Source organism: Enterobacter sp. BNK-14 (genome assembly GCF_047456095.1).
Lineage (GTDB): Bacteria > Pseudomonadota > Gammaproteobacteria > Enterobacterales > Enterobacteriaceae > Enterobacter > Enterobacter kobei.
The window spans coordinates 1776410-2234937 of the sequence record NZ_CP179897.1 but is presented as its reverse complement, the minus strand read 5'-3'; the positions used below and the strand labels follow the sequence as shown (position 1 = coordinate 2234937).

The following is a 458528-nucleotide window of genomic DNA, read 5'->3' as shown; positions in this document are numbered from 1 at the left end:
AGGTCAGGTTGTCAGACACGGTGTTCAGGATGGAGTAGTCGTTGCCGCGACGCAGTTCCAGAGTGACCTCACCGGTAATGGCACTCGCCACCCAGCGCTGCAGCGCATCACGCAGCATCAGTGCCTGCGGATCGAACCAGCGACCCTGATACAGCAGTTTACCCAGCTGACGACCATGAGAGTGATACTGCTCAATGGTGTCTTCGTTGTGGATCCCGGTCAGCAGACGCTCATAAGCGATATGCAGCAGCGCCATCCCCGGGGCTTCATAAATGCCACGGCTTTTCGCTTCGATAATACGGTTCTCAATCTGGTCACTCATGCCCAGACCGTGACGGCCGCCAATGCGGTTCGCTTCCAGCATCAGCTCTACGTCATCAGAGAACGTTTTGCCGTTCAGGGCAACCGGATGACCACGCTCGAAACGTACGGTCACCTCTTCTGCCGCGATCTTCACGTTCTCATCCCAGAACTTCACGCCCATGATTGGGTTAACGATCTTCACGCTGGAGTTCAGGAATTCCAGGTCCTTCGCTTCGTGCGTCGCACCCAGCATGTTGGAGTCGGTGGAGTAGGCTTTCTCAACGGACATCTTGTAGTCAAAGCCGCAGGCAATCATAAACTCGGACATTTCATGACGGCCACCCAGCTCGTCGATGAAGTCGGTATCCAGCCAGGGTTTGTAGATCTGCAGCTCGGCGTTGGTCAGCAGGCCATAACGATAGAAACGTTCGATATCGTTACCTTTATAGGTGCTGCCGTCACCCCAGATGTTCACGCCATCTTCTTTCATCGCGGCAACCAGCATCGTGCCGGTAACGGCGCGACCCAGTGGAGTGGTGTTGAAATAGGTCAGACCGCCGGTGGTGTTATGGAACGCACCACACTGAATAGCCGCAATACCTTCCGCGACGAGTTGCTTACGGCAGTCAATCAGGCGCGCGTTTTCTGCGCCATACTCTTTCGCGCGACGAGGAATAGCATCGTAGTCGTCCTCATCCGGCTGACCCAGGTTCGCAGTATATGCATACGGAACCGCTCCCTTCTGGCGCATCCACAGCAGTGCAGCGCTGGTATCCAGGCCGCCTGAGAAAGCGATGCCAATACGTTGTCCTACCGGAAGATGCTTGAGAATCGTCGTCATAGAATAAAACCCTGCTTGATTGACTGATTAGAGACCGCTTTCGCTCTCTTGTGCATTTTTATGCAAAATAAGTGAGTATTCATTTAATCATCTTTTATCGAATACCGGAAGAGACTCGTGCGTTTTTTGTAAAAAATTTGGTCTGTTTCGTCTGATGGAAGTTGGGTTGACAGGTGGGGTCAACTATCAATATACTAAACGCCGATTTTACGTCCCGTCTTCGGTACCAAATCCCAGCATTATTTGCAAATTCTGTCCAAAACGCGTAGAATTTGCCACGTTTCAGGCGCGGGGTGGAGCAGCCTGGTAGCTCGTCGGGCTCATAACCCGAAGGTCGTCGGTTCAAATCCGGCCCCCGCAACCACTTTCCCATAAAGTTCTTTTTCAAATATACTGTGAAGACTCAGAGCCTTCGTAGCTGGATTTGAAAAAATTCTTTCGGAGAGTGCTCCAGGCCACAGTTGTGGCTATAGGGTTCAGTTATCTAAAGCCCCGATTTATCGGGGTTTTTTGTTATCTGACTACAGAATAACTGGGCTTTACGCCCTTTTTTTATGTCTTGGGGGTGGGCTTGTCCACATTAGAGCAAAAATTAACAGAGATGATTACTGCACCGGTCGAAGCACTGGGCTACGAACTGGTCGGCATCGAATTCGTTCGCGGCCGTACATCGACGCTGCGCATCTATATTGATAGTGAAGATGGCATCAATGTTGATGATTGTGCTGATGTCAGCCACCAGGTGAGTGCGGTTCTTGATGTTGAAGACCCAATTACCGTTGCGTACAACCTGGAAGTTTCCTCACCTGGCCTCGATCGTCCGATGTTCACGGCCGAGCACTATGTGCGCTTTACCGGTGAAGAAGTGGCTCTCGTTCTGCGTATGGCCGTACAGAACCGCCGTAAATGGCAGGGAATTATCAAAGCCGTTGATGGTGAAATGATCACGGTGACAGTCGAAGGCAAAGATGAAGTGTTCGCGCTGAGTAATATCCAGAAGGCGAACCTGGTTCCCCACTTTTAACAGTCTGGATTGAGGTGAAAAGCCCGCGATGAACAAAGAAATTTTGGCTGTTGTTGAAGCCGTTTCCAACGAGAAATCACTGCCGCGTGAGAAGATTTTCGAAGCGCTGGAAAGTGCACTGGCTACAGCAACCAAGAAAAAATACGAACAAGAGATCGATGTTCGCGTAGAAATCGATCGTAAAAGCGGTGACTTCGATACATTCCGTCGTTGGGTAATTGTTGAAGAAGTGACCCAGCCGACCAAAGAGATCACGCTGGAAGCGGCACGTTTTGAAGACGAAAGTCTGAACGTGGGTGACTACGTTGAAGATCAGATTGAATCTGTCACCTTTGACCGTATCACTACCCAGACCGCGAAACAGGTTATCGTGCAGAAAGTGCGCGAAGCCGAGCGCGCACTGGTGGTTGATCAGTTCCGCGATCAGGAAGGCGAAATCATTACCGGCGTGGTGAAGAAAGTAAACCGCGACAACATCTCTCTGGAGATCAAATCCGAAGGGATGCCGGGTAACGCTGAAGCGGTGATCCTGCGTGAAGACATGCTGCCGCGTGAAAACTTCCGCCCGGGCGACCGTATCCGTGGTGTGCTGTACGCCGTGCGTCCTGAAGCGCGTGGTGCTCAACTGTTCGTGACCCGTTCTAAACCGGAAATGCTGGTTGAACTGTTCCGTATCGAAGTACCGGAAATCGGTGAAGAAGTCATCGAAATCAAAGCGGCGGCTCGCGATCCGGGCTCCCGTGCGAAAATTGCGGTGAAAACGAACGACAAGCGTATCGACCCGGTCGGTGCTTGCGTCGGTATGCGTGGTGCGCGTGTTCAGGCGGTATCTACCGAGCTGGGCGGCGAACGTATTGATATCGTTCTGTGGGATGACAACCCGGCGCAATTCGTGATCAACGCAATGGCTCCGGCAGATGTGGCGTCTATCGTTGTTGACGAAGACAAACACACCATGGATATCGCTGTTGAAGCGGGCAACCTGGCGCAGGCGATTGGCCGTAACGGTCAGAACGTACGTCTGGCGTCACAGCTGAGCGGCTGGGAACTCAACGTAATGACCGTTGACGACCTGCAGGCCAAGCATCAGGCTGAAGCCCATGCGGCGATCGATACCTTCACCAAATACCTCGACATTGACGAAGATTTCGCCACTGTTCTGGTTGAGGAAGGTTTCTCTACGCTGGAAGAACTGGCCTATGTGCCAATGAAAGAGCTGCTGGAAATTGACGGTCTGGATGAACCAACCGTTGAAGCCCTGCGTGAACGCGCTAAAAACGCACTGACCACCCTGGCACTGGCTCAGGAAGAAAGCCTTGGCGATAAGAAGCCGGCTGATGACCTGCTGAATCTGGAAGGTCTTGATCGTGCGATTGCGTTCAAGCTGGCTGCCCGTGGTGTTTGTACGCTGGAAGATCTCGCTGAGCAAGGCGTTGATGACCTGGCTGATATCGAAGGTTTAACCGACGAGAAAGCCGGCGAACTCATCATGGCCGCACGTAATATTTGCTGGTTCGGCGACGAAGCGTAATAAACTGTAGCAGGAAGGAACAGCATGACTGATGTAACTGTAAAATCGCTGGCTGCTGAGATTCAGACCTCCGTGGACCGCCTGGTACAGCAATTTGCTGATGCAGGGATCCCGAAGTCCGCTGATGACTCGGTGACCGCGCAAGAAAAACAAACCTTGTTAACGCACCTGAACCGTGAGCACGGTTCTACGCCTGACAAGTTAACGCTGCAGCGCAAAACGCGCAGCACGTTGAATATTCCTGGTACCGGTGGCAAAAGTAAATCGGTACAAATTGAAGTCCGCAAGACGCGCACCTTTGTAAAACGTGATCCGCAAGAGGCAGAACGCCTTGCCGCGGAAGAGCAGGCACAGCGTGAAGCGGAAGAACAAGCTCAGCGTGAGGCGGAAGCTGCCGCCAAACGCGAGGCAGAATTAAAAGCTGAACGTGAGGCCGCAGAAAAAGCGAAACGCGACGCCAGTGATAAAGTGAAGCGTGACGCTGCGGAAAAAGACAAAGTGAGCAATCAACAGACAGACGAAATGACCAAAACTGCCCAGGCTGAAAAAGCCCGTCGTGAAAATGAAGCTGCCGAACTGAAGCGTAAAGCCGAAGAAGAAGCACGCCGCAAGCTCGAAGAAGAAGCTCGCCGCGTCGCTGAAGAAGCACGCCGTATGGCAGAAGAAAACGAGAAGAACGGTGTGAATACCGTTGAACCGACTGAAGACACCAGCGACTATCACGTCACCACTTCTCAGCACGCACGTCAGGCTGAAGATGACAACGACCGTGAAGTAGAAGGCGGCCGTGGCCGTGGTCGTAATGCAAAAGCTGCGCGTCCGGCGAAGAAAGGTAACAAGCACGCTGAATCCAAAGCCGATCGTGAAGAAGCACGCGCTGCTGTTCGCGGTGGTAAAGGTGGCAAGCGTAAAGGTTCCGCTCTGCAGCAGAGCTTCCAGAAGCCCGCTCAGGCTGTTAACCGTGACGTCGTGATCGGCGAAACCATCACCGTTGGCGAACTGGCGAACAAGATGGCGGTTAAAGGCTCTCAGGTCATCAAAGCGATGATGAAGCTGGGTGCAATGGCGACCATCAACCAGGTTATCGACCAGGAAACCGCGCAGCTGGTTGCCGAAGAGATGGGCCACAAAGTTATCCTGCGTCGTGAAAACGAGCTGGAAGAAGCCGTAATGAGCGACCGTGATACTGGCGCTGCGGCTGAACCGCGTGCACCGGTTGTGACCATTATGGGTCACGTTGACCACGGTAAAACTTCTCTGCTTGACTACATTCGTTCTACGAAAGTTGCCTCTGGCGAAGCGGGTGGTATTACCCAGCACATCGGTGCTTACCATGTAGAAACCGACAACGGTATGATTACCTTCCTGGATACCCCAGGCCACGCAGCGTTTACGTCTATGCGTGCTCGTGGTGCTCAGGCAACGGATATCGTTGTGCTGGTTGTTGCTGCAGACGACGGCGTAATGCCGCAAACCATCGAAGCTATCCAGCACGCGAAAGCGGCGCAGGTGCCTCTGGTTGTTGCAGTCAACAAAATCGATAAGCCAGAAGCCGATCTGGACCGTGTTAAAAACGAACTGTCTCAGTATGGCGTTATGCCGGAAGAGTGGGGCGGTGAAGCACAGTTCATCCCAGTATCTGCTAAAGCGGGTACCGGTATTGACGACCTTCTGAACGCTATCCTGCTGCAGGCTGAAGTTCTGGAGCTGAAAGCCGTGCGTAAAGGTATGGCGAGCGGTGCGGTGATCGAATCCTTCCTGGATAAAGGTCGTGGCCCGGTTGCAACCGTTCTGGTTCGTGAAGGTACCCTGCTTAAGGGCGATATCGTTCTGTGTGGCTTCGAATACGGTCGTGTTCGTGCGATGCGTAACGAACTGGGTCAGGAAGTGCTGGAAGCGGGTCCGTCCATTCCAGTTGAAATCCTCGGTCTGTCCGGTGTGCCGGCTGCCGGTGACGAAGTGACCGTCGTGCGTGACGAGAAGAAAGCGCGTGAAGTGGCACTGTATCGTCAGGGCAAATTCCGTGAAGTTAAACTGGCTCGTCAGCAGAAATCTAAACTCGAGAACATGTTTGCTAACATGACCGAGGGTGAAGTTCACGAAGTGAACGTTGTGCTGAAAGCTGACGTTCAGGGTTCTGTGGAAGCGATCTCCGACTCCTTGCTGAAACTGTCTACCGACGAAGTGAAAGTGAAGATCATCGGTTCTGGCGTAGGTGGCATCACCGAAACCGACGCGACCCTGGCTGCTGCGTCCAACGCCATCCTGGTAGGCTTCAACGTGCGTGCTGATGCTTCTGCTCGCCGCGTGATCGAAGCGGAAAGCCTGGATCTGCGCTACTACTCCGTCATCTATAACCTGATCGACGAAGTGAAAGCGGCGATGAGCGGCATGCTGTCTCCTGAGCTGAAACAGCAGATCATCGGTCTGGCTGAAGTGCGTGACGTGTTCAAATCACCGAAATTCGGTGCGATCGCGGGCTGTATGGTTACCGAAGGTACCATCAAGCGTCACAACCCAATCCGCGTACTGCGTGACAACGTGGTTATCTACGAAGGTGAGCTGGAATCTCTGCGCCGCTTCAAAGATGACGTTAACGAAGTCCGTAACGGCATGGAATGTGGTATCGGTGTGAAGAACTACAACGACGTACGCGTTGGCGATATGATCGAAGTGTTCGAAATCATCGAGATCCAACGCAGCATCGATTAATTGAGATCGTAGGCCGGGTTAGCGAAGCGCCATCCGGCAATTATTTCAAAAGGGGCTTAAGCCCCTTTTTTGTCTGGAGAATTTATTATGGCGAAAGAATTTGGTCGCCCACAGCGCGTGGCGCAGGAAATGCAAAAAGAGATCGCGCTTATCCTGCAACGCGAAATTAAAGACCCTCGCATCGGCGTGATGACCACCGTGTCCGGCGTGGAAATGTCCCGTGACCTGGCCTACGCCAAAGTGTTCGTCACCTTCCTGAACGATCAGGACGAAGCGGCCGTGAAGAACGGCATTAAAGCGCTGCAGGAAGCCTCCGGGTTTATCCGCTCTCTGCTCGGCAAAGCGATGCGTCTGCGTATCGTGCCTGAGCTGACCTTCTTCTACGACAACTCGCTGGTAGAAGGTATGCGTATGTCCAATCTGGTGACCAGCGTGGTGAAACATGACGACGAACGTCGTGTTAACCCGACGGACGACAGCAAGGAGGACTAATGAGTCGTCCTCGTCGTCGTGGTCGCGACGTGCATGGCGTGCTGCTGCTGGACAAACCGCAGGGGGCATCCAGCAACGACGTGCTGCAAAAAGTGAAGCGTCTTTATAACGCCAACCGGGCGGGCCACACCGGCGCGCTCGATCCGCTGGCGACCGGTATGCTGCCGATCTGCCTGGGAGAGGCGACAAAGTTTTCCCAGTATCTGCTCGACTCCGATAAGCGTTACCGCGTTATCGCGAAGCTCGGCCAGCGCACGGATACCTCCGACGCGGATGGCCTGGTCGTGGAAGAACGTCCGGTGACCTTCAGTGCTGAACAGCTTGACGCTGCGCTGGAGAGCTTCCGCGGGGACACGATGCAGGTGCCGTCGATGTATTCCGCCCTGAAATACCAGGGCAAGAAACTCTACGAATATGCGCGTCAGGGCATTGACGTTCCGCGCGAAGCTCGTCCGATAACCGTGTATGAGCTGCTCTTTATTCGCCACGAAGGTGATGAGCTGGAGCTGGAAGTGCAATGTTCCAAAGGGACGTACATTCGTACCATCATCGACGACCTCGGTGAAAAACTGGGCTGCGGTGCGCATGTTATTTACCTGCGCCGTCTGGCTGTGAGTAAGTATCCGGTTGAGCGGATGGTGACGCTTGAGCACCTGCGCGAGCTGGTTGAACAGGCGGAAGTACAGGGGATCGCGCCAGCAGCGTTGCTGGATCCCTTGCTGATGCCAATGGACAGTCCGGCAGCGGACTTCCCGGTGGTTAATCTTCCTTTAACATCGTCCGTTTACTTTAAGAACGGCAACCCGGTTCGCACGGCGGAAGCTCCGCTGGAAGGGCTGGTGCGCGTGACCGAAGGTGACGACGGTAAGTTTATCGGCATGGGCGAAATGGATGGCGAAGGGCGCGTTGCGCCGCGTCGTCTGGTCGTCGAATATCCGGTCGACGCGTGACGGTGATAACGCCTCATCTTGCGATAAGCAGGGGAGACGAGTAGAATATTGCCGCTTAACGCCTGGTAAATTGTTTAACAATCTGCGAGGCGTACATGGGGTCGCTGAATTAGAGATCGGCACCCTTACATTCTTTATACTTTGGAGTTTTAAAATGTCTCTAAGCGTTGAAGCTAAAGCTAAAATCGTTTCTGAGTTTGGTCGTGGTACTAACGACAGCGGTTCTACCGAAGTTCAGGTTGCTCTGCTGACTGCACAGATTAACCACCTGCAGGGTCACTTTGCAGAGCACAAAAAAGATCACCACAGCCGTCGTGGTCTGCTGCGTATGGTTTCTCAGCGTCGTAAACTGCTCGACTACCTGAAACGTAAAGATGTTGCACGTTACACCGCGCTGATCGAGCGTCTGGGTCTGCGTCGCTAAGTCTTGCGAGTTTCAGAAAAGGGGGCCTGATGGCCCCTTTTTTCAACCAGACGGCAGCAATTCACTGGAAACTATTGTATTGTTGCTATAAATGATCTTCATTGCAGAGGTTCGCGCGGCTAATGAGAGGCTTCACCCATGGGGGTGTCGGTTGTCATTAGTCGCGAGGATGCGAAGAAGGTCGGGTTAAATCGACAGCACGCCGGTGGTGTGCTGTCATACATTTAAGAAAGGACAGAATTTTGCTGAATCCGATCGTTCGTAAATTCCAGTATGGTCAACATACCGTCACGCTGGAAACCGGCATGATGGCACGTCAGGCTACTGCTGCCGTTATGGTAAGCATGGATGACACCGCGGTGTTCGTCACCGTAGTGGGCCAGAAAAAAGCTAAACCAGGTCAGGACTTCTTCCCGCTGACCGTTAACTACCAGGAGCGTACCTACGCTGCCGGTAAAATCCCTGGTGGTTTCTTCCGTCGTGAAGGCCGTCCAAGCGAAGGCGAAACTCTGATCGCGCGTCTGATTGACCGCCCGGTTCGTCCGCTGTTCCCGGAAGGCTTCGTTAACGAAGTACAGGTTATCGCAACCGTAGTTTCCGTTAACCCACAGGTTAACCCGGACATCGTTGCGATGATCGGTGCATCTGCAGCCCTGTCACTGTCTGGTATTCCATTCAATGGCCCAATCGGTGCCGCGCGCGTGGGTTACATCAATGACCAGTACGTGCTGAACCCAACTCAGGAAGAGCTGAAAGAAAGTAAGCTGGACCTGGTTGTTGCCGGTACTGAAGCGGCGGTTCTGATGGTTGAATCCGAAGCAGAACTGCTGAGCGAAGACCAGATGCTGGGCGCTGTGGTCTTCGGCCACGATCAGCAGCAGATCGTTATCCAGAACATCAACGACCTGGTGAAAGAAGCCGGTAAGCCACGTTGGGACTGGCAGCCAGAAGCAGCAAACGACGCGCTTAACGCACGTGTTGCGGCACTGGCAGAGTCTCGTCTGAGCGACGCGTACCGCATCACCGACAAACAGGAGCGCTATGCTCAGGTTGATGTGATCAAATCTGAAGTGACCGCGACCCTGGTTGCTGAAGACGAAACGCTGGACGCTAACGAAATTGGCGAAATCCTGCACGCTATCGAGAAAAACGTTGTTCGTAGCCGCGTACTGGCCGGCGAGCCGCGTATTGATGGCCGTGAAAAAGACATGATCCGTGGTCTGGATGTGCGTACTGGCGTACTGCCACGTACTCACGGTTCCGCACTGTTTACCCGTGGTGAAACGCAGGCCCTGGTCACCGCGACCCTGGGTACCGCTCGTGACGCACAGATCATCGACGAACTGATGGGCGAGCGCACTGACAACTTCCTGTTCCACTACAACTTCCCTCCGTACTCCGTAGGGGAAACCGGCATGGTTGGCTCGCCGAAGCGTCGTGAAATTGGTCACGGTCGTCTGGCGAAGCGCGGCGTGCTGGCCGTGATGCCAGAAGCTGACAAATTCCCGTACACCGTACGTGTGGTGTCTGAAATCACCGAATCTAACGGTTCTTCTTCCATGGCTTCCGTATGTGGTGCTTCTCTGGCACTGATGGATGCAGGCGTGCCGATCAAAGCCGCTGTTGCGGGTATCGCAATGGGCCTGGTGAAAGAAGGCGACAACTTCGTTGTTCTGTCTGACATTCTGGGTGACGAAGATCACCTCGGCGATATGGACTTCAAAGTGGCGGGTTCCCGCGACGGTATCTCTGCACTGCAGATGGATATCAAAATTGAAGGTATCACTAAAGAGATCATGCAGGTTGCTCTGAACCAGGCTAAAGGTGCGCGTCTGCACATCCTGGGCGTGATGGAACAGGCGATTAACGCGCCGCGTGGCGACATTTCTCAGTTCGCTCCACGTATCCACACCATCAAGATCAATCCAGACAAGATCAAAGATGTTATCGGTAAGGGCGGTTCCGTAATCCGTGCGCTGACCGAAGAGACGGGCACCACCATCGAAATCGAAGATGACGGTACTGTGAAGATCGCAGCAACCGACGGCGAGAAAGCGAAATTCGCTATCCGTCGTATCGAAGAGATCACCGCTGAAATCGAAGTGGGCCGTATCTACAACGGTAAAGTGACCCGTATCGTTGACTTTGGCGCGTTCGTTGCCATCGGTGGCGGTAAAGAAGGTCTGGTTCACATCTCTCAGATCGCTGACAAGCGCGTTGAGAAAGTGACCGATTACCTGCAGATGGGTCAGGAAGTACCGGTTAAAGTTCTGGAAGTTGACCGCCAGGGCCGTATCCGTCTGAGCATTAAAGAAGCAACCGAGCAGTCTCAGCCTGCTGCGGCGCCGGAAACTCCGGCTGCTGAACAGCAAGGCGAGTAAGGTTGCCATTTGCCCTCCGCATTGCGGAGGGCCTGGTATCAGGCAGGACGCCTTGTTAAGCCGCCGGGGGACAGGACGTTCATCCAATAGTTGTCTTCGGGAGTGGGAAATGAAGCCTTTTTTGCGCTGGTGTTTCGTTGCGACAGCTTTAACGCTGGCAGGATGCAGCAACTCTGCCTGGCGTAAGAGCGAAGTCCTCGCAGTGCCATTGCAACCGACTTTGCAGCAGGAAGTGATTCTGGCACGCATGGAACAAATTCTTGCCAGTCGGGCTTTAACCGATGACGAACGCGCACAGCTTTTATATGAGCGCGGAGTGTTGTATGATAGTCTCGGTCTGAGGGCATTGGCGCGAAATGATTTTTCACAAGCGCTGGCTATCCGACCTGATATGCCTGAAGTATTCAATTACTTAGGCATTTATTTAACGCAGGCAGGCAATTTTGATGCTGCCTATGAAGCGTTTGATTCTGTACTTGAGCTTGATCCAACTTACAACTACGCGCACTTGAATCGCGGTATCGCATTGTACTACGGCGGTCGTGATAAGTTAGCGCAAGATGATCTGCTGGCGTTTTATCAAGACGATCCTAATGATCCTTTCCGTAGCCTGTGGCTTTACATCGTTGAGCAGAAGCTCGATGAGAAGCAGGCAAAAGAGGCCCTGAAACAGCGCTTCGATAAATCGGACAAGGAACAGTGGGGATGGAACATTGTCGAGTTCTACCTGGGCAACATTAGCGAAGCAACGCTGATGGAACGCCTCAAGGCGGACGCAACGGATAACACCTCGCTCGCTGAGCATCTCAGTGAAACCAACTTCTATTTAGGTAAGTACTACCTAAGTCTGGGGGATAAGGACAGCGCTACGGCACTGTTCAAATTAGCGGTTGCTAACAACGTACACAACTTCGTTGAGCACCGTTATGCATTGTTGGAATTATCGCTCTTGGGCCAGGAGCAAGACGACCTGGCAGAATCGGACCAGCAATAGCTGACGACATAAACATCAGCCCGTAATCTTTTGATTGCCATCACCTTAACTGGTGAGGGCGTTGTTGTTCGTCAATACACCTACTTTGAGCCGGTTCACACTTTTCAATGAAAATTGCTAATCATTTTCACGATGAGCTAAGTAGACTGGCCGCCATTAATATCGAGGCACTTGTACTACATGGCTGAATTCGAAACCACTTTTGCAGATCTGGGCCTGAAGGCTCCTATCCTTGAAGCCCTTAACGATCTGGGTTACGAAAAACCATCTCCGATCCAGGCTGAGTGTATCCCACACCTGCTTTCTGGTCGTGACGTGCTGGGCATGGCCCAGACTGGTAGCGGTAAAACTGCAGCGTTTTCGCTGCCGCTGCTGAACAACATCGATCCGGACCTGCGTGCACCGCAGATCCTTGTCCTGGCCCCAACCCGTGAACTGGCTGTTCAGGTTGCTGAAGCCATGACGGAATTCTCTAAACATATGCGCGGCGTAAACGTGGTAGCCCTTTACGGTGGCCAGCGTTATGACGTGCAGTTACGCGCCCTGCGCCAGGGCCCACAGATTGTTGTCGGTACGCCGGGCCGTCTGCTGGATCACCTGAAGCGCGGTACGCTGGATCTCTCTAAACTGAGCGGTCTGGTACTGGACGAAGCAGATGAAATGCTGCGTATGGGCTTCATCGAAGACGTCGAAACCATCATGGCGCAGATCCCAGAAGGTCATCAGACCGCGCTGTTCTCTGCCACCATGCCAGAGGCGATTCGTCGTATCACCAAACGCTTCATGAAAGATCCTCAGGAAGTGCGTATTCAGTCCAGCGTCACCACTCGCCCGGACATCAGCCAGAGCTACTGGTCTGTGTACGGCATGCGCAAAAACGAAGCGCTGGTACGTTTCCTGGAAGCGGAAGATTTTGATGCGGCGATTATCTTCGTGCGTACCAAAAACGCGACCCTGGAAGTGGCTGAAGCGCTGGAGCGTAACGGCTACAACAGCGCTGCACTGAACGGTGACATGAACCAGGCTCTGCGTGAGCAGACGCTGGAGCGCCTGAAAGACGGTCGTCTGGATATCCTTATTGCAACCGACGTGGCAGCACGTGGTCTGGACGTTGAGCGTATCAGCCTGGTTGTTAACTACGACATCCCGATGGATTCCGAGTCTTACGTTCACCGTATCGGCCGTACCGGTCGTGCGGGTCGTGCGGGCCGTGCGCTGCTGTTCGTTGAGAACCGCGAGCGTCGTCTGCTGCGTAACATCGAACGCACCATGAAGCTGACTATTCCAGAAGCTGAACTGCCAAACGCAGAACTGCTGGGCAAACGCCGTCTGGAAAAATTCGCCGCGAAAGTACAGCAGCAGCTGGAAAGCAGCGATCTGGATCAGTACCGTGCACTGCTGTCGCAGATTCAGCCTACGGCTGAAGGCGAAGAGCTGGACATGGAAACCCTGGCTGCGGCACTGCTGAAAATGGCGCAGGGCGAACGTACTCTGATCGTGCCACCTGATGCGCCAATGCGTCCTAAGCGTGAATTCCGTGACCGTGACGATCGCTTTGAACGTCGTGGCGACCGTAACGATCGTGGCCCACGTGGTGACCGTCCAGAGCGTGGTGGTGAAGACCGTCCACGTCGTGAACGTCGTGAAGCGGGCGATATGGAACTGTACCGCATTGAAGTGGGCCGTGATGATGGTGTTGAAGTTCGTCACATCGTTGGCGCTATCGCTAACGAAGGCGACATCAGCAGCCGTTACATCGGTAACATCAAGCTGTTCGCATCCCACTCTACCATCGAGCTGCCAAAAGGTATGCCGGGTGAAGTACTGCAGCACTTTACTCGCACCCGCATCCTGAACAAGCCGATGAACATGCAGCTGCTGGGCGATGCTCAGCCACGTCCTGACCGTGGCGGTGAACGTCGTGGCGGTGGTCGCAGTTTCGGCGGAGAGCGTCGTGAAGGCGGTCGCACAGAAGGTCGCGGTGGTGAAGGTCGTCGTTTCTCCGGCGAGCGCCGCGAAAACCGTGGCCCACGTCGTGAAGAAGGCACCAGCCGTCGTCGTTTCGGTGACGCGTAAGCCTTACGCTTCTGACGTAAAGTAAAATATACAGCCCCGATAAATGCTATCGGGGCTTTTTTTATTCCCTTTGTACTCTTGTACTGGTACAGTGCGTCACACTAAAATGCAGAACCGCATAATTGACTGGAGAAAAGGCTGTATGGCGACACTAACCACCACCCAAACGTCACCTTCGCTGCTTGGCGGCGTGGTGATCATCGGCGGAACCATTATAGGTGCCGGGATGTTTTCCCTGCCTGTGGTCATGTCCGGTGCGTGGTTCTTCTGGTCGCTGGCGGCGCTGGTCTTTACCTGGTTCTGTATGCTCCATTCCGGGCTGATGATCCTTGAGGCGAACCTCAACTACCGCATTGGCTCCAGCTTCGACACCATCACCAAAGATCTGCTGGGCAAGGGCTGGAACCTGGTAAACGGGCTTTCCATCGCGTTTGTGCTCTACATTCTGACCTACGCGTACATTTCCGCGAGCGGTTCGATACTGCACCACACCTTTGCTGAGATGTCGCTAAACGTTCCGGCGCGTCTGGCGGGTCTGTGTTTTGCTCTGGGCGTGGCCTTTATCGTCTGGATGAGTACCAAAGCGGTGAGCCGCATGACGGCGATTGTGTTGGGCGCCAAGGTCATCACCTTCTTCCTGACCTTCGGTAGCCTGCTGGGGCACGTCACGCCCGCCACGCTGTTTAATGTCGCGGAAGCGAATACTTCCTACACCCCGTACCTGCTGATGACGCTGCCGTTCTGTCTGGCGTCGTTCGGTTACCACGGTAACGTGCCGAGCCTGATGAAGTACTACGGCAAAGATCCCCGTACCATTGTGAAGTGTCTGGTCTACGGTACGCTGCTGGCGCTGGGTCTGTATGTGATTTGGCTGCTGGGGACGATGGGCAACATCCCGCGTCCGGAATTTATCGGCATTGCCCAGAAGGGCGGTAACATCGACGTGCTGGTGCAGGCGCTGAGCGGCGTGCTGAACAGCCGCAGCCTGGATCTGCTGCTGGTGATCTTCTCTAACTTTGCGGTGGCGAGCTCTTTCCTGGGCGTGACGCTGGGCCTGTTTGACTACCTGGCGGATCTGTTTGGCTTTGATGATTCCGCGATGGGACGTTTCAAAACGGCGCTGCTGACGTTCCTGCCGCCCGTTGCGGGGGGGCTGCTGTGGCCGAACGGTTTCCTGTACGCCATCGGCTATGCGGGTCTGGCGGCAACCATCTGGGCGGCGATTGTGCCGGCGCTGCTGGCGCGTAAATCACGTAAACGCTTCGGTAGCCCTAAATTCCGCGTCTGGGGTGGCAAACCGATGATTGCACTGATCCTGGTATTTGGGGTGGGTAACGCGGTGGTTCACGTGCTGTCGAGCTTTAATCTGTTGCCGGTATACCAGTAAAACGTGCGGCTTGCCCCCTCACCCCGACCCTCTCCCAAAGGGAGAGGGAGCAAAGCAAAAAACTACCCCACCAACTCCTCTTTCACCTGCATCGCCAAATCAAACGAATGCAAACGCGCCTGGTGATCGAAAATCTGGCCGTTAACCATAATCTCATCCGCCTGCGTTTCACGCAGCACCGCTTCCAGACCGTGCCGCACTTTCGCTTTATCCCCCACCAGCGACATGCTCAGCGCCTGCTGCACGCCATACTGCTCAGAGGCAGACCACAGCTGATGCATATTCTCCACTGGCGGTGGAAGTTGCCCGGTCTCACCGCGGCGCAGCTTCACAAACGCCTGCTGCATGGAGGTAAACAGGAATTCAGCATCGCGATTACTGTCGGCGGCAATGATGTTAATACACACCATCGCGTACGGTTTCTCCAGACGTTCAGACGGTTTAAAGTTCGTACGATAGAGATGCAGAGCCTGATGCAGCATATCCGGTGCGAAATGCGAGGCAAACGCAAACGGCAAACCCAGCTGCGCGGCGAGCTGCGCGCTATAAAGACTTGAACCCAGCAGCCACACCGGGATCTTCTCGCCGTAGCCCGGCACCGGGCGCACGTGTGGGTTCGGATCGCGCGCGTCAAACCAGTCAACCAGTTCAGCCACATCGCGCGGGAAGTTGTCGATATCGCCGCTCATATGGCGACGCAGGGCGCGCATGGTCGGCTGGTCGCTACCCGGCGCACGACCCAGCCCCAAATCAATACGGCCAGGATAGAGGGTATTCAGCGTGCCAAACTGCTCGGCAATCACCAGCGGGGCGTGGTTCGGCAGCATCACGCCACCGGAGCCCAGGTGCAATGTCGTTGTGTTCGCCGCCAGATAACCAATCAGAACCGAGGTGGCGGCGCTGGCAATGCCAACCATGTTGTGGTGCTCGGCCAGCCAGTAGCGATGGTAGCCACGCTTTTCAGCCAGTTGAGCCAGATCGAGAGAATGCGAAAAGGCTTCTCTGGCAGAGGAGCCTTGTGGGATCGGCGCCAGGTCCAGCACCGAAAACGGAAGGGTTTTGTCAGTCATAACAGCTCACTTTGTCGACGGTCAATCTTTAATACTGCATTAAAAAATGATAACCGTTGTTAACAAAGTGAGCCTTTTTTAGGCCTGCAGTTCCAGCCCGGCCAGGCGTTTCCAGTAACCATTACAGTCGCTGTTTGCCGTTAGCGGCAGCGGAGCTGCGCCGGTTTCATTTGCGCGGAAGGCGTCCAGCATCGCGAACACGCCGGTATCCAGAGGGGATAAACGCACTATGTCCACCAGGCCGTCCATCGACGCCAGTTCGTTGCCCAGGTTATAGACATAGCCGCTCATGGTCTGGATCCCGTTCAGGACAAACACCTGCTGATTTTCCTGGGATAGCACGCTGCGCCCGTTCGGGTACTTGATGCAGCAGGTTTCACACTCGTCTTTCGGGCGATCTTCCGAACGCGCGGAAAAGCAGCGCGCGGAATAAGCCAGCGGAAGATGGCCGTAGCTCAGCACTTCCACTTCAAACTGATTGCGAATGCCGAGATCGTCACACTGCGTCAGCAGGTTTACCAGCCAGTCGCGGGAGAGTTCCACCGGCATACACCAGCGCGTCATTCCCTGTTTGAGCAGCAGGCGCAGCGTGACGGCGTTATAGCAGTTCAGTGCATGACCCGCGACGAACGGTAACTTACGTTCGGCGCACATGTTCACCACGCCCAGGTCGCTTGCTTCCAGCAGGAACTCACCGTTTTCAACGTAGCGTTTCAGTTCACCCAGTTCGGACGAGGCTTGCACCAGCGCGAGCGTCGAGAGCACCACCTGTTTACCGCTTCCGGCGAGACTTTTCGCCATCTCCAGCCAGTCGCCCACTTTGGTGGCGCGGCGCTTGCTGCACACGGCTTCACCGAGATAAATCACATCAGCGCTGCTGGTGGCGGCCTGTTGGTAAAAATCTTCCAGCGTCTCTTTTGGCCAGTAGTAGAGCACCGGTCCTAATGAATATTTCATGGTTATCTCACTGCCATTTACGGTGATACGCGCCAAGCGTCGTTTGCGTGCCTTCGGACATAGAACCGAGCGTTTCCATCCAGGCTGCCTGCGGAGCATAGTTTTGCGGGTCCGCCATGCAGCGGTCGATAGCCTGACGCCAGACTTTCGCCACCTGGCTCACATAGGCCGGGCTACGCTGGCGACCTTCAATTTTTACCGAGGCAATATTCGCCGCCAGCAGTTCCGGCAGCAGCTCCAGCGTGTTGAGGCTGGTAGGCTCTTCCAGCGCGTGGTAGCGCTCACCGTCAACCAGATATCGGCCTTTGCATAACGTTGGATAACCCGCGTTTTCGCCGTCCTGATAGCGGTCAATCAACACTTCATTCAGGCGTGATTCCAGCCCCTGCGGGGTTTGTTGCCAGCGGACAAAGCGGGCAGGAGAGCAGGCCCCAACGGTATTGGGTGATTCACCGGTTAAATAAGAAGAAAGGTAGCAACGGCCTTCGGCCATGATGCACAGGCTGCCAAAGGCAAAAACTTCCAGCGGCACTGGCGTGACGCGCGCGAGTTGCTTAACCTGATGAATGGAGAGCACGCGGGGCAGCACCACGCGAGCGACGTCAAAGTGTTGATGATAAAAACGCACGGCCTCTTCATTCGTGGCTGATGCCTGAACAGAGACGTGGCGCTCAATATGCGGATAGCGTTCTGCCGCATACTCAAGCATGGCGAGGTCGGCCAGGATTAACGCATCGGCACCCAGCTGTGCGGCCATATCTACCGCGCGCTGCCAGCGGGCATAGCCGTCAGGATGCGCAAAGGTATTAATGGCAATATGCAGTTTGCGGCGGTGCTGGTGAACGAAGTTAACGGCTTCCTGAAGCTTTTTCTCCGTAAAGTTGAGGCCAGCAAAATGGCGGGCGTTGGTATCATCTTTCAGCCCGATATAGACCGCATCGGCCCCATTTTCGATGGCCGCCTTAAGCGCCGGTAGGTTACCGGCAGGGCAGAGCAGCTCCATAAATTATCCTGATGTAGTCGATCGCAAAATTGTTAACGAGCTGGGATTTTAATTAACCCCTGGGCGACAATTTTTGATTTAAGGCAGCTAATGGCGTATTGATGACACCAATAATGAGCGTCACCGGACGACGGTTTGTTGATTTACGCCGCTATGTTGTGCGTCGGATATGGCAAAATAGCGGGACTATTGCTATCAGGGAGTAAAGCTCGTGCTGGATAAACTGCGTTCACGTCTCGTACAATTCGGTCCATCAATGCTGAGCGTGCCGGTGAAACTGGCGCCGTTCGCGCTAAAACGTCAGGTGCTCGAGCAGGTCCTGAGCTGGCAATTCCGCCAGGCGCTGCAGGACGGCGAGCTGGAGTTTCTGGAAGGCCGCTGGCTGAGCATTGAGGTGCGTGACATCGGGCTGCGCTGGTTTACCTCGGTTGAGAATGATCAACTCATTGTGCGTGAGTCCGCCGAGGCGGATGTGAGCTTTAGCGCCAGTGCCAGCGATCTGCTGATGATCGCCGCGCGTAAACAGGACCCGGATACGTTATTCTTCCAGCGCCGTCTGGTCATTGAAGGCGATACGGAGCTGGGTCTGTACGTGAAAAATTTAATGGATGCCATTGAGCTGGAGCAGATGCCGAAAGCGCTGCGCGTGATGCTGATGCAAATGGCAGATTTCGTTGAGGCCGGGCTGAAAACCCCGCCTGACAGTAAACACACTTCAGTAGGTGAGCCATGCTGATTCGAGTCGAAATTGGGATTGATGCACCGGGTATCGATGCGTTGTTACGCCGCGCTTTTGAGAGCGATGCGGAGGCCCAACTGGTCCACGATCTCCGTGAAGACGGCCTGATTACTTTAGGGCTGGTAGCCACCGATGACGAAGGTCAGGTTGTTGGCTATGTTGCCTTCAGCCCGGTAATCGTTCAGGGCGAAGATCTGCAGTGGGTAGGCATGGCACCGCTGGCGGTCGATGAGAACTATCGCGGCCAGGGCCTGGCGCGCCAGCTGGTGTATGAAGGGCTGGACTCGCTGAATGAGTTTGGCTATGCCGCCGTGGTCACGCTGGGCGATCCGGCATTTTATGGCCGCTTAGGCTTCGAGCAGGCCGCGCATTACGATCTGCGCTGCCGCTGGCCGGGTACCGAATCCTCCTTCCAGGTACATCGCCTGGCGGATGATGCCCTGAACGGTGTGAGTGGCCTGGTTGATTACCACGATCACTTCAATCGTTTCTGAGCAGGCTTTCGCGTAGCGCCTCAAATGAGCCATCTCCGGTAACGAGGCGCTCTTTCTGGCGCTTCGTCAGCTGTTTAATCCGGTATTCCAGCCTGAGCGCCAGCGACCTGTCGCCGACGGCGGCGTAAAAAGCCAGCTGAAGTTCACCTTTCCCCCGCAGCGCTTTTGCCCCTTTCCCCGTTTGATGTTGTAAAAAACGCCGCGCCACATCGGTAGTGATCCCGGTGTAGAGTGCGTTATCAGCGGTTCGGACGAGATAGAGAAACCAGCACACGGTAAACAGATTCAGTATGTTAAGGTGAACGCACCATAGCATGAGAGAGAGCGAAAATGGAAACACTGGCAGCCATTAACCGCTGGCTGGCGAAGCAGCATGTCGTCACCTGGTGCGTCTGTAAAGACGAAGAGATGTGGTGCGCGAACGCCTTTTATTACTACGATCCCGAGCGCGTAGCCTTCTATGTCATGAGCGAAGACAAAACGCGGCATGCGCAAATGACCGGCCAGCAGGCGAAGGTGGCGGGTACGGTAAATGGCCAGCCCAAAACGGTCGCGCTGATCCGTGGCGTGCAGTTCAAGGGAGAGATCCGTCGGCTGGAGGGAGAAGAGAGCGACGCGCGCCGTAAGCACTACACGCGCCGCTTCCCGGTTGCCGCTGCGTTAAAAGCCCCGGTGTGGGAAATCCGCCTCGATGAGCTGAAATTTACCGACAACACGCTGGGCTTTGGCAAGAAGCTTCACTGGCTACGCGCCGAGCAGGCGTAGCGCTTCCCGGTTAAACGCCGGAAGATCGTCCGGGGTCCGGCTGGTGATCAACTGGTCTTTGTCGTTGACCACTTCCTGATCGTAAAACTCAGCCCCCGCATTTTTCAGATCGATAACGATCGGTTTCACCGCCGTCAGCTTACGTCCGCGGACCACGTCGGCGCTGATCAGCAGCTGCGGGCCGTGACAGATAGCAAAGACCGGTTTTCCGGTAGCGACAAAGTCACGTGTGAAAGTGACGAAACGCTCGTCCCCGCGCAGGGAATCCGGTGAATGGCCGCCGGGTAACAGCAGGGCGTCGAAATCAGACGGGCTGACGTTATCGATAGTTTCGTCGATGGTCACGCTGGCTTCGCCCTTATGGCCTTTCACCGTTTTGCCCGCTTCTTTCTCAATGGTAATGACCTCATGTCCCGCCTTGCGGAATGCTTCTGCAGGAGAGGTGAATTCTGAATCTTCAAACTCGTCGGTAATCAAGACTGCGATTTTCTTGCCCATGCTTCCTCCGTTGTTTTGGCTTCAGACTGATTTTTCTCCGCTTGTGGTAAATACTTACCTGTAACAGACTTCTAAGTGTGGTCGACCACGCTGAGTTCGCAAACGGACAATTCTGTAAAGGGGATACGATGAGTCAGGTACTGATTACGGGCGCGACCGGGCTGGTCGGCGGGCATCTGCTGCGGCTGCTGATCCAGGATCGCCATATTAACTATATCGCCGCACCGACGCGTCGCCCGCTGCTGGATATCTCCGGCGTCTTTAACCCGCACGACCCGCAGCTCACCGACGCGCTGGCGCAGGTGCAGGACCCGATTGATATCGCCTTTTGCTGCCTCGGTACGACGCGGCGTGAGGCGGGCAGTAAAGAAGCCTTTGTCCATGCGGATTACACGCTGGTGGTGGATACCGCACTGACGGCGAAAAAATTGGGGGCAAAGCATTTTCTGGTGGTCAGTTCGCACGGCGCGAGCACCGGCTCGCCGTTTTTTTACAACCAGGTGAAGGGCAAGATGGAAGAGGCGCTGATTGCCCAGAAGTGGGAATATTTGACCATTGTGCGACCTTCCATGCTGATGGGGCACCGCGACGAACGGCGCTTTAACGAGTCTGTTTTCGCTCCGCTGTTTCGCATCCTGCCGGGTAACTGGAAGTCCATTGAGGCGCGGGATGTCGCGCAGGCGATGCTGAAAGAGGCGCTGGCACCGTCGCAGGAAGGGGTCAATATCATCCCTTCGGCAAAACTGCGTGAAATCGCGCAGGGCGAGGCGTAAACTTCTCCGGCTTATTCAATAACACTCTCCGGGGAATGGTATGACTGGTCAGTCTTCATCTCAGGCGGCGACACCTGTCCAATGGTGGAAGCCCGCACTCTTCTTTCTCGTGGTCATCATTGGCCTCTGGTATGTGAAATGGCAGCCGTACTATGGCAAGGCCTTCACCGCCGCCGAAACGCACAGCATTGGTAAATCGATACTCGCGCAGGCGGATGCCAGCCCGCTGAAGGCGGCGTGGGATTACGCCATGGTCTACTTCCTGGCTGTCTGGAAAGCTGCGGTATTAGGCGTCTTGTTAGGGTCGCTGATTCAGGTACTTATTCCGCGAAACTGGCTGGTGAAAACCCTCGGGCAGCCACGCTTTCAGGGCACCTTGCTGGGGACGATTTTCTCTCTGCCGGGCATGATGTGTTCATGCTGTGCAGCCCCTGTGGCCGCAGGAATGCGCCGTCAGCGTGTCTCGATGGGCGGTGCGCTGGCGTTCTGGATGGGCAACCCGCTGCTCAACCCGGCAACGCTGGTGTTTATGGGCTTTGTGCTCGGCTGGCATTTTGCGGCTATCCGCCTGGTTGCCGGGCTGCTGACGGTGCTGGTGGTGGCGACGCTGGTGCAAAATCTGGTGAAAGAGAAAGCGCCAGAGCCCGCTTCTGTTGAGCTGGACATCAGCGAGCCGCAGGGCGGTTTCTTTGCCCGCTGGGGTAAAGCGCTGTGGCAACTTTTCTGGAGCACCATTCCGGTTTATATCCTGGCGGTTCTGGTGCTCGGCGCGGCGCGCGTCTGGCTGTTCCCGCATGCGGATGGCGCGATTGATAACACGCTGATGTGGGTGATTGCGATGGCCGTTGCTGGCTGCCTGTTTGTGATCCCAACGGCGGCTGAAATTCCGATTGTTCAGACCATGATGCTGGCTGGCATGGGCACCGCGCCCGCGCTGGCGCTGCTTATCACCTTGCCGGCCATTAGTTTGCCGTCGCTTGTCATGCTGCGTAAGTCTTTCCCGGCAAAAGCGCTGTGGCTGACAGCGGGGCTGGTAGCGTTAAGTGGGGTGCTGGTGGGAAGCATTGCGCTTCTGTGAAAAAAAAGCCCGGTGGCGCTACGCTTACCGGGCCTACAGTGAGGTTTTTTTATTTGATGTAAGTAAACGCGGTGGTGACGTGCTTCACGCCGCTGACCCGGCTGGCGATATCCGCTGCCGCTTTCCCTTCACGGTCGGTAACCAGACCCAGCAGGAACACTTCACCGTTTTCGGTCGTCACTTTTACGTTTGAGGATTTCACCTGATCTGAACCCAGCAGCTGGGAACGGACTTTTGTGGTGATCCAGGTGTCAGACGACGCCGTACCCAGGCTGATTGGCTGGCCCTGACGGATTTCATTGAAGACTTCCGTAGTGCCCTCAACGCCCATGGCGATCTGCTTCGCGCGGCTGGAGAGTTCGGTATTCGGTGACTGACCCGTCAGCAGGACTTTGCCCTGATAAGCCGTCACGTTGATACGCGCTTCTTTCTTAATTTGTTCGTCTTTCGACAGCGCACTGTTGACGCGCAGCTCCAGCGTACCGTCATCCACCTGCGTTCCTACAGAGCGTGGATCGGTCGCCGCTTTGGTGCCTACTGCGGCAGTACCCACGACAGCCGCAGCGATACATCCCTGAAGCAGCAATGCAGACATAAGGACTGCGAGGGTCGATAAAGCCTTCATAAAAACTCCTTAATCATCCTGGTGAGGGAAAAGCGTGTTATCGATCAAATCGCATAAGCAGTTTACCGTGAGCATATGCATCTCCTGAATGCGTGCGCTTCGGTGAGACGGAATGCGGATTTCCACATCCTGCGGCCCCAGCAGACCCGCCAGTTCACCACCGTCATAGCCGGTTAAGGCGACGATAGTCATGTCTCGGGTGACCGCGGCTTCAACGGCTTTGACAATGTCCCGGCTGTTGCCGCGCGTGGAGATGGCCAGCAGCACATCACCGGCATGCCCCAGGGCGCGCACCTGCTTTGCGTAAATTTCGTCATGCAGACGATCGTTAGCAATCGCTGTTAAGACCACATTATCGGTATTAAGTGCAATGGCAGGTAAACTCGGGCGTTCGGTTTCAAAACGATTAATCATGCTGGCAGCAAAATGCTGTGCGTTGGCGGCTGAGGTACCGTTGCCACAACAGAGGATTTTGTTGCCATTAAGCAGGGATTGCACCAGCGTCATTGCAGCACGAGAGATCGCGTCCGGAAGGGCTTCCGCCGCGGCAATCTGAGTCTGGATGCTTTCTGTGAAGCACACTTTAATTCTTTCGAGCACGTTATCCCTTTTAAATCGTAATTATGCGTCTTCGCCAAAAGCGTTTTTAAGCCATTCGATCTCATTTCCGGTGAAGGCTATCACATCGAACCGGCAATCCACAGTATCAAAACTCCCATTATGGCGGGCAAGCCACAAGTGGGCAGTCTGTAATAATTTATGTTGTTTGGCGAGCGTCACGCTGGCGGCAGCACCGCCAAAACGGGAAGACTGTCGAAAGCGGACTTCTACAAACACAATCACCTGACCCTCTTTCATGATCAGATCAATTTCGCCGCCACGTCCGCGAACGTTAGCGGCGATAAAATGCAGTCCTTTGCCTTCAAGCCAGCGACGCGCTTTTAACTCCCACGCATCGCCGGTCTCTTTACGGCTTAACTGGCCGGGACGATTTGTCCCTGCTGGTATTTGAGCCATGATAACTTCCTGTTGATCACGCAGTCCTGCGTCGCGGTCAGATCGCCGGTGTTGCCGTTAAGCTCAAAGCCCGGTACCTGACGCATCTGGGTAAAGTGGTTCGCCAGCGCCCATGCATCGACTCCCATGGCATACAGACGCGCCAGTGAGTAGTCGTTACGTACGCTGCTCAGCGCCTGCTGCATCAGCGCCGGGTTGCTGCCCGCGAGCATCGGAATTTCACTGTACTGCAGGCCGTCCATTTCCAGACGGAAATCGGGGCCAGCGGTGCCTTGCGCGCTGCGGGAACTGGCATAGAGCGTTGCGCCGCTCTGGCTGCCGTTACGCATCGCAATCATCGGTTTGATAAAGGCGATCTCTTGCGGTGTGGCAACGATATAAGCCGCATCCACTTTTCCACCGCCGCCGATCTGCGCGTCGGTAGGTGGGGCAGGGATGGTCAGCCCACCAATGGTCACGCCCTGCTGCTGTGGCAGGCTGGCGGTCACCGGGCTGCCGTTAAGCGCGATACCCGCTCCGCCGTTTACGCCCGCGCGCAGTTCTGAGACGGAACCGAATTTCTGCTGCAGCACGATACCGCCGCCCAGCTTCTGCCACTCATCGGCGAAGGCATTCGCTACGCGATCACCCAGCGTACTGCGCGGGATGAGCAACAGTGGAGCCTGTTTACCCTGCTCGTGGATATGACGTGCCGCATCGCGAGCTTCGTCTTCCGGAGAGAGCGCGAAGTAGCAAATATTGGCCCGGTTCTGAACCTGCTCCGGCTGGTTGAGCGCCAGCACGTTTAGCGTGGTATTGCTCTTCATCAGCTCTTCCACGTTGTTTTTCAACAGCGGACCGACAACGATGCTCGCCCCGTCCTGTTGCACCTGAGCCAGTACCTGGTCAAGCGGCTGCGAACTGGTGTCGTAAATTTTCAGTTCGGTGCCAGGATTAGCGCTGGTGGTCGCCACGGCCTGCGGCTGCGCGGCAGGTGGAGCGGTTGGTTGTGCTGGCTGTTGTTGAGTTTGTTCTGCTGTTGCCTCAGGCGCTGCAGGAGAAGCAGGTGTCTCTACTGGCGCCTGTGTTGCTGGTTCTGCAGCAGGCGGAGGCGTCGTCGGTGCGGTCACCGGGTTTTGCATCGTGCCTTGCGCCGGGGTTTGCGCCGTGGTCAGATCGCTGGTCTCGGCGGCGGAAGGGCTGACAACATCATTCACGTTGGCCGCCTGTGCTGCCTGCACCGGCACCGCGCTGCCCGTCACCGGCATAGTGCCGTTTTTCGCCGCTTCAAAGCCCTGTTGAATCGTACGGCCAAACACCGCCGCCTGACCATTCAGCGGCAGAAGCAGTGCAATTTTGCTGGTCGATGCTGGCTTAAAGTTCTGCACGTTCACCAGCTGGGTTGGCAGCATTTTGGCGCCCGGGTTTTGCGGGTAGCGAGTCTGCCAGTCGGTAATACCGGCCTTCAGCATCTTAGGGTCGGTGCGGTTGTTAAACCACATCTGTTGGAGATCAAGCCAGCCCTGCAGCACGTTCTCATCCGCGTTGATGACCAGCGCCTTTGCTTGATCCGGGGTCATGGCGGCAAGAGCCTGCCAGGTGGCATCAATATTTTTCTGCTTGTCGGCACCGGCAAGCAGCGGTTCCTGAGCGATAAGCGCGCGGAGCAGCGTCAGGGAAGGACGCCCCTGTTCAGCGGTGATACCCGCCTGCCAGAAGCGTGCCTGCTGGTTTTTATCCAGCGCGCTCAGGTCGATGCTACCCAGGATCTTTTTCGCGCTGTCATACTCTTTCTGCGCGACCTTCAGCTCGGCAGAGAGCAGGCTCTGCTCAAGACGCTGGGTATCGTTAAGATCTTTCGGCAGCTGGCCGAACAGCTCTGCAGCCTGCTGGATTTTTCCCTCTTTCAGCAGTGCACGAATGGCGAGTAATTGCCAGTTGATCCTGGTATCATTTGAACTCTGCGACATTTGTTGCAGATAAAAGCCAGAATCAGCCTGAGCGGAACCCTCAAGATGGGCGGTGCTCTGGTCAGGTGCCTGGGTGCCGCAGCCTGCAAAGATCAGGGCTGCCAGCAGAAGCGGCACGCTGCGCGTGGCTTTTTTTCGAAGAAACGTTAACGGTACCATACTGTATCCAGTGATTTTTTTTACGCAATGCTCAATATTAAATCGGCAATACGGACGAAACAATGAAACAACACGAAACGGCAGATAATTCTCAAGGCCAGCTTTATATTGTACCTACTCCTATCGGGAATTTGTCTGATATTACCCAACGTGCACTCACTGTATTGCAAGCCGTTGATTTAATTGCGGCTGAGGACACTCGTCATACCGGTTTACTGCTGCAGCATTTCGCGATTAACGCCCGTTTGTTTGCCCTGCACGATCACAATGAGCAACAAAAAGCCGACACGCTGGTGGCGAAGCTCAAGGAGGGGCAGAACATTGCGCTGGTCTCCGACGCGGGAACGCCGCTGATTAACGACCCCGGCTACCATCTGGTGCGTACCTGCCGTGAAGCCGGCATTCGCGTTGTGCCCCTGCCGGGACCGTGCGCCGCGATTGCTGCGTTAAGCGCTGCAGGTCTGCCGTCTGACCGTTTCTGCTATGAAGGTTTTCTGCCCGCCAAATCCAAAGGCCGTCGCGACGTCTTAAAAGACCTGGAAGCGGAACCGCGTACCCTCATTTTCTACGAATCCACCCACCGCCTGCTGGAAAGCCTGGACGATATGGTTACCGTCTGGGGTGAGTCCCGCTACGTCGTGCTGGCGCGCGAGCTGACCAAAACCTGGGAAACCATTCACGGCGCACCGGTGGGTGAACTGCTGGCGTGGGTGAAGGAAGACGAAAACCGCCGCAAAGGTGAGATGGTGCTGATTGTCGAAGGGCATAAAGCAGAAGAGGATGCCCTGCCAGCCGATGCGCTGCGCACGCTGGCATTGCTACAGGCCGAATTGCCGCTTAAAAAAGCGGCTGCGCTGGCGGCGGAAATTCACGGCGTGAAGAAGAATGCCCTGTATAAGTACGCGCTGGAGCAGCAGGGGGAGTAAGCCCCAGCCGTCTTTTTGCCGGGCGGCGGCTGCGCCTTACTTTGCCTGCAACTTTATAAAATGTCGGTATAAATGTCGGAAAAGAAAATTGCGCAGGTCATGCGCTGACCTGCGTTGTTAGCTAAACCGTAATGACCTCAGTGCCCGTTTTGCTCAGCAGATCTTTATCATGTTTTCCGATCCCATCATCCGTAATCACACAATCAATCTTCTCCATTGGCAGTACCTGGTTAAACCCGCGACGATTAAACTTGCTCGCATCGAGTACGGCAATCACTTTATGGGCGGCGGCGGCCATCACGCTGCTGATGGAATAGCCTTCATTGAAGGTGGTGATGCCGTTTGTCGCATCAATACCGTCCGCCCCAACAAACATCAAGTCCGCGCTAATACCTGCAAGCGAACGCTCGGCAATGGTACCGTGCATTGAATGCGTCTTATGGCGTACCGTGCCGCCGCAAACCACCAGCGTAATATCTTTATTTTCCGAAAGAGCAAACGCAGCGGGCAAGCTGTTGGTAATGACGGTAATATTGGCTTTTCTCGACAGGGCTTCGGCTATCCGCATAGTGGTACTGCCGCTGTCTAAAATAATCGTCATTCCTTCTTCGATCAGGGCAGCAGCGGCCTGAGCAATACGTTTTTTCGGGTCGCTTGCCAGCTGGTAACGCTCCTCAAGTATGACTTCCTGATTCTCACTTTCAGCCAGGTTACTGCCCGGTTTTGCTGCGCCTCCATGGAAGCGCGTGACTAAGCCTTTTTCTTCCAGCAGGCGCAGGTCGGTTCGAATGGTCACTTCCGAGATGCCGAACAGGTTAGAAAGATCCTGCACCATCACGCTACCCTGAGCGTTGACGAGGTCAACGATTTTGTTCCTTCGCTCAAATGAGTTCATATTGATTTGCCTGATAATTAACTGTTCCTATTCTAATCGAAGGTATGCGAAAGGTGTAAGGCTATATTCGAAAGTAAATGTGAGCCAGCTCAGGTTGCTGGCTCGAGAGATTAGGCGAAACGCAGCATAATTTTGCCCTGCATCGGCGCCCCATTCAGTGCCTGCACGGCCTGAGCGAAGCTTTCACTGTCGCCAGTATGAGCAATGAGCGGCTCCAGTTGCAGTTTTTTCCCGGTGAGCAGGCGGACTGCTGTTTCCCACTCTTCCCCTGGCCACGGTGCAGAGTAGTTCATCCAGCTACCCAAAAGCGTCAGTTCCTTACGTAATATTTTACCAAAGGTTGCGGCAGATAAATTCAGGTCATGATGCAATGTACCGACCAGCGCAACTTGTGCGTGAGGGCCAGCAATATCAATGGCAAGCGAGACAGTTTGTGGTGTTCCTGCGGTCTCCAGCACCAGTTGATCAAATCGACTGTCACTCTGCGCGTTGAGAATGTCATCGGTGCTCAAGGTACGGCTGTTGAATACTTGAGTCGCACCCAGTGTTTTCGCCAGGGCGAGTTTATCGTCGTTGATATCAATCGCAGTTACGCTCTTTGCACCGAGCGCCAACGCGCACTGCATCGCCAGCAGACCGATCGTCCCCGCTCCGACGATAATGACATTTTTACCTTTGCAGCCTGAAGCCAGATGAAACGCGTGCAAACCTACGGTGACAGGTTCGATAAATGCCCCGTCTTCGATTGCCATCTCTGCTGGCAGGCGGAACAAGTTCGCGCGCTTCACGACAATATATTCGGCATTGCCACCGTCACTGCGTGAGCCGACAAACTGGTACTGCTTACACAGCGAGTAGTAGCCTTGCCCACACTCTGGGCAGGAAAAACAGGGCAGAAGTGGAATGCAGGCCACAGCATCTCCCGCCTGGAGGTCCTTTATATCTGCACCACAGGCTTCGACGTGTCCGCTAAATTCATGGCCCAGGATGATAGGATAATAGTGTGCCCCTTTGGCAAAAATACGCGGGATATCTGAGCCGCATAACCCTGAGCAAACAATGCGCACCAGAACTTCATCCGCATCCTGTATTTGAGGGATCGGACGTTCTTCAACGCGCACGCTGCCCTCAGCGTGAATTACCACTGATTTCATGATTTACTCCAGAAAAGAAGGGGAGCATGGCTCCCCGGATATTAAGATACCGTCTGGCTTTGCGGGTTAGCGGCGTTTTTCTCTGCCGTCGTAAACGTCTGGGCACGTCGCCAGGTGAGCAGTACGCCTGTGAAGTAGATCGCGCCAATCACAATGAATCCCACCACGTTTTGCCAGGTAAGGAGCTGGATGAGCAACCAGGTGACTGGCGAACCACCCTGATCCATGGATGCCACAAGCCCACCTGCTTTTAACGCACCAGCGTTCTGTGCAAGCTGGGTATGCAGGCCGATGGTCTGTGTGGCGATCCATAGTGTGATCCCCATGATGATGACGCCGGAGATGAGTGTACGGAACAGATTACCCTGGTGAATCGCGACCGCCATTGCCACGAAGAAACCGATAGTCGCAAGGTCGCCGAAAGGTAGCACCTGGTTACCTGGCACCAGCACCGCAATCAGAATGGTTAACGGGATGAAAATGAGACTGGCGGAAACCACTGACGTATGACCCAGCAGCAGTGCGGGATCAAGACCAATTAAGAACTCCTGACCACCAAATTTGGCCTGCAGGCGTTTGCGAGCGTGTTTAGCAATCGGCGTCAGGCCATCCATAATCGGCTTGATGACCCGCGGCATCAACAGCATCACTGCAGCGGTTTTCACTGCCAGTTGCAGAACGGATTTCGCGTCGTAGCCTGCCAGCATGCCAATGACCAGTCCCATGACAAAACCGACGGTGACCGGTTCGCCAAACGGACCAAAACGTTTCTGGACATCGTCGGCGCTAAAGTGGATCCGCTTAAGACCTGGAATGTGGTTGATAATCGTATCGACCAGCACCGCGACGGGACCGAGATACGCCGACGAGCCGTGTGGAATAGCAATTCCTTCCAGGCCGAAGAAGTCTCGCGTGTCTTTGGCAAACCAGTCACCCAGCTTGTAGACAAAGGCTGCGTGAACCACCACACCAAGGATCCCCAGCCAGTAAGAGCCAGTGGCCAGGTGCAGCATTGCGCCGGTGAAGGTCATGTGCCAGATGTTCCAGATGTCCACGTTCACTACACGGGTCATACGAGTGACCAGCATGATGACATTGACGCCGATCGCTATCGGGATCGCCACCAGTGCGATTTGTGAGGCCCAGGTCATGGGTGAAGAACCTGGCCAGCCGATATCCACTACGTGAAGGTTAATCTGGAATTGTTCCGCCATCGCTTTAGCTGCCGGACCAATGGAGTCGAGCATTAGGCCAATGACCAATCCAATTCCCACGAAGCCTATGCCGATATGCAGGCCGGACTTGAAGCAATCGCCCAGTTTCATCCCCAAAAGTTTTGAGAAGATAATGATAACGATGGGCAGCATGACGGTGGGACCGAGGTCGAGGATATACCGCATGATTTCGGTAAACATGATTTCACCCCTCGAGGATAGTGAGGATTTTTTGTTGCAGGGCTTCGATACCGACGCCCGATACAAACGGCATCCCATGAACTACCGGAATGTCACCAAACGATCTGTCGACTTTTGCCGTGGTGCAAATGAGGTCTGCACCGTCCATATAGGTTTCAATTTCCGTCACCCGACACTGGACCAGATCAAGCGCTATGTGGTGGGCTTCACACAGTTCTTTGATCTCTTCAGCCGCCATGGTTGAGGTTGCTACGGCACCACCACAGGCAACAATAACTTTACGTTTCATAGGGTACTCCTTTTTATTATCAGTATGTTATGAAGCCTGTGCACAGGAGGCAGGCTCAAGGATCGTCTCCCGGAATTGCTCAGCCAGGCGATCGGCTGGTGTGACCAACAACAGGTCCAGCGTGTCCGGGTTTTGTAGCTCGCTGAAAAGACGGCGCAGCAGTTTTATTTGCGCCGCAGGGTTTTCAACAATTAATGCGATGATGAGTGAAACGGCGACCTCTCCATCATCATCAGCCTGCTGAAAATTCACCGGTTTGTCCGGGCGAATCAGGTAAATCGCGGGGCTTTTGGCATGTACCGCCTCACAATGCGGGATTGCAACCGCATGGCGCTCAAGGGTTATGCCGGTGGGGTAGTTGATCTCCCTTTCGAGAAGTGCGGCTGGGTAAGTGGTATGCACAACACCTTTCGCCAGCATCTCCTCACCAATGTGCGCCAGCGCAAGCTGACAGTTTTCAAACTCAATTCCGGTACGGACAAAAACGTGACTCATAGACTCTCCGGGCATCAGACGTATTCAGGGGTACAGCCATATCGATAGGCACGTAATACATCCTGTATTTTGTCGATGATGAGATTGTGCGGTGTTGCAACGATCTCATTCATTGACAATCGTTCGAACTGAACGGGCATAAACTGGCTAATAAGACCCAACGGCAGGGAGGTATTACTCATGTTGGTGAGTAATTTCTCCACGCCCTGACGGATACGTGGATGCGGCCAGTAGTAGCGAATGCGATCAGAAAGACTGAAATGGATATCCACCATCGCCTGGCTCCAGGTTGGACGGTAATACTTTTTCCAGTAATCCGGCTCGTTCAGCATCACTTCGTCAATCACCTCCAGCACGTGGCTGCGCTGCTCAGGGGCGATAAGTTCTCTCTCCATTTGTGCCAGGGCAAAGATGGCTTCACGCAGAGCAAAGGTGAGCGCCGGGCCCACTTTCAGGATCGCGAAGTGATCGCGCACCAGGGCCTGATAAGCCTGACGGGTCTGGTAGTCGGTTGAATGCGCCTCGTAGACCATTGGTGTCTGGCGGATCCAGCCGGATAGTGCCTCGGCCGCGTGGGGTTGATAGTGAATGATTTGGGTATGGTCGAACTCCACGCCCGGTTGCACCACGATAGCGATCACGCGTGTCATAGCATCTTCCAGACCGAGTGCGCTAAAGGCAGCTCGGTGGGTATCGAGCGTCTGTGCGGCATCTTCAACACGGGTAACATGCACGCAGTTAATACTGCTGGCTTCCCCACCCGGTACGGGAACTTCAGTGCCAATAACGTAGGTTAGTGCCGCTTTTTGTTCCTCATTAGCCGTCTCTTCTGCAGCTTTGCATAACTGTGCAGCCCGCTGGGCTACCACTACTGGTGCTAGCGGGACGGGGTCGTCGGCGCATGACATGGAAGCATCCAGATGGATCTTGGTAAATCCGGCAGCGACATAGGTTTTGATCAGCTCAACGGATTTTTCCATCGCGGCTTCAGCCGGTTCGTTTTGCCAGCAGTTAGGCCCCAGGTGATCCCCTCCAAGAATCAGGCGTTCTCGGGGAAAACCAACGTCCCTGGCGATATTCAATACAAAATCGCGAAAATCAGCAGGAGTCATGCCGGTATAGCCGCCAAACTGATTCACCTGATTTGAAGTGGCCTCAATCAGCACTTTATTGTCGGTATTCAAATCAAAACGCAGTGCAGCTTCAATGACCAGCGGGTGTGCGGAACAGACAGAACAAATACCGACATGCTCTCCCGCTTTATGGCGGGCAATAATATCTTTCACATTTCCTCCGGATTAGGACATTAATCTTTCGTCGTTAGAGCTTTCCTTCACAACCACAATCGGCAATAACCTTGCGTACGACCTCTTGCATGGCACTTTTGGCTGGTACCATGTAATGACGGGGGTCGCTGGCATCGGGATATGAAGCGAGATAGGTTTTCAGCGCATTCGAGAAGGCGATTTTGAGTTCTGTGGCGACATTGACCTTGCAGATCCCGAGGCTAATAGCCTTACGGATGTCTTCTGTCGACAATCCTGAGGCACCGTGCAGTACCAGCGGGATATCAACCAAATTACGGATCTCTGCCAGGCGTTCGAAATCCAGCCTTGGCGTAGCTTTATACAGGCCGTGCGCGGTGCCGATGGCTACAGCCAGCGAGTCGATACCCGTCAGCTCAACATACTCGCGAGCCTGTTGTGGATTGGTGTAGAGCGCATCTTTGCTGTCGACGACAAGGTCATCCTCCTGACCGCCAAGACGGCCAAGTTCAGCCTCTACGCTAACGTCGTAGCGGTGGCAGTAGTCCGTCACTTTCTTTACGAGCAATACGTTTTCAGAGAACGGATGATGAGAGCCGTCGATCATTGCAGAGCGGATCCCGCTCCGTACTTTCTGCGCGATATCGTCGAAATCTTCGTGATGATCGAGGTGGATCGCCAGTGGCTGGTTGTACGTTTTGGCCAGATCGCCAGCAATGGCTACCACATTCCCGGTTCCGGCATAGCTAAACGTACCGGGCGTGCCCGCGACAATCAGAGGAGACCGCATCTCTGAGGCCGTTTCGACGACTACCTGCAGTGTTTCGAGATTATGAATATTAAATGCAGGGACCGCGTAACCTTCACGCTGTGCCTTTATCAGCATCGCTTTTGACGAGATGATATACATCTTTCCTCCGAAACCTTTCGTTTTGTTTGTGCGAAAGACAATATAGGGTTTCGGAATGCTTTTTTGTGATTGGTATCTTAGAAATGAAAGATTCGAAATGAAAGGTAAGAATGCGAAAGAATCGAAAACAAAAAAAAGCATGGCCGAAGCCATGCTGAAAGAGGTTTATAGTAAACTCACGTCACTGGTGCCGGGTTAAACACCGCCAGCTGGTTATGTAATCCCCATTGGTCCGAGAACGTTTTCTTCCGCCCGCTTGCCACGTCCAGAATGAAGTGGAATAGCTTCCAGCCCACGTCCTCAATGCTCTCTTCTCCGGTGGCGATGGTTCCCGCGTTGATATCCATTAAGTCGTACCAGCGGTTTGCCAGCTCGGTGCGCGTCGCCATTTTGATCACCGGGACTGCCATCAGGCCATACGGCGTGCCGCGTCCGGTGGTAAAGACCTGCACCGTAATGCCGGATGCCACCTGCTGGGTGCCGCAAACAAAATCGCTGGCCGGCGTTGCCGCGTAGATCAGGCCGCGTTTGGTCGGCCGCTGTCCCGGAGAGAGGACTTCCACAATCGCGCTTTGGCCGGATTTCGCAATCGAACCCAGGGCTTTTTCCACGACGTTCGCCAGGCCCCCTTTTTTGTTTCCCGGAGACGGATTCGCGCTACGGTCGGTTTTACCCATGTCGAGATAGTTATCGTACCAGGCCATCTCCTCAAGCAGGCGCTGGCCCACTTCTTCATTGACGGCGCGCGGCGTCAGTAAATGGATGGCATCACGGACTTCGGTCACTTCAGAGAACATCACCGTCGCACCGCAACGAACAAGCAGGTCGGACGCAAAGCCCACCGCCGGGTTGGCCGTCACGCCAGAGAACGCATCGCTGCCGCCGCACTGGGTTCCCACCACCAGGTCAGACACGGGGCAGGTTTCGCGCTGGCGTCGGTTGAGCTTATCCAGATGACGCTCAGCAACCTGCAGAATATCGTCGACCATAGACCGGAACCCAATGTGGCGTTCGTCCTGCAGGCGTACAATGCTGGCCTCGTCTGCCGGAATGGCTTTGACGTCTTCGGTACCCTGGAGCATACGCTCAGGCTGGAGTTTTTCGCACCCCAGACCAATCACCATCACCTCGCCGCCAAAATTCGGGTTGAGGGCAATATTATGAATGGTACGGATCGGCACGACCGCCGCTGGCGCGTTGATCGCTACGCCACAGCCATAGAGATGGTTCAGGCCAACCACGCCATCGACGTTCGGGTATTTCGGCAGCAGATCGCGTTCGATGATTTTCACCACGTAATCCACCACGCCCGCCACGCAGTGTACGCTGGTGGTGAGACCGAGAAGATTTTTGGTACCGACGCTGCCGTCCGGATTGCGATAGCCTTCAAAGGTATAGCCTTCCAGTGGGGGAAGCGGTTCCGGTACGCGGGTGGCAAGTGGCAGGGTGTTCAGCGGTGGCGCTTTTGGCAGCTCAACCAGCGACTCCTCAATCCAGCTTCCCTGCGGAATTGCGCGAACGGCATAGCCGATGACTTCACCGTAACGCACGATCTCCCCATGGGCAGGAATATCGACCAGTGCGATTTTGTGCCCCTGGGGAATATGTTCAACTAACGTCAGTCCGTCCGGGAAGCGTGTTCCCGCTTTTAAGCCATTGTCATTGACAATAATCGCCACGTTATCCGTATCGTGAACTTTTATATAAAACGCCGTCGGCGATGCCTCTCTCATTTCAATATCGGCCATTATTCACATTTCTCCGGCAAAGTGTCAGATAGTAAATTTAACCCGTTGGATAATCGTTTTATTCTCGAGGAAATAAAGGATGTCAGCAGAAGACAGTTAAAAATGTGATCGCGATCGCGTCAGGCTAACTAATCCCTGATTCTGTGCATTAGCGCCCACAGCGTTGGGCAGATGCTCAAAATGGCGTTGAAATGAGGCGCAATACTTGAGCATAAAAACAATGTGCTGTTGTGAAGTGACGATTATACTGAAGGACGATTTTATATTGCCAACATTCAGTCAGAGAAATAAATATAAAAAAATATGTTTCGCAATAAATAATCCCGGCTCAAACTGCGGAATTAAAAAGGTATAAGTGATGAATAACAATATCTTCCCGAATACGTTTAAAACGGCCCTCGCGGCGCACCAGATCCAGATTGGCTGTTGGTCTGCGCTGGCAAACCCAATAAGTACTGAAGTGCTGGGCCTTGCTGGTTTTGACTGGCTGGTGCTCGACGGCGAACATGCGCCAAACGATATCAGCACCTTTATTCCGCAACTGATGGCCCTGAAAGGCAGCGCCAGCGCCCCGGTGGTGCGAGTGCCAACCAATGACCCGGTGATCGTCAAACGTTTGCTGGATATCGGGTTCTACAATTTCCTCATCCCGTTTGTGGAAACCCAGGAACAAGCGGCGCTGGCCGTGGCGTCAACGCGCTACCCGCCGGAAGGGATCCGCGGCGTCTCCGTCTCACACCGCGCCAACATGTTCGGCACCGTGCCGGACTACTTCGCGCAGTCCAATAGCAACATCACTGTTCTGGTGCAGATTGAGAGCCAGCAGGGGGTTGATAACCTCGACGCTATTGCAGCCACAAACGGTGTGGACGGTATCTTTGTCGGCCCAAGCGATCTGGCTGCCGCCTTTGGCCACCTGGGCAATGCCAGCCACCCTGACGTGCAGCGTGCGATCCAGCACATATTTGCTCGCGCCAAAGCACACGGTAAACCGAGTGGCATTCTGGCACCGGTAGAAGCCGACGCCCGCCGTTATCTGGAGTGGGGAGCCACCTTTGTTGCCGTCGGCAGCGATCTCGGGGTGTTCCGCTCAGCGACGCAGAAATTAGCGGACGCTTTTAAAAAATAACCATCATTGAGGAAACAGTTATGACGCTGAAAGTGGGTTTTATTGGCCTGGGGATCATGGGTAAACCAATGAGTAAGAACCTCATCAAAGCGGGTTACTCACTGGTGGTCTCCGATCATAATCCGCAATCTGTGGCCGAGGTGATGGCGGCTGGCGCAGAAACCGCCTCCACCGCCAAAGCGATTGCTGAGCAGTGCGATGTCATCATTACCATGCTGCCAAACTCCCCGCATGTTAAAGAGGTCGCGCTGGGGGAGAACGGCATCATTGAGGGCGCGAAGCCCGGCCTGGTGCTGATTGATATGAGCTCTATCGCACCGCTTGCAAGTCGTGAAATCAGCGAGGCGCTAAAAGCGAAGGGCGTGGATATGCTGGACGCGCCGGTCAGCGGCGGTGAGCCGAAAGCGATCGACGGCACGCTGTCGGTGATGGTCGGCGGGGATAAAGCTATTTTCGATAAATACTATGACCTGATGAAAGCGATGGCAGGCTCCGTGGTGCATACGGGTGAAATTGGCGCGGGCAACGTGACCAAGCTGGCGAACCAGGTCATTGTGGCGCTGAACATCGCCGCGATGTCTGAAGCGCTGACGCTGGCAACCAAAGCGGGCGTTAACCCGGACCTGGTCTATCAGGCGATTCGCGGTGGTCTGGCGGGAAGTACCGTGCTGGATGCCAAAGCGCCGATGGTGATGGACCGTAACTTCAAGCCGGGATTCCGTATCGACCTGCACATTAAAGATCTGGCGAACGCGCTCGATACGTCCCACGGTGTAGGCGCACAGCTGCCGCTGACCGCGGCGGTGATGGAGATGATGCAGGCGTTGCGTGCAGATGGTCTGGGCACGGCCGATCACAGTGCGATTGCGTGCTACTACGAAAAACTGGCAAAGGTAGAAGTCGCGCGTTAATTACGTCTTGTCTGCACCTGAAGGTGACAGCGGCGCGCAAACCCTCTATACTGCGCGCCGAAGCTGACCAGACAGTCGCCGCTTCGTCGTCGTCCCTTTCGGGGGAGACGGGCGGAGGGGAGGAAAGTCCGGGCTCCATAGGGCAGGGTGCCAGGTAACGCCTGGGGGGGAAACCCACGACCAGTGCAACAGAGAGCAAACCGCCGATGGCCCGCGCAAGCGGGATCAGGTAAGGGTGAAAGGGTGCGGTAAGAGCGCACCGCGCGGCTGGTAACAGTCCGTGGCACGGTAAACTCCACCCGGAGCAAGGCCAAATAGGGGTTCACATGGTACGGCCCGTACTGAACCCGGGTAGGCTGCTTGAGCCAGTGAGCGATTGCTGGCCTAGATGAATGACTGTCCACGACAGAACCCGGCTTATCGGTCAGCTTCAACTTCTTAAAAAACCCCGCTTCGGCGGGGTTTTTGCTTTCAGGAGGTTGTAGGTCGGTTAAGTGCTACGCCACCCGACAACCCCACAAACGACATCAATTCTCATATTTGCGACATTAAGCACATTTCACTGTTTTTATCTCTTCAATGGCCTCAAGCAATCTACAGGCGATCGTTATCACAAAATTTCGCGCTGAAAAGGGGTTAATCCACGGTGTTGTTAATTTGTTGTGATTGTTGTCTTAATGAATCAATATGTTTTCATGTTTGATATCTACATATTGCATTTAAAAACATTCATCCTGCGAATGTGTGACGTATTCCTCTTTTTATCGAAAGCCAGCCTAAAAGCATCTGTAAAAATTGATAAATTGAAAGAATGTTTCAACTGAATAACGGTTATTTATTGGTCTTTAATTGCCTGAAAGATCGTCTTTATTGATTTTATTAACGCAAGAAAATTTATCCAGGTTATCGCCATAAAATAAATTTATTACTGTTGGTTTTGTTGATCGATATCAGCGTAATGGTGTGATCTGGTAAGCCTATCTGATTGATGATAAAAGCTTTTTATGTTTTTTGTTGTTCCGGTGAATAATGCGGGAAGGCAAATTGTGAGTAACAGCACATACCCCCTGAAACAATATTGGGTAGAATCCGCTGCGTCATAGGGAAATAAGCGCAGAATATTATGAACACTATTATTCTACCGAAAACACAGCACCTCGTGGTATTTCAGGAAGTCATTAAAAGTGGCTCCATAGGTTCTGCTGCAAGACAACTGGGCCTGACGCAACCCGCCGTCAGCAAAATCATCAGCGATATCGAATCCTACTTCGGCGTGGAAGTCATGGTGCGTAAAAACACGGGCGTAAAACTGACTGCCGCAGGCCAGGTGCTGCTCTCCTACTCAGAGTCGATCACCCGCGAAATGAAAAACATGGTGAGCGAGATCAACAGCCTGAGTTTCAGCACCGTGATGGACGTTTCCTTTGGCTACCCATCACTGATTGGTTTCACCTTCCTGTCCGAAATGATCAAAAAATTCAAGGAAGTGTTCCCGAAAGCGCGTGTATCTATGTATGAAGCCCAACTCTCCTCTTTCCTGCCAGCCATTCGCGATGGTCGGCTGGATTTCGCCATCGGCACGCTGAGTGATGAGATGCTGCTGCAGGATCTGCACGTCGAGCCCTTGTTTGAGTCAGAATTTGTGCTGGTCGCCAGTAAATCACGAACGTGCACCGGCCCGACGACACTGGCATCGCTCACGCATGAGCAGTGGGTGATGCCGCAAACCGATATGGGCTACTACAAAGAACTTCTGACCACTCTGCAAGACAACCACATCAGTATTGAAAACATCGTCCAGACCGATTCCGTGGTCACCATTTATAACCTTGTCCTGAATGCCGATTATCTGACGGTGATTCCACGCGACATGATTGCTCCGTTCGGCTCGGATCAATTTATTGTTCTGCCGGTAGAGGATGAATTACCCGTGGCGCGTTATGCCGCCGTGTGGTCGAAAAATTACAGAATTAAAAAATCCGCGTCAGTATTGGTTGAACTGGCAAAACAATATGCCTCACTCACCGGTGAAAGACGACGATGAAATATTAATCTCCTTAGAAGCAATAAACATTTTATAAAAAACACCCAGAGATAATTTTATGCTCTGATACCCTGACTTTGCCTGAAAAGAATGAATTATTATAACGAGGATATTATGCACATTACCTACGACCTTCCGGTAACGATTGAAGATATTCAGGACGCCAGAAAACGCCTGGCGGGTAAAATCTATAAAACCGGCATGCCGCGTTCGAATTATCTCAGCGAGCGCTGTAAGGGTGAAATATTCCTGAAGTTTGAAAATATGCAGCGTACTGGCTCGTTTAAAATTCGCGGTGCGTTTAATAAATTAAGCTCGCTGACCGATGCTGAAAAGCGTAAGGGCGTCGTCGCCTGCTCGGCGGGAAACCACGCGCAGGGTGTGTCGCTCTCGTGTGCAATGCTCGGCATTGACGGCAAAGTGGTGATGCCGAAGGGCGCGCCAAAGTCTAAAGTAGACGCGACGCGTGACTACTCGGCTGAAGTGGTGCTTCACGGCGAGAACTTCAATGACACCATCGCGAAAGTGAGTGAAATCGTCGAGATGGAAGGGCGCATTTTTATCCCGCCGTATGACGATCCGAAAGTGATCGCCGGACAGGGCACCATTGGCCTGGAAATTCTCGAAGATTTGTATGATGTGGATAACGTGATTGTTCCCATCGGCGGTGGCGGATTAATTGCCGGGATTGCAACGGCCATTAAATCCATTAACCCGACCATTAATATTATTGGCGTACAGTCTGAAAATGTTCATGGGATGGCGGCATCATACCAGGCCGGAGAAATCACCAACCATCGCGTCACCGGTACATTAGCTGACGGTTGCGACGTATCTCGTCCGGGTAAATTAACCTTCGAAATCGTCCGCGAACTGGTTGATGACATTGTGCTGGTGAGCGAAGACGATATTCGCAACAGCATGATTGCGCTTATTCAGCGAAATAAAGTGGTGACGGAAGGCGCTGGCGCGCTGGCCTGCGCGGCATTATTAAGCGGCAAACTTGACCACTATATTCAGGGCCGAAAAACCGTCTGCATTATTTCCGGCGGCAATATCGATCTCTCCCGTGTTTCCCAAATTACCGGCTTCGTTGACGCATAAAGGTGACCTATGAGCAACACAGAAAGCATTATCGTTGGCCAGACAAAAACGTCCTCCTGGCGTAAGTCTGATACCACCTGGACGCTGGGCCTGTTCGGAACCGCCATTGGCGCAGGCGTGCTGTTCTTCCCTATTCGCGCAGGCTTTGGCGGGTTGATCCCCATCCTGCTGATGCTGGTCCTCGCGTTCCCGATTGCATTTTACTGTCACCGCGCGCTGGCGCGTCTGTGCCTGTCCGGCAGTAATGTCTCCGGCAACATTACCGAAACGGTGGAAGAGCACTTCGGCAAGACCGGCGGGGTGGTCATCACCTTCCTCTACTTCTTTGCCATTTGCCCACTGCTGTGGATTTACGGCGTGACCATTACCAACACCTTTATGACGTTCTGGGAAAACCAGCTCCAGCTGCCTGCGCTGAACCGTGGTGTAGTGGCGCTGTTCCTGCTGCTGCTGATGGCCTTTGTGATCTGGTTTGGTAAAGATCTGATGGTGAAGGTGATGAGCTTCCTGGTGTTCCCGTTCATCGCCAGCCTGGTGCTGATTTCCCTGTCGCTGATCCCATACTGGAACTCGGCGGTGATCGACCAGGTCAACCTGAGCGATATTTCCTTTACCGGTCATGACGGCATTCTGGTCACGGTGTGGCTGGGGATCTCCATCATGGTCTTCTCCTTCAACTTCTCGCCCATCGTCTCCTCATTTGTGGTCTCCAAGCGTGAAGAGTACGAGCCCGAGTTCGGTAAAGCGTTTACCGAGCAGAAATGTTCCAAAATCATCGGTCGCGCCAGCATGCTGATGGTCGCCGTAGTGATGTTCTTCGCCTTTAGCTGCCTGTTTACGCTCTCTCCGCAGAACATGGCGGATGCCAAAGCGCAGAACATTCCGGTGCTCTCTTATCTGGCGAACCACTTTGCCTCCATGTCGGGAACCAAATCGACGTTTGCCACGGTGCTGGAATACGGTGCGTCCATCATCGCGCTGGTCGCTATCTTTAAATCCTTCTTTGGGCACTATCTGGGCACGCTGGAAGGGCTGAACGGCCTGATCCTCAAGTTCGGTTATAAGGGGGATAAGAAGAAGGTTTCCGTTGGCAAGCTGAACACCATCAGCATGGTCTTCATCATGGGCTCCACCTGGGTTGTGGCCTATGCCAACCCGAACATTCTCGACCTTATCGAAGCCATGGGCGCACCGATCATCGCCTCTCTGCTGTGCCTGCTGCCGATGTACGCCATCCGCAAAGCGCCAGCCATGGCGAAATATAAGGGCAAACCCGAGAACATCTTCGTCACGGTTGTGGGCCTGCTGACCATTCTGAATATTGTTTACAAACTGTTCTAACCCATAGCTCAGGAAGAGCGGAGTCATATGATGATTGAGTTTCCGGTAGTACTGGTTATTAACTGCGGTTCGTCCTCTGTTAAGTTTTCGGTGCTCGACGCCAGCAGCTGTGAGACCCTGATGACGGGCATTGCGGACGGTATCAACACCGAAAAGGCCTTTATTTCCGTGAACGGGGGTGAGCCAGTCAAACTGGCTCACCAGGACTACGAAGGGGCGCTGGCAGCCATCGCCCTGGAGCTGGAGAAGCGCAACCTGATGAGCAGCGTGGCCTTAATTGGCCACCGTATTGCGCACGGCGGCGACCTCTTCAGCGAGTCGACCCTGATTACGAAAGAGGTGATTGAGCAGATCCGTCAGGTTTCCCCGCTGGCACCGCTGCATAACTACGCCAACTTAAGCGGCGTGGAAGCCGCAGAGCGGTTGTTCCCGGGCGTGCAGCAGGTGGCGGTATTCGATACCAGCTTCCATCAGACGCTGCCGCCTCAGGCGTATCTGTACGGCTTGCCGTACCGCTATTTTGAAGCGCTGGGCGTACGGCGTTACGGTTTTCACGGCACTTCCCATCGTTACGTGGCCGGACAGGCGCATACGCTTCTCGGGCTGTCCCCCGACGACAGCGGGCTGGTGATTGCTCATCTTGGTAACGGGGCCTCCATCTGCGCGGTGCGCAACGGTGAGAGCGTCGATACCTCCATGGGCATGACGCCGCTGGAAGGGCTGGTGATGGGCACGCGCTGTGGCGACGTGGATTTTGGCGCGATGGCGTGGATTGCCCAGCAAACCGGCCAGTCATTTGATGATCTGGAGCGCGTGGTTAACAAAGAGTCCGGGTTGCTGGGGATATCCGGCATCTCCTCCGATTTACGTGCGCTGGAGAAAGCCTGGCACGAAGGCAATCAACGGGCGCAGCTGGCGATCCACACCTTTGTCCACCGGATTGCGCGGCATATCGCCGGTCACGCGGCATCGCTGCATCGTCTGGATGGCGTGATCTTTACCGGTGGTATTGGCGAAAACTCGAAACTGATCCGCGCGCTGGTGGCGGAGCATCTTAAGGTCTTCGGCATCCTCCTCGACGAGGCTAAAAATGCCCTGCCGGGCAGCGCGGGCGAGCGCGTCATCAGCACCGATTCCTCCCGCGTAGTCTGCGCGGTTGTCCCTACCAATGAAGAAAAAATGATCGCGCTGGACGCCCTCCGTCTTGGGAAGGTCACTCCGGCTGCGGCTTACGCCTGATATAGCGAGAAACACATGAACGTAACAATCGATACAGGCGTCGCGCCCTACAGCGACGCATGGGCTGGCTTTCGCGGTGAAGAATGGAAAAACGCCGTCAACGTGCGCGATTTTATTCAGCATAACTACACCCCTTATGAAGGCGACGAAGCTTTCCTCGCGCAGGCGACGCCAGCAACGACGGCGCTGTGGCAGAAGGTGATGGTCGGCATTCGTCAGGAGAATGCCACCCACGCCCCGGTAGATTTTGATACTAACATTGCCACCACCATTACCGCTCACGGGCCGGGTTATATCGATCAGGATCTGGAGACGATCGTCGGGCTGCAAACCGATAAACCGCTTAAGCGCGCCCTGCATCCGTATGGCGGGATCAACATGATCCGCAGCTCGTTTGAAGCCTATGGCCGCGAGATGGATCCGCAGTTTGAATACCTGTTTACCGACCTGCGTAAAACCCATAACCAGGGTGTGTTTGACGTCTACTCGCCGGAGATGATGCGCTGCCGTAAATCCGGCGTGCTGACCGGTCTGCCGGACGGTTACGGACGCGGGCGCATCATCGGTGACTACCGACGCGTGGCGCTGTACGGCATCACCTATCTGGTGCGCGAGCGTGAGCTGCAGTTTGCGGATCTCCAGCCGAAGCTGGAACGCGGTGACGATCTCGAAGCGACGATCCGCCTGCGTGAAGAGCTGGCGGAGCACAAGCGTGCTTTGCTCCAGATCCAGCAGATGGCGGCGAACTACGGCTTTGATATCTCGCGTCCGGCGATGAACGCGCAGGAAGCGGTGCAGTGGGTCTACTTTGCCTACCTGGCGGCGGTGAAATCCCAGAACGGCGGCGCGATGTCGCTGGGGCGCACAGCGTCGTTCCTCGATATCTACATTGAGCGCGACATGCAGGCCGGACGGCTAAATGAGGTGCAGGCGCAGGAGCTGATCGACCACTTCATCATGAAGATCCGCATGGTCCGCTTCCTGCGCACGCCGGAGTTCGACACGCTCTTCTCGGGCGATCCGATCTGGGCGACGGAAGTGATTGGCGGAATGGGGCTGGACGGCCGCACGCTGGTCACCAAAAACAGCTTCCGCTATTTGCACACCCTGCACACCATGGGGCCTGCGCCGGAGCCCAATCTGACGATCCTCTGGTCTGAACAGCTGCCGATTGCGTTTAAGAAATATGCCGCGCAGGTGTCGATTGTCACCTCCTCACTGCAGTACGAGAACGACGATCTGATGCGAGTCGACTTCAACAGCGACGACTACGCCATTGCCTGCTGCGTCAGCCCGATGGTGATCGGCAAGCAGATGCAGTTCTTTGGCGCCCGCGCCAACCTCGCGAAAACGCTGCTGTACGCCATCAACGGCGGAGTGGATGAGAAGCTGAAGATTCAGGTCGGCCCGAAAACCGCGCCATTGCTGGATGAGGTGCTGGATTACGACACCGTGATGGCCAGCCTCGATCACTTTATGGACTGGCTGGCGGTGCAGTACATCAGCGCGCTGAATCTCATTCACTACATGCACGATAAGTACAGCTACGAAGCCTCACTGATGGCGCTGCATGACCGTGACGTCTATCGCACCATGGCCTGCGGCATCGCCGGGCTGTCGGTCGCGGCGGACTCTCTTTCCGCGATTAAATACGCCACGGTGAAACCGGTGCGCGACCACACCGGTCTGGCGGTTGATTTCGTCATCGAAGGTGACTATCCGCAGTACGGCAACAACGACGACCGCGTGGACAGCATCGCCTGCGACCTGGTTGAGCGTTTTATGAAGAAAATTCAGGCGCTGCCAACCTATCGCAATGCGGTGCCGACCCAGTCTATTCTGACTATTACCTCCAACGTGGTTTACGGCCAGAAGACCGGGAATACGCCGGACGGTCGCCGCGGCGGCACGCCATTTGCTCCTGGCGCGAACCCGATGCATGGCCGTGACAGAAAAGGGGCGGTGGCCTCGCTGACGTCGGTGGCCAAGCTGCCGTTCACCTATGCGAAGGACGGGATCTCCTACACCTTCTCTATCGTGCCGCAGGCGCTGGGCAAAGATGAGCTGGTGCGCAAAACCAACCTGGTGGGGCTGCTGGACGGGTACTTCCACCATGAAGCGGCCATTGAGGGCGGGCAGCACCTGAACGTCAACGTAATGAACCGGGAAATGCTGCTGGACGCCATTGCGCATCCGGAAAATTACCCGAATTTGACCATTCGTGTTTCAGGCTATGCCGTGCGCTTTAATGCCCTGACGCGCGAGCAGCAGCAGGATGTGATATCGAGGACGTTTACTCAATCTATCTAAAAGTGTGTTCTCAGGCCCCCTCAACGCAGGGGGCATTTTTTTGCCCGCTAAACATACAAAATTGTTTATATAATTACTCACACATATTCATCCGCTCTTGAAAAACAATGTTCCTGCTTTTCCCAATAACAAAATGTAAGGACAGTAAGATGATGAAAATGACCCGTATTGCTTTGATTGCAGCGTCGTTGGCGGTGTGCAGTTTTACCGCGCAGGCCGCGAACGTTGAGGCAGCCCCGTCTCCATCGCAGGATCCGCTGGTACAGCACCTGAAGCTCAGCAATGAGCAGATTAATAAGATTAAAGAGTTGCATCAGCAACTGGAGCAAAACGTCAGCAAGATCCCAATGACGGGCGTGAAGGACGGCGCGCTGATCGACATGTTCCAGGCGGGTAAATGGGACGAAAGCACGGTGAAAAGCCAGCTCTCTGCCTTCAGTAAGATTGAGCAGCAGGCGCGCTACTACCGAGTGAAATATTACTTTGACGTCAGCCAGGTGCTGACGCCGGAGCAGCGTAAGCAGGTCAAAACCGATATGGCTAACGCGCTGGCTGAGTGATTTCCTACCCGCGCACGGCGCGGGTTTTTATTTCTTGATCGTCGTCACTTTTAGAAAAATTATGCATTTAAAGAATTAAAAAAGGAAATTTTTCCTCCAGTCTTTGAAAATCCCCATAAAACTTGTGACTTTTTTCTCCCTCGCTCCGGATATGATCTTCCCACACCAATAACAAGCACCTGCTGCCCTCTGACTCGCAATCGCTGGCGATCGGAATCTAATAAAAACAACTGTTTACCCTACAAAATAAGCGAGTACCCAATGGATACGGCAACAAACAGCAGTGTGATTGTGAATGATTCCCCTGCGGCAAGGCGGGCGGGAATGAGTGAAAGCGAGTGGCGAGAAGCGATTAAATTCGACAGCACCGACACGGGGTGGGTCATCATGAGTATCGGGATGGCTATTGGCGCGGGGATTGTTTTTCTCCCTGTGCAGGTTGGATTAATGGGATTGTGGGTCTTTTTGCTCTCGTCGATTATTGGTTATCCGGCCATGTATCTGTTCCAGCGTTTGTTTATTAATACGCTGGCGGAGTCTCCGGAATGCAAAGACTACCCAAGCGTAATTAGCGGTTACTTAGGTAAAAACTGGGGCATCCTATTAGGTGCGCTCTATTTCGTGATGCTGGTGATCTGGATGTTTGTTTATTCCACTGCCATCACCAACGACAGCGCATCGTATTTGCATACTTTCGGTGTGACCGACGGGTTGCTGTCTGACAATCCGTTCTACGGTTTATTCCTGATCTGCATTCTGGTCGCCATTTCTTCACGCGGTGAAAAGCTGCTGTTTAAGGTCTCCAGCCTGATGGTGCTGACCAAACTATTCGTGGTTGCCGCGCTGGGGCTGTCGATGATTGGCCTCTGGCATTTAGCCAATGTGGGCATGCTGCCACCGGTGGGTCTGCTGATTAAAAACGCCATTATTACGTTGCCCTTTACCTTAACCTCCATTCTGTTTATTCAGACTTTAAGCCCGATGGTTATCTCGTACCGCTCACGGGAAAAGTCCGTTGAAGTGGCGCGACACAAAGCATTGCGGGCAATGAATATCGCTTTTGGCGTACTGTTTGTGACGGTCTTCTTTTACGCTGTCTCTTTCACCCTGGCAATGGGACACGACGAAGCGGTAAAAGCCTACGAGCAGAATATCTCTGCCCTGGCGATCGCGGCGCAATTTATCAGCGGCGACGGTGCGGGCTGGGTCAAAATCGTCAGCGTAATTCTCAATATCTTTGCCGTGATGACGGCGTTCTTCGGCGTCTATCTGGGCTTTCGTGAGGCCACGCAGGGGATCGTGATGAACGTCCTGCGCCGCAAAATGCCAACAGAGAAAATCAATGAAAGCACCGTTCAGCGCGGCATCATGTTATTCGCCATTCTGCTGGCCTGGAGCGCGATTGTCTTAAACGCGCCGGTATTGAGCTTCACCTCCATTTGTAGCCCTATCTTCGGCATGGTGGGCTGCCTGATCCCTGCATGGCTGGTCTATAAAGTGCCAGCACTGCATAAATATAAAGGCGTGTCGCTGGTGATTATTGTTATCACCGGGCTGCTGCTTTGTGTTTCTCCTTTCCTCGCATTCTCCTGAGGGTAATTAAGGTCGTAACGATGTCTGAGCAAACTCATCCTTTATGGAATCAATTTATTCGCGTGGTGCAGGAAGAAGTTAAACCTGCACTGGGGTGCACCGAACCCGTTTCTCTGGCGCTGGCTTGTGCAATTGCCGCAGAGCACCTGTCAGGCGACGTAACACAGATTGAGGCGTGGGTATCGCCGAACCTGATGAAGAACGGGCTGGGCGTAACGGTGCCGGGTACCGGAATGGTCGGGTTGCCGATTGCGGCGGCGCTGGGCGCCATCGGTGGTAATGCGCAGGCGGGGCTGGAGGTACTGAAAGATGCCAGCGCGGATGCGCTGGTACGGGCTAAAGCGCTGCTGAATGCCGGTCAGGTGCAGGTGAAACTTCAGGAACCGTGCGAAGAGATTCTCTATTCACGAGCCTGTGTATACGCCGGTGATGCCTCGGCGATGGTGACTATCGCGGGCGGGCATACCCGTGTGGTGGAAGTGGTGTGTCAGGGCGAAACGCGCTTCAGGCTGGACGATCAACAGGCAGAGGCAGGGAGTGACCCTCTGGCGGTGCTGTCAACCACGACGCTTTCGCAGATCCTGGAGTTTGTCGAGCAGGTCCCGTTCGATGCGATCCGGTTTATCCTTGATGCCGGGCGTTTGAACGATGCGCTCTCACGCGAAGGGCTCAGCGGGCAATGGGGGTTGCACATTGGTGCGACGCTCGATAAACAGCGCACCCGCGGATGGATGGCACAGGATCTGGGTTCAGATATTGTTATCCGCACCAGCGCGGCCTCGGATGCCCGCATGGGCGGTGCGACACTGCCAGCGATGAGTAATTCCGGGTCAGGAAACCAGGGGATCACCGCGACTATGCCGGTTGTTGTTGTGGCTGAACACGTTCAGGCTGACGACGAGCGGCTGGCGCGGGCGCTGATGCTTTCACATCTGTCGGCCATTTATATCCACTACCAGCTTCCGCGCTTGTCCGCATTGTGTGCAGCAACGACGGCGGCAATGGGCGCAGCGGCAGGCATGGCGTGGCTGATGGACGGAAGCTACAAGACGGTTGCGATGGCAATCGGCAGTATGATCGGGGATGTCAGTGGGATGATCTGTGATGGCGCCTCCAATAGCTGCGCGATGAAAGTCTCCACCAGCGTCAACAGTGCCTGGAAAGCAGTCATGATGGCGCTGGACGATTCTGCCGTAACGGGCAATGAGGGGATTGTGGCGCACGATGTGGAACAGTCTATTTCCAACCTGTGCGCACTGGCGTGCCGCTCGATGCAGGCAACGGATCGGCAGATTATCGAGATTATGGCGAGTAAGGTGTAAAGAAAACCCCTCTCCCGTTTGGGAGAGGGGTAAGGTTAATTACACCGGTAAATCAATCAGTAGCGCCCGCAATGCCGTATCGGCCTCCAGGGTAATATTCGCTTCATCACGAATAAACGCCCCGTCACCACAGGTGAGCGCCTCTTTCTCTTCCGTATGCGTTACGGCATGCACCGTACCGTGGATGGACTGTAAATACGCACGCGGTCCATGAAGCTGGAAGCTCGCCTGTTCACCTTTCTTCAGTTCGATATGATGCAGCCATACCTGCTGACGTAGCTGCAGGCTGCCTTTGCTGCCATCAGGCGACGCAATCAGCTGCTGCTTATCGCCCGTTAAATCTACCTTTTGTACCAGCGGGTTTTCCCGCTCAGGGCAGGCGTCCAGCCACAACTGCATACGGGTCAGCGTTTTATCTTTGCTGAGGTTATGCTCGCTGTAACTGATGCCCGGCTGCGTGGAAATTAACAACGCTTCGCCAGCCTTTGCCTGGACATGATTGCCCTCGCTATCGCGGTATTCTGCCTCGCCTTCCAGGATCAGGTTCAGGATATCGACTTTCGGGTACGTACGCGGCTGGAAGGACGCGCCAGGGGCGAGCACTTCCTGGTTCAACACGCGTAATGAAGCGTAACCGAGGAGTTTAGGGTCAAAGTAGTGTCCAAAAGAAAAGGTGTAGCGGGCCTGCAGCCAGCCGAAATCGGCTTGTCCGCACTGTTTAGCTGTTCTTGTCGTAATCATAAACTTGACCTCTCTTTACACTAAAACAATGGTAAAGGTATGGACGCTGCATTGTTAGCCAGATATTCTGCCCGGTATGTTCAAATTTCCTGAATGAGAACGAGATGGCTAAAGAGAGAGCATTGACGCTTGAGGCGCTTCGCGTCATGGACGCGATTGACCGGCGCGGCAGTTTTGCGGCAGCCGCTGATGAACTGGGGCGCGTTCCGTCGGCGCTGAGTTACACCATGCAGAAGCTGGAAGAGGAGCTGGACGTGGTGCTGTTTGACCGCTCCGGTCATCGAACAAAATTCACCAACGTGGGCCGAATGCTGCTGGAGCGCGGTCGCGTGTTGCTGGAAGCGGCGGATAAGTTAACGACCGATGCCGAAGCGCTGGCGCGCGGTTGGGAAACCCATCTGACGTTAGTGACCGAAGCGCTGGTGCCTACTGAAGCGCTGTTCCCGCTGGTTGACCGTCTGGCTGATAAAGCGAACACGCAGCTGTCGATCATTACCGAAGTGCTGGCAGGCGCGTGGGAGCGCCTGGAGACGGGCAGGGCGGATATCGTTATTGCGCCGGATATGCACTTCCGCTCGTCGTCGGAAATCAACTCGCGCAAGCTCTACAGCGTGATGAACGTTTACGTTGCCGCACCCAATCACCCGATTCACCAGGAGCCAGAGCCGCTCTCTGAAGTGACGCGCGTGAAGTATCGCGGCGTGGCGGTCGCTGATACCGCGCGTGAACGTCCGGTGCTGACGGTGCAGCTGCTGGATAAACAGCCTCGTCTGACGGTCACTTCACTGGAAGACAAACGACAGGCGCTGCTGGCCGGGCTTGGCGTGGCAACCATGCCGTATCCGTTTGTGGAAAAAGATATTGCGGAAGGGCGTCTGCGCGTTGTGAGCCCGGAGTACACCAGCGAAGTGGACATTATTATGGCCTGGCGTCGCGACAGCATGGGCGAAGCCAAATCGTGGTGCCTGCGCGAAATACCCAAACTCTTTGCGCACCACAACAAATAAGCGTGCAGGCCCGGTAAGCGTAAGCGCCACCGGGCAATAATTTACGCAGCGATCTTAGGATCCGGACCAAAGCGGTTTTCGCCCGGCGTACCGGACTGGCAGTTGAAGATCAAAATCACAATCCATCCCACGATCGGGATCAGCAGCAGCAACAGCCACCACGCCGAACGATCGGTATCGTGGAGGCGTCGAAACTGCACGGCCCAGGAAGGCAACAGAATAAATAAGCCGTAAATTGAGGTGAGAACGCCTTCCCCGCTCGCCCACTCCCAGCCCAGAATTTTATCCACGATGCTTAGCACCAGCGCGAAGATGAAGTTCACCAGAATGAACATCCAGTACTCTTTGCGGCGGGCGCGGCCACCAAATCCAATATAGTTGCGCAGTACGTTTAAATACCAGTCCATTTTTCCTTGCCTCAATAATCGGTCAATCACTTGTTTTTTAAGCGATCGAGATAAGGATAGATGGAGATTGTGAATTAAAAAAGGGCATCTGGTGATGCCCTTGATATTTATCCAAAACGCACGTCGCGACCGTGCGGCTCATCCAGATCCTGCCACGGGCCGATGGAGATAATGCCCGTCGGATTAATGGTCTTGTGGCTGCGGAAATAGTGGGTGCGGATATGGTCGAAGTCGACCGTTTCGGCAATGCCCGGCATCTGGTAGATGTCGCGCAGGAAACCATACAGGTTCAGATAGTCACTGATACGATGCTTGTCGCACTTAAAGTGAGTGACATAGACCGGATCAAAGCGCACCAGCGTGGTCCACAGACGAATATCGGCTTCCGTCAGGCGGTCGCCTGTCAGATAGCGATGCTGGCCGAGGATCTGCTCCAGACGCTCCAGCGATTCAAACACTTTCCCGACCGCGTCGTCATAGGCTTCCTGGCTGGTCGCAAACCCGGCTTTATAGACACCGTTGTTGACGTTGTCGTAGATCCAGCTGTTCAGCTCGTCAATTTTATCGCGCAGCTCAACCGGGTAGTAGTCCCCGGCGCGGGCGCCGTGTGCATCAAACGCGGTATTGAACATGCGGATGATTTCCGCAGATTCGTTGCTGACAATCGTCTGGTTTTTCTTGTCCCACAGTACCGGGACAGTAACGCGTCCGGTGTAGTGCGGATCGGCGCGCAAATAAAGCTGGTAGAGGAAATCGTGGTGGTAAAGATCGTCGCCGGTCGCGGCGGGGAAATCACTGTCAAACGTCCAGCCGTTTTCCAGCATCAGCGGGTTGACCACCGAAACCGGAATGAGGGATTCAAGGCCTTTAAGTTTGCGCACAATCAGCGTGCGGTGTGCCCACGGGCAGGCCAGAGAAACATAAAGATGATAACGATCTTTCTCGGCCGCGAAGCCGCCTTCACCGCTCGGGCCAGGTGCGCCATCGGCGGTCAGCCAGTTACGGAAGGCCGAAACAGAGCGCTTAAAGCGTCCTCCGGTGGATTTTGTGTCATACCAGACATCCTGCCAGACGCCGTCTACGAGTTGTCCCATTTTTTCTCCTCCGTCAGATAGCAAAAGCGAGGAGATGTCTCCTCGCTTTGTGTTTATTCAGTATAGCGTGCTTACCACTTCTTATTCAGAAGGCGGTCGATGCTGTATGCGCCCGGGCCAGTGACTGCCAGCAGCAGGAAGCCACCCGCGATGGTCAGGTTTTTCATGAACATCAGAGAGTTCACGCCTTCCGCAAAGTTGCTGTGGAAGATGAACGCTGTCAGCACGGTGAAGCCCGCGGTAAACAGCGCGGTAGTACGGGTCAGGAAACCGAACAGAACCGCCAGGCCGCCGCCGAACTCAAGCAGAATGGTCAGAGGCAGCAGGAACCCCGGCACGCCCATGGCTTCCATGTACTGCTGGGTACCCGCATAACCGGTGATTTTTCCCCAACCCGCTACGATAAACAGGATTGGCATCAGAATACGCGCTACCAGTACACCAACATCTTCTAATTTTTTCATTTTACTCTCCAGGAAACCACATCAGCGGCTGAACTTTATTTGTGTGCAATTCCGGGTAGATACCGCGGATTTGCTGTCGATGGAGAGGATAATAAACGGGGCGGGTGACAATTGTTAGCAAGGAAAACTGTCAATCTTCTTCAAAGATATTGAGTAAAAACAGGTGCGCGCTGGTGCCCTCACCCCAACCCTCTCCCACGGGGAGAGGGCGCAAAAACAAAAACGGTAACCTGAGTTACCGTTTTGCTTTTACCTCGAAGCCGCCACCCGGCGAGAAGGCTACCTCAGCTGCTGCTGACGCAACGTCGCTTTCACCAAACGCCAGGCGCTCCAGGCACCAAAACCGCGGCGTGCCCAGCGGATGAGCATATTTGGATGACGAACCGTCCAGATAGCCATTACGCTACTGCCGACCAGAGCCCATGAACGCAGGCTCAGAAAGGTATTCCAGCCACGGTCAAACCGCCGCGTCGCGTCAATCCAGTCGCGACGGCTGGCAGAAAGATCCAGCCGTTGCTGCTGGATCTGACTCAACAGGTAGGCTTTGCGCTTCTGACGTTCGGCTTTATCGCTCACGGCTTGTCATCCTCCAGCAGGGCGCGATCGTTAGCCAGCTCCTGACGCGTATGGCGCAGGAAAGTCGACTTGCGTGCTTTGCGCAGCGTCCAGATGCCGCCAATCAACGCGGCAACCAGCAAAACGACGGTGGTGGCAATCATCGCGTTGAGTCGATACTGCGGATCAATGGCCCAGATGATTAACACCATCAGGCTCATCAGACCAAACGCGGCGAAGAGCATGGTCAGGCCGAGCATCAGCAGCATCTGGAAGAGATTTGCTTTCTCCTCTTCCAGCTCGACCACTGCCAGCCGGATGCGCGTTTCGGCAATCCCGACCAGCGTGGTTAAAATACGCTGGCCGATGCCGAGGACGTTGTTAGCAGGCCCTTGTGCGTGACGAGGATCTTCCATATCAACGACGCGTCAGAAGAACACCCAGTACCACACCGACGGCGGCACCAATACCTACCCCCGTCCATGGATTATCGCGCACATATTCGTCCGCGCGAGCCGCCGCTTCACGGGTCTGTTTTGCCAGTGCATCACCGGTTTCACCCAGGCGGTAGCGGCTCTCTTTCAGCGCCTGCTCCGCTTTGCTACGCAGCTTGCTCACTTCTTCTTTCGACTTGTCGGCGGAAGAGTTCAACACCTCTTCAAGGGTATCGGCCAGGGATTTCAGTTCAGCGCGCAGATGTTCAGACGTCGTATCTTTTGACATGATTCTCTCCTGTTGAGATTTCCGTTAACTCAATAATCGCGAGCTTCCAGCGCTTTCAGGTCGTCCTGCGCTTCTTTCAACTTCTTCTCGCGCTTAGCAATTTTTTCCGCATCCCCTTTCTCTTTCGCTTCCTGCAGGTCTTGACGGCGCTCGGCTATCTCGTCCTTCTGTTCAGCGATTTTTTTCTGATGATCGGCACGTAGCTTGCTGTCTGTACAGTTTGCTTTCACTTCGCTCAGCGCTTTTTTAAGACCATCAACACGGTGCTGATTGTTATGCTTTTCGGCATAACCGATCTCACGCTGAATATCCTGTTCTTTCTCCTGACAGAGAGAGTTGGCGAAGGTCGCTGTGCTTAAAGAAAAAAGGGCCAGAGCCAGAGTCATGCGGAATTTCATTATCGAAACCTTCCATTGTGTTGCGGCGTAAGCCGCTTTCCAGAATGATGCGGAGTACATTCGAGGGGTGCTCCGCGTACTTAAGCATAGTAAGTAAACGGGGGATTCACCAAAGTGAGTGAAAAGATTCGGAATCCTGGTAATTATCCAAACCGATGCGACGTATCGCGAATCAATGACAGCCACGCCGCTGGCTGGTTGTCATCTTCCTGCTGGGCAATGATATACCCACGCGGCAGCGTACGGTCAAGAACCGCTTTCGCCGCGGCGCTCTGCGTGCGGGAGTCAAACTTGATCAGTAGCACATCGTCTTTCGGCGTAATGCTTTTAAAGCGGATCCCGTTCGCGTCCAGATGATGCCAGACAGAGAAACCGTCGGGCACGCTGGCGCCCTGATTAACCGGACGAATGGCCAGCGTAGATTCCTCATGTGAAAGCGCGCTCCAGGCCAGCAGAAGGGCGCAGAGGAACATCAGTACAATGAATGCACAGGCAGAACGGCGCAGGGCGAGGGGAGAGATAACCATCGTTAACCTCGCGCTCCGTACTTTTTCTTCCACAGAACGACCAGCGAGCCAATCAGGCCGAAGACCAGCAGAACCACTGGAAGCAGCATCAGACAAGACATCAGCTGATCTTCATATTTCATGAAGACCGGCGTTTTACCCAGCGCATAGCCCAGCGTCGTCAGGATCAGCACCCACAGCAGGCCGCTCATCCAGTTAAAGAACTGGAAGCGCGTGCTGCTCAACCCGGACAGCCCGGCAATGGTGGGCAGCAGGGTGCGCACAAAGGCAATAAAGCGGCCCATCAGCAGTGCGGAAAGCCCGTGCTTATGGAAAAGGTGATGCGCCCGCTGGTGGTAATGCGCCGGCAGATGAGAAAGCCAGTTCTGTACGATCCGGGTATTGCCCAGCCACCTTCCCTGGATATAACTTACCCAGCAGCCGAGGCTGGCCGCGATGGTCAGTAATAAAACGGTTTGCGGGAATGCCATTGCCCCTTTGGCACACAGCACACCGACAAGCACCAGCAAACTGTCACCCGGTAAGAAGGCCGCAGGCAGCAAACCATTCTCCAGGAACAGGATCATAAATAAGACAAAATAGAGCATGCCAATCATGGAAGGGTTGGCCAGCGTTTCAAAATCCTGCGCCCAGAGGGCTTGCAGTAGTTGAGTCAAAAGTTCCATTCAGTGTTCCTGGAAATCGGTTAACGTCACGCCTGTTAGCCGGGACAAACAGTACGGCGACATTGTTGTGATTTCATTATGGTCGCTCGCGGACACATTGCGGTGTGGCCAACACTGTTCCCTGTTAATTGGCTGGTTAGCAAGCACTAACTTACAAAATAACGAAGTGAATCCAATTGTAACAAAGCCCAACGTTCTGCGTCACAGAATTTGCAGGGTGAGGTGATTTTGGCGTAAGCCCTGGAAGTGAGCGAGGGGATTTACAAAGGCTGACACTATATATGTTTTGCTTACCCACTTAAGCCGGAAGGCGCAGCGAAGCGCCTGCCAGCAGAAAGGTCATCTATTTTGCGGCACTGGGTGCCGTATCAAGATGAACCACTGGATTATCAGCAAAAAGATAGCGGTCTGCGTTAAATTCGAAGTCGTCGCTGGTTTCATTGAACAGCATCTGCTTGGTATTTTCCAGATGTTGCCACATCGCCAGTTTTGCCGCGTGAGGATCTTTACGAATCAGCGCCTTAAGGATTTGATCATGATCGTCACACCAGTTGTCGACGGTGCGGGAATCGATATGATCGTGCAGTTTTTTCCAGTAAGGGTTGTGAACGCGCTGAGTCCACATTTTCTCAACGATTGCCGCCAGCGCCGTATTCTGGGTTGCCAGCGCAACCTGGACGTGAAACTGCAGGTCCCACTCAGAATCCCGGAAACATTTTTCTTTGCGGGCGTTCTCCTGGATTTCCATTAACTTCATGATGTCCTGCTTGGTCACCTGCGTCGCGGCAAATTCGGCAATATTGCTTTCGATTAACTGGCGAGCCTGGAGCAGCTCAAACGGACCATAGCTGGCGAATTCCAGACTTTCATCCGTTACCGGAGAGTGTTTAGGCTGATTGGAAATCACATGAATACCGGAGCCTTTGCGGACCTCAACATAGCCTTCCACTTCCAGCATGATAATGGCTTCACGCACGACGGTACGGCTCACGCTTTTTTCATCGGCAATGAAACGCTCGGCGGGAAGTTTATCACCGACAAGATAGACGCCTTGCTCGATGCGATCTTTCAGCTCCGCAGCAAGTTGTTGATATAAACGACGTGGTTCGGTGATGTCCATATGCGCTCCAGGCAGGGTACGGCAGATGATTTGTTATACCACTTCTGCGTGCCACTCTCCAGATTTTGACATGAAAAAAGCCGCTACGGAGCGGCCTTTAAATGCCGGGTGGCGCTGCGCTTACCCGGCCTACGGTTTCGTTGGGTGTTGTAGGCCGGGTAAGGCGAAGCCGCCACCCGGCACAGCGATGCTAACTCTGCGTGGCCGGTTTCCCGAGCGTCTCTTTCTGCAGCTCCTCGGCGGATTTGTTTTTCAGTACCGTCCAGATCACTACCGCACCCATCAGGTCGAAGACGGCCAGCACGGCGAACAGCGGGCTAAAGCCGATGGTGTCTGCCAGGGCACCCACTACCAGCGCAAACAGCGTACTTGCAGTCCATGCCGCCATCCCGGTCAGGCCGTTAGCGGTGGCGACTTCGTTACGGCCGAAGACGTCAGACGAGAGCGTAATCAGCGCGCCGGAAAGTGACTGGTGAGCAAAACCGCCAACGCACAGCAGCGCGATAGCCACGTAAGGGCTGGTGAACAGGCCAATCATCCCCGGTCCAATCATCAGCAGTGCGCCCATGGTCACGACCATTTTACGGGAGACAATCAGGTTCACACCAAACCAGCGCTGGAACAGCGGAGGAAGATAGCCACCCACGATACAGCCCAGATCGGCGAACAGCATCGGCATCCAGGCGAACATCGCGATCTCTTTCAGGTTAAAGCCGTAGACCTTAAACATGAACAGCGGGATCCACGCGTTGAACGTCCCCCAGGCAGGCTCAGCGAGGAAGCGCGGCAGGGCGATACCCCAGAACTGACGGGTGCCCAGGATCTGCCAGACGGACAGTTTCTTGCCGTTGTTGACCTGATGCTGCGCTTCCTGACCGCCAATAATGTATTCGCGTTCTTCTTCGGAGAGTTTTTTCTGGTCGCGCGGATGCTTGTAGAAAATCAGCCACGCCATTGCCCATGCGAAGCTCAGCACGCCTGAGATAATGAACGCCAGCTGCCAGCTGTGCATCACGATAGCCCACACCACCAGCGGCGGTGCAATCATCGCGCCAATCGACGACCCCACGTTGAAGTATCCGACAGCAATGGAACGCTCTTTCGCCGGGAACCATTCGGAGCTGGCTTTCAGCCCTGCCGGGATCATTGCCGCTTCGGCGGCACCTACTGCACCACGCGCCAGCGCGAGCCCGCCCCAGCTGCCTGCCAGCGCCGTTGCGCCACAGAAAATGGCCCAGGTGACGGCGAAGAAGGCATAGCCGATTTTGGTGCCTAAAATATCCAGAACATAGCCAGCAACCGGCTGCATAATGGTATAAGCCGCGGAGTAGGCCGCAATGATGTAGGAATATTGCTGGGTTGAAATGTGCAGCTCTTCCATTAGCGTAGGCGCCGCCGCCGCTATGGTGTTACGCGTCAGGTAGCCCAGCACGGTGCCCAGCGTCACCAGTGCGATCATATACCAACGTAACCCTTTAATTTTACGCATCTAAAACCTCATCGTTATGTTATTTCCGTGCCAGAGCACGGCAACCTCTCAACCGTTTCCGGGAGCAGCTGTGTAACGGGAGGGGCGTAGCCGGAAGGTGTTTCCGGAACGGCCCGAACTTTGCCATCAGTAAGCGTCTTTCAGTCGGTATCCGTACCGTTAAATCCGATGTTTCACACCGGCAATGCATTCCGTCGGCTTATGGTTTGCGACGGCGAAAAGATAACTTGTCATACAACTTTAAAAGGTGAGTGACATCACAAATGTATGATTATTTGTGTGGGCATTCTGCTTTGCGGATGAAGCCAGTACTGGCGCGGGGTGGAGAAGAGTTTACGTGATTCAGGGGGATTTATTTGTTGGCGTTTATTGATCTTACTCACGAAAAAAACGTCTGCTGATGGAAATTGGTGTGATAACTTTGCAGCATATGAACATACGCTTTCTGACGCTCCCGTAATGAGGATGACGATAATGACGCCGTTTATGACTGACGATTTTCTGCTAGATACCGAATTTGCTCGCCGTCTGTACCATGACTATGCCAAAGACCAGCCGATTTTCGACTACCACTGCCACTTGCCGCCGCAGCAGGTTGCCGAAAATTACCGTTTCAAAAACCTGTATGACATCTGGCTGAAGGGTGACCACTATAAATGGCGTGCGATGCGCACCAACGGTGTGGCTGAGCGCCTGTGTACCGGCGACGCCAGCGACCGCGAGAAGTTTGACGCCTGGGCCGCGACCGTTCCACACACGATCGGCAACCCGCTCTTTCACTGGACCCATCTGGAACTGCGCCGTCCGTTTGGCATCACCGGCAAACTGCTTTCACCTGCCACTGCGGATGAAATCTGGGACCAGTGCAACGAACTGCTGGCGCAGGATAACTTCTCCGCACGCGGTATCATGAAGCAGATGAACGTGAAGATGGTGGGTACCACCGACGATCCCATTGACTCCCTGGAACATCACGCTGTCGTGGCGAAAGATACCTCTTTCGATATTAAAGTGTTGCCAAGCTGGCGCCCGGACAAAGCTTTCAACATCGAACAGGCCACCTTCAACGATTACATGGCGAAGCTAGCCGAGGTGTCCGATACCGATATCCGCCGTTTCGCCGATCTGCAAACCGCGCTGACCAAACGTCTGGATCACTTTGCGGCACATGGCTGTAAAGTCTCTGACCATGCGCTGGACGTGGTGCTGTTTGCGGACGCCAGCGAAGCCGAGCTGGACAGCATTCTGGCGCGTCGTCTCTCGGGTGAAACGCTTAACGAGCACGACGTGGCGCAGTTTAAAACGGCGGTGCTGGTGTTCCTCGGTGCGGAATACGCCCGTCGCGGCTGGGTACAGCAGTACCACATCGGCGCGCTGCGCAACAACAACCAGCGTCAGTTCAAACTGCTCGGTGCTGACGTGGGCTTCGACTCCATCAACGATCGCCCGCTGGCGGAAGAGTTATCTAAACTGCTGAGCAAACAGAACGAACAAAACCTGCTGCCCAAAACCATCCTGTACTGCCTGAACCCGCGCGATAACGAAGTGCTGGGCACCATGATTGGCAACTTCCAGGGCGAAGGGATGCCGGGCAAGATGCAGTTCGGTTCCGGCTGGTGGTTCAACGACCAGAAAGATGGCATGGAGCGTCAGATGACGCAGCTGGCACAGCTTGGCCTGCTGAGCCGCTTTGTCGGCATGCTGACTGACAGCCGCAGCTTCCTGTCCTATACGCGCCATGAATATTTCCGCCGCATTTTGTGCCAGATGATTGGCCGTTGGGTTCACGCAGGCGAAGCGCCAGCCGATATCCAGCTGCTGGGCGACATGGTGAAAAACATCTGCTTTAACAATGCGCGTGACTACTTCGCCATTGAACTGAACTAAGGCTGTCTGAGGTTGATATGCAATACATCAAAATCCATTCGCTGGATAACGTTGCCGTCGCGCTGGCAGATTTAACCGAAGGGACGGAAGTGACCTTCAACAACCAGTCGGTGACGTTACGCCAGGCCGTTGGGCGTGGACACAAGTTTGCCCTGATCCCCATTGCGAAAGGGGAGAACGTGGTGAAGTACGGCTTGCCCATCGGTCATGCACTGGCGGATATTGCGCCGGGTGAATATATTCATTCCCACAACACCCGCACAAATCTGAGCGATCTTGACGAGTACAGCTATCAACCTGATTTTCAGTCGGAAGAAGAGCAGGCGGCGGATCGGGACGTGCAGATCTACCGTCGTGCGAACGGTGAGGTGGGGATCCGCAACGAGCTGTGGATCCTTCCAACCGTCGGCTGCGTGAACGGCATCGCACGCCAGATCCAGACGCGTTTTCTGAAAGAGACACACGATGCCGAGGGTACCGACGGCGTACATCTCTTCAGCCATACCTACGGCTGTTCGCAGCTCGGCGACGACCATATCAACACCCGCACCATGCTGCAAAACATGGTGCGCCACCCTAACGCGGGAGCGGTGCTGGTGATTGGCCTCGGCTGTGAAAACAACCAGGTCGATGCCTTCCGCGACACGCTGGGCGAATTTGACCCGGCGCGCGTTCATTTTATGGTGTGTCAGCACCAGGATGACGAAGTGGAGGCGGGCGTGGAACATCTGCACCAGCTGTACGAGGTGATGCGTCACGATAAACGCCAGCCGGGCAAGCTAAGCGAGCTGAAGTTTGGTCTGGAGTGCGGCGGGTCCGATGGCCTGTCCGGCATCACGGCGAACCCGATGCTGGGCCGCTTCTCGGATTACGTGATCGCTAACGGCGGCACAACGGTGCTGACCGAGGTGCCGGAAATGTTCGGCGCAGAGCGCATTCTGATGAGCCACTGCCGCGACGAAGAGACGTTTGAGAAGACCGTCACCATGGTGAACGACTTCAAACAGTACTTCATCGCCCATAATCAGCCGATTTATGAGAACCCGTCGCCGGGTAACAAAGCCGGCGGGATCACGACGCTTGAAGAGAAATCCCTCGGCTGTACCCAGAAAGCGGGGGCAAGCCAGGTCGTGGACGTCCTGCGTTACGGCGAGCGCCTGAAAACCCACGGTCTGAACCTGCTGAGCGCACCGGGTAACGATGCGGTCGCCACCAGCGCGCTGGCGGGGGCTGGCTGCCACATGGTGCTGTTCAGTACCGGTCGCGGCACGCCGTACGGTGGCTTTGTGCCGACGGTCAAAATCGCGACCAACAGCGAGCTGGCGGCGAAGAAAAAGCACTGGATTGATTTCGACGCAGGCCAGCTGATTCACGGCAAAGCGATGCCGCAGCTGCTGACGGAGTTTGTGGACGCCATCGTGGCGTTTGCCAGCGGCAGACAGACCTGCAATGAGAAGAACGATTTTCGCGAGCTGGCGATCTTTAAGAGTGGTGTGACGCTTTAGGTTGAGTGCGGGCTGGTGCCCTCACCCCGGCCCTCTCCCACGGGGAGAGGGTGAAAACATTAAAAGCGGCAACCAGAGGTTGCCGCTTTGCTGTTAACCTCGCAGAGCGTTCTTCGCTAAACGCGCGTCTTCCGCCTGACAGGCCGCTGCGGTGAACAGCACATCGGTTGAGGAGTTCAGCGCCGTTTCGCAGGAGTCCTGCAATACGCCGATGATAAAGCCGACGGCCACAACCTGCATGGCGATCTCGTTCGGGATACCGAACATGTTACATGCCAGTGGGATCAGCAGCAGCGAGCCACCCGCCACGCCGGACGCGCCACAGGCACACAGAGAAGCCACCACGCTCAGCAGCAGCGCCGTTGGTAGATCGACCGGAACACCTAAGGTATGTACCGCTGCCAGGGTCAGCACGGTGATGGTGATTGCCGCGCCCGCCATGTTCACGGTCGCACCCAGCGGGATCGACACGGAATAGGTATCGCGGTCCAGATTCAGCTTCTCCGCCAGCGCCATGTTAACCGGGATATTTGCCGCAGAGCTGCGGGTGAAGAAGGCATACACCCCGCTCTCACGTAGGCAGGTTAGCACCAGTGGATACGGGTTGCGGCGGATCTGCCAGAACACCAGCAGCGGGTTGATCACCAGCGCCACCAGCAGCATACAGCCGACCAGAACAACCAGCAGCTGCGCGTAGCCCCACAGCGCGTCGAAACCGGTGGTGGCCAGCGTGGAGGAGACCAGCCCGAAAATACCGATTGGCGCAAAACGAATCACCAGTTTCACCATAAAGGTGACGGCATTCGATAAATCGTTGACCAGATTTTTCGTGGTCTCGTTGCCGTGACGCAGCGCGAAGCCCAGACCAATCGCCCAGACCAGGATGCCGATGTAGTTCGCGTTCATCAGCGCCGTGATGGGGTTGGATACCATGCTCATCAGCAGACCGCGCAGCACTTCCACAATGCCGGACGGCGGTGTGATGTCACCGGCCGCGCTGGTCAGGTGCAGCGTAGACGGGAACAGGAAGCTAAATACCACGGCCGTTAAGGCAGCGGAGAAGGTTCCCAGAAGATACAGGAACAGAATAGGGCGAATGTTGGTTTTTTGTCCGTGCTGGTGGTTGGCAATGGAGGCCATGACCAGCATCAGAACCAGAACCGGTGCGACGGCCTTCAGGGCGCCAACAAAGAGGGTGCCGAGAAGCCCGGTGGCTTCTGCAGCGGGTTTTGACACCATTGCCAGCAGAATGCCCAGTACCAACCCGACGAGAATTTGTTTAACGAGGCTGCCCTGCGCCAGGCGCGCGAACAGACCGCTTGATTGTGTGCTCATACGTTATTCCTGAGTGAAATTGCGTTCCATCCTGTATGTGCTCTAAGTCACATTTATGTCCGGATGTAAGTATTTGTTTGCCTGGTTGAGTATCAGGGAAAGCAGGGCAAGGCGGAAGAGTAAAATGCTGGATTTTACGTGTTGCGTCATGTTTTTTAACTATTGGTTAACGGAAGTGCCGGGTGGCGCTGCGCTTACCCGGCAAAACGCACTAAACCTGCTGCTTCTTATCGTGCTGGCGGTTAACCCAGGTATTGATAATCAGCGTCACGATCAGAATGCCGAACACCACGCCGAGCGAGATAGCGATCGGGATATGGTAGAAATCGACGATCAGCATCTTGATACCGATGAACACGAGGATCACCGACAGGCCATACTTCAGCATCGAGAAGCGCTCTGCGGCACCTGCCAGCAGGAAGTACATGGCGCGCAGGCCAAGGATCGCGAACAGGTTAGAGGTCAGGACGATGAACGGATCTGTCGTCACCGCAAAGATGGCCGGAATGCTGTCTACGGCGAAAATCACGTCGCTCAGCTCAACCAGAATCAGCACCAGCAGTAGCGGAGTCGCAAACAGCAGACCGTTCTTGCGCACGAAGAAGTGCTCACTCTCGATCTTATCCGTCATGCGCAGGTGGCTGCGGATCCACTTGACCAGCGGCTTTTCGCCAATACCGGTTTCATCTTCCTTCGCCAGCGCCATTTTGACCCCGGTGAACAGCAGGAACGCGCCGAAGACGTACAGCAGCCATTCGAACTGGGTAATCAGCCAGCTACCGGCGAAGATCATGATCGTACGCAGGATAATCGCACCCAGCACGCCATAGACCAGCACACGGCGCTGCAGTGACGCAGGCACGGCAAAGTAACTGAACAGCATCAGCCAGACGAAGACGTTATCGACCGCGAGGGCTTTTTCAATCAGATAGCCGGTGAGGAAGGCGAGCGCCTGAGGATCGGCCACCGCACGGCCTTCGGTTGAGGCCAGGTACCACCAGAAGGCAGCACAGAAGAGCAGAGAGAGGGTGACCCATACCAGGGACCAGACGGCGGCCTGCTTTATGGACATGCCGTGCTCACCGCGACGCCCCTGCAAAAAGAGGTCGATCGCCAGCATGATGAGCACGACAACCGCGAATCCGCCCCACAACATTGGAGTGCCGACAGAATGCATACTATTTTCCTTACACATAAAAAAACAAAAACGGCTATGGTCAGAAGACGATAGCCGTTAGCTTTTTATGCATAGACCTCGCCTTCCGGCAAGGTCTCACTTACAACCACGAAGGTTGCCCGGCGACCGGATGCGATTTTGCACGCATCGTAATGACGATCCACCGGCGAAGAAGTTACTCCCCTTTGCAGGTAACAAAATATGTCAGACCATCGGTTTCGTCAATGGTCTGCGCCTTTTCATTACACAGCTTTACGCGATAGCCTCTGCGCCCACGCCGTCTGCCGGGAACACCACGCCGGTCTGACGGCGGATCTCCGTTTGCAGCTTCGCCGTGGTGCGGCTCACCGCGAGGCCCGGGTGATTCACTTCGTTGTCTTCCACGAGACGGGCGAAGACCTCTGCCTCATAGAGCATAGTGTTAATATGCTGAGGCTGCGTCAGCTCCTGCGCTTTACCGCCGCGCGGCACAAAGCTCACTTTCTGACACTCGGAGATCTTCTCAATCACCAGCGACCCGGCTTCGCCCTGAATTTCGCTCGGCAGCACAGAATCACTGACTTTAGAGTGCTGCAGCGTGACGCTGAAATCGCCGTAATCCAGCACCACGACGCCGTGCGCATCCACACCGCTTTCCAGCAGGCTGGCCGTGGCCGTGACGCCGTGCGGCTCGCCCCACAGCGCGATTGCAGAGGCCAGGCAGTAAAAACCGATATCCATAATCGAGCCGTTAGAGAAGGCCGGGTTAAAGGTATTGGGGTTCTCGCCGTCCAGATAACGCTGATAGCGCGACGAGTACTGGCAATAGTTGATGAAGGCTTTACGCACTTTGCCTATTTTCGGCAGCGACTGCTGCAATAGCAGGAAATTCGGCAGGCTGGCCGTTTTGAACGCTTCGAACAGCACCACCTGGTTTTCGCGGGCAAGCGCGATGGCGGCTTCCACTTCCTGGATATTCGACGCCAGCGGCTTCTCGCAAATCACATGCTTTTTATGGCTGAGAAACAGCTTCGTTTGGGGGAAGTGCAGGGAATTCGGGCTGGCGATATACACCGCGTCTATGGCGTCGCTTTGCGCCATCTCGTCGAGAGAGGTGAAGAGATGCTCGACGAGGTAATCATTCGCAAAACTCTGCGCCTGCTCAAGGCTGCGGGAATAGACTGCGGTGAGTTTAAGTTTGCCGGTTTCGTGGGCGGCGTCGACGAACTGGCGCGTGATCCAGTTCGTTCCAATGACTGCGAAACGTATCATAAACGTTTACGTACTCCGTAGCGGGGAACCTTTAACCACTGTAGCACGTCATCATGACAATTCGCGTGCGTTACTGCGCATTACTCTTTAACGATAAATGCGTCAGCCACAGCCGGGTATCAAACTCCAGCTGGTGGTACTGCGGCTCCATGTGGCAGCACAGGGAATAGAACGCTTTGTCGTGCTCTTTCTCTTTCAGGTGCGCCAGCTCATGGACCACGATCATCCGCAGAAAGGCTTCCGGTGCGTTACGGAAAACCGTCGCCACGCGGATCTCGGCTTTGGCTTTCAGCTTGCCGCCCTGCACGCGGGAGATAGCGGTGTGCAGGCCGAGCGCGTTTTTCAGAACGTGGATTTTGTTGTCGTACATCACCTTGTTGATCGGCGGCGCGCTCTTCAGATACCGGCTTTTTAGATCCTGCGTATACTGCCAGAGGGCTTTATCGGTCGTGAAATCGTGCGTACCGGGGTAGCGTTTTTCCAGCACCGCGCCCAGCTTCTGCTCGGCAATCAGGCTGCGAACCTGAGAAAGTAAATGCTCCGGGTAGCCCTGGAGATAAGTAAGTTGGTTCATCAACGCCCCAAATCGACAATAAAACGGGTATACTCACGCACCCTTTTCAGGGATACGCCAAATTTTACCATTCAGGAGGGCCGATGAGCCACTTAGACAACGGTTTCCGTTCACTCAACCTTAAACGTTTCCCGGAAACGGACGACGTTAACCCGCTTCAGGCGTGGGAAGCGGCGGATGAGTATCTGCTGCAGCAGTTGGATGATACCGAAATCCTCGGGCCGGTTCTGATCCTGAATGATGCATTCGGCGCGCTGGGCTGCGCCCTGGCGGAGCACAAACCTTACAGCATCGGCGATTCTTACTTAAGCGAGCTGGCGACGCGTGAAAACCTGCGCCATAACGAAATCGACGAATCCAGCGTGAAGTTCCTCGACAGCACCGCGGAGTACCCGCAGGCGCCGGGTGTAGTGCTGATCAAAGTGCCAAAAACCATGGCGCTGCTGGAGCAGCAGCTGCGCGCGCTGCGAAAAGTCGTCACGCCAGAAACCCGTATTATCGCGGGTGCCAAGGCACGCGATATCCACACGTCGACGCTGGAGCTGTTCGAGAAAGTCCTCGGTCCAACCACCACTACGCTTGCCTGGAAAAAAGCGCGCCTGATCAACTGTACTTTTAGCGCACCGGAGCTGGCCGACGCGCCAGAGACGCTGAGCTGGAAGCTGGAAGGCACCGACTGGACCATCCACAACCATGCAAACGTCTTCTCCCGTACCGGCCTGGATATCGGCGCACGCTTCTTTATGGAACATCTGCCGGAAAATCTGGAAGGGGAGATCGTCGACCTGGGCTGCGGGAACGGTGTGATTGGCCTGACGCTGCTGGCGAAAAACCCGGACGCCAGCGTGGTGTTTAGCGACGAATCGCCAATGGCGGTGGCCTCCAGCCGTCTGAACGTGGAAACTAACCTGCCAGAGGCGCTGGATCGCTGCGAGTTTATGATCAACAACGCGCTCTCCGGCGTGGAGCCGTTCCGCTTCAACGCCGTGTTCTGTAACCCGCCGTTCCATCAGAAGCATGCCCTGACGGATAACGTCGCCTGGGAGATGTTCCACCACGCGCGCCGCTGTCTGAAAATCAACGGCGAGCTGTACATCGTGGCGAACCGCCACCTGGACTACTTCCACAAGCTGAAGAAAATTTTCGGCAACTGCGTCACCATCGCGACGAACAACAAGTTTGTGGTGCTGAAGGCGGTGAAGCTGGGGCGTCGTCGTTAAGGTTGTTTTGCCTGGCGGCGCTGCGCTTGCACAGGCCTACGGTTTTGTAGGCCCGGTAAGCGCAGCGCCACCGGGCAAGAAATCAAATCGCTAATGCTAACTTCGTCCCCTGTGCAATCGCCCGCCGTGCGTCCAGCTCCATCGCCACATCGCACCCGCCAATCAAATGCACTGTTCTTCCGGCTTCTCGCAGCGGATCCGCCAGATCCCTTCTCGGCTCCTGCCCGGCACACAAAATCACATGATCCACGCGCAACAGCTGCGGTTCACCGCCGATCGTAACGTGCAGACCCTCGTCGTCGATCTTTTCGTAGCTCACCGCCGGGATCATCTTCACCCCGCGTGAAAGCAGGGTTGCCCGGTGGATCCAGCCCGTGGTTTTACCCAGTCCTTCGCCCGGCTTGCTGGCTTTACGCTGCAGCATCACAATCTGACGCGGGCTTTTCGGCAATTGCGGTCCTTCCGGACGCAGGCCGCCGGACTGGCTCAGGCTGGTGTCGATACCCCATTCCACGCAAAACTCGGCAATGTTCTGGCTGGTGGCCTCACCCGGCTGGCTTAAGTACATGGCGGTATCAAAGCCAATTCCGCCGCAGCCGATAATCGCTACGCTTTTCCCGACCGGCACTTTGTCACGCAATACGTCGAGATAGCTCAGCACTTTTGGATGATCGATACCTGCGATCGCAGGCGTTCGCGGTACGATCCCGCTTGCCAGGATCACCTCATCAAAACCGATCAGATCCGCCGCGCTGACAAACTGATTGAGCCGGAGCTCGACGCCCGTCAGGTCGATCATCCGGCGGTAGTAGCGCAGGGTCTCGTAGAACTCCTCTTTGCCGGGGATCTGTTTGGCGATATTAAACTGCCCGCCAATCTCGCCTGCGGCGTCAAAAAGCGTCACGCTGTGGCCGCGCGAGGCGGCATTCACTGCAAACGCCAGGCCCGCCGGGCCTGCGCCCACGACGGCCAGGCGTTTTATACTGGCCGCCGGAACGACCGGCATTTTAGTTTCGTGGCAGGCTCGCGGGTTGACGAGGCAGGAGGTCACCTTGCCGACGAAGATCTGATCCAGGCAGGCCTGGTTACAGCCGATGCAGGTGTTGATCTCATCCGCGCGTCCGCTTTGCGCTTTGGACAGCAGCTCGGCATCCGCAAGGAACGGCCGCGCCATCGACACCATGTCGGCATCGCCGCGCGATATCACATCGTCCGCCACCTGCGGGTCGTTAATGCGGTTGGTGGTGACCAGCGGAACAGACACTTTGCCTTTCAGCTTACGCGTCACCCAGCTGAATGCCGCGCGCGGCACCGGTGTGGCGATGGTCGGAATACGGGCTTCGTGCCAGCCAATCCCGGTGTTAATGAGGGTGGCACCAGCGGCTTCAATCGCCTGCGCCAGCTGCACGGTTTCGTCGAACGTCCCGCCGCCCTCCACCAGGTCGAGCATCGACAGGCGGAAGATGATAATAAAATCTGTTCCTGTTCGTTCGCGCACCGCGCGCACAACTTCAACGGCAAAGCGCATGCGGCGGACATAGTCGCCGCCCCATTCGTCCTCGCGCTGGTTAGTGCGGGCGGCAAGGAATTCGTTGATCAGATAACCTTCTGAGCCCATAACTTCGACGCCGTCATAACCTGCTTCACGCGCCAGCGCCGCGCAGCGGGCGAAGTCGTCAATCAGCGCTATGATCTCGTCGTGGCTGAGGGCATGCGGTGTGAAGCGGTTAATCGGCGCCTGAATGGCCGACGGCGCGACCAGTTTCGGCTGATAGCTGTAGCGCCCGGTGTGCAGGATTTGCAGGGCGATTTTGCCGCCCTCTTTGTGAACCGCGTCGGTAACGATACGGTGATGTGCAAGCTGGCTCGCATCGTTCAACACCGCGCCACCTTCCATCGTCACGCCTGAAGACGCAGGTGCTACGCCACCGGTGACAATCAGCGCCACGCCATGCCGCGCGCGCTCGGCGTAGAAGGCCGCCAGACGCTCGGCACCGTCCGGACGCTCTTCCAGCCCAGTGTGCATCGAGCCCATTAACACGCGGTTTTTAAGGGTGGTGAACCCCAGATCCAGGGGGGCGAACAACGACGGGTAGCGGCTCATAGTCTCTTCCAGTGTAAAATTATTGTTATGTGGTCGGATGAGTTACTAATTTAGCTAGCGGCAGCGGAAAGGTAAAAGCGGGATCGAATGATTGTGATAGATCTCAAAGAACTTCCCCGGTGGCGCTGCGCTTACCGGGGCTACAAAACCCCAGGACGAATAAGCGCAGCGCTATCCGGCGTATTTTACGGCGCCGCTGCCCGTACCAATCCCGGGGCCTGCCACATCGATGTGGTCAGCCCGCTATCCACCAGCCCAAGCTGGTCGGCATACACCGCCTGCCATTTTTGCATCATGCCGTCATACAGCTCACGATGCTGGGGATTTGGCGTGAACTCGCGGCTCCACTTCACCAGCCGCTCGCCCGTTGAGGCCATATCTGCAAATAATCCCGCGCCTGCGCCTGCCGCAATCGCGCAGCCGAGCGCTGTCGCCTCTTTCACTTCCGGCACGCGTACCGGCAACCCGGTGACGTCGCTTAAGATCTGACTCCACAGGGCGCCTTTTGCTCCTCCGCCCGCAAAAACTAAACTTTCAAACGTCACGCCGGAGAAGCGCGAAATCTGCGCCAGGTTGCAGGCCGAAACGATTGCCGCATTCTCTTCCAGGGCACGGAACAGCGTCGCTTTGTTGCACTTTTCCGGGTCGATAGAGAGGTTAATAAACGACGGCGCGGCGTGGTACCACTGCTTGAAATGCATCGCGTCGGAGAAGATCGGCATCACCCCGTGGGAGCCTGCCGGCACGCGGCTCGCCATCTCTTCCAGCAGAGTATAGGTGTCCACTCCCATCCGCCCGGCAATCAGCTTTTCTTCTGCGCAAAAGGCGTCGCGGAACCAGCGCATGGTCAGCCCGGTGAAAAAGCTGATCGACTCCGCCTGGGCCATGCCGGGGATGACGTGCGGGTTCACGCGGATATTCATATCGGGGTCGGTGCGCACCTGCGGCAGGTTCACCACCTGCTGCCAGAAGGTGCCGCCCAGCACCGCCGTTTGTCCGGCGCGGACCACGCCCAGCCCCAGACAGCCCAGCTGCACGTCGCCGCCGCCCATCACTACCGGTGTGCCCTCGCGCAGGCCGCTTTGCTGTGCGGCTTCACGGGTAATGGCCCCCAGCACGGTGCCGGTCTCTTTCACCGGGGAGAGAATGTCGGCGCGCAGCCCGGCCATGTCCAGCAGCGCCGGACGCCAGTCGCGGGAGAAGAGGTCCAGCATGCCGGTGGTGCCCGCATTGGAGGGATCCACCGCCAGCTCGCCGGAAAGTTTCGCCGCCAGCCAGTCGCTGATCATGGTGATGGTCGCGGCTTTGCGGTAGATGTCTGGGCGATGGTGCGCCAGCCACAGCAGGCGAGGCATGGCGCTCAGGGCGAGAGTTTGCCCGGAGACGTCATACACTTCGGATTCAAAGCGGTTGTCGTGGATCTCTTTGAGTTCCGCCACCTCGCGGCTGGCGCGGGCGTCAACGTTGGCACAGGCCCAGATGGCCTCGCCGTTGCGGTCGTACAGCACAATCCCTTCGCGCATCGAGCAGCAGGAGACGGACTGAATATCCGCCGCGCCCAGGTGCGCGCGTTCCAGCGCCTGATGAATGCACCGGCAGGTCAGGCGCCAGTTGGTGTCGAGATCGAACTCCATCGACCCCGGCACGTTCTCCACGCTCAGGTGCTTCCACTCGGCCTGGCCGACGGCAATCTGGTTGCCCTGTAAATCGAAAATCACGGCGCGAACGCTGCCGGTCCCTGCATCTAACGCTAAAAGGTAACTCATGAGCTTGCCTCGTTGTTAGCGCAGGGCATCCCCGTTACGTCAGGGCCAGCACCGCGCGGGCTGTCGTCTCCTCCGTCACCAGGCCATTGATACGGCGACCCTTAAGTGCGGCATAAATCGCATCGGCTTTCTCTTCCCCGCCGGCCACGCCAACGATGGTGGGCAGTTGCGCCAGTTCATCGAGCGTGACGCCGAGTAATTCTTTATGGATCTCCAGCTCCTCAACGCATTCCCCCTCGGCATTAAGGAAATAACCGAGAATGTCGCCGACTGCGCCTTTGCGGGTGTACATCAACTGTTCACCTTCGCTGATATAGCCGGAGCGCAGTATCGTGGCGTCACGGCGCTGGTTCACCGAACCTATGCCGACCACCGCCACGTCGGCGGCGGTGGCGGCGAGGATCACGTCCCGCACGCTGGTTTCGCGTTTTAAGATCCCGGCAACGGAGGCGGATGACACGCGCAGCGGGGCGGGGATCATGCTGACGCTGCAGGCCGCGTCCAGCTGGCCGATACCGGTCATATACGGCCCGACGCCGCCGGAGAGCGTCACCAGGCGGATCTGCTGCGAGCTGATAAAGCCGCTCAGGTGCTGCAGGCTGCTCATGGTCGTTTCACCAAATCCCACCGCCAACAGCTGGCCGGGCTCCAGCACGCCCATTAGCGACTGCGCCGCGCCAATGCCCAGCCGCACGTTCATCGGCGGCGTATTCAGGGCGGGCATCACGCGCACCAGCTTCAGCCCAAAGCGCTGTTGTAGTTCGGTTTCCAGCGCCAGACAGCCCTCGTAACGGGAGTTGATCTGCACGCGGATCACCCCGGACTGGCGGCCTTTCTCCAGCAGACGGGAGATCTTCAAACGCGGCAGCCCGAGTCGCTCACCGATGTCGTTCTGGGTCAGCCCGTCGTGGTAATAGCACCAGGCCACGCGCGCCACCAGCTCCTCTTCCGCCAGCGCCAGCCCGGCAAACCGTCCTTCTTCCGCAGTGCGTTTATCGCTCATAATTGAACTCTTATAAAAATTTAGATCATATGTTCGTGATGACGCGAAGGGAAAATGTGAGCCACGCGACAAAACGGATCTTTAAGCGGGTTTCTGTTTTATCTGGATCTTAATCAATAAAACTGTGATCCCTGCACGGTTGTAAATATAGTTCACCGTCTACGCTTTTGAACATTATTAAATCTAAAAATCATTTGTTCAATAGCGGGGCGATGATGACACCACTTATTGAAGCGCGGGGGATCAGCAAGCAGTTCTCGGGCGTGCCGGTGTTAAAAGGCATTGATTTCACGCTGCTCGCGGGCCAGGTACACGCCCTGATGGGCGGGAACGGCGCGGGAAAATCGACGCTGATGAAGATCATCGCCGGAGTTGAAACGCCCGACAGCGGTGAACTTTCGGTTGCGGGGGAGTCTTTTGCACGGCTTACGCCAGCGCAGGCGCATAAGCTCGGCATTTATCTGGTACCGCAGGAGCCGCTGCTGTTCCCCAACCTGACGGTGCGGGAAAACATCCTCTTTCGCCTGCCCCGTGAACGGGATCTGGAACCGCGCCTGGCCGATAAGCTCCAGCAGCTGCAATGCCAGCTTAACCTTGATGCCACCGCCAGCACTCTGGAAGTGGCGGATCAGCAGATGGTAGAGATCCTCCGCGGATTAATGCGCAACGCCAGGATCCTGATCCTCGACGAACCCACCGCCTCGCTCACGCCCGGCGAAACTGAACGCCTGTTCCGCCAGATCCGTGCGTTGCAGGCGCTTGGCGTCGGCATTGTTTTTATCTCGCATAAGCTGCCGGAAATTCGCCTGCTTTCGAGCCACATCTCGGTGATGCGCGACGGTGCAGTGGTGCTGAGCGGTGAAACCGCGCAGTTTGACGATAACGCCCTGATTGCCGCCATGACGCCAGTGAGTCGGGAAAAATCTCTGAGCGAGACGCAAAAGCTGTGGCTGGCGTTGCCGGGCAACCGCCGCACCCAGCCGCAGGATTTCCCGGTGCTGCGCGTGGAGGATCTCACCGGGGAGGGGTTTATCGATCTGAGTCTTGAGATCTTCGCCGGTGAGATCGTCGGCCTGGCCGGGCTGGTGGGATCCGGGCGCACCGAGTTTGCCGAAACGCTTTACGGCCTGCGTCCGGTGCGCGGGGGGCGCGTCTGGCTGGAGAATCAGGAAATCACTGCCGAGCCGCCTGGTTCACGTCTGGAAAAAGGGCTGGTTTACCTGCCGGAAGACAGGCAGGTTTCCGGCCTGTTCCTCGACGCGCCGATCCGCTGGAACACCGTGGTGCTGAACGAGCCGTCTTTCTGGCAGCAGCGCAGGCGGGAGTCGGCGGTGGTAGAGCGCTATCACCGTGCACTCGGGATTAAGCTCAACCATGCGGATCAAACCGTGCGTACGCTCTCCGGCGGCAACCAGCAGAAGGTACTGCTGGCGCGCTGTCTGGAGGCCAATCCTTTACTTCTTATTGTCGATGAACCGACGCGTGGCGTGGACGTCTCCGCGCGCGCCGATATCTACCAGCTCATCAAAAGCGTGGCCGCGCAGAACGTCGCGGTACTGATGATCTCAAGCGATCTCGATGAGTTCCCGGGCCTTGCCGATCGCGTACTGGTGATGCATCAGGGCGTACTCAGCGGCGAGCTGCCGCGCCATGCCGTTAGCCTCGACAGGATGATGGCGCTGGCGTTCGGAGGGCAATCATGAAGACCTTATTAAAGAACCGTGAGTTGAGCGCGTTTCTCGCCATTCTGGCACTGTTTGCCGTGCTGGTGGCGCTGAACCCGTCTTACTTCAGCCTGCAAACGCTGGGGATGATCTTCGCCAGTGCCCAGATCCTGATCCTGCTGGCCATCGGTGCCGCGCTGGTCATGCTGACCCGCAATATTGACGTCTCGGTGGGCTCGACCGTTGGGCTGTCGGCAATCGCCGTCGGCGTGGCGCTCAATGGCGGCTACAGCCTGCCCGTTTCCATCCTCTTCGCACTGTCGATTGGCGCACTGGCCGGGGCGTTCAACGGCGTGCTGGTGGTGGGGCTGCGCATCCCGGCGATTGTCGCCACCCTCGGCACGCTGGGGCTGTATCGCGGGGCGATGCTGCTCTGGACGGGCGGGAAGTGGATTGAAGGGTTGCCGCCGGGGCTGAAATCTCTCTCTGAACCGCTTGCCATCGGCATGTCGCCACTCGGTATGGTGGTGTTAATTATCGCAGCCGCGGGCGCGTGGACGCTGTCGCGTACCGCGTTCGGCCGTGATTTCTACGCGGTGGGGGATAACCTCGCCGCCGCGCGTCAGCTGGGCGTAGCGGTGAACCGCACCCGCATGCTCGCCTTTACCCTGAACGGGATGCTGGCGGCCTGCGCAGGGATTGTCTTTGCCGCGCAAATTGGTTTTGTCCCCAACCAGACCGGCAGCGGGCTGGAGATGAAGGCCATCGCCGCCTGCGTGCTCGGGGGGATCTCTCTGCTGGGCGGCACCGGCACGCTGATCGGTGCCTTGCTTGGGGCTTTCTTCCTCACCCAAATCGACACCGTACTGGTGCTGTTCAGGCTGCCAGCCTGGTGGAATGACTTTATCGCCGGGCTGGTGCTGCTGGGCGTACTGGTGCTCGACGGGCGGCTGCGTCAGGCGCTGGCGCGCCATCAGCGGGCGCTGAAATACGGCCGCTTCCAGCCAGGTCACAGAGGGGGAAAGCACGTCACTCCCTTTCCCAAACGCAAAAAAGAGGTGGCGTAAATGAAGCTTAACTGGGAAAGCGCGCTGCTGGTTTTGCTGGTGCTGGAGATCCTGCTCTTTGGCGCCATTAACCCGCGCATGCTCGACATCAATATGCTGCTGTTCAGCACCAGCGACTTCATCTGTATCGGTATCGTGGCGCTGCCGCTCACGCTTGTCATTATCAGCGGCGGGATCGACATCTCGCTGGGTTCGACCATCGGCCTGTGCGCCATCGCGCTGGGGGTGATGATGCAGGCCGGGTGGCCGATGGCGGTGGCCATTCCGCTGACGCTGCTGCTCGGCCTGCTGTGCGGGCTGGTGAATGCGGCGCTGATCCACTACACCGGCATCAGTCCACTGGTGATTACCCTCGGCACGCTCTATCTCTACGGTGGCGGGGCGTTGCTGCTTTCCGGCATGGCGGGGGCGACGGGCTATGAGGGCATCGGCGGCTTCCCGGACAGCTTTACCGCGTTCGCGAATCTCACGGTCGTTGGCCTGCCGCTCCCGCTGGTGCTGTTCGCTGTGATTACCGTTTTCTTCTGGCTGATTACCCACCGCGGGCGCTTTGGCCGTCATCTGTTTTTGATTGGCCAGAACCCGCGTGCGGCACGCTATGCGGCGCTGTCGGTTAACGGTATGCCCTACGCGCTGTATGGTCTGGTGGGCGTGGCCTCGGCCATTGCCGCACTGGTCATGGTCTCCTATTTCGGTTCCGCGCGGTCAGATCTGGGGCGCGATTTGCTGATGCCTGCGCTCACCGCCGCCGTACTCGGCGGGGCGAATATCTACGGCGGGTCAGGTTCGGTTGTCGGTACGGCGCTGGCAGCGCTGCTGGTGGGGTACCTGCAACAGGGTTTACAGATGGTCGGCATCCCCAACCAGGTATCGAGCGCGCTTTCAGGAGCGCTGCTGGTTGTGGTGGTGATGGGTCGTTCGCTGAGTCTGCACCGCGAATGGGTGCGTTCTCTCTTTAGAAAACTTTCCGGAGCGTAAAGATGAAAACAAAACTGATAGTCCTGGCAATGGCCCTCAGCTTCGCCTCGGCGCAGGCGGCGGATCGGATTGCCTTTATCCCGAAACTGGTGGGGGTTGGCTTCTTCACCAGCGGCGGCAACGGTGCGAAAGAGGCGGGGAAAGACCTCGGCGTGGACGTCACCTATGACGGTCCAACCGAGCCGAGCGTTTCCGGCCAGGTGCAGCTCATCAACAACTTCGTTAACCAGGGCTACAACGCGATTATCGTCTCTGCCGTGTCGCCGGACGGCCTCTGCCCGGCCTTAAAACGCGCGATGCAGCGCGGCGTCAAAGTGCTGACCTGGGATTCCGACACCAAACCGGAGTGCCGCAGCATATATATCAACCAGGGGACGCCGGAACAGCTCGGCGGCCTGCTGGTGGAAATGGCGGGCAAGCAGGTCACCAAACCGAATGCCAAAGTGGCATTCTTCTACTCCAGCCCAACGGTCACCGACCAGAACCAGTGGGTGAAAGAGGCGAAGGCTAAAATCGAGAAAGATCATCCTCAGTGGCAGATCGTGACCACTCAGTTTGGCTATAACGATGCCACCAAATCCCTGCAAACCGCCGAGGGGATCTTAAAAGCGTATCCGGATCTGGATGCGATCATCGCCCCGGATGCCAACGCCCTGCCAGCCGCTGCGCAGGCAGCAGAAAACCTGAAGCGGGAAGGGGTGGCGATTGTCGGGTTCAGCACGCCAAACGTCATGCGTCCATACGTGGAGCGCGGCACGGTAAAAGCCTTCGGCCTGTGGGACGTGGTGCAACAGGGCAAAATTGCGGTCAATGTCGCCGATCGTTTACTGAAAAAAGGCGATCTTAACGTTGGCGACAGCGTGGACGTGAAAGAGATCGGTACGCTGAAGGTCGAACCGAACAGCGTGCAGGGCTACCAGTATGAGGCGAAAGGTAACGGCATCGTGCTGCTGCCGGAACGCGTGGTGTTCACTAAAGAGAACATCAACAAATACGATTTCTGACGGGGGAACAAATGGCTGATTTAGACGACATCAAAGACGGTAAGGATTTTGGCATCGGCACGCCACAGCAAAATGTGCCGTTTACCCTGAAGGGCTGTGGTTCGCTGGACTGGGGGATGCAGTCCAGGCTTTCGCGCATCTTCAACCCGCAAAGCAACCGCACGGTGATGCTGGCCTTTGACCACGGTTATTTCCAGGGGCCGACCACCGGCCTTGAGCGTATCGATCTCTCCATTGCGCCGCTGTTTGGCGAAACCGATGTGCTGATGTGTACCCGCGGTATCCTGCGGAGCACCGTGCCTGCGGCCACCAACAAACCGGTTGTGCTGCGCGCCTCCGGCGGTAACTCAATTCTGGGCGAATTGTCCAACGAGTGCGTGGCGGTGGCAATGGAAGATGCGCTCCGGCTGAACGTCTGCGCGGTCGCAGCACAGGTCTACATTGGCAGCGAGTTCGAGCATCAGTCGATCAACAACATCATCAAGCTTGTCGACGCCGGTGCCCGCTACGGCATGCCAACCCTCGCGGTGACAGGGGTGGGGAAAGAGATGGCGCGCGACGCGCGGTATTTCTCACTTGCCAGCCGCATTGCCGCCGAAATGGGGGCGCAGTTCGTCAAAACCTATTATGTGGATGAGGGCTTTGAAAAAGTCACCGCCAGCTGCCCGGTGCCGATCGTCATCGCCGGCGGCAAAAAGCTGCCGGAGCACGAGGCGCTGGAGATGTGCTGGCGCGCGATTGACCAGGGCGCATCCGGTGTGGACATGGGGCGCAATATCTTCCAGTCCAGCGCGCCGCTCGCCATGCTGAAGGCAGTGAAAAAAGTGGTTCACGAGAACATGAGCGCCCGTGAAGCGTTCCAGTTCTGGCAGGAAGAGAAACAGGGAGAAGCAAAATGAACGTGACGTTAGTGGAGATCAACATCAAACCCGAGCGGGTGGACGAGTTTCTGACGGTGTTTCGCGCCAACCATGAAGGGGCGATTAAGGAGCCGGGAAACCTGCGTTTTGACGTCCTGCAGGATCCGAGGGTGAAAACCCGGTTCTTTATCTACGAAGCCTATAAAGACGAAGCGGCGGTGCTGGCGCATAAGCAGACGCCGCACTATCTGGCGTGCGTGGATAAGCTTGAGGACCTGATGTCGGAGCCGCGCAAAAAACGCAGTTTTGTGGGGTTGTTGCCGGAGTAGTTTTTTTTGCCCGGTAGACCGGTCTGCTGGGCAAGCATCGATCAGGGATGATGCTTTTGTAACGTTGTGAGCAGGCTGTCTGCACAATATTGTCTGAGGAGTTTTTCATCTCTTTCAGGCAGGTCGCTGTGAAGAAACGCTTCCAGACTCTCGGTATTTACACCGTTAAAAATGAAAATACGGTCGGGATGGTAAAGCGCCATGTTTTTAATCGACGCGTTTGTGGTGATCAGCTTCTTATTCAGAATCAGGGCTTCCAGAGCGCGGAGAGTTAATCCCTGTTGCTCAGGTTTGTTTATTTCCAGCATGACAGAGCAGCGTTTGGCTTTTTCAATATTTTCCTGATAACTCAGTTTTTTATTTTGACAATTATCGGGATAGTTACCCTGGTTATCGTACTTATCCAGCAGGTAGAAATCTGTCTTGTAGCCGCAATTTTCGAGTACCGGCGTCAATGTGCGCACAACATTTGCGCGAATGGGTTCATAGCCACCGACAAAAAAACAGCTTTTATTTTCAGTTGGATTTTGTTTTTGAAACTGCTCGATTTCTTTCCAGCTAAAGGGCAAAAACTGCTCAATCGCACGCAGGTTATAACGTTCGCAATCGGCGGGATCAAAGCTATAAATAGCATCAAAGACCGGGCGAACGGTCTCGATGTAATCTTGATCCTGAGCCAGTTGCCCAAGGTGACGTCGTTTCCGTGTCAGGGCTTCAACGGAGTCGCGGAGAATCAGCACTTTTTTACAAGGCATACTGGCGACATAATCCAGGAATGGAAAGACGCTGTATCCATTGCAAATCGCAATATCATCGGGCTTGATTGCTGATAATTTCACAGCACAGTGGGTGCGTTTATGCCATTTTTTTAATGCGTTGCCTGGTAACAGGGCATTGATTGATTTATAACGTCGCATAATGCGATTAATTTGCTTAACGGGATGATCCTGAGCAAGCGAATTAAGCATCATGATTTCGAAAGGATTGACCCATTCCAGAAAAAAATAGCGCATGGTCCCTCAGAGGTGGCTGGCCGATTATCGGGAAATGATATCTCATACTGGAAAAGGAATCATTATTGCGAGATTCCACGTTTGATCGGGGACGCAACAGATTGATGAAGTTTTGTAGGCCGGGTAAGCGCTAGCGCCACCCGGCATTTTTCAGGCCAGCTTCAGGTCCGCCAGGATCGCAGCAAGCGCCTCGCGCGGCTCACCCTGAATCGCCTGCAGTGGGAAGGGGAGCGCCGGTGCCTCCACTTTTCCCATCATCTCGGCTGCCGCTGCCATCACCCGCACGCTGCCGTAACGGCGGAACAGCGCCCACAGTGGCTCCAGACGTTCTGATTCCATGCTGTCTTTCGAGTGCGCAATTGCCAGTGCCGCCTGAGGGAACAGCCCGCCGACGACGGAATACCAGACGTCAAACCCGGCCTGCAGGGCGGATGCTGCCCGCCAGTCGCCGCTTATCCCCAGCGTGACCGTCTTCGGAAGACGCGCCCGCACCTGCGACACATCCTCCGGCATGTGGCCCATTTTCACCGAGCCAATATTGGGCAGCGCCGCCACGGCAAACATCAGCTCGTCGCTAAACTCAAACCCGGTGGTGGCGGGATTATCATAAACGCACAGCGGGACGGAGAGCTGGTGAGTTACCGTCTCATATAGCGAATAGACCTCGTCCGTCGTCAAACGCTGGTACGACACCGGTGCCATCAGCACGCTGGATGCTCCCGCCTTCTGCGCGCGCTCAGCCAGACGCAGAATGTCATCCAGTCTCAGTGCGCCAATACTGACCATGACCGGAATGTCATTGGCATGTTCTACCGCGCAGCGGGTAATGTGCGTGCGCTCCTCAACGGTGAGGTAGGCATAGCTGCCCGTTGAACCCAGAATACCCAGCGAATCCACCCCCGCGTCGATCAGGGGGCGCAACAGGTTGATAAAGGCCTGCTCGTCAAACTTCCCCTCTTTCAGGGGCGTTAACGGAAACGCACTTAACCCGTGAAACATCGTGTTGTCCTCTTACAGTTCCAGCAGTTGAACCTGAGCCGTTGCGCCTGGCATTAATCGTTGCAGATTGCTGACCAGCTCCTCGCCCGCTTCTTCGAGCGCACCTGACGGCATCGTTGGCAGACTTTCGAGAATAAACCACATGGTCTGCGCCTGGCTATCAAGACGGGTGCGTATCCCTTGTCGCCAGTTCCAGCGACGACAGGTGACGCCCATATCGTCGCGCCAGATGACCTCGCCAGCATCCGGGTATTCCACCACCGGCTGGCCCTCTTTCAGAGTGTCAAAGGGTTCATTGCCCTCGGCCAGCGTCAGGCGCGGCGCACCGGAATAGGCCGCGAGATTCTCGCCCCCTACCGGAATGGCGTAGCGAATACTGACCGCATTATAGATGTCCACCACCGGGTCGAGTGAAGGTAGCGAACCGTCTTTAAGCACCCGCTTTCGCAGTGCGGAGGCCGAGCAGGGGGTACGTTTTGGCTTCGCGCCAAAGTTTTTAAATACCTCATCCCAGGCGGCGAGATGCGCTTCTGCCCACTGCACATCATCATTCAACACCTGCTGGCAAGCCTGCGTCAGCGCGGCGGGGGCAACTTCTGGATGGGTAATCTGTGCGGCTTCAACCAGAATGCTCAGCGCCCGAAAGCCCGGGGCAATCCCGGCAAGACGCGGGTCTATTGACGGCGTAACGAGAGACATAAATAATCCTGTATTGACTGTTTTATACCATGGTAGTGACCAATGACTGATAAAGTCAATATAATGACTGAGCAGGGGGCCGATGTTGCCCAGGTAAGCCTGGCCGTGGCGAACCGCATCCGCAGTTGGCGTAAAGATAAAAAATTGTCGCTGGATGAGCTATCCCGCCGCGCCAGCGTCAGCAAAGGCATGCTGGTGGAGATCGAAAAGGGGGCCGCCAATCCCAGTATCGCTATCCTGTGCAAACTGGCTGCCGCGCTGGGCGTTTCCGTGGCGGATATTGTTAACGTCTCCAGCGAACCGGTCGTGCATGTTATTGAAAAACAGGCCATCCCGGTTCTGTGGCAGGGCGCAAAGGGCGGTTCTGCCAGATTACTGGCGGGTACCGCTGGCCCGGACATGATTGAACTGTGGCAGTGGGAGATGCAGCCGGGGGAACACTTCTCTTCACCGGGGCACCCGGCAGGCACATGTGAACTGCTACACGTGAACGAGGGGGTATTGTCGCTGACGGTGGGCGAGACGGTGACGCAGGTTGAGGCTGGCGCGTCGGCGGTCGCCAAAACAGAAATGGCGCACGGCTATGGGAACGAAGGCGATACCGTGCTTCGCTTCACCATGACGGTGGCGGAGTTTCACCGGTAAAAAACTGCCCGGTGGCGCTAACGCTTACCGGGCTTGCTTAGGCCGGGTAAGCGTAGCGTCACCCGGCGCTTTTTACGCCTCTTCCACGCTCACACGCAGTGCTGCCAGCGCTTTACGTGCCGCTTTCAGCACCTGCTCGCACTGCTCAATCGTCAGCGTCAGCGGCGGTTCAATACGGATGGTTTTCGAGTTGTTGAGCGTTCCGGCCACCAGTACCCGCTGGCGGAACATCTCGCTCGCGAAGCTATAGCCGATTTCGTTGTCGACAAACTCAATCGCCATCAATAACCCTCTGCCGCGTGCATCCTGCACCAGATCCGGATATTCCCGGCCCAGCTGGCGGAAGCCATCCAGCAGCATGTCGCCTTTCTGCTCCGCCTGCGCAGGCAGGTTTTGTTCCAGCAGCACGTTGATGGTCGCCAGCGCGGCCGCACAGGCCAGCGGGTTACCGCCAAAGGTCGTGGTATGCAGGAACGGGTTGTCGAACAGCACCGAGAATACCTCCTCGGTGGCTACCGTAGCACCAATCGGCATCACGCCGCCGCCGAGCGCTTTCGCCAGACACAGAATGTCTGGCTGAACGTTCTCGTGCTCGCAGGCAAACATCTTGCCGGTGCGTCCCATCCCGGTCTGGACTTCGTCGAGGATCAGCAGGGCGCCAAACTCATCGCACAGCTGACGCACGGCAGGCAAATAGCCCTGCGGAGGCAGGATCACGCCGCCTTCGCCCTGAATCGGCTCCAGGATCACCGCCGCCACGTCATCGCCGGTTTTACGGCATTCACTCAGCGCGGTGCGCATGGCGTTAATGTCGCCGAACGGCACGTGGCGGAAGCCCGGCAGCAGCGGCATAAACGGCTTGCGGAAGGTGGATTTAGCGGTCGCCGACAGTGCGCCCAGGGATTTACCGTGGAACGCGCCGCTGGTGGCAATGAAGGTGAATTTCCCACGCGGCGACTGGTACGCTTTGGCGAGTTTAATCGCCGCTTCGACCGATTCCGTGCCGCTGTTACTAAAGAAGCTGTATTTCAGTTTGCCGGGCGTTAAGGCCGCCAGCGTTTTCGCGAGCATGGCGCGAAGCGGGTCGAGCAGTTCCTGGCTATGGAGAGGTTGTTTCGCAAGTTGATTCTGTACGGCGGAAACCACAACTGGATTACGGTGCCCCACGTTGAAGATACCAAAACCACCAAGGCAATCGATAAACTCCTGTCCCTGGGTGTCGACAAGCGTGTTCAGACTTCCCGCTTGCCACTCTACGGCTCCGTAATCCCCGCCGGCGGTAACAGATTTGCGATACTCCAGAAATCCTGGATTGACGTGCTCTTTAAAGTAATCGATGACCTCTCGGTTAAGTTGTTTCATCTCCTCATGATCAAGCGTTTGCTTCTCTATGAGATTCAATGCGTGCGCGGTACAGGCAAGAGCCGAGGCGCTGGAAGGTAACCTGTTCAAAATATGCTCCCGGGGATCGCGTATCACATGATACTGGTTTAAGTATTGCAGGGATTACGCCACTTCAGAGGACTTAACGAAAATCGGGATAAACGCCAGGTTAAAATAATGTTGCACAATATTTAATCATGCCGATACAACCGAAACGGGATTTAGCGATAAGGCACAGCACGTGCAGGACGGGGCATAAAAGCGCAATTGCACGAAAGGAGTGCAATGCATGCCACTTAAGCGGGCGTTAACAGGTCATGCTTTGCAGGTGATTTCCAAGAGAAAGTATTTCAAATCAATGAATTATAAATTCTTACAAAAAGTGCGGTTTAAGTGAAATCTGCGATCTCCATCAAGTTTAACAACTAAAGATAAATTGGTTACCGCCGAAAAAACAATTACCCACAAATTTAACATTCAAATAACCTGCAAGGGATGCTCACAATGTCCTCTCCAACCTATGTCACCCAGAATGAATATCCTCTGGACGATGACACCACCTTGATGTCTACCACAGACATCCACAGCTACATTACCCACGCCAACGACACGTTCGTGCAGGTGAGCGGTTACCCGCTTGATGAGCTGACGGGTCAGCCGCACAATATGGTGCGCCACCCTGATATGCCAAAAGCCGCCTTTGCCGATATGTGGTACACCCTGCAACAGGGGGAACCGTGGAGCGGGATTGTCAAAAATCGGCGCAAAAACGGTGACCACTACTGGGTGCGCGCGAATGCGGTGCCAATGGTGCGTCACGGGAAGGTGACGGGCTATATGTCGATCCGCACCAAAGCCACGGCGGAAGAGATAGCCACCGTGGAGCCGCTCTACCGCGCGCTGAATGACGGCAGCTGTAAGAAACGTATTCATAAAGGACTGGTGGTGGGAAAGGGCTGGCTGGGTAAACTGCCGGCCATGCCGCTGCGCTGGCGGGTGCGTAGCGTAATGGCGGTGCTTTTTGCCGTCCTCGCCGCCACGCTGATCGCCACCTCCGCAGGGTGGATGCCGCTCGTTGCGGCTGCGGTGGTCATGCTGCTGGGGACGCTGCTGTTTGAGCAACAGATTGTGCGTCCGGTCGAAAACGTGGCGCGACAGGCCCTGAGGGTGGCTACCGGGGAGCGCAACAGCGTGCAGCATTTGAACCGCAGTGACGAGCTGGGACTGACCCTGCGCGCGATAGGCCAGCTTGGGCTGATGTGCCGCTGGTTGATCAACGACGTCTCGAGCCAGGTGGTGAGCGTGCGTGACGGCAGCGACAGGCTGGCCCGGGGTAATGAAGATCTGAACGATCGTACGCGTCAGACGGTAGCGAATGTGCAGCAGACCGTCGCAACGATGAACCAGATGGCCGCGTCCGTGCAGAGCAACTCTGAAACTGCCGCCGAGGTGGATAAACTCTCCGTTGCCGCGAGCAGTGCGGCGACGAAGGGCGGCAATGCGATGCAGACCGTGGTCAAAACCATGGATGACATCGCCGACAGCACGCAGCGAATTGGCTCGATTACCTCTCTGATAAACGACATCGCTTTCCAGACCAATATCCTGGCGCTCAATGCGGCAGTTGAAGCGGCACGGGCGGGTGAGCAGGGGAAAGGGTTTGCCGTGGTCGCGGGCGAAGTCCGCCATCTCGCCAGCCGCAGCGCCAGTGCGGCTAACGATATTCGTAAACTCATTGATGCCAGCGCCAGCAAAGTGCAGTCCGGCGCCGAGCAGGTGCACGCCGCTGGCCGCACGATGGATGACATTGTCGAGCAGGTGAAAAACGTGACGCAGCTTATCGCTCAGATCAGTCACTCCACCTCCGAGCAGGCCACCGGGCTCTCAGAATTAACCCGTGCGGTGGCCGAGCTGGACAGCATCACGCAGAAAAATGCCGACCTGGTCGAGGAGAGCGCACACATTTCTGCCATGGTGAAACACCGTGCCGGGCGTCTGAAGGATGCGGTAACCGTGCTCCATTGAGTCAGTAAAGTTCCGGAAAAGCCGTTTATTCCGTAAGGAATAAACGGCTTTTTTATGACTGCTTGTGACTATTAATGTGCTTTATTGTTAATATAATATTAAATAACTAAAAAAAGTGCCTCAGTTATTTATTCCTGCCTAAGTCAGTTTTCCATGATGCTGTTTTGCAAAACACGCTTCTGGTCGTCTGGTAACGATCGATGAGACGAAATTAATAGCCTCTGCCTATCCATTATGATGGTTATGAAATAAAAAAACGATCAAAGTCATAAAGTTAGCGAATTCGTTACCGATAACAGCGATCGTCTGAGAAATAATCACATCGATGGAGTAAATATGTTCTTACATGACGTAAAGATCGGCACGAAATTATTTCTGGCGTTTGGGTTCTTTATTGTCCTGATGGCAATCAGCGCGAGCCTGTCTCTGCTGAGTCTGAACCGGGCAAATAATGGGATGCAATCCATTATTACCCGTGATTATCCGACCACGGTAAAAGCGAACCAGTTAATCGATAACTTCCAGGAATTTATTAGCACTCAACAGCTGATGCTGCTGGACGAGCAGGGAACTTACACGGGGCAATCTCAGCAGCACCTGAAAGAGATCAGCGAGCACATCACGGTGATCCTGGGCGAGCTGAACAACGCGTTGCAGGATGAAAAGTCTCAGCAGGTGCTGGCGGATATCCGTAGCGTGCGCCAGCAGTATCTGGACTCGCGCTATCGCATCCTGCAGGCGGTGCAGAACAACAATCGTGCGGGTGCCATTCAAGAGATGATGACCACCACCCTTGCCGTGCAGCAGGCTTATAAAGCGAAAGTGAAGGAGCTGATTGCCATTCAAAACAGCGAGATGCAAACTGCAGGCGCGCAGGTAGAAGGGGATTTCAGGTCTAACCGACTGCTGCTGATCCTCATCACCCTCTTTAGCGTCGCGGCAGGCAGCCTGATCGGCTGGTTTATCGTTCGCGCTATCACCCGTCCGCTCGGCGAGGCGGTGAATTTTGCGAAGGCCATTTCAGAGGGCGATCTGACGGGCAGCATCACGCCGCACGGCAAAGACGAAACGGGCTTACTGCTGCATGCGTTGATGGAGATGAAAAACCGTCTGCTGGACATTGTGCAGCAGGTGCAAACCGGCTCGGAGAATATCTCCAGCGCAGCCGCGCAGATCGTTGCGGGTAACCAGGATCTCGCCGCGCGCACGGAAGAGCAGGCAAGTTCCGTTGAACAGACAGCAGCCTCGATGGAGCAGATCACCGCGACGGTGAAAAACACCGCCTCGCACACTGGCGAAGCGACCAACCTCTCGGCAGATGCTGCCACGGTGGTCAAAAACAACGGTGAGATGATGAAGCAGGTGACCAGCAAAATGCGCCTGATTAACGAGACGTCGAACCGGATGTCCGACATTATCGACCTGATCGACGCCATTGCTTTCCAGACCAACATTCTGGCGCTGAACGCGGCCGTGGAAGCAGCGCGCGCCGGTGAGCACGGTCGTGGCTTTGCGGTGGTGGCCGGTGAGGTGCGCCAGCTTGCCCAGAAGAGCGCGTCGTCGGCCAGCGAAATCCGTGAGCTTATTGAGAGCTCCACCAGTCAGACCCAGGACGGCATGAACCTGGTGGAAAAAGCGAGCGCGCTGATCAACGGGATGGTGGGCAACGTGGAAGAGATGGACGTCATCCTGCGTGAGATCCGCCAGGCCAGCCATGAGCAGACGGAAGGGATCTCGCAGATTAACAGCGCGATTGGCCTGATTGATGCCACCACTCAGCAGAACTCCGCGCTGGTGGAGGAGTCCGTCGCCGCGGCGGCATCGCTTAACGAACAGGCGATGCAGCTGAAAGAGCTGGTACGCGTCTTCCGCGTGAGCGAACACGCTCCGGCTTAATCCAGCTGGGAGATCTCGAGCGCCGCGCGGTCAATGACGCCGATAATCTGCTTAAGCTGCGCGTCGCTGAGCTCTCCCTGATTCACCTTCAGGTCTAACACCGCTTTAAAGTTATCCAGCGCCCGCTTCATCTGCGGGTTTTTGCGCAGCTGGAAGCCGACAGAACGCGCTTTGATGCGTGCCTGTATGTGCTCAAGCTGTTCCTGGTTCTCATCCAGCCACTGCTGGCCCGTCACGGTAATCGCAATTCGCTTTCTGCCGTTCTCTTCTTCCGTAATGGTGATAAAGGTCTGATCCTGCAGATAATCCAGCGTCGGGTAGATCACCCCAGGGCTCGGGGTGTAATTACCCTGGGTCAGGTTCTCAATCTCTTTGATCAGCTCATAGCCGTGGCTCGCATTGCGGGTCAGGATATCCAGAATCACCAGCCGCAGATCGCCGTGGCCGAAAAAGCGCGGTCGGCGTCCGCCGCCATCATGTTCGTGTCGCATAGTAATTCCTTCAATTTGATATATCTAAACTATATCTAAGATATATTCAGATGCAATCTAAAAGATCTTGCTTTTTTAATGATTAGTAATCATTATCATTTAAAAATTAATTTAGATATATCGTATTCATCAGAGAAGGGGCTAAAAATGGCATCTACCCGTTACCCACAGCGTGTTCGTAATGACCTGCGTTTTCGCGAGCTGACGGTGCTCCGCGTGGAACGCGTGAGCGCGGGTTTCCAGCGCGTTGTATTAGGTGGCGAGGCGCTGGAGGGGTTTAGCTCCCGCGGCTTCGACGACCACACCAAAGTCTTTTTCCCGGCACCGGGGGCGGTGTTTGTGCCGCCCGTGGTGACTGATGAAGGCATCGACTGGGGCGACGGCGTGCGTCCGCAGACGCGCGACTATACGCCGCTGTATGATGAGTCTCGCCATGAACTGGTGCTCGATTTCTTCATTCATGACGGCGGCATTGCCAGCAACTGGGCGGTTGAGGCGAAAGCGGGGGACACGTTGACCATTGGTGGGCCGCGCGGTTCGCTGGTGGTGCCGGAAGATTACGCCTGGCAACTGTACGTGTGTGATGAATCCGGTATGCCTGCGCTACGTCGACGTTTAGAGAGTCTTGCTAAACTGCCGGTTCGCCCAGAAATTCACGCGGTAGTAACGGTCGGGAACGACGCATATAAGGACTATCTGGCGCACCTGAGCGACGTCGACATCACCTGGGTAGTGGGCCACAGCGAGCAGGCGGTGGCGGATCGTCTGGCGGCGTTGACCGTTCCGGCGGAAGAGTACTTTATCTGGCTGACCGGGGAAGGAAAGGTAGTAAAAAGCCTGAGCCGTCAGTTTGACACTGACGCGATTGATCAACAGTTGGTGCGTGCCAGCGCCTACTGGCACGCTAAATAATCAGGCTGCTGAATCCATCTGCGCTTCGTTCACCTGGTGTTCGAGCGAGGCGCGAACCTCGTGCAGGGCTTTCTCCTGCTGAGCAAAGTACGCCTCCATATTGCTCAGCGACGACACCAGCAGCCAGGACTCTTCTTTCTCCAGCTCCGCCAGCTCGTTCACTAAGGTGTCGATTTGCTCGCGTACCTGCGCCATTTTTTTGCGGATACGTTCCAGATCGTTCAGCCTGTCGCTGGCCATCAGCGGCTCGAAGCCCTGCTGCAGGCGGGCGACCAGCGAGCGAATAGCCTTGACGTCGCCACGCTGTTTGGCCTGGTTGAGCTGCACCATCATCGCGTTGGCTTCCTCTTTCAGGTCGTCCGCCACCAGGTCCGGATGACAGAGTTTGCTCGCCTGCCGCCAGAGACGCTTGAGTTCGTTCTGATCTTCTTCAGAGAGGAGCTTCCCTTTGCGCAGCCGCATTTCGACATCGTGATGTTGCTCGCGATACTTCTCGTACTCTTCGTTGGCTTCGTCACGCGCCTGGCGAGCAGGCTCCTCTTCGCGCGTTAAGCCGCTCTCCAGCTCCAGCGCCTCGGCCAGCAAATTAGCAATCAAATTACTTTGCTGCTCCAGATGCTTGCGCGCTTCAGCCGCCTGCACGGAGTCGGCTGGCAGATCGCGCCAGCGCTGGGTGAGCGTCGCCAGCACCTCTACCGCCTGCGCCATATAGCGCTGGCAGCGACGGTAATCTTCCTCGCGACGACGCGCCTCCGCCTGCTGACGACGCAGGTTCAGCTCCGCCAGGGTTTTACGCAGAGCGAGGATTTGCTGCATCAGGGGACCCAGACGAGAGAAATAGAGATCGTTGAACTCATCAAGCTGCTGCACCCGCGCGTTGCGGCGATCGATGAGATCGCGCAGACGCTCTTCCAGCGCCTTCAGCTCCAGCTTGCTGGCTGCCACTTGCGGGTCGCGCCACGGAGTGATGGCGCGCTGGCCCTGCAGCCAGGCGGTAATGGCCCTGATGGCGGCGGTGTAGTTCTTCTGCTCAAGCGCCACGACGATTGCCTGTAGCTCATCGTCAAACGCTTCATTCTTCAGCCGTGTCAGCTGGCTCTGGATGATGTCGTCATCTTCCAGTTCAATGGCATTTTTAATGATTTCTAGCCGTTTGATCGGTGTGCTCATGATGCCTTTCGCTTTGGCGCTTAAGTATTTGAGTTAAGGGTAGTTGTGGGCAACGCTACAGGAAATAATACACACGGATGATGATCGGCGCGATGGGGGATTTCTTTAGTTTTTAGGGTTTGTGAGGGTGAGCGGCAGGACGGACTACATTTGATTGATTCCGTGTGTGCTTGCACAGGGTGCAGCAAAAAATCAGAGGAGGAATATAGCCTGGCGAATGCCAGGAGGAAAACTCAGGGGACAACAAGGGGGCACCCGTCATTCAGCGAGCACTAGTAGCCAGGCAAATTCTGACAATCATCTCCAAATCTTTAGCAGAGCTGTGGTGGCTTTCTTCTAAGAGACTGTCAATCTGCTCTCCAGTAAGAAATGCCATCTCACTTTCTTCTGTTCTGAACTGTCGAATGTTATCTGGCGGGTTTGGCGCTTCCCATTCGCCAAGTCGTTTCAATTCATTGAACACCGCGAGGAAATACGCGTGCTCTAAGTTCATGGTGCGAGGCGAAACCTGAGTAACGCGCTTAGTACGGGCAAAATGGCCATCGAGCCTTTTTGCCCGGTACGCGGTGAAAAGCTGGGCTAAGAATTCAGTAGCCAGGGGCGACCCTATGCACAGATCTGCCCAGAGCATGGTGCTTTTACGTTTCTCGCCGTCACGCAAAGTTATTCCATGGCGCTCAAACCATAGATGGACTATATCCGAAAGACGACGTTTGTCTTTGCCCTGGCCTAACCAGGGCGTGTCCTCAAATTTTTGCAGTGTGTAATTTTCAAACGCCAGCGCTTCGCCTTTAGTGACAAACTTCCTACGAACCCGCTTGCCGTCTTTACTATCAGTTCTGTCTACAGTGTAAAAATCAGCAACCCGTTGGCCGTTAGCTAACTTTCTTACAGACATAAATTAACCATTCAAAATGAATTTTTTCTGCTGCTGGAATTCTTCTTCTGTAAGAATCCCTTCTTCTTTCATTTTTGCAAGACGTTCAATTTTCGCCATTTGATCATCGAATGATTGAGTGTCTTTGGTCGGTTCTTGTTGTTGCGAGGCAGGGGCGTTCAGAGAGTTTTTTGTTTCGTTCACTAAATTTGTGAAGGGTATAACTGAGCCTTTCATGACATTTTTGATTGTGTAGTTTTGGCCGCTAGTAGAAATCATAATTTCACCAAACATAAGCCCCGTCTTGCCGCCTACGCTCACAATGTTGTTGAGGTTGATGTCAACCTGCTTAACACCAAAAATCATGCCCTTATCAAGGAAAATTACGCGTTTATTTGTCAGTGTGATGAGCCAGGTGTTGCCGTCCATCATGCCACTGGCAATGGCCACCGGACGTTCGCCCGAGTTCAAAATTTCAGGGAGGTGAAAGAATTCTTTTTTTGTACCAAAGGGCGTGTCAGATACAACGCCAGCTAAGCGTTTCATCTCCGCTTTGAGTTGGTCTTTTGATGCTGTTTTGTAGTCAATCATCTTCAAATCCTTATGCTTATCTTATTGTTAATACAACCCTACCAAGAATTTTTATATCTTCTATTGCACAATCAAAGGCCATGCCGACGCCACTTACTCTGACTTTCTTAATTGGGATGCGGGTAAGTGTGCGAATGCTTATTTTACCTTCAATTTCAACCAACCACTGATCGTCATAAACCTCAGTAAATAAGGTATCCACGATAAATTGGCTATTACCTTCATGGACGCAGATTGGGGACTTAGGTAAAGGGACTCCCGGGAGGAATGAGACCTTATCCAACATGTACCTGCCAGCATCGTAAAGAAGGCCATCAACGATTTTTCGACGAGGCATTTTTATAATGTCGAGTTCTTCGTCGTCAAATTTCCTGTCTTGACCAGTAGCAAGCCATTCTAACGATGCGCCAGTTTCAGCTACATACCTAACTAGCATGTCAGCGGGAAAGCCGCCTCGTTTGTAGCGTCCAGCCAGGCTACTCGATGCCATTCCAAAGTGATCGGCAAGCATCAGCTTAGACGTAAAGCCATAAGCATTAATCACTCTGTCGAGTACTTCATTGCTGTGGCTGATTTGTCCGTAAGAGAATTTGCCCATAATTTAGTCAGGTTTTCGCAAAATGCGATAAATCGATTTATTTGTCGCTTAATGCGATCTGGACTCTCCTTGTTGTAGCTTTTTACGAGTATAGGTTAATAACAGTGGATATTGGCGTATCCACAGCAAGAGGAGTTTGCATTATGCGTCCCAACATTACAATCGTGATCCCCGATCCATACATTCCACTTGATGCATATTGCCGCCGTACTGGCATGTCGCGAAGTACTGCTGAGAATTTGATTTCCTACGGAAAACTCCCTATCAAGCCTAAAGGTGCACAGAAAAAAGGGCTGGTTGAAGTGAACATGGTCACCTTAACCGTAATGGCGTTAAGCGAATGCGATGTTTCGCTTAACGCGTAATTCATCCTACGGATTAGGGAGGAGCTAACAATGTTTGACTATCAGACTTCTAAACATGCTCATTTTGATGCTGCTTGCTGAGCGTTTGCGCTAGCGCACAATCTGGAAGATGTAGCTGCTGCCGTTGGTATGCGTTCGCAGATCCTCCGCAATAAGTTAAATCCGGTTCAACCGCACCGCCTGACCTGCGATGAGCTTTTGGCTATCACCGATTACACCGAAGATTCGCGGCTATTGGATAGAATGCTGGGGCAGATTAACAGCCTCCCGTCCGTTCCTATCAATAACGCCATTGAAGCCAACATGCAGTTTTGCGCGTTAAGTGCCGCCGCCAATGTGGGGGCAATCGCTGGGGAAGCCGTTTCAACTGAGCACATGACCGCCGCACGCTGCACACAAATTCTTGATCGTGCCCGTGATGCCATCCATTCCCTTTCCGTTCTGGCTTACACCGTTGAAAGCCGCCTCCAGTCTGCGCCGGTTCTTGCTGCTGCCGTCGATATCGTGACTAACAGCGCCAGTAGCATGATGTGAGGGTTACCGTGATGGTGGCCATTCTGATCCACTGGAAACGGACACGGCTGATTATCTGCCGCTGGGTGAATACTGGGAATCGCTGGGCGGAACGTGGGGCGGGCGTTTCAAATCCCGTCCGGCTGGTAATCACTTCAGCCTGGAACATAACGGGATGCGCTGATGACAAACGGCCTGTGGCAGGTATTGGTTTCGCTGGTGTTTGTCTTGGGCTGGTCGACCGCTGACTGGCGGCGTGACAGTCTGGAACCCGGATAAAGACACGCCTGCTTACTCAGCTGTGCCTCTGCCGGTTCCTATGGCGGGTAACGATTCCGGGATGTACCAGTTTCCACCTGAAGGGACGCTGGTTGAAATTGCTTTTACTGGCGGAAGGCCGGGTAAACCCTTTGTGCGGCAGACCGTACCGGAGGGAACCAGCTTACCGGATATCCAGCCTGGCGAGCAGCTGCAACAGCAGCGTGCGGAAGTGTCTCAGCGCGTCACCCTGGCGGGTGACTGGGTGAGGCAGACAGACCAGACGATCAGTGAAACCTCAATGGCGCGGGTTGTTAAGGCCGCTTCGGAACAGCGGGAGCTGGTCAGCCGGGAAACCATGATTAAAGCCACGGATAAAATTACCGTGCTGGGCACGTCCACACTGATGGCCGGAGCCATTCAGCAGGTATGCACGGGGGATTATAGCCAGGCAGTGAAGAACCGCGTGGCGAGTATCGGCGGCAATGATGAAACAGACATAGCCGGGAGCCAGACAGTCACAACGGGTAAAGACCCGATCGAGAAAATTGGGCAGATACGCAAAAGCGTGGCGGTCGTGCAACAGCAGATTATTGCCCCGGTAGTGTGGATTGACTCTGGCACAATCAATGTGGCGCAGCTGATGCTCGACACGCTCGAGGTGGTGAAAGAGCTGGCAGAGCAAACGGCAAGCCACACGCACAGCAATACGGGAGCACCGACCAACGCGGGAGCCATACGGAACACCGGAACGAAAGCGGACACGCTGAACGGCAAATACTCCCCGTTGATTGGCAAGTAAACCTGTCCAGAACATAACCCGCGAAAGCGGGTTTTTTTATGCCCTTCATCCCCTGGCGGGATATCTCTTTTCTTACCTCTTAAGCGGTTATCGCTACGTGCTGTCAGCGGCGCTATGGCGCGTTCAGCCTTTTCGCACACTCAGAGCCACCCTTAAAACAGATCGTGCGCACAGCGGGGCGCTGGTGCTTCACAGCACGGCCAAAAAAATCTTTCGCAGACCAAAATCGCACTACACCGCACCCGCCTGTGGTTTTTGGATCATAAAAATTTTTCAGTTTTATTTTTCTACAAACCAGACCGACAGGCCGCGCCAGTGCTGGCGGCTTTAAGGAATACCGGAACTGAAAAGATTGAAAAGAATTTCAGTGTTTTTCAGTTTTAGGGATCTGCGTAGGATCTAACGAAAATCGTAACCAACAGATAAGTAAGGAAATTTTTTATTTTGTGTGAGGCGGAAAGATCAAGTGGCGCGATAGGCGGCAGACAAAGAAAAACCAGCAAAGCCGTGGCTGGTGCGGGTTTGAATCGAGATCAGCATTTTAAAAAGGCTGAAAAAATTTTTAGTATTGTTTGAACCAAATTGTGTGTAATTCATTGAGCAATGCCCGATGGTAATCAAGATTCAATGCTAATTTTCATTACACGATAGTAAGCCACATCTTTATGAAATCGTATCTAGATTACAACCAGATTGAGAATATACTATTTCTAATTAGTGCCTTCGCGTTGTAAATTAATACAATCTTTGGGGATTTGGGTTACGGTAAATGCAAATTATTAAAAAATGGTGGGCAGTACTTGCTGTAGTGGGATCTTCTTTGTTCATGGTGGCAACTATGGACTCCAAACAACTCATTGATAATTACCATCTTGCTGAAAAATGGGTTATGTCTAGTCCGACACTTGAAGGCTCATGGTCCTCCTCTTATCCAGGAGAAGATTTTGAAGGCTTGTCTGAAAATAAGTGGATTGAATCGCCAGAGCAAACAGTTGTTGAAGTTTCTATAAACGGACGTGATGTTTCCGGAATCATATCAACGCCTCAGATTAGAGAGTTCATCGATAATACCCCTCAAATGGTAGATTATTTTATGCTTGAAGGCCATCGAACAATGTTCAGCCACTCGTCTGAAGCAAGAGCCTTTGAATACATTGGCGGCCACAAATATATTTTTGCGGAATTAAGTTTTACCCTGGAAGATGGGCGGCTTTTGATGACTGATCAAAGTCCCGGAAAGAGTAAATTTGTGCCCCCAGAAACTACACTCCTAAAGCGGTCAGAAACATCATTTGACGAGCGCTTGCAACTTCATCTTGACGACTATGTAAAAGAAAAGGCGAAAAAGCTCATTCCGATGATTAAAAAGCTTCAGTAGGAAAAGCAGAGGAATGGTGATAGAGGCGCTGATAAATGAGTTTCTAGTAGCAACTACTGCGACACTTTTGCGACACTCAAACACTTATAAACAAAAAAGCCACTCGCGAGAGTGGCTTAATTATATGATTCTAAAGCTAAAATTTGGTGGCCCCTGCTGGACTTGAACCAGCGACCAAGCGATTATGAGTCATAGAATACCTGTTTTCTCAAACTTTCTTATTTGTTCTGGTTTGTATTTTAAATTGCTTTAAATCATGGGGTTGTGGCTTTGTCATCGTTTTGATTTGTTCCTAGATGTTCACGGCAGTAATATCGTTACCTGACCCATTACCTGACCCAAACTTTGATTGGGTCAGGTAAGCGAAAATGAACAGGTGATGACGTGGCAACGCATTTAACGGATACGGCAATACGCGGGCTCAAGCCTAAAAGCACGTCCTACTATGAGTGGAGTAATAGCGGCCAACGCGGCGCAGGGCGGCTTGGCGTAAAAGTGCAACCTTCAGGCAGTAAGATTTTTTACTTTCGCTATTACGTTGATAAAGGCAAGAAAGAGAAGTTTATCCAGTTGGGTATCTGGCCTGAGATGAAACTGGTGACGGCCAATGAGCTGGCGAAAAAGTATGGTGCTTGGCTTATTGAGGGCAAAGAGCCGCAACAAGAGCTTGAGCAACAACGTCTGGCCGAGCAGCACATCATGCAACTTCACCGTTCTCAGGGGTCGTTTGAAGAACTGGTGCAGGGCTACGTTAACAAAATGAAACAGGACAACAAGCGTACCTGGGCAGATGTGTTGAAACGGCTGGAGAAAGAGTGCTACTCAATTATTCCTCGCGAAATGAAGGCAAAGGATGTCACGTCCTCACAGGTTAAAGAAATTCTGGCTGGCATCATTCAACGCGATGCAGTTGTCCACTCGAACCGTATCCGTTCGTATCTGATGGCAGCATTTAACTACGGTTTAAAAGCCGATAACGATCCGATGAATACTAGCGTGGGTATTACGTTCGGTCTTGAAGTTAATCCGGTATCGGCTATACCGAAGCAGTCCTCGGCGGAGAAAGTGGGTGATACATGGTTAACGCTAGAAGAGCTACGTTTTGTCATGGAACAGTTCGCTCAGGCAACTAACGTTGGGCCGCTGATGCAGCACCTAATCCGCTTCTGTGTTTATGCTGGCGGGCAGCGCCCGTTTGAAATGATTGCCAGCCAGTGGAGCGCGATTGACTGGCAGCAAAAGACGCTACTGGTCATAGCTGATGTATCGAAAAACAAGCGTGAGCACCTGATCCCGTTGACTGAATCGGCACTACAGGAATTAGCTTCGGTGAAAGAGCTGACTAAAGAAAGCAACAGTCCCTATATTTTCCCGCTATCAACCAACGGCGAGCGACCGGTGCGCACCGACAGTTTGGCGCGTTCCATTATGTATTTTCGGGCTTTTAATCCTGAGTTTAAAGTTTTCACGGCGCGAGATTTACGCCGGACCTGTAAAACGCTGATGGGAGAGGCGGGGATTAGCAAAGAGATCCGTGACCGTATCCAGAATCATGCTTTGAATGATGTCAGCTCGAAACACTATGATCGTTATGATTATCTGTCAGAGAAACTCAGGGCGCTTGAGGTTTGGGAAGACAGGGTCAATTCCTATCAACGACAGCAGGAACACAATGTCGTGAACTTGTTCGGACGGAGGTAATGCTTGTCAAAATATGAGCTTAATTCAGCAGAAGAGCGGTATCAGCCGGGCTCTGGTGATTTAGTTTTAGCGAACAAGCTGGACATTCTCGACGTGGCTGAAATGGATGCATTGGAATCTGGGCTGCTGCTCATGTTGTATGAGCAGCTATTTATTAGCCAGCAACCACCAGCAACCTTGAGTTTTGAGCATATTCGCGAGTGGCACCGCAAATGGCTAGGTAATGTCTACGACTGGGCTGGAAAGCTCCGTCACGCGAACCTTGCAAAAGATGGGTTTCAGTTTGCTGCTGCGGACAGGATCCCATTGCTGATCGCAGGCTTTGAAAAACAATACCTTTCCCGCTTCACGGAATTGAACACACTGTCTCGCGCCGAGCTGGCTGGTTTTTTGGCTGAATGCCATGTGGAATTTATTTTGATCCATCCCTTTCGGGAAGGTAACGGGCGTTTGTCGCGCTTACTTTTTGATGTACTGGCGGTTCAGGCGGGTGTTGGGGTGCTGGATTACAGCTTATGGGATGAGCATAAAGCATTTTACTTCAAGGCGATTCAGGCTGGTGTGTCAGGTAACTTTGCCCCCATGATCCGGTTGGTTAGCGATATTCTGCCTGATTAACGAGCCAAACCAACCGCTTTAGCCTGTGCCTGAAAGCGCTTGAGCTGCTTCTCGATTTTCTCCACAGAAACGCCGGTTTCAATTGCAGTAGAGCTGGCAACGGTGCGGAAAAGCTGCGTTTTAGTGACCAAAGGATGCGCTGTTTTCTTTGTCATGGGTAGAGCCTCATAGTTGATGCCTACATTCTAGTTCGCCCTGATACTGCTCACAAGAGGGGCTCGAGATTGTGCCATTTATGCATAGTAGGTGCGTGGCGAGCGCGACTAGTTGGCAATCGATTAGCAACGAGCAGATTTGTTTACGGACGTTGGGGCATTTCCGCCTACGTTTGTTAACGCTGTGTCGATTTTGAAACAACTTTTCAAAGCACGAATAGCTAAAGAGCTTTGCTTTCTCAGGGTTCCGTGCTTTTTTCTCAATGAGTATCTTTTTTCAGTTGCTGCTGGGAAAAAGCAGCCGTAAATTTGCGCAGCTTTGTTGTACGAAACTACTATGCAAGGCAGATAAATATCATTCTCCGCAGTGCCGGAGAATCTCCTAAAAAATGAGATAGCGAAAAATGAAAAAAATTATCCTGATTGCCGTTCTGGCGGTAGCAGCATTCACTGGTTCGGCTAATGCCTGCCCTGCTGGGACCCATCCACACGGCGGTACTGGCAGTCATCATGCAGGCGGAACCTGTTACTAAAATTAGTATCCTGACTAATTTGATTGTTAGCCACGTTCTTGCGTGGGCCTTTTAATTGATGCATTCGCAATAACAGAAATTCAATCCGAAATAGATTAAGCCAAATAAAGGGTTAATCTTATCGGTAGTTGCTTGCTTCTATTATTACAGGAAATACCATGAAACTTATTAAAGCAGCCATTGTTGCTGTCACCTTTGCTGCATCCTTATCTGCTTTCGCAAATACCACCTACAGCACCTATGGAAATACGACTTACGGCAGTAACGGTACCACCATGCAGACGTATGGCAATACCACCTATGGTAGCAACGGTGCGACTGCTCAAACCTATGGCAACACAACCTACGTGAACCAGGGTAACCAGAGCACTACTTACCAAACATACGGCAACACCACTTATGGCAGCAACGGCACCACAGCGCAAACATACGGTAATACAACGTATATCAACGACGGTCACGGCAACACCAGCACCTGCCAGGTGTACGGTAACCAGACTTACTGCAACTGATAGCGGTGAGAGTTCCCAAATTTAGTCAACCATTACACCACTCTGCATGGTTGAATCCGGTGAAAAGGATTTGTGTGAAGCGGCGATCGGATCGTTATCCATCGCGCAATTCCCAGTTTTTGAAAATGACGCGCAGTACAGCACCTTCCGAATCATTTCAGTGGATGTAAACCCTTAATCAGTTTTAACGATCTGTCAGTCTGAGAGCTGCGAGCATGAGCCAGGCAATGATTACCCCCGAAATTCAGCAGGTGCTGGACTATCTGAACATCACACGCGGTACCGAACGTTACCGCGATATGGTTGTGCTGGTGGCGAAGTTCGCCTTTTTAAACGACGTATGGCAGATGCGTTTTCTGGTGCAGATCCATCCGCTGTATTTGGCTTACGTGAAATTTAACGATGCTACTGCTGACGACGGCAAGCCGTTCACTCCCGCGATGAAACATCGTATGTGGCAGGACGCCCTTAAGCCGTCAAAAAGCTGGATGCGCACCCGGATTATTTCCGACCTGATGAACTACCGCACTCGCGATGGCATGGCGAATCTGGTACCTGCGCACATCATTCAGGAATATTTTCCGAATGAAACCTACAGCACACAAGCCATCGCCGCGCAAAAACACCTGGATGAGCTCGCCGCCCAGGCAGAAAGAGAACGCCAGAAAAAAGCCCGGAATGAAGCTGTTTCGCAGCAAAAGAAAACGTTCCTAGCTGCGATGTACGAATATCACAAAGAACAGCGCCAGAAAGATATGACTCGCGCCGAAAAGGCCGCAGAAGAAGAACGCGAGCACCGCGCCGCCATTCTCTGCAAAAACTCGCAGGTAGTAGCCCGCGTGCCTGAGCACCATATGAAGTATTTAAACGCCTTCATTGTCGCGTCATTGAGCACCCGCGATTTTATGTCTGTCGATTCCGTGGTTAATGGTTTTTATGCTTGGGTGCAGGATAACGCCGACTGGGTGAGGGAAGGGGCGCTGACAGAGCTTTATGACGTCATTCCCGCACTGGAAACTCCACCAGCAGCGCCGGAAGACGATAAGCCGACCGACGAGCAGCCGGAATCCGAAAAACGCCTCAAAATGGCGGATATTGAGCTGGTGGGCAGCGTGCAGGAGCGCACCGTTAAACAGCGCGACGCGGCGAAGCAGAAAACTTTCCGAGAATACTGCTTTGAGAACTTTGGCGACCGCTGCGCGATCTCCGGCAAGAAGCTGGGCGGCGTGCTGGAAGCGGCTCACATTCAACACGGCATCCGGAACAACCCCAGCAACGGCATCTTGATGGCTCCGACGTTCCACAAATTGTTTGACCGTGGGCTGATGGCCATCAATCCGGAAAGCCTCGGCGTGCACTTTGCGCCCGGCATTGAGTGGGAGGAATATGAAGGGAAGGTGATCGCGCCGCAGGTGTGGGAGCTGGACAAAGAACGTCTGGCGGTGCGCTGGCAAGAATTTATCGAAATCTTTGGGGAACCCAAAAATGAAAAATCTGCGTAAAAATGCAGGCCGGACTTCTACCGGCATCCATATGCTCCAGCGCAGCGGCAGGTTTTACCGTTTCCGCTGTAACCGTGCGACATTAAAACGCTTCACCTCTGTTGATGTTAAGCCCGACTTTCGGCATTTATTCGGGGAGAAAGGGGAGTCGGCCTATCTTTCGGATCCGTTCGATTCGGTTGAAGAAGGCGCTTCTGAACTCTGCCGGTTCGTGGAAAAAGTTTGTGGCGTTCAATGCACATATAGCGAGTGATAATCATGCACCTGATACCCTGGCGCGTCATTTTCTTCTTCATCATTCCATCAATCCTGATCCTCTGGAAAGTACTTCCGTGGGCTCGTGCCAAAGGATTGGGATTCATTACTAAAACCTGCATCAATACCGTCATTCTATGGCCGTGCATGCTTGTTGCACCGTTCAGCCTCGTTTATGTCGATAAATTGATTATCTGGAGCCTGGGCGATAGTACTGCCCCTGGTGATGCAGATAAGGTGGCGTATATCACGAATCAAATGCCGCGTGATATGGACTATGCGCAGCGCATTACAGATGCGAACTATCTTTTGTTGCTACAAGTAGCAGTAGTCGTAGGCATTGTTTTAACGCTGATTTATACGGCTCACCTGGCGCTAAAAAAACGTGGCAAGTCCTGGACGAATCTCTGAGAGGCAGTGAAATATGAAAGATCTGATGTATAGCGAGCTCGTGGAGACACTCAGAAGCAGTAACGAACCGGTGATTGTCGTTATTGATGAGCTTTATCAGAACAAAAAGAAGGTTGCCGCAAGCCTTGCCGCTGATGCTGGTATCTCACCTGTATTCCCTCGCCTACAATTCAGTCCGTCGTCTGAAAAGCTGGAAATGCGCCGTGAAAGTTTACGCCGTATGGGCGGAAAGCCTGTCATGTTTATCAATGATTACCCGCTTGCTTGCCACTGGGAACCTGGGTTTAAGGGATACCGTTTAGTGGACGCAGAGCAATTAGCCATCTTTGCCCGGATTGAAAAAGAGAACGAATGGATCCGAAGCGCTCCGACGAAAGAAGAACAGCGCGAACGAGCTGATCAGGCTATGGAAAAGGCCACAAGCAGTTTCAACAATACGACGTCCGGCATGCTAAAAGAGAGTCAGGCTATCAGCGCAGAACTGGATGAAAAAGCCGCCAGAATCATCGCTGAGCACGACGAGGAAGGGTTTAAAGCTCTCCAGGAAGAATACAGCAAAGAAAGTATCTTCAAACGCCTGCAGCGGCGCATGTTTGGGAAATAAAAGGGATATCGAAATGGAGATAGCAGCAATGAAACAGAACCAGGAGCATTTAGATTTGATCCGTGCCAGCATCAAACACCACGTTGACGCTGGGCATGATTTCTCTATCGCGCAATCTGCTACCAATGTGCTGTTGCGCCTGCATACCCAGGACGGCACACGGGAAAGCTCGCTGTACTCTGGCTCCGGCATCGCAGAAATGTACGCGTTTGCGTGCGATCAGCGCGATACCTACCGGGCAGAGAAGCAAGCCCGCGATTTCCCGACCGTTGAGCTGGTATTACCGAAAGAACACATGATGGCGCTGGCGCAGCTCGTTAAGCGGATCCCCTTCTCAGATGTGCGTAATAGCGCAGTCGATGATCGTGAATGTTATTTGATGATGGATGCGCTGGAGCTGCTGCGTAAAGCCCTGGCTGATGTTGGCTACGCGCCGCGCTGAGGAACCTCGATGAAACGTTTACTCATTGCCACCGTGCTGGTGGCCGTTCTCACCCCGGCAGCGCACGCGGCCACCTTGGGCGAACACAAAGACTGTTCTAAGCCAATCAACGCGCAGGCGCTCACTGAGCTGGCGCAATACCCGGAATACAAGGCCGACCCGAAAACGTACAGCGCCGCGCTGGTGGCATTTTGCGAGCAGAGTAAGACATTTGACACGCTGGGTTACGCCGCGCTCCAGGACAAGGCGAATACGCTCTCTCAAGGCTGGTCTGACAGCCATTTCAAAGGCGATTCTCGCGGCTCCCGATTCGCGGGAATGATGAGTTATAGCCTGTACTGGGCGGTAATGAACGGCTACACCGGCATGGATGAGCCAAAGCCCACACCGAAGCCTAAGCCAACAAACACCACACCGGCAATATCGATGCCGGAATGCGAAGGCATTGCCCGCACGCTGACTGAGAACGCGATCCCCCGTGGCGTAACCGTCACCCTCCAGGAATTCAACAAAACAGCAGGCGAGCTCTATATGACCTGTGCTATCGGCGGTAATGATGGTCACCAGCGTAAAAAGGCCGCACCAGACTGGATTCAGTATAACGGCGGGGCATATCTGGACGCATATCAGCAGGGCTATGCGATCGGAGAACAGCGTTGAGCACAAAATGAGTTATAACCCTCAAACTGATGCGATGAACCCGCGTCAGCTCTACAAACAACTTATCTGGTGGGCACAAGTTCATCCTGTTGCATCAAATTGCTACGGCGAAGACCATCACATAATCCAGCGAGCTATTTTCCGCCATCATAACCGGCTTTATCTGGAGGCTTTAACTGTTCGCCTGACTGCCTGGCACCATTATACCGCTCATCGTCTCTATGCTCGCTGGAAAGAGACAGCACCCGCCTGGCAGGCTGTCTATGCCATGATGTTGGATAAACGCGGTAAAAAGGGGAGTGGTCGGCAGGATATAACTGATGGCGTAACATCAGAAATGTATAACCATGCCAAAGAGCAAGCCATGATGCTGCGAAGTATTGATCCCACATGGATAGAGCGTAATCAGGCTGGTTTGGTGAAGCGGCAGGCTAATGGCCATGCAGATAAGCTGACGGCAGCTCAAGCACTCCGCTGGCAGCGTGAAGGTGAACGCGAGCGCATGGGTGAAACACTACAGTCTTCAATGACTGCCGCAGTATTAGCCCGGCGCGAAGCTACGATGCGTGATAAATATCATTCTGATCCGGAATGGGCGGCGAGTCGTATGGCGAAAGTGAATGAGGCCTGGGGCAGGCCGCTAATCACTATCCGGCTCAGTGACGGGTATCAACAATACTGGCCTTTAGTGGCTGATGCTAACCGCGCTTTAGGCGTATCAAATGGCAAGTTCTCAATGGTGGCCAATGGTAAAAGGCGCTCTGCTGGTGGGTATGGTGCACGTTATGCCACGCCAGAAGAAATTGCTGCAGGGAAAACGCTGGTGGTCGTCGAAGTTCGAAAAGTAAAAACAAAGAGTAGACCGGTGATCCGGATAGATCCTGATGGTACGGAAATCCTGTTTGATACCGTACCAATTGCGGCAGCGGCAACACCAGGCGCATCTGCTTCTAAAATTTGCCTTGTCTGCAAAGGTAAACGGGAAACCAATGCCGGTTATCGCTGGCGATATAGCGAATTACAGTAGTTAGGGTGCTGACTAATACAATCGCCCAGATCATTCGTAAAAAAACGTATCCGGTCGCGTTTTTCACATCCGGTGAAACGTGATCACTACAGTTAAAGCCAGTCACAGCAAGGGCTGGCAGGTGGGGATCATTTTTTGTATTGGTTTTTTCAGTGGGTTTTGATGATCATTTTGGAAAATGATCCGCTTGTTCTCGCTCAGTAATTTACTTTCAACTATATGATTTATTGGAATTAAACATCGTTACGACCAGGCGTGACAGTGAGCGTTTATCCACTTTGATCTGCAGTAATTCGTAATCATTTTGCATTTTCAACCAGTGCTCGGGCGTTCCGCCTAATACATAGCTGAGCCGAACGGTGGTTTCTGGCGTGATCCGCGAGCTGCCGTACACCAGATAATGGCAGGCCGAAAGACTCATGTTCATCGCTCTGGCGAAAGTGGTCATCGTTATTTCATTCAGGGCAAGAATCCCTCTGATTCTTTCTGCAGGGACAGGGCTTTGCAAATTTTCGCAGCCTTGCATCCATCGAGAGCAGGAGCGTAGTGCTCTGCGCTTAGCCTGGCGGGCCCGTTCGTAGGCATAATCAGTTGGCATGACGATGGCTCCATTTACAAGCGTGTTCTGGTGCCCAGCCTGGTCATCAGAAATGAGGTTTTGCGCCATTCTAACCTGTAATCGAGGAGTATAGGCCGTGGGTAATACGCTCATTCTGGCCACCGTTCATTTCTTTGTCCTGTATCGTTTGCGATAGTCTTCGTAGCGGGTATTATTTTGCGCACTGCATTCCAAAATTGAATTTTGCCTGAGCATTTTGCTCGATGGCTGCAATCTCTTCCGAGGGCTTCATGACTAACACAAACTTCTCTCAAACGGCTGCGTTTATCTGGTCCGTCGCTGATTTGCTGCGCGGTGATTTCAAACAGTCTCAGTATGGGCGCGTGATCCTGCCTTTTACGCTGCTGCGTCGTCTTGAGTGTGTGTTGGCGGAGACCAAAGATGCGGTGGTGGCGAAATATGATGAATTAAAAACCAGCTCATTGCCGGAAGATGCCAAAGAGAAGTTTCTGCTGCGCGCCAGCACGTTTTCCTTCTTCAACACCTCGAAGATGGACTTAGGCAAGATGGGCCAGAATGACATCAAAGCCAACCTGGAAAGCTACGTACAGGCGTTCTCCCCGGCTGCGCGTGAGATCTTTGAACACTTCAAATTCAGTGAGTTTGTCGGCCTGCTCGAAGATGCCAACCTGCTGTTTAAAGTAGTGAAGAAATTCGCCACCACCGATCTCAGCCCGAAAGCAATTTCTAACTATGAGATGGGCCTGGTGTTTGAAGAGCTTATCCGTCGTTTCGCGGAAAGCTCCAACGAGACCGCTGGTGAGCACTTCACCCCACGCGATATCGTGCGTCTGACCACCTCGCTGGTGTTTATGGAAGATGATGAAGCGCTGACGCAGGACGGTATCATCCGCACCATTTATGACCCGACGGCCGGGACCGGCGGCTTCCTCTCTTCAGGCATGGAATATGTGCATGAGCTGAACCCTAACGCGGTGATGCGTGCCTTTGGTCAGGAGCTTAACCCGGAATCCTACGCTATCTGTAAAGCCGACATGCTGATCAAAGGTCAGGACGTCAGCCGTATTAAGCTGGGCAACACCCTCTCTAACGACCAGCTACCGCAGGACCAGTTCGACTACATGCTCTCTAACCCGCCGTTTGGTGTCGACTGGAAGAAGATTGAGGGCGAGATTAACGACGAACATACGCAGAAAGGCTTTAACGGTCGATTTGGCCCGGGTCTGCCGCGTGTATCCGACGGCTCGCTGCTGTTCCTGATGCACCTGATCAGCAAAATGCGCGACAACCACAATGTGGATGGCACCGTGAGCAACGGTGGACGTATTGGGATTATCCTTAATGGTTCGCCACTGTTTACCGGCGGGGCGGGCAGCGGTGAGAGCGAAATCCGTCGCTACATTCTGGAAGCCGATTTGCTGGAAGGTATCGTCGCGCTGCCAACGGACATGTTCTACAACACCGGCATTGCTACCTACGTCTGGATCCTCTCCAACAAGAAAGCGCCTGAGCGTAAAGGCAAAGTACAGCTGATTGATGGCACCAACCTGTGCGGCAAAATGCGTAAATCGCTGGGTTCCAAGCGCAACCTGATGGGCGAAGACGATATCAAGCTGATCACCCAGACCTTCGGTGATTTTGAGGTCGTGGATGCCACCACTCTGGAAGAACTGGGTCTGGAAAAAGCCGCTGAGCAAAAATCCAGCCGTGGTCGCCAGCCTGCCACAGCTAAAACCGAAGCGCCGAAAACCTTCGCCAGTAAAATCTTTAACAGCACCGACTTTGGCTATCGCCGCCTGACCATTGAGCGTCCGCTGCGGTTATCTGCTCAGGTGACAGATGAAGCGATTGCGACTCTGCGCTTTGCGCCGAAGCCCTTTAACGCGCCGATGGAACGTCTTTATGAAGAGTTCGCATCCCAATGGCAGAAGGACACCTACGGTGATTTCTCAGAACTGGAGGCAGAAGCGCGCGCCATCATCAAAGCCGAATTTGCCGAGCTGAAAGAGAAGCAGATTAAAGACCTGTTCGACAGCAAACTGTGGCTGGCGCAGAGCGCCTTTATGGAAAAAGCGCAGCAGATTCAGGCAGCTCTGGGGGCGCAGGCGGGTGGCAAAACGCTGGTAAGCAATGACTTCAATCAGTTCCAACTGACCCTGAAAGGGGCCATCAAAACGGCTGGCGTGAAGCTGGATGCAAAAGAGAACAAGCAGTTTATCGAGGCCATCACCACCAAAAACCCGGAAGCCGAGCCGGTGGTGAAGAAAGTGCTGAAAGAAGCTGCTCAGCCGCTGTACGGCGCGTTTGAGTACAAAGGCAAGGTTGTTGAGTTTGAGCAGGACGGCGAGCTGCGTGATAACGAGAACGTGCCGCTGAATCCGGCAGTATCCACCAGCGACCTGATTGAAAACTATTTCGAGTCTGAAGTGCTGCCGCATGTGAATGACGCGTGGATCAACGCCGATAAGCGCGACGCGAAAGATAATGAGGTGGGGATTGTCGGTTACGAGATTCCGTTTAACCGCCATTTCTACGTCTACCAGCCGCCGCGCCCGCTGGAGGAGATTGATGCCGATCTGGATGCGGTCAGTGCCGAGATTATGAAGCTGCTGCAGGAGGTACATTCCTGATGGCTAAGTATAAGGCGTATCCGGAGTATAAGGATTCTAGGGTAGAGTGGCTGGGGATGGTACCCTCTCACTGGAATATTAAACGGCTTGGTCAATTTTTTGAGGAAAGAAGAGATAAAGTTAGTGATAAAGACTATCCTCCTTTATCTGTAACTATGCAGGGTATTGTCCCCCAGATTGATACTGCAGCTAAAACAGATGCAGGCGATAATCGTAAGCTGGTTTTGAAAAATGATTTTGTTATTAATAGCCGTTCAGATAGGAAGGGCTCTTCGGGCGTGTCCCAACTTGATGGGTCTGTTTCATTAATTAGCATAGTAATGGAGCCTAAAAGAATAAACCCTAAATTTGCTCACCATTTACTCCGAAGTTATCCGTTCCAGGAAGAGTTTTACCGCTATGGTAAAGGCATTGTTGCAGACCTTTGGAGTACAAACTCTTCTGAAATGAAGAATATCCTTATCCCTGAATTGGCAGATGATGAGAGTAATGCAATTGCATGTTTTCTCGATCACGAAACCGCAAAAATCGATAACCTGATTGAGAAGCAACAGCAACTGATTAAACTGCTGAAAGAAAAACGTCAGGCAGTTATTAGCCATGCCGTCACCAAAGGGCTAAACCCTGATGTGCCAATGAAAGATTCTGGTGTTGAATGGTTCGGGGAAGTACCGGCGCATTGGGTTGTGATGCATATGCGTCATGCAATTGTTCGGATTGAACAGGGAAAAAGCCCTGAGTGCGAGGCACGTAATGCTGAAGAAAATGAATGGGGTGTTTTGAAGTCTGGGTGCGTGAATAGTGGTCTTTTTAATGAAAAAGAGCACAAAGCGCTACCACCCTCAATAATTCCAAATATTGAGTATGAGGTTCATCCCGGTGATCTCATTATGTCTCGAGCAAGCGGTTCGGTCGATTTAATCGGTTCAATGGCTTTTGTCTATAATTGTCGAACGAAATTGTTGCTTTCAGATAAAACATTTAGAGTTATACCGACAAAAAAAATTGCCTCTGAATTTTTATCTCATTTAATGGGCTCCCTGCCAATGCGAAACCAGATTAAATTGGCTATAAATGGCGCTGAGGGGTTAGCAAATAATATAACGAAAGAATCAATAAAGTCATTTTATATGGTTGCACCCAGCTTTAGCGAACAAATCGAAATTGCTAGTTTTATAACTGGAAAAAATAAGATCTTTGATCTGCTCGAAACAAAACTTAATAACTCTATAAAACTTCTCCAGGAACGCCGCACCGCCCTGATCTCCGCCACCGTCACAGGAAAAATCGACGTCCGCGATTGGGTTGCCCCTGACGCGCAGGATGTTGAGGCAATTCAGGAGGCCACCGCATGAGCATGGACAGTACCAAGGAGCTGATCTTCCAAAATGAGATGATTGCTCAAATGGAGGCAAAAGGCTGGATTCGTGGCACAAATAACGGCTACGATCGCGAACGCGCACTGTACTCACAGGATGCGCTGATCTTTGTGCAGACCACACAGCCGCAGGAGTGGGAGAAGTTTGCTAAAATTTATCCTACCGATACCGAGCGTCATTTCCTCGATGCGCTGGTGGCGCAGCTGAAAAAAGCGGATATCAATGCTACCGATATGCTTTCACGCACTTACGGCACGCTCGGCGTGCTGCGTCACGGTATCAAAAGCCATAATGCGCGTTTTTCGCTGTGTCAGTTTAAGCCGGAACATAACCTTAATCCGGAAACCCTGACCCGCTACAAACAGAATATCTGCCGCATTGTGCCGGAGCTGGTTTACAGCCCGCATGCGTCGAACGCTGCATTTGAAGAAACGGGTAGCAAGGCAAAGAAATGGCGTATCGACCTGGTACTGTTCGTCAATGGCCTGCCGATAGCGACCCTCGAACTGAAGTCTGAATTTAAGCAGGCGGTGCAAAACGCCATTACGCAATATAAGAAAACGCGTTTGCCGAAGGATCCTGGCACCAACAAACCTGAGCCGCTGCTGACCTTCAAACGCGGTGCGCTGGTGCACTTTGCCGTCAGCCAGTACGAAGTGTTTATGGCGACCAAACTTGATGGCGATAAAACCTTCTTCCTGCCGTTTAACAAAGGGACTCATGACGGCGGTGCGGGAAACGACATCCCGGAAGATGCCAACGACTACGCCACTAGCTACCTGTGGAATGAGGTGCTGTTGCCGGACAATCTGCTGAAAATTCTCGCGAGCTTCGTGCATCTGCAAATCGTCGAAAAAGAAGATGCCATTGGCCTGAAGTACAAAAGCGAGAGCCTGATTTTTCCGCGCTATCACCAGTGGGACGTGGTGAACAAACTGATCACCGCCGCAACAGCAGAAGGCACCGGCAATAAATACCTGATTCAGCACAGTGCGGGGTCGGGCAAATCGAACTCTATCGCCTGGACGGCCCACCAGCTTTCCCGGCTGTATGATGAAAATGGCGAGAAGCAGTTCCACTCGGTGATTGTGGTGACGGACCGCACCGTGCTGGACGATCAGCTGCAGGACACCATCTATCAGTTTGAACATCAGGATGGTGTGGTCGGGCGTATCAATAATAAAGAGGGTGATGGTTCTAAATCGGAGAAGCTGGGTAATGCGCTTTTAAACGCGCAGCCGATTATCATCGTCACCATTCAAACGTTCCCATTTGTTCTAAAGACGATAGAGAGCAATGTCAGCCTCAAGCAGCGAAAATACGCGGTGATTGCCGATGAAGCGCACTCCTCGCAGAGCGGCTCTACGGCGCGTCAGCTGAAAGAAGTGCTGATGACCGAAGAAACGGATGACGACGTAGAGATGTCTTCAGAAGATATTCTGGACGCCACCGTCGCCGCGCGTAAAGGCAGCAACAACCTCAACTATTACGCCTTTACCGCCACACCGAAAGCCAAAACGCTGGAGCTGTTTGGCCGTCGTCCTAATCCACTGGAACCAGCTTCAAAAACTAATAAGCCAGAAGCGTTCCATGTTTACTCCATGCGTCAGGCCATCGAAGAAGGCTTTATTCTTGATGTATTGAAGAACTACACCAACTACAAGGTGGCGTACAAGCTGCTGCAAAAGCTGGACGATCCTGACAGGGAAGTGGACAGCAAAAAAGCGAAGATCAAGCTGAACCAGTGGGTCTCGCTGCACGATCATAACGTGTCGCAGAAAGTGAAGGTGATTGTTGAGCACTTCCGCAAGCATGTGATGCACTTGCTGGCCGGCCAGGCGAAAGCGATGGTGGTAACCAGTTCGCGTAAGGCGGCGGTGCGCTATAAGCTGGCGTTCGATAAATACATCGCCGAGCAAAAGTACGACAAGATCAGCGCAATGGTAGCGTTCTCCGGGGAAGTGGAATTCCACGAAGAGGACCATAACAGCCTTGCGCTGCTTAATCAGAAGTTTACCGAAATTAATATGAACCCTGGTCTGAAAGGCCGGGATATGCGTAAAGCGTTTGATACCGACGACTACCAGGTGATGCTGGTGGCCAACAAATTCCAGACCGGTTTTGACCAGCCCAAGCTATGCGCCATGTATGTGGATAAAAAGCTGGGCGGCGTGGAGTGCGTACAGACGCTGTCGCGCCTGAACCGTACCTATCCTGGAAAGGCGCAGTCCGGTACCTTTGTGCTCGATTTTTACAACGAACCCGACGAGATTTTGGGCGCTTTCCAGCCGTACTACCAGACAGCGGAACTGACGGATGTCAGCGATCCACAGTTGGTCTTTGAGCTTTATGAAAAGCTGCGGGCCAGCGGTATTTTCTTGTGGAACGAAGTTGAGCAGTTCTGCGAGGCGTTCTTCAGCAAAAACAAATCCAACGCGGCCATTAGTAATATCTGCAAACCAGCAATGGAACGCTGGAAGCATCGCTACACCTCGGCGATTGATGCTTATGTGCTGGCGAAAGAGATGTTTGAGCGCACCAAAAAGACCGGTGATGTTGTGCTGATCACCAATGCGGAAAACACCTTTAAGGACTGCGAGAAAGAAAAAAGTAAGCTCGATATCTTCAAGAAAGATCTCGGCAGCTTTGTCCGCTTTTACGAGTTTATGTCGCAAATCGTCGATTACGACGACAAGAACCTGGAAAAGCTGAGCCTCTTTGCCCGTCACCTGCGCCCGTTGCTGCATGAACAGCGCATCGAAGAGGACGAGATTGACCTTAGCAATGTGGAAATGAGCCATTACCGCCTGTCGAAGCTCCACGAACAGCATCTTAAGCTGCAAGAGGATGCTGAAGAATACAAAATCAAGCCGGGTAATGATGTCGGTACGGCGAAGCCTAAGGACAAGAAAGAGGAGTTTCTTTCAAATATTCTGGCTCGTCTGAATGAGCTTTTTGTCACCGATAATCTGACCGATAAAGACATGATCAATTATGCTTTTGCGGTGCGCGACAAACTGTCAGAAAACCAGGCGGTGATGACTCAGATCGCCAACAATACGCGTGAGCAGGCGATGCTGGGCGATTTCCCGAAAGCCATTGATGATGCCGTGATGGACAGTAACGACGCCCAGCAGGAGATGATGGTGCAATACCTCTCTAACCCTGAACTGGCGAAGGGCTTTGCACGCGTGGTGTTTGATATGTTGAAAGGGGCTTAATTGTTGCACTGATTGGGAGCAATAGGGCAGGACATCACCGAGAACAGATGATGCGCCTGCTTTGTTCCCTCTGACTTCTTGAGTTAGTTGCGTTCATTTACAGGAGCAAGCTATGCCTACCGTAGGTTGGATTCAGGAGACGGCCATTGACCTCTTTCTTGAACGAGGTTTTTCAGCGCATGAAAAAGGGTCTGCGACCAAATTTAAATGTCGTGAATGCTCGATGGAATTTTCTTCTATAGCAGAGCGTAGCCAACATGAACGCCTTCATCCTGTTGCGAATCCTATGCTTACCATCGATGGACGAGAGGTCATGGGAGATAACTTCAAACTTACTCGAGCGGTAGGTCCGGAAGACATTGTATTAAGTTGTGTTGATGAAATTGAACTGAACGGTGATGTTCTCGGAAACCCGGACGAGTTATTGAAACAACTCTGTTCAGCGAAGAAAGGCTTTTTTGATATTAAGCTATCGCGCCGGGGGATCCGCCCTAAGCGCATTAAGATTGATTTGCTGGTGGCCTCTCTGACTCAGCTTGAACAGGTCGATCAGAGTTTCTTGCGCTTGTTTGGCCGGGATGATTTCGATGGCGATACGATATCTCATTTCATAAGTGAAACGGAGGGCTGCGATGAAGTTATCTGGTACAGAGATGGGCTTATTCGTTATTTACATGGCGTGATGGCGAAGGATCAGCGCGCTGAACGATTAACCACTGAAGACTTTGCAAAGTGTTTTAATCGTTCACATCAGTTACTTGTGCAGTATCCCACGGCGTTATCGTATTCACTGTCTCAACTCATTAAATTCTCATTTAATGATTTCTCAGATTTCCATGGGCGATCGTCTATTTCTCGTCTGGATGACGCGTTGATGCTCTTCCGTGGGGATACTATTTTGACCAATGCTGGCGACCAGAATGTCATTTTAAAATTACCGACAGACCATATTACCAGCCGTATTCTGAATGATTATGTCGCCCATTTTTCACGCTATACACTGGAAAGCCTCGAGCTAGCTATTGACCAGATTAACATCTCGAAACTGGTTAATCAGGATCGCCAAAAACTGAATTACCTTCGTTATCTCAAGGCGACAGAGGAAGGTAATCTTAAAGCTCAGCGTAACTACGGTACAAAATTAAAATATAGTGAAGTTTTTAACGTTACAGTTCCAGAATCAGAGGCTTTAGATGTCTGAAAATAAAGAAAAAAAGACAGGGACCTTATCCTTGAAACGAAACAAGGATCATGCGGAACCCCAAGTTAATGCAGCAGCCACTGAAACTGAATCAGTGATTGCCGAAACCCAGGCCGAGTTCGACAAGGCAGAACGTTTTTCAGACAAAGCGTCGTCAGAAGTAGCTGCGAGCAGTAGCAAAGCGAATGATGCTGAAAAAATAAAAACACTAGAGAGTATTTTAAACCAGCTGTTTATTCCTGTGACGAATAAGGATGGCAAGGTGCGTGCAAGTGCGCTAACTCAGGCATTGCAGACTGATTTAAAGCGCATACAGCAGCCTGGAAGAATACCTAACGAGGTACTTGAGAAGCTGATTGCATCTGTCGGGATGTCAGATCCTGAGTTCAACAAACTGTCGCAAGTAGTAATTCTCACTCAATCGAATCATGAGGTTAGCAAGGTAGTCCTCGATTTTGCCGTAAAGGCATTAAGTGAGCATTGGGTGGGCAAACACCTGGGGTACTCAAATCTCTTTCTGTCGGAGGCTGAACCTCTGAGTTTGAGTAATCCGGGGATTCTGGCGCACTTAACCCGTAGCTTTAGCGAACGCTATGAAGCAAGAATTACGTCGATTAAGGAGCAGCTTAAGCAGAAAGAGGGCTCAGATAAATCATCTTCTTCGCTTCGCTCACTAACTCCGGAGCATCTTCGCCAGCAATGCGAAAATTTGCTGACTATCTGTTATTTGTGGGCAGTAGAAACAGGCAAATGTGATGTAAAAATAGGCATTCAGGCATTCGAAAATCGCATCTTAGAGCGCGGTGATGGCTTAATCAATGAGAAGAAAATTTGTGGCTTTCTCGCTTCTCAACTCAGCGAGCCGCGAGGCGGTATCGCAGACACGATTAGATATTACGAAGAATTATTGAGCCGCGCTCGTGAAGGGCAGCGAGGCACTGAGACTAGAAATGAACAGCTCAGAAAAAATCTGAATAAAATTGAAGCGGAAAAGGCTCAACTGACGCAACGGGTTTCTGCACTGCAGCAGGAAATTGAGCTGCTAAAAGTTAGCCTAAGTCAGGTTAAAACCCAGTCTGAAGAGCAAGTGCTTGATGATAAAGCTCAGCGTGTACACCTGAAAGATGACGTCAGTAAGGCAAAATCACGCGCTTTCAATCTGTTAAATGAAGATGTTATGGAGCCACTTAAATTATCTCTTAATGCATTGCAGAGAGAAAAGCCGAAGGTGGAAATTGCGACACATTATGTCGAGCTGGTCCTTGAAAGCATTGAGAGAGAATTGTCATGGTTCAGAAAATAGGTATCGATTTTGGCACCACAAACAGTCTGATTTCAGTGGTGACGCGTGCTGGGAAAATTAAATCATTCGATGACTTAGGACGACCTCACCCTTCAGTTGTTCGCTATGAGAGCGATAAAACCATCTGTGGTAAAAAAGCAAAAGATAAGCTCGATCAGCATGGAATCGGTGTTTTAGGAAATACCGTTCGTGGCCCTAAAAAGCTGTTGGGTTGTTCTGATATCAATGTTGATGGGCGTTTACTCAGTCCTGGCGAAGTGGTGACTGAGTATATTCGATATCTTATTGAACACGCCCGAGATGAAGATGACGAAGAAAGTGCCGATTTGAAGAATGCAGTGGTGACTATTCCTGTTGCGATGGGAGGCCGCGAGCGGCAGGTACTTCGTGAGGCATTGCTAAACGCTGGTGTCTATGTTGAGAGCTTTGTACATGAGCCTCTTGCAGCCCTCTATGGCTATTTTCGTGATCAGGAAGACCCTAAAGGGGCACTAAGACGATTCGAAGGCAAGATGTTACTGGTGTTTGACTGGGGGGGCGGTACCCTTGATCTAACGTTATGCAAGGTGGTTAATGGCAATATCCTGCAAATCCTGAACCGCGGTAATAACTCCGTGGGAGGAGACTATCTTGATGATGCTATTCAGAAGTATGTTGAGCAAAAGCACGCAGAGCAGCACAACTGGGACGATGAGAGCCAGCTAGAGCGTAGTCCTGGGATGCTAGCCAAATTACAGGCGGCCTGTGAGCGTGCAAAAATCACGCTTTCAACCCACGACAAGACTTCTATCTTTGTGCCTGACTACTACCTTGGTGAAGGGGAAGAGTCGGAAATCGATTACTGGTTAACTCGAGAAGAGCTTGAGGCTATTTCTAAACGATTAATTAGCCAAGGGATTAATGAAATCGATGCGTTGTTAGCTGATAATCAGGCCGATATTGATAGGCAGACGATCGCTTTGTGTCTGGCTACTGGTGGGATGGTTAACATGCCCCTTATCAAACGGCAGTTGAGTGAGTTGTTTGGTATTGCTTCGCTTGAGATTTCAAAAAAGGGAGACCGTATTATTTCTGAGGGCGCAGCCTGGATCGCGTCGGATGAGTTGAAGCTGACATTATCAAAGCCTTTTGAACTACTCGAAGCACGCAATTCGATTCTGACTATCATCCCTGAGGGGACATTGCTACCGACCCGTGGAAATTCGATCAGCTATCCACAATCCATGTATTGCACAGACCCTCGAGATGGGAATGCACTTGCGTCGTTTAAACGACCACAAATGGTAGGTAAAACTGCTGCCGCAGATCCGCGCACCAACTATGGTGAATTGGTTATCCCGATTAACCCGGATTTTCCCCCTCTGGAAGAGAGAATTGAGCTGGAAATTAGCATCGATGAAAATCTGATTGTTCATGTTTCTGGTGTTGGCGGGGATATGCAGATCCCGCGCTCGACAGAGTTTTATGATCTTGAATTCGGTCTTGCAACGATGACGGTTCAGCCGGAATCAAAAAAAAAACGGCTTAAGTTAAAAGGCGAGAAAAAGCTTCCTTATGGCTTGATGATCAGAGCAAATGTGACGCCTGATAAAGAAGACTGGGAGCTTGTCCCAGGAGAACTTTTGAAAGCTTACAATGACGAACATCCGTTTCTGAGGAAGACTCTTACAGAACAACAAAGAACCGAATTTGTTCGTTATCAGCCATGCAGCAATTGTGGGGCCAGGTGGGGTAAAAATTGTTGCTCGAATAGCTGAGAAAGCTGATTCGCCTACCTATGGCCTTTTATCGTTGTGATTATTCAAGGGTTCTGCAGCCAGTAAATAATTGCTAGCTGCAAGACCTTGATGTGCACCAGTTAACTAAAACAGGCAAGGGTTCAGTGATTATCCTCACTCTGATTATGTCCTTTGAGGAGATAGTCGTATGTTAAGAGCGATTCACTGAGCACCATGTTATTACAGTTCTTAAGTGCCTTAACGTTAATCTTACCGGCCTAACAGCACATTCAAAGTTTGCGTGGGCAGTTGGCTGCTGGCAGAGAGACAACGATTGCCGTAACGTCTGGTTTAGGTATTGAAACGTTTTTTAGTGATGTTTTTCGCCAAATAACTGAGCCGATAAATAATCAGGCCGAGTAAATGGCTATCGCCACGTTTCCAGAAATAATAACTGTTAGATGGCAGGCTGAAAGTGCCCCCGGAAGAGGTCTGCCAGCGCTCCTCTATCATTGGGATGAGTTTCGCCGGATGCTGTATCTTTTGACCGTTAGCCATTAACACACAGTGATAATGCTGTTTCGGGCTGCGACCATGCTCACGAACCCACATCAGATGAAACCAGGTACCAGGATATTGTTTCTTCAGTGTGCTTGCCAGTGTCTGACTGAACTGGCTGATGACCTGATTAGACTCGCTGTGTTCTTTGACATGCAAGTCGAAACGTAGCACCAGCACTTTAGTCGATTGGCTGAATATCTCAGTAAGACAGTTCATCATCGCACGCATGATTTTAGGTTCAGGATATACCGCACGCTGAGACCATTCATACACGGGTAAGGCATAACCTTGATAGATAAAGACACCAAGCTTTTTTCTTGATATCTGAAACGGATTCATGGGTGTGCTGGTGGACATATATTATAAATAATCCTGAGTTAGTTTTGGCAATATGGCCATGAGGCCTGTAGCTCTGATGGTTTATTGTCTGTAAAAATTACGCCATTCAGGTTCATGCTTGTGATAAATAAAACCCGCAGGCTCCGGGAGCCTGCTGATTTTCGTTATATCCTTTAGCGTTTAACTATTTCTGGCGGCCAGCCCACAATGCACTGACCAAATTTATGGGGTGGGGGGAAATCGCCATTACGTATCCAGCGGTTAAGCGTCGGTAAGCTGATGCGAAGAAAAAGGCACACTTCAACTTTGTTGAGGTAACGGCGGAAAGAAACCGGTGCCATATTATTGTGAGAGAAAATATCCATATCGGACTCCCTAACGCTGATGACTCCAGACTAACAAATCAGAAAGCAGCCATGCGCAACTGTGAGAACCCAGTTTTTTGCGCGGGGGAAATTTGCCCTGATTTTCTAGCTCCCATGCACGAGAACGAGAGATGCTGGTAATCGATTTGCGCTCATCTTCACGTACCAATCTGTCGACAGTCAGTCCATAGGTTTTTAGAATGCTAAGTCGTTGTTCTGGTGAAACTTCAAACATTGATAATGCCTCTTTGGTTTTAATGGGTAGGAGGCATTCTGGTTCGTACGACTGGGGACGTATACCGAACCACTTACTGGTTCGGTGTTGATGGCTCAAAAAATGGTCTAAGCCGACCTTCTTTTCTGAGCAAACGTAGTTTGTCTTCGATAGCACGCGTGGCGTCAGGTCCATCCTTAGGCGAGTTATCGGGATTTAAGAGGATTTTTTTGCTCTGGGGTAGCTCAGGATTTTCTTTGAAGAAATTGATGACATCTTCATGTATGGCAGCATTTACTTCTTTCAACGTAAATGAAGCATCTGAAGGTCTGGGAGAGTGAACTTCCAAAAAGGCCATTGCAAGATTATGAATATGATTCTTGACTGTCTTCATGCGTTCATGGCTCTTCTGACCACCATTTTTCCGTTTTTTAGTTTCTCGCTGGTTTTCATCTTTTCTCATGCTGGTTACAACATGGCCTGACTCTACAAGCGTGATTTTGTTAAATCGGTCAGAAAGGTAACGTTTTACATTATCGAGTCGTAAGATGTTCAAATGGTTTAAAATAAATCTGGGAGCCAGTACCTGAAAATCGGCCTTTAAATCAGTAACTGAGCCCGGACCCATACCTGCAATTTGTTGCTTTAACAGATGGCCGCTATCCTCGAAACGAACCTTGTAAACTGACTCCAATCCATTTTCAGCCACCAGTAAGTTATATAGCGCCACCTCAAGGTGTGATAGCAAATCCTTATCGTACTTACTCAGGTTTGGGGTTTCTTCGCTGACGAGGCGTTGCAGCAGAGCATGGATGTCCGAAGCAAAAGTGTTCATGTAAACCTTTAGTCTGGAAGTTGGCATTTCAGGTTCGAAGCCAAAACGTTACCTGACCCATTACCTGACCCAAATTTGACGCAAAGAAAAAGGACTTAGATAATTTCTCATCTAAGTCCTTGATATATTTGGTGGCCCCTGCTGGACTTGAACCAGCGACCAAGCGATTATGAGTCGCCTGCTCTAACCACTGAGCTAAGGGGCCGTGGCGGTGAATTATAAAGTAACTCTCTACAGCAATCCAGCCATTCACACCTGCCTGCTGTTTTTATAAACAATGCATAATCAATCCTTTATACTTACCTTACGATGGATTGATCGGGAGTAAAAATGATCAACGATATTCTGGCCCCTGGCCTGCGGGTGGTGTTCTGCGGAATCAACCCGGGTAAGTCCTCGGCGCACACCGGCTTTCACTTCGCCCATCCGGGCAATCGCTTCTGGAAAGTGATCCACCAGGCCGGGTTTACCGACAGATTACTCAGGCCCGAAGAGGAACAGCACCTGCTGGATACGCGCTGCGGCATTACTATGCTTGTCGAGCGCCCGACGGTGCAGGCGAGCGAGGTCAATCTGCATGAGCTCCGCAGCGGCGGACGGGAGTTGGTCAAAAAGATAGAGGACTATCAGCCCGCAGCGCTGGCGATCCTCGGCAAGCAGGCCTACGAGCAGGCGTTCAGCCAGCGCGGCGCTAAATGGGGTAAGCAGAGCATTACCATCGGCGTGACGCAGGTGTGGGTGCTGCCGAATCCAAGCGGGCTTAACAGGGCAACGCTGGATAAGCTGGTAGAGGCGTATCGGGAGCTGGATGAGGCGCTGATGGTGCGGGGGCTGTAATCCTCTGCGGCCTGATGCCCTCACCCTGACCCTCTCCCACAGGGAGAGGGAATAAACAAAAAAAAGCTCCCCGAAGGGAGCTTTTTCACAGTCAGGACAGGTTAGTCGTCCAGGAAGCTGCGCAGCACTTCAGAGCGGCTTGGATGACGCAGCTTACGCAGCGCCTTCGCTTCGATCTGACGGATACGTTCGCGGGTCACGTCGAACTGTTTACCCACTTCTTCCAGCGTGTGGTCGGTGTTCATGTCGATACCGAAACGCATACGCAGCACTTTTGCTTCACGGGCGGTCAGGCCGGCCAGAACGTCGTGCGTCGCAGCGCGCAGGCTCTCGGTGGTGGCAGAGTCCAGCGGCAGCTCGAGGGTGGTGTCCTCGATGAAATCACCCAGATGCGAATCTTCATCATCACCAATTGGTGTTTCCATGGAGATTGGCTCTTTGGCGATCTTCAGCACTTTACGGATCTTGTCTTCCGGCATCAGCATGCGCTCAGCCAGCTCTTCCGGCGTTGGCTCGCGGCCCATCTCCTGCAGCATCTGGCGGGAGATACGGTTGAGCTTGTTGATGGTCTCAATCATATGCACCGGAATACGGATGGTGCGCGCCTGATCCGCGATAGAGCGGGTGATAGCCTGACGGATCCACCAGGTAGCGTAGGTGGAGAACTTGTAACCACGACGGTATTCGAACTTATCTACCGCTTTCATCAGACCGATGTTGCCTTCCTGGATCAGATCCAGGAACTGCAGGCCACGGTTGGTGTATTTCTTGGCGATAGAGATAACCAGACGCAAGTTCGCCTCAACCATCTCTTTCTTCGCACGGCGGGCTTTCGCTTCACCGATAGACATACGACGGTTGATGTCCTTGACCTGCTCGATGGTCAGGCCGGTCTCTTCTTCAATCTGATGCAGCTTCTGCAGACCACGATAGACATCGTCCTTCACGTCGTGCAGTTTTTCAGACCATGGCTTGTTCATCGCGATAGCGGCGTTGAACCAGGTTTCGCTGGTTTCGTTGCCGGTGAAGAGGGTGATGAAGTTCTTCTTCGGCATTTTGCACTGCTCAACGCACAGCTTCATGATGATGCGTTCCTGGGTGCGTACGCGATCCATCATCACGCGCATGCTGTTTACCAGGTAGTCGAACTGTTTTGGCACCAGGCGGAACTGTTTGAATACTTCAGACAGTTTCAGGATCTCTTCCTGCGCGGCGGCATGGCTGCGGCCTTTCGCTTTGATGGTGTCACGCGTGACTTCGTACTGGGTACGCAGCTCGGCAAACTTCTCACGCGCCAGTTCCGGGTCGATGCTGTTGTCATCGTCCGCGCTGTCGTCGTCTTCTTCCTCATCTTCGTCTTCGTCGTCATCCATCTCTTCCTGAGACAGTTCGGAACCAACGTGAGTCGCGGTAGGCGCCAGATCTTCTTCCGCGTTCGGGTCAACAAACCCGGTGATCAGGTCAGACAGGCGCGCTTCTTCCGCTTCAACGCGATCGTACTGCTCCAGCAGATAGGTGATCGCTTCAGGGTATTCGGCAACAGAACACTGAACCTGGTTGATCCCGTCTTCGATGCGTTTTGCGATGTCAATTTCGCCTTCGCGGGTCAACAGTTCAACGGTACCCATTTCACGCATGTACATGCGGACCGGGTCAGTGGTACGCCCGATTTCAGATTCAACGCTGGACAGTACCTGTGCGGCAGCTTCTTCCGCATCTTCGTCGGTATTGTTGGAGGTTTCAGCCAGCAACAGATCATCGGCATCCGGTGCTTCTTCCATCACCTGAATGCCCATGTCATTGATCATTTGGATGATGTCTTCGATCTGATCTGAATCGACGATATCTTCCGGCAGATGGTCATTGACCTCGGCATAGGTCAGATAGCCTTGCTCCTTACCGCGTTGGACAAGAAGTTTCAGCTGTGACTGCGGGTTTTGCTCCATAAGACGGTATCCACACTTAATTCGTTTGATTGGTGTCGGCGATGGGGCTGCCAACCTTTAAAGCGAGGGCGTACTTATATTTTTGCCGCTGCCTCTCAGTGCGGCTGCCGGGGGCTCCCCGATCGATATTCGGCACTTAAGCCGTTAAATACTTTTGTCTTTCACTTATTTCTTCGCCAGTTCCTGGTTAATCATCCAGAGTTCCCGGCGTTCTTCGCTGCTTAAGCCGTGCGTGCGCTCGCGAGCTATCAACTCTTCCTGGCGCAACTCAAGCATCGAATCAAACATATGGTTGAGCGAGTCGGTGAACGTTTTTTCTGCAATGTCCTTATCTGCTATATCGTCCCACATCGACAATTTTTCAAGGGTAGCGGCCTCTTTTGTGCCGCGATAATGTTCTAAAAGTTGTCCGGTGGTCAGACCTGGCTGAGACAAACACGTGTTGACCAGTTCTGAAAATAAGCCAAGTCCGGGCAATTTTTCGTGGTTCAAACCCGCCAGCGATGGCACTTGCGGAGCAAGTTCGGGGTTTTGTACCAGTAACCCTATCAGTATACGCATGGTTGTGCGTTTTAGCTGAGGCGCGGGGCGAACCGTGCCGTTTTCAGCCTGTTTAGGCATTAAACGTTCAAGCTGGCTGTCATCCAGAATGCCGAGCTTGTTGCCTAACTCCTGACGCAGATAGATACGCAGCGTTTCGCCGGGCACCTGGCTGATTAACGGCAGCGCCAGCGTACTGAGCTGCGCGCGCCCGTCAGGGGTACTTAAATCCACCTGCGGCATCAGGCTGTTAAACAGAAACGTGGAGAGCGGCTGAGCCTGATCCATCCGCGCTTCAAACGCCGCTTTGCCCTCTTTACGCACCAGCGTATCCGGATCTTCGCCATCCGGCAGGAACATAAAGCGTAGCTGACGCCCGTCGGTCATATACGGTAGCGCCGTTTCCAGCGCACGCCAGGCGGCATCGCGTCCTGCGCGGTCACCGTCGTAACAGCAAATCACGTTGTTGGTGACGCGAAACAGCAGCTGGATATGGTCTGCCGTCGTGGACGTTCCTAATGACGCCACCGCGTAGTTAATGTCGTACTGCGCCAGCGCGACAACGTCCATATAGCCTTCGACGACCAGAAGACGCGGAGGTTCCGCGTTATCCTGCTGCGCCTCATAAAGACCGTAAAGCTGGCGGCCCTTATGGAAAATATCGGTTTCCGGGGAGTTGAGGTATTTCGGCAGGGCATCACCCAGCACGCGACCACCAAAACCAATCACCCGGCCACGCTTATCGCGGATCGGGAACATCACCCGTTCACGGAAGCGGTCGTAGCTTCGTCCCTGGTCGTTGGTGACCAGCATGCCTGCGTCGATGAGAGACTTACGATCTTCGCTATTGCCGCCAAAACGTTTTAACACGTTGTCCCAGCCGGGCGGGGCGTAACCAATAGCGAAACGCGCAATCACATCGTCGCTCAGTCCGCGCTTTGTCAGGTATTGACGCGCAGGCTCAGCCGCAGAGTGCTTAAGAGACTGTTGGTAAAACGAATTCAGGCCATCCATCAGTTGATACAGCGTTTGCCGTTGATGGCGCTCGATCTGACTTGGCCCACTGCCTGCTTCATACGGCACTTCAAGGTTATGCATCGCCGCCAGCTCTTCGACGGTTTCAACGAACTCGAGCTTATCGTAGTTCATCAAAAAATCGACGGCATTACCGTGTGCGCCACAGCCAAAGCAATGGTAGAACTGCTTTTCACCGTTAACGGTGAAAGAGGGGGTTTTTTCGTTATGGAACGGACAGCACGCATGGTAGTTCTTGCCCTGCTTTTTCAGCTTTACCCGCGCGTCGATGAGATCGACGATGTCGGTTCTGGCAAGCAGATCGTTGATGAAAACGCGTGGGATTCTTCCGGCCATATGCCCCAAAAATTTAAGCGACTTATAAACGAAAACAAGCCGCGCATTCCTTCCGGAAGCACGGCCTTACGACTACTACTCTGTCTGTCAATTGAGGACTGAAGCCCTCAAGCGATTAGTACAGACGAGTACGGCGTGCGTTTTCGCGAGCCAGTTTCTTCGCGTGACGTTTCACAGCGGAAGCTTTAGCGCGCTTACGTTCGGTCGTTGGTTTTTCATAAAACTCACGACGACGAACTTCAGCCAGAACACCTGCTTTCTCGCATGAACGTTTGAAGCGACGCAGTGCTACGTCGAACGGCTCGTTTTCACGTACTTTAATTACCGGCATGTAACTCTCACCTTTAATAAATTCGGTTTGCCGCTGGCATCAACGCCAGCTTATTTCAAAATGGTGCGGAATTTTACTGCAAATGCTGCTGCTTTGTAAAGCACCGATGCGATTTTGAAAGGGACTTTAATAAGGGTGAGGAGTATACACGAGCCTTCTTCCTGGGGCGAACAAAGTTTTACATCACCCCGCCCAGGCTCTACACTGCGCGGTAGTGAAACGAGGTAAAACAAGTCATGCGTGTACTGGGTATTGAAACATCCTGCGATGAAACCGGCATCGCCATTTACGACGACGAAAAAGGCCTTCTGGCCAACCAACTGTATAGTCAGGTGAAATTGCACGCTGACTACGGCGGCGTCGTGCCGGAACTGGCCTCTCGTGACCACGTGCGTAAAACGGTTCCCCTGATTCAGGCGGCGCTGAAAGAGGCCGGGTTACGTTCAACTGATATTGATGCCGTGGCCTATACCGCGGGTCCGGGTCTGGTGGGCGCGCTGCTGGTTGGCGCGACGGTAGGCCGTTCGCTGGCGTTCGCGTGGGACGTGCCGGCCATTCCGGTTCACCATATGGAAGGTCACCTTCTGGCGCCGATGCTGGAAGAGAATCCGCCTGAGTTCCCCTTTGTTGCGCTGCTGGTTTCCGGCGGTCATACGCAGCTGATTAGCGTAACGGGCATTGGCAAATACGCGCTGTTGGGCGAGTCGATCGACGACGCCGCCGGTGAAGCGTTCGACAAAACCGCCAAGCTGCTGGGGCTGGATTATCCTGGCGGCCCGATGCTCTCGAAAATGGCGTCGCAGGGAACGGAAGGGCGTTTTGTCTTCCCGCGTCCGATGACCGACCGTCCAGGGCTGGACTTTAGCTTCTCCGGGCTGAAAACTTTCGCGGCGAATACGATTCGTAATAACGACGACAGCGAACAGACCCGTGCCGATATCGCCCGCGCGTTCGAAGATGCGGTGGTCGATACGCTGATGATCAAGTGCAAGCGCGCGCTGGATCAGACCGGCTTTAAGCGTCTGGTGATGGCGGGCGGCGTCAGCGCCAACCGCACGCTGCGCGCGAAGCTGGCTGAGATGATGCAAAAGCGTCGCGGGGAAGTGTTTTATGCCCGTCCAGAGTTCTGTACCGATAACGGCGCGATGATCGCTTACGCCGGGATGGTGCGTCTGAACGCGGGGGCAACGTCTGACCTGAGCGTGTCCGTGCGTCCGCGCTGGCCGCTGGCGGAACTGCCTGAGGCGTGAGTTTTTTTCCCGGTGGCGCTGGGCTTACCGGGCCTACAAAACCGTAGGCCGGGTCAGGCGAAGCCGCCACCCGGCGATAAACCGCATTACACCCGCAACATCCCTTTCTCTTCCAGAAACGCAATAATCGTCGCCAGACCGTCACCCGCTTTCAGATTGGTAAACGTCCACGGACGTTCGCCACGCATGCGGTTGGTATCGCGCGCCATCACGTCGAGCGACGCACCCACGTAGGGTGCGAGATCGGTTTTGTTGATCACCAGAAAGTCAGATTTGGTGATCCCCGGCCCGCCCTTACGCGGGATTTTTTCCCCTTCAGCCACGTCGATCACGTAGATAGTGAGATCCGCCAGTTCCGGGCTGAACGTCGCGCTCAGGTTATCCCCGCCGCTTTCGACGAAGATCAGGTCCAGATTGCCGAATTTCTCGCTTAACGCTTCCACCGCCGCCAGGTTCATCGAGGCATCTTCGCGGATGGCGGTATGCGGGCAGCCGCCGGTCTCCACGCCAACAATGCGCTCCGGCTCCAGTGCGCCCGCCTCGGTCAGGATGCGCTGATCCTCTTTGGTGTAGATATCGTTAGTGACTACCGCAAGATGATATGTATCGCGCATTGCCTTGCAGAGCGCTTCCAGCAGGGCGGTTTTACCCGACCCTACCGGGCCGCCGACGCCGACGCGCAGGGGATGTTTGTAATCAGCCATGTTGACTCCTCAGGAACGGAATAGTCGTGAATATTGTGTTTCGTGCCGCGCGGAGGCGATGGCAGACAGCGGCGTGGCTGCGCCCAGTGCGTCGTCGTCACGTAAAAATGCCTCTTCGAACCCGGCGGCGAAGTGGTCGCTCAGGTCGATAATCAACTGCTGCGCCGCCTGCTGCCCAAACGGCACCAGCTTAACGCCCGCCATCACCGCGCTCTCAATCCAGCTGTAGCCGAGACTGAGCGCCAGTTCGCGCGCGCCAATGCCCCAGCGCACGCCGAGCCACGCCATGCCGCAGAGCTGGCTCTGCATACACAGTGTCAGCCATTCAGTCGGGCAGTCTGGCTCCCAGCTTTTAATCAGGCGCGTAAAGGCCGCGCCACGGTTGCGCTCCTCATCGCGCAGCTCGCGCGTTTCCCGGCAGGCGAGCAGGTATGCCGTCCAGCGTTTTGCCGCCACCCAATCCTGTTGTTCGCAGGCGAGATACAGGCGAGTAAAGAGCGGCAGATCGACGCAGTAAAAGCTCTGCTCCATCTGCTGGATTTGCCAGCGTTTAAAGGCGTCGGCATTCGTGACCCAGCCTGCCTCTACCGCCCACTCCAGCCCCTGCGACCAGGTAAACGACCCAACCGGCAGGCTACTGCTGGAGAGCTGCATCAGGCGCAGCCACTGGCGGGCGTGCTCCATCAGCTCATCAACGCCAGCAGGGCAGAGACAATCAACCCACCGCCGAACGTTTTACGCAGGCCGTCATGACGGCGCAGCAGTAAACCTGCCGCGAAGCTGGCGCACAGCACCGTGGCGCTGGCGAACATAAACCCGCTGGTGAAAAGCCAGAAGCTGTGGCCGGACATCTCCACACCGTGTGCCCAGCCGTGGAACATCGCCAGAGCAGGTACCGCCAGCAGCAGACGGTTTTCAGTTTTAAACATCATCACGCCGCAGACCGCCAGCGAGGCGATAATCAGCATCTCCATGCCGCTAAATCCGCCGAGCAGACTGCCTGCAACAGCGCCAACGAGCATCATCCCGAGAGTGGCAAACGGCAGCAGGAGTTTGCGGCCACTCAGCGCCGAGAGCACGCCCGCGCCGGTGAGCATCAGCAGGTGATCGAGCCCGGTCAGGGGATGGAAAAAACCGGCCTGGAAGCTGTCGGCACCGTGGCCTGGATGGGCGAGCGCCGGAACGGAAAAGGCCAGCAGTAACAGGGGGAGGAGCTTGCGCATAATTAATCCTTAATGTGAATGAGCGTGAGAGTGGCTATGGCTGTGGGCATCGCTGGCATAGGCGCCCGCTTCCGGTTCAAACGGCAGGGAGTCGAAGGTCACCTCCAGCCCGAACGGGCGCAGCATGTCGTCGAGAACGTGATCGTGGTGATAGCGCAGTTCGCCGGGCATGATCTGCAGCGGCACGTGGCGGTTGCCCAGGTGGTAGCAGGCGCGGGCGAGCAGGAACGGGTCGGCGCAGCGCACCACGGAGACCGACTCTGCCGCTGCGATCACTTCGATGACCTCACTACCGTCGTCTGTCGTCAGCAGGTCGCCCCCGCGCAGCAGCAGGCCGCGCGGCAACATCAGCCCGGCGTCGCGGCCGTCGTTCAGCGCCACACGGGCGCGGCTTTTCACCCGCACGTCAATCGGCAGCGTCACGCTGGCGGTAATCGGGTGCGCGTGGTCCAGGCGTTGGGTTAAATAGATCATCATCACTCCTCAGAACAGGAAATAGCGTTGCGCCATCGGCAGAACGACGGCCGGTTCGCTGGTTATCAGTTCACCGTCGACCCGCACCTCGTAGGTTTGCGAATCGACGGTAATATTGGGCAGTAAACCGTTGTGGATCATGTCGGTCTTCTTCACCGTCCGGCAGCCTTTCACCACCGCCGTGGCGCTTTGCAGATTGAGCTGCTGCGGAACGTCGTTCGCGCTGGCGGCCTGGGAGATAAACGTCAGCCGGGTGGCGTGGCGCGCGGCACCCAGCGCGCCAAACATCGGGCGGTAATGCACCGGCTGCGGCGTGGGGATCGAGGCGTTAATATCGCCCATCGGCGCGCAGGCGATCATTCCGCCTTTGACGATGGTGGCAGGTTTGACGCCGAAGAACGCCGGTGACCAGACCACCAGATCCGCCAGCTTGCCCGCCTCAATGGAACCGACCTCATGGGCGATGCCATGGGTCAGCGCCGGGTTGATGGTGTACTTGGCGACATAGCGCTTCACGCGGAAGTTGTCGTTATCGCCAGTCTCTTCCGGCAGGGCGCCGCGCTGGACCTTCATGCGGTGCGCAACCTGCCAGGTACGGATAATCACTTCTCCCACGCGGCCCATGGCCTGTGAATCTGACGAAGTGAGCGAGAACGCGCCGATATCATGCAGCACGTCTTCAGCGGCGATGGTCTCCCGGCGAATGCGCGACTCGGCAAACGCCACGTCCTCGGCAATATCCGGGTCGAGGTGGTGGCAGACCATCAGCATGTCGAGATGCTCGTCGATGGTGTTCACCGTGTAGGGCAGCGTCGGGTTGGTGGAGGAGGGCAGAATATTCGGATGCGCGCAGGCGGTGATAATATCCGGCGCATGGCCGCCGCCCGCGCCTTCGGTATGGAAGGTGTGGATGGTACGCCCGCCAATCGCGGCCAGCGTGTCCTCGACAAACCCGGACTCGTTCAGCGTGTCGCTGTGCAGCGCCACCTGAATATCCATCTCTTCGGCAACCTCCAGCGAGCAGTTGATCGCCGCGGGCGTTGCGCCCCAGTCTTCGTGGATCTTCAGCCCAATAGCGCCAGCCGCGACCTGCTCGCGCAGGGCGTCCGGGTTAGAGCCATTACCTTTGCCGAGGAGGCCGATATTCACTGGTAGCGTATCGGCTGCCTGCAGCATACGCGCGATGTACCACGGTCCTGGCGTGCAGGTGGTGGCGTTGGTGCCCGCCGCAGGGCCGGTGCCGCCGCCGATCATGGTGGTCACGCCGGAAACCAGCGCCTCTTCCGCCTGCTGCGGGCAGATCCAGTGAATATGGGTGTCGATCCCGCCCGCGGTCACGATCTTCCCTTCGGCGGCAATCACTTCCGTTGCGGCGCCGATTGGGATCGTCACGCCGGGCTGAATATCCGGGTTACCGGCTTTACCGACGGCAAAGATCCGCCCGTTCTTGACGCCGATATCGGCTTTCACGATCCCCCAGTGATCGACGATCAACGCGTTGGTGAGCACCAGATCCACGCAGTCGTCGGCGGTCATCTGCCCCTGGCCCATACCGTCGCGGATCACCTTTCCGCCGCCGAATTTGACCTCTTCACCGTAGACCGTGAGATCGTCTTCCACTTCGATCCATAGCTCGCTGTCGGCCAGCCGCACTTTATCGCCGATGGTGGGGCCGAACATATCGGCATACGCCCGGCGTGAAATGTCAGCCATTTTTCACCTCCCCCATCACCTCGCCGCGAAACCCGAAAATACGCTGCGCGCCCGTCACCTGTACCAGCGTGACTTCCCGCTTCTGGCCGGGCTCGAAACGCACGGCGGTGCCTGCCGGAATATTCAGCCGGTAGCCTCTGGTGGCTTCCCGGTCGAACTTCAGCGCCGGGTTGACCTCGTAAAAGTGATAGTGCGATCCGACCTGGATCGGCCTGTCGCCGTGGTTTTCAACAATCACTTGTTGGGTTTCACGCCCGACGTTGAGGGCAACCGTGCCGGGCTGGATCTGGTATTCGCCAGGGATCATGACGTGCTCCTTAGACGATCGGATTGTGGACGGTGACGAGCTTGGAGCCGTCCGGGAAGGTGGCCTCCACCTGAATATCCGGGATCATCTCCGGTACGCCCTCCATTACCTGGTCGCGCGTCAGTACGTGACGACCCGCTTCCATCAGCGAGGCGACGGTTTCGCCATCGCGCGCGCCTTCCATAATAAAGGCGCTGATCAGCGCGACCGATTCCGGATAATTGAGCTTAACCCCGCGCGCAAGGCGGCGTTCGGCAACCAGCGCGGCGGTGAACAGCAACAGCTTGTCTTTTTCTCTGGGGGTCAGTTCCATAACGTTTCTCTTATGTCTGCCAGATACGCGGCGAACAGGCATTTTTAGGGGTGAGAAGCGGGCGAAGCGACTGCCAGATGTCGCGCATCACCCGCTGGCAAATCAGGTTATCGTGGGAGAGGAAACGCACCGACAGCAGATCGTCGGTAAGCGTTGCACCTGCATAATTTCCCAGCGGTGCGAGGCGCTCGCGGACCGTATCAAGATGCGTTTCCCCGGCCGGATAGAACAGCAGCGTGCCGAGCCACGGATGTCCGTCAACGGGCGCAAGATCGCCGTCGCTCAGGTGCTGACGCTCAATCAGGCGCGGTTCATCGTCCACCCAGACCTCAAGGCGGCTCTCCAGCGTGCCGTGGCTGAAGGTTTCACCGATTACCGGGCGACCCAGGCAATACAACTCCCACGCCAGCAGCGTGCTGGAGCCCTTCAGGTGGAAGACGGAGCGCAGTGCGGCATTGGCACCGGGAAAGAGGATGGTATCCTGCGGCAGCCACTCCAGCGTGGATCCATCATCGAGATAAAAGTGTTGATTCAGACAGGCCTGCGGGCCGCTGCTGCGATAGAACTTACTGGCGCCGGGCATGGTGATAAGCGCGTGGCTTTTGGCGTCCAGCCGAACGGAAATGTCCAGCGTATCGCCGCCCACAATGCCGCCGGGCGGATGCAGTAAATAGAGGTGACAGGTTTCCCCTTCGGGATAAAACGGGCGTTGAACGGTGAGCGGCCCGACGTGGTGGGCGGCGTGCAGGAGGGTTTTCTCAGGGGTGTGACAAAACAGCAGGGCAAGCGATGCCTGCCAGCCTTTATACGTATTATCAGTGACCTGAGCTGCTAACATGCTGCATCCATTTCCACACCATCGGGATACGTTTCAGTATGCCCTGGCGGAAATGAAGGCTGTCATATGAGTCGCTTATGGATACGTTTTCTGCTGCCGGCGTTGCGCGTTTTACTCCGGATCTTTTTTCTTTCGCTTGAGCTTCGTCCAGATTTTGGTCTCCTGACGACGCCACAGACGCTGAATATTATCGTGATGACGCAGCAGGATCAGGCAGGAGAGCATTGACACCGGGAAGGTGAACTGGGGTTTGAACCACCAGACGTAAAACGGGGCAATGAGCGCGCTGACGATGGCGCCGAGCGAGGAATAACCGCTCAGCAAGATGGTGAGCAGCCAGGTGCCCGCCATTACGCCGGTAAGATCCCAGCCGATAGGGGCGATAGCGCCAAAGGCGGTTGCAACGCCTTTACCACCTTTAAAACCGAAGAAAACGGGCCAGATGTGGCCGACGCAGGCCGCAATCGCAATGAGCCCCAGCCAGAACGGCGTGACGCCCAGCGCATAAGCGCCCCAGACGGGTAGCATCCCTTTCAGAACATCAAAAATCAAAACCGCTACGGCTGCTCCCTTGCCGCCAATTCTAAGTACGTTGGTCGCTCCCGGATTCCCGGAACCACTTTCACGCGGGTCAGGTAACCCGGCAATGCGGCAGACCAGAATGGCGCTGGAGATTGAGCCGCAAAGATAGGCGAGGAGGATCATTCCAGGCGCGATTGCACTCATAACGCTGTTCCGTTTTGAAAATGTATCTGTATTCTCAGCATCTGTGGATAATACGCATAATTCGCCGGAAGTGGTATCCGGTTTAGCCAAAAAGCAGGCAGGTCGTGATGGATATTGTATTTATAGAGCAACTTTCGGTAATCACCACAATTGGTGTTTACGACTGGGAACAGACCATCGAGCAGAAGTTAGTGTTCGATATCGAAATGGGCTGGGATAACCGCAAGTCAGCAAAAAGCGATGATGTGAATGACTGTCTGAGCTACGCCGACATCAGTGAAACGGTCATCGGCCATGTGGAAGGACAGCGTTTTGCGCTGGTGGAACGTGTGGCGGAAGAGGTGGCGGAACTGCTGCTGACCAAATTCAACTCACCGTGGGTGCGCATCAAGCTGAGCAAGCCGGGAGCGGTAGCGCGTGCGGCCAATGTGGGCGTGATTATCGAGCGTGGCACAAATCTGAAAGGCAAGATTTAACGTCATAATTGCTAAACCATTTTAGGTTATATCGGTCTTATAGCTGTATCTTTCACGGGAGCCGTTGGGGCGACCGTTTTTTTTATATCTTTTTAGGGGTTTATAGATGAGCGATATGCACTCGCTGCTGGTGGCGGCAATACTGGGTGTGGTCGAAGGATTGACGGAGTTTTTGCCAGTTTCCAGTACGGGCCATATGATTATCGTTGGCCATCTGCTGGGCTTTGAAGGCGATACCGCAAAGACGTTTGAAGTCGTCATTCAGCTCGGTTCTATTCTGGCGGTGGTCGTGATGTTCTGGCGTCGCCTGTTTGGCCTGATCGGCATCCACTTTGGCCGTCTGCCGCAGCGTGAAGGCGAAGGCTCGGGGCGCCTGACGCTCATTCATATTCTGCTCGGGATGATCCCCGCAGTGGTGCTGGGCCTGGTTTTCCACGATGCCATCAAATCGCTGTTTAACCCTATTAACGTGATGTACGCGCTGGTGGTCGGTGGCTTCCTGCTGATTGCTGCCGAAGTGCTGAAGCCTAAAACCCCGCGTGCGGAAGGGCTGGACGATATGACGTATCGTCAGGCATTTATCATTGGCTGCTTCCAGTGTCTGGCGCTGTGGCCGGGCTTCTCCCGTTCTGGGGCAACGATTTCCGGCGGGATGTTGATGGGCGTGAGCCGTTACGCGGCGTCGGAGTTCTCGTTCCTGCTGGCGGTGCCAATGATGATGGGCGCCACCGCGCTGGATCTCTACAAAAGCATTGGCTTCCTGACCACGGGTGACATTCCGATGTTTGCCGTGGGCTTTGTCACCGCCTTTATCGTGGCGCTGATTGCCATCAAAACCTTCCTGCAGCTGATTAAGCGTATCTCGTTCATTCCGTTCGCGATCTACCGCTTTATTGTCGCGGCTGCCGTTTACGTGGTCTTCTTCTGATGACCCACTGCCCTCAGTCTTTCGGCTGAGGGCAACGTTTTTCCTTCCACGCCGTTACGGCCTCAATTCGCCGTTTCGTCAGCTCTTCACGAATTTCCGGGCCTTTAAATCCTGCCTCGACAACGTCTTTCGTCGGCACCGCTTTTGCCACAATCCACGCTTCGCGCAGCAGTCGCCCCTGAGGGTAATCGGATGCTTCAAACCCGGTGCGGCCGCGAACGTCGGCTTCGCTGGTGAGTGCGATCTGCTCCACGCGCTGCGGCTTGCGCCAGGCGTCGATATTATCGAACAGCTTCACGATAGTGGCGGGTTTCAGGATCGGGAAGGTGTGGATCAGGTCGTGGAATTCAGCGACCAGTTTTGCCAGGTCACGGATCTCATTCGGCACGCGCAGGCGCTGACAAAGCCCTTCTACCAGCTTTACGCCTGCCGGGCCGTGACCATGATGCCGTGGCCAGAATTCTTTCGGCGTTAAGCCTTTGCCGAGATCGTGGCAGAGGGTGGAAAAACGCACGTCTACTTCAGGACTGAGCATGGCCGCCATGCTCAGCGTCATCAGCGTGTGCACACCGGTATCAATTTCCGGATGCCATTTTGCCGGCGCGGGTACGCCAAACAGCGCGTCGATTTCAGGGAACAGCACCTTTAGTGCGCCGCAGTCACGCAGGACCTGGAAAAAGACCTGTGGGTTGCGGGTGGTCAGGGCATTTTCCGTCTCTTTCCAGACGCGCTCCGGCGTCAGGTGTTCTAATTCGCCCGCCTCGGTCATGGCCGTCATCAGCGCCATCGTCTCATCCGCAATGCGGAAGCTCAGATGGGCGTAACGCGCGGCAAAGCGCGCCACGCGCAGAACGCGGAGCGGATCTTCAGAAAATGCCGGGGAGACGTGACGTAAAAGACGGTTGCGCAGGTCATCCCGCCCGCCGTAGGCATCGATGATTTGGCCGTTTTCGTCCTGTGCCAGGGCGTTAATGGTGAGATCGCGGCGCAGCAAATCCTGCTCCAGCGTCACGTCCGGCGCGGCGTAGCAGGTGAAACCCGTATAGCCGGAGCCGGATTTCCGTTCGGTACGCGCCAGAGCGTACTCTTCGCGGCTTTGCGGATGAAGAAACACGGGAAAATCGCGGCCTACCTGCTGGTAGCCCGCGTCGAGCATCTCTTCCGGGGTGGCGCCAACGACGACCCAGTCTTTATCTTTGACCGGCAGACCTAACAACGCATCACGTACCGCACCACCGACCAGATAACTCTTCACGCCCAACTCTCCCGTTTTCTCTTTTCCAGAATGATACGTAAGTCTGGCAGAGAAGACGAATTAGTTCATCCAGCGGTCTTTACGCTTGCGGCTTGGGATAAGATGCGGCAGGACCAGACCCAGCACCAGACCCACGCCCAGCACGCCGCCGCCATACATAAACCACTGCATGATGATGGTGCGCTGCTTGTCATCAAGCTGCAGATTCGCGGCGTTTACCTTTTTCTGCGCGACGATCAGCTCGTTTTTGAGTTTTTGATTCTCTTCTTTCAGACCGTTAATCACGCTGTCGCTCTGTGCCACTTTCTGCTGCATCTCTGCGGTGCGTTGGTTCCAGGTACCGTCGATGTTGTTCAGCTTGTCGGTCAGGGTCTTCACCTGGTTTTCCAGATCCGGAACGCGCGTGCGCAGGCTTGGTACGGTGCTCAGCTCTTTCAGCGGGATCCAGGAAGTACGACCGGTACTGTCGCGAACCTGACCATAGTTGGTGTCCGCGTTGGTCTGTAACAGGGTGACTTCCTCGCCGGCATTCACCGTGCCCACGAGGCGATAATTATCTCCGGGGCCACTGCGTACCCAGGTGTTCAGTTCGTCAGAAACGTAACGCTTCTCTTCAGCGTGCACTGCGGTTGCGGCGCTAAAAGCGAGTAAAGTAAGTCCAATCAGGCGTAATTTAAGCATCATTAGTCGTTATTTTCATAAATAGTGGAACGATAGTAGTGGCAACAGTGTCTCTACGCAAAGCATTCGTCAGCAATCAGAATCATCTGTGTCACGACTCTACACATTTACGCCCGTCAAATTGCTCATTGCATGGCAATTTGGCGCAAAATACTATGTACTGACAAACAAATGGCGAGGAAGTTCGCCCTCATTGACGCGTCTGTGACGCCCGCAAAAGTACAAGGCTATGGCTCAGGAAATCGAATTAAAATTTATCGTCGAAAAAGACAGCGTTGACGCGCTCCGCCAGCATCTGCATACGCTCTCCGGCGAGCACCATGAACCCGTACAGTTGCTCAACATCTACTACGAAACGCCGGACAACTGGCTGCGTAGCCACGATATGGGGCTGCGCATCCGCGGCGCAAACGGGCGCTACGAGATGACGATGAAAATCGCCGGCCGCGTGGTCGGCGGTTTGCACCAGCGCCCGGAATACAATATCGACATCAGTAAGCCAGAACTTGAGCTGGATCGTTTCCCGGCGGAGGTCTGGCCGGAAGGTGAACGGCCTGCCACGCTGGCAGAGCAGGTACAGCCGCTGTTCAGCACCGATTTTTGCCGTGAGAAATGGCTGGTGACGGAAGGTAAGAGCCGCATTGAAATCGCGCTGGATTTAGGCGAAGTGAAGGCGGGTGAGTTCCAGGAGCCTATTTGCGAGCTGGAGCTGGAACTGCTGGAAGGGGATGCCAGCGACGTGCTGAAACTGGCGCGCAAGCTGGTGAGCCAGCCGGGTTTACGTCAGGGCAGCCTGAGTAAAGCGGCGCGCGGTTACCATTTGGCGGCCGGGAATGCGCCACGCCTGCTGAGAGAGACCCCGATTCTGCGTGTTGTTCCGAAGGCCAGCATTGAACAGGGCATGGAAGCGGCGCTGGAGCTGGCCCTCTCTCAATGGCAGTACCATGAGGAACTCTGGGCGCGTAACGTGAAAAATGCCAGCAAACAGGTGCTGGCCGCCATTGGGCTGGTGCGTCATGCCCTAGCACTGTTTGGCGGTATCGTACCGCGTAAAGCAAGTGCTCACTTACGTGACCTGCTGACCCAAACTGAAACGCTGATGCATTCCGATGTCTCCGCGCAAACGGTGATCTACAGCCCGCAAAACGCCGCGGCAAAACTGGCGCTGACCGAGTTTCTGGTGACGCGCGGCTGGCGCAGCTTCCTGGATGCAAAAGCGCAGACCAAAATCGCGGATAATTTTAAACGCTTCGCGGATATCCATCTTTCCCGTCACGCTGCCGAACTGAGAACGACCTTCGCACATCCGCTGGGTGACCAGTACGGCGATCAGCTTCCCCGTCTGGCGCGTAATATCGACAGCATGTTGCTGCTGTCGGGGGCGTATGAGGGCGTGAAGGCGCAGGCCTGGCTGGAAAACTGGCAGGGGCTCAAGCATGCCATTGAAACCCGTCAGCAGATTGAGATCGAGCATTTCCGCAACGAGGCCATTTCGCAGGATCCGTACTGGCTGCACAGCGGAAAACGTTAATTCTGGCAAGGAACCCCTGATATGCCGCTTTCTTCGCAGTTACAGCAGCACTGGCAGACCGTTTGCGAGCGTCTGCCCGAGTCTTTACCGGCGTCATCGTTAAGTGAGCAGGCCAAAAGCGTGCTCACGTTCAGTGATTTTGTTCAGGAAAGTGTGAGTGCCAACCCGGACTGGCTGGCAGAGCTGGAGAGCGCACCGCCGCAGGCGAACGAGTGGCGGCAGTATGCCAGCTGGCTGCAAGCCGCGCTGGCAGATGTGGCTGATGAAGCGACGCTGATGCGCGTTCTGCGTCAGTTCCGCCGCCGGGTGATGGTACGCATTGCCTGGGCGCAGTCGCTGGCGCTGGTGAGCGAAGAGAGTACGTTGCAGCAGTTGAGCGAGCTGGCGCAAACGCTGATCATCGCCGCGCGAGACTGGCTCTACGCCGCCTGCTGTAAAGAGTGGGGCACGCCGTGCAGTGAAGAAGGGGTTCCGCAGCCGCTGTTGATTCTGGGGATGGGGAAGCTGGGCGGTTGCGAGCTGAACTTCTCCTCAGATATCGACCTGATTTTTGCCTGGCCGGAAAACGGCTCGACGCGCGGCGGGCGCCGCGAGCTGGACAACGCCCAGTTCTTTACCCGCCTCGGCCAGCGTCTGATCAAGGCACTGGACCAGCCGACGCAGGACGGCTTTGTCTACCGCGTGGACATGCGCCTGCGCCCGTTTGGCGACAGCGGTCCACTGGTGCTGAGCTTTGCCGCGCTGGAGGATTATTACCAGGAACAGGGGCGCGACTGGGAGCGTTACGCAATGGTCAAAGCGCGGATCATGGGCGACAGCGACGACGCTTATGCTAACGAACTTCGCGCCATGCTGCGCCCGTTCGTTTTCCGCCGCTACATTGATTTTAGCGTGATCCAGTCCCTGCGTAATATGAAAGGGATGATTGCCCGCGAGGTCCGCCGCCGTGGGCTGAAGGACAATATTAAGCTCGGCGCGGGCGGCATTCGTGAAATTGAATTTATCGTTCAGGTCTTCCAGCTCATTCGCGGCGGGCGAGAGCCGTCGCTGCAGTCGCGCTCGCTTCTGCCGACGCTGAGCGCCATTGAGCAACTGCACCTGCTGCCGGACGGCGACGCGCAAACCCTGCGCGAAGCCTATCTTTTCCTGCGCCGTCTGGAAAATTTGCTGCAAAGCATCAATGACGAGCAGACGCAGACTTTGCCGGGCGATGAGCTGAACCGGGCGCGTCTGGCCTGGGGCATGGGTGCGGACGACTGGGCGGCACTGACCGAAACGCTGGACGCACACATGGCAGGCGTGCGCCGCATCTTTAACGATCTGATTGGCGACGATGAAAGTGAATCCCCGGATGATGCGCTCTCCGAGCACTGGCGCGAGCTGTGGCAGGATGCGCTCCAGGAAGATGACACCACGCCGGTGCTGACGCACTTAAGCGATGATGCCCGCCATCGTGTGGTGGCCTTAATTGCCGATTTCCGTCTCGAACTGAACAAACGCGCCATCGGGCCGCGCGGTCGTCAGGTGCTGGATCATCTGATGCCGCACCTGCTGAGCGAGGTCTGCTCGCGAGAAGACGCGCCGGTGCCGCTGTCGCGCATGATGCCGCTGCTGAGCGGGATTATCACGCGTACCACCTATCTTGAGCTATTGAGCGAGTTTCCGGGCGCGCTGAAGCACCTGATAACGCTCTGCGCCGCGTCGCCGATGGTGGCGAACAAGCTGGCGCGTTACCCGCTGCTGCTGGACGAACTGCTCGACCCGAACACGCTCTATCAGCCGACGGCGACGGATGCGTATCGTGACGAGCTGCGCCAGTATTTGCTGCGCGTGCCTGAAGAGGACGAAGAGCAACAGCTGGAGGCGTTGCGCCAGTTTAAACAGGCACAGATGCTGCGCGTGGCGGCGGCCGATATTGCCGGAACGCTGCCGGTGATGAAAGTGAGCGATCACTTAACCTGGCTTGCGGAAGCGATTATTGACGCGGTTGTTCATCAGGCGTGGGTGCAGATGGTGGCCCGCTACGGTCAGCCAAAACATCTGGCCGATCGAGAAGGGCGCGGCTTCGCGGTGGTGGGTTACGGCAAGCTCGGCGGCTGGGAGCTGGGATACAGCTCCGATCTGGATTTGATCTTCCTGCATGATTGCCCGGCGGACGTGATGACCGACGGCGAGCGCGAAATCGACGGGCGTCAGTTCTATCTGCGCCTGGCCCAGCGCATTATGCACCTGTTCAGCACCCGCACTTCGTCCGGCATTCTGTATGAAGTGGATGCGCGCCTGCGCCCGTCCGGCGCGGCGGGCATGCTGGTGACCTCAACGGAATCCTTCGCCGATTATCAGAAAAACGAAGCCTGGACGTGGGAGCATCAGGCGCTGGTGCGCGCCCGCGTGGTCTATGGCGATCCGCAGCTGCACGCGCAGTTCGATGCGATTCGCAAGGCGGTCATGACCACCCCGCGCGAGGGCAGTACCTTGCAGACCGAGGTGCGCGAGATGCGCGAGAAAATGCGCGCGCATCTGGGCAATAAGCATCGCGATCGCTTTGATATAAAAGCCGACGAGGGCGGTATTACCGATATTGAATTTATCACTCAGTATCTGGTGCTGCTGCACGCGCACAACAAGCCGAAGCTGACGCGCTGGTCGGATAACGTGCGCATTCTGGAACTGCTGGCGCAAAACGATATTATGGACGAGCAAGAGGCGCAGGCCTTAACCCGCGCCTACACCACGCTGCGCGATGAACTTCATCACCTGGCGTTGCAGGAGCAGCCGGGACATGTCGCGCTGGACTGTTTTGCCCCAGAGCGCGCCCAGGTGACGGCAAGCTGGCAGAAATGGCTGGTGGAGCCGTGCGTAACAAATCAAGTGTGATATTATCGCGCGCAAATTGTGAATCTTTCTGGAGTCAGGAATGAAAGTAACACTGCCAGAGTTTGAACGTGCTGGAGTAATGGTTGTCGGGGATGTGATGCTGGATCGCTACTGGTATGGGCCAACCAGCCGTATCTCTCCGGAAGCGCCGGTACCGGTGGTTAAGGTCGACACCATTGAAGAGCGTCCCGGCGGCGCGGCAAACGTGGCGATGAACATTGCCTCCCTGGGCGCGCAGTCGCGTCTGGTTGGCCTGACCGGCATCGACGATGCGGCGCGTGCGCTGAGCAAGTCGCTGGCGGACGTGAACGTGAAGTGCGACTTCGTTTCTGTTCCGACCCACCCAACGATTACCAAGCTGCGCGTGCTGTCGCGCAACCAGCAGCTGATCCGCCTCGACTTTGAAGAAGGGTTTGAAGGCGTTGATCCTGAGCCGCTGCACGAGCGCATTAACCAGGCGCTGGGTAATATCGGTGCGCTGGTGCTGTCCGACTACGCTAAAGGTGCGCTGGCGAGCGTGCAGACGATGATTCAGCTGGCGCGTAACGCTAACGTGCCGGTGCTGATTGACCCGAAAGGCACCGATTTTGAGCGCTATCGCGGCGCGACGCTGCTGACGCCAAACCTCTCTGAGTTCGAAGCGGTGGCGGGCAAGTGCAAAACCGAAGAAGAACTGGTTGAACGCGGCATGAAGATCATTGCTGACTTCGAGCTGTCTGCGCTGCTGGTGACCCGCTCCGAGCAGGGGATGACGCTGCTGCAGCCGGGCAAAGCGCCGCTGCATATGCCAACCCAGGCGCAGGAAGTGTACGACGTGACCGGTGCCGGTGATACGGTGATCGGCGTGCTGGCGGCGACGCTGGCAGCGGGTAACTCCCTGGAAGAGGCCTGCTACTTCGCGAACGCTGCGGCGGGTGTGGTCGTCGGCAAACTCGGGACCTCAACCGTTTCCCCTATCGAGCTGGAAAACGCGGTGCGCGGGCGTGCCGACACCGGTTTTGGCGTCATGACCGAAGACGAGCTGAAAGTGGCTGTTGCCGCTGCGCGTAAACGCGGCGAGAAAGTGGTGATGACCAACGGCGTGTTCGACATTCTTCATGCGGGTCACGTCTCTTATCTGGCGAATGCGCGCAAGCTGGGCGATCGTCTGATTGTGGCGGTCAACAGCGATGCGTCGACCAAACGTCTGAAAGGCGAAACACGTCCGGTGAACCCGCTGGAGCAGCGCATGATTGTGCTCGGCGCGCTGGAAGCGGTGGACTGGGTGGTGTCGTTTGAAGAAGATACCCCGCAGCGCCTGATTGCTGGCATTCTGCCGGACCTGCTGGTCAAAGGCGGTGATTACAAGCCGGAGCAAATCGCAGGTAGCGAAGAGGTCTGGGCCAACGGTGGTGAAGTGATGGTGCTCAACTTTGAGGACGGATGTTCAACCACCAACATCATCAGGAAGATCCAGAAAGACAGTCAGTAAAAAAACGGGCCAGTTGGCCCGTTTTTTTCATGTCGCGTGGCGGCTGCGCCGCGATCATGTAGGCCCGGTAAGCGAAGCGCCACCGGGCACAACAGGCCGCACTTATGCCTGATCATCCACCGGTGGAATCGCCGGTGCCGGCTTCACTTCATCCGGCGCGTTGCGGTTTTCCAGCTCGCTCAGACGCTGTTCCAGCAGCGCCAGCTTCTCGCGGGTGCGCAGCAGAACCTGCGTCTGCACGTCGAACTCTTCGCGGCTAACTAAATCAAGGCGAACCAACTGCGCCTGCAGCGTCTGGCGGATTTTCTTCTCAACGTCATCACCAAATTCACGAATGCCTTTTGGCATGGATTCATGAACCTGACGCGCAATTTGCTCAATTTTCTTTGGGTCAATCATTGTCGTTTCCCTTGATGGAAAGGTGTCAGTGTCCATTGTAGCGCGTCATGCCCGGGGTAAACAAAATTGTTTGATGCTTATGCATTGCCCAGCATAATCAATAGCGTTATAGTTATCTCGCTTATTCTCAGGGCGGGGCGAAATTCCCCACCGGCGGTAAATCAGCTTCACGCTGAAAGCCCGCGAGCGCTTTGGGTGACTACTCAAAGGTCAGCAGATCCGGTGTAATTCCGGGGCCGACGGTTAGAGTCCGGATGGGAGAGAGTAACGATCCAGTCGGGCATGGGCCCGCTCACGTTATCTTTTTGCCGCTTGTTGGCGCTCCTAAGACTGCCCTGATTCTGGTAACCATAATGTTAATGAGGTTTTTTTACCATGAATCAGACGCTACTTTCCTCTTTTGGCACTTCAATTCAACGTGTTGAACATGCACTGGATGCGCTGCGCGAAGGCCGCGGTGTGATGGTGCTTGACGATGAAAACCGTGAAAACGAAGGCGACATGATTTTCGCTGCCGAAAACATGACCGTTGAGCAGATGGCGCTGACCATCCGTCACGGTAGCGGCATCGTATGCCTGTGTATCAACGAAGAACGCCGCCAGCAGCTTGATCTGCCAATGATGGTTGAAAACAACACCAGCGCCTTCGGGACCGGTTTTACAGTGACCATTGAAGCCGCGCATGGCGTGACCACTGGTGTGTCGGCGGCTGACCGTTTGACCACCGTGCGTGCAGCCATTGCGGATGGGGCGAAACCCTCCGATCTGCACCGTCCTGGCCACGTCTTCCCGCTGCGTGCGCAGCCGGGCGGCGTGCTGACCCGTGGTGGTCATACCGAAGCGACTATCGATCTGGTGACCCTGGCAGGCTTTAAACCTGCTGGCGTGCTGTGTGAATTGACCAACGATGATGGCACCATGGCGCGCGCGCCGGAGTGCATTACCTTTGCGCGTCTGCACAACATGCCGGTAGTCACGATTGAAGATCTGGTGGAGTACCGCCAGGCGCACGAGCGCAAAGCCAGCTGAAACCGCTGATGTGAAAAAGCCGGGGAAACCCGGCTTTTTTGTGGCTAGTGGTAGTTAATTTTAAACAGCACCACCGTTTCGAACGGACCTGACTTAATGGCTTTTCCCGCGTCGGGGGAGAGCTCCGCGGTATAGGTTTGTTCATAGTTCAATGTACTCCCGGTGAAATCCGCATACTCTTCGTAGTGGTTGAAGGTATAAGGCTGGGTTCCATTGAGGATACGTAGCTTTAAGCCATTTCCAATCAACAGGGCAGTATCGTTTTCGGAGAGCGACTCCGTCGTGTAAAACGATGAGTCCATTTTAAAGCCATCTGAACACTGGGCGTCCTGCACTTTCGTGGTTTTAACCGTAAAGGTGCGGTTGCGCGTTTGCTGATTCACGATGTCGCGAGCACTGAAGGTACCGAAATCTATCTCCTGGTTCTCAGGATAAATACTGAAGGTTGCGCCGCAGTCGAGGACGGTAATATTTTCTAACCCGTTAATGTGGTACTTGAGGTTTTTTGCATCGGCCATCTGGTTAACCCCGCCTTTTCCGTCAAACTGCACCACGACGTAGTCCTCCAGCGAACTTTTGTAGCCATGCGGCGGAACGGCCTTAATACGAACGTAAAGGCGCAGTCGGGCAATGAACGTGCGCGTGGTGTGAATATCATTGGCATTGCCTGAGCATAGTCGGTTCTCCCACCCCATTTGCTTGATTTGTTCCGGGGTGTACATGGTGATGTTGTTATTATCAAGGCACTGGCGGGTATCTACGCCGTTTGGCTGCCCCGTCGCGTCATAATCCATGCCTTCATAGGTGACCCCCAGCTCGTAGTAAGGGTCGGAAGCGGCTGGATAGGGGTTGACCCAGGCATAGACGTCCTCTTTTTCGAAGCTGCCGGCCACATCGTGGTTACAGGTGACCGGGATTTTAATGTCGTCAGATTCCCAGATCTTTTGCCCCACCTGTGCATTGCTGGGGATAGCAAACGGACTGATCGTTTTTGTCTCTTCCACCGGGCCGCCCTGAGCGCCCAGATAGCAATCGAGCGCCAGCGCGGCTTTTAAGGGCAGCAGCGCCAGCAGCATCGCGATCAAAACATTAGTGAGCTTTCGCATCGCTTGTGGCCTTCGCATCCTTAAGTTGGCAGGTCGACGTCCCCTGACAGGTCGCGTCAAGCTTTCGCAGTGCGCCGTAATCGTCGATATAACCAATGCTGTAATAGCTGCCGTGATAGCCACCGGTGGTGACAGAGGCGCTGGCAAAGGGTGCCAGCATCAGGCTGTCAAAGCCGGGCAGCATGGTTTTACCATTTTTGCTTAGCCAGGCGAGGGTGAGGTAATAAGGTGTAGGGTTATGAATTGTCAGCCCTTTTGCCGTTGCCGTCACCTCCATGCGCATTTCAGAACGATCGCCTGCTTTTTTCACGATAGCCTTCGGGCGCCAGAACAGCTTGATACGGCTCTGCATGGCGACCTGCATGACGCTGCGATCATCGTCGAGGCTGGCGCTTTTTGGTGGCACTTCGCGCAGGTTGAAGTAGAAGAGCGATTCCCGATCTTTTGGCAGCGCGTTGGTGGCCGCCTGCTTCACGATCCTGACCTGGGATGACGATCCGGGTTCAATGCGCTGGATCGGAGGAAGCGCCATAAAGTGGCTGTCTTCCTTACGACCGTTTTCGTCTTCGATCCAGGAGAGCGCAAGATAGGGGAGCGTTTTGCTCTGGTTATCGACCTTCAGGCTGCTGGCCTTGTCGGTTTCGGGAAAGACGATGCGGGTACGATCCAGATTAATGGCCGCCTGGCTGGCGAATGCTGTACCGATCAACATCAGGCACAGGCTTTTCAGTGGAGTGAGTTTCATCATAATTTACTGACACGGCAGCATAAGCTGCGAAAGGTTAGTGAGGTGTGAAGGTAGCGTGAAGCGACACTGGCTGGCGTCGCCCCAGGTTACCAGGAATTGCTGCTCGGGCTGTACGGCACCCAGCCAGACATGGCCCTCGTCGGCGACGATACCCACGTCTTTACCGCTATCCGCCATCTGGACGCGCGCGCCCAGCGGCGGCATGCCTGATGCGGTTCGCAGGATGCCCAGAACATCATTTCCTGCCCGGGTGGCGATCTGGCGGTAGCCGATGGCCCCTTCTGTCCAGGTCGAGGTCATGACGCGGTTATCCACGTCTACGCCTTCGGGGAGATCGTTCAGATTGACCTGCACGCTTGACGGTGAGTAGCTGGAGAATGAAGGAAGCACCCCGATCCCGAAAGCGTTGGTCTGGTCACGCGACATGTTTAGCGGAATATTGCTGATGCCGTCCGTGCTCACCATGACACGCGGTTCGTTGCCGTAGCTGCGGCGGTGCAGGGCCATGCCTTTTGCCGTACCGGTGAATGACCCATTCCAGCTGGCGCTGAGGGAGCTGTAGTCATTCGCCTTATAACTTCCGGAAACGTTGAGATCGCCGAGCGGGGAGTAGTGCTGGTAGTTTCCGCTGAACTGCGCGCCTGCATCGGTCTGCTGACTTTCGGTACCGGCAGAAACGCCCCAGGTGTTGTTCTTATCAGAGGTGTCGTACCACGAGAGGGTCTGGCTCAGGTTGTCGCTGTTGCGCAGGTCATAGCTGAGGCGATGGTCAGGATCTAGCGGCACGCTGAGAGACAGGTAAAACTGATTGTCGTCCTCACGATCTTGATAGTGGGTTTTGCTGAACGATGCCGAAACGCCAAGGTTTTTCCAGCGGCCCAGATCGAAGTTATACCCCGCGGTCAGGCTGCCCGTATTGGATGGCGCTTCGTCCCACCAGGTTTGCCGGAGCAGGCTAAGGTAGAGATTGAGTGACAGCGCGGGAATGTACTGGCTGGCCGTGATGCTAAACGTCTGTTTTTCCGACTGGCTGTCATTATTTTCGCTGTCCAGGAAGCGTGCGTAGCTGAGGAACTGCGGGTCGGAGTAGCGGTAGCTGGCCAGGGTAAGCTGGCTTCCCGTGGTATCAAAGCGTTTGCTGTAGTTGAAGCGATAGCTGTAACCCGTCTGAGAGGGCTTGTTCGGGAGCTGGCTGGTCGCCTGAGTCACATCGAAGGAGAGGGCCCCGATCAGCGCGAGGTTTTGCCCGATGCCCGCTGCGATGGAGCGATAATTATCGCCATCGGCGAGCGTGCCGCCGTACAGTGAGGTATTGGAGAACAGGCCCCACGAGAACTCGCCGCTCATAAAGGCACTGTCTTCAAGGGCATGCGATGCATCTTCGCGGGGTTTGCCCACGGCAAGCTTGTAGCGAACCTGGCCCTTGCGCGTCAGGAAGGGCACGGAGGCGGCGGACACCTGAAACGTGCTCACGCGGCCGTCGTCTTCGGTAATTTTAACGTCCAGCGTGCCCTGGACGGATTGGTTCAAATCCTGAATGACAAACGGGCCGGGTGGCACCTTAGTTTGATAAATCACGCGGTCAGCGAGACTCACCGTGACGGTGGCATTAGTTTGCGCAATCCCGGCGATTTGCGGTGCATAGCCGCGAAGAGACCAGGGCAGCATGCGCTCATCGCTGATCAGCGACGCCCCGGTATAGGTAAAGGCATCAAAGATAGCGGACTGAAAGTCTGTCTCACCCAGCGTCAGTTTCGCGCCAAGCGTCGGCAGAGGACGGAACATATAGACGCGTGAGAAGCGGCCGTTATGGGTTGACCCTCCCTCGGCATGCGTTTGATTGTACTGATAATCGCTACGTAGACGCCATGCACCCAGGTTGGCACCTGCGGTACCGTAGGCGTTCGCGTTATCCGTGCTGCTACCTTCCTGTGGCTGATAATGGCTGGCAAAGAGGTTGTAGTCCAGCAGCACGCCGGCCACGCCGTTGTCCCAGGTGGAGGGGGGCATCCAGTCGTTCGGACGAAATTGCATCATGGCCTGAGGTACGGTGACGTGCAGCGTTTGGGTTGATTGCTCGAAGCGGAATTTAATATCCGCCTGCGGGGTAAAATCCACGCAGCCCTGTTTAAGCGTTAGGGTCTTACGAATAGTGTCCTGCAGGCCAAAGGTGTCTGCCAGTTCTGCGGGAATACAGACTTCGGCTTTGTTATCAACCTCTTTCCAGGTCAGTTCCCAGCCGTTTGCCAGTGGAATATCGTTGATCGCGACGGTGACAAAATAACGTCCTGGCGTAACGGACGTCTCTTCTTTAAAGCGAGAAAGATCAATGCCCGACCGTAAATCTTTATCGATAGCATTAATATTAAATTCAGTGGCAGAGGCGGCGTGCGCAAGCAAGATGGCAGTAATGATGATTATCGATTGTGATTTATTTTTCATCATTCTGTTACTCGAATAAATAAAAAAGCCGACTGGTAAACATCACCAGTCGGTATAACGGATCATGTTTAATCGTTATTTATACATCAGCACATAGTTGGCGTTAGCTTCAACCTGGCCCGCGGTGGCAGTGGTACCTGTTGGCACTTCCATGCGCGCTTTAAAGTGCAGCGTCTGGGTGTCTGAATTAGGCAGCAGATCCACCGTTTTTGCCGAGCCAAGGGTGATGTTTGCTTCGTCGTTGTCCAGCAGACGGACACCGACGTTTTCAGCACCGCTTGCATAGGTGTTGCTCAGAAGGCTGGTATCTGATGCGTAGGTGGCGGTGCTGCTGAACGTCACTTCCACTTTGGTTATTGGCGTCGCCGTCTCATCGTCGGGATCTGACAGAACGCAGTTCTGCAGGTTAATATCTACCGCAACGGGGGTGGACTTCTTGTTTGCATTGATGACGGCGGTGGTCACTTCACCGAGATCCACCTCTTTATCAACGCTGTCTGGTGCAATGCTGCAAGGCGCGTCAATAACAACGCCTTTAAATTTAATTTTCCCGGAGCCCTGATCGGCGGCAAATGCTGAACCAGAGACAATTGTTGCCATCGCAACGGCTAACAGTGCTTTTTTACCTGCATGCATGAAAATATCCTTTTCCAATGAATTCATACTCTGAATATTAATTTTCAGAAAATTACCATGAGATTATACCTGTGAAAAAAGAGTGAGTGCGATTAATTGCTCTTAAAAATAAATGTAGTCAACATTAAAATATAATCTGAAGTGATCTTTAGTATCGGATTAACAGCGAAAAATGGATTTTTCAGTCGCGTGAAATAATGGTCATATTAGCGATAATTATGTCTTATTTAAAAGTTGACTTTCAGGAAATAAATAAATGTAAAAATACGTGTAAAAAAAAGAGACTATCAGTGAGTACTATTTTTTCATTGAATTTATTAATTTTTAGTATGTTTGCCACCGCCGATGCCTGCTGCCTGGCGCAGAACCAGGCTCAATCCCATCGCTGACATTCATCTTTTCTTAAGTTGTTCCGGATGTTCAAATTTCCTGATGATGATCTTCATGCTTATCTGCGTTCATCTGCGCCAGATTGCGCGTAATGTAGCACCATTAAATTAACACCTTCTGTAAGGATATCATCATGACTTCTTCCCGTATGCCCGCCCTGTTTATAGGCCACGGAAGCCCAATGAATGTTCTCGAAGACAACGTCTATACCCGCGCCTGGCGTCAGCTGGGGGAGACGTTGCCGCGGCCGAAAGCGATTGTGGTGGTATCTGCACACTGGTTCACCCGGGGAACGGGCGTGACCGCCATGGAAACGCCAAAAACCATACATGATTTTGGCGGCTTCCCGCAGGCCCTTTATGACACGCACTATCCGGCACCGGGCTCGCCTGCACTGGCAGAACGTCTGGTCGAACTGCTGGCGCCTGTTCCTGTAGCGCTGGATAAAGAGGCCTGGGGTTTTGACCACGGCTCGTGGGGCGTGCTGATTAAAATGTATCCTGATGCGGATATCCCGATGGTGCAGCTCAGCATCGACAGCACCAAACCGGCAGCCTGGCATCTGGAAATGGGGCGTAAGCTGGCGACGCTGCGTGACGAAGGCATCATGCTGGTGGCGAGCGGCAACGTGGTGCATAACCTGCGCACGGCACGCTGGCACGGTGAAAATACGCCGTACCCGTGGGCTACTGCTTTCAACGATTACGTGAAAGCCAATCTGACCTGGCAGGGACCGGGTGAAGAGCACCCGTTAGTGAACTATCTGGATCACGAAGGCGGTTCGCTCTCTAACCCGACGCCGGAACACTTCCTGCCGCTGCTGTACGTTCTTGGCGCGTGGGATGGTCAGGAGCCGGTGACACTCCCGGTCGATGGTATTGAGATGGGTAGTTTGAGTATGCTGTCGGTGCAGGTAGGGTGAAAACATGCCCGGTGGCGCTACGCTTACCGGGCCTACAAAACCGTAGGCCGGGTCAGGCGAAGCCGCCACCCGGCAGATCTTACTCCACAAAAATATGCGGATAGAACCGTGACAGATCCTGCGTGATAAGCGCGCGATCTTCGCGAATGCCAATCCCGGCGGGCTGGTCGTTAATCAGCCAGCTGCCAATCAGCGTATAGCTGTCGCCAAACTTCGGCAGTTGATAGAATGCCTGGACGATCATCCCTTCTTCGCCGTACGGTCCTTCAACCGCTTCCACCGTTTTGCCGTTTTCGATAATCGACACGTTCGCGCCTTCGCGGGAGAAAATCGGCTTAACGACGTATTTCTCCATCGGCGGGAAATCATCTTCAGCAAAATACGCTGGCAGCAGGTTTGGGTGGTTCGGGAACATTTCCCACAGCATCGGCAGCAGAGCTTTGTTAGAGATAATGCTTTTCCATGCCGGCTCCAGCCAGCGCACGCCCGCATCTTCCAGCTTGGTGGAGAACATTTCGCGCAGCATGTATTCCCACGGATAGAGCTTGAAGAGGTTGCTGATCACCTGATCCTGCATATCCGTAAACTGACCTTTTTCTCCCAAACCGATATCTTCGATATAAAGGAATTCAGTCGCCACGTCGGCTTCGGCGGCACAGTCCTGCAGATACTGCACCGTTCCACGGTCTTCTTCCGTGTCGCGGCAGCAGGCGAGGTGCAGCAGGTTGAAGCCAAACTGCTCGCGCAGCTCGGCGAAACGCGCGATAAGCTTCTCCTGCAGGCTGTTGAACTGGTCGCTGCCTTCCGGCAGGTTTCCGGCGTTCATCTGATCTTCCAGCCAAATCCACTGGAAGAATGCCGCCTCGTACAGAGAGGTTGGCGTATCCGCGTTGTTTTCCAGAAGCTTAGGCTCGCCCACGCCGTCCCATGCCAGATCGAGGCGAGAGTAGAGCGAAGGCTGATTCGTTTTCCATGACTGACGAACAAAGCTCCAGGTGTGCTTTGGAATGCGGAATTTGGTCATCAGCTCGTCGCTGTCGATGACTTTCTCCACCACTTTCAGGCACATCTGGTGCAGTTCTGCGGTCACGTCTTCAAGCTTTTCCACCTGAGCGAGCGTGAGCTTGTAGTAAGCATCTTCACACCAGTACGGTTCCCCGTACATGGTGTGGAAGTTAAACCCGTACTCGGTCGCTTTTTCGCGCCAGTCCGGGCGTTCGGTAATACTGACTCGTTCCATGATCAGCCGCCCATTGAGCGACTAGAGGTGCCTGACGCACTGCGCTGCATGCTGGTCTGTTTCGCCACAGACTCACCAAACCCACCGCGAGTGATGGTGTTGGTGGTCGCAGGTTTCGGCGCCATTGCGGTTTTCGGAACGGTCACGGTACGGCCCGGGGTTGCTGCGCCGTAGCCTTTGCCGCTGGCATCGGTATATTGACCATAGGCCGGGCTGGCCGGGTTTTTCGAGCTAAACAGCGGCTGCTGCTGGTAACCCGCGCCGCCACCCATCAGGCGGCCCATCATGTAACCTGCCATTAATGGCATCCAGAAGCTGCCGCTGGACTGCGCCTGCGCCTGATTTTCCGGCGCCATACCTGCCTGAGCTGGCGTCTGCTGGCACTGGCCTTCACCAAACTCCGCCACACAGTCTTCACGTGAGGCATACTTCGGCGCAGTGCGTTCCGCTTCTTTCAGCGCGTTGGTGTACGCCGTCTTACATTCTGCGGCCTGACCGGTTGCAGCGGAACAGTCATCTGCGTTTTGATACAGCGAAACCGTTTCGTCGTTTTTCTCACAGCCTGCCAGCATAAAGACAGCCGTAACCGCCAGCGCAACAGGCGTGAGGTGGCGCGCATTCCAGCTTTTGCGGAACGACGCGTGATTAATCGTTTTTGTCCGTTTCATATTTGTCTTCCAGGACCCAGTGGTAATAACGCTCAGGATAGAGGATGAGTGGTTGAAAATGAAGCGAAGAGGGGCGGAATCAGGGGGATCTTTACGTTGGCTTACGTTCGGGTGTGATTTTGCGCCGGGTGGCGCTTCGCTTACCCGGCCTACGATTAAGTAGGCCCGATAAGCGAAGCGCCATCGGGCAATGCTTAATGACGGAACGGGTTAGAACCGCTGCTTGCGGGGGCCGTGCTACGCGCGGCGGCTGGCTGTGCCGCAGGGGTGCTACCGTTAGCGTTGAAGTTATCAACGGCGGCAACCTGATCCGGGTTCTCAGGCGCGACGCTTTCTGGCGACGTTGAAACCGGTTTGCCCAACGTGCTGTTCAGCATCTGCAGATCCTGCTCGTTCAGCGTACCCAGAGCCTGTTTGATGTTCAGCTGGTTAATCAGGTACTGGTAACGTGCGCTGGAGAGCTGCTGTTTCGCGTTGTACAGCGTGGTGGTCGCGTCGAGCACGTCAACAATCGTACGTGTACCCACGGAGTAACCGGCTTCCATCGCGTCCAGGGAGCTCTGTGCAGACACCACGGCCTGTTTATAGGCGTTGATGCTGCTGATAGAGGCGTTCACGTTGTTGAAGGAAGAGCGAACGGTCTGCACCACGTTGCGGTGCGCGCTTTCCAGCTGCTCGCTCGCGCCAACAAAGTTGTACTGCGCCTGTTTCACCTGCGAGTTAACCTGACCCCCCTGGTACAGCGGCAGGGAGAAGCTCAGGCCCACTTTGTTCTGGCCCATATTGCTGTCGTCATACTGTGACGTATTGGTTTTAGAGCCGCTGTAGCTGGTATCAGAGACGCCGGTAGACGCGCTCAGGCTCAGGGTTGGCAGGTGACCGTCCTGCGCCTGACGAATTTGCTCGCGGGCCAGATCCTGGCTCAGACGCGCCTGCAGCAAGCTCAGGTTGCGGTTTTCCGCCTCTTTCAGCAGCGCGTTAACCGCCTGCGGTTTATCCGTCTTAAAGCTGTCCACGTTCAGAGAGGCCAGCTCAGGATAGTAATTGCCGGTGACCTGACGCAGCGCTTCCAGCGCGTTGTCGAGGTTGTTACGCGCGGTCACTTCGTTAGCCAGCACGGTGTCGTACTGTGAACGGGCGTTCTGTACGTCGGTGATCGCCACCAGACCCACGTTGAAGCGCTGGGTGGTTTGATCCAACTGACGGTAAATCGCCTGTTTCTGCGCTTCAGTGTAGGAGAGCGCGTCGATGGCGCTCAGCACGTTGAAATACGCGGTGGCCGTGTTCAGGATCAGCGTCTGCTGATCGGTCTGATAGGTGACGTCCTGAATACCCGCGCTCTTTTCCTGCAGGGTCAGGGCACGCCATTTGGACATATCAAACAGCGTCTGTGTTAATTGCAGTGAGGCGCTGGTAGCATTGGAGTTAACGCCGTTAGCGTCGCGGAAACCGTTGCTGTAGGTATAATCTGCACCTAAACCTAACTGCGGCAGCAGTGGGCTACGCGCTTCGTTAATCTTTTCAAACGCAGCATCACGATCGGCCGCTGATTTACGTAAATCAGGGTTGCCCAGACGTGCCTGCTGGTAGACCTGTAACAGGTTTTCCGCCTGGCTCATTGCACTGAAGCCCGTCAGGCTCAGGCCGATAAGGATGGGGAGCAATTTCTTCATTTGCATTCCTTGTTGTGAAGCAGTATTAGCGCTGATCTAATTAAAAAATAATTGCCGATTCTAACAGAATCATCCACACCAAAAGGTTGGCGTTACGTGCCATCTGGCGGTAATTTGCACCAATCTACCATATAGCCTTACAAACGGCAGCCAAACAGCCTTGAAATTCACAATTTCATCACCATTGCTACCAGGACTCGACTCATGCAAAAACCAGAAAAGTTGCCCGTGACATTCGCCAAAAACGATGTAGAAATTATTGCACGAGAAACGCTTTATAGCGGTTTTTTTTCAATGGATCTTTACCGTTTCAGGCATCGCCTGTTTAACGGTGAAATGAGCGGCGAAATCAGACGCGAAATTTTTGAGCGCGGGCATGCGGCTGTCTTGCTACCCTTTGACCCAGTGCGTGACGAAGTTGTGCTGGTGGAGCAGATCCGCATCGCCGCGTATGACGTCAGTGAGAGCCCGTGGCTGCTGGAGATGGTGGCCGGGATGATCGAAGAGGGCGAGACGGTTGAAGACGTCGCCCGCCGCGAGGCGCTGGAAGAGGCCGGGCTGGTGGTTGGTCGTACAAAACCGGTGTTGAGTTATCTGGCGAGCCCGGGGGGCACCAGCGAGCGCTTGTCCATCATGGTGGGCGAAGTGGACGCCACGACGGCGGAAGGGATCCACGGTCTGGCTGATGAAAACGAAGATATTCGGGTTCATGTGGTGAGCCGGGAACAGGCTTATCAGTGGGTAGAAGAGGGGAAAATCGACAACGCAGCGTCTGTCATTGCCCTGCAATGGCTGCAACTGCATTATCAGACATTACGAAACGAGTGGAAAAAATGAAGCGCTATACACCTGACTTCCCAGAAATGATGCGCCTGTGCGAAACCAATTTCGCACAATTGCGCCGCCTGCTGCCGAGAAATGACGCACCCGGCGAAACGGTAAGCTATCAGGTGAGCAATGCGCAGTATCGGTTAACGATAACAGAATCAACGCGCTACACTACGCTGGTCGAAATTGAACAAACGGCGCCCAGCATTAGCTACTGGAGCCTGCCGTCAATGACGGTGCGCCTCTATCATGATGCGATGGTCGCTGAAGTGTGTTCGAGTCAGCAGATCTTTCGCTTCAAGGCGCGGTATGATTACCCGAATAAAAAGTTGCATCAACGCGACGAAAAGCATCAAATTAACCAGTTTTTAGCCGACTGGCTAAGATATTGTTTAGCACATGGAGCAATGGCGATTCCGGTTTGTTAGCGTCATAAACCTACCTAAGGACACCATTTGGAAAGCCTGTTGAACCTGACTGTTGCTGGTGGGGCGCCAGTCAGGATATTACAAATCACCGATACCCACCTTTTTGCCGAAAAGCATGAGACGCTGCTCGGGGTGAATACCTGGGAGAGCTATCAGGCAGTACTTAGCGCCATTCACGCTGAACATCGCGACTGCGATCTGATAGTTGCAACAGGCGATCTGGCGCAGGACCAATCCTCCGCGGCCTACCAGCATTTTGCTGAAGGCATCGCGAGCTTTAGCGTGCCTTGCGTCTGGCTGCCGGGAAACCACGATTTCCAGCCCGCGATGTACAGCTCCCTTCAGGACGCGGGGATTTCTCCGGCGAAGTGTGTTTTTGCGGGTGAAAAGTGGCAGATCCTGCTGCTGGACAGCCAGGTATTTGGCGTCCCGCACGGTGAGTTAAGCGAGTTTCAACTCGACTGGCTGGAGACCAAACTGGCTGCCGAACCTGAACGTCATACCCTGCTGTTGCTGCATCATCATCCGCTCCCGGCGGGCTGCAGCTGGCTCGATCAACACAGCCTGCGTAACTCCGCCGCGCTGGATCGCGTGCTGACGAAGTTCCCCCGCGTGAAACATCTGCTGTGCGGACACATTCATCAGGAACAGGATCTCGACTGGAACGGGCGCCGCATGCTGGCGACGCCGTCGACCTGCGTGCAGTTTAAACCGCACTGTGCCAACTTTACGCTGGATACTATCGCGCCAGGCTGGCGCTGGCTGGAACTGCATGCCGACGGCACGCTGACCACGGAAGTCTGCCGTCTGGCAGGCGCACAATTCCGACCAGATACCGCTTCAGAAGGCTATTGATGTCTACGCTCCTTTATCTGCACGGATTCAACAGCTCGCCGCGCTCCGCAAAAGCGACACAGTTTCGCCAGTGGCTGAGCGAGCATCACCCCCATGTTGAGATGATTATCCCGCAGCTGCCGCCTTATCCGGCGGAGGCGGCGGAAATGCTCGAATCCATCGTGCTTGAACACGGCGGTGAATCGTTTGGTGTGGTCGGCTCATCGCTGGGCGGGTACTACGCCACCTGGCTCTCGCAATGCTTTATGCTGCCGGCCGTTGTGGTGAATCCGGCGGTACGGCCATTTGAGCTGCTGAGGGACTTTCTTGGTGAAAACGAGAACCCCTACACCGGGCAGCAATATGTGCTAGAGTCACGCCATATTTACGATCTCAAAGTTATGCAGGTCGACCCGCTTGAAGCGCCTGATCTCATCTGGCTGCTGCAACAGACGGGTGATGAAGTGCTGGATTACCGCCAGGCAGTGGCGTATTACGCATCCTGCCGCCAGACTATAGAAGAAGGCGGAAACCATGCTTTCACGGGCTTTGAGAATCATTTCACCCAGATTGTCGATTTTCTTGGACTGCACAGCCACTGACAATCAATGCGAATTGCTAGTTTAAATCATGACGCAAACCTATAACGCTGATGCCATTGAGGTCCTCACCGGGCTTGAGCCGGTTCGCCGCCGCCCGGGGATGTACACCGATACAACGCGCCCAAACCACCTGGGCCAGGAAGTTATTGATAACAGTGTGGACGAAGCGCTGGCGGGCCATGCCAAACGCGTTGACGTCATCCTGCATGCCGATCAGTCGCTGGAAGTTATCGACGACGGGCGCGGCATGCCGGTGGACATCCACCCGGAAGAGGGCGTGCCTGCCGTTGAGCTGATCCTGTGTCGTCTGCACGCGGGCGGTAAGTTCTCCAACAAAAACTACCAGTTCTCCGGCGGTTTGCACGGCGTGGGGATCTCCGTGGTTAACGCCCTGTCCAAACGGGTGGAAGTGAACGTCCGTCGCGACGGTCAGGTCTATAACATCGCGTTTGAAAACGGCGAAAAGGTGCAGGATTTGCAGGTTGTCGGCACGTGCGGCAAACGCAACACCGGTACCAGCGTCCACTTCTGGCCAGACGAAAGCTTCTTCGACAGCCCGCGTTTTTCCGTTTCTCGCCTGACGCACCTGCTGAAAGCGAAAGCGGTGCTGTGTCCGGGCGTAGAAATCACCTTTACCGATCACGTCAACAACACCGAGCAGACCTGGTGCTACGCCGATGGTCTTAATGACTATCTGTGCGAAGCGGTAAACGGCCTGCCGACGCTGCCGGAAAAACCGTTCGTCGGTAACTTTAGCGGTGACACCGAAGCGGTGGACTGGGCGCTGCTGTGGCTGCCGGAAGGCGGCGAGCTGCTGACGGAAAGCTACGTCAACCTGATTCCAACCATGCTTGGCGGTACGCACGTCAACGGCCTGCGTCAGGGCCTGCTGGATGCGATGCGCGAGTTCTGCGAATACCGCAACATTCTGCCGCGCGGCGTGAAGCTGTCGGCGGAAGATATCTGGGATCGCTGTGCCTACGTGCTCTCCGTGAAGATGCAGGATCCGCAGTTTGCCGGCCAGACCAAAGAGCGTCTGTCGTCACGTCAGTGTGCGGCGTTCGTCTCCGGCGTGGTGAAAGATGCCTTTACCCTGTGGCTGAACCAGAACGTTCAGGCGGCAGAGATGCTGGCTGAAATGGCGATTTCCAGCGCCCAGCGCCGTCTGCGTGCGGCGAAGAAAGTGGTACGTAAAAAGCTGACCAGCGGCCCTGCGCTGCCGGGCAAGCTGGCGGACTGTACCGCACAGGACCTCAACCGTACCGAGCTGTTCCTCGTGGAAGGGGACTCGGCGGGCGGGTCGGCCAAGCAGGCGCGCGATCGTGAATATCAGGCGATCATGCCGCTTAAGGGTAAGATCCTGAACACCTGGGAAGTCTCTTCAGATGAAGTGCTGGCTTCGCAGGAAGTGCATGATATTTCCGTAGCGATCGGTATCGATCCTGACAGCGACGATCTGAGCCAGCTTCGTTACGGCAAGATCTGTATCCTCGCGGATGCGGACTCCGATGGTCTGCACATTGCCACGCTGCTGTGCGCGCTGTTCGTGAAGCACTTCCGCACGCTGGTGAAAAACGGTCACGTCCACGTGGCGCTGCCGCCGCTGTACCGTATCGACCTCGGCAAAGAGGTTTATTACGCGCTGACGGAAGAAGAGAAGGCGGGCGTGCTGGAACAGCTGAAGCGTAAGAAGGGCAAGCCTAACGTCCAGCGCTTTAAAGGGCTGGGTGAGATGAACCCAATGCAGCTGCGTGAAACGACGCTGGATCCGAATACGCGCCGTCTGGTGCAGCTGACCATCAGCGACGAAGACGAACAGCAAACGAATGCCATGATGGATATGCTCCTTGCCAAGAAACGTTCGGAAGACCGACGTAACTGGCTGCAGGAGAAGGGTGATATGGCGGATATTGAGGCCTGATGCCCTCACCCTAACCCTCTCCCACAGAGAGAGGGAATGGATCGTAGGCCCGGTAAGCGTGAGCGCCACCGGGCTTTTTTACATCAAAACTCCATCTTCACCGTAAACTGCACTTCACGCGGATCGCCGATTTGGTTGCCCAGATTATTGGTCGCGATAGATGACGTGTAGTAGGTCTTATCAAACAGGTTCTTCACGTTGACCTGCAGCGTCACCGGATACTGCAGCTTCATCTTGTACGCCGCAAACGCATCCGCCACGAAATAGCCCGGCAGATAATAATCCGCACTGTTGGTCGCTGAGCGACGGCTCACGCCATGCCCGCCGCCGCCGAGGGTCAGCGTATTCCCGGCAAACGCATTATGAATATCGTAGGTCAGGAACAGGGAACCGGTATGGCGCGGTACGTTTGGCAGCGGTTTACCCGCATAGTCCGGGTCTTCCAGCACTTTCGCGTCGGTATAGCCGTAGCTGGCGATAATGTTGGTGTTCTCCGTCAGCGACCCGGCGAGATCCACCTCTACGCCCTGAGAACGCACGCGGCCCGCGGTTTTGGCGATGGTTTCGCCCCCGATGCTTTCGGTATACAGCACGTTGCGTTTGTGAATATCAAACAGCGCGATGTTGGCAGTAACCCCGTCGAACAGGTCGAACTTTGCGCCCACTTCGTAGGCATTCGACGTTTCCGGCGGCAGGTCGCCAATATAGCTCGCAATGGACGACTGCGGCATAAACGTCTGGGAGTAGTTAGCAAACAGCGAAACGGACGGCGTGAGTTTGTAAACCAGCCCCAGCTTTGGCGTCCACTGTTCGTCGCGACTGTCGGTGTTAACGTTGAAAGGACGGCCTTTACCGGCGTACTGGGTGTAATACTGATAGCGCATCCCGGCGACGGCGATCCATTTATCGGTCAGGTACAGGGCATCCTGCGCGTAGGCAGAGTAACTCTCCTGCTTCAGCGTCTGGTCGCTGTCAGCGGCGGAGACGGTTGTACACTTGTCGAGTTTGCCGTAAACCGGATGGTAAATATTGAAACCTTTGACGTTCTTACAGCGCATCATGTCCGTACGCAGCAGATCGTAATTTTCATACGACACGCCGGTCAGGATCTCATTGTAAAAGCCCGCGATATCCACGTTGCCCTGCAAATCCGCGCGGGTGCTGTGCATGCGCTGGGTTGAGCCCTGGGTCGCATCCACGCGACGGGTGAGGTTACCGGTTTTGGCACCGTAGGCCATCACGCGGGCCTGGTTATCGCTGTATTTATCCTGGCTGTAGCTGTAGTCGAACTTCGCGGTCCACTGGCTATTAAGGCGGTATTCCGCGTTAAGCTGAGCGAGATCGGACTGCCCGTCAGTGATGTTAAACGGCTCGTCAAAACGGGTATTGCGATCGACGTTCACCGGCTGTTTGGTGTTGAGGTCGAAGATCGTGCCGCGATCGAACGGCGTTTTATAGTCACGGTGGGAATAGAGCACGGTCACCGTGGCATCATCGCCAAACCAGGTCAGGGAGGGGGCGATAAAGGTGCTGCGTTCGTTACCGAAATTGCGCCAGTAGTCCTCGTCCTGATACTCCCCCGTCAGGCGGTACGCCAGACGGGTCCCGTCAATCGGGCCGGTCACGTCAACCTGTCCGGTGCCGCCGCCAAAGCTGGAGGAGGTGGCAGAAATTGCGCCGCCGAAGGTTTTCTCCGGGCGTTTAGTGACGACATTAATCAGGCCGCCCGGATCGAGAATGCCATAAAGCGTTGAGGCCGGGCCTTTCAGCACCTCCACGCGTTCGGTAGCGGCGTTGAAGCTACGCGGCAGGACGGTACGCAGACCGTTGGTCATGATCGAGCCGTCACGGTTCGCGCCAAATCCACGGCGTACAAAGGCATCCTGCGTACCGCCCAGGGTGTTGGTCTGAACCACGTTGCTGACGTTATACAGCGCTTCATCGAGCGTGGTAGCGTGCTGATCCGCAAGCACTTTATCGCTGACGGTATTCACCACCTGCGGGATATCCAGCATGGGCATGGTGGTCAGCGTCGCGGTGGAGGTGTTCAGCGGCTGGTAGCCGTTGGTGGCCTCCGCCACGGGAGTGGGATCGGCGATAACGGTAAGCGTTTCGCCGTCTTTAGCCGTATTAGCGTCTGCGGCCTTTACCAGCGGTGCGATAAACAGCAGAGAAAAGAGCGCGCGCCCTTTTACCCCAGAGAGTGAAGGTGTGAACGTAGCCATTACATCTGTTATCCCGAAATATCCGTGAATCATCTTCACGGAAGAATGTGTGAGTCATTGCCCTTAATGGTCTGCTCGTTAGCCAGAACCGGCATCGAACATGTAATTGAGAATCATTCAATCATGCAGGCATGTAGTAGTAAATGAAAAAAGATAAAAATTGGCTACACAGGCGAAACGTGACGGAAATACAAAAGGTTAACCATTTAATTGATTGAAAAATAGATACTTATTTGAGTTTTGTGTCGCGTGTAAATGCCCCGTTACCCCTGGTTTTTTAAGGGTATTTCTTCACTTGACTACTACATGACGCGGCGGCAAACTCTCAAAAGAGAATGATTTTTATTTATATTTATTGCTGTTTTTCATTACGTTGGCATTCACGTGGCTCACAACACCCAAAAACCGGGACTGGTTCTGGAGAATCTTTCTGCCGGTTACCAGAAAAAAATCATCGTTGATGATATCTCCCTTGCGATCCCGCAGCAGAAAATAACCGTTCTGGTGGGCGCGAACGGCTGCGGAAAATCGACGCTGCTGAGTACGATTGCGCGCTTACTCCAGCCGCTGGGCGGCGCGGCTGTTCTCGACGGCAAGGCAATCCACGCGCAGCCGACGAAAGCGGTCGCCCGCCAGCTTGGCATCCTGCCGCAGTCGCCGCTGCTGCCGGAAGGGTTAACCGTTTTCGAGCTGGTCTCGCGCGGGCGTTTCCCGTGGCAGAATTTTATGCGCCAGTGGAGCGACGAAGATGAGCGGGCGGTGGAAGAGGCGCTGCGCCTGACCGGCACGGCGGAGTTTGCCCATATGCCCGTCGAAAGCCTGTCCGGCGGCCAGCGTCAGCGCTGCTGGATCGCCATGGCGCTGGCGCAGCAGACGCCGTATATCCTGCTGGATGAACCGACCACCTTCCTCGATCTCCGCTACCAGGTGGAAATCCTCGAACTGCTGCATACGCTGACGCGCGCGCATGGACGTACCGTGGTAGTGGTGCTGCACGACCTTAACTTCGCCGTGAATTATGGTGATTCACTGGTCTTTTTACGCCAGGGAAAAGTGGAGGGCGTGTTACATGAGGGCGACGTCTGCACGCCGGCGTTGATTAAAGCGGTATTTGATGTCGACGTGCATATGTCCATCAATCCGCTGACCGGCAAACCGTTCTTTATGCCGTTCCGCCAGGTCACGGAACAGCCATGATGCGCACCTCTCTGGCTTTCCTGCTTTTCACCTTGCTGCTGGCGATGGGCGCGATTGCACAGCTGGGTATCGGTGCGCGCTTTATCGCCCCGAAGACGGTGGTGGAGGCCTTCTTCCATTTCGACCCGCGCAATTTCGACCATAACATCATTATCAAACTGCGGCTGCTGCGTCTCTGCGGCGCGATGGTGACAGGTGCTGCCCTCGGCGTCGCGGGCGTGCTGCTGCAATCCGTGATCCGCAACCCGCTCGGCGAACCGCATATTCTGGGGCTCAATGCCGGGGCGGCTCTGGCGGTGGTACTGACGAGCGCGCTTGGGCTCACGCTGCCGTTTGGACGCCCGCTGATTGCCGCCGCTGGCGCCGCTGCGCTGTTTCTGCTGGTACTGATGTTCTCCTCGTCCGGCCGCGCCGGACTTACGCCGATGAAGGTGACCCTGTGCGGCGTGGCGATGTCGGCGTTTGCCGCGTCGATTACCGCCACGGTGCTCATTCTGGATGAACAGACGCTGCTCGCTATGCGGACCTGGCTGGCGGGAGATTTAGCAGGGCTTAGCGGTGAAACGATCGCCGCTGCCCTGTGGGTGGCGGCCATGGGGTTTGTGCTGGCGCTCGGGTTATCGCCCTCGCTCAATATGCTGGCGATGGGCGACAGGATGGCGCAGGGACTGGGCGTGTCGCTGCTGAAAACCCGCCTGCTCGCTCTGCTTTCTATCGCGCTACTCTGCGGGGCGGCGGTCTCCCTCGCCGGGCCGATTGGCTTTATCGGCCTTGTGGTGCCGCAGCTCATTCGCCGTGTGGTGTCGGTCGATCTGCGCGTGATGGTGCCGCTCTCTGCCTTGTGCGGGGCACTGGTTCTGCTGCTGGCGGACATTGCTGCCCGCACGCTGTTTACGCCCTGGGAGCTGGCAACCGGCATCATGACTGCCCTGGTCGGCGCGCCCGTCTTTATCTTCATGGCTGCAAGGATGTTCAAATGAACCGGGCTGGATTGCGCGCGTTACGCGTGGGGGCTTTCTCGGCGCTGGTTCGTCCAAAAGCGCTGGTGTGCCTGGCCGTCCTGACGCTGGCGGCCTGCGTGCTAACCGCTTTTGGCCTGACGCACGGCTCGCTTCCCGTTCCCGCATCCGCCATTGGGCGGGCACTGTTTTATCCCGAAAGCCTGACCTCAGAGACGCACTACATCGTGATGGATATCCGTCTGCCGCGCCTCCTGATGGCGGTACTGTGCGGCGCGATGCTCGGCATGGCTGGCGCGGCAATGCAGTCCATTACCCGCAATGGCCTGGCGGACCCGGGGCTTATCGGCGTGAAAGAGGGTTGTAGCGCGGCGGTACTGCTGCTGATTTTTCAGTTTCCGGCGCTGGGACTAGGCTGGCGGCCGCTGGTCGGCATAGCCGGAGGCCTACTCACTGCGCTGCTGGTGGTGGCCCTGGCGCGTGATATTTCGCGTCCACGATTCATTCTGATCGGCATCGGCGTTTCATGGGCCTTCGCCGCGGCAATGGGCGTCTTTATGACCACGGCGGACGTGCGCGACGTGCAGACGGCGATGCTATGGCTGGCGGGAAGCCTGCACGCGGCAAACTGGACGCTGGTCAGCATTGCGGCAGCCTGGTCGCTTCCGGCATTTGCGCTGCTGTTATTAACCGCCCGCGCTGCCGACGTGGCGCTGCTCGGCAACCACGCGGCGGCGGGGCTGGGGGTGCGCACAAACCGACTGGCGCTGCTGCGCGTTCTCGCCCCGGTGGTGCTGACGGCGGCCTGCGTCTCCTGCGTGGGCAGTATTGGTTTTGTCGGGCTTATTGCGCCACATATGGCGCGCCTGCTGCTGCGCGGCGGGCAAACCGCGCTCCTGACGGGAAGCGCGGTGCTGGGCGCGTTGCTGGTGCTGCTGGCGGATAACGTCGGGCGGCTGGCATTCCTCCCGCTGCAGCTGCCTGCGGGCATTGTGATTTCACTGATTGGTGGACCCTTTTTCCTGCTGCTGCTCTGGCAGCGTCGGGACAGATTTTAGGAGACTATGATGCGCGTACTGTTTGCGATGCTGTTGCTGGTAGGCTTTGCGGTGAGTGCGGCCGAGCCGACCCAGACGTTTACGGACGATCTGAACCGGAAAGTGGTGGTACCGGTACATCCGAAACGGATCGTCTCGTTACACGATCTGGATATCACCATTCCACTGATTGAGCTTGGCGTACCGCCCGTGGCGAGCCATGGCCGCACGCGACCGGACGGTAGCCACTTTCTGCGGTCCAGCGGCATGTTGACCGGCGTCGACTTCGATAATTCCGACATCAAATTTATCGGCACTGCCGATATCGACATTGAGGCCATCGCCGCGGCAAAACCGGACCTGATCATTACCGAGCCGACCCGCAACACGCCGGTGGAGCAGCTGGAAAAGATAGCCCCGACGGTGAGTATCGATCATCTCGACGGCGGCGCGCCGGAGATCTACCGCAAACTGGCGCAGCTGACGGGCACGCAGGCGCGGCTCAAGGTTCTTGAACGCCGCTATCAGGAACAAATCAAGGCGCTGAAGGCGACTATCGACACACGCAAAATCACCGTGTCGGTGATTCAGGCTAATCAGGGGAAAATCAACGCCATGCACAGCTACCATTCGCTGGGGCGCGTCCTGCGTGATGCCGGGTTTACCTTTCCGCCGCTGATTGAGTCCATCCCGGAGGGCGGGCGGATTGACGTCAGTGCTGAACGGCTGCCGGAGCTGGATGCTGATTTCGTTTTCGCTACCTGGCGCGGGGATACGGGCGGCAAACCGCAGGATGAGCTGGCAGCGATGGATGCGGTCATGCCCGGCTGGTGCCAGTTCCTGAATGCCTGCCGAACCGGCCACTACGTACTGATTTCGCGCGAAGAGGCCATCTCGAACTCGTTCGCCTCGTTAGGGCTCATGGCCGCGCAGGTGCAGTCGCAGATTGCCGGACGTCCTTTGCCGGAGGCGTCACGATGAGCCGAAAAGTCGATGTTTTCGGCGACCGCCTCCGCTCGCGGGCGCACCAGCTTACGCCGCGGCTGCTGCTGGTGGCGCGCTATATCAATGAAAATCGTGAAGCGGTGATGGAACAGACGGCGATGGAGATTGCGACGCTGCTTAAAACGTCGGATGCCACCGTCGTCCGCGCCATCCAGGCACTCGGTTTTGGTGGATTGCGCGATCTCAAGCAGACGCTGGAGCAGTGGTTTGGTCCGGTGGTGACCTCCAGCGAAAAGATCTCCACCACGGTGAATACGCTTACCAGCGACGTCAATGCGAGCATTGATTTCGTGCTGGAGGGGCACCAGCATACCTGTAACGTCTTGTCTGAACCCCACAACCGCCTCGCGATGGCGCAGGCGGTCTCACTGCTGGCTCAGGCGAGGCAGGTTGCCCTATTTGGTATTGGCGCGTCCGGGATTCTGGCCGAATACACCGCCAGATTGTTCAGCCGGATGGGACTCCCCGCCATGCCGCTCAACCGTACCGGGATAGGGCTTGCGGAACAGTTGATTGGGCTCCAGCGCGGCGATGTGCTGGTCATGATGGCGCAAAAATCTGCGCATCGGGAAGGACAAACCACGCTGCGCGAAGCGAAACGCCTGGGGATCCCCACCGTTTTGCTGACCAATGCCACCGACTCACAATTCAGTAAAGAGGCCAGCGTGGTGATCCACGTCCCGCGTGGCGGAGAGAAGGGTAAAATCCCGCTTCATGGCACGGTGCTGCTGTGTCTGGAGATGATTGTTTTATCCGTTGCCTCCACCGAGCCGCAGCGCACCATTAAGTCGATGAAGCGTATCAATGAGTTGCATCGTGGGTTAAAGCCGGGGAAGAAAAGCAGTTAAAAACAGTCGGGGGTCCCCCCCGACTCGTGGATCACGCTTTAGGAATACGCAGCGTCTGGCCCGGATAGATTTTATCCGGGCTGGAGAGCATCGGGCGATTGGCCTCGAAAATCTTGTTGTACTGGTTGGCATCGCCGTACACGGTTTTGGAGATAGCGCTCAGGGTATCGCCGGATTTTACCGTGTAGTAGGTGGCTTCATCTTTGGCATCGGTCGCGGTGATATTGTTCTCCACCTCGCTGACGCCCGCGATGTTCCCGACGGCGACCTGGATTTTCTCTTTCTGCTCCTGGGTCAGCCCGTCGCCCGTTACGCTGGCTTTGCCGTCGGTAACGTTAACCTGGACTTTGTCTGAACCGGGAATGTTGAGTTTCTTGAGGTGCTCGGTGATTTTGTCGCCCTGGCCTTTATGATCGGTCAGGTTATCCCACAGCTTTTCGCCTGCTTCTTTGACGAAGTTAAAAAGACCCATTCCATCCTCCTGTTAATCATGAAGTCAGAATAAGCATAGCAGTTGAGGTTTAAGGTGCTAAAAAAGCCCGGTGGCGCTAACGCTTACCGGGCCTACGGTTCAGGTTTTGTAGGCCGGGTAAACGCAGTGCCACCCGGCAAATTCCACGAACTTAAACCCCTTGCTCCAGAATACGGATGTGGGTCTCCAAAACGTCACCCTTCACCGCATCGCTCCACGCTTTCATATGTGCGGTCTGCAAATGCGCTTCAAGATGGGCGACGGTTTCCCACTGCTCAACCATGATAATGGAGTCTGGCGCGGTGGCCTGGAAGCTTGCGTCAGTAGCGGCGTCCACCATCGGCGCGTAGCCGTGGCAGCCTTCTTCTTTCAGTACGGTTGGGATAATTTTCGCGAACTGATCCAGCACCGCCTGACGGTGATGTTGACCTGGACGAGTACGGATTTCTGCGATTACTGTAAGCATGGTTACTACTCCTTTAATTCCAGGCTACCAGTTAAGCAAAAATTTTCGCGAGATGCTTGCGATATTCTGCGATATAGCTCGGGACGTCCGGCATTTTAATCACGTCGTTGACGATAAAGGTCGGCAGCGGATCCATCCCCAGGAACTGGTTCGCCTTGTGGAACGGCAGATACGCACCGTCGACGCCCACGCCTTCAAAGAACTGATCTTTTTCGGTGAAGGCTTCCAGAGGAGCGTTCCAGGTCAGGGAAAGCATATATTTTTTGCCCTGAATCAGACCGCCGGAACCGTATTTTTTCGACGCGTCTGAACGGGTGCGGCCGTCGCTGGCATACAGTGAACTGTGACCTTCGGTGAAGACGTCGTCCATGTACTTTTTCACCGTCCACGGTGCGCCCATCCACCAGCCCGGCATCTGCCAAATCACCACGTCGGCCCACAGGAAGTTCTGCACTTCCGCCTTCACGTCATACTCGCTGTCCGCACGCACGACCTTAACATCATGCCCGGCGTCGCGCAGGAAACCATCCGCGACCTCGGTCAGGGTGTCATTCAGTTGGCCTTTAGAGTGCGCAAATTCTTTTGCGCCGTTGATAATCAAAATGTTGCTCATTATTTGTCCTCGTGACTGAGAGTATGCCGGGTATTCTACGCGCGAGGACGGAGCGGAAAAATGAGCAAAATGTGCAAAGTCTTTTGCGTTAAATGCAATAATCTTTTACCAGCTGACGTTCACTTCGAAGCCGCCTTCAGGGGCGTTGCCCAGCGCGACGTGCATCCCGTGCAGGGTGGCGATGCGTTTCACAATGGATAACCCCAGCCCGCTTCCGGTGGCATCCTGACCTGGCGGACGGTAAAACCGCTCGCCGAGACGCGCCAGCGCATCGGGGGAAATACCCGGGCCATTGTCGCGCACGGTAAAGCGACGCGCATCCAGCGTCACATCCACCACGCTGCCGCGCGGACTGTAACGGGTGGCGTTATCCAGCAGGTTACGAACCAGCAGGCTCAGGAGCAGTTGCTGACCCGTGCGCGTCACCTCTGGCGCGTTAATGTTCAGACGAATATCAATGCCCGCCTGCTGCGCCGGAGGGTAGATATCCATTACCGCGGACTGCAGCAAATCGGCCATCGCTATCTGTTCTACACCGTCCAGGCTGTCCAGCGAGTCCAGACGCGACAGCGTGAGGAGCTGATCCACCAGACGGGACGCGCGATCGATGCCCGCGTGCAGCTGCGTCAGCGCTTTTTCCTGCGCCTGCGGATCGTCCTGAGAGAGCTGCGCCACGTCGGTTTGCACCTTCAGCGCCGCCAGCGGGCTGCGTAATTCATGGGCGGCATCGGAGGTAAAGCGGCGCTCGCGGGTCATCATCTCCTGGGTACGCGCAAAGAGATGATTCAGCGAGTCGAGCAGGGGGCGCACTTCCGCCGGTACGCCCTGGGTGGGCAGGGCATCGGTGGCATCCGGCGAGCGCGCGCGCAGGGTCTGTGCCAGCTTTTTCAGCGGTTTCAGTTCCCGACTCAGCAGGACAATAAGCAACAGCAGCATTACCGGCAGCGCCACCAGCCAAGGCGTCAGCTGTGAGCTGACGACGTCGAGCGCCATATCCTGCCGGTACTCCCACTCCTGGCCGACCACCACGCGGTATTTCCCGTCTGGCGAGGTTAGCCATAAAAAGCGCCATTCGTCGTTATCGTCCTGAAGCCGTCCGTCGTCAAAGCCGTCACGGCGATAGTGATACGGGATATCGCGGCCGTTTTCGCCGTCGTTCAGGATCATCGTGCCGTCTGAAGCGTAAATCGCAAAGGCCAGCGCGTCGTCGTCAAGATGCCCGTGTTTGGCTTTTTTCGGCACCTCTCGCATGCGCGCTGGCGCATGAAGCTCGTCCAGTTCCATCGTCAGCAGTCGTTTGGCAAACAGCATCTGCTGCGTATCGAACAGCTTATCCAGCTTGTGGGTGGTCTGCTGCCAGGCCACCAGGCTGGCGGCGAACCATGCCGTTAGAGAGAGGACTAAAAACAGCAGCGTCAGGCGCAGCTTCAGGCTCAATTTCATGCGTCACCCAGGGTATAACCGATGCCGTGTACGGTGCGGATAAAGTCGCTTCCGAGCTTGCGGCGTAAATGATGAACATGGACTTCGACGGCATTGCTGGAGACGTCATCGTCCCAGGTATAGAGTTTTTCCTCGATCAGCTTGCGCGGCAGTACCCGGCCTGCGTTACGCATTAACAGCTCCAGCAGCGCGAACTCTTTAGGCTTAAGCGTTAACGTTTCGCCATCCAGCGTGGCGATAAGGCTCGCTGGATCGAGCGTGACCTTGCCGTGGCGCAGTTCGCTGCGCGTCTGGCCGTGGCTGCGGCGCACCAGCGCTTCAAGGCGGGCAGCCACTTCGATCAGGGCAAAAGGCTTACAGAGATAATCGTCCGCCCCGAGGCGCAGCCCTTCAACACGCTGGTTCAGCGCATCCCGCGCCGTCAGGATCAGTACCGGCTCGCTGTGTCCGCCTTCACGCCAGGCGCGCAGAATGTCCAGACCGTCAATTTCCGGCAGCGTCAGGTCCAGCACCACGGCATCATAGGGCGCGGAAGCGAGCGCGGCCTGCCCGGTTTTCCCCTCGGTAAACCAGTCCACACTAAAGCCCAGTTTGCTTAAGCCCGCTTTGATGCCATCGCCGATGAGCTTGTCATCTTCTACCAGTAAAATGCGCATGTTCCCTCCTTGATGCCGCCAGTAAACCCTCTCTAAGCGGCTGGTGTACAGTAAAAATAAATAAATTTTCCCCTTAAGAAGTTGTTAAGGATTACCCTGTTTAATGGACTGCGAAACGACATTAAAGGGAGAGATTACGATGAAAAAATTCGCTGCAATTGCTGCCATCATGATGATGACCACCGCGCCGGTCTTTGCTGCTCAGGGCGGTTTTAGTGGCCCATCCGCCACGCCGGCCCAGACGCAAACTCAGCAGGGCGGTTTTGTCGATAACAACGCTAACCTCACCACCGCGGCTAAAGTGAAAGATCTGAAGGACGATGCCTGGGTGAAGCTGCGCGGGAACATTACCGAGCGCCTGTCCGATGACCGCTACACCTTCCGCGATGAGTCCGGTACGGTGGTGGTCGAAATTGACCACAAGCGCTGGAACGGCGTGACCGTGACCCCGCAGGATAAAGTGGAGCTGCAGGGTAAAGTCGATAAAGACTGGAACGAGTTTGAAATCGATGTGAAGCAGGTTATCAAGCTGAACAAATAACCCGAAAAGGGCCGCTCACCCGGCCCTTTTTCTTTGTGACTCAACTCGTCAGATAGGGTAGTATCTGCGGCAATATTGCCTGAAACCCATCGGTTTCTGAGTTGAGGAATCACACGTAATGAGCGATATGGCAGAGCGCCTCGCGCTACATGAATTCACGGAAAACGCCTACCTGAACTACTCCATGTACGTCATCATGGACAGGGCGTTGCCGTTTATCGGGGATGGCCTGAAGCCGGTTCAGCGCCGCATCGTCTATGCGATGTCCGAACTGGGGCTGAACGCCACCGCCAAGTTCAAGAAATCCGCCCGTACCGTCGGTGACGTGCTGGGTAAATACCATCCGCACGGCGACAGCGCCTGTTATGAAGCGATGGTCCTGATGGCGCAGCCGTTCTCTTACCGCTATCCGCTGGTGGATGGTCAGGGGAACTGGGGGGCACCGGACGATCCGAAATCCTTCGCGGCGATGCGTTATACCGAATCTCGTCTCTCTAAATATGCCGAAGTGCTGCTGGGCGAGCTGGGTCAGGGAACCGTTGACTGGGTGCCAAACTTCGACGGTACGATGCAGGAGCCGAAGATGCTGCCTGCGCGTCTGCCAAACATCCTGCTGAACGGTACCACCGGTATTGCGGTCGGTATGGCGACAGATATTCCGCCCCACAACCTGCGTGAAGTGGCGAAAGCCGCCATCACCCTGATTGAGCAGCCTAAAACGTCGCTCGACGAGCTGCTGGATATCGTTCAGGGGCCGGATTATCCGACTGAAGCGGAAATCATCACCTCGCGTGCGGAAATCCGCAAAATCTACCAGAACGGTCGCGGCTCCGTGCGCATGCGCGCGGTGTGGAATAAAGAAGACGGCGCTGTGGTGATCACCGCGCTGCCGCACCAGGTTTCCGGCGCGAAAGTGCTGGAGCAGATCGCCTCCCAGATGCGCAATAAAAAGCTGCCGATGGTGGACGACCTGCGCGACGAATCTGACCACGAGAACCCGACCCGTCTGGTGATCGTGCCGCGCTCCAACCGCGTGGACATGGAGCAGGTGATGAACCACCTGTTTGCCACCACCGATCTGGAAAAAAGCTACCGCATCAACCTGAACATGATCGGCCTTGACGGACGCCCGGCGGTGAAAAACCTGCTGGAGATCCTCTCCGAATGGCTAACGTTCCGTCGCGATACGGTCCGCCGTCGTCTTAACCATCGCCTGGAGAAAGTGCTGAAGCGCCTGCATATCCTCGAAGGTTTGCTGGTGGCGTTCCTCAATATCGACGAAGTCATTGAGATCATCCGTACCGAGGACGAGCCGAAGCCGGCCCTGATGTCGCGCTTTGGCATCAGCGAGACGCAGGCGGAAGCGATCCTCGAACTGAAACTGCGCCATCTCGCCAAACTGGAAGAGATGAAGATCCGCGGTGAACAGAACGAGCTGGAAAAAGAGCGCGATCAGCTGCAGGCGATCCTCGCGTCCGAGCGCAAGATGAATAACCTGCTGAAGAAAGAGCTGCAGTCGGATGCTGATGCTTTCGGCGACGATCGTCGTTCTCCGCTGCACGAGCGCGAAGAAGCGAAGGCGATGAACGAGCATGACATGCAGCCTTCCGAGCCGGTGACCATTGTGCTGTCGCAAAGCGGCTGGGTGCGCAGCGCCAAAGGCCATGATATCGACGCGCCGGGTCTCAGCTACAAAGCCGGAGACAGCTTTAAAGCGGCGGTGAAAGGCAAGAGTAACCAGCCGGTGGCGTTTATCGACTCCACTGGTCGCAGCTACGCCATCGACCCTATCACGCTGCCTTCCGCGCGCGGCCAGGGCGAACCGCTTACCGGTAAGCTGACGCTGCCGCCGGGGGCGACGGTTGATCATATGCTGATGGAGGCCGATGACCAGAAGCTGCTGATGGCGTCTGACGCGGGTTATGGCTTTATCTGTACCTTTAACGATCTTGTGTCGCGTAACCGTGCCGGTAAAGCGCTGATTAGCCTGCCGGATAACGCTCGCGTGATGACGCCGCTGGTGATCGAGAACGAAAGCGATATGCTGCTGGCGATCACCTCCGCCGGACGCATGCTGATGTTCCCGGTCAGCGACCTGCCGGAGCTGTCGAAAGGGAAGGGCAACAAGATCATCAACATCCCGTCGGCGGAAGCCGCGAAAGGTGAAGATGGTCTGGCGCACCTCTTCCTGCTGCCGCCGCAGAGCACGCTGACCATTCATGTTGGCAAGCGTAAGATCAAACTGCGCCCGGAAGAGCTGCAGAAAGTGGTGGGCGAACGCGGTCGTCGCGGTTCGCTGATGCGCGGCCTGCAGCGTATCGACCGTGTGGAGATAGATTCACCGGCGCGCAGCAGCGCGGGTGACAGCGAAGAGTAGTCTCGTGATATCCCCCTCCGTCCGGAGGGGGAAGTTCAATAAAATTTCCCGTAAAATCGTTGTTAATTCGTGCGTTGCGATTAACAATACGCGCTCGTAATAAAGTCCTTACCTGGCCACAGGTGAAGTATAATTGTCAGCTGTTGGGGCTTCAGAGGTCGCTATGCTATATATTGTTCGTCTTATTCTTACCGTTATCTACTGTATTCTGGTCTGTGTTTTCGGCTCAATTTATTGCCTGTTCAGCCCGCGCAATCCTAAGCACGTTGCCACCTTCGGCCATATGTTCGGCCGCCTTGCACCGTTGTTTGGTCTGAAGGTTGAAAAACGCCTGCCTGAAGGGGCAGAGAACTTCGGTAATGCCATCTATATCGCCAACCATCAAAACAACTACGATATGGTGACGGCCTCCAATATCGTTCTGCCGCCGACCGTGACGGTGGGGAAAAAGAGCCTGCTGTGGATCCCGTTTTTTGGCCAGTTGTACTGGCTGACCGGTAACCTGCTGATCGACCGTAATAACCGCGCAAAAGCACACAGCACCATTGCGGAAGTGGTGAATCATTTTAAAAAGCGCAAAATATCCATCTGGATGTTCCCGGAAGGAACGCGTAGCCGTGGGCGTGGCCTGCTGCCGTTTAAAACGGGCGCTTTTCATGCCGCAATTGCGGCGGGTGTTCCAATTATTCCTGTGTGCGTTTCCAATACTTCGAATAAGATTAATCTCAACCGCCTGAATAATGGTCTGGTGATTGTCGAAATGTTGCCGCCTGTCGATACCAGCAAATACGGTAAAGACCAGGTACGCGAGCTGGCAGCACATTGCCGCGAGCTGATGGCTCAGCGTATTGCGCAGTTGGACAAAGAAGTCGCAGAAAGAGAAGCCGCCGGTAAGATTTAATCCGGCGTTAAAGGGAAAACGAATTCCCGCGTTGTTAGTCGTTTCAGATGGAGCTTATATGTCACTCAGTCGGCGTCAGTTTATTCAGGCTTCGGGGATTGCCCTCTGTGCGGGTGCGATGCCGCTGACAGCCAGCGCCGCCGGGCAGCAACAGCCGCTGCCCATTCCGCCGTTGATTGAATCCCGTCGCGGCCAGCCGCTATTTCTGACGCTACAGCGCAGCCACTGGTCTTTTACCCAGGGCACGCGCGCGCAGGTATGGGGCATTAACGGGCGCTACCTCGGGCCAACCGTTCGCGTGTGGAACGGCGATGACGTTAAGCTCATTTACAGCAACCGCACCACTGAAAATGTTGCCATGACCATCAGCGGTTTACAGGTTCCAGGCCCGCTGATCGGTGGCGCGGCGCGCATGATGTCTCCCAACGCCGACTGGGCACCCGTCCTGCCGATCCGCCAGAGCGCGGCAACGCTGTGGTATCACGCCAACACGCCTAACCGCACGGCGCAGCAGGTCTATAACGGTCTGGCAGGGATGTGGCTGGTGGAAGATGAGGTCAGCAAGTCGCTGCCGATCCCGAACCACTACGGCGTGGATGATTTCCCGATCATTATTCAGGATAAGCGCCTGGATAACTTTGGCACGCCGGAGTACAGCGAGCCGGGGAGCGGTGGCTTTGTTGGCGATACGCTGCTGGTAAACGGTGCGCAAAGCCCGTATGTCGAAGTTTCCCGCGGTTGGGTGCGTCTGCGTTTGCTTAATGCCTCTAACTCCCGTCGTTATCAGCTGCAGATGAGCGATGGCCGCCCGCTCCACGTGATCTCCGGTGACCAGGGCTTTTTACCTGCGCCGGTCTCCGTTAAGCAACTGGCGCTGGCGCCGGGGGAACGTCGGGAAATTCTGGTGGATATGACCAACGGGGATGAAGTCTCTGTCACCTGTGGCGAAGCCGCGAGCATTGTTGACCGTATTCGCGGGTTCTTCGAGCCGTCGAGCATTCTGGTCTCCACGCTGGTGTTAACCCTGCGTCCAACCGGCCTGCTGCCGCTGGTCACCGATAGCCTGCCGATGCGTTTGCTGCCGCAGGAGATCATGGGCGGTTCGCCGGTGCGCAGCCGTGATATCAGCCTGGGCGACGATCCGGGCATCAACGGCGCGCTGTGGGACGTCAACCGTATCGACATCACCGCCCAGCAGGGCACCTGGGAGCGCTGGACGGTCCGTTCAGATATGCCGCAGTCGTTCCATATTGAAGGGGTGTCCTTCCTGATCCGTAACGTCAACGGTGCGATGCCGTTCCCGGAAGATCGCGGCTGGAAAGATACCGTCTGGGTGGATGGTCAGGTCGAACTGCTTGTCTACTATGGTCAGCCTTCGTGGCCGCACTTCCCGTTCCTGTTCCATAGCCAGACGCTGGAGATGATGGACAGGGGCTCAGTGGGGCAGATGTTGATCAACCCCGCGCCATAACCCCCTGACATTCCCGGTTCGCCGGGAATGTGTTATGCCCGCCAGAAAAAGCGCGAGAACAGAATCAGCACCGGGTAGATTTCCAGACGCCCTAAGATCATCGCCGCGCACATCAGCAGTTTTGCCCCTTCGGTTAAGGTGCCAAACGTTGATGCTGTCTCGCCAAAACCCAGCCCCATATTGTTGATACAGGCGGCAACCGTGGCGAATGACGTAAACAGGTCATAGCCCATCAGATTAAGCGCCCAGACAAAAAATCCGGTAATCATCACGTAGAGAAAAAAGAAGCTCCATACCGAACGCAGAACGCGTTCATTCACCACGCTTTTGCCCACCTTAATACTCAGCAGCGCGCGCGGATGAGCCAGCTGATTCATCTCCTGAATACTCTGCTTAAACATAATGAGAAAACGCAGCGCTTTGATCCCGCCGCAGGTCGAGCCGACGCAGCCACCAAAGAAGCTGGCGCTCAACAGTAAAAAGATGGTGTGGGCAGGCCATTGGGCATAGTCGGCCGTCGCGAGACCGTTATCGGTCATCATCGAGCTGGCAAGGAAGAAAGCGTGTACCAGGCTATCCGTGGGGTTGTACATTCCCGCATGCCAGACCTGCCAGGCGGTGATGAGGATAATCACCGCGGCGGCACTGAGAAAGAATTTGACCTCCGGGCTGCGGCGGATCGGCTTCAGGGTGCGTCTGACAATGGCGACGTACCAGAGGGTAAAGTTAAAGGCAGAAAGCAGCGAAAAGGCCCCGGCAACCAGTTCAATTGCGTGGCTGTCATAAAAGCCAATGCTCTCGCTGCGGGTAGAAAACCCGCCCAGTGACACAGTTGAAAGCCCGTGACAGATGGCGTCAAAAACGGGCATCCCCGCCAGCCAGTAGGCCAGCGTGCAGGTCACGCCCAGCGCGAAATAGGTCAGCCACAGGGTACGCGCAGTATCGGCAAGCCGGGGCGTCAGGCGCTCCTCTTTGAACGGCCCGGGCATTTCTGACTGATACAGCTTCATGCCCCCGATGCCCAGCAGCGGCAGTACCGCGACGGCCAGCACGATGACGCCTAACCCGCCAATGAAGTTGAGCTGGGCGCGATAATAAAGGTACGACTTAGGCAGGGCGCTGACGTCCCCGATCACCGTTGCCCCGGTGGTGGTGATTCCGGACACCCCTTCGAAGAGCGCATCCGCAAAAGAGAGATGCAGACCATCATCCATCCAGAGCGGCATGGCGCTGATCACTGAAAACAGCAGCCAGAACAGCACAATGATCACGAAACCGTCACGGGTGCGCAGCTGTATGCCAGCGTGACGGGTCGCCCGCCAGGTTAACCCCCCGAGGCTGAAAAAGGTCAGAAACGTGGTTAAAAACGCAAAGTAGGTCCGCTCTTTGTGCAGCAGGGCAATGACCATCGGCGGCAGCATTGAAAGGCTGTACAGCAGAACCAGGAAACCGCAGAGGTGGAGCACAACCCGCAGTTGAGACACATGTAACGAATCGTTGAACTTCACACGGAAACTCCACGCCAGAATGCCTCCCGGCGGCAGAGAACCGGAGGCGTCAGGGGTAATTATGATGCAAAATTAACAGGGCGCTGTATTTTAACGACTTCCGCGATTTTATGTCTGCTTCCTGCATCCTTTTCTTCAAATTGGATGGATGAACAGCGTATAATCCCGCTCCTTTTGTCTATTTTTTCTTCGGAAGCATTATGAGCGCCATTTCCCTGATCCAGCCGGATCGTGACCTCTTCTCCTGGCCCCAGTACTGGGCGGCCTGCTTTGGACCGGCGCCGTTCCTGCCGATGTCCCGGGAAGAGATGGACCAACTTGGCTGGGACAGCTGCGATATCATTCTGGTCACAGGCGATGCCTATGTTGACCATCCGAGTTTCGGCATGGCCATCTGCGGCCGTATGCTCGAAGCGCAGGGCTTCCGTGTGGGGATCATCTCCCAGCCTGACTGGAACAGCAAAGACGACTTTATGCGTCTGGGTAAACCGAACCTGTTCTTCGGCGTGACCGCGGGCAACATGGATTCGATGATCAACCGCTATACCGCCGACCGTAAGCTGCGCCATGACGATGCCTATACGCCGGATAACGTGGCGGGCAAACGTCCGGACCGCGCTACCCTCGTCTACACCCAGCGCTGTAAAGAAGCCTGGAAAGACGTGCCGGTGATCCTGGGTGGCATTGAGGCGAGTCTGCGCCGCACCGCGCATTACGACTATTGGTCAGATACCGTTCGCCGCTCGGTGCTGGTGGATTCCAAAGCCGATATGCTGATTTACGGCAACGGTGAACGTCCGCTGGTGGAAGTGGCGCATCGTCTCTCGCAGGGTGAACCGGTGAGCAGCATCCGCGACGTGCGCAATACGGCCATCATGGTGAAAGAGGCGCTGCCGGGCTGGAGCGGGGTGGATTCCCGCATCATTGATATGCCGGGCAAAATCGATCCTATCCCACACCCGTACGGCGAAGATTTGCCGTGTGCGGATAATAAACCGGTTGAGCCAAAGAAAGCGGAAGCAAAGGCGATTGTCGTGCAGCCGCCGCGCCCGAAACCGTGGGAAAAAACCTACGTGCTGCTGCCGTCTTACGAGAAGGTCAAGGCTGACAAAGTTCTCTACGCCCATGCGTCCCGTATTTTGCACCACGAAACCAACCCGGGCTGTGCCCGCGCGTTAATGCAGAAGCACGGCGAGCGCTTTATCTGGATCAACCCGCCAGCGATCCCCCTCTCCACCGAAGAGATGGACAGTGTCTTTGCGCTGCCGTACAAGCGCGTACCGCATCCGGCGTACGGCAACGCCCGCATCCCGGCGTATGAGATGATCCGTTTCTCGATCAACATCATGCGCGGCTGCTTCGGCGGGTGTTCATTCTGCTCTATTACCGAGCACGAAGGCCGTATTATTCAGAGCCGCTCTGAAGATTCGATCATCAATGAGATCGAAGCGATTCGCGACACGGTGCCAGGCTTTACCGGTGTGATCTCCGACCTTGGCGGTCCAACCGCGAACATGTATATGCTGCGCTGTAAGTCGCCGCGCGCGGAGCAAACCTGCCGTCGTCTCTCCTGCGTCTATCCGAGCATTTGTGAGCATATGGACACCAACCACGAGCCGACGATCAATCTCTATCGTCGCGCGCGCGACCTGAAGGGCATCAAGAAGATCCTGATTGCCTCCGGGGTGCGTTACGACATCGCCGTGGAAGATCCGCGCTACATCAAAGAGCTGGCGACCCACCATGTGGGCGGCTACCTGAAGATTGCGCCGGAGCACACCGAAGAAGGTCCGCTGTCGAAGATGATGAAGCCGGGTATGGGCAGCTATGACCGCTTTAAAGAGCTGTTCGACACGTATTCAAAGCAGGCGGGCAAAGAGCAGTACCTGATCCCGTACTTTATCTCCGCGCACCCCGGCACGCGTGATGAGGATATGGTGAACCTGGCACTGTGGCTGAAGCAGCGTCGCTTCCGTCTGGATCAGGTGCAGAACTTCTACCCGTCACCGCTCGCCAACTCGACGACCATGTATTACACCGGCAAGAACCCGCTGAGTAAGATTGGCTACAAGAGTGAAGAGGTGGTGGTGCCAAAAGGGGATAAACAGCGTCGTCTGCATAAAGCGCTGCTGCGTTATCATGACCCGAAAAACTGGCCGCTGATCCGCCAGGCGCTGGAAGAGATGGGTAAAAAACACCTCATCGGTTCACGCCGCGACTGCCTGGTACCGGCCCCGACGCTGGATGAGATGCGCGAAGCGCGTCGCCAGAACCGCAATACGCGCCCGGCGCTGACCAAGCACACGCCGATTGTGCATCAGCGTTCGAACGGTAATTCGAATGCGAAGAAGCCCGTGAAGCGCAAAGCGTAAATAAAAAACCCCGGCAAGCCGGGGTTTTTTATGTAGACACGTAGGCCGGGTAAGGCGAAGCCGCCACCCGGCTTTTTTTAACCGCCAAACTGATCCGGGTCCGGCCCTAAGCGTTTGCCCTTCTCCAGCTTCGCAATCTCACCCAGCTCATCTTTGTCCAGGCGGAAATCCCAGACGTCGAAGTTCTCGGCAATACGTGATGGCGTGACTGATTTCGGAATAACGACCAGGCCGTTGTCCAGATGCCAGCGAATGACGATCTGTGCGGGCGTTTTGCCGTATTTATCCGCCAGGTCGCGGATGATTTTCTGATCGAAGACCCCCTCGCCACCCTGCGCCAGCGGGCTCCAGGATTCGGTCTGGATCTTGTGGGTCGCATTCCAGGCGTGAAGCTGGCGCTGTTGCATCAGCGGGTGCAGCTCGATCTGGTTAATCACCGGTGCGATGCCTGTCTCATCAATCAGGCGCTGCAGGTGATGAACCTGGAAGTTACAGACGCCGATGCTTTTCACCAGCCCCTCTTTTTGCAGTTCAATCATCCCTTTCCAGGCATCAACATAATGGTCGATGGCGGGAACCGGCCAGTGCATCAGATACAGATCGACGAAATCGAGCTGAAGTTTCTCCAGACTCTCCTGCAGGGCTTCGTGAGGGCGTTTTTGATCGTCATTCCACAGTTTCGTGGTAATGAATAATTCATCGCGGGGGACGCCGGCGCTGGCCAGTGCAGTGCCTACGCCGTCCTCGTTTTTGTAGGCGGCGGCGGTATCAATTGACCGATAGCCGACTTCCAGGGCTTTATGAATGGCGGAGACGACCTCGTCGTTACCGGCTTTCCATACACCTAGCCCCAACTGGGGCATCACGTTGCCATCCTGCAGCTTGATTACGGTTTGGTTTGCCATTTTTCCTCCTTCAGGTGCGCATCGCCGGAGGGGGGCTCCGGCGATGGGGTGTGCATTAAGTCTGGACGAAATGTCAAAAAACGAAAGTCGGGAGGACAAAAACGCTTAGCGTGCCGCTTCGTAGATACGGCGGCTGACGTCCAGCGTAATGTCACCGTGCTCGCCCAGTTGGGTCATGCCGTGCGCGTCGAGTTTCTCCAGCAGAGCAGGGATAGAACTGCCATCCAGGCCGTAGCCAGACAGGCGCGTTGGTACGCCCAGGCTTTCGAAGAAGTTGCGTGTCGCTTCGATGGCCGCATCAATACGCGCATCGTCAGAACCCTCTGTGATGTTCCACACGCGCTCTGCGTACTGCAGCAGTTTGGCGCGTTTGGTATCCCGTTTTTCGTTCCACAGCGCAGGCAGAACCACCGCCAGGGTCTGAGCGTGATCGAGACCGTGCATCGCCGTCAGTTCGTGACCCAGCATGTGGGTCGCCCAGTCCTGCGGCACGCCAGCGCCAATCAGACCGTTCAGCGCCTGCGTAGCCGCCCACATGACGTTGGCACGAACGTCATAGTTTTCCGGCTCTTTCAGCGCTTTCGGACCTTCTTCAACCAACGTCAGCAGAATGCCTTCCGCGAAACGATCCTGAATTTTGGCATTCACCGGGTAGGTCACGTACTGCTCAACGGTGTGAACAAAGGCATCAACCACACCGTTCGCTACCTGACGTGCAGGCAGGGTATAGGTGTAAACCGGGTCGAGGATAGCGAAGACAGGCTGCACGTGCTCGTTCATAAAGGCCTGTTTGTCACCGGTGGTTTTACGTGAGATCACTGCGCCTTTGTTCGATTCGGAACCGGTGGCTGGCAGGGTCAGCACGGAGCCCATCGGGATTGCGCTTTTAATGTCGCTGCCGCGGGTTTCCAGGATGTGCCACGGGTCAACGCCGTCAGCGTAGTGCGCTGCCGCCGCGATGAACTTCGTGCCATCCAGAACGGAACCGCCACCGACCGCCAGCAGGAAAGTAATGTTTTCTTCACGGGCGATTTTTACCGCATTCATCAGCGTTTCGTAAGACGGGTTTGGCTCGATGCCGCCGAACTCACGCACGTCCAGACCGTCCAGGGCGCTGTAAACCTGATCCAGCACGCCGGTTTTTTTCACGCTGCCGCCACCGTAGGTGATCAGGACACGCGCATCAGCGGGGATCTGCGCACGCAGGTCAGCGATTGCGTCTTTGCCAAACAGAATGCGGGTTGGGGTATGGAGATTAAAATTGTTCATTGCTCGTTCCCTTTAGTGGGTGAAAAACCGTGGCGGCACTGATGCCTGCCTGATGCTGCACATTGTGGCGGTCCGGGGCTATGCTCTCAATGCACATTCCTGCCAATGTCTTGCCCATTTCTACAGAGCGCTGGAGAAACCTCGGGAAAGTGCGCAAACTGTGAAAGTCGGAAAACGTACCCGGAGTAACGAAAAATGAACCGTGAAGCGATCTGCCATCAGCTTACCGCGCAGATTAAGAGACTGATAGATAATGAAAATAGTGTCAGCGATCAGTTGCCTGATATTCGCCTGCTCTATGGCACGCAGCCCGGGACGCGCACGCCAGTGATGTACCAGCCGGGCATCGTTTTTCTCTTTTCGGGCCATAAAATTGGTTATATCAATGACCGCGTGTTCCGCTACGACACCAATGAATATCTGCTTCTGACAGTACCTTTACCCTTTGAATGTGAAACTTTCGCGACAGAGGAGGTCCCGCTGGCGGGTATTCGCGTTAATGTCGATATCCTTCAGTTGCAGGAACTGCTGATGGAGATAGGCGAAGATGAACTCTTCCAGCCGTCGATGGCTTCAAGCGGGATTAACTCGGCCACGCTGTCTGAAGAGATCCTGTGCGCCATCGAGCGTCTGCTGGACGTCATGGAGCGGCCGCTGGACGCGCGTATCCTGGGCAAGCAGATCATTCGCGAAATTCTCTATCATGTACTGCTGGGCCCCGGCGGGGGAGCGCTGCTGGCGCTGGTGAGCCGACAGACCCACTTCAGTCTGATAAGCCGCGTGCTCAAGCGTATTGAGAGCCAGTACACGGAAAACCTCAGCGTCGATCAGCTCGCCGCGGAAGCGAACATGAGTGTCTCGGCGTTTCACCATAACTTTAAATCGGTGACCAGCACCTCGCCGCTGCAATACCTCAAGACCTACCGGCTGCATAAGGCGCGGATGCTGATGATCCACGACGGCATGAAGGCCAGCGCGGCGGCAATGCGGGTGGGCTATGAGAGTGCGTCGCAGTTTAGTCGGGAGTTTAAGCGCTATTTCGGCGTCACGCCGGGAGAAGATGCGTCGCGTATACGAACGATGCAGGGCGCCTGACGAGAAACGTATGCCGGGTAAGGCGTAGCCGCCACCCGGCTTTTGTTTATGCGCTGCAGTACTTTTTCTTAATCACCACCGCAATGGTTCCCACCAGCCCGGCTACCAGCAGGAAAATCGGCAGCACCATCAGGAAGGTCATGACCTGATCTTCGTGGTGTTTCACAAAGGGGATCATATTCAGCGCGTAGCCTAACGTGGTCACGACCCCCACCCACAGCAGGCCGCTCAGCCAGTTGAAGAATTGAAAACGGCGGTTCGACAGGCCGGAAATACCCGCCATGGTGGGCAGCAGGGTGCGAATAAAAGCCAGAAAACGTCCGGCCAGCAGCGCCAGCAGGCCGTGTCGGTCAAACATACAGGTCGCCCGCTGATGGTATTTATGCGGTAACTGCGCCAGCCAGCCTTTCACGACGCGCGTGTTCCCCAGCCAGCGGCCCTGCAGATAGCTCAGCCAGCAGCCCAGGCTCGCGGCAGAGGTGAGGATAACCATCGTTGGCGTAAAGTCCATAACGCCTTTACCGATCAATGCCCCGGCAAGCAAAAGCAAACTGTCACCGGGTAAAAACGAGGCTGGCAGTAATCCATTTTCCAGAAACAGCGTTGCGAACATCACGAAATAGACGACGCCTATAACGTGCGGATCCGCCAGTGCGGCAAAATCATGTTGCCAGAGCGCCGCGATAATATCTTGAATAACAGCCATGGACTTTCCTGTGGAACAGCAGAGATAACGCTATTGTACTCCCAATTATACCTGCCGGGATTGATCGCAGGCGCAACTCATGCAGACTTTTCTGCTTGCAGTGTTAAGAAAAGCGTCCGGGGAGTACATTTTCAGCGAGCACTCTACACGATACGTTCAAACCCTGCTGATAAATCCGCAATTAAATCGTCCACATTTTCTAAACCGATGTGCAGGCGAATCAGGGTGCCGCTGAAGTCCACTTCGCCGCCAGGGCGCAGAGCCGCGATTTGCTCCGGCTGATTAGGCAGGATCAGGGACTCAAAACCGCCCCAGGAGTAGGCCATGCTGAAGAGGGTAAAGTGATCCAGATAGTTTGCCAGTTCGTCATTATCTAGCCGTTTTTTAAGCACAAACGAGAACAACCCGCTGCTGCCCGTAAAGTCACGTTGCCAGAATTCATGGCCTTTACTGCCCGCAAGCGCAGGATGATTAACGCGCTCAACCTGTGGATGCTGAGCCAGCCACTCTGCCACTTTCAGGCTGCTTTCATGGTGTTGACGCAGGCGAACCCCCAGCGTGCGGATACCGCGGCTGGTCATGTAGGCCGTATCTGCATCGACCATCTGGCCCATCAGGTAGGCATTTTCACGCAGCTGATCCCAGCAGCGCGCGTTAGACACTGCTGTGCCAATCATCCCGTCTGAATGGCCAATCAGGTATTTCGTCGCCGCCTGAATCGAGATATCAATGTCGAATTCCAGCGCTTTAAACAACACGCCCGCCGCCCAGGTGTTGTCGATCATGATGATCGCCTCCGGCGCTTTGCTGCGCACGGCCTTCACGATAGCCGGTACGTCGTGCACTTCCATGGTGATTGAACCGGGAGACTCCAGGAACACGATGCGCGTGTTTGGCTGAATAAGTTCGGCAATGCCTGCGCCAATCAGCGGATCGAACCACCCGGTAGTGACGCCGAGTTTACTGAGTATTTTGGTGCAGAAGTCCTGGCTGGGTTCATAGGCGGTGTTGGTCATCAGGATATGGTCGCCCTGTTCCACAAACGCCAGAATGGTATTGGCGACCGCAGCCGCACCGCACGGGAACAGCGCGCAGCCCGCACCGCCTTCCAGCTCGCACATCGCTTCCTGCAGAGAAAAATGGGTTAGCGTGCCGCGACGGCCATAAAACAGCCCGCCTTTTGCGCGGTTACGCGTGGCGATTTTTTTCTCCTCAACGGTGTCAAACACCAGGGAGGAGGCGCGTTGAATCACGCTGTTAACCGAACCCTGCGTATATTTTTTGCTGCGTCCGGCCTGTACCAGCGTGGTATCAAGATGCTTCTTAGTCATGTTCGCTAACCCTGTTTTATACGTCTGGACGTCCAGACTACCACGATTGTGAAAAACTGCACCCGCATGCTTATCGAATAAGCAGAAAATATTAGCAAAAAACCGCATAAGAAATTTTTACTGCGTAAGCGCAAGGAAAGTGAGCGAAAATTACGGCACCATGCAAATACTAATGAGAACTACTATCAATTCGACGACGTTTTGATATTATTACGTTCAGATTTTGTGATTTGCGTCCTGGAGATACAGAGTGGGTAATAATTTGATGCAGACGGATCTCTCCGTTTGGGGCATGTATCAACATGCTGACATCGTGGTTAAGATTGTGATGATCGGCCTGATTCTGGCGTCCGTTGTCACCTGGGCTATCTTCTTCAGCAAAAGCGCCGAGCTGCTTTCGCAGAAGCGTCGCCTCAAGCGGGAACAGCAGCAGCTGGCAGAAGCCCGCTCTCTGGATCAGGCGTCTGATATGACCTCATCCTTCCACGCAAAAAGCCTGACCACCCTGTTAGTGAACGAAGCGCAGAACGAGCTGGAACTCTCCGCTGGCAGTGAAGATAACGAAGGCATTAAAGAGCGTACCGGTTTCCGTCTGGAGCGTCGCGTTGCGGCCGTTGGCCGACACATGGGACGTGGTAATGGTTATCTGGCTACCATCGGCGCAATTTCGCCGTTCGTCGGTCTTTTCGGTACGGTCTGGGGCATCATGAACAGCTTTATCGGTATCGCTCAGACCCAAACCACCAACCTGGCGGTTGTTGCGCCCGGTATCGCAGAAGCGCTGCTGGCGACGGCGATTGGTCTGGTCGCGGCGATTCCGGCCGTAGTTATCTATAACATTTTCGCGCGTATGATTGGCAGCTACAAAGCCACGCTCGGTGACGTTGCCGCTCAGGTTCTGCTGCTGCAAAGCCGCGATCTCGACCTGAATGCCAGCGCCGTGAAACCGGTGCATGCGGCGTCTAAACTGCGCGTAGGTTGATATTATGGCGATGCGTCTAAACGAAAATCTGGACGATAACGGTGAAATGCATGAGATCAACGTGACGCCGTTTATTGACGTCATGCTGGTTCTGCTGATTATCTTTATGGTCGCTGCGCCGCTGGCGACGGTGGACGTGAAGGTGAATCTGCCGGCCTCGTCCAGCCAGCCGCAGCCGCGTCCGGAAAAGCCCATCTATCTTTCTGTGAAAGCGGATAAATCGATGTTCCTGGGTAACGACCCGGTAACGGATGCTTCGGTTATTCCGGCGCTGGATCAGCTAACCGGCGGCAAGAAAGACACCACCGTCTTCTTCCGTGCGGACAAAACCGTCGACTACGAAACCATGATGAAGGTGATGGACACGCTGCATCAGGCGGGTTATCTGAAGATTGGACTGGTCGGCGAAGAGAAAGCGGCCAAAAAATAGTAAAGAAGCTGGCGAAAGCCGGCTTTTTTTATGTCTGTCGGTTTATGCGTTTTTATTATCCGTCTGCGCGGCAGAGGAGGTTGCCAGCGTGTCTTCGTCGAGCGCAACGCAGGTGACGTTTGAGGTACGGTACTCACCGGCTGACAGCTTGCGCGTCAGGCGCAGGGTGGCGACTTCTCTGGCAAGCAGATACTGATAGTTGGCCTCGAGCCGGCCCAGCAGCTTCTCTTTCAGCTCGGGTTGCTGCTCGATGAGGCTATTTATCACCGCACCGTAAATCTCTTCTTTGACCTGTAGCGGGTAAATCTCGCGGCGATTCTGCCATTTCAGCCGCACCAGCGTCGCCGGAATCGATACCAGGTCTTGCGTAATACGCGTCATCTCGATATTTTTTGTGTTTCTCAGGGCGTCGAGATTTTGCTTTAAGATAAATTCATCACTTTTTTTATCATCTAAAGTCAAATAAACGTCGTTGTCTTTAACTTCTTTCACGTTAATCTTCCCCAAGGGTATAAAAAATAGGGTTGTTTTTTTCACGCGTAATTAGATTAAGCCAAATTTCATTGCCCGCTTCATTTATTTCTTTTGTTTTTTCAGCCATTATTTGACTTAGTTTCTGGGCATCTATTTCGCCTTCAGCCTGGAGGTCATTCAGCAGGTGGACGAAGGCCTCAATTTTTATAGCGCGAAATAAGCGGTCTTTTATATGGCGATCGTGCTCCTCCAGCAACATATTACGGGATTTGCCAGTGCGGGAAACACCAATTAATATATCAGGCTCGAAATCGGAGAGCTTTCTTTTCCCCTGAGTGAAACTGGCCTTTTTTTCTTCTTCCGTCGGTTGCTGTTCCACAGGCGTAATGTGGTACTTAGCCGGGACGAGATAGTCGGGCAGCATTTTTTAATTTCCTTTATTTTCAACAGGGTGGGGTTGGTAAAGGCGTGAGATTCGTTGACAATATCATGAGGCAATTTTAAAATCAAAAAAAATGGAGCCAACCCATGAACAGCATCTTTTTTACGGTCATCACATTACTATTACTGACCGCTGGTGTGCTTTTATTGATGCAGGAGTTCAATAAAACGAAAGTGTCGAAAGACACCAGTGAACCTCCACAGCCTGAACTGATGACAAAAGAGGAAGGTGAAGACCATTTCTCTGTTTTGATGAACTCTGTTACGCCTGTCTGGTACTGGCGGGTAAATCACGAATATATCGACTTTTTACACGCGACAATTAAGCGTATGAAAATGTCCGAAATTAATGACACGCCCGGTCTGTTTGAGGCGCAGCGTCGTTGCAGCGACCTGAATTCAGCGGTTTATAAATATTACGACAATATCAAAAAGCGCTGTCTTAACGGAGAGAAGGTCTCGTATTCAGACCTGGACGTATTAAACCTTCGCCAGTGTTTTCGCGAGTTCAGTCTGGAAGCCTACCCCGAACTTGTGGTGCTGGTCTGGCCGGAGTATGCGCGTCCGGAGGTTAATCCGGACAACGTCTAAGTCATGAACAGTTGAGTTCTTGCAAATAGCCAGCGCCGTTGAGATATACTGGGCGCTGGTTTCTTTTGCAAACAGGACTTTATGGAACGCTTCTTTGAAAATGCCATGTACGCCTCCCGCTGGATACTGGCTCCCGTCTATTTTGGCCTTTCGCTGGCACTTATCGCGCTGACGATTAAGTTTTTTCAGGAAATCCTGCATGTTCTGCCGAACATTTTTTCCATTGCCGAAGCGGACCTGATTCTGGTTCTGCTGTCGCTGGTGGATATGACCCTGGTGGGGGGATTGCTGGTGATGGTGATGTTTTCCGGCTACGAGAATTTTGTCTCCCAGCTTGATATCGACGAGCGCAAGGAGAAGCTCAACTGGCTGGGTAAAATGGATGCCTCGTCGCTGAAGAATAAAGTGGCAGCGTCGATTGTGGCGATCTCCTCTATCCACCTGTTGCGCGTGTTTATGGACGCGAAGAATGTCCCGGATAATAAACTGATGTGGTACGTGATTATCCACCTGACGTTTGTGCTGTCGGCGTTTGTGATGGGGTATCTGGATAAGATCAGTAAGAAGTAATATGCATATCCCTCTCCCCAGAGGGGAGAGGGCATCAATCTGCACTATTTATCCGACGACGCCTGCCACAGATTCAACTCCCCATCCGCAACATGCTGGTCAATCCGCGTGAGCTCGTCCTCTGTAAAGCGCAGGTTATCCAGAGCCCGGACGTTCTCCTCAAGCTGTTCCGGACGGCTGGCACCAATCAGCACTGACGTCACGCGCGCATCTTTCAGTAACCAGCTCAACGCCATTTGCGCCATGGTCTGGCCACGCGCCTGTGCCATCTCATTGAGCAGACGAAGACTGCTCAGGTTGGCGTCGGTCAGCATCTTCTCTGTCAGCCCGCGCACCTTATGCCCTTCTCGCTGCATGCGTGAACCTTCCGGAATGCCGTTCAGGTATTTCCCTGTCAGCAGACCCTGCGCCAGCGGGGTAAAGGCAATGCACCCCGTACCGTTTGCTTCCAGCGCATCCAGCAATCCGGTCTTATCGACCCAGCGGTTAAGCAGGTTATAGGACGGCTGGTGGATGAGCAGTGGGATCTTCCACTCGCGCAGTAACCCGGCCATTTTTTGAGTGCGCTCCGTTGAGTAGGACGAGATCCCGACGTACAGCGCTTTACCGCTCTGCACGGCGTGAGCCAGCGCTGAGGCCGTCTCTTCCATCGGCGTATTTTCATCCACGCGGTGGGAGTAGAAAATATCAACGTACTCGACCCCCATGCGTTTCAGGCTTTGATCGAGGCTGGCGAGCAGGTATTTGCGTGAACCGCCTGAACCGTACGGCCCCGGCCACATGTCGTAACCGGCTTTAGTGGAGATGATGAGCTCGTCGCGGTACGCGGCAAAGTCCTCTCGCAGCAGGCGGCCAAAGTTCTCCTCTGCGCTCCCTGCCGGTGGGCCGTAGTTGTTGGCAAGATCGAAATGGGTAATGCCGAGATCGAAGGCTTTACGTAGCAGTGCGCGCTGGGCATCGAGAGGCTGGACGTGGCCAAAGCTATGCCACAGACCCAGCGACAGCGCTGGCAGGCGCAGGCCGCTCTTTCCACAATAGCGGTACTGCATCTTCTCGTAGCGGTCAGGGGAAGGGTGCCAGGACATGATGTCTCCTTTCTTATTTAATGAATTTTCGAAACAGCGTTTTTATTCTGCGTTTATCAAATCATAAATTGTTCACAGAAGCGATGACAGGGTTTAACCCCTTCATATTGAAAGGTAATAATTAACCCTGGCTGTGTGACCTGTGAAGCCGCGCTAATTAAAAATAATCACAAAAGGTTATAATTTCCGCGCTGCCTGCCGATAAAGAGAGGAGTACTCGCCTCTGGGCGAATTCACCCTCACGGCAAGGAAATCTTATGAATATGCTACGTAATTTCACGATCCGCTTCGTCATGCTGACGATTCTCGGGATCTTTTGTTTAATGTGGGCGGGCGTTGGGCTGTACAGCACCTGGTCTTTGTCACGCGTTTCAGAGGGCAATGAAGTTGATCGCCATCTGGTGAAACAGATGACGGTACTGAGCCAGGGCAACGATCAGTATTTCCGCTTCGTGACCCGCCTGAGCCGCGCAATGGAAGTCAAAGCCGCTGGCGGCACGCCCGATTTGTCCTCCGCCCAACAGGCGCTGGATAACATGGGCAAGAAACTGGCCGAGATGAAAGCGATGTCACCCGGCCCGATGGATGAGGCGATCGCATCCCGGGTGATCGGCTCCTGGCAGGCGCTGCTCGACCAGGGCGTGACGCCGCAAATGGCGCAGGCGAAGCAGGGGGCTCTGGAAGGCTACCGCCAGCAGGCCAACAACGTCACGCCACCGTTGAGCCGTGCGTTCGGTGCGGCTGCCGAGGCGTTCAACACTGCCGCTGCGAACACGCTCGACAGTACCCGCGTGGTGGTGGACGGCCTGACCAGTATGACCCGCACGGTGATTATCGTCGCCACGATTATCGGTCTGCTGATTCTGCTTTTTACCGACCGTTACCTGGTGGCGATGCTGGTAAAACCGCTGGAGCGTATCCGCCAGCAGTTCCGCCAGATTGCCCAGGGCGATCTCAGCCAGCCCATTGCGCCGTTCGGCCGCAACTGTGTGGGACAACTGGTTCCCCTGCTGAGTGCCATGCAGGACAGCCTGCGTGAAGCCGTCAGTACGATTCGCTCGGGCAGTGAAAATATCTGGCGCGGGGCGACGGAAATCTCCAGCGGCAATAACGATCTCTCTTCGCGCACCGAAGAGCAGGCTGCCGCACTGGAAGAGACGGCGGCCAGCATGGAACAGCTGACCGCCACCGTGAAACTGAACGCGGAAAGCGCGCGCCAGGCCAGCCAGCTTGCCGATGTGGCTTCAACCACTGCCAGCCGCGGCGGTTCGCTGGTGGAAGAGGTGGTTACCACCATGAGCGGTATTTCCGAAAGCTCGAAGAAAATTGCTGAAATCACCAACGTCATCAACAGTATTGCCTTCCAGACCAATATCCTGGCGCTCAACGCAGCCGTTGAAGCGGCACGCGCGGGCGAGCAGGGCCGCGGTTTCGCCGTCGTCGCGGGGGAAGTCCGTAATCTGGCAAGCCGCAGCGCCAACGCGGCCAAGGAAATTGAGGGGCTGATTGCTGATTCGGTTAATCGCGTAGAACAGGGGGCACAGCTGGTGGGCGACACGGGCACGACCATGGATGCCATCTTACGCGACGTGACGGAAGTGACGACCATTATGAAGCAAATCGCTTCCGCTTCTGAAGAGCAAAGCAAGGGCATTTCGCAGGTCGGGATTGCCATTACACAGATGGACGGCGTCACCCAGCAAAACGCCTCGCTGGTGGAAGAGGTTTCCGCGGCAGCCGCCGCGCTGGAACGTCAGACCGAAGAGCTTCAGCGTTCGGTGCAGAAGTTCCGCCTGACGGCATAACACAACGTTACAAGGCCGCCTGATGCGGCCTTGTATTATCGTTTAACCCTGCTGTTGCAATTCGGGAAATCGGATATCCCGTTGCAGATGCCACTTCTGCGATACGCTTAAATGAGGGGTTACCGTTTGGTGAGAGTGATTTATAAAGTGATTCGCGAGAAATGCCAGCACGTTTTGCAATAACAGTCATCCCGCCAGAGGCTTCGATCACATGCCGTAAGGCGAGCATGAACGCCTCATAGCCTCCTGGCTCGTCAATTTCAATGAAAGCCTGGTGAAGATAGACGGGCGCGAAATCCGGAGAATCTTTCAGGAGTTGTACCATTGCGTCATCATGAAGTACTGATTTAGCCATTGCGATTTCCTCTTATATTCTGCGCTTGTAGTCGTTGAGGTACTCAACGGCCCTTTCAATGTCTGCATTTTGCTTTTTTTTCGTTCCAGTCAATAGCACCAGACTTACTGCGCCATCTGCCGGATCGGAGACTTCACTAAAATAGACACGATAGCCGGGTCCCCGGTCAATTCTGAGCTCTGACACACTCTCTCTGCATGGTTTGCAATCGCCATAGTTACCCGTCGACATTCTGGCGACACGCGTGGCAATCATGGCTTTTGCTATGGGATCTTTCAAACTTCGCAGATATGCATCAAAAGGATCATATCCATCAGCTGTGATGTAGTGTTTAACGTTAGCCATTATTGTAGCCTGTAGTTTACGATAAGCAAAGCATTGTAATCTTCAGGCTACGACAGGCAATTGTTTGCATCGTAATAACTGAGTGGGAAGATAATTTTCAGAAAGCGGATCGCAAAAACGAGAGATTTGGCAGGGGGGGATTATTGAACAACGCTGTGGCCGGACAAACGCAGCGCTGCCCGGCAATACTTATCAGTGGGTCGCTTCGCCAATCAGTGCACCCGTGCCCGCACCCACGGCCGCTCCTTTCAGCACACTCTTGCCCGTCACGGCAGCCGCTCCTGCGCCAACGACGGCACCCACGGCACCCCCCTTACGTGCGTCTTTGCCTTTTTCGCCGTTTTTGAACATGGCACCTGTACCTGCGCCAACAACGGCACCGCCGACGGTGGATTTCAGATCTTTGCCTGTGACCGCGCCAATGGCGGCGCCCGCTACCGCGCCAGCGGCAGTTTTGTCGATGGCCATTCCCGAGGTGGAAAAAAGGAGAGCGCTGATGACCAGCGTTGTTTTAATAAGTTTCATAACAGATCCTTTGTGACTGCTGTCGGTTGATACGTCGTTTCTCACATCTGCGCGAGAAAAACGGCCAGATAGTGCCAGCAATTGCGGCTCAACCTTTAGGCTAATCATGCCCCTGGCAAGGATCTCATCTGCCGGGCGGTGACCCGCCCGGCAAAGCATTACGCCTGACGCTTGTCTTCCGTGTTGGTATCGAAGTCGCTCGCCGCGTGACGTTCGTGCAGTTGCTCGTTCAGCTCGCCGCTGGTGCGGTTAACGATGCGTCCACGCTTCACGGCATGGCGGTTCGCCACGTCTTTCGCCCAACGCTGGACGTTGGTGTACTTTTCGGCATCCAGGAACTCGGCGGCGTTATAGACGCTACCCAGGGCCACGCAGCCAAACCATGGCCAGATCGCCATATCCGCGATGGTGTACTCCTCGCCCGCCACGTAACGGCCGCGCGCCAGCTGTTTATCCAGCACGTCGAACAGGCGTTTGGCTTCCATGGTAAAGCGATCGATCGCGTACTCAATTTTCACTGGCGCGTAGTTGTAGAAGTGACCAAAACCGCCGCCCAGGAATGGCGCCGCGCCCTGCAGCCAGAACAACCAGTTCAGCGTTTCGGTGCGTCCCGCCGGATCTTTCGGCAGGAAGTGACCAAATTTCTCTGCCAGATAGAGCAGGATATTGCCGGATTCAAAGACGCGCGTTGGTGGGGTCGTGGAGTGATCCCGCAGCGCCGGTATTTTCGAGTTCGGGTTCACTTCAACGAACCCGCTGGAGAACTGATCGCCCTCGCCGATGCGGATCAACCAGGCGTCATACTCCGCGCCCGTCACGCCCAGCGCCAGCAGCTCTTCAAGCATGATGGTCACTTTCTGGCCGTTAGGTGTTCCCAGCGAATAAAGTTGCAGCGGATGGGAGCCCACGGGGAGATCTTTCTCATGCGTCGCGCCCGAAATCGGGCGGTTAATATTGGCGAACGCGCCGCCGCCGTTCTTTTTCCATTCCCACACTTTCGGTGGCTGATAGGTGTTTTCGTCTGACATGTTGGCCTGCCTCTTTGGTGTTGTGTTGAGGCAGTTTAGCAGGTGGCAGGGGAACCGTTTAACGATGCGAGCGTAATGGACAGGGCAGGTGTATGATAATTCCACCTCTGTCAGGTTAATTACAACGTGCAGACGACGACAACCCTTCAAAAAATTGCCGCCTGCCTGTTTTAGGTTGGATACATGCGTAAAGGAAAGTTAAGCAGTGATGCGCCATTCGGGACGTTGTTAGGCTATGCGCCGGGTGGTGTGGCGATTTACTCCTCAAATTACGGCAGTCTGGACCCGCGAAAATACCCGGAAGATGCGGATTTTCGCAGTTATATCGGCAACGAATACATGGGCCACAAATGGCAGTGTGTTGAGTTTGCCCGCCGTTTCCTGTTCCTCAACTATGGTTTCGTGTTTACCGACGTCGGCATGGCGTGGGAGATCTTCTCCCTGCGCTTTTTGCGTCAGGTGGTGAACGATAACATTCTGCCCCTTCAGGCGTTTGCCAACGGCTCGAAGCGCGCGCCGCGCGCCGGGGCGCTGCTGATCTGGCAAAAGGGCGGAGAGTTTCATGAGACCGGCCACGTGGCGGTGATCACCCAGCTTCTGGACGACAAGGTGCGCATTGCAGAGCAGAACGTCCTGCACTCCCCGCTGCCGCTCGGGCAGCAGTGGACGCGCGAGCTGCGGCTGAGCGTGGAGAACGGATGTTACACAATCCATGACACCTTCAGCGACACGGAAATTCTCGGCTGGATGATCCAGACCGACGACACGGAACACAGCATTCCCCAGCCGGAAATCGACGGCGAACTGCTGAAAATTCGCGGTGCGCGGCTGAAAAACAAACGTCAGTTCGACGGAAAATGGCTCAACGAAAATGACGCGCTGCAGCAGGCGTATATCCGCGCGAACGGTCATGTGATCAATAAAGATCCCTGCCAGTACTTCACCATCACCGAAAGCGCCGAGCAGGAGCTGATCAAGGCCACCAACGAACTGCACCTGATGTACCTGCACGCGACGGACAAGGTGCTGAAAGACGACAATTTGCTGGCGCTTTTCGACATTCCAAAAATCCTCTGGCCGCGCCTGCGCCTCTCCTGGCAGTGGCGTCGTCACCATATGATCACCGGCCGTATGGATTTTTGCATGGATGAGCGCGGGATTAAGGTCTACGAGTACAATGCCGACTCCGCGTCCTGCCATACCGAGGGCGGGTTGATTCTCGAAGAGTGGGTGAAAAACGGTTATCGCGGCCACGGTCATAACCCGGCAGAAGGGTTGCTGGAAGAGCTGACCGGCGCGTGGAAACACAGCCACGCGCGTCCGTTCGTGCACATCATGCAGGACAACGATGTCGAAGAGGATTATCACGCGCTCTTTATTCAGCGTTCACTGCTGCAGGCCGGGTTTGAAACCAAAATTTTGCACGGGCTGGGGGCGCTGAGCTGGGATGCTGCCGGGCAGCTGATTGACGACGAAGGTCGCCACGTCAACTGCGTGTGGAAAACCTGGGCGTGGGAAACGGCGATAGAGCAAATCCGCGAGGTCAGCGAAACCGAATATGCCGCCGTGCCGATTCGGACCGGACATCCCGAGGGTGAAGTGCGCCTGATCGACGTCCTGCTGCGTCCGGAAGTGCTGGTCTTTGAGCCGCTGTGGACGGTGATACCGGGCAACAAAGCCATTCTGCCGGTACTGTGGCAGCTTTTCCCGAACCACCGTTACCTGCTCGACACCGATTTTGAGGTTAACGACCTGCTGAAGCAGACCGGTTATGCCGTCAAGCCGATTGCCGGACGCTGCGGCAGCAATATCGATCTCATTAGCGCCCAGGACGAACTGCTGGATAAATCCAGCGGCAAGTTTATCGATCGCAAAAACATTTACCAGCAGCTGTGGTGCCTGCCAAACGTTGACGGCAAGTACATTCAGGTCTGCACCTTTACCGTCGGCGGGAACTACGGCGGCACCTGTCTGCGCGGAGATGACTCGCTGGTGGTGAAGAAAGAGAGCGATATTGAACCGCTGATTGTGGTGAAGGATAAGTAACTCAGAACCGCTCGAAATAGCTCCCCGCAGACCATTCTGCGGGGACGTTTCTTCACTCTTCTTCCTCGTCCTGTTGACTGATCTTTAGATCAATAATACGGCCAATCCGATCGTGATAGACCGTCAGCAGGTTGTACTGGCTCATCTCGGAGATGATCTGTGGTGAGACATTAAAGCTGCGGGCCAGCTCCTCCTGGTGAAAATAGCCCGGCTGACGACGCCTCACATGCGTGCGGCGGCGGTTGTACTGATACCACAAAATCAGCAGCCATCCGTTAAGCGCGGCGAACAGCAAATAGATCAACACCGTATTAAAGGAGGCAATAATGACGCTCCACCGGTGTTCACTCTCTTCGGTTAACTGCATCCACAGCCTGGCATACAGGAAAAACAGAAATCCTCCCCACGCCACCAGAGTTAACGCGGCATCGAAAAGACGGGGTAACAGCCGATGTTCAGTCAAAATTAAGGTATTTTCGTTCATTGAATGCTTCCTTTTCCCCGGTCCGGACTGATCCAGCGCGCGCGGGCACGCTGACGTTTAAGCATGACTTTCGGAAACGCGACGAGGGTAGTGAACAGGCCAATCATCCAGTACACCATCGGGAACCAAATCACCCAGAAAAGCGAGCTTGCCACCTTCCGCTCGTATCGCCGCTCGATGAACAAACTGACCAGGAACTGCAGCAGACACATGACGCCCAACAGCAGACCGGTGAACGCGGGTGGGAACAGGGTCTCAACGGTCAGCCTGGCGGGAATCGGCGCGACCTGGCTGATAATGAACAGCAGTACCGTCATCGCGTAAGCGAACGCCCACAGCGTGGACAGCGCGTACTCCAGAAACAGGGGCCACATGCGATGATGCTCCCAGCGCACAACCTTGCGAAGGTTGACCAGAAACACCTCCGCGCCGCCCTGAGCCCAGCGCAGGCGCTGTTTCCACAGGCCTTTGAGCGTCTCCGGCATCAGGATCCAGCACAGCGCCCGCGGCTCGAAAAAGATATCCCAGTGGCGCAGCTGAAGCTTCCAGCTTATGTCGATGTCTTCCGTGATCATATCCGGGCTCCAGTACCCGACATCCGCCAGCGCCTGGCGGCGAAAGGCGGCGATGACGCCGGACACGGTAAAGACCCGGCCATAGATCCGCTGCGTGCGTTTGATAAGGCCAATAATGGACGAGAACTCGCCCACCTGAATGCGCCCAATCAGCGAGGATCGCGTGCGAATGCGCGGATTGCCGGTGACCGCGCCGACGTGAGGATACTGAATCAGCGGGGCTACCAGATAAACCGCAGTGTCGCGGTCGAGCAGGGCGTCGCCATCAATGCAGACCAGCAGATCGCCCCGGGCTGCCGCGGCACCCGCTTTTAGCGCGACGGCTTTTCCCTGGTTCTCCGCGAGGTTAATTACCCGCAGGCGCGGCTGCTCCTGCGCCAGCTGCTGCAGCACGTCCGCCGTGTTATCAGAAGAGCCATCGTTAATGGCGATAACCTCTATATTCTTATACCGCTGATCCAGCGCGGCGCTGATGGTCTCTCTGGCGTTCCTTTCCTCATTGAAACAGGGGATCAGAATGGAAATAAGCGGCTCGCCAGCGAGCGAGGGTGGTGGGGTCTCTTTATCCCACGACCAGTGGCGTTCAAGCTGAAACCAGAAATAGAGTCCGCCGGTGACCCAGAGCACGGACATGAACAGCGGCCAGAAGAACACAAAATCCAGAATCAGTTCGCCGGTAAAGAGGGCGGCCACGCCTAAAGGCAACCCGAATACCAGACACAAAATAGAAAAAGCGATGATGCGATCAGTCATTGTCAGGGTACCAGTAGGAAGAAAATTCAGGCCTGATGCGGGAGATATCAGGCTGGTTGTTGATGAAATCGTCGGGGTAGTAGCCGTAGTTTTTGACGCCGTTCAGTTGGAGAACGCGCATCCACTGGACAAGCTGTTTATCGGAAACGGCACGCTGCGGTTTTTGCTCCCAGTCTCTGGCCTGCAGTTCGAAAATGGTTTTATCGAGCGCGCCGGGACGAGCGGCGACCACGTTAACCAGACGCGTCAGCCAGGCGTCGCTTTCGTTCGCCGGAACGGACTCCATCAGCGGCATGGCCATCGGCACCGTCCAGTCATAGGCCGCCAGAAAATCATCAAAATTCTGTGCAAACCAGGCTTCGCTTTCAGGCTCAAGGATGGGTAAGACGAACATATTGCGTGCGGTTTTGATCTGCGGTCCCCGGATGTGCTTCACCGCCTGGCCCAGCGCACGGGTAAAGCCCATCAGCAGACGGCTTTTCTGACGCGTTGTGTCCTGAGCGGCGTCTTGTCCGGCATCGTCAACGTCCGTCAGCACCGCATCGTCATGGAACAAAATCCCATTGAAGGTGCTATAGCGGGCCAGATCTTCATAGATGTCCGTCACCTGCTGGCGAACCTGCGGGTTCCACGGGGAGAGCCGGATATAAGGTTCAGTGGCCTCGTGCAGCTGGCCCGTTTGACGATCCCGACGCTGCACGCGCGGCAGGGAGGGATCGAGATCGAACGAGAGCACCGGCATCCACGCGAAGACTTTCACCCCCGCACGGGTCTGGAGCTGCCAGGAGACAAAATTGAACAGATCGGCGCGGACCGGAAGCCGACGGTTGGGAAAATAGAGCGCTTTGATCCGGCCATCGCCCTGCGGATCGGCAAACGCCTGCAGGAAAACATGGCTGATTTTCATGTCGTAAACTCGCTGGATCAGCCTGTTGATATTTTGGGTTTGCTGGGCCGGATCGGGATCGTAAACGTAGTCGAGGTCGACGTGCATGACGCGAACGGGATCGTGTTCCTGGATCTGGCTGACCGTACTGGCAAAGGTTTTTAGCGAAGGATTACCGGCGATCAGCAGACGGGGAATGTTGCCAGGGTCATTTACGTCCCCCAGGCCGTCTTCCAGCGTAAAGGCCAGCTGGTAACCCTGTTGTCTGGCGATGGCGAGCGACGTACCGTTGGCGGCACCGTAAGGCCAGACCCAGGCGCGCGGTGCTTTGCCCGTCACCTGCGTGATTTTCTCGGTCACTTTATGCACGTCGTCGCCGATCCGCTGGCTGAACTGCCGATCGGTTTCATAGCGGCCCGTCGCCTTATCGTAAAAGCGATTGGCGATGGCAGGCTCGCGGCTTCCCTGAGGGTTAGCCACGATACCGTAATGGGAGGCCCAGGTATGTGAGCCGATCTCAATCAGCGGAGACTGGCTGAGCTCGCGCACCATGTCCCACGTTGCGAAGCGATCGCGGGGCGTCATCAGACCACCAAAATTGACCTTTTGATTCGCTGGCGTGTCCACCCAACTGCCTACCGGTGCCCAAAGAGCAGGGACGTTCCAGGCCTGAAGCAGTGGCCAGACGCGGGTATAAAAGCTGCTGTAGCCGTCGTCAAAACTGAGCAAAACGGCTTTCGGCGGCAGCGTTTTTTTTCCGTCATGGGCATCCAGAATGTCCTGCACGCTGATGGCGTGATAGCCGTTATGCAAAAGCCAGCTTATTTGCTCGTTTAACGCGCTGGTGCGAACGGAGAGGTAGCGCTGATCGGCGGCATCATCTTCGACGTCGTGGTAGGCCAGCACCAGAAATCGATTCGTTGGCCAGGGCTTGCTCGCCTCCAGCTGGGGTCTCTCTTTGGGGGCAATAAACGGGAGTGCCTGGGCGCAAATGCTCGCGCTGAGGCAGAACCAGCCGATGAGTATCACACTCACGGAAAAACGTATGTTCAGCATATTCATCCTTAAAAGCGTAAAGTCGCATCAAACGTGACGGAGAGATTGCTCTCGCGCTTGCCGTCGTAAGGGCGTTTATCCCAGTTCAGCATCACGCCGGTATCGATGACGTTGTTCCACTGGATGCGTTGTCCGTAGCCCAGCAGGGTGATGGCCCCGGCGGACTGGTTTTTCTGCCAGTAGCTGCCGCCGCCTGCCACGAACTGCTGGCTCCAGAGGGTGTCGTAATGGCGATACATCTCATGATCGACGGACAGAGCGGCCGTTACGGACAGATCCCGCGCCGGGTTGTAATAGAGCGTGTCCCGCAGGCTGTTTTTACTGGCGGCGATCCCCGGTTCGAGATCCAGCGTCAGGGACGGGGTTTGCCAGAGACGCTCCTTACCCGTAAGGGTGTATTCCTGACGGCGGTTGTGGTCTGAGAAGCGGCTGACGGCGGCGCTAAACTGATACTCACGTCGCTCGTTTTGATACCAGCGCACGCCGCCTTCCCCCCGGTTGGCGCTAATCCCGTTGCGTAATGCCCGTAAGGGCGTGGTGCGAGCTACGCGTTCAAGGCTGCCGCTGAGCTGCCAGTTATCGGTGAGAAAGTAAGTTGTGGAAAGGCGAGCCCCCGGCTTGTTCGCGCCGTGATAGCGGTTACTGGAGAGCTCGGCTTCGAGCTGGAGGTCACGAGGCCGCCATTCCACGCCGCCCAGGAGGTGGCGGCTGGTGCCTTTACCTTCATCGAAATTACCCTCTGCATAGCGGGTGCCGGCAAACAGCCGCCAGTTATCCGCAACTGGCGGGCCATAGAGCGTGGCGTCCCAGTTCAGGTCGTGCGTACCGCTGACGGGGTTATCGGAGTGCAAACCCTTGCTCGCATTGAGGCGCAGCTCGGACATATGATGAACCGTTCTGAGCCTGTCCAGACGACGGGCACTGCGATCGACCGGCGCGCGAGAAAGCACGTCGTCGGCCAGTAAATCCATCTCTTGCCACTCCTGTAGATCCATGGCGACGTAAGCCTGCTGTTGCTCAAGCTCCAGATTTGATGGCTCCAGTGCCTCCGCCATTTTCAGCTTCTGCTCGGCCGCACGCGGCAGGCCCCGCGCCTGTAGCAAAGTGGCGTAGTCAATCTGCAATCCCTGGTTGCCCGGCGCCGTTGTTGCCAGACGCTGAGATAGCTTTTCGGCTTCCGGCAGGGCGTGGGTCGCCAGCAGATAGTTAAAACGGAGAGACTGCCCGGTGAGCCATCGATCGTTCGGCTGAGGGGTAGGGGAACCGAAATCGTAGCGGGTCCAGGGGACGTTACGGGTCTGGCGCTCTACATACTGGCGGGCGGCCCGATACTGCCCGGTATCCAGCCAGGCGTAGAAAAGTGCGTGCTCTTCGTCCTGCGGATCGGCGGCGTATTGCGGATAGCGTTGCAGAAGCGAGAAGGCGGCATCGGCGTTTTTCTCCTGCAGATACGCGGAGATAACCCAGCCGATTGCCCAGTCCGGCACCGGGTGCTGCGCTGCCGTAAGATCCTGATACTCGCTGATGACCCGCGGATAATCAGCATGGGCGTACAGCGCGCCGAGCCGGTCTATACGCGCAAGGATGACATCTTCCGCCGCCTGCGGCTCGCTTTTCCAGCGAGAAAGCAGAACGTCGTAACGATTCAGCGCAGATTGCGCAAGCTGCAGGCGCTCCTTTTCTGTTCTGCCTGGCACATCGGCAAGGCGAACCCTTTCGGCGGCGGCGTTACGCTCAAGACGGCGACGCTCCGCCGGGGACAGTGGCACCCGCTGTGAAAGTACGAGCGCGGGTGTATTCACGCGGTTATCCGTCAGGGCGTCGACAAGCTCGCTGAGCAGGACATTATTCTCTGGCGCGGTAGCCAGTGCGCGCGTGTCCGCCAGAAGCCGATCCCAGCTTTTTCCCTGGCGTAACCAGACATACGAGAGCGTCTGAAGATGCGCCTGAGTGGGGTTTTGGGTGACCAGCTGCCGGGCTTCCTGCAGCGCGAGTGCATCCATGCGGGCATCGGCCAGGGTTTTGATATAGCCGATACGATAATCATCGTTATTCGGCGCAAGGCTGCACGCCTCTTTCCAGAGCGATAAGGCTGGCTGCCACGCTTTTTGATTTCTCCTGGCCTGGGCAACGGCAGCAATGCCGCGAGCGGGCAGCGGCATATAAATGCCATAACGCTGCCAGACCTCAATCACCTCATCATCATGACCTGCCCAGGATGCCACCTGTAACCAGTCTGCGACCTGTTCAGGCGTCAGGGCGTGCTGTTGCTGATAATGCTGCAGATAATCAAGAAACGGCGTGTAATTACCGTTACGCGCCTGTTGAATCTGTTGTTCATAAACGGATTCCGTTGCCTGAACCAGAACAGGAAAGAGTAATAACAGTAACAATAATCCTGGGGTGCGATAAAAGAATAACGTATTGAAGCGAAGCGATCTTTCCATATCTATTTGCCATTTGTTTATCATGAATCCATTGCATAACACGGCTGCCTTTTAACTGTGCGTTAAAGGCGATAAATGAGAACATTAAATCTGAATGCAGTAACGTTATGGGGTACTTACTAAAAGGTAATTATGGATCCTTATCTCGGTGGATTGGGTAAACGGTAATGTACACCTGATATGTTGCCGGATAAATATGGTGAATAGAGGGTGGGTGGTTTTGAGATAATTCTGTAGTGAGCGATTTTTTATGATTATATTGAAGGGGTTTTGTATTTATAACATCATGATATTTAAGTGTTTTATTTTTATTGTGACAAATTTGTTTATATTTTTAATGAGGCCTGGAAGCATCAATTAAAGTACTTTCTTGTGCATGTTTGGGAAGTTTCATGACAAAAATTCTTAATGTTTAGCGAAGTGTCTTTTCTGAGATTGTTTTTTATTTATAATTAATGTCAGACATTGAATGATGGTCTACAGGAAGTCTTACTCATCAATGTGTGTATTGAGGGATGTTCAAAGCCAGAATACATTTGTCGTTAATATAACAGCGCTATAAAACGAAGGCGGCCTTCTCTCGGAAGGAGCGTTCTTGCTTTAATCTAAAAGGGATGGTTAGTGGCAACTTCAATAGTGTTAGTGACTCAGGATCGCTATCTTGTCAGGGGCATGAGGCTTTTTTTTCCGGATATTATCCTGCTCGACTCGATTGACAGAAACATATTTGATAATGGTGCCGACGAATACTCTGTATTGATTGATAGTCGTTCTCCGCTCCGTTTATATGATTACCTGATACGTCATCCGGCCAGAACAAGGAAAACGATCTGCTGCGTTATGCTGGATATGCGACATCGCGAAGAGAATCTACTCAGTATGAAGTTGTTTATGAACACGTCGCTCACCGCGCCGGATATGGCGTCGCTGTTTAATCTGGTGCTCAATATGAAGGGCAGGCGTCTGACAACCAAATGGCTGCTTAACTTACGGCTTAGCACGCACGAGGCGATCATGCTGCGGTTGCTGAGGGCAGGGATGTCGATGGAAGCCGTTGCCGATGAGCTGAATACGTCGGTGAAAAGCCTCTACCGCAAACGAACGGCGCTTTCGGAACGGCTGGGGGCGGAGAACTTCAATGAGGCGTGTTTGTTTATCTTTAAAAATAAACTGCTGGATGTGATTGGGAACGATCCCTAGATTGAAAAGAGATCAAAAGCAAAAACCCGCCTTTTGGGCGGGTTCTTTAAACAGTGGTGACCGGACTCGGAATCGAACCAAGGACACGGGGATTTTCAATCCCGCCCTGACTCTGCGCAGTTTTCAACGCCAGCCACGCCGCCAGTTCCGGGCAGTGGGTGACCAGACGGCCTTCTTCGCGCCGGTATTGCAGCAGATCTGAGGAACAGGATTTATCGGTACCGTTGTAGCGGACAAGGTGCCCTGACAGGCAGGGGCTAAGCAGGATTATATCTTTGATGGGCATGGGAGATACCTTTGATAAGGTGCGTGGTAACGCGTTTATCTCGATACCGGCGGATATAAGGTGGCAGAAAATGAGCGGGTGGCGGTTGGATTTTGGGGGAGAGGAAACGCGTATTATAATGAAAAACGAACAGTATCTTCTGCTCTTTAACCCCGTTTATGAACTGCCAGAGGCTAAGCCATGTGTTTTATCCTGAGCGGGTGATACCAGAAGGAGACTCCTGGAAGTGATTGAAAAATTTAAAAGGACGTTAGAAATGAATAAATATCTGTCTGGTCTGTGTGTTGTTTCTTTTTTTTATTTTTCTTCAATAGGTTACGCGCACTCTGCGGGGCAAAATAAAGTTCAGGTTAGTATCAAACCCAGCAGCGCTAATGGAGGATATATCCCGGTAATTTCTGATGCAGATGAAATCGAGCCTTCTGATTTCAGGGAGTCGGATCTACAGGAGATGCAGGATAGCCTGAGGAAGATGAAGTCCGACAACCGCAAAGTCGATGAGCTAACTCAGAAGGTTTTACAGCTTGAGAGAAAGAATTCTGAGCAGGAGAGTAAGATCGAGCGATTGCAAAGAAGCCTTGATGACATGAAGCGGAGCAACGACAACCTTTCAAATCAGGTCAGCAATTTATCCGGCAAAATTAAGTGATAAAAAATAGCCACCGCCTGTATTAACTTATCGGGCTATTAGCGTAAGCGTGCCTGCATTAAAGCCACGCTTATCAGCGCACAGAAATCGGCCGTAGCCATAAAGCAAAAACCCAGCCATAGGCTGGGTTTTCTAAATAGTGGTGCCCGGACTCGGAATCGAACCAAGGACACGGGGATTTTCAATCCCCTGCTCTACCGACTGAGCTATCCGGGCAACGGGGCGCATTAAACCTGATCTGCTTCCTGCCGTCAACGAAAAATGTTGTTTTCGTTACGGACTGCGCAATCTCTCGCCATTTCGCCGCACTCTTAAGCGAAAAAGCGCGTCCAGAGCGCTGAGAGCGGCATGGCGATCAGCAGCGCGGGCAGCATATTCACCACGGCAAACATCTTAATCCCGCAGATGCGTAACCCGGTCGCCAACAACAGCAGGCCGCCGACGGCAGTAAAGTCTGCCATCATCGCCGGCGTAGTCAGCGGGAGTATCAGCGCGGCGCAGGTGGCGAGAGCCAGCTGAATCAGCAGCATCGGGACGCAAATTGCCGCGACGGCGATACCGAGCGTGGTGGCAAAAATGGTGGCGGTGAAGAAATCGAGAAACGCTTTCGCAATTAATATACTCGGGTCGCCCGTCATCCCTTCCTGCATCGAACCGAATATCCCGGTGCCGCTGGCACAAAACAGAATAATGATCGCCACGTAGTTCTGAATAAACGACTCGTGCGAACCGTTTTTCGCCTTACCGGGTCGGGCAATCAGGTTTTTGGCTTTGCCTACCGCGTTATTGATGCCCTTTTCCAGATAGCAAAATTCGCCAATCAGTGCGCCGAGCAGCGTTGCCAGCACCATGACGGGCAGGTTGGCGCATTTGATGACTAAAAGGATGCCGATGCCCAGCGAGGCCAGGCCAAAAATAGACGGCATGGAGGTACGAATACGCTCCGGTAGCCGCTGGCTTAACACGCCGCCAAGTATGCCGCCCAGCAGCACTGCGCCGGCGTTGATAAAGGGTCCAATTACCACCGCTAACTCCTGTTACTTAATCATTGGTATTGCATGATTATGACACGCAAAGCGGGCATTACGCTTAGCTTTGGAAGGTTTTGTGCATATTGATTCCTTCTTGCACCTCAAAATAAAAGGTGACATTATTGCGCGAATTTTCTCCTCCCTGTCTCACCGTTCGGTGAGGGTAACTAGCGCCTATGAAAACCATGAAAATTGCCGTCAGCCGCGAGCTGCTCTCCACTGTCTCAACCCACCGTGAAAAGGTGACGCTGGATAACACGGATTTTACCGATGTGGCGGCAGTCGTCATGACAACTGCTGAAAGTCGCAGCGGTATTCTCGCGTTGCTGAAACGCACGGGCTTTCAGCTACCGGTGTTTATTTTCTCGCAGGAGCAAACGGACGTGCCTGACGGTGCTACCGCGGTCATCTCGGGGAAAGCGCAGGAGTTTCTGGAACTGGAGACTGCTGCCAGCCGTTACGAAGAGAATCTGCTGCCGCCGTTTTTCGACACCCTGAGCCAGTACGTGGAGATGGGTAACAGCACCTTCGCCTGTCCTGGTCACCAGCACGGGGCGTTTTTCAAAAAGCATCCGGCGGGACGACAGTTTTTTGATTTCTTCGGTGAGAACGTGTTTCGTGCCGACATGTGCAATGCTGACGTAAAACTCGGGGATTTACTGATCCATGAAGGGTCCGCCAAGCATGCGCAAAAGTTCGCGGCGAAAGTGTTCAATGCGGATAAAACCTACTTTGTGCTGAACGGCACGTCGGCGGCCAACAAGGTGGTGACCAACGCGCTGCTGACGCGTGGCGATCTGGTGCTGTTCGACCGCAACAACCATAAATCCAACCACCACGGGGCGCTGATTCAGGCTGGGGCCACGCCGGTGTATCTTGAGGCTGCGCGTAATCCATTTGGCTTTATTGGCGGGATTGACGAGCACTGTTTTGATGACGCGTACCTGCGCGATCTTATCCGCGAGGCTGCGCCGGAGAAAGCCGACGAGGCGCGTCCGTTCCGCCTGGCGATCATCCAGCTTGGCACCTATGACGGCACGATCTACAACGCCCGTCAGGTGATCGACAAGATCGGCCATCTGTGTGATTACATCCTGTTTGACTCTGCCTGGGTGGGCTACGAGCAATTTATTCCGATGATGGCGGAAACGTCTCCGCTGTTGCTGGAGCTGAACGAGAACGATCCTGGCATTTTTGTGACCCAGTCGGTGCATAAGCAGCAGGCCGGGTTCTCGCAAACGTCGCAGATCCATAAAAAGGATAACCACATTCGTGGCCAGGCGCGGTTCTGCCCCCATAAGCGGCTGAACAATGCGTTTATGCTGCACGCCTCCACCAGTCCGTTTTATCCGCTGTTTGCAGCGCTGGATGTGAATGCCAAAATTCATGAAGGCGAGAGTGGGCGCAGGCTGTGGGCGGAGTGTGTTGAGCTGGGCATTGAGGCGCGCAAGGCGATCATTGCCAACTGCCATATGATTAAGCCGTTTATCCCGCCGGTGGTGGCGGGGCGGCCGTGGCAGGATCATCCGACGCACGCCATTGCCAGCGAGCGCCGCTTCTTCAGCTTCGAGCCGGGGGCGAAATGGCACGGGTTTGCGGGTTATGCCCGCGAGCAGTACTTTGTCGACCCGTGCAAGCTGCTGCTGACCACGCCGGGTATTGATGCCGAAACCGGGGAATATACCGGGTTCGGTATTCCGGCGACCATTCTTGCGCACTACCTGCGCGAAAACGGCATCGTGCCGGAGAAATGCGATCTCAACTCAATCCTGTTCCTGCTGACGCCAGCTGAAAGCAGCGAGAAGCTGGCGCAGCTGGTGGCAATGCTGGGACAGTTCGAGCAGCATATTGAAGACGATACGCCGCTGGCGGACGTACTGCCGACCATCTACCAGAAATACCCGGTGCGCTACCGGGATTACACCCTCCGCCAGTTGTGTCAGGAGATGCACGATCTTTATGTCAGCTTTGACGTAAAAGATCTGCAGAAGGCGATGTTCCGCAAGGAGAGCTTGCCTGAGGTGGTAATGAACCCGCAGGATGCAAACCGGGCCTATATTCGCGGAGAGGTGGAGCTGGTTCGCATACGGGATGCCGCAGGGCGCATTGCTGCCGAAGGGGCGCTGCCCTATCCGCCTGGCGTGCTGTGCGTGGTGCCGGGTGAGGTCTGGGGCGGGGCGGTACAGCGTTACTTCCTGGCGCTGGAAGAGGGCATCAACCTGCTGCCGGGCTTCTCGCCGGAGCTGCAGGGGGTATACAGCGAGAAGGATGCGGACGGGATTAAACGGCTGTATGGGTATGTGTTGAGGTAGTGCGGGCTGCTGCCCTCACCCTAACCCTCTCCCACAGGGAGAGGGAACGTTTCATCAAACCGCACTACGCTTGTACATCCTCCTTGGATGCCCAATCTTCCCGTACAGCATCTCTACGCTCAGAAACCCCGCCTCCACGCAGTGCTCCAGATAGCGCCGGGTAGTGGTTTTACTCAACCCCGTTTCGCTCACCACCTCATCCACGGTAAAGCAGTGCGTCGCCTTGTCGTTGAACAGCGCCTGCACCCGGGCCAGCGTATTCTCCTCAATCCCTTTGCTGCCGTTGTCCTGGCGGTAGTTCTTCGCCTGGAGTTGATACAGTGAATCGACGTTTTGCTGATCGACAATCTTCCAGACGCGCTGCTGTTCGGCAAATTGCACAAAGCGCTCCAGCGACTGGCTGAGGCGCTTCCAGGAAACCGGCTTAAGGATATAGTCAAAAGCGCCGTTGCGGATGGCCTGGCTGCAGGTGTCCATATCGCTGGCGGCGGTGATGAAAATCACCGAGCAGTTGGCGCGGGTCAGCATCGGGTTACTGATAAGGGTGATGCCTTTGCCGTCCGGCAGATAGTTATCCAGCAGCATCAGCTGAGGCTGTTTACGCTCAAGCTGAACCTGCGCGTCGGCCAGTGACGAGGCAATCCCCACCAGTCTCAGACGCGGGTGTTTGCTGATGAGCTCCGCGTGCAGCTGTGCCAGTTCGTTCTCGTCTTCAACAATCAGTACGTCGATAAGTTCATGTTGCATAGTCGGTGTCTTCCAGTTGCCGGACGGTTCCCGAGGCCGGGATAAACAGTGAGAAAATGGCGCCGCGTGGGGTATTATCGGCAACTTCTATCGCGCCGCCAGCCTGCATAACGTAGCTTTCGATCAGATACAGACCAATCCCATGATCGCCGCGTGTTTTGGTGGTGATGCCGCGTTCAAAGATCCGCTCACGGATCTCCGGTTTAATGCCTACGCCCTGGTCGGCGACTTCAATAATCAGCTCCTGCTCGCTGAGTTTTATCAGCACTTCCACTGGCGCATGGGGAAGCGGCGAGCGCTGTGTTGCTTCGATGGCGTTATCCAGCAGGTTACCAATAATCGAAATCAACTCTTGCTCCCCAAGCGGCAGGAACGGCTTATCCAGCCGACAGGCCGGGTCGAAACTCAGCTCGACACCTTTTTCCCGCGCTCGGGCGGCTTTCCCGAGCAGCAGGCCGCACAGGGTGGGAGAACTGAAGCGCGACGAGATAAAGTCCAGCAGCTCCTGGGCATGTTCCGACTGCGCCTGAATATAGCCAATCGCCTCCTCATAGCGGCCCATATGCAGCAGGCCGGAGAGGGTGGTCATCCGGTTTAACTGCTCGTGACGCATAATGCGCAGGTTATCGACATAGCGCTTTACCTGGCTGAGCTGGGCGCTCAGAGAGTCGATTTCGTTGCGATCGCGGAAGGTGATCACCCAGCCCTGCAGCGAGCCCTCAAGCATGATGTGAACCCGGCTGGCAATCACCGTGAGATCGTTAAAACGGCAAATCTCATCGTGGGTATCTTTAGCCAGCATCGTCTGCGTGTCGAAGAACGGGACCGGGTCGATCACCTGGCTTATCAACTGCCCGCGCAGTTCACGCGCCGGCTGGCTCAGCCCCAGCAGTTTGCGCGCCGCCTGGTTGATCACTTCTATGCGCCGCTCGTTATCAATGGCAATCACCCCTTCGTAGATAGATTCCATCATCGCCTTTTGCTGACGTACCAGCAGGCCGATTTCTCGCGGTTCGAGGGAGAAGATCTGCTTCTTTATACTGCGGGTAAAGAACCAGGAGAAGATAAAGAGGGCCAAAAGCAGCAGCACGGCGGCAATCAGGATATTGACCACTTTACTGACGGTAATGGTATCCAGGTAGCTGGTGAGATAGCCCACGGAAACAATGCCAACCACCTGCCCGGCATCGTTGAAAATAGGGGCTTTACTGCGCAGCGAAATACCCAGTCCGCCTTTACGGATGGTTGTCGTGCTTTTCCCCTGCAGGACGGCCTCATTGTCGCCGCCAACCAGCGTCGTGCCCACTCTGTCGGCAAAGACGGAATGAAAAAGGTGCTTTCCCGTGTTATCTCCAATGACAATAAAGCTGGCATCGCTATGGGCAGCCATTTTCTGCATAAAATCATGGATCGCGGTGATATCTTTTTGTTCAACTTCATTGCGTAATGACGGAATAAGCGCAATCTCCTCCGCCTGTATTTTTGCGCGCGCACTCATTTCCTGATAAAGCTGCTTACCGACATCGGCATAATAATATCCGCCCAGTAACGCAAAAAGCACTGAGAAAAAGGCAACCAGCGAAATAAACAACTTAATCTGGAAAGAGACTTTCATAACTATCACGCAAGGTAGCGACAAAGATCGCCAATATATCATCTTTTTTTCTGTGGCTGCCTGCGCTTTGCCGAAAACTTGTGATCCCTTGCACAGCGGGTGCTGTAAAAGATTTATCCTGAGGGCTTACCTCGTTCAGGCTATATGAATAAATGTTATTTGTTTGTTCAATTCAGAAAAGAAACCATAAAAACCACGATAATAAATAAGGCATAAATCACATTAAATAAAAGAAACCATTAAAACCATAGTGGCCATTAAAACTTCGCTTTTAATATGTCATCCCTCACATAAAGTAAGCCTTTGTGACTCTAAGCTGAACGCACAAAATAACCAAGGGGCTTATTATGAGCACAACTGACGATTCTTTCTCTGTTACCCACGACCCGATTGAAATTCAGCGACCCTCGCTCAAAGAGCGTTGGTGGCATATTATGGATACCTGGAAAATCGGGATTATCCCTCTGCCGCTGTTTGTTCTGGCGGGCGCACTGATTGCGATTGATTGTCTGGGCGGAAAGCTGCCGAGCGACATCGTGGTGATGGTAGCGACCCTGGCCTTCTTCGGCTTTGCCTGCGGTGAGTTTGGCAAGCGCCTGCCGATTGTCGGCAAGCTCGGTGCGGCGGCGATTTGCGCCACCTTTATCCCTTCCGCGCTGGTCTATTACGGCCTGCTGCCGGATGTGGTGGTCGAGTCCACCACGAAGTTCTATAAATCCACCAATATTCTCTATCTCTACATCTGCTGCATTATCGTCGGCAGCATCATGAGCATGAACCGCACGGTGCTGATTCAGGGCTTCCTGCGCATCTTCTTCCCGATGCTGTGCGGTGAAATTGTCGGCATGCTGGTGGGGATGGGCGTTGGTCTCGCGCTGGGTCTGGAGCCGTTCCAGATCTTCTTCTTTATCATTCTGCCCATTATGGCGGGCGGCGTCGGGGAAGGCGCAATTCCGCTTTCCATCGGTTATGCCACCCTGCTGCACATGGACCAGGGCGTAGCGCTCGGTCGCGTGCTGCCGATGGTGATGCTCGGCGGTCTGACTGCGATCATTATCTCCGGTTGCCTGAACCAGCTTGGTAAGCGCTACCCGCACCTGACCGGTGAAGGCCAGCTGATGCCTAACCGCGCCAATGCCGATACCACCGTCTCTCAGCCTGCGTTCTCTGGTAAAGCGGACGTGACCACAATCGCCTCTGGCGCCCTGCTGGCGGTGCTGCTCTACATGCTGGGCATGCTCGGCCACAAGCTCATTGGCCTGCCAGCCCCGGTCGGCATGCTGTTTATGGCGGTGCTGGTGAAGCTCTGCAACGGCGCCTCTCCGCGCCTGCTGGAAGGTTCGCAGGTCGTCTACAAATTCTTCCAGACTTCCGTGACCTACCCCATCCTCTTCGCCGTCGGCGTGGCTATCACCCCGTGGCACGAACTAGTGGCGGCGTTCACCGTCAGCAACCTGCTGGTGATTGTCAGCACCGTTTCTGCGCTGGTGGCGACCGGCTTCTTCGTCGGCAAAAAGATCGGTATGCATCCGATTGATGTCGCCATCGTCTCCTGCTGCCAGAGCGGGCAGGGCGGTACCGGCGACGTGGCGATCCTGACCGCAGGCAACCGCATGAGCCTGATGCCGTTCGCCCAGATTGCTACCCGTATCGGCGGAGCGATTAACGTCTCTATCTCTCTGCTGATTCTGGGCAACTTCCTCGTTTAAGTTTTCAGGAAAGAACAATGAAACTCGCAAGCTTTTTATACCAGGGAAAACGCAGCTACGGCATCGTCCAGGCCGACGGCGTGATTGATTTAGGCCGCCGTCTCGGCGACCGCTACAGCGACCTCAAGGCGCTGCTGCAGGGCAACGGGCTGGCGCAGGCCACCCGCTACCTGAACGACGCGGTGGACGTGCCGATGAGCGCTATCACCTTCTTACCGGTGATTGAGCAGCCGGAAAAAATTCTCTGCGTGGGCATGAACTACGCCGACAAGCGCAAGGAGTTTGACCAGCATAACCCGGCCCCGACGCTGTTTGTCCGCTTCCCGGATTCACAGACCGGCCATAACGAACCGGTGCTGAAGCCGCGCCACTCCAGTGAATTCGACTACGAAGGCGAGCTGGCGGTGATCATCGGCAAAGGTGGGGAGAACATCAGCCGCGACGACGCGCTGCGCCACGTGGCGGGCTACAGCTGCTACATGGACGGCTCCGCCCGTGACTGGCAGCACACCTGGTTTACAGCCGGAAAAAACTGGCGTCAGACCGGCGCGTTTGGCCCCTGGATGGCGACGGCGGATGAGATCCCGGATCCGCACCAGCTGGCAATCCGCACCTGGCTGAACGGCCGCATGGTGCAGGAAGACAACACCAGCAGCATGATCCACAAGGTTGCGGAGCTGATCGAGTACATCAGCACCTTCACCCGCCTCAGCCCGGGCGATGTGATCATCACCGGATCCCCGGGCGGGGTGGGGAAAAAGCGTAACCCGCCGCTGTTTATGAAAGAGGGCGATCGCATTGAGGTGGAGATCGAGCATATCGGTCATCTGAGCAACGTGATCGTGGAAGCGCCCGCCGTCGGGCTTGCGGCAGCACACTGAGTAAAACGGCATGAACAGTCAACCCATCGATTTTCGCCACACTCTGGTGGCGAAGCATCCGGAACGCTTAAGCCAGATCCGCTACCTGCTGGCAGACAGCGGCCTGGGCCTGGACAACGACATCACACTGTTTGTCGAAGCCTGGTCCGGCTCGCAGCTGGTGGGTTGCGCAGGGCTTGCCGCCAACGTCATCAAATGCGTGGCGGTCAACGAGCAGCTTCGCGGCGAGAACCTCAGCGCGCGGCTGCTGGCTGAGGTGGAAAATGCGGCGCTGGAGCGCGGCCATTTTCACCTCTTCCTCTGCACCCGTCCGTGCAACCGGGAGCGCTTTGCCCGCAGTGGCTTCTGGCCGATTGCCCAGAGCGGAAACAACGCGGTGCTGATGGAGAACACCCCGCAGGGGATCGAACGCTACTGCCGTTCCCTGCGCGCGAAGCGCAAAAGCGGGGAGAACATTGGCGCGATAGTGATGAACGCCAATCCCTTCACCCTCGGCCATCGCCATCTGGTGGAGCAGGCGGCGCAGCAGTGCGATGCGCTGCATCTCTTCGTGGTGCGTGAAGATGCGTCGTTCTTCCCGTTTAGCGCGCGCATTGAGATGGTGCGGGCGGGCGTGGCGCATCTGCCGAACGTGGTGGTGCATGAAGGCTCGCAGTACATCATCTCCCGCGCCACTTTCCCGGCCTACTTCCTGAAGGAGACCGGCAAAGTGCAGCAGGCGTGGAGTGAAATCGACGTGCTGATTTTCCGGGACTTTATTGCCCCGGCGCTGGGCATCACCCACCGCTTCATCGGCTCGGAGCCCTTTTGCGATATCACCCGGCAGTACAACCAGACGCTGCACGACCTGCTGGCCTCGCATATTGAGGTGGTGGAAATGCCGCGCATCAAGGCCACCGGCAACGCCATTTCCGCGTCCGAAGTGCGCCGTTTACTCAAGACACAGCAGTTTTCCCGGATCCGGGAGATTGTCCCGGACTCCACCTTCGCGCATCTCGAAACGCATTACCGTGCGAGTGCCGAAGTCGCATAACTACCAGGAATTTATCATGAATATTGTAAGGGAGGCGCTGGCCGGCACGCAGGAGTCCAGCGACCTGATGGTGAAAATCGCTCCCGCTCACGGCGAGCTGGAGATAGTCATCCACAGTGAAGTGATTAAGCAGTTTGGCGAGCAGATTCGCCAGGTGGTCAACGACACATTGCGCGCCATGAACGTGCACCAGGGACTCATCATTATTGAAGATAAAGGGGCGCTGGACTGTGTTATTCGCGCCCGCCTGCAAAGCGCGCTGATGCGTGCCGCCGATGATCAAACCATCAACTGGGGGGCGCTGAAATGAGCAAACTCCGCCGCAGTATGCTGTTCCTGCCGGGCGCCAACGCCGCCATGCTTTCCACCGCCTTTATCTATCGGCCTGATTCCATCATGTTTGACCTGGAAGACGCCGTTGCCCTGCGCGAGAAAGACACCGCGCGCATGCTGGTGTTCCACGCGCTACAGCACCCGATGTATCAGGATATCGAAACCGTGGTGCGCATTAACCCGCTGAGCACGCCGTTTGGCCTGCTGGATCTGGAAGCCGCCGTGCGGGCGGGCGTGGACGTGATTCGCCTGCCGAAAACCGATACCCCGGACGATATCTACGAGCTGGAGGGTCACCTGGCGCGTATTGAACGCGAGTGCGGCCGCGAGGTCGGCTCTACCCGCGTCATGGCGGCGATTGAATCGGCCATTGGCGTGATAAATGCCGTGGCGATTGCCCGCAGCTCCCCGCGCCTCATCGGCATCGCGCTGGCCGCCTTTGATTATGTGATGGATATGCAGACCGAGCGCGGCGACGGCACCGAGCTGTTCTACGCCCGCTGCGCCGTATTGCACGCCGCCCGCGCGGCGGGCATCGACGCCTTCGACGTGGTGTGGTCAGACGTTAACGACGAGGCCGGGTTCCTGCGCGAGGTCGATCTGATCCGCAAGATGGGCTTTAACGGCAAATCGCTGATTAACCCGCGCCAGATTGACCTGCTGCATAACGCTTACGCCCCGACGCAGGAAGAGGTGGAACACGCGAAGCGAGTGATTGAGGCGGCAGAAGAGGGCGAGCGTAACGGCCTGGGCGTGGTGTCGCTCAACGGCAAAATGGTGGATGCACCGATTATTAACCACGCGCAGGTGGTGCTGGAGCGCGCGGCGGCCTCCGGCGTGCGTCGGTAAGGATGACAGAATGAACCAGACTGAACTTCTCCATATGAATTTCCCCCATCTGCGGGGCTTAAAACCGTTTGATACCGCCCACAGCGCGACGCCGTGGCTGGCGGATGCTGACGCGAAGCACAGCCGCAAACTCTGCGCCTCCGTTGAAGAGGCGGTGAAGCGCTGCGGCCTGCAGGACGGGATGACCATCTCTTTCCACCACGCGTTTCGCGAAGGCGACCGGGTGATCAACACCGTCGTGGCGCTGCTGGCGCGAATGGGTTTCAAAAACCTGACGCTGGCCTCCAGCTCGCTGATGACCTGCAATGACGCGCTGATCGAGCATATTGAAAGCGGCGTCATCACCCGCATTTACACCTCCGGAATGCGCGGCAGGCTGGCGGATGCAATCTCCCACGGGCTGATGGACGAGCCGGTGCAAATTCACTCCCACGGCGGGCGCGTGAAGCTCTTGCAGGACGGCGAGCTGAATATCGACGTGGCGTTTCTCGGCGTGCCGTGCAGCGATGAGTTTGGCAACGCCAACGGCACCCACGGTAAATCCTGCTGCGGCTCGCTGGGCTACGCCATGGTGGATGCGCACTTTGCCCGCAAGGTGGTGCTGCTGACCGAAGAACTGGTGCCGTTCCCCAATATGCCCGCCAGCCTGGTGCAGGACCAGGTGGACTACATCGTGCAGGTTGAGAGCGTCGGTGACCCGGCGAAAATCAGCGTTGGCGCGGCGCGCGTCACCAGCAACCCGCGCGAGCTGATGATCGCCCGCTATGCGGCGGACGTGATTGAACATTCCGGCTACTTTTACCCGGGCTTCTCAATGCAGACCGGCTCCGGCGCGGCGGCGACCGCCTGCACGCGTTTTATGGAAGAGAAAATGGAGCGCAGCGGCGTGAAGGCGCGCTTCGCGCTTGGCGGCATCACCGGCAGCCTGGTGGATTTGCACGAGAAGGGGCTCATCGAAAAGCTGCTCGACACCCAGTGCTTTGACGGCCAGGCGGCGGCGTCTCTGGCGCGCAACCCGAACCACGTGGAGATCTCCACCAATGTTTACGCCAACCCCGGCAGCAAGGCGGCAAGCTGCGACCAGCTCGACGTGGTGATCCTCAGCGCCCTCGAAATCGACGTTGATTTCAACGTCAACGTCATCACCGGCTCCGACGGCGTGATGCGCGGCGCGTCCGGCGGACACTGCGACGTGGCCGCTGCGGCGAACCTCACCATCGTCGTTGCGCCGCTGCTGCGCAGCCGCATTCCGACGGTCGTGAAGCGCGTTACCACGCGCCTCACGCCGGGTGAGAGCATCGACGTGCTGGTCACCGATCACGGCATTGCGGTTAACCCGGCGCGCCCGGAGGTACGTGAGCGGCTGATGGCTGCCGGGCTGAAGATTGTGGATATCAACGCGCTCTATGAACGGGCGATATCGCTGACGGGCGTACCAAAGCCGATTGAGTTTACCGACAAAATCGTCGGGGTGATCCGCTACCGCGACGGCAGCGTGATCGACACCGTGCGACAGGTGAAGGAGTGATTATGACAGTAGCGACACCCGTGCGGACGGGTGTCAGCCTGGACGAACTGCTGGCGGCGAAAGAGCGCCGCGCAGCGCGTCAGGCTGACATGCTTGAGCACTATCAACAACCGGTGATTTCCCTCACGCTGGTCACGCCAGGGGAAATTAAAGACAGCCTGCGCTATCGCAACACCATGGGCGTAGCGCTCCAGACGTGCGACCAGCTGCTATGGGAGAACCGCTGGCAGGTGCTGGACCGTCAGGTGCTGTGGCTTCCGACCGGGCCCGAGGCCCTGTGGTGCGTGGCTCATCCGGCAGCGGAAATTAAAGCGCACTGCGCGGATCTGGAGCAGACGCACCCGCTCGGCAGGCTGTGGGATCTGGATGTTATCTGCCCTCAGCATGGCCACGTCGGGCGTCAGTCGCTGGGGGCAAATCTCAGACGCTGCCTGATCTGCGACGAACCTGCGCATGCCTGTTCCCGCTCGCGGAACCATCCCGTTGAGCAGGTGGTTTCCCGGGTGGAGAAGATGATTGATGACTGGTTTGCTCGCGACTAAACCCCGCATTGCGGACGTGCCCGCGCTTGCCGAAGCGGCACTGTGGCAGGAGCTGGAGCTGACGCCCAAACCGGGGCTGGTGGACAAGCTCAATAACGGTTCCCACCGCGATATGGACCACGCGCTGTTTGCCCGCAGCATTGCGGCGATTACGCCGTGGTTTGCGCGCTTTGCTGAACTTGGTAACGCGCATGCGGATAAGCCCGCTGACGCACAGCTACGGATTATCCGCCCAATGGGGATGGCCTGCGAGCAGGCGATGTACGCCGCGACGAACGGCGTGAATACGCACAAAGGCGGGATTTTTGCCCTGGGTTTACTGTGCTTCGCCGCCGGACGTGTGAACAATCTTTCTGCGGACAGCCTCTGTTGTGAGGTGGGTAACATCTGCCGCGGGCTGGTGTCGCGAGAGTTGGCCGCGCGCAGCGGGCAGGCGACGGCGGGCGAGCGGCAGTTTCAGCAGCACGGCTTAACCGGCGCGCGCGGTGAGGCGGAAAGCGGCTTTGCCACGGTGCGTAAGGCGTTGGCACAGTGGAACGGACGGTCGCTTCACAGCCTGCTGTTACGCCTGATGTCAGTCAATCAGGACAGCAATCTGGTGTCGCGCGGTGGCATGGAAGGGCTGCGCTACGTTCAGGACTACGCGCGGGAATTGCTGGCTAACGGCTGGGACCGCGAAGCGTTGCTTAAAATGGATATCGCATTGATAGAACGCAATCTGAGTCCGGGCGGCAGCGCCGATTTGCTGTCGGTGGGGTGGGTGCTGTCTGGAATAAAATAGCCGGGTGGCGGCTTCGCCTTACCCGGCCTACGGTTTGGTTTTGTAGGCCCGGTAAGCGTTAGCGCCACCGGGCACAACAATCAATGCGCGATCGGCTGCGCACCGTTCGGCACACGCACGTGCTTGTACTTGAACAGCGCGATGAACGCGAAGAACAGCACCAGCGAGTATGCGGCGAAGATCAGCCACACCGGCTGCCAGTTGGTGATGCCGTTGGTGGTGTACATCTCTACCACTTTACCGCTCACCACGCCGCCCAGAATACAGCCGAAGCCGTTGGTCATCATCAGGAACATGCCCTGTGCGCTGGCGCGGATTTCAGGCTTCACTTCTTTTTCCACGAATACGGAACCGGAAATGTTGAAGAAGTCGAAGGCACAGCCGTAAACAATCATCGACAGCACCAGCAGTACGGTGCCGAATGCGCTCGGGTCGCCGTAGGCGAACAGACCAAAGCGCAACATCCATGCCGCGATACTGATCAGCATGACGTTCTTGATGCCGTAGCGGCTCAGGAAGAACGGGATGGTCAGGATGAACAGCGTCTCAGAGATCTGAGAGATGGACATCATCACCGACGCATGCTCAACGATAAAGCTTCCGGCAAACAGCGGATTGTTATCGAAGCTGTGCAGGAAGGTGTTGCCGAACATGTTGGTGATCTGCAGCTCTGCGCCCAACAGCATGGAGAAGATAAAGAAGATCGCCATCCGTTTGTTTTTAAACAGCGCGAACGCGTCCAGACCGAGCATGGTGCTCCAGCTCTGGTTTTTCTGCTGGTTTGAAACCGGAATGGTTGGCAGCGTCAGGGTGAAGATCGCCAGCAGCACGGAGAGCGCGGCACCGATGTAGAGCTGCATATGGCTCAGTTCAAAGCCTGCGAAGCTCACGCCCCACATTGCCATGATAAAGCCGATGGTGCCCCAGATACGGATTGGTGGGAAATCGGTCACGATATCCATCCCGGCAGATTTCAGGCGGTAGTAAGAGATGGTGTTGATCAGCCCAAGCGTTGGCATATAGGCCAGCGAGTTAAGCAGGATCACCATAAACATTGCCCCCGGCGTGGTCACTTCGGCCGCCATAAACAGCGTCCCCGCGCCCACCAGATGGCAAAGCATGTACAGCCATTTCGCACTTAACCATTTATCCGCCACGATACCGAGCAGTGTTGGCATGAAGACCGCCGCGATACCCAGCGAGCTGTAGACGGCACCGATTGACGCACCATCGAACTTGAGCGTCACAAACATATAGGAGCCGAGTGTAGTCAGCCAGCTACCCCACAGGCAGAACTGCAGAAACGACAATATTTTAAGCTGCAGCTTAAGGTTCATGTTACTTTCCTCACAAGTGAGCGGGAGATATGTTGTTTTTGGAACATTCAGGGTTGTTATTTGATGCAATTCTATCAGTTGGCAACGATATGTTTTGTTACCTCCCGCAAAAAAATGCAATCCACATTAATTTGCAGTTTGGATTGTGATGCAAATAACATTTTCGTATGGGTGTTCAAGTCCCCTCTCCCTTTTGGGGAGAGGGTTAGGGTGAGGGGGAGTTTTTTAGCGACGACGATAGTTCTTCTGCGCCGTATTGACCTTATACAGATAGCGGCGGGACTCCGCTGATGGGTGGCGGGTGGTGAGGGTTGAGTAAACATCCCCCGGCGCCATGCTGTTGATGATGTTTGCGGCCTGCACTTTGTCGTTCGAGAAGACGCGCAGCACGCTGCCCGCGCCGCCGTTATAGGCGGTGATTACGGCATAGCGGCGTGAGGTCGGGTTATCGATGCCGCCGAGATAAACATTGTTCAGCATCGCCAGATAGGCCGTGCCGGTATCAATGTTGCTCTGGGGATCGAACAGATAGCTACGGCTCGGCGTGCCGGATTTGCCCTGCGCGCGGAAGACGTCCTTACCGGCGCTGTGCTGGACTACCTGCATCAGCCCCAGGGCGTCGGAACGGCTAACTGCGTAAGGGTTGAACGACGATTCGGTCTGCATAATCGCCAGGATCAGCGACTCATCCACGCCGTACTTACGTGATGCCTGACGCACCATGCCAAGATACTTATGCGCACGCTTGTCGAGGTGGTTCGGCACGAGGTTGATGGTGACGCTATAAATTATCTTCAGGCCGTTAGAGCGGCTCTTCAGTCGCGTCTGCAGCAGATAGTCGGCAAATTTCGTGGCGCGACCTTCCCAGCGGATTGGCTGGCCGGTTTGATCGACAACCTGACCGTACAGGAACGGCTCTTTCGAGATGGTGATATCGTCGGCATCGGAGTAGAGATCGATAGATCCCGGGTCGTCACCCATCAGCAGGGTTTTGATAATCGCCTGACGCAGTCGTGCCGCAGGGTCAGTACCCGCGATGGTTTCAATGGTGATCGTACCCTCATCAAAGTTGATGTGGCTACGGGTCAGATAGGCGTCGGTGTACTTAACGTAGTCCTTCGGTCCGGCAATAAGAACTTCGTTAAATCCCCATATGTTCTCGATGTTGTGGGCAAACTGCCCCATCAAAATGTCAAAACCGTTGGTGTCCTTGATCCAGGCTTCGTTGTAATCATCGCCTTTTTTTGACGAACAGGAGACCAGCAACGGCGCAACAAGGGCTAGCGCTAAAAGTTTTTTCATCATTCCGGGCGTGCGTGTTGTGTTTGCTTAGTCGTTGCTATTGCCCGGCGGCGCTTCGCTTGCACGGGCCTACGGTTTTGTAGGCCGGGTAAGCGCAGCGCCACCCGGCAACAGCCGCTCAATATTATTTTTCTGGAGGCGTATAGCCTTCGATATGCACGTCTTTGCCTTCAAACAGGAAGTTCACCATCTCCTGTTCCAGCAGCTTGCGGTGTTCCGGGTTCATCATGCTGAGCTTTTTCTCGTTAATCAGCATGGTCTGCTTTTTCTGCCACTGTCCCCAGGCTTCTTTGGAGATCTCGTTATAAATGCGTTTACCCAGATCACCCGGATAAAGCTGGAAATCCTGGCCTTCAGCGTCACGCTGCAGGAAAGTACAAAAAATCGTTCTGGCCATACTCATTCCTCTTTTTCTTGTCGATGCTAAACCATTGCACCGGCACGTAATTGCTGTAACAGGCGCTCCACGGGAGCCGCCAGCCCGACTGATGGCGGTTGCGCTAAGTTATACCAGAGAGCGGTGCCTTCATCCATGCACGAGGCAAATGAGGACACGGGAAGCCACATCGGCACAATATCCAGGTGGAAATGGCTGAAGGTATGGCGAAACGCGGTCAGCTGTGTCAGGTTATCGGCAGCAATACCGCGCTGTTTAAGCCATTCACGCAGCAAATCTTCACCTTCAAACTGCGGGAAGCAATATAGACCGCCCCACAGGCCGCTCGGTGGACGCTGGGCCAGGAACACCTCGTCGCCGTGCTGCATCAGCAGCATGTAACCGGTGCGCTCCGGTAGCGTCTGCTTCGGTTTTTTCCCCGGGTATTGCGACCACGAATGGTTAGCGTAGGCCACGCAGAGAGTATTGAGCGGGCAGAGTTCGCACTTGGGTTTTGAGCGCGTGCAAACCATCGCACCCAGATCCATCATCGCCTGGTTAAAACGTTCGACGCCGTTGGCCGGGGTAACCGCTTCACTGATCTCCCACAGACGTTTCTCAACCTCTTTTTTACCGGGCCAGCCGTCCACGGCATAGCAACGTGCCAGCACGCGCTTCACGTTGCCGTCGAGGATCGGGAAATGCTTACCCAAAGAGAGAGAGAGAATGGCTCCCGCCGTTGAACGCCCGACGCCGGGTAAATCTGCCACTTCATCGAAGGTTTCCGGGAATTTACCGTTGTGGCGCGTGGCGACCTGCTGCGCGGCCTTGTGCAGATTACGCGCGCGGGCGTAATAGCCCAGGCCTGTCCACAGGTGCAATACCTCGTCCAGCGGGGCATTCGCCAGGTCTGTTACCGTCGGGAAGCGTGCCATAAAACGCTCAAAGTATGGGATCACCGTGGCGACCTGCGTTTGTTGCAACATCACTTCGGAGAGCCATACTTTGTAAGGCGTTTTTTCAATTTGCCAGGGCAGGGTTTTACGCCCGTATTTGTCGTACCAGTCCAGCACCTGGGCTGAAAATTGAGAGGCTTGCATGGTCATCGATTCACATAATCAGGGACGCAGATTGCAGCACAGCGTCAATCTGCTGTAAACCGGATCTTTCCCATGCTTGCATAGACGCCTTAACTTTGGATAATGCCCGTTTCCCGAACATTCTCACAAGCAGACAACTCTTTTATGAAAAACGACGTCATTTCACCGGAATTTGATGAAAACGGTCGCCCGCTGCGCCGTATTCGCAGCTTTGTCCGTCGTCAGGGCCGCCTGACAAAAGGGCAGCAACATGCGCTGGACAACTACTGGCCGGTGATGGGCGTTGAGTTCAGCGAGCAGCCGCTGGACTTTGCCGGGCTGTTTGGCCGCGAAGCGCCAGTCACGCTGGAGATTGGTTTTGGTATGGGCACCTCTCTGGTGACCATGGCGCAAGCTCGCCCGGAGCAGAACTTCCTCGGTATTGAAGTGCACTCCCCGGGCGTCGGCGCGTGTCTCGCAACTGCCCATGAAGAGGGTGTAGAGAACCTGCGCGTCATGTGTCATGACGCGGTGGAAGTGCTGCACAAAATGATTCCTGACAATTCTTTAACCATGGTTCAGCTCTTTTTCCCTGACCCGTGGCACAAAGCACGTCATAATAAACGCCGTATCGTTCAGGCACCGTTTGCCGAGCTGGTGAAAAGCAAGCTGAAACTGGGCGGCGTCTTCCATATGGCGACCGACTGGGAACCTTATGCGGAACATATGCTGGAAGTGATGTCGTCTCTGGACGGGTATAAAAACCAGTCTGAAAGCAACGACTATGTTCCGCGTCCGGATTCACGTCCGGTAACGAAATTTGAACAGCGTGGCCATCGTCTTGGTCACGGTGTATGGGACTTAATGTTCGAGAGGGTGAAATAATGGCAAAGAATCGTAGCCGTCGTCTGCGTAAAAAAATGCATATCGAAGAATTCCAGGAAGTGGGTTTCTCCGTTGCGTGGCGTTTCCCGGAAGGCACCAGTATAGAACAGATCGATCAGGACGTGGATGCCTTCATCAACGACGTGATTGAGCCCAACAAGCTGGCCTTCGACGGTAGCGGTTACCTGGCGTGGGAAGGTCTGATCTGCACCCAGGAAGTGGGTAAATGCACCGAAGAACATCAGGCGCTGGTTCGTAAATGGCTTGAAGACCACAAGCTGGAAGATGTCCGCGTCAGCGAACTTTTCGACGTTTGGTGGGACTAATAAAGCAGTCAAGGGCCAGCATTAGCTGGCCCATTTTGTCTGAGGGAGTGTTTAAGATGCGCAAAACGTTGCTGGCTGTTGCTTTGATGGCAACCGGATTCACCGCCCATGCGGAGTATAAATGTAGCGTAACCCCGCGTGATGACGTGGTGTTAAGCCCGCAAACCGTGCAGGTCAAAGGCGAGAACGGCAATCTGGTGATTACGCCGCAAGGGAACGTCACCTTTAACGGCAAAGAGTACAATCTGACAGCCGCACAGCGTGAGCAGGCGAAAGACTATCAGGCCGATTTGCGTACCGCGCTGCCATGGATTAATGAAGGAGCCCTGACGCGCGTCGAAAAAAGCCGTGTTGCACTGGATAAGATCATTACCAAAGAGGTGGGGGAGAGTAGCAATATGCGCTCCCGCCTGACGAAGCTCGATAAGCAGCTCAAAGAGCAGATGAACCGGATTATCGAGACGCGCTCTGATGGCCTGACGTTCCACTACAAGGCGATTGATCAGGTCCGTGCTGACGGACAGCAGCTGGTGAACCAGGCGATGGGCGGCATTCTGCAGGACAGCATCAACGAGATGGGGGCTAAAGCGGTCCTGAAGGGCGGCGGTAACCCGCTGCAGGGCGTGCTGGGCAGTCTGGGTGGCTTGCAGACCTCAATTCAGAACGAGTGGAAGAACCAGGAAGATGATTTCCAGCAGTTCGGCAAAGACGTGTGTAAACGCGTGGTGTCGCTGGAAGATAGCCGGAAGGCGCTGGTGGGGACGTTGAAGTAATCCTCTGCGCGCTGGGCCCCTCACCCCGGCCCTCTCCCCAGGGGAGAGGGTGTAAACGTTCCCTCTCCCTGTGGGAGAGGGTTAGGGTGAGGGCATCAGGCTCTGCAATTTTTGAAGAATAACCGTCAGCACTTCCTCTTCCTGAGAAGTAAATTCATTGTTCCAGAATCGCACGACTTCCCAGCCATTTGTATGCAAAAACTCTGTACGACGTGAATCGTATTTCTCTTTGCTTTGATGTTGCCCTCCGTCGAGCTCAATAATCAATTTCGCCTTAAAACAGGCAAAATCTGCAACATACGGCCCAATCGGCATCTGGCGGCGAAACTTATAGCCAAAGAACCGACGACCTCTGAGCAAATACCAGAGGCGAAATTCTTCGGGCGTCATTTGTTTGCGAAGTTGTTTTGAGTTTTCCATCCCCACACTCTGCCAGCTTTTCCTTCAGCCGGCAGAACGGGATGCAAAAACCTGAATTAGCCTTCAGGAATCGTCGGCGAGGAACAGCTCAAGAAGGGAATTTAAGAACAGTTTGCCGTGCTCGGTGATCTGCCAGTAATCTTCACACTCAGTCAGATACCCCTGCGCCAGCGCCTCGTCAATCTGAGGACGAATCACTGACTCCGGCAGACCGGTGTAACGCGCAAATTCCGCGCGCGGCGCGGCTTCCAGCAGGCGGAAGCGGTTCATAAAGAACTCAAACGGTTTATCCGCCGCCTCAACGTCGTGCTGGCGCTCGAGATAACGGCCTTCCATATACCCTCGCGGGTGGCGGGTTTTGGCGGTACGCAGAATACGACCGTCCGGGAAAGTCACCTTACCGTGCGCGCCGCAGCCAATTCCCAGGTAGTCGCCAAAACGCCAGTAGTTCAGGTTGTGCTGACACTGATACCCCGGTTTCGCATACGCAGACGTCTCGTACTGCTGATACCCCGCAGCGGTTAACAACTGGTGGCCCTGCTCGAAAATATCCCACAGCGCGTCGTCATCCGGCAGAACCGGAGGACGGGAACCAAACAGCGTGTTGGGTTCAATGGTGAGCTGATACCAGGACAGATGCGGCGGGTTAAGTTCAATCGCCTGGCGCAGATCGTCCAGCGCTTCGTCGAGCGACTGGTCCGGCAGGCCGTGCATCAAATCGAGGTTAAAGCTGCGCAGACCCAGTCCTGTCGCCAGGTTTGCCGCACGCTTTGCTTCCTCAGGGCCGTGAATGCGCCCCAGGCGCTTCAGTTTTGGCTCGCTAAAGCTCTGCACGCCGATGGAAATACGGTTCACGCCTGCACGCTGATACTCGACAAAACGATCGGCCTCAACGGTACCGGGGTTGGCTTCCATCGTAATTTCAGCATCCGCGGCCAGGTTCAGGCGCGCACGCACGCCGTCCAGCAGCGTCTGCATCGCCGGGCCTGACAGCAGGCTCGGCGTACCGCCACCAATGAAAATGGTCTTAACTTCACGTCCCTGTGCGTAAGGTACATCGGCGTCCAGGTCAGCCAGCAGATGCGCAACGTAGTCATCGTGCGGCACTTCACCTTTCAGCGCGTGCGAGTTGAAATCGCAGTACGGGCATTTCTGCACGCACCACGGGATGTGAATATAAAGACTCAGAGGTGGCAAATTAGCCATTACGCAGTGCTTCCAGTAACAGTTTCAGTGCGCGCCCACGGTGGGAAATCGCGCTTTTCTCTTCGCGGGTCAGTTCCGCTGCGGTTTTGCCCTCGGACGGGACAAAGAAAATCGGGTCGTAGCCAAAACCGCCGTTGCCCGCAGCTTCACGGGTAATCACGCCCGGCCAGCTACCGTGGCAGACGATCGGCGTCGGGTCCTCTGCGTGACGCAGATAGACCAGCACGCAGTGGAACTGTGCGGTCCGCTGTTCATGCGGTACGTCTTTCAGGGCAACAAGCAGCTTTTCCAGATTCTGCTGGTCGGTTGCATCAACACCGGAATAACGAGCAGAGTAAATCCCCGGCGCGCCGCCAAGAAAATCGACAGCCAGACCGGAGTCATCGGCAATGGCGGGCAGACCGGTAATCTGCGCGGCATGGCGTGCTTTCAGGATCGCATTTTCAATAAACGTCAGCCCCGTCTCTTCGGCAGAATCTACGCCAAGATCGGTCTGAGCGACCACATCCAGCCCAAAATCATTTAATAGCGAGGCCAACTCGCGCACTTTACCGGCGTTGCCGGTCGCGAGAACAACTTTCTGCATGGTTTAGTCCTGTTCTGTCAAAGCCGCGACTTCCGTCGGGATGGATTGCGGGTTGAGGATTTTTACCTGTTTATGCCGCCCCAGTTCGCCTTTTTCAATGATGACCTGGCTTTTGGCCACGCGAAACTGTTTTGCCAGATATTTGGTCAGATGCGCGTTTGCCTGACCGTCAACCGGCGGGGCGGTGATGGCGACTTTTAACTCGTCGCCATGCAGTCCAACAATACTGTCACGGCTGGCTTTCGGCTGAATATACAGCCGCAAAACCAGCCCGTCAGCGCAGGTGCTTACGGCACTCATAGCGCCATCCACAGCCCCGGCAACAGCATGTCGCCCGTAGACTGCAGCAGTTCAGCGATCCCCATGTTGATCACATAGAGCAGCAGAACCAGAATCATCGGGGAGAAGTCGATGCCGCCCATAGAGGGAAGTAAGTTACGGATCGGACGCAGCAGCGGCTCGGCCAGCTGAATCAGGGCATACTCTACCGGGCTACGCCCCTGGCTCACCCAGCTCATGATGGCCATCACCAGCAGCACCCAGAAAATCAGCAGACCGACGGTTTTGATCAGAATCAGCACGGCGGCAATCCAGATAATCGGCTGGAAGGTGATGACCATAAACAGCACGATGGCTTTGATAACGCTAAGAATAAACGCTACCAGCAGCGAAGCGCTGTCGATGGGACCCATGGCCGGGATAATACGGCGCAGGGGCCCGACAATAGGTTGCGTGATTTTCACGACAAACTGGGAGAACGGATTGTAAAAATCACAACGGGCCCACTGCATCCAGACGCGCAGCAAAAGCGCCATCGTATACAGCTCAATGACCGTTGAGAGCAGGAAAGTCAACGTCTTCATGGCGTTCCTCAAGTTTCCTTATTATTTGGAGTAGTCGCGCGCACCGAAAATGGCGGTACCGATGCGCACCATAGTGCTGCCTGCCGCGATGGCGGCTTCCATATCATCCGACATGCCCAGAGAAAGCGTGTCTACCGTGTTGTAGCGCGCTTTAAGCGCCTCAAATGCTACAGCCATTTGCTGTGCCACGGCAAACTGCCTTTCATAACTTGACTCTGGCGCCGGAATAGCCATCAGCCCACGCAGGGTTAAGCGTGGCAGGGCGGCCACGTCTGCGGCCAGCGCATCCAGCTCGCTTAGCGCAATGCCGGACTTGCTATTTTCGTCGCTGATGTTGATTTGTATCAGCACGTTAAGCGCTGGCATCTCTGCCGGGCGTTGTTCGTTCAGGCGTGTGGCAATGCGCAGACGGTCAATCGTATGGCACCAGTCGAAGTGCTCTGCCACCAGACGGCTTTTGTTCGACTGCAGTGGACCAATAAAGTGCCACTGAAGATCCGTATTCCCCTTTTCCCGGAAGTCGCGAATTTTATCCACGCCTTCCTGCACGTAGTTCTCACCAAATGCGCGCTGGCCTGCATCAATCGCTTCTGCGATGGCGCTCGCAGGCTTGGTTTTGCTGACTGCAAGGAGCGTAATTTCTTCTGAAGCACGGCCGCAACGCGTTGCGGCAGCTGAGATTTTGTCCCGGACCTGTGCCAGGTTATGCGCAATGTCGTTCATTTTCCGAGGAGTAGTCTATGGATGTGGAAGAAATGGTGGCCCTTAGTGTAAATCATAACGTCTCCGATCTACACCTGTGCAGTGATTCGCCACCCCGCTGGCGCCGGTCAGGACGCCTTGAACCCGCGCCGTTTCCGCCGCCAGATGTCGGGGCGTTATTAAAAGCGTGGCTCAATGATGAGCAGCAGGGAAGCTGGTGGGCTCACGGTCAGGTCGATTTTGCCGTGACGGTGGCAGAAGGCCAGCGTCTGCGCGGGAGTGCGTTTAAGCAGATTAACGGGGTGTCCATCGCCCTGCGGTTGCTGCCACGCACCTGTTCGCCACTCTCTTCGCTGGGCGTGCCGCGTGCCATTCCGGAACTGTTATCCAGTGACAACGGGTTGATTCTGGTGACGGGGGCGACCGGCAGCGGCAAATCCACCACTCTGGCGGCGATGGTCGATTTTCTCAACCACCATACTGACGGGCATATCCTCACGCTTGAAGATCCGGTGGAGTATCTGTACCGGAGCGAACGCTGCCTGATTCAGCAGCGGGAAATAGGTCAGCACTGCCCGTCTTTTGTCGAGGCGCTGCGCGGAGCGTTACGCGAGGATCCAGATGTGATTTTGCTGGGGGAGCTGCGTGATGCAGAGACGATCCGTCTCGCGTTGACGGCGGCGGAGACCGGGCATCTGGTGCTGGCGACACTGCATACGCGGGGTGCCTCGCAGGCCATTGAGCGGCTGGTGGACACCTTCCCGGCGCAGGAGAAAGACCCGGTACGTAACCAGCTGGCCGGTAGCCTGCGTGCGGTGCTGGCACAGAGGCTGCTTCCCGACCTGCAGGGTGGGCGTGTCGCGCTGTATGAACTGCTGGTGAATACCCCGGCGGCGGCAAATCTGATTCGTGAAGGAAAAACGTGGCAACTGCCCGGTATCATTCAAACAGGCCAGCAGGCGGGAATGCAGAACTTTGATCAGAGCGTGGCGGAGAGACGGGCGCAGGGGCGGCTATAGGCCCCTGAGATTAATAGCCCTGTTCGAAATAGCTTTCGAGGATGATGACGGCAGAGGCGGAGTCTACGCTGCCTTTGTTGAGCGCCCGGAAGCCACCATGCTCAAACAGGCCAGCACGCGCTTCGACGGTGCTAAGACGCTCGTCGTGAAGCTTCACGGAGACGCCAAAGCGGCCATGGATTTTATTGGCGAACTTACGCGCGCGGGCGGTAAGGGGTTGTTCGGTGCCGTCCATATTCAGCGGCAGCCCAACGATAACATCATCCGGTTGCCACTCTTTCAGCAGACGTTCGATAAGATTCCAGTCAGGCGTGCCGTCGTTGGCCTTCAGGGCCGTGAGCGGACGCGCGGTACCGGTGATGCGCTGACCCACAGCGACGCCAATGCTTTTAGTACCAAAATCAAAGGCCAAAAGTGTTCCGCTCATCAGGCGTGCCCCGCGACACCAGGCATGGTCAGAATATCAATGCCAATCAGTTTTGCCGCATCGCGCCAGCGATCGGCTATCGGGGTTTTAAACAGAATATTCATGTCCGCTGGTGCGGTAAGCCAGGCGTTATCGAGGATTTCCTGCTCAAGCTGGCCTTTCTCCCACGACGAGTACCCCAGCGCCACCAGCACTTCGGAAGGCTGTTCTGCGGTACCCAGCGTTTCGAGCACGTCGCGCGAGGTGGTGATCACGGTGTTATCGGAGATGCGGATACTGGAAGAGAATACCGGCGGGGTATGCAGGATAAAGCCGCGATCTTCTGCAAGTGGTCCACCCAGCATCACCGGTTTATCAAGCCGGATCTCCGGCAGTCGCGCTTCAGCCGGGATTTTCAGCTTGTCCAGAATCCCTTCAACCTGCAGGTTTTCCAGCGGCTTATTGATGATAATGCCCATCGCGCCGTCTTCATTGTATTCACAAATATAAACCACGGCGCGGCGAAAAATCGGATCCTGGAGAGCAGGCATGGCAATAAGAAAGTGATGCTGTAAATTCATTGTCAGAGGTACTGTTTCCTGGTTTAAAAAGCGACAGCGCCCAGTATGGGGATAAAGCCGGGCGCTGTCACAGATTATTTCTGTAAACGTTTTTCGATAGCGTCCATCAGCATTCCGGTGATCGAGATCGGGAACTCCGCTTCGATTTCGCGAATGCAGGTTGGGCTGGTGACGTTCACTTCCGTCAGGCGATCGCCAATGATGTCCAGGCCAACAAAGATCAGGCCTTTGGCTTTAAGCGTTGGGCCAACGCGGCGGGCAATTTCCCAGTCGCTTTCTGTCAACGGGCGCGGCTCACCGCGTCCACCGGCCGCCAGGTTACCGCGCGTTTCGCCACCTTGTGGGATACGTGCCAGGCAGTAAGGTACGGGTTCGCCATCCACGACCAGAACGCGTTTGTCGCCATCTTTAATGGCGGGCAGATAGTTCTGGGCCATGCAGTAGCGGGTACCCAGTTCGGTCAGGGTTTCGGCAATCACGCCAATGTTCGGGTCGCCTTCCTTCACGCGGAAAATAGACGCGCCGCCCATGCCGTCCAGCGGCTTCATGATGATATCGCCGTGTTTTTGCCAGAACTCCTTCAACTGAGCTTTGCTGCGGGTCACCAGCGTTTCAGGCGTCAGGTCTGAGAACCAGGCGGTATAAAGCTTCTCGTTGCAGTCGCGCAGGCTCTGCGGCTTATTGACGATCAGCGTCCCTTTCTCTTCGGCACGCTCAAGGATATAGGTGGAGTAGATGTATTCGGTGTCGAACGGCGGATCTTTACGCATCAGAATAACGTTGAGATCGGCCAGGGCAATATCCTGCTCGGTGCCAAACTCGTACCATTTGTCGTAGTTCTGCTCGACGTTAACGATGCGGGTACGCGCGCGGGCTTCACCGTTGATCAGGTAAAGATCGTTCATCTCCATATAGTGGAGCTCATAGCCGCGACGCTGCGCTTCCAGCAACATAGCGAAGCTGGAATCTTTCTTGATGTTAATGTTTGCGATGGGGTCCATCACGATGCCGAGCTTAATCATGTTCTTCTCCGTTTATACTTCAACCCAGATCGCCAAACCGTACCTGTAGCGCGGTAATGGCCGTGAGTGCCGTTGTCTCAGTGCGCAGAACGCGAGGTCCCAACAGAATATCAGTAAACTGGTAACGCGCCGTCATCGCAATTTCTTCCGCCGACAGGCCGCCTTCGGGGCCAATCAGCAGGCGTACACGTTCAACGGGCAGCGGCAGCGTATTAATGCTGGCGCTGGCGCGCGGATGAAGATTGAGCTTCAGCCCGCTCTCCTCTTCGGCACACCAGTCCTCCAGGTCCATTGCCGGGCGGATCTCCGGTATGCGGTTGCGGCCGCTCTGTTCACACGCCGCAATGGCAATTTTCTGCCACTGCTGGATCTTTTTGTTCAGACGTTCCGCATCCAGTTTAACGCCACAGCGCTCGGAAAAAAGTGGCGTAATGAGGCTTACACCCAGCTCAATGGATTTTTGAATGGTGAATTCCATCTTTTCCCCGCGCGACATCACCTGGCCCAGGTGGATGTGCAGCGGCGATTCACGATCGTCCACTTCACCGCGCAACACATTCACATGTACGCTTTTTTTATCCGCCCGGGTGATTTCCGCCTCGAAAATCTGATTAGAGCCGTCGAAAAGCTGTATTGCCTGGCCAGCCCCCATGCGCAGCACGCGGCCAACGTGGTTGGCCGCGTCGTCAGACAGGGCGATTTCGCGACCTGCGGTAATCAGTTCAGGGTGGTAAATGCGAGGAATGCGCATAGTCAGAAATTCCATATGTCATGCGAGATAAGCGAATTGCCGTAGTGTAGGTTAGCTCTTTTGCGCCTGGCAAGCCCGCTGGACGTACGGGTTATGATTCCCCTGGACTCTGGCGATGCGTTCGTCGCGCTGACATTCCCACTCCGTCACCGGATATTGCTTATCCCACGCATTGAACAACTGCGTCTGTTGACGGGAGAGGTTGAGGTCGTAGCGGTCACGCATGTAGAAGTAGGTGCGGGCGATGCTGCCGCGCGCGCGGGCAGGCGGCTCGGCGACTTTTTCTTTAAAATCCACCTTCATGCCGCACTGGCCATATTGGCCTTCGCCACCGTTCCACTGGCTGTACATAAAGTTGCCGCGGTCACCGTTCACTTCACCCACGGCGGGCTGCAGGTTATGCATATCGCTTTCCATCTGGCGGTAGACAGGATCTTTAGAACAGTTTTTACGACCGCCATCCTGCCAGCACTGGCGCTGGTGGCCAAACTGCCATGCCGGAACGACATGTTCCCATTCGATGCGGCTGGCGCGGTTTTCGTTTTTACGCACCTTATAGCCGCAGGACTCCAGGTCCACGACCCCTTTTTTACCATGCCAGTTAATTTTACAGCCGCAGTAGAAATCGCCCGGCACATCGGCGTTCACCTTCACGCCTGCTGCCTTGGCCTGGGAAAAACTGTTGATACCATCGGCCAGAGCATGGCCTGAGAACGCTGTCGTCAGAAAGGCGACCGCGAGAGAAAAATTACGGGACATCTTACACTCCGTGTCAAAACGAGCCCGCAACGTAACGAATGTTTTTCCTGTATGCAATCAGTCAGATCAGGAAAGTTCCTGAATGTTCAAATGATTACTCCGCAATAAGCGGTTCGCCGCATTTGACGCAGCGGTAGGTCGCCTCGCCGCGGACCACGCGATTATGGCGGCGGACGGTAAGCTGATGCTGCTGACACTGGCAGCGGTAGGGGAACGTATTGCGACGTACAGATTCCAGCTCGAACTGATGAGTTCTGCGCGCCGGAACGCCCAGTACTGCCTCCATCATCCACTTCCACTCTTTTCCGTGCGGCGCGACGCGACCAAAATGTTTCCACACCAGGAGGTGAGCCAGCTCATGCGGCACCACTTCCTCAATAAACGCCTGCTGGTTTTCCATCATCAACACCGGGTTCAGGCGGATCTCATACGATTCCAGCCAGGCAGTACCCGCCGCGGTGCCACGCTGCTGATAGACGAGCTTCGGTTCAGGGTAATTCCGACCGAGCTTCAGGTTCGCCTGGGCGAGTTTTTCCCGCAGGCTGCGCATAACGGCTTGCTGAAGGGCGATGGGGAGACGGGGAGCTTTCATAGGGGCAGAGCATAAAGCGCGAAGCGGGGAGGCGCAAGAGGCGCCTCCCGCAAGAGGATTAGTCGTGTGCGCCGATTTCGCGCAGTGGACGACCTTTCATCAGGTTACGTTCAATATGTTCCAGTGAAACATGTTTGGTTTCTGGAACCAGCCAGATGGTCAACACAATAAAGAAGATGTTCAGACCGGCGTAGACCCAGAAGGTGTTGGCATTGCCCAGGGTATTGAGCATGGTCAGGAACGTCGCGCCGACGATCATGTTGGCAATCCAGTTGGTTGCAGTTGAGCAGGTGATACCAAAATCACGCCCTTTCAGCGGCTGGATCTCAGAACACAGTACCCAAATCAGCGGACCGGCGCTCATCGCGAACCCGACGATAAACATCAGCAGCATGCCTACCGCAAAATACTGTGCGGTTGGGGAGTGGATGCCGACGTGCATCATGGTGCCCAGCACGCCCATACCGATCGCCATGACCAGGAAGCCCAGCGTCAGGGTAGGTTTACGTCCCCAGCGGTCCACCAGGCCGATCGCGATAAAGGTCGCCAGCACGTTGGTCAGGCCGACGATGACGGTGCCCCACATCTGCTCGGTGGTGTTGGTATAACCCGCCAGCTCAAAGATTTTTGGCGCGTAATACATGATGACGTTCATCCCGGTGAACTGTTGCATCACCTGCAGCAGCACGCCGAGGAATACTGCGCGACGGAAGTTGCTGTTCTCTTTAAACAGCGCCCAGCCAGACTGCTTCACCTTCAGGCTTTCGCGGATCTCTTCCAGCTCGTTTTTCGCCTCCGCACTGGTGTCGCGCAGGCGCAGCAGCACCCGTTCGGCATCGTGGAAGCGGCGCTTTGCGGCAAACCAGCGTGGGCTGTCCGGCAGGAAGAAGACGCCAATCAGCAGCAAAATGGCCGGGATGATGATCACGCCAAGCATCCAGCGCCATGCGCCGCTGTAGCTGAACGCGGTATCGGAAAGATAAGCCCCGAGAATACCGATGGTAATCATCAGCTGGTACATCGAAATCATACTGCCGCGAATTTTCTCTGGCGCAATTTCAGAGAGATAGAGCGGGGCGGTGTAGGACGCGACGCCGACGGCCAGCCCCAGCAGTACGCGGGAAAGAATAAGCACTTCAACGTTAGGGGCGGCAGCAGAGAAGAGTGAACCGGCGACGAAGAGAATGGCACCAATCATTAGGCTCTTTTTACGTCCGAGCTTGAAGGAGAGCCAGCCGCTGCCGACAGCACCAACCGCTGCGCCAAACATCATCGAGCTGACCACCCATTCCTGGGTATGCGCGTTAATCTGGAATTCGTCTGCGATGAAGGGAAGGGCGCCAGCAATCACGCCGATATCCAGGCCAAAAAGTAAACCTGCCAGGGCGGCGAGGAAGCAGACGAAGAATGTCATCGCCTTGTTGGACGTACGCCCCTGTTTTTTATTGTCAGGCATTATGCCCTCCAGTTGGGTTATCAGTTTTATTGATGTTAAGGGTAGGTGAGTGACCCGTAAAAATATGTGAGATTAATCACATTGGTGTAATCGGTTACACTGGTGTGTAACCGTAAAAATTATTAAAGCTTTGAAAATATAGAGGTAAATGAGGTGATATGCATCGCGAAAGAATACATTTCAGACTTAACTGAAAGGAAATGTAACAGCACAAGAAATGCCATCACGCAAAGAGATTATTCCGAAAGCGAGGTACATGGACTGGCGTGTAAGCGGTTCCAAACAAAAAAAAAGCCAGCACAAAGGCTGGCTTTTTTAACGCTCTTGTCAGTCGATTATTTCAGACCGGCAGCTTCACGCAGCAGGGCGGCTTTGTCGGTTTTTTCCCATGGGAAATGTTCACGACCAAAGTGACCGTATGCCGCGGTTTCTTTGTAGATTGGGTGCAGCAGATCCAGCATCTGAATCAGTCCGTATGGACGCAGGTCGAAGAACTCGCGTACCAGCAGGGTCAGCTGTTCTGAAGGCACTTTCTCGGTACCGAAGGTTTCAACCATGATGGAGGTTGGCTCAGCCACGCCGATGGCGTAAGAAACCTGAATCTCACAGCGGTCTGCCAGGCCGGCAGCAACGATGTTTTTCGCAACATAACGTGCCGCGTATGCCGCAGAGCGATCAACTTTAGACGGATCTTTACCAGAGAACGCACCGCCGCCGTGACGTGCCATGCCGCCGTAGGTATCAACGATGATTTTACGTCCGGTCAGACCGCAGTCACCCATTGGGCCGCCGATAACAAAGCGTCCGGTTGGGTTGATGAAGAATTTGGTCGCAGAGCTCAGCCATTCGGTCGGCAGAACCGGCTTGATGATCTCTTCCATCACTGCTTCTTGCAGGGATTTCTGGTCAATCTCTTCGGAATGCTGGGTAGACAGTACCACCGCATCGATGCCAACGATTTTGCCGTCATCGTACTGGAAGGTGACCTGGCTTTTTGCATCCGGGCGCAGCCACGGCAGGGTGCCGTTTTTGCGTACTTCAGCCTGACGCTGTACCAGACGGTGCGCGTAGGTGACCGGGGCTGGCATCAGCACGTCGGTTTCGTTGGTCGCGTAGCCAAACATCAGGCCCTGGTCGCCCGCGCCCTGTTCCAGTGGATCGGCACGGTCAACGCCCTGGTTGATGTCTGGAGACTGTTTGCCAATGGCGCTCAGCACCGCGCAAGAATTGGCATCAAAGCCCATATCAGAATGCACATAACCGATTTCACGCACCGTGTTACGGGTGATCTCTTCGATATCAACCCATGCGCTGGTGGTGATCTCACCGCCAACCAGAACCATGCCAGTTTTGACATAGGTTTCGCACGCGACGCGCGCTTTAGGATCCTGCGCCAGGATCGCATCCAGCACCGCATCGGAGATTTGGTCAGCAATTTTATCAGGATGTCCTTCTGATACGGACTCGGACGTAAACAGGTGTTTTGCCATGTTTTATTTCACCTAAGAGGAATTTGGTTAGCTCAAGCTGCTGTGTGGAATAGCCAAAGGAGATAATTCTACCAAGGCCTGCAGGTTTTTGACACTGGCAGTATGAGTGTTAATCAGTATAGATGGATTAACATCTGGATGGCTATTTTAGGTCACTTCTTCGCCCGATTTCCAGTTTTTTTTGATTCATCTCTCACGGCGTTGAAATGTCTGCTGGAAATTTTTCCTGACGGCGCTGGCAACCCACGCATTTTTGTTTTGCTTTTTAGCCCCCTTCTCGGTATAAAACGCGGCGCGCGGCTCATACAAAATAAGCGCTCGATGAACTCATCGAGTCGCCACTTCCAGCCGGGTTAAGCAGTGAACTTTTAGCTTTGGCTTGGGGTCCGTTTCAGCAGAGGCGGCCGTGGAGGTGATACGAGATAATGAACCATCGTTTTCCGCTAATTCAGCGCAGCCGTTCTGGCGCGCATTTGATTCCCGCAACCCGCATTTCTAGTCTGCAAACCTGCCGATGTTATACCCATCTCGGCGCTTCTCAGGATTCCAGGGCCGGTCAGGCTGTGTGAAAACTGAACAAGGGCGCTCTTGTTAATACAAGAGTTTTCTCGTGGTTTCGCCGAACCTTGTCATACAGAGTTCGGATACGTGTTTTACAATGATATGAATAAGAAACCGGTCGCACGGTCTGGATTTCAGCATACTCTGCTGGGAAATGGAGCCGTTTATGGGTTGTTATCGCCGTATAACGCTGCGATAGTAGTCAACTGTTTTACACTTAATACAAAGAGTTGAGGTTCGCTATGTCTGACGACATGTCTTCTTTTTCGCCTTCGTCAGCGGGCGAACAGGGTGTACTACGTTCTATGCAGGAGGTTGCGATGAGCTCCCAGGAAGCCAGCAAGATGCTGCGCACATACAATATTGCCTGGTGGGGCAATAACTACTACGACGTCAACGAACTGGGCCACATCAGCGTTTGCCCGGATCCGGACGTCCCTGAAGCGCGCGTGGACCTCGCCAAACTGGTGAAAGCCCGTGAAGCACAGGGCCAGCGTTTGCCTGCACTGTTCTGCTTCCCGCAGATCCTGCAACATCGCCTGCGTTCTATTAACGCCGCCTTCAAGCGCGCGCGTGAATCCTACGGCTATAAAGGCGACTACTTCCTGGTTTACCCGATTAAGGTGAACCAGCACCGCCGCGTGATTGAGTCCCTTATCCACTCCGGCGAGCCGCTGGGCCTCGAAGCCGGCTCCAAAGCGGAGCTGATGGCGGTTCTGGCGCATGCGGGCATGACCCGTTCGGTCATTGTCTGTAACGGCTACAAAGACCGTGAGTACATTCGTCTGGCGCTGATTGGCGAGAAGATGGGCCACAAGGTCTATCTGGTTATCGAGAAGATGACTGAAATCGCGATCGTGCTGGAAGAGGCTGAACGTCTTAACGTGGTGCCACGCCTCGGCGTGCGTGCGCGTCTGGCGTCTCAGGGTTCCGGTAAATGGCAGTCCTCCGGCGGTGAAAAATCCAAATTCGGCCTCGCGGCGAACCAGGTACTGCAGCTGGTGGAAATTTTGCGCGAGCGCGGTCGTCTGGACAGCATTCAGCTTCTGCACTTCCACCTCGGTTCGCAGATGGCCAATATTCGCGATATCGCCACCGGCGTGCGTGAATCAGCCCGTTTCTACGTTGAGCTGCACAAGCTTGGCGTGAATATTCAGTGCTTCGACGTGGGCGGTGGCCTGGGCGTGGACTACGAAGGGACCCGCTCGCAGTCTGACTGCTCGGTGAACTATGGTCTGAATGAATACGCCAATAACATCATCTGGGCGATCGGTGATGCCTGTGAAGAGCACGGCCTGCCGCACCCGACGGTGATCACCGAATCCGGTCGCGCGGTGACCGCGCACCATACGGTGCTGGTCTCTAATATCATCGGCGTTGAGCGTAGCGAAATTTCCGAAGCGACGCCGCCGCAGGATGATGCACCGCGTTCCCTGCAAAGCATGTGGGAAACCTGGCAGGAGATGCACGAGCCGGGCACGCGTCGCTCCCTGCGCGAATGGCTGCACGACAGCCAGATGGATCTGCACGATATTCACGTCGGCTACTCGTCAGGCACCTTCAGCCTGCAGGAGCGTGCGTGGGCGGAGCAGCTTTATCTGAACATGTGCCATGAAGTGCAGAAGCAGCTCGACCCGAGCAACCGCGCGCACCGTCCGATTATCGACGAGCTGCAGGAACGTATGGCGGATAAGATTTACGTCAACTTCTCGCTGTTCCAGTCGATGCCGGATGCATGGGGTATCGACCAGCTGTTCCCGGTTCTGCCGCTGGAAGGGCTGAACCACGCCCCGGAACGTCGCGCGGTGCTGCTGGACATCACCTGTGACTCCGACGGTGCTATCGACCATTACGTTGACGGCGACGGTATCGCCACCACCATGCCAATGCCGGAGTACGACCCGGAGAACCCGCCGATGCTGGGCTTCTTTATGGTCGGGGCGTACCAGGAGATCCTCGGCAACATGCACAACCTGTTCGGTGATACCGAAGCGGTTGACGTGTTTGTCTTCCCTGACGGCAGCGTGGAAGTTGAGCTGTCTGACGAGGGGGATACCGTGGCAGACATGCTGGAATACGTTCAGCTCGATCCGAAAACGCTGCTGACCCAGTTCCGCGACCAGGTGAAAAACACCGGTCTCGACGATGCATTGCAGCAGCAGTTCCTGGAAGAGTTTGAGGCGGGGCTGTACGGGTATACTTATCTCGAAGACGAGTAATTATTCCGCCAGCTGAATATGAAAAGGGTCTGACCGTGGTCAGACCCTTTTTTATGGCTACATGAAAACCCCGCCGGTGAACGACGGGGAGAGGGCGGTTAACTCAGCTGTTCGTCCTGGAACGTAATGGTCACCTTCGCATAGATATTAATTGGCGTTTCCGCCATTAGCGGCAGCCACTGCTTCGGCTGGGCTGTTGCGCTCATATCGCCGTTCCACTGCTTGTGCTCAGGCGTTTTCGGCATGTCCATGCCGGTCTGACCGGTGGAAGAACCCGGCGAGAGCTTGACGTCGGTGCCTTTCGGGTTGCTCGACGGCGTGACACCGTTGGTCATGTCGCCGTTCCACTGCTTGTGCTCAGGCGTTTTCGGCATGTCCATGCCGGTCTGGCCGGTGGAGGAACCCGGCGAGAGCTTCACGTCGGTGCCTTTCGGGTTGCTCGACGGCGTGACACCGTTGGTCATGTCGCCGTTCCACTGCTTGTGCTCAGGCGTTTTCGGCATGTCCATGCCGGTCTGACCGGTGGACGAACCTGGCGAGAGCTTGACGTCGGTGCCTTTCGGATTGCTCGACGGCGCCACGCCGTTGGTCATGTCGCCGTTCCATTTTCTGTGCTCAGGCGTTTTCGGCATATCTTTGCCGGTTTTACCGGTTGCAGAACCCGGAGAAAGCGTTGGGTAATTCGTATTTGGAACGTCCCATTTTTTCTTCGGCGTTGTGCTGTCAGCCGGTTTCGGCGCAGGCTTCAGGTCATCCGCTTTCGACGGCGTAACGGCAGGCACCGCTTCGCTGTGCGCGGTTTCAGACGGGGTGGTATCCGTCTTCGTCGTGCTGTCAGCCGGTTTCGGTGCAGGCTTCAGGTCATCCGCTTTCGACGGCGTAACGGCAGGCACCGCTTCGCTGTGCGCGGTTTCAGACGGGGTGGTATCCGTCTTCGTCGTGCTGTCAGCCGGTTTCGGTGCAGGCTTCAGGTCATCCGCTTTCGACGGCGTAACGGCAGGCACCGCTTCGCTGTGAGCGGTTTCAGACGGGGTGGTATCCGTCTTCGTCGTGCTGTCAGCCGGTTTCGGCGCAGGCTTCAGATCGTCCGCTTTCGACGGCTTAACGGCAGGCACCGCTTCGCTGTGCGCGGTTCCAGACGGGGTGGTATCCGTCTTCGTCGTGCTGTCAGCCGGTTTTGGCGCAGGCTTAAGATTGTCCGCTTTCGACGGCGTAACGGCAGGCACCGCTTCGCTGTGCGCAGGTTTCGCTGGCGTATCCTCTTTCTTCTTCGTGCCATCGCCTGAATGCTTCGACGAGCCGCCGCCATTGCGGTGGTCGCTCGGCGTATCGACGTCGTAACTGCCTTTTTTCTTCTTACCGATACCAGGATCCGCAAGGGTATAGGAGATATTGTTACCCGCTTCTTTTTCGTCACGGGTGACAACGGACATCTCATCCTTGTTGGTGTTGATCTCGCCAGTCGTACCTTTGCTGGTGGTGCCCCCCACGGAAATGGTGGATTTCTGCGTTTCGTTACGGTGGATCTCATCGACCGTATCCACGTAGATGTTAGCCGATGGAATGCCGCCTTTTTTACCCGGCAAACCACCGATACCTACGCCGCCACCGCCGTACAGGCCGTCCTGCTCAACGGTATCTTGCAGGTCTTTGGCGTTGATATTGCCCGCAACGTTGACGTTACCGGTGCCATTATCAGAGACGATATTGGCCCCCGCCATGTTGAGGTCGCCGCCGGTTTTCACCTGCACGTCCCCCGTGGTGTGAATGCCGGACTGCTTCGCGGTGGTTGCCGAGTCATAAGCCTCTGAGCCGCCGCCGTTAACGGCCCCGGTAGGCATCACGCCTTTCGTCGACACGGCTACACCGACGGATGCACCCCAGTTGGCACGCTCGTTGTCCGTGTGAACCGTATCCTGAAGGGAGTTCACGGTCATATCCCCTGCAACATCCACGTCCGCGGTATTGGCGTCAATGTTGGCACCGCTCATGGTCATGTCGCCGCCGGACTTAATTTTGACGTCGCCTGCCGTAATGGTGCTGTTGGTGTAGCTGGTGCTGTTGCCTGTTCCGGTCTCTTTGCTGCCGCTGTAGTCGACAGACGCGCCGCCGCTCACGCCGGAGAGATCCACGCCCACGCCAGCCGAGATGCCCGCCGAGTGCTCCTCGGTGGTGTTGCTGTAGCTGGATGTGGATTTCGCCGCATTCATGTTCACATCGCCCCTGCGTTAATTTCAACGTTCTGGCCGCTAATGTCTGTTCCGTTCAACGTGGTGTCTTTTTTGGTATTGATCGAAACGTTATTGGCGCTGATGTGGTTAATGTTTTCCGCCGTGGAGGTGGAGGTCGAGTGCGATTTAGACGAACTGCCGCCAATGGTAACGGAACCGCCAGCCAGATCGTTGAGCAGCAGGTTAGAGGCCTCGCCCAGCACTTCCGCAGCCGTTGTTCCGGCGTTGGCAGACTGGCCTTCGGTGCCTTTTTCAATCAGGTTACCGGCTTTATCAAAGGTATCTACAAGGGTGCTGTGGGCTTCACCCGTGATACCAAACGACGTCGCTTTATGGGATGAGGTGTTTTTCATCTCATCTTCATATTTCGTGGTCGCGACGTCCTCGGCGTTGATGGTCAGGGCATTGCCCGCGCTGAGATCCGCCCCACCAATGTCAGCGGTCTTACCGGCTTCAATCGTCCCGGACTGGCCAAAGTTGATTGCGGCATTGGTGTTCTTTTTGCTGTCGGTGACGGACGAGTCACTGGAGGTGCTCATGCCAAACGTGAAGCCAGCCGTATCATTCACCGGCGCACGGCCAGGCTTCTTGCCGATAGCGGAGGTGTCGGATTCTGATCCTGCGCTGACATAGTCGCCGGAGGTCGTTTCGGTGCTGCCGCCGTCCATGGTGCCGTAGCTGGTGTTAACCGACTGGCCGCCGCCGCTGACGCCCGCGCTGATGACAAACTCGCGTGACGAGCTGTGCTGTTCTTCGTGAGCAACGTCCTGGGACGTTTTGATCGTCACGTCATTTTCAGCGGTGATGCTGCCGGTCTGGGCGTTGTAGGTCCCCCCTTCCATCACCACGTCGTTTTTGGCCTCGATACTCATGTTGCCACCAGCGGAAACATTCGCGCCAATGGCTTTGCCCGTGGTGGTTGAGGTATCAGACATCGTGTAGTTGAGCGCGCTTCTGACGTCGTTATCAATGATACGCGTGGCGTCAATTTCATGCAGGTCATTGAAGGTGACGTCGCCGTCGGTGGCCTTCATGCTTACATCCTGACCCGCCGTAATATCCGACGCGTTGGAGGTGATTGATTTAGCCTCCATGTTAATGCTGCCGCCTGCGGTAACGCCGTCCTCAAAGGCGTGGATCACCTGCTTGCCGCTCTCATCGCGCCCTACGCTGGCCGTCATGGTGATGTCACCCTGAGCTGCGGACATGTTCACGTCGCCCTCAGCGTTAATCGCCGCGCCGTTGTTATTGATATTGCCGCTGGTGCTGGACATATTGATGTCGCCGCCCGCAGAGATACCCGCGCTCATGCCGTTGCTAACGTTGTTGATATCCCCATCAGAGACCAGCGTCATGTCGCCTTTGGATGAGATTGTACCGTTGGCGTTATTGATGCTGTTCGCGTCGACGTTCATATCGCCACCGGCATGAACGGTCGCGGTGCCGCCGTTAACGTCTCCGCTCTCCATCTGACGAAGCGTTTCAGGGCACAGGTACACGACCGGGACCATCACGTCCACGCCGTTCACCGTCTGATTGACGAACCAGACGATATCGGCGTCCAGTCCGTTGCGCTGCTCCTCGGTCAGGGATTGACCAACAACCAGCCCCAGCTCGCTGTCCTGTGCTGCCAAGCCTGCATTATCCATCAGGGCCTGCACCAGCGCGTCGCCTTCCAGACCATCACGGATCGAAAAGAAACTGCCCACCGAGCTGTTGATCTCACGGCGGATCAATTCTGAGGTGAAGTAGTTATCACCAATAACGTTAACCGGCTTCTGCGGGTCATAGCCCACCTGATCGAAGAAGTAATCCGATCCTGTGTAAGCGCTCTGATCGATCATTGACGGACGCGTTTCAAAGATCGGAACGATATTGTTGGCTGGCCCCGGATAAGCCGTGCCATTTTTTTCCGCTTCGGCGGTTTTCTTAAAGTCGGTTGAGACTTCAAACATGCCCGGAATGGAGACCATATCCTTGATGGTTGGCATCGGGCTAATGCCCATCGCCAGCTCGTCAATTTTCTTGGTATTTACCTGGACATCGTAACCGGCAATGACCGTATCCACGGTGTATTCACCCACGTCGATATCGCTTACGTCGCTGTGGCTGTTAATCACCCCAGCGTCCGCAATACCGTTATCCAGCGTGCCGCCGTTATGCGTAAAGTTACCGCCCGCGGTGATCTCGCCTTTTTCAGAAGGAACGAAGTAGGTTTTATTGTTTTTTAATGCCTCATTATTGGAGGCTGTTACGCTCGCCCAGATACCGCACATTGTACCGTAGTCGGTGGTTTGCCAGGTTTCACCGAAGATGTCGGACATCATTTTGTTGAAAAGCGTGGACTCGTTGCCGGTCATCACGACGGCGTTGTACCAGAGCGCTTTTTCAGGGTCATCACTGCCTGTCTTACCGGCCGCTGCGCCATTGCCAAACTCGAAGTCGAGGAACTGGTAAAGAGTATCAAAGTTCCACGTTGACGTATGATAGGCGCCTAAATGCCACTGATAGGTGAGCCCGCCCTGCATCTCTAACGGCAGCTGCAGATAATCATAAATGGACATTTCACCGTATTCCGGTGAGTTGTAGATATCACCGGTAACCGTAATATCTTTCGCCGCCTGAATCAGACCACCTTTGTTTGTAATCTGTTTTCTGTCGTAGATATTGCGCTGGTTAATATTAATGTTGCCGCCCGCGCTGATCTCGGCCTGATGATCCAGTCTCAATCCCGAGGTCACAACCGGCATTGAGAAGTTAATCATGGTGTTAGATTTCGTCGCGAGATGCTCAACGGTGCTATATACCGCACTGGCGTTCTGATAACCCGTCATGGAGATTTCGTCGCCGGTATAGCTACTTTCGTTTCTGATGGATTCCGCGTCTAAATTCACGTCCTTCTCTGCGCGAATGATCCCGGCCTGGTTATGGATCTCCTTCGCGATAATCGACATATCGCCCATGCTGAGCACGTTACCCGACACGCCGTTGAAGAAAGTACCGTTACGGGCTTCCAGACTCATATCGCCCATCGTCCACAGCAGGCTACCGGCATTGTTGGTGATATTGCCCGCGGTGACGTTGAGATCGCCTCCGGTCACGATAGAGACGGCGTTGGTGAAATTACCGTCTGCATTCACGGTCAAATCGCCAATCGCTTCCATCTGGGTGCTATTGGTAAAGTCGCCGTGCGTGGCGATCGCCATCGCGCGTCCGGCGTAGATATTCTGGTTATTGGCGTCGAGGGTCAGGCTGTTGTCAACGCTAAGCGTGAGATCGCGTCCGGCCTCAAGAATACCGGCCGTGTTGTTCAGGCTGGCGAGAGTCAGCTGCAGATCCCGGTCGGCGGTGATGGAGGCGTTGGCATCGTTTTGCAGGTTTTTGGTCGCAACTGCAATATTTGTGCCCGCAATGACTGCTTCAGTGGTGTTTTTGATGTTGCCTGTCTGAACATTCAGCGAGGTCGTTTTTGCCCCTGCGAGCACGGCTTCATCGCTGTTGTTAAGGGTGTTCTTCACGTTCAGCGTCAGGTTGTTATCCGTCGAGACAATGGCCGCGCCACTCTCGTTGGTCACATTCTCTGACGTCACGATCACATCGCCGCCCGCCACCAGAGTCGAATTCGAACCATTTTCACTGCCGCTGTTGAGGAGCGAATTTGCCGCGACGGTTAACGCCCCATCAACGGCCTGAATCACCCCACCGGAGAGGTTAGTCAGTACGCCAACGGCGTTCAGCACCGTGTTCATGCTGGCCGTGATCACCGCCTGGCTGGAGTTGGTCAGGGAATCCACATCCTCGATCGTCAGGTTCCGCAGGGCCATGAGCACATGGTCGCTCCCGTCGTTCATCAGGCTTCGGATATTGCGGATAATCAGATCGGTGCCCGCCTGCACGACGCCGTTATTGTGCAGCGTGTCGCCGTTCTGCATCGTAATGCTGCCATCGCTGAGGATCACCGAGGCATTGTTCAGCGTATTCACACCGTCCAGGGTCATGTTGCCCGAGGCGAGGAGCGCCGCGTCAGTGCTGTTGTTCAGCGTACCCACGTTGTTCATGCTGAGGGCATGCTCAGACTGGATCACCGCACTGTTGCTGTTGTGGAGCGTATCCACATTGCTGATTGTTACGCTGCCGCTACCGACGATCGCGGCGCTGTTGGTGTTGGATACGTTTGTGATGTTCAGCATCGCCAGCGCACCGTCTGCAACCAGCTGAGACGCATCGTTGGTGAGGGTACCGATGTTGGACAGAGTGAGATTGCCGCTGCTGTAGAGGGTAGCATCGCTGATGTTATTCAGCGTGCCGATGTGGTCCAGCAGGATGGACGTTGCCTGAATGCCGGAGGCCGAGTTGGTCAGCGTTGTTGTGCCGGACAGATCCATCGCCCCACTCGCGAGCAGAACGGCGTCGCCCGTGTTGGTGAGAGTGGACATGTTGGTCAGGGTGACGTTTTTCCCCTGGATCCGGCTATTGTCGTTGGTCAGTGCAGTCGTCTGCGCGCCGTCCAGCGTAAGGTTTTCTCCCGCCAGGATCTCGCCGCCGTGGGTGTTATTTAATTGCTTACTGACGTTCAGCGCAACATCGCCCGCTGCGCTCAGGGTTCCGCCGTTGTTATTCAGCTTCGCCGCTTTCACCTGCGCTTTTTGTCTGGCGTTCAGCGTACCGCTGTTTTCAAGCGTCGCGTCGGCGTTGGACGCTGTCAGGGTAACGTTTTTCCCCTCGATTTTGCCCTGGTTCTTGATGGATTTACCGCTGGCAGTCAGGGAGACATCTTTTTCGTTGCTGATGATGTTACCGCTGTTGTCGACGTCGCCGCCGACGTTCAGGCTGACGGCTGCCGCATCACCCACGAGGGTGCCGCTGTTGGTCAAATTGCCGGTCGTGGTGACCTGCAGTGCGTCAGTGGTCGCACCGATGTTTCCACGGTTGTTCAGCGCGCTGGCGTTCATCACCAGCCGTTTTTCCGCGAAGATGCGGCCGTTGTTGTCCAGGTTGCCGACGCGGAGCGTCTGGTTATTGGATGCGTACAGCACGCCGTCGTTCTTCAGTGAGCCGGACGCAATCGTCAGGTCCCCCGTGGCGCTGACGGAGCCGCTGTTCACAAAGGCCTCTTTCAGGGTGAACTGCAGGGTGCCTTTTTTCGCCAGGACGCTGCCGCCGCCGTTATTCATGCTGCCTGCGGTAATCTGTACGTCACCGCTGTGGCTGATCACCTGGGTATCCGAGATCAGCGAGGCAAACGGCACTTCAACGCCGTTGACCTTCACAACGAAATCGCCGTTTTTCAGCGTCACGACGCCGTCTGCAATGACCTTGCCGTTGGCGTCCAGCGCCTGCAGTTTGCCGTTCAGGGTATACTGGCCCGCGACGTTAATCTGAATCGCCGGAACGGTGGTGGTGGTGCTGTTGGTTACCAGCGAGGCGGCATTTTGCACCAGCGAGCTGGCATCAATGCGGATTTTGCCGGTTGAGGCGATCACGTCGTTATTCAGCGTGATGCCCGCCAGGGCGTTCATGATAATGTCGTTTTTTGCCTGAACGCCGGAAGTGGATTTGTTCAGGGTGATATTCTTGCCGGAGAGCGACATATTTTTCTCGCTCGACAGGCTGGCGAGCGTAATGTCGCCATCCGCACTGATCTCGAGATCGCTGCTGGCGATAATGCCGCCGGCATGACGGACGCCCGCCCCGGATTCGGTGCTGATTAGCTGGATCTTTCCGCCGTACATGGAGCCAAGCGCGCTACCGTCGATAGCCACGGCCGGACCCCGTCCGTCGCCTTTGTTACGCACGGTGTGGCTACGGGTCGCAAGGTCGTAGTCGTTCTGGCCCGCCAGCACTTTGATGTCTGCTTTACCGGCAATTTCGCCTTCCAGCTGCGCGCTGCGGCTAACGATGTCAAAGTAGCCCAGCCCGTCGGTATTAATGCCCTGACCGGTGACGGATACCGCCCCTTTTTCGACCGCCAGCTTATAGGAACCGTCGTTATTTGCCTGCACTTTACCGGTGCTGAGGGTCAGGCTGTTGGCATTGATGGTGGTTGCGCCGTTCACGCTAATGCCGTTTTCGTTGGCAATGATGATGTCGGCCTTTTTACCGAAAACTTCCATCGTGCCGTTAATGTAGGACGCTTTCGCACCCGTTACTTCGCTGATAATGGCGCTGGCTTCGTGCTGCAGTTGGGCGTTTTTTACCGCATAGCCGCCAATTTTCGTTACGCCGTCCTGCATGCTGTTGTTAAAGATCATCCCCTGTTTTTCAACGTTAAATTCGTTGAATTTATTCATGGAGATGCCTTTCGCATTAGGATCGGCAATATTCACCACGGGCGTGCCGTTGGCCGCCTGGCCCATGGTAGGGCCTTTCGACTGACGATTATCAGGCGTGGTTGCCGCATCGACCGGGGCCGAGAAAATGCCGGCCAAAGACAGATATAATGGGCAGAGCCGCTTATGCAAATTGCGCGTGGTTATTTTTCCGCTGCGTGTGTTTTTGTTTTTCATTATTCTTCCCTTTGTTAGAAGTTAATTTCCGTTTTGTAATAAACCACCGTGTTATCGACGGTTTCTTCTTCCATTGAGTCTGGTTTTTTAACGGGCCACCCTGCCATAACGTAGGAAGAGAAATGGCTGCCAGTGGCTTTAACGCCCACTGATGCGCCCATCATGAATTGGCTGTCGCAGACATTGACGCCTTTCGGGCAATTATCTTTTGTGAAGCCAACGTCGTAGCCAATATAGGGCGTCAGCTGGTAAATACCGGCCAGTCCAATATCGAAAGGAAACTGCAGGCTATTGGCAATCCACGCGCCGCTGTCGCTCATCACGTTATCGTCTTTGAAACCACGAACGGTGTATTCATCGCCGATAGTCACTTTGGCATCACTCACCAGCACATCCGGCGTGTACTGAAAACCGCTGTTCAGCTCGTAGGTCATGCCGAGTCGGCCAAACTTAGCGAGCGGGCGCGTCCAGGAGGCAATGCCGTTGTATTTCAGATAATCGACGTCGAAACCCTCAAGGTCTTTATCGCCGTCGCGGGCTGAACCAAACCACGGCACCGCCGCGGTGACGCTCAGATCGCCATAGAACCAGCCACCGCCCATGGCGCCAACGTAGGTCAGGCCCGACGCCAGCGAGGTGTAGGTTTTTGAGCTAACGTCAATGCGCGCGTTTTCGATGCCGTTGTAGTTATCCCGGCGTTCGACTTTCATCCAGGCGCTGGTTTTGCCCGTTGCGCCACGCATCAGCATGCGGCTGATACGCAGGGATGCACGCTCTGACGTGCCATCGGAATCGTAAATGCCGAAGCCGCCGTCGATGCCTTTTTCGTATTCGGATTTGTAATAGCTGGTATCAAACCCCCAATAGCCCAGCGGCACGCTGTAGCTAAATGACCAGGAGTCCTGTTTATCATTATTATTTTTCAGATCGTTCCACGAGTAATACGCATTAAAAATGTCGTTTAATCCGGCAATATTTTTTGCCGTCAGGCTGCCGTAATATTGCTGCCAGCCTTCTGATTTGCTCCCGGAGTTATTTAACCCCGCCGCCGCGTCAATCGGAAATGAGGGCTGATGAATCAGGTTAAGATCGGAATAGCCATTAATGATTGAGGGTTCAACGCTAATATTATCCCTCTCCGAGACCCGCATCAGGTTCTCAACCATCTGGTCGACATCCTGCATATTGAGGATCTTGTCTTTGGCAAACGGGTAGGCGGTAAAAAGACGCGTGCTATCACGCAGGCCCGGTGTCTGGCCGTTCACCTTAAAATCGTTAATCTTTCCCCACAGCACGCGAAGCTTAAGCGTACCGCTCTTGATGTTGCCGGGGTCGATACTGATAAGAGTGGTGGCATAGCCACGGGAAATATAAAAATCCGTTAACTCTTTCACTAAGGTGAAAATGTCAGATTTACCAAGATCCTTACCCAGATAGCGCTGGACGATCTCCTCGCGCTGCGGCGATCCGTCGAACAGATGATCGTCGAGGATCTCGATCCGGGTTACGTTGAACTTCCACGATGAATTTGCCGGCAGGCCGGTCTCCGCGTCTTCGCCGCGAATTGCGCGCTGCTGTTGCAGCAACGCTTCCGTTCTTTTCGCCTCTTCAATCAGATACTGGTTACTCTGCCGCTCCAGGCGGTCAAGTTCCTGCTTGTTCTGAACTGAGGGCAGTATGGCGGCATGGGCCACCTGTAATAAAGGCAGTAAAAACAGGACGTTTTTGATTTTAAAATGACAACGCATCACTCTCTCCCTGAGCGTTATTTAATGACAACGGTGTATTGAACGGCGCCGACAACTTTGCCGGGGGTGAGGGCCGTCTTACGATCGACCCCGCCGCCAACATAGATTTGTGCCTGATAGTTTTTGGTGAGCGTGGAGGCGGTATAGACCTTCTCCTTACCCAGCGTGATCGCGGTTGAGTTCTTCTCAAAAAGGCGAATACTGAAATTGCTTGCATAGCCATCGCCGCTTTCAACGCCGATCACACCGGTCAACGCGCCTAAAGGGGTGTTAATTAAGGAGTTGAAAGTGATGCCAATTTGTTCCGTAGAAGGGCAGCCCACGGTGATGCTGAAGTCTTTTTTAACACCCTGAAAAGTATCGTCGTTTTGAAAATCGGCGATGTTATAGGTGCCTAAATCGACGTTTGTTGCCGAGGGGTAAATGGAGCACGAGGCGGTAACCACCTTAATGGCAACACCAAAGTTGATGGCCATAATCGGCAGTTTTTCGCTTTCATCGGCGGACGGGATCACCAGTGCCTCCGCCACCTTACCCGCTGGAATAAAGTATTCCCCTTCAGGCATCGAGCCGGTCTGGACCATTTCCACCAGAACCGTACTGTTTTTCACTCCACAACCGGTGGAGCACGTGGTCGGCGAACCCGAGTTACCCGGCAGCCATGAAGATTCGGTCTGCGTGGGCCATCGCATGCGAATGCCTATCCCCGGGATTTCGGTGTTATAGACATGATCAATCTGCGACCGGATATAGCTTCGCGAATAGCTTGAATGCCATGAAGATTGGGTGGACGCGTCGCAGGTGTAGCTGACGTCCGGCACCTGATAGGTTTTGCTCCATAAAACCTTGCCGACTTCACGCTGCTTTATGACGTTAAGCGTGATGTCGTCCATGATATTCAGCGTCGCCAACGGGGACGTGAGGGTGCACAACGCCGCATAGGCGTTGTTGCACGTTAAAGAGATAAACGCCGTGGATAAAAGAATCAGCGCAGCCGTAAAAATCCGTTTCATGGTGTTGCCCCGTTATTGATGCAGGTAATTTCAATAGCCTTAAACGCTTCTTCCTCGGTTGGTCGGTCCTCAGTGCCTTGCTTCACATAACGCGCACCGCACTGCGCGGGCTTTTTATTTTTCTTCCACTGGAGGGTAAAGACGTTTTGGCCTTCCTTAAGCGCCACCATCGCCACGCCGTTTTGACCGACCATGCCGATCGCGTTGTGCGATTCGTCCAGTACCGACGCACCAAATGGGATCACTTCGCCGGAAGGCTGCATAAAGCGCACAAAGCTCTGGCGATTGGCCTGGGTGTCCATTTTGATCAGCACTGCCGCGCCGGAGGTTGGCACGATGGTTCGGCGGGTGTCGTCGACCTCGACGGTATACGCGGTGCCTTTCGGGTCGGCGTACACCTCGTTGTACTTGTAAGGCACCAGATACCCGACAATGCCGTAGCCGTTGTCTTTGATGACGGCCTGGGAATCCGGGTAGATGCGGGAGCCTTCTGCGCCTTTTGCTTCCACGATGCCAATGGTGTCTGCGAGGGTCGGCACAAAGTTGATGCCGCCTTCATGCACCACCACGCCGCCGTTCAGGTTGACCCCTCCCATAAAGGAGTCCCGGGACTGGCTGTAGGTCATCCCGCCCGAGGCGCTCTCGCCCGTGTAGGAGAGGTTCATGCCGAAGTTAGTTTCCGGTGTGTTGGACTGGCTGAAATAGCCGCCAAAGCCAAACTGTGAGCGTTCCCCGGCGGAGCCGTTCAGCGAGGTACGGAAGTTGGCTTCTTCGCTGTTATAGCTAAAGTTGGCCCCCAGGCGAGCCTGCTTCTCGTAGTGGTGGCCAAGCGGCATGCTCACGTTCAGGTAGAGCGTATCTTCGTGGTCGCCATCGTCGTTATTGGTGCGGCCAAGGGAGATCCCCCAGGTCGTGATGCCAAACTGGTTGTTGTAGCCCAGCACGAAGTTCGACTTTTCATTCCGGCCCTGCTCGTTATTCCAGACGTTGCCCACAAACCCGCTGACGTAGAAGCTTCCCCAACCGGCGGGAAGCGTCTGGTTGATGTTGGCTTCCAGGCGCTCGCGATAGCGTTCCGGGAGAAAGTCTTCTTCATCGGCTTCAATCGAGCGCTTCAGGCTGACCGCGTCGCTCAGGGAGTAGAAATTCGCGCTGGAGTAGCGATAGCCAATCAGGCTGAAGTTCGTCCCGGTTGTCGGGAGGGTCTTCGCCAGGCTAATGCGCAGGCTCATATTGCAGAACGTGCCGCAGCCTGCGGTGTCCGGCTGCCCCTCGAAGCGGGTGAAAGAGCGCGTCACGTCTACGCCTAATGCGCCCAGACGGGTATTAATCGCAAAACCGGTCATCAGCGCCGCATAATCACCTTCGAACGCGCTCTGTCCGCCAACGTAGCCGGTAAAGTTATTGAATAAGCCGTACTGAAACGTGCCCTCAACCGCTTTCGGATCCTCTTTCAGCCAGGTATCGCGGATTTCACCCGCAGCCACAGAGTAGCGGGAGTAACCTTCGCGCAGCAGCTGCGGCACGCTGGAGTAGGGGACCACGAAGTAGGACTCTTTGCCGTTTGTCTCTTTAACGGTGACCTCAAGATCGCCGTTATAGCCGGTCGCATAGAGATCGCTGATGGCGAACTCCCCAGGCGGCACCACTTTTTCATACAGGGTGTTGCCAGCCTGCTTGATGGTCACCGTGGCGTTGCTGTTGGCGATGCCGCGCACCACCGGGGCATAGTTGCGTACCGAGTCGGGAAGCATGCGATCGTCCGTGGCGAGACGAACGCCACGCAGGGCGGTAGTGTCAAAAAAATCACCGGTGGTGTTCAGATCGCCCAGCACAATCTGCGATTGCAGCGGCGCAATCGCCCGCTCTGCATAGGCCTGGATATGCTGTACGCCGGTATTTTCCGTGTCGCTGCCGGAGCTCAGGCTGTCGTAAGTCGTAAAGCGCCATGCCCCCAGTGCGAGGGTGTTGTGCAAATTGCTGTAGAGATAGGTCGCGTTATCCTGAGCGGGGCGATAACGTGAACTGGTGGCGCTGAGGGTATAGGAGGACATCAGCGCCGGCACGCCGTTATCCCATAACTCCGGGCTTACGTAACCCGCAGGCGTGTTAAGCAGCATTGCCTGAGGAATCGTGACATCCAGCTGTTCTTCTACCGCATTATAATTAACCGTCGCGCCTTTAATCAGCTCAGGGAGAATAATGCAGGTATTCTGCTTCCAGTCGGGGGGAAGTTTTGATGTGTCGACGTCAAAGCGGACGACCATTTCGGGCGTCATGCAGGCGTTGAATCCCTGCTCATTATTTGCAGCCACAAAGGTAACGGTCCAGGTATTAACCGGCTTGAGGTTGCTGTAAACCTCAAGCGTATATTTCCCCGGCAGTATTTTTTCAACGCCGTCAAATTGTGTCAGATCGATTCCGCTATCGTAATACTTCATAAACCCACGAGAAAATGTCATCGGCTTACTGGTATCACTGGCATATACTGCGAGTGGCGCAATGGTCACCGAAATGACAAAGCCACTAATCACCCGCAGAATGTTAGTTTTTTTGTAAAACATCGACATATCACCGTCCTGGTCAATATGATTACTAATCAGAAGTTATACGTGCGCTTAATATAGGCACCCAGATCGGTAATATAATTGTATTGGAATGTCCCTTTCCCCTGCACGGCATTAACCTGCGGGAAGTGATATACCAGCGTGCTATATGGCGCGATCATCTCGCCATCAATCATGACATCTTTACCCTGAGCATCTCTGAGCCAGACATTTGTCATGCTTACATGGAAAGGCGAATTATTTGTTCCAACGACGTCATAACCGTTGGCTGCTTTTTTCAATTGCCAGGTTAATTCATCCGCCGCTTTCATCGGATTACCTTTCAGACCAACCGGGCGATAGAAAAATTTAATCAGCGTTCTGAACGCCATCTTTAGCTGATTTTTATCTACGTCTTCCGCCATTTCAGGCGGAATATCCAGGACATTGAGCCACAGAACCGTTTCACGATCTTTTGGATATTTCGCGGCGGCGCCTTCCGTCTGGAATATGCGGAATACTTTCCCCTTTTGGCCGTTAATTCTGGCCGCTGGTGGGGTGATAAAGAAAGGCAAATCTTCTTTGGCGATGCCGTCACTCTTATCGGTGCTGGAAAGCCACACCTGAACCAGTTCAGGCGCTTTGCTGACGTTATTAATACGAATCGTTTGTTCTTTCTCCCCGGCGTTGAATGCCACGCGGGTCGTCATAATTTGAATCGTTGCACTGGCCGCAAAGGAAAAGGCCAGCGTCATCATGAATACAGAAGATATAACAAGTTTTTTTAACATCTGGCCTAATCCTTTAGGTGATACTTTTAGCGGATAAACCCGCGGTGCGCGCGATTACTGATATTTAATGGAGTACACAACGTCGGTTGAGACTTGACCGGCAGTAGATGCACCACCCGTCGCCACATATTGTGCCCAGTAATCAAAGCGAGCCGTATTACCGGCAACCGTAACAGTTTTAGCGCTATCGTTTGCAGTATTCAGGTTCAGTTTTGCTTTTGAAGAATCCAGTAAACCAACCTGAACTTTCTCCGCTCCGCCTGACGCTTTAGCCACGGTATTTTTCAGGTTACCGGTGGTGGCATCGATATTGGTGCTTTGCGCCAGTTCGAAGAATACGCTGGCAACTTTGCCATTGGTGCAGTTTGCGCCGCTTAACGTAATGTGGAATGGGGTATCGCCCGCGCGCTGTCCATCCGTTGCAAGCGCGGTTGTACTAATAGAAGGTAAATGAACGGTAAAGTCTGGGCTTTCAGATTCGCCCTGTGCGTCACCGCCGGTAATAGTACAGGTTGCGTCGCTAATAGTACCTTCAAAAGTAATCGTGCCATCTTCTGCTGCCGCGGCGGTACCGATGGTTGAAAGAACGGCCAGGATTGCCAGCTTAGATAACTTATTCATAAAAATATCCATATCATTTCATTGGGGGGGCTATTGTATAGAGGTCATCTCCTCCACCGCTATCGTCCCGGCCTAAATATATTCCTAGTTTTAAAATGGTATATTTATTAAATTTATGAATAAAGTTTTGCTTCAAACTTTTAAACGCAAATAATGCGAAGAAATGGGGGGGTTAAGATAATATCAATTCTAAAAATGAATTTTATCGGTATGGTGAATAATTAGGGGCCGTAAAAGTCTGGCAACACAATTGATTTATGTTTTGAAAAGTGAGCTTGAATCTTCACGTTTCAGAGGCTAGCATTAGGCAAAAGCAGTAAGGACATCAATCCCTTCCTCGTCGGGTTTAACGACGCGGAGGGGATTTTTTTTCATCTGTATCTAATGCAACGACTTTTAAGAGGTCAGGACATGAGCACTTTAGGTCATCAGTACGACAACTCTCTGGTATCTAACGCGTTTGGTTTTTTACGCCTTCCGATGAACTTCCAGCCCTACGACAGCGATGCTGACTGGGTGATCACCGGTGTGCCGTTCGATATGGCAACCTCGGGTCGTGCCGGTGGACGTCATGGCCCGGCGGCGATCCGTCAGGTTTCCACCAACCTGGCCTGGGAGCATAACCGCTTCCCGTGGAACTTCGACATGCGCGAGCGCCTGAACGTGGTTGACTGCGGTGACCTCGTGTATGCCTTCGGCGACGCGCGTGAGATGAGCGAAAAGCTGCAGGCCCACGCCGAGAAACTGTTGGCTGCCGGTAAGCGTATGCTCTCCTTCGGTGGCGACCACTTTGTGACTCTGCCACTGCTGCGCGCCCACGCGAAACACTTTGGCAAAATGGCGCTGGTCCATTTCGATGCGCATACCGACACCTACGCGAACGGCTGCGAGTTTGACCACGGAACCATGTTCTACACTGCACCGAACGAAGGCCTGATCGATCCGAACCACTCCGTGCAGATCGGTATTCGTACTGAGTTCGACAAAGACAACGGCTTCACCGTGCTGGATGCCTGCCAGGTGAACGATCGCGGCGTGGATGACATCATCGCGCAGGTGAAGCAGATTGTCGGCGATATGCCAGTCTACCTGACCTTCGACATCGACTGCCTGGATCCTGCCTTTGCGCCAGGCACCGGTACGCCGGTGATCGGTGGCCTGACGTCCGACCGCGCCATCAAGCTGGTGCGCGGCCTGAAGGATCTGAACATCGTCGGGATGGACGTGGTGGAAGTGGCGCCAGCCTATGACCAGTCCGAAATCACAGCCCTGGCGGCAGCGACCCTGGCACTGGAAATGCTCTACATTCAGGCGGCGAAAAAAGGCGAATAAGCCTTAGGCGCTGATTGCTGCTGCGCGACGCATGCGCAGCAGCAACATTCCTCCGGCCAGAAGGGTGATCGCCTGCGACACGACCAGGACCGAAAAGCCAGAGCTGACCGACCCGACCGATTTCATCACCACCCCCATCAGTAGCGGAATAAACGCCGCACAGATATTCCCTATGCCATTAATGATCCCATACGCGCTACCCACCGCTTCCCGCGCGGCATGATGTTGGATCACCGCAGGGATCGCAGCTCCCTGAAGTCCCCAGAAAGCATTGGCGGACAACATAAACATCCCCAGCCAGACAGGCTGATGGCTGAGCATCAGCGCGACCACGGACAGCGCCGTTAACGCGCCTCCCACCACAAACAGCACCGGTGCCTGTTCCGGGCGCATTTTGTCGAGCAGCACGCCGCCCAAAAATTTCGACCCCAGGCTCAGTAGGAAGGGAATGGCTGCAAGCAGGCCCGTAGCATGCAGTGAGAAGTGATGTTCATCGCGCAGCCATGCGGGCAGCCAGGCGCTGCTCCCCCAGAGATAGCTCAGCGTGGCGATTTCAACCAACAGGATCCAGCCCAGCAGCGGCGTTTGCCAGGCAAAGGTGAAGGTCTGCACCCATCCCGGCTTTTTCATCTTCCCCCGGCTCTGGGGCGCAGGCAGAAAGCGCCAGATTAACCCGCCACCCAGCACAAGATTCATGACGGCCAACGCGTAGAACGATCCCGCCCAGCCCAGATGCGCCATCAGCCAGGTGATCAGTGGAAAGCCTACCGCCAGCCCGAGCGAGACGCCCAGCGCGGTCACCGCGTTGGGTTTGCCGATCTCTTCTGCGTTAAAGCGCTCGCTGATAAAGCGCGTTTTTAATGAAAAGAGCGGCCCCTCCGCAATCCCCAGAATCACGCGCGCAATGAGCATCCCCATCAGCGAGCCGAGCAAGGGCGAAATCGCACAGACCGCGGCCCAAATCGCAATGCTGCTTAATAATCCCTGCCGATAATGAAGTTTGCTTTCAATAACTGGCGTTAATAATAAAGCCGAAAAACCATAACCCAGCAGAAAGCAGGTCATGAGCATTCCTTGTAACATTCTGTTTTCATTTAACTGAAAATGTGCGGCAAATTCCGGGTGTAAAATCATTACCGAGATATTCACACGGTCGATGTAGGAAATAATGATGAGTAATAACAGTGCAATTGTACCTTGCCATCTTGCCGTCATGATGCCTGCCTTATGTCTGCGCGTGTGAATATTTTTTATCAGGGTGATTGTCACGGGTGTAAAATGGTTCACCTGTGAAACTCTTTGTTTATTAAGAATAAAGTAAAAATAAGTTTCACAGGTGAAACACGATGACGTGCCACCTTTTTATTTTTAATGAGCAAAAAGAAAAGAAGTCAATATCTGTTTTTTGAAATTTTAGACTATCGAAAAATCGTATTCTTTCACGCGGCAATAATGAAAATTTCATATCGCTGCATTTTTTCGTGATCCTTTGCACACTTAGTTAATTAATTACCTCCTGGTTAACAAATTCGTCACATTCGCGCTTGACGAAACATTCATCGCTTTTATATTGACCGTATTAAATAAGAAACAGAGTTTCATATATGAAACAAAAGCCTGGAGGATCGTGATGAGCTGGATAGGCGTATGTGACGCAGAACAAGTACAGGAAGATTTCCCTTTTAGCGGCAACGTCGACGGTAAAGAGATCGGCGTTTATTTGATTGACGGTGAATATTACGCGCTGGAAGACGTATGCCCGCACGCATATGCCCTGCTGAGCCAGGGCTTCGTCGAAGATGGCAAGGTGGAATGCCCGCTACACGAGGCGGTGTTCGACGTCAAAACCGGCCAGTGCCTGCATGGCCCCGGTGGTCGCAACCTTAACCGCTACCCGGTTCGGGTCTTTGAAAACCAAATCCAGATTACCTTCGTCGAGGAGACCGTGGCATGAGCGACACCCTGAACTACAACCCGGCGCTGCCGGAAAGCCGCCAGTTTACTCCGCCCGCAGAAGGCGGTAACGGTGCCATTCATAAGCCAGGCGATTACCAGAACCTGATCTGGCAAACCCGCAGCCGCGAGCCGGAAAACTGGGAGATGAACCTGATCGCGACGCTGGAAGATCTCTTCGAGCAGGGCGTTGAAACCTTGCCGGATCTGGTGAACGGGCTGAATGCGGTGCGCATGCACGACCAGCAGGGCGAGCCCTGGAGCGACGCCAGCTTCCAGGCATTCTTACAGGTTAACGGCTACTGAGGACAACGCGATGACGACTACCGTACAAAACTATCTGGATAAAGGTCTGCGCGGCCTCTGGTATCCGGTACTGGCGAGCTGGGAAGTGCAGTCCGCGCCGGTGGGGATTACCCGCCTGGGCGAGCAGATTGTGGTCTGGCGCAATAAAGACGGCCAGGTGCAGGCGCTGGAAGACCGCTGTCCGCACCGCGGCGCACGCCTGTCGATGGGCTGGAACCTTGGGGACCGTATTGCCTGCTGGTACCACGGCGTGGAAGTGGCGGGCAATGGCGAAGTGAAAGATGTGCCCGCCGTGGACAAATGCCCGCTGGTCGGCCAGCAGTGCGTGCGCAGCTATAACGTGCAGGAGGCGCACGGCGCCATTTTTCTGTGGTTCGGCGTCACTGCTGACCAGCAGCCGGACGAGCTGACTTTCCCGGACGAGCTCGCCGACACGGACAGTTTCAGCAACTTCCTCTGCACCGCCGCGTGGAAATGCAATTACCAGTACGCGCTGGAAAACGTCATGGACCCGATGCACGGCACCTATCTGCATTCGTCGTCACATTCGATGGCAGAAGGGGATCGCAAGGCCGACATGGTGCTTCAGCCGACCAAAACCGGCTTCATCTTCGAGAAACAGGGGCAGAGCGGCGTCAATTTCGACTGGGTGGAATTGGGCAACAGCGGCACCTGCTGGATGCGTCTCTCCATTCCGTATAAGAAGCGTTTCGGACCGGGCGGCCATTTCTTTATCGTCGGCATGGTGGTGCCGGAAGATAACGACAACTGCCGCGTTTTCTTCTGGCGCATTCGCCGCGTGCAGGGCTGGCAGCGCGATATGTGGCGCTTTATGTACCGCAATCGTCTGGAAAAACTGCACTGGGAAGTGCTGGAGCAGGACCGCGTGGTGCTGGAAAGCCTGGCGCCAAATGCCCGTGACCATGAATACCTCTACCAGCACGACGTCGGGCTCTCGCGCCTGCGCCGCATGATGCAAAAGGCCGCGAAAGAACAGCTGGCGATGCGCGAAGCGCAGCAGGGAGCCGCCTGATGAACGGACTGCTGAGCGGGAAGCGCATCGTCGTGACCGGCGCCGCGCGCGGGCTGGGTTACCACTTTGCCAGCGCCTGCGCTGCGCAAGGTGCCTGCGTGGTGATGTGCGACATCCTCAAAGGCGAGCTGGCCGAAAGCGCCCACCGTCTGAACGAGCAAGGGTATGCAACCGAATCGCACGTTATCGATTTGGCCGATCCGCAGTCCATCGAGCAGGTATTCAGCGCCATTGGCAAGCTGGGGCAGATTGACGGCCTGGTGAACAACGCGGCAATGGCGACCGGCGTGGGCGGTAAAAACATGCTGGATTACGATCCGGATCTCTGGGATCGGGTGATGAGCGTGAACGTCAAGGGCACCTGGCTGGTGACGCGTGCCGCCGTACCGCTGCTGCGCGAAGGGGCGGGGATTGTGAACGTGGCGTCCGATACCGCGCTGTGGGGCGCGCCGCGCCTGATGGCCTACGTGGCCAGTAAGGGGGCGGTGATTGCGATGACCCGCTCAATGGCGCGCGAGTTGGGGGAAAAACGCATTCGAATCAACGCTATCGCGCCGGGGCTGACCCGCGTCGAGGCCACCGAATATGTGCCCGCCGAACGCCATCAGCTCTACGAAAATGGCCGCGCGTTAACGGGCGCGCAGCAGCCGGAGGATGTCACCGGCAGCGTGGTCTGGCTGTTAAGCGATCTGTCGCGGTTTATCACCGGGCAGCTGATCCCGGTCAACGGCGGTTTTGTCTTTAACTAAGGTATGGCGATTATGGCAAACGATCAGGAAGTGAAGTATCTGGTGCCGGGGCTTGAACGCGGTTTGCAGCTGCTGTTGGCCTTCGGCGAGCAGCATCGCGAGCTGACCTTTGCCGAGCTACACCGGCTGGTGGATATGCCGAAGGCCACTGCCTACCGCGTGGTGCAGACGCTGGAGTATATGGGTTTTCTGGAGCGCAATGCGCGCACCAATACCTTCTCGCTGGGCATGAACGTGCTGCGCCTGGGCTTTGAGTACATCGCCTCGCTGGACGTGGCGCAGGTAGGCCAGCCGGTGATCGAGCAGCTTCGCGATGTCAGCCAGTGCAGCAGCCATCTGGCGATCCGCGACGGACGCGACATTATTTACATTGCCCGCGTCAGCGCCGCCGGGTCGCGTATCAATCAGGTCAGCATTGGCACCCGTCTGCCGGTGCACTGTACCTCGCTTGGGCGCATGTTATTGACCGATATTTCCCGCGCCGAATTTGAACAGCTGTTCCCGCACGAGCGGCTGCCGGGCAACACGCCGGGGCAGCTTCACGACCGCGAAGCCCTGTGGCAGATGGTGCAGCAGGACAAAGCCCGCGGATATGTGATTGGCGAGTCTTTCTTCCGCCACGGCATCTCTTCCATCGTCTATCCGGTGTATGACCGAAGCCAGCGCGTGGCGGCGGTGGTCAGCATTCTGGTGCCGTCGGAGGAGATCCCGCAGACCGACCGCGAGCGGCTCCAGAACGAGGTTCGCCTCGCGGCAGATAAAATTTCTGGCTTCTTAGGGTACCTGTCACAGGCCAGTTAAATCAGTGAGTTAACGTCAGGCGCTTCAGTGCGTCGGGCATGTTTTACGCCCAATTTGGGCCAGATGAGGCAACGAACGATGAGTGTAACCGGAATTGAAAAGCTGGAATTTGGCGTGGAAGACCTGACGCACTGCGCCAAATTTATGCGTGATTTTGGCCTGACGGGCGATGCCAGCGGCCAGCGTTTTACCACCCTGAGCGGCGCGCGCGTGGAGCTTAATCCGATTGACAGCCCCGACCTGCCGCCAGCCTTTGAAGCGGGCAACACCCTGCGCCGTATGACCTGGGCGGTGGCCACCCCGGCAGACCTCGATGCGCTGCGCCCGAAGCTTGCCGGGCAGCCTGGCTTTCGTGAAGTGGGCGACGCCCTGGAGTGCCGCGATCCGAACGGCATGACGCTGCGCGTGCAGGTCAGCCAGCAGACCGACGTGGAGCTGAACGTTGAGCCGATTAACCAGTGGGGAGACGCTCGCCGAATCGACACCCCCAGCCCGGTCTACGATCGCGCCCAGCCGATTAACGTCGGGCACGTGGTGTTTTTCGTTGAGGAGCTGGCCGCGGTGGAGACATTTTATCGCGAGGTGCTCGGCTTCCAGGTCTCTGACCGCTACATCAACCGCGCCGTATTCCTGCGCTGCGGCGTGCGCGGCGGCCATCACAACCTGTTCCTGCTGCAATTACCGAACCGCAAGCGCGGGCTAAACCACGTTGCGTTTACGGTGCGCGACATCCACGAGGTGATCGGCGGCGGTATCGCGATGAATAAAAACGCCTGGAGCACGTTTATTGGGCCGGGCCGTCATCCGGTGTCGTCGGCCTATTTCTGGTACGTCAACAGCCCGACCGGCGGCGCGTTTGAGTATTACACCAACGACGATTACCTGACCGAAAACTGGCAGCCGCGCGAGCTGGAGCATTCGCTGGTCTCCTTCACCGAATGGGCGGTGGAAGGCGGCATCGACCACGACACGCGCCGTCAGCAGAAAAAGCCGGAGGCGGTATGACGTCGCGCATTGTCATTATCGGCGGCGGTCAGGCGGGCGGCTGGGCGGCAAAAACCCTCCGCGACGAGGGCTTCGAGGGCGAGATTTGCGTGGTGGCGGAAGAAGCGTGGGATTTCTACGAACGTCCGCCGCTGTCGAAGGCGTCTCTGCTGGAGCCTGACGCGGCGCTCCCGCGGCTGTTTTCCGAAGAGGCACAGCAGGCGCTGGATCTGACCTGGTACCGCCCACTGCGTGCGGAGCAGATCGACCGTCAGACAAAAACGGTGCGTTTAAGCAATGGTACGCATCTTAGTTACAACATTCTTTTGGTTGCCACCGGAGGGCGGGCGCGTCTGCCGGGCGAGGCGTGGGCGGCGCATCCGCAGGTCTATACCCTGCGCCACTGGCAGGACGCGCAGCGTCTGAAGGGGCGTCTGGCGCAGAGTAAAACCCTGGCGATTGTGGGCGGCGGCTGGATCGGCCTTGAGATTGCCGCCTCCGCGCGCAAAAACGGCGTGGCGGTCACGCTGTTCGAGCAGCAGCCCGCGCTGTGCATGCGGTCGGTGAGCGGAGAAGTATCGCAACGCTTAGCGGCCATCCATCGCGAACAGGGCGTCGACATCCGTACCGGCTGCGGCGCGCTGGAGCTGGAGGACGACAATGGCCTGCCGGTTATTCACTGTGATGGCCAGCGCGAAACCTTTGATGCGGTGGTGGTCGGGATCGGCGTCGATCTCAATCTGGAACTGGCGCGCGATGCGGGGCTTCATACCGGGCGCGGGATCGTGGTGGATGCTCAGGGGCGTACCTCGGATCCGTTCATCTTTGCGGCTGGCGATGTGGCTCAGCATCACCACTACGGCTTGTGCATTCAGTCGTGGGCATTTGCCCAGAATCAGGCGGTGGCGACGGCGAAAGCGATGCTCAACCCCGATGCGCCAGGCTACGACGACGCGCCGTGGCTGTGGTCGGATCAATACCAGCACAATATTCAGATCCTCGGCATTCCGCAGCCGGGCAGCAACACGATAGCGCGTGAAGATTCGCTCTTTTTCTCGCTGGATGAAAACGGGCGACTGACGCAGCTGGTGGCGTTTAACGATGCGCGCACCGTCAAGCTGGCGAAACGCTGGATGGCGGCAGGGCGGGATTTATCGGACGTACCGCTCGCCGACCCGACTTTTTCACTGATGTCATTGCGATAGCTAACCCGCACCCGTAGGGGGAGAGATGACCACATTAGAGACCAACACCGCGCCCGTTGAGGCAGGCGGTGAGGGAACCCGCACGCCTGAAAAAGCAGTGCGCTGGGCTATCCCGCTGTCGCTGCTGGCCTGCGTGCTGCTGGCGTTTTTCGACAAAATCAGTATTGCGGCGCTGTTTTCTGACAGCCATTTCCAGCAGGCGATGGGGATCGATTTCGACACCACGCGCCTCGGCATTCTGATGAGCGCCTTTCTGCTGAGCTACGGTTTTTCGTCAGTCTTTCTCAGCGGGCTGGGAGATAAAATCGCGCCGCTGCGCCTGCTGACCGGGATGATGGCGATCTGGTGCGTGCTGATGGTGGCGATGGGCTTTACCCACAACTATACGCTGATGATCGTGCTGCGCATTCTGCTGGGGGTGGCGGAGGGGCCGCTGTTCCCGCTGGCCTTCGCCATTGTGCGTCACAACTTCCCGCAGCATCTGCAGGCGCGCGCCACCATGCTGTGGCTGCTTGGCACGCCGGTGGGCGCGGCGATTGGTTTTCCGCTTTCCCTCTGGCTGCTGAACACCTTCGGCTGGCAGAGCACCTTCTTCGTGATGGCGATGCTTACCGTGCCGGTATTGATTTTCGTGCGCGTCGGTCTGCGTGGTATCCGCCTGGAGGCGAAACCTGGCACCACGCAGGCGTCTCAGGATGAGCGGCGTGCCGCGCGGCGCGAGCTGTTCGTCAGCCCGCACTTCTGGATCATCTGCATCTTTAACATCGCCTTCCTGACCTACCTGTGGGGCATCAATGGCTGGCTGCCGGGCTACCTGATCAAAGGCAAAGGCATTCACCTGGAGCATGCGGGCTGGCTGTCGTCGATGCCGTTCATCGCCATGCTGGCGGGCGAAGTGATTGGCGCGTGGCTCTCTGACCGGGTCGATAAGCGTGCGGCAGCCTGCTTTATCTCCATGGCGGGCGCGGCTGCCGGGCTGGCGGCGGTCATGCACCTCGACACCCCGCTGACTATCATCGCCGCGATGAGCTTCAGCACCTTTATGTGGGGCACTGGCGCACCCAACATTTTTGCCCTGCTGGCGAAGGCCACTCATCCACGGGTGAGCGCGACGGCGGGCGGCATTTTCAACGGGCTGGGAAACTTCGCGGGCGCACTGTCGCCAGCGGTGATGGGGGCGCTTATCGCCTTCACCCACAGCATGGATTCCGGGCTGATTTTTCTGGCGGTGATGGCGGCGGTGGGCTGCGTCCTGTTACTGCCGCTGCTGAGACGTTACTGAGGAGAGTGTCATGACTGATTCAACCGTAACCCATAAATCAGGCATCAAACCTGAGCACCTGACGATGGAAGAGTGGGTCGAGTCGCGCATCGCGCGCTTTGAAGGCCGTAAGTACGACTGGAACGCGCTGAAGTTCCAGGCCGACTATGACCCGAAATATCGCCGGGCGCAGATGCGCTACATCGGCACCGGCGCAACGGGCGTGGCGAACGACACCAACACCGTGCAGGCGGACCATTTCACCTTCTCCACCATGGTGCTGCCGTCGAAGTGTGAAGGGCCGCTGCACCTGCATGACGACGTGGAAGAGGTGTTCTTCATGCTTAAAGGGCAAATCACGCTGATGATCCAGGATGGCGAACACTACACCGAAACCGTGCTGCGCGAGCGTGACCTGATCTCCGTCCCGCCGGGTATCTATCGCGGCCTGTTTAACCACGGGGAAGAAGAGGCGCTGATGTGCGTCATGCTGGGGACCAACAAGCCGGAAATCCCAACCTATCCCGCCGATCATCCGCTTTCAAAAGTGAAGCGGAACTAAGGGGGCATGATGACGGGTTTTCGTGAACAGGGAAGCGGCATTCCGCTGATGCTGCTGCATGGGATCAGCTCGGGTGCTGCCTCCTGGCATAAGCAGATGGCGCTGAAGGGTTTTCGCGTGCTGGCGTGGGACATGCCCGGTTATGGCGAAAGCCCGATGCTGACCGTAGAACGGGCGAGTGCGGGAGATTACGCCGATGCACTGGCGGCAATGCTTGACCGCGCGGGCGTCTGGCAGGCGGTACTGGTCGGCCATTCTCTCGGGGCGCTGGTCGCCAGCGCCTTTGCGGCGAAGTTTCCCGACCGGATGCGGCATCTGGTGCTGGCAGATGCCGCGCAGGGCTACGGTCAGGCCGCACCGGAGCAACGCGAGCAGGTCTGGCGCAGCCGCGAGCAGCAGATGGCGCTGGGCGGTGAAATCCTTGCCCAGACCCGCGCGGCGAAGCTGTTGCGCCCCGGCGCCCGCGGGGAAGATATCGCCACCGTCGCGTCGGGCATGCGCAAGCTGCGTCCTGAAGGCTACCTTGCCGCCGCGTGGATGCTGGCACACGACGATATTCACGGCTGGCTTAAACGTTACTCCGGCACGTTTGAGGTCTGGTGCGGCGAGCAGGATGCGATCACGCAGCCCGAGCTGGTGCAGGGGCTGGCACTGCGCTACGGCATGCCGTTTACCGCCATTCCCCAGGCCGGGCACGCCAGCTATCTCGATAACGCGGCGTTTTTTAACCAACAGCTTTTACGCATTAACGAAGAGGTGCGCGATGAATGCACAAATTGACGGGCGCGTAGCGGTAGTCACCGGCGGTTCTTCTGGCATTGGCTTTGAAACGCTGCGCCTGCTGCTGGGCGAGGGGACAAAAGTGGCTTTCTGCGGCCGAGACCCGGACCGGCTCGCCAGCGCCCACGCGACGCTGCAAAACGAATACCCCGACGGCGAGATTTTCTCCTACCGCTGCGACGTGCTAAACGCTGCCGAAGTCCAGGGCTTTGCGGATGCCGTTCAGGCCCGCTTTGGCGCGGCGGACATGCTGATCAACAACGCCGGGCAGGGCTACGTGGCGCATTTCAGCGATACCCCGCGCGAAGCGTGGCTGCACGAAGCCGAACTGAAATTGTTCGGTGTGATCAACCCGGTGCAGGCGTTTCAGCCTCTGCTGGAGCGGTCCGATGTCGCCTCCATTACCTGCGTGAACTCCCTGCTGGCGCTGCAGCCGGAGGAGCACATGATCGCTACTTCTGCCGCCCGTGCTGCGCTGCTGAATATGACGCTGACGCTCTCAAAAGAGCTGGTGGGTAAAGGTATCCGCGTGAATTCCATTTTGCTCGGCATGGTGGAGTCCGGGCAGTGGCAGCGCCGCTTTGAGAGCCGGACGGACAAAAGTCAGAGCTGGCCGGAGTGGACGGCGGAGATCGCGCGTAAACGTGGCATCCCGATGGCGCGTCTCGGCAAGCCGCAGGAGCCCGCGCAGGCGCTGCTGTTCCTCGCCTCGCCGCTGGCGTCATTCACCACCGGCGCCGCGCTGGACGTTTCCGGCGGCTTCTGCCGCCACCTGTAAGGACACATTATGAAAAAGATCATGTTAATTGGTTTTGGCGCCATGGCGCAGGCGGTGATTGAGCGTTTACCCGCGGGCGTGGCTATCGGCTGGATCGTGGCGCGTGAATCTCATCATGCGGCGATTCACACACAGTTTGGTGATGCAGTGATGGCGCTCGGTACGCCGGTGGCGTGCGCTGACACGCCCGATCTGGTGCTGGAGTGCGCCAGCCAGCAGGCGGTGGCGCAGTACGGCGAGGACATACTGCGTCGCGGCTGGCATCTGGCGGTGATCTCCACCGGCGCGCTGGCGGACAGCGCGCTGGAGCAGCGTTTGCTCAGTGCTGGCGGCAAGCTGACGTTGCTCTCCGGCGCGGTTGCCGGTATCGACGGGCTTGCGGCGGCGAAAGAGGGCGGGCTGGAACGCGTGACCTATCAGTCGCGCAAAAGCCCGGCCAGCTGGCGCGGCAGTTATGCTGAGCAGCTTATCGACCTTAACGCGGTGTCTGAGGCGAGCGTTTTCTTTGAAGGCAGCGCCCGCGAGGCGGCGCGCCTGTTCCCGGCGAACGCCAACGTGGCGGCGACGGTGGCGCTCGGTGGCGTCGGGATGGACGAGACGCGCGTACAGCTGATGGTCGACCCGGCAACGAAGCGCAATACCCACACGCTGCATGTCGAAGGCGTGTTCGGCGAGTTCCATCTTGAGCTGAGCGGGCTGCCGCTGGCGTCTAACCCTAAAACCTCCACTCTTGCAGCACTGAGCGCGGTACGCGCCTGCCGCGAGCTGGCCCTGAGCTGAGGAGCGACGATGGACGATCTGAAGATTTTTATCGGCGGCCACTGGCGACATGGTGGAGGCAACCCGATGCAGAGCCATTTCCCGGCAGACGGGTCGATCAATGCGACGCTAAATGCGGCAAGTCTCGACGATCTGAATGACGCAATCGAGGCCGGCGAGCGGGCGTGGCGCGATCCCGCGTGGCGCAGCAGCCTGCCGCACATGCGCGCGAGGATCCTGCATAAGGTCGCGGATCTGATTGAATCCCGCGTCGAGGAACTGGCGAAAATGCAGAGCCGCGATAACGGCAAGCCGCTCGCGGAGGCGCGTGGGCTGGTGATGAGTGCGGCAGGGACGGCGCGCTACTTTGCCGCTGCCTGCGAGCTGCTGGAAGGGGAACTCCCGACGCCACGCCAGCCGGATCTGCTGACCCTGAGCCGCTATGAACCGCTCGGCGTGGTGGCTGCCATCACACCATGGAACTCGCCGATTGCCAGCGAAATGCAAAAGGTTGCCCCGGCGATTGCCGCCGGAAATGCGGTGATCCTCAAACCTGCCGAGGCCACGCCACTGATGGCGCTGGAGCTGGCGCGTATTTTTGAACAAGCCGGGCTGCCCGCCGGGCTGCTGAGCGTGCTACCCGGTAAAGGCTCGGTGATTGGCGATGCGCTGGCGCGTCACCCTAAGGTGCGCAAAATCTCCTTTACCGGTGGCACCACTACGGGCCGCCATCTTGCACACGTGGCGGCGGAAAAGCTGATCCCGGCATCGCTGGAGCTGGGCGGAAAATCCCCGACCATCGTGCTGGAAGACGCAGACATCGAGCAGGCCGCGCGCGGCATCTGCTACGGCATTTTTAGCTCGGCAGGGCAGGCGTGCATCGCCGGTTCACGGCTGTTTATCCACGAGAGCATTTACGCGCCGCTGATGTCGCGGCTGCTTGAGCTCACGCACGGACTGCGCGTCGGACATCCGTTTACTGACGGTACCCATGTCGGGCCGCTGATTAACCCTAAACATCGTCAGAGCGTGCAGGATTACGTCGAGCTGGCGAAGCGCGAAGGGGGCCGCGTGCTGTGCGGCGGGGAGATCCCGGCCGATCCTGAGCTGGCAAACGGCAGTTTCTTCCTGCCCACCCTCATCGAAGGGCTGAGCAACAGCGCCCGCGCGTGTCAGGAGGAGATCTTCGGCCCGGTACTGGTGGCGATGCCGTTTCGCGACGAGGCCACGCTTATCCGCGAGGCCAACGACTCGGTGTACGGCCTGGCGGCGGGGATCTGGACGCGCGATGCCGGGCGCGCGCTGCGCCTGAGCGAACAGCTTGAGGCGGGCACGGTGTGGATCAACACCTACAAAGTCTTTGCGATTTCAACCCCGTTCGGGGGCTTTAAAGAGAGCGGTCTGGGCCGCGAAAAGGGCATTCAGGGGCTGAAAGCCTGGATGCAGCAAAAGAGCATTTATCTGGCGACGGGTAACAGCGTCAACCACTGGTGCGACTGAGAAAGGGTGAGCAATGAGCGAAATGATAACCGTCGGCGACGCCATCGCCAGAACGCTGGAGCAGTATCAGGTTGAGGCCATCTACGGCGTCATCTCCATTCACAACCTGCCAATCGCGGATGCGGTCGGGCAGCGCGGCAACATTCGCTTCGTGCCCGCGCGCGGTGAAGCGGGATCCGTGACCATGGCCGACGCCCACGGACGTTTTTCCGGTCTCGGCGTGGCGCTGACCAGCACCGGTGCGGGTGCGGGTAACGCGGTAGGCGCGCTGGTAGAAGCGATGAACGCCTGCACGCCGCTGCTGCATTTAACCGGACAGGTCGAAAAAGCCTGGCTGGATGCCGATACCGGATTTATCCATGAAACCCGCGACCAGCTGACCTTCCTGAAGGCCAGCTCCAAACGGGCGTACCGCATCAGCAACGCCAACCAGGCGATAGCTATCCTGCACAAAGCGATTCAGGACGCGCAGACGCCGCCGTGCGGGCCGGTCTCTGTTGAGATCCCGATTGATATTCAGAGTGCCAATATTCCGCTTTCGCTGGTGACCGCACCGGTGAAACCGACGTCGGTCGCCACCGTGGACCCCGCGATAGTTGACGCACTCTGGGCGCAGCTGAAGCAGGCAAAACAGCCGTTGCTGTGGCTGGGCGGCGGAGCGCTGAGAAGCGCTGATGCGGTGAAAAAACTGGCGGATGCAGGCATCACCGTCATCTCCAGCACCCACGCGCGCGGCGTGCTGCCGGACAGCCATCGCGGTAGCCTGCGGGCGTTTCACAACTCGCCATCCGTTGAAGCGCTCATCGCGCAGTGTGATTTTACGCTGGTCGCCGGTTCACGCCTGCGCAGTAACGAAACCCGCTCATGGACGCTGGCGCTGCCGTCTCCACGGGTACAGGTAGATATCGACCCGGCGGCGGCGAGCCGTAATTATCTGATGGATAACACGCTGATAGCCGATTGTTCCGCGTTGCTTAGCGCGCTGGCCGACAACGTACAGGGGCGTGAGTGGGGCAACGCGCAGTGGGACGCGCTGGTTCAACAGGCGGTTGAGCAAGCCGGGCAGGGCCTGCGCGATCAGTGCGGCCCCTATGCGAGACTTAACGATGCCATCGAGAAAGCGCTTCCGCAGGACGGCCTGCTGGTGCGCGATATCACCGTGTCCGGCAGCCTGTGGGGCAGCCGCCTGTTCCGCGCCAACGGCCCGCTGATGAACATTCACTCGCTGGCCGGAGCCATTGGTATGGGGCTGCCGATGGCCATTGGCACCGCGATAGCTAACCCGCAGCGCAAGGTTGTGGGGCTGGTGGGTGATGGTGGTCTGAGTCTGAACCTCGGCGAACTGGCGACGCTGGCCCAGGAGAAAGCCAACGTGACGCTGCTGATCATGAACGACGGGGGGTACGGCGTAATGCGTGGTATTCAGGATAAGTATTTCGGCGGGCGTCAGTATTACAACGAGCTGCATACGCCGGACTTCACTCTGCTGGCGCAGGCGATTGGCCTGCAGGCATGGAGCGTTGAGCGTGCCGAGGATTTTGATGCCGTTATGACAGAAGCGCTGGCGATGCCGGGCCCGTCGGTAGTGGAGGTGCGGATGGGGCAGATTGGCACCCTGAAGTTTGCCGGGCCGCCGCAGAAGACGCTGTATTGATATCGTGGATATCGCCCGGTGGCGCTGCGCTTACCGGGCCTACGGTTTCTCACTCAATAACAGCGAAAAAACCGTAGGCCGGGTAAGGCGAAGCCGCCACCCGGCTTTTTTCATCAGAACACGTTAAACGGGTATTCCACGTAAGCACGGATCTCATCCCCACCCACGTTGTAATCGCTGGCGTTGCTGGAGACACGCAGCACGGAATAGCGCAGCTTCAGCTTCAGATCTTTCGCCGGACCATCCTGCACCTGGTACTGGATCTGGTTGAACCACTCATGCTCTTTGCCGTTGCTGGTTTCAGAGGTTTTGATGTTATCGCCACGCACGTAGGCGGTGGTCCAGCTCAGGCCCGGCAGGCCGAGTCCGCCAAAGTCCAGACCGTACGATGCCTGCCATGAGCGTTCGTCTTCGCCGTTGAAATCAGACCAGTAGGAGTTAGCCAGCCAGATGGTGTTGCCGCCGTCACCCACACCGCCCTGGTCGCGGTAGCCACCGTAGTTGTAGCCGGTGCTGCCGCTGCTCTGCTGGTATGCCACTTTGAACGTGTGAATGTCCCAGATATAGCTCGCTGCCAGGCTCCAGATGGTGTTGCTGCGGCCCGTGTCGAGGCTGTCGGCGTAACCCTGCTCCAGACGCGAGTTATAGCCGTTAAAGTCGAGTACCAGCTGCTGCCCGGTGCTGAACGGTTGTTTGAAATTCAGGCCCAGGTACTGCTTGTTCATTACCTCTTCATTATGCGAGGCATACACCGCACCGCTGAACTGCTCGTTAAACTGGTAGCTCGCGCCACCGAAGGTCAGGCTCTTCAGGCCGCTGTCGTGGCGGTCATCACTTTTGCGCTGCTCGTCGGTGAAGTAACCGGCGTTGACTTCCAGACCGTCGATCTCTTTTGAGGTCAGCAGGGTGCCGGTGTAGCTTTCAAACAGCAGGCGGGAGTTGTCGGCATTCACGATCGGCAGCTCAGGACGCTGACTACCGTAGCTCAGCACGGTATTTGAGATACGCATTTTGGCGGTTGCGCCAAATTTCGCTAAATCGGATTTTGCCCGGCCATCGTCTTCCTGTTTAAAGAAGTCGATACCGCCCGCACCGCTTTTTCCACGGCCACCGTCCAGACGAACGCCATACTGTGCAATGCCGTCTACACCAAAGCCCACCAGCCCTTCGGTATAACCGGATGTGAAGGTGGCAATAATACCCTGGCCCCATTCGGCTTTATCCTGCTGGCCCTGATGATAGTCGCGACTGATATACGCATTGCGTAAAAACAGGTCCAGATGGCTGTCGTCAATAAAACCCTGACTGTCGGATTGCTGGCTTGCAGCGGCGGGTAATGCGGCGAATAAACCTAAAGCAATTAACGATAATTCTTTTTTCACGGAGGGAACGTCTCTGTCTTAATATATTAAAATGAATTACTGCAGGCCGGATAATTACCCGAATGGTTAATGATTGCAATAATTATGTGTCCAGACGTTTCAGCGCTAAGAGCCGGATATGGAGAGGGTTTTGCGGGAGTTACCGATACGTGCGATTAATTTGGCAATTCATGCGAAATAAAAAGGAGGCAAATTTGCCTCCTTCCAGAATTATTTAATTCCATCTGCGGCCATACGGTCGCGAATATGTTGTGCACGTTCTTCTGAGGCCGGGTGATCGTCAAACATGGAGCTCTGGCGTCCCGCTTCCAGCTTCGCCAGTTTTTCGAAGCTGGTGGCTAAACCTGACGGATTAATCCCGCGTTTGCGCAACAGATCGTAAGAGTAGTCATCCGCTTCGGACTCCTGGCGCTGGGAGAACTGGGAATTGACCAGCTTTTCTCCGACATCGCCGAGCTGTGACTGAGACAAGCTGCCCACGATACCGCCCGCAGAGGCAGCCGCCGCACGGATGGCGTTGGTGCCTAAGGCGACCTGCATCCCTTTTTTCACGTGGCCGAGCGCAACGTGACCCATTTCATGGCCGATAACCGCTTCCACTTCGTTGTCGGTCATCATATCCATCAGCCCGCTATAGACGCGGATGCAGCCGTTTGCCATCGCGAAGGCGTTGACGTCTTTAGCCATGTAAACCTTATAGTTCACCGGCTGACCGTTGATGTTATCGCCGAGCGCGGAAGCAATCTTATTCAGACGCTGTGTGTAGGTACTGTTAGCCGGCGCAATCGTGGCTTTTCCGTCCATATCTTTACAGGCCTGATCGCTCAGCGCTTTAACCTGCGCATCGCTCAGGGAGTAGGCCTGAAAGGCTTCTGCGCCTGACGTCATCAGACCGTTAGAATCCATATTCTGACAGCCGCTCAGCATGAGCGTTGTACCCAGGGCCAGCACTATTGCACGCATTTTCATGAAGTTGCTTCCGTACTTGTTAATCTCAATAAAATCCGAAAAGTGCACCCGCAACGAAGCCGGGGCCGGGATAAGTATAAGGAATATCTACAGGCGCGGGCGAGCAGATTGCGCAACATGCGAGCATGATCCAGAGATTTCTTAAGCTGCAAAAGAATGGTCCATGTACATGCCCTGCGGCTTGGGTTACATTGTTGGCACTTTTTTCCGGCGTAGCCCAAAACGCGCTGTCGTCAAGGGCATGGCCTTTAACAGTCCGATCTGGAGTTAAAATGTCCTCACGTAAAGAGCTTGCTAATGCTATTCGTGCGCTGAGCATGGATGCAGTACAGAAAGCCAAATCCGGCCACCCGGGTGCCCCTATGGGTATGGCAGATATCGCCGAAGTCCTGTGGCGTGATTTCCTTAACCACAACCCGCAGAACCCGGCATGGGCTGACCGCGACCGTTTCGTGCTGTCTAACGGCCACGGCTCTATGCTGATCTACAGCCTGCTGCACCTCACTGGCTACGATCTGCCTATTGAAGAGCTGAAAAACTTCCGCCAACTGCACTCCAAAACTCCAGGTCACCCGGAAGTGGGTTACACCGCTGGCGTAGAAACCACCACCGGCCCACTGGGTCAGGGTATTGCTAACGCAGTGGGTATGGCGATTGCTGAGAAGACGCTGGCGGCGCAGTTCAACCGTCCTGGTCATGACATTGTTGACCACTTCACCTACGCGTTCATGGGCGACGGCTGCATGATGGAAGGCATTTCTCATGAAGTGTGCTCCCTGGCAGGTACCCTGAAGCTGGGTAAACTGGTTGCGTTCTATGATGACAACGGCATCTCCATCGACGGTCACGTTGAGGGCTGGTTCACTGACGACACCGCAGCACGTTTCGAAGCTTACGGCTGGCACGTTGTGCGTGGTGTTGATGGCCACGATGCTGACTCGATTAAACGTGCAGTAGAAGAAGCGCGCGCGGTCACCGATAAACCGTCCCTGCTGATGTGCAAAACCATCATCGGCTTCGGTTCTCCGAACAAAGCGGGTACGCATGACTCCCACGGCGCACCGCTGGGCGACGCGGAAATCGCATTGACCCGTGAAGCATTGGGCTGGAAACACCCTGCATTCGAAATTCCATCTGAGATCTATGCTCAGTGGGATGCAAAAGAAGTGGGCCAGGCGAAAGAAGCTGCCTGGAACGAGAAATTCGCCGCCTATGCGAAAGCCTTCCCTCAGGAAGCGGCTGAGTTTACCCGTCGTATGAAAGGCGATATGCCGTCTGACTTCGACGCGAAAGCGAACGAATTCATCGCTAAGCTGCAGGCGAACCCATCTAAAATCGCCAGCCGTAAAGCGTCCCAGAATGCGATCGAAGCGTTTGGTCCATTGCTGCCTGAATTCCTCGGCGGTTCCGCTGACCTGGCGCCATCTAACCTGACTCTGTGGTCTGGTTCTAAGCCAATTAACGAAGACACTGCCGGTAACTACATCCATTACGGTGTACGTGAATTCGGTATGACCGCGATTGCCAACGGTATCTCCCTGCACGGCGGTTTCCTGCCGTACACCTCTACCTTCCTGATGTTCGTAGAGTATGCGCGTAACGCCGTGCGTATGGCTGCGCTGATGAAACAGCGTCAGGTGATGGTCTACACCCACGACTCCATCGGTCTGGGCGAAGATGGCCCAACTCACCAGCCGGTAGAGCAGGTGGCTTCCCTGCGCGTGACCCCGAACATGAGCACCTGGCGTCCATGTGACCAGGTTGAATCTGCGGTAGCGTGGAAATACGGCGTTGAGCGTCAGGACGGCCCAACTGCGCTGATCCTCTCCCGTCAGAACCTGGCACAGCAGGAGCGTACGCCAGAGCAGCTGGCGAACATTGCTCGCGGTGGTTACGTGCTGAAAGACTGTGCAGGCCAGCCTGAGCTGATCTTCATCGCGACCGGTTCTGAAGTTGAACTGGCGGTTGCAGCATGGGAAAAACTGACTGCCGAAGGCGTTAAGGCGCGCGTGGTCTCCATGCCGTCTACCGATGCGTTCGACAAACAGGATGCGGCTTACCGTGAATCTGTTCTGCCTAAAGCGGTTTCTGCGCGTGTGGCAGTGGAAGCGGGTATCGCTGACTACTGGTTCAAATACGTGGGCCTGAATGGCGCTATCGTCGGTATGACCACCTTCGGTGAGTCTGCGCCGGCAGAATTGCTGTTCGAAGAGTTCGGCTTCACCGTTGATAACGTTGTCGCTAAGGCGAAAGAACTGCTGTAATTGCTTGTACGGTGCGGGCTGACGCCCTCACCCCAGCCCTCTCCCACAGGGAGAGGGTGCAAACACTAAAAACGGTAACCTTTGGGTTACCGTTTTGCTTTTACCTCCCCGGTATTATTCCACCGAAAATGTGACGCATGTCATATAGCACGCTTATTCATCTGGACAGCCATTCCTTTTATTCCTCGATTCGCTTATTCTTGCTGAAGCGTTTCAGTCGATTAAATGTTCGACAATTGACCAATCAATCGCAGTTTGTGATAGCAAAGATTCCCCTTCGGGCGTAGCTGGATTACTCTTTCAGCCACCTCAAACTCAGGGATAGCTTTGCAGGAGATCTATGACCGTACGCGTAGCGATTAATGGCTTCGGTCGCATCGGGCGCAACGTGGTTCGTGCTTTATATGAATCCGGGCGTCGTGCGGAAATAACCGTGGTGGCAATCAACGAACTGGCGGATGCTGCGGGCATGGCGCATTTGTTGAAATATGACACCAGCCACGGCCGCTTTGCCTGGGATGTTCGCCAGGAAAGAGAGCAGCTGTTTGTCGGTGACGATGCCATCCGCGTGCTGCATGAAAGCAGTATCGCAGGGCTACCGTGGCGTGAGCTGGGCGTGGATGTGGTGCTCGACTGTACCGGGGTTTACGGCAATCGCGAACATGGCGAAGCTCACCTGGCAGCCGGTGCGAAAAAAGTCCTGTTTTCTCATCCCGGCAGTAACGACCTCGACGCGACCGTCGTGTTTGGCGTCAACCAGCATGAGCTGCAGGCTGAACACCTCATCGTTTCCAACGCCTCCTGTACCACCAACTGCATTATTCCGGTCATCAAACTGTTAGACGATGCGTATGGCATTGAGTCCGGCACCGTGACCACGATTCACTCCGCCATGCACGACCAGCAGGTTATTGATGCCTACCATCCGGATTTACGACGCACTCGCGCGGCGAGCCAGTCAATCATCCCGGTAGATACGAAACTGGCGGCAGGGATCACCCGAATTTTCCCGCAGTTTAATGACCGTTTTGAAGCGATTGCCGTGCGTGTCCCGACGATTAACGTCACCGCAATCGACCTGAGCGTGACGGTGAAAAAACCGGTAAAAGCCTGTGAAGTCAACCTGTTGCTGCAAAAAGCGGCACAGGGAGCATTTCATGGTATAGTTGACTATACGGAATTACCGTTGGTCTCAGTAGATTTTAACCACGACCCGCACAGCGCTATTGTTGATGGCACGCAAACGAGGGTCAGTGGCGCACACCTTATCAAGACGCTGGTCTGGTGTGATAACGAATGGGGCTTTGCTAACCGGATGCTCGACACCACGTTAGCAATGGCCGCTCAAGATTTCAGGTAAGACGCATCGTGCGTCTGCAAAACTTTAAGAATCAACGAGAGGATTCACCATGTCTGTAATTAAGATGACCGATCTGGATCTGGCTGGTAAACGCGTTTTCATCCGTGCTGATCTGAACGTACCGGTTAAAGAGGGTAAAGTGACCAGCGACGCGCGTATCCGTGCATCCCTGCCAACCATCGAACTGGCTCTGAAGCAGGGCGCGAAAGTGATGGTCACCTCCCACCTGGGTCGTCCTACCGAAGGCGAGTACAACGAAGAGTTCTCTCTGCTGCCAGTGGTTAATTACCTGAAAGACAAACTGTCCAACCCGGTTCGCCTGGTAAAAGATTACCTGGACGGCGTTGAAGTGGCTGCTGGTGAGCTGGTTGTTCTGGAAAACGTTCGCTTCAACAAAGGCGAAAAGAAAGACGACGAAACCCTGTCTAAGAAATACGCTGCACTGTGCGACGTCTTCGTGATGGATGCATTTGGTACGGCGCACCGTGCTCAGGCCTCTACCCACGGTATCGGTAAATTTGCAGACGTAGCATGTGCGGGTCCTCTGCTGGCTGACGAACTGGAAGCACTGGGCAAAGCGCTGAAAGAACCTGCTCGTCCAATGGTCGCTATCGTTGGTGGTTCTAAAGTGTCTACCAAACTGACCGTGCTGGATTCCCTGTCAAAAATCGCTGACCAGCTGATCGTTGGCGGTGGTATCGCGAACACCTTCGTTGCTGCTCAAGGCCACAACGTGGGTAAATCCCTGTACGAAGCGGACCTGGTTGACGAAGCGAAACGCCTGCTGGGCACCTGTGACATCCCGGTTCCAACCGACGTTCGCGTGGCGACCGAGTTCTCCGAAACCGCAACCGCGACCCTGAAATCTGTTAACGACATCAAAGATGAAGAGCAGATTCTGGACCTGGGCGACGTTTCTGCACAGAAACTGGCTGATATCCTGAAAAACGCAAAAACTATCCTGTGGAACGGTCCTGTTGGCGTGTTCGAATTCCCGAACTTCCGCAAAGGGACTGAAATCGTGGCTAACGCTATTGCAGACAGCGAAGCGTTCTCTATCGCAGGCGGTGGTGACACCCTGGCAGCTATCGATCTGTTCGGTATCGCTGACAAGATCTCCTACATCTCCACTGGTGGCGGTGCATTCCTCGAATTCGTGGAAGGCAAAGTACTGCCAGCAGTAGCAATGCTCGAAGAGCGCGCTAAGAAGTAAGCCATTCAAGGGCAGGGAAACCTGCCCAATTTTCAGCGCGCTTATCAGAGCTCGCACCTTTTCTAACGGCCGAAGATACAGGACTAAGCAACATGTCTAAAATTTTTGATTTCGTAAAACCTGGCGTGATCACTGGTGATGACGTACAGAAAGTGTTCCAGGTAGCTAAAGAAAACAACTTCGCTCTGCCAGCAGTTAACTGCGTAGGTACCGACTCCATCAACGCCGTACTGGAAACCGCTGCCAAAGTTAAAGCACCGGTTATCGTTCAGTTCTCTAACGGTGGTGCTGCGTTCATCGCGGGCAAAGGCGTGAAAACTGACATTCCTCAGGGTGCTGCTATCCTGGGCGCTATCTCTGGTGCGCACCACGTACATCAGATGGCTGAGCACTACGGTGTTCCTGTTATCCTGCACACCGACCACTGCGCGAAGAAACTGCTGCCGTGGATCGACGGTCTGCTGGACGCGGGTGAAAAACACTTCGCAGCCACCGGTAAACCACTGTTCTCTTCTCACATGATCGACCTGTCTGAAGAGTCACTGCACGAAAACATCGAAATCTGCTCTAAGTACCTGGCGCGCATGGCCAAAATGGGCATGACTCTGGAAATTGAACTGGGTTGCACCGGTGGTGAAGAAGACGGCGTGGACAACAGCCACATGGACGCTTCTGCCCTGTACACCCAGCCAGAAGACGTTGATTACGCGTACACCGAGCTGAGCAAAATCAGCCCACGCTTCACCATTGCAGCGTCCTTCGGTAACGTACACGGCGTTTACAAACCAGGTAACGTGGTTCTGACTCCAACCATCCTGCGTGATTCTCAGGAATACGTTTCTAAGAAACACAACCTGCCTCACAACAGCCTGAACTTCGTCTTCCACGGCGGTTCCGGTTCTTCTGCTCAGGAAATCAAAGACTCCGTCAGCTACGGTGTGGTGAAAATGAACATCGATACCGACACCCAGTGGGCTACCTGGGACGGTATCCTGCAGTACTACAAAGCTAACGAAGCTTACCTGCAGGGTCAGTTGGGCAACCCGAAAGGCGAAGACCAGCCGAACAAGAAATACTACGATCCACGCGTATGGCTGCGCGCTGCACAGACTTCAATGATTACTCGTCTGGAGCAGGCATTCAAAGAACTGAACGCGGTTGACGTTCTGTAATTTGAGCTGCTGAAAGCGTTAAAAGGCCCGCAATAGCGGGCCTTTTTTTATGCTTTTTCAATATCCTGCAATACCTGTTTTTGTGATCTGCTTGGCAATACGCGTACTTTTTGTTTACCCTTTACTGACCTGCCTGTCTCGCTATGGGATGGCTTTTGTTGTTTATAAGAGCATAAGGAAAGATAAATGGAAGATCTCGGTGTTGTAGATAGCATCAATAACGCTGGCTCCTGGCTGGTGCGCAATCAGGCGCTGCTCATCAGCTACGCCGTGAATATTGCGGCGGCAATTGCCATTATTGTCGTGGGGATGATTGTTGCCCGTACCGTTTCCCGAGCCATCAATCGCGTCATGCTCACTCGCCACATTGACGCCACGGTTGCTGATTTCCTGTCAGCGCTGGTGCGCTATGGCATTATCGCGTTTACCCTCATTGCGGCATTAGGCCGTGTTGGTGTTCAGACCGCCTCCGTCATTGCCGTGCTGGGCGCCGCCGGTCTGGCCGTTGGTCTGGCACTTCAGGGCTCGCTCGCTAACCTGGCGGCTGGCGTTCTGCTGGTCACCTTCCGTCCGTTCCGCGCCGGTGAATATGTCGATCTTGGCGGCACGGCGGGTACCGTGCTGAATGTGCAGATTTTCTCCACCACGCTGCGTTCGATAGACGGTAAAATCGTGATAGTGCCGAACAAGAAGGTCATCGACGGGAACATCACCAACTTCTCCCGTGAGCCGGTACGTCGTAATGAGTTGATTATCAGCGTAGCGTACGACTCTGATATCGATCAGGTGAAGTCACTGATTAGCAACATCATTGCCTCCGACGATCGTATTCTGAAGGATAAAGAGCAGACTATACGTCTGAACGAACTGGGCGCGTCCTCTATCAACTTCGTGGTGCGTATCTGGAGCAAAAGCAGCGATCTGCAAAACGTATACTGGGACGTGCTGGAACGTATTAAGCGTGAGTTTGACGCCAACGGCATCAGCTTCCCGTATCCGCAGATGGACGTAAACGTCAAAAAAGTCAAAGAAGCAGAGTAACGTCACACCCAGGCCCGGTAAGCGTCAGCGCCACCGGGCTTTATTTTTATAAGCCCTGCTAATCCCCAATTAATATTATCCATTTCCTCTAATGTGATTCGCGCAGTATAGTCTGCATCCAGAACATTACTGTGAGAATTTCGTCATGTTATCCTATTATTTTCAAGGGCTTGCTTTAGGTGCGGCCATGATCCTTCCCCTCGGCCCCCAGAATGCGTTCGTGATGAACCAGGGGATTCGCCGCCAGTATCATCTGATGATTGCCCTGCTGTGCGCGGTGAGCGATTTGCTGCTGATCTGCGCCGGGATTTTTGGCGGGAGTGCGCTTCTGATGCAGTCGCCGTGGCTGCTGGCGCTGGTGACCTGGGGCGGTGTGGCCTTCCTGCTGTGGTACGGATTCGGTGCGTTGAAAACGGCGATGAGCAGTAACCTCGAACTGGCAAGCGCTGAAGTGATGAAGCAGGGGCGCTGGAAGATTATCGTCACCATGCTGGCGGTGACCTGGCTTAACCCGCATGTCTATCTGGATACCTTCGTGGTGCTGGGTAGCCTCGGCGGACAGCTGGACGTTGAGCCTAAACGCTGGTTTGCGCTGGGAACCGTCAGCGCGTCGTTCCTGTGGTTCTTCGGTCTTGCGATTCTGGCGGCGTGGCTGGCGCCACGACTGCGGACCGCCAAAGCCCAGCGCATCATTAATACGCTGGTCGGTCTGGTGATGTGGTTTATCGCTTTCCAACTGGCGAAAGAGGGCGTTCATCATGTTCAGGGTTTGTTCAACTAAGCGTTGTCTTATGGACAACTGAGCCAGACCCGCTAAGCTTGCTGGCATGCGCCCTGTTTCTGGGGCACTCTTCGCAACATGGAGGAATGACAGTGAAGTTTAAAGTGATGGCCCTGGCGGCATTTGTGAGTTTAGGTGCGGTGTCGGCGCAGGCGAGTGAACTGCCGGATGGCCCGCACATTGTCACGTCAGGCACCGCAAGCGTGGACGCGGTACCGGATGTTGCAACCCTGGCAATTGAAGTCAACGTGGCTGCAAAAGATGCCGCCTCTGCCAAAAAACAGGCGGACGACCGCGTTGCGCAATATCTCTCCTTCCTGGAACAGAACGGTGTCGCCAAGAAAGACATCAGCTCTGCTAACCTGCGTACCCAACCGGATTACGACTACCAGAACGGCAAAAGCATCCTGAAAGGCTACCGTGCCGTGCGTACGGTTGAAGTGACCGTGCGTCAGCTGGACAAGCTGAATTCACTGCTGGATGGTGCGCTGAAGGCCGGTTTGAACGAAATCCGTTCCGTGTCGCTGGGCGTTGCGCAACCGGAGAAATACAAAGACGAAGCGCGTAAAGCGGCGATTGATGATGCCATTCACCAGGCTGAACAGCTGGCGTCCGGCTTCAAGAGCAAGCTTGGCCCGGTATACAGCGTGCGTTACCACGTCTCTAACTATCAGCCAAGCCCGATGGTACGGATGATGAAGGCTGACGCGGCACCGGTTTCTGCGCAGGAAACTTACGAGCAGCCAACCATTCAGTTCGACGATCAGGTGGATGTGGTGTTCCAGCTGGAGCCCGTTGCAGCACAGCCGAAACCGGCTCAGTAACCTGTAGGCCGGGTAAGGCGTAGCCGCCACCCGGCTTTTTCTTTTTAATCCTGTCTCAACACCTTATGCCCATACGCCAGCAGTGCATCGGTGACGTTGCGCATCATGCGACTTTCCGGCGCAAAACGATGCCAGTAGAGCATCCGGCGCTGATACAGCCCCGGCGTTAAATCAATCAGCTCACCGCTTTTCAACTCTTTCTCAATCTGCAGATGCGGGATCATACAGCAGGTAGTGCCCTGACGCGCAAGCTGCACAAAAGCTTCAGACGAGTTGACGATATGGCACGGCACGCTGCCCGGCGGCAGGTCAAAGTTCTGCTGCAGGAACGCCTGATGCATATCGTCCAGATGGTCAAACGCCACGGCAGGCGCCTTCAGCAGCGCGGCGCGGGTGACGCCGTTAGGGAAGTAGCGCTCCGCAAAGGCTTTTGAACCCACAAACAGGTAGTCCAGCGCCCCCAGTTGATCCACCAGGCAGCTTGGCAGCGCCTGAGGCTGAATACTGACCGCCCCAACAACTTCACCGCGACGCAGACGTTCCTGGGTACGGGTTTCATCTTCAACCTGTAGATTCAGGCGAATAGGGGAGTCAGCCAGGACCGGGGCAAGGGCGGGCAGTAACCAGGTTGCCAGACTGTCGGCGTTGACCGCCAGAGAGAGCAGCAGCGGCGTGGAGCCCGTTTGTTCGTCACCCAGCCACTCGTCTTCCAGCAGCTCAACCTGGCGCAGCAGGGCGAGGAGCTTTTGACCTTGCTCCGTTGGGCGAGGCGGCACGGTACGCACCAGCAGCGGCTGCCCGAACATGTTTTCAAGCTGTTTGATACGCTGTGATACGGCGGACTGGGTGATACACAGCTTTTGCGCTGCGCGCTCAAAACCGCGTTCACGAATAACTGCATCAAGTGCCTGTAGTGTTCTGTAGTCCGGACGTTTCATTGCTCTGGCTGGCTCCTAAATTTTGCTTAATCTGCACTATGACACAATTTTCCCTTTGTGGCAGACGAAATCCATTCGACGTGTTCTATAATGCGCCCTGAGTTTTCACACCACAGGCAAAACGATCATGACGCAGGATGAACTGAAAAAAGCAGTAGGATGGGCCGCTCTCCAGTACGTACAGCCAGGTACCATTGTCGGTGTTGGTACGGGGTCAACGGCGGCACACTTTATCGATGCGCTGGGCACGATGAAGGGGCAGATCGAGGGCGCGGTTTCGAGCTCTGATGCGTCCACGGAAAAGCTGAAAAGCCTCGGCATTACCGTTTTCGATCTCAACGAAGTGGATCGTCTTGGGATTTACGTTGATGGCGCAGACGAAATCAACGGCCACATGCAGATGATCAAAGGCGGTGGCGCAGCGCTGACCCGTGAAAAGATCATCGCTTCCGTTGCAGACAAATTTATCTGCATCGCTGACGCCTCCAAGCAGGTCGATATTCTGGGGAATTTCCCGCTGCCGGTCGAAGTGATCCCGATGGCGCGGAGTGCGGTTGCCCGTCAGCTGGTGAAGCTGGGTGGTCGTCCGGAATACCGTCAGGGTGTGGTCACTGATAACGGTAACGTCATCCTCGACGTGCACGGCCTGGAAATTCTCGACGCGATTGCCCTGGAAAATGCGATTAACGGTATTCCAGGCGTTGTCACCGTAGGGCTGTTCGCCAACCGTGGCGCGGATGTGGCGCTGATCGGCACCGCTGACGGTGTGAAAACCATCGTAAAATGATCTGACGGGGGAGCGCTCCCCCCGCTAAAAAATTTTTGAAAAGCTAAATTCGGTGACTTGTGTCACGTTTTTCCACCTCTTTTGCCGATCCTGCCACGTTTGTAATTTTCCTTAGCATTTTGCTCTGCCATTTTGCCCTGTATGACTTTTCTTCAGAGTGCCGACGCAAACGTTCATATTGCTGCAATAGTTTTTTTTGATATGTTGGCTACAGCGGATTTCAATCCAGCACAACATCAGTTCAGATAAAAAACAGGGTCGGGGAAATGGCAAAGGTATCACTGGAGAAAGACAAGATTAAATTCCTGCTGGTCGAGGGCGTGCATCAGAAAGCGCTTGATAGCCTTCGTGCGGCGGGTTACACCAACATCGAATTTCACAAGGGCGCGCTCGATACCGAAGAGCTGAAAGCGTCCATCCGTGATGCCCATTTCATTGGCCTGCGATCCCGTACTCAACTGACGGAAGACGTTATTGCTGCGGCGGAGAAGCTGGTTGCGATTGGCTGTTTCTGCATCGGTACCAACCAGGTTGATCTGAATGCTGCCGCCAAACGCGGTATCCCGGTATTTAACGCCCCGTTCTCCAACACCCGTTCCGTGGCGGAGCTGGTGATTGGCGAATTACTGCTGCTGCTGCGCGGTATTCCGGAGGCTAACGCCAAAGCGCACCGCGGCGTGTGGAACAAACTGGCTGCGGGCTCATACGAAGCGCGCGGTAAAAAACTGGGTATCATCGGCTATGGCCACATCGGTACTCAGCTGGGGATTCTGGCGGAATCTCTGGGGATGCACGTCTACTTTTACGATATCGAAAGCAAGCTGCCGCTAGGGAATGCGACGCAGGTGCAGCATCTCTCTGACCTGCTGAACATGAGCGACGTGGTAAGCCTGCATGTGCCGGAAAATGCGTCCACCAAAAACATGATGGGTGCAGAAGAGCTGGCGCTGATGAAACCGGGCTCACTGTTGATCAACGCTGCACGCGGTACGGTGGTCGACATCCCTGCGCTGTGCGATGCTCTGAAGCGTAAGCATCTGGCGGGGGCGGCCATTGACGTGTTCCCGACGGAGCCTGCCACCAACAGCGATCCGTTTAACTCTCCGCTCTGCGAATTCGACAACGTGATCCTGACGCCACACATCGGCGGGTCTACTCAGGAAGCGCAGGAGAATATCGGCCTTGAAGTGGCGGGTAAGCTGAGCAAATACTCCGACAACGGTTCCACGCTCTCTGCGGTGAACTTCCCGGAAGTGTCTCTGCCGCTGCACGGTGGTCGCCGTCTGCTGCACATCCACGAAAACCGTCCTGGCGTGCTGACGGCTATCAACCAAATCTTTGCCGAGCAGAGCGTCAACATTGCCGCCCAGTACCTGCAAACCAACTCGCAGATGGGTTACGTGGTGATTGATATCGAAGCGGATGAAGATGTTGCCGAGAAAGCGCTGCAGAGCATGAAAGCGATTCCGGGGACGATTCGCGCGCGTCTGCTTTACTGATGGTGTCGGGTGGCGAGGTAAATGCAAAACGGTAACTATCGTTACCGTTTTTTTTTGTTTTCACCCTCTCCCTGTGGGAGAGGGCTGGGGTGAGGGCATCAGGCTGCACGCCTGTTTCACCACTCCCACAACGTCGATGGCGTCACTACCGCCGGCAACGGCACATCCCATTTCTCCACGGGCAACGCCTCCACGCCCTGACAATCATGCGCGTAACCCACCGGCTGCAACCCGTACTGCTGCCAGTTTTGCAGCGTTCTGTCATAAAAACCGCCGCCCATACCCAGGCGCTGACCTTGTTCATCAAACGCCACCAGCGGCGTAATCAGCACGTCCAGCTGTGACAGCGGGAGCACGTCGCGCACGTCGAGTTTGGGCTCGGTAATTTTCAGACGATTCACCACCAGCTCGCTGTGCGGATGGTAGTGCAGAAACAGAAGATTGCCTTTGCTAAAAGGATGCAGCACCGGCAGATAAACCTTCTTCCCGGCGCGCCAGAGCTGGTCGATAAGTGGTTGGGTATCGAGCTCGCCATCAAACGACAGGAACAGAGCGACCGTGTTAGCCATAACCACCGGGGGCCACGCCATCATGCGGGCGGCGGCCTGCTGGGCAAAATGCGACTGTTGTTCAGCCGTAAGTGCACGACGACGCTGGCGAATAAGTTGACGGATATCCTGGCGTGAGGCAGAAACTTCAGGGAATTGAGTCATGGTAGTAGGTAGAAGAAGAAAGAGGGAATCTCCGAGATGCCGCCGCAGGCTGTAACCCTTGAACCCTTGGTTCAAGGTGAATGTGTCGTCATAGTTTTAAGGCTTCTCGGACGGACCGAGCATGCTCACCAACCATGGAGCGCCACATTCTTGTGGTATGAAATATCGGCTCAGGGGACTGGCCCGCTTGCGAACATCTCAGAGAAATTTTGTCTTCACAGTTACTCTACCATAGTCAACTGAGAAGTGTTATTCAAACTTTGGTCCCGGTCTTTCGGGATTGCGACCTTGATCAAGCAATGCCTGTTCTATGGTCTGCTGGAGCATTTTAATGCGCTGCTCCATGCTAGCCGCGTAGTCGCGGGTCTTCGCTTTTTCCTGAGTCAGTTCATAGCTGATGTTCAACGCGGCGATGAAAACCAGCTGCTCAGTATTTGTGACTCTAGTGCGTTCTTTTAGATCTTGCAACCGCTGATTCAAATCGTCCGCAGCCTGATTCAAAGCATCCCTTTGTTCAGGCGGACAATTCACTCGCAGTGAACGGCCAAAAATCTGGAGATCGACGGGTTGTGCAGACATGCCACCTTCCTGCTGATTGACTGCGCTGCCTTCGCTTACTGCCCCGGGGGCTGCGAAGGGGCGACACTATAGCTACCCTGATGTGAAGATACAAGCCCTTTTCTGGTATCACCAGGGTCCAAAGTGGTAGCATATCATGAATATCCTCCCTTTGATGACGAATGCGTATGTCTATACAGAACGAAATGCCTGGTTACAAGGATTTAAACCAGTTACTGAACCAGCAGGGAGTCGGACTTACCCCTGCCGAAATGCACGGTCTGATCAGCGGCATACTGTGCGGCGGAAACAGCGATAGCTCATGGCAGCCGCTGATCCACGACCTCACGAACGAAGGGCTGGCGTTTGGCCACGAGCTGGCAGAATCGCTGCGTAAAATGCATGCGGCAACCAGTGATTCGCTGGAGGACGATGGCTTCCTTTTTCAGCTTTATCTGCCTGAAGGTGATGACGTCAGCGTCTTCGATCGTGCCGATGCGCTCGCGGGTTGGGTAAACCACTATCTGCTTGGCCTGGGCGTAACCCAGCCTAAGCTTGATAAAGTGACCGGCGAAGCGGGTGAAGCGATCGACGATCTGCGTAACATCGCCCAGCTCGGCTACGATGAAGAGGAAGACCAGGAAGAGCTGGAAATGTCCCTCGAAGAGATTATTGAGTACGTGCGCGTGGCGGCGCTGCTGTGCCACGACAACTTTACGCGCTCACAGCCGACCGCGCCGGAAGTTCGTAAGCCAACCTTACATTAAGAAAAATAACGCACAGGAGGGTGTCATGGTTATCTCGCAACAAGAGTATTTGCGCCGTCGTCAGGCGCTGCTGGCAAAAATGCAGCCCGGCAGTGCGGCGCTGATTTTTGCCGCGCCGGAAGTGACGCGCAGTGCCGACAGCGAATACCCCTATCGCCAGAATAGCGATTTCTGGTACTTCACCGGCTTTAACGAGCCGGAAGCGGTCCTGGTGCTGATTAAGAGCAATGACACCCACAACCACAGCGTGATTTTTAACCGCGTACGAGATTTAACCGCTGAAATCTGGTTTGGCCGCCGCTTAGGGCAAGAGGCCGCACCGGAGAAGCTGGGCGTCGACCGCGCGCTGGCGTTTAGCGAAATCAATCAGCAGCTCTATCAGTTGCTCAACGGCCTCGACGTGCTTTATCACGCGCAGGGCGAATATGCGTACGCCGATGAGATTGTTTTCACCGCTCTGGATAAGCTGCGCAAAGGCTCGCGTCAGAATCTGTCCGCGCCGGCCACGCTGACGGACTGGCGTCCGGTGGTGCATGAGATGCGCCTGTTCAAATCTGAAGAAGAGCTGAACGTGATGCGCCGCGCTGGCGAAATCAGCGCCCTGGCACACACCCGCGCCATGGAAAAATGCCGTCCTGGTCTGTTCGAATACCAGTTGGAAGGCGAAATTCACCACGAATTTAACCGTCACGGCGCGCGCTTCCCGTCATACAACACCATTGTCGGCGGCGGGGAGAACGGCTGCATTCTGCATTACACCGAAAACGAAAGTGCGCTGCGCGATGGCGATCTGGTGCTGATTGACGCCGGTTGCGAATATCAGGGCTACGCGGGTGACATCACCCGTACTTTCCCGGTGAACGGTAAGTTCTCGCACGCGCAACGAGCAATTTATGACATCGTTCTCGAATCACTTGAAACGGCGCTCACGCTGTATCGCCCGGGCACGTCCATTCAGGAGGTGACCGGCGAAGTTGTGCGCATCATGATCACCGGACTGGTGAAGCTTGGCATCCTGAAAGGCGACGTGGACACCCTGATCGCCGAAAATGCGCATCGTCCGTACTTTATGCACGGCCTGAGCCACTGGCTGGGGCTGGATGTGCATGATGTGGGGGCGTACGGTACCGACCGTTCACGCGTGCTGGAACCGGGCATGGTGCTGACCGTCGAGCCGGGGCTGTATATCGCGCCGGATGCCGATGTGCCCGAAGCGTACCGCGGAATTGGCATTCGTATTGAAGATGACATCGTCATCACCGAAACCGGTAACGAAAACCTGACCGCGAGCGTGGTGAAACACGCAGACGATATCGAGGCGCTGATGGCAGCGGCACGCGTATGAGCGTGATTATCGTTGGCGGCGGCATGACCGGCGCCACCCTGGCACTGGCGATCTCGCATTTGACGAAGGGGCAGCTTCCGGTGCATCTCGTTGAGGCGGTTGCACCACAAACGAAGAATCACCCCGGCTTTGATTCTCGCGCCATTGCCCTGGCGCAGGGAACCTGCCAACAGCTTTCCCGAATTGGCATCTGGCAGGCGATTGCCGACTGCGCCACCGCCATTCATACCGTGCATGTGAGCGATCGCGGCCATGCCGGGTTTGTGACGCTGGATGCCCATGATTATCGTATTGACGCCCTGGGTCAGGTCGTTGAACTCCATGATGTTGGCCTGCGCCTGTTTCGTCTGTTGCAGGACGCGCCAGGCGTGACCCTGCATTGTCCGTCACGCGTTGCGAGCTTTACCCGCAGTGAAGAAACGGTCAGCGTGACGCTGGATAATGGCACCGTTCTCGACGGCCAGCTTCTTGTGGCGGCGGACGGGTCGCGCTCGGCGCTCGCAACCCAGTGCGGCGTTGAGTGGCAGCAGCAGCCTTACGGGCAGGTTGCGGTCATTGCGAACGTCTCTACTGCCGCAGAACACAACGGCCGGGCGTTTGAGCGCTTCACGCAGCACGGTCCGCTGGCGATGCTGCCGATGTCGGATGGTCGTTGCTCGCTGGTCTGGTGCCATCCGCAGGAAAAGGCGGAAGACGTTAAGGCCTGGTCCGACGAACGTTTTTGCAGTGAACTGCAGAAAGCGTTTGGCTGGCGGCTGGGTCGCATTACCCATGCGGGAAAACGTGCGGTATACCCGCTGTCGTTAACTACCGCATCACAGTCTGTTTCGCACCGCGTGGCGCTGGTCGGCAACGCCGCGCAAACGCTTCACCCCATCGCGGGTCAGGGTTTTAATCTGGGTCTGCGGGATGTGATGAGCCTGGCCGAAGCGCTTTCGCAAGCGTGGAGCGAACAGAAAGATTGCGGCGCATACCCGGTACTCAGCCATTACCAGAAGCGACGTCAGGCCGATAAAGAGGCGACAATCGGCGTTACCGATGGTTTAGTCCATCTCTTTGCCAATCGCTGGGCGCCGCTGGTTGCCGGTCGCAACCTCGGGCTGATGGCGATGGAACTGTTCATTCCGGCACGCGACGTGCTGGCGCAGCGGACCCTGGGTTGGGTCGCGCGTTAAGGAGTTATCACTGTGCAAAATGTTGATGTTGCCATCGTTGGCGGCGGAATGGTTGGACTGGCCCTGGCCTGCGGATTACAAGGCAGCGGCCTGCGTGTGGCCGTGCTGGAGCAAAAGCAGCCTCAGCCCGTCGCACCTGATGCCCCGCCGGAACTCCGCGTGTCGGCAATAAATGCGGCCAGCGAAAAGCTGCTGACGCGCCTTGGCGTCTGGTCAGATATCGTAGCCCAGCGTGCGAGCTGCTATCACGGCATGGAGGTATGGGACAAAGACAGCTTTGGTCATATTGCTTTTGATGATGAAAGCATGGGCTATAGCCATCTGGGTCACATCATTGAGAATGCGGTGATCCACCACGCGCTGTGGCAGAAAGCTCAGCAGTGCAGCGACGTAACGCTGGTTGCGCCTGCGCAAATCCAGCAGGTTGCGTGGGGCGAAAACGAGGCGTTTATCACCCTGCAAAGTGGCGATATGCTCACCGCGCGTCTGGTGGTCGGTGCCGATGGCGCTAACTCCTGGCTGCGCAATAAAGCGGATATTCCGCTGACCTACTGGGATTACCGCCATCATGCCATGGTGGCGACGATCCGTACCCAAGAGCCGCACGGCGGCGTGGCGCGCCAGATTTTCCACAACGACGGCATTCTGGCATTCCTGCCGTTAAGCGATCCGCATCTCTGCTCAATTGTCTGGTCTCTGGTGCCGGAAAAAGCGCAGCAGATGCAGGAGGCGACGCCAGAGGCCTTTAACCAGGCACTGTGCGTGGCGTTTGATAACCGTCTGGGGCTTTGTACTCTTGAGAGCGAGCGTCAGGTCTTCCCCTTAACCGGACGCTATGCGCGTCAGTTTGCCGCGCATCGTCTGGCGCTGGTGGGCGACGCGGCGCATACCATTCATCCGCTGGCCGGGCAGGGCGTTAATCTCGGCTTTATGGATGCGGCGGAGTTGGTAGAAGAGCTGCGTCGTCTGCAGCGAGAGGGTAAAGATATTGGGCAGCATGTGTATCTGCGTCGCTACGAGCGCAGCCGCAAGCACAGTGCGGCGATGATGCTTGCAGGCATGCAGGGCTTCCGCGAGCTGTTTGCCGGGGCAAATCCGGCGAAAAAACTGCTGCGTGATATTGGGCTCAAGCTCGCCGATACCTTCCCTGGCGTCAAACCTCAACTCCTGCGTCAGGCGATGGGTCTTAACAACCTGCCGGACTGGCTGAAATAAAATAGACCCCCGTCACACTTTCTTTTCCCGGCCTCTGTGCCGGGAAAATTCCCTCGTTTGAAATATTCTAATTCCACGTCATTTTTCGCATTAGATAATCTAATGTCATGATTTTTATGTGACGGAAATTCGGCCCGTTTTTCCGCATGAAATATCACCATGTGCTAAATCCTGTTAGATCATTGTTAATTTTGTGCGGGGTTAATCGCATTTTTCCAGTGAATAACTCTGTAGGCTTTTCAGCGTTTTTTGGTCATAAGCTAATGTGATGACCCGTTTTACCTTATGGTTAACCGCCGGTTTCGGTGGTAAGTTCAGGTAAAAGAGAACGTTTGCGTCGGCATTCGGAAACGAGGCCGATACCGGGTTTCACGGTGAATTTTTCAACGAGGACAAGATGGCTCAACAGACTCCTTTGTACGAACAGCACGTGTTATGCGGCGCCCGCATGGTGGATTTCCATGGCTGGATGATGCCGCTGCACTACGGCTCGCAAATTGATGAGCACCACGCGGTGCGCACCGATGCCGGTATGTTCGACGTGTCCCACATGACAATTGTCGATCTGCGCGGTAGCCGCACCCGGGAGTTTCTACGTTATCTGCTGGCGAACGATGTCGCGAAGCTGAAGACACCGGGGAAAGCGCTCTATACCGGTATGCTGAACGCCTCGGGTGGCGTGATTGATGACCTTATCGTCTACTACTTCACCGAAGACTTCTTCCGCCTCGTTGTAAACTCCGCCACCCGCGAAAAAGACCTCTCCTGGATCACCCAACACGCCGAACCTTATGCCATCGACATCACCGTCCGTGACGATCTGTCGCTGATTGCCGTGCAGGGGCCGAACGCGCAGGCGAAAGCCGCGTCTCTGTTCAGCGACGAGCAGCGTAAAGCCACCGAAGGGATGAAGCCCTTCTTTGGCGTGCAGGCGGGCGATCTGTTTATTGCCACGACCGGCTATACCGGTGAAGCGGGCTATGAAATTGCCATGCCAAACGAGAAAGCAGCTGATTTCTGGCGTGCGCTGGTGGAAGCGGGCGTGAAGCCGGCTGGCCTGGGCGCGCGCGATACGCTGCGCCTTGAAGCGGGGATGAACCTCTACGGTCAGGAGATGGACGAAGGCGTCTCTCCGCTGGCGGCCAACATGGGCTGGACCATCGCATGGGAACCCGCTGACCGTGAGTTTATTGGCCGCGAAGCGCTGGAAATGCAGCGCGAGAAGGGCACTGAACAGCTGGTTGGTCTGGTGATGAAGGAAAAAGGCGTGCTGCGCGGAGAACTGCCGGTGCGTTTTACCGATGCCGACGGCAATCCGCGCGAAGGCATGATCACCAGCGGGTCCTTCTCCCCGACGCTGGGCTACAGTATTGCACTGGCTCGCGTGCCGGCGGGCATTGGCGAGACGGCGGTGGTGCAAATCCGCAACCGCGAAATGCCGGTCAACGTGACCAAACCGATTTTTGTTCGCGCCGGTAAGCCGGTCGCCTAACTATTTTTATCAGGAGAACTTCAATGAGCAATGTGCCAGCAGAACTGAAATACAGCAAAGAACACGAGTGGCTGCGCAAAGAGGCGGACGGCACTTACACCGTAGGGATCACCGAGCATGCGCAGGAGCTGCTGGGCGACATGGTGTTTGTTGACCTGCCGGAAGTGGGCGCAACCGTGAGCGCGGGCGATGACTGCGCCGTGGCGGAGTCCGTTAAAGCAGCATCCGATATCTACGCACCGGTAAGCGGTGAAATTGTGGCCGTGAACGACGCGCTGAGCGATTCGCCGGAGCTGGTGAACAGCGAGCCTTATGAAGGTGGCTGGATCTTCAAGATCAAAGCCAGTGACGAATCTCAGGTTGCCGCGCTGCTGGATGCGACCGCGTACGAAGCCCTGTTAGAAGACGAGTAAGCCATTATCCCTCTCCCCATTGGGGAGAGGGCAGGGGTGAGGGTGCCCATCTTCCCCTCACCCTAACCCTCTCCCGAGGGGAGAGGGAACTTAAATTCACTGCACGTTTCAGGAACCATCGCTCATGACACAGACTTTAAGCCAGCTTGAAAACCGTGGCGCTTTCATTGAACGTCACATTGGGCCGGATGCTCAGCAACAGCAGGAGATGCTGAAAACGGTTGGCGCGGATTCATTAAACGCACTGATCGGCCAGATCGTGCCAAAAGACATCCAGCTTGCCACGCCGCCTCAGGTGGGAGAAGCCACCACGGAATTCGCCGCACTGGCGGAGCTGAAGGCCATCGCTGGCCTTAACAAGCGCTATAAGTCTTACATTGGCATGGGCTACACCAACGTGCAGTTACCGCCGGTTATCCTGCGTAATATGCTGGAAAACCCGGGCTGGTACACCGCCTATACCCCGTATCAGCCGGAAGTGTCCCAGGGCCGTCTGGAAGCGCTGCTGAACTTCCAGCAGGTGACGCTCGACCTGACCGGGATGGATATCGCTTCCGCCTCGTTGCTGGATGAAGCGACCGCGGCAGCTGAAGCCATGGCGATGGCAAAACGCGTCAGCAAGCTGAAAAATGCCAACCGCTTCTTCGTGGCGGCGGACGTGCATCCGCAGACGCTGGACGTGGTGCGTACCCGTGCGGAAACCTTTGGTTTTGACGTGATTGTCGACGACGCTGACAAAGTGCTGGATCACCAGGATGTCTTTGGTGTGCTGCTACAGCAGGTTGGCACCACCGGCGAAGTGCATGATTACAGCGCACTGATTGCCGAGCTGAAATCCCGCAAAGTGGTGGTCAGCGTTGCCGCTGATTTTATGGCGCTGGTGCTGCTGACGGCTCCGGGCAAACAGGGGGCGGATATTGTATTCGGCTCGGCCCAGCGTTTCGGCGTGCCGATGGGCTACGGCGGACCGCACGCGGCATTCTTTGGCGCGAAAGATGAATTTAAACGTTCCATGCCAGGCCGCATTATTGGCGTATCGAAAGATGCCGCCGGTAACACCGCGCTGCGCATGGCGATGCAGACTCGCGAGCAGCATATCCGCCGCGAGAAAGCGAACTCTAATATCTGTACTTCTCAGGTTCTGCTGGCAAACATCGCCAGCCTGTACGCCGTCTTCCACGGCCCGGTTGGGCTGAAACGCATTGCCGGCCGCATCCACCGTCTGGCGGATATTCTGGCCTGTGGCCTGCAGCAGAAAGGCCTGAAGCTGCGTCATGAGCACTACTTCGACACGCTGTGCGTTGACGTCGCAGATAAAGCGGCGGTGCTGGCACGTGCGGATGCCGCACAAATTAACCTGCGCAGCGACATTCATCACGCCGTGGGCATCACCCTTGATGAATCCACCACGCGCGACGATATCGTCAACCTGTTTAATGTCGTGCTGGGCGATGCGCACGGTCTGGATATTGATGCGCTGGACAAAGAGGTCGCGCATGACAGCCGCTCTATTCAGGAGAGCATGCTGCGCAATGACGCTATCCTGACGCATCCGGTGTTCAACCGTTATCACAGCGAAACCGAGATGATGCGTTATATGCACTCTCTGGAGCGCAAAGATCTGGCGCTGAACCAGGCGATGATCCCGCTGGGCTCGTGCACCATGAAGCTGAACGCCGCGGCAGAAATGATCCCTATCACCTGGCCTGAGTTCTCCGAGCTGCACCCGTTCTGCCCACCAGAGCAGGCGGAAGGGTATCATGTCATGATCAACCAGCTTTCCGACTGGCTGGTGAAACTGACCGGTTATGACGCGCTCTGCATGCAGCCGAACTCCGGTGCGCAGGGGGAATATGCGGGGCTGCTGGCAATCCGTCACTATCACGAAAGCCGTAACGAAGGCCACCGTGATATCTGCCTGATCCCGAGCTCTGCCCACGGCACCAACCCGGCGTCTGCCCAGATGGCGGGCATGGAAGTGGTGGTCGTGGCGTGTGATAAGAACGGTAACATCGACCTGGCCGACCTGCGCGCGAAAGCCGAGCAGGCGGGCGATAAGCTCTCCTGCATCATGGTGACCTACCCGTCGACTCACGGCGTGTACGAAGAAACCATCCGCGAAGTGTGTGAAGTGGTGCATCAGTTCGGCGGTCAGGTGTACCTCGACGGCGCGAACATGAATGCTCAGGTGGGTATTACTTCTCCGGGCTTCATCGGCGCGGACGTGTCGCACCTGAACCTGCATAAAACCTTCTGCATCCCACACGGTGGTGGCGGTCCGGGCATGGGGCCTATCGGCGTGAAAGCGCACCTGGCGCCATTCGTGCCGGGTCACAGCGTCGTGCAGATTGAAGGTATGCTGACCCGTCAGGGCGCGGTCTCTGCTGCACCGTTCGGTAGCGCTTCAATCCTGCCAATCAGCTGGATGTACATCCGCATGATGGGCGCGGAAGGGCTGAAACAGGCAAGCCAGGTCGCGATCCTGAATGCTAACTATATTGCGACTCGCCTGAAGTCGGCTTTCCCGGTGCTTTACACCGGTCGCGATGGGCGTGTGGCACACGAGTGCATCCTCGATATTCGTCCGCTGAAAGAAGCGACGGGTATTAGCGAACTGGATATCGCCAAGCGTCTGATCGACTACGGCTTCCACGCACCAACCATGTCGTTCCCGGTTGCGGGTACGCTGATGGTGGAGCCAACGGAGTCTGAAAGCAAAGCCGAGCTGGACCGCTTTATCGACGCGATGCTGGCCATCCGCATGGAGATAGACCGCGTGCAGGACGGCGAATGGACGCTGGAAGATAACCCGTTGGTTAACGCTCCGCACACCCAGCACGAGATGGTGGCCGAGTGGAATCACGGTTATTCCCGTGAACTGGCTGTCTTCCCGGCAGGCGTGGCGAATAAATACTGGCCGACCGTGAAGCGTCTTGATGACGTATACGGCGACCGTAACCTGTTCTGCTCCTGTGTGCCGATGAGCGAATACCAGTAATTTTTTTGCTGTAGTAACGTAAGCCGGGTAAGGCGAAGCCGCCACCCGGCTTTTTTATTGGGAGAAGAGAATGGCAATTGCACTGGTCACCGGCGCCAGCCGCGGCATTGGCAAAGCCACCGCGCTGCAACTGGCTCGCGAAGGTTATACCGTGGCGGTGAACTATCACCACAATATCAAAGCCGCAAAGGACGTCATCAATCAGATCGTTGAGGCGGGTGGAAAAGCATTTGCCCTGCGTGCAGACATTAGCGATGAAGCGCAGGTCATGGCCATGTTTGACAGCCTCGATCGCGAAGGTGAGCCCCTTACCGCGCTGGTCAATAATGCAGGCATCCTGTTTGAGCAATCCACTATTGAGAATCTGTCCGCTGAACGCATTAACCGCGTGCTGAGCACCAACGTCACGGGCTATTTTCTCTGCTGCCGTGAGGCGGTAAAGCGCATGTCGCACAAACATGGCGGTAAGGGTGGCGCGATTGTCAATGTCTCCTCTGCCGCGTCTCGTCTGGGCGCGCCGGGGGAGTATGTCGATTACGCGGCCTCCAAAGGCGCGGTAGATTCCCTGACTACCGGATTATCGCTGGAGGTAGCGGCGCAGGGTATCCGCGTAAACTGCGTGCGGCCCGGGCTGATTTATACCGATATTCACGCGTCTGGTGGGGAGCCGGGGCGGGTGGATCGCGTGAAATCGTTACTGCCGATGCAGCGCGGCGGCCAGCCGGAAGAGGTCGCGCAGGCGATAGTCTGGCTGCTGAGCGAGAAGGCATCATACGTGACGGGCAGTTTTATTGAACTGGCGGGCGGGAAATAAACGCCGGGTGGCGGCTTCGCCTTACCCGGCCTACGATTCGCAGGTTTTGTAGGCCGGTGCAAGCGTAGCGCCGCCCGGCGTTACGGCGTTAAAGTTGCTCGCCGTTGCTGGCAATCACGCCTTTATACCATTCGAAGCTTTTCTTACGGGAACGCGACATGTCGCCGGTGCCGTCGTCGTGTTTATTGACGTAGATAAAACCGTAGCGCTTGCTGTACTGGCCGGTAGTGAATGACACGCAGTCAATGCAGCCCCATGGCGTATAGCCCATCAGATCCACGCCATCGTGGGTGACAGCTTTGATCATCTCTTCAACGTGGGCGCGCAGGTAGTCGATACGATAGTCATCGTTGATGCTGCCATCCTCTTCCACCTTATCGTAGGCACCGAAGCCGTTTTCCACGATAAACAGCGGCTTCTGATAGCGTTCGTACAGTTCGCACAGGGAATAACGCAGGCCCACCGGGTCAATCTGCCAGCCCCAGTCGGACGCCTTGACGTGCGGATTAGGTACGCTGCCCTCGAAGCCAGAAATCGCGTCACCGGTGCCACCTTCCGCTTTCACCGCATTGGTCATGTAGTAGCTGAAGCCCAGGTAGTCGCAGGTACCTTCGCGCAGGATCTGCTCATCGCCTGCGTCCATTTTGATGGAGAAACCGCGGCGCTCCCATTCATTCAGTACGTAAGACGGATAGTAGCCACGCAGCTGAACATCGGTAAAGACATAGCGCTCGCGCATGGATTCCTGGGCGAACATCACGTCTTCCGGTTTGCAGGAGAATGGATAGAGCGCTACCATGGCCAGCATGCAGCCGACTTTCATCTCCGGATTGATACGGCGCGCGGCTTTCACCGCCAGGGCACTCGCCACAAACTGGTGGTGCAGCACCTGATACATGGTCTCTTCCGGATTTTCATGTTCGGTATAGACCACGCCTGAGCAGCAATAACCAAAGAGCGGCGCACGCCAGTTACGCTGGTTGTTGATTTCATTGAAGGTCATCCAGTATTTGACCTTGTGCTTGTAGCGCTCAAAAACCACTTCCGCGAAGCGTACAAAGAAATCGACCACTTTACGGTTGGTCCAGCTGCCGTACTCCTGCACCAGGTGCAGCGGCATTTCGAAGTGGGAGAGGGTGATCACCGGCTCGATGTTGTATTTCAGCAGCTCATCGAACATGTCGTCATAGAACTTCAGCCCTTCCTCGTTTGGCTGCGTTTCGTCACCTTTCGGGAAGATGCGCGTCCAGGCAATCGAGGTGCGGAAACATTTGAAGCCCATCTCGGCAAACAGCTTGATATCTTCTTTGTAGTGGCCGTGGAAGTCGATGGCCTCGTGATTTGGGTAGTATTTACCCGGCACTACGTCCTGCGTGATTTCGCGCGGCACGCCGTGCGCCCCGCCGGTCAGTACGTCGCAGATGCTCGGCCCCTTGCCGCCTTTGTCCCAGCCGCCTTCAACCTGATGCGCCGCAACGGCACCGCCCCATAGAAAATCTTTCGGTAAGGTCAATTTTTTCATCGCTGCTATTCTCAATAAATGACGTATTGGTTTTGAGTCTAGCAAAGCGAAATTGAATGTCACGATATAACAATTCGCGGAAATTGTGATTTGTCACATCAAAAAAACAGGATGTTTTATTCCGCCAGTTTCTTCGCCAGTTTGCGTCCGAGAGATTCCAGAATATAGATAACGGGGATTTGTGTGGTGATGTCGTAGACGCCTGCAATACGCGTCTGGGGAACGTGCCATGAGAGATTAAAGTCCGCCAGTTTTGCCAGGCGCGAGTGTTCATGGCTGGTAATGGAGAGAACCTTGCAGTGATGCAGGCTGAACTGGCTGGCGAAGCGCAGGATCTCCTCGGTCTCGCCCGACACAGAGAGCACAATTGCCAGTGCATTTTTCGCCATATCATTGGTGACCGGGAAATAAGGGTCATCAATATGGTTGCTGAATTTTCCGATATTCGAAAAGAAACGGGCACCGTATTTTGCCAGAGATCCTGATGTCCCTGCGCCGACAAATATAATTCGCTCCGAAGAGAGAATGATATTTACCGCGTCATCCAGTAAAGCGTCGAACTCTTCATTATTCACGCTTTTAAAGAAACTGATAATTTCGCTGGCGCCGAAATTCGCCTGCTGAGGTTCGTTCTGTTCAAGATAGAGCTTAAAGCGCACGCGAAACTCAGAATACCCTTCACAGTTGAGCTTACGGCAAAAGCGCAGGATGGTGGTGGTTGAGACGCCCGCCGCATCCGCCAGTTCGCGGATGGTCATGTACATCACTTTGTCACGGTTTTTAATGACATAGTTGTAGACCATCATCTCCAGGTTATTGAGACTGGCAATGGCGGAGTGGGTGAACATACTCACAGTGGCAAAACTCTCATTCAGACCTCGTTTAACCATCATAACATGCAGCCAGACGGCAGGATCTAATTTTATGCTATTGATTCATAACGCATAAACTTTAATGTGAACAAATGTCAGGTGAAAAATATATCTATGCTTTTGATTTTTATTGTAAAAAAATTACATGGAAAATATTTTAGCTAACAGGTGTTCACTGGAATCATTCTCAGTTAGCATAGTCATGCGATGAATAATCATCTTTAGTTTCCCGGAGTTTTGTATGGCGAGCAGACCATTAATCGCACAGGGATATTCACTGGCGGAGGAAGTAGCCAACAGCATCAGCCATGGCATTGGCCTGGTGTTTGGGATAGTCGGTTTAGTGTTATTGCTGGTACAGGCGGTTGATACCAATGCCAGCGCGATGGCGATTACCAGCTATAGCCTGTATGGCGGAAGCATGATCCTTTTATTCCTGGCGTCGACGCTCTATCACGCGATTCCGCATCAACGGGCCAAGATATGGCTCAAGAAATTTGACCACTGTGCTATCTATCTGCTTATTGCAGGAACCTATACGCCTTTTCTGCTGGTGGGGCTCAACTCGCCGCTGTCGCGCGGACTGATGATTGTCATCTGGAGCCTGGCGCTGCTGGGGATCCTCTTCAAGCTAACCATTGCACACCGGTTTAAAGTGTTGTCACTGGTGACCTATCTGACCATGGGGTGGCTGTCGCTGATTGTGGTGTATCAACTGGCGATTAAGCTGGCGGTTGGCGGGGTTACGTTGCTGGCAGTGGGAGGCGTAGTGTACTCGCTGGGCGTCATTTTCTACGTCTGCAAGCGCATTCCATACAATCATGCCATCTGGCATGGTTTTGTACTGGGCGGCAGCGTGTGCCATTTTTTGGCAATTTATTTGTATGTGGGGCAGGTGTAGTTTGTTGTCGGGTGGCGGCTTCGCCTTACCCGACCTACGGGATCGGCTGGCCCGGTAAGCGCAGCGCCACCGGGCGATACAGCATCACTCTTCCAGCGAATACGGTAACGGCTCAATACTCAACGTATTCGCATCATCACGCACGCGGAACACGCTGTCGGCTTCCATGTCGTTGTTCATGACGGCCTGGACTAAAAGACGACCATCATCCAGCTGTACGGCGGCTAACACGGTGCCGGTACGGCGCCAGTTATCGCCCATTTTCAGCTCTAAATCTTCACCCGCTTCCGGTACGCGGCTGGCATGACCTGCCAGTGTCCACAGTGCACGTTTATTTGCCCCACGGAATTTTGCACGCGCCACCATCTCCTGGCCGGTGTAACAGCCTTTTTTAAAGCTGATGCCGCCCAGCGCCTGCAGGTTAGTGGCCTGTGGAATAAACTGCGCGCTGTTGGCGGCGTCAATGATCGGCAGACCGGCTTCAATATTCAGCGCCAGCCACTGCTGGCTGTTGTTGAGCTGCGCTTCGCCGCGCAGTGCTTCGGTGACGCGTTCGGCGGTTGCGGCATCCGTGACAAGCAGGAAGCGCTCCGCCGGATGTTCAAACCACAGGATGGAGGTGGCCCCCTCGCTGACGACCTGTTTTTCTGCATCCGGCAGCTCAGCAAACAGATTTTTCAGCGCGGCACGTGCCTGGAAGCCCGCCACGCCCAGCAGAACATGCTCGTCGTCCGGGACGATAGTGACTTTGGAAAAGACTGCATACTTTTTCAGCTCTTTGAGCTGCGCATCTCGCAGGCTGCGGCGTTCGATAAAGGCAAACCCGTCCTGACGGCGGAAAAGACGCAGATTGCTCCACATTTTGCCTTTGGGGTCACAATGCGCCGCCAGCAGGTGCTGGTGTTCGGTCATCTGGCTGACGTCGGCGGTGACCTGGCCCTGGAGGTATTTTTCAGCGTCGGCGCCGGCGAGCGTCGCCAGCGCCCAGTCATCAAGAGAAATAAGCGTCAGCGGCAGACGCGCAGAGGCGGCGGGCTGGCGAGGAGAAAATGGTGTAAATGCCATAACGATATCCTGAATTGCTTAACGCTTTGATAATGCCTAATGGTAAAAGAGCCTGCTGGCAATGCAAGCGCTTTCAGCAGACCATTTGTGCCATAAACCGGTTATGCGTAGCGCTACGCAAAATAGTGTAATCCGCTGTCTTTGTAGGGGTTATTCTGGAAGCCTGCTCGTTGATCGCAATATTCCAGTAATGAAACGGTCAAAAACACGTTACACTAGCTGGTGTCCCCGTAGAGAAATAAAGAACACTGAACGGGGGCCCGACTGTGCCAAACGTAATGCAGGAAACTGAACATGGATATTAACAACAAGGCCCGTATTCACTGGGCGTGCCGTCGCGGCATGCGTGAACTTGATATTTCCATCATGCCTTTCTTCGAATATGAGTATGACAGCTTAAGCGATGATGATAAGCGGCTGTTTGTTCGCCTGCTTGAGTCTGACGATCCGGATTTATTCAACTGGCTGATGAACCACGGCAAACCCGCCGACACCGAGTTGCAACGGATGGTGCAATTAATTCAAACACGGAATCGGGAACGTGGTCCTGTGGCAATCTGATCTTCGCGTCTCGTGGCGCTCGCAGTGGATGTCGTTAATGCTCCACGGCCTGGTTGCGGCCATCGTGTTACTCATGCCATGGCCCCTGAGCTATACGCCGCTGTGGCTGCTGTTACTTTCGTTTGTCGTTTTTGACAGCGTACGCAGCCAGCGTCGCATTAATGCTCGTCAGGGTGAGATCAAGTTACTGATGGATTCCCGCCTGCGCTGGCAGGGAAAAGAGTGGGATATTCTGGGTATGCCATGGATGCTCAACTCCGGCATGATGTTACGGTTGCGCAATGTGGACGGCGGGCGTTGCCAGCACCTGTGGCTGGCGGCTGACAGTATGGATGCTTCAGAATGGCGAGATCTGCGCCGGATGTTGTTGCAACAGCCGACGCAGGAGTAACCCACTTAGCTAAATTTTTCTGCCATTTCGCCAAGTATCTGTTCGCACCAGGCCTGCAGGCGCTCGTCGCTGAGATCGTACTGATTGGTTTCATCCAGCGCGAGTCCGACAAACAGCTGGCCGTCGGCAATGATCGGTTTTTGACTGGTGAACTCGTATCCTTGGGTTGGCCAGTAGCCGATAAACGTCGCCCCTTTCGGTACCAGTTTGTCATGCAGCATGCCAAGTGCATCAAGAAACCATTCGCCGTAGCCCAACTGATCGCCCATGCCGTACATCGCAATGATTTTGCCGTCGAGATTGACTGAATCGAGCTGATCCCAGATGGCTTCCCAGTCTTCCTGTATCTCACCAAAATCCCAGGTTGGGATGCCGAGGATCAGTACATCGTACTGTTCCATCAGCGCGACCGCGTCATCTTTCAGGTTATGCAACGTCACCAGTTCGGGGCCAATGATGTCGCGAATTTTCTCTGCCGCCATTTCGGTGTAGCAGGTGCTGGAACCATAGAAAAGACCAATATTCATCGCGTAACTATCTCAATTCATGCTTTGACTTTGTGCGTAGTGTACCAGAAACCGGTCGCAATCAGGCATAATGGCCTGACTGCAGAATCAAAGGGGCCGATGTGGAAAAGGATCTCGCACTCGTTGAACAGTTTCTCGATGCGCTGTGGCTGGAAAAAAATCTGGCCGAGAACACGCTCAGTGCCTATCGGCGCGATCTCACCATGCTGGTGGAGTGGCTGGCGCGTCGCGAATTATCGTTGGCGAGTGCGCAAAGCGACGACCTTCAGGCGCTGCTCGCGGAACGGGTTGAAGGGGGCTATAAGGCCACCAGTTCTGCACGCTTGCTCAGCGCGATGCGTCGGCTGTTCCAGCATCTCTACCGTGAGAAGATTCGGGAAGACGATCCGAGTGCGCTGCTGGCGTCCCCAAAACTTCCGCAGCGGCTGCCGAAAGATCTCAGCGAAGCACAAGTTGAGAGATTATTACAGTCACCTGCTGTTGACCTGCCGCTGGAGTTACGCGATAAAGCCATGCTTGAGCTATTGTATGCTACCGGTTTGCGTGTCTCTGAACTGGTTGGCCTGACGATGAGCGACATCAGCCTGCGTCAGGGCGTGGTGCGCGTCATCGGTAAAGGAAATAAGGAAAGGCTGGTGCCGCTGGGAGAAGAAGCGGTTTACTGGCTGGAAACGTATCTTGAGCATGGCCGTCCATGGTTGCTCAATGGCGTGTCTATCGACGTCCTGTTTCCGAGCCAGCGCGCACAGCAGATGACACGACAAACGTTCTGGCATCGCATCAAGCATTACGCCACACTGGCGGGTATCGACAGTGAAAAGCTTTCGCCGCACGTATTGCGTCACGCTTTCGCGACGCATCTGTTAAACCACGGCGCAGATTTACGCGTGGTGCAGATGCTACTGGGACACAGCGATCTTTCTACGACGCAAATTTACACCCATGTCGCGACGGAACGCCTGCGGCAGCTACACCAACAGCACCACCCTCGTGCGTGAGTGCCGACAAATTGTAACGGGATCAACTATGAAAAAGTCTTTCGCGCTGTTCACCCTGCTGGCAGCCTCTTTTACCGGGTTCGCCCATGCGGATGACGCCGCTATTAAACAGTCACTGGCTAAACTGGGCGTTACCAGCAGCGACATCCAGTCTGCACCGGTTGCCGGGATGAAAACGGTACTGACTAACAGCGGCGTGCTGTATGTCACCGAAGACGGCAAACATATTATTCAGGGGCCAATGTATGACGTGAGCGGCGCGCAGCCGGTCAATGTCACCAACCAGCTGCTGATGAAAAACCTGAATGCGCTCGAAAAAGAGATGATCGTCTATAAAGCGGCGCAGGAAAAACATGTGATTACCGTCTTCACCGACATCACCTGTGGCTACTGCCACAAGCTCCATGAGCAGATGAAAGACTATAACGCGCTGGGCATTACCGTGCGTTACCTGGCCTTCCCGCGTGCAGGCGTGCAGAGCCAGCCAGAGCAAGACATGAAAGCGATTTGGTGTGCGAAAGATCGCAACAAAGCGTTTGACGATGCGATGAGCGGTAAAGAGGTTAAGCCTGCGTCCTGCGATATCGATATTGCTAACCACTACGCGCTGGGCGTGCAGTTCGGCGTAAGCGGTACGCCAGCGATTGTCCTGAGCAATGGCTATGTTGTGCCGGGTTACCAGGGACCAAAAGAGATGAAAGAGTTCCTCGACGCGCACCAGAAACAGTTTGGTGGTAAATAATCCGCGTGAAAGCCCCGATAAAATTGCGCCGCCGCGAGGCGGTTGAACCGGTTGATTTGCCAGACGATCTCCCACCCCTGCTGAAGCGTCTCTACGCCAGCCGCGGCGTGCGCAGTGCTGAGGATCTTGAACGCAGCGTCAAAGGGATGCTGCCCTGGCAGCAGCTCAACGGCATCGAAAAAGCCATCGAAATGCTCTACAACGCGCTCCGTGAGGGAACGCGTATTGTGGTGGTAGGGGATTTCGATGCAGATGGCGCAACCAGTACGGCCTTGAGCGTATTGAGTCTGCGCGCGCTGGGCTGCGATAACGTCACTTACCTTGTGCCGAACCGCTTTGAAGACGGTTACGGCCTCAGCCCGGAAGTGGTCGATCAGGCTCACGCCCGCGGGGCACAGATGATCATGACCGTTGATAACGGGATCTCTTCCCATGCAGGTGTCGATCATGCGCACGCGCTGGGGATCCCGGTGTTGGTCACCGATCACCACTTGCCGGGTGAAACATTGCCGGACGCTGAAGCGATCATCAATCCCAACCTGCGCGACTGCGATTTCCCGTCAAAATCTCTCGCCGGTGTGGGGGTAGCGTTTTATCTGATGCTGGCGCTGCGGACCCTGCTTCGTGATAAGGGCTGGTTCGAATCACGCGGTATCGCCATACCAAACCTGGCCGAATATCTCGACCTGGTGGCGCTGGGTACCGTCGCGGATGTCGTGCCGCTCGATACCAATAACCGTATTTTGACCTGGCAGGGCTTAAGCCGCATTCGCGCGGGCAAGTGCCGTCCGGGGATTAAGGCGCTGCTGGAAATTGCCAACCGCGATCCGCTCAAGCTGGCGGCAAGTGATTTGGGTTTTGCCCTCGGGCCGCGTCTGAACGCTGCCGGAAGGCTGGACGATATGTCCGTCGGTGTGGCGCTGCTGCTGTGCGATAACATCGGCGAAGCGCGCGTCCTGGCCAATGAGCTCGACGCGTTGAACCAGACCCGTAAAGAGATAGAGCAGGGAATGCAGGCCGAAGCGCTGACCCTTTGCGAAAAACTCGAACGCAGCGGTGAAACGCTGCCGGGCGGGCTGGCGATGTATCATCCTGAGTGGCATCAGGGTGTGGTTGGCATTCTGGCCTCGCGCATTAAAGAGCGCTTCCACCGCCCGGTGATCGCGTTTGCCCCGGCTGGTGACGGCACGCTGAAAGGCTCTGGCCGTTCGATTCAGGGTCTTCACATGCGTGATGCACTGGAGCGTCTGGATACGCTGTACCCGGGCCTGATGATCAAATTTGGCGGCCATGCGATGGCGGCGGGTCTGTCGCTGGAAGAGGCGAAATTTGACGAATTTCAGCGGCTATTTGGTGAACTGGTCACCGACTGGATAGACCCTGCCTTGTTGCAGGGAGAAGTGGTGTCCGACGGCGAGCTCTCACCGCATGAGATGACAATGGACGTGGCGCAGATGCTGCGCGATGCCGGTCCGTGGGGACAGATGTTCCCTGAACCGCTGTTCGACGGCCGTTTCCGCCTGCTTCAGCAACGTATCGTCGGCGAGCGTCATCTGAAAGTCATGGTTGAGCCCGTTGGCGGCGGACCGCTACTGGACGGCATCGCCTTCAACGTCGATACGGCCATCTGGCCGGACAACGGCGTGCGCGAGGTCGAACTGGCATACAAACTGGATATCAACGAGTTTCGCGGAAACCGCACCCTTCAGATCATCATCGACAATATCTGGCCAATTTAGCGGCAGTAATCTCTATAAAAAAGGGCGTGGATTCGGTACAATCCCGCTCTTATCACCGCATTTTGACAAGTCCATAAAAGAAAACAGACCATGTTTGAAATTAATCCGGTAAAAAACCGTATTCAGGACCTCACGGAGCGCTCTGACGTTCTTAGGGGGTATCTTTGACTACGATGCCAAGAAAGAGCGTCTTGAAGAAGTAAACGCCGAGCTGGAACAGCCGGACGTCTGGAACGAACCTGAACGCGCACAGGCGTTGGGTAAAGAGCGTTCCTCTCTCGAAGCTATCGTAGATACGCTGGATCAAATGGCTCAGGGGCTGGAAGATGTTTCCGGTTTGCTCGAGCTAGCCGTCGAAGCCGACGACGAAGAAACCTTTAACGAAGCCGTGGCAGAACTCGACGTGCTGGAAGAGAAGCTGGCGCAGCTGGAATTCCGTCGTATGTTCTCCGGCGAATACGACAGCGCTGACTGTTACCTCGATATTCAGGCAGGTTCTGGCGGTACCGAAGCGCAGGACTGGGCCAGCATGCTGACGCGTATGTACCTGCGTTGGGCAGAAGCGCGCGGCTTCAAAACAGAAATCATCGAAGAGTCTGAAGGTGAAGTGGCCGGTATTAAATCCGTCACCATCAAGATCATTGGCGACTACGCCTACGGCTGGCTGCGTACCGAGACCGGCGTTCACCGTCTGGTGCGTAAGAGCCCGTTCGACTCCGGTGGCCGTCGCCATACCTCCTTCAGCTCGGCGTTTGTTTACCCGGAAGTTGACGAAGATATTGATATCGAAATTAACCCGGCGGACCTGCGTATTGACGTTTATCGCGCCTCCGGTGCGGGTGGTCAGCACGTTAACCGTACGGAATCGGCGGTGCGTATTACCCACATTCCAACCGGGCTGGTAACACAATGCCAGAACGACCGTTCCCAGCATAAGAACAAAGACCAGGCCATGAAGCAGATGAAAGCGAAGCTTTATGAGCTGGAGATGCAGAAGAAAAATGCTGAGAAACAGGCGATGGAAGATAACAAGTCCGACATCGGTTGGGGCAGCCAGATCCGTTCTTACGTCCTTGATGACTCCCGCATCAAAGACCTGCGTACCGGGGTTGAAACCCGTAACACGCAGGCGGTGCTGGACGGCAGCCTGGACCAATTTATCGAAGCAAGTTTGAAAGCAGGGTTATGAGGAACCAACATGTCTGAACAACAAGCACAGGGCGCTGACGCGGTAGTCGATCTTAACAACGAACTGAAAACCCGCCGCGAGAAGCTGGCAGCGCTGCGTGAGCAGGGCGTGCCGTTCCCGAACGATTTTCGTCGTGACCACACCTCAGACCAACTGCACGCTGACTTCGACGGTAAAGAGAACGAAGAGCTGGAAGCGCTGAACATCGAAGTGGCCGTTGCTGGCCGTATGATGACCCGTCGTATTATGGGTAAAGCCTCCTTCGTGACTTTGCAGGACGTGGGTGGCCGTATTCAGCTGTATGTTTCCCGTGACGATCTGCCGGAAGGCATCTACAACGAGCAGTTCAAGAAGTGGGATCTGGGCGATATCCTTGGCGCGAAAGGTAAACTGTTCAAAACCAAAACCGGTGAACTGTCTATCCACTGTACCGAGCTGCGTCTGCTGACCAAAGCGCTGCGTCCGCTGCCGGACAAATTCCACGGCCTGCAGGATCAGGAAGCGCGCTATCGTCAGCGTTATCTGGATCTCATCTCTAACGATGAATCCCGCAAGACCTTCAAAATTCGCTCCCAGATCATGGCCGGTATTCGCCAGTTCATGGTGAACCGCGACTTTATGGAAGTGGAAACCCCGATGATGCAGGTGATCCCAGGCGGTGCGTCTGCCCGTCCATTCATCACCCATCATAACGCCCTGGACCTGGACATGTACCTGCGTATCGCGCCGGAACTGTACCTGAAGCGTCTGGTGGTAGGTGGCTTTGATCGCGTATTCGAGATCAACCGTAACTTCCGTAACGAAGGTATCTCCGTTCGTCATAACCCAGAGTTCACCATGATGGAACTCTATATGGCGTATGCAGATTACAAAGATCTGATCGAGCTGACCGAATCCCTGTTCCGTACCCTGGCGCAGGACATTCTGGGCACCACCCAGGTCCCTTACGGTGAAGAAGTGTTCGACTTCGGCAAGCCGTTCGAAAAACTGACCATGCGCGAAGCGATCAAGAAATACCGTCCTGAAACCAACATGGCGGATCTGGATAACTTCGACTCTGCGAAAGCGATCGCGGAAAGCATCAGTATCAAGGTAGAGAAGAGTTGGGGTCTGGGCCGTATCGTGACCGAGATCTTCGAAGAAGTGGCCGAAGCGCACCTGATTCAGCCGACCTTCATCACCGAATACCCTGCTGAAGTGTCTCCGCTGGCGCGTCGTAATGACGAGAACCCGGAAATCACTGACCGTTTCGAATTCTTCATCGGCGGCCGTGAAATCGGCAACGGCTTTAGCGAGCTGAACGATGCGGAAGATCAGGCGCAGCGCTTCCAGGATCAGGTTGATGCGAAAGCAGCGGGCGATGACGAAGCGATGTTCTTCGACGAAGACTACGTGACCGCGCTGGAGCACGGCCTGCCACCAACGGCGGGTCTGGGTATTGGTATCGACCGTATGGTCATGCTGTTCACCAACAGCCACACCATCCGTGACGTGATCCTGTTCCCGGCGATGCGTCCGGTGAAATAAGGCGTTAAGATGTAAAAAAAGCCCCGAAAGGGGCTTTTTTATTGCGCGGCAAACGCTCTCAAAGCGTCTCGTGCGACCGTTGCTTCCAGCACCATCCACGGGCTGAAACCCCAGGGCGCGGCGTTTAGGGCGTGGAACAACGATTCCAGCTTAACCCATTCAAATTCCATCACTTCTTCGTGATTAATACGCAGTTCGCTGGTAATGCGTGCCGCGAATACCGGGCAAATCTCATTTTCCACAATCCCGGAAGGATCGGTTTCGCGGTAGCGAAACTCGGCGGCCACGGGGGTAATCGCCGTGATTTCAGCGCCAACCTCATAGCGGCAGCGGCGGATAATCGCCTCTTCCGTCTTTTCACCGGTTTGAGGGTGCCCGCAGACGGAATTCGTCCAGACACCCGGCCAGGCTTTTTTGCTTAGCGCGCGTCGGGTGACCAGACACTCCCCTTCGGCGTTAAACAGCCAGGAGGAGAAGGCCAGATGCAGAGGGGTTTGGGTGGTGTGTGCGGCGTACTTTTCCTGAGTGCCAATCACCATTCCCTGGTCGTTTACCAAAATAACGTGTTCTTGAATACTCATTCGTGCTCCAGTGCCAACGATGCGGATGGTTCTGCACCATCAGCAGAGCAGTATTATACGGCATTCTTATACGAACGGTTTGACCCACAGAGCGGAAAAGGGCTGACCCATTTCTGCCAGGGCTGGTATCATAGGGCGCCATTCACGCTGACCGAGGATCTGTTTTGTTTGCAGGAAGCCTGACGAGAAACCCCATCATCGCCATTTTTTGCCTGACGCTGACATTATTACTGGCCGGCTGTTCGGGGAGTAAATCTTCGGATATGGGCAGCTATTCCGGTTCGGTCTACACCGTTAAGCGCGGTGACACGCTGTATCGGATTTCGCGTGCGACGGGGACCAGCGTGAAGGATCTGGCGCGTCTGAATAACATCTCTCCACCGTATACCATCGAAGTGGGGCAGAAGCTGAAGGTTAGCGGCAGTTCGACCTCGGGTAAAAAATCTTCTGCGAAAGGCAAAACCGCCAAAGTGACGCCATCCTATGCGGTGCCGCAGTCCTCCTGGCCACCGGTCGGTCAACGCTGCTGGATTTGGCCAGCCAGCGGTAAAGTGGTGCTGCCGTACTCCCTGTCTGAAGGGGGTAACAAAGGCATTGATATCGCCGCTGCACGCGGTACGCCGGTTTATGCCTCAGGCGCAGGTAAGGTGGTTTATGTCGGTAACCAGCTACGCGGCTACGGTAACCTGATCATGATTAAGCATGGCGAAGACTACATCACGGCCTATGCGCACAACGACACGATGCTGGTCAATAACGGGCAAAACGTCAAAGCAGGGCAGAAGATTGCCACCATGGGCAGCACGGGAACGGATTCGGTGAAGCTGCACTTCCAGATTCGTTATAAGGCGACGGCCATCGATCCGCAGCGTTATCTTCCGGCACCCGGCAGCAAACCGAAGTGCTAAGTGATTATTTTATCGCCACTTAGTGGTGAAGAGGCTTGTATGAAGAGGCGTAAGGTCTATAATGCCTTACGCACCTCAAAGCGGGCGTAGTTCAATGGTAGAACGAGAGCTTCCCAAGCTCTATACGAGGGTTCGATTCCCTTCGCCCGCTCCACTCCTTTAAAAGCCTTGTAACCTCTTCCCTTTACCTTGAACAACAAGCTTCTGTTTTAGCTGATTATTTTTTTTTGCTGGTTTATGGGATCAGTAATAAGTTTACATCTGGGGAGCGGTATAATTTTGCGTATCACATCCAAACTGATAAATCAGAGACGCATTTAGTCACTGCTGATATTTCTTATCCCGGAAAATAAAGGACTGTACTCCCTGGTGCGGTAATTAGCCATTCCAGTGATCTGGCTGGCCTCCTGTACCCTGTGACGCCTGGGCGTAAATGCAGGTCAGTATAAATACGATCAGAGAATGCTGTTGTTCGTCTTCAAAGATAAAGCTATGACGTTCAAGTCCTTCTAATACTTCCTCAAGCGACAATCTGATCATTTATCTTCCCCGTTGCAGCCTCGCATCCATGCACGACAGAAGATCCAGCCGATGACGAGCCATAGCACTGACAGCGCCACTATTTCTAAAAAGATTTTCATTTTGTTTTGGTGAGTGATTATTATCCTGGTAACGTTTCTGGGCGGTATTATTACTGGTGAGATCGGATGGGGCAAGTCACTAATTTTAATCGGGTATTAGTAGTGCTAATAGTCTCATTCTTCTTATAAGGCATAAAGCATCCGTCGCGATTCAAACCCATCATTAAAAACATATGTGTTTTTCCGAATGTGTATTGAGTTTTCGTTCATGCCGAGTATCCTGTTGGTAAATACTCAGGAGGTTTGATGTCACTAACATCCTTACAACTCTTCAAATACCTCTCCGATGAAACCCGTCTGGGCATCGTACTGCTGCTCAGAGAGATGGGAGAGTTGTGCGTATGCGATCTCTGCACAGCGCTGGATCAGTCGCAGCCCAAGATCTCCCGTCATCTGGCAATGCTACGGGAAAGTGGGCTATTGCAGGATCGTAAGCAGGGCAAGTGGGTTCACTATCGTCTTTCCCCGCATATTCCGTCATGGGCTGCTCAGGTGATTGAGCAAGCCTGGTTAAGCCAGCAGGACGACGTACAGGCCATCGCCCGTAAGCTGGCAACGGCAAATTGCTCTGGTAGCGGTAAGGCTATTTGTCTCTAAAAAAAATTTGCCTGAACATATATGATTTTTCAAATGTGAGGTGTTCAGAATGAAAACGTTAACGGTGTTTGACCCGGCATTGTGCTGCAGTACCGGCGTATGTGGTTCAGATGTCGATCAGGTTCTGGTTGATTTTTCTGCGGATGTGCAGTGGTTGAAAGGACGCGGCGTACAGGTGGAACGTTACAACCTGGCGCAGCAGCCCATGAGCTTCGTTCAGAACGAAAAAGCGAAAGCCTTCCTTGAAGCCTCGGGAGCAGAAGGGCTTCCGCTACTGTTGCTGGACGGTGAAACGGTAATGGCCGGGCGATATCCAAAACGCGCTGAGCTGGCTCGCTGGTTTGGGATCCCGCTGGAAAAAGTGGGCCTGGCGCCCACCGGCTGCTGTGGTGGGAAGACTTCCTGTTGCTAAGTATGTCGGGAGGACATATGAAATTCTTACAGAATATCCCGCCTTACCTGTTTTTTACCGGAAAGGGCGGAGTGGGCAAAACCTCCATTTCCTGCGCGACGGCTATCCGCCTGGCGGGACGGGGTAAGCGGGTATTGCTGGTGAGTACCGATCCCGCTTCCAATGTCGGCCAGGTCTTTGATCAAACTATCGGTAACACGATCCACTCTGTTAATGCCGTTCCCGGGCTTTCCGCTCTGGAGATTGACCCACAGGAAGCTGCACAGCAGTATCGCGCCAGAATCGTTGATCCTGTTAAGGGGCTTTTGCCTGATGACGTCGTTAACAGCATCAGCGAGCAGCTTTCCGGCGCCTGTACGACTGAGATTGCGGCGTTCGATGAGTTCACCGGTTTATTGACAGACGCTTCCCTGCTGACCCGCTTCGATCACATCATTTTTGATACAGCGCCGACGGGCCACACTATTCGCCTGCTCCAGCTTCCCGGCGCCTGGAGTAGCTTCATTGAAAGTAACCCGGACGGTGCTTCCTGTCTCGGCCCAATGGCCGGGCTGGAAAAACAGCGTGAGCAGTACGCACACGCGGTAGAGGCGTTATCCGATCCTGCGCGTACCCGTCTGGTTCTGGTTGCACGACTGCAGAAATCCACTTTGCAGGAAGTCGCCCGCACCCATGAAGAACTGGCGGCGATCGGCCTGAAAAACCAGTATCTGGTGATTAATGGCGTTTTGCCGGCAGCCGAAGCGGAACATGACGCACTGGCTGCTGCGATATGGCAACGGGAGCAAGAGGCCCTGGCAAATCTTCCTGCCGGTTTATCCGGGCTGCCGACAGATACCTTATTACTGCAACCCGTCAACATGGTTGGCGTGTCGGCATTAAAGGGCCTGCTGGAAAGCCGTTCTGAGGCATTACCGCTCCCGGCAACGAACGCCCTGGATACGCCTGAAAACGCATCGCTCTCTGGCCTGGTCGAGGATATCGCCCGTAACGAACACGGCCTGATTATGCTGATGGGCAAAGGTGGCGTGGGTAAAACCACGATGGCGGCTGCCGTCGCCGTCAGGCTGGCAGACATGGGGTTTGATGTCCATCTCACCACCTCCGATCCCGCCGCACATCTCAGCACAACGCTAAATGGCAGCCTGAATAACCTGCAGGTCAGCCGGATCAACCCACACGAGGAAACCGAACGCTATCGCCGGCATGTCCTTGAGACGAAGGGAAAAGATCTGGACGAAGCAGGGAAACGGCTACTGGAAGAAGATTTACGTTCCCCCTGTACTGAAGAGATCGCCGTCTTCCAGGCATTTTCCCGCGTGATCCGCGAAGCAGGTAAGCGGTTTGTGGTGATGGATACGGCTCCCACGGGGCATACGCTGTTGCTGCTGGATGCAACCGGGGCTTATCACCGCGAAATTGCCAAAAAAATGGGCGACAAAGGCCATTTTACTACCCCGATGATGCAGCTTCAGGACCCGGAGCGAACCAAAGTGCTGCTGGTTACGCTTCCGGAAACCACTCCTGTGCTGGAGGCAGCGAATTTGCAGGCCGATCTTGAACGCGCGGGGATTCATCCGTGGGGCTGGATTATCAATAACAGCCTTTCTATTGCGGATACGCATTCTCCATTGCTTTGCCAGCGCGCCCGGCAGGAATTGCCGCAGATTGAGGCGGTTAAGCATCAGCATGCTGACCGTATAGCGCTTGTTCCGCTACTGGCGTCAGAGCCTGCCGGTATCGAAAAGCTCAGAGCGTTGATGCGTTAATTTTTTGGTTAATACAGGGCGGCAGAGCCGCTCTGTCAGGAGGTTTTATGTTACTGGCAGGCGCTATTTTTGTCCTGACCCTTGTTTTGGTTATCTGGCAGCCGAAGGGGTTGGGGATCGGCTGGAGCGCGACGCTGGGCGCAGCCCTGGCTTTGATTTCAGGCGTTGTGCATTTAGGCGATATTCCGGTGGTGTGGAATATCGTCTGGAACGCGACGGCAACGTTTATTGCCGTCATTATTATCAGCCTGCTGCTTGATGAATCCGGCTTTTTCGAATGGGCAGCGCTGCATGTATCGCGTTGGGGGAATGGTCGGGGCCGTTTGCTCTTTACCTATATCGTTCTGCTCGGCGCAGCGGTAGCGGCACTGTTTGCCAACGACGGTGCTGCTCTTATTCTGACACCGATCGTGATTGCCATGCTGCTGGCATTAGGGTTCAGCAAAGGCACCACGCTGGCATTCGTGATGGCCGCCGGGTTTATTGCCGATACCGCCAGTCTGCCGCTTATTGTGTCAAACCTGGTGAATATTGTTTCGGCAGACTTCTTCGGTCTGGGGTTCACCGAATACGCGTCGGTGATGGTTCCGGTCGATATTGCAGCCATTGTCACCACGCTTGTGATGCTGCATCTGTTCTTTCGCAAAGATATCCCGCCGACTTACGAGCTGTCTCTTCTTAAGACACCGGCAAAAGCGATTAAAGATCCGGCGACGTTTCGTACCGGCTGGGTCGTTTTAATTCTGTTGCTGGTAGGTTTTTTCGTCCTTGAGCCGCTCGGTATTCCGGTGAGCGCGATTGCGGCGGTGGGGGCCGTCATCCTGTTTGCTGTGGCGAAACGCGGCCATGCCATTAACACGGGCAAAGTGCTGCATGGCGCACCCTGGCAGATCGTCATCTTCTCGCTGGGGATGTACCTGGTGGTCTACGGCCTGCGCAACGCCGGGCTTACCGAATACCTTTCAGGTGTGCTGAACGTGCTGGCGGATAAAGGACTCTGGGCCGCGACGCTGGGTACCGGCTTCCTGACGGCTTTCCTGTCTTCCATCATGAATAACATGCCGACCGTGCTGGTTGGTGCGCTCTCTATTGATGGCAGCACCGCAACCGGTGTTATCAAAGAGGCGATGATCTACGCCAACGTGATTGGCTGCGACCTGGGGCCAAAAATCACCCCTATTGGGAGCCTGGCAACGCTGCTCTGGCTGCATGTCCTTTCACAGAAGAACATGACGATTACCTGGGGATATTATTTCCGCACCGGGATCGTTATGACTCTGCCTGTGCTGTTTGTAACGCTGGCCGCGCTGGCGCTACGTCTCTCTTTCACTTTGTAATGAGATACTGTTATGAGCAACATCACTATTTATCACAACCCGGCCTGCGGTACGTCGCGTAATACGCTGGAGATGATCCGCAACAGCGGAAATGAACCGACCGTCATTCATTACCTGGAGAATCCGCCGTCTCGCGATGAACTGGTCAAACTTATTGCAGATATGGGGATCACGGTACGTGCGCTGCTGCGTAAAAATGTCGAGCCTTATGAAGAACTGGGGCTGGCGGAAGATAAGTTTACTGACGATCGGTTAATCGACTTTATGCTGCAGCATCCGATCCTGATTAACCGGCCTATTGTCGTGACACCGCTGGGAACCAAACTGTGCCGTCCTTCAGAAGTGGTTCTGGATATTCTTCCGGATGCGCAGAAAGCGGCTTTCGCGAAGGAAGACGGCGAGAAGGTCGTTGATGAAACAGGTAAACGATTGAAATAAGTATGGCGGAGCGCATTCGCGCTTTGAGTGTCGGCCTGCCATCCCGTTTAGCCACTGAATGGCAGGCCGATTTCTCTAGTTTTTCGGGAATATCCAGACATGCTTCTCTGGCAGCGATAGATGACAATGCTGCGGGTCGCGAAGCTCATTCCCGTAAGCGCGGATCACATAATCATCCCCCGCCGTGCGGAACAGGTACTCCCAGCGGTCGCCAAGATACATGCTGGTGAGGAGCGGCAGCGCAAGCTGATTTTCCCCCGGCCCCTCGACCACCGCCACGCGCTCGACGCGGATCACCGCCGTAGCCTCATTACCGCTCTGTACCCCTTCACCCGCCTGGCCCCAGAGCACCCAGTCTTTTCCTTCAATGCGTGCTTTGCCGTCGCGTACTTCGGTGATTTTGCCATGCAGGCGGTTATTACTGCCCATAAACTCGGCCGTAAAAAGCGTTTTCGGCGAACCGTACATCTCCTGCGGTGTACCCTGTTGCTCGATTTTACCGTTGTTGAGCAGCAGGATGCGGTCGGAAATCGACATCGCTTCGTTCTGGTCGTGCGTTACCATCAGCGCAGATAACCCGAGCTTAATGATCAGCTCGCGCAGAAATACGCGGGCCTCTTCGCGCAGTTTGGCGTCGAGGTTGGACAGCGGCTCGTCCAGCAAAATCACCGGCGGGTTATAGACCAGCGCCCGGCCAATCGCCACGCGCTGCTGCTGCCCGCCGGAGAGCTGGTGCGGATGACGTTTACCAAGATGGCCGAGACCCAGCTGGTCCAGTACATCCTGTACGCGCTGCTGGATCTCTTTAGCCGGGACTTTACGCAACTTGAGCGGATAGGCCACGTTTTCAAATACGGTTTTGTGCGGCCACAAGGCGTAGGACTGGAACACCAGCCCCAGGTTACGCTCCTCCGCCGGAACCTCGCTGCGCGGCGTACCGTCATAAACTTTATTTTGGCCAATGACAATCGACCCCTGGGTCGGTTTTTCCAGACCCGCGACGGCGCGCAGCAGGGTGGTTTTGCCGCTGCCGGAAGGGCCCAGCAGGGAGACCACTTCGCCGCGTTTCAGGTTCATGGAGACCCCTTTTAAAACAGGATTGTCGCCGTAGGTTAAGTGCAGATCGTCAACCGCTAATTCAATCATGTAATTTCACTCCGAAACGAAGGGCAATGCCCAGACCTACCACGACCAGCAGGATATTAATGAAAGAGAGCGCCGCCACGATATCAATTGCACCCGCGGCCCACAGGGAAACCAGCATCGAGCCGATGGTTTCCGTGCCGGGGGAGAGCAGGTACACACCGGTTGAATATTCGCGCTCAAAGATCAGGAACATCAGCAGCCATGAGCCGATAAGCCCGTAGCGGGAGAGCGGAATGGTGACATGGCGGGTGATCTGCCCGCGCGTCGCGCCGGTGCTGCGTGCCGCCTCTTCAAGCTCCGGCCCCACCTGCAACAGCGTGGAAGAGATGAGCCTCAGTCCGTAAGCCATCCACACCACGGTATAAGCCAGCCAGACGCTGAAAATGGTGCTGCGCAGCGAGCGCAGCCAGACGATGACGTTTTCGCGCATCCAGTCGGTCCAGACGAATCCGGAAAGCCAGCCGGATTTCAGGGCGTTATCCAGCCACATCGGCAGGAAGAGAAACACCCACAAAAAGGCCAGACCCGCCAGCAATCCCGGCACGGCGCGCGGCACCAGCACGCTGTAATCCAGGAACCGCGTGGTGTTGTCCGGTTTACGGTGCATGGCAATACCAACAAACAGGTAGCACGCGACGGCCAGTGCGCCGCCAATCACGCCAATCGACATCGAGTTGACGATGGCGCGCAGCAGGTTAGGCTGCGCCCAGATGGTGCGGAAGGTACTCAGCGAAAGCTCATCCCACAGCGAAACGCCCACCCCCCAGTTGGAGATGAACGCGCGCAGCACTACGCCGAGCAGGGGAACGCCGATGGTGACAGTCAGCCAGAAGGCGACCACCGCCCCGGCCACCCAGCGCCATTTACCCAGTGGTAACGCGCGAGCCTGAGAGGCTTTCCCTTTCATGGTAACAAAGCGGTTGGCGGTGCGCATCAGGCGACGCTGGAGCATGACCAGCGGGATAGTGATGCAAATCAGCACCACGGCGACCGCCGCCATCAGATGATAGGAAGGCGTTCCTAGCTTGTTCGTCAGCTGGTACAGATAGGTCGCCAGCACCATGTTGCCTTCCGGATCGCCAAGTACCAGCATCAGACCAAACACTTCCAGCCCGAGGAAGAACAGCAGCACGATGGCGTACAGGATGGATGGCCGCACCATCGGCAGGCTGACGGAGGTCATCACCTGCAGTGGAGAGGCGCCCGCGGTGCGCGCGGCTTCTTCCACATCGGAGCCTACGCTACGCAGCGCGGAGGAAATATAGAGATAGGCATGCGGAACATGCGTCAGGCCGGCAATGACCACGATGCTCGACATGTCATAGATGTTCCACGGCACAAAGCCGATCAGCGCCTGTGCCCACAGGGACAGGAAGCCCACCGGACCGGCAGCCACCACATAGCCAAAACCCAGCACCATCGGTGAAACGAAAATCGGGACCAGGATCAGCGGTTCGATCAGGCGTCGGCCTGGCAGATCGGTACGCACCATCAGAAACGCCAGCACGCCACCCAGCGGAATGGCAATGATGACCAGCCCGAACGCGAGAAGAAAGCCGCTTCTCAGGGCCTTGTAGAAATCAGGGTCGGTGAAGATAAAACCAAATGATTCAAGGCTCCACTCTTTTGCCGGGGAAAAGAACGGGGCGGACAGGAAGCTCTGTATCACGATAAACGACAGTGGCGTATAGATAACCAGGGCGGTTATCAACACGACAATACCGCGCGGCAGGCTTTGCCACTTTCTGCGTAATGTATTCATGGGGTATCCCTGGTGTTGCAGCCCGGAAAAATGAACTCAGTCAGATGAACAGACGCGCGACGGCGCACGCCGCCGCGCCAGGACGCTTATTTGGCGGCGGCTGCACGCCACTCTTTGATGTACTCCAGGCGTTTCTTCGGCTGCAGATACTCCAGCAGCGATTCATCAACCGGGATCGGCTTCAGCGCATTGCCGAGGATTTTGGTCAGGCCGTCGATATCGTTTTTGCCTTCGATATCGTTACGAATGGATGGAATGTCCGCCTGATTTGCCAGGATGCTTTGGCCTTTTTCAGACAGCACATAGTCCAGCCACAGTTTTGCCGCATTGCTGTTTTGCGCCTGCTGGCTGATGAACGACACGCGCGACAGCACCAGGGTGTAATCTTTTGGATAGGCTATGCCGAGCGACGGGTCGTTCTTCGCACGCGCTTCAGCGTAAGAACCAAGGATATTGAAGCCGATCAGGTTTTCACCGGAGGAGACCCTCTCCATCATGGTGCCGGTAGACGACTGCACCGCTAAGCCACCTTTGGCAACGTCGGCCAGGGTTTTAAAGTAATTTGGATCGGCCTTGTGATCCTGCACTGAGAGCATAAAACCAAGACCCGATTTCTCAATGTCATAGGTGGTGACTTTACTCTTGAATTTATCCGTCTGGCTGGCAATCAGCTTCGCCAGCGCGGCGTGTGAATCCGGCACGTCACCGGCCGGGATCAGGCGTTTGTTGTAGATAAAGACCACCGGCTCATAGGTGGTGCCGTACGCCTTATCTTTCCAGACCGCCCATTTCGGCAGCTGGCTCTGCTCCGGCGATTTGTACTCCATAGCGTAGTCAGCGGCGAGCTTCAGTCCGGTGTCCATGGACGAGCTCCAGACCACATCACCGCTCCCGCCACCGGAGGCCTGTTCGCTGATAAAACGGTTGTACAGTTCCGTGCTGTTCATGTCGTTATATTCAACTTTGATGCCTGGATACGTTTTTTCGAAGCCTTCGATCAGCGGCCCGGCGGCTTTGGTGTCGGTGGTGGAGTAGATGACAACTTTGCCCTCTTTCGTGGCGGCATCGACAACCTTTTGATACTCAGCCGGATAGCCCTGCGGCAGGGCAGACAGCGCAGAAGCGGAGAACAGGACGGTAGCGGTAATCAGAGAAATTCGGAATGTGTTCGACATTATAGTTAACCTTTTAGTTACATTTGAGGAACTAATTGTCAACATAGCCTATCGGCCTCCACCCACAATAGGGGGAAGCGGGCGATGATTCCGAAGTGTGATTGTCACCGTCGTTTCAGCAATTAACACCATAGAATCCGCGAACGTTTGCTGGCTAATGTTCGCGGATTACGTTTTATCGGGGGCTTTACGGTATAGCCTTCTGGGATGACCGATATTGCCGTACAGCATTTCGACGCTGATTAACCCACTCTCCACGCAGTATTCAAGATAGCGACGCCCCGTGGTTTTGCTGACCCCGACGTTTTCCACGACCTCCTCCACCGACATTGCGCTGTCGGGACGATCGGCAAACAGCCGTTTGATCCGCTCCAGGGTCTGAGGCTCAATGCCCTTCGTCGACGGCGTGTGCGGGGATTCAGCAGCAGGCAGGTTAAACAGGCGATCCAGCGCATGCTGATCAACGACTTTTACCTGCTGCACGGTGTGGATGAAGCGCATAAAACGCTCCAGCGAGGCGTGCAGGCGCTGGAAAAAGACCGGTTTAATCAGGTAATCAAACGCGCCGCTGCGCATGGCATGGCTGCAGGTCTGCATATCGCTGGCGGCGGTGATGAAGATCACCGAGCACTCATAGCTTTTCAGCAGGGGAGTGTCGATTAACTCCACGCCTTTGCCGTCCGGAAGATAGTTATCCAGCAGAATAAGCCGCGGCTGATGCTGGCGAATCAGGCTGCATGCCTGCTCAATCGACGCGGCGATGCCCACCACGTGCAGATGAAAGTTCTGCTCAATATACTCGCGATGCAGCTCCGCCAGGTGCGGCTCATCCTCAACGATCACAACATCAAGTGCTTGGGTCATGCTTTAGCCCATTCGGAATAAATACAGAGAAAATCGTGCCCTGCGGCGTATTGTCGGCAATCTCAATGCTGCCGCCCGCTTTGTTGATATAGCCTGCCACCAGAAACAGGCCGATACCGTGCTCGGTACCCACAATGTCGTTTTCACTGTCCGGCTTGCTGCTGAATCCCTGTCGAAAGATATGCGGCTTCAGCGCATCATCCACCCCGCAGCCCCGGTCGGCCACCTCAATCAGCAGCTCCTGGTTGCGATCGGAAATATAGAGTTCTACCGGCGCGGGGACCGGTGCGGTGAGGGTCGCATCCACGGCGTTATCCAGCAAATTACCAATAATGGACATCAGCTCCGTTTCACTGAGGCGGGACGGCATGCGGGTGAGCTGGCATGCGGGATCAAACTGTAGCTCAACCCCTTTTTCCCGTGCGCTGACATATTTCCCGAGCAGTAGCCCGCATAAGGCCGGAGAGGCAAAATGGGCCGACACGAAGTCCAGCACGCGCTGTGCTCCTTCCGACTGCACCTGGATATAGCGGATCGCTTCGTCATAGTGTTTCATCTGCAACAACCCCACCAGCGTCGCGGTCCAGTTCAGCTGTTCGTGGCGCATAATGCGCAGGTTGTCGGCATAGCGTTTGATCTGGCTGAGCTGGCTGCTGAGGGTATTAATGTCGTTTTTGTCGCGAAAGCTGTATACCCAGCCGCTTTCAACGCCGGGCTCGACCTCAATCGCCACGCGATTGACGATGACCTCGCGCTGGTTAAGTACCGCAATCTGGTCGTGGCGGCCGCTGCTCACCGAGGCGTAGCGCTGTGTTAAAAACCCCGGCGAGGTTTGCAGAACCTCGTCCAGCGGCTTGCCGATAAGATCTTTTTCACTCCGATGAATATCCAGCATTTCTCGTGCCGCGCGGTTAATTAAAATCAGCTGCTTCTCTTCATTGACGGCAAATACCCCTTCATACATGGCTTCTAACAGCGCCCTTTGCTGCAAAACCAGCTGGGCAATATCTTTCGGCTCAAGTCTGAACATCTGTTTTTTAAGGTTGCGGGTAAACAGCCAGGAGAAAATAAACAGCAGCAGCAGAAGGGCAATCCCGTATAAACCGGCCTGCCAGAGAATGCGGGCGTTAATGTTGGCAATATACGAAGTCAAATAGCCGACCGAGACAATGCCAATCACCTGATGCTGTGCATTGAAGATGGGCGCTTTGCTGCGCAGCGAAACCCCAATCCCGCCCTGACGCACGGAAATAATGGTTTTGCCCTTGAGTACTTCGGCATTATCGCCGCCGATCATCGGTAAATTAATGCGCTCCGGGGATTCTGAATGATAAAGATGCTGCTCGTGGGTATCGCCAATCACAATATAGCTGGCGTCACTTTCGGCACGCAGCGGCTGAATTAACCGGGCGATGCCGGGGATATCTCTGGCCGCCACCTTTTCCGCCAGACCCGGCATCAGCGCAATCTCACTGGCCTGAACCCGGGCGCGCTGGCCGAGATCGTGATGGAGCTGCCGGTCAATAAAATGAAACAGGATCGTACCCAGCAGCACCAACAGCAGGCAGGAGAAGCACACCAGCGCTAAAAACAGCTTTACCTGAAAAGAGAGTCTGCGTTTCATTCAACCCGCGCTAGCCTTGGAAAAGGGGATATTTATGGAGCCTGACATGTGCAAATAGTGGACGCAATCCGGTAAGAAAAGAGTTGTGAGCTGGCTTTTCGTTTTCAGCGTGATAGCCATCGGGATCCCGTAAGGCTATGCTTCATTCAGCACGAGAATAATTACAGAGGCAATGTCATGGATAAAGAACTACTGGATGCGGGTTACCGGGCCTATACCGGCGAGAAAATTGACGTGTACTTCAACACCGGGATCTGCAAACACTCAGGTAACTGCGTGCGTGGGAGCGCAAAGCTGTTTAATCTGAAACGTAAACCGTGGATTATTCCTGATGAAGTGGACGTCGAAACGGTTGTACGCGTAATTGATACCTGCCCGAGCGGTGCGCTGAAGTATCGCCAAAAATAAGCGAGGAACCATGGATATTCTGGAAGGCCATAACAAGTTTTACGTGAATGATGCAGACGGAAATCAGGTGGCGGAGATTGTCTTCGTGCCGACCGGCGAGCACCTGAGCATTATTGAGCATACTGATGTCGATCCGAGCCTGAAAGGGCAGGGCGTTGGCAAACAGCTGGTGGCGAAAGTGGTCGAGAAGATGCGCGGTGAGAACCGTAAAATTATTCCGCTGTGTCCGTTTGCGAAACATGAGTTTGATAATACGCGGGAATATGACGATATCCGGGCGTGATTCTCTGTAGGAATGTAGGCCGGGTAAGCGCAGCGCTACCCGGCACAATGTATGGCAGGAACATTAGCCAACAAACATCACCGACACGCACAGCACGCCGACGATCAGCGTCAGCAGGCTGCCAGGGGAGCGGTAAGGCTTCAGCGAAGGGATCAGGTACGTCGACAGCGTCGGCATGATAAACAAAATCATGGCGATAAGCGGGCCGCTGATGGCGTAAATCATCGAAATCGCGTTCGGGTTGATGCAGCAGACCGCGAAGGTAATTAACGACACACCCATAATGGAAATCGCGCGGTTAAAGGCGCGGCTCTTTTTCACACCCACCTGATTGAGCGACGACTTCACGATCTCCGTCGCCCCTTCAATGACCCCAAAATAGGTGCCGAGGAACGATTTCGACATCGCAACAATCGCCACGATTATCCCGGAAATGCCGAGCCATGCGGGAGAAGAGGGCATCATCGACAGTGCTGACAGGATGGTTACCCCTTGCTCTTTGGCGGCCACAATGTAGGACGGCGGAATCGAGAGCAGGCAGCTGAAGACAAAGAACAGCACGCTCAGGCAGATAATCAGGTACGCCACCTTCATGATCTTCTTGCATTTATCCATGGCGGCGTCAGCAAACTTCTCGCGACGATCCACGGCAAATGTCGAGATAATCGGGGTATGGCTGAAGGCAAACACCATCACCGGAATGGAAATCCATACCTGATGCAGCGTATGGCGATCAACGGCCATCTGGCTGGTAAGTAGCGAGGGTTGCCAGCTCCCGGTCAGGTAGATCGAGACAAAGAGGAAATAGGCAATCAGCGGGAATACCAGGAAGCCCATCACCTTTATCGTGATATGCCGTCCCATCAGGAAGATCAGATTCAGCACCAGCACCACACCTAAACTGACCAGCACGCGCACGGCGGTATCCACCGTCAGGTGTTTTGCCAGTTGCTCGGTTAACGAGTTGGTGATGGCCACCGCGTAAATCTGCACCACCACAAAGAAGGCGATGAAATAGAGTGTGGTGATCAGATTGCCAATCTTCTTGCCGTAATAGTGCGAGACGGCGCCGGTAATCCCTTCATTGCCTTTTGTTTTTGAAGAGAGAATAAATTGCGCCAGCGCGCGATGCGGCCAGTAGGTTAACGGGTAGGCCACAAGGGCGGTAATAAACAGAACAATAGCGCCTGCAGAGCCCAGCTGAATGGGCAAGAACAGCGTTCCTGCGCCCACGGCCGTGCCATAGAGAGCGAAACTCCAGAGAGTCTCATCTTTTGACCAAATTTTCGACATTAGAGCAACGTTTCAACTATCAAACCATCAGAATGGCGTGCAATTTACCATAATTATGCTCGTAGAGCGCAGTTGCTTCGTTGGCGTTTGGCCGGAACAGGCGTCCGGCCAGAGAGCATTTAGCCTGCCAGGGCGCGTCGTTGCTGGCGACGCTTAAGGAATTTCTCACGCAGGTTATCGTATGCCCAGTTATAGAACATGGTGTAGGGCAGGAAGAACAGGAAGAAACCTATTTCCAGTGTGAATGCCTGAAGCAAGGTGACGCCCAGCACGGCAGCGACAATCGACACACCAATCACAATAAACCCACATTCGAACCCCAGGGCGTGCAGCGCACGCACTTTTGCCGTGCGTGTTACCCGCTGGACTGGCCAGAAACGGTCGAAACCGAAGTTATAAATAATGTTCCAGAGCATGGCGGTAGTGGCCAGAATAACGGTCAATCCCCCCATTTCCACTACGGAGCGCTGCATGAGCCACGCGGCCGTAGGGGCGAGGATCGCCGTGGCAATCCCTTCGAAACAGACAGCATGGAAGATCCGCTCCGGCAGTTTACGTTGGAGTGCATCCTGATGTTGCATAGTGTAGACCTCATTAATTCGCCGGTATGGGCGGTGATGCGGCCTATTTTTATCGTTAAAGCTGATATATTAAAGATGGTATCCATCGATAAAGTAGATAGATTATGCGCTATTCACCTGAAGCCCTTACCGCGTTTGTTGAGGCCGTTGCGGCTGGCTCTTTCTCTGCTGCCGCACGTCGGCTGCGTAAAAGTCAGTCGACGATCAGCACCTCCATTGCCCATCTTGAAGCCGATCTCGGTTTTGAGCTGTTTGACCGCTCGGCGCGTCAGCCGGTGTTAACGGCTCAGGGTGAACAGGTGCTGGGTTATGTGCAGGCCATCCTTGCCGCCAGCACGCGGCTGGATGAACTGGCGGTGTCGCTAACGGCACAAACGGAGGCGCGTCTGACATTTGTCCTTTCCGATACCCTGAACCCGGACGTGCTGGAAGAGATGATGAAGCAGTTTGACGCTCGCTTTCCCCATACGGCGTTCGAATGTCTGATTGGCGAGGAAGAGGATGTGATCGATCTGCTGCAAAAGGCGCGAGCGCAGGTAGGGCTGACGGAAGCGCGGGACAGTTACCCCACCGATATTGGCGTTACCCGCCTGCCGATGCAGACCCGTATGGCAATTTATGTTGCGACCACGCACCCCCTGGCGGGCCAACCCGAAGTGCAGAGTGACGAGCTGCACGGCTGGCGCGAACTGCGGCTTAGCACCTATCTGGAACGCGAGGCTGAAATTGCGCGAGGACCCGTCTGGTCAGCACCGAATTACCTGTTACTCTTGAGTATGGCAGTGCAGGGATTCGGCTGGTGCGTGTTGCCGTGCGCGCTGGTGGATGAATTTGCCGCCGCGAAATCCCTGGTTCAGCTCAATGTGCCTGGCTGGCCAAGGGCGATCGGCATCGATCTGCTGTGGAATAAACGATCCCCTCCCGGCGTTGCCGGAAGCTGGCTGCGGCAGTATCTGCAGGATGTCCGTTAATCCTTGTGATTAAACTCACTATTTTTAAACAATTAAGATAATTGCCAGTAACAATCCTCTACTATCGTCATGTCATTTAACACAGAGGTCGTGATGAAAGATGTCGTCATAGTGGGTGCGTTGCGTACAGCTATCGGCTGTTTTCAGGGAGCGCTCGCGCGTCACTCGGCGGTTGACCTGGGCAGCGTGGTGGTCAAAGCGCTGGTGGAACGTAGCGGAGTCGCCGCACACGAAATTGATGAGGTGATCCTGGGGCAGGTTCTCACTGCCGGAGCCGGGCAAAACCCTGCGCGCCAGGCGGCCCTGAAAGGCGGTCTGCCCAACACCGTATCCGCCATCACCATCAACGACGTCTGTGGTTCAGGACTCAAAGCGCTTCATCTCGCTACGCAAGCCATTCAATGCGGTGAAGCGGATGTGGTTATTGCTGGCGGACAAGAGAATATGAGCCGTGCGCCGCACGTTCTCACCGACAGTCGTACCGGCGCGCAGTTAGGTAACAGTCAGTTGCTCGACAGCCTGGTGCATGACGGGCTGTGGGATGCGTTCAATGACTATCATATGGGCGTGACGGCGGAAAACCTGGCGCGCGAGTACGGCATCAGCCGTGAATTGCAGGATGCTTACGCGCTCAGTTCCCAGCAAAAGGCGCGTGCTGCGATTGATTCTGGTCGTTTTCGCGACGAGATTGTCCCGGTCAGTACGCAGCGTCAGAACGGCGAGGTGGTTGTCGTGGATACTGACGAACAGCCGCGCACTGACGCCAGTGCTGAAGGCCTGGCAAGACTCAATCCTGCGTTTGAAACCCAGGGCTCGGTCACGGCGGGCAATGCCTCTTCCATTAACGACGGCGCCGCAGCCGTTATGATGATGAGTGAAAGTAAAGCCCTGGAGCTGGATCTCCCTGTCCTGGCCCGCATCAAGGCTTTTGCCAGCGTGGGTGTTGATCCGGCACTGATGGGGATCGCACCCGTCTACGCTACCCGTCGCTGTCTTGATCGCGCAGGGTGGCAACTCTCTGATGTGGATCTGATTGAAGTGAACGAAGCGTTTGCCGCGCAGGCGATCTCGGTCGGCAAAATGCTGGAGTGGGATCCGCTGCGGGTCAACGTAAACGGTGGGGCCATTGCGCTGGGGCACCCCATCGGGGCGTCCGGTTGCCGGATACTGGTTTCACTGGTCCACGAAATGAAAAAACGCAATGCCCGCAAAGGGATAGCAACCCTCTGTATAGGCGGCGGGCAAGGGGTGGCGCTGGCAATCGAACGCTAATCTTTCCTGATTAATGAAACCTCCTCCGGGAGGTTTTTTTTATCCTCCCTTCATTCCCATGCCTCTTAACCGTGATCCGGGTGTCATTTTCGTTATAAACAAAATAAAAAATGAAACGTTGTTTTGAATTTAATTGAAAAGCCTATTTTATGCCGATAGTATGTGTTCATCATGAAAACGGAACGTTGTTTCGTTTATTTTCTTCTTTTGGGCATGACCACATCTGGAGGTTACCGTGGACGTCAGACAAAGCATTCACAATGCGCACGCCAAAACGCTGGATACGCAGGGGCTGCGCAGTGAGTTTTTAGTTGAGCAGGTGTTCGAGGCCGACAAATACACCATGGTCTACAGCCATATCGACCGCATTATTGTCGGCGGCATTATGCCGGTGGCAAAAACCGTCTCCGTGGGCGGGGAAGTGGGTAAACAGCTGGGCGTGAGCTATTTTCTGGAGCGTCGTGAGCTGGGGGTGATTAATATCGGCGGGCCGGGCACGATTACCGTGGACGGCCAGTGCTTCGAGATTGGTCACCGCGATGCGCTGTACGTCGGTAAAGGGGCGAAAGAGGTGGTCTTTGCCAGCATCGACGGCGGTAAGCCCGCGAAGTTTTACTATAACTGCGCCCCTGCGCATACCTCATACCCGACAAAAAAAGTGACGCCTGAGGACGCAGCACCCGTAACGCTGGGCGATAACCTCACCAGCAACCGTCGCACCATCAATAAATATTTCGTTCCGGATGTGCTGGAAACCTGCCAGCTCAGCATGGGGCTGACTGAACTGGCTCCGGGCAACCTGTGGAATACCATGCCGTGCCATACCCATGAACGCCGCATGGAAGTCTACTTCTACTTCAACATGGACGACGATGCCTGCGTGTTCCACATGATGGGGCAGCCGCAGGAGACGCGCCATATCGTCATGCATAACGAGCAGGCGGTGATTTCACCAAGCTGGTCTATTCACTCTGGCGTAGGGACCAAAGCCTATACCTTCATCTGGGGTATGGTCGGCGAAAATCAGGTCTTCGATGACATGGACCACGTTGCTGTTAAGGATCTGCGCTAGTCGCGGGCAGTTAAGTATCTATCTGCCTGTTGGTGACAGGCGCTGAAGAGTAAGGAACTAACATGATTCTGGATGCATTTTCTCTGCAGGGCAAAGTGGCGGTGGTTTCCGGTTGCGACACCGGCCTGGGTCAGGGGATGGCGTTAGGTCTGGCGGAAGCGGGTTGTGACATCGTCGGGATTAATATCGTTGAACCCACAGAAACGATTGAGCGCGTGACTGCGCTGGGGCGTCGTTTTCTTAGCCTGACCGCCGACCTGCGTAAAATTGACGGCATTCCGCAACTGCTTGAGCGCGCGGTGGCGGAATGGGGCCATATTGATATTCTGGTCAACAACGCGGGTCTGATCCGTCGTGAAGACGCGATTAATTTCAGCGAGACTGACTGGGACGACGTCATGAACCTGAATATTAAGAGCGTATTCTTTATGTCTCAGGCGGCGGCAAAGCACTTCATCGCGCAGGGAAAAGGCGGCAAGATCATTAACATCGCCTCGATGCTCTCCTTCCAGGGCGGCATCCGCGTGCCGTCTTATACGGCGTCAAAAAGCGCGGTGATGGGTGTGACCCGTCTGCTGGCGAACGAGTGGGCGCAGCACAATATCAACGTCAACGCGATTGCCCCGGGCTACATGGCCACCAATAACACCCAGCAGCTGCGTGCGGACGAAGAACGCAGTGCGGCCATTCTGGAGCGTATCCCGGCCGGGCGCTGGGGTCTGCCGAGTGACCTGATGGGGCCGGTTGTGTTTCTGGCCTCCTCAGCCTCGGACTACATCAATGGTTATACCATTGCGGTGGATGGCGGCTGGCTGGCACGATAACGTCGCTTCTGACAAAACCTCTGCCCTTCAGCGGAGGTTTTTTTTGCTTAAAAATTGTCAAAATCCATATCGATAAACACGAAAAATCCATACTGAAAAATGATAAATGACCGCTATCACACTTTTATTCCTGAAAAATTAACGCATTAGTAAAATATTGTGATTATTCAGGATTAGTTGAAATTGTAATGTCCATCACAGATCGCTATGCCATAGCGAAATCATCCATATCTTCGCGAATTCCAGCCTGACACTTTTCCGCGCTTTCTCGTAATTTCACTTAACAAATTTTGCTGTTGAGGCAGGAAAAATATGACATCTATCAATGACTCTACCCTGATGCCCGCTGCGCTGCGCGATACCCGACGCATGAACCAGTTTGTCTCCATTGCGGCAGCTGTAGCGGGTTTGCTGTTCGGCCTGGATATCGGCGTCATCGCCGGGGCGCTGCCGTTTATTACCGATCATTTTACGTTGAGTAATCGCCTGCAGGAGTGGGTGGTGAGCAGCATGATGCTTGGTGCGGCTATCGGTGCGCTGTTTAACGGCTGGCTTTCGTTCCGCCTCGGGCGCAAATACAGCCTGATGGTCGGCGCCGTCCTGTTTGTTGCGGGGTCAATTGGCTCTGCATTTGCGACCAACGTAGAGGTGCTGCTGCTTTCCCGCGTGCTGCTCGGCGTGGCAGTGGGGATCGCCTCCTACACGGCACCGCTTTATCTCTCTGAGATGGCAAGTGAGAATGTGCGCGGCAAGATGATCAGTATGTATCAGCTGATGGTGACGCTGGGCATCGTGCTGGCGTTCCTGTCCGATACGTACTTCAGCTACAGCGGCAACTGGCGCGCCATGCTCGGCGTGCTGGCGCTGCCTGCGGTGGTGCTGATTGTATTAGTAATCTTCCTGCCTAACAGCCCGCGCTGGCTGGCGCAAAAAGGGCGTCACGTCGAGGCGGAAGAGGTGCTGCGGATGCTGCGCGATACTTCTGAAAAAGCGCGTGAAGAGCTGAACGAAATCCGCGAAAGCCTGAAGCTAAAGCAGGGGGGCTGGGCGCTGTTTAAGATCAACCGCAACGTGCGCCGCGCGGTGTTCCTCGGCATGTTGCTGCAGGCGATGCAGCAGTTCACCGGGATGAACATCATCATGTACTACGCGCCACGCATCTTCAAAATGGCCGGTTTTACCACCACTGAGCAGCAGATGATTGCCACGCTGGTGGTGGGGCTCACCTTTATGTTCGCCACTTTTATTGCGGTATTTACCGTCGATAAAGCCGGGCGTAAACCGGCGCTGAAAATTGGCTTTAGCGTGATGGCTCTCGGTACGCTGATCCTCGGCTACTGCCTGATGCAGTTTGATAACGGCACGGCCTCAAGCGGTCTTTCCTGGCTTTCTGTCGGGATGACCATGATGTGTATTGCCGGTTACGCGATGAGCGCCGCACCTGTGGTGTGGATCCTGTGCTCCGAAATTCAGCCGCTCAAATGCCGTGACTTTGGGATCACCTGTTCCACCACCACCAACTGGGTGTCGAACATGATCATTGGTGCGACCTTCCTGACGCTGCTGGATGCCATTGGCGCTGCGGGAACCTTCTGGCTCTACACGGTGCTGAACGTGGCGTTTATTGGCGTGACCTTCTGGCTGATTCCGGAAACCAAAGGTGTGACGCTGGAACATATCGAACGCAAACTGATGGCCGGGGAAAAACTGCGTAATATCGGCGTGTAATGTGAATACCGGGGCCCTATGCTTACTGGGCCTGCGTGGGCAAAATGTAGGCCGGGTAAGCGCTAGCGCCACCCGGCTTTTTTTTTTAGCTCGATAATTAACAAGAGCAATGTCGTAAATAACTACCAACTTTGATAGCAAGCACACACACAGCCAATTCTTGCGTTCAGATTATTCTTATTTCCTAGTATTATCTGAAAACTGAACTCACCAGGCAGAACTTTACTGCAATCGCAACAGAAGAACGGCTATGTCAGCAATGGATTTCAAAAAAAATACGGATCTCGATTTTCCCTCATATGCTACCCCCGCAATCTCTCCAAAAGAGATCGACCTTCTGGGTCTGTTAGATGTTCTGCTGGCCGCGAAAAAACGCATCGTCACCATCGTCTTTATCTTTGCGCTGGCAGGTCTGGCTATTGCGTTTATGTTGCCGCAAAAATGGACCAGTAAAGCGGTGATCACCCCGGCAGAGCAGACGCAGTGGAACCCGCTGCGCCAGATGATGGTTGCGCTGCAGGTTCTTGATGTGAAGGCGCAGGTGACACGTTCGGAAATCTTTGACCTGTTTATCAAAAAATTCCAGTCGCAGTCATTGCTCAAAGAGTATTTGACCTCTTCCCCTTACGTCATGTCACAGCTTGAAGAGGTTGAGGTTGACGCGCTTGAACTGCACCGTGCGGTCGTCAATATTGCGGAAAGAATGAAAGCGGTGAATGACGCGCAGGCAAAAGATGCGGATAAAGTGCCTTACGTCTCCTGGACACTGAGCTTCACGGCACCGAAAGCCAGTGATGCGCAAACCGTACTGGAGGGATATATCAATTATATCGCGGCGGTTGTTGAAAAAGAGACGGTGCAAAATATCCGTAACCAGATCGCCCTGAGGACGAATGAGGTAGAGCAGCAGCTTAAGCTCGACCGTGTGCGTCTGACCAATATTCACAATACTAACCTGCAGCGGCTGAATTATTCGCTGGAAGTGGCGAATGCCGCGGGCATTAAGAAGCCAGTCTACAGCAGCGGGCAGGCGGTAAAAGATGACCCGGATTACTCCGTTGCGCTCGGTGCTGACGGAATCGCGCAAAAGCTGCAGATTGAAAAAAATCTCAAAGACGTGACGGAGCTGAACGCGGACTTCCAGAACCGGGAATACTATCTGGCGCAGCTGAAAAATCTCTCCTTTGCAGACGTTAAGCTTGAACCCTTCAGGTATCAGCTTTCTCCGTCTTTGCCGGTGAAAAAAGACGGTCCGGGCAAACCTCTGATTGTAATTCTGGCGGCACTCCTGGGCGGGCTTTTTGCCTGCGGTAGCGTGTTGCTGCGTGAAGCTATGCTCTCCCGTCATCCGCTGTCAGAGCCGTTGACACAATAAACGCAGGGTTTAAAAAGGCGCTGAATACAGCGCCTTTTTTTATGGGCGTCGGTTGTGTTAAAAGAGATACCAGAGATAAGGAGAGATAATGAAAACGATCGGCCTGATAGGTGGGATGAGCTGGGAATCGACAATCCCTTATTACCGCCTGATTAACGAAGGGGTAAAGCAGCGTCTGGGCGGACTGCATTCTGCGAGTCTGCTGCTACACAGCGTTGATTTCCATGAAATTGAAGCCTGTCAGTCGAGCGGAGAGTGGGATAAAGCCGGTGAAATACTGGCGGATGCCGCGCTGGGGCTGGAGCGTGCGGGGGCGCAGGGCATTCTGCTGTGTACCAATACGATGCACAAAGTCGCATCGCACATTGAAGCACGCTGTTCGCTGCCATTCCTGCACATCGCCGATGCCACAGGACGTGCGATTCGCTCGTCGGGGATGTCGCGCGTGGCATTGCTCGGCACGCGCTACACCATGGAGCAGGATTTCTATCGCGGGCGTTTGCACAGCGAGTTCGGCATCGAAAGCCTGATACCGGATGAGAAAGACCGGGCGCGCCTCAATCAGATTATCTTCGAAGAACTGTGCCTGGGTACCTTCAGCGAGCCTTCCCGGGCGTATTACGTCAGCGTGATTGAAAAGCTGGCGCAGCAGGGGGCTGAAGGGGTGATCTTCGGCTGCACGGAGATCGGCCTGCTGGTGCCTGCAGAGCGAAGCCCGGTTCCGGTATTCGATACTACCGCCATTCACGCCGCCGATGCCGTGGAGTTTATGCTCTCATAATGGGTCTTGCCGTTCAGGTAAGCGAAGCGCCACCTTGCGGGCGTGCTCCATTAAGTGTTCGGTGAATGTGTCCACCAGCGCGGAGGCCGGACGGTGTAGCGGGCGGATCAGGCTCACGGTGAACGGAACGGATAGGCTAAACGGGCGAATCACGATATCGCTCCCGGCATAATCCAGCGCCGTGAGCGGGTTAACGACCGCGACGCCGACGCCAGCCCGCACCATTGCACATATTGACGCCGCGCTGTGCGTTTCCACTACCATCCGCCGTTTCACCTGATGCTCAGCAAAAAGCGTATCCAGCAGCTGCCGGTAGCTGTCGGTTTGCGACAGGCTAATATAGTTCTCCCCGTGGAAATCCTCTGGTGCAATCACTGTCTTACCGGCGAGCCGGTGCCCGGCGGGCAAAACGCACACTTCATCTAAAGAAAGTAACTCCGTGCGTGCCGTTCCCGCAGGCGTGGAGAGCGTTTCGGTCAGGCCCAAATCATGACGCTGTGCTGAAAGCCACTCTTCAAGCAGGGGGGACTCCTGCGGCACGATGGTGAGATTGACTTCCGGATAGCGGGCCAGAAAAGGCTGAAGCAGGGTCGGTAAAAAAGACTGAGAGAAAACCGGAAGACAGACAATCGACAGCTCGCCCTGACGAAACTCGCGCAGACTTTCCGCCGCACTGACAATTCTGTCCAGCCCGTACCAGGAGCGCTGGACTTCCTCAAACAGGCGCAACCCCTGCACCGTCGGGTGAAGTCTTCCTCGGGTGCGCTCGAACAGTTTCAGTTCCAGTACCTTTTCGAAGCGCGCCAGCTCGCGGCTGACCGTCGGCTGCGACGTATGCAGCATCTGCGCAGCTTCGGTGAGATTGCCGGTGGTCATCACAGCGTGAAAAATCTCTATATGGCGTAAATTCACAGCGGGCATAGGGCACCTGAAAGCAGAGAACTGTCCATATCATTTTTGCATAGACTCACGATAAAACGATATTTTTTATTCTCCTTCCGCTGTGGCGTAATCATGAAAAATGAATTTATCCGGAGAAGACCATGCCACGCCCGCTCAATCAAACTGATACCGATTTAAATGCCGAAAATCTGCTGCGCCTGCCCGCCGAGTTTGGTTGCCCGGTGTGGGTCTACGACGCGCAGATCGTTCGCGAGAAGATCGCGGCCCTGCATCAGTTTGACGTGGTGCGTTTTGCCCAGAAGGCCTGCTCCAATATTCACATCCTGCGCCTGATGCGTGAGCAGGGGGTCAAGGTTGACTCTGTCTCGCTGGGTGAAATCGAACGTGCGCTGGCGGCCGGATTTGATCCGAAAACCGATCCAGACGCGATTGTCTTTACTGCGGATCTGATTGACGACGCCACGCTGGCGCGCGTGCATGAACTGCAGGTGCCGGTGAATGCCGGTTCGGTGGATATGCTGGAGCAGCTGGGTCAGGTTTCACCTGGTCATCGCGTCTGGCTGCGTGTGAATCCGGGTTTCGGTCACGGTCATAGCCAAAAAACGAATACCGGCGGCGAAAACAGCAAGCACGGCATCTGGTATGCCGACATGCCTGCCGCGCTTGACGTGTTGCAGCGTTACAACCTGAAGCTGGTGGGTATTCACATGCACATTGGCTCTGGCGTGGATTACGGCCATCTGGAGCAGGTTTGCGGAGCGATGGTGCGCCAGGTTGTCGATTTTGGCCAGGATCTTGAGGCGATCTCCGCCGGGGGCGGGCTTTCCATTCCTTACCGCGAAGGAGAGGAGGCGATCGACACCGATCACTATTACGGCCTGTGGAGCGCCGCGCGTGACCAAATCGCCGCCCATCTCGGTCATGCCGTGAAGCTGGAAATTGAGCCGGGTCGTTTCCTGGTGGCCGAAGCCGGTGTGCTGGTGGCGCAGGTACGCAGCGTCAAAGAGATGGGCTCCCGCCACTTCGTATTGATTGACGCGGGCTTTAACGACCTGATGCGTCCATCGATGTACGGCAGCTATCATCACATTACCGCGCAGGCCGCTGATGGCCGCGATTTAACGCATGCGCCGCGCCGCGAGACGGTTGTCGCAGGCCCGCTGTGTGAATCGGGGGACGTATTCACTCAGCAGGAAGGTGGAAAAGTGGAAACCCGCGCGCTGCCAGAGGTGAAGCCGGGCGATTACCTGGTGCTGCACGACACCGGGGCGTACGGGGCGTCGATGTCCTCGAACTACAACAGTCGCCCGCTGCTGCCGGAAGTACTGTTTGATAACGGCAAAGCGCAGTTGATCCGTCGTCGTCAGACCATTCAGGAACTGCTGGCTTTAGAACTCATCTGAGTAAAGTACGGCCCGGTGGTGACCGAATCGCGTAATACCAGCGTGCCGGTAAACGGCGGGATCGCATCGACCGGCTGGTTTTTTGCCAGCCGGATCGCCTGATCGATGGCCGTAATAATCATGTTATCTATTGGCAGATAAACCGATGAAAGCGCAGGCTCCAGCCACTTCGCGCTTGGGGCATCGTCAAAACCGAACAGGGAGATATCCTGCGGGATCTTGAGTCCTGCCTGGTGCAACGCTTTGGACGCACCCAGTGCCATATCATCGTTACAGGCAAACAGGGCGCTAAACGGCACGCCGTCGGCAATCAGCTCCTTGCACAGCTCATAGCCTCTCGTCATTCCGGCATCACCGTACTTAATTCGACGCTCGTCCAGGCGAATACCGTGCTTTTCCAGCGCTTTGCGATAGCCCATCAGCCGCGCTTTACCCGTGGGCGTGTGGATAGGGACGGTAATACAGGCGATCTCCCGATGGCCCTGATTGATCAGGTAATCCACCGCCTTAAATGCGGCATCCTGCTGTTCGAAGAACACGCAGCGATCCGGAGCCTGACTGACTTCACGGTTGATGACCACCAGCGGCGTTTGCACGGTATTCATCAGTTTGATGATCGCCTTTTCGCTCATATAGCGCGTGTAAAGCACAATGGCATCACACTGACGATCGGCCAGCATTTGCACTGCCTGTTCTTCCTGTTCCGGCGCGTCGTGACCGTCGGTGACGATCAACTGTTTGCCGTGGGTTTCGGTCTGCCGCGACGCCTGCTGCAGAAGGCGCCCAAAATAAAAGCCGTCGAAGGTGGAGACGACCAGACCAATGCTGTTGCTGGTCTGGTTAGCCAGTGAGCGCGCGAGAAAGTTGGGGCGGTAGCCCAGCTCTTCCATCGCAGCAAAGACCTGCTGACGCGTACTCTCTTTAACCTGACCCGTGCCGTTCAGCACGCGCGAGACGGTAGCCTTCGACACGCCCGCACGCAGTGAGACATCCAGCATTGTTGCCATTCTACATTCCTGCTTCCACGTAATGCCCTGCAGTTTAACACAGACCTGACGGCGTATAAGCGATGCGGGAAGGGCAAAACTTCGGCCACGATCACGCTTTTTGGTAACGATTCGCCTGGCCCCTCAGAAGTAAAACGTAATAGTCTGACTCTGGTAAAATAATCGACAAACCGGGCTGGAGGCGTCAGGCTAGCCCATTAATAAGAACACCCAGGTGAAACGTGAAAAAGAGTGTCATCCTCCCGCTTTATGAAGCCCCGCAGTATGCGGAGCAGGTTACCGACTGGATATGGCAGGCGTTTGGCGAGGGGCTCCCACGGGCATTTTTCCACAGCATCGTTGAGCACAGCCAGGCGCCGGGGGCACTGCCGTTGACGTTTATCGCTTTAGAAGACCAACAGCTTCTCGGCACGGTGGGCCTCTGGCGCTGCGATTTGATTACCCGACAGGATCTCTGTCCGTGGCTGGCGGCGCTCTACGTTGATGAGGCGGCGCGCGGTAAGGGACTGGCAGGTAAGTTACAGCAACACGTTATCGCCTTTGCCGCACAGGCCGGATACGACGAACTCCATCTCTGGTCTGCCTGCCGTGACTTCTATGAACGTTACGGCTGGCAGTACATTGGCGATGGGCTGGAGTATCCCGATAAAACGGTACATCTGTACCGTTATTCGCTTTGCGCTTCAGCAGGCGACGCAACGGAGTGACGGCGCACTAAGGTTGGGCTGAAGAGATGGGTAATTTCCGGTGGCTGGCGTTGCTCGGCCAGCGCTAACGCCAGCTCGGCAGCCTGTGTGGCCATCGTGATGATAGGGTAACGCACGGTGGTCAGGCGCGGGCGCACATAGCGAGAGACCAGCACATCATCAAAGCCAATCAGCGAGATTTCTGCCGGGACCTCAATTCCGTTATCATTCAATACCCCCATTGCGCCAGCGGCCATCGAGTCGTTATAGCTTGCCACTGCCGTGAAGTTCCGTCCGCGGCCCAGCAGTTCCGTCATAGCCTGTTCGCCACCGCTCTCATCCGGTTCACCATAGGCCACCAGACGGTCATTACAGGGTAGACCGTTTTCGCGCAGGGCATCGTAGTAGCCCTGAAGACGATCTTCTGCGTCAGAAATAGGGTGGTTGGAACAGAGATAGCCAATCCGCGTATGTCCCTGTTGAATCAGATGACGGGTCGCAAGCCAGGCGCCGTAGCGGTCGTCGAGAGCCACGCAGCGTTTTTCAAATCCAGGAATAATGCGGTTGATGATGACCATGCCGGGCATCTGCTTCATCAGGTGAATCAGTTCGGCATCCGGGATCATTTTGGCGTGAACCACCAGAGCTGCGCAGCGGTGGCGGATCAACTGTTCGATCGCCTGGCGCTCTTTTTGCTCATTATGATAGCCATTGCCGATCAGTAAAAAGTTACCCGTCTGATAAGAGACCTGTTCAACCGCCTTCACCATGGCGCCGAAAAAGGGGTCGGATACATCACCCACCACCAGACCAATGGTTTCAGTGGACTGCTGGGCGAGCGCGCGAGCATTGGCGTTGGGGTGGTAGTTCAGGGTTTCCATGGCGCTTTGTACCGCCTGGCGTGATGCGTCGCTGGCTTTGGGGGAATCATTAATCACGCGGGAGACGGTGGCAACCGAAACACCGGCCAGACGAGCCACATCCTTTATTGTCGCCATTTATAACCTTCTTATTAGGGGTAAGCGTTTACACACCAAATAGTGTTGCGGAAAAGTGGCGTGCATTCAAGGGGCACCGATTTCCCCTCACTACAAACGTGACGCAGAACACCCCTGATCGTGTAATCGTTACACGCGCAGTCATGTCTGAAGACGGTGAATCTGAACCTTTGGTTACACTTTGCCTCAGGCTGTTGCGATTGTCCGGTGGCGATGACGTTAAAGAGGTTGATAGAGTCGAGATCCCAGAGGTATTGATAGGTGGAATCAACTCCGGTTGATTAACACGACTTACACCAGCCTGCGTTTTTACGCAGGTTTTTTTTTGCCTGATAGTTCAACCTGTAACAGCAAAAGAGAATATTCACACCTGGTTGCACTTCGGCTCATTCCCTTGCGTTTTCCTGCTGGCGAAGCGCAGGGGCAACGGCCACAATCAAGATCCCAGAGGTATTGATTGGTGAGAATTCTTAGTACGTTTTCGTACTCATCTCTTGCACCAACCTGCGCGGATGCGCAGGTTTTTTTTTGCCCCCACTTTTGCTGTCGCTCCCATACCACTTCTCGTGTAATCTGCCACCATTTACTGTCAACCCTCCACACTGTCTGGCAAAGGGAGTTGAGATGCTATTTGGGTTCTTCCGTACACTTTTCCGTATTCTTTTTCGCATCCGCGTCACTGGCGATGCCCAGGCGCTTCGCGGCGAACGCGTTCTCATCACACCAAATCATGTTTCCTTTATCGATGGCATCCTGCTGGCGCTGTTTTTGCCCGTGCGTCCGGTGTTTGCGGTGTATACCTCCATCAGCCAGCAGTGGTATATGCGCTGGCTCACGCCGCTGATTGACTTCGTGCCGCTCGACCCCACCAAACCGATGATGATTAAACATCTGGTACGTCTGGTTGAGCAGGGGCGTCCGGTGGTCATTTTCCCGGAAGGGCGCATTTCAGTGACCGGCTCGCTAATGAAAATCTATGACGGCGCGGGATTTGTCGCGGCGAAGTCAAAAGCGACCGTGGTGCCACTGCGTATCGAAGGCGCAGAGCTGAGCCACTTCAGCCGCCTGAAAGGGCTGGTGAAGCAGCGTCTGTTCCCAAAAATTACCCTGCATATTCTGCCGCCAACGTCGTTACCGATGCCCGATGCACCGCGTGCCCGCGATCGCCGTAAAATTGCCGGAGAAATGCTGCACCAGATTATGATGGAAGCGCGAATGGCCGTTCGTCCGCGCGAAACGCTGTATGAATCTCTGCTTTCGGCACAGTATCGCTATGGTGCCAGGAAAAACTGTATTGAAGACATCAATTTCACGCCTGACACATATCGCAAACTGCTGACCAAGACCCTGTTTGTGGGCCGCATTCTTGAAAAATACAGTAAGAAGGGTGAAAAGATTGGCCTGATGCTGCCTAACGCGGGCATCAGCGCAGCGGTGATTTTTGGTGCGGTGTCCCGCGGCCGTATTCCGGCAATGATGAACTACACGGCGGGTGTAAAAGGGCTGACCAGTGCCATCACTGCGGCCCAAATCAACACCGTTTTTACCTCTCGCCAGTTCCTGGATAAAGGCAAGCTGTGGCATCTGCCGGAGCAGCTGACTCAGGTTCGCTGGGTCTTCCTGGAAGATCTGAAGGCGGACGTGACGACGGGCGACAAGCTGTGGATTTTCGCTCACCTGCTGATGCCCCATCTGGCACAGGTTAAACAGCAGCCGGAAGATGACGCGATTATCCTCTTTACCTCCGGTTCGGAAGGCAACCCGAAAGGCGTCGTCCACAGCCACAAGAGTATTCTCGCGAACGTTGAACAGATCAAAAGCATTGCTGACTTTACCGCCAGTGACCGTTTTATGTCTGCGCTGCCGCTGTTCCACTCCTTTGGTCTGACGGTGGGGCTGTTTACGCCGCTGCTGACCGGCGCAGAAGTGTTCCTCTATCCCAGCCCGCTGCATTACCGCATTGTGCCGGAGCTGGTGTATGACCGTAACTGCACCGTCCTGTTTGGGACCTCAACCTTCCTGGGTAACTATGCGCGTTTCGCTAATCCATATGATTTCTATCGTGTGCGTTATGTGGTGGCGGGGGCGGAAAAACTGCAGGAGAGCACGCGTCAGATCTGGCAGGACAAGTTTGGCCTGCGCATTCTTGAAGGCTATGGCGTTACGGAGTGCGCACCCGTCGTCTCCATCAACGTGCCGATGGCGGCGAAGCCGGGTACGGTTGGCCGAATTCTGCCGGGAATGGATGCGCGTCTGCTGGCGGTACCGGGCATTGAGGACGGTGGCCGCCTGCAGCTGAAAGGACCAAACGTGATGAATGGTTACCTGCGCGTGGAAAACCCGGGCGTGCTGGAAGCGCCAACGGCGGAAAACGTGAACGGTGAGGTTGAAACCGGCTGGTACGACACCGGTGATATCGTTCGCTTCGACGAGCAGGGCTTTGTGCAGATTCAGGGGCGTGCAAAACGCTTCGCCAAAATCGCCGGTGAAATGGTCTCTCTGGAGATGGTTGAACAGCTGGCGACGGCGGTGTCCGCGGATAAGATGCACGCGACGGTGGTGAAGAGTGATGCCAGCAAAGGCGAGGCGCTGGTCCTGTTTACCACCGACAGTGAGCTGAAGCGCGACAGGTTACTTAGCCATGCGCGTGAGCATGGCATTCCCGAGCTGGCGGTACCGCGCGATATTCGTTACCTGAAACACCTTCCGGTATTGGGTAGCGGTAAGCCTGACTTTGTGACCCTGAAAGGCATGGTTGAAGAGGCGGAACAGCAAAATGCGTGAGTCAGTGCACACTAACACATCGCTTAGGTCAAAAGGCATGATGGCAGTGATTGCTGCGCAGTTTCTCTCTGCGTTCGGCGATAACGCGCTGTTGTTTGCCACCCTGGCGCTGCTGAAGGCCGAGTTTTACCCTGACTGGAGCCAGCCGATCCTGCAGATGGTGTTTGTGGGCGCTTACATTATCTTCGCGCCGTTTGTGGGGCAGGTGGCGGACAGTTTCCCGAAAGGCCGGGTGATGATGTTTGCTAACGGTCTGAAGCTGCTGGGGGCCGCCAGCATTTGCTTTGGTTTCAATCCGTTTATTGGCTACACGCTGGTGGGCATTGGTGCTGCCGCCTACTCACCGGCGAAATATGGCATCCTCGGAGAGCTGACCACGGGTGATAAGCTGGTGAAAGCCAACGGCCTGATGGAGTCGTCTACTATCGCCGCTATCCTGCTCGGCTCCGTCGCGGGCGGTGTACTGGCCGACTGGCATGTCCTGGCGGCGCTGGGCGTTTGTGCGGTGGTGTATGGCGGTGCGGTCGTGGCTAACCTGTTCATTCCAAAGCTGCCGGTAGCCCGTCCGGGACAATCCTGGCGCTTCAAACCGATGACCGGCAGTTTCTTTAATGCCTGCCGCGTGCTCTGGCGTAACGGTGAAACACGTTTCTCTCTGATGGGCACCAGTATGTTCTGGGGCGCAGGCGTCACGCTGCGCTTCCTGCTGGTGCTGTGGGTGCCGGTGGCGCTGGGCATTACCGACAATGCGACGCCGACCTATCTTAACGCGATGGTGGCGATCGGCATTGTTGTTGGCGCGGGCGCGGCGGCGAAGCTGGTGACGCTCGAAACGGTGGCACGCTGCATGCCTGCGGGGATCCTCATTGGCGTCGCGGTGCTCCTTTTCTCGCTACAGCATGCGTTATTGCCTGCTTATGCTCTACTGATCCTGATTGGTATTCTGGGTGGTTTCTTCGTGGTACCGCTCAACGCGTTACTGCAGGAGCGCGGCAAGCAGACTGTTGGGGCGGGAAATGCCATTGCGGTGCAAAATCTGGGTGAAAACCTGGCGATGCTGTTAATGCTGGGGCTCTACTCGCTGGCGGTGAAAGTCGGTGTGCCAGTGGTGGGAATTGGCGTCGGGTTTGGTGCGCTGTTTGCGCTGGCGATTGCCGCATTATGGCTTTGGCAGCGTCGCCGTTGATTTATGCGGTCTGATGCCCTCACCCCGGCCCTCTCCCACGGGAGAGGGTGCGAACACTAAAAACGGCAACGTGCGTTGCCGTTTTGCATTTATTACGGTGCAGGATACGTATAAACCTGATGCACCGCTTCAATCTCCGCTAATACCTCTTCACTCAGGTCCAGATGGAAACTCTCAATATTGGTTTTCAGCTGTTCCAGAGAGGTAGCCCCCAGCAGAGTACTGGCCACAAACGGCTGACGGCGCACGAAGGCCAGCGCCATCTGTGCGGGGTCAAGACCGTGACGCTTTGCGATATCCACATAGGCCGCAACGGCTTTCTGTGTCTGCTCGCCGCTGTAGCGGGTAAAGCGGCTAAAGAGGGTATTACGCGCCCCAGCCGGTTTTGCGCCGTTCAGGTATTTCCCCGTCAGCGTGCCAAAACCGAGGCAGGAATAGGCGAGCAGTTCCACCTCTTCATATTGTGTCACTTCCGCCAGGCCAACTTCGTAGCTGCGGTTAAGCATGCTGTAGGGGTTTTGAATGGTGACGATGCGCGGCAGATCGTGTTTATCCGCCAGGTGCAGATAGCGCATCACGCCAAAGGCCGTTTCGTTAGACACGCCAATGTAGCGGATTTTCCCCGCGCGCTGGCATTCGGTCAGCGCTTCCAGCGTTTCCAGCAGCGTAACGGCGGGAGCGCTCTCATTCCAGCTGTAGCCAAGCTTACCGAAACAGTTGGTTGGACGCTGTGGCCAGTGGACCTGGTACAGATCAAGATAGTCGGTTTGCAGGCGCTTCAGGCTGGCATCCAGCGCGGCGCGGATATTTTTGCGATCGAGGATTTGGTTTGGGCGGATCCCGGCATCGTTATTGCGCGAGGGGCCGCTGACTTTCGAGGCGATAACCAGCTTTTCACGGTTGCCGCGTTTTGCCAGCCAGTTACCGACGTAGGTTTCGGTAAGTCCCTGGGTTTCAGGGCGTGGCGGCACAGGGTACATCTCTGCGACATCAATCAGGTTAATGCCCTGGCTGACGGCATAATCGAGTTGTGCATGGGCATCGGCTTCGCTGTTTTGTTCACCAAATGTCATCGTGCCCAACCCCAGTTGACTTATCTCCAGAGCGCTGTGGGGGATACGGTGATAATGCATAGCCGGCTTCCTTCAATAGACATGTAGACCGCGTCAGGAACCTCCCGACAAAGGAATATAAACATGGCAGAGGGGAAGCAAAAGGGGAAGAAAAAAATCAAAAAGGCCAGTACGCTACTGACCTCTGACTGTTATCGCTCAATAATTTGCGAAACTTCGTCGCGATTGATCTGCATTTTATTGCCTGCCTGGTCGTGGTAGCTGACCAGACCGGTATCGTCGTCGACTTCGGGTTTGCCGTCGGTCAGGATCATCCGGCCATCTTTTGTCGCCATAACGTAATCGCTGCTACAGCCCGATACAGCAAACGCCAACCCGACTGCTGAAATTAACACCGCCCATTTTTTCATCGTTATCGTCCTCATCTGGCTCGTATCAAATCATAGTGTAGTATTAACCCGTTATGAAAACAGGGAGAAGCAGTAAAATCTTAAAAACCAGGCGATTATGTTTGTTAGCTCGCAAAATAAGTAAAAAACTATGTTTTTAGTAAGAAATGACGAGCAAGCAGTGCGCCGGTGAAATTCTTTTTGAGATAAAAACCGCGCGGCAACGTCAGTATCGGCTCGCCCATTGCGCCGATCGCCTCGGTCAGCGCTTTGCTGTTAGCCGCCTTTGGGCGCAGCTGTAACACTTCTCCGTGTCGGGCGGTGATGCGCTCCACCTGCCCGAGCACGATCATGTCCATCAGCTCTTCCCAGTCCAGACGCAGCTGATGCTCTTCCTCTTCATCCGGGCTCCAGAGCAGCGGCGCGCCAACGCGACGCTCAGCCAGTGGGATCTGACGTTCACCTTCAACCGGAACCCACAGCACGCGCTTCAGCTTATGGCGCACGTGGCTGGTCTCCCACGTCACGCCGGTATTACCGGTCAAAGGCGCAACGCAGACAAACGTGGTCTCCAGAGGCTTGCCCTGGCTGTCGATGGGAATGGTTTTTAACTCTACGCCAAGGGCGGCAAAATCTTGCTCTGGTTTGCTCCCGGCGCTGGCACCCAGCCACAGTTCCAGCAGCATGCCGATCCAGCCTTTATCTCGTTTCAGATCCTTCGGGATCGGAAGCCCTGCCATCGCCGCCAGTTCGCCCAGCGAGAAACCCGCCAGACGCTGAGCCTGCTGCAGCAACTGACGCTCGCTTGACGGCGGTGTGAGCAAGGGGGTAAGCGGATGCATGAAGGTAACCTTTTGATTAAAAAATAAACGAAGAAATTGTCCCTTGTGGATAGAGTTTAACTTTTTCTGTACCAATATTCCATGTCTATGATTTATAGGTTTTTTTATCGAAAATTTAGCACCAGATCTGAAACGTAAAATGGGTTGTTCAAATCTTGTCACTGACAATAAACAGGATCTTACACCATGTTATCCACAGAAAAGTGGGATAACTGGGCATAACCCTGACTACTGTTTCAATTTACAGCCTTGACGTGCGACGAAAATCCAAATTTCAGACAAATTGTGTTTAACTTATTGGCACAATCTGTGGATAAAACCGACGCTGTTCGATCTTTCATCAGCACGATGATCCCTGATGTGATGATCGTCACGCTATTCTCTTTTTTGTTGATGGTTTCATGCTTAACTATATGAAAATAATAATCTTATATAATTTCATTAAAAAAGGGAGCCTGACGGTGATTCAGGTTGTTCATGGGTAATCAGACACTTCTTCACAACTATATCCACAGAAAAGGTGAATAAAATTCCCTTCGCAGCTGCACTTCTGTTTATAACTCTGCCCTTATTTGTGAGTTATTCAAATGTTATTAGGTTGCAGGCCTGTAAGAGAGTGGTTTACCGCCTCCCTGTAGTGTGAAACAATCATTCATATATAAGGTTTAGATTGGGGTAGTCCGGTGATTGATGACGATGGCTACCGCCCGAACGTAGGAATAGTAATTTGTAATCGTCAGGGCCAGGTCATGTGGGCAAGGCGATATGGTCAGCACTCCTGGCAGTTCCCGCAAGGTGGGATTAATCCGGGAGAGTCCCCAGAACAAGCGATGTACCGGGAGCTTTTTGAAGAGGTCGGTTTAAGCCGTAAAGATGTTCGCATCCTGGCCTCGACCCGCAACTGGTTGCGTTACAAGTTACCGAAACGTTTGGTGCGTTGGGACACAAAGCCGGTTTGTATCGGCCAGAAACAGAAGTGGTTTCTTCTGCAGTTGGTGGGCAACGATTCAGACATCAATATGCAAACCAGCAGTACGCCGGAGTTCGATGGCTGGCGCTGGGTAAGCTATTGGTATCCTGTTCGTCAGGTCGTGTCATTTAAACGCGATGTTTACCGTAGGGTGATGAAAGAGTTTGCAAGTGTGGTTATGCAGCTTCAGGAGATCCCGCCTAAGCCGCAAAGCGCACCTGCCTGGCGACGTAAAAGAGGTTAAGCTACGCAAATCATGCTCACCCGCTTGCGAGAAATAGTCGAGAAGGTGGCCAGTGCTCCGCGTCTGAACGAGGCGTTGAATATTCTGGTTACTGACATCTGTCTTGCGATGGAGACCGAGGTCTGTTCGGTGTATCTGGCCGACCACGATCGGCGCTGCTATTACCTGATGGCGACCCGTGGTTTGAAAAAACCACGGGGACGAACCGTAACGCTCGCATTCGATGAAGGGATTGTCGGTCTGGTTGGACGGCTGGCGGAACCCATCAACCTTGCCGATGCGCAAAAACACCCCAGTTTTAAATACATTCCTTCCGTAAAAGAAGAGCGCTTCCGCGCTTTCCTTGGTGTGCCAATTATCCAGCGTCGTCAGCTGCTCGGCGTTCTGGTCGTCCAGCAGCGTGAGCTGCGTCAGTACGATGAAAGCGAAGAGTCATTCCTCGTTACGCTTGCCACACAGATGGCGGCGATCCTCTCACAGTCTCAGCTTGCTGCGCTTTTTGGTCAGTATCGTCATACGCGTATCCGTGCTCTTCCGGCCTCGCCAGGCGTGGCGATTGCTGAAGGCTGGATGGACGCCACGCTGCCGTTAATGGAGCAGGTGTACGAAGCCTCCACGCTTGATGAAGCGCTGGAGCGCGAGCGTCTTACCGCCGCCCTGGAAGAGGCGGCGAATGAATTTCGTCGCTACAGCAAACGCTTTGCGGCGGGTGCGCAAAAAGAGACGGCGGCTATCTTTGACCTCTATTCGCACCTGCTCTCAGACGCGCGTTTGCGTCGTGAGCTTTTTGCCGAGGTGGATAAAGGTTCGGTAGCAGAATGGGCCGTTAAAAAGGTTATCGAAAAGTTTGCTGAACAGTTTGCAGTATTAACTGACGGTTATCTGAAGGAGCGCGCCGGAGATTTACGCGCGCTGGGCCAACGTCTGCTGTTCCATCTGGATGACACCATTCAAGGGCCAAATGCCTGGCCAAAACGGTTTGTCCTGGTTGCCGATGAACTCTCGGCAACCACGCTGGCTGAACTGCCTCAGGACCGGCTGGCCGGCGTCGTGGTGCGCGATGGTGCCGCCAACTCACATGCCGCCATTATGGTACGTGCGCTGGGTATTCCTACCGTTATGGGGGCGGATATCCAGCCGTCGGTACTGCACCGACGCACGCTGGTGGTTGATGGTTACCGCGGTGAACTGCTGGTCGATCCTGAGCCGGTTCTGCTTCAGGAATATCAGCGTCTCATCAGCGAAGAGAATGAATTAAGCAAGCTGGCGGAAGATGACGTTAACCTGCCTGCGCAACTCAAAAGCGGAGAGCGGATCAAAGTCATGCTCAACGCGGGCTTAAGCCCGGAACACGAGGAGAAGCTTGGCAGCCGCATCGACGGCATCGGTTTATACCGCACTGAAATCCCGTTTATGTTGCAAAGTGGTTTCCCCTCCGAAGAGGAGCAGGTGGCGCAGTATCAGGGCATGTTGCAGATGTTTAACGACAAGCCCGTCACCCTGCGTACCCTGGATGTCGGGGCGGATAAACAGCTGCCGTATATGCCGATCAGCGAAGAGAACCCATGCCTGGGCTGGCGCGGGATCCGTATTACGCTCGATCAGCCGGAGATCTTTCTGATCCAGGTGCGCGCCATGCTGCGCGCCAACGCGGCGACGGGGAATCTCAGCATCTTACTGCCGATGGTGACCAGTATTGATGAGATCGACGAAGCGCGGCGCCTGATCGAACGTGCTGGCCGGGAAGTGGAAGAGATGATTGGCTATGCGATCCCTAAACCACGGATCGGTGTCATGCTCGAAGTGCCGTCGATGGTCTTTATGTTGCCGCAGCTGGCTAACCGCGTTGATTTTATCTCTGTCGGTACGAACGACCTGACGCAATATATTCTGGCCGTCGATCGTAACAACACCCGCGTCGCCAGTATTTACGACAGTCTGCATCCGGCGATCATTCGCGCGTTAGCGATGATTGCCCGTGAGGCGGAGCAGTACGGCATTGATTTACGCCTGTGCGGCGAAATGGCCGGGGATTCAATGTGCGTCGCGATCCTGATTGGTCTGGGGTATCGCCACCTGTCGATGAACGGCCGTGCCGTCGCACGCGTGAAGTATTTGTTGCGACATATCGACATCAATGATGCTCGCGAGCTGGCTGAGCGCAGTCTTGAAGCGCAGCTGTCCGCGGAGGTACGGCACCAGGTGGCGGCGTTTATGGAACGACGCGGTATGGGTGGCCTGATTCGCGGCGGCCGCTAATCCTCTTATTCCCTCTCCCTGTGGTGAGAGGGCACCAGTGCGGATAAAACCCTATACACATCTTTTACATCTCTGGCGCATCCTCCACGCCCGCCTTATGCTATGATTCGCAACTTTGGAGCCTCTGCTTAAGGCAGAATCGCATTTCTACCGCTGTCCACTTTCAGCGGAATAACAACATCTTGTGGTGACAGATGAACAGTGGTTATCTGCATTTTCCGGAATTTGATCCGGTCATTTTCTCAGTAGGACCTGTTTCGCTTCACTGGTACGGTTTGATGTACCTGGTGGGCTTCATTTTTGCCATGTGGCTTGCTGGTCGTCGCGCCAGCCGTCCTGGCAGCGGCTGGACCAAAAACGAAGTGGAAAACCTGCTGTACGCGGGCTTCCTCGGCGTGTTCCTCGGTGGCCGTATTGGGTATGTGCTGTTCTATAACCTCCCGGTATTCCTGAACGATCCCCTCTACCTGTTCCGCGTCTGGGACGGCGGCATGTCCTTCCACGGCGGCCTGATTGGGGTGATCCTGGTGATGGTGATTTTTGCCAAACGCACCAAACGCAACTTCTTCCAGGTATCAGATTTTATCGCACCACTGATCCCATTTGGGCTGGGGGCTGGCCGTCTGGGCAACTTTATCAACGGTGAGCTGTGGGGGCGTGTTGACCCGAGCGTCTCTTTCACCATGCTGTTCCCCGGCTCGCGTGCAGAAGACATGGCGTTGCTGCCGTCGCATCCAGAGTGGCAATCCATTTTCGATACCTACGGCGTGCTGCCGCGTCATATGTCCCAGCTTTATGAGCTGGCGCTGGAAGGCGTCGTGCTGTTCATCATCCTGAACCTGTTTATTCGCAAACCGCGCCCGATGGGGTCTGTCTCCGGCCTGTTCCTGATTGGCTACGGCGCGTTCCGCATCATTGTTGAGTTCTTCCGCCAGCCGGATGCACAGTTCACCGGTGAATGGGTACAGTACATCAGCATGGGGCAGATCCTCTCCATTCCGATGATTGTCGCGGGTGCCATTATGATGATTTGGGCGTATCGTCGTCGTCCACAGCAACAACTTTCCTGAGGAACCATGAAACAGTATCTTGAATTGATGAAAAAAGTGCTCGATGAGGGCACGCCGAAAAACGACCGTACCGGCACCGGTACGCTCTCCATTTTTGGCCACCAGATGCGCTTCAATTTACAGGAAGGCTTCCCTCTGGTGACGACTAAGCGCTGCCATCTGCGCTCGATCATTCATGAACTACTCTGGTTCCTGCAAGGCGATACCAACGTTGCGTATCTGCACGAAAACAACGTCTCCATCTGGGACGAATGGGCAGATGAAAACGGCAACCTGGGCCCGGTTTACGGCAAGCAGTGGCGCGCATGGCCAACGCCTGATGGCCGCCATATTGACCAGATCACCACCGTGATGAACCAGCTGAAAAACGATCCGGACTCGCGCCGAATCATTGTTTCCGCCTGGAACGTGGGCGAGCTGGACAAAATGGCGCTGGCTCCGTGCCACGCGTTCTTCCAGTTCTACGTCGCTGACGGAAAGCTCTCCTGCCAGCTCTACCAGCGTTCCTGTGATGTGTTCCTCGGCCTGCCGTTTAACATTGCCAGCTATGCGCTGTTAGTCCATATGATGGCGCAGCAGTGTGACCTGGAAGTGGGGGATTTTGTCTGGACCGGTGGGGACACCCATCTCTACAGCAACCATATGGAGCAGACCCATCTCCAGCTGACCCGCGAACCGCGCGCGCTGCCGAAGCTCATCATCAAGCGCAAACCGGCGTCAATATTTGACTACCGCTTCGATGATTTTGAGATTGAGGGCTACGACCCGCACCCTGGCATCAAAGCGCCCGTCGCTATCTGATGCGGTAAAGCGTGACACAACCGGTGCTATTTAGCGCCGGTTTTTTTTCGTCTTTATCCCGTTTCCCGAGGCGTTATCCAGAAAGCGTGCAACGCGCTGCAACTCGCTTAATCCCCTGGATAACGCCTCGTAAAACGTTAATTCGCTGCTCGCCACTTTATCGGCGCATCGCCACACTCCCCGTATGAAAAAAGAGAACGGTTTTACGCTTATCGAAACGCTGGTGGCTGTGTCGCTGGTCGTCATTCTCAGTGCCTCAGGCCTGTACGGCTGGAGCAGTTGGCAGGGGCAGCAGCGGCTGTGGCAAACCGCCAGCCAGGTGCGCGACTACCTGGTGTTTCTGCGCAACCATGCCAACCGGTACAACCGCGAGCACCGCATTACCTTGCAGCAGGTGGGGGAAAGGGCATGCCTGGTGAGTTCTGCCGTAAAAGGCTGTGAGCAGGGCAGCCCCTTTGCACTGATTCCACTCTGGCCAGAAGTCGCGGTCAGCGAGGTAACGCCGTCACTCGGGTTCTATGGATTAAGGGATACGGCATGGGCAGGTCGGATAAGAGTGCAAAGCCGTGCAGGAGCGTGGCTGATTATTGTCTCAGATGGAGGGCGCATCAGGATGTGTCAGGTCTCGCAGGGGGGACAATGTTGAAGCGTCAGCAGGGATTTTCCCTTACTGAAGTTCTGATTGCTACGGCCATCAGCAGCCTGTTATTGATCGGCGCATCGCGCTTTTTACCCGGTTTGCAGCGAGCGGTGTTACTGCAATCCGGCCAGCGAGAACAGGAAGAGGAGGTCTGGCAGAGACTGTTTTCCCTCGGCAAACAGCTCCAGCGGGCAGGCTACTGTGCGGGTAACTGCCCGGGACAAGGGTTGTTAACGGGCAGGCAAGGTAGCTGTGTCATTGTGCGATGGGATGCCAACAGTAACGGCAGCTGGGATAACAGTGCATCAGAAAACGACAGCACCGGTTTTCGTCTGGAGTCGGGTGCACTGGAAACCCTGCGTGGTGCAACCTCGTGTGAAGGCAAAGGATGGGAAAAGCTCACGGATCCGGACAGGCTGGTGATCACGCACTTTATGGTGAGAAAAGTTGAACACGCCAGGTTTGCGCCTGAGTTCACTATCGAACTGGCCGCTATCCGCAAGGGCGAGCAGGGGAAGCCTTATCAGGCGGTGTATACGGTCACGGGGTACAACTTGTGAACCGTCAACGTGGTATGTCTTCCCTGGCGCTGGTTCTGCTTTTACTGGTGCTTGGTACCCTGATCCTCACCGGTCTCAACCAGCAACTCACTACGTTTAGTGCGCTCGTTGGCGGAGAAAGCCGTTCATTTCAGCAGCAGGCCGCGGTGCAATCTGCGCTTGAGTGGGGACGCGTTCAGCGTTGGTCATCGGAGCCTCTGGCGCAGTGCAAACAGGCATCAGCGTGGCGAGTGTGTTTACGGCGGCTGAGTGAGACGAGTGTGCTGCTGATTGCCGGAGGCAATGACCTGCTGCTCTGGCGCTCAGGAGAGATAATCGACGGTAAAATTCACTTTTCACCCCACGGCTGGAGTGATTTTTGTCCCCTTAAGGAGCGCGCGTTATGCCAGCTACCGTAAACAAAGAGAAAGGATTTAGCATGGTTGAGGTTCTGCTGGCGATGATGCTGCTGGTGATGATCGTAACCGCACTGGCCGGTTATCACAGGGCACTGGCGGCGCGGTTTACCCTGTTTAACCAGTACCGCCAGCTCTGGCATTATGCCTGGAACCAGGCTCAGCTCTCAACGACTGCGCTGCCCGCAGGCTGGCAGGTGAGTCGGGTGCAGACAACGCACTCAGGATGTGTCAGCATCACGGTTACACTTTTTTCGCCTCTGGGGCGGCGCGGTGAGATAACGCGTCTGCATTGCCCTGTTAGCCAGTAGTCGGGAGCGTCTATGTTAAGGGTCTACCACTCAAATCGTCTGGATGTGCTGGAAGCGCTGATGGAATTTATCGTTGAGCGCGAGCGGCTGGACGACCCTTTTGAGCCTGAAATGGTGCTGGTGCAAAGCACCGGTATGGCGCAGTGGCTGCAAATGTCGCTTTCCCGTAAATTTGGCATTGCCGCGAATATTGATTTTCCGCTGCCGGCGAGCTTTATCTGGGAAATGTTTGTTCGCGTATTGCCAGACATTCCCGAGCAGAGCGCCTTCAACAAGCAGAGCATGAGCTGGAAGCTGATGGCGCTGCTGCCGGAAATGCTGCAGCACGATGAATTCGCCATGCTGCGTCACTATCTCAATGACGATACCGATAAGCGCAAGCTGTTCCAGCTGGCGTCCCGTACCGCCGATCTCTACGACCAATATCTGGTTTACCGTGCTGACTGGTTAATTCGCTGGGAAGCGGGTGAGCGGGTTGAAGGGCTACCGGAGGCGCAAATCTGGCAGGCGCCGCTGTGGAAAGCGCTGGTTGAACATACGGAGAAACTGGGCCAGCCTAAGTGGCACCGTGCCAATTTGTACGATCGGTTTATCTCGATACTCGAAAATGCGTCGGAGCGCCCGGCCCGTCTGCCGTCACGCGTCTTTATCTGTGGGATATCCGCATTACCCCCTGTCTATCTGAAGGCGCTGAATGCGCTGGGTAAACATATTGATATTCATATTTTGTTTACCAACCCCTGCCGGCACTATTGGGGGGATATCCTCGATGAACGCTGGCTTTCGCGGCTGGTAACCCGCCAAAGAAAGCGCCTTTTTGAAGAGCGATCCGTCCCTTTGTTTAAAGACGACTCCACCGCCGCGCAGCTTTTCGATGAAGACGGTATTCAGAACCTGCCCAATCCGCTGCTTGCCTCATGGGGGAAGCTGGGACGTGATTACATTCACATGCTCTCTGATATCACTTCATCGGGTGAAGGCGATGTGGATGCTTTTGTCGAGATCGCCCCGGATAACCTGCTGCATAACATTCAGCTCGATATTCTTGATCTGGAAAACCGTGCCGTTATGGGCGTGACGGCGAAAGAGTTTGAACGCAGCGACAGCAAACGGAAGCTGGATGCTGACGATCGTAGTATCACGATCCATGTGTGCCATAGCCCGCAGCGTGAGGTCGAAGTGCTTCACGACCAGTTGCTGGCGATGCTGCAGGACGATCCCGAACTCACGCCGCGTGACATCGTGGTGATGGTGGCAGACATCGATAGCTACAGCCCCTTTATTCAGGCTGTTTTCGGCAGTGCGACAGGGGAGCGATACTTGCCTTACGCTATCTCTGACCGTCGCGCTCGTCAGTCGCATCCCGCCTTGCAGGCCTTTGTTACCCTGCTTTCACTGCCGGATAGCCGCTTCATCTCGGAAGATGTCCTGGCGTTACTGGATGTTCCCGTGCTGGCCGCACGCTTCAACATCAATGAGGAAGGGCTGCGCTACCTTCGCCAGTGGGTGAATGAATCTGGCGTGCGCTGGGGGATTGATGACGACAACGTCCAGGAGTTCGAGCTTCCTCCGACCGGGCAACATACCTGGCGGTTTGGCCTGACGCGTATGCTGCTGGGCTACGCCATGGAAAGCAGCCAGGGCGAGTGGAATGAGGTGCTGCCTTACGATGAGTCCAGCGGTTTGATTGCTGAACTGGTGGGGCATTTAGCGTCTCTGCTGATGCAGCTTAACCGCTGGCGTCGTGAGTTAATGCAGCCGCGTCCGCTTGAAGAGTGGCTTCCGGTTTGCAGGGCGTTGCTCAATGATTTCTTCCTGCCAGACAGTGACACCGAAGCGGCGATGGCGCTCATTGAAACGCAGTGGCAGGCTATCGTCGACGAGGGCGTGAATTCCCACTATCACGAGGCGATTCCATTGTCGCTGCTGAGGGATGAATTGACGCAGCGTCTTGACCAGGAGCGAATCAGTCAGCGTTTCCTGGCGGGCCCAATCAATATCTGCACGCTGATGCCAATGCGTTCAATCCCCTTTAAGGTGGTCTGTTTGCTCGGCATGAATGACGGCGTTTATCCTCGCGCCCTGGCGCCGCTGGGGTTCGATTTAATGAGCGCAAATCCAAAGCGGGGTGACCGTAGTCGTCGTGATGATGACCGCTATCTTTTCCTCGAAGCGCTCATCTCTGCCCAGAGTAAGCTCTATATCAGCTATATCGGCCGCTCCATTCAGGATAACAGCGAGCGCTTCCCCTCCGTTCTGGTGCAGGAGTTAGTGGATTATATCGGCCAGAGCCACTATCTGGCGGGTGATGAAGCCCTTAACTGTGATGAAAGCGAACAGCGGGTCAAGGCGCATATCACCTGTGTCCACAGCCGTATGCCGTTTGACCCGATGAACTACGTTGTTAGCGAACAGCAGAGCTATGCCCGCGAGTGGCTACCGGCGGCGAAAAACGAGGGGAGAGCACATACGGATTTCATTCAGACACTTGACCCGCTGCCCATTAACACCCTGACTTTTGAACAGCTTCAACGCTTTTGGGCGCATCCTGTTCGCGCCTTCTTCCAGCAGCGATTGCAGGTCAACTTCCGCTCTGAAGAGAGCGAAATTCCGGATGCAGAGCCTTTTACGCTGGAAGGGCTGGAGCGCTATCAGTTAAATCTGCAACTGCTGAATGCACTGGTTGACGAGGAAGATGCTGACAAGCTTTATCGCCGCTATCGTGCGGCAGGGCAACTGCCTTATGGCGCGTTTGGGGAGATCGTCTGGGAGGCGCAATGCCAGGAGATGAACGCTCTGGCGGAGCGCGTAAGGGAGCAGCGTCAGCCCGGACAAAGTCTCGAAATCGATCTTAGCTGCAATGGCATCCAGCTCACCGGCTGGCTCACTCAGGTTCAGCCTGATGGGCTGCTGCGCTGGCGGCCTTCACTGCTCAGCGTTTCACAGGGATTGCAACTCTGGCTGGAACATCTTGTCTACAGTGCGTTGGGCCATAAAGGCGAAAGCCGGATTTTCGTGCGCAAAGAGGGCGAGTGGCGCTTTCCGCCAATGGAGGCAGAGCAGGCGTTTCGCTACCTCTCTTTGTACATTGAGGGCTATCTCCAGGGAATGAACAAACCCCTGCTGTTATTACCTGAAAGTGGTGGTGCGTGGATAAAAGCCTGTTACGACGCACAGAATGATGCGATGTTAACGGATGAGGCTTCTCTGCATAAAGCGCGCAGTAAATTTATACAGGCCTATGAAGGGAACATGATGGTGCGCGGCGAGGGGGAAGATGTCTGGTATCAGCGCTTATGGCGCACGCTCGAACCAGAGTACTTTGAGGCTATCACGGAAGAGGCAAAGCGCTACCTGTTACCGTTGTTTAAATTTAATCAGTCCTGAGCGCTGTATAAAAATTGCGCAGTATGGGGTGTTCATTTATGATGCACTTCTTATCACGGACTGATGTACCCCCAATAAAGAGATGTTGGCGTGTCCAGCACGCAGTGTGTTAATGATGTTTACCCTAAATAATTCGAGTTGCAGGAAGGCGGCAAGGGTGTGAATCCCCTGGAGCTTACGTAAGTAAGTGACTGGGGTGAACGCACGCAGCCAACGCACATGCAACTTGAAGTATGACGGGGATAGCCGTGATAAAGAGGTCGTAATGCCAGGCAGCACCGTGTTCAAAGCGTTTGTTTTGTTTATCGCCCTTTGGGCTCCCTTCACTCAGGCAGACTCCGGTTGGCAACCCGTTCAGGACACTATCCGTAAGAGCGAAAAAGACACCCGGCAGTATCAGGCGATCCGGCTTGATAACGGCATGACCGTGCTGCTGGTTTCCGATCCGCAGGCGGTGAAATCCCTCTCGGCATTGGTCGTGCCAATTGGATCGCTGGAAGATCCTGAGGCTCATCCGGGGCTGGCGCATTACCTCGAACACATGACGTTAATGGGGTCAAAGAAGTATCCGCAGCCGGATAGCCTGTCCGAATTTCTAAAAATGCATGGCGGCAGCCACAATGCCAGCACGGCACCTTACCGCACGGCCTTTTATCTCGAAGTCGAAAATGACGCGCTGGACGGGGCGGTTGATCGTCTTGCGGATGCTATCGCCGCGCCGCTGCTGGATAAAAAATACGCCGATCGCGAACGCAATGCGGTGAATGCCGAACTGACGATGGCCCGTACCCGAGACGGTATGCGTATGGCGCAGGTCAGCGCTGAGACGATCAACCCGGCGCACCCAGGTGCACGCTTCTCGGGCGGCAATCTGGAGACGCTCAGCGATAAACCCGGCAGCCTGGTCATTGATGCTCTGCATGCGTTTCGCGACAAATACTACTCAGCCAACCTGATGAAAGCGGTTATTTACAGCAACAAACCGCTGCCTGAACTGGCTGGTTTGGCGGCAAAAACGTTTGGCCGGGTGCCAAATAAAAATATCGACCTGCCCAAGATTGACGTGCCGGTTGTCACGGACGCGCAAAAAGGGATCGTCATCCACTACGTTCCTGCCATGCCCCGCAAAGTGCTGCGCGTTGAGTTCCGCATTGATAACAACACCGCACAGTTTCGCAGCAAAACCGACGAGCTGGTGACCTACCTGATTGGTAACCGCAGTCCGGGAACATTATCCGACTGGCTGCAAAAACAGGGGCTGGTGGAAGGGATTCGCGCCGATTCGGATCCTGTTGTAAACGGCAACAGCGGCGTGCTGGCAATTTCCGCCACCCTGACCGACAAAGGGCAGGCCAACCGTGATGAAGTGGTTGCCGCTATCTTCAGCTACCTCTCTTTGCTGCGTGAGAAAGGCGTCGATAAGCGCTATTTTGATGAACTCGCTCATGTGCTGGATCTCGATTTCCGTTACCCGTCCATCACCCGCGACATGGATTATGTGGAGTGGCTGGCGGATACCATGATCCGCGTGCCGGTGGAACACACCCTCGATGCGGTTAATATTGCCGATCGCTATGATGCGGCGGCGTTAAAAGCGCGCCTGGCGATGATGACCCCGCAGAATGCCCGTATCTGGTACATCAGCCCGAACGAACCGCATAACAAAACCGCCTACTTTGTCGATGCACCTTATCAGGTAGACAAGATCGGCGACCAGACCTTTGCTGCCTGGCAAAAGAAGGCTGGAGAGATTGCGTTGACGTTGCCGGAACTGAACCCTTACATTCCGGATGATTTTACGCTTATCAAAACCACTAAGGATTATCCGCACCCCCAGCTCATTGTCGATGAGCCGACGCTGCGCGTGGTGTATACCCCAAGCCGTTATTTCGCGAGCGAGCCAAAGGTGGATGTCAGCGTGGTGCTGCGTAATCCGAAAGCGATGAATAGTGCCAAAAATCAGGTGATGTTCGCGCTTAATGACTATCTCGCGGGTATCGCGCTCGATCAGCTTAGCAACCAGGCAGCCGTTGGCGGGATCAGCTTCTCCACCAATGCCAACAATGGTTTGATGCTGAATGCAAATGGCTATACCCAGCGTTTGCCTCAGCTGTTCCAGGCACTGCTGGAGGGCTATTTTAGCTATACGCCGACGGAAGAGCAGCTTGAGCAGGCCAAGTCCTGGTATGCGCAGATGATGGATTCTGCGGAAAAGGGCAAAGCCTACGATCAGGCGCTGATGCCAGCGCAAATGCTGTCGCAAATCCCGTATTTCCAGCGTGAAGAACGCCGGGCATTGCTGCCATCTATCTCATTAAAAGAGGTGCTGGCTTACCGTGATGCGCTGAAAACTAACACGCGTCCTGAGTTCCTTATCGTCGGTAACATGAGTGAGGAACAGGCTAAAACGCTGGCAGAGAATGTCCGCACTCAGCTGGGTTCGAAAGGCGACGAGTGGTGCCGTAACCAGGACGTGCTGGTTGAGAAAAAACAGAATGTGATTTTTGAAAAAGCGGGGAGCAGTACCGATTCCGCGCTGGCTGCAGTGTTTGTGCCCACGGGCTATGACGAATTCTCCGGGTCCGCACAGAGCGCGGTGCTGGGGCAGATTATTCAGCCGTGGTTCTATAACCAACTGCGTACGGAAGAGCAGCTTGGCTACGCGGTATTTGCTTTCTCGATGAACGTTGGCCGTCAGTGGGGGCTGGGCTTCCTGCTGCAAAGCAGCGATAAACAACCGGCCTATCTCTGGCAGCGCTATCAGGCGTTCTTCCCGCAGGTGGAAGCAAAGCTGCGGGCCATGAAGCCGGAAGAATTTTCCCAGATCCAGCAGGCCGTCATTGCGCAGGTGATGCAGCCGCCGCAGACGCTGGGCGAAGAGGCGTCGCAGCTGAGCAAAGATTTTGATCGCGGTAATATGAAATTTGATTCGCGTGATAAAGTAGTGGCCGAGATAAAACAGCTGACGCCGCAGAAGGTTGCGGACTTCTTCCATCAGGCCGTGATAAAGCCGCAGGGCATCACCATTCTGTCTCAGGTTTCCGGTAGCCAGAACGGGAAAACGGAGTACGTGAACCCGCAAGGCTGGAAAGTCTGGAAGAGCGTCAGCGCGCTGCAGCAATCAATGCCCTGGAGTAAGAAAGAATGACCGATACCGCTGAGTCCCTTGATCCCTTACGTTTACCTCTACAGGGTGAACGATTGATTGAAGCCTCAGCGGGAACGGGAAAAACGTTTACCATTGCCGCGCTCTATCTGCGCCTGCTGTTAGGGCTTGGCGGTAACGCTGCTTTTCCGCGCCCTTTGAGCGTTGAAGAGCTGTTGGTCGTGACCTTTACCGAGGCCGCCACCGCTGAGTTGCGTGGCCGTATTCGTACCAATATTCACGAACTGCGCATCGCCTGCCTGCGCCAGAGTACGGATAACCCTCTCTACGCGAGCCTTCTGGAAGAAATTGCTGATAAGCAGCAGGCCGCCCAGTGGCTGCTCCTTGCGGAACGACAGATGGACGAAGCGTCCGTCTTTACCATTCACGGGTTTTGCCAGCGCATGCTGAGTCTGAATGCGTTCGAATCCGGCATGCTGTTTGAACAACAACTCATTGAAGATGAATCCGTGCTGCGCTATCAGGCCTGTGCGGATTTCTGGCGTCGCCACTGCTACCCGTTACCGCGCGATATCGCCGAAGCGGTACATGCCTTGTGGAAAGGGCCAGAGGCACTGCTGCGTGCCATCGATCGTTATCTTCAGGGGGAAGCTCCGGTCATCAAATCGCCGCCGCCAGCGGATGAAACCCTGGCCTCACGCCATGAAAAAATCATCGCGCGAATCGCAGACATCAAGCAAAAATGGAATGAATCAGTCGGCGAGATTGAGGCGATCATCGAGAGTTCCGGGATCGACAGACGCAAGTTCAACCGTGGCAACCAGGGAAAATGGATCGAGAAGATCAGCGCGTGGGCGAAGGAAGAGACGCGCGGTTATCAGCTTCCGGACGCGCTGGAGAAATTCTCACAGCGTTTCCTGGTTGAGCGGACCAAAGCCGACGGCATTGTGCCTGAACATCCCCTGTTTGTGGCAATTGAAACTCTGCTGGCGGAGCCCCTGACGCTTAACGATCTGATGATCACCCGTGCGATGACGGAAATTCGCGATGCCGTGGCGCGCGAAAAGCGCCGGCGGGGCGAGCTGGGGTTTGATGACATGCTGAGTCGCCTTGATGCGGCGTTGTGCAGCGAAAATGGCGAAGCGCTTGCAGAGGCGATTCGTACTCGCTTCCCGGTCGCAATGATTGACGAGTTTCAGGATACCGACCCTCAGCAGTACCGTATTTTCCGCCGTATCTGGCGCCATCAGCCCGGCACCGCACTGCTGTTAATCGGCGATCCGAAGCAGGCCATTTACGCTTTCCGCGGTGCGGATATTTTCACCTACATGAAAGCCCGCAGTGAGGTTGATGCGCACTATACGCTCGATACCAACTGGCGATCCTCTCCCGGCATGGTGGAAAGCGTTAACGCGCTGTTCAGTCGCATGGATATGGCGTTTATGTTCCGGGAAATCCCGTTTCTGCCGGTCAAATTTGCCCCGAAAAACGATTCGTTGCGCTTCGAATTCAACGGTGAGACGCAGCCCGCCATGCACTTCTGGCTGCTGGACGGAGAAGGCTGTGGCGTCGCCGACTATCAAAATGCCATGGCCCAGTACTGTGCGGCGCAGATTAGGGACTGGCTCAGCGCAGGCGCGCGGGGAGATGCGCTGCTGTGGAAGGGCGATAAACCCGCGCCGGTAAAAGCATCCGATATCACGGTGCTGGTGCGAAGCCGCCAGGAGGCCGCGCTTATTCGCGACGCCCTGACGCTACTGAATATTCCGTCCGTCTATCTTTCAAACCGCGACAGCGTTTTTGAAACGCTGGAAGCCCAGGAGATGCTTTGGCTGCTGCAGGCCGTGCTGGCGCCAGAGCGTGAAAGTACGCTGCGCAGTGCACTGGCGAGTGCGATGCTCGGGCTGAATGCGCGTGATATTGATGTGCTCAACAATGACGAAGCCGCGTGGGATGCCGTGGTAGAAGAGTTTGTTCGCTACCGCGAAAAATGGCAAAAGCGCGGCGTGATGGCGATGGTGCGCGAGCTCATGGCAGAGCGTCACATTGCGGAGAACATGCTCGCAACCGCGGGCGGCGAGCGCCGTCTGACCGATATTCTGCATATCAGCGAATTGCTGCAGGAAGCGGGGACACAGCTGGAGAGCGAGCATGCCCTGGTGCGCTGGCTGGCGCAGCAGATTGCCGACCCGAACAGTAATTCGTCCAGCCAGCAGATGCGCCTTGAGAGTGATAAACACCTGGTGCAAATCGTCACCATTCACAAATCGAAAGGCCTGGAATATCCGCTGGTCTGGCTGCCCTTTATCGCCAATTACCGCGTGCAGGATCAGGCTTTTTACCACGATCGCGAGTCGTTTGAAGCGGTACTCGATCTCAGCAACGCAGAGTCAAGCGTTGAGCTAGCCGAAGCCGAGCGTCTGGCAGAAGATCTGCGTCTGCTTTATGTGGCGCTGACCCGCTCGGTCTGGCACTGCAGCCTGGGCGTTGCGCCGCTGTTTCGTCGCCGGGGCGATAAGAGCGGCGAGAGTGATTTTCATCTGAGTGCGCTGGGAAGGCTTATCCAGCGAGGCGAACCCAAAGATGCTGCCGGTCTGCGCCAGTGCATCGAATCTCTTTGCTCAGAGCATGTTGCCCTGCATATTCCGTCTCAGCCCGACATCAGCCGCTGGCAGACGCCGGAACAGAGAGCGTCAGAGCTGCATGCCCGCCAGGTTGCCCGCACGATTGCCGACGACTGGCGCGTTACCAGTTACTCCGGTTTACAGCAGCACGGGCAAAGCGTTGCTCAGGATTTGATGCCTAAACTGGACGTAGATGCCGCAGGCGCAGGAAGCGCGCCCGCTGAACCGGTGCTCACGCCGCATCAGTTCCCGCGTGGGGCCTCGCCGGGCACGTTTTTACACAGCCTGTTTGAAGAGCTGGATTTTACCCAGCCGGTCTCTGAAGAATGGGTGCTGAAGATGCTCCAGAGCGGCGGCTACGACGCCCAATGGCAGCCGGTTCTCACCGACTGGCTCCGCGCTGTTTTGCACGCGCCGCTCACGACACAGGGGATTTCCCTCAGCCAGCTGACCGCCAAAGATAAACAGGTCGAAATGGAGTTTTATCTCCCCATCGCCAGCCCGCTCAGGGCCGACGCGCTTGACGCGTTGATCCGTGAGTACGATCCGTTATCCGCCGGGTGCCCACCGCTCAACTTCCGCCAGGTTCAGGGGATGTTAAAAGGGTTCATCGACCTGGTTTTCCGCCACGAAGGGCGCTACTACCTGCTGGATTACAAATCGAACTGGCTGGGTGAGAACAGCGAAGCCTATACCCAACAGGCGATGGCCTCAGCGATGCAAATGCATCGCTACGACCTGCAGTATCAGCTCTATACCCTGGCGTTGCACCGGTACCTGCGCCATCGCATGGCCGATTACCGTTACGAAGACCATTTTGGCGGCGTTATTTACCTGTTCCTGCGCGGCGTGGATGCTAACGACCCGCAGTCGGGCGTTTTCAGCACCCGTCCGGCCGTGGAGCTGATTGAAAAAATGGATAACCTGTTTGCTGCACGCACAGAGGAGGTGGTATGACGATGCAGGCGCTATTGCTGGAGGCGGTAGAACAACGATTATTGCGCCACCTGGACGTGCAGTTTGCCATGATGGTGGCGGGCGAGGAGCCAGCCGTTATGCTCGCTGCCGCCATTCTGAGTAAGGACGCAGGCGAGGGGCATGTGTGCCTTCCGCTGTCGCGTCTGGCTGTGGATGAGAAAATGCCTCCGGCGCTGCAGTCGTGTTTCGCGCTGCTCGGTGAGGCAGTGGACTGGCAGGCGATATTACTCCGCTCGCCTGCCGTCAGCGCGACCGATACCGGGACGCCACTGATTTTGACCGGCGAGCGTTTGTATCTGAACCGACTCTGGCGTAACGAACTGACGGTGGCGCGCTTCTTCAGCGAGACCAACGCCCCGCTTCCCTGCGATGAAGCGCAGCTCCGGCAAGTGCTGGATACGCTGTTTACCTCTGACGACGCGACTGACTGGCAGAAAGTGGCGGCCGCCGTGGCGTTAACGCGGCGGATCTCGGTGATTTCGGGCGGCCCGGGCACCGGGAAAACAACGACGGTTGCAAAACTGCTTGCCGCGCTGATTCAGTTATCCGGTGAGCAAAAGTGTCGTATTCGTCTGGCGGCTCCCACCGGTAAAGCCGCGGCACGTCTGACGGAGTCATTAGGCGGTGCCCTGCAAAAATTGCCGCTCACAGGGGAACAGCTTGCGCTTTTACCCAATGAAGCCAGCACGTTGCATCGGTTACTTGGCGCGCAGCCGGGTAGCCAGCGTCTGCGCTACCATGCCGGTAACCCGCTACACCTGGATGTGCTGGTGGTGGATGAAGCGTCGATGATTGACCTGACGATGATGTCGCGGCTGATCGATGCTTTGCCGCCTCATGCGCGGGTCATTTTCCTCGGCGACCGTGACCAGCTAGCGTCCGTGGAAGCCGGGGCCGTGCTGGGTGATATCTGCACCTATGCCAGTCTGGGTTATACCGCGGAACGCGCGGAGGAGTTGGCCCGCCTTACAGGGTGTTCCCTTGCGGCGGAACAGCACTCGGTCGCGGGCGCGCTGCGCGACAGCTTGTGCCTGCTGCAAAAAAGCTACCGTTTCGGCAGCGACTCCGGCATCGGGCAGCTTGCGTCGGCGGTGAACCGGGGAGACCGGCACACGACCTGTGCGGTGTTTGACGGTACCTTTACCGACATTGAGAAAAAATCGCTGCAAAGTGGGGAAGAGTATCAGGCGATGCTGGATGATGCCCTGCTGGGGTATCAACATTTTCTCACCGGCGTACAACAGCAACGTCCGCCGGAGCAGGTGATTGCCGCGTTTGGCGAATATCAGTTGCTCTGCGCGTTGAGGGAGGGACCGTTTGGCGTCAGCGGCCTGAATGACAGGCTGGAACAGCTGCTGGCGCAGAAACGTAAAATCAACCGTACCCTGCACTCGCGCTGGTATGAAGGGCGCCCGGTGATGATTTCCCGCAACGACAGTGCGCTGGGGTTGTTTAATGGCGATATCGGCATTGCACTCGATCGTGGGCAGGGGTTGCGCGTCTGGTTCCAGATGCCGGATGGTAGCGTGAAGTCCTTCCAGCCCAGCCGTTTGCCCGAGCATGAAACTGCATGGGCGATGACGGTGCATAAATCGCAGGGCTCTGAGTTTAACCATGCGGCGTTGATCCTGCCGACGCAGCTTTCACCTGTCGTTACCCGTGAGCTGATCTATACCGCCATCACGCGTGCGCGTCAGCGCCTGTCGCTGTATACCGATGAACGCGTGCTGATGCAGGCCATCGCCACCCGCACGGAACGCCGAAGCGGGCTGGGCGCAATCTTTGAGTCTCTCTGAATGAGGGACGAAATGCAGGCCGGGTAAGCGCAGCGCTTCCCGGCAAGTGGCGTATTATCCCAGGTCGGCCATCAGCACTTTTGAACGGCGCTGATAGTTGTACATCTCTTTCTTCGTTTCCGGCAGGGAATCGATATCCACCGGCGTGAACCCGCGTTCCTGGAACCAGTGAATGCTGCGCGTGGTCAGGACGAACAGCTTGCTCAACCCCATCTGGCGCGCCTGCGCCGCCACGCGCTCTAGCAGCATTTCTCCGCGAGAAGAGCTCCGGTAGTCAGGATGCACAGCCACACAGGCCATTTCACCGATCTTCTCTTCCGGGAACGGATAGAGCGCAGCGCAGGCAATGGTCAGGTTATCGCGCTGAATAATGGTGAATTTGTCGATCTCCATCTCCAGCTGTTCACGGGAACGACGCACCAGAATACCCTGCTGTTCCAGCGGACGGATCAGTTCCAGAATACCGCCGATATCGTTGATGGTCGCGCGGCGTATCTGCTCCGCACTCTCCATGACAATCTGGGTGCCGATGCCATCCCGGGAGAAGAGCTCCTGCAGTAAGGCCCCGTCTTCCTGATAGCTGATCAGGTGGCTACGGCGCACGCCGCTACGGCAGGCCTTCACCGCACCACGCAGAAAACGCACGGTGCCGGAGTGGTAATCTCCTTCGGCCTCCAGCGCTTCCACGCGCGCCTGGGCTTCATTCGGGAAGAGTTCCGGCACAATCACCCCTTCATCGTTAACGACGCCCTGTGAGGAGCAAAACCCAATCATTTTTTCCGCCTTCAGCTTGATAGCCAGCTGGGTGGCAATCTCTTCTGACGTCAGGTTGAAGCTTTCGCCGGTCACGGATACCGCCACCGGGCCCATGAGCACGATGGCACCGCTGTCCAGCTGACGGTGAATGGCCTCTTCATCAATACGACGAATGCGGCCGCTGTGGCAGTAATCCACGCCATCGTCCACGCCGAGGGGCTGGGCGATGATAAAGTTGCCGCTCACGACGTTGATATGCGCCCCCTGCAGCGGCGTGTTGTTCAGACTCATCGACAGGCGAGCCGTAATATCCAGCTGCAGCAGCCCTGCCGCCTGTTTCACCAGTTCCAGGGTTTTCGCATCTGTGACGCGGGTATGTTTGTGATAAATCGGCTCGTGGTGGTGAGCGGCCAGGTTGGCATCGATCTGCGGGCGCGCGCCGTAGACCACCACCAGGCGGATCCCGAGACTGTGCAGCAGGCCTATGTCATTGACGATGCTTGAAAAGTTTTCATGTTCAATGGCTTCGCCACCAAGCATGATGACAAACGTTTTTCCCCGGTGGGCGTTGATATAGGGAACAGAATGGCGGAATCCCTGGACCAGTTCGGTTCTACGTTCCTTCACCATGGCACAACCCTTAATGAATGTTTATTCGTAATTTCTGTATTTTTATTCGATTGTGGCCGCGTGTGCAAGTGCAAATTTTCTGCGACCCACAGAAATGAATAAGTAATCCGTGCGTTAGCAGCGAATTGTTTACCCTTTTATAGATGACAGTTTATGCGTCATTCGTTAAAGTTTTCGGTCAATCTGGACTTTTGTATATCAGTTCGTTTTCTTGCTCGGGAGAAGCATGTCGGGATCCAATTCAGCAATAAGCCGCCGCCGTTTGTTAAAAGGGGCCGGGGCAATGTGGTTGCTTAGCGTCAGCCAGGTCGGCCTTGCCGCCACGAGTCAGGTGGTGGCGGTGCGCGTCTGGCCGTCGTCGACGTACACGCGCGTGACGGTCGAATCCAATCGTGTGCTGAAATATAAGCAATTTGCCCTCAGCAATCCTGAACGTGTGGTAGTGGATCTCGAAGGCGTGAACCTTAACTCCGTGCTTAAGGGGATGGCGGCGCAGATCCGCGGTGACGATCCGTTTATTAAATCGGCGCGCGTCGGGCAGTTTGATCCGCAAACCGTGCGTATGGTGTTTGAGCTTAAACAGAACGTGAAGCCGCAGCTGTTCGCTCTCGCCCCTGTGGCGACGTTTAAAGAGCGTCTGGTGATGGATCTCTACCCAGCCAATGCAACGGATATTCAGGATCCGCTTCTGGCCCTGCTGGAGGATTACAACAAAGGCGATCTGCAACGTCAGGTTCCGCCTGCGCAAAGTGGTCCGCAGCCGGGCAAAGCGGGGCGCGATCGCCCGATTGTGATCATGCTCGATCCTGGCCACGGCGGCGAAGACTCCGGTGCGGTGGGGAAATATCATACGCGGGAGAAAGACGTGGTGCTGCAAATTGCCCGTCGTCTGAAGGCGTTGATTGATAAAGAGGGCAATATGCGCGCCTACATGACGCGCAATGAAGATGTCTTTATCCCCCTGAAAGTTCGCGTGGCGAAAGCGCAGAAGCAGCGTGCGGATCTCTTCGTCTCGATCCACGCAGATGCCTTTACCAGCCGTCAGCCGAGTGGATCGTCAGTGTTTGCGCTCTCAACCAAAGGCGCGACCAGTACCGCGGCGCGTTACCTGGCCGACACTCAGAACGCCTCGGATCTGATCGGTGGCGTGAGCAAAAGCGGTGACCGCTACGTCGACCACACGATGTTCGATATGGTGCAGTCCCTGACCATTAACGACAGCCTGAAGTTTGGTAAAGCGGTGCTGGGCAAGCTGGGTAACATCAATAAGCTGCATAAAAACAGCGTTGAGCAGGCCGGGTTTGCGGTGCTTAAAGCGCCGGATATTCCCTCCATACTGGTCGAAACGGCGTTTATCAGTAACGTTGAAGAGGAGCGTAAGCTCAAGACGGCAAAATTCCAGCAGGAGGTGGCGGAGTCGATTCTGGCGGGGATTCGGGCGTATTTCTCAGACGGGGCGACGCTGGCGCGACGCGGATAGCGCATTCAGCCGGGTGAAACGCCCGGCACATTCACAAACGACAGATACAAAAAAACACCCTTCAGGGTGTTTATTGTTTTTAGAAGTGTTGGTTGCGGGGGCCGGATTTGAACCGACGACCTTCGGGTTATGAGCCCGACGAGCTACCAGGCTGCTCCACCCCGCGTCCGTCTTTCTACTCTTGTAGAAACTTACTTCTTCAAATTTGATTGGTTGCGGGGGCCGGATTTGAACCGACGACCTTCGGGTTATGAGCCCGACGAGCTACCAGGCTGCTCCACCCCGCGTCCGTCTTTCTACTGTCGTAGAAGATACTTCATCAAATTTTAATTGGTTGCGGGGGCCGGATTTGAACCGACGACCTTCGGGTTATGAGCCCGACGAGCTACCAGGCTGCTCCACCCCGCGTCCGTGGATGCGCACTATACTCGGATAGGTTTGTGATGCAACCCCTTTTTTACATAAATCATGATTTTGTATGCAAATTGAACGACATGGCGCTGTATGGACTATTTTTTGCGCAAAATTTGCCAAAGGGCATGCGAACGCATTTCATTAGCCCTGGCGGTTTGTTATCTTCATCACGCGGAAATGGGCAACTTAAAGACGAGATATAATGAAAGGACGTTGGGCGAAGTATCTGATGGCAGGCGCAATGGTAGCGATTCTTGCGGCCTGCTCTTCCAAACCGACCGATCGCGGTCAACAGTATAAAGACGGGAAGTTATCCCAGCCTTTCTCTTTAGTTAATCAGCCTGATGCTGTCGGTGCTCCGATCAACGCCGGCGATTTCTCCGAGCAGGTTTACCAGATCCGCAATGCGTCGCCGCGTCTGTATGGCACTCAGAGTAGCGTGTACAACGCCGTCCAGGACTGGCTGAAAGCAGGCGGTGATACGCGCAACATGCGCCAGTTTGGTATTGACGCCTGGCAGATGGAAGGGGCGGATAACTACGGCAACGTCCAGTTCACAGGGTATTACACGCCCGTGATTCAGGCGCGACACACGCGCCAGGGTGAGTTCCAGTATCCTATCTACCGTATGCCGCCAAAACGCGGTCGTCTGCCTTCTCGTGCAGAGATCTACGCGGGTGCGCTGAGCGAAAACTACGTTCTGGCTTACAGCAACTCCCTGATGGATAACTTCATCATGGACGTTCAGGGCAGTGGCTACATCGATTTTGGCGACGGTTCGCCGCTTAACTTCTTCAGCTATTCCGGTAAAAACGGCCACGCCTATCGCAGTATTGGTAAGGTGCTGATCGACCGCGGTGAAGTGAAGAAGGAAGATATGTCGATGCAGGCGATCCGCGAGTGGGGCGAAAAGCACAGTGAAGCCGAGGTGCGTGAACTGCTGGAGCAGAACCCGTCGTTCGTCTTCTTTAAACCGCAAAACTTCGCGCCGGTGAAGGGGGCGAGTGCCGTTCCGCTGATTGGCCGTGCGTCGGTGGCATCGGATCGTTCTATTATTCCTGCGGGTACCACGCTGCTGGCGGAAGTCCCGCTGCTGGACAACAACGGTAAATTCAACGGTCAGTATGAGCTGCGTCTGATGGTGGCGCTGGATGTGGGCGGGGCGATTAAAGGCCAGCACTTCGATATTTATCAGGGCATTGGTCCGGATGCTGGCCACCGTGCGGGCTGGTATAACCACTACGGACGCGTGTGGGTGCTGAAGGCCGCACCGGGTACCGGAAACGTATTCAGCGGTTGATTGTGGTATTCTGAGCGCAATACGGATTACTTGTTCAGGGTGAGGAAGAACCTCACCCTTTTTACATCTGAGGTTTTATGTCTGTGGTAATCAGCGATGCCTGGCGTCAGCGTTTTGGCGGCACGGCACGTCTCTATGGTGAAAAAGCCCTGCAGCTGTTTGCGAATGCGCATGTCTGCGTCGTGGGCATTGGTGGTGTGGGGTCGTGGGCGGCAGAGGCGCTGGCGAGAACCGGTATTGGCGCAATCACGCTGATTGATATGGATGACGTTTGCGTCACCAATACCAACCGTCAAATCCATGCCCTTCGTGATAACGTCGGCCTGGCGAAGTCTGAAGTGATGGCGGAACGCATTCGTCTCATTAACCCGGAATGTCGCGTGACGGTGATCGACGACTTTGTCACGGCAGATAACGTCGCGGAGTACATGAGTAAAGGATACAGCTATGTGATTGACGCTATCGACAGCGTGCGTCCCAAAGCGGCGCTGATCGCCTACTGCCGTCGCTACAAGGTGCCGCTGGTCACGACGGGCGGCGCGGGCGGGCAAATCGATCCGACGCAAATCCAGGTCGCCGACCTGGCGAAAACCATTCAGGATCCGCTGGCGGCAAAGCTGCGTGAACGCCTGAAAAGCGACTTTAACGTGGTGAAGAACAGCAAAGGCAAGCTGGGCGTTGACTGCGTGTTCTCAACCGAAGCGCTGGTCTATCCCCAGGCGGATGGGTCGGTCTGCGCAATGAAAAGTACGGCGGAAGGACCCAAACGTATGGATTGCGCCTCAGGGTTTGGGGCGGCCACCATGGTAACCGCTTCCTTTGGCTTTGTGGCGGTTTCTCACGCCCTGAAAAAGATGATGGCGAAGGCGGAACGTCAGGCCTGAGCCTGACGTGCTGCGTCCAGTACCGCGTCACTGAGCGCGATCAGACCCTGACCGCGTGAGGCGCTGAGCTGCGCGCGCAGCCCGAGCTCATCGAAGAACATTAGCGGCGAATGTGCTAACAATTCTGCCGCGCTTTTCCCTTCCACTGCGGTTAACAGAACCGCCAGCAGCCCGCGCACGATACGGCCTTCGCTGTCGCCGAAGAAGTGAAGCTTCTCCCCGGATACGCTAAACCCGAGCCAGACGCGGTTCTCGCAGCCAGCGATCTCTTTCGCCTGCGCTTTAAGATCGTCTGAAAGCGTGGGGAGCTGCTTGCCCAGCAGGATCAGCTGACGATATTTGTCCTCCCACTGCGTGAGGGGAGCGAAGGTCTGTTTTAAGGTCTCTTCTGTGATGACCGTGCCGAACGGATGTCCGGCTAACGCTGCTTGAGTCATTAATCCACCAGTATTTCAAGGGCGCGGTCAACGGCGCTAATCAGTGCCTCGACATCGCTTTGAGTATTATACGGCGCAAACGAGGCGCGCAGGGTGCCGCTCACGCCGAGCGCTGCCAGAAGCGGCTGGGCGCAGTGCTGTCCTGCCCGCAGGGCAATGCCGTACCCGGCCAGCAGCGTCACCATGTCGCTATGATGAACGCCTGCGAAATCAAAGGCGAGCAGGCTCGAGTCTTGTACGCGGAACGAGCGGAAACCGGGGCGTTTTTTAAGTTCTTCTTCTGCCAGCGTCGCCAGGCCGCGGCTCCAGCTCTCCGCCTGAACAATGTCTGTTTCAGTCAGCCACTCCAGCGCAGCGCTTAAGCCAATCACGCCCGCCACGTTTGGCGTACCGGCTTCCAGACGATAAGGTACATCCTGCGTTTTGAAGCCGTCGAATGTCACCTCGGTAATCATTTTGCCGCCCCCGAGCCACGGCGTCATTTGCGCCAGCCGTTCCGGCTTGCCGTAGAGTGCGCCAATGCCGGTTGGCCCGTAGAGCTTATGTCCGGAGAAGGCATAGAAGTCGATATCAAGCGCCTGCACATCAGCCGGGAAATGCACTACCCCCTGCGCCCCGTCGACCATCACCACCATACCGCTGGCATGGGCAATCTCAATAGCGCGGGCCAGATCCGGGCAGCCACCGGTGACGTTGGACATCTGCCCCAACGCCAGGATGCGGCTGCGTGGGGTAATCAGCTCGGGCAAACGTGCCACATCAGGCAGGAAGTCTGCACCCAACGGAAGTTTGACAATCTGCGCCCCCGTTTGCTCGGCCACCATCAGCCACGGCACCAGGTTAGCGTGGTGTTCCGCCTCGCTGACGATGATTTCATCTCCTGCCTGCAGCCGTGGGCGGGCATAGCACTGAGCCACCATATTAATGGCTTCGGTCGTGCCGCGCGTCCAGACGATACTTTTTCCGCTTTCAGCATTGATCAGGCGTGCAACCTGATCGCGTGCGGCTTCGTAGCGCGCGGTTAAGCGCTGCGCTTCGGCAAACTGACTGCGATGCACGTTCCCGGCGCTCAGGCTGTAGAACTGCTGCGTCGCGTCAATCACCGCCTGGGGCTTCAAAGCGGTGGCGGCGCTATCAAGGTAAACACCGGCATCGGCCAGCGCCGGGAACTGTGCGCGAAACTGCGCAGGACTGAAAGCGTTCATGGGACTCCTCATATCAATAACGCGATCGTCGCGCAATTTCAGCGGCAGGGCAAGGAGGTTGATATCTATCAGATTCGTCTGCTTATCCTGGCGACCTCGTAAAAGCAGGTTATGCTAAATAGTGTTAGGCGGATGTTTTAGCCTGTTATAAATCGAGGTTTGAATAGCATTAATTGCTAAAGGAGAATAATCATGAATAAGACAGCTGCAATCATTTCTGCCTGTGCGTTTACTTTTGCCCTGAGCGCCTGTTCTGGTAACAACTACGTGATGCATACCAACGATGGTCGTTCCATCGTTTCGGAAGGGAAACCGACAACCGATAACGATACCGGGATGATTTCGTATAAAGATGCGAACGGGAACAAGCAGCAGATCAACCGCACGGACGTGAAAGAGATGAAAGAGATCGAGCATTAACCGATCGCAGGCGAAAAAAAAGCACCGCAAGTTGGCGGTGCTACATTAATCACTATGGACAGACAGGGTAAATGTACAGGAAGTGAAAAATTGGTAGCGTTGCTACCGTGGTCTGAATCGCAGACCAATTGCAAACACAACAACACAACATCACAACCGTAAGCCAAAAGCCCTTCAGAACACGCATTCCGAAAAAAGCTCTTCGTTCCGGCTCAGGAAGTGCCGCCACTATAGGTATTTGCTGGTAGTTCCTCAACGGACAAATTATAATGGCTCAGATAAAAAAAACTAATAGGTTAAACGTTGTTTCCTATTTGTTAAATTCAGTTAACATCTAAGCCAGATAACCATGTCAAAGCGATTGCCACCCCTTAATGCATTACGCGTTTTTGATGCAGCAGCACGTCACCTCAGCTTCACCCGTGCGGCAGATGAGCTTTTTGTGACACAGGCCGCAGTAAGTCACCAAATCAAGTCTCTGGAGGATTTCCTGGGCCTTAAGCTATTTCGTCGACGCAATCGTTCATTGCTGTTGACTGAAGAGGGGCAGAGCTATTTTCAGGATATTAAAGAGATTTTTTCCCAGCTCACGGAAGCCACGCGCAAGCTGCAGGCCCGCAGTGCAAAAGGTGCCCTGACTGTCAGTTTATTGCCCAGTTTTGCCATTCAGTGGCTGGTGCCAAGACTCTCAAGCTTTAACTCAGCTTATCCGGGGATCGACGTTCGAATCCAGGCGGTGGATCGTCAGGAAGACAAGCTGGCCGATGATGTGGATGTCGCCATTTTTTACGGTCGAGGTAACTGGCCGGGCTTGCGTGTCGAGAAATTATACGCAGAATATCTGCTGCCGGTCTGCTCGCCTCTGCTGTTAACGGGCGATAAAGCGCTGAAGACCCCCGCTGACCTGGCGCAGCATACGCTTTTACATGATGCCTCTCGCCGCGACTGGCAAACGTATACCCGTCAATTAGGTCTAAGTCATATAAACGTGCAGCAGGGGCCCATTTTTAGCCACAGTGCGATGGTGCTACAGGCTGCCATTCACGGGCAGGGCGTGGCGTTGGCTAACAACGTGATGGCGCAGTCCGAAATTGAGGCAGGCCGTCTGGTTTGCCCATTTAATGACGTACTGGTCAGCAAAAATGCATTTTATCTGGTTTGTCATGACAGTCAGGCAGAACTGGGTAAAATAGCCGCCTTCCGGCAGTGGATACTGGCAAAGGCGGCAAGCGAGCAAGAGAAATTCCGCTTCAGGTATGAACAATAACGTTTGTGTGCCGGGCACGCATTAATTCAGGACTTAAACATGACCAGCCGATTCATGCTTATTTTTGCCGCGGTGAGTGGCTTTATTTTTGTTGCACTGGGCGCCTTTGGCGCACATGTATTGAGCAAGTCGTTGGGTGCTGTCGAGATGGGCTGGATCCAGACCGGCCTTGAATACCAGGCGTTCCATACGCTGGCTATTTTTGGACTGGCGGTGGCGATGCAGCGTCGGATCAGCATCTGGTTTTACTGGAGCAGCGTTTTTCTGGCGCTGGGTACTGTGCTGTTCAGCGGCAGCCTCTACTGTCTGGCACTTTCACATCTGCGCCTGTGGGCGTTTGTTACACCCGTCGGCGGCGTCAGCTTCCTGGTGGGGTGGGTATTAATGTTTATCGGAGCTATCCGTCTGAAACGCAAGGGCGTTGTTCATGAATAAAGTTGTTTTATATTGTCGCCCGGGGTTTGAGAAAGAGTGCGCCGCGGAAATTACCGATAAAGCGGCGAAGCGCGACGTCTTCGGCTTCGCCCGCGTGAAAGAGAATGCGGGCTATGTGGTCTTTGAATGCTATCAGCCCGAAGATGCGGATAAGCTGGCGCGCGAACTGCCGTTTAGCTCGTTGATCTTCGCTCGTCAGATGTTTGTGGCGGGTGAGCTGTTGAAAGACCTTCCCCCGGAAGACCGCATCACGCCAATTGTCGGCATGCTGCAGGGCGTAGTGGAGAAGGGCGGCGATCTGCGCGTGGAAGTGGCGGATACTAACGAAAGTAAAGAGCTGATGAAGTTCTGCCGCAAATTTACCGTGCCGCTGCGCGCGGCGCTGCGTGATGCGGGCGTGCTGACGAACTACGAAACGCCGAAGCGTCCGGTAGTACACATCTTCTTTATCGCTCCGGGCTGCTGTTATGCCGGCTATTCGTATACCAACAATAATTCGCCATTCTATATGGGGATCCCGCGTCTGAAGTTCCCGTCGGATGCACCGAGCCGCTCAACTCTGAAGCTGGAAGAGGCCTTCCACGTCTTTATCCCGGCCGATGAGTGGGACGAGCGTCTGGCTAACGGTATGTATGCCGTCGATCTTGGCGCGTGCCCGGGCGGCTGGACCTATCAGCTGGTGAAACGCAATATGTGGGTATCGTCTGTCGATAACGGCCCAATGGCGCAAAGCCTGATGGACACCGGGCAGGTAACCTGGCTGCGTGAAGACGGTTTCCGCTATCGTCCGACCCGTAACAACATCTCCTGGATGGTGTGCGACATGGTTGAGAAGCCAGCAAAAGTGGCCGCGCTGATGGCCTCCTGGCTGGTGAACGGCTGGTGCCGCGAGACCATTTTCAACCTCAAGCTGCCGATGAAAAAGCGCTACGAGGAGGTCTCCCAGAACCTGGCCTACATCCAGGCGCAACTGGATGAGCACGGTATTAACGTGGAGATCCAGGCACGTCAGCTATATCACGATCGCGAAGAGGTGACGGTACATATTCGTCGCTGGTGGGCGGCAGTAGGCGGGCGTCGCGACGAGCGATAGCGCGCGCTTTGTTTTGCCCGGTGGCGCTGTGCTTGCCGGGCCAACAAAACCGTGAACCGTTTAACGCTCTAACCGCAACTGCTGCAAGTTCCCGTCCAGCTGTAAATCCGTCTGTAGCGTCGCCACATCCCGACAGATAAACGCCATCTCTTTGTGCGCCTCCAGCTTTTTGCGCCATTTTTCCGGCACGTCATCCAGCCTGGCGTATATCCCCTCCAGACTCTGAAAATCTGTCAGCAGCTGGGCGGCGCTCTTCGGCCCGATGCCCGCGACCCCCGGTACCTTCGAGCTGCTTATCCCCGCCAGTCCCCAGTAGTCAGGCAGTTGATCTGGTGAGACGCCAAACTCGCTGGCAATAAATGGCGCGTCCAGCCAGCGTTTCTGGAAGTAATCGCGGATGCGGATGGTGGGAGAGAGAAGCTGGCAGTAGCCTTTGTCCGTTGAAACGATAGTGGCCTGATGTCCGGCACTCGCTACCTTGACCGCAAGCGTCGCGGCCAGATCGTCCGCTTCGTTGCCGTGCGCGCCCCAGCAGGGAACGCCGCGTTGTTCAAAGGCCGCGCGAATAACGGGCATTTCGGCATGCAGGTCGTCCGGCATCGGCGCGCGTCCGGCCTTGTAGTCAGGGAGACGCTGGTGTCGCCAGCCGCTGTTCCGCGCTTCGTCATCAAACACCGCCACTGCATGGGTAGGTTCGCTATGGCGAATAAGCTGCTCCAGCGCGTGCAGGCAAGTGTCCTTACAGGGCGTGCCCTGTACCGCATGGATACGGCGAATCAGGTTGAGCGCGTCGACGATAAGTAAATGAACAGCCACAGATAATCTCCCTTAAAGCTAATGGGTAAAGGGTATCACTGTCAGTGGGTTGAAACGAATAGCGTGAGGGAAAACAGGAAGAAGCCTCGCAAAACGAGGCTTCCTGAGAGGCTTAATCGCAGGTCACGATCTTCATCGCCAGGCCGCCGCGAGAGGTTTCGCGGTATTTGGCGTTCATATCTTTGCCGGTTTCGTACATGGTTTCGATAACTTTATCGAGACAGACGCGCGGTTCGCTGGTGCGGCGCAGGGCCATACGTGCCGCGTTCACCGCCTTCACGGAGGCGATCGCGTTACGCTCGATGCACGGTACCTGTACCTGCCCGGCAACCGGGTCACAGGTCAGACCCAGGTTATGCTCCATGCCGATTTCCGCCGCAATGCACACCTGAGCCGGGCTTGCGCCCAGCAGTTCAGCCAGACCCGCCGCCGCCATGGAGCAGGCCACGCCGACTTCACCCTGGCAGCCCACTTCCGCACCGGAAATCGACGCGTTCATCTTATACAGAGAACCAATCGCGCTGGCGACCAGCAGGTAGCGCGCCAGAGAGTTGGCGTTGACCTCACGGATAAACTTGTCGTAGTACGCCAGCACGGCCGGAACGATACCGCATGCGCCGTTGGTCGGCGCGGTGACCACGCGGCCCCCTGCGGCGTTCTCTTCATTCACCGCCAGGGCGAACATGTTAATCCAGTCCACGACGGCCATGGGGTCGGTAGTCGTTTTGTCGGTGCTCACCAGCATACGGCGCAGCGCCGCCGCACGACGCGGTACGCGAAGCTTGCCAGGCAGAACGCCTTCGGTAGTGATCCCGCGCTCAATACCGCCGCGCATCACTTCCCAGACGCTGGTGAAGTGCTGTTCAAGTTCCTCTTTGCTGTGAAGGGCCAGCTCGTTTTTCATCATCAGACCAGAGAGGGAAAGCCCCGTCTCCTGGCAGTGACGCTGAAGATCCGCCGCCGTTTTGTACGGATACGGCACTTCAACAGAAGAGGTACTGGTTTGACCAAAGTGGTCTTCGTCGACGATAAAACCGCCGCCGATAGAGTAATACGTCTGGCTGTAAACCGCTTTGTCGCCGGCTAACGCGGTAATGCGCATGCCGTTTTCGTGCAGCGACAGGTTGTCCGCATGGAAATTCATGCAATGGTCAACCGGGAATTCAACCTCATGCTCACCGTTCGCCAGCAGCAAACGACCGTGGGTGTTCACATCCTGGATGAAGCCAGGGATCGCATCAATATCAACGGTATCCGGCAGGTTCCCCGCCAGGCCCATGATAATGGCGATATCGGTATGGTGGCCTTTCCCGGTCAGAGAAAGGGAACCGTAAACATCGACAACCACGCGGGTAACGTCATGCAAGATGCCGCGTGCAATCAAGTCGTCCGTGAACTGCTTACCGGCTTTCATTGGTCCGACGGTGTGAGAGCTGGAAGGACCAATACCGATTTTGAAGATATCGAATACGCTAATCATGATGCGTCCATTGCTTTCAGTCAGAGAGGGAGGAGTGCGCCGTCCGAAGACGGCGCGGGTGACAATCAGAACATGGTGTACAGGGAGTAGAAGATCGCAGAAATAGCGATAAGACCCATGATAACCACGAAGACATTACTCACATGGCCACTGTACTTACGCATGGCTGGCACTTTCTGAATCGCATACATCGGCATCAGGAACAGAATCATCGCGATGACCGGACCACCCAGCGTTTCAATCATACCCAGGATGCTTGGGTTCAGGGTCGCTACCGCCCAGGTGGTGAGCAGCATGAACAGCGCAGTGATTTTATTCAGCTTGCTGATTTCAATGCTTTTGCCTTTACCGCGCAGAGATTTAATCACCATACCGTTGAAGCCTTCGCGTGCGCCCAGGTAGTGGCCCAGGAAGGATTTGGTGATGGCGATCATCGCGATGATCGGTGCCATCCACGCAATCAGCGGTGCGTTAAAGTGGTTCGCCAGGTAAGACAGAATAGAGATGTTCTGATCTTTCGCTGCCGCCAGGTCTGCCGGGGAGAGGCTCAGTACGCAGCTGAAGACGAAGAACATCACGGTCAGCACCATCATGATGTGAGCGCGAGCCAGGATGCTGGAGCACTTCTTCTCAGCGCCATTACCGTACTCTTCACGTTTCGCCACCGCGAAAGAGGAGATGATCGGGGAGTGGTTGAAGGAGAAGACCATGACCGGGATTGCCAGCCACAGGGTCATCAGCAGGCCGTTACCGGTTGCAGACGCGCTGCTCAGGGACAGCGTTTCCAGTGCGGCACCGTTCCACTGTGGGATCAGGTAGCAGGCCAGCAGCATCAGTGCAGCGACAAACGGGAATACCAGCACGCTCATGGCTTTCACAATCATCTGCTCACCGAAGCGCACGATGGTCATCATGCCGACAATCAGGATCAGAGACAGGATGGCACGCGGTGGTGGCGTCATGTGCAGCTGGTGCAACATGAAGCTTTCAACGGTGTTGGTGATGGCCACGCTGTAAACCAGCAGGATGGGATAAATCGCGAAGAAGTAGAGCAGGGTAATCAGTTTACCTGCACCCACGCCGAAGTGTTCTTCAACAACTTCAGTGATGTCTTCGCCCGGGTTTTTACCGGACAGCACGAAGCGGGTCAGACCGCGGTGTGCGAAGTAGGTCATCGGGAAGGCGATGATGGCCATGATGATCAGCGGAATCAGACCGCCGACGCCTGCGTTGATAGGAAGAAACAGTACACCAGCGCCGATTGCTGTGCCGTAAAGGCCAAGCATCCACATGGTATCCGTTTTGCGCCAACCACTTCGGGATTCAATCGAAGCAACGGTGCTGGTTTGAGTGGTTTCCATCTATATCTCCTGGAGGAAGCAAATTGTCAGGTTTCTAGTCAAATCCGATGAAAAAGTGCCTGACGGTAATATGAAATTCGTTCAGTGACGGTTTTTTAATAATTTTCGCCCGTAACTATTGGCGGGCGGAAAGATACATTCTCGTTATGAATCTATCAGTGATCCTGATCCCAAATGCAATAATCCACTTATGAAGTGGGCATCTTTAGACCATTTATCTGTTAAAAAAACATCAAAGAGAATTTACGCGCGCGCAGGCTATCACCAACGACATGTAAGCTAAAAGGGCGGCCCGCGAGATAGGTGTCTTTTGCTGTAAAGAAATGGCTTTTTAGGATTTTCTGGCGGGTAATTTAGATTAAGGCTGATAATTTGTGGTTGCTAATGCGAGGTAATCGTTTGCGTTTGCGGCGAGTTTGTTAAAGACATAAGTGATATCTATGAATTGATTCGGTAATAAAAAAGCCGGGACGCACAACAGGGCGTCCCGGCTTTAACGACAACAGACCAACCGTTACGTGCAGATTTCGTAGCACGGAATATAGGCTGAGCCCGGCAACTTCATACGGTGTTGGGCCACAAAGCCCTGAAGCATGTCATCCATGCGACGCATCATCTCCCGGTCACCGTGGATCTTGTACGGACCATACTGCTCAATCGCGCGAATGCCCATCTCTTTCACGTTCCCCGCGACAATCCCGGAGAAGGCGCGACGCAGATCGGCAGCCAGCACTTCCACCGGCTGGTCCGGGTAGAGTTTGAGGTTCGCCATATTTTCATGGGTAGGCTCAAACGGGATCTGCAGATCGGGCGCAATACGAATTGACCAGTTGAAGCTGTAAGCATCGCCGGTATCACGACGATTCTCTTTCACCAGCGGCATCGCTTTTTTCATCTGACGCGCCACTTCCGCCGCGTCATCGATGATGATGCGGTAGTGACGACGCGCGGTTTCTCCCAGCGTATGCACGATAAACTCGTCCAGCACGCGGAAGTAGTCTGCGCTCTCTTTTGGCCCGGTCAGGATCAGCGGCAGAACCTGATCTTTGTTGGCCGGGTTCATCAGAATACCCAGCAGATAGAGCAGCTCTTCCGCCGTGCCCACGCCGCCCGGGAAGATGATAATACCGTGCGCGATACGGACAAACGCCTCCAGGCGTTTCTCGATATCCGGCATGATAATCAGCTCGTTCACCAGTGGGTTAGGCGGCTCAGCGGCAATGATTGACGGCTCGGTCATGCCGATAAACCGACCCTCTTTGTAACGCTGCTGCGCATGACCCACCGCGGCACCTTTCATTGGCGCTTCCATTGCCCCAGGACCACAGCCGGTACAGATATTCAGCTCACGCAGGCCAAGCTGCGTTCCTACCCGGCGGGCATAGAGATATTCGGTTTCGTTAATCGAGTGACCGCCCCAGCAGACCACCATGTTCGGGGCTTCGCCAACGTGCAGGGCACGTGCGTTGCGCAGAATAGAGAATACCAGGTTGGTAATATGGACCGAGCTTTCCAGATCGAGATGCTGGAAACGGCCTGCGTTGTGGATCTGCCCGTTAACAAACAGGATGTCACGCAGTACGGCAAACAGGTTGGCCTGAAGGGAACGAATGATACGCCCGTCAACAAAGGCCTCTTCTGGCGGGTTGATCACTTCCAGTTTCACGCCGCGCTCGCGGCGCAGCACGTTGATATCAAAGCTTTCGAAGCGGGACAGCAGTTCTTTACTGTTATCTGTCAGGCTTCCGGAGTTCAGTACGGCAAGTGAACAGTTACGAAACAATTGATACAAATCGCTGCTGGCCGTGCGTTTAAGCATGTCCACTTCCAGCTGCGACAACATATCCATTGAGCCAAGCGGGCTAATATGTGTAATCAAGTGAGCTCCTTATGGGACGATTATCGTCATTCCCTTTGATTACAATAGCCCTGGCGTGTGAGGTTTCACAACACTTCGGGCGGAATACCGCCCGCATATTATGAAAAAATTTATATTATTGACGTACCAGGCGACCCGTCGCTGGCACAAAATCAGTGTTGGTGCGCCACGGGTTAATGTCCAGCCCACCACGTCGGGTATAGCGCGCGTAAACGCTCAACTTCTCTGGCTGGCAGAAACGCTGGATATCACTAAAGATTCGCTCCACGCACTGCTCGTGGAATTCGTTGTGATGGCGGAACGACACCAGATAGCGCAGCAGCTTTTCGCGATCGATTTTCGGGCCGCGATACTGGATCTGTACCGAACCCCAGTCCGGCTGGTGGGTAATCAGACAGTTGGACTTCAGCAGATGGCTGACCAGCGTCTCTTCAACCACCTTGCCGCTCGCCGCGTTTTCGAGGTAATCGGCGCTGAATTCATAATTCTCCACCTCGATATCCTGATCGTCAATGCAGGTTCCGTTGAAGTGGGCGATCGGCTGCCCTTCCAGTTCGTGCAGGCGATATAGCGAAACGCTGACCTGACCCTGAGCACAGGCGGTTAAATCGCGTTCCAGCGTCTGCTGAACCTCATCCCAGTGATTAAATTTGGTCTGGTTGAAACTGTTGAGATAGAGCTTAAAGCTCTTGGATTCCACCAGATTCTGGCTGGCGTAATCCAGCTCAACGTGTCCGACCGCCACCTGCGGCAGGCCGCGCGCGTTGAGCCAGGAGATTTCATACAGCGTCCAGATATCGCCGCCCACGAACGGTAGTGCGTCCGCGTGCAATCCCAGAGGATCGCGGTTCAGGCTGCGCGGCACACCCTGCAGCAGGCTTGCATCGTAGGTATCGCGGTAATCGGTCGATTTACCCAGCGTTAAGCCGGTTAACGCCTGATGATTTTCGTAAGACATGTTTCATAGCCACTTTACAGGTACACTTATGGGCTGAGTTTATCCTGTCTTACAAGAAGAGAGAAATCGGTGGACATCGAAACTGCAAATGCCCTTACTACCTTCACGACCCGCTATTGCGATGCGTGGCATGAAAAGCATGGAACGTGGCCGCAAAGTGCTGAATTATATGGCGTACCGTCACCGTGCATTATCTCTTCTCAGGATGATTATGTTATCTGGCAGCCGAAGCCGAGTACCGCCGGGCAAAATGTAAATGCGGTTGAACGGGCTATGGACATTGTGGTACAACCAGCGGTTCACGCGTTTTACGTCACGCAATTTGCAGGGGATATGCCCGCTCGCTTGGGTGATTTGACGCTGACGCTGTTGCAGACCTGGAACGAAGACGATCTGCAGCGTGTTCAGGAAAACCTGATTGGTCATCTGGTCACGCAAAAACGCCTTAAGCTTTCTCCGACGCTCTTTATTGCTACGCTCGACAGTGACCTGGATGTGATTTCCGTCTGTAACCTGTCTGGCGAAGTGATTAAAGAGACCATCGGCACCCGCAATCGCGAGACCCTCGCCCCTTCACTTGCGGATTTCCTTACCCGACTTGAGCCTCTTCTGTAATCCATAATGCTACAGCGCGTGTGAGAGATCTCTTACAAGGTTTGTGAGAGATCGCTGGAACATTCAGTATTACCTCATTTAATTAAGATTAATATCACGCTGTTTTTCAATGGATTAGCTGTTTATCGCAGCTTTTATAGGGCTTTCTTACGTCTTACAACGCTCCCCTGGTGGGTTGTAAGACGAAGCGGAATAGCGGATTCTATCTCTGTCGACAGGACGCCGACACGAGAAACGAACATCAGGATGATGGCGTTTCTTACTCAGGACACGTCAGGATGACGCTGCAGGAAGGCTTCAGGATGAAGCAAAGGGATAACGCAGGACGCGTAAGGGACACCTCCAGGAAGGAGAACGAGAGCCGAACAGGACGGTCGGTGGGTCAGGAAGGCCAGGACGTTTCAGGATGAAACAAGCACGTCAGGAAGATGTGTGCAGGATGCGAAAGGTAGACGGATGACCAGCCCTTCGGGCATCAGGAAAAGTTGTCACGGATGAGCAGGGAGCACGAATTGTAGCTGGAATGCTGCGGAACGAACCGGGAGCACTGTTTTTACAGTGCTCCCTTTTTTTATTTCTGCCTCCCGCAATGCTATGCTGCGCGCCGTTCACTTTTTCAGTTGAGGTTACCATGACGCAACACGATAGCATTCGTGCTCAGTTGCACGCCATCGAAGCCCTTTTGCGCCAACATCAGCTGTGGCAAGAGACCGCGCCGCAGCCGGAAGCGTTCGCCAGCACCCAGCCATTTTGTCTGGATACCCTGGCCCCGTTCGAGTGGCTCCAGTGGGTGTTAATTCCGCGCATGCACGCGCTGCTGGAAGGCGGTCATCCGCTGCCGCAGGCGTTTGCGGTCTCTCCCTATTATGAAATGGCCCTTGAGGCGACGCACCCTGCGCGCGCGGTCATGCTGGTTGAGCTGGAAAAACTGGATGCCCTGTTTGCCGGTGAAGATGCATGACGCTTGAGATCCTCTATCAGGACGAGTGGCTGGTGGCGGTGAATAAACCGTCTGGCTGGCTGGTGCACCGCAGCTGGCTGGATCGCGACGAGAAAGTGGTCGTGATGCAGACCGTACGCGACCAGATTGGTCAGCATGTTTTTACCGCCCATCGTCTCGACAGACCGACCTCCGGCGTGCTGCTGATGGGGCTTTCCAGCGAGGCGGGACGTCTGCTGTCTCAGCAGTTCGAACAGCACCAGATCCAGAAACGCTACCACGCGATCGTGCGCGGCTGGCTGACGGACGCCGCCACGCTCGACTATCCGCTGGTAGAGGAGCTGGATAAAATCGCCGATAAATTTGCCCGCGATGACAAAGGCCCGCAGCCTGCCGTGACGGATTATCGCGGCATGGCGACCACAGAAATGCCGGTGGCAACCAGCAAATTCCCCACTACGCGCTACAGCCTGGTTGAGCTTTTGCCCAAAACCGGGCGTAAACACCAGCTGCGACGCCATCTTGCGCACCTGCGCCACCCGATTATTGGCGACAGCAAGCACGGCGATCTGCGCCAGAATCGCAGCGCGGCCGAGCATTTTGGCTGTAACCGACTGATGTTACACGCCAGCGAGCTTAGCCTGACCCACCCGTTTACCGGCGAACCGCTGAATATCCGTGCAGGGCTGGACGATGTCTGGATGCAGGCGCTGTCACAGTTTGGCTGGCTGGGGCAACTCCCCGAAAATGAAAGGGTTGAGTTTGTATCTGTCAACGTTCAGGATGAACAGTAAACGCATTCATAGGGAAAAATATCATGGCTGAAGTAGGCATTTTTGTCGGCACTATGTACGGCAACTCACTGCTGGTAGCGGAAGAGGCTGAGGCGATTCTGGCAAGCCAGGGCCATAAAGCCACGGTCTATGAAGACCCGGAACTGGCAGACTGGGAAAAGTACAAAGATAAATACATTCTGGTGGTGACGTCCACTACCGGGCAGGGCGATCTGCCGGACAGCATCGTGCCACTTTTCCAGGGCATTAAAGACCAGCTTGGCTATCAGCCGGACGTTCACTACGGCATCATTGCCCTGGGCGATAGCTCTTACGCAAACTTCTGCGGCGGCGGCAAGCAGTTTGATGCGCTCCTGCAGGAACAGAGCGCCCAGCGCGTCGGCGAGATGCTGCTGATTGATGCCGGTGAGCATCCTGAACCGGAAAGCGAATCGAACCCGTGGGTCGAGCAGTGGGCTACGCTCCTGAAATAGTTTTCCAGGCCGGGTCAGGCGAAGCCGCCACCCGGCAATACACCCCGCACCAAACCTCAATTCCGTGAACCACCTTCCACTTGCCTGGGCTTATGCCATAAACAACCGCTCGCACACCCTTTAATACTGTGTTTTTGCACGGTGAGAGAACGTGTCACTCCTTCATATACTTTTCCGGTCACTTATAAAACGGCTTCAGGCCGTACCAAAACGACAAAACACATCTCATTCTGATTACCCTACCGGTGCTGTACAGAATGAACCAGGCGAAAGCTATGTTTCAGGAGTGCAACAATGAGTACATTAAGCCACGCAGCGAGCAGCGCTGAGAAGCGCACTAATGCCCGCTACTGGATAGTGGTGATGCTGTTTATCGTCACATCCTTTAACTATGGTGACCGCGCCACGCTGTCGATTGCCGGCTCTGAAATGGCAAAAGATATCGGCCTTGATCCGGTGGGCATGGGTTACGTTTTCTCCGCATTCTCATGGGCCTACGTCATCGGGCAAATTCCAGGCGGCTGGCTTCTGGACCGTTTTGGCTCTAAACGTGTCTATTTCTGGTCCATCTTTATCTGGTCTGCATTTACCCTTTTGCAGGGCTTTGTCGATGTTTTCAACGGTTTTGGCATTATCGTCGCGCTCTTTACGCTGCGCTTCCTGGTAGGCCTGGCAGAAGCGCCTTCCTTCCCGGGAAACAGTCGTATTGTCGCGGCCTGGTTCCCGGCGCAGGAGAGGGGAACGGCGGTGGCGATTTTTAACTCCGCCCAATATTTCGCCACGGTGATCTTCGCACCCATTATGGGCTGGCTGACGCACGAAGTGGGCTGGTCGCACGTCTTCTTCTTTATGGGCGGGCTAGGGATCATCATTAGCTTCGTCTGGCTGAAAGTGATCCACGAACCGAATCAGCATCCTGGCGTAAACAAGAAAGAGCTGGAGTACATTGCGGAAGGTGGTGCGCTGATCAACATGGATCAGAAGTCCGGGAAAGTAAAAGTCCCGTTCAGCCAGAAATGGGCGCAGATCAAACAGCTTGTCGGTACGCGGATGATGATCGGCATCTATCTGGGCCAGTACTGTATCAACGCGCTAACCTACTTTTTCATCACCTGGTTCCCGGTGTACCTGGTGCAGGCGCGAGGTATGTCGATCCTGAAAGCGGGATTTGTTGCTTCGATCCCGGCGATCTGCGGCTTTATCGGTGGCGTGCTCGGCGGGGTGATATCCGACTGGCTGATGCGCCGCACCGGATCGCTGAACATCGCGCGTAAAACGCCGATTGTGCTCGGCATGCTGCTCTCCATGACTATGGTGTTCTGCAACTACGTCAGCGCCGAGTGGATGGTTATCGGCTTTATGGCGATGGCCTTCTTCGGCAAAGGCATTGGCGCGCTGGGCTGGGCGGTGATGGCGGATACCGCGCCAAAAGAGATCAGCGGCCTGAGCGGCGGTCTTTTCAATATGTTCGGCAACATTTCCGGGATTGTTACGCCAATCGCGATTGGCTACATCGTTGGTACGACGGGGTCATTCAACGGTGCACTGATCTACGTCGGCGTGCATGCGCTGGTGGCAGTCCTGAGTTACCTGGTGCTGGTGGGGGATATCAAACGTATTGAACTCAAACCCGTAGTGGAGCGTGGCTGATGACAACGCAATCAAGCCCCATCGTGACTGAAATGAACGTTATTCCCGTGGCCGGGCAGGACAGCATGCTGCTCAATATTGGCGGCGCGCACAATGCGTGGTTTACCCGCAATATCGTGGTGTTGACTGATAGCGCAGGAAATACTGGCGTGGGTGAGGCACCTGGTGGGGAGGTGATCTACCAGACCCTGGTCGATGCCATTCCGCAGGTGGTGGGCCAGGAGGTTGCCCGCCTGAACAAGGTGGTTCAACGGGTGCATAAGGGCAATCAGTCGGCAGATTTTGATACCTTCGGTAAAGGAGCCTGGACGTTTGAGCTGCGCGTCAACGCGGTGGCCGCGCTGGAGGCCGCCCTGCTTGATTTACTGGGTAAGGCGCTGAATGTCCCGGTCTGCGAGCTGCTGGGGCCGGGCAAACAGCGTGATGCCGTCACCGTGCTGGGCTATCTGTTCTACGTGGGCGATCGCACGAAAACCGATCTCCCCTATCTGGCGCAATCACCGGGTAACCACGACTGGTATAAGCTGCGCCACCAGCAAGCCCTTACCCGCGACGCGGTGGTCCGCCTGGCCGAGGCGGCTCAGGATCGCTACGGCTTCAAAGATTTCAAGCTCAAGGGTGGCGTGCTGCCCGGTGAGCAGGAGATTGAAACCGCCCGGGCGTTGAAAAAACGTTTCCCGGAGGCGCGTATCACCGTTGACCCTAACGGCGCCTGGCTGCTGGAGGAAGCCATCAGCCTGTGCAAAGGTCTGGGAGACGTGCTGACCTACGCAGAAGACCCGTGTGGCGCGGAGCAGGGCTTCTCTGGCCGTGAAGTCATGGCCGAATTCCGCCGTGCCACCGGCTTACCGGTCGCCACCAATATGATTGCCACTAACTGGCGCGAAATGGGGCATGCGGTGATGCTGAACGCTGTCGATATTCCGCTGGCGGACCCGCACTTCTGGACGCTCTCCGGCGCGGTGCGTGTGGCGCAGCTGTGCGATGACTGGGGACTGACCTGGGGCTGCCACTCCAACAATCACTTCGACATTTCGCTGGCGATGTTCACCCACGTTGGCGCCGCGGCACCGGGAAATCCGACCGCTATCGACACCCACTGGATTTGGCAGGAAGGCGAAGCCCGCCTGACGAAAAATCCGCTGGAAATCAAAAATGGCAAGATTGCCGTTCCCGATTCGCCGGGCCTGGGCGTGGAACTTGACTGGGACCGTGTCCACAAAGCCCATGAGGCGTATAAAAAGCTACCGGGCGGTGCGCGTAATGACGCAGGCCCGATGCAATACCTTATTCCCGGCTGGACATTTGACCGTAAGCGCCCTGTTTTTGGACGTCACTGATAAAAGGATTACACGATGAGTACTTTTACGACCCCTGTCGTCACTTCCATGCAAATCATTCCGGTCGCGGGTCATGACAGCATGCTGATGAACCTGAGCGGGGCACATGCACCGTTCTTTACCCGCAATATTGTCATTATCAAAGACAATGCCGGCCATACTGGTGTGGGTGAAATTCCGGGCGGGGAGAAGATCCGTAAAACGCTGGAGGATGCCATTCCGCTGGTGGTGGACAAAACGCTGGGTGAGTACAAAAATGTCCTCAACACCGTGCGCAACACCTTTGCCGACCGCGATGCGGGTGGCAGGGGGCTGCAAACCTTCGATCTGCGAACCACCATCCACGTGGTGACTGGGATTGAAGCCGCAATGCTGGATTTGCTGGGCCAGCACCTGGGCGTTAACGTTGCCTCGCTGCTGGGTGAGGGGCAGCAGCGTTCAGAAGTAGAAATGCTTGGCTATCTGTTCTTTGTCGGCAATCGCACACTGACGCCGCTGCCGTACCAAAGCCAGACGAAGGAAGCATGCGACTGGTACCGGCTGCGCCATGAAGAGGCGATGACCCCGGATGCGGTGGTGAGGCTGGCGGAAGCGGCATACGAAAAATATGGCTTCAATGATTTCAAACTGAAAGGCGGCGTGCTGGCGGGTGAAGAAGAGGCAGAGGCCATTTCCGCGCTGGCAAAACGCTTCCCACAGGCGCGCGTGACGCTTGATCCAAACGGTGCATGGTCGCTTGATGAAGCGATCAAAATAGGTAAACAGCTCAAAGGTGTGCTGGCGTATGCCGAGGATCCCTGCGGGGCCGAGCAAGGTTTCTCGGGCCGCGAAGTGATGGCGGAATTCCGTCGCGCCACCGGGCTGCCGACCGCGACCAATATGATTGCCACCGACTGGCGTCAGATGGGGCATACCCTGTCATTACAATCCGTTGATATTCCGCTGGCTGACCCGCACTTCTGGACGATGCAGGGCTCGGTCCGCGTGGCGCAGATGTGCCATGAGTTTGGCCTGACCTGGGGATCGCATTCTAATAACCACTTCGACGTGTCGCTGGCAATGTTCACCCACGTTGCCGCCGCCGCACCGGGCACCATTACCGCTATCGACACCCACTGGATCTGGCAGGAGGGGAATCAGCGTCTGACCAAAGCGCCGTTTGAGATAAAAGGTGGCATGGTGCAGGTGCCTTCAACGCCGGGATTGGGCATTGAGCTCGATATGGACCAGGTGATGAAAGCGCACGAGCTTTATCAGAAACACGGTCTGGGCGCGCGGGACGACGCGATGGCGATGCAGTATCTGATCCCCGACTGGACATTCGACAATAAACGTCCGTGCATGGTACGATAAACGCACTGGGACCGCTCCCATGAGCGGTTCTTTACGTGGTGTATGCTTAACGTAACGACTATGCGTAAGGATGGCTTATGAAAATTGTTATCGCACCGGACTCGTATAAGGAAAGTTTGAGTGCGCTTGAGGTTGCGACAGCGATAGAGCGCGGTTTTCGCGAGATCTTTCCCGAGGCGGTTTACGTCAAACTGCCGGTCGCGGATGGGGGAGAAGGCACCGTTGAGGCGATGATCGCGGCAACGCAGGGGCGAAGGGTACATGTCCCGGTGACCGGTCCCCTCGGCGAGCGGGTGGAAGGATTTTACGGGATTTCGGGTGACGAACAGAGCGCCTTTATTGAAATGGCGGCGGCAAGCGGTCTGGAACTGGTTGCGCCTTCGCAGCGCGATCCCCTGAAAACGACCTCCTGGGGCACAGGTGAACTTATCCGTCACGCGCTGGATGCGGGCGTTAAGCATATCATCATCGGTATCGGCGGCAGCGCCACCAATGACGGCGGGGCCGGGATGATGCAGGCGCTGGGTGCGAAGCTGCTCGACGCCAGTGAACAGCCGCTGGGGCAGGGCGGAGGCGAGCTGGGAAAACTCGCGCGTATCGACCTGAGGGGCCTGGACACGCGTCTGGCCGAGTGTCGGATTGAGGTCGCCTGCGACGTGACCAATCCTCTGGTTGGAAAGGATGGCGCGTCAGCCGTGTTTGGCCCGCAAAAGGGGGCCACGCCTGAGATGATCATCACCCTGGACAATGCGCTTGCTCATTATGCGCGGATTATTGCCCGGGATCTGGATATGGATGTGCTAAACCTTGCTGGCGGTGGTGCGGCGGGGGGCATGGGCGCGGCGCTGTACGCTTTTTGCGGCGCACAGTTGCGCCAGGGCATTGAGATTGTAACCGATGCGCTGCACCTGGCCGACCAGGTGGCCGATGCAGATTTGGTTATCACCGGCGAAGGCCGCATCGACAGCCAGACGATCCACGGCAAAGTCCCGGTGGGGGTAGCGAAGGTCGCGAAACGCTTTAACAAACCCGTTATCGGGATTGCGGGCAGTCTGACGGCGGATGTTGGCGTGGTTCACGATCACGGCATTGATGCGGTGTTTAGCGTGATTTACACCATCTGCTCGCTGGAAGATGCGCTGGAAAATGCCAGCGCGAATGTACAGATGACCGCCAGAAATATCGCGGCGGTGCTGAAAGTGGGGCAGGGAATGTAGTTCTCCCTCTCCCCGTAGGAGAGGGTTGGGGTGAGGGCATCAGGCCGCACCCGCAATCAGGCCGCACCCGCAATCGTAGGCCCGGTAAGGCGAAGCCGCCACCGGGCTTTTATCTCAGCTCCCCAATACCTTCATCGCTTCACGCGTCACGTTATCCATTTCATCCAGCAGCTCCAGAAACTCGGGTTCCAGCTCCGATTCTGGCGTACCTGCGCGCAGTTGCTGCTCCAGCAGCTGGCAGAGATTTTTAAGCCGCGGTACGCCGCTATAGCCGCAGCTGCCGTGAAGCTTGTGGATGGCTTCCAGCAGTTCATCCGGGTGTTCCCCCACAAGCTGTTCTTCAACTTTATTACGAATCTCCGGCAGAAACGCGACCAGCATTTGCAGCATCTCGCGGGCTAAATCGGGTTTACCTGCCGCCTGACGCAGTGCAAGCTGCCAGTCAAAGGTTGCATTTTGATTGACGGTGACCTCAACCGGCTCGCTGGAAACCGTGTAGCTTCCGCCAATATGTCCCGGCTTATAGCGTAACAGCAGGTTATGAAGCTTCTCTTCGTCGATAGGTTTGGCCAGATAATCATTCATCCCGGCGCTCAGTAACTTCTCTTTCTGACCGGCCATCGCATGCGCGGTGACTGCAATCACCGGCGTTTGCTGCTGATGTGGCAGCTGGTGGATCAACTCACAGGCCCGAATGCCATCCATGCCCGGCATCTGAATATCCATCAGAATTAAATCGAACTGCATCTGTTTGGCTTGTTCAACGGCCTGCGTGCCGCTGGTGCACAACTCCACATGCTGAACCTGATCTTCCAGCAACACGCCAATGAGCTTCAGGTTTGCCGGGTTGTCATCAACTGCCATCACGCTCATCGGCAGTTTTTGCTCATCGTTAATCAGCGGAAGGGCATGCTGGCTAAGACGGCAATACTCCGTGAGGGCGGGCAGCAGGCGGGTGGCGGTGAGGGGTTTAAGCAGACACGCGGCTGCCCCGTCGTTTTTCAACTCCTCCGCGTTTATCTGAGCGTGACAGGGCAGCGCCAGCAGCAGATAGTCGGTCATCGACGCGGCTTTCGCCAGCCGCTCCTGCTGCATGGTCAGTTCGCCGGTGAACGTCACCGGAATACCCATCAGCAGAATGTCGTAGTGCTCAACGGCAAGCGCCGAGAAGGTAGGGCTGTAGACTACCTCCAGAGGTGTAGTGCTTAAAATATCCAGCGTGCACTGCGCGGCCGCCGCGTTAGGCTCGACGTAGGCCAGACGCTTACCGTTCAGGCAGCTTGTCACCGGACCGTCGGTCAACGCGTTCGGATTGAGATCCAGGTTAATGTGGAACCAGAAGGTTGAACCACGGTTTGGCTGGCTGTGGAAAGAGATATCGCCGCCCATCTCGTTTACCAGCCTCTGCGTAATCACCAGCCCCAGACCGGTACCGCCATGACGACGGGAGATACTGGCATCCGCCTGGCGGAACGCCTGGAACAGACGCGACTGATCGCGCTCGGGAATACCAATCCCGGTATCGCGGATCTGAACCTCAATCTGTACCTTGTTGTTACTGAGCGCGCGTTTTTCTACCAGAATGTCGATGTTGCCGCTTTCGGTGAATTTAATGGCGTTGCCAACAAGATTGGTAATGACCTGCTGAAGGCGCAGAGGATCGCCGATGACGTTATCCGGCACGTCGTTTTTGATGTTAAGCGTCAGTTCAAGGCCTTTGTCGTGTGACGAGTGGGCGAGCAGCGTGACCACTTCATCGAGCGTACCGCGCAGCGGGAACGGTATGCTCTCCAGAATAAGCTTGCCCGCCTCCAGCTTGGAGAAGTCCAGCACGTCGTTAATGATCGCCAGCAGGTTGTTGGCCGAACGTTCAATGGTGTGCAGGTGATCGCGCTGCGTCGGGTTAAGCTCGCTTTTCAGCGTCAGGCGGGTAAAGCCGATCACCCCATTGAGCGGCGTACGCAGCTCGTGCGACATATTGGCAAGGAATTCAGATTTAATCCGCGCCGCTTCCTGGGCGCGCTTTTTCGCCAGATCCAGCTCAACGTTCTGGATCTCCATCTGCTCCAGCGTTTCGCGCAGGTCAGACGTCGCCTGGTCAACGTTATGTTGCATCTCTTCGTGATAGGCCGCCAGCGACATGGCCATCGAGTTGATGCCGTTTTTCAGCATATCCAGCTCGCCCAGCATAAAACCTTCTACGCGGCTGTCGAGCTGTCCCCGGCGGATGCGGTCAACAGTATTGACCATATTGCGGATGGGGCCCGTTACGTCGCGCATCAGGCGCCAGCCGAAGATCAGTGCAATACCAATACAGAACAGCATCATCACGCCAGAGATAAAAATCTCTTTGTACTGCTGTAGCCGGACTGATTTGAGATCCAGCTCCAGCGCCACGTATCCCAGCATGTTATTGCTGGATTTGGCGTCAGATTGCGCAGACTCGTCGGGGGAATAACTTTCCGACACGATCGGCGTGCGCAGGATCATGATATCGCCGCGCCGCAGTACGGTGAGATGGCGCGGGAAAGGTGTACCGTCCGGGATTTTCAGGGCCGCCGGATCGAGATGAAAATTCGAGGTGACAAACAGGCGGTTATGTTCGTCGTAAACGGAAATGGCGCGTACGATGTCCGAGTGGCGTCGGTGAAGCACGCTGATTAACTGCCCAATGGATTCGCGGTTTTGCAGGTTCATCCCGTACTCGCTTGAGACGGCGAGCGGTTCGATGATGCTGGCGCCTGCATCCTCCAGCTGTCGCTGCAAATCGTTATAGCGGTGCACCACAAAGAAGATACTCAGCAGCAAACCGATGAGAACGGTGGGGGCGAGGATCAAAATCATCATGCGCGCGCGCAGGCTGTAGTTGGTCATGGCGTTCCGTTATGGGACAATTAAGATAATTATGTTTATGTGAGAAAAATCTCGGCGATGGCGCAATTCTACTCTGCAAAACGACGCGTGACGACGCGTCAAATCATTACTGTTGAAGCCACAGACCTTGACCCGTTTGGTCAGGGGGTGGCTCATCACAATGGTAAGACTCTGTTTATAACAGGTTTGCTGCCAACAGAACGAGCAGAAATTACGCTGACGGAAGACAAACGCCAGTACGCGCGCGGACAGGTGAAGCGTCGCCTCAACGATAGCCCGGCGCGCGTTGCGCCACGCTGTCCGCATTTTGGCGTTTGCGGAGGCTGCCAGCAACAGCATGCGAGCACAGAATTACAGCAAAAAAGCAAAAGCCGCGCCCTGGCGCGTCTGCTGAAGCACGACGTGAACGAAGTTATTGCTGATCAGCCCTGGGGCTACCGTCGCCGCGCGCGTCTGAGTCTGAGCTATCAGCCCAAAACGGCGCGGCTGGAGATGGGTTTTCGCAAAGCGGCCTCCAGCGATATTGTTGATGTGAAGCAGTGCCCTGTTTTGGTGCCCCATCTTGAGGCATTGCTTCCGCACGTGCGCACTTGCCTCTCAGGACTGGACGGCGTTCGCCATCTTGGGCATGTCGAACTGGTCATGGCCAATAATGGCCCGCTGATGGTGTTGCGCCACACCGCGCCATTATCGAAAAAAGATCGCGAAAAACTGGAACGCTTTTCGCATTCCCACGACCTGGCGCTTTTCCTTGCTCCACAAAGCGAGATACTTGAACAGGTTACCGGTGATGCGCCCTGGTATGCGTCAAACGGGCTACGCTTAACGTTTAGCCCGCGGGATTTCATTCAGGTAAATGATGGCGTAAACCAGCAGATGGTTGAGAAAGCGCTGGCGTGGCTTGATATACAGCCCACCGATCGGGTGCTCGATCTGTTCTGCGGCATGGGCAACTTCACGCTGCCGCTGGCGCGAAAAGCAGCAAGCGTCGTTGGCGTGGAAGGTGTTGAAGCGCTGGTGGCTAAAGGGCAGGAGAACGCACAACAGAACGGCTTGCAAAATGTGACATTCTTTCATCAAAATCTTGAGGAAGATGTGACGCAACAGCCGTGGGCACAGCAGGGATTTGACAAAATCCTGCTCGACCCGGCACGCGCCGGTGCCCCGGGCGTCATGGCGCATGTGATTAAACTTGCCCCGAAGCGTGTGGTCTATGTTTCCTGTAACCCGGCAACGCTTGCCCGTGACAGTGAGGTATTAATCAGCGCGGGTTACCAAATTCAGCGTCTGGCAATGCTGGACATGTTCCCGCACACTGGGCATCTGGAATCGATGGTGTTGTTCGAGCACATCTAATTTGTTTGGCTTGTCGACTTCGACAGGCCCTGGTCCCTAAAGGAGAGGACAATGGTTGCGGTAAGAAGTGCACATCTCAATAAAGCTGGGGAGTTTGACCCACAAAAATGGATCGCAAGTCTGGGAATTTCCAGCCAGCAGTCGTGTGAACGCTTAACCGAAACCTGGGCCTACTGTCTTCGCACCACACAGGGTCATCCGGATGCCGATCTCCTTTTGTGGCGCGGCGTGGAGATGGTTGAAATCTTATCCATGCTGAACATGGATATTGAAACGCTGCAGGCCGCGTTGCTGTTTCCTCTCGCCGATGCGAACGTCGTGACGGAAGACGTGCTGCGTGAGAGCGTCGGAAAATCCGTCGTCGCGCTGATCCACGGCGTGCGCGATATGGCGGCTATCCGCCAGCTTAAAGCCGCGCACACCGATTCCGTCTCCTCTGAGCAGGTCGATAACGTCCGCCGGATGCTGCTGGCCATGGTGGATGATTTCCGCTGTGTGGTCATCAAACTGGCCGAGCGTATTGCCCACCTGCGTGAGGTGAAGGATGCGCCGGAAGACGAGCGCGTGCTGGCCGCCAAAGAGTGTACAAACATCTATGCGCCGCTGGCGAACCGGTTAGGTATCGGTCAGCTCAAATGGGAGCTGGAAGATTACTGCTTCCGTTATCTGCACCCGGCGGAATATAAGCGCATTGCCAAACTTCTGCATGAACGCCGCATTGACCGCGAGCACTATATCGAGGAGTTTGTCGGCGGCTTGCGCCAGGCGATGAAAGAAGAGAACGTGCGCGCCGAAGTCTACGGGCGACCTAAGCACATCTACAGCATCTGGCGCAAAATGCAGAAGAAACACCTCGCCTTTGACGAGCTGTTTGACGTGCGTGCCGTGCGTATCGTGGCGGAACGTCTGCAGGACTGCTACGCCGCGCTGGGGATCGTCCACACTCACTTCCGCCATCTGCCGGATGAGTTTGATGACTATGTGGCTAACCCTAAACCTAACGGTTATCAGTCCATTCACACCGTGGTGCTTGGCCCTGGCGGCAAAACGGTCGAAATTCAGATCCGCACCAAACAGATGCACGAAGATGCCGAGCTGGGCGTTGCCGCGCACTGGAAATACAAAGAGGGAACGTCGGGCGGGGCGCGTTCTGGTCACGAGGATCGCATCGCCTGGCTGCGCAAGCTGATTGCGTGGCAGGAAGAGATGGCCGACTCGGGCGAAATGCTCGACGAAGTCCGCAGCCAGGTCTTTGACGACCGGGTCTACGTCTTTACCCCGAAAGGGGATGTGGTCGACCTGCCAGCCGGTTCAACGCCGCTTGATTTTGCCTACCACATCCACAGTGACGTGGGGCACCGCTGTATCGGGGCGAAAATCGGCGGGCGCATCGTCCCGTTCACTTACCAGTTGCAGATGGGCGATCAGATTGAAATCATCACCCAGAAGCAGCCTAACCCGAGCCGGGACTGGCTTAATCCGAACCTGGGGTACGTCACCACCAGCCGCGGACGCTCAAAAATTCACGCCTGGTTCCGCAAGCAGGATCGAGACAAAAATATCCTTGCCGGTCGTCAGATCCTTGACGACGAGCTGGAACATATCGGGATCAGCCTGAAAGAGGCCGAGAAATTCCTGCTGCCGCGCTACAACTTCAACGAGCTTGACGAACTGTTAGCGGCAATTGGCGGCGGCGATATTCGTCTCAATCAGATGGTTAACTTCCTGCAGGCGCAGTTCAATAAGCCAAGCGCGGAAGAGCAGGACGCGGCGGCGCTGAAGCAGCTGCAGCAGAAAACCTACGCCCCGCAGCAGCGCAGTAAAGATAATGGCCGCGTAGTGGTCGAGGGAGTGGGCAATCTGATGCACCACATTGCCCGCTGCTGTCAGCCAATTCCGGGCGACGACATCGTCGGTTTTATCACCCAGGGGCGCGGGATCTCGATCCACCGTTCCGACTGTGACCAGCTTGCCGAGCTGCAGTCCCATGCGCCGGAGCGCATCGTGGAAGCGGTCTGGGGGGAGAGCTACTCCGCCGGCTACTCGCTGGTGGTGCGTGTTACCGCCAATGACCGCAGCGGCCTGCTGCGCGATATCACCACCATTCTCGCCAACGAGAAGGTCAACGTGCTGGGTGTTGCCAGCCGCAGCGATACCCGCGAGCAGCTTGCCACCATCGATATGACCATCGAAATCTACAACCTGCAGGTGCTGGGTCGCGTGCTCGGCAAACTGAACCAGGTGCCGGATGTGATTGACGCGCGTCGTCTGCACGGCGGGTAAATACACTCTTCTGTAGGCCGGGTAAGGCTTTGCCGCCACCCGGCTTGTTTTTTAATGGAAAACACTATGACTCAAATCGACCGCCTGCTCGGCATCATGAAACGCCTGCGCGATCCGGAAAACGGCTGCCCGTGGGACAAAGAGCAGACTTTCTCCACCATCGCCCCGTACACGCTTGAAGAGACCTACGAGGTGCTGGACGCCATTTCTCGCGAGGATTTTGACGACCTGCGTGGTGAACTCGGCGACCTGCTGTTCCAGGTGGTGTTCTACGCCCAGATGGCGCAGGAAGAAGGGCGCTTTAACTTTGATGATATCTGCGCCGCTATCAGCGACAAGCTTGAGCGCCGTCACCCGCATATCTTTGGCGATGCCACCGCAGGCAACAGCGCGGAAGTACTGGCCCGCTGGGAGCAGATTAAAAGCGCCGAGCGTGCTGAAAAATCCCAGCATTCGGCGCTGGACGATATTCCTCTGAGTCTGCCTGCGCTGATGCGCGCGCATAAAATTCAAAAGCGTTGTTCCGCCGTCGGTTTTGACTGGGACTCTCTGGGGCCGGTGCTGGATAAAGTGCATGAAGAGATCGACGAGGTTATGCACGAAGCGCAGCAGGCGGTGGTGGATGAAGCAAAGCTTGAGGAAGAGATGGGCGATCTGTTGTTTGCGACCGTCAACCTTTCGCGCCATTTAGGTGTAAAAGCGGAAACCGCATTGCAAAAAGCCAATCTGAAATTCGAACGTCGTTTTCGTGAAGTGGAGCGGATTGTCGCCTCGCGCGGCCTGGAAATGACCGGAATTGACCTCCAGGCGATGGAAGAAGTCTGGCAGGAAGTAAAACGCCAGGAATCTGATCTCTAACGGAATTTTGCGATCAAGCGCAATTTGTGTGATTTTTTAAATGACAAGCGCTTGATTTGCGTCAAAAACATTTACCCAAAAGGGGCTATTTTCTCACTCCTTATGTTTGTCATGGCCTGGAATGGAGACGGAGAATGAAAGTTTGTGGCGCTCGCCGTGTTCGGGTATACTACTTTCCCGTCCTGGTTATTCCATCGTTTCACCCTAACTTCTCAGGTTCAGCATGACAACGAACTATATTTTTGTGACCGGCGGGGTCGTATCCTCTCTGGGTAAAGGCATTGCCGCAGCCTCCCTCGCAGCCATTCTTGAAGCCCGTGGCCTCAATGTGACCATGATGAAACTGGATCCGTACATCAACGTCGATCCTGGCACCATGAGCCCAACCCAACACGGGGAAGTGTTCGTTACTGAAGACGGCGCTGAAACCGATCTGGATCTTGGCCACTACGAGCGTTTCATTCGTACCAAAATGACCCGTCGTAACAACTTTACGACAGGCCGCATCTACTCCGACGTTCTGCGTAAAGAGCGCCGCGGTGACTACCTGGGCGCGACCGTTCAGGTTATCCCACACATCACTAACGCCATCAAAGAGCGTGTCCTTGCCGGTGGCGAAGGGCATGACGTTGTGCTGGTTGAAATCGGCGGTACCGTAGGGGATATCGAATCCCTGCCGTTCCTCGAAGCGATTCGTCAGCTGGCGGTAGATATTGGTCGTGAGCATGCGCTGTTCATGCACCTGACGCTGGTGCCTTACATGGCGGCTGCAGGTGAAGTGAAAACCAAACCGACTCAGCACTCTGTTAAAGAGCTGCTTTCCATCGGTATTCAGCCTGACATCCTGGTTTGCCGTTCCGATCGCGCTATCCCGGCGAACGAACGTGCGAAAATTGCATTGTTCTGTAACGTGCCTGAAAAAGCCGTTATTTCAATGAAAGATGTCGATTCCATTTATAAAATCCCGGGCCTGTTGAAATCGCAGGGCCTGGACGATTATATTTGTAAACGATTCAGCTTGAACTGTCCGGAAGCTAACCTGTCTGAATGGGAACAGGTTATCTATGAAGAAGCCAATCCGGCGGGCGAAGTGACTATCGGTATGGTCGGCAAGTACATTGAACTGCCGGATGCCTATAAGTCAGTTATCGAAGCGCTGAAACACGGTGGTCTGAAGAACCGCGTCTCCGTGAACATCAAGCTGATTGATTCGCAGGATGTTGAAACGCGTGGCGTGGAAATTCTGAAAGATCTGGATGCGATTCTCATCCCTGGCGGCTTTGGCTACCGTGGTGTTGAAGGCAAGATCGCCACTGCACGCTATGCGCGTGAAAACAATATTCCTTACCTCGGCATCTGCCTGGGTATGCAGGTTGCGCTGATCGAATTTGCGCGCAACGTAGCGGGAATGGAAAACGCGAACTCTACGGAATTTGTGCCAGACTGTAAGTACCCTGTAGTGGCGCTGATTACGGAATGGCGCGACGAAGACGGTAACGTCGAAGTCCGTACCGAGAAGAGCGATCTGGGTGGCACAATGCGTCTTGGCGCACAGGCCTGCCAGCTGTCCGACGATAGCGTGGTTCGCAAGCTGTATGGCGAATCGGTCATCACCGAGCGCCATCGTCACCGCTATGAAGTCAACAACATGCTGTTGAAACAAATTGAAGCTGCGGGCCTGCGCGTTGCGGGCCGCTCCGGGGATGATCAGTTAGTCGAGATCATTGAAGTGCCAAACCATCCATGGTTTGTTGCCTGCCAGTTCCACCCGGAATTTACTTCAACGCCGCGTGACGGGCATCCGCTGTTTGCAGGCTTCGTGAAAGCCGCCAGCGAGTACCAGAAGCGTCAGGCGAAGTAAAAAAAGTTAGAACGGCAACGCGTACCTTTGGTACGCGTTGTTTGTCTGGAGTTTTAGTTTAACTTGTACTGAGGAAAATCTAATGTCCAAAATCGTTAAAGTCATCGGTCGTGAAATCATCGACTCCCGTGGTAACCCGACCGTTGAAGCTGAAGTTCATCTGGAAGGTGGTTTCGTCGGTATGGCAGCTGCTCCATCAGGTGCTTCTACGGGTTCCCGCGAAGCGCTGGAACTGCGCGATGGCGACAAATCCCGTTTCATGGGCAAAGGCGTACTGAAAGCGGTTGGCGCTGTAAACGGTCCTATTGCTCAGGCCATCATTGGCAAAGACGCTAAAGACCAGGCTGGCATCGACAAGATCATGATCGATCTGGACGGTACTGAAAACAAATCTAACTTCGGTGCGAACGCAATCCTGGCGGTTTCCCTGGCGAACGCCAAAGCAGCAGCGGCTGCTAAAGGTATGCCACTGTTCGAGCACATCGCTGAACTGAACGGCACCCCAGGCAAATACTCCATGCCTGTACCAATGATGAACATCATCAACGGTGGTGAGCACGCAGACAACAACGTTGATATTCAGGAATTCATGATTCAGCCAGTTGGCGCGAAATCCCTGAAAGAAGCGGTACGTATGGGTTCTGAAGTGTTCCACAACCTGGCTAAAGTTCTGAAAGCTAAAGGTATGAACACGGCTGTAGGTGACGAAGGTGGCTATGCGCCAAACCTGGGTTCTAACGCAGAAGCTCTGGCTGTTATCGCAGAAGCAGTAAAAGCTGCTGGCTACGAGCTGGGCAAAGATATCACCCTGGCGATGGACTGTGCAGCATCTGAATTCTACAAAGACGGTAAATACGTTCTGGCTGGCGAAGGCAACAAAGCGTTCACCTCCGAAGAGTTCACTCACTTCCTGGAAGACCTGACCAAACAGTACCCAATCGTCTCTATCGAAGACGGTCTGGACGAGTCTGACTGGGATGGTTTCGCATACCAGACCAAAGTACTGGGCGACAAAATCCAGCTGGTTGGTGACGATCTGTTCGTAACCAACACCAAGATCCTGAAAGAAGGCATCGAGAAAGGCATCGTTAACTCCATCCTGATCAAATTCAACCAGATCGGTTCTCTGACCGAAACCCTGGCTGCGATCAAAATGGCGAAAGACGCTGGCTACACCGCTGTCATCTCTCACCGTTCTGGTGAAACTGAAGATGCAACCATTGCTGACCTGGCAGTGGGTACCGCTGCAGGCCAGATCAAAACCGGTTCTATGAGCCGTTCTGACCGTGTTGCTAAATACAACCAGCTGATTCGTATCGAAGAAGCGCTGGGTGAAAAAGCACCATACAACGGTCGTAAAGAGATCAAAGGCCAGGCATAATTGCTTAAGCCTTAAATGAAAATGCCAGTCGAAAGACTGGCATTTTTTTTGGCTATTTAAAATCGACCGCCATTTGCTCCGGGATGGTCAATCCCCGGGTGGTCTGGACGCAGCGGGCGATATAATCCGTAAAACGCGGGGGTTTCGGCATTCCCATGCTGAGCAGCTTATCGTTGCTGAAGCGCACGTTCAGCGTGGCAAAGGCGCCGTATAAGCGCATCGCTCTCAGCATCAGGCGTTCGTTGCATGGACCAAAAATCGTTTTCAGCTCGCGGCGCATTCTGACCAGCGTTTCGTAGCTGACCTGCGCATATTTATCACCGACGGGCGCTTTCTCCAGCGCCTGCGCCATCGCCTGATCGATGTCTGCAAAGCGAACGCTGTTTTCTTCCCCGGCAGAAATATGCACCACCTCACCCGGACGCGCGTTGCTGCCGAGCAGCATTAACAGCGCGTCGGCGCAATAATCCACCGGCACTACGTCGATCCGGTCTTCCATTGAACACATAAACTTTTGCAGCATCAGGCCCATACTGAAGACCCAGAAGATGCTGCTCGACGGCGTGCAGCCGTGACGGGTATGGCCGACGACGATGGAGGGGCGGGCGATAAGCAGCGGCAGGTCCGGGCACTCCTGACGCATCAGCTTTTCAATGGTTGACTTCGAATAAGTGTATTCCACCAGATGTTCAGCATTTTCTCTGAATTCAGCACTTTCCGCGACCAGTGAATCCTGCTCCGGGGTGCATGACATTGCTGTGCCTACGTGCAGGAAACGCTGCAGTCCAGTGACCTGTTCCATGCGGCGTGCCAGCGCAAGGGTACCGTCGACGTTTACCTTCCAGATAAGCGGGTTGTTTCCAAATGAGGCGACAGCCGCGCAGTTAACCACATGCGTGACCTGGTTCAGTCGCGGATCGTTCAGAAAGGCCTCCGGCTGACTGAGGTCGCCAATGAGAATATTCTCCACGCTCAGGGAAGCCAGTTTCTCCTCAGAAACGTTGAACTTACGCATGTTCTCCTGCACGCGCTCCAGCCCGCTTTGCGGATCGCCGGCGCGGGCAAGCAAAAGGAGTTTCACGGATTGATCGCTCGTCAGGATTTTTTCAAGTACTGCACCGCCCAGGAAACCGGTCACGCCTGTAATCAATAACATCTTCATTAATACCGTCTCATTATGATTGATGAGGCGGATTGTAGGCGCGCAAAAGTAAACGGCATTTAAATAATAAATCGCCGAAACAGGCTGCGTCTTAAGCTTATTTTAAGGAAAGGAAATCAGGTGGAGATATTGGACATTGCGGAAAGGTGAAAAATTCAATTTATAAATAATTATATTTCAACTTTATGATTTGTATTGATTTTTATGCTTCGGGGATAGGGTGGTTACAGCATTGAAAATGTAATAAATAAAATATTTTGTTACACCAAACATTTCTCTGGAAAATAAATTAAATTTTGCTTAAGGGAAATTGAGTAACTTAAAAGCAGGCTAGTTTATGTAGCCTGCGTAATATTTTCAGAGCAGCAAAGGAAGCGTAGCGCTGGCTGTTTGCTGGCTAACATCCGCGTAATGGTTGTCCAGCGTAATAAGAGAGGTGGTCAGCAATTCGACCAGCAGCATGACACCCACCTTTGCATTGAGCGCGCCAGCGCTAAGCGGGCCTTCTGGCTTGGCGGCTACCAGTTGCATATCACTCAGGGAAGCCAGCGGGCTACGTGGCGTGTTGCTGAGCGCCAGAACCTTTACGCCGCGCTTGCGGGCCAGTTTCACCACATGAAGTAAATCCCGCGTAGAACCGGAACTGGAGATAGCCACGACCAGCGTTTCAGCCGAGAGCGTTGCCGCATTCATGGCCGCGCGGTGCATGTCGCTAAATAACTGTGCGGGTTTACCCAGCCTTAATAACTTGTAATGCAGATACTCACCGAGGATTGCGCTGGCCGCGACGCCATAGATCTGCACGGAGTGCGCCTGGTGCAGTGCCAGTGCGGCTTTTTCAAGCAGCGCCCGGTCCAGGAGCCTAGCGGTATCCTGCAGAGCCAGGATTGACTCATCCACCACGTTATCAATTTCATCCCCGGCCTCTCGCGCGGGCTGACCCTGCTGAATATCCAGCGCCAGCGCCATTTTGAATTCGTTGTAGCCCTTGCAGCCCAGCGTCCGGCAAAGACGCGTCACGCTGGCCTCGCTGGTGTGACTCTCGCGCGCCAGTTCCGTGATCGTCAGGTAGAGCACTCGGGCGGGATCGCTGAGGACAAACTCGCCGAGTTTTTGTTGTGTTGGGCTGTACCCGGAAGCCTCCTGGCGGAGCTTCAGCAGCAGATTTTCATGGTCCGACATGCCAGGTCCTTAATGCGTTTCTCTGTGACTAGTGTGACGGAAAGCGGGGGAAAGATGCCAGTCATTTTGAAAAAGTATGATCGGTCTCCTGGTTTTTGGTGATAATTTTCACTATTAAATATTTATATGGTAAAAATTTTCATCAATAAATGGGGGGATGAAAAAATGATGCAAATGTTCAGTGGAGCCTCTTCGGGGGGATGGTTTGAAAAAGCGCAGCGCTTCGGCAAATCGTTTATGTTGCCCATCGCCGTGTTGCCTGCGGCGGGTCTGCTGCTTGGGATAGGCGGCGCGTTGTCGAATCCCAATACGCTGACGGCCTATCCGTTTTTAGATGTGGGCTGGCTGCAGGCGGTTTTCACCATCATGAGCAGTGCAGGTTCCATCGTATTTGCGAACCTCTCGGTGCTGTTTGCGGTTGGGGTGGCCGTTGGGCTGGCAAAAAGTGATAAAGGCACGGCAGGGCTGGCGGCGTTACTGGCGTTTCTGGTGATGAACGCCACCATCAACGCGCTGCTGATCCTCACCGGCAAACTGGCGCAGGAAAACCCGGGGGCCGTGGGGCAGGGGATGACGCTGGGGATTCAGACGCTGGAAACGGGTGTATTTGGCGGCGTGGTGATTGGTCTCGTGACCTGCGCGTTGCATCACCGGTTTAATAAAATTGCCCTTCCGCAGTTCCTGGGCTTCTTTGGCGGCTCGCGCTTTGTCCCGATTATCAGCTCGCTGGCGGCGATACTCGTCGGCGCGCTGATGACCGTGGTCTGGCCGCATTTTCAGAAACTGATCTTTGGTCTGGGCGGTCTGGTAGACGCCACAGGTTATCTGGGCACCCTGCTGTACGGCTTCATTTTGCGTATGCTGGGCCCGTTCGGGTTGCACCACATCTTCTATCTTCCGTTCTGGACCACGGCCCTTGGCGGCAGCGAGATCGTCAATGGTCATCTGGTGGAGGGTACGCAGCGGATCTTCTTCGCCCAGCTGGCCGACCCGACGACGCGTCAGTTTTATGAAGGCACGTCGCGCTTCATGTCCGGGCGCTTTATTACGATGATGTTTGGCCTGCTCGGCGCGTGTCTGGCGATGTACCACACGGCAAAACCCGAGAACAAAAAGCGCGTTGCCGGGCTTCTGCTCTCTGCGGCGTTAACCTCTTTCCTGACGGGCATTACCGAGCCCATCGAGTTCTCCTTCCTGTTTATTGCGCCGGTGCTTTACGTCATCCATGCGCTGTTTGACGGGCTGGCGTTCATGCTCGCACACATGCTGCATATCACCATCGGGCAAACCTTCTCCGGCGGTTTTATCGACTTCGTGCTGTTCGGTATTTTGCAGGGGGAGGCCAAAACCAACTGGATGTTCGTTCCGCTGGTCGGCGTGCCGTGGTTCTTCCTTTACTACTTCACCTTCCGCTACCTGATTAACCGTTTTGATTTCGCCACGCCGGGCCGTGAAAAGACGGCGATGGTTGATGAAGTGAGTCTGCCGCAAAGCGAGCGTGCTGCGGCGGTGATCGCCGGATTAGGTGGAAAAGACAATCTGGACGAGGTGGACTGCTGCGCCACGCGCCTTCGCGTCACGGTCAAAGACGGCAGCAAGGTGGATGACGCGGCGCTGAAAGCGACCGGCGCGCGCGGCGTTATCGTGCGCGGTAACGGGGTTCAGGTCATTTATGGCCCGCACGTCACCATTATCAAAAACGAAGTGGAAGAGATTTTATCGTAATGAAAACTGTACTGGATAACCTGAAGGGAAAACTGGTCGTCTCCTGTCAGGCGCTGGAGAATGAACCGCTGCATAGCCCGTTTATTATGTCGCGGATGGCGCTGGCGGCGGCGCAGGGCGGGGCCGCTGCCATTCGTGCCAACAGCGTGGTGGATATCGAGGCCATTAAGCAGCAGGTCTCTTTGCCTGTCATCGGCATCATCAAACGGGATTACCCGGAAAGCGAAGTGTTTATCACCGCCACGATGAAAGAGGTGGATGAGCTCATGGCCGTCGCTCCGGAAATCATAGCCCTTGATGCCACGGCCAGGGAGCGTCCCGGTGGGGAATCCCTGGAAACGCTGGTCATGCGCATCCGCTCGCGCTACCCCTCGGTACTGCTGATGGCGGATATTTCCACCGTGGACGAAGCCGTGACGGCGCAGGCGCTGGGCTTTGACTGCGTCGGCACGACGCTTTACGGCTATACGGCGGAAACGGCGGGCCATTTGCTTCCGGAGAACGACTGCGCGTTCCTGAAGGCCGTGCTGGCGGCCGTGACGGTTCCCGTGGTTGCCGAAGGGAACGTGGATACGCCTGAACGCGCGGCCCGGTGCCTGGCGCTGGGGGCGCACACGGTCGTCGTCGGCGGCGCGATCACCCGTCCACAGCAAATTACCGAACGGTTTATGGCGGCGATTAGCGCGCAAAGCACCGATGGAGCATGACCATCCGGCGGGGATCTGCGATACTTATCGTTTATCCCCTTAACTGAGATGACTATGCAGTACCCGATTAACGAGATGTTCCAGACCCTGCAAGGCGAGGGTTACTTTACCGGTGTTCCCGCTATCTTTATTCGTTTACAGGGATGCCCGGTTGGCTGTGCCTGGTGTGATACCAAACATACGTGGGATAAGCTCGCAGATCGGGAAGTGTCGCTGTTTAGCATTCTGGCGAAAACCAAAGAGAGCGATAAGTGGGGCGCGGGCAGTTCAGAAGATCTGCTGGCGATTATTGGTCGTCAGGGCTGGACGGCGCGCCATGTGGTGATCACCGGCGGTGAACCCTGCATCCACGATCTGACTCCGCTGACCGAGCTGCTCGAAAAGAACGGCTACAGCTGCCAGATTGAAACCAGCGGCACCCACGAAGTGCGCTGCTCTCACTCTACCTGGGTGACGGTTTCGCCAAAAGTGAATATGCGCGGCGGGTATGACGTGCTCTCTCAGGCGCTGGAACGCGCGGATGAGATTAAGCACCCGGTAGGGCGCGTGCGCGATATCGAAGCGCTGGACGAACTGCTGGCGACGCTGACGGATGAAAAGCAGCGGGTGATTGCCCTGCAGCCTATCAGCCAGAAAGAAGATGCGACGCGTCTGTGTATTGAAACCTGTATCGCGCGTAACTGGCGCCTGTCCATGCAGACGCACAAGTACCTGAATATAGCCTAAAAAAAGCCCGGTTTTGCCGGGCTATTTTTTTACTCTCCGCGATACACGCAGCCTGCCGTGCAGGTCTCTTTGATCATCACCGCGCTCAGCAGTGGTACCAGCGGCTTCATCTGATCCCAAATCCATTTTGCCAGCACTTCGCTGGTCGGGTTTTCAAGGCCCGGGATCTCATTCAGATAGTAGTGATCCAGACGGTCGTAGGTCGGTTTAAACGCGGCCTTCAGTTCGGCAAAATCCATGATCCAACCGGTATGCGGATCAACTTCACCGGTGATCTCAAGACGCACCATAAACGAATGCCCGTGCAGACGGCCACATTTATGCCCTTCAGGAACATGCGGAAGGTGGTGGGCGGCTTCGAAGGTGAAATCTTTAAACAGTGTGGTGGACATGATCGCTCTCAGTAATGCGGAAAAAACCGCCGCATAGTACCGGAAAGCACAATTTTTAGCATTAACTAAAACGGCTCTGAAGGCGCAGCCATGGTGGTAAGGTGCTTTTTTGGTTTTTAACTATTTATTTTCAATGAGTTAGTTAACCTGTTTTATCGCTAAGAACGATAACTAAAACAGGTTAGTCCATTTGGTTATTTATTATTTCCATCCCTTCTTTAATTGTTATTATCCTCGCCGTTAACCTTATCTTCAGTTTGGATTTATTCGCTTAAAGTCCGCTTGGCTACTGGAACATAACGACGCATGACAACACAGGCCCCACCATCAAATTTGCTTCCCCTGAACCCGGAGCAACTGGCGCGCCTTCAGGCTGCCACCTCTGATTTTTCTCCCACTCAGCTTGCCTGGGTCTCCGGTTATTTCTGGGGAATGCTCAATCAGCAGCCTGGCGCTGTCGCGGGCGCACCGGCAACGGCTGTGGAAATTCCCGCTATTACGCTGATTTCCGCCTCGCAGACGGGCAACGCCCGCCGCGTGGCCGAAGCGTTGCGTGACGACCTGCTGGCCGCCAAACTGAACGTGAACCTGGTCAACGCCGGCGATTATAAATTTAAGCAAATCGCGTCAGAAAAGCTGCTGGTGGTGGTCGCCTCTACCCAGGGCGAAGGTGAACCCGCTGAAGAAGCGGTAGCGCTGCATAAGTTTCTGTTCTCGAAAAAAGCCCCAAAACTGGATGGCACGGCGTTTGCCGTGTTTGGTCTGGGCGATACCTCCTATGAATTCTTCTGTCAGTCCGGTAAAGACTTCGACAGTAAGCTGGCGGAGCTCGGCGCAGAGCGCCTGCTGGACCGCGTCGACGCGGATGTGGAACACCAGACTGCCGCCGCCGAATGGCGTGCGCGCATCGTTGAGGTGCTGAAAGCGCGCGTGCCGAAAGAGACGCCAGCGCAGGCCGCATTGACCGCCGCGGGCGTCGTCAACGATATCCATACCAGCCCTTACACGAAAGAAGCACCGCTGGCGGCAAGCCTGTCGGTGAACCAGAAAATCACTGGCCGCGACTCGGAAAAAGACGTGCGTCATATCGAAATCGATCTCGGTGACTCTGGCCTGCGTTATCAGCCTGGCGATGCGCTGGGCGTCTGGTATCAGAACGATCCGGCGCTGGTGAAAGAGCTGGTTGAGCTGCTGTGGCTGAAAGGTGATGAGCCTGTCACCGTTGACGGCAAAACCCAGTCGCTTTCTGATGCGCTGCAGTGGCATTTCGAACTGACGGTCAACACTCCGAACATCGTCGAAAATTACGCCACCTTAACGCGCAGTGAATCGCTGCTGCCGCTGGTTGGCGACAAAGCGAAACTGCAGCATTACGCCGCGACGACGCCGATTGTCGATATGGTGCGTTTCTCTCCGGCGCAGCTGGATGCCGATGCAGTGGTCGGGCTGCTGCGTCCATTGACCCCGCGCCTCTACTCCATCGCCTCTTCTCAGGCAGAGGTGGAGAGCGAAGTGCATATCACCGTGGGCGTGGTGCGTTATGACATCGAAGGCCGCGCCCGTGCGGGTGGGGCATCAAGTTTCCTGGCGGACCGCGTGGAAGAAGAGGGCGAAGTGCGCGTCTTTATCGAGCACAACGACAACTTCCGTCTGCCGGCAAACCCGGAAACCCCGGTGATCATGATTGGTCCAGGCACCGGTATTGCGCCGTTCCGCGCCTTTATGCAGCAACGTGCGGCGGACGACGCGCCAGGCAAAAACTGGCTGTTCTTCGGCAACCCACACTTTACCGAAGATTTCCTCTACCAGGTTGAGTGGCAGCGTTACGTCAAAGAGGGCGTGCTGACCCGCATCGATCTGGCCTGGTCCCGCGACCAGAAAGAAAAAGTCTACGTACAAGACAAACTGCGCGAACAGGGCGCAGAGCTGTGGCGCTGGATCAATGATGGTGCCCACATTTATGTCTGCGGCGACGCCAATCGCATGGCGAAAGACGTTGAGCAGGCACTGCTGGAAGTGATTGCCGAATTCGGCGGTATGGATGCCGAAACGGCGGATGAATTTTTAAGTGAGCTGCGCGTTGAGCGCCGTTATCAGCGAGATGTCTACTAATGAGCGAAAAACATCCAGGGCCACTGGTGGTCGAAGGTAAACTGACAGACGCCGAGCGCATGAAGCTGGAAAGCAACTACCTGCGCGGCACCATTGCTGAAGATTTGAATGACGGTCTCACCGGCGGTTTTAAAGGTGACAACTTCCTGCTGATCCGTTTCCACGGTATGTACCAGCAGGACGACCGCGATATTCGCGCTGAGCGTGCCGAACAGAAGCTGGAGCCGCGTCATGCGATGCTGCTGCGCTGCCGCCTGCCGGGTGGGGTCATCACCACCAAACAGTGGCAGGCGATTGATAAATTCGCTGGTGAAAACACGATCTACGGCAGCATCCGCCTGACCAACCGTCAGACCTTCCAGTTCCACGGTATTCTGAAGAAGAACGTGAAGCCGGTGCACCAGATGCTGCACTCCGTCGGGCTGGACGCACTGGCCACCGCCAACGACATGAACCGTAACGTGCTTTGCACGTCGAACCCGTACGAGTCTGAGCTGCATGCCGAAGCGTATGAGTGGGCGAAGAAGATCTCTGAGCATCTGCTGCCGCGCACCCGCGCCTATGCAGAGATTTGGCTCGATCAGGAGAAAGTCGCGACCACCGATGAAGAACCGATTCTCGGCCAGACCTATCTGCCGCGTAAGTTCAAAACCACGGTCGTGATCCCGCCGCAGAACGATATTGACCTGCACGCCAACGACATGAACTTCGTGGCGATTGCCGAAAACGGCAAGCTGGTCGGCTTTAACCTGCTGGTGGGCGGGGGCCTGTCCATTGAGCACGGTAACAAGAAAACCTACGCCCGCACCGCGAGCGAGTTTGGCTTCCTGCCGCTGGAGCACACGCTGGCGGTGGCGGAAGCCGTGGTCACGACCCAGCGCGACTGGGGTAACCGTACCGACCGTAAAAACGCGAAGACCAAATATACCCTCGAGCGCGTGGGAGTGGAGACGTTCAAAGCGGAAGTGGAGCGTCGCGCGGGGATCAAATTTGAGCCAGTCCGTCCTTACGAATTCACCGGTCGCGGCGATCGTATTGGCTGGGTGAAAGGTATCGACAATAAATGGCATCTGACGCTGTTTATCGAAAATGGTCGAATTCTGGATTATCCGGGCCGTCCGCTGAAAACCGGTCTGCTGGAAATTGCGAAGATCCACAAAGGCGAGTTCCGCATTACCGCTAACCAGAACCTGATCATTGCCGGCGTGCCGGAGAGCCAGAAGGCGAAGATCGAGACGCTGGCGCGCGATCATGGGTTGATGGATGCGGTCAAACCGCAGCGTGAAAACTCCATGGCCTGCGTGTCGTTCCCGACCTGTCCGCTGGCGATGGCCGAAGCGGAACGTTTCCTGCCGTCATTTACTGACAAAGTGGAAGCGATTCTGGAAAAACACGGCATTCCGGACGAGCATATTGTTATGCGAGTGACCGGCTGCCCGAACGGCTGCGGTCGCGCGATGCTGGCCGAGCTGGGGCTGGTGGGGAAAGCGCCCGGTCGCTATAACCTGCATCTGGGCGGTAACCGTATCGGCACACGTATTCCGCGTATGTTCCGCGAGAACATCACCGAGCCGGAAATCCTTGATTCCATCGATGAGCTTGTCGGGCGCTGGGCGAAAGAGCGCGAAGCGGGTGAAGGCTTCGGAGACTTTACGGTGCGTGCGGGCATCATTCGCCCGGTGCTCGATCCCGCAAGGGATTTCTGGGAGTAACCACGAGAGGTAATTATGTCCGTACTCGATCTAAACGCCCTTAACGAACTGCCAAAAGTCGAACGCATTCTGGCGCTGGCAGAAACCAACGCCCAACTGGAAAAGCTCGACGCCGAAGGGCGCGTGGCCTGGGCGCTGGAAAACCTGCCGGGAGACTATGTGCTTTCGTCGAGTTTTGGTATTCAGGCGGCGGTGAGTTTGCATCTGGTGAATCAGATCCGTCCGGACATTCCGGTGATCCTCACCGACACCGGCTACCTGTTCCCGGAAACCTACCAGTTTATTGACGAGCTGACGGACAAGCTCAGGCTGAACCTGAAAGTCTACCGCGCGACGGAAAGCGCGGCCTGGCAGGAGGCACGCTACGGCAAGCTGTGGGAGCAGGGCGTTGAGGGCATTGAGAAATACAATGAGATCAACAAAGTCGAGCCGATGAACCGGGCACTGAAAGAGCTTAACGCGCAGACGTGGTTTGCAGGGTTGCGCCGTGAGCAATCCGGCAGTCGTGCCACGCTGCCGGTGCTGGCGGTCCAGCGCGGAGTCTTTAAGGTGCTGCCGATTATCGACTGGGATAACAGGACGGTGTACCAGTACCTGCAAAAACACGGGCTGAAGTACCATCCGCTGTGGGACCAGGGCTACCTGTCAGTTGGAGACACCCACACCACGCGCAAATGGGAACCGGGAATGGCGGAAGAAGAGACGCGATTCTTTGGGCTGAAGCGCGAGTGCGGGTTGCACGAAGGGTAATTCCTTAACCGCCCTCTCCCTGTGGGAGAGGGTTGGGGTGAGGGCATCAGGCCGCGCTATACTTAAAAACCTCAGCCTTTCCCCGCCTTCGCCAGCTCCTTCACCAGCGGCAGCATCACTTTCACCACGTCCCGGCTGCGGTGTTCAATGCGCTGCGGCAGGGCGCTATCAATATGCTGCTGATTATCCAGCATCACGTTATGCCAGCTTGTCCCGTCCGGGAAGGCTTTCGATTTTCCCCGTTGCTGGTAGCCATCTTTTTTCCCCAGCGCCCAGTTGGTTGCTTCCACGTACAGGACCGGAATGCCCGCTTTATCGAACACTTCGCCGTCGTTGCAGCAGCCCGTTCCTCGCGGATAATTTGGATTGCCGCCCGGGTTGCTGGCGGCATACACCCCATGGCTGCGGGCAATGGCGAGCGCCCGGTCACGCGTCAGTTTACGCACGCTACCCGGCGTACTCTGTCCGCTGTTGAAATACAGTTTATCGCCGACAATCAGGTTATCGAGGTTAATTACCAGCAGCGTATTTTTCTTCTCTTCAGCGCTCATGCGTTTAAGGAGATTCTCAGCGCCGAGCTTACCCTCCTCTTCACCGCTGGTGGCAACGAAACGAATGCCATATTGCGTCGGAATGTTCTTCATTCGCTCGGCCAGTTCGAGCATCACGCCAAGACCCGCTGCGTTATCGTCCATGCCCTGCAGCGTCAGTCCGCCGAGGTTGTTATCGGTGTCGGCATCGCTGAGCGGTGCGTAGGTATCGAGATGCGCCATGATAATAATCTGTTCCGCCGCGCGACCTTCGTGAGCCGCAATAACCGTACTGCCGGTCACGTTGTGCCAGTTTTGTGTTTTATTGCGCGAGGTATAGATATAGCGGCTGTGAAACGACCGGATATCGCTCTGGTAACCCATATCAGCAAATTGCTGGCGAATATAGTCAGCAGAGAGCATTTCCGCAGGTGAACCGGTCATGCGGCCAGGGAAAACGGTGGCAATATGCCGCGCCTGCTGAGTGGCGATTTCACCATAGGGTTGATTTTTTGCCTGAGCCGGAAGAATAAAGCAAACGCCTAGCGCCAGGGCAGCAACACAGTGGCGCGTTGCGGAAAACATAGTGAGTCCTTAAAAACAGAGCAAAATTTTAACTGGCCTAGTATGAAACTGTGATCGTCCATACACAATTTGAATTGCTCTTAAATGCCCGAAAATTCGCGTGTTAAGCACTTTTTGATATTAACTTTTTCACATCGTTATTCCATTGAGTAACTACTCATTCCAATTCGTAATTTCATTCGGTCTAAGCCGCCCCCTATAGTCCCTCTATTCCTCGTTGTTAGTGAGTTGTTGCCTGTGGACTATCTGCCCTTATTTGCCGCGATTAAAGAGAAACCGGTGCTGGTTGTTGGCACGGGTGAAATTGCCGATCGCAAAATCGCGTTTTTGCAACGTGCGGGGGCGCAGGTGCGGGTAGTGGCAGAAGCGGATTTTGACGAATCACAAATCGACAGCGTAGTGCTGGTAATAGCGGCGACCGAAGATCGCGACCTGAACCGTCGTGTTTCCGACGCCGCTCAGGCCCGTTACCGTCTGGTGAACGTGGTGGACGACCAGCCGTTATGCTCGTTTATCTTCCCGTCGATCGTTGACCGTTCGCCGCTTCTGGTGGCGATCTCCTCCGGCGGGACCGCTCCGGTGCTGGCGCGCGTGCTGCGGGAAAAAATCGAAGCACTGCTGCCGACAAGCCTCGGGCGCATGGCGGAGACAGCCAGCTACTGGCGTAACCATCTGAAGACCCGGCTGACCAGCGTGGCGGAACGTCGTCGCTTCTGGGAGCGGGTGTTTCGCGGCCGCTTTGCCAGCCTGATGCAGGCCGGCAATGAGACGGCGGCGCAGAAAATTCTTGAAGACGAACTGGATAACCCTGGCAGTACGAACGGGGAGATCATTCTGGTGGGCGCAGGGCCGGGCGATGCCGGGCTTCTGACGCTGCGTGGCCTTCAGGTGCTGCAGGACGCGGACGTGGTGTTCTACGACCATCTGGTCACCGACGGCGTGCGCGAGCTGATTCGTCGCGACGCGGAGCAAATTTGCGTCGGCAAACGGGCAGGCGAGCACTCTGTGCCGCAGCACGACACCAATCAGATGCTGATTGCTGCCGCTAAAGCGGGCAAAACCGTGGTGCGTCTGAAAGGGGGCGATCCGTTTATCTTCGGACGCGGCGGAGAAGAGTTGCAGGCGGCAGCCGAAGCGGGCGTGCCGTTCCAGGTGGTGCCTGGCATTACGGCGGCATCAGCAGTAACGGCCTATGCCGGTATTCCGCTGACCCATCGCGATTATGCGCAGAGCGTCACTTTTGTGACCGGGCACTACAAGGCCGACAGCACGCCGTTTGACTGGTCGCATCTCGCCCAGAGCCGGCAAACGCTGGCGATATACATGGGCACGATGAAAGCCGCAGACATCAGCGAACAGCTGATTCAGCACGGTCGCGAGGCAGCGACGCCCGTTGCCGTGATTTCTCGCGGCACCCGCGTCGATCAGCATGTTGCTATCGGCACATTACTCGAACTTGCAGACCTGGCGAAAGATGCCCCGATGCCCGCCCTGATCGTGGTGGGGGAAGTGGTACAGCTGCACAGTACGCTCGCCTGGTTTCAACATACTACAGACTCAGAGGGGTTTGGTTCCTCTGTGGTGAATCTGGCTTAAGGAACGGTTATGGACCAAAAACGACTTACTCACCTGCGGCAGCTCGAAGCGGAAAGTATCCATATTATCCGCGAAGTGGCAGCCGAATTTTCTAACCCGGTGATGATGTACTCCATCGGTAAAGATTCCAGCGTCATGCTGCATCTGGCGCGTAAAGCGTTTTATCCGGGTACGCTGCCGTTCCCGCTGCTGCACGTCGATACCGGCTGGAAATTCCGCGAAATGTACGAATTCCGCGACCGTACCGCAAAAGCTTACGGCTGCGAGCTGCTGGTGCATAAAAACCCGGAAGGTGTGGCGATGGGCATTAACCCCTTCGTGCACGGCAGCGCCAAACACACGGATATCATGAAAACCGAAGGGCTGAAGCAGGCGCTGAACAAATACGGCTTTGATGCCGCCTTCGGCGGCGCGCGCCGTGACGAAGAGAAGTCTCGTGCTAAAGAGCGTATCTACTCTTTCCGCGATCGTTTCCACCGCTGGGATCCGAAAAACCAGCGCCCGGAGCTGTGGCACAACTACAACGGCCAGATCAACAAAGGCGAAAGCATCCGCGTTTTCCCGCTCTCCAACTGGACCGAGCTGGATATCTGGCAGTACATCTATCTGGAAAATATCGAGATCGTTCCGCTGTATCTGGCGGCTGAGCGTCCGGTGCTCGAGCGCGACGGCATGCTGATGATGATCGACGACGATCGCATCGACCTGCAGCCGGGCGAAGTCATCAAAAAACAGATGGTGCGTTTCCGTACCCTTGGCTGCTGGCCGCTGACCGGCGCGGTGGAATCCAACGCGCAGACGCTGCCGGAGATCATTGAAGAGATGCTGGTGTCGACCACCAGTGAGCGACAGGGGCGCGTGATTGACCGCGACCAGGCAGGCTCCATGGAGCTGAAGAAACGTCAGGGTTATTTCTAAGGAGCCGCCATGAACACCACTATTGCTCAACAAATTGCCAACGAAGGCGGCGTGGAAGCGTATCTGCACGCGCAACAACACAAAAGTCTGCTGCGTTTTCTGACCTGCGGCAGCGTGGATGACGGGAAAAGTACCCTGATTGGTCGCCTGTTGCACGATACACGCCAGATTTACGAAGATCAGCTCTCTTCTCTGCACAACGACAGCAAACGTCATGGTACCCAGGGTGAAAAACTCGACCTGGCGCTGCTGGTGGATGGTTTGCAGGCGGAGCGCGAGCAGGGCATCACCATCGACGTGGCCTATCGCTATTTCTCAACGGAGAAGCGCAAATTTATTATCGCCGACACCCCGGGGCACGAGCAGTATACCCGTAATATGGCGACCGGCGCGTCGACCTGCGACCTGGCGATCCTGCTGATCGACGCCCGTAAAGGCGTGCTGGATCAAACCCGTCGTCACAGCTTTATCTCCACGCTGTTGGGGATCAAACACCTGGTCGTGGCGGTCAACAAGATGGATCTGGTGAACTTCAGCGAAGAGAAATTTGAGGAGATCCGCCAGAGTTACCTGACCTTTGCCGAGCAGCTGCCGGGTAATCTGGATATCCGCTTCGTGCCGCTTTCCGCGCTGGAAGGCGATAACGTCGCCTCCCAGAGTGCGAATATGCCGTGGTACAGCGGCCCGACGCTGCTGGAAGTGCTGGAGACCGTTGAAATTCAGCGCGTGGTTGATACCCAGCCGATGCGCTTCCCGGTGCAGTACGTTAACCGTCCAAATCTCGATTTCCGCGGCTTCTCCGGCACGATTGCCTCCGGCTCCGTGAAGGTGGGACAGCGTGTCAAAGTGCTGCCCTCCGGCGTAGAATCGGCAATCGCGCGCATCGTGACGTTCGACGGCGACCTCCAGGAAGCCGGGGCAGGGGAGGCGGTCACCCTGGTGCTGAAAGACGAGATTGATATCAGCCGGGGCGATCTGCTGGTCGACGCGCAGGAAACGCTGGCAGCAGTGCAGGGCGCGTCTGTGGATGTGGTCTGGATGGCGGAACAGCCGCTGACCGCAGGCCAGAGCTACGACATCAAAATTGCGGGCAAGAAAACTCGCGCCCGCGTGGACGGCATTCAGTTCCAGGTGGACATCAATAATCTCACCCAGCGTGACGTGAGCGAACTGCCGCTGAACGGTATTGGCCTGGTGGATCTGACTTTCGATGAGCCGCTGGTGCTGGATCCGTATCAGCAGAACCCGGTAACGGGCGGCCTGATCTTTATCGACCGTCTGACTAACGTCACCGTCGGCGCGGGGATGGTTCGTGAGCCAAACGAGCAGGCGACCGTCGCCTCTGAATTCAGCGCCTTCGAACTGGAGCTGAACGCGCTGGTGCGTAAGCACTTCCCGCACTGGGGCGCCCGCGATCTGCTGGGAGGCAAATAATGGCCGCACATGATGAGAACGTCGTCTGGCATCCTCATCCGGTCACCGTCGCGCAGCGTGAGCAACTCCACGGACATCGTGGGGTTGTGCTGTGGTTTACCGGGCTGTCTGGCTCCGGTAAATCCACGGTAGCGGGCGCGCTGGAAGAGGCGCTGCATCAGAGGGGCGTGAGCACCTACCTGCTGGACGGGGATAATGTCCGTCATGGTTTGTGCAGCGATTTAGGCTTCAGCGACGACGACCGCAAAGAGAATATTCGCCGGGTGGGAGAAGTCGCCAGCCTGATGGCGGATGCCGGGCTGGTGGTGTTAACGGCGTTTATCTCGCCGCATCGTGCTGAGCGCCAGATGGTACGTGAGCGCGTGGGGCAGGATCGCTTTATCGAAGTGTTTGTCGATACGCCACTGGCGGTCTGCGAAGCTCGCGACCCGAAAGGGCTGTACAAAAAAGCGCGTGCCGGCGAACTGCGCAACTTCACCGGAATTGACGCGGTTTACGAAGCGCCTGAATCGCCTGAGATTCACCTGGAAGGTCAACAATTGGTAACAAATTTAGTAAGCCAATTATTAGACCTGCTCAGACGGGACGATATTATCAGATCCTGAGGCGGTATCGTTCGGGAGCTGTCTTTCCGAACGATGAGTCACGGTCACAGGATTAGCTATGCGCAACAGTGAAAACTACATTATCACCACCGGGTCGGAGCCGCTCGCGACCGACGACGAAACGACCTGGTCATTCCCCGGGGCCATTATTGGCTTCGTCTCCTGGTTGCTGGCGCTTGGCATCCCGTTTCTTATGTATGGCGGCAATACGCTGTTCTTTTTCCTCTACACCTGGCCTTTCTTCCTGGCGCTGATGCCCGTCGCGGTTGTCGTCGGCATTGCGTTGCACTCCCTGTTCAATGGCAGGCTCCTGTATAGTGCCGTGTTCACTATCGCCGCCGTAGTCATCATATTTGGGCTGCTATTTTTATGGCTGATGGGTTAACTTGCGGCATAATTAAAACCCCAGAGTAGAGTCCAGCGGAAAGTTATGGGATGATGAAGCCGTTTTTTCAGGGGGCAGGATGGGTAAACTAACGCTGCTGTTGCTGGCTTTGCTGATTTGGCTGCAATACTCGTTGTGGTTCGGTAAGAACGGACTGCACGACTACAGCCGGGTGAGCGATGACGTCGCGGCTCAGCAGGCAACAAACGCCAAACTTAAGGCGCGTAACGATCAACTCTTTGCTGAAATTGATGACCTCAATGGCGGGCAGGAGGCGATTGAGGAACGCGCACGCAATGAACTCAGTATGACTAAGCCGGGCGAAACCTTTTATCGTCTGGTTCCGGATGCGTCTAAACGCAATCAGGGCTCAGCACAAAATAATCGATAATCAGGCCCAGGATTACGACATGGCAGCAACTTTTTCGGACGTCTGTGCCGTGGTGCCGGCCGCAGGTTTTGGCCGGCGCATGCATACAGAGTGTCCCAAGCAGTACCTTTCAATTGGTGATAAAACGATCCTCGAGCACGCCGTGGCGGCGCTGCTGGCGCACCCGCGGGTGACGCGAGCGATCATTGCCATCAGCCCCGGCGATGCGCGTTTTGCGCAGCTACCGCTGGCAAACCATCCACAGATTACCGTTGTTGACGGCGGCGCCGAGCGCGCCGATTCCGTGCTGGCGGGCATTCAGGCTGCCGGAGACGCGCGGTGGGTGCTGGTGCACGACGCCGCACGTCCGTGTCTGCATCAGGACGATCTGGCGCGCCTGCTGGCGCTGAGTGAAACCAGTAAAGTGGGGGGCATCCTGGCCGCTCCGGTGCGTGACACCATGAAGCGCGCCGAGCCTGGCAAGCAGGCTATCGCCCACACCGTTGAGCGCGTCGATCTCTGGCACGCGCTGACGCCACAATTTTTCCCCCGCGAATTACTCCACGACTGCTTAACGCGTGCGCTTAAAGAAGGGGCGACCATCACGGATGAAGCCTCCGCGCTGGAGTATTGCGGTTTTCACCCCGAACTGGTTGAAGGACGCGCTGATAATATAAAAGTGACGCGCCCGGAAGATTTACAGCTCGCGGAATTTTATCTTACCCGTTCGACCCATCAGGAGAAGGCATAATGCGAATTGGACACGGTTTTGATGTACACGCCTTTGGCGGAGAAGGCCCAATTATCATTGGCGGCGTACGTATTCCTTACGAAAAAGGTCTTCTGGCGCATTCTGATGGCGACGTGGCGTTGCATGCGCTGACCGACGCCCTGCTGGGTGCCGCTGCGCTGGGGGATATCGGCAAGCTGTTCCCGGACACCGATCCGGCGTTTAAAGGCGCAGACAGCCGGGAACTGCTGCGCGAAGCCTGGCGCCGCATTCAGGCCAAAGGCTATACGCTGGGCAACGTCGACGTGACGATCATCGCTCAGGCGCCGAAAATGCTGCCGCATATACCGCAGATGCGCGTGTTTATTGCTGAGGATCTGGGCTGTCACATGGACGACGTGAACGTCAAAGCCACCACCACCGAGAAGCTAGGCTTTACCGGTCGCGGCGAGGGCATTGCCTGTGAAGCGGTGGCGCTGCTGGTGAAGGCCGCCAAATGACGGACTTCGATAACCTGACTTATCTGCACGGTAAACCGCTGGGTTCTGGCATGCTGAAGGCCAGCCCAGAAGATTTCGTGGTGGTTGAGGATTTGGGGTTTGAGCCGGACGGTGAAGGCGAACATATCCTGGTACGAATTCTTAAAAACGGCTGCAATACCCGGTTTGTGGCCGATGCGCTGGCAAAATTCCTCAAAATTCATGCCCGCGAGGTGAGCTTCGCCGGACAGAAAGATAAACACGCCGTCACCGAACAGTGGCTGTGTGCGCGCGTTCCCGGCACTACGATGCCTGATTTAAGCCAGTTTGAGCTGGAAGGCTGTAAAGTGCTGGAATACGCCCGTCACAAGCGCAAACTGCGCCTGGGGGCGTTGAAAGGCAATGCGTTTACGCTGGTATTGCGTGAAGTGTCTGACCGTTCAGACGTTGAAAAACGCCTCAACGCCATCAATGAACGCGGCGTACCGAACTACTTTGGCGCCCAGCGCTTTGGCATTGGCGGCAGTAACCTGCAGGGCGCGCTTCGCTGGGCACAAAGCGATGCGCCGGTGCGCGACAGGAATAAGCGCAGTTTTTGGTTGTCGGCGGCCCGCAGTGCGTTGTTTAATCAGATTGTGAGCGAAAGGCTGAAAAAACCGGACGCGAATCAAGTTGTTGTTGGCGATGCGCTACAATTAGCGGGACGCGGAAGCTGGTTTGTGGCAACGGCCGACGAAATGGCCGATGTGCAGTCGCGCGTGGACGCGAAATCGCTGATGATTACCGCCGCGTTGCCCGGCTCCGGTGAGTGGGGGACGCAGGGCGACGCGCTGAGCGCTGAGCAGGCGGCTGTCGCCGATGCGCAGGCATTACAATCATTGCTGGTGCGGGAAAAAGTCGAAGCAGCACGCCGCGCGATGCTGCTCTACCCGCAGCAGCTAAGCTGGAACTGGTGGGATGACGTCACCGTCGAGTTACGCTTCTGGCTGCCGGCCGGTAGCTTTGCCACCAGCGTTGTCAGGGAACTTATCAACACCTCGGGTGATTATGCGAATATTGCTGAGTAACGATGACGGGATCCACGCGCCAGGCATTCAGACCCTGGCGAAGCACCTCCGTGAATTTGCGGATGTGCAGGTTGTGGCGCCCGATCGTAACCGCAGTGGAGCGTCTAACTCACTGACCCTGGAGTCGTCGCTTCGCACCTTTACCTTTGAAAATGGCGATATTGCCGTTCAGATGGGTACACCGACCGACTGCGTCTTTCTGGGCGTGAATGCCCTGATGCGACCGCGTCCGGATATTGTTGTCTCCGGTATTAATGCCGGGCCGAACCTCGGCGACGACGTGATTTACTCCGGTACCGTGGCGGCCGCAATGGAAGGTCGTCATCTGGGGTTCCCGGCGCTGGCGGTTTCGTTAAACGGCCACACGCACTACGACACCGCCGCTGCGGTGACCTGCTCGATCCTGCGGGCGCTCGGCCGCGAGCCGCTGCGTACCGGGCGTATTCTGAACATCAACGTGCCGGATCTCCCGCTGGATGAAATTAAAGGCATTCGCGTCACACGGTGCGGCAGCCGTCATCCGGCCGATCAGGTGATCCCGCAGCAGGATCCTCGCGGCAACACGCTTTACTGGATCGGCCCTCCTGGCGATAAGTGCGATGCGGGTCCGGATACCGACTTTGCCGCCGTGGATGAAGGCTATGTTTCTGTTACGCCACTGCACGTAGATTTAACGGCGTATAGTGCGCAAGATGTGGTGTCGGGCTGGCTGGATCGCGCAGGAGTGAACGCGCAATGGTAAGCAAACGTGTACAAACTCTTCTGGAACAACTTCGCGCACAGGGGATCCGCGACGAGCATGTGCTTGAAGCGCTTGCCCAGGTTCCGCGTGAGAAATTTGTAGACGAGGCGTTTGAACACAAAGCGTGGGAAAACGTAGCGCTGCCTATTGGGCAAGGCCAGACGATTTCGCAGCCTTACATGGTGGCGCGCATGACGGAGCTGCTTGAGCTCACGCCCAATTCGCGCGTGCTGGAGATTGGCACCGGCTCGGGTTATCAGACCGCGATCCTGGCGCATCTGGTGCACCATGTCTGCTCCGTTGAGCGGATTAAAGGTTTACAGTGGCAGGCGCGTCGTCGCCTGAAACAACTTGATTTACACAATGTTTCGACACGACACGGTGATGGATGGCAGGGTTGGCAGGCTCGCGCCCCGTTCGACGCCATCATCGTGACGGCAGCCCCGCCTGAAATTCCTGCAGCCCTGTTGTCGCAGCTGGATGAGGGGGGCATTCTTGTTCTGCCCGTCGGCGATGAGCAGCAGCTCCTGAAGCGCGTTCGTCGACGTGGCGGCGAGTTTATTATCGACACCGTGGAAGCCGTGCGCTTTGTGCCTCTGGTAAAGGGGGAGTTGGCCTGAGACTCGGATTTATCCAGGGTTATTAAGGCAAATTCAGCGTATGGTGTGGCGCGAAAGATTCGTGCCATCACGGTAAATTTTAAGTCACTGGTAGTTAACACATTCCTGGGGGATAAATGAGCGCGGGAAGCCCTAAATTCACCATCAGCCGTGTTGCGGCATTATCACTGGTTTCGCTCTGGCTGGCTGGCTGTACAAGTTCTAACAATGCGCCTGCGCCCGTCAGTTCCGTCGGCGGAAACAGCGGCTCGGGTAACACGTCCAGCGGAATGTTGATCACGCCTCCGCCTAAAATGGGAACTGCCACGGCGCAACAAAATCCGTCAATCCAGCCAGTTCAGCGCCCAATGACGCAGCCAACACAGATTCAGCCAGTTGAACAGCCTGTTCAGACCCAAAATGGCCGCATAGTGTATAACCGTCAGTATGGGAACATTCCGAAAGGCAGCTATACCGGCGGCAGCACCTATACCGTGAAACGCGGCGATACGCTGTTCTATATTGCCTGGATCACCGGGAACGATTTCCGTGACCTCGCACAGCGTAACAACGTCCAGGCCCCGTATGGTCTGGAGGTTGGGCAAACGCTCCAGGTGGGCAACGCAACGGGTACGCCACTGACGCCTGGCAACACGGTTTCAGCGGCCGATGTGACCGCACAAAATAACAGCGTTAAGCCTGCACAAAAATCCACCACGGTGGTTGCTTCACAACCTGTAATTACGTATTCTGAGGATTCAGGTGATCAGACTGCTAACAAAATGTTGCCGAATAATAAAGGGACTGCGACTACTGTCACAGCACCGGTTACGGCACCTGTGGTTAGCTCTACTGAACCGACTGCAAGCAGTCAGAATGCCAGTTCGTCAATCACTACCTGGCGCTGGCCAACTGACGGCAAGATTATCGAAAACTTCGCCACTTCTGAGGGTGGTAACAAAGGGATCGATATCGCAGGCAGTAAAGGACAGGCTATCATCGCGACCGCAGACGGACGCGTTGTGTATGCCGGTAATGCTCTGCGCGGTTACGGTAATCTTATCATCATCAAACACAATGATGATTACCTGAGTGCCTACGCCCATAACGACACAATGCTGGTCCGGGAACAACAAGAAGTTAAGGCGGGGCAAAAAATCGCTACCATGGGTAGCACCGGAACCAGTTCTACACGCTTGCATTTTGAAATTCGTTACAAGGGGAAATCCGTAAACCCGCTGCAGTATTTGCCGCAGCGATAATTTGACGGGGCATGCCAGCCAGGGTGTCTCGTTCAGGGATCACGGGTAGGAGCCACCTTATGAGTCAGAATACGCTGAAAGTTCATGATTTAAATGAAGATGCGGAATTTGATGAGAACGGAGTAGAGGCTTTTGACGAAAAAGCCTTAGTAGAAGAGGAACCCAGTGATAACGATTTGGCTGAAGAAGAGCTGTTATCGCAGGGCGCCACACAGCGTGTACTGGACGCGACTCAGCTTTACCTTGGGGAGATTGGTTACTCCCCACTGCTAACGGCCGAAGAAGAAGTCTATTTCGCACGTCGTGCTTTGCGTGGTGATGTTGCCTCGCGTCGTCGCATGATCGAAAGTAACCTGCGACTGGTCGTGAAAATTGCCCGCCGTTACGGCAATCGTGGTCTGGCTCTGCTGGATCTGATTGAAGAGGGCAACTTAGGTCTCATCCGCGCAGTTGAGAAGTTTGACCCGGAACGCGGGTTCCGTTTCTCAACCTACGCGACCTGGTGGATTCGTCAGACCATCGAACGGGCTATTATGAACCAGACCCGTACGATCCGCCTGCCGATCCACATCGTCAAAGAGTTGAACGTGTATCTGCGTACCGCGCGCGAGTTGTCCCATAAACTGGACCACGAGCCAAGCGCAGAAGAAATTGCCGAACAACTCGATAAACCGGTTGATGACGTAAGCCGTATGCTGCGTCTCAACGAGCGCATTACCTCCGTTGACACCCCGTTGGGTGGCGACTCCGAAAAAGCGCTGCTGGACATCCTGGCCGATGAAAAAGACAACGGTCCGGAAGACACCACGCAGGACGATGACATGAAACAGAGCATCGTCAAATGGCTGTTCGAACTGAACGCCAAACAGCGTGAAGTGCTGGCACGTCGTTTCGGTTTACTGGGGTATGAAGCTGCGACACTGGAAGATGTTGGCCGCGAAATTGGTCTGACTCGTGAACGTGTTCGTCAGATTCAGGTTGAAGGTCTGCGCCGCCTGCGTGAAATCCTGCAGGGGCAAGGTCTGAATATCGAAGCGCTGTTCCGCGAATAAGCAACCTTTCGTCAAAAAAGGCCCGTCGTGAGACGGGCCTTTTTCTTTTGTGCTATGGCTGCGCCGTTTCGTGCAGCAGACGCCATGTGATCCTGCCATCTTCCTGATTCAGCACTGCGGTTGACCAGCGCACGTTGATAGAGTGATCCGGGCGGGTTTGCGTCTCCCGATAGTGAAGCACCGCACCATCATCCCAGCTCTGTCGCGTCGATAATTCGTCAATGACGATCTTAAGCCCAGGACGACTTCCGCGCTGGTTATCCAGAAAACGAACAAGCCCGTTGTAGTCTATATGGACCCCACCGGGTGGGATCATCAGAAAATCAGACCGAAAACGGGCGAGCAGGGCGTCGGAATCGCCTTCGCCTTTGCCTAGCCAGTTTTCAAGTGCAATGTGGAGGTCGATAATCTCGTGTTCAAAAGGCGTCATGAATTCTCCTGTCGCAGCTGGGTGAGCACCTGCGTATTGTTAAGACGAAAAACGTACAGTACAGGCAGTAAGGTCATGCCTGCGGCAAAAATAAACATCCCGTGCCACGCGGCGAGCGGGGGTAGCCAGGCCTGCGCAAGGTTGAGGACCTGCGCCAGCAGCAGGGTTCCCACAAAAAAACTCAACTGACGATTAAGATTCCACAGCGCACTGGCATCCGGCATATCTTCCCGGCGCGTTGTCAGAAAAGCGCTGCTCTGAGCCGTGCTGCTGCAAAGACTTCCCCCTGCACCCATCAACACAAACGCAAGGGTGGGTAACAGCGCTGTGCTGGCCGGACTGACGCTCAGTAAAAGCAGAACGCCCAGCGCCTGGAGCAGACAGCCTGTGACGACAAGGGGACGAGGACCAATACGGTTAAAATAGCGTCCTGTTGTCGTGATAGCGACAAACGATGCCACAGACCACGGCAGCATCAGCATTCCCGTTGCGCCGGGTGTCATATTGGCCTCGCTCTGAAGGTAATACATACCCGTGACGTTCACACCAATAAATATGCCTGGTACACAGACATAGACCAGCATGGAAAAACGCAAAAGCGGGTCCGCAAGTAAAGGCAGGTTTAGCAGCCGGCTTGCTTTCATCGCGGGCTGTTCGTGTTTAAGCCACAAACAGCCCAGAACAAAGGTCACGATGGCAACCGGGAGCGTGGCGAAAAATATCCATCGCCAGCTTAGCGTTTGCACCAACACGCCTCCGAGAGCAGGGGAGCAGGCGGGGGCAAGCAGTGCGACCAGCATAACCGCTGAGGAGAGTCTGGCTCGCTCGTGAGGCTTAAACTGTTGCCAGGTCAACGCCTGTCCAACGGGAATCAATAAGCCTCCTCCCACCCCCTGCAACACTCGCCAGGCAATCAGGCTTTCCAGCGTGGCAGACAAGCCTGCCGCAGCAGAGGCAGCGCTGAACAGAAAAAGCGAGAGCAGGATGACGCGCTTCGGTCCAATTCGGCGCGTGAGCATGCTGCTAAACGGGATCACCAGCGTCAGACCAGCAATGTACCCGTTACTGACCCAGGCAAGTGCTGAAGGCGTGGTGTGAAAGGCGTGAGCCATTGCCGGAAAAGCGACGCTGGCAATAAACATGTTAATCAAATCAAGAAAAAAGCCCAGCAGATAGACAACGGCGACTTTGCTGCGATAGGTCATGGTGGTTCCTCCCGTGAGGAGGCGTATCGTATCGACGCGTCAGGCACGGATAAACCAGACAAAGCGCGATATACTGTCAAAAATATTTTGACGGTAAAAGGCGTGATGATGATTAACTTACAGCGGACGCAGATGTTTGTTGCGGTGGCAGACACCGGCAGTTTCACTGCGGCAGCTGAGGCGATGGGGCTGACAAAAGCCGTGGTCAGCTTCAATATTCGTCAGCTCGAAGCCGAACTGGGCGTTACCCTGTTGCTGCGATCCACCCGCCGCCTGACGTTAACCGACGCGGGTACCCTTTTTCATCAACGCAGCGTCGCGCTTCTGAAGGATGCAGAACAGTTGCAGGATGATGTCCGCGCGAATCATGCCGGGCTCACCGGGGAGTTGCGGATCACGACCACGCCTGAGTATGGCTCACAGGTCGTGGTGCCGATGCTGGCAAGGTTCAGCCAGCAGCACCCGGATCTTCGCGTGCGTCATGTTTCGTCGTCACTGCATGCCGACCTTATCTCAGAGCGCTTTGATGTGGCTATCCGATTGGGAACGCTTACCGATTCACGCTATCACGCTGCATTGATCGCACACTTTTCGATCCTGCCCGTTGCGACACCCGAGTGGCTCGGTACTCATCCGATCGCATCGCTGGCGCAGCTTGCCCATGCGGACTGGATTATCCACGAGCGCTTAACCTCGCCGCTGCGCTGGCAGGTGAAAAATGCCGGTGGTTTGCCCGACACGCTGGAGATAAAAAAAGCGCCGCGCCTGTTTGCCGACAGTGCGCAGGCTCTTATGGCCTTTGCACTCGCCGGAGGTGGAGTGGCATTACTGCCGGAATGGCTGGTGCGCGATGCGCTGGATACGGGAAAACTGGTGCCGGTTTTACCGGAATATACCTTCGCGCGGCAGGGCATTTACGCGGTTTATCCGGATGCCCGGCACGTGCCGGCGAAAGTACGCACCTTTATTGATTTTATGCGTGCCAGCGTGAATTAATCGTGCATCATTTTCTTGATAAGCGCGGAGAACTGCTCCCGCTCGGCCTGACTCAGGCGCCCTAAAAATGCCTCATCTACTTCATTGCTTACAGGTTTGCAGCCTTCAAGCAGGGCTTCGCCTTCTGGTGTCAGGAAGACAAACCGGCGGCGCTTATCGGCGGGGTCATGCTCGCGTTTGACCAGCCCGCGCGCCTCCATGCGGCTCAGCATTTCCGCCAGGGTCGCTTTCGTACTGACTGCCACTTCGGTCAATGCCACCTGTTCAATGCCCGGATGCTCGGCAACAGAACGCATAACCGCATACTGCGGCTTGGTCAGCTCCGGTAAGGCATGTTGCCACTGCGCGGTATGCTGTTGAAAAAGCTGACGTAACAGGTGGAACGCCTCTTGTCTTAGTTCCATGAACACTCCGACGGAAAAAATCTCCCCCTATGATAGCCGCTAAAGCCCGGGATGATAACGCGGCATTTTTTAGCAATTAGTGTGATCGTATGCGAACGATCTTGTCAGAAAAACGATCCGGGAGTAGTTTACCTATAATGTTCGTACACGAACAAATTAATTGAGGTGATGAATGAGATTGATCGTGGGAATGACGGGGGCGACGGGAGCTCCGCTGGGCGTGGCGCTGCTGCAGGCGCTGCGGGAGATGCCTGAGGTGGAAACGCATCTGGTGATGTCGAAGTGGGCTAAAACCACCATCGAGCTGGAAACGCCTTACACCGCGCAGGACGTTGCTGCGCTGGCTGACGTTGTCCACAGCCCGGCTGACCAGGCCGCCACTATCTCCTCCGGGTCGTTTCGTACCGACGGCATGATCGTTATTCCCTGCAGCATGAAAACGCTGGCGGGGATCCGCGCAGGCTACGCCGAAGGGCTGGTGGGCCGTGCGGCGGATGTGGTGTTGAAAGAGGGGCGCAAGCTGGTGCTGGTTCCCCGCGAAACGCCGCTCAGCACCATCCATCTGGAGAACATGCTGGCGCTGTCCCGAATGGGCGTGGCGATGGTGCCGCCCATGCCTGCGTATTACAACCATCCGCAGACCGCCGATGACATCACCCAGCATATCGTGACCCGCGTGCTCGACCAGTTTGGTCTGGAGCATAAAAAGGCACGCCGCTGGAATGGGCTGCGGGAGGCGAAAGATTTTTCACAGGAGAATAAAAATGGCATTTGATGATTTGAGAAGCTTTCTGCAGGCACTCGATGAGCAAGGGCAACTGCTGAAAATTGAGGAAGAGGTGAATGCGGAGCCGGATCTGGCGGCGGCAGCCAACGCCACCGGTCGCATTGGCGACGGTGCGCCCGCGCTGTGGTTTGACAATATTCGCGGGTTTACCGATGCCCGCGTGGTGATGAACACCATCGGCTCCTGGCAGAACCACGCCATTTCGATGGGGCTGCCTGCGAATACCCCGGTGAAAAAACAGATCGACGAGTTTATCCGCCGCTGGGATAAATTCCCCATCGCACCGGAGCGCCGCGCCAACCCGGCCTGGGCTGAGAATACGGTGGACGGTGAAGACATCAACCTGTTCGACATCCTGCCGCTGTTTCGCCTGAATGACGGAGACGGTGGTTTTTATCTCGACAAAGCGTGCGTTGTTTCGCGCGATCCGCTTGACCCGGATAACTTCGGCAAGCAGAACGTCGGCATTTATCGCATGGAGGTGAAAGGTAAGCGCAAGCTCGGCCTGCAGCCGGTGCCGATGCACGATATCGCCTTGCATCTGCATAAAGCGGAAGAGCGTGGGGAAGATCTGCCGATTGCAATTACTCTCGGCAACGATCCGATCATCACCCTGATGGGCGCGACGCCGCTGAAATACGATCAGTCAGAATATGAGATGGCGGGTGCCCTGCGCGAAAGCCCATACCCGATTGCCACCGCACCGTTGACCGGCTTCGATGTACCGTGGGGCTCTGAAGTGATCCTGGAAGGGGTGATTGAAGGTCGTAAACGTGAAATCGAAGGGCCGTTTGGAGAGTTTACCGGGCATTATTCCGGTGGCCGTAATATGACGGTGGTACGTATTGATAAAGTTTCTTATCGCACGAAACCGATTTTCGAATCCCTGTACCTCGGTATGCCGTGGACCGAAATTGACTATCTGATGGGCCCAGCCACCTGCGTGCCGTTATACCAGCAGCTGAAAGCCGAATTCCCGGAAGTGCAGGCGGTGAACGCGATGTACACCCACGGTTTGCTGGCGATTATCTCCACCAAAAAGCGTTACGGCGGTTTTGCCCGCGCGGTCGGTTTGCGTGCCATGACTACGCCGCATGGCCTGGGCTACGTGAAGATGGTGATTATGGTGGATGAAGATGTTGACCCGTTCAACCTCCCGCAGGTGATGTGGGCGCTGTCATCGAAGGTCAACCCGGCAGGCGATCTGGTTCAACTGCCGAACATGTCGGTGCTTGAACTCGACCCAGGCTCCAGCCCGGCGGGCATTACCGACAAACTGATTATTGATGCGACGACGCCTGTCGCCCCGGACACCCGAGGCCACTATAGCCAGCCGGTACAGGATCTGCCTGAGACCAAAGCCTGGGCTGAAAAACTGACCGCGATGCTGGCAGCACGTCAATAAGGAGGAAAAGATGATTTGTCCACGTTGTGCCGATGAACATATTGAAGTGATGGCGACATCACCCGTGAAGGGGGTCTGGACGGTTTATCAGTGCCAGCATTGTCTCTATACCTGGCGCGATACCGAGCCGCTGCGCCGCACCAGCCGTGAACATTATCCGGAAGCGTTTCGTATGACGCAGAAGGATATTGACGAGGCACCGCAGGTGCCGACGATCCCGCCGCTGCTGTAAAAAAAGCCGGGTGGCGGCTTCGCCTTACCCGGCCTACAAAACCCGTAGGCCCGGTAAGCGCAGCGCCACCGGGCAATAAAGACCGCAGAGAACTAAACCAGACTCTTCAACCGATAAATCCACTCCAGCGCCTGACGCGGCGTCAGTGAATCCGGGTCGAGATTCTCCAGTGCTTCCACCGCAGGTGACGTCTCTTCCGCAGGCACCAGCAGCGACATCTGTGTGCCATCAATCTGCGTCGCCGCCGCATTCGGTGACAGGCTTTCCAGCTCACGCAGTTTCTGACGCGCGCGCTTAATTACCTCTTTCGGTACGCCAGCCAGCGCCGCGACGGCCAGGCCATAGCTCTTGCTCGCCGCACCGTCCTGCACCGTGTGCATGAAGGCGATGGTATCGCCGTGTTCCAGCGCATCAAGGTGGACGTTAGCCACCCCTTCCATCTTCTCCGGTAGCTGCGTCAGCTCGAAGTAATGGGTGGCGAACAGCGTCATGGCTTTGATTTTGTTCGCGAGGCTTTCAGCGCAGGCCCATGCCAACGACAGGCCATCGTAGGTTGATGTTCCGCGTCCGACTTCGTCCATCAGCACCAGACTGTGTTCCGTCGCGTTGTGCAGAATGTTAGCCGTTTCGGTCATCTCCACCATAAAGGTTGAGCGACCGCTCGCCAGATCGTCTGCCGCCCCGACGCGGGTAAAGATACGGTCGATAGGGCCAATCTCAACGTGTTGCGCCGGGACGTAGCTGCCGATATAGGCGAGCAGCGCAATCAAAGCGGTCTGGCGCATATAGGTACTTTTACCGCCCATGTTTGGCCCGGTAATGATCAGCATTCTTCGCTGCGGCGAGAGGTTCAGCGGGTTGGCGATGAACGGCTCATTCAGTACCTGCTCGACCACCGGGTGACGGCCTTCAGTGATGCGGATACCGGGCTTGTCGGTAAAGGTCGGACAGGTATAGTTCAGCGTTTCCGCGCGTTCAGCCAGGTTCACCAGCACATCCAGTTCCGCCAGCGCGCTGGCGCTAAGCTGCAGATCGGCCAGGTGTGGCATCAGCATGTCAAACAGCTCTTCATACAGCTGTTTTTCCAGCGCCAGTGCTTTACCTTTCGAGGTGAGCACTTTGTCTTCGTACTCTTTCAGCTCGGGAATAATGTAGCGCTCGGCGTTTTTCAACGTCTGACGACGGACGTAGTGAATTGGTGCCAGATGGCTCTGCCCGCGGCTGATCTGAATATAGTAACCGTGTACCGCGTTATACCCCACTTTCAGGGTGTCGAGCCCAAGACGCTCGCGCTCGCGGATTTCCAGTTTATCAAGATAATCCGTTGCACCGTCGGCCAGCGCACGCCATTCGTCCAGCTCCTCGTTGTAGCCAGGGGCAATGACGCCGCCGTCACGCACCAGAACCGGAGGCGCATCGATAATGGCGCGTTCCAGCAGTTCGCGAAGCTCGGTAAACTCGCCCATCGTTTCACGGAGTTTCTGAACCGGAGCGCTGTCAACGTCGCTCAACTGAGCACGCAGTTCCGGTAACTGCTGGAAAGCATGACGCATACGTGCGAGATCGCGTGGGCGCGCGGTGCGCAATGCCAGACGGGCAAGGATACGCTCGAGATCGCCCACCTGACGCAGAACGGGCTGCAGCTCGGTGTAACGATCCTGCAATGCGGCAATCGTCTGTTGACGGCAGACAAGCGTATTCGTATCGCGAATGGGCATATGCAGCCAGCGTTTCAGCATACGGCTCCCCATCGGCGTCACCGTGCTGTCGAGGACCGACGCGAGGGTATTTTCTATGCCACCCGCCAGGTTCTGCGTGATCTCCAGGTTGCGGCGCGTGGCGGCATCCATGATGATGCTGTCCTGCTGGCGCTCCATGGTGATAGAACGGATATGCGGCAGGGCGGTGCGTTGGGTGTCTTTCACGTATTGCAGCAGGCAACCTGCTGCACACAACCCGCGCGGCGCATTTTCAACGCCAAAACCGATCAAGTCGCGGGTGCCAAACTGCAGATTCAGCTGCTGGCGCGCGGTATCTATTTCGAATTCCCACAGCGGGCGACGGCGTAAACCTCGGCGACCTTCAATCAGCGCCATCTCGGCGAAATCTTCGGCATAGAGCAGCTCGGCCGGGTTGGTGCGCTGCAATTCGGCAGCCATCGTTTCACGGTCAGCGGGTTCACTCAGACGAAAACGCCCGGAGCTGATGTCCAGTGTGGCATAACCAAACCCTTTGCCGTCCTGCCACAGCGCCGCCAGCAGGTTATCCTGGCGCTCCTGAAGCAGGGCTTCATCACTGATGGTACCTGGCGTGACGATGCGCACGACTTTGCGTTCAACCGGCCCCTTCGACGTCGCCGGATCGCCAATCTGTTCGCAAATGGCGACGGATTCTCCCTGATTGACCAGTTTGGCCAGGTAGTTCTCTACCGCATGGTGCGGGATGCCTGCCATCGGGATGGGCTCACCTGCCGATGCGCCACGTTTGGTCAGCGAAATGTCGAGCAACTGCGATGCACGTTTGGCATCGTCATAAAACAGCTCGTAAAAATCGCCCATACGGTAAAACAGCAGGATTTCCGGATGCTGTGCTTTCAGCTTCAGATACTGCTGCATCATCGGCGTATGTGCGTCGAAATTGTCGATTGTGCTCATGGAGTTATGATGTCCATTTCTTTGAAAAGAAACCGTTTTGAGCGGCTCAGTGGCCGTTAGTTCCTGCTATTGTCGCATGAAAAAAAGCGATGTCGCAGAAAAATGTCGCGGCTTTACGAGGTGCCTTCCGGCATCAACTCGATGACAATTTTGCCATGTTCCACGCCCACCCTGACCTGGGCGTTGGTAGTAAAGCCCGCCTTTTCAAGCCAGTCCCCTTTTAAGCTCAACGCCGCATGTACGCTGTAACGCTTAGGTATCTTAGTTTTTCGATCCTCGTGACGTTTTCTGAAATATCCCACTTTTAAATGGCGGTAGGGTTTGCCAGTCGCGATCTCTTGCATAGAACCTCCAGACAATACGGACAACGGTCACTCCTGATGCCTGTATAAAATACCCGTGATTTTCAGGAGGTGTAGCATTAATGCTGGAATCAGGCTTCAGAAAACGGAATGCAACAACTGAAATTCAGGGTTTAAAAGAGTATTATTGATGCATCTTATTAATCGGTAAGTCGCTATGTCCGGTAAACGCATATCACGAGAAAAAGAGACTATCGCGAAAATGATCGCGTTGTTTGAAAAGCAGTGCCCGCAGGCGTCTCGGGAAGAGGGGCATTATCAGGCGCTGAACGCGTATGCCGATAAGCGCCTGGATAAGTGTGTTTTTGGTGAAGAAAAGCCTGCCTGTAAACAGTGTCCGGTACACTGCTACCAGCCCGCAAAGCGGGAAGAGATGAAGCAGATTATGCGCTGGGCGGGGCCACGCATGTTATGGCGTCATCCTGTCCTGACCGTTCGTCATCTGATTGACGATCGTCGTCCGGTGCCGGAATTACCGGAAAAGTATCGCCCGAAAAAGTGAGCCGTTCAGCTTCGCAGCGGGCGGCAAATTACCTGCAGGGCCAGGGCGCTGCACAACGGGAAGAGGGCCAGCAGCAGCCAGGGGTATATTGCCTGAGCCGAAGGCACCAGCGCGCGATCCAGCAGACTGCCAAACAACAAATTTCCCGCCAGTACCGCAATCCCTCCGGCGGTGGCGAGAGCACCATAATGCGCCCCCAACGTTGATTCCTCGGCGAACCGCGGAATGAGATCTTTTGCCGAGGGGACCAGCAGCATTTGTCCCAGCGTCAGTAACGTGACAAATAAGACCGACGGCAGCAACCGCAACCAGCCCTCCGGCGGTTCAGTCGCTGCAAACATCGCTACGCTCGCAAAGGCCGTAGAAAGCAGCAAAAAGCCCACCGGCAGGATCCTCACCGCGCCCACGCGGCGGGCAAAGCGTGCCAGCGGCAGCTGTAAGGTAATGATCAGCATGGAGGCGAGCATAAAAAGCGGACCGAGATCTTTCTCGTTACCACCAGATCGCTGGATCTCCACCGGCAGCGCCAGATAAAGCTGGTTGTAGCTTAACAGCCATGAGCTATAGGCAATGATGAAGGCGACGAAGCGAGGCTGGCGGAAGGTTGTCCACCAGGGCTGTATTTTAAGCGTTTGCGAACGGCGGCCAGAAGCAGGAAGGCAGAAGTAGAGCACCACTAACGCAATAATAAAGACCCCTGCACCCGCCAGCGCCACCTGGCGGAAGCCAAGCCCCGTTAACAGGGCGCCAGCAACCGGGCCCAGTACCGCGCCGAGTTCCCCGCAGACTGCAAACAGTGCAAACCACTCCGCCCGGCTTCGTGTCCCTTTCGCCTCACTGTGCGTGCCCGCTTTGGCCAGCAATGCCTCAATCGAAGGGGAAAATAATGCGCCGCCGATGCCCGTCAGACATGCGCCCACAATAATCGGCGAGAGCGATTCCCCGAAGGCCAGCAGCAGATAACCTGAAACACGAACAATACAGCCGCTGAGGATAACCACTTTCGCGCCAAACCGGTCCGAGAGGGCACCGCCAACGATAAACATCCCCTGCTGGGAGAAGGTGCGCAGGCCCAGAATCAGCCCGATCAGTCCGCCGGAGAGCAGCATGTCGTCGCGCAGGAATATCGCCAGGAAAGGAACGACGGCGTAAAAGCCAATGTTGAAAACAAACTGGCTACCCAGTAAGACGGGCGGCCAGAGCGTGGCGGCTGTGCGAAGGAGCATTGTGATTTACGCGCCCCTAAACGATAAAGTGGATGTGCTTTTTGCCATGGAACGGCGAGATCTCAATTTTGGTTTTGACCCGGAAAACATCCCAGAGCAACGACTCAGATAAGATGTCCTGAGGTGTCCCCGTCGCCACAATTTGCCCCTTCTGCATCACAATCAGCGAGTCGCAGAACATCGAGGCGTGGTTAAGATCGTGGATAGCGACAATGCTGGTGACCGGTAATTCGCTGATCAACTGCATCAGCTGCATCTGATGATGAATGTCCAGGTGGTTGGTCGGTTCGTCCAGCAGGATTTCCGTTGGGGTCTGGGCCAGCGCGCGGGCAATGTGCACCCGCTGGCGCTCTCCGCCGGAGAGGCTCAGCCAGCCCTGGTCGCTTTTATCCAGCATATCCACGCGTTGCAGTGCCGCCGTGACGGTCTCGTCATCGTGCGTGCTCCAGTTGGAAAAAGCGGAGTGGTGCGGAATTCGTCCAAGTTTCACCACGTCGCGAACGCGCATGTTGGCGTCGGTCATCCCGTGCTGCTCAACGAACGCTACCCGGCGGGCAAGCTGCTTTTTGGCGATGCGGGAGATGTCCTGCCCGTCCAGCGTCACGCGGCCCGCATCCGGGCGACGCAGTCCCGCGAGGATACGCAAAAGAGACGATTTTCCGCAGCCGTTTGGGCCCAGCAGGCCGACGGTTTCCCCCCGGGAGACCTTCAGCGAGACGTCATTGACGATCGCCTTTTTGCCGACCTTCCAGGTAATATTTTCAGCGCAGATACTCATCACTTATTCCTTGAACGGTAAATAATCACGGCAAAGAAGGGAACGCCCACCAGTGCGGTCACTACGCCGACGGGCAGGCTTTGCGGCGCAATCAGCATGCGTGAGGCAATGTCTGCCAGCACCATCAGGATCGCCCCGGCCAGCGCGCTGGCAATGAGCAGCGTGCGATGCAAAGGTCCGAACAGGAAACGCATGACGTGCGGAACCACCAGCCCCACAAAGCCGATGGAGCCTGCCATACTGACGATGGTCGCGGTAATCAGTGCGGTCGTGATAAATAACGCCAGGCGTACCCAGGGAACGGCAATCCCCAGCGATGCGGCAGCGTCGTCACCAAACGTAAAGGCATCCAGCGCCCGGGAATAGTAGAGGCAAACGGCTAACCCCAGCAGGACCACCACCAGTACCAGCTGGAATTCCGGCCAGCGTACGCCGCTGAAGCTGCCCAGCAGCCAGAACATGACATCTCGCGCCTGCTGTGCGCTGGCTGACGTGCTGATGGTGTAGGCGGTAATGGCATTGAACAACTGCGAAGCCGCAACGCCTGCCAGAATAGTGCGTTCATTGCCGCCGCGTGCGCCGTTCGTCAGAAAAGCGACAAATGCAAAGGCGGCGAAGGCACCCGCGAAGGCCCCCGCAGACAGCGAAACGGCTCCCGTTCCCACACCCAGCACCACGACGGAAACCGCCCCGGTTGAGGCCCCCGCAGACACGCCGAGAACATAGGGTTCCGCCAGCGCGTTCTTCAACAGACTTTGCAGGACGGCACCGCAGATGGCTAGCCCGGCGCCACAGCAGGCAGCAACCAGCGCACGGCTCAGACGAAAGTCCCAGATAACGCTCTCATAGATGCGGTTGAGCGGAACCTCGGTGAGCCCCATTTTATTGCTGATAGCATAAAACACGTTATCCAGCGGGATGGACAGTTCACCGACGCTGACGCCAAGGGCGATGACCAGAAACAACAGTACAATGGCAAGCAGAGCAGACGTGGTCAGGAACAGGCCCTGGCGGGCCTGAAGTACAGCGGCTGTCATCAGTTCAGCCCCAGTTTTCTGAGCTGTTCACCCACCTGTTCAGCACCGTAAATTGTACGAATCGTTGGGTTCATCGCCTGGCCGTCCATCACCACGATATGGCCTTTTTTGACGGCATCAAGCTGGCTGACGGCAGGATCGTTTTTCAGGAATTTGATTTTTTCTTCCGCGTTATCCAGCGCCCAGCGGTTACGGTCCAGACTGGAGACCACAATCACATCCGGATTAGCGGCAATAATGCTTTCCCAGCCCACGGTTGGCCATTCGGTTTCAGATGTAATGGCGTTGTGCCCGCCCAGCACGTTGGCAATAAATCCGGAGGCGCTGTTTTTACCGCCGACGTAAGCATCAGCCGAAGGAGAGGAGCTTGAGAACCAGAAAACAAAGGAGAGGTCCTTTTTGTTTTTACCAAACTCCTGGCGCAGGTCAGCCTCACGTTTTTTGAAATCGGCAATGACGGCCTGGCCGCGATCTTCCACGTTAAAGATTTTGGCAAAATCCTCAATCTCCTTATAGAGATAGGTCATGTCCCACAGCTTCTGGCGGCTGCCGTACATATCTCCTGTGGCTTTTTTGGTCGCGCACATGCCCGGTGAGACGTAGCTATTCACACCGACGGTCGCCAAATCTTCACGTTTTGCGACCTTACTCTCAGGCCCAAGTAACAGAGGAAGCTGGGCAGGTACAAAATCAGGGTTTTGCGCAAGGATAGATTCAAGCGTAGGGATTTCTACCGTCAGGGTTTTGATTTTTGCGTTCTGTTCAGCCAGCTGCGGCAGCACTTTGGTCGGCCAGAAGGCGCTGGCCTTCACCTTATCCTGCAGGCCGAGCAGGAGCAAAATTTCGACGGTATTCTGACCCAGGGCCACGACGCGTTCCGGCGCTTTGGTGAAGGTCTCTTTATAACCACAGTTTTCAATGGTCAGAGGATATGTGGTTGCCAGAGCAGAACTGACCGACGCAATCGCCAGGCCCAACGCGCAGATGACCTTTTTCATTAAACGCTACCCTTCATTAAAATTATTTTTTGATGCAAATGAAACTCATTATTAAGGCGGAATTTTATACAGAGGAAACGATTTTGTGTCAATGAGGGACAATTGCGCAGGGTGACAAAAGGCGGTGCCAGAATAACACCGCCAGATTGCGGACTTACAGCAGGTTCTCTTTATCAATCCCGAGGCGCTTCATGCGCGACAGCAGGGTCGTGCGTTTTAAGCCTAAACGCTGGGCAGCCCCTTTCGGGCCGGCAACCACGCCGTTCGTCTCTTTCAGCACGCGCATAATGAGCTGATATTCATCTTCTCCCTCTTTTGCGATCTCGGCTGCGGTCACGGTCGTTTCAGGCAGAGAAACCTCCGGCAGGGAGAGTTGCAGCACATTGCCACGCGTGAGCAGCACCGCACGCTCAATGACGTTTTCCAGTTCGCGGACGTTACCCGGCCACTCCATCGACGAGAGGGTGCGTAGCGTTTCGGCAGGAATACTGTCAATATTTCGCCCCATTCGGCGGGCGATCTTCGCGGTAAAGGCTTTTACCAGCAGGGGGATATCTTCCGGACGTTCGCGCAGCGGGGGCAGGCAGATCGGGAAGACGTTCAGGCGATAATAGAGATCGCTTCTGAATTCGCGGTCGGCGACCATTTTTTTCAGGTCGCGGTTGGTGGCGGCAATCAGCCGCACGTCAGTCTGGATAAGCTTGTTGCTGCCAAGGCGCTCAAACTCCTGCTCCTGCAAGACGCGCAGCAGTTTAGGCTGCAACTCCAGCGGCATATCGCCCACTTCGTCGAGGAACAGCGAGCTTTTATCGGCCAGTTCAAAACGCCCCAGGCGCTGGCTGCTGGCCCCGGTAAATGCGCCGCGCTCGTGGCCGAAGAGGTCACTTTCCAGCAGGCCCGCAGGCATCGCCGCGCAGTTCATCTTCACCATCCGGCGGCTGTTGCGATTGCTCAGGTTGTGGATGGCTCTGGCAATCAGCTCTTTACCCGTGCCGGTTTCACCCAAAATCAGCACCGTGCTGTCGCTCTGCGCCACCATTTCCACCTGCTTGAGGACGCTGTACATCGCATCGCTGCGCCCGATGATTTCGCCAAACTCGCTGTCCACATTATTAAGCTGCTCGGTCAGGGCCAGGTTCTCGTCCACCAGCCGCTCTTTCAGGCGATGGATCTCCTGATAGGCGAGGGCGTTATCCAGCGCGATGGAGATACGCTCGGCAATCTGACGCAGCAGCTTCAGGTTGGCGGTGGTAAACACGGCTTCATCACACTGCGCCAGTTTCAGCACGCCAAGCATGGTGTTGCCGGACATCAGCGGTAGCAGGCACAGGGTCTGGATCTTATTGCCCCAGGTGTTAAACAGCATTCGCTCATACGGCGCCACCGGATCCTGTTCGCTCAGGTTAAGCAGGAGGATCTCTTTGCTTTTGAATACCCGTTCAGAAAGGGTGCCCGCTTCATCCACTTCACTTTGCTCATGCGCCGGGTTGGCTTCATCGAGATAGTGCGTGGAATAGATATTCAGCTTGCCCTTGCGATGCCCCCGCAGCGCAATACTGATAGCGTCGATTTTGAAATAGTGGTGGATCTCTTTTGAGACTTCGCTGACCAGCTCATCCATATCGAGACGTGACAGCACGGCGTTAGTGATTGCCACCAGGATGCGGAAGTTATCGCGCTCGCGGCTCAGCAGGTCGTAATCCACGTTATTGGTGACGCGACTTTGGATCTGCTCTGCCACCACGGCCACAATCTGGGTAAAGGTGTGCAGACGCTCGTACTCCGCTTCGCTCCAGGGCCGGTCGGTCGTGCGGATGAACTCGCAGCCGCCAAAGATATGGCCCTCCGCCGCCAGCGGCAGCATGCTGTAGTGGCCAAAAGGCTGATAGAGGTTGCTCCCGGCAAGCCGCGGCCACGCCATCCTGAACTCCTCAAAATTGCAGTGCAGGGCCTCCGGACGGGAGAGAATGCGGCGCACCGGACCATGCGCCAGATACGTTTCATCTTCGTATTCAAACGTTTTGCCATTATCACGCGTTGAGTAGTAGCTCGCGCGTTGCGTTCCGCTATGCCAGAGCACAATTCCGGCGCTGTCTGCCAGGGCTGATTGCCTGACCAGTCGCGTCAAAGCATCGCTTAGCGCGCTGAGATCGGGCTGCTGTAAAAGTGTGCGCGTGATATCAAACAGGCCCTGCTGTCCAAGATCGCTCATCGGTGTATACGGCATTATTGCTTTCCAATTGAAACTGGCAGAAAAGAGACATTCAGTGCTGACCGCTTATGGCGCGGTTCTAGCAAATTCGGGGTAATGGTTCAGCGTGCGGCAGATCCAGTGTGCGCTTCACGCCGTAAAGCCCGGTCAGGCGCACCCCTCTGCGCTCAACCACTTCCCCAATGATGGCGGCATCTTTCCCTAATGGATGCGACCGCAGCCCGGCCAGGACAGATTCCGCCGCTGCGCGTTCAACGCCGATCACCAGCTTGCCTTCGTTCGCAAAGTTGAGGGGATCAAGCCCTAGCAGCTCGCACAGCCCGCGTACGGCGGGTTTGACAGGCAGACCACGCTCGGTCAGTTCAATCCCGCACCCGCAGCTTACGGCGAACTCGTGGACGACGGCATTCACGCCGCCACGGGTGGCGTCGCGCAGGGCTTTCACACCAGGAATGGCGCGCAGCGTCTGAATAAGCGGGGTAAGCACTGCACAGTCGCTACGCAGTTCGCCGTCCAGCCCTAACCCTTCGCGCAGATTAAGAATCGTCGCGCCATGGCATCCCAGCGTGCCGCTCACCAGCAGAACGTCGCCCACGCTAAGTTGCTGTGCGCCCCAGTGGATGTCGGCGGGGATCGCGCCCATCCCGGCTGTGTTGATAAACAGTTTGTCGGCGGCGCCGCGCTGAACCACTTTGGTATCGCCGGTGACGACAGCGATCCCCGCCTCGCGCGCCGTCTGTGCCATGCTGTTGACCACCGCCGTGAGCGTCTCCATCGGCAGCCCCTCTTCAAGGATAAACCCGCAGGAGAGGTAGCGCGGAATGGCGCCGCTGACGGCAACGTCGTTGGCCGTGCCGCAGATGGCGAGCTTGCCGATATCACCGCCCGGGAAAAACAGCGGGTCAATGACGTAGCTGTCGGTGGAGAACGCTAGCCTGTCGCCCTGGGCAGTGAGTGTCGAGAGCGCGATGCGCGCCTGGTCTTCCTGCTCGGCGAGCCAGGGGTTGTTAAAAGCCTCCATAAACAGCCGGTTAATCAACTGCTGCATCGCCTGCCCACCGCTTCCGTGCGCCATTTCCACCGTGTTCATGCTTCACACTCCTGGTTGCGATATTGATACCACGCGGCGCATGCCCCTTCGGAGGAGACCATCAGCGCGCCAAACGCGGTTTGCGGGTTACAGGTGTTGCCAAATAACGGGCATTGATGAGGTTTACACTTACCGGTGAGCACGTCGCCACAGCGAGAACGGGGATCGTCGCACACCTGCTGCGGCTGCGGGCGGAAATGCGCTTCGGCATCAAACGCGCGATAGGCAGGCGTGAGGCGCACGCCGGATTCGGCAATCAGCCCCAGACCGCGCCACTCGCTGTCGCCTTCAACGCTAAACACGTCGGCAATGGCCTGCTGGGCCCGTTCATTCCCCGCATCGGGCACCACGCGGCGGTACTGGTTTTCGACCGCACTCAGGGCCGCTATTTTCTGCTTAACCAGCATGGTCACACCTTGCAGTAGATCAAGTGGCTCGAAACCAGCGACCACTAACGGACGATTGTACTGTTCAGAGATGAAACCGTAGGCGTCTGTGCCAATCACCATGCTGACGTGTCCCGGCGCCAGAAAGGCGTCGATACCGTTATCCGGCTCCTCCAGCAGGCTGCGCAGCGTGGGAATGAGCGTGATGTGCTGACAGAAAAAGAAAAAATTAGTGACGTTGCGGGCTTTGGCCTGCTGCAGCGTAATGGCCGTCGCGGGCATAGTGGTTTCAAAACCCAGCCCAAAAAAGACGACGTTGCGCTCAGGGTTATCCCTCGCCAGCGTCAGGGCATCCATTGGCGAGTAGACGATCCGCACGTCCGCACCGCGCGCTTTCGCCTGCAGCAGCGAGCCATTTTTCCCCGGCACGCGCATCGCATCGCCAAAGGTACAGAAAATGACGTCAGGCTGGCTGGCAATTTCAATACAGCTGTCGATGCGGCCCATTGGCAACACGCAGACCGGGCAGCCGGGGCCGTGGATAAACTCGATGTTATCTGGCAGTAGCTGGTCGAGGCCAAATTTGAAGATGGCGTGCGTGTGTCCGCCGCATACCTCCATGATCCGCAGCGGCCTTTCTTTCGTGTTGTTCAGCAGCGCCGCCCGTGTTTTCAGGTGCCCGATAAGCTGCAGTACCTGTTCTGGCGCGCGGTATTCATCAACGTAACGCATGTGCTACCGCTCCTCGCCGTACAGCAGGGCGCCCACGTCAGGCTCCACGTCAAACATGTTTTGCAGCGCATCCAGCGTGTCGCGGGCCTCCGCTTCGTTAATCACGCTCATTGCAAAGCCCACATGGACCAGCACCCACTGGCCGAGACGTGACGCGCCGGTTTCATCGGTACTGCCCACCAGCGTCAGATCCACATCGCGCAATATACCGCAGACCTCCACCCTGGCCTGGTTACCGTCGATTGCCTGAATTTGTCCGGGTACGCCTATGCACATCGTTCGCTCTCCAGCCAGTTTAGCCATGCGTCCATGCCGTCGCCGCGCGTGGCGGAGACCAGCACGATCGCAATCTCCGGATTCACTTCGCGGGCATACGCCAGGCATTTCTCCACGTCGAAATTCAGGTACGGCAGCAGGTCGACTTTGTTCAGCAACATCAGGGAGGCGGCGGCAAACATATGCGGGTACTTCAGCGGCTTGTCTTCCCCTTCGGTGACGGAGAGCACCGCGACTTTGTGGCGCTCGCCGAGGTCAAAGCTCGCCGGGCACACGAGGTTACCGACGTTTTCAATAAACAGGATGCCGCTCTCTTCAAACGGCAAACGCGGTGCGGCATCAGCAATCATCTGCGCATCCAGATGGCAGCCTTTGCCCGTGTTGACCTGAATCGCCGGGGTGCCGGTTTCACGAATGCGCGCGGCATCGTTTACGGTCTGCTGATCGCCCTCGATCACCGCGCAAGAGACGCGTTTGTTCAGGCGCTTGAGTGTTTCTGTTAACAGCGTGGTTTTGCCTGAACCCGGGCTGGAGACCAGGTTCAGCACCAGCTGTTTGCGGGCGGCAAAGCGCGCGCGATTGCGGGCCGCGAGCTGGTTATTTTTGTCCAGCACGTTGATCTCGACGTCCAGCATCTGCCGCTGGCTCATGCCCGGCGCATGAGTGCCCGCTTCGCCGTGGCCGTAGTGCAGGTCGCCCGCGTCGGAGCGTTGCGGCGCAAAGGTAATGCCGGTCAAAACTGCCGCAAGACGCGGGGCAGGGGAAAAGGGCGCGGAGCGAAACGCGGAGTGGGGGCGGTGTTCGTCCCCTTCTATATACAGGTTGCCTTCGGCGCAACCGCAGGTACTACACATACATTACTCCTTCTCGATTTCGAGGCGTTGGATCTGCATACCGTCATCCGCCACGATCCGCAGCCCGGTACGCTGGCACTGCGGACAGCGCTGAACCTTTGAGGAGAGCAGCGTGACGTACTGCTGACACTGCTCGCACCAGCACTCCGCCTGCTGCTCGTCGATATGCAGCTCGCAGCCTTCCGCCAGCGTGCCGCGGCATACCAGCTCAAAACAGAAGGTCAGGGCGCTGGTCTCGACGCAGGAAAATGCCCCGATCTTCAGCCAGACGCCGGTGACGCGTTTCGCGTGGTTTTGCACTGCCTGCTGTTCGATAAGTTCAAGCGCTCGCTGGCAGAGGGTGATTTCGTGCATGACGCCTCCTCAATGAATTGCCCCGGTAATGCAATAACAGTGCCAGCCTGGATTTTGTCAGGGCGTGACGATGTCAATGCTGTCGAAATGACACGTCGACACCGCCGCGTTGACAGCAGTTTTGAAATTAAAGATCAATAAAATCAGTTAATTAAAAACTGGCACGGAATCTGCTTAACAGCCGCTATCTCCATTAACCGGATACCTTTTATGACTATTTGGGAAATCAGCGAAAAAGCGGATTACATCGCACAGCGCCACCAGCAGCTACAGGAGCAGTGGCACCTCTACTGCAACTCTCTGGTTCAGGGGATCACCCTGTCAAAAGCGCGTCTGCATCATGCGATGAGTTGTGCGGCGCAAGGCGATATGCGCTTTGTCCTCTTCGGCCACTTCACGGTCTTTGTCACCCTGGCAGACAGCTTTAACAGCCACACCATTGAGTACTACGTCGAGAACAAAGAGGGTGAAAAACAGTGTATTGCGCAAGCGCAACTGATGGCTGACGGCATGGTCGATGGCTACGTCAGCAACCGCGATCGCCAGCAGGTGCTTGAACACTATCTGGAGAAAATCGCGCCGGTTTACAACGGGCTTTATCACGCGGTTGAACACGACTTACCGGTCGACCTGAAACAGCTGATCGCCGGAAACCCTTCCGCAAACGTTGCCTGAGAACCGAGTGTCGAAAAGTGTCGAGAAGACAGCTTTTCGTCGTCAAAAATGACCATCACCTGAGGATTGCCCGGTGAACCGTTTTGTAATTGCTGACTCGACGGTCTGTATTGGCTGTCGAACCTGTGAGGCGGCGTGTTCGGAAACCCACCGCCTGCACGGGCTGCAGTCCATGCCGCGCCTTCGCGTCATGCGTAATGAAAAAGAGTCTGCTCCGCAGCTCTGCCACCACTGTGAAGATGCCCCCTGCGCGGGTGTTTGTCCGGTGAATGCCATCACCCGCGTTGATGGCGCGGTCCAGCTGAACGAAAGCCTGTGCGTCAGCTGCAAGCTGTGCGGCATTGCCTGCCCGTTCGGCGCCATTGAATTTTCCGGCAGCCGTCCGCTGCACATTCCGGCCAATGCCAACTCCCCGAAAGCGCCGCCCGCGCCACCGGCTCCGGCACGCGTAAGTACGCTACTGGACTGGGTTCCCGGCATCCGCGCCGTGGCGGTGAAGTGTGACCTGTGCAGCTTTGATGAACAGGGACCGGCCTGCGTGCGGACCTGTCCGACCAAGGCGCTCATTCTGGTTAACATCCGCGATATCGCCCGTACCAGCAAACGCAAGCGCGAGCTGACCATTAATACTGACATCGGCGATCTTTCGCTTCTGCAGGCGCTTAACGAGGGGGCGAAATGAACGCGATAGACATGATTAACAGCGCCGTAGCGTACTTTGCGGCCGCCGCCGTGCTGGCGCTGCTCTTCTCTTTCCATAAAATCCTGAGCGGCTGGATAGCCGGTATCGGCGGGGCGCTCGGCAGCCTGATGACGCTCGCGGCAGGCGGTGTCGTTTTGCTGGGGGGGCAATCCACAGAGGCCGTGATGCCGCTGATTCGTCACAGCGTTGAGATTACGCCGCTGAATGCCATCTGGCTGGTGACGTTCGGTCTGTGCGGGCTGTTTGTCAGCCTGTTCAATATCGACTGGCACCGCCACCAGCACACCAGAGCTAATGGTCTGCTGCTAAACCTGCTCATGGCGACGGCGGTCTGCACCGTTATCGCCAGCAATCTTGGCGCGCTGGTGGTGATGGCCGAAATTATGGCCCTGTGCGGCGTGTTCCTGACGGGCTATAGCGCCTCCGGCAAGCTGTGGTTTGCCCTCGGTCGCCTCGGCACGCTGCTGCTGGCGCTGGCCAGCTGGCTGGTGTGGCAACGCTTTGGCACGCTGGATTTCTCTGCGCTCAACGGCCATCCGCTGGGGAATGACGTCTGGCTGCTGGGCGTTGTGGGCTTTGGCCTGCTCGCCGGGATCATCCCGCTGCACGGCTGGGTGCCGCAGGCGCATGCCAATGCCTCCGCGCCCGCCGCCGCGCTGTTCTCTGTGGTGGTGATGAAAGTGGGTTTGTTCGGGATTTTGGTACTCACGCTGACCAGCGGGCAACCGCCGCTGTGGTGGGGTGTCGTGCTGCTGCTGGCCGGGATGATCACCGCGTTCGTGGGTGGCCTGTACGCGCTGATGGAGCACAACATCCAGCGTTTGCTGGCGTACCACACGCTCGAAAATATCGGCATTATCCTGCTCGGTCTTGGCGCGGGCGTCACCGGTCTGGCGCTGAATCAGCCCGCCTTGATTGCCACCGGGTTTATCGGTGGTCTGTATCACCTCGTCAACCACAGCCTGTTTAAAAGCACCCTGTTCCTCGGCGCGGGCAGCGTCTGGTTCCGCACCGGTCATCGGGATATCGAAAAGCTCGGCGGCATTGGCAAAAAGATGCCGGTGATTTCCCTGGCGATGCTGGTGGGGCTGATGGCGATGGCCGCGCTGCCGCCACTGAACGGTTTTGCCGGCGAGTGGGTGATCTACCAGTCTTTCTTCGCGCTCGGTCAGAGCGATGCGTTTATCGGCCGTTTGCTGGGGCCGCTGTTGGCGGTCGGCCTGGCGATTACCGGGGCGCTGGCGGTGATGTGTATGGCGAAAGTCTACGGCGTTACCTTCCTTGGCGCACCGCGCACGCGTGAGGCTGAAAATGCCTGCTGTGCACCGGTATTGATGGCCACCAGCGTGGTTGCGCTGGCGCTGTGCTGCATCGCGGGTGGGGTTGCCGCGCCGTGGCTGCTGCCGCTGCTCGGAAACGCTATTCCGTTGCCGCTTGAGACGGCACAAACCACCGTTTCCCAACCGATGATAGCCCTGCTGCTGATTACCTCTCCGCTGCTGCCGTTCGTGCTGATGCTGTTCTTTAAACGCGATCGACTCGCCTCCCGTGCGCGCGGCGCAGCCTGGGCCTGCGGCTACGAACACGAGCAGTCAATGGTCATCACCGCCCACGGTTTCGCCATGCCGGTAAAAGAGAACTTCGCCGCCGTGCTGAAGCTGCGCCACTGGCTCAACCCGCAGGGTTGGGTTCCGGGCTGGCAGAGTGCTGCCGCGCCCGCACTGTTCCGCCGTCTGGCGCTGATTGAGCTGTCGGTGCTGGTGGTCATTGTGATTTCACGAGGAGCCTGACATGAGTCTGTTACTGGCAATTCTTCAGGCGCTGGTGCTGTTTGCCGTTGCGCCGCTGCTCTCGGGCATCACGCGCGTGGCGCGCGCCCGGATGCACAACCGTCGCGGGCCTGGCGTGCTCCAGGAGTACCGCGATCTCTTCAAGCTGCTCTCTCGCCAGAGCGTGGCGCCCGATGCCGCAGGCTGGGTCTTTCGCCTGACGCCGTTTGTGATGGTTGGCGTGATGCTCACCATCGCCACCGCGCTGCCCGTCGTCACGGTGGGCTCACCGCTGCCTGCGCTCGGCGATCTGATCACGCTTATCTACCTCTTCGCCATCGCCCGTTTCTTCTTTGCGATTGCGGGTCTGGACACCGGGAGTCCGTTTACCGGCCTCGGTGCCAGCCGCGAGGCGATGCTGGGTGTGCTGGTTGAGCCGATCCTGCTGCTGGGGCTGTGGGTCGCCGCGCAGGTCGCAGGCTCCACCCATATCAGCTTTATCACCCATACCGTTTATCACTGGCCGGTAAGCCGCTCCATTCCGCTGGTGCTGGCACTCTGCGCCTGCGCGTTCGCCACGTTTATTGAGATGGGCAAACTGCCGTTCGATCTCGCGGAAGCCGAGCAGGAATTACAGGAGGGGCCACTCACCGAATACAGCGGCTACGGCTTTGCGGTACTGAAGTGGGGGATCAGCCTCAAGCAGCTGGTGGTGTTGCAGATGTTTGTCGGCGTCTTCTTCCCGTGGGGGCAGATGACGCACTTTTCCGCGGGCGGCCTGGTGCTGGCCGTCGTGGTTGCTGCAATCAAGCTGCTTATCGGCGTGCTGGTGATTGCGCTGTTCGAGAACAGCATGGCGCGTCTGCGTTTTGTGGCGACCTCGCGCATCACCTGGGCCGGTTTTGGCTTTGCATTTTTAGCGTTCGTCTCCTTGCTGGTGGCGTGATTAAAGAGAGTGTTTATGTCTGAAGAAAAGAAAGGTCAGCAGTATCTCGCCGCGTTGCACCAGGCTTTCCCCGGCGTGGTGCTGGAAGAGTCCTGGCAAACCAAAGACCAGATCACCGTCACCATAAAGGTGAACTACCTGCCGGAGGTGGTGGAGTTTCTTTACTACCAGCAGGGCGGCTGGCTGTCGGTGCTGTTCGGTAACGACGAGCGCCAGCTATGTGGCAATTACGCCGTGTACTACGTGATGTCGATGGAGCAGGGCGAGAAGTGCTGGCTGACCGTGCGCGTCGAAGTCGATCCGAATAAGCCGGAATATCCGTCCGTTACGCCGCGGGTGCCTGCTGCCGTCTGGGGCGAACGCGAAGTGCGCGACATGTACGGCCTGGTGCCGGTCGGCCTGCCGGACGAGCGCCGTCTGGTGCTGCCGGACGACTGGCCGGATGAACTCTATCCGCTGCGTAAAGACAGCATGGACTACCGCCAGCGCCCGGCGCCGACCACCGACAGCGAAACCTACGAGTTCATTAACGAGCTGGGCAGTAAAAAGAACAACGTGGTGCCGATTGGCCCGCTGCACGTCACCTCCGACGAACCGGGCCATTTTCGCCTGTTCGTCGACGGCGAAAACATTATCGACGCCGACTACCGCCTCTTCTACGTCCATCGCGGCATGGAAAAGCTGGCGGAAACCCGCATGGGCTACAACGAAGTGACGTTCCTTTCTGACCGCGTGTGCGGCATCTGCGGCTTTGCCCACAGCACCGCGTACACCACGTCGGTAGAGAACGGCATGGGGATCGTGGTGCCGGAACGTGCGCAGATGATCCGCGCCATTCTGCTGGAGGTGGAACGTCTGCACTCGCACCTGCTAAACCTCGGCCTGGCCTGCCACTTCGTCGGTTTTGACTCCGGGTTTATGCAGTTCTTCCGCGTGCGTGAAGCCTCGATGAAGATGGCGGAGATCCTCACCGGGGCGCGTAAAACCTACGGGCTGAACCTGATCGGCGGGATCCGCCGCGACCTGCTGAAAGATGACATGATCCAGACCCGTCAGCTGGCGCAGCAGATGCGCCGGGACGTGCAGGAGCTGGTGGATATGCTGCTCAGCACGCCAAACATCGAGCAGCGCACCGTAGGGATTGGCCGTCTTGATCCGGAAATTGCCCGCGACTTCAGCAACGTCGGCCCGATGGTGCGCGCCAGCGGCCACGCCCGCGACACCCGCGCCGATCACCCGTTCGTCGGCTACGGCCTGCTGCCCATGACCGTGCACAGCGAGCAGGGCTGCGACGTCATCTCACGTCTGAAAGTCCGCATTAACGAGGTGTTCACTGCCCTGAACATGATCGACTTCGGCCTCGATAACCTGCCGGGCGGTCCGCTGATGGTAGAGGGCTTCACCTACATCCCGAACCGCTTCGCGCTCGGCTTTGCAGAAGCGCCGCGCGGGGACGATATCCACTGGAGCATGACTGGCGACAACCAGAAGCTCTACCGCTGGCGCTGCCGTGCGGCGACCTACGCCAACTGGCCAACGCTGCGCTACATGCTGCGCGGCAATACGGTCTCCGATGCGCCGCTGATCATCGGTAGCCTCGACCCGTGCTACTCCTGCACCGACCGCATGACCGTGGTGGACGTGCGCAAGAAGAAAAGCCAGGTGGTGCCGTACAAAGAGCTTGAGCGCTACAGCATCGAGCGTAAGAACTCGCCGCTGAAATAAGGACTCGTCATGTTTACCTTTATCAAAAAAGTGATCAAAACCGGCACGCAGACCAGCCGTTATCCGCTGGAGCCGATGCCGGTCGATAAAAACTTTCGCGGCAAGCCGGAGCACAATCCGCAGCAGTGCATAGGCTGCGCGGCCTGCGTCAATGCCTGCCCGTCGAATGCCCTGACGGTGGAAACGGATCTCAAAACCGGCGAACTGGCCTGGCAGTTTAACCTCGGACGCTGCATTTTCTGCGGCCGCTGCGAGGAAGTTTGCCCGACGGTCGCCATTCGCCTGTCGCAGGAGTACGAGCTGGCAGTGTGGAAGAAAGCCGATTTCCTCCAGCAGTCGCGTTTCGCGCTGTGTCACTGCCGCGTCTGCAAGCGTCCGTTCGCCGTGCAAAAAGAGATCGACTACGCCATCGCGCTGCTGCAGCACAACGGTGACGTCCGGGCGGAACATCACCGTGAAAGTTTTGAAACCTGCCCGGAGTGTAAGCGTCAGAAATGCCTGCTGCCGTCCGACCGGATTGATATCACCCGCCATATGAGAGAGGCCAGCTGATGGAACACTTACTCGGCCCGCGCGACGACAATGGCATGCCGGTGCCAATGACGGTGGAGGAATCCATTGCCAGCATGAAGGCGTCGCTGCTGAAAAAAATCAAACGTTCGGCCTACGTCTACCGCGTGGACTGCGGCGGCTGTAACGGCTGCGAGATCGAGATCTTCGCTACGCTGTCGCCGCTGTTTGACGCTGAACGCTTCGGTATCAAAGTGGTGCCGTCTCCGCGCCATGCGGATATTCTGCTGTTTACCGGGGCGGTCACCCGTGCCATGCGCTCGCCCGCGCTGCGTGCCTGGCAGTCTGCGCCAGACCCGAAAATCTGCATCTCCTACGGTGCCTGCGGCAACAGCGGCGGCATCTTCCACGATCTCTACTGCGTCTGGGGCGGCACCGACAAAATCGTACCGGTGGATGTTTACATTCCGGGCTGCCCGCCGACGCCTGCCGCCACGCTGTACGGCTTTGCGATGGCGCTTGGCCTGCTGGAGCAGAAAATCCACGCCCGTGAACCGGGCGAGCTCGACAACCAGCCCGCGATGCTCCTCCATCCGGATATGGTGCAGCCGCTGCGGGTGAAGGTCGACCGCACGGCGCGCAGGCTGGCGGGTTACCGTTATGGTCGTCAGATTGCCGACGATTATCTGCGTTTGCTGAGTCAGGGCGAGCAGCAGGTAGCCCGCTGGCTGGAGGCGGAAAACGATCCGCGTCTGAATGAGATTGTGGCGAACCTGAACAGCATTGTGGACGAGGCGCGTATCCGATGAGTGAAACGGTGGTGTTCAGTCAACTGAGCCGTAAGTTTATTGATGAGAACGATGCCACGCCGGATGCGGCGCAGCAGGTGGTCTATTACAGCCTGGCGATTGGGCATCACCTCGGGGTGATTGACTGTCTGGAGGCCGCGCTGAGCTGCCCCTGGCCTGAGTACCTGGCGTGGATCGCCACGCTGGAGGAGGGCAGCACGGCACGGCGTAAAATGGAAGGCGTGCCAAAGTACGGTGAGATCGTCATCGATGCCAACCACATTGCGATACTCGCCAAGGCCTTTGATGCGGCGCTGAGCAGGCAATCCGCCGAACAGCAGGCGTGGAGCAAAACGTTGCTCGGCATGCTGCATGATATTCATCAGGAGAGTGCCATCTACCTGATGGTGAGGAGATTACGTGACTGACGTTTTACTGTGTGTCGGCAACAGCATGATGGGCGACGACGGCGCGGGCCCGCTGCTGGCAGAGATGTGCGCCGCGAACCCGCAGGGCAACTGGGTGGTGATTGACGGCGGTAGCGCGCCAGAAAATGACGTGGTCGCCATCCGCGAGCTGCGCCCGGAGAGGCTGCTGATTGTCGATGCTACCGATATGGGGCTCAACCCCGGAGAGATCCGACTCATTGACCCGGACGACATTGCCGGGATGTTTATGATGACGACCCACAATATGCCGCTGAATTATCTGGTGGATCAGATCAAGGACGACGTGGGTGAGGTGCTGTTTCTGGGGATTCAGCCGGACATTGTTGGGTTTTATTACCCGATGACGCCGCCGGTAAAAGAGGCGGTGGAAGTGGTTTATTCACGGCTTGAAGGGTGGGTTGGGGACGGGGGGTTTTCTCCGCTCTGAGCAGTGCCGGGTGGCGGCTTCGCCTTACCCGGCCTGCCAAACCCGTTCCCTCTCCCTGTGGGAGAGAGCCGGGGTGAGGGCAACAGGCTACTCGAGATCGCCCCCGTTACTCGCAATCACCTTCTTATACCACCAGAACGATTTCTTGCGCTTCCGGTCCAGCGTGCCGTTCCCCGCATCGTCGCGGTCAACGTACACGAACCCGTAGCGTTTGCTCATTTCGCCGGTAGACGCTGAAACAAGGTCGATACAGCCCCAGGTGGTGTAGCCCATCAGCGGCACGCCGTCCTCAATCGCATCACCCATCGCGCGGATATGCTCGCGCAGATAGCTGATGCGGTAGTCGTCGTTAATCTCGCCGTTTTCATCAATGACATCTTTCGCACCCAGGCCGTTTTCCACCAGGAACAGCGGCTTTTGGTAGCGGTCGTACATCATGTTCATGGTGATGCGCAGGCCAAGCGGGTCAATGCCCCAGCCCCATTCGCTCACCTGAATGTGCGGGTTACGCAGGGACTTCACGATGTTTGCCGCGCTGGTGTTGCCCGCGTTCATATCCGCCGACGCGCAGCGCGAGGCGTAATAGCTGAACGAGACAAAATCGACGGTGTTTTTCAGCAGCTCGTCATCGCCGGTGTCTTTGACAATGACCACGCCTTTCTCACGGAACACGCGATCCGAGTAGGCCGGATAGCGGCCGCGTGCCTGCACGTCGATAAAGAACAGGTTCTCGCGGTCTTTCTCCAGCGCCATCCACACGTCTTCCGGTTTGCAGGAGTACGGATAGAAGTTACCGCCCGCCAGCATGCAGCCCACCTGATTTTCCGGGTTCACCTCGTGAGCGATTTTGGTTGCCAGCGCGCTCGCCACCAGCTCGTGGTGCGCGGCCTGATATTTTACCTGATCTTCGTTTTCACCTTCCTCAAACACCAGCCCGGCACCGGAGAACGGGCTGTGCAGCATGATGTTGATTTCGTTGAAAGTCAGCCAGTATTTTACCAGCCCGTCAAACGCCTCAAAGCAGGTGCGGGCGTAGCGGGCGAAGAAGTCGACCATCTTGCGGTTGCGCCAGGAGCCGTATTCCGTCACAAGGTGCATCGGCACGTCGAAGTGGCAGAGCGTGACCAGCGGCTCGATGTTGTACTTTTTGCACTCCTCAAATACCGCGCGGTAAAAGGCTATGCCCTCTTTGTTCGGCAGCGGTTCGTCACCGTTCGGGTAGAGGCGGCTCCAGGCAATCGAGGTGCGGAATACCGTAAAGCCCATCTCCGCCATCAGGGCGATGTCTTCTTTATAGCGATGGTAAAAATCAATCGCCTCGTGGCTCGGGTAAAACTCGTCGTCACGCAGCGAAAAACGCTTTTCCTTGCCGAGCTTCACCGCCAGACGATTGGCGCCGTGGGGGATCATATCGACCGTCGTCAGTCCTTTGCCGCCTTCACGGTAAGCACCTTCACTCTGGTTAGCGGCAAGCGCGCCGCCCCATAAAAATCCTTGTGGAAAAACAGACATTCTTACCTCGCTTTCAATTTATGCTTTTGCTGCGTTGTTCTGTACCGGCGCGGTCTGCAGAGCGCGCGCTTTTTCGGCCTCGTCTTCGACCGGGATATCCTCAAACCCTAACAGCAGGGTCAGAACAAACGACAGCACGACTGCCAGCGCCATCACGCCGAATACCCAGACGATGGTCATCGGGTTGGCCGGATCGAAGAATTGCACGCTGGTAAACAGCCCCGGCGCCGCCATGGAGTGGCTGGCAAGACCCGCGATGCCGGCCACCGCGCCGCAGATAAAGCCGCTGATCAGGCTCGCAATCAGCGGACGCTTGAGACGTACCGCCACACCGTACAGTGCCGGTTCAGAGATCCCCGCCATGATGGCAGAAGCCGCCGCAGCCAGCGCCGTCTGGCGCAGTTCCGGGTTTTTGGTTTTCCATGCCACCGCCAAAGACGAACCACCGAGCGACAGGTTGGCGCCGATTTCTGACGGCATGACCATCCCTTCTTTACCCGTTTCGGCAATGGTCTGAATGATGGTTGGCGTAAAGACGCGGTGCATCCCCGTCATGACCAGCAGCGGCCAGAGTGCGCCCATGATGGCGACGGAGAGCCAGCCCAGATAGCCGTGAATGGTGTAAACCAGTGCGGAGATAGCGCTCCCGATCCAGATCCCGAGCGGCCCAATCAGCACGATGGCGAGCGGGGCGGCAATCAGGACGATCAGCATCGGCTTGAGGAAGTTTTTCGTCACCGCCGGGGTAATGCGATCGACCCAGCGTTCGATGTAAGACAGGCACCAGGTCATCACCAGCGCGGGGATAACGGTGTAGGTGTATTTCACCGCCGTCACCGGGATAAAGGCGAACTCAACATGCTCGCCCTGCGCGGCTTTCGCCATCAGCTCGATAAAGCTCGGGTGCACCAGCACGCCCGCAATGGCGATCGCCAGCGACATATTGGTTTTGAATTTCACTGCCGCCGAGGCGGCCACCATCAGCGGCAGGAAGAAGAATGCCCCGTCGCCAATCACCGTCAGAATGGTAAGCGTTGGCGCGCCCTTTGGCAGCACGCCGGTCATCTCAAGGATCATCGCCAGCAGCTTGACCATCGAACCGCCGATGATCGCGGGGATCAGCGGCGACATGGTGCCGATCAGCGCGTCGAGGATCCCGGCACCAATGCGGCGTAACGTCAGCTTCTGCGGGCCTTCCGGCACCGCGGGCTGCAGGTCAACGGGCAGCAGGCTGACCACTTCGCGGTAGGCCTGAGAAACCGTGTTGCCAATGATCACCTGGCACTGGTTGTCGTTACGCACTACGCCAAGCACGCCGCTGATGCTTTTCAGGCGCGCGGCGTCGGTGAGGGTTTCGTCTTTCAGAACGAAACGCAGTCGCGTCATGCAGTGGGTGACGGCGACGATGTTCTCTTTGCCGCCCAGCGCGCTGATAACGTCGTTCGCCAGCGCAGCGTAATTTTTGGCCATCGGATGTGATCCTGTTATCGTTGTGTGAAATGTAGGAAACCGGTTCCACATAATCATCATGAGTTTCTTTGAGTGAAACAAGATCGCTTTTTGGTCATTTTTTCAATTCGTGATGACGATCACTGGTCGGTGGCGAAAGCGTGATTTCGCCGCTGCGACAATTTTTCTGCAGTGCAGTACACTGCGCTTCATCAGATTCAGATGGGATAACAACATGACCACGATGCTTGAAGTGGCGAAGCGGGCAGGCGTTTCGAAAGCGACGGTATCCCGCGTGCTGTCGGGAAATGGCTATGTCAGCCAGGAGACCAAAGACCGGGTTTTTCAGGCCATTGAAGAGAGCGGTTATCGCCCGAATTTACTGGCGCGAAACCTGGCGACCAAACGTACCCAGACCCTGGGGCTGGTGGTGACGAACACCCTTTATCACGGCGTCTACTTTAGCGAACTGCTGTTTCATGCCGCACGAATGACGGAAGAGAAAGGGCGGCAGTTGATCCTCGCGGACGGCAAGCACAGCGCCGATGAAGAGCGCGAGGCGATCCAGTATCTGCTCGATATGCGCTGCGACGCGGTGATCATCTACCCGCGCTTTTTGAACGTGGATGAACTGGATGCGATCGTCGAGAAGTGTGAGCAGCCGATTATGGTGCTCAACCGCCGTCTGCGGAAAAACAGCAGCCACAGCGTCTGGTCCGATCATAAAGCTTCCTGTCAGGACGCGGTGTCGCAGCTGATTGCAAAAGGGCACCGGGAGATTGCGTTTATCACCGGTTCGCTGGATTCCCCGACCGGCGTTGAGCGACTGTCCGGTTACAAAGATGCGCTGACGCAGCACGGTATTGCCCTGCGCGACGAGCTTATCGCCGAAGGGAAGTGGAACCCGGCCAGCGGCGCGGCGGCGGTATCCGAACTGCTCGCACGCGGCGAACGCTTTACGGCGCTGGTGGCGAGCAATGACGACATGGCGATTGGCGCCATTAAACAGCTGCACGAGAGCGGCGTTGCCACGCCGGACGCGGTGTCAGTTATCGGCTTCGACGACGTGGCGATAGCGCCGTACATTGTGCCTTCGCTCTCCAGCGTGCGTATTCCGGTCACGGAGATGATCCAGGAAACCATCAGTCGTCTGATTTTCATGCTCGACGGCGGTGAATTCAAATATCAGCAAACGTTCTCCGGCGAGCTTATCCTGCGCGACTCCGTGACTGACGGCCCCCACTGCTGATGTCGACAGCTGTCATCGTCATAAGTGACGATGACAGCGCGACTGTGATTTTTAAAGTCGTTTAAAATCAATTGTTTAATAATTGGCACGGTTTATGAATAGCTCCGCGCATAACTGTAATGCTGGAGAAGCAGATGAACCGTTTTATTATGGCCGATGCCAGTAAGTGCATTGGTTGCCGTACCTGTGAAGTGGCGTGCGTGGTTTCCCATCAGGCGGAGCAGGATTGCGCATCACTTACCCCCGACACGTTTTTGCCACGCATCCACGTCATTAAAGGCGTGAATATTTCCACCGCCGCTATTTGTCGCCAGTGCGAAGACGCACCGTGCGCGAACGTCTGCCCGAACGGGGCGATTAAACGCGAGAAGGGCTTTGTGCATGTGATGCAGGAGCGCTGCATTGGCTGTAAAACCTGCGTGGTCGCCTGCCCGTATGGCGCGATGGAAGTGGTTGTCCGTCCGGTAGTACGCAATAGCGGTATGGGCCTGAGCGTGCGGGCGGAGAAAGCCGAGGCCAACAAATGCGACCTTTGCTACCACCGCGAAGCTGGCCCGGCCTGTATGGAAGCCTGCCCGACCCACGCGCTGGTCTGCGTGGATCGCGACAAGCTCGAGCAGATGAGCGCAGAAAAACGCCGTCGCGCGGCGTTCGACACCTCGTCATCGCTGCTGTTTTAAGTCGCAATGAACGTTAACGGCGTACAGCTTCGGGTGCGTGGCAAAGTGCAGGGCGTGGGGTTTCGTCCCTTTGTCTGGCAGCTGGCTCACCAGATGATGCTGACGGGCGACGTCTGTAACGACGGAGAGGGTGTCCTGGTGCGTCTCGCGGGTAATGGGGGGGACTTTACCGCGAGGCTGCGCCAGGACTGCCCACCGCTGGCGCGGATTGACGACGTAGACACGCAGCCCTTTAGCTGGTCCGCTCTGCCGACGGATTTTACCATCCGCCAGAGCGAGAGCGGGGCGATGGACACGCAAATCGTGCCGGATGCCGCCACCTGTCCGGCGTGCCTGGCGGAGATGCGCGATCCCCGCGAGCGCCGTTATCGTTACCCGTTTATCAACTGTACCCATTGCGGCCCGCGCTTCACCATCATCCGCGCCATGCCCTACGATCGCCCGGCCACGTCAATGGCCGACTTCCCGCTGTGCGCACCGTGTGAAACCGAGTATCGCAACCCGGCCGATCGGCGTTTCCACGCTCAGCCGGTGGCCTGCCCGGACTGCGGTCCAGCGCTGATGTGGCGAGCCGGGGACAGCGTCGCCACGCGCGAACCGGCATTACGCGCCGCAGTGGAGAAGCTAAAAAGCGGCGGTATTGTCGCCATCAAGGGGCTGGGAGGCTTTCACCTTGCCTGCGACGCGCTTAACCCGCAGGCGGTGGCGACGCTACGGGCACGCAAACAGCGCCCGACGAAGCCGCTGGCGGTGATGATCCCCGATGCGGATGACCTGCCGGAGGCGATGCAGACCCTGCTACGCTCTCCTGCTGCGCCCATTGTGTTGACGCCCAAAGCCTCGCTTCCCGCGCTGCCTGAGGCCATTGCGCCGGGGCTAGATTGTGTCGGCGTGATGCTGCCTGCGAATCCGATTCAGCATTTACTGATGATGGACTGCCAGCGTCCGCTGGTGATGACCTCCGGTAACCTCAGCGGCCACCCGCCTGCGATGACGAATCAGGAAGCGCTGGATGCGCTCCGCGACATGGCTGACGGCTTCCTGCTGCACAACCGCGATATTCTGCAACGGATGGATGATTCGGTGGTGGATCGGGATGGCGCGATGCTGCGTCGCGCGCGCGGTTTTGTGCCGGATGCCATCACGTTACCCGCCGGGTTTGACGATATCCCTGCCATATTGTCAACCGGGGCAGAGATGAAAAATACCTTCTGCCTGGTGCGCGGAAATCAGGCTGTGTTGAGCCCGCATTTTGGCGATCTCAGTGACGAGGGGGTCGACGCACAGTGGCGTTCGGCGCTGGCAATGATGCAACAGGTTTATGCCTTTAAGCCCGCGCGTGTCGTGTGCGATGCCCATCCGGCGTATCACGCCCGTCAGTGGGCGCTGGAGCAGGCGCTGCCCGTTGAAACCGTGCTGCATCATCATGCCCATGCGGCGGCGTGTCTGGCTGAAAATGGCTGGCCGCTCGGCGGTGGGGACGTTATCGCCCTGACGCTGGACGGGATCGGCATGGGCGAGAACGGCGCGCTGTGGGGCGGAGAGTGCCTGCGGGTGAACTATGTCGACTGCGAACATTTGGGTGGCCTGCCTGCCGTTGCGCTGCCGGGGGGCGATCTGGCAGCGAAACAGCCGTGGCGCAATTTGCTCGCCCACTGCCTGGCCTTTGTGCCTGACTGGCAGCAGTTCCCGGAAACGCGGGCAGTGCAGGGCCAGAACTGGCCGCTACTGGCGACGGCGATCCAGCGTGGCATCAACGCGCCGCGGGCCTCGTCCTGTGGACGCCTGTTTGATGCGGTTGCCTGTGCGCTGGGCATCGATACGCAGCGCTACGAAGGCGAAGCGGCCTGCAGGCTGGAGGCGCTGGCGGCACGGTGCAACGGTGTGAAACACCCGGTTACGCTGTCGGTGGACGACCTTGCACTTTTCTGGCAACAGTGGCTTGCCTGGCAGGCGGAGCCCTGCGAGCGCGCGTGGGCGTTTCACGATGCGCTGGCCAGAGGGCTGTCGGAGCATGCCGCATCCCATGCCCGACGCTTATCGCTTTCAACAATCTGCCTCAGTGGCGGTGTGTTACATAACCGCCTGCTGCGCGCGCGCCTGCGGCATTATCTTTCTGACTTTACGCTTCTTTTTCCTTCGCGCCTGCCTGCAGGTGACGGAGCGATCTCCTTCGGGCAGGCGGTGGTCGCCGCTGCCCGGTCATGTTCACAAAGGATTTAAAATGTTACGACTGTTACGCAATGAACCTCGCGCCGCGCTTCTGCTGCTGGCACTGGTAATGGCAAACCTGCTGGCCTGGGGCTGGGCATGGCACACCTTCAGCGGCAGTACGGCGCTGATGGCGGCAAGCCTGCTGGCCTGGTGTTACGGGCTGCGTCATGCGGTGGATGCCGACCACATTGCTGCCATTGATACCGTGACGCGTAAGATGATGCAGCAGGGCAAACGCCCGTCCGGCGTGGGGGCGTGGTTCTCGCTGGGGCACTCCACCATCGTGGTGCTGGCTTCCATCGCTATCGCCGCCACCGCCACGGCGTTTCAGAAAAATATGGCATGGTTCCACGAGACCGGGAGCCTGATTGGCACCGCCGTTTCCGCCACCTTCCTGCTGGCGATGGCGCTGGTGAATATGGTGATTTTGCGCGGCGTATGGTGCAGTTTCCAGGCGCTGAAAAAGGGGCATGCGGCCCGCAGCGACGTGGAGCTTCCCGCCCAGGGTGGGGTGATGAGCTGGCTGTTTGGCAAAACCTTCCGCCTCGTCAATAAAAGCTGGCAGATGTACCTGGTGGGCTTCCTGTTTGGTCTCGGGTTTGATACCGCCACTGAAATTGGCGTGCTGGGGATTTCTGCCGCCAGCGCCTCCAGCGGGATGTCGGTGTGGTCAATCATGATCTTCCCGGCGCTCTTCGCCAGCGGTATGGCGCTGGTGGATACCCTCGACAATTTGCTGATGGTCGGTGCCTACGGCTGGGCGTTTAACAAACCGCAGCGCAAGCTCTACTACAACATGACCATTACCGGTACCTCCGTGGTGGTGGCGCTGTTCATTGGTGGGCTGGAAGCGCTGGGTCTGCTGATGGATAAATTTGCCCTTAGCGGCGGCATCTGGGATGCGGTGGGCGCGGTAAACGATAACCTCGGCAACGCCGGATTTGTGGTGGTCGGGCTGTTTGTCGCCTGCTGGCTGATCTCCATGGCCAACTACCGCTGGCGCGGCTACGATGCGCTGGTGGTGCGCTCCTGAATTTTTGCCTCAACTCTCTTTTTGTTGTTTTGTAGGCCGGGTAAGCGCAGCGCCACCCGGCAATACGACGGTTAAGCAGGTAGCGATTTCAGCAGCGCAAACGCCTCCTTCATTCTCTCTTCGCTCACCACAAAGGCGCGCAGTTGGTCATCTGCGTCGATGCCGCGCGCCACCATCCCCTGTGATTCAATGGCGATTTGCCAGTTCAGATCCTGTCGCTGCGTTTCTCCCGCAAGGTGCAGCGGCAGGTCCGGCGTTTTCACCTTCACCAGCATCGGCGGAAGCTTTAGCGGCGCGCTGACGCCGATCAGGTTTTTCGCCAGGACCATGGCGCTCAACTGGATCGGTTGCAGAAACGGCAGCACCCGGCCATTAATTTCCGCGCAGTCGCCCAGGGCATAAATGTCCGGCTGTGAGGTTTGCAGGTAGCTGTCGACCTTTACGCCGCGGTCTGTTTCGGCGCCTGCGCGATGTGCCAGCGCGGTTTCCGGGCGCAGACCCGTCGCGGCAACCACCGCATCCACCTCAACGCTGCGGTTGCGGTCGAGCGCCCCACGAATGCCGCCTGCGGTTTTGCTCAGACTCTGTAACTGCGATTTGAGCAGCAGATGGACGCCCATGTTGGTCAGTCGATGCTGTAAGCGGCTGCTTACTTCTGCGGGCATCAGCGCCGACAGAATGCTCGCCGCGTGGTCAACCAGGGTAACGGTTTTACCCGCGCGGCAGAAATCCATCGCCAGCTCGGTACCAATCAGCCCACCGCCGACGATCATCACGCGTTGCGCATCGCGAAGCCCCGTTTCGCTTGCCTGATACTCCTGCTGGCTGTTTAGGGTGATCATCAGCTCTCGCCCTTCAACGGGCGGCACAAAGGCAGAGGCCCCTGTGGCCAGCACCAGCTTGTCGTACTGCCAGATTTTGTCTTTCGCCTTCACGACGTGCGCGGCGGCGTCGATATCGGTAACCCAGGTGTAGGGAAACAGGCGCAGGTTAAACTGTTCCGCGAACTCCCCCGCCGTCTGGCGGGTGAGGTCTTCGGCGCGCTGATTCTGGCTGATGACATGGCTTAAATCAGGCTTGTTGTACTCATCCATGCTGTCGGCAGCGATCACCGTCACCGGCACGTTAGCGTCCTGTTTGCGGATATTTTTCACCAGCTGGCGGGCGGCGAAGCCCGAACCGATGATGACGATTCCGTGATTCATTTTGCCTCCGTACCCAGTTCGTCAAAGACGTCTTTACCGAGGGAACATTCCGGGCAGAGGAAGGTATCCGGCACGTCGCACCACGGTGTGCCCGGGGCAACGTCCTGAAGGGGTTCGCCCCGTTCCGGGTCATATATCCACTGGCAAACGCTGCACTGCATGCGTGGGCCGAGGTGTGCAGCATCGGCAGCTGCACAGGCACAGGCTTCCTGCTGTTCGGTAGGTTTTGCAGACGCCTCAGGAAGCGGTGCGAGCGCCCACTGACGGGCAATGTCGCGGCCATGCTGACGGCAAATTTCCAGCGCGTCGATATCCGGGCGCCATTTCGCTTTCAGACTCAGGGACATCTCAAAACCTGCATCCTGCAGACGGGTAGAGAGGCGATCTACCGCGCCGCCGCTCCAGCCGTGAGAGCCAAACGCGCTGGCGCGTTTGTTGCGAAAACGCAGGCCGGTCATCTCTTCCACCAGGCCAGCAATTTTCGGCATCATCACGTTGTTCATCGTGGAGGTGCCCACCAGCACGCCTTTTGAGCGGAAGACATTGGTGAGGATCTCGTTTTTATCGCTGCGCGCCACGTTGAAGATTTTCACCGCTACGTTCGGATCCACTTCGTTGATGCCCTGGGCAATGGCGTCCGCCATCATGCGGGTGTTATTGGACATGGTGTCGTAGAAAATCGTGATGCGGTCTTCCTGATAATCCGCCGCCCATTTCAGGTACAGCTCAACGATCTGGGTGGGGTTTTCACGCCACACCACGCCGTGGGAGGTGGCAATCATGTCCACCGGCAGGTTAAAGCCGAGGATCTCGGTGATTTTTGGCGTCACCAGACGGCTGAACGGGGTCAGAATGTTGGCGTAGTAGCGCTGGCACTGCTCAAACAGTTCGGTCTGATCCACTTCATCATTGAACAGGCGTTCGTCACAGTAGTGCTGGCCAAAGGCGTCGTTGCTGAACAATACCGCGTCGCCGGTCATGTAGGTCATCATGCTGTCCGGCCAGTGCAGCATCGGGGTTTCAACGAAGATCAGCTGTTTGCCGTTGCCGATATCCAGCGAGTCGCCGGTTTTCACGGTGTGGAAATTCCACTCCGGATGGTGGTGATGACCGTTGATCGAGTCGATGGCGTTGGTGGTGCAGTAGATCGGTGTATTCGGAATGTACGACATCAGCTCGGTCAACGCACCGGCGTGATCCTCTTCCGCGTGGTTGATGATGATGTAGTCGATTGCGTCGAGATCGATTTCGCTGCGCAGGTTCTGCACGAACTCGCGGCTGAATTTATGATCGACGGTATCGATCAGGACGTTTTTGCCTTCACGGATAAGATAGCTGTTGTAGCTGCTGCCGCGCAGCGTTTTGTATTCCGTCCCGTGGAAATCACGCACCTCCCAGTCACGTTGACCCACCCAATGAATGTTATTTTTAACCAGAATAGACATAGCAACCTCAACGTAATACAGCGTGTTTGAATAAGATGATTTGCCTATATCACATTGCGTGCCAACTTTTATATTTTTGATTTTAATGGATTATTTTTTCTATACCTCGTGATGAGTAGTCATTATGACTATCCTGATGACGGTCAATATGACACTATTTATTGTCAAAATGACAGCGAGGCAGCCATGAGCTTTTCCGTAGATGTGCTGGCGAAGATCGCCATTGAACTGCAAACCGGTATCGGTCATCAGGACCGTTTTCAGCGGCTTATCTCCACGCTGCGTCACGTGCTGGCGTGCGATGCCTCGGCGCTGTTGCGCTACGAGGGGAGACAATTTATTCCGCTGGCTATCGACGGGCTCGCGAAAGATGTTCTCGGGCGGCGGTTTACTCTTGAAGGGCATCCGCGGCTGGAAACCATTGCCCGTGCGGGTGACGTGGTACGTTTCCCGGCGGACAGCGACTTGCCGGATCCCTACGACGGTCTGATCCCGGGGCAGGAGAGCCTGAAGGTGCACGCCTGTATCGGTCTGCCGCTGTTTGCCGGACAACACCTGATTGGCGCATTAACCCTCGACGGTATGTCGCCGGACCAGTTCGACACCTTCAGTGATGAAGAGTTAAGGCTGATTGCCGCGCTGGCCTCCGGGGCGCTCAATAACGCGTTGCTGATAGAACAGCTGGAAAGCCAGAATATTCTTCCCGGCAGCCCGTCGGCGTTTGAGCCGGTGGCGCACACGGAGATGATCGGCCTGTCGCCGGGCATAGCGCAGCTTAAAAAAGAGATTGAGATTGTCGCCGCGTCCGACCTGAACGTGCTGATCTTCGGTGAAACCGGCACCGGTAAAGAGCTGGTGGCGAAGTCAATTCATGAAGCCTCACCACGCGCGGCCAACCCGCTCGTATACCTTAACTGTGCCGCATTGCCGGAGAGCGTGGCGGAAAGCGAGCTGTTTGGTCACGTCAAAGGGGCATTTACCGGGGCCATCAGTAACCGCAGCGGTAAGTTTGAGATGGCCGATAACGGGACGCTGTTTCTCGATGAGATTGGAGAGCTTTCGCTTTCGCTCCAGGCCAAACTGCTGCGCGTATTGCAGTACGGTGACATCCAGCGCGTGGGGGATGACCGCAGCTTACGGGTGGACGTGCGCGTGCTGGCGGCGACCAACCGCGACCTGCGAGAAGCGGTGCTGGCCGGGCATTTCCGCGCGGATCTTTTCCACCGTCTGAGCGTGTTCCCGCTTACCGTGCCGCCGCTGCGCGAGCGCGGAGAAGATGTGGTTCTGCTGGCGGGCTATTTCTGCGAGCAATGCCGTCTCAGAATGGGGCTTTCCCGCGTGGTACTCAGCCCGGGGGCAAGGGCGCATCTGTTGAGCTACGGCTGGCCGGGCAACGTGCGGGAGCTCGAGCATGCGATTCACCGTGCGGTGGTGCTGGCGCGTGCGACGCGTGCGGGTGATGAGGTTGTGATCCACGCGCGTCATTTTGCGTTGCACGATGACGCCGTGCAGGCGGTGGCTCAGCGTGTGCCGGAGAATGCAAATGAAAACCTGCGCGAGGCGACGGAAGCGTTCCAGCGTCAGATGATTACCCGCGCGCTGGAGCAGAACAACCGCAGCTGGGCGGCGTGCGCGCGGGCGCTGGAGATGGACGTCGCCAACCTGCACCGGCTGGCGAAGCGTCTTGGGCTGAAGGGTTAAATAATCCCCGCCTGGTAGAAATCCTGCAGGTTGATGGCACCGCAGAGCTTGCCGGCGTCATCCACCACCGGTGCGGCGGTGATTTTGCGCTTCATCAGCACCTCTTTGGCCTCAATCGCGCGGCTGTCGGCATTCAGCGTCAGCCCGCCTTTGGTCATCGCGTCAGACACTTTCGTTTCCAGTTTGCCACCCCCCACCAGCCAGCGCCGCAGGTCGCCGTCAGTGAATACGCCCTGGACGCTACCGTGGTCGTCACACACCGCGACCAGCCCCAGCCCGGTGCGGCTCAGTTCCAGCATCGCGTCCATCACGCTGGTATCGAGCTTGACCTGCGGAATGGCATCGTCAGTGCGCATCAGATGATGAACCTTATTGAGCAGCCGCGCGCCGAGCGCGCCCGCCGGATGCGAACGGGCAAAATCTTCTTCGTTAAATCCGCGCGCCTGCATCACCGCCATCGCCAGCGCGTCACCCATCATGAGGGTGTTGACGGTGCTGGAGGTCGGGGCAAGGTGCATCGGGCAGGCTTCACGCTCAACGGAAATATCCAGCGTCGCTTTAGCGGCCAGCGCCAGCGGCGAGCGGGATTTGCCGGTCATCGCCAGCAGAGCGACCGATTTCTCCTGCAGGCGCGGAATAATGAGATCCAGCTCTTTGGCCGAACCGGAGTAGGAGATAAACAGCATCACATCGCGGCTTTCAATCATCCCCAGATCGCCATGCAGCGCCTCGGCGGGATGCACGAAGAAGGCCGGGGTGCCGGTGCTCGCCAGCGTCGCGGCAATTTTTTTGCCGATATGACCGGATTTACCGATGCCCGCCACGATCACTTTGCCTTCGCAGTGGATAATCGTGTTGGCGGCGCGGACAAAATCCTCGCCCAGACGTTCTGGCAGGCGGCTGGCTTCCTGCAGCTCCAGCATCAGCGTCTGGCGGCCCGTTTCTAACAGAAAATCACTCATCTCTCTCTCCGGTTACGATCACGTCGATACCTTTCTCTTCCAGCGCCTTTTTGAACGCCGGATCAATCCCCGCGTCGGTAATCAGCTTATCAACGCTTTCAAGGCTACAGACAATGTTGGGACTTTTGCGGCCAAACTTCGACGAGTCTGCCATCAAAATCACTTCCCGTGCGGCGTTGCACATCGCTTTACTGACGCTGAATACCTCATTGAAGGTCGTGACGCCTGCGTTCAGATCGATGCCGTCGGTGCCCATAAACAGCTTATCGAAGCTGAAGTGGTCGAAAGCGTTCTCGGCCAGCTGACCGTGAAACGACGCCGATTTTTTGCGAAAGGTGCCGCCGGGCATCAGGATAGTCTGCTCGCTGTCAAATTCCGACAGGGCGTTGACGATATGCAGGCTGTTGGTCATCACCGTGATGTTGTTAAAGCGGCTGAGCAGGGGGATCATTTGCAGGACGGTGCTGCCTGCGTCGAGGATGATGGAATCACCATCGTGAATAAATTTAACGGCGGCCTCGGCAATAAGCGCTTTCTGGTGGGTATTGATCAGCGTTTTGTGATCGATAGGCGGGTCAGCTTCGTCCTTATTCAGCATCACCCCGCCGTAAGTTCGGATGACGGCGCCAGAGTTTTCGAGCAATACCAGGTCCTTGCGTATTGTCGTGCCGGTGGTGTCAAAGTAGTGGGCCAGATCCTCCACCGAGCATTTCCCCTGCTTTTGCAGATACTCGAGAATGGCCGCCTGCCGCTGACGTGGTTTCATAGGCGCTTCGTTCCTTAGGTTGCGAAATGATAATTTCGCAAGTCTATAGCTTTCACAACGAAATTATCCATGTTTCAGATTAAGCGCTAATGATAGTGCATTCTGACAGCCTGAATCATGGGGAAAGATCACATCAGGCCGTAATTCCTGCAGTGAAATGCCGTTGATTGCCTGGATTTTAGTCGGACGAGCAAACACCGTCATGCCACGCATGATCAGGGAATCGCATACGCGATCGTGTTCATCCAACACAACGGCGACCACCACGCGCGGTTTAAAGCGTCCGCCGGAACGCCCGACGCCCACGCGACCTTTCTGACACAGGGCATCAAACGCGCGGTTGAACTGATGGATCTGCCAGCCGCCAAACGCCATCTGGCAGATCCAGGCGAGGGCGGCGACGGTGATGAGTGCGGTGACCATATTGACTCCTTTAATTGCCGGGTGGCGGCTGCGCCTTACCCGGCCTACGGTTTGAAGGTTTTTGTAGGCCCGGTAAGCGTTAGCGCCACCGGGCAAAACCGCTCGATCAGAACATCACCTGCCCGCCGGTGACGTTAATCGACTGGCCGGTGCAGTACGACGCTTTTGGGCTGGCGTAAAACAGCAGCATGTTCAGCACGTCCTGATAATCGCACCCGCGCTTCAGCGGCACTTTGTCGATGTAGTACTGCTCAACGTCCTCAGCCTTGATGCCGAGCTTGGTGGCGTACTGCGGCAGCAGGGACTGGAACATTGGCGATTTCAGCAGGTTGCCCAGCATCAGCGAGTGAACGGTAATGCCGTATTCGGCCAGATCCAGTGCCAGAGACTGCGTCAGCCCCACGCCGCCAAACTTGGCCGCGCTGTAGCCGGAGTTGTGCTTGCTGCCCACTTTCCCGGATTTCGAGTTGATCTGAATAATGCGCCCCTGAATCCCGTCGCGGATCATCAGGCGGGAAAACTCGCGGGCGCAGAGGAAATAACCCACCAGATTGACCTGCAGCGAGCGGTCAAAATCCCCCAGTTCGAAATCGCTGATAAACGCCGCTTTCGCAATTCCCGCGCTGTAGACCAGCAGGTCGGTACGTCCAAAAATCTCGTCCACGCCGCGGGCGAGCGCCATTACGCTTTGCTCGCTGGTGGCGTCGGCACCAAACCCGTACGCCATCCCTTCACCAAATTCGGTGTTGATGGTGTCCGCCACGCGGGCGGCTTTTTCACTCTGAATATCCACGACCGCCACGCGGTAGCCTTCTGCGGCAAGCCCACGGCAAAGGAACTCGCCTAAGGTTTGTCCTCCACCAATGACAACGGCAACCTGACTCATGTGTTTCTCCTTAATTACGCAACAAATTTTAACGTGCAGCCTGGGGTGACAGCCTGCGGAACCGGGCCCGCTACGTGAACCGTACCGGGATACTCCGCCTGCGGCTGTCCGTCAAAACGCAGGGTGATATGGCCCAGTTCGCGCAGGTTTTGCTCGGCGACATCGCCGACGGCGGTTACCGCATAGCGCGTCTCGCCCAGCTCCAGCTGGCTTCCTGCTTTCAGCTCGCCGTTAAGCTCGCCGTGGCAGTGAATAAAGCAAAACTCTTCGATATCTGCCGGGGCACCTTCGCGGAAAGTAATCAGCATCTGGTCGCTGAGCGCATCCGCTGCGCTCTGGCCGATGCGGGTAATGGTGGTCTGATAAATCACGGTCATCGCAGGAACCTCTTATTGATAGATAAAGCCGGAGACAAACCAGGCAATCAGCACCGTCGGCGCGCCCGTCAGGAAGCGGCTGACCAGTACGGACGGCACGCCTACGCGCACGGTGTCCTGGCGCGCTTCGGCCAGTGACAGTCCGACGGGGATGAAGTCGCACGCGGCCTGGGCGTTAATGGCAAACAGGGCGGGCAGGGCGAGGTGTGGCGGAATATTGCCGAGGCCAATCTGCACGCCAATCAGTACGCCGATGACCTGAGCGATCACCGCGCCCGGGCCGAGGAACGGCGACAGCAGCGGGAAGGAGCAGATCAGGGCCAGCGTCACCAGCCCGAGCGGGTGGCTGGCGAGCGGGGCGAGGCCGTGGGCAATCCAGTCGCCCAGGCCGGACGCCATGATGATGCCGATCAGCGCCGAGACGAACGCCATAAACGGCAGAATGGTTTTCAGCACCGTGTCGATGGTGTCGCGCCCGGACTGGAACAGCACCGCCACGGCGGAGCCCATACCCATCCCGACCTTCGCCAGCAGGCCGTCGCTCTGCTCGGTGATTTTCTTGCTGGTGTCGTAATCTCGCGGGGCCACTTTTTGCGGCGCGGGACTGCCATTCACCAGAGTGATGTTGTCCTCC

At 55.6% G+C, this 458528-nt stretch carries 424 protein-coding genes, 7 tRNA genes, 2 other RNA genes, 5 pseudogenes and 1 riboswitch (2 of these 439 running past the window's edge); of the genes and pseudogenes, 243 read left to right on the top strand and 195 right to left on the bottom strand.

What is annotated here, in order from left to right; genetic code table 11:
* Positions 1 to 1144, bottom strand: the 5' portion of a protein-coding gene (argG, locus tag ACMGGM_RS10655; RefSeq protein WP_014885375.1) for an argininosuccinate synthase. The gene continues 203 nt to the left of window position 1, outside the view; 1144 of the gene's 1347 nt are visible here — the first part of the coding sequence; it begins with the start codon at positions 1142 to 1144; the stop codon falls past the left edge of the window.
* A gap of 287 nt (positions 1145 to 1431) precedes the next feature.
* Between argG and ACMGGM_RS10650 the strand changes: the two genes are divergently transcribed.
* The 12 genes from ACMGGM_RS10650 to mtr all read left to right on the top strand — a co-directional run bounded on the left by ACMGGM_RS10650 (position 1432) and on the right by mtr (position 15115).
* Positions 1432 to 1508, top strand: a tRNA-Met gene (locus ACMGGM_RS10650).
* 207 nt (positions 1509 to 1715) lie between these two features.
* Entirely contained in the window at positions 1716 to 2168 is a 453-nt protein-coding gene (gene rimP, locus ACMGGM_RS10645; RefSeq protein ID WP_014833432.1) for a ribosome maturation factor RimP, read from the top strand.
* A gap of 28 nt (positions 2169 to 2196) precedes the next feature.
* Complete coding sequence (gene nusA / locus ACMGGM_RS10640; protein WP_014885374.1) at positions 2197 to 3699, top strand: transcription termination factor NusA; 1503 nt, start codon at positions 2197 to 2199, stop codon at positions 3697 to 3699.
* Positions 3700 to 3723: 24 nt separating this feature from the next.
* Positions 3724 to 6411: a translation initiation factor IF-2 gene (gene infB / locus ACMGGM_RS10635; RefSeq protein WP_014885373.1), complete on the top strand. Its 2688-nt coding sequence runs from the start codon at positions 3724 to 3726 to the stop codon at positions 6409 to 6411.
* A gap of 87 nt (positions 6412 to 6498) precedes the next feature.
* Positions 6499 to 6903: a 30S ribosome-binding factor RbfA gene (gene rbfA / locus ACMGGM_RS10630; protein ID WP_014885372.1), complete on the top strand. Its 405-nt coding sequence runs from the start codon at positions 6499 to 6501 to the stop codon at positions 6901 to 6903.
* Positions 6903 to 7853 carry a tRNA pseudouridine(55) synthase TruB gene (gene truB / locus ACMGGM_RS10625; protein WP_045134770.1) on the top strand — a complete coding sequence of 317 codons (951 nt, stop codon included), beginning with the start codon at positions 6903 to 6905 and terminating at the stop codon, positions 7851 to 7853. Before rbfA ends, truB begins: the two co-directional genes overlap by 1 nt.
* A gap of 154 nt (positions 7854 to 8007) precedes the next feature.
* The gene (gene rpsO / locus ACMGGM_RS10620) at positions 8008 to 8277 is read left to right on the top strand and encodes a 30S ribosomal protein S15 (RefSeq protein WP_003861789.1); all 270 of its coding nucleotides are present in this window, start codon (positions 8008 to 8010) and stop codon (positions 8275 to 8277) included.
* Between the two features lie 242 nt (positions 8278 to 8519).
* Entirely contained in the window at positions 8520 to 10658 is a 2139-nt protein-coding gene (pnp, locus tag ACMGGM_RS10615) for a polyribonucleotide nucleotidyltransferase (RefSeq protein ID WP_023331391.1), read from the top strand.
* A gap of 109 nt (positions 10659 to 10767) precedes the next feature.
* The gene (gene nlpI, locus ACMGGM_RS10610; protein ID WP_013098912.1) at positions 10768 to 11652 is read left to right on the top strand and encodes a lipoprotein NlpI; all 885 of its coding nucleotides are present in this window, start codon (positions 10768 to 10770) and stop codon (positions 11650 to 11652) included.
* Between the two features lie 107 nt (positions 11653 to 11759).
* Entirely contained in the window at positions 11760 to 11840 is an 81-nt protein-coding gene (gene yrbN, locus ACMGGM_RS10605) for a protein YrbN (RefSeq protein ID WP_097397692.1), read from the top strand.
* Positions 11833 to 13728: a DEAD/DEAH family ATP-dependent RNA helicase gene (locus ACMGGM_RS10600; RefSeq protein WP_014885369.1), complete on the top strand. Its 1896-nt coding sequence runs from the start codon at positions 11833 to 11835 to the stop codon at positions 13726 to 13728. Before yrbN ends, ACMGGM_RS10600 begins: the two co-directional genes overlap by 8 nt.
* Before the next feature lie 142 nt (positions 13729 to 13870).
* Positions 13871 to 15115 carry a tryptophan permease gene (mtr, locus tag ACMGGM_RS10595; RefSeq protein ID WP_045134771.1) on the top strand — a complete coding sequence of 415 codons (1245 nt, stop codon included), beginning with the start codon at positions 13871 to 13873 and terminating at the stop codon, positions 15113 to 15115.
* Positions 15116 to 15177: 62 nt separating this feature from the next.
* Here the strand turns inward: mtr and ACMGGM_RS10590 are convergent, their stop codons facing one another.
* The 3 genes from ACMGGM_RS10590 to ubiU form a co-directional block, all read right to left on the bottom strand.
* Positions 15178 to 16185 carry a luciferase-like monooxygenase gene (locus ACMGGM_RS10590; RefSeq protein WP_014833426.1) on the bottom strand — a complete coding sequence of 336 codons (1008 nt, stop codon included), beginning with the start codon at positions 16183 to 16185 and terminating at the stop codon, positions 15178 to 15180.
* Positions 16186 to 16263: 78 nt separating this feature from the next.
* A complete protein-coding gene (locus ACMGGM_RS10585) occupies positions 16264 to 17142 on the bottom strand; it encodes a U32 family peptidase (RefSeq protein ID WP_045134772.1) in 879 nt (292 codons plus the stop codon).
* A 7-nt stretch (positions 17143 to 17149) separates the two neighbouring features.
* Positions 17150 to 18145 carry a ubiquinone anaerobic biosynthesis protein UbiU gene (gene ubiU, locus ACMGGM_RS10580; RefSeq protein ID WP_014885366.1) on the bottom strand — a complete coding sequence of 332 codons (996 nt, stop codon included), beginning with the start codon at positions 18143 to 18145 and terminating at the stop codon, positions 17150 to 17152.
* A gap of 211 nt (positions 18146 to 18356) precedes the next feature.
* Between ubiU and ubiT the strand changes: the two genes are divergently transcribed.
* Both ubiT and ACMGGM_RS10570 read left to right on the top strand, forming a co-directional pair.
* Complete coding sequence (ubiT, locus tag ACMGGM_RS10575; RefSeq protein WP_014885365.1) at positions 18357 to 18881, top strand: ubiquinone anaerobic biosynthesis accessory factor UbiT; 525 nt, start codon at positions 18357 to 18359, stop codon at positions 18879 to 18881.
* Positions 18875 to 19378, top strand: coding sequence for a GNAT family N-acetyltransferase (locus tag ACMGGM_RS10570; protein WP_045281411.1), 504 nt, complete (start codon positions 18875 to 18877; stop codon positions 19376 to 19378). Before ubiT ends, ACMGGM_RS10570 begins: the two co-directional genes overlap by 7 nt.
* Here ACMGGM_RS10570 and ACMGGM_RS10565 read toward each other — a convergent pair.
* The gene (locus ACMGGM_RS10565; RefSeq protein ID WP_023331388.1) at positions 19365 to 19694 is read right to left on the bottom strand and encodes a GIY-YIG nuclease family protein; all 330 of its coding nucleotides are present in this window, start codon (positions 19692 to 19694) and stop codon (positions 19365 to 19367) included. The two genes, ACMGGM_RS10570 and ACMGGM_RS10565, sit on opposite strands and share 14 nt — an antisense overlap.
* 14 nt (positions 19695 to 19708) lie before the next feature.
* Here ACMGGM_RS10565 and ACMGGM_RS10560 point away from each other — a divergent pair, with 14 nt between their 5' ends.
* Positions 19709 to 20143 carry a YhbP family protein gene (locus tag ACMGGM_RS10560; RefSeq protein ID WP_023331387.1) on the top strand — a complete coding sequence of 145 codons (435 nt, stop codon included), beginning with the start codon at positions 19709 to 19711 and terminating at the stop codon, positions 20141 to 20143.
* Here the strand turns inward: ACMGGM_RS10560 and ACMGGM_RS10555 are convergent.
* Positions 20123 to 20641 (bottom strand): type 1 glutamine amidotransferase domain-containing protein, encoded by a 519-nt coding sequence (locus ACMGGM_RS10555; protein WP_014885361.1) that lies wholly within the window; start codon positions 20639 to 20641, stop codon positions 20123 to 20125. The genes ACMGGM_RS10560 and ACMGGM_RS10555 overlap by 21 nt on opposite strands.
* A gap of 128 nt (positions 20642 to 20769) precedes the next feature.
* Here ACMGGM_RS10555 and ACMGGM_RS10550 point away from each other — a divergent pair, with 128 nt between their 5' ends.
* Together ACMGGM_RS10550 and ACMGGM_RS10545 are read left to right on the top strand one after the other, a co-directional pair.
* Positions 20770 to 21414 (top strand): NAD(P)H-binding protein, encoded by a 645-nt coding sequence (locus tag ACMGGM_RS10550; RefSeq protein WP_014885360.1) that lies wholly within the window; start codon positions 20770 to 20772, stop codon positions 21412 to 21414.
* Between the two features lie 40 nt (positions 21415 to 21454).
* Entirely contained in the window at positions 21455 to 22492 is a 1038-nt protein-coding gene (locus tag ACMGGM_RS10545; RefSeq protein WP_014885359.1) for a permease, read from the top strand.
* Between the two features lie 49 nt (positions 22493 to 22541).
* Here ACMGGM_RS10545 and dolP read toward each other — a convergent pair whose 3' ends face one another.
* From dolP to ACMGGM_RS10525, 4 genes are read right to left on the bottom strand one after another with little or no spacing between them, the layout of a single operon-like run.
* Positions 22542 to 23117: a division/outer membrane stress-associated lipid-binding lipoprotein gene (gene dolP, locus ACMGGM_RS10540; protein WP_014171764.1), complete on the bottom strand. Its 576-nt coding sequence runs from the start codon at positions 23115 to 23117 to the stop codon at positions 22542 to 22544.
* Between the two features lie 9 nt (positions 23118 to 23126).
* Entirely contained in the window at positions 23127 to 23717 is a 591-nt protein-coding gene (gene diaA / locus ACMGGM_RS10535; protein WP_003861754.1) for a DnaA initiator-associating protein DiaA, read from the bottom strand.
* A gap of 21 nt (positions 23718 to 23738) precedes the next feature.
* Entirely contained in the window at positions 23739 to 24134 is a 396-nt protein-coding gene (locus tag ACMGGM_RS10530; protein WP_014885358.1) for a YraN family protein, read from the bottom strand.
* Positions 24092 to 26242 (bottom strand): penicillin-binding protein activator, encoded by a 2151-nt coding sequence (locus ACMGGM_RS10525; protein ID WP_063943515.1) that lies wholly within the window; start codon positions 26240 to 26242, stop codon positions 24092 to 24094. The genes ACMGGM_RS10530 and ACMGGM_RS10525 overlap by 43 nt, the downstream gene beginning before the upstream one ends.
* A gap of 62 nt (positions 26243 to 26304) precedes the next feature.
* On the opposite strand from ACMGGM_RS10525, the gene rsmI reads away from it, so the two are divergent.
* A complete protein-coding gene (rsmI, locus tag ACMGGM_RS10520; protein ID WP_014885356.1) occupies positions 26305 to 27168 on the top strand; it encodes a 16S rRNA (cytidine(1402)-2'-O)-methyltransferase in 864 nt (287 codons plus the stop codon).
* A 121-nt stretch (positions 27169 to 27289) separates the two neighbouring features.
* Here rsmI and ACMGGM_RS10515 read toward each other — a convergent pair whose 3' ends face one another.
* The 8 genes from ACMGGM_RS10515 to garD all read right to left on the bottom strand — a co-directional run bounded on the left by ACMGGM_RS10515 (position 27290) and on the right by garD (position 35339).
* Positions 27290 to 28063, bottom strand: coding sequence for a DeoR/GlpR family DNA-binding transcription regulator (locus ACMGGM_RS10515; RefSeq protein ID WP_063943517.1), 774 nt, complete (start codon positions 28061 to 28063; stop codon positions 27290 to 27292).
* Between the two features lie 110 nt (positions 28064 to 28173).
* Positions 28174 to 29217: a galactitol-1-phosphate 5-dehydrogenase gene (gene gatD, locus ACMGGM_RS10510; protein WP_063943519.1), complete on the bottom strand. Its 1044-nt coding sequence runs from the start codon at positions 29215 to 29217 to the stop codon at positions 28174 to 28176.
* Positions 29218 to 29258: 41 nt separating this feature from the next.
* A complete protein-coding gene (locus tag ACMGGM_RS10505; RefSeq protein ID WP_063943521.1) occupies positions 29259 to 30632 on the bottom strand; it encodes a galactitol-specific PTS transporter subunit IIC in 1374 nt (457 codons plus the stop codon).
* 4 nt (positions 30633 to 30636) lie between these two features.
* Positions 30637 to 30921 (bottom strand): PTS galactitol transporter subunit IIB, encoded by a 285-nt coding sequence (gene gatB, locus ACMGGM_RS10500; RefSeq protein WP_014885352.1) that lies wholly within the window; start codon positions 30919 to 30921, stop codon positions 30637 to 30639.
* A 27-nt stretch (positions 30922 to 30948) separates the two neighbouring features.
* Positions 30949 to 31416 (bottom strand): PTS galactitol transporter subunit IIA, encoded by a 468-nt coding sequence (gene gatA / locus ACMGGM_RS10495; protein ID WP_048997415.1) that lies wholly within the window; start codon positions 31414 to 31416, stop codon positions 30949 to 30951.
* A gap of 14 nt (positions 31417 to 31430) precedes the next feature.
* The gene (gatZ, locus tag ACMGGM_RS10490) at positions 31431 to 32702 is read right to left on the bottom strand and encodes a tagatose-bisphosphate aldolase subunit GatZ (RefSeq protein ID WP_063943524.1); all 1272 of its coding nucleotides are present in this window, start codon (positions 32700 to 32702) and stop codon (positions 31431 to 31433) included.
* Positions 32703 to 32736: 34 nt separating this feature from the next.
* On the bottom strand, positions 32737 to 33591 hold the full coding sequence (locus ACMGGM_RS10485; protein WP_014885349.1) for a tagatose bisphosphate family class II aldolase: 855 nt from the start codon (positions 33589 to 33591) through the stop codon (positions 32737 to 32739).
* 176 nt (positions 33592 to 33767) lie between these two features.
* Complete coding sequence (gene garD, locus ACMGGM_RS10480) at positions 33768 to 35339, bottom strand: galactarate dehydratase (protein ID WP_063943526.1); 1572 nt, start codon at positions 35337 to 35339, stop codon at positions 33768 to 33770.
* Positions 35340 to 35697: 358 nt separating this feature from the next.
* Between garD and garL the strand changes: the two genes are divergently transcribed.
* The 11 genes from garL (at position 35698) to ACMGGM_RS10425 (ending at position 48892) form a co-directional block, all read left to right on the top strand.
* Positions 35698 to 36468 carry a 2-dehydro-3-deoxyglucarate aldolase gene (garL, locus tag ACMGGM_RS10475; protein WP_014885347.1) on the top strand — a complete coding sequence of 257 codons (771 nt, stop codon included), beginning with the start codon at positions 35698 to 35700 and terminating at the stop codon, positions 36466 to 36468.
* A 20-nt stretch (positions 36469 to 36488) separates the two neighbouring features.
* Positions 36489 to 37379, top strand: coding sequence for a 2-hydroxy-3-oxopropionate reductase (gene garR / locus ACMGGM_RS10470; protein WP_023331370.1), 891 nt, complete (start codon positions 36489 to 36491; stop codon positions 37377 to 37379).
* A 59-nt stretch (positions 37380 to 37438) separates the two neighbouring features.
* Positions 37439 to 37815: RNase P RNA component class A (gene rnpB, locus ACMGGM_RS10465), an RNA gene on the top strand.
* A 687-nt stretch (positions 37816 to 38502) separates the two neighbouring features.
* Entirely contained in the window at positions 38503 to 39423 is a 921-nt protein-coding gene (tdcA, locus tag ACMGGM_RS10460) for a transcriptional regulator TdcA (protein ID WP_014885345.1), read from the top strand.
* Positions 39424 to 39537: 114 nt separating this feature from the next.
* Positions 39538 to 40527, top strand: a complete 990-nt coding sequence (gene tdcB / locus ACMGGM_RS10455; protein WP_063614257.1) for a bifunctional threonine ammonia-lyase/L-serine ammonia-lyase TdcB — start codon at positions 39538 to 39540, stop codon at positions 40525 to 40527.
* Positions 40528 to 40536: 9 nt separating this feature from the next.
* On the top strand, positions 40537 to 41868 hold the full coding sequence (gene tdcC / locus ACMGGM_RS10450) for a threonine/serine transporter TdcC (RefSeq protein WP_014885343.1): 1332 nt from the start codon (positions 40537 to 40539) through the stop codon (positions 41866 to 41868).
* Positions 41869 to 41898: 30 nt separating this feature from the next.
* On the top strand, positions 41899 to 43107 hold the full coding sequence (tdcD, locus tag ACMGGM_RS10445; protein ID WP_023331368.1) for a propionate kinase: 1209 nt from the start codon (positions 41899 to 41901) through the stop codon (positions 43105 to 43107).
* 15 nt (positions 43108 to 43122) lie between these two features.
* Positions 43123 to 45417 (top strand): formate C-acetyltransferase, encoded by a 2295-nt coding sequence (gene pflB, locus ACMGGM_RS10440; protein WP_023338813.1) that lies wholly within the window; start codon positions 43123 to 43125, stop codon positions 45415 to 45417.
* Between the two features lie 149 nt (positions 45418 to 45566).
* Positions 45567 to 45977 (top strand): Spy/CpxP family protein refolding chaperone, encoded by a 411-nt coding sequence (locus tag ACMGGM_RS10435; protein WP_023338812.1) that lies wholly within the window; start codon positions 45567 to 45569, stop codon positions 45975 to 45977.
* A gap of 261 nt (positions 45978 to 46238) precedes the next feature.
* A complete protein-coding gene (locus ACMGGM_RS10430) occupies positions 46239 to 47570 on the top strand; it encodes an amino acid permease (protein ID WP_014885337.1) in 1332 nt (443 codons plus the stop codon).
* Between the two features lie 20 nt (positions 47571 to 47590).
* On the top strand, positions 47591 to 48892 hold the full coding sequence (locus ACMGGM_RS10425; RefSeq protein WP_014885336.1) for a serine dehydratase subunit alpha family protein: 1302 nt from the start codon (positions 47591 to 47593) through the stop codon (positions 48890 to 48892).
* Between the two features lie 39 nt (positions 48893 to 48931).
* Here ACMGGM_RS10425 and ACMGGM_RS10420 read toward each other — a convergent pair whose 3' ends face one another.
* Positions 48932 to 49633: a pirin family protein gene (locus ACMGGM_RS10420; RefSeq protein ID WP_014885335.1), complete on the bottom strand. Its 702-nt coding sequence runs from the start codon at positions 49631 to 49633 to the stop codon at positions 48932 to 48934.
* Between the two features lie 104 nt (positions 49634 to 49737).
* Between ACMGGM_RS10420 and ACMGGM_RS10415 the strand changes: the two genes are divergently transcribed.
* Positions 49738 to 50640: a LysR family transcriptional regulator gene (locus ACMGGM_RS10415; protein WP_014885334.1), complete on the top strand. Its 903-nt coding sequence runs from the start codon at positions 49738 to 49740 to the stop codon at positions 50638 to 50640.
* Between the two features lie 41 nt (positions 50641 to 50681).
* On the opposite strand, the gene ACMGGM_RS10410 is transcribed toward ACMGGM_RS10415, so the two are convergent.
* From ACMGGM_RS10410 to ACMGGM_RS10360, 11 genes are all read right to left on the bottom strand, one after another.
* Positions 50682 to 51047: a DUF805 domain-containing protein gene (locus ACMGGM_RS10410; protein ID WP_014885333.1), complete on the bottom strand. Its 366-nt coding sequence runs from the start codon at positions 51045 to 51047 to the stop codon at positions 50682 to 50684.
* A 107-nt stretch (positions 51048 to 51154) separates the two neighbouring features.
* Positions 51155 to 52141: a glutathione S-transferase family protein gene (locus ACMGGM_RS10405; protein ID WP_014885332.1), complete on the bottom strand. Its 987-nt coding sequence runs from the start codon at positions 52139 to 52141 to the stop codon at positions 51155 to 51157.
* Positions 52142 to 52212: 71 nt separating this feature from the next.
* The gene (locus tag ACMGGM_RS10400) at positions 52213 to 52605 is read right to left on the bottom strand and encodes a DoxX family protein (protein ID WP_014885331.1); all 393 of its coding nucleotides are present in this window, start codon (positions 52603 to 52605) and stop codon (positions 52213 to 52215) included.
* Between the two features lie 279 nt (positions 52606 to 52884).
* Positions 52885 to 53181 carry a YqjK-like family protein gene (locus tag ACMGGM_RS10395; RefSeq protein ID WP_014885330.1) on the bottom strand — a complete coding sequence of 99 codons (297 nt, stop codon included), beginning with the start codon at positions 53179 to 53181 and terminating at the stop codon, positions 52885 to 52887.
* Complete coding sequence (locus ACMGGM_RS10390) at positions 53178 to 53576, bottom strand: phage holin family protein (protein WP_045134796.1); 399 nt, start codon at positions 53574 to 53576, stop codon at positions 53178 to 53180. Before ACMGGM_RS10390 ends, ACMGGM_RS10395 begins: the two co-directional genes overlap by 4 nt.
* A gap of 1 nt (position 53577) precedes the next feature.
* Positions 53578 to 53883 carry a DUF883 family protein gene (locus ACMGGM_RS10385; RefSeq protein WP_008503141.1) on the bottom strand — a complete coding sequence of 102 codons (306 nt, stop codon included), beginning with the start codon at positions 53881 to 53883 and terminating at the stop codon, positions 53578 to 53580.
* Between the two features lie 29 nt (positions 53884 to 53912).
* Positions 53913 to 54281, bottom strand: coding sequence for a DUF1090 domain-containing protein (locus ACMGGM_RS10380; protein WP_014885328.1), 369 nt, complete (start codon positions 54279 to 54281; stop codon positions 53913 to 53915).
* 143 nt (positions 54282 to 54424) lie between these two features.
* Positions 54425 to 54808 (bottom strand): EnvZ/OmpR regulon moderator MzrA, encoded by a 384-nt coding sequence (gene mzrA / locus ACMGGM_RS10375; RefSeq protein ID WP_014885327.1) that lies wholly within the window; start codon positions 54806 to 54808, stop codon positions 54425 to 54427.
* A 2-nt stretch (positions 54809 to 54810) separates the two neighbouring features.
* On the bottom strand, positions 54811 to 55473 hold the full coding sequence (yqjA, locus tag ACMGGM_RS10370; RefSeq protein ID WP_014885326.1) for a DedA family general envelope maintenance protein YqjA: 663 nt from the start codon (positions 55471 to 55473) through the stop codon (positions 54811 to 54813).
* 343 nt (positions 55474 to 55816) lie between these two features.
* Positions 55817 to 56593, bottom strand: a complete 777-nt coding sequence (exuR, locus tag ACMGGM_RS10365; protein ID WP_014885325.1) for a transcriptional regulator ExuR — start codon at positions 56591 to 56593, stop codon at positions 55817 to 55819.
* A 190-nt stretch (positions 56594 to 56783) separates the two neighbouring features.
* Positions 56784 to 58082, bottom strand: coding sequence for an MFS transporter (locus ACMGGM_RS10360; RefSeq protein WP_023331362.1), 1299 nt, complete (start codon positions 58080 to 58082; stop codon positions 56784 to 56786).
* 474 nt (positions 58083 to 58556) lie between these two features.
* Between ACMGGM_RS10360 and uxaC the strand changes: the two genes are divergently transcribed.
* On the top strand, positions 58557 to 59969 hold the full coding sequence (gene uxaC / locus ACMGGM_RS10355) for a glucuronate isomerase (protein WP_014885323.1): 1413 nt from the start codon (positions 58557 to 58559) through the stop codon (positions 59967 to 59969).
* A 17-nt stretch (positions 59970 to 59986) separates the two neighbouring features.
* Positions 59987 to 61474, top strand: a complete 1488-nt coding sequence (locus ACMGGM_RS10350) for a UxaA family hydrolase (RefSeq protein WP_023337835.1) — start codon at positions 59987 to 59989, stop codon at positions 61472 to 61474.
* A 93-nt stretch (positions 61475 to 61567) separates the two neighbouring features.
* Here ACMGGM_RS10350 and sstT read toward each other — a convergent pair whose 3' ends face one another.
* The 4 genes from sstT to ACMGGM_RS10330 all read right to left on the bottom strand — a co-directional run bounded on the left by sstT (position 61568) and on the right by ACMGGM_RS10330 (position 65811).
* A complete protein-coding gene (gene sstT / locus ACMGGM_RS10345; RefSeq protein ID WP_023331360.1) occupies positions 61568 to 62809 on the bottom strand; it encodes a serine/threonine transporter SstT in 1242 nt (413 codons plus the stop codon).
* A 211-nt stretch (positions 62810 to 63020) separates the two neighbouring features.
* The gene (locus tag ACMGGM_RS10340) at positions 63021 to 63986 is read right to left on the bottom strand and encodes a TerC family protein (protein WP_023331359.1); all 966 of its coding nucleotides are present in this window, start codon (positions 63984 to 63986) and stop codon (positions 63021 to 63023) included.
* A 252-nt stretch (positions 63987 to 64238) separates the two neighbouring features.
* On the bottom strand, positions 64239 to 65237 hold the full coding sequence (locus ACMGGM_RS10335) for a Gfo/Idh/MocA family protein (protein ID WP_014885319.1): 999 nt from the start codon (positions 65235 to 65237) through the stop codon (positions 64239 to 64241).
* Positions 65238 to 65307: 70 nt separating this feature from the next.
* The gene (locus tag ACMGGM_RS10330) at positions 65308 to 65811 is read right to left on the bottom strand and encodes a YgjP-like metallopeptidase domain-containing protein (protein ID WP_014885318.1); all 504 of its coding nucleotides are present in this window, start codon (positions 65809 to 65811) and stop codon (positions 65308 to 65310) included.
* An 83-nt stretch (positions 65812 to 65894) separates the two neighbouring features.
* On the opposite strand from ACMGGM_RS10330, the gene rlmG reads away from it, so the two are divergent.
* Positions 65895 to 67031 carry a 23S rRNA (guanine(1835)-N(2))-methyltransferase RlmG gene (gene rlmG, locus ACMGGM_RS10325; protein ID WP_014885317.1) on the top strand — a complete coding sequence of 379 codons (1137 nt, stop codon included), beginning with the start codon at positions 65895 to 65897 and terminating at the stop codon, positions 67029 to 67031.
* A gap of 82 nt (positions 67032 to 67113) precedes the next feature.
* Here the strand turns inward: rlmG and ACMGGM_RS10320 are convergent, their stop codons facing one another.
* The 3 genes from ACMGGM_RS10320 to lsrR all read right to left on the bottom strand — a co-directional run bounded on the left by ACMGGM_RS10320 (position 67114) and on the right by lsrR (position 71904).
* Positions 67114 to 69135, bottom strand: a complete 2022-nt coding sequence (locus ACMGGM_RS10320) for an NADPH-dependent 2,4-dienoyl-CoA reductase (protein ID WP_023338808.1) — start codon at positions 69133 to 69135, stop codon at positions 67114 to 67116.
* A 185-nt stretch (positions 69136 to 69320) separates the two neighbouring features.
* Positions 69321 to 70901, bottom strand: coding sequence for an autoinducer-2 kinase (gene lsrK, locus ACMGGM_RS10315; RefSeq protein ID WP_045281422.1), 1581 nt, complete (start codon positions 70899 to 70901; stop codon positions 69321 to 69323).
* A gap of 34 nt (positions 70902 to 70935) precedes the next feature.
* Entirely contained in the window at positions 70936 to 71904 is a 969-nt protein-coding gene (gene lsrR, locus ACMGGM_RS10310; protein ID WP_047027416.1) for a transcriptional regulator LsrR, read from the bottom strand.
* A gap of 215 nt (positions 71905 to 72119) precedes the next feature.
* Between lsrR and lsrA the strand changes: the two genes are divergently transcribed.
* Genes lsrA through lsrG form a run of 6 tightly spaced genes read left to right on the top strand, consistent with a single transcriptional unit; the run spans position 72120 to position 77806 of the window.
* Positions 72120 to 73607, top strand: coding sequence for an autoinducer 2 ABC transporter ATP-binding protein LsrA (gene lsrA, locus ACMGGM_RS10305; protein WP_045134797.1), 1488 nt, complete (start codon positions 72120 to 72122; stop codon positions 73605 to 73607).
* A complete protein-coding gene (gene lsrC, locus ACMGGM_RS10300) occupies positions 73604 to 74635 on the top strand; it encodes an autoinducer 2 ABC transporter permease LsrC (protein WP_023338805.1) in 1032 nt (343 codons plus the stop codon). Before lsrA ends, lsrC begins: the two co-directional genes overlap by 4 nt.
* Positions 74636 to 75613 (top strand): autoinducer 2 ABC transporter permease LsrD, encoded by a 978-nt coding sequence (gene lsrD / locus ACMGGM_RS10295; protein ID WP_045134798.1) that lies wholly within the window; start codon positions 74636 to 74638, stop codon positions 75611 to 75613. It abuts the gene before it with no gap.
* Between the two features lie 2 nt (positions 75614 to 75615).
* Positions 75616 to 76617, top strand: a complete 1002-nt coding sequence (lsrB, locus tag ACMGGM_RS10290) for an autoinducer 2 ABC transporter substrate-binding protein LsrB (RefSeq protein WP_014885310.1) — start codon at positions 75616 to 75618, stop codon at positions 76615 to 76617.
* A gap of 11 nt (positions 76618 to 76628) precedes the next feature.
* A complete protein-coding gene (lsrF, locus tag ACMGGM_RS10285) occupies positions 76629 to 77516 on the top strand; it encodes a 3-hydroxy-5-phosphonooxypentane-2,4-dione thiolase (protein WP_014885309.1) in 888 nt (295 codons plus the stop codon).
* Complete coding sequence (lsrG, locus tag ACMGGM_RS10280; RefSeq protein ID WP_023331350.1) at positions 77513 to 77806, top strand: (4S)-4-hydroxy-5-phosphonooxypentane-2,3-dione isomerase; 294 nt, start codon at positions 77513 to 77515, stop codon at positions 77804 to 77806. Before lsrF ends, lsrG begins: the two co-directional genes overlap by 4 nt.
* A gap of 41 nt (positions 77807 to 77847) precedes the next feature.
* Here the strand turns inward: lsrG and ACMGGM_RS10275 are convergent, their stop codons facing one another.
* From ACMGGM_RS10275 to ACMGGM_RS10265, 3 genes are all read right to left on the bottom strand, one after another.
* Positions 77848 to 78819 carry a hypothetical protein gene (locus ACMGGM_RS10275; protein WP_045134799.1) on the bottom strand — a complete coding sequence of 324 codons (972 nt, stop codon included), beginning with the start codon at positions 78817 to 78819 and terminating at the stop codon, positions 77848 to 77850.
* Positions 78820 to 78969: 150 nt separating this feature from the next.
* Positions 78970 to 79818 carry a dihydrodipicolinate synthase family protein gene (locus ACMGGM_RS10270; protein ID WP_045134800.1) on the bottom strand — a complete coding sequence of 283 codons (849 nt, stop codon included), beginning with the start codon at positions 79816 to 79818 and terminating at the stop codon, positions 78970 to 78972.
* Positions 79819 to 79830: 12 nt separating this feature from the next.
* A complete protein-coding gene (locus ACMGGM_RS10265; protein WP_045134801.1) occupies positions 79831 to 80517 on the bottom strand; it encodes a B3/4 domain-containing protein in 687 nt (228 codons plus the stop codon).
* 42 nt (positions 80518 to 80559) lie between these two features.
* Here ACMGGM_RS10265 and ACMGGM_RS10260 point away from each other — a divergent pair, with 42 nt between their 5' ends.
* Positions 80560 to 81162, top strand: coding sequence for a helix-turn-helix domain-containing protein (locus ACMGGM_RS10260; protein ID WP_045134802.1), 603 nt, complete (start codon positions 80560 to 80562; stop codon positions 81160 to 81162).
* 72 nt (positions 81163 to 81234) lie between these two features.
* On the opposite strand, the gene ygjG is transcribed toward ACMGGM_RS10260, so the two are convergent.
* Positions 81235 to 82614 carry a putrescine aminotransferase gene (gene ygjG / locus ACMGGM_RS10255; protein ID WP_023337828.1) on the bottom strand — a complete coding sequence of 460 codons (1380 nt, stop codon included), beginning with the start codon at positions 82612 to 82614 and terminating at the stop codon, positions 81235 to 81237.
* Positions 82615 to 83049: 435 nt separating this feature from the next.
* Here ygjG and ACMGGM_RS10250 point away from each other — a divergent pair, with 435 nt between their 5' ends.
* Both ACMGGM_RS10250 and ACMGGM_RS10245 read left to right on the top strand, forming a co-directional pair.
* Positions 83050 to 84570 (top strand): PAS domain-containing methyl-accepting chemotaxis protein, encoded by a 1521-nt coding sequence (locus ACMGGM_RS10250; protein ID WP_045134803.1) that lies wholly within the window; start codon positions 83050 to 83052, stop codon positions 84568 to 84570.
* A gap of 336 nt (positions 84571 to 84906) precedes the next feature.
* The gene (locus tag ACMGGM_RS10245; protein ID WP_045134804.1) at positions 84907 to 86466 is read left to right on the top strand and encodes a methyl-accepting chemotaxis protein; all 1560 of its coding nucleotides are present in this window, start codon (positions 84907 to 84909) and stop codon (positions 86464 to 86466) included.
* On the opposite strand, the gene ACMGGM_RS10240 is transcribed toward ACMGGM_RS10245, so the two are convergent.
* Entirely contained in the window at positions 86463 to 86957 is a 495-nt protein-coding gene (locus ACMGGM_RS10240) for a PadR family transcriptional regulator (RefSeq protein WP_014885300.1), read from the bottom strand. The two genes, ACMGGM_RS10245 and ACMGGM_RS10240, sit on opposite strands and share 4 nt — an antisense overlap.
* Positions 86958 to 87104: 147 nt before the next feature.
* On the opposite strand from ACMGGM_RS10240, the gene ACMGGM_RS10235 reads away from it, so the two are divergent.
* Entirely contained in the window at positions 87105 to 87869 is a 765-nt protein-coding gene (locus ACMGGM_RS10235) for a siderophore-interacting protein (RefSeq protein WP_023331344.1), read from the top strand.
* Here ACMGGM_RS10235 and ACMGGM_RS10230 read toward each other — a convergent pair whose 3' ends face one another.
* The 4 genes and pseudogenes from ACMGGM_RS10230 to ACMGGM_RS10215 all read right to left on the bottom strand — a co-directional run bounded on the left by ACMGGM_RS10230 (position 87870) and on the right by ACMGGM_RS10215 (position 91105).
* Positions 87870 to 89039 carry a DNA repair ATPase gene (locus ACMGGM_RS10230; RefSeq protein ID WP_014885298.1) on the bottom strand — a complete coding sequence of 390 codons (1170 nt, stop codon included), beginning with the start codon at positions 89037 to 89039 and terminating at the stop codon, positions 87870 to 87872. It lies immediately after the preceding gene.
* Between the two features lie 265 nt (positions 89040 to 89304).
* Positions 89305 to 89937, bottom strand: a pseudogene (locus ACMGGM_RS10225) (site-specific integrase); the annotation flags it as partial.
* 3 nt (positions 89938 to 89940) lie between these two features.
* Positions 89941 to 90507 (bottom strand): PH domain-containing protein, encoded by a 567-nt coding sequence (locus ACMGGM_RS10220; protein WP_014885296.1) that lies wholly within the window; start codon positions 90505 to 90507, stop codon positions 89941 to 89943.
* 16 nt (positions 90508 to 90523) lie between these two features.
* The gene (locus tag ACMGGM_RS10215; protein ID WP_045134847.1) at positions 90524 to 91105 is read right to left on the bottom strand and encodes a phage repressor protein CI; all 582 of its coding nucleotides are present in this window, start codon (positions 91103 to 91105) and stop codon (positions 90524 to 90526) included.
* A 143-nt stretch (positions 91106 to 91248) separates the two neighbouring features.
* Between ACMGGM_RS10215 and ACMGGM_RS10210 the strand changes: the two genes are divergently transcribed.
* The 4 genes and pseudogenes from ACMGGM_RS10210 to ACMGGM_RS10195 form a co-directional block, all read left to right on the top strand.
* On the top strand, positions 91249 to 91470 hold the full coding sequence (locus ACMGGM_RS10210; RefSeq protein ID WP_014885294.1) for a hypothetical protein: 222 nt from the start codon (positions 91249 to 91251) through the stop codon (positions 91468 to 91470).
* Between the two features lie 30 nt (positions 91471 to 91500).
* Positions 91501 to 92004: pseudogene (locus tag ACMGGM_RS10205) on the top strand (phage regulatory CII family protein).
* Positions 92005 to 92041: 37 nt separating this feature from the next.
* Positions 92042 to 92167, top strand: a pseudogene (locus ACMGGM_RS10200) (M15 family peptidase); the annotation flags it as partial.
* An 84-nt stretch (positions 92168 to 92251) separates the two neighbouring features.
* Positions 92252 to 93043: pseudogene (locus ACMGGM_RS10195) on the top strand (hypothetical protein); the annotation flags it as partial.
* Between the two features lie 462 nt (positions 93044 to 93505).
* Here the strand turns inward: ACMGGM_RS10195 and ACMGGM_RS10190 are convergent.
* The gene (locus ACMGGM_RS10190; protein ID WP_256046264.1) at positions 93506 to 93640 is read right to left on the bottom strand and encodes a hypothetical protein; all 135 of its coding nucleotides are present in this window, start codon (positions 93638 to 93640) and stop codon (positions 93506 to 93508) included.
* A gap of 172 nt (positions 93641 to 93812) precedes the next feature.
* On the opposite strand from ACMGGM_RS10190, the gene ACMGGM_RS10185 reads away from it, so the two are divergent.
* The 3 genes from ACMGGM_RS10185 (at position 93813) to ACMGGM_RS10175 (ending at position 96740) form a co-directional block, all read left to right on the top strand.
* The gene (locus tag ACMGGM_RS10185; protein ID WP_045134845.1) at positions 93813 to 94421 is read left to right on the top strand and encodes a hypothetical protein; all 609 of its coding nucleotides are present in this window, start codon (positions 93813 to 93815) and stop codon (positions 94419 to 94421) included.
* A 384-nt stretch (positions 94422 to 94805) separates the two neighbouring features.
* Positions 94806 to 96122: a tyrosine-type recombinase/integrase gene (locus ACMGGM_RS10180; protein ID WP_063943529.1), complete on the top strand. Its 1317-nt coding sequence runs from the start codon at positions 94806 to 94808 to the stop codon at positions 96120 to 96122.
* Positions 96123 to 96125: 3 nt separating this feature from the next.
* On the top strand, positions 96126 to 96740 hold the full coding sequence (locus ACMGGM_RS10175) for a Fic/DOC family protein (protein ID WP_063943530.1): 615 nt from the start codon (positions 96126 to 96128) through the stop codon (positions 96738 to 96740).
* Here the strand turns inward: ACMGGM_RS10175 and ACMGGM_RS10170 are convergent.
* Positions 96737 to 96895: a hypothetical protein gene (locus ACMGGM_RS10170; protein WP_152594380.1), complete on the bottom strand. Its 159-nt coding sequence runs from the start codon at positions 96893 to 96895 to the stop codon at positions 96737 to 96739. The two genes, ACMGGM_RS10175 and ACMGGM_RS10170, sit on opposite strands and share 4 nt — an antisense overlap.
* Positions 96896 to 97586: 691 nt before the next feature.
* On the opposite strand from ACMGGM_RS10170, the gene ACMGGM_RS10165 reads away from it, so the two are divergent.
* The 8 genes from ACMGGM_RS10165 to ACMGGM_RS10130 all read left to right on the top strand — a co-directional run bounded on the left by ACMGGM_RS10165 (position 97587) and on the right by ACMGGM_RS10130 (position 102841).
* Entirely contained in the window at positions 97587 to 97940 is a 354-nt protein-coding gene (locus ACMGGM_RS10165) for a hypothetical protein (protein ID WP_080470444.1), read from the top strand.
* A 251-nt stretch (positions 97941 to 98191) separates the two neighbouring features.
* Positions 98192 to 99442: an HNH endonuclease gene (locus ACMGGM_RS10160; RefSeq protein WP_414149171.1), complete on the top strand. Its 1251-nt coding sequence runs from the start codon at positions 98192 to 98194 to the stop codon at positions 99440 to 99442.
* Positions 99426 to 99695, top strand: a complete 270-nt coding sequence (locus ACMGGM_RS10155; RefSeq protein ID WP_074171549.1) for a hypothetical protein — start codon at positions 99426 to 99428, stop codon at positions 99693 to 99695. Before ACMGGM_RS10160 ends, ACMGGM_RS10155 begins: the two co-directional genes overlap by 17 nt.
* 5 nt (positions 99696 to 99700) lie before the next feature.
* Positions 99701 to 100108: a hypothetical protein gene (locus tag ACMGGM_RS10150; RefSeq protein WP_154816825.1), complete on the top strand. Its 408-nt coding sequence runs from the start codon at positions 99701 to 99703 to the stop codon at positions 100106 to 100108.
* A 13-nt stretch (positions 100109 to 100121) separates the two neighbouring features.
* Positions 100122 to 100712, top strand: a complete 591-nt coding sequence (locus tag ACMGGM_RS10145) for a hypothetical protein (protein ID WP_063943538.1) — start codon at positions 100122 to 100124, stop codon at positions 100710 to 100712.
* Positions 100713 to 100740: 28 nt separating this feature from the next.
* A complete protein-coding gene (locus tag ACMGGM_RS10140; protein WP_063943540.1) occupies positions 100741 to 101154 on the top strand; it encodes a hypothetical protein in 414 nt (137 codons plus the stop codon).
* A 9-nt stretch (positions 101155 to 101163) separates the two neighbouring features.
* Positions 101164 to 101814: a hypothetical protein gene (locus ACMGGM_RS10135; RefSeq protein WP_063943542.1), complete on the top strand. Its 651-nt coding sequence runs from the start codon at positions 101164 to 101166 to the stop codon at positions 101812 to 101814.
* Between the two features lie 7 nt (positions 101815 to 101821).
* Positions 101822 to 102841: a hypothetical protein gene (locus tag ACMGGM_RS10130; protein ID WP_154816826.1), complete on the top strand. Its 1020-nt coding sequence runs from the start codon at positions 101822 to 101824 to the stop codon at positions 102839 to 102841.
* Between the two features lie 211 nt (positions 102842 to 103052).
* Here the strand turns inward: ACMGGM_RS10130 and ACMGGM_RS10125 are convergent, their stop codons facing one another.
* Positions 103053 to 103553, bottom strand: a complete 501-nt coding sequence (locus ACMGGM_RS10125) for a HigA family addiction module antitoxin (RefSeq protein ID WP_080470446.1) — start codon at positions 103551 to 103553, stop codon at positions 103053 to 103055.
* A gap of 137 nt (positions 103554 to 103690) precedes the next feature.
* Here ACMGGM_RS10125 and ACMGGM_RS10120 point away from each other — a divergent pair, with 137 nt between their 5' ends.
* The 6 genes from ACMGGM_RS10120 to ACMGGM_RS10095 all read left to right on the top strand — a co-directional run bounded on the left by ACMGGM_RS10120 (position 103691) and on the right by ACMGGM_RS10095 (position 114912).
* A complete protein-coding gene (locus tag ACMGGM_RS10120) occupies positions 103691 to 106051 on the top strand; it encodes a type I restriction-modification system subunit M (protein WP_063943548.1) in 2361 nt (786 codons plus the stop codon).
* On the top strand, positions 106051 to 107406 hold the full coding sequence (locus ACMGGM_RS10115) for a restriction endonuclease subunit S (protein WP_063943550.1): 1356 nt from the start codon (positions 106051 to 106053) through the stop codon (positions 107404 to 107406). Before ACMGGM_RS10120 ends, ACMGGM_RS10115 begins: the two co-directional genes overlap by 1 nt.
* On the top strand, positions 107403 to 110651 hold the full coding sequence (locus ACMGGM_RS10110) for a type I restriction endonuclease subunit R (protein WP_063943552.1): 3249 nt from the start codon (positions 107403 to 107405) through the stop codon (positions 110649 to 110651). The genes ACMGGM_RS10115 and ACMGGM_RS10110 overlap by 4 nt, the downstream gene beginning before the upstream one ends.
* Positions 110652 to 110763: 112 nt before the next feature.
* Positions 110764 to 111852, top strand: a complete 1089-nt coding sequence (locus ACMGGM_RS10105; protein ID WP_063943554.1) for a hypothetical protein — start codon at positions 110764 to 110766, stop codon at positions 111850 to 111852.
* A complete protein-coding gene (locus tag ACMGGM_RS10100; protein ID WP_063943556.1) occupies positions 111845 to 113155 on the top strand; it encodes a hypothetical protein in 1311 nt (436 codons plus the stop codon). Before ACMGGM_RS10105 ends, ACMGGM_RS10100 begins: the two co-directional genes overlap by 8 nt.
* The gene (locus ACMGGM_RS10095; RefSeq protein ID WP_063943558.1) at positions 113140 to 114912 is read left to right on the top strand and encodes an Hsp70 family protein; all 1773 of its coding nucleotides are present in this window, start codon (positions 113140 to 113142) and stop codon (positions 114910 to 114912) included. Before ACMGGM_RS10100 ends, ACMGGM_RS10095 begins: the two co-directional genes overlap by 16 nt.
* Before the next feature lie 312 nt (positions 114913 to 115224).
* Here the strand turns inward: ACMGGM_RS10095 and ACMGGM_RS10090 are convergent, their stop codons facing one another.
* The 5 genes from ACMGGM_RS10090 to ACMGGM_RS10070 all read right to left on the bottom strand — a co-directional run bounded on the left by ACMGGM_RS10090 (position 115225) and on the right by ACMGGM_RS10070 (position 117392).
* A complete protein-coding gene (locus ACMGGM_RS10090; RefSeq protein WP_080470447.1) occupies positions 115225 to 115791 on the bottom strand; it encodes an inovirus-type Gp2 protein in 567 nt (188 codons plus the stop codon).
* 155 nt (positions 115792 to 115946) lie between these two features.
* Complete coding sequence (locus tag ACMGGM_RS10085; protein ID WP_023331332.1) at positions 115947 to 116138, bottom strand: helix-turn-helix transcriptional regulator; 192 nt, start codon at positions 116136 to 116138, stop codon at positions 115947 to 115949.
* Positions 116139 to 116148: 10 nt separating this feature from the next.
* Positions 116149 to 116373 carry a helix-turn-helix transcriptional regulator gene (locus ACMGGM_RS10080; protein ID WP_023331331.1) on the bottom strand — a complete coding sequence of 75 codons (225 nt, stop codon included), beginning with the start codon at positions 116371 to 116373 and terminating at the stop codon, positions 116149 to 116151.
* Between the two features lie 73 nt (positions 116374 to 116446).
* Positions 116447 to 117187 carry a hypothetical protein gene (locus ACMGGM_RS10075; protein WP_154816828.1) on the bottom strand — a complete coding sequence of 247 codons (741 nt, stop codon included), beginning with the start codon at positions 117185 to 117187 and terminating at the stop codon, positions 116447 to 116449.
* A gap of 129 nt (positions 117188 to 117316) precedes the next feature.
* A tRNA-Ile gene (locus ACMGGM_RS10070) sits at positions 117317 to 117392 on the bottom strand.
* 125 nt (positions 117393 to 117517) lie between these two features.
* On the opposite strand from ACMGGM_RS10070, the gene mug reads away from it, so the two are divergent.
* Positions 117518 to 118024: a G/U mismatch-specific DNA glycosylase gene (gene mug, locus ACMGGM_RS10065; protein ID WP_014885286.1), complete on the top strand. Its 507-nt coding sequence runs from the start codon at positions 117518 to 117520 to the stop codon at positions 118022 to 118024.
* Between the two features lie 101 nt (positions 118025 to 118125).
* On the opposite strand, the gene rpoD is transcribed toward mug, so the two are convergent.
* The 3 genes from rpoD to rpsU form a co-directional block, all read right to left on the bottom strand.
* Positions 118126 to 119970, bottom strand: coding sequence for an RNA polymerase sigma factor RpoD (rpoD, locus tag ACMGGM_RS10060; RefSeq protein ID WP_014885285.1), 1845 nt, complete (start codon positions 119968 to 119970; stop codon positions 118126 to 118128).
* Between the two features lie 165 nt (positions 119971 to 120135).
* The gene (gene dnaG / locus ACMGGM_RS10055; RefSeq protein WP_014885284.1) at positions 120136 to 121881 is read right to left on the bottom strand and encodes a DNA primase; all 1746 of its coding nucleotides are present in this window, start codon (positions 121879 to 121881) and stop codon (positions 120136 to 120138) included.
* 115 nt (positions 121882 to 121996) lie between these two features.
* On the bottom strand, positions 121997 to 122212 hold the full coding sequence (rpsU, locus tag ACMGGM_RS10050) for a 30S ribosomal protein S21 (protein WP_001144069.1): 216 nt from the start codon (positions 122210 to 122212) through the stop codon (positions 121997 to 121999).
* A gap of 236 nt (positions 122213 to 122448) precedes the next feature.
* Between rpsU and tsaD the strand changes: the two genes are divergently transcribed.
* Positions 122449 to 123462 (top strand): tRNA (adenosine(37)-N6)-threonylcarbamoyltransferase complex transferase subunit TsaD, encoded by a 1014-nt coding sequence (gene tsaD / locus ACMGGM_RS10045; RefSeq protein ID WP_014885283.1) that lies wholly within the window; start codon positions 122449 to 122451, stop codon positions 123460 to 123462.
* An 86-nt stretch (positions 123463 to 123548) separates the two neighbouring features.
* Here tsaD and ureG read toward each other — a convergent pair whose 3' ends face one another.
* From ureG to plsY, 9 genes are all read right to left on the bottom strand, one after another.
* The gene (gene ureG / locus ACMGGM_RS10040) at positions 123549 to 124166 is read right to left on the bottom strand and encodes an urease accessory protein UreG (protein ID WP_014885282.1); all 618 of its coding nucleotides are present in this window, start codon (positions 124164 to 124166) and stop codon (positions 123549 to 123551) included.
* A gap of 9 nt (positions 124167 to 124175) precedes the next feature.
* Positions 124176 to 124850 (bottom strand): urease accessory protein UreF, encoded by a 675-nt coding sequence (locus ACMGGM_RS10035; protein WP_014885281.1) that lies wholly within the window; start codon positions 124848 to 124850, stop codon positions 124176 to 124178.
* Entirely contained in the window at positions 124850 to 125389 is a 540-nt protein-coding gene (locus tag ACMGGM_RS10030; RefSeq protein WP_014885280.1) for a HupE/UreJ family protein, read from the bottom strand. The genes ACMGGM_RS10035 and ACMGGM_RS10030 overlap by 1 nt, the downstream gene beginning before the upstream one ends.
* A 9-nt stretch (positions 125390 to 125398) precedes the next feature.
* The gene (gene ureE, locus ACMGGM_RS10025) at positions 125399 to 125863 is read right to left on the bottom strand and encodes an urease accessory protein UreE (RefSeq protein ID WP_023337818.1); all 465 of its coding nucleotides are present in this window, start codon (positions 125861 to 125863) and stop codon (positions 125399 to 125401) included.
* Between the two features lie 9 nt (positions 125864 to 125872).
* On the bottom strand, positions 125873 to 127576 hold the full coding sequence (ureC, locus tag ACMGGM_RS10020) for an urease subunit alpha (RefSeq protein ID WP_063943564.1): 1704 nt from the start codon (positions 127574 to 127576) through the stop codon (positions 125873 to 125875).
* Entirely contained in the window at positions 127569 to 127883 is a 315-nt protein-coding gene (locus ACMGGM_RS10015; RefSeq protein ID WP_014885277.1) for an urease subunit beta, read from the bottom strand. The genes ureC and ACMGGM_RS10015 overlap by 8 nt, the downstream gene beginning before the upstream one ends.
* Before the next feature lie 10 nt (positions 127884 to 127893).
* Complete coding sequence (locus ACMGGM_RS10010) at positions 127894 to 128196, bottom strand: urease subunit gamma (RefSeq protein WP_003862556.1); 303 nt, start codon at positions 128194 to 128196, stop codon at positions 127894 to 127896.
* A 10-nt stretch (positions 128197 to 128206) separates the two neighbouring features.
* Entirely contained in the window at positions 128207 to 129034 is an 828-nt protein-coding gene (locus tag ACMGGM_RS10005; RefSeq protein ID WP_063943566.1) for an urease accessory protein UreD, read from the bottom strand.
* 111 nt (positions 129035 to 129145) lie between these two features.
* Positions 129146 to 129760 (bottom strand): glycerol-3-phosphate 1-O-acyltransferase PlsY, encoded by a 615-nt coding sequence (gene plsY / locus ACMGGM_RS10000; protein WP_014833311.1) that lies wholly within the window; start codon positions 129758 to 129760, stop codon positions 129146 to 129148.
* Between the two features lie 107 nt (positions 129761 to 129867).
* On the opposite strand from plsY, the gene folB reads away from it, so the two are divergent.
* Positions 129868 to 130236 carry a bifunctional dihydroneopterin aldolase/7,8-dihydroneopterin epimerase gene (folB, locus tag ACMGGM_RS09995; RefSeq protein ID WP_014885275.1) on the top strand — a complete coding sequence of 123 codons (369 nt, stop codon included), beginning with the start codon at positions 129868 to 129870 and terminating at the stop codon, positions 130234 to 130236.
* A gap of 106 nt (positions 130237 to 130342) precedes the next feature.
* Positions 130343 to 131164 (top strand): undecaprenyl-diphosphate phosphatase, encoded by an 822-nt coding sequence (gene bacA / locus ACMGGM_RS09990; RefSeq protein WP_014885274.1) that lies wholly within the window; start codon positions 130343 to 130345, stop codon positions 131162 to 131164.
* 13 nt (positions 131165 to 131177) lie between these two features.
* Here the strand turns inward: bacA and ACMGGM_RS09985 are convergent, their stop codons facing one another.
* Together ACMGGM_RS09985 and ACMGGM_RS09980 are read right to left on the bottom strand one after the other, a co-directional pair.
* A complete protein-coding gene (locus ACMGGM_RS09985; RefSeq protein ID WP_050861953.1) occupies positions 131178 to 132419 on the bottom strand; it encodes a multifunctional CCA addition/repair protein in 1242 nt (413 codons plus the stop codon).
* A 60-nt stretch (positions 132420 to 132479) separates the two neighbouring features.
* On the bottom strand, positions 132480 to 133100 hold the full coding sequence (locus tag ACMGGM_RS09980) for a TIGR04211 family SH3 domain-containing protein (RefSeq protein ID WP_014885272.1): 621 nt from the start codon (positions 133098 to 133100) through the stop codon (positions 132480 to 132482).
* Positions 133101 to 133329: 229 nt separating this feature from the next.
* On the opposite strand from ACMGGM_RS09980, the gene ACMGGM_RS09975 reads away from it, so the two are divergent.
* From ACMGGM_RS09975 to hldE, 3 genes are read left to right on the top strand one after another with little or no spacing between them, the layout of a single operon-like run.
* Complete coding sequence (locus ACMGGM_RS09975) at positions 133330 to 134631, top strand: inorganic triphosphatase (RefSeq protein WP_014885271.1); 1302 nt, start codon at positions 133330 to 133332, stop codon at positions 134629 to 134631.
* A gap of 21 nt (positions 134632 to 134652) precedes the next feature.
* The gene (gene glnE / locus ACMGGM_RS09970) at positions 134653 to 137508 is read left to right on the top strand and encodes a bifunctional [glutamate--ammonia ligase]-adenylyl-L-tyrosine phosphorylase/[glutamate--ammonia-ligase] adenylyltransferase (RefSeq protein ID WP_059373174.1); all 2856 of its coding nucleotides are present in this window, start codon (positions 134653 to 134655) and stop codon (positions 137506 to 137508) included.
* 40 nt (positions 137509 to 137548) lie between these two features.
* A complete protein-coding gene (hldE, locus tag ACMGGM_RS09965) occupies positions 137549 to 138979 on the top strand; it encodes a bifunctional D-glycero-beta-D-manno-heptose-7-phosphate kinase/D-glycero-beta-D-manno-heptose 1-phosphate adenylyltransferase HldE (RefSeq protein WP_014885269.1) in 1431 nt (476 codons plus the stop codon).
* Between the two features lie 102 nt (positions 138980 to 139081).
* Here hldE and ubiK read toward each other — a convergent pair whose 3' ends face one another.
* Positions 139082 to 139378 carry a ubiquinone biosynthesis accessory factor UbiK gene (ubiK, locus tag ACMGGM_RS09960; RefSeq protein ID WP_045281433.1) on the bottom strand — a complete coding sequence of 99 codons (297 nt, stop codon included), beginning with the start codon at positions 139376 to 139378 and terminating at the stop codon, positions 139082 to 139084.
* Positions 139379 to 139497: 119 nt separating this feature from the next.
* A riboswitch (FMN riboswitch) is annotated at positions 139498 to 139648 on the top strand.
* A gap of 105 nt (positions 139649 to 139753) precedes the next feature.
* Between ubiK and ribB the strand changes: the two genes are divergently transcribed.
* The gene (ribB, locus tag ACMGGM_RS09955; protein ID WP_014885267.1) at positions 139754 to 140407 is read left to right on the top strand and encodes a 3,4-dihydroxy-2-butanone-4-phosphate synthase; all 654 of its coding nucleotides are present in this window, start codon (positions 139754 to 139756) and stop codon (positions 140405 to 140407) included.
* A 44-nt stretch (positions 140408 to 140451) separates the two neighbouring features.
* Here the strand turns inward: ribB and ACMGGM_RS09950 are convergent, their stop codons facing one another.
* The 4 genes from ACMGGM_RS09950 to ACMGGM_RS09935 form a co-directional block, all read right to left on the bottom strand.
* The gene (locus tag ACMGGM_RS09950) at positions 140452 to 141513 is read right to left on the bottom strand and encodes a type 1 fimbrial protein (protein ID WP_414149170.1); all 1062 of its coding nucleotides are present in this window, start codon (positions 141511 to 141513) and stop codon (positions 140452 to 140454) included.
* On the bottom strand, positions 141497 to 142258 hold the full coding sequence (locus tag ACMGGM_RS09945; RefSeq protein ID WP_059373176.1) for a molecular chaperone: 762 nt from the start codon (positions 142256 to 142258) through the stop codon (positions 141497 to 141499). Before ACMGGM_RS09945 ends, ACMGGM_RS09950 begins: the two co-directional genes overlap by 17 nt.
* A gap of 6 nt (positions 142259 to 142264) precedes the next feature.
* Complete coding sequence (locus tag ACMGGM_RS09940; protein ID WP_059373178.1) at positions 142265 to 144703, bottom strand: fimbria/pilus outer membrane usher protein; 2439 nt, start codon at positions 144701 to 144703, stop codon at positions 142265 to 142267.
* Between the two features lie 75 nt (positions 144704 to 144778).
* Entirely contained in the window at positions 144779 to 145339 is a 561-nt protein-coding gene (locus ACMGGM_RS09935) for a fimbrial protein (protein WP_014885263.1), read from the bottom strand.
* Positions 145340 to 145862: 523 nt separating this feature from the next.
* Here ACMGGM_RS09935 and ygiD point away from each other — a divergent pair.
* Positions 145863 to 146651, top strand: a complete 789-nt coding sequence (gene ygiD, locus ACMGGM_RS09930) for a 4,5-DOPA dioxygenase extradiol (RefSeq protein ID WP_014885262.1) — start codon at positions 145863 to 145865, stop codon at positions 146649 to 146651.
* 79 nt (positions 146652 to 146730) lie between these two features.
* Here the strand turns inward: ygiD and ACMGGM_RS09925 are convergent, their stop codons facing one another.
* From ACMGGM_RS09925 to tolC, 3 genes are all read right to left on the bottom strand, one after another.
* Entirely contained in the window at positions 146731 to 147891 is a 1161-nt protein-coding gene (locus ACMGGM_RS09925; protein ID WP_023331320.1) for a glutathionylspermidine synthase family protein, read from the bottom strand.
* A 2-nt stretch (positions 147892 to 147893) separates the two neighbouring features.
* Entirely contained in the window at positions 147894 to 148559 is a 666-nt protein-coding gene (locus tag ACMGGM_RS09920) for a DUF1190 family protein (protein ID WP_014885260.1), read from the bottom strand.
* 194 nt (positions 148560 to 148753) lie between these two features.
* Positions 148754 to 150238: an outer membrane channel protein TolC gene (tolC, locus tag ACMGGM_RS09915; RefSeq protein WP_086527700.1), complete on the bottom strand. Its 1485-nt coding sequence runs from the start codon at positions 150236 to 150238 to the stop codon at positions 148754 to 148756.
* Between the two features lie 198 nt (positions 150239 to 150436).
* Between tolC and nudF the strand changes: the two genes are divergently transcribed.
* From nudF to parE, 5 genes are read left to right on the top strand one after another with little or no spacing between them, the layout of a single operon-like run.
* Positions 150437 to 151069 carry an ADP-ribose diphosphatase gene (gene nudF / locus ACMGGM_RS09910; protein ID WP_008502974.1) on the top strand — a complete coding sequence of 211 codons (633 nt, stop codon included), beginning with the start codon at positions 150437 to 150439 and terminating at the stop codon, positions 151067 to 151069.
* Entirely contained in the window at positions 151066 to 151488 is a 423-nt protein-coding gene (locus ACMGGM_RS09905; protein ID WP_003862516.1) for a DUF1249 family protein, read from the top strand. Before nudF ends, ACMGGM_RS09905 begins: the two co-directional genes overlap by 4 nt.
* Positions 151489 to 151515: 27 nt before the next feature.
* Positions 151516 to 152343 (top strand): 3',5'-cyclic-AMP phosphodiesterase, encoded by an 828-nt coding sequence (gene cpdA / locus ACMGGM_RS09900; RefSeq protein ID WP_014885258.1) that lies wholly within the window; start codon positions 151516 to 151518, stop codon positions 152341 to 152343.
* Positions 152343 to 152924, top strand: a complete 582-nt coding sequence (gene yqiA / locus ACMGGM_RS09895; RefSeq protein ID WP_023331317.1) for an esterase YqiA — start codon at positions 152343 to 152345, stop codon at positions 152922 to 152924. The genes cpdA and yqiA overlap by 1 nt, the downstream gene beginning before the upstream one ends.
* A gap of 28 nt (positions 152925 to 152952) precedes the next feature.
* Positions 152953 to 154845: a DNA topoisomerase IV subunit B gene (parE, locus tag ACMGGM_RS09890; protein ID WP_014885256.1), complete on the top strand. Its 1893-nt coding sequence runs from the start codon at positions 152953 to 152955 to the stop codon at positions 154843 to 154845.
* An 83-nt stretch (positions 154846 to 154928) separates the two neighbouring features.
* Here parE and ACMGGM_RS09885 read toward each other — a convergent pair whose 3' ends face one another.
* Positions 154929 to 157070, bottom strand: coding sequence for a TonB-dependent siderophore receptor (locus ACMGGM_RS09885; RefSeq protein WP_063943570.1), 2142 nt, complete (start codon positions 157068 to 157070; stop codon positions 154929 to 154931).
* Between the two features lie 384 nt (positions 157071 to 157454).
* Between ACMGGM_RS09885 and ACMGGM_RS09880 the strand changes: the two genes are divergently transcribed.
* The 5 genes from ACMGGM_RS09880 to ACMGGM_RS09860 are packed head-to-tail and all read left to right on the top strand — an operon-like array spanning position 157455 to position 162116.
* Positions 157455 to 158267 carry an ABC transporter ATP-binding protein gene (locus tag ACMGGM_RS09880; protein ID WP_023331315.1) on the top strand — a complete coding sequence of 271 codons (813 nt, stop codon included), beginning with the start codon at positions 157455 to 157457 and terminating at the stop codon, positions 158265 to 158267.
* Positions 158264 to 159247 (top strand): FecCD family ABC transporter permease, encoded by a 984-nt coding sequence (locus ACMGGM_RS09875; protein ID WP_063943572.1) that lies wholly within the window; start codon positions 158264 to 158266, stop codon positions 159245 to 159247. The genes ACMGGM_RS09880 and ACMGGM_RS09875 overlap by 4 nt, the downstream gene beginning before the upstream one ends.
* Positions 159244 to 160284, top strand: a complete 1041-nt coding sequence (locus ACMGGM_RS09870) for a FecCD family ABC transporter permease (protein WP_047344514.1) — start codon at positions 159244 to 159246, stop codon at positions 160282 to 160284. The genes ACMGGM_RS09875 and ACMGGM_RS09870 overlap by 4 nt, the downstream gene beginning before the upstream one ends.
* Before the next feature lie 9 nt (positions 160285 to 160293).
* On the top strand, positions 160294 to 161244 hold the full coding sequence (locus tag ACMGGM_RS09865) for an iron-siderophore ABC transporter substrate-binding protein (protein ID WP_045134850.1): 951 nt from the start codon (positions 160294 to 160296) through the stop codon (positions 161242 to 161244).
* Positions 161241 to 162116 (top strand): MurR/RpiR family transcriptional regulator, encoded by an 876-nt coding sequence (locus ACMGGM_RS09860; protein ID WP_063943574.1) that lies wholly within the window; start codon positions 161241 to 161243, stop codon positions 162114 to 162116. Before ACMGGM_RS09865 ends, ACMGGM_RS09860 begins: the two co-directional genes overlap by 4 nt.
* 31 nt (positions 162117 to 162147) lie before the next feature.
* On the opposite strand, the gene lysM is transcribed toward ACMGGM_RS09860, so the two are convergent.
* From lysM to qseB, 5 genes are all read right to left on the bottom strand, one after another.
* Positions 162148 to 162588, bottom strand: a complete 441-nt coding sequence (lysM, locus tag ACMGGM_RS09855; protein WP_014885249.1) for a peptidoglycan-binding protein LysM — start codon at positions 162586 to 162588, stop codon at positions 162148 to 162150.
* A gap of 151 nt (positions 162589 to 162739) precedes the next feature.
* Positions 162740 to 163054, bottom strand: coding sequence for a putative quinol monooxygenase (locus tag ACMGGM_RS09850; protein ID WP_008502984.1), 315 nt, complete (start codon positions 163052 to 163054; stop codon positions 162740 to 162742).
* Positions 163055 to 163085: 31 nt separating this feature from the next.
* The gene (locus ACMGGM_RS09845; RefSeq protein ID WP_063614114.1) at positions 163086 to 163667 is read right to left on the bottom strand and encodes an NAD(P)H-dependent oxidoreductase; all 582 of its coding nucleotides are present in this window, start codon (positions 163665 to 163667) and stop codon (positions 163086 to 163088) included.
* A 105-nt stretch (positions 163668 to 163772) separates the two neighbouring features.
* Positions 163773 to 165110: a quorum sensing histidine kinase QseC gene (gene qseC, locus ACMGGM_RS09840; RefSeq protein ID WP_063614115.1), complete on the bottom strand. Its 1338-nt coding sequence runs from the start codon at positions 165108 to 165110 to the stop codon at positions 163773 to 163775.
* The gene (gene qseB, locus ACMGGM_RS09835) at positions 165107 to 165766 is read right to left on the bottom strand and encodes a quorum sensing response regulator transcription factor QseB (protein ID WP_014885245.1); all 660 of its coding nucleotides are present in this window, start codon (positions 165764 to 165766) and stop codon (positions 165107 to 165109) included. Before qseB ends, qseC begins: the two co-directional genes overlap by 4 nt.
* 139 nt (positions 165767 to 165905) lie before the next feature.
* On the opposite strand from qseB, the gene ACMGGM_RS09830 reads away from it, so the two are divergent.
* From ACMGGM_RS09830 to ftsP, 4 genes are all read left to right on the top strand, one after another.
* Positions 165906 to 166307, top strand: coding sequence for a YgiW/YdeI family stress tolerance OB fold protein (locus tag ACMGGM_RS09830; protein ID WP_014885244.1), 402 nt, complete (start codon positions 165906 to 165908; stop codon positions 166305 to 166307).
* 118 nt (positions 166308 to 166425) lie between these two features.
* Complete coding sequence (gene parC, locus ACMGGM_RS09825) at positions 166426 to 168684, top strand: DNA topoisomerase IV subunit A (protein WP_050861938.1); 2259 nt, start codon at positions 166426 to 166428, stop codon at positions 168682 to 168684.
* Positions 168685 to 168847: 163 nt separating this feature from the next.
* Positions 168848 to 169585, top strand: coding sequence for a 1-acylglycerol-3-phosphate O-acyltransferase (gene plsC / locus ACMGGM_RS09820; RefSeq protein ID WP_014885242.1), 738 nt, complete (start codon positions 168848 to 168850; stop codon positions 169583 to 169585).
* 58 nt (positions 169586 to 169643) lie between these two features.
* Entirely contained in the window at positions 169644 to 171056 is a 1413-nt protein-coding gene (gene ftsP / locus ACMGGM_RS09815; RefSeq protein WP_023331309.1) for a cell division protein FtsP, read from the top strand.
* A gap of 32 nt (positions 171057 to 171088) precedes the next feature.
* Here the strand turns inward: ftsP and ACMGGM_RS09810 are convergent, their stop codons facing one another.
* A complete protein-coding gene (locus ACMGGM_RS09810) occupies positions 171089 to 172564 on the bottom strand; it encodes a TrkH family potassium uptake protein (RefSeq protein ID WP_014885240.1) in 1476 nt (491 codons plus the stop codon).
* A 200-nt stretch (positions 172565 to 172764) separates the two neighbouring features.
* On the opposite strand from ACMGGM_RS09810, the gene ACMGGM_RS09805 reads away from it, so the two are divergent.
* Positions 172765 to 174936: a YgiQ family radical SAM protein gene (locus tag ACMGGM_RS09805; RefSeq protein WP_023338788.1), complete on the top strand. Its 2172-nt coding sequence runs from the start codon at positions 172765 to 172767 to the stop codon at positions 174934 to 174936.
* Positions 174937 to 175013: 77 nt separating this feature from the next.
* Here the strand turns inward: ACMGGM_RS09805 and dkgA are convergent, their stop codons facing one another.
* Positions 175014 to 175841: a 2,5-didehydrogluconate reductase DkgA gene (gene dkgA / locus ACMGGM_RS09800; RefSeq protein ID WP_023331306.1), complete on the bottom strand. Its 828-nt coding sequence runs from the start codon at positions 175839 to 175841 to the stop codon at positions 175014 to 175016.
* 105 nt (positions 175842 to 175946) lie between these two features.
* A complete protein-coding gene (yqhD, locus tag ACMGGM_RS09795; protein ID WP_023331305.1) occupies positions 175947 to 177110 on the bottom strand; it encodes an alcohol dehydrogenase in 1164 nt (387 codons plus the stop codon).
* A gap of 195 nt (positions 177111 to 177305) precedes the next feature.
* On the opposite strand from yqhD, the gene ACMGGM_RS09790 reads away from it, so the two are divergent.
* Positions 177306 to 178205 (top strand): AraC family transcriptional regulator, encoded by a 900-nt coding sequence (locus ACMGGM_RS09790; RefSeq protein WP_014885236.1) that lies wholly within the window; start codon positions 177306 to 177308, stop codon positions 178203 to 178205.
* Positions 178206 to 178251: 46 nt separating this feature from the next.
* Here the strand turns inward: ACMGGM_RS09790 and yghB are convergent, their stop codons facing one another.
* Together yghB and metC are read right to left on the bottom strand one after the other, a co-directional pair.
* Complete coding sequence (gene yghB, locus ACMGGM_RS09785) at positions 178252 to 178911, bottom strand: DedA family general envelope maintenance protein YghB (protein WP_014885235.1); 660 nt, start codon at positions 178909 to 178911, stop codon at positions 178252 to 178254.
* Between the two features lie 143 nt (positions 178912 to 179054).
* Complete coding sequence (gene metC, locus ACMGGM_RS09780; protein ID WP_014885234.1) at positions 179055 to 180242, bottom strand: cystathionine beta-lyase; 1188 nt, start codon at positions 180240 to 180242, stop codon at positions 179055 to 179057.
* A gap of 250 nt (positions 180243 to 180492) precedes the next feature.
* Between metC and exbB the strand changes: the two genes are divergently transcribed.
* The gene (gene exbB / locus ACMGGM_RS09775) at positions 180493 to 181224 is read left to right on the top strand and encodes a tol-pal system-associated acyl-CoA thioesterase (RefSeq protein WP_014885233.1); all 732 of its coding nucleotides are present in this window, start codon (positions 180493 to 180495) and stop codon (positions 181222 to 181224) included.
* Positions 181225 to 181228: 4 nt separating this feature from the next.
* Entirely contained in the window at positions 181229 to 181654 is a 426-nt protein-coding gene (gene exbD, locus ACMGGM_RS09770) for a TonB system transport protein ExbD (protein WP_014885232.1), read from the top strand.
* A 42-nt stretch (positions 181655 to 181696) separates the two neighbouring features.
* Here exbD and ACMGGM_RS09765 read toward each other — a convergent pair whose 3' ends face one another.
* Complete coding sequence (locus ACMGGM_RS09765) at positions 181697 to 182146, bottom strand: hypothetical protein (RefSeq protein WP_014885231.1); 450 nt, start codon at positions 182144 to 182146, stop codon at positions 181697 to 181699.
* A 1-nt stretch (position 182147) separates the two neighbouring features.
* A complete protein-coding gene (locus ACMGGM_RS09760) occupies positions 182148 to 182552 on the bottom strand; it encodes a hypothetical protein (protein WP_014885230.1) in 405 nt (134 codons plus the stop codon).
* Positions 182553 to 182656: 104 nt separating this feature from the next.
* Between ACMGGM_RS09760 and ACMGGM_RS09755 the strand changes: the two genes are divergently transcribed.
* Positions 182657 to 183160 (top strand): ESA_00282 family adhesion-associated protein, encoded by a 504-nt coding sequence (locus tag ACMGGM_RS09755; protein ID WP_008499806.1) that lies wholly within the window; start codon positions 182657 to 182659, stop codon positions 183158 to 183160.
* Between the two features lie 81 nt (positions 183161 to 183241).
* Positions 183242 to 183730 (top strand): TIGR00645 family protein, encoded by a 489-nt coding sequence (locus ACMGGM_RS09750; RefSeq protein WP_014171606.1) that lies wholly within the window; start codon positions 183242 to 183244, stop codon positions 183728 to 183730.
* Positions 183731 to 183774: 44 nt separating this feature from the next.
* On the opposite strand, the gene ACMGGM_RS09745 is transcribed toward ACMGGM_RS09750, so the two are convergent.
* On the bottom strand, positions 183775 to 184815 hold the full coding sequence (locus ACMGGM_RS09745) for an aldo/keto reductase (protein ID WP_063943576.1): 1041 nt from the start codon (positions 184813 to 184815) through the stop codon (positions 183775 to 183777).
* Between the two features lie 257 nt (positions 184816 to 185072).
* On the opposite strand from ACMGGM_RS09745, the gene ACMGGM_RS09740 reads away from it, so the two are divergent.
* Positions 185073 to 186620 carry a methyl-accepting chemotaxis protein gene (locus tag ACMGGM_RS09740; protein ID WP_014885228.1) on the top strand — a complete coding sequence of 516 codons (1548 nt, stop codon included), beginning with the start codon at positions 185073 to 185075 and terminating at the stop codon, positions 186618 to 186620.
* A 7-nt stretch (positions 186621 to 186627) separates the two neighbouring features.
* On the opposite strand, the gene ACMGGM_RS09735 is transcribed toward ACMGGM_RS09740, so the two are convergent.
* The 4 genes from ACMGGM_RS09735 to yghU all read right to left on the bottom strand — a co-directional run bounded on the left by ACMGGM_RS09735 (position 186628) and on the right by yghU (position 188873).
* Positions 186628 to 186975, bottom strand: coding sequence for a DNA-binding protein (locus ACMGGM_RS09735; RefSeq protein ID WP_014885227.1), 348 nt, complete (start codon positions 186973 to 186975; stop codon positions 186628 to 186630).
* A 12-nt stretch (positions 186976 to 186987) separates the two neighbouring features.
* A complete protein-coding gene (locus tag ACMGGM_RS09730; RefSeq protein ID WP_014885226.1) occupies positions 186988 to 187320 on the bottom strand; it encodes a type II toxin-antitoxin system RelE/ParE family toxin in 333 nt (110 codons plus the stop codon).
* 192 nt (positions 187321 to 187512) lie between these two features.
* On the bottom strand, positions 187513 to 187845 hold the full coding sequence (locus ACMGGM_RS09725) for a YMGG-like glycine zipper-containing protein (RefSeq protein ID WP_063943578.1): 333 nt from the start codon (positions 187843 to 187845) through the stop codon (positions 187513 to 187515).
* Between the two features lie 158 nt (positions 187846 to 188003).
* Complete coding sequence (gene yghU, locus ACMGGM_RS09720; RefSeq protein ID WP_014885224.1) at positions 188004 to 188873, bottom strand: glutathione-dependent disulfide-bond oxidoreductase; 870 nt, start codon at positions 188871 to 188873, stop codon at positions 188004 to 188006.
* Between the two features lie 183 nt (positions 188874 to 189056).
* Here yghU and gss point away from each other — a divergent pair, with 183 nt between their 5' ends.
* Positions 189057 to 190919 carry a bifunctional glutathionylspermidine amidase/synthase gene (gene gss, locus ACMGGM_RS09715; RefSeq protein ID WP_023331301.1) on the top strand — a complete coding sequence of 621 codons (1863 nt, stop codon included), beginning with the start codon at positions 189057 to 189059 and terminating at the stop codon, positions 190917 to 190919.
* A 52-nt stretch (positions 190920 to 190971) separates the two neighbouring features.
* Here the strand turns inward: gss and pgaD are convergent, their stop codons facing one another.
* Genes pgaD through pgaA form a run of 4 tightly spaced genes read right to left on the bottom strand, consistent with a single transcriptional unit; the run spans position 190972 to position 197120 of the window.
* Entirely contained in the window at positions 190972 to 191403 is a 432-nt protein-coding gene (gene pgaD, locus ACMGGM_RS09710; RefSeq protein WP_014885222.1) for a poly-beta-1,6-N-acetyl-D-glucosamine biosynthesis protein PgaD, read from the bottom strand.
* Positions 191400 to 192731 (bottom strand): poly-beta-1,6-N-acetyl-D-glucosamine synthase, encoded by a 1332-nt coding sequence (gene pgaC / locus ACMGGM_RS09705; protein ID WP_023331300.1) that lies wholly within the window; start codon positions 192729 to 192731, stop codon positions 191400 to 191402. The genes pgaD and pgaC overlap by 4 nt, the downstream gene beginning before the upstream one ends.
* Entirely contained in the window at positions 192724 to 194673 is a 1950-nt protein-coding gene (pgaB, locus tag ACMGGM_RS09700; protein ID WP_063943580.1) for a poly-beta-1,6-N-acetyl-D-glucosamine N-deacetylase PgaB, read from the bottom strand. Before pgaB ends, pgaC begins: the two co-directional genes overlap by 8 nt.
* Positions 194674 to 194681: 8 nt before the next feature.
* Positions 194682 to 197120, bottom strand: a complete 2439-nt coding sequence (gene pgaA, locus ACMGGM_RS09695) for a poly-beta-1,6 N-acetyl-D-glucosamine export porin PgaA (protein ID WP_063943582.1) — start codon at positions 197118 to 197120, stop codon at positions 194682 to 194684.
* A gap of 672 nt (positions 197121 to 197792) precedes the next feature.
* On the opposite strand from pgaA, the gene ACMGGM_RS09690 reads away from it, so the two are divergent.
* Complete coding sequence (locus ACMGGM_RS09690) at positions 197793 to 198320, top strand: helix-turn-helix domain-containing protein (RefSeq protein ID WP_045134821.1); 528 nt, start codon at positions 197793 to 197795, stop codon at positions 198318 to 198320.
* Positions 198321 to 198366: 46 nt separating this feature from the next.
* Here ACMGGM_RS09690 and ACMGGM_RS09685 read toward each other — a convergent pair whose 3' ends face one another.
* Positions 198367 to 198606 (bottom strand): DUF523 domain-containing protein, encoded by a 240-nt coding sequence (locus ACMGGM_RS09685; protein WP_023331296.1) that lies wholly within the window; start codon positions 198604 to 198606, stop codon positions 198367 to 198369.
* Positions 198607 to 198862: 256 nt separating this feature from the next.
* Between ACMGGM_RS09685 and ACMGGM_RS09680 the strand changes: the two genes are divergently transcribed.
* Positions 198863 to 199255, top strand: a complete 393-nt coding sequence (locus ACMGGM_RS09680) for a hypothetical protein (protein ID WP_050483628.1) — start codon at positions 198863 to 198865, stop codon at positions 199253 to 199255.
* A gap of 140 nt (positions 199256 to 199395) precedes the next feature.
* Here the strand turns inward: ACMGGM_RS09680 and ACMGGM_RS09675 are convergent.
* Both ACMGGM_RS09675 and ACMGGM_RS09670 read right to left on the bottom strand, forming a co-directional pair.
* Positions 199396 to 199471, bottom strand: a tRNA-Phe gene (locus tag ACMGGM_RS09675).
* Between the two features lie 95 nt (positions 199472 to 199566).
* On the bottom strand, positions 199567 to 200280 hold the full coding sequence (locus tag ACMGGM_RS09670; RefSeq protein ID WP_023331294.1) for a DUF554 domain-containing protein: 714 nt from the start codon (positions 200278 to 200280) through the stop codon (positions 199567 to 199569).
* A gap of 182 nt (positions 200281 to 200462) precedes the next feature.
* On the opposite strand from ACMGGM_RS09670, the gene ACMGGM_RS09665 reads away from it, so the two are divergent.
* Complete coding sequence (locus ACMGGM_RS09665) at positions 200463 to 202598, top strand: ornithine decarboxylase (RefSeq protein ID WP_045134820.1); 2136 nt, start codon at positions 200463 to 200465, stop codon at positions 202596 to 202598.
* 54 nt (positions 202599 to 202652) lie between these two features.
* Here the strand turns inward: ACMGGM_RS09665 and ACMGGM_RS09660 are convergent, their stop codons facing one another.
* Complete coding sequence (locus tag ACMGGM_RS09660; RefSeq protein WP_023337769.1) at positions 202653 to 203345, bottom strand: response regulator; 693 nt, start codon at positions 203343 to 203345, stop codon at positions 202653 to 202655.
* A complete protein-coding gene (locus ACMGGM_RS09655) occupies positions 203335 to 204960 on the bottom strand; it encodes a sensor histidine kinase (protein ID WP_045134819.1) in 1626 nt (541 codons plus the stop codon). The genes ACMGGM_RS09660 and ACMGGM_RS09655 overlap by 11 nt, the downstream gene beginning before the upstream one ends.
* A 347-nt stretch (positions 204961 to 205307) precedes the next feature.
* On the opposite strand from ACMGGM_RS09655, the gene ACMGGM_RS09650 reads away from it, so the two are divergent.
* Genes ACMGGM_RS09650 through citG form a run of 8 tightly spaced genes read left to right on the top strand, consistent with a single transcriptional unit; the run spans position 205308 to position 212616 of the window.
* Complete coding sequence (locus tag ACMGGM_RS09650; RefSeq protein WP_014885210.1) at positions 205308 to 206669, top strand: 2-hydroxycarboxylate transporter family protein; 1362 nt, start codon at positions 205308 to 205310, stop codon at positions 206667 to 206669.
* A gap of 17 nt (positions 206670 to 206686) precedes the next feature.
* Complete coding sequence (locus ACMGGM_RS09645; RefSeq protein ID WP_045134818.1) at positions 206687 to 207550, top strand: fumarylacetoacetate hydrolase family protein; 864 nt, start codon at positions 206687 to 206689, stop codon at positions 207548 to 207550.
* A gap of 10 nt (positions 207551 to 207560) precedes the next feature.
* A complete protein-coding gene (gene citC / locus ACMGGM_RS09640) occupies positions 207561 to 208583 on the top strand; it encodes a [citrate (pro-3S)-lyase] ligase (RefSeq protein WP_014885208.1) in 1023 nt (340 codons plus the stop codon).
* A 16-nt stretch (positions 208584 to 208599) separates the two neighbouring features.
* On the top strand, positions 208600 to 208893 hold the full coding sequence (gene citD / locus ACMGGM_RS09635; RefSeq protein ID WP_014885207.1) for a citrate lyase acyl carrier protein: 294 nt from the start codon (positions 208600 to 208602) through the stop codon (positions 208891 to 208893).
* A complete protein-coding gene (citE, locus tag ACMGGM_RS09630) occupies positions 208890 to 209765 on the top strand; it encodes a citrate (pro-3S)-lyase subunit beta (RefSeq protein WP_014885206.1) in 876 nt (291 codons plus the stop codon). Before citD ends, citE begins: the two co-directional genes overlap by 4 nt.
* Before the next feature lie 10 nt (positions 209766 to 209775).
* On the top strand, positions 209776 to 211293 hold the full coding sequence (citF, locus tag ACMGGM_RS09625) for a citrate lyase subunit alpha (protein WP_014885205.1): 1518 nt from the start codon (positions 209776 to 209778) through the stop codon (positions 211291 to 211293).
* Positions 211294 to 211295: 2 nt separating this feature from the next.
* Positions 211296 to 211835, top strand: a complete 540-nt coding sequence (gene citX / locus ACMGGM_RS09620; RefSeq protein ID WP_014885204.1) for a citrate lyase holo-[acyl-carrier protein] synthase — start codon at positions 211296 to 211298, stop codon at positions 211833 to 211835.
* A complete protein-coding gene (citG, locus tag ACMGGM_RS09615) occupies positions 211813 to 212616 on the top strand; it encodes a triphosphoribosyl-dephospho-CoA synthase CitG (RefSeq protein WP_047344499.1) in 804 nt (267 codons plus the stop codon). Before citX ends, citG begins: the two co-directional genes overlap by 23 nt.
* Positions 212617 to 212696: 80 nt before the next feature.
* On the opposite strand, the gene ACMGGM_RS09610 is transcribed toward citG, so the two are convergent.
* The 4 genes from ACMGGM_RS09610 to mutY form a co-directional block, all read right to left on the bottom strand.
* The gene (locus ACMGGM_RS09610) at positions 212697 to 213953 is read right to left on the bottom strand and encodes a nucleoside permease (RefSeq protein ID WP_014885202.1); all 1257 of its coding nucleotides are present in this window, start codon (positions 213951 to 213953) and stop codon (positions 212697 to 212699) included.
* Between the two features lie 225 nt (positions 213954 to 214178).
* Positions 214179 to 215255, bottom strand: a complete 1077-nt coding sequence (gene mltC, locus ACMGGM_RS09605) for a membrane-bound lytic murein transglycosylase MltC (protein WP_014885201.1) — start codon at positions 215253 to 215255, stop codon at positions 214179 to 214181.
* Between the two features lie 124 nt (positions 215256 to 215379).
* A complete protein-coding gene (locus ACMGGM_RS09600; RefSeq protein ID WP_003862425.1) occupies positions 215380 to 215652 on the bottom strand; it encodes an oxidative damage protection protein in 273 nt (90 codons plus the stop codon).
* A gap of 26 nt (positions 215653 to 215678) precedes the next feature.
* Positions 215679 to 216731 (bottom strand): A/G-specific adenine glycosylase, encoded by a 1053-nt coding sequence (gene mutY, locus ACMGGM_RS09595; RefSeq protein ID WP_169809475.1) that lies wholly within the window; start codon positions 216729 to 216731, stop codon positions 215679 to 215681.
* Between the two features lie 144 nt (positions 216732 to 216875).
* Between mutY and trmB the strand changes: the two genes are divergently transcribed.
* Genes trmB through ACMGGM_RS09580 form a run of 3 tightly spaced genes read left to right on the top strand, consistent with a single transcriptional unit; the run spans position 216876 to position 218694 of the window.
* Positions 216876 to 217595: a tRNA (guanosine(46)-N7)-methyltransferase TrmB gene (trmB, locus tag ACMGGM_RS09590; RefSeq protein ID WP_014885199.1), complete on the top strand. Its 720-nt coding sequence runs from the start codon at positions 216876 to 216878 to the stop codon at positions 217593 to 217595.
* A complete protein-coding gene (locus ACMGGM_RS09585) occupies positions 217595 to 217921 on the top strand; it encodes a YggL family protein (protein ID WP_063943586.1) in 327 nt (108 codons plus the stop codon). Before trmB ends, ACMGGM_RS09585 begins: the two co-directional genes overlap by 1 nt.
* A 56-nt stretch (positions 217922 to 217977) precedes the next feature.
* The gene (locus tag ACMGGM_RS09580; RefSeq protein WP_014885197.1) at positions 217978 to 218694 is read left to right on the top strand and encodes a DUF2884 domain-containing protein; all 717 of its coding nucleotides are present in this window, start codon (positions 217978 to 217980) and stop codon (positions 218692 to 218694) included.
* A gap of 81 nt (positions 218695 to 218775) precedes the next feature.
* On the opposite strand, the gene ACMGGM_RS09575 is transcribed toward ACMGGM_RS09580, so the two are convergent.
* The 6 genes from ACMGGM_RS09575 to ACMGGM_RS09550 all read right to left on the bottom strand — a co-directional run bounded on the left by ACMGGM_RS09575 (position 218776) and on the right by ACMGGM_RS09550 (position 222492).
* Positions 218776 to 219114: an endonuclease domain-containing protein gene (locus ACMGGM_RS09575; protein ID WP_023331282.1), complete on the bottom strand. Its 339-nt coding sequence runs from the start codon at positions 219112 to 219114 to the stop codon at positions 218776 to 218778.
* A 63-nt stretch (positions 219115 to 219177) separates the two neighbouring features.
* Positions 219178 to 220320: a radical SAM family heme chaperone HemW gene (gene hemW / locus ACMGGM_RS09570; protein ID WP_014885195.1), complete on the bottom strand. Its 1143-nt coding sequence runs from the start codon at positions 220318 to 220320 to the stop codon at positions 219178 to 219180.
* Positions 220313 to 220906 carry an XTP/dITP diphosphatase gene (locus ACMGGM_RS09565; protein ID WP_063943588.1) on the bottom strand — a complete coding sequence of 198 codons (594 nt, stop codon included), beginning with the start codon at positions 220904 to 220906 and terminating at the stop codon, positions 220313 to 220315. Before ACMGGM_RS09565 ends, hemW begins: the two co-directional genes overlap by 8 nt.
* Positions 220907 to 220909: 3 nt before the next feature.
* Positions 220910 to 221206: a DUF167 family protein YggU gene (gene yggU / locus ACMGGM_RS09560; RefSeq protein ID WP_014885193.1), complete on the bottom strand. Its 297-nt coding sequence runs from the start codon at positions 221204 to 221206 to the stop codon at positions 220910 to 220912.
* Complete coding sequence (locus tag ACMGGM_RS09555) at positions 221203 to 221769, bottom strand: YggT family protein (protein ID WP_014885192.1); 567 nt, start codon at positions 221767 to 221769, stop codon at positions 221203 to 221205. The genes yggU and ACMGGM_RS09555 overlap by 4 nt, the downstream gene beginning before the upstream one ends.
* 21 nt (positions 221770 to 221790) lie before the next feature.
* On the bottom strand, positions 221791 to 222492 hold the full coding sequence (locus ACMGGM_RS09550; RefSeq protein WP_014885191.1) for a YggS family pyridoxal phosphate-dependent enzyme: 702 nt from the start codon (positions 222490 to 222492) through the stop codon (positions 221791 to 221793).
* A gap of 17 nt (positions 222493 to 222509) precedes the next feature.
* Here ACMGGM_RS09550 and ACMGGM_RS09545 point away from each other — a divergent pair, with 17 nt between their 5' ends.
* Complete coding sequence (locus ACMGGM_RS09545) at positions 222510 to 223490, top strand: type IV pilus twitching motility protein PilT (RefSeq protein WP_063943590.1); 981 nt, start codon at positions 222510 to 222512, stop codon at positions 223488 to 223490.
* Positions 223491 to 223500: 10 nt separating this feature from the next.
* Here ACMGGM_RS09545 and ruvX read toward each other — a convergent pair whose 3' ends face one another.
* From ruvX to metK, 8 genes are all read right to left on the bottom strand, one after another.
* Positions 223501 to 223917 (bottom strand): Holliday junction resolvase RuvX, encoded by a 417-nt coding sequence (gene ruvX / locus ACMGGM_RS09540; RefSeq protein WP_006811925.1) that lies wholly within the window; start codon positions 223915 to 223917, stop codon positions 223501 to 223503.
* Positions 223917 to 224477 (bottom strand): YqgE/AlgH family protein, encoded by a 561-nt coding sequence (locus tag ACMGGM_RS09535; protein WP_008499752.1) that lies wholly within the window; start codon positions 224475 to 224477, stop codon positions 223917 to 223919. The genes ruvX and ACMGGM_RS09535 overlap by 1 nt, the downstream gene beginning before the upstream one ends.
* Before the next feature lie 74 nt (positions 224478 to 224551).
* Positions 224552 to 225499, bottom strand: a complete 948-nt coding sequence (gshB, locus tag ACMGGM_RS09530; protein WP_023331278.1) for a glutathione synthase — start codon at positions 225497 to 225499, stop codon at positions 224552 to 224554.
* A gap of 19 nt (positions 225500 to 225518) precedes the next feature.
* Positions 225519 to 226250, bottom strand: coding sequence for a 16S rRNA (uracil(1498)-N(3))-methyltransferase (gene rsmE, locus ACMGGM_RS09525; RefSeq protein WP_023337758.1), 732 nt, complete (start codon positions 226248 to 226250; stop codon positions 225519 to 225521).
* A gap of 51 nt (positions 226251 to 226301) precedes the next feature.
* A complete protein-coding gene (gene endA / locus ACMGGM_RS09520; protein ID WP_045134810.1) occupies positions 226302 to 227009 on the bottom strand; it encodes a deoxyribonuclease I in 708 nt (235 codons plus the stop codon).
* A 94-nt stretch (positions 227010 to 227103) separates the two neighbouring features.
* The gene (locus ACMGGM_RS09515; protein ID WP_014885186.1) at positions 227104 to 227601 is read right to left on the bottom strand and encodes a SprT family zinc-dependent metalloprotease; all 498 of its coding nucleotides are present in this window, start codon (positions 227599 to 227601) and stop codon (positions 227104 to 227106) included.
* A gap of 58 nt (positions 227602 to 227659) precedes the next feature.
* A complete protein-coding gene (galP, locus tag ACMGGM_RS09510; protein WP_014885185.1) occupies positions 227660 to 229057 on the bottom strand; it encodes a galactose/proton symporter in 1398 nt (465 codons plus the stop codon).
* Between the two features lie 335 nt (positions 229058 to 229392).
* On the bottom strand, positions 229393 to 230547 hold the full coding sequence (gene metK, locus ACMGGM_RS09505; protein WP_014885184.1) for a methionine adenosyltransferase: 1155 nt from the start codon (positions 230545 to 230547) through the stop codon (positions 229393 to 229395).
* A 138-nt stretch (positions 230548 to 230685) separates the two neighbouring features.
* On the opposite strand from metK, the gene ACMGGM_RS09500 reads away from it, so the two are divergent.
* From ACMGGM_RS09500 to speA, 3 genes are all read left to right on the top strand, one after another.
* Positions 230686 to 230904 carry a hypothetical protein gene (locus ACMGGM_RS09500; RefSeq protein WP_014885183.1) on the top strand — a complete coding sequence of 73 codons (219 nt, stop codon included), beginning with the start codon at positions 230686 to 230688 and terminating at the stop codon, positions 230902 to 230904.
* Positions 230905 to 231210: 306 nt separating this feature from the next.
* On the top strand, positions 231211 to 231342 hold the full coding sequence (gene yqgB, locus ACMGGM_RS09495) for an acid stress response protein YqgB (protein ID WP_127312443.1): 132 nt from the start codon (positions 231211 to 231213) through the stop codon (positions 231340 to 231342).
* An 8-nt stretch (positions 231343 to 231350) separates the two neighbouring features.
* Positions 231351 to 233327, top strand: a complete 1977-nt coding sequence (gene speA, locus ACMGGM_RS09490; RefSeq protein WP_014885182.1) for a biosynthetic arginine decarboxylase — start codon at positions 231351 to 231353, stop codon at positions 233325 to 233327.
* 98 nt (positions 233328 to 233425) lie between these two features.
* Here speA and ACMGGM_RS09485 read toward each other — a convergent pair whose 3' ends face one another.
* Genes ACMGGM_RS09485 through ACMGGM_RS09455 form a run of 7 tightly spaced genes read right to left on the bottom strand, consistent with a single transcriptional unit; the run spans position 233426 to position 248795 of the window.
* Entirely contained in the window at positions 233426 to 235537 is a 2112-nt protein-coding gene (locus ACMGGM_RS09485; protein WP_414149176.1) for a hemagglutinin repeat-containing protein, read from the bottom strand.
* Between the two features lie 2 nt (positions 235538 to 235539).
* Entirely contained in the window at positions 235540 to 242064 is a 6525-nt protein-coding gene (locus ACMGGM_RS09480; RefSeq protein ID WP_414149169.1) for a filamentous hemagglutinin N-terminal domain-containing protein, read from the bottom strand.
* Between the two features lie 14 nt (positions 242065 to 242078).
* Positions 242079 to 243812, bottom strand: coding sequence for a ShlB/FhaC/HecB family hemolysin secretion/activation protein (locus tag ACMGGM_RS09475; RefSeq protein ID WP_023337753.1), 1734 nt, complete (start codon positions 243810 to 243812; stop codon positions 242079 to 242081).
* A gap of 17 nt (positions 243813 to 243829) precedes the next feature.
* Positions 243830 to 244825 (bottom strand): fimbrial protein, encoded by a 996-nt coding sequence (locus ACMGGM_RS09470; RefSeq protein ID WP_014885179.1) that lies wholly within the window; start codon positions 244823 to 244825, stop codon positions 243830 to 243832.
* Positions 244822 to 247395 carry a fimbria/pilus outer membrane usher protein gene (locus tag ACMGGM_RS09465; RefSeq protein WP_023337752.1) on the bottom strand — a complete coding sequence of 858 codons (2574 nt, stop codon included), beginning with the start codon at positions 247393 to 247395 and terminating at the stop codon, positions 244822 to 244824. The genes ACMGGM_RS09470 and ACMGGM_RS09465 overlap by 4 nt, the downstream gene beginning before the upstream one ends.
* Before the next feature lie 29 nt (positions 247396 to 247424).
* Entirely contained in the window at positions 247425 to 248162 is a 738-nt protein-coding gene (locus ACMGGM_RS09460) for a molecular chaperone (protein WP_014885177.1), read from the bottom strand.
* 54 nt (positions 248163 to 248216) lie between these two features.
* Positions 248217 to 248795: a fimbrial protein gene (locus ACMGGM_RS09455; RefSeq protein WP_014885176.1), complete on the bottom strand. Its 579-nt coding sequence runs from the start codon at positions 248793 to 248795 to the stop codon at positions 248217 to 248219.
* Positions 248796 to 249194: 399 nt separating this feature from the next.
* On the opposite strand from ACMGGM_RS09455, the gene speB reads away from it, so the two are divergent.
* Entirely contained in the window at positions 249195 to 250115 is a 921-nt protein-coding gene (gene speB / locus ACMGGM_RS09450; protein ID WP_002434404.1) for an agmatinase, read from the top strand.
* A 3-nt stretch (positions 250116 to 250118) separates the two neighbouring features.
* Here speB and ACMGGM_RS09445 read toward each other — a convergent pair whose 3' ends face one another.
* Positions 250119 to 251330, bottom strand: coding sequence for an MFS transporter (locus ACMGGM_RS09445; protein WP_045134094.1), 1212 nt, complete (start codon positions 251328 to 251330; stop codon positions 250119 to 250121).
* Between the two features lie 415 nt (positions 251331 to 251745).
* Between ACMGGM_RS09445 and ACMGGM_RS09440 the strand changes: the two genes are divergently transcribed.
* The 14 genes from ACMGGM_RS09440 to ACMGGM_RS09375 all read left to right on the top strand — a co-directional run bounded on the left by ACMGGM_RS09440 (position 251746) and on the right by ACMGGM_RS09375 (position 264440).
* Entirely contained in the window at positions 251746 to 252069 is a 324-nt protein-coding gene (locus ACMGGM_RS09440) for a Rieske (2Fe-2S) protein (RefSeq protein ID WP_003860044.1), read from the top strand.
* Entirely contained in the window at positions 252066 to 252374 is a 309-nt protein-coding gene (locus ACMGGM_RS09435; protein WP_045134095.1) for a recombinase-like helix-turn-helix domain-containing protein, read from the top strand. The genes ACMGGM_RS09440 and ACMGGM_RS09435 overlap by 4 nt, the downstream gene beginning before the upstream one ends.
* A 10-nt stretch (positions 252375 to 252384) precedes the next feature.
* Entirely contained in the window at positions 252385 to 253407 is a 1023-nt protein-coding gene (locus tag ACMGGM_RS09430) for an aromatic ring-hydroxylating oxygenase subunit alpha (RefSeq protein WP_063943596.1), read from the top strand.
* Complete coding sequence (locus tag ACMGGM_RS09425) at positions 253407 to 254156, top strand: SDR family oxidoreductase (RefSeq protein WP_023337747.1); 750 nt, start codon at positions 253407 to 253409, stop codon at positions 254154 to 254156. Before ACMGGM_RS09430 ends, ACMGGM_RS09425 begins: the two co-directional genes overlap by 1 nt.
* A 12-nt stretch (positions 254157 to 254168) precedes the next feature.
* A complete protein-coding gene (locus ACMGGM_RS09420) occupies positions 254169 to 254957 on the top strand; it encodes an IclR family transcriptional regulator (protein ID WP_045134096.1) in 789 nt (262 codons plus the stop codon).
* Between the two features lie 78 nt (positions 254958 to 255035).
* The gene (locus tag ACMGGM_RS09415; protein ID WP_014885169.1) at positions 255036 to 255962 is read left to right on the top strand and encodes a VOC family protein; all 927 of its coding nucleotides are present in this window, start codon (positions 255036 to 255038) and stop codon (positions 255960 to 255962) included.
* On the top strand, positions 255959 to 257146 hold the full coding sequence (locus tag ACMGGM_RS09410) for an NAD(P)/FAD-dependent oxidoreductase (RefSeq protein ID WP_414149168.1): 1188 nt from the start codon (positions 255959 to 255961) through the stop codon (positions 257144 to 257146). The genes ACMGGM_RS09415 and ACMGGM_RS09410 overlap by 4 nt, the downstream gene beginning before the upstream one ends.
* Positions 257147 to 257171: 25 nt before the next feature.
* Positions 257172 to 258428: an MFS transporter gene (locus ACMGGM_RS09405; RefSeq protein WP_176260284.1), complete on the top strand. Its 1257-nt coding sequence runs from the start codon at positions 257172 to 257174 to the stop codon at positions 258426 to 258428.
* Positions 258429 to 258438: 10 nt separating this feature from the next.
* Positions 258439 to 258969, top strand: a complete 531-nt coding sequence (locus ACMGGM_RS09400; protein WP_014885166.1) for a cupin domain-containing protein — start codon at positions 258439 to 258441, stop codon at positions 258967 to 258969.
* A 9-nt stretch (positions 258970 to 258978) separates the two neighbouring features.
* Complete coding sequence (locus ACMGGM_RS09395) at positions 258979 to 259749, top strand: alpha/beta fold hydrolase (protein WP_087530217.1); 771 nt, start codon at positions 258979 to 258981, stop codon at positions 259747 to 259749.
* Positions 259733 to 260527, top strand: a complete 795-nt coding sequence (locus tag ACMGGM_RS09390) for an SDR family oxidoreductase (RefSeq protein ID WP_176260285.1) — start codon at positions 259733 to 259735, stop codon at positions 260525 to 260527. Before ACMGGM_RS09395 ends, ACMGGM_RS09390 begins: the two co-directional genes overlap by 17 nt.
* A gap of 9 nt (positions 260528 to 260536) precedes the next feature.
* A complete protein-coding gene (locus ACMGGM_RS09385; protein WP_023331260.1) occupies positions 260537 to 261307 on the top strand; it encodes an aspartate dehydrogenase in 771 nt (256 codons plus the stop codon).
* A gap of 9 nt (positions 261308 to 261316) precedes the next feature.
* Complete coding sequence (locus tag ACMGGM_RS09380) at positions 261317 to 262786, top strand: aldehyde dehydrogenase (RefSeq protein WP_176260286.1); 1470 nt, start codon at positions 261317 to 261319, stop codon at positions 262784 to 262786.
* 13 nt (positions 262787 to 262799) lie between these two features.
* Entirely contained in the window at positions 262800 to 264440 is a 1641-nt protein-coding gene (locus ACMGGM_RS09375) for a thiamine pyrophosphate-binding protein (protein ID WP_063943604.1), read from the top strand.
* 113 nt (positions 264441 to 264553) lie between these two features.
* Here the strand turns inward: ACMGGM_RS09375 and ACMGGM_RS09370 are convergent, their stop codons facing one another.
* On the bottom strand, positions 264554 to 265822 hold the full coding sequence (locus ACMGGM_RS09370) for an OprD family outer membrane porin (RefSeq protein ID WP_023337739.1): 1269 nt from the start codon (positions 265820 to 265822) through the stop codon (positions 264554 to 264556).
* A 210-nt stretch (positions 265823 to 266032) separates the two neighbouring features.
* Complete coding sequence (locus ACMGGM_RS09365) at positions 266033 to 266791, bottom strand: M48 family metallopeptidase (RefSeq protein WP_023331256.1); 759 nt, start codon at positions 266789 to 266791, stop codon at positions 266033 to 266035.
* Positions 266792 to 267063: 272 nt separating this feature from the next.
* Here ACMGGM_RS09365 and tkt point away from each other — a divergent pair, with 272 nt between their 5' ends.
* From tkt to ACMGGM_RS09330, 7 genes are all read left to right on the top strand, one after another.
* On the top strand, positions 267064 to 269055 hold the full coding sequence (tkt, locus tag ACMGGM_RS09360; RefSeq protein ID WP_023331255.1) for a transketolase: 1992 nt from the start codon (positions 267064 to 267066) through the stop codon (positions 269053 to 269055).
* Between the two features lie 340 nt (positions 269056 to 269395).
* Positions 269396 to 270415, top strand: coding sequence for an erythrose-4-phosphate dehydrogenase (epd, locus tag ACMGGM_RS09355; protein WP_414149167.1), 1020 nt, complete (start codon positions 269396 to 269398; stop codon positions 270413 to 270415).
* Positions 270416 to 270464: 49 nt separating this feature from the next.
* Positions 270465 to 271628, top strand: a complete 1164-nt coding sequence (gene pgk, locus ACMGGM_RS09350; RefSeq protein ID WP_014885156.1) for a phosphoglycerate kinase — start codon at positions 270465 to 270467, stop codon at positions 271626 to 271628.
* Positions 271629 to 271720: 92 nt separating this feature from the next.
* Positions 271721 to 272800 carry a class II fructose-bisphosphate aldolase gene (fbaA, locus tag ACMGGM_RS09345; RefSeq protein WP_014885155.1) on the top strand — a complete coding sequence of 360 codons (1080 nt, stop codon included), beginning with the start codon at positions 271721 to 271723 and terminating at the stop codon, positions 272798 to 272800.
* Between the two features lie 186 nt (positions 272801 to 272986).
* A complete protein-coding gene (mscS, locus tag ACMGGM_RS09340) occupies positions 272987 to 273841 on the top strand; it encodes a small-conductance mechanosensitive channel MscS (RefSeq protein WP_023331254.1) in 855 nt (284 codons plus the stop codon).
* Positions 273842 to 273986: 145 nt separating this feature from the next.
* Entirely contained in the window at positions 273987 to 274622 is a 636-nt protein-coding gene (gene argO, locus ACMGGM_RS09335) for an arginine exporter ArgO (RefSeq protein ID WP_023331253.1), read from the top strand.
* A 92-nt stretch (positions 274623 to 274714) separates the two neighbouring features.
* Positions 274715 to 275446 (top strand): oxidative stress defense protein, encoded by a 732-nt coding sequence (locus ACMGGM_RS09330; RefSeq protein ID WP_176260329.1) that lies wholly within the window; start codon positions 274715 to 274717, stop codon positions 275444 to 275446.
* A 44-nt stretch (positions 275447 to 275490) separates the two neighbouring features.
* Here the strand turns inward: ACMGGM_RS09330 and argP are convergent, their stop codons facing one another.
* Complete coding sequence (argP, locus tag ACMGGM_RS09325) at positions 275491 to 276384, bottom strand: DNA-binding transcriptional regulator ArgP (protein ID WP_008499727.1); 894 nt, start codon at positions 276382 to 276384, stop codon at positions 275491 to 275493.
* A gap of 127 nt (positions 276385 to 276511) precedes the next feature.
* Here argP and rpiA point away from each other — a divergent pair, with 127 nt between their 5' ends.
* Positions 276512 to 277171: a ribose-5-phosphate isomerase RpiA gene (rpiA, locus tag ACMGGM_RS09320; RefSeq protein ID WP_003860091.1), complete on the top strand. Its 660-nt coding sequence runs from the start codon at positions 276512 to 276514 to the stop codon at positions 277169 to 277171.
* Positions 277172 to 277437: 266 nt separating this feature from the next.
* Positions 277438 to 278670 (top strand): phosphoglycerate dehydrogenase, encoded by a 1233-nt coding sequence (serA, locus tag ACMGGM_RS09315; protein WP_014885150.1) that lies wholly within the window; start codon positions 277438 to 277440, stop codon positions 278668 to 278670.
* A 116-nt stretch (positions 278671 to 278786) separates the two neighbouring features.
* Here serA and ACMGGM_RS09310 read toward each other — a convergent pair whose 3' ends face one another.
* The 3 genes from ACMGGM_RS09310 to zapA all read right to left on the bottom strand — a co-directional run bounded on the left by ACMGGM_RS09310 (position 278787) and on the right by zapA (position 279962).
* Entirely contained in the window at positions 278787 to 279383 is a 597-nt protein-coding gene (locus tag ACMGGM_RS09310; RefSeq protein ID WP_045269626.1) for a 5-formyltetrahydrofolate cyclo-ligase, read from the bottom strand.
* 24 nt (positions 279384 to 279407) lie between these two features.
* Positions 279408 to 279591, bottom strand: a non-coding RNA gene (gene ssrS, locus ACMGGM_RS09305) — 6S RNA.
* A 41-nt stretch (positions 279592 to 279632) separates the two neighbouring features.
* Positions 279633 to 279962, bottom strand: a complete 330-nt coding sequence (gene zapA, locus ACMGGM_RS09300; RefSeq protein WP_006811891.1) for a cell division protein ZapA — start codon at positions 279960 to 279962, stop codon at positions 279633 to 279635.
* Between the two features lie 167 nt (positions 279963 to 280129).
* On the opposite strand from zapA, the gene ACMGGM_RS09295 reads away from it, so the two are divergent.
* The 8 genes from ACMGGM_RS09295 (at position 280130) to ACMGGM_RS09260 (ending at position 290160) form a co-directional block, all read left to right on the top strand.
* A complete protein-coding gene (locus tag ACMGGM_RS09295; protein WP_014885148.1) occupies positions 280130 to 280708 on the top strand; it encodes a YecA family protein in 579 nt (192 codons plus the stop codon).
* 31 nt (positions 280709 to 280739) lie between these two features.
* Positions 280740 to 282053: a Xaa-Pro aminopeptidase gene (pepP, locus tag ACMGGM_RS09290; RefSeq protein ID WP_121528332.1), complete on the top strand. Its 1314-nt coding sequence runs from the start codon at positions 280740 to 280742 to the stop codon at positions 282051 to 282053.
* Positions 282050 to 283228: a 2-octaprenyl-6-methoxyphenyl hydroxylase gene (ubiH, locus tag ACMGGM_RS09285; protein ID WP_014885146.1), complete on the top strand. Its 1179-nt coding sequence runs from the start codon at positions 282050 to 282052 to the stop codon at positions 283226 to 283228. Before pepP ends, ubiH begins: the two co-directional genes overlap by 4 nt.
* 12 nt (positions 283229 to 283240) lie before the next feature.
* Positions 283241 to 284443, top strand: coding sequence for an FAD-dependent 2-octaprenylphenol hydroxylase (gene ubiI, locus ACMGGM_RS09280; RefSeq protein ID WP_047344479.1), 1203 nt, complete (start codon positions 283241 to 283243; stop codon positions 284441 to 284443).
* Positions 284444 to 284840: 397 nt separating this feature from the next.
* Positions 284841 to 285935: a glycine cleavage system aminomethyltransferase GcvT gene (gcvT, locus tag ACMGGM_RS09275; RefSeq protein ID WP_047344478.1), complete on the top strand. Its 1095-nt coding sequence runs from the start codon at positions 284841 to 284843 to the stop codon at positions 285933 to 285935.
* A 23-nt stretch (positions 285936 to 285958) separates the two neighbouring features.
* Positions 285959 to 286348: a glycine cleavage system protein GcvH gene (gcvH, locus tag ACMGGM_RS09270; protein ID WP_014885143.1), complete on the top strand. Its 390-nt coding sequence runs from the start codon at positions 285959 to 285961 to the stop codon at positions 286346 to 286348.
* A 124-nt stretch (positions 286349 to 286472) separates the two neighbouring features.
* A complete protein-coding gene (gene gcvP / locus ACMGGM_RS09265; protein ID WP_023331246.1) occupies positions 286473 to 289346 on the top strand; it encodes an aminomethyl-transferring glycine dehydrogenase in 2874 nt (957 codons plus the stop codon).
* A gap of 70 nt (positions 289347 to 289416) precedes the next feature.
* A complete protein-coding gene (locus ACMGGM_RS09260) occupies positions 289417 to 290160 on the top strand; it encodes an SDR family oxidoreductase (protein ID WP_014885141.1) in 744 nt (247 codons plus the stop codon).
* 88 nt (positions 290161 to 290248) lie between these two features.
* Here ACMGGM_RS09260 and bglA read toward each other — a convergent pair whose 3' ends face one another.
* Positions 290249 to 291682 carry a 6-phospho-beta-glucosidase BglA gene (gene bglA, locus ACMGGM_RS09255; protein WP_014885140.1) on the bottom strand — a complete coding sequence of 478 codons (1434 nt, stop codon included), beginning with the start codon at positions 291680 to 291682 and terminating at the stop codon, positions 290249 to 290251.
* Positions 291683 to 291798: 116 nt separating this feature from the next.
* Positions 291799 to 292530: a MurR/RpiR family transcriptional regulator gene (locus tag ACMGGM_RS09250; protein WP_014885139.1), complete on the bottom strand. Its 732-nt coding sequence runs from the start codon at positions 292528 to 292530 to the stop codon at positions 291799 to 291801.
* A gap of 265 nt (positions 292531 to 292795) precedes the next feature.
* Between ACMGGM_RS09250 and trhA the strand changes: the two genes are divergently transcribed.
* The gene (gene trhA, locus ACMGGM_RS09245; protein WP_023331242.1) at positions 292796 to 293455 is read left to right on the top strand and encodes a PAQR family membrane homeostasis protein TrhA; all 660 of its coding nucleotides are present in this window, start codon (positions 292796 to 292798) and stop codon (positions 293453 to 293455) included.
* An 84-nt stretch (positions 293456 to 293539) separates the two neighbouring features.
* Here the strand turns inward: trhA and ygfZ are convergent, their stop codons facing one another.
* Positions 293540 to 294520, bottom strand: coding sequence for a tRNA-modifying protein YgfZ (ygfZ, locus tag ACMGGM_RS09240; protein WP_014885137.1), 981 nt, complete (start codon positions 294518 to 294520; stop codon positions 293540 to 293542).
* Positions 294521 to 294814: 294 nt separating this feature from the next.
* On the opposite strand from ygfZ, the gene sdhE reads away from it, so the two are divergent.
* A complete protein-coding gene (gene sdhE / locus ACMGGM_RS09235; protein ID WP_010435322.1) occupies positions 294815 to 295081 on the top strand; it encodes an FAD assembly factor SdhE in 267 nt (88 codons plus the stop codon).
* Positions 295062 to 295472, top strand: a complete 411-nt coding sequence (locus tag ACMGGM_RS09230; protein WP_014885136.1) for a protein YgfX — start codon at positions 295062 to 295064, stop codon at positions 295470 to 295472. Before sdhE ends, ACMGGM_RS09230 begins: the two co-directional genes overlap by 20 nt.
* A gap of 5 nt (positions 295473 to 295477) precedes the next feature.
* On the opposite strand, the gene fldB is transcribed toward ACMGGM_RS09230, so the two are convergent.
* Positions 295478 to 295999, bottom strand: coding sequence for a flavodoxin FldB (gene fldB, locus ACMGGM_RS09225; RefSeq protein ID WP_047344477.1), 522 nt, complete (start codon positions 295997 to 295999; stop codon positions 295478 to 295480).
* Positions 296000 to 296100: 101 nt separating this feature from the next.
* Here fldB and xerD point away from each other — a divergent pair, with 101 nt between their 5' ends.
* The 5 genes from xerD (at position 296101) to lysS (ending at position 302194) form a co-directional block, all read left to right on the top strand.
* The gene (xerD, locus tag ACMGGM_RS09220) at positions 296101 to 296997 is read left to right on the top strand and encodes a site-specific tyrosine recombinase XerD (RefSeq protein ID WP_014885134.1); all 897 of its coding nucleotides are present in this window, start codon (positions 296101 to 296103) and stop codon (positions 296995 to 296997) included.
* A 28-nt stretch (positions 296998 to 297025) separates the two neighbouring features.
* Positions 297026 to 297739 carry a bifunctional protein-disulfide isomerase/oxidoreductase DsbC gene (gene dsbC / locus ACMGGM_RS09215; protein WP_014885133.1) on the top strand — a complete coding sequence of 238 codons (714 nt, stop codon included), beginning with the start codon at positions 297026 to 297028 and terminating at the stop codon, positions 297737 to 297739.
* A 5-nt stretch (positions 297740 to 297744) separates the two neighbouring features.
* Entirely contained in the window at positions 297745 to 299478 is a 1734-nt protein-coding gene (recJ, locus tag ACMGGM_RS09210; RefSeq protein ID WP_032635612.1) for a single-stranded-DNA-specific exonuclease RecJ, read from the top strand.
* 90 nt (positions 299479 to 299568) lie between these two features.
* Positions 299569 to 300667, top strand: a protein-coding gene (gene prfB / locus ACMGGM_RS09205) for a peptide chain release factor 2 (protein ID WP_096059326.1) whose coding sequence is annotated in 2 segments (ribosomal slippage) — positions 299569 to 299643 and positions 299645 to 300667 — 1098 coding nt in all. Because the reading frame shifts where the segments join, the coding sequence is not laid out codon by codon here.
* A 9-nt stretch (positions 300668 to 300676) separates the two neighbouring features.
* Positions 300677 to 302194, top strand: a complete 1518-nt coding sequence (lysS, locus tag ACMGGM_RS09200; protein ID WP_063943608.1) for a lysine--tRNA ligase — start codon at positions 300677 to 300679, stop codon at positions 302192 to 302194.
* Between the two features lie 38 nt (positions 302195 to 302232).
* Here the strand turns inward: lysS and idi are convergent, their stop codons facing one another.
* Entirely contained in the window at positions 302233 to 302775 is a 543-nt protein-coding gene (gene idi / locus ACMGGM_RS09195) for an isopentenyl-diphosphate Delta-isomerase (RefSeq protein WP_014885129.1), read from the bottom strand.
* Positions 302776 to 302939: 164 nt separating this feature from the next.
* Between idi and actS the strand changes: the two genes are divergently transcribed.
* From actS to arsC, 7 genes are all read left to right on the top strand, one after another.
* A complete protein-coding gene (gene actS, locus ACMGGM_RS09190; RefSeq protein ID WP_041163068.1) occupies positions 302940 to 303683 on the top strand; it encodes an amidase activator ActS in 744 nt (247 codons plus the stop codon).
* A gap of 80 nt (positions 303684 to 303763) precedes the next feature.
* Positions 303764 to 303837 (top strand) — tRNA-Gly (locus ACMGGM_RS09185).
* A gap of 733 nt (positions 303838 to 304570) precedes the next feature.
* Positions 304571 to 304921: an As(III)-sensing metalloregulatory transcriptional repressor ArsR gene (gene arsR, locus ACMGGM_RS09180; protein ID WP_014885112.1), complete on the top strand. Its 351-nt coding sequence runs from the start codon at positions 304571 to 304573 to the stop codon at positions 304919 to 304921.
* Between the two features lie 49 nt (positions 304922 to 304970).
* On the top strand, positions 304971 to 305333 hold the full coding sequence (gene arsD, locus ACMGGM_RS09175) for an arsenite efflux transporter metallochaperone ArsD (RefSeq protein ID WP_014885111.1): 363 nt from the start codon (positions 304971 to 304973) through the stop codon (positions 305331 to 305333).
* 17 nt (positions 305334 to 305350) lie between these two features.
* On the top strand, positions 305351 to 307102 hold the full coding sequence (arsA, locus tag ACMGGM_RS09170; protein ID WP_045134113.1) for an arsenite efflux transporter ATPase subunit ArsA: 1752 nt from the start codon (positions 305351 to 305353) through the stop codon (positions 307100 to 307102).
* A 47-nt stretch (positions 307103 to 307149) separates the two neighbouring features.
* Positions 307150 to 308439: an arsenite efflux transporter membrane subunit ArsB gene (gene arsB, locus ACMGGM_RS09165; protein ID WP_045134114.1), complete on the top strand. Its 1290-nt coding sequence runs from the start codon at positions 307150 to 307152 to the stop codon at positions 308437 to 308439.
* A gap of 12 nt (positions 308440 to 308451) precedes the next feature.
* Positions 308452 to 308877, top strand: a complete 426-nt coding sequence (gene arsC / locus ACMGGM_RS09160) for a glutaredoxin-dependent arsenate reductase (protein ID WP_014885108.1) — start codon at positions 308452 to 308454, stop codon at positions 308875 to 308877.
* A gap of 75 nt (positions 308878 to 308952) precedes the next feature.
* On the opposite strand, the gene ACMGGM_RS09155 is transcribed toward arsC, so the two are convergent.
* The 5 genes from ACMGGM_RS09155 to ACMGGM_RS09135 all read right to left on the bottom strand — a co-directional run bounded on the left by ACMGGM_RS09155 (position 308953) and on the right by ACMGGM_RS09135 (position 315448).
* Positions 308953 to 310023, bottom strand: a complete 1071-nt coding sequence (locus tag ACMGGM_RS09155; protein ID WP_045134115.1) for an ABC transporter ATP-binding protein — start codon at positions 310021 to 310023, stop codon at positions 308953 to 308955.
* A complete protein-coding gene (locus ACMGGM_RS09150) occupies positions 310016 to 311785 on the bottom strand; it encodes an ABC transporter permease (protein WP_023331232.1) in 1770 nt (589 codons plus the stop codon). The genes ACMGGM_RS09155 and ACMGGM_RS09150 overlap by 8 nt, the downstream gene beginning before the upstream one ends.
* Positions 311786 to 311871: 86 nt before the next feature.
* A complete protein-coding gene (locus tag ACMGGM_RS09145) occupies positions 311872 to 312960 on the bottom strand; it encodes an ABC transporter substrate-binding protein (protein ID WP_045134116.1) in 1089 nt (362 codons plus the stop codon).
* 168 nt (positions 312961 to 313128) lie between these two features.
* Positions 313129 to 313824: a response regulator gene (locus tag ACMGGM_RS09140; RefSeq protein WP_014885104.1), complete on the bottom strand. Its 696-nt coding sequence runs from the start codon at positions 313822 to 313824 to the stop codon at positions 313129 to 313131.
* Positions 313808 to 315448, bottom strand: coding sequence for a sensor histidine kinase (locus ACMGGM_RS09135; protein ID WP_014885103.1), 1641 nt, complete (start codon positions 315446 to 315448; stop codon positions 313808 to 313810). The genes ACMGGM_RS09140 and ACMGGM_RS09135 overlap by 17 nt, the downstream gene beginning before the upstream one ends.
* 177 nt (positions 315449 to 315625) lie before the next feature.
* On the opposite strand from ACMGGM_RS09135, the gene yjdI reads away from it, so the two are divergent.
* Positions 315626 to 315856: a 4Fe-4S mono-cluster protein YjdI gene (gene yjdI, locus ACMGGM_RS09130; RefSeq protein WP_008499689.1), complete on the top strand. Its 231-nt coding sequence runs from the start codon at positions 315626 to 315628 to the stop codon at positions 315854 to 315856.
* Positions 315857 to 315866: 10 nt separating this feature from the next.
* Positions 315867 to 316139 carry a GNAT family N-acetyltransferase gene (locus tag ACMGGM_RS09125; RefSeq protein WP_014071634.1) on the top strand — a complete coding sequence of 91 codons (273 nt, stop codon included), beginning with the start codon at positions 315867 to 315869 and terminating at the stop codon, positions 316137 to 316139.
* A gap of 63 nt (positions 316140 to 316202) precedes the next feature.
* On the opposite strand, the gene ACMGGM_RS09120 is transcribed toward ACMGGM_RS09125, so the two are convergent.
* Both ACMGGM_RS09120 and ACMGGM_RS09115 read right to left on the bottom strand, forming a co-directional pair.
* On the bottom strand, positions 316203 to 317432 hold the full coding sequence (locus ACMGGM_RS09120) for an amino acid permease (RefSeq protein WP_032635639.1): 1230 nt from the start codon (positions 317430 to 317432) through the stop codon (positions 316203 to 316205).
* A 119-nt stretch (positions 317433 to 317551) separates the two neighbouring features.
* Positions 317552 to 318013 (bottom strand): multidrug/biocide efflux PACE transporter, encoded by a 462-nt coding sequence (locus ACMGGM_RS09115; RefSeq protein WP_032635641.1) that lies wholly within the window; start codon positions 318011 to 318013, stop codon positions 317552 to 317554.
* A gap of 104 nt (positions 318014 to 318117) precedes the next feature.
* On the opposite strand from ACMGGM_RS09115, the gene ACMGGM_RS09110 reads away from it, so the two are divergent.
* The 7 genes from ACMGGM_RS09110 (at position 318118) to ACMGGM_RS09080 (ending at position 326036) form a co-directional block, all read left to right on the top strand.
* Positions 318118 to 318984 (top strand): LysR family transcriptional regulator, encoded by an 867-nt coding sequence (locus ACMGGM_RS09110; RefSeq protein WP_014885100.1) that lies wholly within the window; start codon positions 318118 to 318120, stop codon positions 318982 to 318984.
* Between the two features lie 93 nt (positions 318985 to 319077).
* A complete protein-coding gene (locus tag ACMGGM_RS09105; RefSeq protein WP_014885099.1) occupies positions 319078 to 320256 on the top strand; it encodes an acetyl-CoA C-acetyltransferase in 1179 nt (392 codons plus the stop codon).
* Between the two features lie 235 nt (positions 320257 to 320491).
* On the top strand, positions 320492 to 321328 hold the full coding sequence (gene kduI / locus ACMGGM_RS09100; protein ID WP_032635642.1) for a 5-dehydro-4-deoxy-D-glucuronate isomerase: 837 nt from the start codon (positions 320492 to 320494) through the stop codon (positions 321326 to 321328).
* A 62-nt stretch (positions 321329 to 321390) separates the two neighbouring features.
* Entirely contained in the window at positions 321391 to 322152 is a 762-nt protein-coding gene (gene kduD, locus ACMGGM_RS09095; protein WP_014885097.1) for a 2-dehydro-3-deoxy-D-gluconate 5-dehydrogenase KduD, read from the top strand.
* Between the two features lie 312 nt (positions 322153 to 322464).
* Positions 322465 to 323880 (top strand): sugar porter family MFS transporter, encoded by a 1416-nt coding sequence (locus tag ACMGGM_RS09090; RefSeq protein ID WP_045134117.1) that lies wholly within the window; start codon positions 322465 to 322467, stop codon positions 323878 to 323880.
* A gap of 250 nt (positions 323881 to 324130) precedes the next feature.
* Positions 324131 to 325255 carry an LPS O-antigen length regulator Wzz(fepE) gene (gene wzz(fepE), locus ACMGGM_RS09085; RefSeq protein WP_045134118.1) on the top strand — a complete coding sequence of 375 codons (1125 nt, stop codon included), beginning with the start codon at positions 324131 to 324133 and terminating at the stop codon, positions 325253 to 325255.
* An 88-nt stretch (positions 325256 to 325343) separates the two neighbouring features.
* On the top strand, positions 325344 to 326036 hold the full coding sequence (locus ACMGGM_RS09080) for an aspartate/glutamate racemase (protein ID WP_032635646.1): 693 nt from the start codon (positions 325344 to 325346) through the stop codon (positions 326034 to 326036).
* Here ACMGGM_RS09080 and ACMGGM_RS09075 read toward each other — a convergent pair.
* Positions 326031 to 326957, bottom strand: coding sequence for a LysR family transcriptional regulator (locus tag ACMGGM_RS09075; RefSeq protein WP_032635648.1), 927 nt, complete (start codon positions 326955 to 326957; stop codon positions 326031 to 326033). The genes ACMGGM_RS09080 and ACMGGM_RS09075 overlap by 6 nt on opposite strands.
* 122 nt (positions 326958 to 327079) lie before the next feature.
* Here ACMGGM_RS09075 and lysA point away from each other — a divergent pair, with 122 nt between their 5' ends.
* Positions 327080 to 328342, top strand: coding sequence for a diaminopimelate decarboxylase (gene lysA, locus ACMGGM_RS09070; protein WP_032635649.1), 1263 nt, complete (start codon positions 327080 to 327082; stop codon positions 328340 to 328342).
* Here the strand turns inward: lysA and ACMGGM_RS09065 are convergent.
* Positions 328312 to 329349 (bottom strand): LacI family DNA-binding transcriptional regulator, encoded by a 1038-nt coding sequence (locus ACMGGM_RS09065; protein ID WP_014885091.1) that lies wholly within the window; start codon positions 329347 to 329349, stop codon positions 328312 to 328314. The two genes, lysA and ACMGGM_RS09065, sit on opposite strands and share 31 nt — an antisense overlap.
* 221 nt (positions 329350 to 329570) lie before the next feature.
* Here ACMGGM_RS09065 and ACMGGM_RS09060 point away from each other — a divergent pair, with 221 nt between their 5' ends.
* Entirely contained in the window at positions 329571 to 330056 is a 486-nt protein-coding gene (locus tag ACMGGM_RS09060) for a GNAT family N-acetyltransferase (RefSeq protein ID WP_014885090.1), read from the top strand.
* Here the strand turns inward: ACMGGM_RS09060 and galR are convergent.
* Positions 330017 to 331033, bottom strand: a complete 1017-nt coding sequence (galR, locus tag ACMGGM_RS09055) for an HTH-type transcriptional regulator GalR (protein WP_014885089.1) — start codon at positions 331031 to 331033, stop codon at positions 330017 to 330019. The two genes, ACMGGM_RS09060 and galR, sit on opposite strands and share 40 nt — an antisense overlap.
* A gap of 624 nt (positions 331034 to 331657) precedes the next feature.
* Here galR and aas point away from each other — a divergent pair.
* Positions 331658 to 333817, top strand: coding sequence for a bifunctional acyl-ACP--phospholipid O-acyltransferase/long-chain-fatty-acid--ACP ligase (aas, locus tag ACMGGM_RS09050; protein ID WP_023331223.1), 2160 nt, complete (start codon positions 331658 to 331660; stop codon positions 333815 to 333817).
* Positions 333810 to 335003 (top strand): lysophospholipid transporter LplT, encoded by a 1194-nt coding sequence (gene lplT, locus ACMGGM_RS09045; protein WP_023331222.1) that lies wholly within the window; start codon positions 333810 to 333812, stop codon positions 335001 to 335003. Before aas ends, lplT begins: the two co-directional genes overlap by 8 nt.
* A 92-nt stretch (positions 335004 to 335095) precedes the next feature.
* Here the strand turns inward: lplT and ACMGGM_RS09040 are convergent, their stop codons facing one another.
* The 4 genes and pseudogenes from ACMGGM_RS09040 to ACMGGM_RS09025 all read right to left on the bottom strand — a co-directional run.
* On the bottom strand, positions 335096 to 336136 hold the full coding sequence (locus ACMGGM_RS09040) for an NADP(H)-dependent aldo-keto reductase (protein WP_023331221.1): 1041 nt from the start codon (positions 336134 to 336136) through the stop codon (positions 335096 to 335098).
* 131 nt (positions 336137 to 336267) lie between these two features.
* Positions 336268 to 336486, bottom strand: a complete 219-nt coding sequence (locus ACMGGM_RS09035) for a YgdI/YgdR family lipoprotein (RefSeq protein WP_014885085.1) — start codon at positions 336484 to 336486, stop codon at positions 336268 to 336270.
* A gap of 128 nt (positions 336487 to 336614) precedes the next feature.
* Entirely contained in the window at positions 336615 to 337307 is a 693-nt protein-coding gene (gene mutH, locus ACMGGM_RS09030; RefSeq protein ID WP_014885084.1) for a DNA mismatch repair endonuclease MutH, read from the bottom strand.
* Between the two features lie 154 nt (positions 337308 to 337461).
* A pseudogene (locus ACMGGM_RS09025) lies at positions 337462 to 337527 on the bottom strand (hypothetical protein); the annotation flags it as partial.
* 463 nt (positions 337528 to 337990) lie between these two features.
* Here ACMGGM_RS09025 and rppH point away from each other — a divergent pair.
* From rppH to recD, 12 genes are all read left to right on the top strand, one after another.
* Entirely contained in the window at positions 337991 to 338521 is a 531-nt protein-coding gene (gene rppH, locus ACMGGM_RS09020) for an RNA pyrophosphohydrolase (RefSeq protein WP_013098553.1), read from the top strand.
* A 12-nt stretch (positions 338522 to 338533) separates the two neighbouring features.
* Positions 338534 to 340780: a phosphoenolpyruvate--protein phosphotransferase gene (ptsP, locus tag ACMGGM_RS09015; protein WP_014885083.1), complete on the top strand. Its 2247-nt coding sequence runs from the start codon at positions 338534 to 338536 to the stop codon at positions 340778 to 340780.
* Between the two features lie 194 nt (positions 340781 to 340974).
* The gene (gene lgt, locus ACMGGM_RS09010; RefSeq protein WP_014885082.1) at positions 340975 to 341850 is read left to right on the top strand and encodes a prolipoprotein diacylglyceryl transferase; all 876 of its coding nucleotides are present in this window, start codon (positions 340975 to 340977) and stop codon (positions 341848 to 341850) included.
* A 6-nt stretch (positions 341851 to 341856) separates the two neighbouring features.
* Complete coding sequence (gene thyA, locus ACMGGM_RS09005; RefSeq protein WP_014885081.1) at positions 341857 to 342651, top strand: thymidylate synthase; 795 nt, start codon at positions 341857 to 341859, stop codon at positions 342649 to 342651.
* A 184-nt stretch (positions 342652 to 342835) separates the two neighbouring features.
* Positions 342836 to 343297 carry a prepilin peptidase-dependent protein gene (locus ACMGGM_RS09000; protein ID WP_045134120.1) on the top strand — a complete coding sequence of 154 codons (462 nt, stop codon included), beginning with the start codon at positions 342836 to 342838 and terminating at the stop codon, positions 343295 to 343297.
* On the top strand, positions 343291 to 343851 hold the full coding sequence (locus tag ACMGGM_RS08995; RefSeq protein ID WP_045134121.1) for a prepilin peptidase-dependent protein: 561 nt from the start codon (positions 343291 to 343293) through the stop codon (positions 343849 to 343851). The genes ACMGGM_RS09000 and ACMGGM_RS08995 overlap by 7 nt, the downstream gene beginning before the upstream one ends.
* The gene (locus ACMGGM_RS08990; protein WP_032629471.1) at positions 343848 to 344249 is read left to right on the top strand and encodes a DUF2509 family protein; all 402 of its coding nucleotides are present in this window, start codon (positions 343848 to 343850) and stop codon (positions 344247 to 344249) included. Before ACMGGM_RS08995 ends, ACMGGM_RS08990 begins: the two co-directional genes overlap by 4 nt.
* Positions 344234 to 344557 carry a prepilin-type N-terminal cleavage/methylation domain-containing protein gene (locus ACMGGM_RS08985; RefSeq protein ID WP_023331216.1) on the top strand — a complete coding sequence of 108 codons (324 nt, stop codon included), beginning with the start codon at positions 344234 to 344236 and terminating at the stop codon, positions 344555 to 344557. The genes ACMGGM_RS08990 and ACMGGM_RS08985 overlap by 16 nt, the downstream gene beginning before the upstream one ends.
* 12 nt (positions 344558 to 344569) lie before the next feature.
* Positions 344570 to 347944, top strand: a complete 3375-nt coding sequence (gene recC, locus ACMGGM_RS08980; protein ID WP_047624614.1) for an exodeoxyribonuclease V subunit gamma — start codon at positions 344570 to 344572, stop codon at positions 347942 to 347944.
* A gap of 265 nt (positions 347945 to 348209) precedes the next feature.
* Positions 348210 to 351092, top strand: a complete 2883-nt coding sequence (gene ptrA / locus ACMGGM_RS08975; protein ID WP_063614147.1) for a pitrilysin — start codon at positions 348210 to 348212, stop codon at positions 351090 to 351092.
* A complete protein-coding gene (gene recB / locus ACMGGM_RS08970; protein WP_063943612.1) occupies positions 351089 to 354631 on the top strand; it encodes an exodeoxyribonuclease V subunit beta in 3543 nt (1180 codons plus the stop codon). The genes ptrA and recB overlap by 4 nt, the downstream gene beginning before the upstream one ends.
* A complete protein-coding gene (gene recD, locus ACMGGM_RS08965; protein ID WP_063614149.1) occupies positions 354628 to 356448 on the top strand; it encodes an exodeoxyribonuclease V subunit alpha in 1821 nt (606 codons plus the stop codon). Before recB ends, recD begins: the two co-directional genes overlap by 4 nt.
* A gap of 54 nt (positions 356449 to 356502) precedes the next feature.
* Here the strand turns inward: recD and argA are convergent, their stop codons facing one another.
* A complete protein-coding gene (argA, locus tag ACMGGM_RS08960; protein ID WP_014885072.1) occupies positions 356503 to 357834 on the bottom strand; it encodes an amino-acid N-acetyltransferase in 1332 nt (443 codons plus the stop codon).
* Positions 357835 to 358060: 226 nt separating this feature from the next.
* Between argA and amiC the strand changes: the two genes are divergently transcribed.
* Entirely contained in the window at positions 358061 to 359314 is a 1254-nt protein-coding gene (gene amiC / locus ACMGGM_RS08955) for an N-acetylmuramoyl-L-alanine amidase AmiC (RefSeq protein ID WP_014885071.1), read from the top strand.
* Between the two features lie 89 nt (positions 359315 to 359403).
* Here amiC and ACMGGM_RS08950 read toward each other — a convergent pair.
* The 3 genes from ACMGGM_RS08950 to ACMGGM_RS08940 form a co-directional block, all read right to left on the bottom strand.
* Positions 359404 to 359480, bottom strand: a tRNA-Met gene (locus ACMGGM_RS08950).
* 44 nt (positions 359481 to 359524) lie between these two features.
* A tRNA-Met gene (locus tag ACMGGM_RS08945) sits at positions 359525 to 359601 on the bottom strand.
* 44 nt (positions 359602 to 359645) lie between these two features.
* Positions 359646 to 359722 (bottom strand) — tRNA-Met (locus ACMGGM_RS08940).
* Between the two features lie 208 nt (positions 359723 to 359930).
* On the opposite strand from ACMGGM_RS08940, the gene mltA reads away from it, so the two are divergent.
* Together mltA and tcdA are read left to right on the top strand one after the other, a co-directional pair.
* The gene (gene mltA, locus ACMGGM_RS08935; RefSeq protein ID WP_014885070.1) at positions 359931 to 361028 is read left to right on the top strand and encodes a murein transglycosylase A; all 1098 of its coding nucleotides are present in this window, start codon (positions 359931 to 359933) and stop codon (positions 361026 to 361028) included.
* Positions 361029 to 361105: 77 nt separating this feature from the next.
* Complete coding sequence (tcdA, locus tag ACMGGM_RS08930; RefSeq protein WP_014885069.1) at positions 361106 to 361912, top strand: tRNA cyclic N6-threonylcarbamoyladenosine(37) synthase TcdA; 807 nt, start codon at positions 361106 to 361108, stop codon at positions 361910 to 361912.
* Here the strand turns inward: tcdA and csdE are convergent.
* Positions 361903 to 362349 carry a cysteine desulfurase sulfur acceptor subunit CsdE gene (gene csdE / locus ACMGGM_RS08925; protein WP_014885068.1) on the bottom strand — a complete coding sequence of 149 codons (447 nt, stop codon included), beginning with the start codon at positions 362347 to 362349 and terminating at the stop codon, positions 361903 to 361905. The two genes, tcdA and csdE, sit on opposite strands and share 10 nt — an antisense overlap.
* Positions 362349 to 363554: a cysteine desulfurase CsdA gene (gene csdA / locus ACMGGM_RS08920; RefSeq protein ID WP_045134125.1), complete on the bottom strand. Its 1206-nt coding sequence runs from the start codon at positions 363552 to 363554 to the stop codon at positions 362349 to 362351. Before csdA ends, csdE begins: the two co-directional genes overlap by 1 nt.
* Positions 363555 to 363746: 192 nt before the next feature.
* On the opposite strand from csdA, the gene ACMGGM_RS08915 reads away from it, so the two are divergent.
* The 4 genes from ACMGGM_RS08915 to rlmM all read left to right on the top strand — a co-directional run bounded on the left by ACMGGM_RS08915 (position 363747) and on the right by rlmM (position 366769).
* Positions 363747 to 363974: a YgdI/YgdR family lipoprotein gene (locus ACMGGM_RS08915; RefSeq protein WP_008499648.1), complete on the top strand. Its 228-nt coding sequence runs from the start codon at positions 363747 to 363749 to the stop codon at positions 363972 to 363974.
* A 349-nt stretch (positions 363975 to 364323) separates the two neighbouring features.
* A complete protein-coding gene (gene gcvA / locus ACMGGM_RS08910) occupies positions 364324 to 365241 on the top strand; it encodes a glycine cleavage system transcriptional regulator GcvA (protein WP_014885066.1) in 918 nt (305 codons plus the stop codon).
* Positions 365242 to 365280: 39 nt separating this feature from the next.
* Positions 365281 to 365676, top strand: coding sequence for a DUF423 domain-containing protein (locus ACMGGM_RS08905; protein ID WP_014885065.1), 396 nt, complete (start codon positions 365281 to 365283; stop codon positions 365674 to 365676).
* On the top strand, positions 365669 to 366769 hold the full coding sequence (gene rlmM, locus ACMGGM_RS08900) for a 23S rRNA (cytidine(2498)-2'-O)-methyltransferase RlmM (RefSeq protein ID WP_014885064.1): 1101 nt from the start codon (positions 365669 to 365671) through the stop codon (positions 366767 to 366769). Before ACMGGM_RS08905 ends, rlmM begins: the two co-directional genes overlap by 8 nt.
* Before the next feature lie 60 nt (positions 366770 to 366829).
* Here the strand turns inward: rlmM and xni are convergent, their stop codons facing one another.
* From xni to queF, 5 genes are all read right to left on the bottom strand, one after another.
* The gene (gene xni / locus ACMGGM_RS08895; RefSeq protein ID WP_023337708.1) at positions 366830 to 367585 is read right to left on the bottom strand and encodes a flap endonuclease Xni; all 756 of its coding nucleotides are present in this window, start codon (positions 367583 to 367585) and stop codon (positions 366830 to 366832) included.
* A 112-nt stretch (positions 367586 to 367697) separates the two neighbouring features.
* Positions 367698 to 369065, bottom strand: coding sequence for an L-serine ammonia-lyase II (gene sdaB / locus ACMGGM_RS08890; RefSeq protein WP_014885062.1), 1368 nt, complete (start codon positions 369063 to 369065; stop codon positions 367698 to 367700).
* Positions 369066 to 369130: 65 nt separating this feature from the next.
* Positions 369131 to 370426, bottom strand: coding sequence for an HAAAP family serine/threonine permease (locus tag ACMGGM_RS08885; RefSeq protein WP_014885061.1), 1296 nt, complete (start codon positions 370424 to 370426; stop codon positions 369131 to 369133).
* A gap of 514 nt (positions 370427 to 370940) precedes the next feature.
* The gene (ppnN, locus tag ACMGGM_RS08880; protein ID WP_014885060.1) at positions 370941 to 372305 is read right to left on the bottom strand and encodes a nucleotide 5'-monophosphate nucleosidase PpnN; all 1365 of its coding nucleotides are present in this window, start codon (positions 372303 to 372305) and stop codon (positions 370941 to 370943) included.
* Positions 372306 to 372420: 115 nt separating this feature from the next.
* On the bottom strand, positions 372421 to 373263 hold the full coding sequence (queF, locus tag ACMGGM_RS08875) for an NADPH-dependent 7-cyano-7-deazaguanine reductase QueF (RefSeq protein ID WP_014885059.1): 843 nt from the start codon (positions 373261 to 373263) through the stop codon (positions 372421 to 372423).
* Positions 373264 to 373332: 69 nt separating this feature from the next.
* Here queF and syd point away from each other — a divergent pair, with 69 nt between their 5' ends.
* The 8 genes from syd to ACMGGM_RS08835 all read left to right on the top strand — a co-directional run bounded on the left by syd (position 373333) and on the right by ACMGGM_RS08835 (position 381645).
* The gene (syd, locus tag ACMGGM_RS08870) at positions 373333 to 373878 is read left to right on the top strand and encodes a SecY-interacting protein (protein ID WP_045134128.1); all 546 of its coding nucleotides are present in this window, start codon (positions 373333 to 373335) and stop codon (positions 373876 to 373878) included.
* A 631-nt stretch (positions 373879 to 374509) separates the two neighbouring features.
* A complete protein-coding gene (locus ACMGGM_RS08865) occupies positions 374510 to 374839 on the top strand; it encodes a YqcC family protein (protein WP_014885057.1) in 330 nt (109 codons plus the stop codon).
* Complete coding sequence (gene truC, locus ACMGGM_RS08860; RefSeq protein WP_014885056.1) at positions 374836 to 375612, top strand: tRNA pseudouridine(65) synthase TruC; 777 nt, start codon at positions 374836 to 374838, stop codon at positions 375610 to 375612. Before ACMGGM_RS08865 ends, truC begins: the two co-directional genes overlap by 4 nt.
* A 23-nt stretch (positions 375613 to 375635) precedes the next feature.
* The gene (locus ACMGGM_RS08855) at positions 375636 to 376085 is read left to right on the top strand and encodes a flavodoxin (protein WP_023337703.1); all 450 of its coding nucleotides are present in this window, start codon (positions 375636 to 375638) and stop codon (positions 376083 to 376085) included.
* A 294-nt stretch (positions 376086 to 376379) separates the two neighbouring features.
* Positions 376380 to 377735: an MFS transporter gene (locus ACMGGM_RS08850; protein ID WP_014885054.1), complete on the top strand. Its 1356-nt coding sequence runs from the start codon at positions 376380 to 376382 to the stop codon at positions 377733 to 377735.
* Positions 377735 to 379075: an enolase C-terminal domain-like protein gene (locus ACMGGM_RS08845; protein ID WP_045134129.1), complete on the top strand. Its 1341-nt coding sequence runs from the start codon at positions 377735 to 377737 to the stop codon at positions 379073 to 379075. Before ACMGGM_RS08850 ends, ACMGGM_RS08845 begins: the two co-directional genes overlap by 1 nt.
* A 15-nt stretch (positions 379076 to 379090) precedes the next feature.
* A complete protein-coding gene (gene gudD / locus ACMGGM_RS08840) occupies positions 379091 to 380428 on the top strand; it encodes a glucarate dehydratase (RefSeq protein ID WP_045134130.1) in 1338 nt (445 codons plus the stop codon).
* A gap of 77 nt (positions 380429 to 380505) precedes the next feature.
* A complete protein-coding gene (locus ACMGGM_RS08835; RefSeq protein ID WP_045134131.1) occupies positions 380506 to 381645 on the top strand; it encodes a glycerate kinase in 1140 nt (379 codons plus the stop codon).
* A gap of 114 nt (positions 381646 to 381759) precedes the next feature.
* Here ACMGGM_RS08835 and barA read toward each other — a convergent pair whose 3' ends face one another.
* Positions 381760 to 384519, bottom strand: a complete 2760-nt coding sequence (barA, locus tag ACMGGM_RS08830; RefSeq protein WP_045134132.1) for a two-component sensor histidine kinase BarA — start codon at positions 384517 to 384519, stop codon at positions 381760 to 381762.
* Between the two features lie 57 nt (positions 384520 to 384576).
* On the opposite strand from barA, the gene rlmD reads away from it, so the two are divergent.
* The 5 genes from rlmD (at position 384577) to eno (ending at position 392258) form a co-directional block, all read left to right on the top strand.
* Positions 384577 to 385875 (top strand): 23S rRNA (uracil(1939)-C(5))-methyltransferase RlmD, encoded by a 1299-nt coding sequence (gene rlmD / locus ACMGGM_RS08825; protein ID WP_023331199.1) that lies wholly within the window; start codon positions 384577 to 384579, stop codon positions 385873 to 385875.
* 51 nt (positions 385876 to 385926) lie between these two features.
* Positions 385927 to 388158, top strand: coding sequence for a GTP diphosphokinase (gene relA / locus ACMGGM_RS08820; protein ID WP_014885048.1), 2232 nt, complete (start codon positions 385927 to 385929; stop codon positions 388156 to 388158).
* A 66-nt stretch (positions 388159 to 388224) separates the two neighbouring features.
* Positions 388225 to 389016: a nucleoside triphosphate pyrophosphohydrolase gene (gene mazG, locus ACMGGM_RS08815; RefSeq protein WP_014885047.1), complete on the top strand. Its 792-nt coding sequence runs from the start codon at positions 388225 to 388227 to the stop codon at positions 389014 to 389016.
* Between the two features lie 223 nt (positions 389017 to 389239).
* Positions 389240 to 390877 (top strand): glutamine hydrolyzing CTP synthase, encoded by a 1638-nt coding sequence (gene pyrG, locus ACMGGM_RS08810; protein WP_014885046.1) that lies wholly within the window; start codon positions 389240 to 389242, stop codon positions 390875 to 390877.
* Between the two features lie 82 nt (positions 390878 to 390959).
* Complete coding sequence (gene eno / locus ACMGGM_RS08805) at positions 390960 to 392258, top strand: phosphopyruvate hydratase (protein WP_014885045.1); 1299 nt, start codon at positions 390960 to 390962, stop codon at positions 392256 to 392258.
* Between the two features lie 52 nt (positions 392259 to 392310).
* Here the strand turns inward: eno and ACMGGM_RS08800 are convergent, their stop codons facing one another.
* Together ACMGGM_RS08800 and ACMGGM_RS08795 are read right to left on the bottom strand one after the other, a co-directional pair.
* Entirely contained in the window at positions 392311 to 393420 is a 1110-nt protein-coding gene (locus ACMGGM_RS08800) for an SDR family oxidoreductase (protein WP_023331198.1), read from the bottom strand.
* Positions 393421 to 393777: 357 nt separating this feature from the next.
* The gene (locus ACMGGM_RS08795) at positions 393778 to 394602 is read right to left on the bottom strand and encodes a MurR/RpiR family transcriptional regulator (RefSeq protein WP_045134133.1); all 825 of its coding nucleotides are present in this window, start codon (positions 394600 to 394602) and stop codon (positions 393778 to 393780) included.
* A gap of 165 nt (positions 394603 to 394767) precedes the next feature.
* On the opposite strand from ACMGGM_RS08795, the gene ACMGGM_RS08790 reads away from it, so the two are divergent.
* From ACMGGM_RS08790 to queE, 3 genes are read left to right on the top strand one after another with little or no spacing between them, the layout of a single operon-like run.
* Positions 394768 to 396327: a maltose/glucose-specific PTS transporter subunit IIC gene (locus ACMGGM_RS08790; protein WP_014885042.1), complete on the top strand. Its 1560-nt coding sequence runs from the start codon at positions 394768 to 394770 to the stop codon at positions 396325 to 396327.
* Positions 396327 to 397034 (top strand): N-acetylmannosamine-6-phosphate 2-epimerase, encoded by a 708-nt coding sequence (locus tag ACMGGM_RS08785; protein ID WP_014885041.1) that lies wholly within the window; start codon positions 396327 to 396329, stop codon positions 397032 to 397034. Before ACMGGM_RS08790 ends, ACMGGM_RS08785 begins: the two co-directional genes overlap by 1 nt.
* A gap of 54 nt (positions 397035 to 397088) precedes the next feature.
* Positions 397089 to 397760, top strand: a complete 672-nt coding sequence (gene queE, locus ACMGGM_RS08780; RefSeq protein ID WP_014885040.1) for a 7-carboxy-7-deazaguanine synthase QueE — start codon at positions 397089 to 397091, stop codon at positions 397758 to 397760.
* 29 nt (positions 397761 to 397789) lie between these two features.
* Here the strand turns inward: queE and queD are convergent, their stop codons facing one another.
* Entirely contained in the window at positions 397790 to 398152 is a 363-nt protein-coding gene (gene queD, locus ACMGGM_RS08775; protein WP_014885039.1) for a 6-carboxytetrahydropterin synthase QueD, read from the bottom strand.
* Between the two features lie 306 nt (positions 398153 to 398458).
* Here queD and cysJ point away from each other — a divergent pair, with 306 nt between their 5' ends.
* From cysJ to cysH, 3 genes are read left to right on the top strand one after another with little or no spacing between them, the layout of a single operon-like run.
* Positions 398459 to 400264 (top strand): NADPH-dependent assimilatory sulfite reductase flavoprotein subunit, encoded by a 1806-nt coding sequence (cysJ, locus tag ACMGGM_RS08770; RefSeq protein WP_063943614.1) that lies wholly within the window; start codon positions 398459 to 398461, stop codon positions 400262 to 400264.
* Positions 400264 to 401976, top strand: a complete 1713-nt coding sequence (gene cysI / locus ACMGGM_RS08765; RefSeq protein WP_014885037.1) for an assimilatory sulfite reductase (NADPH) hemoprotein subunit — start codon at positions 400264 to 400266, stop codon at positions 401974 to 401976. Before cysJ ends, cysI begins: the two co-directional genes overlap by 1 nt.
* Before the next feature lie 15 nt (positions 401977 to 401991).
* On the top strand, positions 401992 to 402726 hold the full coding sequence (gene cysH / locus ACMGGM_RS08760; RefSeq protein ID WP_014885036.1) for a phosphoadenosine phosphosulfate reductase: 735 nt from the start codon (positions 401992 to 401994) through the stop codon (positions 402724 to 402726).
* Positions 402727 to 402797: 71 nt separating this feature from the next.
* Here the strand turns inward: cysH and ACMGGM_RS08755 are convergent, their stop codons facing one another.
* Positions 402798 to 403841 (bottom strand): aminopeptidase, encoded by a 1044-nt coding sequence (locus ACMGGM_RS08755; RefSeq protein WP_014885035.1) that lies wholly within the window; start codon positions 403839 to 403841, stop codon positions 402798 to 402800.
* 237 nt (positions 403842 to 404078) lie between these two features.
* Here ACMGGM_RS08755 and cysG point away from each other — a divergent pair, with 237 nt between their 5' ends.
* The 13 genes from cysG to rpoS all read left to right on the top strand — a co-directional run bounded on the left by cysG (position 404079) and on the right by rpoS (position 415080).
* Positions 404079 to 405437 carry a siroheme synthase CysG gene (cysG, locus tag ACMGGM_RS08750; protein ID WP_014885034.1) on the top strand — a complete coding sequence of 453 codons (1359 nt, stop codon included), beginning with the start codon at positions 404079 to 404081 and terminating at the stop codon, positions 405435 to 405437.
* 9 nt (positions 405438 to 405446) lie between these two features.
* Positions 405447 to 406355 carry a sulfate adenylyltransferase subunit CysD gene (gene cysD, locus ACMGGM_RS08745; protein WP_008499613.1) on the top strand — a complete coding sequence of 303 codons (909 nt, stop codon included), beginning with the start codon at positions 405447 to 405449 and terminating at the stop codon, positions 406353 to 406355.
* Between the two features lie 9 nt (positions 406356 to 406364).
* Positions 406365 to 407789: a sulfate adenylyltransferase subunit CysN gene (gene cysN, locus ACMGGM_RS08740; protein ID WP_014885033.1), complete on the top strand. Its 1425-nt coding sequence runs from the start codon at positions 406365 to 406367 to the stop codon at positions 407787 to 407789.
* Positions 407789 to 408394 (top strand): adenylyl-sulfate kinase, encoded by a 606-nt coding sequence (cysC, locus tag ACMGGM_RS08735; protein WP_014885032.1) that lies wholly within the window; start codon positions 407789 to 407791, stop codon positions 408392 to 408394. Before cysN ends, cysC begins: the two co-directional genes overlap by 1 nt.
* 58 nt (positions 408395 to 408452) lie before the next feature.
* Entirely contained in the window at positions 408453 to 408779 is a 327-nt protein-coding gene (locus ACMGGM_RS08730) for a DUF3561 family protein (protein ID WP_014885031.1), read from the top strand.
* A 79-nt stretch (positions 408780 to 408858) separates the two neighbouring features.
* Positions 408859 to 409170 (top strand): cell division protein FtsB, encoded by a 312-nt coding sequence (gene ftsB / locus ACMGGM_RS08725; protein ID WP_008499609.1) that lies wholly within the window; start codon positions 408859 to 408861, stop codon positions 409168 to 409170.
* A 19-nt stretch (positions 409171 to 409189) separates the two neighbouring features.
* Positions 409190 to 409900 (top strand): 2-C-methyl-D-erythritol 4-phosphate cytidylyltransferase, encoded by a 711-nt coding sequence (ispD, locus tag ACMGGM_RS08720; RefSeq protein WP_063433844.1) that lies wholly within the window; start codon positions 409190 to 409192, stop codon positions 409898 to 409900.
* Positions 409900 to 410379, top strand: coding sequence for a 2-C-methyl-D-erythritol 2,4-cyclodiphosphate synthase (gene ispF / locus ACMGGM_RS08715; protein WP_006811766.1), 480 nt, complete (start codon positions 409900 to 409902; stop codon positions 410377 to 410379). Before ispD ends, ispF begins: the two co-directional genes overlap by 1 nt.
* A complete protein-coding gene (truD, locus tag ACMGGM_RS08710) occupies positions 410376 to 411425 on the top strand; it encodes a tRNA pseudouridine(13) synthase TruD (RefSeq protein WP_045134136.1) in 1050 nt (349 codons plus the stop codon). Before ispF ends, truD begins: the two co-directional genes overlap by 4 nt.
* Positions 411406 to 412167, top strand: a complete 762-nt coding sequence (gene surE / locus ACMGGM_RS08705) for a 5'/3'-nucleotidase SurE (RefSeq protein ID WP_014885028.1) — start codon at positions 411406 to 411408, stop codon at positions 412165 to 412167. Before truD ends, surE begins: the two co-directional genes overlap by 20 nt.
* The gene (locus ACMGGM_RS08700; RefSeq protein ID WP_014885027.1) at positions 412161 to 412787 is read left to right on the top strand and encodes a protein-L-isoaspartate(D-aspartate) O-methyltransferase; all 627 of its coding nucleotides are present in this window, start codon (positions 412161 to 412163) and stop codon (positions 412785 to 412787) included. The genes surE and ACMGGM_RS08700 overlap by 7 nt, the downstream gene beginning before the upstream one ends.
* 116 nt (positions 412788 to 412903) lie before the next feature.
* The gene (gene nlpD / locus ACMGGM_RS08695) at positions 412904 to 414028 is read left to right on the top strand and encodes a murein hydrolase activator NlpD (protein WP_023338754.1); all 1125 of its coding nucleotides are present in this window, start codon (positions 412904 to 412906) and stop codon (positions 414026 to 414028) included.
* 59 nt (positions 414029 to 414087) lie between these two features.
* On the top strand, positions 414088 to 415080 hold the full coding sequence (gene rpoS / locus ACMGGM_RS08690; protein WP_008499600.1) for an RNA polymerase sigma factor RpoS: 993 nt from the start codon (positions 414088 to 414090) through the stop codon (positions 415078 to 415080).
* Positions 415081 to 415132: 52 nt separating this feature from the next.
* Here the strand turns inward: rpoS and ACMGGM_RS08685 are convergent, their stop codons facing one another.
* Together ACMGGM_RS08685 and ACMGGM_RS08680 are read right to left on the bottom strand one after the other, a co-directional pair.
* Entirely contained in the window at positions 415133 to 415510 is a 378-nt protein-coding gene (locus tag ACMGGM_RS08685; RefSeq protein ID WP_045134137.1) for a DUF4440 domain-containing protein, read from the bottom strand.
* On the bottom strand, positions 415507 to 416715 hold the full coding sequence (locus ACMGGM_RS08680; protein ID WP_045134138.1) for an MFS transporter: 1209 nt from the start codon (positions 416713 to 416715) through the stop codon (positions 415507 to 415509). Before ACMGGM_RS08680 ends, ACMGGM_RS08685 begins: the two co-directional genes overlap by 4 nt.
* A gap of 108 nt (positions 416716 to 416823) precedes the next feature.
* On the opposite strand from ACMGGM_RS08680, the gene ACMGGM_RS08675 reads away from it, so the two are divergent.
* A complete protein-coding gene (locus ACMGGM_RS08675) occupies positions 416824 to 417711 on the top strand; it encodes a LysR family transcriptional regulator (RefSeq protein ID WP_045134139.1) in 888 nt (295 codons plus the stop codon).
* Here ACMGGM_RS08675 and ACMGGM_RS08670 read toward each other — a convergent pair.
* A complete protein-coding gene (locus ACMGGM_RS08670) occupies positions 417708 to 418115 on the bottom strand; it encodes a MarR family winged helix-turn-helix transcriptional regulator (protein ID WP_023331181.1) in 408 nt (135 codons plus the stop codon). The genes ACMGGM_RS08675 and ACMGGM_RS08670 overlap by 4 nt on opposite strands.
* A 172-nt stretch (positions 418116 to 418287) precedes the next feature.
* Between ACMGGM_RS08670 and ACMGGM_RS08665 the strand changes: the two genes are divergently transcribed.
* Genes ACMGGM_RS08665 through ACMGGM_RS08655 form a run of 3 tightly spaced genes read left to right on the top strand, consistent with a single transcriptional unit; the run spans position 418288 to position 420539 of the window.
* Entirely contained in the window at positions 418288 to 418890 is a 603-nt protein-coding gene (locus ACMGGM_RS08665; protein WP_014885021.1) for a non-oxidative hydroxyarylic acid decarboxylases subunit B, read from the top strand.
* On the top strand, positions 418880 to 420307 hold the full coding sequence (locus ACMGGM_RS08660) for a non-oxidative hydroxyarylic acid decarboxylases subunit C (protein ID WP_032635686.1): 1428 nt from the start codon (positions 418880 to 418882) through the stop codon (positions 420305 to 420307). Before ACMGGM_RS08665 ends, ACMGGM_RS08660 begins: the two co-directional genes overlap by 11 nt.
* Positions 420308 to 420317: 10 nt before the next feature.
* Positions 420318 to 420539: a non-oxidative hydroxyarylic acid decarboxylases subunit D gene (locus ACMGGM_RS08655; RefSeq protein ID WP_003862116.1), complete on the top strand. Its 222-nt coding sequence runs from the start codon at positions 420318 to 420320 to the stop codon at positions 420537 to 420539.
* A gap of 92 nt (positions 420540 to 420631) precedes the next feature.
* Here ACMGGM_RS08655 and mutS read toward each other — a convergent pair whose 3' ends face one another.
* Both mutS and ACMGGM_RS08645 read right to left on the bottom strand, forming a co-directional pair.
* Positions 420632 to 423193 carry a DNA mismatch repair protein MutS gene (mutS, locus tag ACMGGM_RS08650; protein ID WP_023331179.1) on the bottom strand — a complete coding sequence of 854 codons (2562 nt, stop codon included), beginning with the start codon at positions 423191 to 423193 and terminating at the stop codon, positions 420632 to 420634.
* Positions 423194 to 423306: 113 nt separating this feature from the next.
* Positions 423307 to 423537: a SymE family type I addiction module toxin gene (locus ACMGGM_RS08645; protein ID WP_014885018.1), complete on the bottom strand. Its 231-nt coding sequence runs from the start codon at positions 423535 to 423537 to the stop codon at positions 423307 to 423309.
* Positions 423538 to 423712: 175 nt separating this feature from the next.
* Here ACMGGM_RS08645 and ACMGGM_RS08640 point away from each other — a divergent pair, with 175 nt between their 5' ends.
* The gene (locus ACMGGM_RS08640) at positions 423713 to 424057 is read left to right on the top strand and encodes a nitrous oxide-stimulated promoter family protein (protein WP_014885017.1); all 345 of its coding nucleotides are present in this window, start codon (positions 423713 to 423715) and stop codon (positions 424055 to 424057) included.
* Between the two features lie 5 nt (positions 424058 to 424062).
* Here the strand turns inward: ACMGGM_RS08640 and ACMGGM_RS08635 are convergent, their stop codons facing one another.
* The 10 genes from ACMGGM_RS08635 to hypA all read right to left on the bottom strand — a co-directional run bounded on the left by ACMGGM_RS08635 (position 424063) and on the right by hypA (position 434000).
* Positions 424063 to 425283: an MDR family MFS transporter gene (locus tag ACMGGM_RS08635; protein WP_072251843.1), complete on the bottom strand. Its 1221-nt coding sequence runs from the start codon at positions 425281 to 425283 to the stop codon at positions 424063 to 424065.
* A gap of 16 nt (positions 425284 to 425299) precedes the next feature.
* Positions 425300 to 426061: an ABC transporter ATP-binding protein gene (locus tag ACMGGM_RS08630; RefSeq protein ID WP_014885015.1), complete on the bottom strand. Its 762-nt coding sequence runs from the start codon at positions 426059 to 426061 to the stop codon at positions 425300 to 425302.
* The gene (locus ACMGGM_RS08625; RefSeq protein ID WP_014885014.1) at positions 426061 to 427098 is read right to left on the bottom strand and encodes a FecCD family ABC transporter permease; all 1038 of its coding nucleotides are present in this window, start codon (positions 427096 to 427098) and stop codon (positions 426061 to 426063) included. The genes ACMGGM_RS08630 and ACMGGM_RS08625 overlap by 1 nt, the downstream gene beginning before the upstream one ends.
* Positions 427098 to 428096, bottom strand: coding sequence for an ABC transporter substrate-binding protein (locus ACMGGM_RS08620; protein WP_023331175.1), 999 nt, complete (start codon positions 428094 to 428096; stop codon positions 427098 to 427100). Before ACMGGM_RS08620 ends, ACMGGM_RS08625 begins: the two co-directional genes overlap by 1 nt.
* Positions 428097 to 428250: 154 nt before the next feature.
* Positions 428251 to 430323, bottom strand: coding sequence for a formate hydrogenlyase transcriptional activator FlhA (gene flhA, locus ACMGGM_RS08615; protein WP_045134141.1), 2073 nt, complete (start codon positions 430321 to 430323; stop codon positions 428251 to 428253).
* 64 nt (positions 430324 to 430387) lie between these two features.
* A complete protein-coding gene (gene hypE, locus ACMGGM_RS08610) occupies positions 430388 to 431398 on the bottom strand; it encodes a hydrogenase expression/formation protein HypE (RefSeq protein ID WP_045134142.1) in 1011 nt (336 codons plus the stop codon).
* Positions 431395 to 432516, bottom strand: a complete 1122-nt coding sequence (gene hypD, locus ACMGGM_RS08605; protein ID WP_063943618.1) for a hydrogenase formation protein HypD — start codon at positions 432514 to 432516, stop codon at positions 431395 to 431397. The genes hypE and hypD overlap by 4 nt, the downstream gene beginning before the upstream one ends.
* 3 nt (positions 432517 to 432519) lie before the next feature.
* Positions 432520 to 432792 carry a HypC/HybG/HupF family hydrogenase formation chaperone gene (locus ACMGGM_RS08600; RefSeq protein WP_014885010.1) on the bottom strand — a complete coding sequence of 91 codons (273 nt, stop codon included), beginning with the start codon at positions 432790 to 432792 and terminating at the stop codon, positions 432520 to 432522.
* Complete coding sequence (hypB, locus tag ACMGGM_RS08595) at positions 432783 to 433646, bottom strand: hydrogenase nickel incorporation protein HypB (protein ID WP_063943620.1); 864 nt, start codon at positions 433644 to 433646, stop codon at positions 432783 to 432785. Before hypB ends, ACMGGM_RS08600 begins: the two co-directional genes overlap by 10 nt.
* A 3-nt stretch (positions 433647 to 433649) precedes the next feature.
* Entirely contained in the window at positions 433650 to 434000 is a 351-nt protein-coding gene (gene hypA / locus ACMGGM_RS08590; RefSeq protein WP_032635694.1) for a hydrogenase maturation nickel metallochaperone HypA, read from the bottom strand.
* A gap of 210 nt (positions 434001 to 434210) precedes the next feature.
* On the opposite strand from hypA, the gene hycA reads away from it, so the two are divergent.
* The 9 genes from hycA (at position 434211) to hycI (ending at position 441992) form a co-directional block, all read left to right on the top strand.
* Positions 434211 to 434675: a formate hydrogenlyase regulator HycA gene (hycA, locus tag ACMGGM_RS08585; protein ID WP_014885007.1), complete on the top strand. Its 465-nt coding sequence runs from the start codon at positions 434211 to 434213 to the stop codon at positions 434673 to 434675.
* A gap of 73 nt (positions 434676 to 434748) precedes the next feature.
* The gene (locus tag ACMGGM_RS08580) at positions 434749 to 435357 is read left to right on the top strand and encodes a 4Fe-4S dicluster domain-containing protein (protein WP_047027321.1); all 609 of its coding nucleotides are present in this window, start codon (positions 434749 to 434751) and stop codon (positions 435355 to 435357) included.
* Positions 435354 to 437168 carry a formate hydrogenlyase subunit 3 gene (hycC, locus tag ACMGGM_RS08575; protein WP_063943622.1) on the top strand — a complete coding sequence of 605 codons (1815 nt, stop codon included), beginning with the start codon at positions 435354 to 435356 and terminating at the stop codon, positions 437166 to 437168. The genes ACMGGM_RS08580 and hycC overlap by 4 nt, the downstream gene beginning before the upstream one ends.
* Before the next feature lies 1 nt (position 437169).
* Entirely contained in the window at positions 437170 to 438093 is a 924-nt protein-coding gene (locus ACMGGM_RS08570) for a respiratory chain complex I subunit 1 family protein (RefSeq protein ID WP_023331167.1), read from the top strand.
* Between the two features lie 15 nt (positions 438094 to 438108).
* Positions 438109 to 439818, top strand: coding sequence for a formate hydrogenlyase subunit HycE (gene hycE, locus ACMGGM_RS08565; RefSeq protein WP_014885003.1), 1710 nt, complete (start codon positions 438109 to 438111; stop codon positions 439816 to 439818).
* A gap of 9 nt (positions 439819 to 439827) precedes the next feature.
* Complete coding sequence (locus ACMGGM_RS08560; RefSeq protein ID WP_014885002.1) at positions 439828 to 440370, top strand: formate hydrogenlyase complex iron-sulfur subunit; 543 nt, start codon at positions 439828 to 439830, stop codon at positions 440368 to 440370.
* Positions 440370 to 441137 carry an NADH-quinone oxidoreductase subunit B family protein gene (locus tag ACMGGM_RS08555; protein WP_014885001.1) on the top strand — a complete coding sequence of 256 codons (768 nt, stop codon included), beginning with the start codon at positions 440370 to 440372 and terminating at the stop codon, positions 441135 to 441137. Before ACMGGM_RS08560 ends, ACMGGM_RS08555 begins: the two co-directional genes overlap by 1 nt.
* Positions 441134 to 441544: a formate hydrogenlyase maturation HycH family protein gene (locus tag ACMGGM_RS08550; protein WP_063943624.1), complete on the top strand. Its 411-nt coding sequence runs from the start codon at positions 441134 to 441136 to the stop codon at positions 441542 to 441544. The genes ACMGGM_RS08555 and ACMGGM_RS08550 overlap by 4 nt, the downstream gene beginning before the upstream one ends.
* Complete coding sequence (hycI, locus tag ACMGGM_RS08545; RefSeq protein WP_014884999.1) at positions 441537 to 441992, top strand: hydrogenase maturation peptidase HycI; 456 nt, start codon at positions 441537 to 441539, stop codon at positions 441990 to 441992. The genes ACMGGM_RS08550 and hycI overlap by 8 nt, the downstream gene beginning before the upstream one ends.
* An 87-nt stretch (positions 441993 to 442079) precedes the next feature.
* Here hycI and ACMGGM_RS08540 read toward each other — a convergent pair whose 3' ends face one another.
* Together ACMGGM_RS08540 and ascF are read right to left on the bottom strand one after the other, a co-directional pair.
* On the bottom strand, positions 442080 to 443504 hold the full coding sequence (locus ACMGGM_RS08540) for a 6-phospho-beta-glucosidase (RefSeq protein ID WP_014884998.1): 1425 nt from the start codon (positions 443502 to 443504) through the stop codon (positions 442080 to 442082).
* Positions 443505 to 443522: 18 nt separating this feature from the next.
* Entirely contained in the window at positions 443523 to 444974 is a 1452-nt protein-coding gene (gene ascF / locus ACMGGM_RS08535) for a PTS cellobiose/arbutin/salicin transporter subunit IIBC (RefSeq protein ID WP_014884997.1), read from the bottom strand.
* Positions 444975 to 445188: 214 nt separating this feature from the next.
* Between ascF and ACMGGM_RS08530 the strand changes: the two genes are divergently transcribed.
* From ACMGGM_RS08530 to ACMGGM_RS08515, 4 genes are all read left to right on the top strand, one after another.
* Positions 445189 to 446202: a LacI family DNA-binding transcriptional regulator gene (locus ACMGGM_RS08530; RefSeq protein ID WP_023337691.1), complete on the top strand. Its 1014-nt coding sequence runs from the start codon at positions 445189 to 445191 to the stop codon at positions 446200 to 446202.
* Positions 446203 to 446336: 134 nt separating this feature from the next.
* Positions 446337 to 446882 carry an electron transport protein HydN gene (hydN, locus tag ACMGGM_RS08525; RefSeq protein WP_008499565.1) on the top strand — a complete coding sequence of 182 codons (546 nt, stop codon included), beginning with the start codon at positions 446337 to 446339 and terminating at the stop codon, positions 446880 to 446882.
* Between the two features lie 6 nt (positions 446883 to 446888).
* Positions 446889 to 449105: a carbamoyltransferase HypF gene (gene hypF / locus ACMGGM_RS08520; RefSeq protein WP_063943626.1), complete on the top strand. Its 2217-nt coding sequence runs from the start codon at positions 446889 to 446891 to the stop codon at positions 449103 to 449105.
* Between the two features lies 1 nt (position 449106).
* A complete protein-coding gene (locus tag ACMGGM_RS08515; RefSeq protein WP_023337689.1) occupies positions 449107 to 450129 on the top strand; it encodes a HoxN/HupN/NixA family nickel/cobalt transporter in 1023 nt (340 codons plus the stop codon).
* 71 nt (positions 450130 to 450200) lie between these two features.
* On the opposite strand, the gene norW is transcribed toward ACMGGM_RS08515, so the two are convergent.
* On the bottom strand, positions 450201 to 451334 hold the full coding sequence (gene norW, locus ACMGGM_RS08510) for an NADH:flavorubredoxin reductase NorW (RefSeq protein WP_014884994.1): 1134 nt from the start codon (positions 451332 to 451334) through the stop codon (positions 450201 to 450203).
* Positions 451331 to 452779, bottom strand: a complete 1449-nt coding sequence (gene norV, locus ACMGGM_RS08505; protein ID WP_045134082.1) for an anaerobic nitric oxide reductase flavorubredoxin — start codon at positions 452777 to 452779, stop codon at positions 451331 to 451333. The genes norW and norV overlap by 4 nt, the downstream gene beginning before the upstream one ends.
* 186 nt (positions 452780 to 452965) lie before the next feature.
* Between norV and norR the strand changes: the two genes are divergently transcribed.
* Positions 452966 to 454480 carry a nitric oxide reductase transcriptional regulator NorR gene (gene norR / locus ACMGGM_RS08500; RefSeq protein ID WP_045134081.1) on the top strand — a complete coding sequence of 505 codons (1515 nt, stop codon included), beginning with the start codon at positions 452966 to 452968 and terminating at the stop codon, positions 454478 to 454480.
* Here norR and gutQ read toward each other — a convergent pair.
* The 6 genes from gutQ to ACMGGM_RS08470 form a co-directional block, all read right to left on the bottom strand.
* On the bottom strand, positions 454477 to 455442 hold the full coding sequence (gutQ, locus tag ACMGGM_RS08495; RefSeq protein ID WP_023331156.1) for an arabinose-5-phosphate isomerase GutQ: 966 nt from the start codon (positions 455440 to 455442) through the stop codon (positions 454477 to 454479). The two genes, norR and gutQ, sit on opposite strands and share 4 nt — an antisense overlap.
* Positions 455435 to 456208, bottom strand: coding sequence for a glucitol operon DNA-binding transcriptional repressor SrlR (gene srlR, locus ACMGGM_RS08490; protein ID WP_014884990.1), 774 nt, complete (start codon positions 456206 to 456208; stop codon positions 455435 to 455437). The genes gutQ and srlR overlap by 8 nt, the downstream gene beginning before the upstream one ends.
* Before the next feature lie 63 nt (positions 456209 to 456271).
* Complete coding sequence (gutM, locus tag ACMGGM_RS08485; RefSeq protein ID WP_014884989.1) at positions 456272 to 456631, bottom strand: transcriptional regulator GutM; 360 nt, start codon at positions 456629 to 456631, stop codon at positions 456272 to 456274.
* 106 nt (positions 456632 to 456737) lie between these two features.
* The gene (gene srlD, locus ACMGGM_RS08480) at positions 456738 to 457517 is read right to left on the bottom strand and encodes a sorbitol-6-phosphate dehydrogenase (RefSeq protein WP_014884988.1); all 780 of its coding nucleotides are present in this window, start codon (positions 457515 to 457517) and stop codon (positions 456738 to 456740) included.
* Positions 457518 to 457531: 14 nt separating this feature from the next.
* Positions 457532 to 457894 (bottom strand): PTS glucitol/sorbitol transporter subunit IIA, encoded by a 363-nt coding sequence (srlB, locus tag ACMGGM_RS08475; RefSeq protein ID WP_014884987.1) that lies wholly within the window; start codon positions 457892 to 457894, stop codon positions 457532 to 457534.
* 12 nt (positions 457895 to 457906) lie between these two features.
* Positions 457907 to 458528, bottom strand: the 3' portion of a protein-coding gene (locus tag ACMGGM_RS08470; RefSeq protein ID WP_014884986.1) for a PTS glucitol/sorbitol transporter subunit IIB. The gene runs 338 nt beyond the window's last position; 622 of the gene's 960 nt are visible here — the last part of the coding sequence; the start codon falls outside the window, past its right edge; it ends in the stop codon at positions 457907 to 457909.

Excerpts from the sequence above, each read along its gene's own strand:
- nusA (WP_014885374.1), top strand. The coding sequence starts at position 2,197 with ATGAACAAAGAAATTTTGGCTGTTGTTGAAGCCGTTTCCAACGAGAAA.
- infB (WP_014885373.1), top strand. The coding sequence starts at position 3,724 with ATGACTGATGTAACTGTAAAATCGCTGGCTGCTGAGATTCAGACCTCC.
- rbfA (WP_014885372.1), top strand. The coding sequence starts at position 6,499 with ATGGCGAAAGAATTTGGTCGCCCACAGCGCGTGGCGCAGGAAATGCAA.
- truB (WP_045134770.1), top strand. The coding sequence starts at position 6,903 with ATGAGTCGTCCTCGTCGTCGTGGTCGCGACGTGCATGGCGTGCTGCTG.
- rpsO (WP_003861789.1), top strand. The coding sequence starts at position 8,008 with ATGTCTCTAAGCGTTGAAGCTAAAGCTAAAATCGTTTCTGAGTTTGGT.
- nlpI (WP_013098912.1), top strand. The coding sequence starts at position 10,768 with ATGAAGCCTTTTTTGCGCTGGTGTTTCGTTGCGACAGCTTTAACGCTG.
- yrbN (WP_097397692.1), top strand. The coding sequence starts at position 11,760 with ATGAAAATTGCTAATCATTTTCACGATGAGCTAAGTAGACTGGCCGCC.
- ACMGGM_RS10600 (WP_014885369.1), top strand. The coding sequence starts at position 11,833 with ATGGCTGAATTCGAAACCACTTTTGCAGATCTGGGCCTGAAGGCTCCT.
- mtr (WP_045134771.1), top strand. The coding sequence starts at position 13,871 with ATGGCGACACTAACCACCACCCAAACGTCACCTTCGCTGCTTGGCGGC.
- ACMGGM_RS10590 (WP_014833426.1), bottom strand. The coding sequence starts at position 16,185 with ATGACTGACAAAACCCTTCCGTTTTCGGTGCTGGACCTGGCGCCGATC.
- ACMGGM_RS10585 (WP_045134772.1), bottom strand. The coding sequence starts at position 17,142 with ATGAAATATTCATTAGGACCGGTGCTCTACTACTGGCCAAAAGAGACG.
- ubiU (WP_014885366.1), bottom strand. The coding sequence starts at position 18,145 with ATGGAGCTGCTCTGCCCTGCCGGTAACCTACCGGCGCTTAAGGCGGCC.
- ACMGGM_RS10570 (WP_045281411.1), top strand. The coding sequence starts at position 18,875 with ATGCTGATTCGAGTCGAAATTGGGATTGATGCACCGGGTATCGATGCG.
- ACMGGM_RS10565 (WP_023331388.1), bottom strand. The coding sequence starts at position 19,694 with ATGCTATGGTGCGTTCACCTTAACATACTGAATCTGTTTACCGTGTGC.
- ACMGGM_RS10560 (WP_023331387.1), top strand. The coding sequence starts at position 19,709 with ATGGAAACACTGGCAGCCATTAACCGCTGGCTGGCGAAGCAGCATGTC.
- ACMGGM_RS10555 (WP_014885361.1), bottom strand. The coding sequence starts at position 20,641 with ATGGGCAAGAAAATCGCAGTCTTGATTACCGACGAGTTTGAAGATTCA.
- ACMGGM_RS10550 (WP_014885360.1), top strand. The coding sequence starts at position 20,770 with ATGAGTCAGGTACTGATTACGGGCGCGACCGGGCTGGTCGGCGGGCAT.
- ACMGGM_RS10545 (WP_014885359.1), top strand. The coding sequence starts at position 21,455 with ATGACTGGTCAGTCTTCATCTCAGGCGGCGACACCTGTCCAATGGTGG.
- dolP (WP_014171764.1), bottom strand. The coding sequence starts at position 23,117 with ATGAAGGCTTTATCGACCCTCGCAGTCCTTATGTCTGCATTGCTGCTT.
- ACMGGM_RS10530 (WP_014885358.1), bottom strand. The coding sequence starts at position 24,134 with ATGGCTCAAATACCAGCAGGGACAAATCGTCCCGGCCAGTTAAGCCGT.
- ACMGGM_RS10525 (WP_063943515.1), bottom strand. The coding sequence starts at position 26,242 with ATGGTACCGTTAACGTTTCTTCGAAAAAAAGCCACGCGCAGCGTGCCG.
- rsmI (WP_014885356.1), top strand. The coding sequence starts at position 26,305 with ATGAAACAACACGAAACGGCAGATAATTCTCAAGGCCAGCTTTATATT.
- ACMGGM_RS10515 (WP_063943517.1), bottom strand. The coding sequence starts at position 28,063 with ATGAACTCATTTGAGCGAAGGAACAAAATCGTTGACCTCGTCAACGCT.
- gatD (WP_063943519.1), bottom strand. The coding sequence starts at position 29,217 with ATGAAATCAGTGGTAATTCACGCTGAGGGCAGCGTGCGCGTTGAAGAA.
- ACMGGM_RS10505 (WP_063943521.1), bottom strand. The coding sequence starts at position 30,632 with ATGTTTACCGAAATCATGCGGTATATCCTCGACCTCGGTCCCACCGTC.
- gatB (WP_014885352.1), bottom strand. The coding sequence starts at position 30,921 with ATGAAACGTAAAGTTATTGTTGCCTGTGGTGGTGCCGTAGCAACCTCA.
- gatA (WP_048997415.1), bottom strand. The coding sequence starts at position 31,416 with ATGAGTCACGTTTTTGTCCGTACCGGAATTGAGTTTGAAAACTGTCAG.
- ACMGGM_RS10485 (WP_014885349.1), bottom strand. The coding sequence starts at position 33,591 with ATGTATATCATCTCGTCAAAAGCGATGCTGATAAAGGCACAGCGTGAA.
- garD (WP_063943526.1), bottom strand. The coding sequence starts at position 35,339 with ATGGCCGATATTGAAATGAGAGAGGCATCGCCGACGGCGTTTTATATA.
- garL (WP_014885347.1), top strand. The coding sequence starts at position 35,698 with ATGAATAACAATATCTTCCCGAATACGTTTAAAACGGCCCTCGCGGCG.
- garR (WP_023331370.1), top strand. The coding sequence starts at position 36,489 with ATGACGCTGAAAGTGGGTTTTATTGGCCTGGGGATCATGGGTAAACCA.
- tdcA (WP_014885345.1), top strand. The coding sequence starts at position 38,503 with ATGAACACTATTATTCTACCGAAAACACAGCACCTCGTGGTATTTCAG.
- tdcB (WP_063614257.1), top strand. The coding sequence starts at position 39,538 with ATGCACATTACCTACGACCTTCCGGTAACGATTGAAGATATTCAGGAC.
- tdcC (WP_014885343.1), top strand. The coding sequence starts at position 40,537 with ATGAGCAACACAGAAAGCATTATCGTTGGCCAGACAAAAACGTCCTCC.
- tdcD (WP_023331368.1), top strand. The coding sequence starts at position 41,899 with ATGATTGAGTTTCCGGTAGTACTGGTTATTAACTGCGGTTCGTCCTCT.
- pflB (WP_023338813.1), top strand. The coding sequence starts at position 43,123 with ATGAACGTAACAATCGATACAGGCGTCGCGCCCTACAGCGACGCATGG.
- ACMGGM_RS10435 (WP_023338812.1), top strand. The coding sequence starts at position 45,567 with ATGATGAAAATGACCCGTATTGCTTTGATTGCAGCGTCGTTGGCGGTG.
- ACMGGM_RS10430 (WP_014885337.1), top strand. The coding sequence starts at position 46,239 with ATGGATACGGCAACAAACAGCAGTGTGATTGTGAATGATTCCCCTGCG.
- ACMGGM_RS10425 (WP_014885336.1), top strand. The coding sequence starts at position 47,591 with ATGTCTGAGCAAACTCATCCTTTATGGAATCAATTTATTCGCGTGGTG.
- ACMGGM_RS10420 (WP_014885335.1), bottom strand. The coding sequence starts at position 49,633 with ATGATTACGACAAGAACAGCTAAACAGTGCGGACAAGCCGATTTCGGC.
- ACMGGM_RS10415 (WP_014885334.1), top strand. The coding sequence starts at position 49,738 with ATGGCTAAAGAGAGAGCATTGACGCTTGAGGCGCTTCGCGTCATGGAC.
- ACMGGM_RS10410 (WP_014885333.1), bottom strand. The coding sequence starts at position 51,047 with ATGGACTGGTATTTAAACGTACTGCGCAACTATATTGGATTTGGTGGC.
- ACMGGM_RS10405 (WP_014885332.1), bottom strand. The coding sequence starts at position 52,141 with ATGGGACAACTCGTAGACGGCGTCTGGCAGGATGTCTGGTATGACACA.
- ACMGGM_RS10400 (WP_014885331.1), bottom strand. The coding sequence starts at position 52,605 with ATGAAAAAATTAGAAGATGTTGGTGTACTGGTAGCGCGTATTCTGATG.
- ACMGGM_RS10390 (WP_045134796.1), bottom strand. The coding sequence starts at position 53,576 with ATGGAAGATCCTCGTCACGCACAAGGGCCTGCTAACAACGTCCTCGGC.
- ACMGGM_RS10385 (WP_008503141.1), bottom strand. The coding sequence starts at position 53,883 with ATGTCAAAAGATACGACGTCTGAACATCTGCGCGCTGAACTGAAATCC.
- ACMGGM_RS10380 (WP_014885328.1), bottom strand. The coding sequence starts at position 54,281 with ATGAAATTCCGCATGACTCTGGCTCTGGCCCTTTTTTCTTTAAGCACA.
- mzrA (WP_014885327.1), bottom strand. The coding sequence starts at position 54,808 with ATGGTTATCTCTCCCCTCGCCCTGCGCCGTTCTGCCTGTGCATTCATT.
- yqjA (WP_014885326.1), bottom strand. The coding sequence starts at position 55,473 with ATGGAACTTTTGACTCAACTACTGCAAGCCCTCTGGGCGCAGGATTTT.
- exuR (WP_014885325.1), bottom strand. The coding sequence starts at position 56,593 with ATGGACATCACCGAACCACGTCGTTTATATCAACAACTTGCTGCGGAG.
- ACMGGM_RS10360 (WP_023331362.1), bottom strand. The coding sequence starts at position 58,082 with ATGCGTAAAATTAAAGGGTTACGTTGGTATATGATCGCACTGGTGACG.
- uxaC (WP_014885323.1), top strand. The coding sequence starts at position 58,557 with ATGACGCCGTTTATGACTGACGATTTTCTGCTAGATACCGAATTTGCT.
- ACMGGM_RS10350 (WP_023337835.1), top strand. The coding sequence starts at position 59,987 with ATGCAATACATCAAAATCCATTCGCTGGATAACGTTGCCGTCGCGCTG.
- sstT (WP_023331360.1), bottom strand. The coding sequence starts at position 62,809 with ATGAGCACACAATCAAGCGGTCTGTTCGCGCGCCTGGCGCAGGGCAGC.
- ACMGGM_RS10340 (WP_023331359.1), bottom strand. The coding sequence starts at position 63,986 with ATGCATTCTGTCGGCACTCCAATGTTGTGGGGCGGATTCGCGGTTGTC.
- ACMGGM_RS10335 (WP_014885319.1), bottom strand. The coding sequence starts at position 65,237 with ATGATACGTTTCGCAGTCATTGGAACGAACTGGATCACGCGCCAGTTC.
- ACMGGM_RS10330 (WP_014885318.1), bottom strand. The coding sequence starts at position 65,811 with ATGAACCAACTTACTTATCTCCAGGGCTACCCGGAGCATTTACTTTCT.
- rlmG (WP_014885317.1), top strand. The coding sequence starts at position 65,895 with ATGAGCCACTTAGACAACGGTTTCCGTTCACTCAACCTTAAACGTTTC.
- ACMGGM_RS10320 (WP_023338808.1), bottom strand. The coding sequence starts at position 69,135 with ATGAGCCGCTACCCGTCGTTGTTCGCCCCCCTGGATCTGGGGTTCACC.
- lsrK (WP_045281422.1), bottom strand. The coding sequence starts at position 70,901 with ATGAGTTACCTTTTAGCGTTAGATGCAGGGACCGGCAGCGTTCGCGCC.
- lsrR (WP_047027416.1), bottom strand. The coding sequence starts at position 71,904 with ATGAGCGATAAACGCACTGCGGAAGAAGGACGGTTTGCCGGGCTGGCG.
- lsrA (WP_045134797.1), top strand. The coding sequence starts at position 72,120 with ATGACACCACTTATTGAAGCGCGGGGGATCAGCAAGCAGTTCTCGGGC.
- lsrC (WP_023338805.1), top strand. The coding sequence starts at position 73,604 with ATGAAGACCTTATTAAAGAACCGTGAGTTGAGCGCGTTTCTCGCCATT.
- lsrD (WP_045134798.1), top strand. The coding sequence starts at position 74,636 with ATGAAGCTTAACTGGGAAAGCGCGCTGCTGGTTTTGCTGGTGCTGGAG.
- lsrB (WP_014885310.1), top strand. The coding sequence starts at position 75,616 with ATGAAAACAAAACTGATAGTCCTGGCAATGGCCCTCAGCTTCGCCTCG.
- lsrF (WP_014885309.1), top strand. The coding sequence starts at position 76,629 with ATGGCTGATTTAGACGACATCAAAGACGGTAAGGATTTTGGCATCGGC.
- lsrG (WP_023331350.1), top strand. The coding sequence starts at position 77,513 with ATGAACGTGACGTTAGTGGAGATCAACATCAAACCCGAGCGGGTGGAC.
- ACMGGM_RS10275 (WP_045134799.1), bottom strand. The coding sequence starts at position 78,819 with ATGCGCTATTTTTTTCTGGAATGGGTCAATCCTTTCGAAATCATGATG.
- ACMGGM_RS10270 (WP_045134800.1), bottom strand. The coding sequence starts at position 79,818 with ATGTTTCACGGGTTAAGTGCGTTTCCGTTAACGCCCCTGAAAGAGGGG.
- ACMGGM_RS10265 (WP_045134801.1), bottom strand. The coding sequence starts at position 80,517 with ATGTCTCTCGTTACGCCGTCAATAGACCCGCGTCTTGCCGGGATTGCC.
- ACMGGM_RS10260 (WP_045134802.1), top strand. The coding sequence starts at position 80,560 with ATGACTGATAAAGTCAATATAATGACTGAGCAGGGGGCCGATGTTGCC.
- ACMGGM_RS10250 (WP_045134803.1), top strand. The coding sequence starts at position 83,050 with ATGTCCTCTCCAACCTATGTCACCCAGAATGAATATCCTCTGGACGAT.
- ACMGGM_RS10245 (WP_045134804.1), top strand. The coding sequence starts at position 84,907 with ATGTTCTTACATGACGTAAAGATCGGCACGAAATTATTTCTGGCGTTT.
- ACMGGM_RS10240 (WP_014885300.1), bottom strand. The coding sequence starts at position 86,957 with ATGCGACACGAACATGATGGCGGCGGACGCCGACCGCGCTTTTTCGGC.
- ACMGGM_RS10235 (WP_023331344.1), top strand. The coding sequence starts at position 87,105 with ATGGCATCTACCCGTTACCCACAGCGTGTTCGTAATGACCTGCGTTTT.
- ACMGGM_RS10230 (WP_014885298.1), bottom strand. The coding sequence starts at position 89,039 with ATGAGCACACCGATCAAACGGCTAGAAATCATTAAAAATGCCATTGAA.
- ACMGGM_RS10220 (WP_014885296.1), bottom strand. The coding sequence starts at position 90,507 with ATGATTGACTACAAAACAGCATCAAAAGACCAACTCAAAGCGGAGATG.
- ACMGGM_RS10215 (WP_045134847.1), bottom strand. The coding sequence starts at position 91,105 with ATGGGCAAATTCTCTTACGGACAAATCAGCCACAGCAATGAAGTACTC.
- ACMGGM_RS10210 (WP_014885294.1), top strand. The coding sequence starts at position 91,249 with ATGCGTCCCAACATTACAATCGTGATCCCCGATCCATACATTCCACTT.
- ACMGGM_RS10190 (WP_256046264.1), bottom strand. The coding sequence starts at position 93,640 with ATGAATTACACACAATTTGGTTCAAACAATACTAAAAATTTTTTCAGC.
- ACMGGM_RS10185 (WP_045134845.1), top strand. The coding sequence starts at position 93,813 with ATGCAAATTATTAAAAAATGGTGGGCAGTACTTGCTGTAGTGGGATCT.
- ACMGGM_RS10170 (WP_152594380.1), bottom strand. The coding sequence starts at position 96,895 with ATGACAAAGAAAACAGCGCATCCTTTGGTCACTAAAACGCAGCTTTTC.
- ACMGGM_RS10165 (WP_080470444.1), top strand. The coding sequence starts at position 97,587 with ATGAAACTTATTAAAGCAGCCATTGTTGCTGTCACCTTTGCTGCATCC.
- ACMGGM_RS10155 (WP_074171549.1), top strand. The coding sequence starts at position 99,426 with ATGAAAAATCTGCGTAAAAATGCAGGCCGGACTTCTACCGGCATCCAT.
- ACMGGM_RS10150 (WP_154816825.1), top strand. The coding sequence starts at position 99,701 with ATGCACCTGATACCCTGGCGCGTCATTTTCTTCTTCATCATTCCATCA.
- ACMGGM_RS10145 (WP_063943538.1), top strand. The coding sequence starts at position 100,122 with ATGAAAGATCTGATGTATAGCGAGCTCGTGGAGACACTCAGAAGCAGT.
- ACMGGM_RS10140 (WP_063943540.1), top strand. The coding sequence starts at position 100,741 with ATGAAACAGAACCAGGAGCATTTAGATTTGATCCGTGCCAGCATCAAA.
- ACMGGM_RS10135 (WP_063943542.1), top strand. The coding sequence starts at position 101,164 with ATGAAACGTTTACTCATTGCCACCGTGCTGGTGGCCGTTCTCACCCCG.
- ACMGGM_RS10130 (WP_154816826.1), top strand. The coding sequence starts at position 101,822 with ATGAGTTATAACCCTCAAACTGATGCGATGAACCCGCGTCAGCTCTAC.
- ACMGGM_RS10125 (WP_080470446.1), bottom strand. The coding sequence starts at position 103,553 with ATGAGCGTATTACCCACGGCCTATACTCCTCGATTACAGGTTAGAATG.
- ACMGGM_RS10120 (WP_063943548.1), top strand. The coding sequence starts at position 103,691 with ATGACTAACACAAACTTCTCTCAAACGGCTGCGTTTATCTGGTCCGTC.
- ACMGGM_RS10115 (WP_063943550.1), top strand. The coding sequence starts at position 106,051 with ATGGCTAAGTATAAGGCGTATCCGGAGTATAAGGATTCTAGGGTAGAG.
- ACMGGM_RS10110 (WP_063943552.1), top strand. The coding sequence starts at position 107,403 with ATGAGCATGGACAGTACCAAGGAGCTGATCTTCCAAAATGAGATGATT.
- ACMGGM_RS10105 (WP_063943554.1), top strand. The coding sequence starts at position 110,764 with ATGCCTACCGTAGGTTGGATTCAGGAGACGGCCATTGACCTCTTTCTT.
- ACMGGM_RS10100 (WP_063943556.1), top strand. The coding sequence starts at position 111,845 with ATGTCTGAAAATAAAGAAAAAAAGACAGGGACCTTATCCTTGAAACGA.
- ACMGGM_RS10095 (WP_063943558.1), top strand. The coding sequence starts at position 113,140 with ATGGTTCAGAAAATAGGTATCGATTTTGGCACCACAAACAGTCTGATT.
- ACMGGM_RS10090 (WP_080470447.1), bottom strand. The coding sequence starts at position 115,791 with ATGTCCACCAGCACACCCATGAATCCGTTTCAGATATCAAGAAAAAAG.
- ACMGGM_RS10085 (WP_023331332.1), bottom strand. The coding sequence starts at position 116,138 with ATGGATATTTTCTCTCACAATAATATGGCACCGGTTTCTTTCCGCCGT.
- ACMGGM_RS10080 (WP_023331331.1), bottom strand. The coding sequence starts at position 116,373 with ATGTTTGAAGTTTCACCAGAACAACGACTTAGCATTCTAAAAACCTAT.
- ACMGGM_RS10075 (WP_154816828.1), bottom strand. The coding sequence starts at position 117,187 with ATGAACACTTTTGCTTCGGACATCCATGCTCTGCTGCAACGCCTCGTC.
- mug (WP_014885286.1), top strand. The coding sequence starts at position 117,518 with ATGATCAACGATATTCTGGCCCCTGGCCTGCGGGTGGTGTTCTGCGGA.
- rpoD (WP_014885285.1), bottom strand. The coding sequence starts at position 119,970 with ATGGAGCAAAACCCGCAGTCACAGCTGAAACTTCTTGTCCAACGCGGT.
- dnaG (WP_014885284.1), bottom strand. The coding sequence starts at position 121,881 with ATGGCCGGAAGAATCCCACGCGTTTTCATCAACGATCTGCTTGCCAGA.
- rpsU (WP_001144069.1), bottom strand. The coding sequence starts at position 122,212 with ATGCCGGTAATTAAAGTACGTGAAAACGAGCCGTTCGACGTAGCACTG.
- tsaD (WP_014885283.1), top strand. The coding sequence starts at position 122,449 with ATGCGTGTACTGGGTATTGAAACATCCTGCGATGAAACCGGCATCGCC.
- ureG (WP_014885282.1), bottom strand. The coding sequence starts at position 124,166 with ATGGCTGATTACAAACATCCCCTGCGCGTCGGCGTCGGCGGCCCGGTA.
- ACMGGM_RS10035 (WP_014885281.1), bottom strand. The coding sequence starts at position 124,850 with ATGGAGCACGCCCGCCAGTGGCTGCGCCTGATGCAGCTCTCCAGCAGT.
- ACMGGM_RS10030 (WP_014885280.1), bottom strand. The coding sequence starts at position 125,389 with ATGCGCAAGCTCCTCCCCCTGTTACTGCTGGCCTTTTCCGTTCCGGCG.
- ureE (WP_023337818.1), bottom strand. The coding sequence starts at position 125,863 with ATGATCTATTTAACCCAACGCCTGGACCACGCGCACCCGATTACCGCC.
- ureC (WP_063943564.1), bottom strand. The coding sequence starts at position 127,576 with ATGGCTGACATTTCACGCCGGGCGTATGCCGATATGTTCGGCCCCACC.
- ACMGGM_RS10015 (WP_014885277.1), bottom strand. The coding sequence starts at position 127,883 with ATGATCCCTGGCGAATACCAGATCCAGCCCGGCACGGTTGCCCTCAAC.
- ACMGGM_RS10010 (WP_003862556.1), bottom strand. The coding sequence starts at position 128,196 with ATGGAACTGACCCCCAGAGAAAAAGACAAGCTGTTGCTGTTCACCGCC.
- ACMGGM_RS10005 (WP_063943566.1), bottom strand. The coding sequence starts at position 129,034 with ATGTTAGCAGCTCAGGTCACTGATAATACGTATAAAGGCTGGCAGGCA.
- plsY (WP_014833311.1), bottom strand. The coding sequence starts at position 129,760 with ATGAGTGCAATCGCGCCTGGAATGATCCTCCTCGCCTATCTTTGCGGC.
- folB (WP_014885275.1), top strand. The coding sequence starts at position 129,868 with ATGGATATTGTATTTATAGAGCAACTTTCGGTAATCACCACAATTGGT.
- bacA (WP_014885274.1), top strand. The coding sequence starts at position 130,343 with ATGAGCGATATGCACTCGCTGCTGGTGGCGGCAATACTGGGTGTGGTC.
- ACMGGM_RS09980 (WP_014885272.1), bottom strand. The coding sequence starts at position 133,100 with ATGCTTAAATTACGCCTGATTGGACTTACTTTACTCGCTTTTAGCGCC.
- ACMGGM_RS09975 (WP_014885271.1), top strand. The coding sequence starts at position 133,330 with ATGGCTCAGGAAATCGAATTAAAATTTATCGTCGAAAAAGACAGCGTT.
- glnE (WP_059373174.1), top strand. The coding sequence starts at position 134,653 with ATGCCGCTTTCTTCGCAGTTACAGCAGCACTGGCAGACCGTTTGCGAG.
- hldE (WP_014885269.1), top strand. The coding sequence starts at position 137,549 with ATGAAAGTAACACTGCCAGAGTTTGAACGTGCTGGAGTAATGGTTGTC.
- ubiK (WP_045281433.1), bottom strand. The coding sequence starts at position 139,378 with ATGATTGACCCAAAGAAAATTGAGCAAATTGCGCGTCAGGTTCATGAA.
- ribB (WP_014885267.1), top strand. The coding sequence starts at position 139,754 with ATGAATCAGACGCTACTTTCCTCTTTTGGCACTTCAATTCAACGTGTT.
- ACMGGM_RS09950 (WP_414149170.1), bottom strand. The coding sequence starts at position 141,513 with ATGCGAAAGCTCACTAATGTTTTGATCGCGATGCTGCTGGCGCTGCTG.
- ACMGGM_RS09945 (WP_059373176.1), bottom strand. The coding sequence starts at position 142,258 with ATGAAACTCACTCCACTGAAAAGCCTGTGCCTGATGTTGATCGGTACA.
- ACMGGM_RS09940 (WP_059373178.1), bottom strand. The coding sequence starts at position 144,703 with ATGAAAAATAAATCACAATCGATAATCATCATTACTGCCATCTTGCTT.
- ACMGGM_RS09935 (WP_014885263.1), bottom strand. The coding sequence starts at position 145,339 with ATGCATGCAGGTAAAAAAGCACTGTTAGCCGTTGCGATGGCAACAATT.
- ygiD (WP_014885262.1), top strand. The coding sequence starts at position 145,863 with ATGACTTCTTCCCGTATGCCCGCCCTGTTTATAGGCCACGGAAGCCCA.
- ACMGGM_RS09925 (WP_023331320.1), bottom strand. The coding sequence starts at position 147,891 with ATGGAACGAGTCAGTATTACCGAACGCCCGGACTGGCGCGAAAAAGCG.
- ACMGGM_RS09920 (WP_014885260.1), bottom strand. The coding sequence starts at position 148,559 with ATGAAACGGACAAAAACGATTAATCACGCGTCGTTCCGCAAAAGCTGG.
- tolC (WP_086527700.1), bottom strand. The coding sequence starts at position 150,238 with ATGCAAATGAAGAAATTGCTCCCCATCCTTATCGGCCTGAGCCTGACG.
- nudF (WP_008502974.1), top strand. The coding sequence starts at position 150,437 with ATGCAAAAACCAGAAAAGTTGCCCGTGACATTCGCCAAAAACGATGTA.
- ACMGGM_RS09905 (WP_003862516.1), top strand. The coding sequence starts at position 151,066 with ATGAAGCGCTATACACCTGACTTCCCAGAAATGATGCGCCTGTGCGAA.
- yqiA (WP_023331317.1), top strand. The coding sequence starts at position 152,343 with ATGTCTACGCTCCTTTATCTGCACGGATTCAACAGCTCGCCGCGCTCC.
- parE (WP_014885256.1), top strand. The coding sequence starts at position 152,953 with ATGACGCAAACCTATAACGCTGATGCCATTGAGGTCCTCACCGGGCTT.
- ACMGGM_RS09885 (WP_063943570.1), bottom strand. The coding sequence starts at position 157,070 with ATGGCTACGTTCACACCTTCACTCTCTGGGGTAAAAGGGCGCGCGCTC.
- ACMGGM_RS09875 (WP_063943572.1), top strand. The coding sequence starts at position 158,264 with ATGATGCGCACCTCTCTGGCTTTCCTGCTTTTCACCTTGCTGCTGGCG.
- ACMGGM_RS09870 (WP_047344514.1), top strand. The coding sequence starts at position 159,244 with ATGAACCGGGCTGGATTGCGCGCGTTACGCGTGGGGGCTTTCTCGGCG.
- ACMGGM_RS09865 (WP_045134850.1), top strand. The coding sequence starts at position 160,294 with ATGCGCGTACTGTTTGCGATGCTGTTGCTGGTAGGCTTTGCGGTGAGT.
- ACMGGM_RS09860 (WP_063943574.1), top strand. The coding sequence starts at position 161,241 with ATGAGCCGAAAAGTCGATGTTTTCGGCGACCGCCTCCGCTCGCGGGCG.
- lysM (WP_014885249.1), bottom strand. The coding sequence starts at position 162,588 with ATGGGTCTTTTTAACTTCGTCAAAGAAGCAGGCGAAAAGCTGTGGGAT.
- ACMGGM_RS09850 (WP_008502984.1), bottom strand. The coding sequence starts at position 163,054 with ATGCTTACAGTAATCGCAGAAATCCGTACTCGTCCAGGTCAACATCAC.
- ACMGGM_RS09845 (WP_063614114.1), bottom strand. The coding sequence starts at position 163,667 with ATGAGCAACATTTTGATTATCAACGGCGCAAAAGAATTTGCGCACTCT.
- qseC (WP_063614115.1), bottom strand. The coding sequence starts at position 165,110 with ATGAAATTGAGCCTGAAGCTGCGCCTGACGCTGCTGTTTTTAGTCCTC.
- qseB (WP_014885245.1), bottom strand. The coding sequence starts at position 165,766 with ATGCGCATTTTACTGGTAGAAGATGACAAGCTCATCGGCGATGGCATC.
- ACMGGM_RS09830 (WP_014885244.1), top strand. The coding sequence starts at position 165,906 with ATGAAAAAATTCGCTGCAATTGCTGCCATCATGATGATGACCACCGCG.
- parC (WP_050861938.1), top strand. The coding sequence starts at position 166,426 with ATGAGCGATATGGCAGAGCGCCTCGCGCTACATGAATTCACGGAAAAC.
- plsC (WP_014885242.1), top strand. The coding sequence starts at position 168,848 with ATGCTATATATTGTTCGTCTTATTCTTACCGTTATCTACTGTATTCTG.
- ftsP (WP_023331309.1), top strand. The coding sequence starts at position 169,644 with ATGTCACTCAGTCGGCGTCAGTTTATTCAGGCTTCGGGGATTGCCCTC.
- ACMGGM_RS09805 (WP_023338788.1), top strand. The coding sequence starts at position 172,765 with ATGAGCGCCATTTCCCTGATCCAGCCGGATCGTGACCTCTTCTCCTGG.
- dkgA (WP_023331306.1), bottom strand. The coding sequence starts at position 175,841 with ATGGCAAACCAAACCGTAATCAAGCTGCAGGATGGCAACGTGATGCCC.
- yqhD (WP_023331305.1), bottom strand. The coding sequence starts at position 177,110 with ATGAACAATTTTAATCTCCATACCCCAACCCGCATTCTGTTTGGCAAA.
- ACMGGM_RS09790 (WP_014885236.1), top strand. The coding sequence starts at position 177,306 with ATGAACCGTGAAGCGATCTGCCATCAGCTTACCGCGCAGATTAAGAGA.
- yghB (WP_014885235.1), bottom strand. The coding sequence starts at position 178,911 with ATGGCTGTTATTCAAGATATTATCGCGGCGCTCTGGCAACATGATTTT.
- metC (WP_014885234.1), bottom strand. The coding sequence starts at position 180,242 with ATGACTAAGAAGCATCTTGATACCACGCTGGTACAGGCCGGACGCAGC.
- exbD (WP_014885232.1), top strand. The coding sequence starts at position 181,229 with ATGGCGATGCGTCTAAACGAAAATCTGGACGATAACGGTGAAATGCAT.
- ACMGGM_RS09760 (WP_014885230.1), bottom strand. The coding sequence starts at position 182,552 with ATGCTGCCCGACTATCTCGTCCCGGCTAAGTACCACATTACGCCTGTG.
- ACMGGM_RS09755 (WP_008499806.1), top strand. The coding sequence starts at position 182,657 with ATGAACAGCATCTTTTTTACGGTCATCACATTACTATTACTGACCGCT.
- ACMGGM_RS09750 (WP_014171606.1), top strand. The coding sequence starts at position 183,242 with ATGGAACGCTTCTTTGAAAATGCCATGTACGCCTCCCGCTGGATACTG.
- ACMGGM_RS09745 (WP_063943576.1), bottom strand. The coding sequence starts at position 184,815 with ATGTCCTGGCACCCTTCCCCTGACCGCTACGAGAAGATGCAGTACCGC.
- ACMGGM_RS09740 (WP_014885228.1), top strand. The coding sequence starts at position 185,073 with ATGAATATGCTACGTAATTTCACGATCCGCTTCGTCATGCTGACGATT.
- ACMGGM_RS09735 (WP_014885227.1), bottom strand. The coding sequence starts at position 186,975 with ATGGCTAAATCAGTACTTCATGATGACGCAATGGTACAACTCCTGAAA.
- ACMGGM_RS09730 (WP_014885226.1), bottom strand. The coding sequence starts at position 187,320 with ATGGCTAACGTTAAACACTACATCACAGCTGATGGATATGATCCTTTT.
- ACMGGM_RS09725 (WP_063943578.1), bottom strand. The coding sequence starts at position 187,845 with ATGAAACTTATTAAAACAACGCTGGTCATCAGCGCTCTCCTTTTTTCC.
- yghU (WP_014885224.1), bottom strand. The coding sequence starts at position 188,873 with ATGTCAGACGAAAACACCTATCAGCCACCGAAAGTGTGGGAATGGAAA.
- gss (WP_023331301.1), top strand. The coding sequence starts at position 189,057 with ATGCGTAAAGGAAAGTTAAGCAGTGATGCGCCATTCGGGACGTTGTTA.
- pgaD (WP_014885222.1), bottom strand. The coding sequence starts at position 191,403 with ATGAACGAAAATACCTTAATTTTGACTGAACATCGGCTGTTACCCCGT.
- pgaC (WP_023331300.1), bottom strand. The coding sequence starts at position 192,731 with ATGACTGATCGCATCATCGCTTTTTCTATTTTGTGTCTGGTATTCGGG.
- pgaB (WP_063943580.1), bottom strand. The coding sequence starts at position 194,673 with ATGCTGAACATACGTTTTTCCGTGAGTGTGATACTCATCGGCTGGTTC.
- pgaA (WP_063943582.1), bottom strand. The coding sequence starts at position 197,120 with ATGGAAAGATCGCTTCGCTTCAATACGTTATTCTTTTATCGCACCCCA.
- ACMGGM_RS09690 (WP_045134821.1), top strand. The coding sequence starts at position 197,793 with ATGAGGCTTTTTTTTCCGGATATTATCCTGCTCGACTCGATTGACAGA.
- ACMGGM_RS09685 (WP_023331296.1), bottom strand. The coding sequence starts at position 198,606 with ATGCCCATCAAAGATATAATCCTGCTTAGCCCCTGCCTGTCAGGGCAC.
- ACMGGM_RS09680 (WP_050483628.1), top strand. The coding sequence starts at position 198,863 with ATGAATAAATATCTGTCTGGTCTGTGTGTTGTTTCTTTTTTTTATTTT.
- ACMGGM_RS09665 (WP_045134820.1), top strand. The coding sequence starts at position 200,463 with ATGAAAACCATGAAAATTGCCGTCAGCCGCGAGCTGCTCTCCACTGTC.
- ACMGGM_RS09660 (WP_023337769.1), bottom strand. The coding sequence starts at position 203,345 with ATGCAACATGAACTTATCGACGTACTGATTGTTGAAGACGAGAACGAA.
- ACMGGM_RS09655 (WP_045134819.1), bottom strand. The coding sequence starts at position 204,960 with ATGAAAGTCTCTTTCCAGATTAAGTTGTTTATTTCGCTGGTTGCCTTT.
- ACMGGM_RS09650 (WP_014885210.1), top strand. The coding sequence starts at position 205,308 with ATGAGCACAACTGACGATTCTTTCTCTGTTACCCACGACCCGATTGAA.
- ACMGGM_RS09645 (WP_045134818.1), top strand. The coding sequence starts at position 206,687 with ATGAAACTCGCAAGCTTTTTATACCAGGGAAAACGCAGCTACGGCATC.
- citC (WP_014885208.1), top strand. The coding sequence starts at position 207,561 with ATGAACAGTCAACCCATCGATTTTCGCCACACTCTGGTGGCGAAGCAT.
- citD (WP_014885207.1), top strand. The coding sequence starts at position 208,600 with ATGAATATTGTAAGGGAGGCGCTGGCCGGCACGCAGGAGTCCAGCGAC.
- citE (WP_014885206.1), top strand. The coding sequence starts at position 208,890 with ATGAGCAAACTCCGCCGCAGTATGCTGTTCCTGCCGGGCGCCAACGCC.
- citF (WP_014885205.1), top strand. The coding sequence starts at position 209,776 with ATGAACCAGACTGAACTTCTCCATATGAATTTCCCCCATCTGCGGGGC.
- citX (WP_014885204.1), top strand. The coding sequence starts at position 211,296 with ATGACAGTAGCGACACCCGTGCGGACGGGTGTCAGCCTGGACGAACTG.
- citG (WP_047344499.1), top strand. The coding sequence starts at position 211,813 with ATGACTGGTTTGCTCGCGACTAAACCCCGCATTGCGGACGTGCCCGCG.
- ACMGGM_RS09610 (WP_014885202.1), bottom strand. The coding sequence starts at position 213,953 with ATGAACCTTAAGCTGCAGCTTAAAATATTGTCGTTTCTGCAGTTCTGC.
- mltC (WP_014885201.1), bottom strand. The coding sequence starts at position 215,255 with ATGAAAAAACTTTTAGCGCTAGCCCTTGTTGCGCCGTTGCTGGTCTCC.
- ACMGGM_RS09600 (WP_003862425.1), bottom strand. The coding sequence starts at position 215,652 with ATGGCCAGAACGATTTTTTGTACTTTCCTGCAGCGTGACGCTGAAGGC.
- mutY (WP_169809475.1), bottom strand. The coding sequence starts at position 216,731 with ATGCAAGCCTCTCAATTTTCAGCCCAGGTGCTGGACTGGTACGACAAA.
- trmB (WP_014885199.1), top strand. The coding sequence starts at position 216,876 with ATGAAAAACGACGTCATTTCACCGGAATTTGATGAAAACGGTCGCCCG.
- ACMGGM_RS09585 (WP_063943586.1), top strand. The coding sequence starts at position 217,595 with ATGGCAAAGAATCGTAGCCGTCGTCTGCGTAAAAAAATGCATATCGAA.
- ACMGGM_RS09580 (WP_014885197.1), top strand. The coding sequence starts at position 217,978 with ATGCGCAAAACGTTGCTGGCTGTTGCTTTGATGGCAACCGGATTCACC.
- ACMGGM_RS09575 (WP_023331282.1), bottom strand. The coding sequence starts at position 219,114 with ATGGAAAACTCAAAACAACTTCGCAAACAAATGACGCCCGAAGAATTT.
- hemW (WP_014885195.1), bottom strand. The coding sequence starts at position 220,320 with ATGGCTAATTTGCCACCTCTGAGTCTTTATATTCACATCCCGTGGTGC.
- ACMGGM_RS09565 (WP_063943588.1), bottom strand. The coding sequence starts at position 220,906 with ATGCAGAAAGTTGTTCTCGCGACCGGCAACGCCGGTAAAGTGCGCGAG.
- yggU (WP_014885193.1), bottom strand. The coding sequence starts at position 221,206 with ATGAGTGCCGTAAGCACCTGCGCTGACGGGCTGGTTTTGCGGCTGTAT.
- ACMGGM_RS09555 (WP_014885192.1), bottom strand. The coding sequence starts at position 221,769 with ATGAAGACGTTGACTTTCCTGCTCTCAACGGTCATTGAGCTGTATACG.
- ACMGGM_RS09550 (WP_014885191.1), bottom strand. The coding sequence starts at position 222,492 with ATGAACGACATTGCGCATAACCTGGCACAGGTCCGGGACAAAATCTCA.
- ACMGGM_RS09545 (WP_063943590.1), top strand. The coding sequence starts at position 222,510 with ATGGATGTGGAAGAAATGGTGGCCCTTAGTGTAAATCATAACGTCTCC.
- ruvX (WP_006811925.1), bottom strand. The coding sequence starts at position 223,917 with ATGAGCGGAACACTTTTGGCCTTTGATTTTGGTACTAAAAGCATTGGC.
- ACMGGM_RS09535 (WP_008499752.1), bottom strand. The coding sequence starts at position 224,477 with ATGAATTTACAGCATCACTTTCTTATTGCCATGCCTGCTCTCCAGGAT.
- gshB (WP_023331278.1), bottom strand. The coding sequence starts at position 225,499 with ATGATTAAGCTCGGCATCGTGATGGACCCCATCGCAAACATTAACATC.
- rsmE (WP_023337758.1), bottom strand. The coding sequence starts at position 226,250 with ATGCGCATTCCTCGCATTTACCACCCTGAACTGATTACCGCAGGTCGC.
- endA (WP_045134810.1), bottom strand. The coding sequence starts at position 227,009 with ATGTCCCGTAATTTTTCTCTCGCGGTCGCCTTTCTGACGACAGCGTTC.
- ACMGGM_RS09515 (WP_014885186.1), bottom strand. The coding sequence starts at position 227,601 with ATGAAAGCTCCCCGTCTCCCCATCGCCCTTCAGCAAGCCGTTATGCGC.
- galP (WP_014885185.1), bottom strand. The coding sequence starts at position 229,057 with ATGCCTGACAATAAAAAACAGGGGCGTACGTCCAACAAGGCGATGACA.
- metK (WP_014885184.1), bottom strand. The coding sequence starts at position 230,547 with ATGGCAAAACACCTGTTTACGTCCGAGTCCGTATCAGAAGGACATCCT.
- ACMGGM_RS09500 (WP_014885183.1), top strand. The coding sequence starts at position 230,686 with ATGGCTATTTTAGGTCACTTCTTCGCCCGATTTCCAGTTTTTTTTGAT.
- yqgB (WP_127312443.1), top strand. The coding sequence starts at position 231,211 with ATGAATAAGAAACCGGTCGCACGGTCTGGATTTCAGCATACTCTGCTG.
- speA (WP_014885182.1), top strand. The coding sequence starts at position 231,351 with ATGTCTGACGACATGTCTTCTTTTTCGCCTTCGTCAGCGGGCGAACAG.
- ACMGGM_RS09485 (WP_414149176.1), bottom strand. The coding sequence starts at position 235,537 with ATGAATGCGGCGAAATCCACATCCAGCTACAGCAACACCACCGAGGAG.
- ACMGGM_RS09480 (WP_414149169.1), bottom strand. The coding sequence starts at position 242,064 with ATGAAAAACAAAAACACACGCAGCGGAAAAATAACCACGCGCAATTTG.
- ACMGGM_RS09475 (WP_023337753.1), bottom strand. The coding sequence starts at position 243,812 with ATGCGTTGTCATTTTAAAATCAAAAACGTCCTGTTTTTACTGCCTTTA.
- ACMGGM_RS09470 (WP_014885179.1), bottom strand. The coding sequence starts at position 244,825 with ATGAAACGGATTTTTACGGCTGCGCTGATTCTTTTATCCACGGCGTTT.
- ACMGGM_RS09465 (WP_023337752.1), bottom strand. The coding sequence starts at position 247,395 with ATGTCGATGTTTTACAAAAAAACTAACATTCTGCGGGTGATTAGTGGC.
- ACMGGM_RS09460 (WP_014885177.1), bottom strand. The coding sequence starts at position 248,162 with ATGTTAAAAAAACTTGTTATATCTTCTGTATTCATGATGACGCTGGCC.
- ACMGGM_RS09455 (WP_014885176.1), bottom strand. The coding sequence starts at position 248,795 with ATGGATATTTTTATGAATAAGTTATCTAAGCTGGCAATCCTGGCCGTT.
- speB (WP_002434404.1), top strand. The coding sequence starts at position 249,195 with ATGAGCACTTTAGGTCATCAGTACGACAACTCTCTGGTATCTAACGCG.
- ACMGGM_RS09445 (WP_045134094.1), bottom strand. The coding sequence starts at position 251,330 with ATGACGGCAAGATGGCAAGGTACAATTGCACTGTTATTACTCATCATT.
- ACMGGM_RS09440 (WP_003860044.1), top strand. The coding sequence starts at position 251,746 with ATGAGCTGGATAGGCGTATGTGACGCAGAACAAGTACAGGAAGATTTC.
- ACMGGM_RS09435 (WP_045134095.1), top strand. The coding sequence starts at position 252,066 with ATGAGCGACACCCTGAACTACAACCCGGCGCTGCCGGAAAGCCGCCAG.
- ACMGGM_RS09430 (WP_063943596.1), top strand. The coding sequence starts at position 252,385 with ATGACGACTACCGTACAAAACTATCTGGATAAAGGTCTGCGCGGCCTC.
- ACMGGM_RS09425 (WP_023337747.1), top strand. The coding sequence starts at position 253,407 with ATGAACGGACTGCTGAGCGGGAAGCGCATCGTCGTGACCGGCGCCGCG.
- ACMGGM_RS09420 (WP_045134096.1), top strand. The coding sequence starts at position 254,169 with ATGGCAAACGATCAGGAAGTGAAGTATCTGGTGCCGGGGCTTGAACGC.
- ACMGGM_RS09415 (WP_014885169.1), top strand. The coding sequence starts at position 255,036 with ATGAGTGTAACCGGAATTGAAAAGCTGGAATTTGGCGTGGAAGACCTG.
- ACMGGM_RS09410 (WP_414149168.1), top strand. The coding sequence starts at position 255,959 with ATGACGTCGCGCATTGTCATTATCGGCGGCGGTCAGGCGGGCGGCTGG.
- ACMGGM_RS09405 (WP_176260284.1), top strand. The coding sequence starts at position 257,172 with ATGACCACATTAGAGACCAACACCGCGCCCGTTGAGGCAGGCGGTGAG.
- ACMGGM_RS09400 (WP_014885166.1), top strand. The coding sequence starts at position 258,439 with ATGACTGATTCAACCGTAACCCATAAATCAGGCATCAAACCTGAGCAC.
- ACMGGM_RS09395 (WP_087530217.1), top strand. The coding sequence starts at position 258,979 with ATGACGGGTTTTCGTGAACAGGGAAGCGGCATTCCGCTGATGCTGCTG.
- ACMGGM_RS09390 (WP_176260285.1), top strand. The coding sequence starts at position 259,733 with ATGAATGCACAAATTGACGGGCGCGTAGCGGTAGTCACCGGCGGTTCT.
- ACMGGM_RS09385 (WP_023331260.1), top strand. The coding sequence starts at position 260,537 with ATGAAAAAGATCATGTTAATTGGTTTTGGCGCCATGGCGCAGGCGGTG.
- ACMGGM_RS09380 (WP_176260286.1), top strand. The coding sequence starts at position 261,317 with ATGGACGATCTGAAGATTTTTATCGGCGGCCACTGGCGACATGGTGGA.
- ACMGGM_RS09375 (WP_063943604.1), top strand. The coding sequence starts at position 262,800 with ATGAGCGAAATGATAACCGTCGGCGACGCCATCGCCAGAACGCTGGAG.
- ACMGGM_RS09365 (WP_023331256.1), bottom strand. The coding sequence starts at position 266,791 with ATGAAAATGCGTGCAATAGTGCTGGCCCTGGGTACAACGCTCATGCTG.
- tkt (WP_023331255.1), top strand. The coding sequence starts at position 267,064 with ATGTCCTCACGTAAAGAGCTTGCTAATGCTATTCGTGCGCTGAGCATG.
- epd (WP_414149167.1), top strand. The coding sequence starts at position 269,396 with ATGACCGTACGCGTAGCGATTAATGGCTTCGGTCGCATCGGGCGCAAC.
- pgk (WP_014885156.1), top strand. The coding sequence starts at position 270,465 with ATGTCTGTAATTAAGATGACCGATCTGGATCTGGCTGGTAAACGCGTT.
- fbaA (WP_014885155.1), top strand. The coding sequence starts at position 271,721 with ATGTCTAAAATTTTTGATTTCGTAAAACCTGGCGTGATCACTGGTGAT.
- mscS (WP_023331254.1), top strand. The coding sequence starts at position 272,987 with ATGGAAGATCTCGGTGTTGTAGATAGCATCAATAACGCTGGCTCCTGG.
- argO (WP_023331253.1), top strand. The coding sequence starts at position 273,987 with ATGTTATCCTATTATTTTCAAGGGCTTGCTTTAGGTGCGGCCATGATC.
- argP (WP_008499727.1), bottom strand. The coding sequence starts at position 276,384 with ATGAAACGTCCGGACTACAGAACACTACAGGCACTTGATGCAGTTATT.
- rpiA (WP_003860091.1), top strand. The coding sequence starts at position 276,512 with ATGACGCAGGATGAACTGAAAAAAGCAGTAGGATGGGCCGCTCTCCAG.
- serA (WP_014885150.1), top strand. The coding sequence starts at position 277,438 with ATGGCAAAGGTATCACTGGAGAAAGACAAGATTAAATTCCTGCTGGTC.
- ACMGGM_RS09310 (WP_045269626.1), bottom strand. The coding sequence starts at position 279,383 with ATGACTCAATTCCCTGAAGTTTCTGCCTCACGCCAGGATATCCGTCAA.
- zapA (WP_006811891.1), bottom strand. The coding sequence starts at position 279,962 with ATGTCTGCACAACCCGTCGATCTCCAGATTTTTGGCCGTTCACTGCGA.
- ACMGGM_RS09295 (WP_014885148.1), top strand. The coding sequence starts at position 280,130 with ATGTCTATACAGAACGAAATGCCTGGTTACAAGGATTTAAACCAGTTA.
- ubiH (WP_014885146.1), top strand. The coding sequence starts at position 282,050 with ATGAGCGTGATTATCGTTGGCGGCGGCATGACCGGCGCCACCCTGGCA.
- gcvT (WP_047344478.1), top strand. The coding sequence starts at position 284,841 with ATGGCTCAACAGACTCCTTTGTACGAACAGCACGTGTTATGCGGCGCC.
- gcvH (WP_014885143.1), top strand. The coding sequence starts at position 285,959 with ATGAGCAATGTGCCAGCAGAACTGAAATACAGCAAAGAACACGAGTGG.
- gcvP (WP_023331246.1), top strand. The coding sequence starts at position 286,473 with ATGACACAGACTTTAAGCCAGCTTGAAAACCGTGGCGCTTTCATTGAA.
- ACMGGM_RS09260 (WP_014885141.1), top strand. The coding sequence starts at position 289,417 with ATGGCAATTGCACTGGTCACCGGCGCCAGCCGCGGCATTGGCAAAGCC.
- bglA (WP_014885140.1), bottom strand. The coding sequence starts at position 291,682 with ATGAAAAAATTGACCTTACCGAAAGATTTTCTATGGGGCGGTGCCGTT.
- ACMGGM_RS09250 (WP_014885139.1), bottom strand. The coding sequence starts at position 292,530 with ATGTTCACCCACTCCGCCATTGCCAGTCTCAATAACCTGGAGATGATG.
- trhA (WP_023331242.1), top strand. The coding sequence starts at position 292,796 with ATGGCGAGCAGACCATTAATCGCACAGGGATATTCACTGGCGGAGGAA.
- ygfZ (WP_014885137.1), bottom strand. The coding sequence starts at position 294,520 with ATGGCATTTACACCATTTTCTCCTCGCCAGCCCGCCGCCTCTGCGCGT.
- sdhE (WP_010435322.1), top strand. The coding sequence starts at position 294,815 with ATGGATATTAACAACAAGGCCCGTATTCACTGGGCGTGCCGTCGCGGC.
- fldB (WP_047344477.1), bottom strand. The coding sequence starts at position 295,999 with ATGAATATTGGTCTTTTCTATGGTTCCAGCACCTGCTACACCGAAATG.
- dsbC (WP_014885133.1), top strand. The coding sequence starts at position 297,026 with ATGAAAAAGTCTTTCGCGCTGTTCACCCTGCTGGCAGCCTCTTTTACC.
- lysS (WP_063943608.1), top strand. The coding sequence starts at position 300,677 with ATGTCTGAACAACAAGCACAGGGCGCTGACGCGGTAGTCGATCTTAAC.
- idi (WP_014885129.1), bottom strand. The coding sequence starts at position 302,775 with ATGAGTATTCAAGAACACGTTATTTTGGTAAACGACCAGGGAATGGTG.
- arsR (WP_014885112.1), top strand. The coding sequence starts at position 304,571 with ATGTCACTAACATCCTTACAACTCTTCAAATACCTCTCCGATGAAACC.
- arsD (WP_014885111.1), top strand. The coding sequence starts at position 304,971 with ATGAAAACGTTAACGGTGTTTGACCCGGCATTGTGCTGCAGTACCGGC.
- arsA (WP_045134113.1), top strand. The coding sequence starts at position 305,351 with ATGAAATTCTTACAGAATATCCCGCCTTACCTGTTTTTTACCGGAAAG.
- arsB (WP_045134114.1), top strand. The coding sequence starts at position 307,150 with ATGTTACTGGCAGGCGCTATTTTTGTCCTGACCCTTGTTTTGGTTATC.
- arsC (WP_014885108.1), top strand. The coding sequence starts at position 308,452 with ATGAGCAACATCACTATTTATCACAACCCGGCCTGCGGTACGTCGCGT.
- ACMGGM_RS09155 (WP_045134115.1), bottom strand. The coding sequence starts at position 310,023 with ATGATTGAATTAGCGGTTGACGATCTGCACTTAACCTACGGCGACAAT.
- ACMGGM_RS09150 (WP_023331232.1), bottom strand. The coding sequence starts at position 311,785 with ATGAATACATTACGCAGAAAGTGGCAAAGCCTGCCGCGCGGTATTGTC.
- ACMGGM_RS09145 (WP_045134116.1), bottom strand. The coding sequence starts at position 312,960 with ATGTCGAACACATTCCGAATTTCTCTGATTACCGCTACCGTCCTGTTC.
- ACMGGM_RS09140 (WP_014885104.1), bottom strand. The coding sequence starts at position 313,824 with ATGACCCAAGCACTTGATGTTGTGATCGTTGAGGATGAGCCGCACCTG.
- ACMGGM_RS09135 (WP_014885103.1), bottom strand. The coding sequence starts at position 315,448 with ATGAAACGCAGACTCTCTTTTCAGGTAAAGCTGTTTTTAGCGCTGGTG.
- yjdI (WP_008499689.1), top strand. The coding sequence starts at position 315,626 with ATGGATAAAGAACTACTGGATGCGGGTTACCGGGCCTATACCGGCGAG.
- ACMGGM_RS09125 (WP_014071634.1), top strand. The coding sequence starts at position 315,867 with ATGGATATTCTGGAAGGCCATAACAAGTTTTACGTGAATGATGCAGAC.
- ACMGGM_RS09120 (WP_032635639.1), bottom strand. The coding sequence starts at position 317,432 with ATGTCGAAAATTTGGTCAAAAGATGAGACTCTCTGGAGTTTCGCTCTC.
- ACMGGM_RS09115 (WP_032635641.1), bottom strand. The coding sequence starts at position 318,013 with ATGCAACATCAGGATGCACTCCAACGTAAACTGCCGGAGCGGATCTTC.
- ACMGGM_RS09110 (WP_014885100.1), top strand. The coding sequence starts at position 318,118 with ATGCGCTATTCACCTGAAGCCCTTACCGCGTTTGTTGAGGCCGTTGCG.
- ACMGGM_RS09105 (WP_014885099.1), top strand. The coding sequence starts at position 319,078 with ATGAAAGATGTCGTCATAGTGGGTGCGTTGCGTACAGCTATCGGCTGT.
- kduD (WP_014885097.1), top strand. The coding sequence starts at position 321,391 with ATGATTCTGGATGCATTTTCTCTGCAGGGCAAAGTGGCGGTGGTTTCC.
- ACMGGM_RS09090 (WP_045134117.1), top strand. The coding sequence starts at position 322,465 with ATGACATCTATCAATGACTCTACCCTGATGCCCGCTGCGCTGCGCGAT.
- ACMGGM_RS09080 (WP_032635646.1), top strand. The coding sequence starts at position 325,344 with ATGAAAACGATCGGCCTGATAGGTGGGATGAGCTGGGAATCGACAATC.
- ACMGGM_RS09075 (WP_032635648.1), bottom strand. The coding sequence starts at position 326,957 with ATGCCCGCTGTGAATTTACGCCATATAGAGATTTTTCACGCTGTGATG.
- lysA (WP_032635649.1), top strand. The coding sequence starts at position 327,080 with ATGCCACGCCCGCTCAATCAAACTGATACCGATTTAAATGCCGAAAAT.
- ACMGGM_RS09065 (WP_014885091.1), bottom strand. The coding sequence starts at position 329,349 with ATGGCAACAATGCTGGATGTCTCACTGCGTGCGGGCGTGTCGAAGGCT.
- galR (WP_014885089.1), bottom strand. The coding sequence starts at position 331,033 with ATGGCGACAATAAAGGATGTGGCTCGTCTGGCCGGTGTTTCGGTTGCC.
- aas (WP_023331223.1), top strand. The coding sequence starts at position 331,658 with ATGCTATTTGGGTTCTTCCGTACACTTTTCCGTATTCTTTTTCGCATC.
- lplT (WP_023331222.1), top strand. The coding sequence starts at position 333,810 with ATGCGTGAGTCAGTGCACACTAACACATCGCTTAGGTCAAAAGGCATG.
- ACMGGM_RS09040 (WP_023331221.1), bottom strand. The coding sequence starts at position 336,136 with ATGCATTATCACCGTATCCCCCACAGCGCTCTGGAGATAAGTCAACTG.
- ACMGGM_RS09035 (WP_014885085.1), bottom strand. The coding sequence starts at position 336,486 with ATGAAAAAATGGGCGGTGTTAATTTCAGCAGTCGGGTTGGCGTTTGCT.
- mutH (WP_014885084.1), bottom strand. The coding sequence starts at position 337,307 with ATGCATCCGCTTACCCCCTTGCTCACACCGCCGTCAAGCGAGCGTCAG.
- ptsP (WP_014885083.1), top strand. The coding sequence starts at position 338,534 with ATGCTCACCCGCTTGCGAGAAATAGTCGAGAAGGTGGCCAGTGCTCCG.
- lgt (WP_014885082.1), top strand. The coding sequence starts at position 340,975 with ATGAACAGTGGTTATCTGCATTTTCCGGAATTTGATCCGGTCATTTTC.
- thyA (WP_014885081.1), top strand. The coding sequence starts at position 341,857 with ATGAAACAGTATCTTGAATTGATGAAAAAAGTGCTCGATGAGGGCACG.
- ACMGGM_RS09000 (WP_045134120.1), top strand. The coding sequence starts at position 342,836 with ATGAAAAAAGAGAACGGTTTTACGCTTATCGAAACGCTGGTGGCTGTG.
- ACMGGM_RS08995 (WP_045134121.1), top strand. The coding sequence starts at position 343,291 with ATGTTGAAGCGTCAGCAGGGATTTTCCCTTACTGAAGTTCTGATTGCT.
- ACMGGM_RS08985 (WP_023331216.1), top strand. The coding sequence starts at position 344,234 with ATGCCAGCTACCGTAAACAAAGAGAAAGGATTTAGCATGGTTGAGGTT.
- recC (WP_047624614.1), top strand. The coding sequence starts at position 344,570 with ATGTTAAGGGTCTACCACTCAAATCGTCTGGATGTGCTGGAAGCGCTG.
- ptrA (WP_063614147.1), top strand. The coding sequence starts at position 348,210 with ATGCCAGGCAGCACCGTGTTCAAAGCGTTTGTTTTGTTTATCGCCCTT.
- recB (WP_063943612.1), top strand. The coding sequence starts at position 351,089 with ATGACCGATACCGCTGAGTCCCTTGATCCCTTACGTTTACCTCTACAG.
- recD (WP_063614149.1), top strand. The coding sequence starts at position 354,628 with ATGACGATGCAGGCGCTATTGCTGGAGGCGGTAGAACAACGATTATTG.
- argA (WP_014885072.1), bottom strand. The coding sequence starts at position 357,834 with ATGGTGAAGGAACGTAGAACCGAACTGGTCCAGGGATTCCGCCATTCT.
- amiC (WP_014885071.1), top strand. The coding sequence starts at position 358,061 with ATGTCGGGATCCAATTCAGCAATAAGCCGCCGCCGTTTGTTAAAAGGG.
- mltA (WP_014885070.1), top strand. The coding sequence starts at position 359,931 with ATGAAAGGACGTTGGGCGAAGTATCTGATGGCAGGCGCAATGGTAGCG.
- tcdA (WP_014885069.1), top strand. The coding sequence starts at position 361,106 with ATGTCTGTGGTAATCAGCGATGCCTGGCGTCAGCGTTTTGGCGGCACG.
- csdE (WP_014885068.1), bottom strand. The coding sequence starts at position 362,349 with ATGACTCAAGCAGCGTTAGCCGGACATCCGTTCGGCACGGTCATCACA.
- csdA (WP_045134125.1), bottom strand. The coding sequence starts at position 363,554 with ATGAACGCTTTCAGTCCTGCGCAGTTTCGCGCACAGTTCCCGGCGCTG.
- ACMGGM_RS08915 (WP_008499648.1), top strand. The coding sequence starts at position 363,747 with ATGAATAAGACAGCTGCAATCATTTCTGCCTGTGCGTTTACTTTTGCC.
- gcvA (WP_014885066.1), top strand. The coding sequence starts at position 364,324 with ATGTCAAAGCGATTGCCACCCCTTAATGCATTACGCGTTTTTGATGCA.
- ACMGGM_RS08905 (WP_014885065.1), top strand. The coding sequence starts at position 365,281 with ATGACCAGCCGATTCATGCTTATTTTTGCCGCGGTGAGTGGCTTTATT.
- rlmM (WP_014885064.1), top strand. The coding sequence starts at position 365,669 with ATGAATAAAGTTGTTTTATATTGTCGCCCGGGGTTTGAGAAAGAGTGC.
- sdaB (WP_014885062.1), bottom strand. The coding sequence starts at position 369,065 with ATGATTAGCGTATTCGATATCTTCAAAATCGGTATTGGTCCTTCCAGC.
- ACMGGM_RS08885 (WP_014885061.1), bottom strand. The coding sequence starts at position 370,426 with ATGGAAACCACTCAAACCAGCACCGTTGCTTCGATTGAATCCCGAAGT.
- queF (WP_014885059.1), bottom strand. The coding sequence starts at position 373,263 with ATGTCTTACGAAAATCATCAGGCGTTAACCGGCTTAACGCTGGGTAAA.
- ACMGGM_RS08865 (WP_014885057.1), top strand. The coding sequence starts at position 374,510 with ATGACGCAACACGATAGCATTCGTGCTCAGTTGCACGCCATCGAAGCC.
- truC (WP_014885056.1), top strand. The coding sequence starts at position 374,836 with ATGACGCTTGAGATCCTCTATCAGGACGAGTGGCTGGTGGCGGTGAAT.
- ACMGGM_RS08855 (WP_023337703.1), top strand. The coding sequence starts at position 375,636 with ATGGCTGAAGTAGGCATTTTTGTCGGCACTATGTACGGCAACTCACTG.
- ACMGGM_RS08850 (WP_014885054.1), top strand. The coding sequence starts at position 376,380 with ATGAGTACATTAAGCCACGCAGCGAGCAGCGCTGAGAAGCGCACTAAT.
- ACMGGM_RS08845 (WP_045134129.1), top strand. The coding sequence starts at position 377,735 with ATGACAACGCAATCAAGCCCCATCGTGACTGAAATGAACGTTATTCCC.
- gudD (WP_045134130.1), top strand. The coding sequence starts at position 379,091 with ATGAGTACTTTTACGACCCCTGTCGTCACTTCCATGCAAATCATTCCG.
- ACMGGM_RS08835 (WP_045134131.1), top strand. The coding sequence starts at position 380,506 with ATGAAAATTGTTATCGCACCGGACTCGTATAAGGAAAGTTTGAGTGCG.
- barA (WP_045134132.1), bottom strand. The coding sequence starts at position 384,519 with ATGACCAACTACAGCCTGCGCGCGCGCATGATGATTTTGATCCTCGCC.
- rlmD (WP_023331199.1), top strand. The coding sequence starts at position 384,577 with ATGGCGCAATTCTACTCTGCAAAACGACGCGTGACGACGCGTCAAATC.
- relA (WP_014885048.1), top strand. The coding sequence starts at position 385,927 with ATGGTTGCGGTAAGAAGTGCACATCTCAATAAAGCTGGGGAGTTTGAC.
- mazG (WP_014885047.1), top strand. The coding sequence starts at position 388,225 with ATGACTCAAATCGACCGCCTGCTCGGCATCATGAAACGCCTGCGCGAT.
- pyrG (WP_014885046.1), top strand. The coding sequence starts at position 389,240 with ATGACAACGAACTATATTTTTGTGACCGGCGGGGTCGTATCCTCTCTG.
- eno (WP_014885045.1), top strand. The coding sequence starts at position 390,960 with ATGTCCAAAATCGTTAAAGTCATCGGTCGTGAAATCATCGACTCCCGT.
- ACMGGM_RS08800 (WP_023331198.1), bottom strand. The coding sequence starts at position 393,420 with ATGAAGATGTTATTGATTACAGGCGTGACCGGTTTCCTGGGCGGTGCA.
- ACMGGM_RS08795 (WP_045134133.1), bottom strand. The coding sequence starts at position 394,602 with ATGTCGGACCATGAAAATCTGCTGCTGAAGCTCCGCCAGGAGGCTTCC.
- ACMGGM_RS08790 (WP_014885042.1), top strand. The coding sequence starts at position 394,768 with ATGATGCAAATGTTCAGTGGAGCCTCTTCGGGGGGATGGTTTGAAAAA.
- ACMGGM_RS08785 (WP_014885041.1), top strand. The coding sequence starts at position 396,327 with ATGAAAACTGTACTGGATAACCTGAAGGGAAAACTGGTCGTCTCCTGT.
- queE (WP_014885040.1), top strand. The coding sequence starts at position 397,089 with ATGCAGTACCCGATTAACGAGATGTTCCAGACCCTGCAAGGCGAGGGT.
- queD (WP_014885039.1), bottom strand. The coding sequence starts at position 398,152 with ATGTCCACCACACTGTTTAAAGATTTCACCTTCGAAGCCGCCCACCAC.
- cysJ (WP_063943614.1), top strand. The coding sequence starts at position 398,459 with ATGACAACACAGGCCCCACCATCAAATTTGCTTCCCCTGAACCCGGAG.
- cysI (WP_014885037.1), top strand. The coding sequence starts at position 400,264 with ATGAGCGAAAAACATCCAGGGCCACTGGTGGTCGAAGGTAAACTGACA.
- cysH (WP_014885036.1), top strand. The coding sequence starts at position 401,992 with ATGTCCGTACTCGATCTAAACGCCCTTAACGAACTGCCAAAAGTCGAA.
- ACMGGM_RS08755 (WP_014885035.1), bottom strand. The coding sequence starts at position 403,841 with ATGTTTTCCGCAACGCGCCACTGTGTTGCTGCCCTGGCGCTAGGCGTT.
- cysD (WP_008499613.1), top strand. The coding sequence starts at position 405,447 with ATGGACCAAAAACGACTTACTCACCTGCGGCAGCTCGAAGCGGAAAGT.
- cysN (WP_014885033.1), top strand. The coding sequence starts at position 406,365 with ATGAACACCACTATTGCTCAACAAATTGCCAACGAAGGCGGCGTGGAA.
- cysC (WP_014885032.1), top strand. The coding sequence starts at position 407,789 with ATGGCCGCACATGATGAGAACGTCGTCTGGCATCCTCATCCGGTCACC.
- ACMGGM_RS08730 (WP_014885031.1), top strand. The coding sequence starts at position 408,453 with ATGCGCAACAGTGAAAACTACATTATCACCACCGGGTCGGAGCCGCTC.
- ftsB (WP_008499609.1), top strand. The coding sequence starts at position 408,859 with ATGGGTAAACTAACGCTGCTGTTGCTGGCTTTGCTGATTTGGCTGCAA.
- ispD (WP_063433844.1), top strand. The coding sequence starts at position 409,190 with ATGGCAGCAACTTTTTCGGACGTCTGTGCCGTGGTGCCGGCCGCAGGT.
- ispF (WP_006811766.1), top strand. The coding sequence starts at position 409,900 with ATGCGAATTGGACACGGTTTTGATGTACACGCCTTTGGCGGAGAAGGC.
- truD (WP_045134136.1), top strand. The coding sequence starts at position 410,376 with ATGACGGACTTCGATAACCTGACTTATCTGCACGGTAAACCGCTGGGT.
- surE (WP_014885028.1), top strand. The coding sequence starts at position 411,406 with ATGCGAATATTGCTGAGTAACGATGACGGGATCCACGCGCCAGGCATT.
- ACMGGM_RS08700 (WP_014885027.1), top strand. The coding sequence starts at position 412,161 with ATGGTAAGCAAACGTGTACAAACTCTTCTGGAACAACTTCGCGCACAG.
- nlpD (WP_023338754.1), top strand. The coding sequence starts at position 412,904 with ATGAGCGCGGGAAGCCCTAAATTCACCATCAGCCGTGTTGCGGCATTA.
- rpoS (WP_008499600.1), top strand. The coding sequence starts at position 414,088 with ATGAGTCAGAATACGCTGAAAGTTCATGATTTAAATGAAGATGCGGAA.
- ACMGGM_RS08685 (WP_045134137.1), bottom strand. The coding sequence starts at position 415,510 with ATGACGCCTTTTGAACACGAGATTATCGACCTCCACATTGCACTTGAA.
- ACMGGM_RS08680 (WP_045134138.1), bottom strand. The coding sequence starts at position 416,715 with ATGACCTATCGCAGCAAAGTCGCCGTTGTCTATCTGCTGGGCTTTTTT.
- ACMGGM_RS08675 (WP_045134139.1), top strand. The coding sequence starts at position 416,824 with ATGATTAACTTACAGCGGACGCAGATGTTTGTTGCGGTGGCAGACACC.
- ACMGGM_RS08670 (WP_023331181.1), bottom strand. The coding sequence starts at position 418,115 with ATGGAACTAAGACAAGAGGCGTTCCACCTGTTACGTCAGCTTTTTCAA.
- ACMGGM_RS08665 (WP_014885021.1), top strand. The coding sequence starts at position 418,288 with ATGAGATTGATCGTGGGAATGACGGGGGCGACGGGAGCTCCGCTGGGC.
- ACMGGM_RS08660 (WP_032635686.1), top strand. The coding sequence starts at position 418,880 with ATGGCATTTGATGATTTGAGAAGCTTTCTGCAGGCACTCGATGAGCAA.
- ACMGGM_RS08655 (WP_003862116.1), top strand. The coding sequence starts at position 420,318 with ATGATTTGTCCACGTTGTGCCGATGAACATATTGAAGTGATGGCGACA.
- mutS (WP_023331179.1), bottom strand. The coding sequence starts at position 423,193 with ATGAGCACAATCGACAATTTCGACGCACATACGCCGATGATGCAGCAG.
- ACMGGM_RS08645 (WP_014885018.1), bottom strand. The coding sequence starts at position 423,537 with ATGCAAGAGATCGCGACTGGCAAACCCTACCGCCATTTAAAAGTGGGA.
- ACMGGM_RS08640 (WP_014885017.1), top strand. The coding sequence starts at position 423,713 with ATGTCCGGTAAACGCATATCACGAGAAAAAGAGACTATCGCGAAAATG.
- ACMGGM_RS08635 (WP_072251843.1), bottom strand. The coding sequence starts at position 425,283 with ATGCTCCTTCGCACAGCCGCCACGCTCTGGCCGCCCGTCTTACTGGGT.
- ACMGGM_RS08630 (WP_014885015.1), bottom strand. The coding sequence starts at position 426,061 with ATGAGTATCTGCGCTGAAAATATTACCTGGAAGGTCGGCAAAAAGGCG.
- ACMGGM_RS08625 (WP_014885014.1), bottom strand. The coding sequence starts at position 427,098 with ATGACAGCCGCTGTACTTCAGGCCCGCCAGGGCCTGTTCCTGACCACG.
- ACMGGM_RS08620 (WP_023331175.1), bottom strand. The coding sequence starts at position 428,096 with ATGAAAAAGGTCATCTGCGCGTTGGGCCTGGCGATTGCGTCGGTCAGT.
- flhA (WP_045134141.1), bottom strand. The coding sequence starts at position 430,323 with ATGCCGTATACACCGATGAGCGATCTTGGACAGCAGGGCCTGTTTGAT.
- hypE (WP_045134142.1), bottom strand. The coding sequence starts at position 431,398 with ATGAACACGGTGGAAATGGCGCACGGAAGCGGTGGGCAGGCGATGCAG.
- hypD (WP_063943618.1), bottom strand. The coding sequence starts at position 432,516 with ATGCGTTACGTTGATGAATACCGCGCGCCAGAACAGGTACTGCAGCTT.
- ACMGGM_RS08600 (WP_014885010.1), bottom strand. The coding sequence starts at position 432,792 with ATGTGCATAGGCGTACCCGGACAAATTCAGGCAATCGACGGTAACCAG.
- hypB (WP_063943620.1), bottom strand. The coding sequence starts at position 433,646 with ATGTGTAGTACCTGCGGTTGCGCCGAAGGCAACCTGTATATAGAAGGG.
- hypA (WP_032635694.1), bottom strand. The coding sequence starts at position 434,000 with ATGCACGAAATCACCCTCTGCCAGCGAGCGCTTGAACTTATCGAACAG.
- hycA (WP_014885007.1), top strand. The coding sequence starts at position 434,211 with ATGACTATTTGGGAAATCAGCGAAAAAGCGGATTACATCGCACAGCGC.
- hycC (WP_063943622.1), top strand. The coding sequence starts at position 435,354 with ATGAACGCGATAGACATGATTAACAGCGCCGTAGCGTACTTTGCGGCC.
- ACMGGM_RS08570 (WP_023331167.1), top strand. The coding sequence starts at position 437,170 with ATGAGTCTGTTACTGGCAATTCTTCAGGCGCTGGTGCTGTTTGCCGTT.
- hycE (WP_014885003.1), top strand. The coding sequence starts at position 438,109 with ATGTCTGAAGAAAAGAAAGGTCAGCAGTATCTCGCCGCGTTGCACCAG.
- ACMGGM_RS08560 (WP_014885002.1), top strand. The coding sequence starts at position 439,828 with ATGTTTACCTTTATCAAAAAAGTGATCAAAACCGGCACGCAGACCAGC.
- ACMGGM_RS08555 (WP_014885001.1), top strand. The coding sequence starts at position 440,370 with ATGGAACACTTACTCGGCCCGCGCGACGACAATGGCATGCCGGTGCCA.
- ACMGGM_RS08550 (WP_063943624.1), top strand. The coding sequence starts at position 441,134 with ATGAGTGAAACGGTGGTGTTCAGTCAACTGAGCCGTAAGTTTATTGAT.
- ACMGGM_RS08540 (WP_014884998.1), bottom strand. The coding sequence starts at position 443,504 with ATGTCTGTTTTTCCACAAGGATTTTTATGGGGCGGCGCGCTTGCCGCT.
- ascF (WP_014884997.1), bottom strand. The coding sequence starts at position 444,974 with ATGGCCAAAAATTACGCTGCGCTGGCGAACGACGTTATCAGCGCGCTG.
- ACMGGM_RS08530 (WP_023337691.1), top strand. The coding sequence starts at position 445,189 with ATGACCACGATGCTTGAAGTGGCGAAGCGGGCAGGCGTTTCGAAAGCG.
- hydN (WP_008499565.1), top strand. The coding sequence starts at position 446,337 with ATGAACCGTTTTATTATGGCCGATGCCAGTAAGTGCATTGGTTGCCGT.
- hypF (WP_063943626.1), top strand. The coding sequence starts at position 446,889 with ATGAACGTTAACGGCGTACAGCTTCGGGTGCGTGGCAAAGTGCAGGGC.
- ACMGGM_RS08515 (WP_023337689.1), top strand. The coding sequence starts at position 449,107 with ATGTTACGACTGTTACGCAATGAACCTCGCGCCGCGCTTCTGCTGCTG.
- norW (WP_014884994.1), bottom strand. The coding sequence starts at position 451,334 with ATGAATCACGGAATCGTCATCATCGGTTCGGGCTTCGCCGCCCGCCAG.
- norV (WP_045134082.1), bottom strand. The coding sequence starts at position 452,779 with ATGTCTATTCTGGTTAAAAATAACATTCATTGGGTGGGTCAACGTGAC.
- norR (WP_045134081.1), top strand. The coding sequence starts at position 452,966 with ATGAGCTTTTCCGTAGATGTGCTGGCGAAGATCGCCATTGAACTGCAA.
- gutQ (WP_023331156.1), bottom strand. The coding sequence starts at position 455,442 with ATGAGTGATTTTCTGTTAGAAACGGGCCGCCAGACGCTGATGCTGGAG.
- srlR (WP_014884990.1), bottom strand. The coding sequence starts at position 456,208 with ATGAAACCACGTCAGCGGCAGGCGGCCATTCTCGAGTATCTGCAAAAG.
- gutM (WP_014884989.1), bottom strand. The coding sequence starts at position 456,631 with ATGGTCACCGCACTCATCACCGTCGCCGCCCTCGCCTGGATCTGCCAG.
- srlD (WP_014884988.1), bottom strand. The coding sequence starts at position 457,517 with ATGAGTCAGGTTGCCGTTGTCATTGGTGGAGGACAAACCTTAGGCGAG.
- srlB (WP_014884987.1), bottom strand. The coding sequence starts at position 457,894 with ATGACCGTGATTTATCAGACCACCATTACCCGCATCGGCCAGAGCGCA.